385 protein-coding genes, 3 rRNA genes, 9 pseudogenes, 4 CRISPR repeat arrays and 1 riboswitch (2 of these 402 cut by a window edge) are annotated in these 461,373 nt (G+C 71.5%); of the genes and pseudogenes, 178 read left to right on the top strand and 219 right to left on the bottom strand.

The genetic code is table 11. The annotated features are described in order from the left end of the window. A protein-coding gene (locus CPH93_RS31675; RefSeq protein ID WP_096214785.1) for a S1 family peptidase crosses the window boundary here: on the top strand, positions 1-985 show its 3' portion. It extends 644 nt beyond the left edge of the window; the window shows 985 of its 1,629 coding nt (coding positions 645-1,629); the start codon falls outside the window, past its left edge; the stop codon is at positions 983-985. A gap of 148 nt (positions 986-1,133) precedes the next feature. On the opposite strand, the gene CPH93_RS31670 is transcribed toward CPH93_RS31675, so the two are convergent. Then, a complete protein-coding gene (locus CPH93_RS31670) occupies positions 1,134-1,853 on the bottom strand; it encodes a VOC family protein (protein WP_093488401.1) in 720 nt (239 codons plus the stop codon). A 205-nt stretch (positions 1,854-2,058) separates the two neighbouring features. On the opposite strand from CPH93_RS31670, the gene CPH93_RS31665 reads away from it, so the two are divergent. The 3 genes from CPH93_RS31665 (at position 2,059) to CPH93_RS31655 (ending at position 5,709) form a co-directional block, all read left to right on the top strand. After that, entirely contained in the window at positions 2,059-4,467 is a 2,409-nt protein-coding gene (locus CPH93_RS31665) for a SpoIIE family protein phosphatase (protein ID WP_096214784.1), read from the top strand. Between the two features lie 123 nt (positions 4,468-4,590). Further along, a complete protein-coding gene (locus tag CPH93_RS31660; RefSeq protein WP_006606554.1) occupies positions 4,591-4,782 on the top strand; it encodes a hypothetical protein in 192 nt (63 codons plus the stop codon). 420 nt (positions 4,783-5,202) lie between these two features. Continuing rightward, positions 5,203-5,709, top strand: a complete 507-nt coding sequence (locus CPH93_RS31655; protein WP_093481856.1) for a DinB family protein — start codon at positions 5,203-5,205, stop codon at positions 5,707-5,709. A gap of 86 nt (positions 5,710-5,795) precedes the next feature. Here the strand turns inward: CPH93_RS31655 and CPH93_RS31650 are convergent, their stop codons facing one another. The 3 genes from CPH93_RS31650 to CPH93_RS31640 form a co-directional block, all read right to left on the bottom strand. Then, positions 5,796-6,680 (bottom strand): GNAT family N-acetyltransferase, encoded by an 885-nt coding sequence (locus CPH93_RS31650; protein ID WP_096214783.1) that lies wholly within the window; start codon positions 6,678-6,680, stop codon positions 5,796-5,798. Between the two features lie 123 nt (positions 6,681-6,803). Further along, positions 6,804-8,255, bottom strand: a complete 1,452-nt coding sequence (locus CPH93_RS31645; RefSeq protein ID WP_096214782.1) for an amino acid permease — start codon at positions 8,253-8,255, stop codon at positions 6,804-6,806. Positions 8,256-8,459: 204 nt separating this feature from the next. Continuing rightward, a complete protein-coding gene (locus tag CPH93_RS31640; RefSeq protein ID WP_173909921.1) occupies positions 8,460-9,416 on the bottom strand; it encodes a hypothetical protein in 957 nt (318 codons plus the stop codon). An 862-nt stretch (positions 9,417-10,278) separates the two neighbouring features. Here CPH93_RS31640 and CPH93_RS31635 point away from each other — a divergent pair. Then, on the top strand, positions 10,279-10,815 hold the full coding sequence (locus CPH93_RS31635) for a winged helix-turn-helix domain-containing protein (protein ID WP_231977020.1): 537 nt from the start codon (positions 10,279-10,281) through the stop codon (positions 10,813-10,815). Positions 10,816-10,888: 73 nt separating this feature from the next. On the opposite strand, the gene CPH93_RS37065 is transcribed toward CPH93_RS31635, so the two are convergent. Continuing rightward, entirely contained in the window at positions 10,889-11,320 is a 432-nt protein-coding gene (locus CPH93_RS37065) for a hypothetical protein (protein ID WP_231977019.1), read from the bottom strand. A gap of 178 nt (positions 11,321-11,498) precedes the next feature. Next, positions 11,499-13,208, bottom strand: coding sequence for a hydrogenase maturation protein (locus CPH93_RS31625; RefSeq protein WP_096214781.1), 1,710 nt, complete (start codon positions 13,206-13,208; stop codon positions 11,499-11,501). A gap of 356 nt (positions 13,209-13,564) precedes the next feature. Here CPH93_RS31625 and CPH93_RS36300 point away from each other — a divergent pair, with 356 nt between their 5' ends. The 8 genes from CPH93_RS36300 (at position 13,565) to CPH93_RS31590 (ending at position 20,365) form a co-directional block, all read left to right on the top strand. Next, positions 13,565-13,720 carry a hypothetical protein gene (locus CPH93_RS36300; protein WP_006606546.1) on the top strand — a complete coding sequence of 52 codons (156 nt, stop codon included), beginning with the start codon at positions 13,565-13,567 and terminating at the stop codon, positions 13,718-13,720. Between the two features lie 144 nt (positions 13,721-13,864). Further along, positions 13,865-15,139 carry a hypothetical protein gene (locus CPH93_RS31620; protein ID WP_096214780.1) on the top strand — a complete coding sequence of 425 codons (1,275 nt, stop codon included), beginning with the start codon at positions 13,865-13,867 and terminating at the stop codon, positions 15,137-15,139. After that, the gene (locus CPH93_RS31615; protein WP_006606544.1) at positions 15,136-15,651 is read left to right on the top strand and encodes a hypothetical protein; all 516 of its coding nucleotides are present in this window, start codon (positions 15,136-15,138) and stop codon (positions 15,649-15,651) included. Before CPH93_RS31620 ends, CPH93_RS31615 begins: the two co-directional genes overlap by 4 nt. A gap of 27 nt (positions 15,652-15,678) precedes the next feature. Next, positions 15,679-16,992: an MFS transporter gene (locus CPH93_RS31610; RefSeq protein WP_096214779.1), complete on the top strand. Its 1,314-nt coding sequence runs from the start codon at positions 15,679-15,681 to the stop codon at positions 16,990-16,992. A gap of 121 nt (positions 16,993-17,113) precedes the next feature. Next, the gene (locus CPH93_RS31605; RefSeq protein ID WP_096214778.1) at positions 17,114-17,566 is read left to right on the top strand and encodes a hypothetical protein; all 453 of its coding nucleotides are present in this window, start codon (positions 17,114-17,116) and stop codon (positions 17,564-17,566) included. 93 nt (positions 17,567-17,659) lie between these two features. Continuing rightward, complete coding sequence (locus CPH93_RS31600; RefSeq protein WP_096214777.1) at positions 17,660-18,262, top strand: carbonic anhydrase; 603 nt, start codon at positions 17,660-17,662, stop codon at positions 18,260-18,262. A gap of 17 nt (positions 18,263-18,279) precedes the next feature. Further along, positions 18,280-19,734, top strand: coding sequence for a SulP family inorganic anion transporter (locus CPH93_RS31595; protein ID WP_096214776.1), 1,455 nt, complete (start codon positions 18,280-18,282; stop codon positions 19,732-19,734). A gap of 184 nt (positions 19,735-19,918) precedes the next feature. Next, a complete protein-coding gene (locus CPH93_RS31590) occupies positions 19,919-20,365 on the top strand; it encodes a nitroreductase family deazaflavin-dependent oxidoreductase (protein ID WP_096214775.1) in 447 nt (148 codons plus the stop codon). A gap of 18 nt (positions 20,366-20,383) precedes the next feature. On the opposite strand, the gene CPH93_RS31585 is transcribed toward CPH93_RS31590, so the two are convergent. The 3 genes from CPH93_RS31585 to CPH93_RS31575 form a co-directional block, all read right to left on the bottom strand. Further along, the gene (locus tag CPH93_RS31585) at positions 20,384-22,357 is read right to left on the bottom strand and encodes an ABC transporter permease (protein WP_096214774.1); all 1,974 of its coding nucleotides are present in this window, start codon (positions 22,355-22,357) and stop codon (positions 20,384-20,386) included. Between the two features lie 81 nt (positions 22,358-22,438). Continuing rightward, positions 22,439-23,239 (bottom strand): molybdate ABC transporter substrate-binding protein, encoded by an 801-nt coding sequence (gene modA, locus CPH93_RS31580; RefSeq protein WP_093481867.1) that lies wholly within the window; start codon positions 23,237-23,239, stop codon positions 22,439-22,441. Between the two features lie 139 nt (positions 23,240-23,378). Then, on the bottom strand, positions 23,379-23,774 hold the full coding sequence (locus tag CPH93_RS31575; RefSeq protein WP_093488407.1) for a TOBE domain-containing protein: 396 nt from the start codon (positions 23,772-23,774) through the stop codon (positions 23,379-23,381). A 298-nt stretch (positions 23,775-24,072) separates the two neighbouring features. Here CPH93_RS31575 and CPH93_RS31570 point away from each other — a divergent pair, with 298 nt between their 5' ends. The 6 genes from CPH93_RS31570 (at position 24,073) to CPH93_RS31545 (ending at position 28,811) form a co-directional block, all read left to right on the top strand. Beyond that, positions 24,073-24,492, top strand: a complete 420-nt coding sequence (locus CPH93_RS31570; protein ID WP_093481868.1) for a TOBE domain-containing protein — start codon at positions 24,073-24,075, stop codon at positions 24,490-24,492. A gap of 478 nt (positions 24,493-24,970) precedes the next feature. After that, positions 24,971-25,156, top strand: a complete 186-nt coding sequence (locus CPH93_RS31565; RefSeq protein ID WP_006606533.1) for a hypothetical protein — start codon at positions 24,971-24,973, stop codon at positions 25,154-25,156. A 16-nt stretch (positions 25,157-25,172) separates the two neighbouring features. Further along, positions 25,173-25,874 (top strand): hypothetical protein, encoded by a 702-nt coding sequence (locus CPH93_RS31560; protein WP_231977018.1) that lies wholly within the window; start codon positions 25,173-25,175, stop codon positions 25,872-25,874. Continuing rightward, positions 25,871-26,854 (top strand): DUF6895 family protein, encoded by a 984-nt coding sequence (locus tag CPH93_RS31555; protein ID WP_093481870.1) that lies wholly within the window; start codon positions 25,871-25,873, stop codon positions 26,852-26,854. Before CPH93_RS31560 ends, CPH93_RS31555 begins: the two co-directional genes overlap by 4 nt. Continuing rightward, entirely contained in the window at positions 26,851-27,771 is a 921-nt protein-coding gene (locus CPH93_RS31550) for a DUF6895 family protein (protein ID WP_093648559.1), read from the top strand. Before CPH93_RS31555 ends, CPH93_RS31550 begins: the two co-directional genes overlap by 4 nt. After that, on the top strand, positions 27,771-28,811 hold the full coding sequence (locus CPH93_RS31545; protein ID WP_093481872.1) for a serine hydrolase domain-containing protein: 1,041 nt from the start codon (positions 27,771-27,773) through the stop codon (positions 28,809-28,811). The genes CPH93_RS31550 and CPH93_RS31545 overlap by 1 nt, the downstream gene beginning before the upstream one ends. Positions 28,812-28,832: 21 nt before the next feature. Here CPH93_RS31545 and CPH93_RS31540 read toward each other — a convergent pair whose 3' ends face one another. From CPH93_RS31540 to CPH93_RS31525, 4 genes are all read right to left on the bottom strand, one after another. Continuing rightward, the gene (locus CPH93_RS31540) at positions 28,833-30,863 is read right to left on the bottom strand and encodes an ATP-binding protein (protein WP_096214773.1); all 2,031 of its coding nucleotides are present in this window, start codon (positions 30,861-30,863) and stop codon (positions 28,833-28,835) included. A gap of 94 nt (positions 30,864-30,957) precedes the next feature. Then, positions 30,958-32,784 carry an alkyl/aryl-sulfatase gene (locus tag CPH93_RS31535; RefSeq protein ID WP_173909920.1) on the bottom strand — a complete coding sequence of 609 codons (1,827 nt, stop codon included), beginning with the start codon at positions 32,782-32,784 and terminating at the stop codon, positions 30,958-30,960. A 265-nt stretch (positions 32,785-33,049) separates the two neighbouring features. Beyond that, positions 33,050-33,490, bottom strand: a complete 441-nt coding sequence (locus CPH93_RS31530; protein WP_093481874.1) for an SPW repeat protein — start codon at positions 33,488-33,490, stop codon at positions 33,050-33,052. A gap of 137 nt (positions 33,491-33,627) precedes the next feature. Further along, on the bottom strand, positions 33,628-34,200 hold the full coding sequence (locus CPH93_RS31525; protein WP_093481875.1) for a histidine phosphatase family protein: 573 nt from the start codon (positions 34,198-34,200) through the stop codon (positions 33,628-33,630). Positions 34,201-34,508: 308 nt separating this feature from the next. Between CPH93_RS31525 and CPH93_RS31520 the strand changes: the two genes are divergently transcribed. Together CPH93_RS31520 and CPH93_RS31515 are read left to right on the top strand one after the other, a co-directional pair. After that, positions 34,509-34,727 carry a CbtB domain-containing protein gene (locus tag CPH93_RS31520; RefSeq protein WP_006606524.1) on the top strand — a complete coding sequence of 73 codons (219 nt, stop codon included), beginning with the start codon at positions 34,509-34,511 and terminating at the stop codon, positions 34,725-34,727. A gap of 15 nt (positions 34,728-34,742) precedes the next feature. Next, positions 34,743-35,495: a CbtA family protein gene (locus tag CPH93_RS31515; RefSeq protein ID WP_093481876.1), complete on the top strand. Its 753-nt coding sequence runs from the start codon at positions 34,743-34,745 to the stop codon at positions 35,493-35,495. Positions 35,496-35,601: 106 nt separating this feature from the next. Here the strand turns inward: CPH93_RS31515 and ribA are convergent, their stop codons facing one another. Beyond that, positions 35,602-36,282 (bottom strand): GTP cyclohydrolase II, encoded by a 681-nt coding sequence (gene ribA / locus CPH93_RS31510; RefSeq protein ID WP_093488411.1) that lies wholly within the window; start codon positions 36,280-36,282, stop codon positions 35,602-35,604. A 115-nt stretch (positions 36,283-36,397) separates the two neighbouring features. Between ribA and CPH93_RS31505 the strand changes: the two genes are divergently transcribed. Both CPH93_RS31505 and CPH93_RS37060 read left to right on the top strand, forming a co-directional pair. Beyond that, on the top strand, positions 36,398-37,153 hold the full coding sequence (locus CPH93_RS31505) for a creatininase family protein (RefSeq protein ID WP_093481877.1): 756 nt from the start codon (positions 36,398-36,400) through the stop codon (positions 37,151-37,153). Next, positions 37,113-37,784: pseudogene (locus tag CPH93_RS37060) on the top strand (RibD family protein); the annotation flags it as partial. The gene CPH93_RS31505 and the pseudogene CPH93_RS37060, both read left to right, overlap by 41 nt. 102 nt (positions 37,785-37,886) lie before the next feature. On the opposite strand, the gene CPH93_RS31495 reads toward CPH93_RS37060, so the two are convergent. The 5 genes from CPH93_RS31495 to CPH93_RS31475 all read right to left on the bottom strand — a co-directional run bounded on the left by CPH93_RS31495 (position 37,887) and on the right by CPH93_RS31475 (position 42,352). Further along, positions 37,887-38,894 (bottom strand): lysylphosphatidylglycerol synthase transmembrane domain-containing protein, encoded by a 1,008-nt coding sequence (locus tag CPH93_RS31495; RefSeq protein ID WP_173909919.1) that lies wholly within the window; start codon positions 38,892-38,894, stop codon positions 37,887-37,889. Then, positions 38,894-39,766 carry a class I SAM-dependent methyltransferase gene (locus tag CPH93_RS31490; protein ID WP_093481879.1) on the bottom strand — a complete coding sequence of 291 codons (873 nt, stop codon included), beginning with the start codon at positions 39,764-39,766 and terminating at the stop codon, positions 38,894-38,896. Before CPH93_RS31490 ends, CPH93_RS31495 begins: the two co-directional genes overlap by 1 nt. Then, positions 39,763-40,884 carry a glycosyltransferase family 4 protein gene (locus tag CPH93_RS31485; protein ID WP_093481880.1) on the bottom strand — a complete coding sequence of 374 codons (1,122 nt, stop codon included), beginning with the start codon at positions 40,882-40,884 and terminating at the stop codon, positions 39,763-39,765. The genes CPH93_RS31490 and CPH93_RS31485 overlap by 4 nt, the downstream gene beginning before the upstream one ends. Continuing rightward, a complete protein-coding gene (locus CPH93_RS31480; protein WP_093481881.1) occupies positions 40,881-41,279 on the bottom strand; it encodes a 6-pyruvoyl trahydropterin synthase family protein in 399 nt (132 codons plus the stop codon). The genes CPH93_RS31485 and CPH93_RS31480 overlap by 4 nt, the downstream gene beginning before the upstream one ends. Before the next feature lie 86 nt (positions 41,280-41,365). Next, positions 41,366-42,352, bottom strand: coding sequence for a zinc-dependent alcohol dehydrogenase (locus CPH93_RS31475; RefSeq protein ID WP_096214771.1), 987 nt, complete (start codon positions 42,350-42,352; stop codon positions 41,366-41,368). A gap of 106 nt (positions 42,353-42,458) precedes the next feature. Here CPH93_RS31475 and CPH93_RS31470 point away from each other — a divergent pair, with 106 nt between their 5' ends. Continuing rightward, positions 42,459-43,262 carry a CDP-alcohol phosphatidyltransferase family protein gene (locus CPH93_RS31470; RefSeq protein ID WP_443031412.1) on the top strand — a complete coding sequence of 268 codons (804 nt, stop codon included), beginning with the start codon at positions 42,459-42,461 and terminating at the stop codon, positions 43,260-43,262. On the opposite strand, the gene CPH93_RS31465 is transcribed toward CPH93_RS31470, so the two are convergent. Continuing rightward, positions 43,231-43,626 (bottom strand): hypothetical protein, encoded by a 396-nt coding sequence (locus CPH93_RS31465; protein WP_093481884.1) that lies wholly within the window; start codon positions 43,624-43,626, stop codon positions 43,231-43,233. The two genes, CPH93_RS31470 and CPH93_RS31465, sit on opposite strands and share 32 nt — an antisense overlap. Before the next feature lie 534 nt (positions 43,627-44,160). Here CPH93_RS31465 and CPH93_RS31460 point away from each other — a divergent pair. The 3 genes from CPH93_RS31460 to CPH93_RS31450 all read left to right on the top strand — a co-directional run bounded on the left by CPH93_RS31460 (position 44,161) and on the right by CPH93_RS31450 (position 47,238). Next, entirely contained in the window at positions 44,161-44,535 is a 375-nt protein-coding gene (locus CPH93_RS31460) for a VOC family protein (protein ID WP_093481885.1), read from the top strand. Between the two features lie 557 nt (positions 44,536-45,092). Beyond that, a complete protein-coding gene (locus CPH93_RS31455; protein WP_093481886.1) occupies positions 45,093-46,202 on the top strand; it encodes a right-handed parallel beta-helix repeat-containing protein in 1,110 nt (369 codons plus the stop codon). 7 nt (positions 46,203-46,209) lie between these two features. Beyond that, positions 46,210-47,238 (top strand): methyltransferase, encoded by a 1,029-nt coding sequence (locus CPH93_RS31450; protein ID WP_093481887.1) that lies wholly within the window; start codon positions 46,210-46,212, stop codon positions 47,236-47,238. A gap of 113 nt (positions 47,239-47,351) precedes the next feature. Here the strand turns inward: CPH93_RS31450 and CPH93_RS31445 are convergent, their stop codons facing one another. The 7 genes from CPH93_RS31445 to CPH93_RS31415 all read right to left on the bottom strand — a co-directional run bounded on the left by CPH93_RS31445 (position 47,352) and on the right by CPH93_RS31415 (position 52,634). Then, the gene (locus CPH93_RS31445) at positions 47,352-47,684 is read right to left on the bottom strand and encodes a TcmI family type II polyketide cyclase (RefSeq protein WP_096214770.1); all 333 of its coding nucleotides are present in this window, start codon (positions 47,682-47,684) and stop codon (positions 47,352-47,354) included. Between the two features lie 56 nt (positions 47,685-47,740). Further along, entirely contained in the window at positions 47,741-48,214 is a 474-nt protein-coding gene (locus CPH93_RS31440) for an SRPBCC family protein (RefSeq protein WP_093481889.1), read from the bottom strand. A gap of 1 nt (position 48,215) precedes the next feature. After that, on the bottom strand, positions 48,216-48,485 hold the full coding sequence (locus tag CPH93_RS31435; RefSeq protein WP_093481890.1) for an acyl carrier protein: 270 nt from the start codon (positions 48,483-48,485) through the stop codon (positions 48,216-48,218). A gap of 15 nt (positions 48,486-48,500) precedes the next feature. Next, entirely contained in the window at positions 48,501-49,751 is a 1,251-nt protein-coding gene (locus CPH93_RS31430) for a beta-ketoacyl synthase N-terminal-like domain-containing protein (protein ID WP_093481891.1), read from the bottom strand. After that, positions 49,748-51,016, bottom strand: a complete 1,269-nt coding sequence (locus CPH93_RS31425) for a beta-ketoacyl-[acyl-carrier-protein] synthase family protein (RefSeq protein WP_093481892.1) — start codon at positions 51,014-51,016, stop codon at positions 49,748-49,750. The genes CPH93_RS31430 and CPH93_RS31425 overlap by 4 nt, the downstream gene beginning before the upstream one ends. Continuing rightward, positions 51,013-51,447, bottom strand: coding sequence for a cupin domain-containing protein (locus tag CPH93_RS31420; protein ID WP_093481893.1), 435 nt, complete (start codon positions 51,445-51,447; stop codon positions 51,013-51,015). The genes CPH93_RS31425 and CPH93_RS31420 overlap by 4 nt, the downstream gene beginning before the upstream one ends. A 68-nt stretch (positions 51,448-51,515) precedes the next feature. Then, a complete protein-coding gene (locus CPH93_RS31415; protein WP_093481894.1) occupies positions 51,516-52,634 on the bottom strand; it encodes a SchA/CurD-like domain-containing protein in 1,119 nt (372 codons plus the stop codon). 1,136 nt (positions 52,635-53,770) lie between these two features. On the opposite strand from CPH93_RS31415, the gene CPH93_RS31410 reads away from it, so the two are divergent. Next, complete coding sequence (locus CPH93_RS31410; RefSeq protein WP_093649025.1) at positions 53,771-54,259, top strand: glutathione peroxidase; 489 nt, start codon at positions 53,771-53,773, stop codon at positions 54,257-54,259. A 63-nt stretch (positions 54,260-54,322) separates the two neighbouring features. Here the strand turns inward: CPH93_RS31410 and CPH93_RS31405 are convergent, their stop codons facing one another. Then, the gene (locus tag CPH93_RS31405; protein ID WP_093488415.1) at positions 54,323-54,712 is read right to left on the bottom strand and encodes an STAS domain-containing protein; all 390 of its coding nucleotides are present in this window, start codon (positions 54,710-54,712) and stop codon (positions 54,323-54,325) included. A gap of 578 nt (positions 54,713-55,290) precedes the next feature. Here CPH93_RS31405 and CPH93_RS31400 point away from each other — a divergent pair. From CPH93_RS31400 to lnt, 4 genes are all read left to right on the top strand, one after another. Continuing rightward, on the top strand, positions 55,291-56,742 hold the full coding sequence (locus CPH93_RS31400) for a GAF domain-containing protein (protein ID WP_096214769.1): 1,452 nt from the start codon (positions 55,291-55,293) through the stop codon (positions 56,740-56,742). A 191-nt stretch (positions 56,743-56,933) separates the two neighbouring features. Next, entirely contained in the window at positions 56,934-58,880 is a 1,947-nt protein-coding gene (locus CPH93_RS31395) for an ABC transporter ATP-binding protein (protein ID WP_096214768.1), read from the top strand. Positions 58,881-58,979: 99 nt separating this feature from the next. Beyond that, positions 58,980-59,462 carry a nuclear transport factor 2 family protein gene (locus tag CPH93_RS31390; RefSeq protein WP_096214767.1) on the top strand — a complete coding sequence of 161 codons (483 nt, stop codon included), beginning with the start codon at positions 58,980-58,982 and terminating at the stop codon, positions 59,460-59,462. A 118-nt stretch (positions 59,463-59,580) separates the two neighbouring features. Further along, positions 59,581-61,152: an apolipoprotein N-acyltransferase gene (lnt, locus tag CPH93_RS31385; protein ID WP_093481898.1), complete on the top strand. Its 1,572-nt coding sequence runs from the start codon at positions 59,581-59,583 to the stop codon at positions 61,150-61,152. Here lnt and CPH93_RS31380 read toward each other — a convergent pair. The 8 genes from CPH93_RS31380 to CPH93_RS31345 all read right to left on the bottom strand — a co-directional run bounded on the left by CPH93_RS31380 (position 61,121) and on the right by CPH93_RS31345 (position 68,551). Beyond that, positions 61,121-62,029: a Gfo/Idh/MocA family protein gene (locus CPH93_RS31380; protein WP_096214766.1), complete on the bottom strand. Its 909-nt coding sequence runs from the start codon at positions 62,027-62,029 to the stop codon at positions 61,121-61,123. The two genes, lnt and CPH93_RS31380, sit on opposite strands and share 32 nt — an antisense overlap. Positions 62,030-62,206: 177 nt before the next feature. Further along, positions 62,207-62,746 carry a hypothetical protein gene (locus CPH93_RS31375; RefSeq protein ID WP_093481900.1) on the bottom strand — a complete coding sequence of 180 codons (540 nt, stop codon included), beginning with the start codon at positions 62,744-62,746 and terminating at the stop codon, positions 62,207-62,209. Positions 62,747-62,885: 139 nt separating this feature from the next. Continuing rightward, positions 62,886-63,554, bottom strand: a complete 669-nt coding sequence (locus CPH93_RS31370; RefSeq protein WP_093488419.1) for a uracil-DNA glycosylase — start codon at positions 63,552-63,554, stop codon at positions 62,886-62,888. A 319-nt stretch (positions 63,555-63,873) separates the two neighbouring features. Further along, on the bottom strand, positions 63,874-64,644 hold the full coding sequence (locus CPH93_RS31365) for an SDR family oxidoreductase (protein ID WP_093481901.1): 771 nt from the start codon (positions 64,642-64,644) through the stop codon (positions 63,874-63,876). Positions 64,645-64,673: 29 nt separating this feature from the next. Next, on the bottom strand, positions 64,674-65,435 hold the full coding sequence (gene fabG, locus CPH93_RS31360; RefSeq protein WP_093481902.1) for a 3-oxoacyl-ACP reductase FabG: 762 nt from the start codon (positions 65,433-65,435) through the stop codon (positions 64,674-64,676). Between the two features lie 247 nt (positions 65,436-65,682). Then, entirely contained in the window at positions 65,683-66,114 is a 432-nt protein-coding gene (locus tag CPH93_RS31355) for a DUF3037 domain-containing protein (RefSeq protein ID WP_231977017.1), read from the bottom strand. Beyond that, positions 66,075-66,899: a HipA family kinase gene (locus CPH93_RS31350; protein WP_096214764.1), complete on the bottom strand. Its 825-nt coding sequence runs from the start codon at positions 66,897-66,899 to the stop codon at positions 66,075-66,077. The genes CPH93_RS31355 and CPH93_RS31350 overlap by 40 nt, the downstream gene beginning before the upstream one ends. A 467-nt stretch (positions 66,900-67,366) precedes the next feature. Then, positions 67,367-68,551: a zinc-dependent alcohol dehydrogenase gene (locus tag CPH93_RS31345; RefSeq protein ID WP_096215666.1), complete on the bottom strand. Its 1,185-nt coding sequence runs from the start codon at positions 68,549-68,551 to the stop codon at positions 67,367-67,369. Between the two features lie 678 nt (positions 68,552-69,229). On the opposite strand from CPH93_RS31345, the gene CPH93_RS31335 reads away from it, so the two are divergent. Continuing rightward, positions 69,230-69,787, top strand: coding sequence for a hemerythrin domain-containing protein (locus tag CPH93_RS31335; RefSeq protein ID WP_096214762.1), 558 nt, complete (start codon positions 69,230-69,232; stop codon positions 69,785-69,787). 420 nt (positions 69,788-70,207) lie between these two features. After that, positions 70,208-70,789, top strand: a complete 582-nt coding sequence (locus tag CPH93_RS31330) for a DUF488 domain-containing protein (protein ID WP_096214761.1) — start codon at positions 70,208-70,210, stop codon at positions 70,787-70,789. 151 nt (positions 70,790-70,940) lie between these two features. Here the strand turns inward: CPH93_RS31330 and CPH93_RS31325 are convergent, their stop codons facing one another. Further along, positions 70,941-72,629: a sensor histidine kinase gene (locus CPH93_RS31325; RefSeq protein WP_096214760.1), complete on the bottom strand. Its 1,689-nt coding sequence runs from the start codon at positions 72,627-72,629 to the stop codon at positions 70,941-70,943. Between the two features lie 774 nt (positions 72,630-73,403). On the opposite strand from CPH93_RS31325, the gene CPH93_RS31320 reads away from it, so the two are divergent. After that, positions 73,404-75,548, top strand: a complete 2,145-nt coding sequence (locus CPH93_RS31320; protein ID WP_096214759.1) for a S9 family peptidase — start codon at positions 73,404-73,406, stop codon at positions 75,546-75,548. 211 nt (positions 75,549-75,759) lie between these two features. Further along, on the top strand, positions 75,760-76,281 hold the full coding sequence (locus CPH93_RS31315) for a Rieske (2Fe-2S) protein (protein WP_093481909.1): 522 nt from the start codon (positions 75,760-75,762) through the stop codon (positions 76,279-76,281). A 36-nt stretch (positions 76,282-76,317) separates the two neighbouring features. Here CPH93_RS31315 and CPH93_RS31310 read toward each other — a convergent pair whose 3' ends face one another. Beyond that, the gene (locus CPH93_RS31310; RefSeq protein ID WP_093481910.1) at positions 76,318-76,965 is read right to left on the bottom strand and encodes a cysteine hydrolase; all 648 of its coding nucleotides are present in this window, start codon (positions 76,963-76,965) and stop codon (positions 76,318-76,320) included. Positions 76,966-77,160: 195 nt separating this feature from the next. On the opposite strand from CPH93_RS31310, the gene CPH93_RS31305 reads away from it, so the two are divergent. The 3 genes from CPH93_RS31305 to CPH93_RS31295 all read left to right on the top strand — a co-directional run bounded on the left by CPH93_RS31305 (position 77,161) and on the right by CPH93_RS31295 (position 80,813). Then, a complete protein-coding gene (locus CPH93_RS31305; protein WP_093481911.1) occupies positions 77,161-77,631 on the top strand; it encodes a pyridoxamine 5'-phosphate oxidase family protein in 471 nt (156 codons plus the stop codon). A gap of 298 nt (positions 77,632-77,929) precedes the next feature. Continuing rightward, positions 77,930-79,390 carry an acyl-CoA synthetase gene (locus CPH93_RS31300; protein ID WP_096214758.1) on the top strand — a complete coding sequence of 487 codons (1,461 nt, stop codon included), beginning with the start codon at positions 77,930-77,932 and terminating at the stop codon, positions 79,388-79,390. Then, positions 79,374-80,813: a carboxyl transferase domain-containing protein gene (locus CPH93_RS31295; RefSeq protein WP_443031411.1), complete on the top strand. Its 1,440-nt coding sequence runs from the start codon at positions 79,374-79,376 to the stop codon at positions 80,811-80,813. The genes CPH93_RS31300 and CPH93_RS31295 overlap by 17 nt, the downstream gene beginning before the upstream one ends. Positions 80,814-80,856: 43 nt before the next feature. On the opposite strand, the gene CPH93_RS31290 is transcribed toward CPH93_RS31295, so the two are convergent. Beyond that, a complete protein-coding gene (locus CPH93_RS31290) occupies positions 80,857-81,765 on the bottom strand; it encodes a LysR family transcriptional regulator (protein ID WP_096214757.1) in 909 nt (302 codons plus the stop codon). A 38-nt stretch (positions 81,766-81,803) separates the two neighbouring features. On the opposite strand from CPH93_RS31290, the gene CPH93_RS31285 reads away from it, so the two are divergent. Continuing rightward, positions 81,804-82,883, top strand: a complete 1,080-nt coding sequence (locus CPH93_RS31285) for a DMT family transporter (protein WP_096214756.1) — start codon at positions 81,804-81,806, stop codon at positions 82,881-82,883. Positions 82,884-83,173: 290 nt separating this feature from the next. Here CPH93_RS31285 and CPH93_RS31280 read toward each other — a convergent pair whose 3' ends face one another. Further along, positions 83,174-84,505, bottom strand: coding sequence for an aminotransferase class I/II-fold pyridoxal phosphate-dependent enzyme (locus CPH93_RS31280; RefSeq protein WP_093488421.1), 1,332 nt, complete (start codon positions 84,503-84,505; stop codon positions 83,174-83,176). Positions 84,506-84,540: 35 nt separating this feature from the next. On the opposite strand from CPH93_RS31280, the gene CPH93_RS31275 reads away from it, so the two are divergent. Together CPH93_RS31275 and CPH93_RS31270 are read left to right on the top strand one after the other, a co-directional pair. After that, positions 84,541-85,266 (top strand): pyridoxamine 5'-phosphate oxidase family protein, encoded by a 726-nt coding sequence (locus CPH93_RS31275; protein WP_096214755.1) that lies wholly within the window; start codon positions 84,541-84,543, stop codon positions 85,264-85,266. 9 nt (positions 85,267-85,275) lie between these two features. After that, the gene (locus tag CPH93_RS31270) at positions 85,276-85,938 is read left to right on the top strand and encodes an FMN-binding negative transcriptional regulator (RefSeq protein ID WP_096214754.1); all 663 of its coding nucleotides are present in this window, start codon (positions 85,276-85,278) and stop codon (positions 85,936-85,938) included. 125 nt (positions 85,939-86,063) lie between these two features. Here CPH93_RS31270 and CPH93_RS31265 read toward each other — a convergent pair whose 3' ends face one another. The 3 genes from CPH93_RS31265 to CPH93_RS31255 form a co-directional block, all read right to left on the bottom strand. Then, a complete protein-coding gene (locus CPH93_RS31265; RefSeq protein ID WP_096214753.1) occupies positions 86,064-87,041 on the bottom strand; it encodes a DMT family transporter in 978 nt (325 codons plus the stop codon). A 178-nt stretch (positions 87,042-87,219) separates the two neighbouring features. Next, positions 87,220-88,416 carry an EamA family transporter gene (locus CPH93_RS31260; protein WP_231977016.1) on the bottom strand — a complete coding sequence of 399 codons (1,197 nt, stop codon included), beginning with the start codon at positions 88,414-88,416 and terminating at the stop codon, positions 87,220-87,222. A 50-nt stretch (positions 88,417-88,466) separates the two neighbouring features. Further along, complete coding sequence (locus CPH93_RS31255) at positions 88,467-88,994, bottom strand: Clp protease N-terminal domain-containing protein (protein ID WP_093481918.1); 528 nt, start codon at positions 88,992-88,994, stop codon at positions 88,467-88,469. A 269-nt stretch (positions 88,995-89,263) separates the two neighbouring features. On the opposite strand from CPH93_RS31255, the gene CPH93_RS31250 reads away from it, so the two are divergent. Next, positions 89,264-89,692 carry a type II toxin-antitoxin system Rv0910 family toxin gene (locus CPH93_RS31250; RefSeq protein ID WP_093481919.1) on the top strand — a complete coding sequence of 143 codons (429 nt, stop codon included), beginning with the start codon at positions 89,264-89,266 and terminating at the stop codon, positions 89,690-89,692. Between the two features lie 67 nt (positions 89,693-89,759). On the opposite strand, the gene CPH93_RS31245 is transcribed toward CPH93_RS31250, so the two are convergent. Next, the gene (locus CPH93_RS31245) at positions 89,760-90,386 is read right to left on the bottom strand and encodes a PadR family transcriptional regulator (RefSeq protein WP_093481920.1); all 627 of its coding nucleotides are present in this window, start codon (positions 90,384-90,386) and stop codon (positions 89,760-89,762) included. A gap of 186 nt (positions 90,387-90,572) precedes the next feature. Here CPH93_RS31245 and CPH93_RS31240 point away from each other — a divergent pair, with 186 nt between their 5' ends. From CPH93_RS31240 to CPH93_RS31225, 4 genes are all read left to right on the top strand, one after another. Further along, entirely contained in the window at positions 90,573-91,109 is a 537-nt protein-coding gene (locus CPH93_RS31240) for a GNAT family N-acetyltransferase (protein ID WP_096214752.1), read from the top strand. A 262-nt stretch (positions 91,110-91,371) separates the two neighbouring features. Next, the gene (locus CPH93_RS31235; protein ID WP_093481922.1) at positions 91,372-91,908 is read left to right on the top strand and encodes a hypothetical protein; all 537 of its coding nucleotides are present in this window, start codon (positions 91,372-91,374) and stop codon (positions 91,906-91,908) included. A gap of 109 nt (positions 91,909-92,017) precedes the next feature. Further along, a complete protein-coding gene (locus CPH93_RS31230; RefSeq protein ID WP_096214751.1) occupies positions 92,018-92,917 on the top strand; it encodes a bifunctional helix-turn-helix transcriptional regulator/GNAT family N-acetyltransferase in 900 nt (299 codons plus the stop codon). A gap of 193 nt (positions 92,918-93,110) precedes the next feature. Next, positions 93,111-93,932: a PhzF family phenazine biosynthesis protein gene (locus CPH93_RS31225; protein ID WP_096214750.1), complete on the top strand. Its 822-nt coding sequence runs from the start codon at positions 93,111-93,113 to the stop codon at positions 93,930-93,932. A 69-nt stretch (positions 93,933-94,001) separates the two neighbouring features. Here the strand turns inward: CPH93_RS31225 and CPH93_RS31220 are convergent, their stop codons facing one another. Further along, the gene (locus CPH93_RS31220; RefSeq protein WP_231977015.1) at positions 94,002-94,811 is read right to left on the bottom strand and encodes a CPBP family intramembrane glutamic endopeptidase; all 810 of its coding nucleotides are present in this window, start codon (positions 94,809-94,811) and stop codon (positions 94,002-94,004) included. 195 nt (positions 94,812-95,006) lie between these two features. On the opposite strand from CPH93_RS31220, the gene CPH93_RS31215 reads away from it, so the two are divergent. Then, on the top strand, positions 95,007-96,785 hold the full coding sequence (locus CPH93_RS31215) for a substrate-binding domain-containing protein (protein ID WP_096214748.1): 1,779 nt from the start codon (positions 95,007-95,009) through the stop codon (positions 96,783-96,785). Positions 96,786-96,823: 38 nt separating this feature from the next. Here CPH93_RS31215 and CPH93_RS31210 read toward each other — a convergent pair whose 3' ends face one another. Further along, complete coding sequence (locus CPH93_RS31210) at positions 96,824-98,377, bottom strand: glutamate-cysteine ligase family protein (protein ID WP_093481927.1); 1,554 nt, start codon at positions 98,375-98,377, stop codon at positions 96,824-96,826. A 565-nt stretch (positions 98,378-98,942) separates the two neighbouring features. Between CPH93_RS31210 and CPH93_RS31205 the strand changes: the two genes are divergently transcribed. Both CPH93_RS31205 and CPH93_RS31200 read left to right on the top strand, forming a co-directional pair. Further along, the gene (locus tag CPH93_RS31205; RefSeq protein ID WP_093481928.1) at positions 98,943-99,530 is read left to right on the top strand and encodes a hypothetical protein; all 588 of its coding nucleotides are present in this window, start codon (positions 98,943-98,945) and stop codon (positions 99,528-99,530) included. 342 nt (positions 99,531-99,872) lie between these two features. Continuing rightward, positions 99,873-100,067: a DUF5999 family protein gene (locus CPH93_RS31200; protein ID WP_040901098.1), complete on the top strand. Its 195-nt coding sequence runs from the start codon at positions 99,873-99,875 to the stop codon at positions 100,065-100,067. A 76-nt stretch (positions 100,068-100,143) separates the two neighbouring features. Here the strand turns inward: CPH93_RS31200 and gcvP are convergent, their stop codons facing one another. Then, the gene (gene gcvP, locus CPH93_RS31195) at positions 100,144-103,029 is read right to left on the bottom strand and encodes an aminomethyl-transferring glycine dehydrogenase (protein ID WP_093481929.1); all 2,886 of its coding nucleotides are present in this window, start codon (positions 103,027-103,029) and stop codon (positions 100,144-100,146) included. 188 nt (positions 103,030-103,217) lie between these two features. Then, positions 103,218-103,314, bottom strand: a riboswitch (glycine riboswitch). 114 nt (positions 103,315-103,428) lie between these two features. Here gcvP and CPH93_RS31190 point away from each other — a divergent pair. Then, positions 103,429-103,815 (top strand): PRC-barrel domain-containing protein, encoded by a 387-nt coding sequence (locus CPH93_RS31190; protein WP_173909917.1) that lies wholly within the window; start codon positions 103,429-103,431, stop codon positions 103,813-103,815. Here CPH93_RS31190 and CPH93_RS31185 read toward each other — a convergent pair. From CPH93_RS31185 to CPH93_RS31125, 13 genes are all read right to left on the bottom strand, one after another. Continuing rightward, the gene (locus CPH93_RS31185; RefSeq protein ID WP_096214747.1) at positions 103,722-105,173 is read right to left on the bottom strand and encodes a DNA polymerase IV; all 1,452 of its coding nucleotides are present in this window, start codon (positions 105,171-105,173) and stop codon (positions 103,722-103,724) included. The genes CPH93_RS31190 and CPH93_RS31185 overlap by 94 nt on opposite strands. Before the next feature lie 66 nt (positions 105,174-105,239). Further along, positions 105,240-105,845: a MerR family transcriptional regulator gene (locus CPH93_RS31180; RefSeq protein WP_006606440.1), complete on the bottom strand. Its 606-nt coding sequence runs from the start codon at positions 105,843-105,845 to the stop codon at positions 105,240-105,242. 187 nt (positions 105,846-106,032) lie between these two features. After that, positions 106,033-106,506 (bottom strand): bifunctional nuclease family protein, encoded by a 474-nt coding sequence (locus CPH93_RS31175; RefSeq protein ID WP_006606439.1) that lies wholly within the window; start codon positions 106,504-106,506, stop codon positions 106,033-106,035. A gap of 56 nt (positions 106,507-106,562) precedes the next feature. Further along, positions 106,563-107,309 carry a transcriptional regulator FtsR gene (ftsR, locus tag CPH93_RS31170; protein ID WP_093481931.1) on the bottom strand — a complete coding sequence of 249 codons (747 nt, stop codon included), beginning with the start codon at positions 107,307-107,309 and terminating at the stop codon, positions 106,563-106,565. 17 nt (positions 107,310-107,326) lie between these two features. Continuing rightward, positions 107,327-108,175, bottom strand: coding sequence for an FHA domain-containing protein (locus tag CPH93_RS31165; RefSeq protein WP_093481932.1), 849 nt, complete (start codon positions 108,173-108,175; stop codon positions 107,327-107,329). Positions 108,176-108,293: 118 nt separating this feature from the next. Then, positions 108,294-109,346: a DUF881 domain-containing protein gene (locus CPH93_RS31160; RefSeq protein WP_096214746.1), complete on the bottom strand. Its 1,053-nt coding sequence runs from the start codon at positions 109,344-109,346 to the stop codon at positions 108,294-108,296. Positions 109,347-109,351: 5 nt separating this feature from the next. After that, positions 109,352-109,684, bottom strand: a complete 333-nt coding sequence (locus tag CPH93_RS31155; protein WP_003984969.1) for a small basic family protein — start codon at positions 109,682-109,684, stop codon at positions 109,352-109,354. Next, positions 109,681-110,613 (bottom strand): DUF881 domain-containing protein, encoded by a 933-nt coding sequence (locus CPH93_RS31150; protein WP_173909916.1) that lies wholly within the window; start codon positions 110,611-110,613, stop codon positions 109,681-109,683. The genes CPH93_RS31155 and CPH93_RS31150 overlap by 4 nt, the downstream gene beginning before the upstream one ends. A 75-nt stretch (positions 110,614-110,688) precedes the next feature. Continuing rightward, positions 110,689-113,184: a mannose-1-phosphate guanyltransferase gene (locus CPH93_RS31145; RefSeq protein ID WP_093481935.1), complete on the bottom strand. Its 2,496-nt coding sequence runs from the start codon at positions 113,182-113,184 to the stop codon at positions 110,689-110,691. 121 nt (positions 113,185-113,305) lie between these two features. Beyond that, positions 113,306-113,914 (bottom strand): CDP-alcohol phosphatidyltransferase family protein, encoded by a 609-nt coding sequence (locus CPH93_RS31140; RefSeq protein ID WP_093481936.1) that lies wholly within the window; start codon positions 113,912-113,914, stop codon positions 113,306-113,308. Positions 113,915-114,059: 145 nt separating this feature from the next. Further along, positions 114,060-114,176, bottom strand: a 5S ribosomal RNA gene (gene rrf, locus CPH93_RS31135). A 73-nt stretch (positions 114,177-114,249) separates the two neighbouring features. Next, a 23S ribosomal RNA gene (locus CPH93_RS31130) occupies positions 114,250-117,371 on the bottom strand. A gap of 299 nt (positions 117,372-117,670) precedes the next feature. Continuing rightward, positions 117,671-119,197, bottom strand: a 16S ribosomal RNA gene (locus CPH93_RS31125). The 16S, 23S and 5S rRNA genes sit together here, the layout of an rRNA operon. Positions 119,198-119,797: 600 nt before the next feature. Between CPH93_RS31125 and CPH93_RS31120 the strand changes: the two genes are divergently transcribed. Next, the gene (locus CPH93_RS31120; protein ID WP_006607143.1) at positions 119,798-120,247 is read left to right on the top strand and encodes a PTS sugar transporter subunit IIA; all 450 of its coding nucleotides are present in this window, start codon (positions 119,798-119,800) and stop codon (positions 120,245-120,247) included. 75 nt (positions 120,248-120,322) lie between these two features. Next, positions 120,323-121,993, top strand: a complete 1,671-nt coding sequence (gene ptsP / locus CPH93_RS31115; protein WP_093481937.1) for a phosphoenolpyruvate--protein phosphotransferase — start codon at positions 120,323-120,325, stop codon at positions 121,991-121,993. Between the two features lie 97 nt (positions 121,994-122,090). Here ptsP and CPH93_RS31110 read toward each other — a convergent pair whose 3' ends face one another. Then, complete coding sequence (locus tag CPH93_RS31110) at positions 122,091-123,020, bottom strand: hypothetical protein (RefSeq protein ID WP_096214745.1); 930 nt, start codon at positions 123,018-123,020, stop codon at positions 122,091-122,093. 156 nt (positions 123,021-123,176) lie between these two features. Further along, positions 123,177-125,207: an acetoacetate--CoA ligase gene (locus CPH93_RS31105; RefSeq protein ID WP_096214744.1), complete on the bottom strand. Its 2,031-nt coding sequence runs from the start codon at positions 125,205-125,207 to the stop codon at positions 123,177-123,179. Positions 125,208-125,516: 309 nt separating this feature from the next. Between CPH93_RS31105 and CPH93_RS31100 the strand changes: the two genes are divergently transcribed. Both CPH93_RS31100 and CPH93_RS31095 read left to right on the top strand, forming a co-directional pair. Beyond that, on the top strand, positions 125,517-127,922 hold the full coding sequence (locus CPH93_RS31100; RefSeq protein ID WP_096215663.1) for a glycoside hydrolase family 31 protein: 2,406 nt from the start codon (positions 125,517-125,519) through the stop codon (positions 127,920-127,922). Positions 127,923-127,981: 59 nt separating this feature from the next. Further along, positions 127,982-128,782 carry a M15 family metallopeptidase gene (locus tag CPH93_RS31095; protein WP_096214743.1) on the top strand — a complete coding sequence of 267 codons (801 nt, stop codon included), beginning with the start codon at positions 127,982-127,984 and terminating at the stop codon, positions 128,780-128,782. Positions 128,783-129,010: 228 nt separating this feature from the next. On the opposite strand, the gene CPH93_RS31090 is transcribed toward CPH93_RS31095, so the two are convergent. From CPH93_RS31090 to CPH93_RS31075, 4 genes are all read right to left on the bottom strand, one after another. Next, the gene (locus tag CPH93_RS31090) at positions 129,011-129,823 is read right to left on the bottom strand and encodes an ABC transporter permease (protein ID WP_093481941.1); all 813 of its coding nucleotides are present in this window, start codon (positions 129,821-129,823) and stop codon (positions 129,011-129,013) included. 22 nt (positions 129,824-129,845) lie between these two features. Further along, positions 129,846-130,694: an ABC transporter permease gene (locus CPH93_RS31085; RefSeq protein WP_096214742.1), complete on the bottom strand. Its 849-nt coding sequence runs from the start codon at positions 130,692-130,694 to the stop codon at positions 129,846-129,848. Positions 130,695-130,707: 13 nt separating this feature from the next. Next, a complete protein-coding gene (locus tag CPH93_RS31080) occupies positions 130,708-131,883 on the bottom strand; it encodes an ABC transporter substrate-binding protein (RefSeq protein WP_096215662.1) in 1,176 nt (391 codons plus the stop codon). 114 nt (positions 131,884-131,997) lie between these two features. Next, on the bottom strand, positions 131,998-133,086 hold the full coding sequence (locus CPH93_RS31075) for an ABC transporter ATP-binding protein (protein WP_093648583.1): 1,089 nt from the start codon (positions 133,084-133,086) through the stop codon (positions 131,998-132,000). Between the two features lie 185 nt (positions 133,087-133,271). On the opposite strand from CPH93_RS31075, the pseudogene CPH93_RS36485 reads away from it, so the two are divergent. The 4 genes and pseudogenes from CPH93_RS36485 to glpK form a co-directional block, all read left to right on the top strand. Next, positions 133,272-133,712: pseudogene (locus tag CPH93_RS36485) on the top strand (Zn-ribbon domain-containing OB-fold protein); the annotation flags it as partial. A gap of 210 nt (positions 133,713-133,922) precedes the next feature. Further along, positions 133,923-135,101, top strand: coding sequence for a lipid-transfer protein (locus CPH93_RS36480; protein WP_267895754.1), 1,179 nt, complete (start codon positions 133,923-133,925; stop codon positions 135,099-135,101). A gap of 268 nt (positions 135,102-135,369) precedes the next feature. Further along, positions 135,370-136,137 carry an MIP/aquaporin family protein gene (locus CPH93_RS31065; RefSeq protein WP_096214740.1) on the top strand — a complete coding sequence of 256 codons (768 nt, stop codon included), beginning with the start codon at positions 135,370-135,372 and terminating at the stop codon, positions 136,135-136,137. 72 nt (positions 136,138-136,209) lie between these two features. After that, positions 136,210-137,748 carry a glycerol kinase GlpK gene (gene glpK / locus CPH93_RS31060; RefSeq protein ID WP_096214739.1) on the top strand — a complete coding sequence of 513 codons (1,539 nt, stop codon included), beginning with the start codon at positions 136,210-136,212 and terminating at the stop codon, positions 137,746-137,748. Positions 137,749-137,821: 73 nt separating this feature from the next. On the opposite strand, the gene CPH93_RS31055 is transcribed toward glpK, so the two are convergent. The 6 genes from CPH93_RS31055 to CPH93_RS31030 all read right to left on the bottom strand — a co-directional run bounded on the left by CPH93_RS31055 (position 137,822) and on the right by CPH93_RS31030 (position 144,162). Continuing rightward, positions 137,822-138,433 carry a GTP-binding protein gene (locus tag CPH93_RS31055; RefSeq protein ID WP_006607155.1) on the bottom strand — a complete coding sequence of 204 codons (612 nt, stop codon included), beginning with the start codon at positions 138,431-138,433 and terminating at the stop codon, positions 137,822-137,824. Between the two features lie 226 nt (positions 138,434-138,659). Next, positions 138,660-139,271, bottom strand: a complete 612-nt coding sequence (locus CPH93_RS31050) for a TetR/AcrR family transcriptional regulator (RefSeq protein ID WP_093481947.1) — start codon at positions 139,269-139,271, stop codon at positions 138,660-138,662. Positions 139,272-139,327: 56 nt separating this feature from the next. Continuing rightward, positions 139,328-140,197, bottom strand: coding sequence for an alpha/beta fold hydrolase (locus CPH93_RS31045; RefSeq protein WP_096214738.1), 870 nt, complete (start codon positions 140,195-140,197; stop codon positions 139,328-139,330). A 192-nt stretch (positions 140,198-140,389) separates the two neighbouring features. Continuing rightward, a complete protein-coding gene (locus CPH93_RS31040; RefSeq protein WP_093481949.1) occupies positions 140,390-140,803 on the bottom strand; it encodes a DUF742 domain-containing protein in 414 nt (137 codons plus the stop codon). A gap of 87 nt (positions 140,804-140,890) precedes the next feature. Next, complete coding sequence (locus CPH93_RS31035; RefSeq protein ID WP_093481950.1) at positions 140,891-141,331, bottom strand: roadblock/LC7 domain-containing protein; 441 nt, start codon at positions 141,329-141,331, stop codon at positions 140,891-140,893. Further along, on the bottom strand, positions 141,328-144,162 hold the full coding sequence (locus tag CPH93_RS31030; RefSeq protein ID WP_096214737.1) for a nitrate- and nitrite sensing domain-containing protein: 2,835 nt from the start codon (positions 144,160-144,162) through the stop codon (positions 141,328-141,330). The genes CPH93_RS31035 and CPH93_RS31030 overlap by 4 nt, the downstream gene beginning before the upstream one ends. A 371-nt stretch (positions 144,163-144,533) precedes the next feature. Between CPH93_RS31030 and CPH93_RS31025 the strand changes: the two genes are divergently transcribed. Beyond that, positions 144,534-144,917 (top strand): hypothetical protein, encoded by a 384-nt coding sequence (locus tag CPH93_RS31025; RefSeq protein WP_093481952.1) that lies wholly within the window; start codon positions 144,534-144,536, stop codon positions 144,915-144,917. Between the two features lie 25 nt (positions 144,918-144,942). Here the strand turns inward: CPH93_RS31025 and CPH93_RS31020 are convergent, their stop codons facing one another. Next, positions 144,943-145,275, bottom strand: a complete 333-nt coding sequence (locus tag CPH93_RS31020) for a bifunctional 3-phenylpropionate/cinnamic acid dioxygenase ferredoxin subunit (protein ID WP_096214736.1) — start codon at positions 145,273-145,275, stop codon at positions 144,943-144,945. A gap of 161 nt (positions 145,276-145,436) precedes the next feature. Here CPH93_RS31020 and CPH93_RS31015 point away from each other — a divergent pair, with 161 nt between their 5' ends. Together CPH93_RS31015 and CPH93_RS31010 are read left to right on the top strand one after the other, a co-directional pair. Next, on the top strand, positions 145,437-146,243 hold the full coding sequence (locus tag CPH93_RS31015) for an IclR family transcriptional regulator (RefSeq protein WP_093481954.1): 807 nt from the start codon (positions 145,437-145,439) through the stop codon (positions 146,241-146,243). Between the two features lie 228 nt (positions 146,244-146,471). Beyond that, positions 146,472-147,557: an S-(hydroxymethyl)mycothiol dehydrogenase gene (locus CPH93_RS31010; RefSeq protein WP_096214735.1), complete on the top strand. Its 1,086-nt coding sequence runs from the start codon at positions 146,472-146,474 to the stop codon at positions 147,555-147,557. A gap of 26 nt (positions 147,558-147,583) precedes the next feature. On the opposite strand, the gene CPH93_RS31005 is transcribed toward CPH93_RS31010, so the two are convergent. The 7 genes from CPH93_RS31005 to CPH93_RS30975 form a co-directional block, all read right to left on the bottom strand. Next, positions 147,584-152,278: a hypothetical protein gene (locus tag CPH93_RS31005; RefSeq protein WP_096214734.1), complete on the bottom strand. Its 4,695-nt coding sequence runs from the start codon at positions 152,276-152,278 to the stop codon at positions 147,584-147,586. 66 nt (positions 152,279-152,344) lie between these two features. Next, positions 152,345-153,280 carry a hypothetical protein gene (locus CPH93_RS31000; RefSeq protein ID WP_173909914.1) on the bottom strand — a complete coding sequence of 312 codons (936 nt, stop codon included), beginning with the start codon at positions 153,278-153,280 and terminating at the stop codon, positions 152,345-152,347. 134 nt (positions 153,281-153,414) lie between these two features. Further along, positions 153,415-154,938 carry a hypothetical protein gene (locus tag CPH93_RS30995; RefSeq protein ID WP_173909913.1) on the bottom strand — a complete coding sequence of 508 codons (1,524 nt, stop codon included), beginning with the start codon at positions 154,936-154,938 and terminating at the stop codon, positions 153,415-153,417. A gap of 145 nt (positions 154,939-155,083) precedes the next feature. Continuing rightward, complete coding sequence (gene pcp / locus CPH93_RS30990) at positions 155,084-155,728, bottom strand: pyroglutamyl-peptidase I (RefSeq protein WP_096214733.1); 645 nt, start codon at positions 155,726-155,728, stop codon at positions 155,084-155,086. Positions 155,729-155,822: 94 nt separating this feature from the next. Further along, on the bottom strand, positions 155,823-156,791 hold the full coding sequence (locus CPH93_RS30985; protein WP_096214732.1) for a DUF979 domain-containing protein: 969 nt from the start codon (positions 156,789-156,791) through the stop codon (positions 155,823-155,825). Then, positions 156,788-157,498, bottom strand: coding sequence for a DUF969 domain-containing protein (locus CPH93_RS30980; protein WP_093481959.1), 711 nt, complete (start codon positions 157,496-157,498; stop codon positions 156,788-156,790). The genes CPH93_RS30985 and CPH93_RS30980 overlap by 4 nt, the downstream gene beginning before the upstream one ends. Positions 157,499-157,659: 161 nt before the next feature. After that, positions 157,660-158,403 carry a GntR family transcriptional regulator gene (locus CPH93_RS30975; RefSeq protein ID WP_093481960.1) on the bottom strand — a complete coding sequence of 248 codons (744 nt, stop codon included), beginning with the start codon at positions 158,401-158,403 and terminating at the stop codon, positions 157,660-157,662. A gap of 300 nt (positions 158,404-158,703) precedes the next feature. Between CPH93_RS30975 and CPH93_RS30970 the strand changes: the two genes are divergently transcribed. From CPH93_RS30970 to CPH93_RS30960, 3 genes are read left to right on the top strand one after another with little or no spacing between them, the layout of a single operon-like run. Next, positions 158,704-159,480, top strand: coding sequence for a LamB/YcsF family protein (locus CPH93_RS30970; RefSeq protein WP_096214731.1), 777 nt, complete (start codon positions 158,704-158,706; stop codon positions 159,478-159,480). Continuing rightward, entirely contained in the window at positions 159,477-160,097 is a 621-nt protein-coding gene (gene pxpB / locus CPH93_RS30965) for a 5-oxoprolinase subunit PxpB (protein ID WP_096214730.1), read from the top strand. Before CPH93_RS30970 ends, pxpB begins: the two co-directional genes overlap by 4 nt. After that, positions 160,097-160,960 (top strand): biotin-dependent carboxyltransferase family protein, encoded by an 864-nt coding sequence (locus tag CPH93_RS30960; RefSeq protein WP_096214729.1) that lies wholly within the window; start codon positions 160,097-160,099, stop codon positions 160,958-160,960. Before pxpB ends, CPH93_RS30960 begins: the two co-directional genes overlap by 1 nt. Before the next feature lie 41 nt (positions 160,961-161,001). Here the strand turns inward: CPH93_RS30960 and CPH93_RS30955 are convergent, their stop codons facing one another. From CPH93_RS30955 to CPH93_RS30935, 5 genes are all read right to left on the bottom strand, one after another. Continuing rightward, entirely contained in the window at positions 161,002-164,637 is a 3,636-nt protein-coding gene (locus CPH93_RS30955; RefSeq protein ID WP_096214728.1) for a hydantoinase B/oxoprolinase family protein, read from the bottom strand. After that, positions 164,634-165,569 (bottom strand): SGNH/GDSL hydrolase family protein, encoded by a 936-nt coding sequence (locus tag CPH93_RS30950; RefSeq protein ID WP_096215660.1) that lies wholly within the window; start codon positions 165,567-165,569, stop codon positions 164,634-164,636. Before CPH93_RS30950 ends, CPH93_RS30955 begins: the two co-directional genes overlap by 4 nt. Then, the gene (locus CPH93_RS30945; protein ID WP_096214727.1) at positions 165,566-166,804 is read right to left on the bottom strand and encodes a glycosyltransferase; all 1,239 of its coding nucleotides are present in this window, start codon (positions 166,802-166,804) and stop codon (positions 165,566-165,568) included. The genes CPH93_RS30950 and CPH93_RS30945 overlap by 4 nt, the downstream gene beginning before the upstream one ends. Next, positions 166,801-167,928, bottom strand: a complete 1,128-nt coding sequence (locus CPH93_RS30940; protein WP_093481966.1) for a glycosyltransferase family 4 protein — start codon at positions 167,926-167,928, stop codon at positions 166,801-166,803. The genes CPH93_RS30945 and CPH93_RS30940 overlap by 4 nt, the downstream gene beginning before the upstream one ends. A 617-nt stretch (positions 167,929-168,545) precedes the next feature. Continuing rightward, positions 168,546-169,961, bottom strand: a complete 1,416-nt coding sequence (locus CPH93_RS30935) for a hypothetical protein (RefSeq protein ID WP_096214726.1) — start codon at positions 169,959-169,961, stop codon at positions 168,546-168,548. A gap of 310 nt (positions 169,962-170,271) precedes the next feature. Between CPH93_RS30935 and CPH93_RS30930 the strand changes: the two genes are divergently transcribed. Then, positions 170,272-171,738, top strand: a complete 1,467-nt coding sequence (locus CPH93_RS30930; protein ID WP_096214725.1) for a PP2C family protein-serine/threonine phosphatase — start codon at positions 170,272-170,274, stop codon at positions 171,736-171,738. A 191-nt stretch (positions 171,739-171,929) separates the two neighbouring features. On the opposite strand, the gene CPH93_RS30925 is transcribed toward CPH93_RS30930, so the two are convergent. Then, the gene (locus tag CPH93_RS30925; protein WP_096214724.1) at positions 171,930-173,459 is read right to left on the bottom strand and encodes a DNA-binding protein NsdB; all 1,530 of its coding nucleotides are present in this window, start codon (positions 173,457-173,459) and stop codon (positions 171,930-171,932) included. Between the two features lie 285 nt (positions 173,460-173,744). Between CPH93_RS30925 and CPH93_RS30920 the strand changes: the two genes are divergently transcribed. After that, positions 173,745-174,878: an aminoglycoside phosphotransferase family protein gene (locus tag CPH93_RS30920; RefSeq protein WP_096214723.1), complete on the top strand. Its 1,134-nt coding sequence runs from the start codon at positions 173,745-173,747 to the stop codon at positions 174,876-174,878. Between the two features lie 558 nt (positions 174,879-175,436). Continuing rightward, a complete protein-coding gene (locus tag CPH93_RS30915; RefSeq protein WP_096214722.1) occupies positions 175,437-177,428 on the top strand; it encodes an N-acetylmuramoyl-L-alanine amidase in 1,992 nt (663 codons plus the stop codon). A gap of 126 nt (positions 177,429-177,554) precedes the next feature. On the opposite strand, the gene CPH93_RS30910 is transcribed toward CPH93_RS30915, so the two are convergent. From CPH93_RS30910 to CPH93_RS30900, 3 genes are all read right to left on the bottom strand, one after another. Continuing rightward, a complete protein-coding gene (locus CPH93_RS30910; protein ID WP_006607186.1) occupies positions 177,555-178,055 on the bottom strand; it encodes a hypothetical protein in 501 nt (166 codons plus the stop codon). 97 nt (positions 178,056-178,152) lie between these two features. Beyond that, entirely contained in the window at positions 178,153-178,548 is a 396-nt protein-coding gene (locus tag CPH93_RS30905; protein WP_093481972.1) for an ACT domain-containing protein, read from the bottom strand. Positions 178,549-178,558: 10 nt separating this feature from the next. After that, positions 178,559-178,744 (bottom strand): hypothetical protein, encoded by a 186-nt coding sequence (locus tag CPH93_RS30900; protein ID WP_096214721.1) that lies wholly within the window; start codon positions 178,742-178,744, stop codon positions 178,559-178,561. Between the two features lie 71 nt (positions 178,745-178,815). Here CPH93_RS30900 and CPH93_RS30895 point away from each other — a divergent pair, with 71 nt between their 5' ends. Continuing rightward, positions 178,816-179,556 carry a leucine-rich repeat domain-containing protein gene (locus CPH93_RS30895; protein ID WP_096214720.1) on the top strand — a complete coding sequence of 247 codons (741 nt, stop codon included), beginning with the start codon at positions 178,816-178,818 and terminating at the stop codon, positions 179,554-179,556. Between the two features lie 82 nt (positions 179,557-179,638). Here CPH93_RS30895 and CPH93_RS30890 read toward each other — a convergent pair whose 3' ends face one another. Next, positions 179,639-180,859 (bottom strand): hypothetical protein, encoded by a 1,221-nt coding sequence (locus tag CPH93_RS30890; protein WP_159395081.1) that lies wholly within the window; start codon positions 180,857-180,859, stop codon positions 179,639-179,641. Beyond that, positions 180,856-181,884 (bottom strand): hypothetical protein, encoded by a 1,029-nt coding sequence (locus tag CPH93_RS35935; RefSeq protein ID WP_159395080.1) that lies wholly within the window; start codon positions 181,882-181,884, stop codon positions 180,856-180,858. The genes CPH93_RS30890 and CPH93_RS35935 overlap by 4 nt, the downstream gene beginning before the upstream one ends. A gap of 363 nt (positions 181,885-182,247) precedes the next feature. On the opposite strand from CPH93_RS35935, the gene CPH93_RS30880 reads away from it, so the two are divergent. Continuing rightward, positions 182,248-183,147, top strand: a complete 900-nt coding sequence (locus CPH93_RS30880; protein ID WP_096215659.1) for an oxidoreductase — start codon at positions 182,248-182,250, stop codon at positions 183,145-183,147. A 61-nt stretch (positions 183,148-183,208) separates the two neighbouring features. Here the strand turns inward: CPH93_RS30880 and CPH93_RS30875 are convergent, their stop codons facing one another. The 5 genes from CPH93_RS30875 to CPH93_RS30855 form a co-directional block, all read right to left on the bottom strand. Beyond that, positions 183,209-183,448, bottom strand: coding sequence for a DUF397 domain-containing protein (locus CPH93_RS30875; RefSeq protein WP_093481976.1), 240 nt, complete (start codon positions 183,446-183,448; stop codon positions 183,209-183,211). 139 nt (positions 183,449-183,587) lie between these two features. Then, positions 183,588-184,754: a thiolase domain-containing protein gene (locus CPH93_RS30870; protein WP_096214717.1), complete on the bottom strand. Its 1,167-nt coding sequence runs from the start codon at positions 184,752-184,754 to the stop codon at positions 183,588-183,590. Continuing rightward, positions 184,754-185,803 (bottom strand): thiolase domain-containing protein, encoded by a 1,050-nt coding sequence (locus CPH93_RS30865; protein WP_096214716.1) that lies wholly within the window; start codon positions 185,801-185,803, stop codon positions 184,754-184,756. Before CPH93_RS30865 ends, CPH93_RS30870 begins: the two co-directional genes overlap by 1 nt. Beyond that, positions 185,803-186,750, bottom strand: a complete 948-nt coding sequence (locus CPH93_RS30860; RefSeq protein ID WP_096214715.1) for a Zn-ribbon domain-containing OB-fold protein — start codon at positions 186,748-186,750, stop codon at positions 185,803-185,805. The genes CPH93_RS30865 and CPH93_RS30860 overlap by 1 nt, the downstream gene beginning before the upstream one ends. 261 nt (positions 186,751-187,011) lie before the next feature. Next, positions 187,012-187,812, bottom strand: a complete 801-nt coding sequence (locus CPH93_RS30855) for a crotonase/enoyl-CoA hydratase family protein (RefSeq protein ID WP_096214714.1) — start codon at positions 187,810-187,812, stop codon at positions 187,012-187,014. Between the two features lie 163 nt (positions 187,813-187,975). Between CPH93_RS30855 and CPH93_RS30850 the strand changes: the two genes are divergently transcribed. Beyond that, positions 187,976-189,613, top strand: coding sequence for an acyl-CoA synthetase (locus CPH93_RS30850; RefSeq protein ID WP_096214713.1), 1,638 nt, complete (start codon positions 187,976-187,978; stop codon positions 189,611-189,613). 64 nt (positions 189,614-189,677) lie between these two features. Here the strand turns inward: CPH93_RS30850 and CPH93_RS30845 are convergent, their stop codons facing one another. Beyond that, positions 189,678-190,352 carry a chorismate mutase gene (locus tag CPH93_RS30845; RefSeq protein ID WP_096214712.1) on the bottom strand — a complete coding sequence of 225 codons (675 nt, stop codon included), beginning with the start codon at positions 190,350-190,352 and terminating at the stop codon, positions 189,678-189,680. 288 nt (positions 190,353-190,640) lie between these two features. Further along, complete coding sequence (locus CPH93_RS30840; RefSeq protein WP_096214711.1) at positions 190,641-191,339, bottom strand: alpha/beta fold hydrolase; 699 nt, start codon at positions 191,337-191,339, stop codon at positions 190,641-190,643. A gap of 120 nt (positions 191,340-191,459) precedes the next feature. Between CPH93_RS30840 and paaK the strand changes: the two genes are divergently transcribed. Beyond that, a complete protein-coding gene (paaK, locus tag CPH93_RS30835; protein ID WP_096214710.1) occupies positions 191,460-192,776 on the top strand; it encodes a phenylacetate--CoA ligase PaaK in 1,317 nt (438 codons plus the stop codon). A 229-nt stretch (positions 192,777-193,005) separates the two neighbouring features. Further along, on the top strand, positions 193,006-193,263 hold the full coding sequence (locus tag CPH93_RS30830) for a hypothetical protein (RefSeq protein ID WP_096214709.1): 258 nt from the start codon (positions 193,006-193,008) through the stop codon (positions 193,261-193,263). A 268-nt stretch (positions 193,264-193,531) separates the two neighbouring features. Here the strand turns inward: CPH93_RS30830 and CPH93_RS30825 are convergent, their stop codons facing one another. The 3 genes from CPH93_RS30825 to CPH93_RS30815 all read right to left on the bottom strand — a co-directional run bounded on the left by CPH93_RS30825 (position 193,532) and on the right by CPH93_RS30815 (position 197,127). Next, positions 193,532-194,329, bottom strand: coding sequence for a VOC family protein (locus CPH93_RS30825; RefSeq protein WP_096214708.1), 798 nt, complete (start codon positions 194,327-194,329; stop codon positions 193,532-193,534). A gap of 109 nt (positions 194,330-194,438) precedes the next feature. Further along, positions 194,439-195,998, bottom strand: coding sequence for an acyl-CoA synthetase (locus CPH93_RS30820; RefSeq protein WP_096214707.1), 1,560 nt, complete (start codon positions 195,996-195,998; stop codon positions 194,439-194,441). Between the two features lie 394 nt (positions 195,999-196,392). Next, positions 196,393-197,127 (bottom strand): TetR/AcrR family transcriptional regulator, encoded by a 735-nt coding sequence (locus CPH93_RS30815; protein WP_331716963.1) that lies wholly within the window; start codon positions 197,125-197,127, stop codon positions 196,393-196,395. A 117-nt stretch (positions 197,128-197,244) separates the two neighbouring features. On the opposite strand from CPH93_RS30815, the gene CPH93_RS30810 reads away from it, so the two are divergent. Beyond that, positions 197,245-197,841: an NADPH-dependent FMN reductase gene (locus tag CPH93_RS30810; RefSeq protein WP_096214705.1), complete on the top strand. Its 597-nt coding sequence runs from the start codon at positions 197,245-197,247 to the stop codon at positions 197,839-197,841. A gap of 29 nt (positions 197,842-197,870) precedes the next feature. Further along, positions 197,871-199,439, top strand: coding sequence for a DHA2 family efflux MFS transporter permease subunit (locus CPH93_RS30805; protein ID WP_331716962.1), 1,569 nt, complete (start codon positions 197,871-197,873; stop codon positions 199,437-199,439). 168 nt (positions 199,440-199,607) lie between these two features. On the opposite strand, the gene CPH93_RS30795 is transcribed toward CPH93_RS30805, so the two are convergent. The 3 genes from CPH93_RS30795 to CPH93_RS30785 form a co-directional block, all read right to left on the bottom strand. Beyond that, positions 199,608-201,167, bottom strand: a complete 1,560-nt coding sequence (locus CPH93_RS30795; RefSeq protein WP_096214704.1) for an acyl-CoA synthetase — start codon at positions 201,165-201,167, stop codon at positions 199,608-199,610. A gap of 19 nt (positions 201,168-201,186) precedes the next feature. Continuing rightward, the gene (locus CPH93_RS30790) at positions 201,187-202,290 is read right to left on the bottom strand and encodes an NAD(P)H-dependent flavin oxidoreductase (protein ID WP_096214703.1); all 1,104 of its coding nucleotides are present in this window, start codon (positions 202,288-202,290) and stop codon (positions 201,187-201,189) included. Between the two features lie 183 nt (positions 202,291-202,473). Next, complete coding sequence (locus CPH93_RS30785) at positions 202,474-204,057, bottom strand: phytoene desaturase family protein (RefSeq protein ID WP_096214702.1); 1,584 nt, start codon at positions 204,055-204,057, stop codon at positions 202,474-202,476. Positions 204,058-204,236: 179 nt separating this feature from the next. Between CPH93_RS30785 and CPH93_RS30780 the strand changes: the two genes are divergently transcribed. Further along, a complete protein-coding gene (locus CPH93_RS30780) occupies positions 204,237-205,544 on the top strand; it encodes a glycoside hydrolase family 27 protein (protein ID WP_096214701.1) in 1,308 nt (435 codons plus the stop codon). A 39-nt stretch (positions 205,545-205,583) separates the two neighbouring features. On the opposite strand, the gene CPH93_RS30775 is transcribed toward CPH93_RS30780, so the two are convergent. From CPH93_RS30775 to CPH93_RS30750, 6 genes are all read right to left on the bottom strand, one after another. Further along, positions 205,584-207,701: a serine/threonine-protein kinase gene (locus CPH93_RS30775; RefSeq protein ID WP_096214700.1), complete on the bottom strand. Its 2,118-nt coding sequence runs from the start codon at positions 207,699-207,701 to the stop codon at positions 205,584-205,586. A 32-nt stretch (positions 207,702-207,733) separates the two neighbouring features. Then, entirely contained in the window at positions 207,734-208,630 is an 897-nt protein-coding gene (locus tag CPH93_RS30770) for an oxygenase MpaB family protein (protein ID WP_096214699.1), read from the bottom strand. Positions 208,631-208,654: 24 nt separating this feature from the next. Further along, entirely contained in the window at positions 208,655-209,845 is a 1,191-nt protein-coding gene (locus CPH93_RS30765) for an acyl-CoA dehydrogenase family protein (protein WP_096214698.1), read from the bottom strand. A gap of 195 nt (positions 209,846-210,040) precedes the next feature. Next, positions 210,041-210,457: a hypothetical protein gene (locus CPH93_RS30760; protein WP_093481999.1), complete on the bottom strand. Its 417-nt coding sequence runs from the start codon at positions 210,455-210,457 to the stop codon at positions 210,041-210,043. A 206-nt stretch (positions 210,458-210,663) separates the two neighbouring features. After that, positions 210,664-211,428 (bottom strand): VOC family protein, encoded by a 765-nt coding sequence (locus CPH93_RS30755; protein WP_006607211.1) that lies wholly within the window; start codon positions 211,426-211,428, stop codon positions 210,664-210,666. 161 nt (positions 211,429-211,589) lie between these two features. Then, complete coding sequence (locus tag CPH93_RS30750) at positions 211,590-212,735, bottom strand: FAD-dependent oxidoreductase (protein WP_096214697.1); 1,146 nt, start codon at positions 212,733-212,735, stop codon at positions 211,590-211,592. 315 nt (positions 212,736-213,050) lie between these two features. Between CPH93_RS30750 and CPH93_RS30745 the strand changes: the two genes are divergently transcribed. The 12 genes from CPH93_RS30745 (at position 213,051) to CPH93_RS30690 (ending at position 231,908) form a co-directional block, all read left to right on the top strand. Further along, the gene (locus tag CPH93_RS30745) at positions 213,051-214,061 is read left to right on the top strand and encodes a FecCD family ABC transporter permease (protein ID WP_096214696.1); all 1,011 of its coding nucleotides are present in this window, start codon (positions 213,051-213,053) and stop codon (positions 214,059-214,061) included. Further along, a complete protein-coding gene (locus tag CPH93_RS30740) occupies positions 214,058-215,131 on the top strand; it encodes a FecCD family ABC transporter permease (protein ID WP_096214695.1) in 1,074 nt (357 codons plus the stop codon). The genes CPH93_RS30745 and CPH93_RS30740 overlap by 4 nt, the downstream gene beginning before the upstream one ends. Further along, positions 215,128-215,940 carry an ABC transporter ATP-binding protein gene (locus CPH93_RS30735; protein WP_093482004.1) on the top strand — a complete coding sequence of 271 codons (813 nt, stop codon included), beginning with the start codon at positions 215,128-215,130 and terminating at the stop codon, positions 215,938-215,940. Before CPH93_RS30740 ends, CPH93_RS30735 begins: the two co-directional genes overlap by 4 nt. Before the next feature lie 58 nt (positions 215,941-215,998). Continuing rightward, on the top strand, positions 215,999-217,018 hold the full coding sequence (locus tag CPH93_RS30730) for an ABC transporter substrate-binding protein (protein ID WP_096214694.1): 1,020 nt from the start codon (positions 215,999-216,001) through the stop codon (positions 217,016-217,018). Between the two features lie 97 nt (positions 217,019-217,115). Continuing rightward, the gene (locus CPH93_RS30725) at positions 217,116-218,306 is read left to right on the top strand and encodes an ATP-grasp domain-containing protein (protein ID WP_096214693.1); all 1,191 of its coding nucleotides are present in this window, start codon (positions 217,116-217,118) and stop codon (positions 218,304-218,306) included. After that, positions 218,303-220,120 carry an IucA/IucC family protein gene (locus CPH93_RS30720; protein ID WP_173909912.1) on the top strand — a complete coding sequence of 606 codons (1,818 nt, stop codon included), beginning with the start codon at positions 218,303-218,305 and terminating at the stop codon, positions 220,118-220,120. Before CPH93_RS30725 ends, CPH93_RS30720 begins: the two co-directional genes overlap by 4 nt. Further along, positions 220,117-221,406 (top strand): MFS transporter, encoded by a 1,290-nt coding sequence (locus CPH93_RS30715; protein WP_096214692.1) that lies wholly within the window; start codon positions 220,117-220,119, stop codon positions 221,404-221,406. Before CPH93_RS30720 ends, CPH93_RS30715 begins: the two co-directional genes overlap by 4 nt. Next, on the top strand, positions 221,394-223,172 hold the full coding sequence (locus CPH93_RS30710; protein ID WP_096214691.1) for an IucA/IucC family protein: 1,779 nt from the start codon (positions 221,394-221,396) through the stop codon (positions 223,170-223,172). The genes CPH93_RS30715 and CPH93_RS30710 overlap by 13 nt, the downstream gene beginning before the upstream one ends. After that, positions 223,169-224,416, top strand: coding sequence for a type III PLP-dependent enzyme (locus CPH93_RS30705; RefSeq protein WP_096214690.1), 1,248 nt, complete (start codon positions 223,169-223,171; stop codon positions 224,414-224,416). The genes CPH93_RS30710 and CPH93_RS30705 overlap by 4 nt, the downstream gene beginning before the upstream one ends. Positions 224,417-224,763: 347 nt before the next feature. After that, positions 224,764-228,963, top strand: a complete 4,200-nt coding sequence (locus CPH93_RS30700; protein ID WP_096214689.1) for a bifunctional nitrate reductase/sulfite reductase flavoprotein subunit alpha — start codon at positions 224,764-224,766, stop codon at positions 228,961-228,963. 205 nt (positions 228,964-229,168) lie between these two features. Next, a complete protein-coding gene (locus tag CPH93_RS30695; RefSeq protein ID WP_093482011.1) occupies positions 229,169-229,375 on the top strand; it encodes a hypothetical protein in 207 nt (68 codons plus the stop codon). A 139-nt stretch (positions 229,376-229,514) separates the two neighbouring features. Continuing rightward, positions 229,515-231,908: a phosphoketolase family protein gene (locus CPH93_RS30690; protein WP_096214688.1), complete on the top strand. Its 2,394-nt coding sequence runs from the start codon at positions 229,515-229,517 to the stop codon at positions 231,906-231,908. Positions 231,909-231,993: 85 nt separating this feature from the next. Here CPH93_RS30690 and CPH93_RS30685 read toward each other — a convergent pair whose 3' ends face one another. Continuing rightward, on the bottom strand, positions 231,994-232,653 hold the full coding sequence (locus CPH93_RS30685; RefSeq protein ID WP_093482013.1) for an endonuclease: 660 nt from the start codon (positions 232,651-232,653) through the stop codon (positions 231,994-231,996). 179 nt (positions 232,654-232,832) lie between these two features. Next, positions 232,833-233,765: a non-homologous end-joining DNA ligase gene (gene ligD / locus CPH93_RS30680; protein WP_093482014.1), complete on the bottom strand. Its 933-nt coding sequence runs from the start codon at positions 233,763-233,765 to the stop codon at positions 232,833-232,835. Positions 233,766-234,392: 627 nt separating this feature from the next. On the opposite strand from ligD, the gene aroQ reads away from it, so the two are divergent. The 6 genes from aroQ (at position 234,393) to CPH93_RS30650 (ending at position 239,108) form a co-directional block, all read left to right on the top strand. Beyond that, positions 234,393-234,863 carry a type II 3-dehydroquinate dehydratase gene (aroQ, locus tag CPH93_RS30675; RefSeq protein ID WP_096214687.1) on the top strand — a complete coding sequence of 157 codons (471 nt, stop codon included), beginning with the start codon at positions 234,393-234,395 and terminating at the stop codon, positions 234,861-234,863. A gap of 45 nt (positions 234,864-234,908) precedes the next feature. Further along, positions 234,909-235,748, top strand: coding sequence for a hypothetical protein (locus CPH93_RS30670; protein WP_093482016.1), 840 nt, complete (start codon positions 234,909-234,911; stop codon positions 235,746-235,748). Positions 235,749-235,846: 98 nt separating this feature from the next. Beyond that, positions 235,847-236,248 (top strand): DUF7144 family membrane protein, encoded by a 402-nt coding sequence (locus tag CPH93_RS30665; RefSeq protein ID WP_093482017.1) that lies wholly within the window; start codon positions 235,847-235,849, stop codon positions 236,246-236,248. Positions 236,249-236,266: 18 nt separating this feature from the next. Then, positions 236,267-237,658, top strand: coding sequence for a DUF2252 domain-containing protein (locus CPH93_RS30660; protein WP_093482018.1), 1,392 nt, complete (start codon positions 236,267-236,269; stop codon positions 237,656-237,658). Positions 237,659-237,773: 115 nt separating this feature from the next. Next, positions 237,774-238,760: a non-homologous end joining protein Ku gene (gene ku / locus CPH93_RS30655; protein WP_093482019.1), complete on the top strand. Its 987-nt coding sequence runs from the start codon at positions 237,774-237,776 to the stop codon at positions 238,758-238,760. A gap of 120 nt (positions 238,761-238,880) precedes the next feature. After that, entirely contained in the window at positions 238,881-239,108 is a 228-nt protein-coding gene (locus tag CPH93_RS30650) for a DUF6458 family protein (RefSeq protein WP_040901776.1), read from the top strand. A 39-nt stretch (positions 239,109-239,147) separates the two neighbouring features. Here the strand turns inward: CPH93_RS30650 and CPH93_RS30645 are convergent, their stop codons facing one another. Then, a complete protein-coding gene (locus CPH93_RS30645; RefSeq protein ID WP_231977013.1) occupies positions 239,148-240,704 on the bottom strand; it encodes an alpha/beta hydrolase in 1,557 nt (518 codons plus the stop codon). A 393-nt stretch (positions 240,705-241,097) separates the two neighbouring features. Here CPH93_RS30645 and CPH93_RS35930 point away from each other — a divergent pair, with 393 nt between their 5' ends. The 5 genes and pseudogenes from CPH93_RS35930 to CPH93_RS30625 all read left to right on the top strand — a co-directional run bounded on the left by CPH93_RS35930 (position 241,098) and on the right by CPH93_RS30625 (position 244,798). Further along, positions 241,098-242,102: a histone protein gene (locus CPH93_RS35930; protein WP_159395078.1), complete on the top strand. Its 1,005-nt coding sequence runs from the start codon at positions 241,098-241,100 to the stop codon at positions 242,100-242,102. A 6-nt stretch (positions 242,103-242,108) separates the two neighbouring features. Further along, positions 242,109-243,095: an SRPBCC family protein gene (locus CPH93_RS30635; protein WP_093482021.1), complete on the top strand. Its 987-nt coding sequence runs from the start codon at positions 242,109-242,111 to the stop codon at positions 243,093-243,095. A gap of 30 nt (positions 243,096-243,125) precedes the next feature. Further along, positions 243,126-243,365, top strand: a pseudogene (locus tag CPH93_RS37050) (SDR family NAD(P)-dependent oxidoreductase); the annotation flags it as partial. Between the two features lie 67 nt (positions 243,366-243,432). After that, on the top strand, positions 243,433-244,140 hold the full coding sequence (locus CPH93_RS30630) for an SDR family NAD(P)-dependent oxidoreductase (protein ID WP_231977012.1): 708 nt from the start codon (positions 243,433-243,435) through the stop codon (positions 244,138-244,140). A gap of 82 nt (positions 244,141-244,222) precedes the next feature. Then, positions 244,223-244,798 (top strand): Dps family protein, encoded by a 576-nt coding sequence (locus CPH93_RS30625; protein WP_096215655.1) that lies wholly within the window; start codon positions 244,223-244,225, stop codon positions 244,796-244,798. Positions 244,799-244,873: 75 nt separating this feature from the next. On the opposite strand, the gene CPH93_RS30620 is transcribed toward CPH93_RS30625, so the two are convergent. The 9 genes from CPH93_RS30620 to CPH93_RS30580 form a co-directional block, all read right to left on the bottom strand. Next, positions 244,874-245,047, bottom strand: coding sequence for a CsbD family protein (locus tag CPH93_RS30620; protein WP_093482022.1), 174 nt, complete (start codon positions 245,045-245,047; stop codon positions 244,874-244,876). Between the two features lie 11 nt (positions 245,048-245,058). Then, positions 245,059-245,472, bottom strand: coding sequence for a gas vesicle protein K (locus CPH93_RS30615; protein WP_093482023.1), 414 nt, complete (start codon positions 245,470-245,472; stop codon positions 245,059-245,061). Then, on the bottom strand, positions 245,462-245,713 hold the full coding sequence (locus CPH93_RS30610; protein WP_096214686.1) for a gas vesicle protein: 252 nt from the start codon (positions 245,711-245,713) through the stop codon (positions 245,462-245,464). The genes CPH93_RS30615 and CPH93_RS30610 overlap by 11 nt, the downstream gene beginning before the upstream one ends. Then, positions 245,710-246,525: a GvpL/GvpF family gas vesicle protein gene (locus CPH93_RS30605; protein WP_093482025.1), complete on the bottom strand. Its 816-nt coding sequence runs from the start codon at positions 246,523-246,525 to the stop codon at positions 245,710-245,712. Before CPH93_RS30605 ends, CPH93_RS30610 begins: the two co-directional genes overlap by 4 nt. Next, the gene (locus CPH93_RS30600; RefSeq protein ID WP_093482026.1) at positions 246,522-246,959 is read right to left on the bottom strand and encodes a gas vesicle protein; all 438 of its coding nucleotides are present in this window, start codon (positions 246,957-246,959) and stop codon (positions 246,522-246,524) included. The genes CPH93_RS30605 and CPH93_RS30600 overlap by 4 nt, the downstream gene beginning before the upstream one ends. A gap of 105 nt (positions 246,960-247,064) precedes the next feature. Then, on the bottom strand, positions 247,065-247,316 hold the full coding sequence (locus CPH93_RS30595; RefSeq protein ID WP_093482027.1) for a gas vesicle protein GvpG: 252 nt from the start codon (positions 247,314-247,316) through the stop codon (positions 247,065-247,067). A gap of 9 nt (positions 247,317-247,325) precedes the next feature. After that, entirely contained in the window at positions 247,326-248,039 is a 714-nt protein-coding gene (locus CPH93_RS30590; protein WP_093482028.1) for a GvpL/GvpF family gas vesicle protein, read from the bottom strand. Between the two features lie 3 nt (positions 248,040-248,042). Beyond that, entirely contained in the window at positions 248,043-248,495 is a 453-nt protein-coding gene (locus tag CPH93_RS30585) for a gas vesicle structural protein GvpA (RefSeq protein WP_093482029.1), read from the bottom strand. 85 nt (positions 248,496-248,580) lie between these two features. After that, on the bottom strand, positions 248,581-248,973 hold the full coding sequence (locus CPH93_RS30580) for a gas vesicle protein GvpO (RefSeq protein WP_093482030.1): 393 nt from the start codon (positions 248,971-248,973) through the stop codon (positions 248,581-248,583). A 260-nt stretch (positions 248,974-249,233) separates the two neighbouring features. Between CPH93_RS30580 and CPH93_RS30575 the strand changes: the two genes are divergently transcribed. Then, positions 249,234-251,360, top strand: coding sequence for a SpoIIE family protein phosphatase (locus CPH93_RS30575; protein WP_093482031.1), 2,127 nt, complete (start codon positions 249,234-249,236; stop codon positions 251,358-251,360). Between the two features lie 27 nt (positions 251,361-251,387). On the opposite strand, the gene CPH93_RS30570 is transcribed toward CPH93_RS30575, so the two are convergent. The 3 genes from CPH93_RS30570 to CPH93_RS30565 all read right to left on the bottom strand — a co-directional run bounded on the left by CPH93_RS30570 (position 251,388) and on the right by CPH93_RS30565 (position 253,911). Continuing rightward, positions 251,388-252,086, bottom strand: a complete 699-nt coding sequence (locus tag CPH93_RS30570) for a GNAT family N-acetyltransferase (RefSeq protein ID WP_231977011.1) — start codon at positions 252,084-252,086, stop codon at positions 251,388-251,390. Continuing rightward, positions 252,083-252,334 carry a hypothetical protein gene (locus CPH93_RS37045; protein WP_231977010.1) on the bottom strand — a complete coding sequence of 84 codons (252 nt, stop codon included), beginning with the start codon at positions 252,332-252,334 and terminating at the stop codon, positions 252,083-252,085. The genes CPH93_RS30570 and CPH93_RS37045 overlap by 4 nt, the downstream gene beginning before the upstream one ends. Positions 252,335-252,552: 218 nt before the next feature. Beyond that, positions 252,553-253,911 (bottom strand): vanadium-dependent haloperoxidase, encoded by a 1,359-nt coding sequence (locus CPH93_RS30565; RefSeq protein ID WP_096214685.1) that lies wholly within the window; start codon positions 253,909-253,911, stop codon positions 252,553-252,555. 421 nt (positions 253,912-254,332) lie between these two features. On the opposite strand from CPH93_RS30565, the gene CPH93_RS30560 reads away from it, so the two are divergent. The 4 genes from CPH93_RS30560 (at position 254,333) to CPH93_RS30545 (ending at position 258,238) form a co-directional block, all read left to right on the top strand. After that, a complete protein-coding gene (locus CPH93_RS30560; RefSeq protein ID WP_096214684.1) occupies positions 254,333-255,604 on the top strand; it encodes an APC family permease in 1,272 nt (423 codons plus the stop codon). Between the two features lie 539 nt (positions 255,605-256,143). Continuing rightward, on the top strand, positions 256,144-257,136 hold the full coding sequence (gene dhaK, locus CPH93_RS30555) for a dihydroxyacetone kinase subunit DhaK (RefSeq protein ID WP_096214683.1): 993 nt from the start codon (positions 256,144-256,146) through the stop codon (positions 257,134-257,136). 68 nt (positions 257,137-257,204) lie between these two features. Next, positions 257,205-257,801: a dihydroxyacetone kinase subunit DhaL gene (dhaL, locus tag CPH93_RS30550; protein ID WP_162501031.1), complete on the top strand. Its 597-nt coding sequence runs from the start codon at positions 257,205-257,207 to the stop codon at positions 257,799-257,801. Further along, on the top strand, positions 257,798-258,238 hold the full coding sequence (locus tag CPH93_RS30545) for a PTS-dependent dihydroxyacetone kinase phosphotransferase subunit DhaM (RefSeq protein ID WP_096214681.1): 441 nt from the start codon (positions 257,798-257,800) through the stop codon (positions 258,236-258,238). The genes dhaL and CPH93_RS30545 overlap by 4 nt, the downstream gene beginning before the upstream one ends. Before the next feature lie 36 nt (positions 258,239-258,274). Here the strand turns inward: CPH93_RS30545 and CPH93_RS30540 are convergent, their stop codons facing one another. Continuing rightward, entirely contained in the window at positions 258,275-259,093 is an 819-nt protein-coding gene (locus CPH93_RS30540; protein ID WP_096214680.1) for an SAM-dependent methyltransferase, read from the bottom strand. 382 nt (positions 259,094-259,475) lie between these two features. On the opposite strand from CPH93_RS30540, the gene CPH93_RS30535 reads away from it, so the two are divergent. From CPH93_RS30535 to CPH93_RS30525, 3 genes are all read left to right on the top strand, one after another. After that, positions 259,476-260,120 (top strand): RNA polymerase sigma factor, encoded by a 645-nt coding sequence (locus tag CPH93_RS30535; RefSeq protein ID WP_093482039.1) that lies wholly within the window; start codon positions 259,476-259,478, stop codon positions 260,118-260,120. A gap of 2 nt (positions 260,121-260,122) precedes the next feature. Then, the gene (locus CPH93_RS30530) at positions 260,123-260,875 is read left to right on the top strand and encodes a hypothetical protein (RefSeq protein WP_093482040.1); all 753 of its coding nucleotides are present in this window, start codon (positions 260,123-260,125) and stop codon (positions 260,873-260,875) included. A 268-nt stretch (positions 260,876-261,143) separates the two neighbouring features. Continuing rightward, the gene (locus CPH93_RS30525; RefSeq protein WP_093482041.1) at positions 261,144-262,319 is read left to right on the top strand and encodes a sialidase family protein; all 1,176 of its coding nucleotides are present in this window, start codon (positions 261,144-261,146) and stop codon (positions 262,317-262,319) included. Positions 262,320-262,329: 10 nt separating this feature from the next. Here the strand turns inward: CPH93_RS30525 and CPH93_RS30520 are convergent, their stop codons facing one another. After that, complete coding sequence (locus CPH93_RS30520) at positions 262,330-262,752, bottom strand: STAS domain-containing protein (protein ID WP_231977009.1); 423 nt, start codon at positions 262,750-262,752, stop codon at positions 262,330-262,332. Between the two features lie 305 nt (positions 262,753-263,057). On the opposite strand from CPH93_RS30520, the gene CPH93_RS30515 reads away from it, so the two are divergent. The 5 genes from CPH93_RS30515 (at position 263,058) to CPH93_RS30495 (ending at position 268,201) form a co-directional block, all read left to right on the top strand. Then, entirely contained in the window at positions 263,058-263,819 is a 762-nt protein-coding gene (locus CPH93_RS30515; RefSeq protein WP_093482043.1) for a DeoR/GlpR family DNA-binding transcription regulator, read from the top strand. Between the two features lie 204 nt (positions 263,820-264,023). Next, complete coding sequence (locus tag CPH93_RS30510) at positions 264,024-265,403, top strand: ABC transporter substrate-binding protein (RefSeq protein ID WP_096214678.1); 1,380 nt, start codon at positions 264,024-264,026, stop codon at positions 265,401-265,403. Continuing rightward, entirely contained in the window at positions 265,384-266,364 is a 981-nt protein-coding gene (locus CPH93_RS30505; RefSeq protein ID WP_096214677.1) for a carbohydrate ABC transporter permease, read from the top strand. Before CPH93_RS30510 ends, CPH93_RS30505 begins: the two co-directional genes overlap by 20 nt. Then, the gene (locus tag CPH93_RS30500; protein ID WP_093482046.1) at positions 266,361-267,212 is read left to right on the top strand and encodes a carbohydrate ABC transporter permease; all 852 of its coding nucleotides are present in this window, start codon (positions 266,361-266,363) and stop codon (positions 267,210-267,212) included. The genes CPH93_RS30505 and CPH93_RS30500 overlap by 4 nt, the downstream gene beginning before the upstream one ends. Continuing rightward, positions 267,209-268,201 carry a zinc-dependent alcohol dehydrogenase family protein gene (locus CPH93_RS30495; RefSeq protein WP_093482047.1) on the top strand — a complete coding sequence of 331 codons (993 nt, stop codon included), beginning with the start codon at positions 267,209-267,211 and terminating at the stop codon, positions 268,199-268,201. Before CPH93_RS30500 ends, CPH93_RS30495 begins: the two co-directional genes overlap by 4 nt. On the opposite strand, the gene CPH93_RS30490 is transcribed toward CPH93_RS30495, so the two are convergent. The 5 genes from CPH93_RS30490 to CPH93_RS30470 form a co-directional block, all read right to left on the bottom strand. Beyond that, complete coding sequence (locus CPH93_RS30490) at positions 268,113-269,240, bottom strand: winged helix-turn-helix domain-containing protein (RefSeq protein WP_096214676.1); 1,128 nt, start codon at positions 269,238-269,240, stop codon at positions 268,113-268,115. The genes CPH93_RS30495 and CPH93_RS30490 overlap by 89 nt on opposite strands. Positions 269,241-269,530: 290 nt before the next feature. Further along, on the bottom strand, positions 269,531-270,007 hold the full coding sequence (locus CPH93_RS30485) for an NUDIX domain-containing protein (RefSeq protein ID WP_096214675.1): 477 nt from the start codon (positions 270,005-270,007) through the stop codon (positions 269,531-269,533). Between the two features lie 5 nt (positions 270,008-270,012). Further along, positions 270,013-271,560 (bottom strand): ATP-dependent DNA ligase, encoded by a 1,548-nt coding sequence (locus CPH93_RS30480; protein WP_096214674.1) that lies wholly within the window; start codon positions 271,558-271,560, stop codon positions 270,013-270,015. Positions 271,561-271,627: 67 nt separating this feature from the next. Next, positions 271,628-273,022 (bottom strand): FAD-binding oxidoreductase, encoded by a 1,395-nt coding sequence (locus CPH93_RS30475; protein ID WP_096214673.1) that lies wholly within the window; start codon positions 273,020-273,022, stop codon positions 271,628-271,630. Positions 273,023-273,032: 10 nt separating this feature from the next. Beyond that, complete coding sequence (locus tag CPH93_RS30470) at positions 273,033-274,019, bottom strand: antibiotic biosynthesis monooxygenase (RefSeq protein ID WP_231977008.1); 987 nt, start codon at positions 274,017-274,019, stop codon at positions 273,033-273,035. 94 nt (positions 274,020-274,113) lie between these two features. Between CPH93_RS30470 and CPH93_RS30465 the strand changes: the two genes are divergently transcribed. Continuing rightward, positions 274,114-274,680 carry a nucleoside deaminase gene (locus CPH93_RS30465; protein ID WP_093482053.1) on the top strand — a complete coding sequence of 189 codons (567 nt, stop codon included), beginning with the start codon at positions 274,114-274,116 and terminating at the stop codon, positions 274,678-274,680. Positions 274,681-274,782: 102 nt separating this feature from the next. On the opposite strand, the gene CPH93_RS30460 is transcribed toward CPH93_RS30465, so the two are convergent. Beyond that, the gene (locus CPH93_RS30460; protein WP_231977007.1) at positions 274,783-275,802 is read right to left on the bottom strand and encodes a hypothetical protein; all 1,020 of its coding nucleotides are present in this window, start codon (positions 275,800-275,802) and stop codon (positions 274,783-274,785) included. Positions 275,803-276,052: 250 nt separating this feature from the next. Between CPH93_RS30460 and CPH93_RS30455 the strand changes: the two genes are divergently transcribed. From CPH93_RS30455 to CPH93_RS30440, 4 genes and pseudogenes are all read left to right on the top strand, one after another. Then, complete coding sequence (locus CPH93_RS30455) at positions 276,053-276,760, top strand: histone deacetylase (protein WP_173909911.1); 708 nt, start codon at positions 276,053-276,055, stop codon at positions 276,758-276,760. Between the two features lie 178 nt (positions 276,761-276,938). Then, entirely contained in the window at positions 276,939-277,517 is a 579-nt protein-coding gene (locus CPH93_RS30450) for a dihydrofolate reductase family protein (protein WP_093482055.1), read from the top strand. A gap of 484 nt (positions 277,518-278,001) precedes the next feature. Next, positions 278,002-279,870 carry a virginiamycin B lyase family protein gene (locus CPH93_RS30445; protein ID WP_096214670.1) on the top strand — a complete coding sequence of 623 codons (1,869 nt, stop codon included), beginning with the start codon at positions 278,002-278,004 and terminating at the stop codon, positions 279,868-279,870. Between the two features lie 48 nt (positions 279,871-279,918). Next, positions 279,919-280,471: pseudogene (locus CPH93_RS30440) on the top strand (class I SAM-dependent methyltransferase); the annotation flags it as partial. Between the two features lie 31 nt (positions 280,472-280,502). On the opposite strand, the gene CPH93_RS30435 reads toward CPH93_RS30440, so the two are convergent. Then, positions 280,503-281,327, bottom strand: coding sequence for an HAD-IIA family hydrolase (locus CPH93_RS30435; protein ID WP_096214669.1), 825 nt, complete (start codon positions 281,325-281,327; stop codon positions 280,503-280,505). Positions 281,328-281,460: 133 nt separating this feature from the next. Here CPH93_RS30435 and CPH93_RS30430 point away from each other — a divergent pair, with 133 nt between their 5' ends. Next, a complete protein-coding gene (locus tag CPH93_RS30430; protein ID WP_093482058.1) occupies positions 281,461-282,774 on the top strand; it encodes a phosphoribosyltransferase family protein in 1,314 nt (437 codons plus the stop codon). A gap of 13 nt (positions 282,775-282,787) precedes the next feature. Continuing rightward, positions 282,788-282,886: pseudogene (locus CPH93_RS30425) on the top strand (IS5/IS1182 family transposase); the annotation flags it as partial. Positions 282,887-282,935: 49 nt separating this feature from the next. Here CPH93_RS30425 and CPH93_RS30420 read toward each other — a convergent pair. The 8 genes from CPH93_RS30420 to CPH93_RS30390 all read right to left on the bottom strand — a co-directional run bounded on the left by CPH93_RS30420 (position 282,936) and on the right by CPH93_RS30390 (position 290,165). Beyond that, entirely contained in the window at positions 282,936-283,841 is a 906-nt protein-coding gene (locus CPH93_RS30420) for a hypothetical protein (RefSeq protein ID WP_096214668.1), read from the bottom strand. A gap of 115 nt (positions 283,842-283,956) precedes the next feature. Next, the gene (locus tag CPH93_RS30415; RefSeq protein WP_096214667.1) at positions 283,957-284,331 is read right to left on the bottom strand and encodes a peptidase inhibitor family I36 protein; all 375 of its coding nucleotides are present in this window, start codon (positions 284,329-284,331) and stop codon (positions 283,957-283,959) included. 402 nt (positions 284,332-284,733) lie between these two features. Continuing rightward, the gene (locus CPH93_RS30410) at positions 284,734-285,735 is read right to left on the bottom strand and encodes an ArsR/SmtB family transcription factor (RefSeq protein WP_093482061.1); all 1,002 of its coding nucleotides are present in this window, start codon (positions 285,733-285,735) and stop codon (positions 284,734-284,736) included. A gap of 269 nt (positions 285,736-286,004) precedes the next feature. Next, on the bottom strand, positions 286,005-286,547 hold the full coding sequence (locus CPH93_RS30405) for a DUF4232 domain-containing protein (RefSeq protein ID WP_096214666.1): 543 nt from the start codon (positions 286,545-286,547) through the stop codon (positions 286,005-286,007). Positions 286,548-287,054: 507 nt separating this feature from the next. Beyond that, a complete protein-coding gene (locus tag CPH93_RS30400; protein WP_096215653.1) occupies positions 287,055-287,378 on the bottom strand; it encodes a putative quinol monooxygenase in 324 nt (107 codons plus the stop codon). A gap of 34 nt (positions 287,379-287,412) precedes the next feature. Beyond that, entirely contained in the window at positions 287,413-288,246 is an 834-nt protein-coding gene (locus tag CPH93_RS30395) for a hypothetical protein (RefSeq protein WP_096214665.1), read from the bottom strand. Positions 288,247-288,708: 462 nt separating this feature from the next. Then, entirely contained in the window at positions 288,709-288,786 is a 78-nt protein-coding gene (locus CPH93_RS37655) for a 50S ribosomal protein bL37 (protein WP_370454205.1), read from the bottom strand. A 170-nt stretch (positions 288,787-288,956) separates the two neighbouring features. After that, positions 288,957-290,165: a 4-hydroxybenzoate 3-monooxygenase gene (locus CPH93_RS30390; protein ID WP_096214664.1), complete on the bottom strand. Its 1,209-nt coding sequence runs from the start codon at positions 290,163-290,165 to the stop codon at positions 288,957-288,959. Between the two features lie 185 nt (positions 290,166-290,350). Between CPH93_RS30390 and CPH93_RS30385 the strand changes: the two are divergent. Continuing rightward, positions 290,351-291,385: pseudogene (locus CPH93_RS30385) on the top strand (PP2C family protein-serine/threonine phosphatase); the annotation flags it as partial. Between the two features lie 98 nt (positions 291,386-291,483). On the opposite strand, the gene CPH93_RS30380 reads toward CPH93_RS30385, so the two are convergent. The 10 genes from CPH93_RS30380 to CPH93_RS30335 all read right to left on the bottom strand — a co-directional run bounded on the left by CPH93_RS30380 (position 291,484) and on the right by CPH93_RS30335 (position 302,311). Continuing rightward, positions 291,484-292,755 carry an MFS transporter gene (locus CPH93_RS30380; protein ID WP_096214663.1) on the bottom strand — a complete coding sequence of 424 codons (1,272 nt, stop codon included), beginning with the start codon at positions 292,753-292,755 and terminating at the stop codon, positions 291,484-291,486. Positions 292,756-292,758: 3 nt separating this feature from the next. Then, positions 292,759-293,037 carry a MoaD/ThiS family protein gene (locus CPH93_RS30375; RefSeq protein ID WP_093482066.1) on the bottom strand — a complete coding sequence of 93 codons (279 nt, stop codon included), beginning with the start codon at positions 293,035-293,037 and terminating at the stop codon, positions 292,759-292,761. Next, positions 293,028-293,780 (bottom strand): HAD family hydrolase, encoded by a 753-nt coding sequence (locus CPH93_RS30370; RefSeq protein ID WP_159395077.1) that lies wholly within the window; start codon positions 293,778-293,780, stop codon positions 293,028-293,030. The genes CPH93_RS30375 and CPH93_RS30370 overlap by 10 nt, the downstream gene beginning before the upstream one ends. A 21-nt stretch (positions 293,781-293,801) precedes the next feature. Then, on the bottom strand, positions 293,802-294,569 hold the full coding sequence (locus tag CPH93_RS30365) for a HisA/HisF-related TIM barrel protein (RefSeq protein ID WP_093482068.1): 768 nt from the start codon (positions 294,567-294,569) through the stop codon (positions 293,802-293,804). 660 nt (positions 294,570-295,229) lie between these two features. Continuing rightward, positions 295,230-296,000, bottom strand: a complete 771-nt coding sequence (locus tag CPH93_RS30360) for a glycosyltransferase family 2 protein (protein ID WP_093482069.1) — start codon at positions 295,998-296,000, stop codon at positions 295,230-295,232. Positions 296,001-296,052: 52 nt separating this feature from the next. Continuing rightward, positions 296,053-296,430 (bottom strand): hypothetical protein, encoded by a 378-nt coding sequence (locus CPH93_RS30355; protein ID WP_159395076.1) that lies wholly within the window; start codon positions 296,428-296,430, stop codon positions 296,053-296,055. 12 nt (positions 296,431-296,442) lie between these two features. Further along, the gene (locus CPH93_RS30350) at positions 296,443-297,702 is read right to left on the bottom strand and encodes a nucleotide sugar dehydrogenase (RefSeq protein WP_096214660.1); all 1,260 of its coding nucleotides are present in this window, start codon (positions 297,700-297,702) and stop codon (positions 296,443-296,445) included. 81 nt (positions 297,703-297,783) lie between these two features. Further along, a complete protein-coding gene (locus tag CPH93_RS30345; RefSeq protein ID WP_096214659.1) occupies positions 297,784-299,172 on the bottom strand; it encodes an MFS transporter in 1,389 nt (462 codons plus the stop codon). After that, positions 299,165-301,006 (bottom strand): SDR family oxidoreductase, encoded by a 1,842-nt coding sequence (locus tag CPH93_RS30340; RefSeq protein WP_231977006.1) that lies wholly within the window; start codon positions 301,004-301,006, stop codon positions 299,165-299,167. Before CPH93_RS30340 ends, CPH93_RS30345 begins: the two co-directional genes overlap by 8 nt. A gap of 495 nt (positions 301,007-301,501) precedes the next feature. Next, positions 301,502-302,311, bottom strand: a complete 810-nt coding sequence (locus CPH93_RS30335; RefSeq protein ID WP_093482074.1) for a phytanoyl-CoA dioxygenase family protein — start codon at positions 302,309-302,311, stop codon at positions 301,502-301,504. A 1,030-nt stretch (positions 302,312-303,341) separates the two neighbouring features. Here CPH93_RS30335 and CPH93_RS30330 point away from each other — a divergent pair. Then, entirely contained in the window at positions 303,342-303,974 is a 633-nt protein-coding gene (locus CPH93_RS30330; protein WP_093648599.1) for a hypothetical protein, read from the top strand. Between the two features lie 104 nt (positions 303,975-304,078). Here the strand turns inward: CPH93_RS30330 and CPH93_RS30325 are convergent, their stop codons facing one another. Beyond that, positions 304,079-304,762, bottom strand: a complete 684-nt coding sequence (locus CPH93_RS30325) for a class F sortase (protein WP_096214657.1) — start codon at positions 304,760-304,762, stop codon at positions 304,079-304,081. Next, a complete protein-coding gene (locus tag CPH93_RS30320; protein WP_096214656.1) occupies positions 304,759-305,586 on the bottom strand; it encodes a hypothetical protein in 828 nt (275 codons plus the stop codon). Before CPH93_RS30320 ends, CPH93_RS30325 begins: the two co-directional genes overlap by 4 nt. Positions 305,587-305,883: 297 nt before the next feature. On the opposite strand from CPH93_RS30320, the gene CPH93_RS30315 reads away from it, so the two are divergent. Further along, positions 305,884-306,069, top strand: a complete 186-nt coding sequence (locus tag CPH93_RS30315) for a hypothetical protein (RefSeq protein WP_093482078.1) — start codon at positions 305,884-305,886, stop codon at positions 306,067-306,069. Positions 306,070-306,171: 102 nt separating this feature from the next. Here the strand turns inward: CPH93_RS30315 and CPH93_RS30310 are convergent, their stop codons facing one another. The 3 genes from CPH93_RS30310 to CPH93_RS30300 all read right to left on the bottom strand — a co-directional run bounded on the left by CPH93_RS30310 (position 306,172) and on the right by CPH93_RS30300 (position 308,289). Then, positions 306,172-306,444, bottom strand: a complete 273-nt coding sequence (locus tag CPH93_RS30310) for a DUF3761 domain-containing protein (RefSeq protein WP_093482079.1) — start codon at positions 306,442-306,444, stop codon at positions 306,172-306,174. Positions 306,445-306,754: 310 nt separating this feature from the next. Then, positions 306,755-307,213 (bottom strand): SRPBCC family protein, encoded by a 459-nt coding sequence (locus CPH93_RS30305; RefSeq protein WP_093482080.1) that lies wholly within the window; start codon positions 307,211-307,213, stop codon positions 306,755-306,757. A gap of 233 nt (positions 307,214-307,446) precedes the next feature. Next, entirely contained in the window at positions 307,447-308,289 is an 843-nt protein-coding gene (locus tag CPH93_RS30300) for a helix-turn-helix transcriptional regulator (protein ID WP_162501015.1), read from the bottom strand. 44 nt (positions 308,290-308,333) lie between these two features. Here CPH93_RS30300 and CPH93_RS30295 point away from each other — a divergent pair, with 44 nt between their 5' ends. Both CPH93_RS30295 and CPH93_RS30290 read left to right on the top strand, forming a co-directional pair. After that, complete coding sequence (locus CPH93_RS30295; protein ID WP_107452754.1) at positions 308,334-308,483, top strand: Atu4866 domain-containing protein; 150 nt, start codon at positions 308,334-308,336, stop codon at positions 308,481-308,483. Beyond that, positions 308,480-309,214, top strand: coding sequence for an SDR family oxidoreductase (locus CPH93_RS30290; RefSeq protein ID WP_093482082.1), 735 nt, complete (start codon positions 308,480-308,482; stop codon positions 309,212-309,214). Before CPH93_RS30295 ends, CPH93_RS30290 begins: the two co-directional genes overlap by 4 nt. 222 nt (positions 309,215-309,436) lie before the next feature. Here the strand turns inward: CPH93_RS30290 and CPH93_RS30285 are convergent, their stop codons facing one another. After that, complete coding sequence (locus tag CPH93_RS30285) at positions 309,437-310,906, bottom strand: MDR family MFS transporter (RefSeq protein ID WP_093482083.1); 1,470 nt, start codon at positions 310,904-310,906, stop codon at positions 309,437-309,439. A 564-nt stretch (positions 310,907-311,470) separates the two neighbouring features. On the opposite strand from CPH93_RS30285, the gene CPH93_RS30280 reads away from it, so the two are divergent. From CPH93_RS30280 to CPH93_RS30270, 3 genes are read left to right on the top strand one after another with little or no spacing between them, the layout of a single operon-like run. Then, positions 311,471-311,749: a hypothetical protein gene (locus CPH93_RS30280; protein WP_093482084.1), complete on the top strand. Its 279-nt coding sequence runs from the start codon at positions 311,471-311,473 to the stop codon at positions 311,747-311,749. 55 nt (positions 311,750-311,804) lie between these two features. Continuing rightward, positions 311,805-313,910 (top strand): flavin monoamine oxidase family protein, encoded by a 2,106-nt coding sequence (locus CPH93_RS30275; RefSeq protein WP_096214654.1) that lies wholly within the window; start codon positions 311,805-311,807, stop codon positions 313,908-313,910. Further along, positions 313,907-315,760 (top strand): thiamine pyrophosphate-binding protein, encoded by a 1,854-nt coding sequence (locus tag CPH93_RS30270; protein WP_096214653.1) that lies wholly within the window; start codon positions 313,907-313,909, stop codon positions 315,758-315,760. The genes CPH93_RS30275 and CPH93_RS30270 overlap by 4 nt, the downstream gene beginning before the upstream one ends. 279 nt (positions 315,761-316,039) lie before the next feature. Here the strand turns inward: CPH93_RS30270 and CPH93_RS30265 are convergent, their stop codons facing one another. Then, entirely contained in the window at positions 316,040-316,234 is a 195-nt protein-coding gene (locus CPH93_RS30265) for a CsbD family protein (protein ID WP_040901637.1), read from the bottom strand. A gap of 244 nt (positions 316,235-316,478) precedes the next feature. Here CPH93_RS30265 and CPH93_RS30260 point away from each other — a divergent pair, with 244 nt between their 5' ends. Then, positions 316,479-317,012, top strand: a complete 534-nt coding sequence (locus tag CPH93_RS30260; protein ID WP_093482088.1) for a hypothetical protein — start codon at positions 316,479-316,481, stop codon at positions 317,010-317,012. A gap of 132 nt (positions 317,013-317,144) precedes the next feature. Here CPH93_RS30260 and CPH93_RS30255 read toward each other — a convergent pair whose 3' ends face one another. The 3 genes from CPH93_RS30255 to CPH93_RS30245 form a co-directional block, all read right to left on the bottom strand. Beyond that, positions 317,145-317,642: an NUDIX hydrolase gene (locus CPH93_RS30255; protein ID WP_096214652.1), complete on the bottom strand. Its 498-nt coding sequence runs from the start codon at positions 317,640-317,642 to the stop codon at positions 317,145-317,147. A gap of 77 nt (positions 317,643-317,719) precedes the next feature. After that, positions 317,720-318,337: a hypothetical protein gene (locus CPH93_RS30250; RefSeq protein WP_096215652.1), complete on the bottom strand. Its 618-nt coding sequence runs from the start codon at positions 318,335-318,337 to the stop codon at positions 317,720-317,722. A 94-nt stretch (positions 318,338-318,431) separates the two neighbouring features. Then, a complete protein-coding gene (locus CPH93_RS30245; protein ID WP_096214651.1) occupies positions 318,432-319,280 on the bottom strand; it encodes a glutamate racemase in 849 nt (282 codons plus the stop codon). A 179-nt stretch (positions 319,281-319,459) separates the two neighbouring features. Here CPH93_RS30245 and CPH93_RS30240 point away from each other — a divergent pair, with 179 nt between their 5' ends. After that, entirely contained in the window at positions 319,460-320,608 is a 1,149-nt protein-coding gene (locus tag CPH93_RS30240; RefSeq protein WP_173910024.1) for a glycosyltransferase, read from the top strand. Between the two features lie 21 nt (positions 320,609-320,629). On the opposite strand, the gene CPH93_RS30235 is transcribed toward CPH93_RS30240, so the two are convergent. Next, positions 320,630-322,042, bottom strand: coding sequence for a TerD family protein (locus CPH93_RS30235; protein WP_096214649.1), 1,413 nt, complete (start codon positions 322,040-322,042; stop codon positions 320,630-320,632). A gap of 237 nt (positions 322,043-322,279) precedes the next feature. Here CPH93_RS30235 and CPH93_RS30230 point away from each other — a divergent pair, with 237 nt between their 5' ends. Beyond that, a complete protein-coding gene (locus CPH93_RS30230) occupies positions 322,280-322,729 on the top strand; it encodes a DUF6643 family protein (RefSeq protein ID WP_093482093.1) in 450 nt (149 codons plus the stop codon). 47 nt (positions 322,730-322,776) lie between these two features. Then, positions 322,777-323,601 carry an MOSC domain-containing protein gene (locus CPH93_RS30225; protein ID WP_093482094.1) on the top strand — a complete coding sequence of 275 codons (825 nt, stop codon included), beginning with the start codon at positions 322,777-322,779 and terminating at the stop codon, positions 323,599-323,601. 78 nt (positions 323,602-323,679) lie between these two features. Here the strand turns inward: CPH93_RS30225 and CPH93_RS30220 are convergent, their stop codons facing one another. After that, positions 323,680-324,381 (bottom strand): TetR/AcrR family transcriptional regulator, encoded by a 702-nt coding sequence (locus CPH93_RS30220; RefSeq protein ID WP_096214648.1) that lies wholly within the window; start codon positions 324,379-324,381, stop codon positions 323,680-323,682. 190 nt (positions 324,382-324,571) lie between these two features. Between CPH93_RS30220 and CPH93_RS30215 the strand changes: the two genes are divergently transcribed. The 3 genes from CPH93_RS30215 to CPH93_RS30205 all read left to right on the top strand — a co-directional run bounded on the left by CPH93_RS30215 (position 324,572) and on the right by CPH93_RS30205 (position 329,615). Next, positions 324,572-326,191 (top strand): CocE/NonD family hydrolase, encoded by a 1,620-nt coding sequence (locus CPH93_RS30215; protein WP_231977496.1) that lies wholly within the window; start codon positions 324,572-324,574, stop codon positions 326,189-326,191. A 231-nt stretch (positions 326,192-326,422) separates the two neighbouring features. Further along, positions 326,423-327,016, top strand: coding sequence for an Rv1733c family protein (locus tag CPH93_RS30210; RefSeq protein ID WP_093482097.1), 594 nt, complete (start codon positions 326,423-326,425; stop codon positions 327,014-327,016). 166 nt (positions 327,017-327,182) lie between these two features. After that, positions 327,183-329,615 (top strand): right-handed parallel beta-helix repeat-containing protein, encoded by a 2,433-nt coding sequence (locus tag CPH93_RS30205; protein WP_096214646.1) that lies wholly within the window; start codon positions 327,183-327,185, stop codon positions 329,613-329,615. Here the strand turns inward: CPH93_RS30205 and CPH93_RS30200 are convergent. Continuing rightward, entirely contained in the window at positions 329,585-332,002 is a 2,418-nt protein-coding gene (locus tag CPH93_RS30200; RefSeq protein ID WP_173909910.1) for a hypothetical protein, read from the bottom strand. The genes CPH93_RS30205 and CPH93_RS30200 overlap by 31 nt on opposite strands. 242 nt (positions 332,003-332,244) lie before the next feature. On the opposite strand from CPH93_RS30200, the gene CPH93_RS30195 reads away from it, so the two are divergent. Together CPH93_RS30195 and CPH93_RS30190 are read left to right on the top strand one after the other, a co-directional pair. After that, positions 332,245-333,087, top strand: coding sequence for a DeoR/GlpR family DNA-binding transcription regulator (locus tag CPH93_RS30195; RefSeq protein WP_093482099.1), 843 nt, complete (start codon positions 332,245-332,247; stop codon positions 333,085-333,087). 70 nt (positions 333,088-333,157) lie between these two features. Beyond that, positions 333,158-333,631 (top strand): SRPBCC family protein, encoded by a 474-nt coding sequence (locus CPH93_RS30190; RefSeq protein ID WP_096214645.1) that lies wholly within the window; start codon positions 333,158-333,160, stop codon positions 333,629-333,631. A gap of 108 nt (positions 333,632-333,739) precedes the next feature. Here CPH93_RS30190 and CPH93_RS30185 read toward each other — a convergent pair whose 3' ends face one another. Continuing rightward, entirely contained in the window at positions 333,740-334,837 is a 1,098-nt protein-coding gene (locus CPH93_RS30185) for a PLP-dependent cysteine synthase family protein (RefSeq protein ID WP_040901809.1), read from the bottom strand. A gap of 301 nt (positions 334,838-335,138) precedes the next feature. On the opposite strand from CPH93_RS30185, the gene CPH93_RS30180 reads away from it, so the two are divergent. Then, complete coding sequence (locus tag CPH93_RS30180) at positions 335,139-335,426, top strand: hypothetical protein (protein WP_006607324.1); 288 nt, start codon at positions 335,139-335,141, stop codon at positions 335,424-335,426. A gap of 174 nt (positions 335,427-335,600) precedes the next feature. Then, the gene (locus tag CPH93_RS30175) at positions 335,601-336,095 is read left to right on the top strand and encodes an ATP-binding protein (protein WP_093482102.1); all 495 of its coding nucleotides are present in this window, start codon (positions 335,601-335,603) and stop codon (positions 336,093-336,095) included. Positions 336,096-336,154: 59 nt separating this feature from the next. On the opposite strand, the gene CPH93_RS30170 is transcribed toward CPH93_RS30175, so the two are convergent. Further along, positions 336,155-336,460, bottom strand: a complete 306-nt coding sequence (locus CPH93_RS30170) for an SHOCT domain-containing protein (RefSeq protein WP_093482103.1) — start codon at positions 336,458-336,460, stop codon at positions 336,155-336,157. A 237-nt stretch (positions 336,461-336,697) separates the two neighbouring features. On the opposite strand from CPH93_RS30170, the gene CPH93_RS30165 reads away from it, so the two are divergent. Genes CPH93_RS30165 through CPH93_RS30155 form a run of 3 tightly spaced genes read left to right on the top strand, consistent with a single transcriptional unit; the run spans position 336,698 to position 338,921 of the window. After that, entirely contained in the window at positions 336,698-337,309 is a 612-nt protein-coding gene (locus tag CPH93_RS30165) for a TetR/AcrR family transcriptional regulator (protein WP_093482104.1), read from the top strand. A 29-nt stretch (positions 337,310-337,338) separates the two neighbouring features. Continuing rightward, positions 337,339-337,923, top strand: coding sequence for a DUF4865 family protein (locus CPH93_RS30160; RefSeq protein WP_093482105.1), 585 nt, complete (start codon positions 337,339-337,341; stop codon positions 337,921-337,923). Beyond that, entirely contained in the window at positions 337,917-338,921 is a 1,005-nt protein-coding gene (locus CPH93_RS30155) for a phosphotriesterase (RefSeq protein ID WP_096214644.1), read from the top strand. Before CPH93_RS30160 ends, CPH93_RS30155 begins: the two co-directional genes overlap by 7 nt. Here the strand turns inward: CPH93_RS30155 and CPH93_RS30150 are convergent. Together CPH93_RS30150 and CPH93_RS30145 are read right to left on the bottom strand one after the other, a co-directional pair. Further along, positions 338,911-339,294: a PPOX class F420-dependent oxidoreductase gene (locus CPH93_RS30150; RefSeq protein WP_093482107.1), complete on the bottom strand. Its 384-nt coding sequence runs from the start codon at positions 339,292-339,294 to the stop codon at positions 338,911-338,913. The two genes, CPH93_RS30155 and CPH93_RS30150, sit on opposite strands and share 11 nt — an antisense overlap. A 35-nt stretch (positions 339,295-339,329) precedes the next feature. Further along, entirely contained in the window at positions 339,330-340,550 is a 1,221-nt protein-coding gene (locus CPH93_RS30145) for an ROK family protein (RefSeq protein ID WP_093482108.1), read from the bottom strand. Positions 340,551-340,567: 17 nt separating this feature from the next. On the opposite strand from CPH93_RS30145, the gene CPH93_RS30140 reads away from it, so the two are divergent. Together CPH93_RS30140 and CPH93_RS30135 are read left to right on the top strand one after the other, a co-directional pair. Next, positions 340,568-341,800, top strand: coding sequence for an MFS transporter (locus CPH93_RS30140; RefSeq protein WP_096214643.1), 1,233 nt, complete (start codon positions 340,568-340,570; stop codon positions 341,798-341,800). A 203-nt stretch (positions 341,801-342,003) separates the two neighbouring features. Further along, complete coding sequence (locus tag CPH93_RS30135) at positions 342,004-342,765, top strand: maleylpyruvate isomerase family mycothiol-dependent enzyme (protein ID WP_096214642.1); 762 nt, start codon at positions 342,004-342,006, stop codon at positions 342,763-342,765. 299 nt (positions 342,766-343,064) lie between these two features. On the opposite strand, the gene CPH93_RS30130 is transcribed toward CPH93_RS30135, so the two are convergent. The 3 genes from CPH93_RS30130 to CPH93_RS30120 form a co-directional block, all read right to left on the bottom strand. Beyond that, on the bottom strand, positions 343,065-343,730 hold the full coding sequence (locus tag CPH93_RS30130; RefSeq protein ID WP_093482111.1) for a response regulator: 666 nt from the start codon (positions 343,728-343,730) through the stop codon (positions 343,065-343,067). Further along, complete coding sequence (locus CPH93_RS30125) at positions 343,727-345,013, bottom strand: sensor histidine kinase (RefSeq protein WP_096214641.1); 1,287 nt, start codon at positions 345,011-345,013, stop codon at positions 343,727-343,729. Before CPH93_RS30125 ends, CPH93_RS30130 begins: the two co-directional genes overlap by 4 nt. Before the next feature lie 93 nt (positions 345,014-345,106). Further along, complete coding sequence (locus tag CPH93_RS30120; RefSeq protein WP_093482113.1) at positions 345,107-345,817, bottom strand: TetR/AcrR family transcriptional regulator; 711 nt, start codon at positions 345,815-345,817, stop codon at positions 345,107-345,109. 162 nt (positions 345,818-345,979) lie between these two features. On the opposite strand from CPH93_RS30120, the gene CPH93_RS30115 reads away from it, so the two are divergent. Beyond that, the gene (locus CPH93_RS30115) at positions 345,980-346,420 is read left to right on the top strand and encodes a nitroreductase family deazaflavin-dependent oxidoreductase (RefSeq protein WP_096214640.1); all 441 of its coding nucleotides are present in this window, start codon (positions 345,980-345,982) and stop codon (positions 346,418-346,420) included. Between the two features lie 138 nt (positions 346,421-346,558). Here CPH93_RS30115 and CPH93_RS30110 read toward each other — a convergent pair whose 3' ends face one another. Next, positions 346,559-347,764, bottom strand: coding sequence for a geranylgeranyl reductase family protein (locus CPH93_RS30110; protein WP_093482115.1), 1,206 nt, complete (start codon positions 347,762-347,764; stop codon positions 346,559-346,561). Positions 347,765-347,941: 177 nt separating this feature from the next. Here CPH93_RS30110 and CPH93_RS30105 point away from each other — a divergent pair, with 177 nt between their 5' ends. Next, positions 347,942-349,303, top strand: coding sequence for a dipeptidase (locus CPH93_RS30105; protein WP_096214639.1), 1,362 nt, complete (start codon positions 347,942-347,944; stop codon positions 349,301-349,303). A 75-nt stretch (positions 349,304-349,378) separates the two neighbouring features. Here the strand turns inward: CPH93_RS30105 and CPH93_RS30100 are convergent, their stop codons facing one another. After that, positions 349,379-350,413, bottom strand: a complete 1,035-nt coding sequence (locus CPH93_RS30100) for an NUDIX hydrolase (RefSeq protein WP_096214638.1) — start codon at positions 350,411-350,413, stop codon at positions 349,379-349,381. A gap of 1,022 nt (positions 350,414-351,435) precedes the next feature. Between CPH93_RS30100 and CPH93_RS30095 the strand changes: the two genes are divergently transcribed. Further along, positions 351,436-353,502 (top strand): NPCBM/NEW2 domain-containing protein, encoded by a 2,067-nt coding sequence (locus tag CPH93_RS30095; protein ID WP_173909909.1) that lies wholly within the window; start codon positions 351,436-351,438, stop codon positions 353,500-353,502. 316 nt (positions 353,503-353,818) lie between these two features. Here CPH93_RS30095 and CPH93_RS30090 read toward each other — a convergent pair whose 3' ends face one another. Further along, on the bottom strand, positions 353,819-354,775 hold the full coding sequence (locus CPH93_RS30090; RefSeq protein ID WP_096214637.1) for an ROK family protein: 957 nt from the start codon (positions 354,773-354,775) through the stop codon (positions 353,819-353,821). A 142-nt stretch (positions 354,776-354,917) separates the two neighbouring features. Here CPH93_RS30090 and CPH93_RS30085 point away from each other — a divergent pair, with 142 nt between their 5' ends. Beyond that, positions 354,918-355,964, top strand: a complete 1,047-nt coding sequence (locus CPH93_RS30085) for a LacI family DNA-binding transcriptional regulator (protein ID WP_096214636.1) — start codon at positions 354,918-354,920, stop codon at positions 355,962-355,964. 642 nt (positions 355,965-356,606) lie between these two features. On the opposite strand, the gene CPH93_RS30080 is transcribed toward CPH93_RS30085, so the two are convergent. Further along, the gene (locus tag CPH93_RS30080; RefSeq protein WP_096214635.1) at positions 356,607-357,917 is read right to left on the bottom strand and encodes a DUF6986 family protein; all 1,311 of its coding nucleotides are present in this window, start codon (positions 357,915-357,917) and stop codon (positions 356,607-356,609) included. Positions 357,918-358,111: 194 nt separating this feature from the next. Between CPH93_RS30080 and CPH93_RS30075 the strand changes: the two genes are divergently transcribed. Next, positions 358,112-358,630, top strand: coding sequence for a DinB family protein (locus CPH93_RS30075; protein WP_173909908.1), 519 nt, complete (start codon positions 358,112-358,114; stop codon positions 358,628-358,630). Positions 358,631-358,739: 109 nt separating this feature from the next. On the opposite strand, the gene CPH93_RS30070 is transcribed toward CPH93_RS30075, so the two are convergent. From CPH93_RS30070 to CPH93_RS30055, 4 genes are all read right to left on the bottom strand, one after another. Further along, a complete protein-coding gene (locus CPH93_RS30070; protein WP_093482121.1) occupies positions 358,740-359,702 on the bottom strand; it encodes an electron transfer flavoprotein subunit alpha/FixB family protein in 963 nt (320 codons plus the stop codon). A 48-nt stretch (positions 359,703-359,750) separates the two neighbouring features. Continuing rightward, positions 359,751-360,536: an electron transfer flavoprotein subunit beta/FixA family protein gene (locus CPH93_RS30065; protein WP_006607345.1), complete on the bottom strand. Its 786-nt coding sequence runs from the start codon at positions 360,534-360,536 to the stop codon at positions 359,751-359,753. Between the two features lie 212 nt (positions 360,537-360,748). Further along, positions 360,749-361,255 (bottom strand): flavin reductase family protein, encoded by a 507-nt coding sequence (locus CPH93_RS30060; RefSeq protein ID WP_096214633.1) that lies wholly within the window; start codon positions 361,253-361,255, stop codon positions 360,749-360,751. A 224-nt stretch (positions 361,256-361,479) separates the two neighbouring features. After that, entirely contained in the window at positions 361,480-361,875 is a 396-nt protein-coding gene (locus CPH93_RS30055) for a TlpA family protein disulfide reductase (protein WP_371129403.1), read from the bottom strand. A gap of 325 nt (positions 361,876-362,200) precedes the next feature. Here CPH93_RS30055 and CPH93_RS30050 point away from each other — a divergent pair, with 325 nt between their 5' ends. Continuing rightward, positions 362,201-362,917, top strand: coding sequence for a lysophospholipid acyltransferase family protein (locus CPH93_RS30050; protein WP_096214632.1), 717 nt, complete (start codon positions 362,201-362,203; stop codon positions 362,915-362,917). A 31-nt stretch (positions 362,918-362,948) separates the two neighbouring features. Here the strand turns inward: CPH93_RS30050 and CPH93_RS30045 are convergent, their stop codons facing one another. The 5 genes from CPH93_RS30045 to CPH93_RS30025 all read right to left on the bottom strand — a co-directional run bounded on the left by CPH93_RS30045 (position 362,949) and on the right by CPH93_RS30025 (position 367,640). Further along, positions 362,949-363,647, bottom strand: a complete 699-nt coding sequence (locus CPH93_RS30045; RefSeq protein WP_096215649.1) for a B3/B4 domain-containing protein — start codon at positions 363,645-363,647, stop codon at positions 362,949-362,951. Between the two features lie 44 nt (positions 363,648-363,691). Continuing rightward, on the bottom strand, positions 363,692-364,270 hold the full coding sequence (locus CPH93_RS30040; protein ID WP_096214631.1) for a transglutaminase-like domain-containing protein: 579 nt from the start codon (positions 364,268-364,270) through the stop codon (positions 363,692-363,694). Between the two features lie 84 nt (positions 364,271-364,354). Then, positions 364,355-365,443: a threonine aldolase family protein gene (locus CPH93_RS30035; protein ID WP_173909907.1), complete on the bottom strand. Its 1,089-nt coding sequence runs from the start codon at positions 365,441-365,443 to the stop codon at positions 364,355-364,357. Continuing rightward, positions 365,422-366,246 carry an SDR family NAD(P)-dependent oxidoreductase gene (locus tag CPH93_RS30030; protein WP_096214630.1) on the bottom strand — a complete coding sequence of 275 codons (825 nt, stop codon included), beginning with the start codon at positions 366,244-366,246 and terminating at the stop codon, positions 365,422-365,424. Before CPH93_RS30030 ends, CPH93_RS30035 begins: the two co-directional genes overlap by 22 nt. Continuing rightward, the gene (locus tag CPH93_RS30025) at positions 366,243-367,640 is read right to left on the bottom strand and encodes a DUF6421 family protein (RefSeq protein WP_096214629.1); all 1,398 of its coding nucleotides are present in this window, start codon (positions 367,638-367,640) and stop codon (positions 366,243-366,245) included. Before CPH93_RS30025 ends, CPH93_RS30030 begins: the two co-directional genes overlap by 4 nt. A gap of 612 nt (positions 367,641-368,252) precedes the next feature. On the opposite strand from CPH93_RS30025, the gene CPH93_RS30020 reads away from it, so the two are divergent. The 4 genes from CPH93_RS30020 (at position 368,253) to CPH93_RS30005 (ending at position 371,724) form a co-directional block, all read left to right on the top strand. Beyond that, positions 368,253-368,936, top strand: coding sequence for a glycerophosphodiester phosphodiesterase (locus CPH93_RS30020; protein WP_093482129.1), 684 nt, complete (start codon positions 368,253-368,255; stop codon positions 368,934-368,936). Between the two features lie 210 nt (positions 368,937-369,146). Further along, positions 369,147-370,028 (top strand): ABC transporter substrate-binding protein, encoded by an 882-nt coding sequence (locus CPH93_RS30015; RefSeq protein ID WP_096214628.1) that lies wholly within the window; start codon positions 369,147-369,149, stop codon positions 370,026-370,028. Continuing rightward, positions 370,025-370,915 carry an amino acid ABC transporter permease gene (locus tag CPH93_RS30010; RefSeq protein WP_093482131.1) on the top strand — a complete coding sequence of 297 codons (891 nt, stop codon included), beginning with the start codon at positions 370,025-370,027 and terminating at the stop codon, positions 370,913-370,915. The genes CPH93_RS30015 and CPH93_RS30010 overlap by 4 nt, the downstream gene beginning before the upstream one ends. After that, positions 370,912-371,724 (top strand): amino acid ABC transporter ATP-binding protein, encoded by an 813-nt coding sequence (locus CPH93_RS30005; RefSeq protein ID WP_231977004.1) that lies wholly within the window; start codon positions 370,912-370,914, stop codon positions 371,722-371,724. The genes CPH93_RS30010 and CPH93_RS30005 overlap by 4 nt, the downstream gene beginning before the upstream one ends. A gap of 63 nt (positions 371,725-371,787) precedes the next feature. Here the strand turns inward: CPH93_RS30005 and CPH93_RS37040 are convergent. Continuing rightward, positions 371,788-371,922 (bottom strand): annotated as a pseudogene (locus CPH93_RS37040) (GNAT family N-acetyltransferase); the annotation flags it as partial. 114 nt (positions 371,923-372,036) lie between these two features. Here CPH93_RS37040 and CPH93_RS29995 point away from each other — a divergent pair. The 5 genes from CPH93_RS29995 (at position 372,037) to CPH93_RS29975 (ending at position 375,714) form a co-directional block, all read left to right on the top strand. Next, the gene (locus tag CPH93_RS29995; protein ID WP_096214627.1) at positions 372,037-372,423 is read left to right on the top strand and encodes a VOC family protein; all 387 of its coding nucleotides are present in this window, start codon (positions 372,037-372,039) and stop codon (positions 372,421-372,423) included. 155 nt (positions 372,424-372,578) lie between these two features. Beyond that, positions 372,579-373,160 (top strand): DUF5134 domain-containing protein, encoded by a 582-nt coding sequence (locus tag CPH93_RS29990; RefSeq protein WP_096214626.1) that lies wholly within the window; start codon positions 372,579-372,581, stop codon positions 373,158-373,160. A 138-nt stretch (positions 373,161-373,298) separates the two neighbouring features. Beyond that, positions 373,299-374,234, top strand: coding sequence for a M56 family metallopeptidase (locus tag CPH93_RS29985; protein ID WP_096214625.1), 936 nt, complete (start codon positions 373,299-373,301; stop codon positions 374,232-374,234). 41 nt (positions 374,235-374,275) lie between these two features. Further along, positions 374,276-375,019 (top strand): phosphatase PAP2 family protein, encoded by a 744-nt coding sequence (locus tag CPH93_RS29980; RefSeq protein WP_096214624.1) that lies wholly within the window; start codon positions 374,276-374,278, stop codon positions 375,017-375,019. Then, the gene (locus CPH93_RS29975; RefSeq protein WP_096214623.1) at positions 375,007-375,714 is read left to right on the top strand and encodes an HAD family hydrolase; all 708 of its coding nucleotides are present in this window, start codon (positions 375,007-375,009) and stop codon (positions 375,712-375,714) included. The genes CPH93_RS29980 and CPH93_RS29975 overlap by 13 nt, the downstream gene beginning before the upstream one ends. Positions 375,715-375,733: 19 nt before the next feature. Here CPH93_RS29975 and CPH93_RS29970 read toward each other — a convergent pair whose 3' ends face one another. From CPH93_RS29970 to CPH93_RS29925, 10 genes are all read right to left on the bottom strand, one after another. Continuing rightward, the gene (locus tag CPH93_RS29970) at positions 375,734-376,132 is read right to left on the bottom strand and encodes a VOC family protein (RefSeq protein WP_096214622.1); all 399 of its coding nucleotides are present in this window, start codon (positions 376,130-376,132) and stop codon (positions 375,734-375,736) included. A 146-nt stretch (positions 376,133-376,278) separates the two neighbouring features. Next, a complete protein-coding gene (locus CPH93_RS29965; RefSeq protein ID WP_096214621.1) occupies positions 376,279-378,498 on the bottom strand; it encodes an NADP-dependent isocitrate dehydrogenase in 2,220 nt (739 codons plus the stop codon). Positions 378,499-378,716: 218 nt separating this feature from the next. Continuing rightward, complete coding sequence (locus CPH93_RS29960; protein WP_096215647.1) at positions 378,717-379,256, bottom strand: hypothetical protein; 540 nt, start codon at positions 379,254-379,256, stop codon at positions 378,717-378,719. 146 nt (positions 379,257-379,402) lie between these two features. Continuing rightward, on the bottom strand, positions 379,403-380,587 hold the full coding sequence (locus tag CPH93_RS29955) for an amidohydrolase family protein (protein WP_096214620.1): 1,185 nt from the start codon (positions 380,585-380,587) through the stop codon (positions 379,403-379,405). Continuing rightward, positions 380,562-381,695: an MAB_1171c family putative transporter gene (locus CPH93_RS29950; RefSeq protein WP_173910022.1), complete on the bottom strand. Its 1,134-nt coding sequence runs from the start codon at positions 381,693-381,695 to the stop codon at positions 380,562-380,564. Before CPH93_RS29950 ends, CPH93_RS29955 begins: the two co-directional genes overlap by 26 nt. A gap of 23 nt (positions 381,696-381,718) precedes the next feature. Next, positions 381,719-382,255, bottom strand: a complete 537-nt coding sequence (locus CPH93_RS29945; RefSeq protein ID WP_231977003.1) for a hypothetical protein — start codon at positions 382,253-382,255, stop codon at positions 381,719-381,721. Continuing rightward, complete coding sequence (locus CPH93_RS29940; RefSeq protein WP_231977002.1) at positions 382,252-382,722, bottom strand: hypothetical protein; 471 nt, start codon at positions 382,720-382,722, stop codon at positions 382,252-382,254. Before CPH93_RS29940 ends, CPH93_RS29945 begins: the two co-directional genes overlap by 4 nt. A 331-nt stretch (positions 382,723-383,053) precedes the next feature. Beyond that, complete coding sequence (locus CPH93_RS29935) at positions 383,054-386,014, bottom strand: ATP-binding protein (RefSeq protein WP_096214618.1); 2,961 nt, start codon at positions 386,012-386,014, stop codon at positions 383,054-383,056. Positions 386,015-386,342: 328 nt separating this feature from the next. Continuing rightward, on the bottom strand, positions 386,343-387,035 hold the full coding sequence (locus tag CPH93_RS29930) for a response regulator (protein ID WP_096214617.1): 693 nt from the start codon (positions 387,033-387,035) through the stop codon (positions 386,343-386,345). Beyond that, on the bottom strand, positions 387,028-388,734 hold the full coding sequence (locus CPH93_RS29925) for a sensor histidine kinase (protein ID WP_096214616.1): 1,707 nt from the start codon (positions 388,732-388,734) through the stop codon (positions 387,028-387,030). The genes CPH93_RS29930 and CPH93_RS29925 overlap by 8 nt, the downstream gene beginning before the upstream one ends. A gap of 150 nt (positions 388,735-388,884) precedes the next feature. Between CPH93_RS29925 and CPH93_RS29920 the strand changes: the two genes are divergently transcribed. Continuing rightward, a complete protein-coding gene (locus CPH93_RS29920; RefSeq protein WP_096214615.1) occupies positions 388,885-389,592 on the top strand; it encodes an AAA family ATPase in 708 nt (235 codons plus the stop codon). Between the two features lie 17 nt (positions 389,593-389,609). Here the strand turns inward: CPH93_RS29920 and CPH93_RS29915 are convergent, their stop codons facing one another. From CPH93_RS29915 to CPH93_RS29880, 8 genes are all read right to left on the bottom strand, one after another. Then, positions 389,610-390,707 carry a PP2C family protein-serine/threonine phosphatase gene (locus tag CPH93_RS29915; protein ID WP_096214614.1) on the bottom strand — a complete coding sequence of 366 codons (1,098 nt, stop codon included), beginning with the start codon at positions 390,705-390,707 and terminating at the stop codon, positions 389,610-389,612. Positions 390,708-390,972: 265 nt separating this feature from the next. Continuing rightward, complete coding sequence (locus tag CPH93_RS29910) at positions 390,973-392,040, bottom strand: class I SAM-dependent methyltransferase (RefSeq protein WP_096214613.1); 1,068 nt, start codon at positions 392,038-392,040, stop codon at positions 390,973-390,975. Next, on the bottom strand, positions 392,040-393,221 hold the full coding sequence (locus CPH93_RS29905) for a glycosyltransferase (protein ID WP_096214612.1): 1,182 nt from the start codon (positions 393,219-393,221) through the stop codon (positions 392,040-392,042). Before CPH93_RS29905 ends, CPH93_RS29910 begins: the two co-directional genes overlap by 1 nt. Continuing rightward, positions 393,218-394,039 carry an alpha/beta fold hydrolase gene (locus CPH93_RS29900; RefSeq protein WP_093648623.1) on the bottom strand — a complete coding sequence of 274 codons (822 nt, stop codon included), beginning with the start codon at positions 394,037-394,039 and terminating at the stop codon, positions 393,218-393,220. Before CPH93_RS29900 ends, CPH93_RS29905 begins: the two co-directional genes overlap by 4 nt. 3 nt (positions 394,040-394,042) lie before the next feature. After that, entirely contained in the window at positions 394,043-394,297 is a 255-nt protein-coding gene (locus CPH93_RS29895) for an acyl carrier protein (protein ID WP_231977494.1), read from the bottom strand. A gap of 65 nt (positions 394,298-394,362) precedes the next feature. Next, positions 394,363-398,916: a type I polyketide synthase gene (locus CPH93_RS29890; RefSeq protein WP_096214611.1), complete on the bottom strand. Its 4,554-nt coding sequence runs from the start codon at positions 398,914-398,916 to the stop codon at positions 394,363-394,365. Between the two features lies 1 nt (position 398,917). Then, positions 398,918-405,907, bottom strand: a complete 6,990-nt coding sequence (locus CPH93_RS29885) for an SDR family NAD(P)-dependent oxidoreductase (RefSeq protein ID WP_443031410.1) — start codon at positions 405,905-405,907, stop codon at positions 398,918-398,920. Positions 405,908-406,273: 366 nt separating this feature from the next. Continuing rightward, positions 406,274-406,960 carry a TetR/AcrR family transcriptional regulator gene (locus CPH93_RS29880; protein ID WP_096214609.1) on the bottom strand — a complete coding sequence of 229 codons (687 nt, stop codon included), beginning with the start codon at positions 406,958-406,960 and terminating at the stop codon, positions 406,274-406,276. An 80-nt stretch (positions 406,961-407,040) separates the two neighbouring features. Between CPH93_RS29880 and CPH93_RS29875 the strand changes: the two genes are divergently transcribed. Further along, on the top strand, positions 407,041-407,985 hold the full coding sequence (locus CPH93_RS29875; protein ID WP_231977001.1) for an MBL fold metallo-hydrolase: 945 nt from the start codon (positions 407,041-407,043) through the stop codon (positions 407,983-407,985). Positions 407,986-408,079: 94 nt separating this feature from the next. Here the strand turns inward: CPH93_RS29875 and asnB are convergent, their stop codons facing one another. From asnB to CPH93_RS37035, 5 genes and pseudogenes are all read right to left on the bottom strand, one after another. Next, positions 408,080-409,909 carry an asparagine synthase (glutamine-hydrolyzing) gene (asnB, locus tag CPH93_RS29870; RefSeq protein WP_096214608.1) on the bottom strand — a complete coding sequence of 610 codons (1,830 nt, stop codon included), beginning with the start codon at positions 409,907-409,909 and terminating at the stop codon, positions 408,080-408,082. A gap of 17 nt (positions 409,910-409,926) precedes the next feature. After that, positions 409,927-411,336, bottom strand: coding sequence for an MFS transporter (locus CPH93_RS29865; RefSeq protein WP_096214607.1), 1,410 nt, complete (start codon positions 411,334-411,336; stop codon positions 409,927-409,929). Positions 411,337-411,627: 291 nt separating this feature from the next. Next, positions 411,628-413,814, bottom strand: coding sequence for a hypothetical protein (locus CPH93_RS29860; protein ID WP_096214606.1), 2,187 nt, complete (start codon positions 413,812-413,814; stop codon positions 411,628-411,630). Beyond that, positions 413,811-414,482, bottom strand: coding sequence for an ABC transporter ATP-binding protein (locus tag CPH93_RS29855; protein WP_231977000.1), 672 nt, complete (start codon positions 414,480-414,482; stop codon positions 413,811-413,813). The genes CPH93_RS29860 and CPH93_RS29855 overlap by 4 nt, the downstream gene beginning before the upstream one ends. 1,158 nt (positions 414,483-415,640) lie before the next feature. Next, positions 415,641-415,787, bottom strand: a pseudogene (locus CPH93_RS37035) (peptidase C39 family protein); the annotation flags it as partial. 387 nt (positions 415,788-416,174) lie between these two features. Between CPH93_RS37035 and CPH93_RS35925 the strand changes: the two are divergent. Beyond that, a complete protein-coding gene (locus CPH93_RS35925; RefSeq protein ID WP_159479412.1) occupies positions 416,175-416,360 on the top strand; it encodes a helix-turn-helix domain-containing protein in 186 nt (61 codons plus the stop codon). Between the two features lie 194 nt (positions 416,361-416,554). On the opposite strand, the gene CPH93_RS37650 is transcribed toward CPH93_RS35925, so the two are convergent. From CPH93_RS37650 to CPH93_RS29830, 3 genes are all read right to left on the bottom strand, one after another. Next, positions 416,555-416,764: a hypothetical protein gene (locus CPH93_RS37650; RefSeq protein ID WP_159395074.1), complete on the bottom strand. Its 210-nt coding sequence runs from the start codon at positions 416,762-416,764 to the stop codon at positions 416,555-416,557. A gap of 1,572 nt (positions 416,765-418,336) precedes the next feature. Then, complete coding sequence (locus tag CPH93_RS29835) at positions 418,337-418,699, bottom strand: hypothetical protein (RefSeq protein ID WP_096214603.1); 363 nt, start codon at positions 418,697-418,699, stop codon at positions 418,337-418,339. A 284-nt stretch (positions 418,700-418,983) separates the two neighbouring features. Further along, the gene (locus CPH93_RS29830) at positions 418,984-419,700 is read right to left on the bottom strand and encodes a maleylpyruvate isomerase family mycothiol-dependent enzyme (RefSeq protein ID WP_331716961.1); all 717 of its coding nucleotides are present in this window, start codon (positions 419,698-419,700) and stop codon (positions 418,984-418,986) included. 3,424 nt (positions 419,701-423,124) lie between these two features. After that, a CRISPR array of direct repeats spans positions 423,125-423,700; the repeat unit is 29 nt; unit sequence GTGGTCCCCGCGCATGCGGGGTTGGTCCC. Between the two features lie 1,250 nt (positions 423,701-424,950). Between CPH93_RS29830 and CPH93_RS29820 the strand changes: the two genes are divergently transcribed. The 3 genes from CPH93_RS29820 (at position 424,951) to CPH93_RS29805 (ending at position 432,035) form a co-directional block, all read left to right on the top strand. Continuing rightward, positions 424,951-426,156 carry a Shedu anti-phage system protein SduA domain-containing protein gene (locus CPH93_RS29820; RefSeq protein ID WP_096214602.1) on the top strand — a complete coding sequence of 402 codons (1,206 nt, stop codon included), beginning with the start codon at positions 424,951-424,953 and terminating at the stop codon, positions 426,154-426,156. 338 nt (positions 426,157-426,494) lie between these two features. After that, positions 426,495-426,889: a CRISPR direct-repeat array (repeat unit 29 nt; unit sequence CTGCTCCCCGCACCCGCGGGATTGGTCCC). Positions 426,890-429,573: 2,684 nt separating this feature from the next. After that, positions 429,574-430,665, top strand: a complete 1,092-nt coding sequence (locus CPH93_RS29810) for a hypothetical protein (RefSeq protein WP_231976999.1) — start codon at positions 429,574-429,576, stop codon at positions 430,663-430,665. A gap of 74 nt (positions 430,666-430,739) precedes the next feature. Next, complete coding sequence (locus CPH93_RS29805) at positions 430,740-432,035, top strand: hypothetical protein (RefSeq protein ID WP_197708718.1); 1,296 nt, start codon at positions 430,740-430,742, stop codon at positions 432,033-432,035. 9 nt (positions 432,036-432,044) lie between these two features. Here CPH93_RS29805 and CPH93_RS29800 read toward each other — a convergent pair whose 3' ends face one another. Together CPH93_RS29800 and CPH93_RS29795 are read right to left on the bottom strand one after the other, a co-directional pair. After that, a complete protein-coding gene (locus CPH93_RS29800) occupies positions 432,045-432,950 on the bottom strand; it encodes a nucleotidyl transferase AbiEii/AbiGii toxin family protein (RefSeq protein ID WP_096214600.1) in 906 nt (301 codons plus the stop codon). A gap of 47 nt (positions 432,951-432,997) precedes the next feature. Then, on the bottom strand, positions 432,998-434,242 hold the full coding sequence (locus CPH93_RS29795) for a hypothetical protein (RefSeq protein WP_096214599.1): 1,245 nt from the start codon (positions 434,240-434,242) through the stop codon (positions 432,998-433,000). 76 nt (positions 434,243-434,318) lie between these two features. Here CPH93_RS29795 and CPH93_RS29790 point away from each other — a divergent pair, with 76 nt between their 5' ends. After that, positions 434,319-437,291, top strand: coding sequence for a CRISPR-associated helicase/endonuclease Cas3 (locus CPH93_RS29790; protein WP_096214598.1), 2,973 nt, complete (start codon positions 434,319-434,321; stop codon positions 437,289-437,291). Here the strand turns inward: CPH93_RS29790 and cas6e (CPH93_RS29785) are convergent. The 5 genes from cas6e (CPH93_RS29785) to casA form a co-directional block, all read right to left on the bottom strand. Further along, positions 437,251-438,072, bottom strand: a complete 822-nt coding sequence (gene cas6e / locus CPH93_RS29785) for a type I-E CRISPR-associated protein Cas6/Cse3/CasE (protein WP_173909906.1) — start codon at positions 438,070-438,072, stop codon at positions 437,251-437,253. The genes CPH93_RS29790 and cas6e (CPH93_RS29785) overlap by 41 nt on opposite strands. Positions 438,073-438,077: 5 nt before the next feature. Then, positions 438,078-438,941 (bottom strand): type I-E CRISPR-associated protein Cas5/CasD, encoded by an 864-nt coding sequence (gene cas5e / locus CPH93_RS29780; RefSeq protein WP_096214596.1) that lies wholly within the window; start codon positions 438,939-438,941, stop codon positions 438,078-438,080. Next, entirely contained in the window at positions 438,938-440,092 is a 1,155-nt protein-coding gene (gene cas7e, locus CPH93_RS29775; RefSeq protein ID WP_096214595.1) for a type I-E CRISPR-associated protein Cas7/Cse4/CasC, read from the bottom strand. Before cas7e ends, cas5e begins: the two co-directional genes overlap by 4 nt. A gap of 56 nt (positions 440,093-440,148) precedes the next feature. After that, positions 440,149-440,781 carry a type I-E CRISPR-associated protein Cse2/CasB gene (casB, locus tag CPH93_RS29770; protein ID WP_096214594.1) on the bottom strand — a complete coding sequence of 211 codons (633 nt, stop codon included), beginning with the start codon at positions 440,779-440,781 and terminating at the stop codon, positions 440,149-440,151. A 93-nt stretch (positions 440,782-440,874) separates the two neighbouring features. After that, a complete protein-coding gene (gene casA, locus CPH93_RS29765) occupies positions 440,875-442,587 on the bottom strand; it encodes a type I-E CRISPR-associated protein Cse1/CasA (protein WP_231976998.1) in 1,713 nt (570 codons plus the stop codon). A 991-nt stretch (positions 442,588-443,578) separates the two neighbouring features. Next, positions 443,579-443,913: a CRISPR direct-repeat array (repeat unit 29 nt; unit sequence GTGGTCCCCGCGCATGCGGGGTTGGTCCC). Between the two features lie 390 nt (positions 443,914-444,303). Between casA and cas6e (CPH93_RS29760) the strand changes: the two are divergent. From cas6e (CPH93_RS29760) to CPH93_RS29700, 13 genes and pseudogenes are all read left to right on the top strand, one after another. After that, positions 444,304-445,011: pseudogene (gene cas6e / locus CPH93_RS29760) on the top strand (type I-E CRISPR-associated protein Cas6/Cse3/CasE). A gap of 8 nt (positions 445,012-445,019) precedes the next feature. Next, on the top strand, positions 445,020-445,976 hold the full coding sequence (cas1e, locus tag CPH93_RS29755) for a type I-E CRISPR-associated endonuclease Cas1e (protein WP_096214592.1): 957 nt from the start codon (positions 445,020-445,022) through the stop codon (positions 445,974-445,976). Beyond that, entirely contained in the window at positions 445,973-446,338 is a 366-nt protein-coding gene (gene cas2e, locus CPH93_RS29750; protein WP_096214591.1) for a type I-E CRISPR-associated endoribonuclease Cas2e, read from the top strand. Before cas1e ends, cas2e begins: the two co-directional genes overlap by 4 nt. A 148-nt stretch (positions 446,339-446,486) precedes the next feature. Continuing rightward, positions 446,487-447,491: direct repeats of the CRISPR family, unit length 29 nt; unit sequence CTGCTCCCCGCACCCGCGGGGTTGGTCCC. Positions 447,492-448,005: 514 nt separating this feature from the next. Beyond that, the gene (locus CPH93_RS29745; protein WP_096214590.1) at positions 448,006-448,284 is read left to right on the top strand and encodes a hypothetical protein; all 279 of its coding nucleotides are present in this window, start codon (positions 448,006-448,008) and stop codon (positions 448,282-448,284) included. Positions 448,285-448,458: 174 nt separating this feature from the next. Further along, positions 448,459-449,814 carry a type VII secretion integral membrane protein EccD gene (gene eccD, locus CPH93_RS29740; protein ID WP_096214589.1) on the top strand — a complete coding sequence of 452 codons (1,356 nt, stop codon included), beginning with the start codon at positions 448,459-448,461 and terminating at the stop codon, positions 449,812-449,814. A gap of 52 nt (positions 449,815-449,866) precedes the next feature. Beyond that, the gene (locus tag CPH93_RS29735; protein ID WP_096214588.1) at positions 449,867-451,108 is read left to right on the top strand and encodes a MinD/ParA family ATP-binding protein; all 1,242 of its coding nucleotides are present in this window, start codon (positions 449,867-449,869) and stop codon (positions 451,106-451,108) included. 35 nt (positions 451,109-451,143) lie between these two features. Next, on the top strand, positions 451,144-455,118 hold the full coding sequence (gene eccCa, locus CPH93_RS29730) for a type VII secretion protein EccCa (RefSeq protein ID WP_096214587.1): 3,975 nt from the start codon (positions 451,144-451,146) through the stop codon (positions 455,116-455,118). A gap of 85 nt (positions 455,119-455,203) precedes the next feature. Next, positions 455,204-456,622 (top strand): DUF6177 family protein, encoded by a 1,419-nt coding sequence (locus CPH93_RS29725; protein ID WP_096214586.1) that lies wholly within the window; start codon positions 455,204-455,206, stop codon positions 456,620-456,622. Positions 456,623-456,822: 200 nt separating this feature from the next. Then, positions 456,823-457,155: a hypothetical protein gene (locus CPH93_RS29720; protein WP_030080778.1), complete on the top strand. Its 333-nt coding sequence runs from the start codon at positions 456,823-456,825 to the stop codon at positions 457,153-457,155. Positions 457,156-457,203: 48 nt separating this feature from the next. Continuing rightward, on the top strand, positions 457,204-457,515 hold the full coding sequence (locus CPH93_RS29715) for a pore-forming ESAT-6 family protein (RefSeq protein WP_093642528.1): 312 nt from the start codon (positions 457,204-457,206) through the stop codon (positions 457,513-457,515). Positions 457,516-457,641: 126 nt separating this feature from the next. Further along, positions 457,642-458,094 carry a DUF6507 family protein gene (locus CPH93_RS29710; RefSeq protein WP_096214585.1) on the top strand — a complete coding sequence of 151 codons (453 nt, stop codon included), beginning with the start codon at positions 457,642-457,644 and terminating at the stop codon, positions 458,092-458,094. Then, complete coding sequence (locus tag CPH93_RS29705) at positions 458,091-460,883, top strand: hypothetical protein (protein WP_096214584.1); 2,793 nt, start codon at positions 458,091-458,093, stop codon at positions 460,881-460,883. Before CPH93_RS29710 ends, CPH93_RS29705 begins: the two co-directional genes overlap by 4 nt. An 11-nt stretch (positions 460,884-460,894) precedes the next feature. Further along, positions 460,895-461,373: the 5' portion of an immunity 49 family protein gene (locus tag CPH93_RS29700; protein ID WP_231976997.1), read on the top strand. It continues 382 nt past the right edge of the window; only the first 479 of its 861 coding nucleotides appear in the window; its start codon is at positions 460,895-460,897; the stop codon falls past the right edge of the window.

The raw sequence follows: 461,373 nt of genomic DNA, 5'->3' as shown, positions 1-461,373 counted from the left end.
CTCCGGCGGCGGGCAGGCGGCCGGCGGTGCCGGCGACGCGGGCGGTGCCGGCGGCGGAGGCGGACAGGCCGCAGGGCCGGTCGGCGGCAGTGCCATCTTCGGCGGCAACGCACGCTGCTCGCTGGGCTTCAACGTCACGGTCAAGGGCGCACCCGCCTTCCTGACGGCGGGTCACTGCGGCAACGACTCCAAGACCTGGACGGCCGACCAGGGCGGCAGCCAGCCGCTGGGCACGGTCGCCGACTCCAAGTTCCCGAAGACCGACTTCGCACTGGTGAAGTACGACGACGCCGCTGCCAAGCCGGACAGCTCGGTCGACCTGGGGAACGGCAGCACCCAGAAGATCACCAAGGCCGCCGAGGCCGCCGTGGGCATGAAGGTGCAGCGCTCGGGCAGCACCACCGGCGTCCACGACGGCACCGTCACCGGCCTTGACGCGACGGTGAATTACGGCAACGGCGACATCGTCAACGGCCTGATACAGACGGACGTCTGCGCGGAGCCCGGCGACAGCGGCGGCTCGATGTTCGCCGATGACTCGGCGGTCGGCCTCACCTCGGGCGGCAGCGGCGACTGCACCCAGGGCGGCGAGACCTTCTTCCAGCCGGTGACCGACGCACTCAAGGCCACCGGAGCGGAGATCGGCGCCGGGGGCGGTGCCGCGGGCGGCGGTGACAACGGCGCCGGAGGCGACAAGGGCGCCGGCGGTGCGAATGGCGCGGGCGGTGCCAACGGCGCGGCCGGCGGCGACGCGGGCGCGGGAAACGCCGGTGCCGGCAACGCGGGGGCCGGCAGCGCCGGCGCGGGCTCGCAGGACCCGGGAGCCGTCGGCGGTGCCCAGGACCCCGGTACCGGAGCGGACGACCCGGGAGCCGGTGCGCAGGACCCCGGTACCGGAGCCCAGGACCCCGGTACGGGTGCCCAGGACCCGGGAGCCGGCGGCAGCGGTGACGCCGGCGCGGGCAGCGGTGATTCCCTGAACTGACCTCTGTAGACCCCACCGTGTCCTCGGCCCTGCCCCCTTCCACCGTGAACGGGCGCGGGGCCGATGCGCGGTGCGGGGCCTTGGCGCGGTGCGGGTCCGCTGCGCGGTGCGGCGCGGGTCCGCTGCGCGCTGCGGCGCGGCCGGAGCCTCAGGGCGACGTGATGGTGAAGAGGCCGCCGTCGGGATCGCGGACGACGGCCTGCCAGCCCCCGGCCTCGGTCGGTGTCACGGGAGTGACCGTCCCGCCGGCCTCCACCGCGGCGGCCGCCACCTTCTCGACATCACTGACCGGGAAGTGAACATGCCAGCGGGGCCGCACCCGCGGGTCCGGGGCGGACTCCACCCCACCGCCGCGCAGCGTGGCCACGGTGTGGGTGCCGTCGCGGACGATCACCTGGTCGTGCTCATAGGTCACGTCGCAGCCACCCGGCTTCCCGGAGGCCCAGCCGAAGACCTCCGCGTAGAAGATGGCCGCGGCGAAGGCGTCACGGGTGCGCAGTTCCAGACAGGCGGGCGCATTGCCCTGCCCCACCGACCAGGCCAGCGTCTGCCCTTCCCAGAAGCCGAAGGTGGCGCCGTCGCGGTCGGCGGCGAGGGCGGCGCGCCCGGGGCCGAGCTTGAGCGGGCCGACGGCGACCGTCGCCCCGCGCTCGCGGATCCGGTCCGCGGTCTCATCGGCGTTCTCCACCGCGAAATAGGACGTCCAGGCCACCGCGACCTGGAAGCTCTGGGCGAGGGCCCCGATGCCGGCCACCGGCTCCCCGTCGGCCACCGCGACGCAGAACTCCTCGCCGAGACTGGCCGGGCGGAACCGCCAGCCCAGGACCGCGGAGTAGAACTTCTGGGCGGCCTCCAGATCGTGAGCCATCAGGCTGACCCAGCACGGAGCGCCACGTACCGCGGTGACGGGGCCACGGGCCGACCTCACATCTGCCTCCTGTCGCTCACCACCCCTTCCCACTCTGCCAGCGACGGGGCAGGGCCGCACCAAGGGCGCGTCCCGGTGCAGCGCAGTTGTGCCGGTCTTGATCCGGCTCGATGCTGTAGGTACTGAACCGGGCTGGGCTGATGCCATGAACGCATGGAACGCGGCGGAGAGTGCCGACTTCCGTGGTCCCCTCGACGTCACCAGGGCGGCCACAGCGGTTCTGGATGCCCAGGACACGGTCATCGGGTGGAGCCCGACCGCCCAGAATCTGCTCGGCTACCGCCCCGAGGAGATCATCGGACGCCATCTGGAGACGCTGGTTCCGGCCGGTGACGCCTGGGCCGAGCAGTCACCGGACGCCTCGCTGAGCAGCAGCCAGTCCCGTGCGGTGCGGCACCGCGACGGCCGGCTGCTGCGGATGGCCGTGGCCATCTGCGCGCTCGCCAAGGTGCCCGACGGCGCCGGAACCGTGCCGGCCCGGGTGCTGGTGGCGGCCGAGCTGGGCGCACACCGGATGTGGGAGTCCCGCCAGGCGATGCTGCACGGTCTGGCCACCCAGTCCCCGGTGAGCCTGGGCATCTATGACTCAGAGTTGCGGCTGACCTGGGCGAACACCGCGTACATCCGAGAGGTCGGGCTGCCGTTGCGGGAGTTCCTCGGTGCCCGGGCCGACGAGCTGTATCCGGATGCCGAGTTCATGACCGACGGCTATCCGCGCACCCTCGACGCGGTGATGCACCAGGTCATCGACACCGGCGAACCGATCCTCGATCTGCACCTCGTCGGCCAACTGCCCTCCGACCCGGGTGTCGATCACGTCTGGTCCTGCGCCTACTACCGGCTGCAGAACGCCCGCGGTCAGGTGCTCGGCGTGTGCGAGGACGCCTTCGACATCACCGGCCGCTACCAGGCACAACGGCGGCTGAACCTGCTGGTGGAGGCCGGTGCCCGGATCGGCACCACGCTCGACATGACCGTCACCGCGCGGGAGATCACCGAGGTGGCGGTCCCGGACTTCGCCTCCATGGTCACCGTCGATCTGCTCGGGTCCGTACTGGACGGCGAGGAGCCGGGGAAGGCCCACGGCGGCGTGCCCACCCTGATGCGGGTCGCCGCCCGCTCCCTCCACGGCGCCTCGGACGGCCCGCCGGCGGGGCCGCACCGCGTCGAGTACCCGCCCGGCTCGCTCCAGTACCGCAGCCTGTCCTCGGGCGGGATGGTGCGCGACGAGGGCACCCTGGTCGTGCCGCTGCGGGCCGGCGGTACCCCGATGGGGCTGGTCACCTTCATCCGTGGCACCCGTCCGTCGCTCTTCGACAAGGAGGAGACCGAACTCGCCGAGGAATTGGTCATCCGCACGGCGGTGTGCCTGGACAACGCCCGCCGCTTCGCCCGGGAGCACAAGGCCGCGCTGACCCTGCAGCGCAATCTGCTGCCGCAGCATCTGCCGGCACAGTCCGCCGTCGAGCTGGCCTACCGCTATCTGCCCAGCGACGACCGGGCCGGGGTCGGCGGCGACTGGTTCGATGTCATCGGCCTGTCGGGTACCCGGGTCGGGCTGGTCGTCGGGGACGTGGTCGGCCACGGTCTCCAGGCCGCGGCGACCATGGGGCGGCTGCGGACGACCGTCCGCGCGCTGGCCCGGCTCGACTTGTCCCCCGACGAGCTGCTGAGCCGGCTGGACGATCTGGTGGGGCCGACCACGGAGGGCGCCACGGCCGCCGAGGACAGCATCCCGCCGGACGATGTGACCATCGGTGTGACCTGCCTGTATGCCGTCTATGACCCGGTGTCGCGGCGGTGCACCATGGCGCGGGCCGGCCATCTGCCGCCGGCCGTCGTCGCCCCGGACAGCGGCCTGTCCTTCCCCGCTCTGCCGGAAGGTCCGCCGCTGGGCCTGGGAGGCCTGCCGTTCGAGTCCCTGGAGATCGAGCTGCCGGCCGGCAGCCTGATCGCGCTGTTCACGGACGGGCTGGTCGAGGCCCGCGACCGGGACGTCGACGAGGGGCTGGAGATCCTGGGCCGGGTGCTGAGCGAGCACGACCGGCCGCTGGACGAGCTCTGCGACCGTGCGCTGGACGAGCTGCTGCCGGACGGGCCGGCCGCCGATGACTCGGCGCTGCTGCTGGTACGCACCCGCGAGCTGGACGCCCGGCAGGTGGCGGCCTGGGAGCTGCCCACCGAGCCCGCGGCCGCGGGCCGGGCCCGCGAGCTGGCCACCCGGCAGCTGGAGGAGTGGGGCCTGGAGGAGCTGTCCTACACCACCGAACTTGTGGTCAGCGAGCTGGTCACCAACGCCGTACGGCATGCGTCCGGGCCGCTGCACCTGCGGCTGCTGCGCGATCAGACGCTGCTGACCGAGGTGTCGGACACCGGCCACACCTCGCCGCACCTGCGGTACAGCGCCAGTGACGACGAGGGCGGGCGAGGGCTGTTCATCGTCGCGCAGCTGGTGCAGCGCTGGGGCACGCGCTACACGCCGTACGGCAAGACGATCTGGACCGAGCAGGCGTTTCCGCCGCGGTATCCGGGGGCTCCGCGGCCGGACGGCTGACCGGCCGCGGCGGTCCGGGGCCCGGACCGGCCCGGCGCACATCGTGCGGGTGTTCGGAGGCGGTCCCATGATGGAACCAAGCGAGGTCCCGGCGACCCGGCGGGCGCGGACAGAGGAGGACCTGTGACGACCAATGGCAGGGAGAAGTCGGCCGAGCGGCGGCCGGCCGAGCTGTACACCGGTAGCGAGCGGCCCTACGACCCGGAGGATCTGGTGAAGGTGTCCGGGCGCGAACCCACCCCCGCGAGCCTGGAATGGGCCAGGCGCCTGATCGCCGAGGAAGGTCCCGGCGCCATCGAGCGGTATCTGCCGTGACGGCCGGCGGCTGAGAGCGGCGGGAACGCCGGGCGGCCCGTTCCGCGGTGGGGTGTGCCATGGGCGCACCGTCCGCGGAACGGGCCGTCCGCCCCTTCCGGGAGCGTCGTGGACCCGGTCCGAGGCCGTCGTGGACCCGGAGGTACGAGTGATCCGCCGTCCCCGGGGGGCGCGAGCTGCTCTGCACCGCCCACCGTCCCTCCGGCTCCCGTAAACACCTTGCGGCGGCCCGCAGCACCCGCAAAGATCCTCTCGACCGCCGCCTGCCCGCGCCCGGACGCTCGTCCCGCCGCCCTGGCCACAGCACTTCCTCCAGGTCCTGGCCCCCGCAGACGGCGCACAGCACCGCCATCCCCTCAGCACCTTGACACCCCACCGGCCGTGCCCAGCCCGGGCACGCGCCGCGGAAAGGACCCCACCGTGACCACCGAACGCATCGCCCCGCCCGTACGCGCCGGCGAGCGGGAGACCCTGCGCTCCTTTCTGGACTTCCACCGGGCCACCCTCGCCATGAAGACCGACGGCCTGTCCGACGAGGACCTCAGGCGCCGGTCGAGCCCGCCGTCCACGCTCTCCCTGCTCGGTCTGGTGCGGCACATGGCCGAGGTGGAACGCAGCTGGTTCCGTCGGGTGATCAACGGCGAGGACCTCCCGCTGGTCTGGTCGGCCGAGGGCGACTACCAGGCGGCGTACGACGCGAGCACGGCCACCCGCGCGGAGGCGTTCGACGCCTGGCAGACCGAGGTGGCACACGCCCGCCGCATCGAGCAGGCGGCCGCCTCGCTCGACGTCACGGGCTACCAGCCCCGCTGGGACGAGCATGTCTCGCTGCGGCTCGTGATGCTGCATCTGATCCACGAGTACGCCCGCCACAACGGCCACGCGGACTTCCTGCGGGAGGCCATCGACGGGACGGTGGGTGCCTGACGAGCCGTCAGCTTCCCTACCCGGACCGGTGTTTCGGGTGGGCAAGCTGACGGGGCACGTCCCGGGGCCGGTCCGCCGGACAGCCCCTATCCGAGTTCCAGGCTGGTGACCGCGAAGGTGCGCTCCTGATCCGCCGGCGGGAGGGGGCCGTTGTACATCCGGACGGTGTGCGACTGCGGGGTCAGGCCGCGGGCGGTGGCCAGGGTGTGGGCGGCGTGCCGGGGCCCGGGGATGTCGAGGAAGACCTCGGCGGCCGGGCCGGCGGTCGCGGCGAGGGCGTCGAAGAGGGCCTCCGCGACCTCGGTGGTGTCGGCGAAGAGCGGGCCGATGCGATGGCCGGTGCGGGCCGGACGGATCACCCCGTAGCCGGCGACCGCCCCGTCGCGCAGAAACACGCGGGCGGTGTGGCCGGGGGCGCTCAGCCAGCGGGTGACGAAGGCACGGCGGTCGGCGGGGAAGCAGCGCCGGTCGTAGTCGGCCACGGCGTCGAGGTGCGCATCGGTGACGGGGACGACCTCCGGCGGCGGGGTGCCGGGGCCGGCGGGGCGTCCGCCGTACCGGACGGTCTCGTACGCGGGGGTGAACCCGGCCCGCTCGTAGGTGTGTTGCTGGGCGGGGACCGCGTCGAGGCCCACGGTCCGGGCACCGGCGTGCGGGACGGCGGCGCGCCAGGTGGCGAGTCCCAGACCCTGCCGGCGGTGGTCGGGGTGGACGAGGTAGTAGCCGAGAAACGCATAGGTGTCGGAGTAGTTGACGACCGAGACGGCGGAGACGGTCCGGCCGGCGCGGCGGCCCACGAAGAAGCCCGCGGGGTCGATGGGGTGGAAGCAGGCGGTGTCGCCGCGTCCGGGGTTCCACTCCTCGTCGGCGGCCCATTGGGCCACCTGGTGCCAGTCGTCCAACGTGGCGGTGGTGACGGTGAGTTCGCCGGTGACGGGCTGGGGGTCCGGTGCGTTTCCGAGCGTGGGCATGCCGGGAGTTCGTCCCTTCTGGTGGGGTCAGGGGGCGAGCGAACGGGGGGCGGTGCAGAGCCGGTGGCGGTGCGCGGGGCGAGCCGGAGTCAAGGTCGCGGCCCGCCCCGCGAGCCAGGTGCCCTAGATGAGGTCCATGGCCGCGACCTCGTCGGGACGGCCGTAGCTGACCGGCCCCTGGAAGCGCCGTCGGGCGGTGGCGAACCACCACACGGTGGCGATGATCAGCACCACGGCCAGCGCGAGGGGCGCGTAGTTGAACGAGGCGGGGGTGATCGGGGACGCCTGCGGCAGCATGAACAGCACATTGCTGACCAGGATCCAGACCACCGCGATCGCCGCGACGGGCTTGCCGTAGCGGCCGAGGTTCCACGGCCCGGCCTGGAAGTCGTCGAGCCGCAGCCGCAGGAAGATGGGCACGGCGTAGGCGAGGAACAGCCCGACGACATTGACGCTCACCACGGCGGTGAAGGCGGTGTGGGACCACCAGCCGGGCAGCACCAGCACCAGGGGGCAGGCCGCGGCGAGCCAGACGGCCTTGACGGGGGTGCGGGTCCGCGCGGACACCGAATGCCACCAGCGGGAACCGGGCATCGCACCGTCCCGGGAGAAGGCGAAGATCTGCCGGGTATTGCTGGTCATGTTGGCCAGACCGCAGAACAGCATGGCCCCGATGACGATCAACAGCAGGAACTTCGCGGTGCCCTGGCCCAGCGCGTCGACCAGAATCTGCACCGGCGGTGCGTCGGCACTGGCGGCATGCCCGTAGTCACGGATCGCGTACACCAGGGCGAGCATGAGGACCAGTCCGGTGAGCGCGGAGTAGCTGATCGCCCGCATGATGCCCCTGGGCGCGTTGACCGTTGCCTTCACGGTTTCTTCGGACATGTGGAAACTGCCGTCGAATCCCGTGAAGGTCCAGCTGGTGACGAGCAGGCCCAGCATTCCGCCGTACACCGCATCCGTGAAGCCGGTGTTGTTGACGAAGTGCAGCGCGAACGAAGGCGACTGATGGTCGGCGGGGATCACGGTCAGTGCGCCGACGATCACCACCATGCCGATCAGCAGCCACCACACGGAAATGCGGTTCACCACCGCAACCAGCTGCACCGTATAGGCGTTGGCCAGCGCCTGGAGAAGAAGGATGGCCGCGGTGATGCCGACCGTTTCCTGTGGCGTCGGTTGGTAGTCCGGCCACTGCATGGCGAGGAATGCCTGGATGAACGTGGCGGCGGCGAAGTTGGTGGCGGCGGTACCGCCGACCTGGCCGACGAAGTTCAGCCAGCCCGTGTACCAGGACCAGGCGCCCTGGTGGCGTTTGGCCAGCTTGCCGGCCGAGAAGTAGAGCGCGCCGCTGGTCGGATAGGCGGAGGCGATCTCGCCCATCGCGGCGCCGACGAACAGCACCATGACCGAGACGCCGATCCAGCCGAAGATCAGGACCAGCGGCCCGCCGGCGTTCATCCCGAAGCCGAAGGAGGAGAAGATTCCGGAAATGATGTTGATGATCGTGAAGGAGATGGCGAAATTGTCGAACGCGCGGAATCTGCGGGTGAGTTTCCGCGGATAGCCCATGGCGTGGAGCGTGGCGTCATCGTCGAGGGTGACGGAATCTGCCGTGTGGGGGGATTTCGAGCGAGGTGGCGACGTACGCTCGGACACAACCGAACCTTTCTGAAAAACCGGGGGAATGGGTCGGGGTGAGCTGATCGAACGGGTGGGGGGAATGAACGGTCCCGCGCGACGATGAATCCGGCGCGACCGGACACTTTTTGTGCATCAGCCGTCGTGCGGCACGGGAAGCCCGCAGGAACGTCTGGCCTTGGTCAATTGGTCCTCGGGATCACCGAATGCACTCCAGGGCATACGCGAGGCATACGGCCCCATTGCCGTGAATACTTCCCGCGCCTCGAATTCGCGATTCGCCATGAACAGTGCATGTGCCAGATACGCCAGATCCAGCACCGGCGTGTAACGGTAATCGGCAACCCGCGGGAACCAGTTGCGGTAGATGCCCATTGCGGTGGTGATCCACTGGGGCTGCTCCCAGGTGCGGTCCGCAAGCAGCGCGGACGGGTTGTAGTCCTCGACCAGCGCCACCAGCGGCAGCAGCCGCAGCGGCGAGTCGGCCGGGGCCCGCTGGCTCAGGAACGCGGCAACGTCCCAGCTCGCGCTGGACGAACCGCCGTAGCGGGTGAAGAAGAACGACAGGAAGCGGTGGTGTGCCTCCCGGTGCCAGGGCGCCAGCCGGAGGATGTGGGCGAAGAGGTACCAGGGGCCGGGCGGCGCGGTGAGCAGCCCCTGCGGCGCCGGGTCCAGCGGGCGGTCCAGGCGGGCCAGTGCCAGCTGGGCGACCCACGGCGTGGGGTCGTCGGGGAGCAGCTTCGCGGCCCGCTCACACGCCGTCTGCGCTATCCGCGCCAGGGCGCCCTGGCGCCGGTCGCCGGCGTCGGCCATGCGCAGGGCGCGGAGCATCGCCACCCGGGCCCAGAGCAACGCCGCCTCCGGGCCGGGCTCTTCGGCCAGCCAGCGTTCCGCCAGGTCGGAGTCGGCCGCCACGGACGCCAGCACCAGCGACCGGTGGGCCCGCACCTCGTAATCCTCCCGGGCTTCCTGCAGCACCTCGTGCGCGCTCAAGTACCGTCCAGTTCTGACGTCCATACACGCGTGCGCCAGCGCCCGGTCATTGGCTGCTGGACTCCACACGTACTGTCCCTCGAATGAGCCGGCCGCCATGGTCCCCTCCCGGTCACGAAGGCGTCATCCCCCATCGCATTCCAGCCGTGCCGAATTCAGCTGGATCGCCGCCACGGGTCAAGTGACAGCGGCCACACCCTACTCACCCTCAACTCCCCGCGAAAACAAGCCGCCTGGAATATCTGGTTCCGCACCTTTTAGCCTATCGATGAAATTGAAAAGAGAACAACTTCTCGGGAGGACCTCCCGAACCTCTCCACTTTGACGCACCGTTAGTTACAGTGCATTTATTTGGCATATTCACACGTTCACGACATCTCCACAACTGAACATCGACGCTTATTACTCCTCCGTATCATGTATGGCAAGGGTGCCCCGCGCAGTTCGGCCCAGCCGGGGCCGGGACTCCACCCCCTGCGGGCCCGGAGCGCGCCGGGGAACGCCACGGAGGCAGCGCAAGCGGAAGGGGCTTGACGTCCCCCGTCGCGCCCGGCCGGTACGCACAGGCCTCCCCACCACGCCGGACGGGGCGGGGCGGCGGGCCGTCGCGCCCAACGGGCCGGGCCGCCATCCGAGTTGGTGGCACGAATCACAAAGTCGGCTCAAGAGCAACCGAATTCGCGGAAGCTACTTTCCGGAACCGCTCGATCACATGTAGCGTTCATCCGGACCGGAGGCCGTGACTTCGCACCACGTCATGGCTGGGTACGGGCATGGGCGCGAGCGTTCTCGCGGTACGAACGGAGCGATCGTCCCCGCTGGGCGCACCTACAGCAGACGCGCCCGGTTGCCGCACCGCCGGACCGCGTCGCGATCGCTGCGTCGCCTCAGCACCCTGAACGTCGAGCACCGCCATGTCTGTCCGTACACGCCTGCTTTGCAAGAGGAATGGGCCCAGATCATGTTTATGAACTCCTCGACGACCCCGCTTGCGTTACGACAGGACGCCGGCCCCGGGCAGCCGCCCATGGCCGGGCCGGGCGACGAGCCGCCGCTGGCGGTCGACCGGCTCCCCGACGGCACGTGGCAACTGACCCTGCACGACCTGGAACCGGTCTCGGTGCACCGGCTGCCGTCGGACGAGGTCCACATCATCCTGGCGCCACCGCGCGACGAACCCGCCCCCGATGCCGCACCCGCCGCCCGGCCCCGGCCGGAGCCGATCCGGATCGACACCGCGGCCCGCACCGTCTTCGCCAGAGGGCGCCAGCTGGAGCTGCCCCGGCTGGAATTCGATCTGCTCGCCCACCTGGTGCGGCATCCCCAGCGCACCTTCACCCGGGAGCAGCTGATGGCCGCCGTCTGGCCCAGCTGCCAGTCCAGCAACCGTACGGTCGATGTCCATATCGCGCGGGTGCGCCGGCGGCTGGGGCCCGGCCCGCGCGACGCCATCACCACGGTGTTCGGCATCGGCTACAAGTACCAGCCCACCCCGTAGGACCGCTGCCGCACCGGCGCACAGCAAAGGGCCGGTGGCCGACGGGTGTCGGCCACCGGCCTTGGGACGCAGCTCAGCAGACCGGCAGCGGGTCGGTCTCGCTGGAGATGTCGGTGTCCTTCATCCAGCCCCACGCCCCGTTGTCGGCCTGGGTCCACTCCCACCGGTTCGGGTGCGGGCCGCCGACGTGGCCGCCGTTGTCGCTGCGGCAGACGAACCAGGACGGGTTGGAGTTCATGTAGCCGACGACCGTCGTGCTGCCGGGCTGGTAGACGGGCGCCCCGCGCCTGTTGTTGCACCACCAGTGGCTGCCGCTGTACCAGCAGGCGTTGGCCAGGCCGTGCGTGGCGTGGTGGGCGCCGGCGGCCGGGCGGGCCTTGACCGGTCCGTGGGCCGCCGGGGCCGGCGGGCCGTCGGCCCGGGTGGCGGCAACGGACGTACCGGACAGGGCGAGTGCCGCGGCCGCGGCCCCCATCACGGCGACGGCGGAGATCCTGCGGATCATGTGGAGTCCTTCCCCCGGAGATGTTCCGTGTGGTCCGAGCCCGGACGACTGCCCGCGCTCGGGCTCCACCATGGCGGGGACCGGCCCCTGCGGCGAGGCATTTCGGTGCTCGCCGAAAAGGTCGGGGCATATCACCTCATGTCCTGGTAGTCGCGCCTCATGTCCGGGCAGGCGTGTCTCATGTCCCGGCAGGCGCGGCGGAGTTCAGATGGGCGGGGGTGCCGGACGGCTCCTTGCGTACGAAGGCCCGGCGCAGCGCGTGATAGGGCTGCTCCGGGTCGAAGAAGATGCGGTGCATACGCGCCAGTTCGTCCTCGCGGTAGGCAGCGAGCGGCCGGTCCGCCTCGTCGCGTTCCCGGTCGGCCTTCTTCGCGGCGATCCGGGCCTGGGTCGAGGCCGCTGACGCCAGGCGGACGGCGAGGTGGGCGGTCTGCGCGGCGAAGTCCTGCGCGGCACAGTCGAGGATCCGGTCGACCAGGCCGAGCCGCGCCCCGGTCGCCGCGGTGAGCGGCAGGGCGCGGGTGGTGAGCTGCTCGGCGACCTCGGGGCCCGTACGGCGGGGCAGGGTGTAGGTCCAGTACTCCGAGCCGTAGAGCCCCATCAGCCGGTAGTGGGGGTTGAGCACGACGGAGGAGCGGCACCACACCTCGTCCGCGGCGAGGGCCAGCATCGCCCCGCCGGCCGCGGCGTTGCCGCCGAGCGCGGCGACCACCAGCCGGTCGGTGGTGGTCAGGACGGCCTGCACCAGGTCGTCCATGGCGTTGAGGTTGGCCCAGGATTCCCCGGCGGGGTCGTCGGCGGCCTCGATGACGTTCAGGTGGATGCCGTTGGAGAAGAAGTCCCGGCGGCCGCCGAGGACCAGCACGGACGTCGGCCGGGAGCAGGCGTGGCGGTAGGCGGTGAGCAGGCGCCGGCAGTGGTCGGTGCTCATCGCGCCGCCGGGGAAGGAGAACTCCAGGAAACCGGCCGGGCCGTCCTCGCGGTAGCGGATGTCGGCCCAGGTGCGGGGGCCGTCGCCGGGGCCGAGCGGGGCCGGGACCTCGGGGAGCGGCGGGAGGCGGTCGCCCAGTGCCAGAGTGGCGGGCAGCTTGACGGTGCCGGGCTCCCCCGGGGTGCGGGGCGGGCGCAGTTCCGGGATCCACACCGCGCCGTCGGCCGTCGCCCGGCAGATCGCGCCGCACCGGGTGGCGAGCAGTTCGCCCGGCCGGCCGGTCAGGGTGTCCTCGGGGTGGCCGCCGTGCAGATACCAGATGTCGCCGAGGAGTTCGTCCCGTACGCCGGGCTGTGAGTCGGCGGCGCGCAGCGTGCGGACGACGGTGTCGGTCGGGTCGCGGCGCCAGTCGATGCGGCGCGCTTCCTGGCGGAGCGGCGGCCGGGGGTGGCCGGTTTTCGCGGCGGCGGGGAGGGCGGCCTGTGGCTGCGGGCGATGGGTGCCGGACGCCACCCGGGCGACGGCCGTCAGGACCGCCTCGACCGCGGCGTCGGCGATCTCGTTGCGGTACAGATCGCTCTTGCCCACAGCGGGGACGGGGCACTCGGCCGAGGCCCAGATGTCACCGGCGTCCATCTCGTCATTGGCCTGCAGGACGGTGACGCCCCACCGGTCCGCGCCCAGCTGCACCGCCCAGTCCACCGAGGACGGGCCCCGGTCGCCGACGGGGCCGGGGTGCACGATCAGACAGGGCCGGGCGGACCACACCTCCCGGGGGACGGCCGTCTTGAGCATCGGCGCCACGATCAGGTCGGGGGCACGGCGCTGGACGACCTCGGCGAGCGGTGTCTCCCGGGTCACCAGCTCCACGCTCACCTGGTGTCCGCGGTCGCCGAGTTCGGCGTACACGCGCTGCGTCAGGCTGTTGAACGCGCCGGCGATGAGCAGAATGCGCACGGCAGACTCCCCTGGAGCTGGAACCGATGGGCGGGTGGCTGATCGTGAGCGTTCCCCGCCCGCGGCCGCGGGGCTCCGGCTGCGTGTCCGGGTCACCCGATCGACGGCCGCCGTGCGGCGCAATGCGGGGCCGGCGGGCGGCGACCCAGGTACGAGCTGACGGCCCGTCACTTAGTTCCACCGTTGCTCATCTCGACGAAATCCCGCCAAAGTTGGCGCGCCGGACACTCTTCCCCACCCCAGCGGCATTGCCCTTCATTGACATTTACTTGGTCATACTTTTACCTTCGGTGGTGCCGGCATCGGTGCAGGTCAGCACCTGTACCACCCGTCTACCGCACTCATCGGAGGTTCCCGTGGAGCAGCTCATCAAGAAGATGGCCCAGGACGGCGTCTGGCAGAACTGGCTCGCCGCCAACTCTGCACAGCAGGCGGCGAAGAACGGCTGCATCAGCGCGGCGCCGAAGTCCGGCTGCATAAGCGCCGCCCCCAAGGCCGGCTGTATTTCCTGACCCTGCGCCACCGAGGTGCCCGGGAGCGGGCCGGCGAGAACCTCCTGCCCGCCGGCCAAACGGCCGCTCCCGGGCACCGCCCCTTCCGGGCCCCGCCCGACCCCCCCTGTGGGGCATCGCATTCCGAAAAGTGACGAGGATTCCATGGATGGGCAGCCGACCCCCGAGGTCATCGAGCAGATCCGCGACATACCGATCTATCGCGAGTCGCTGGCGAAGGGCCACTTCCCCGTGCTCGACAAACCGGAAATCGCGCGCGGCTTCCCCGACAACTGGATGACTCCCCGGCTGGCCGCGGCGCTGGAATCCGGAGACGCGGAGTTCGTCCTCTCCACCGGCACCCACCACGCCCGGATGCAGATCATCCGGCCCCCGTATTTCCTGCTGCACTCCTACTACCAGCTGTGGCGCACGCACCCCGATATCGGCGACACCTGGGAGTCGGGCTGCCGGCGGGTCTCGCTGACGACGGTGCTGGCCACGGAACACGTGGCCCGGGTCAATGCCGCACGGCGCGGCGCCGACCCGGAGCCGGTGCCCGCCCTCGACGACCGGTGGCTCGACGAACGGACCTGCTATCTCAATCTGCGGCTCGACCCGGCGCTGTGGGAGCGCACGGAGGTGGTGCGGATGCTCAAGGAGATCCAGGACGCCCGGCAGGCGCATCCGCGCGGCTGGTACCACCTCGACTGCTCCGGGTATCACCTGGCGCATCTGCTGCGGAAGGTCGGAGAATGGGGGCTGTGGGACGACTTCCCGCCGCCCGCCAGCATCATCCACGCCTATGAATACACCCCGGCGAACGTCCGGCGTTTTCTGCACCAGCACTTCGCCTGCCCGGTCATCGACCTGTTCGGCAGCACCGAACTCGGCTATCTCTACTTCAGCGACCGCCGTGGCACCTATTGGCCACATCTCGACAAGATGACCGTCGAACTCCACCCGGTCGCGCCCGACAGCACCCTCTACGAGCTCACCGTCTCCAGTGTCCGCAACCCCTATATGCCGCTGATCCGGTACCGCTCGGGCGACTGTGTGCGCACCCTGGACGGCACCCCGGACCCGGGAAAGATCTCCCAATTCAGCGGCCGGCAGAAGGAATTGCTGAGCACACCGGACGGACCCGTCGCACAGGGCGACCTCGACCGGTGCATCGCCGAGGTATCACCGCACGTCTTCGTCTACCAATTGCAGCTGACCGGCGATGCGGAAGCACGCCTGGCGTACACGACCTTCCAGGGCACGCCCCTCGGCCCCGACCGGGCCGCGGCGCTGGCGGAAGCGATCGGCGCACTGACCGGCCGGCGCTGCCGCACCGAGCACCGCGGGCACCTGCCCATCGGGAAGTCGGGAAAGTACGCCTGGCTCACGACCGCCACCGCACCGGACGACGTCCCCTCCCGGACAGGAGAAGCATGACCAGCCAGCCGTGGATATCCGCCGGCGATCTCAAGCAACTGCTCGGTGAGGCGCTGCACACCGAAGTGGTGACGCATTTCGCGGACAAGAGCGACGCACCACGGGAATACGTGGAGCGCCAGGTCACCGAATGCCTGCGCTATCTGTATCTCGTCTCCCGGCACCATGACCAACTCGGCGGCCTGTTCCTGCCGGTCGAGCAGGACATCGACGAGATCTGGCACTACCTCATTCTGCAGACCCGTGAATACCGGGAGCTGTGCGGGCAACGGCTGCCGGGGCACTTCTTCATCGAACACCGCAGCATCGCCTACGAGGACTACCAGCAGGAGCCGGGCCGGGAGCAGGCACTCGAAGAGGCCCTGCGCTGGATCCCCTTGTACTGCCGGGAATTCGGCCCCTTCGACGAGGGAGCGCTGCCGCACTGGACGATCGTGCGCTTCCTCCATGAGCAGATGGGGCTGTCCCTCGATGAGATCGCCGCGCTGGAACCCATGGCGGCGCCGGCCTAGGCCGGCGCCCTCGAACCGAAAGGAATCATGAGGGCATCCCACGGTGTGCCGGCCCCCCGAGAGGTGCCGGAACAGCGCCGGATTCTGGCGGTCCTGGTCTTCTCCCAGATCCTCAGCGGCGCGGGCCTCGCCGCCGGCATCACCGTCGGCGCACTGCTCGCCGAGGAGATGCTCGGCTCGACCGGTCTGGCGGGCGTGCCCAGTGCGCTGTTCACCGCCGGGGCCGCGCTCGGCGCCGTCGGCATCGGCCGGCTCTGCCGGAGCCACGGCCGGCGCCCCGGGCTCGCGCTCGGTTACGCCGTCGGGGCGCTCGGCAGCCTCGGGGTCGTGGCGGCCGCCGCCCTCGGCAGCGCGCTGTTGCTGTTCGTGGCCCTGCTGGTCTACGGGGCGGGCACCGCCACCAATCTGATGGCCCGCTATGCGGGGGCCGACCTGGCGACGCCCGCGCGGCGCGGGCGGGCGGTGAGCACGGTGCTCTTCGCCACCACGCTCGGCGCGGTGGTCGGCCCCAACCTGGTGGCACTAACCGGAGAGGTGGCCCACTCCTGGGGCATCCCCCGGCTCGCCGGGCCCTTCCTGCTGGCGGTCGCCGCGTTCGGGGCGGCCGCGGTGGCCCTGGCCGCGCTGCTGCGGCCCGATCCGCTGCGGCTGGCCGAGCAGCTGGCCGCGGCGGCACGGGACGACGGCGCGGCCGAGGGCCCCGCGGAGGGGGACGCCGGCCGGACGGACGCGTCCGGGCACCGGCTTGGGGTGGCCGTCGGCACCACGGTCATGGTCCTCACCCAGCTCGTGATGATCGCGATCATGACGATGACGCCCGTCCACATGCAGGCACACGGCCACGGCACCCAGGCGGCGGGGCTGGTCATCGCGCTCCATGTCGGTGCGATGTTCCTGCCCTCCCCGCTCACCGGTCTGCTCGTCGACCGGCTCGGCCGGCGGTGGATCGCCGGCGCTTCCGGGGTGACGCTGGCGGCCGCCGGGGCGCTCGCCGCCCTGGCACCGCCGCACTCGGTTCCCGCGCTCGCCGCGGCGCTGGTGCTGCTCGGCCTCGGCTGGAACTTCGGACTGGTCAGCGGCACCGCCCTGGTCATCGACGCGCTGCCGCCGGCCCGACGCGCCTCGGGCCAGGGGCTGGTGGACGTCGGGATCGCCCTCGCGGGTGCGGTCGGGGGCATGTCCTCGGGGCTGGTCGTCGTCCTGGGCGGCTACCGGACGCTGGCGCTGGCCGGCGGGCTGCTGGCGCTGGCGGTGATACCCGTCCTCGGGTGGGCGGCCCGCCGGCCGGCACCCGCCCCCACCGCCGCGCCGGCACCCCGTACGGAAGCGGAACGGACGTGAACGGCCGCGCGGCCCGCGGACGTTCCCGGCGGCGAATTCGGCAGATCATGAAACATGGCGTCATTTCTCGTTATCACGGAGGAAACCTGGATGATGCACTGTCAGGGCAGGGTGTAGCCGTATGGCCGAACCACGGGGGACCATGATGCGGAAGGACACCGGCATACCGGGCAGCGCACCGTCGCTGCGCCCGCGCCGCCTGCCCTTGACCGCCCTGATGGTGATCCTGACGTTCCTGTTGGGCACCCTGGCGATGGCGCCCGGCGCCGTAGCGCACGAACCGCCCGGACCCTTCGCCACGACGTCCGCGGGAGCCCGGCCGGCCCTCAAGCCCGGCTACGGCCACACCGAGAAGAAGACCAAATACGAGACCGAGCGCGGCCAGCCCCGGCGCACCGCCCGGGCCTCCGGCGGCGTCCCCCATCACACCGGCCGCCAGCTGCCGCCCGGTCATGGCGGGCCCATGGCGCCGCCCCTCGACCTCCCCACCGGGACCGCCGCGGCCGGCAACTCCACCAAGGCCGCCGGCAGAACGGTCCAGCTCCCCGTCCTGCACTGCGCCTTCCTCTGCTGAGCACGGCCGGTGGGGGTCCGCCCCACCCGTCGCGCCTCGTACGTTCCCGCCACTCCCCCACGGTGGCACCCCTCATCAGCAGGAGACCTTCTCGTGGAGACCTTCATCCAGCATGCCCGGGACCTGACGGCCCGTATTGCCGACCGGCAGGACGAACGGGAGACCTACGGCCGGCTCGCCGCCGGCCAGTCGCCCCTCGCCCTGTTCATCACCTGTTCCGACTCCCGCGTCGTACCGTCCCTGATCACCGGGGCACGGCCCGGCGAACTCTTCGAACTCCGCACCGCCGGCAACGCCGTTCCCGTCTACCAGGAGGACATGGCGGCCTGTGCGGAAGCCGCCACCATCGAGTACGCGATGCGCGTCCTGGGCGTGGCCGACATCATCGTGTGCGGGCACTCGCACTGCGGTGCGGTCGGCGCCCGGGTCCGCGGCGAGGACCTGAACGGCGCGCCTGCCGTCCGGGACTGGCTGACCCAGCAGGTGTCCGACCGGCTGCCGCAGGACGCGGATTCCACCGTCTCCGCCGCGGTGCAGCAGCATGTGCGCGAACAGCTCGACCGGCTGCGCGGCTACCCCTGTGTCCAGGAGCGGCTGGCCGCCGGTGAGGTGTCACTGCACGGCTGGTTCTACGAAGTGCACACCGGCCTGGTGGCGGCACATCACCCGGCCACCGACTTGTTCCTCCCGCTGTGAAGGCGCGGGTACCTCTCATGAAGCGATTCCCCTCGTTCGGGGCGGATTTCACCGCCTCTCTCGTCGTGTTCCTCGTGGCCGTCCCGCTGTGTGTCGGGGTGGCGGTCGCCTCCGGCGTCCCGGCCGAACTGGGGCTGGTGACCGGTGTGGTCGGCGGACTGCTCACCGGTCTGCTCCCCGGCAGCAGCCTTCAGGTCAGCGGCCCCGCCGCCGGGCTGACAGTGCTGGTCTTCGAAGCCGTCAAGGAGTACGGGCTCGGCGCCCTCGGTGCGCTGGTGCTGGCGGCCGGTGTCCTGCAACTGGCCATGGGTGCCCTGAAGTTGGGCCGTTGGTTCCGGGCGATCTCGGTCGCCGTCGTCCAGGGCATGCTGGCCGGTATCGGTCTGGTCCTGATCGCCGGGCAGCTCTATGCCCTCACGGACGCCAAGGCACCGGGCACCGGCCTGAGCAATCTCGCCGGGCTGCCCGGCCTGGTGGGCGACACCATGGGCTCGGGGACCGCGCTGTCCGCGTTCGCCATCGGTGCGGGCACCATCGCCATCCTGGTGCTGTGGCCGCGCTGGCGGCGCGGCGCCCGGATCCTCCCCGCGCCGCTGGCCGCGGTGGCCCTCTCCACCCTCACGGTGTGGGCGCTGGATCTGCCCGTCGCACGGGTCGAGGTCAGCGGGGTGCTCGACGCGATCCAGCCCCCGGGCCTCGGCGACTTCGGCAAGCTCACCGACGTGGGGGTGCTCGGTACGGTCCTCGCCTTCGCGCTGATCGCCTCCGCGGAGTCCCTCTTCAGCGCCGCCGCGGTCGACCGGCTGCACGACGGGCCGCGTACGGACTACGACAAGGAGCTGATGGCGCAGGGCGCGGGCAACACCGTGTGCGGTCTGCTCGGTGCGCTGCCGATGACCGCCGTCATCGTCCGCAGCGCCGCCAATGTGCAGGCGGGCGCGAAGACCAAGCTGTCGCGGGTGCTGCACGGGGTCTGGCTGCTGGTGTTCGCCGCGGCGTTCCCGGCCGCGCTGGGCGTGGTGCCGGTGGCCGCGCTGGCGGGCGTACTGGTGCATGCCGGCTGGAAGCTGATCCCGGTGCGGGAGCTGGGTCCGCTATGGCGGGAGCACCGCGGCGAGGCGCTCGTCCTGATGGTCACGGCCCTCGCGATCGTGACGGTCAACATGTTCGAGGGCGTCCTCATCGGTCTGCTGCTGGCCGTCGCGAAGACGGCCTGGGAGACCTCCCACGTCCACCTGGAGATCCACACCCCGGACGACGAGGACGAGCCGGTGCAGGTGCGCGCCGTCGGCAACGCCACGTTCCTGCGGCTGCCCAAGCTCCTCGACCAGTTGGAGACGCTGCCCGCCGACCGGGATGTGGAGCTCGACATCAGCGGGCTGCGCCATCTCGACCACGCCTGTGGTGCCGCGCTGACGAACTGGGCCGACCAGCACCGCCGGAGCCGGCAGACGGTGGAGCTGGTGTCCTGACCAGGTCGCCTGCCCGCCCCTCCGCGGGGCGGGCAGGCGCGCCCGGGGCGGGACACCCCGCGACGGCACGCCGGGCCGGAATGATGGCACCGGTCCGGTGGTTGAGTGAGGGTCAGGACGATCAAGGCCGGGCCCGCCGGCCGCGGCCGGTGCCCCGCCGGTCCTCGTAGATGGGACGGACAGCATGCCTCTCCTCGGTGAGTACGAGCCCAGCCCGACGCAATGGGTGCGCGACCAGGTCGAGCTGTACGAGAGCTCCGGCGGCACCCAGGGCACGACGATGCGCGGCATGCCGGTCGTCGTCCTCACCACCCGTGGTGCGAAGAGTGGCAAGATCCGCAAGAGCCCACTGATGCGGGTGGAGTACGAGGGGACGTACGCCGTGGTGGCCTCCCTGGGAGGCGCGCCCAGCCACCCCGTCTGGTACCACAACGTGGTGGCCGACCCCCGGGTGGAGCTCCAGGACGGCCCGGTACGCCAGGACATGACGGCCCGTGAGGTCACCGGCGAGGAGAAGGCCCTGTGGTGGGCGCGCGCGGTCGAGGCCTACCCGGACTACGCCGACTACCAGGAGAAGACCGAGCGCCAGATCCCGGTGTTCGTGCTGGAGCCGGCGGCCGCCCCGCACTGACCGGGCCGCCGCCGGCGCTCAGAGCGTGACGACGGAGACCTCGGTGGCCTTGACGCTGGTCCATACGGACACCCCGTCGGCGAGGCCGAGTTCGAGGGCAGCCGAGGGGGTGATTTCGGCCACCAGATCGGGGGCCCGGTCGGAGGTGACCAGGACCCGCAGCCGGCTGCCCGCGGAGGTGATCTCGCGGACGGTGCCGGGCCAGACGTTGCGGGGGCTGCCCGCCGGCTTGTCGAGGTGGACGGACACCGCCTCCGGGGCGATGATCGCCAGCGCCCGGACGCCTTCGGGGAGGCGGTCGGCGAGGACCAGCCGGCCGCCCTCGGTGAGCGCGAGGCCGTCGCCGTCGGCGGTGCCCGGCCAGGCGTTACGGCCGAGCATCCGGGCGACCCAGGGCGAGCGTGGATGCCGGGTGACCTCGGCGGGCGGGGCGTCCTGGAGGGCGCGGCCGTCGTCGAGGACGAGCACCCGGTCGGCGAGCGAGACCGCCTCGACGGGGTCGTGGGTGACGAGCAGACAGACGCCGCCGAAGGCCGCCAGATGGGCGCGCAGGGTGTGCCGGACGTGGGCGCGGGTGGTCTGGTCGAGCGCGGCGAGCGGTTCGTCGAGCAGCAGCAGCCGGGGCCGGGCGGCCAACGCCCGTGCCAGTGCGACGCGTTGGGCCTGACCGCCGGAGAGCTGGGCGGGCTTGCGGTGTGCGAGCGGGCCGACGCTGAGCCGGTCGAGCCACTGCTGCGCGGTGCGGCGGGCCTCGGCGCGCGGGGTGCCGTGGGCGCGCAGCCCGTAGGCGGTGTTGGTCAGCGCCGTCAGATGGGGGAACAGCGCACCGTCCTGGGGAACCCAGGCGACCCCGCGGCGGTGCGGGGGCAGCGCGCTGACGTCGGTGTCGCCGAGGCGCAGCGCGGCGCGGGCGCGCGGGGTGAGGCCGAGCAGGGCGCGCAGCAGGGTGGTCTTGCCGGCGCCGTTGGGGCCGACGACGGCGATGGTGCTGCCCGGATCCGCGTCCAGGGTGAGCTGGTTGAAGCCGGTGACCTCGGCGTGCAGCGGCCAGCGCTCCCCGGGCGCCGGGAGGGCGGTGTCGGGCTCCGCAGTGCCGGTTGCGGGCGGCGCCGGGAGGACGGTGTCGTCGGCCGGCCGTACGGTGCGGGCCGGGCGGCCGGTGGTGGCGCCGGTCCAGCGGCCCCGCAGACAGATCAGCACGGCCATGGCGATGACGAGCAGCAGCAGGGAGACCGAGGTGGCCGCTTCCGGGGCGTCCTGGAGCAGCAGATAGACCTCCAGCGGCAGGGTCTGGGTGGTGCCGGGCAGATTGCCGGCGAAGGTGATCGTGGCGCCGAATTCGCCGAGCGCACGGGCCCAGGTCAGGGCGGCGCCCGCGGCGAGGCCGGGGGCGACCAGGGGGAGGGTGACGGTGCAGAAGACCCGAACGGGTGAAGCGCCCAGGGAGGCCGCGGTCTCCTCGTAACTCGTGCGCAGCCCGGCGAGTGTGCCCTCCAGGCTGATGACGAGGAACGGCATCGCCACGAAGGTGGCCGCGACCACGGCGCCCGAGGTGTGGAACGGCAGCACGATGCCGAAGGTGCCCTCCAGCCAGGGACCGAGCAGCCCGCGGCGGCCGAAACCGAGCAGCAGCGCGACACCGCCGACGGTCGGCGGCAGCACCATCGGCAGCAGCACCAGCGAGCGGACCAGCGCCTTGCCGGGGAAGTTGACCCGCGCCAGCAGCCAGGCCAGCGGGACGCCCAGCAACAGGGCGAGCCCCAGCGCGCAGAAGGACACCAGCAGCGACAGCCGGAGGGCTTCGAGGACGCCGGGAGAGCTCAGATGGGTACCGAGCTCGCTCCACGTCGTGCGGGCGAGGATGCCGACGAGCGGCAGCAGCAGGAACGCGACGGCGATCAGCGCGGGCACGGCCAGCGCGAGCGGGGCGCGGCTGCCGGGGGCGCGCGGCCCGCCTGCCGGGGCCGGGGCGGGGATGCGGAGGCGTCTCATCGGGGTTCCTGGGATCGGGACGGGCCGGGGGGGCGCGCACGGGTCCGCCGCTCGGCCGGACTCCCGTGCGCGCCCCGCCGGTTACGGCTTCTGGAAACCCGCCTGCTGCAGGATCTTCTGCGCCTCGGGCGTGCTAAGCCACTTGACGAAGGCGGCCGCGGCGGCGCTGTGCTGGGAGGACTTGAGGGTCGCGGCCGGGTAGGAGGCGACGGCGTTCTGAGCGTCGGGGATGGCGACGGCGGCGACCTTGTCCGGTGCGGTGGCGGCGTCCGTCTTGTAGACGAGGCCGGCGTCGGCCTCGCCGAGCTCGACCTTGCTGAGCACCGCACGGACGTTGGGCTCCTGCGAGACCGGCTTGACCGTCAGCTTCTGGGCGTCCAGGACCTGCTTGCTGTAGCGGCCGACCGGCACCTGGGAGGCGGCGAGGACGACCTTCAGCTTGCTGTCGGCGAGGTCCTTGAGGTGCGCGATCTTCTTCGGGTTGCCCGCCCCGGTCACGATCACCAGCCGGTTCTTGGCGATCACGGTGGGCTCGCCGGCGTCGGCCTTCAGCCCGTCCATCGTCTTGGTGTCGGCGGTGACCAGGGCGTCGGCGGGCGCGCCGTTCTTGACCTGGGCGGCCAGTTCCTGGGAGCCGGCGAAGGAGAAGTTCACCTTGGTGCCCGGGTGCTCCTTCTCGTAGACCGCACCGGCCTTCTTGAAGACGTCGGTCAGCGACGAGGCGGCGAGCACGGTGAGGTCCGCCTTGGCGGCGCTGCCGGACTTCGTGGCGCCCTCGTCCTTCTTGGCGTCGTCCTTGCCACCGCAGGCGGTGAGCGGAACGAGGAGGGCGGCGGTCACGAGCGCGGCGGCGGCGCGGCGCCCGGTGAAGAGCTGGGACATGTGGCGGGACTCCTTGGGACGCGGACGACGGTGTCGTCGGGGCGATGGGGAAAGCCGCGCCGTGGACAGGCGACGCCGCTGAGGTGAGGCAGCCTGCCGGTGGGGGACGGTGGCCCGCCGGGGTGCAGCCCGTGACGGGTCAGGTGCGGTCGATGTGCACGCTGGTGGACTTCACGCGGGCGGTGGCCTGCATGCCGACCTCCAGTCCGAGTTCCTCCACCGCTTCCCGGGTGAGCAGCGACACCAGGCGGTGCGGACCGGCCTGGATCTCCACCTGGGCGGCGACATCGCCGAGCTTGACGGCGGTGACGATGCCCGGGAAGGCGTTGCGCGCGGAGGTGTACGAGGTGTCGTCCTCGCCGGTGCCGTTCTGCGCCAACTCGATGGAGAAGGCGGCCAGATCACGGCCGTCGATGAGGCGGCGGCCGCCTTCGTCGCGGTGGGTCGCGACCTTGCCGGCGTCCGCCCAGCGGCGGGCGGTGTCCGGGCTGACGCCCAGGAGCCGCGCCGCCTGCCCGATCGTGTAGGACTGCATGTGCAGCAAGATAGGCAGCATGGGCTCGCACATGCAATGCCATGAGGTGATTCTCCAGGGCAGATGTCAGACCCCTCGGAGGAACCGACGACACCTCGGCGTCCGGCCGCCGACTGCCCCGCATGCCGGGACGAGTTCCGCCGTCCTCCTCGGTACCCGCCCCCTTCGCATACCCCCTGGCACCTGCACTGTGCGCCCGGGCGGCGGCACGGAAGCCGACTAGAGTGCAGCGGACAGAACAGCACATACGCCACAAAAACCAAGAGCCCCTTGCTCCCCTCCCGGTGAGGCACTGTCCATGAGCCTGAGCATCCGTAACCAGATTCCCGGCACCGTTCTCTCCGTCACCCCCGGCGAGGTCATGGCAACCGTCAAGGTCCGTCTGGACGGCGGCCAGGAGATCACCGCCGCGATCACCCTGGAAGCCGTGCAGGAACTGGCCCTCGAACCGGGCTCCGCGGTGCGCACCCTGATCAAATCCACCGAGGTCGCGCTCGCCACCAGCACGCTCGGCGGCGTCAGTATCCGCAACCGGATCCCCGGCACCGTCACCGAGGTCGCGACGGGCGGCGCGATGGCCGGCGTCAAGGTGGCCGTCGCGGGCGGTGAGCTGACCGCCGCCATCACCAAGGACGCGGTCGACGACCTGGGCCTGACGGCCGGCTCCGAGGTCACCGCGCTGATCAAGTCGACAGAGGTCGCACTCGCCACCGGCTGAGCCCGGCATCGAGGGGAGCTCGTAGGGCCGGGGGCGTACGGGCTCCGTACGGCACCGGTCGTCGGAGACCTACCGGCCGGTCATGCCGCCGGTAGCCGGCTCCGCGGTCCGCGCACCGGGTCCGCCTCGCGGCTCGGCCGACCCTCATCCGACCCCCGCGACGCACCCCGGACCGCCCCCCGGAGCCGCCACGACTCTCCTCCCGGCACGAGCCGCCGCCACGTGGATGCATCCGAACAGAGCAGCTCGCTCCGCCATCGGGGCAACAATCTCACCCGGAGCACCACACCGCCCTACTCCATCGATACCGGGCCTCATGATCACTATCTCCCCTTTTCCGCAAGGGAGTTGAGACGTGGCGGCGGGCTGAGACGCCATCACCGTCGCCCGAAAGATGAGCACTCGTCCGATTTCTCCCATTGCGTCCGATAAATGACGATGTGAATCTGGTATCCCATTCGTCGAAGGAGTTGATCGCATGGTTACGGATCGCACAGCGCCGGTCGAGACGGCCACCCTGGCCGCCGAGGTCGAGGGACTGCTTGAACCCGCCGAGGCCGACGGCGTTTACCGCGATACGCGCGAGTGCACCTCAGCACTGCTGTTTTTGGGGCTGCTGCTGATCTCGCCGCCCACCCCCCGGCCCAAGACTGACAACCGATAAGGCTGAGGGGAAAGCGTTGGCTGAACAGACGCAGGGAGCAGTCCCGCTCAGCGCTGTGATTGCCGATGCCGCAACCGGGGTCGCCCTCGCCCTGCGGGGTGAGGGCGGCCCTTATGCGTTGTCCGGCATTCTGCGGCACAACGATGCGCTGACCCCGGCGGCGGTCCGGGTGCTCGGCGCCGATGCGCTCGCGCCGTACGCCATGGAGCACCGCGGGGCGCCCGTCGCCCCCGAGGACGAAGCGGTGGTCCGGCAGGCGCTGGCGGCCTACCCACCGGGGGCGGATGCCTCGGAGGTATCGAGTTGGACCTACCGGGGCCTGGTCGAGGCCTCGCACGCGTTTCTGCCCGCGGGCGCCCAGCCCTGGCCGCCGCCGCCCGAGGCCGCGACCGGCTGGGTCGACAGCACGCCCTGGCCGAAACTCTCCCACCGCGTGTCCCAGCTCGCCGCGCTCGCGCTGCCCGGGCTGGCGCCCGGCCTCGCCGAGCAGCTGACCGAGCGCACCGACGATCTGTCCCGCGGTTTCGTCCGGGCGGTCCGCCGCCGGGACTGGCTGCAGGCGGCCGGTCTGGGGCGCTGGCTGTCCCGGCTGCCCGACGTGGCACCGACGCTGGGGCTCGACAGCGGGCTGGCGTTCGTCCGCCAAATGGGTGGTGCGGACCCCCGGGTGGCGCTGCACATCGTGGCCGCTCAGCGTTTCTACGGACGGGGTTGGTGACCGGCGGCCGGGGCGACCCCGGGCTGCTGGACCGGATGGTCCGGGGCAGCCTGGGGTGGCTGGACGAAGCACGCGGCTTCTTCCGGCTGCCCCCGAACGTGACGACGGACGCCGACCCGAATCTGACCCTCAAACCGCTCGGCGAGCTCGCCGAGCTGACCCAGCTCATCGGGGTACTGCACCCGCGGGACGAGATCCGTCAGTCCGCCCGCGGGCTGTTCGCGTTCGCCTGGAACGAGACCCGGGACGGTGAGCTGTTCGCCGAGCTGATCCACGGTGAGCCGTTCGCCACCTATCCCGTGGAGCTCTACGGGACCTTCGCGCAGGCCGGGCTGCGGCATGCCGACGCGGACGCGCTGGTGCAGACCACGACCAGGCTGCGCGGCTGGCGGGTGGCCCGCGAGGATCACACCCGTACCCTCAACGTGCTCAACGCGGAGCGGCGGCTCGGGCTCCGCCAGCACGCCGACTTCGCCTCCGTACTGGCGCTGACCGGCCTCGGCCGGCTGCCGGAGCCCTGGACGCTGGACCGCAAGTCGGTCTACGGCGTGACCCATGACGTCTTCCACCTCACCGACTGGGGGCGCAACCGGCAGCGGCTGTCCCCCGAGTTCGCCGGCTATCTGCGGCTGTGGCTCCCCTCCTGGCTGGACACCTGGCTGGAGGAGGAGATGTGGGACCTGGTGGGCGAGCTGCTGGCCGTGACGGCCTGCCTGCCCGCCGCCCCCTTCGACCCGGTGGCCTGGCAGCGGCTGGCCACCGCCCAGGCGGCCGATGGCAGCGTGCCCGAGATCGGCGCCGCGCCGTCCTCGGGTGACCCGGCCGAAGCCTTCCTGGCCTGCTACCACTCCACCCTGGTGACCGCGTTCGCCGCCACCCTCGCCCGGATCGCCTGCGACGAGGCCGAGGCCGGTCCGGTGGCCGGGGATCCGGCGCTGGTGGGCGGGCGGACCCCCTGCGAAAGCGAGAATGCCCCGTGACCGTGACGGCCGCGTCCCCCGCCCTGCTGCACGCTGTCGGCGACCGGGCCCTGACCTGGCTCGACAACCACCGTGAGCACTTCCGGCTGACCGCCGCCGACTTCGCGGACAACACCGCGGTCACCGAGCGGCTCAAGCCCATCGGGGAGCTGGCGCTCAATATGCAGGTGCTGTTCCGGGAAGGGGTGGCCGGCTCCCGGCAGAAGGCCCGCGCCGGACAGCTGCTGGACTTCGCCTGGCGGGAGCTGCTGGACGGCGGCAATGTGCTGGCCCGGCTCCAGCACGACGAGCCGCTCTCCCCCGTCCCGGTGGAGGTCTATGCGACCTTCCACGAACTGGGCCACCGCCACCCGGGGCTGGAGGCGACGCTGGAGGTCTGCCGGCGGACCACCACCTGGACGACGCTGGAGATGGTGCCCAACCGGCGGCTCGGCGTGCTCAACGCCGAACGCAAGCTGGGGCTGCCGCCCAGCAGCGACTTCGACCAGGCCATGTCCCGTACCTGGCTGGGGCAGCTGGCCGAACCGTGGACGGTGCAGCTGCACATCGCCTACGACCTGACCCACACCGTCTTCCACCTCACCAACTGGGGCGAGTTCCCCGAGCGCATCCCGCCGGCCGTCGCCGACTATCTGACGCGGTATCTGCCGGCCTGGCTGGAGGACTGGGCGGACCTCGAACACTGGGATCTGCTCGGCGAGCTGCTCGTCGTCGACGCGTGTCTGCCGCGGCCCGCCCTGGACGCGGAGCTGTGGGAGCGGTACGCCGCCGCGCAGTCGCCCGAGGGCGCGATGCCCATCCACCAGCAGATGCCGCAGGGCGATCCGGCCCAGGTCTTCGATCAGGTGCACCACCCCACCCTGGTCGCCGCGTTCGCCTCCGCGATGGCCACCTCCCGGGCCATGTCCGCGGTCTGATGGGGTCCGACCTCGTGGGACCGGCGCTCGGTGACCGCCTGGCGGACGCCGTCACCCTGATCGACGCCCCCGATGTCGTGGTGGCCGTCACCCGGCACGGCAGGCGGACCGTGATGACGGGCGGCTCGGCCCTGGCGCCGCCCACCCCACGGCATGCGCTGCGCTACGAACTGGGCTCGCTGTCCAAGACGTTCACCGTGCTGCTGCTGGCCGACCTGGCCCGGGCCGGCGCGCTGTCCCTGGACGACCGGCTCGCCGTGCATCTGCCCGAGCTGCCGCTGGCGCATCCGCACTCGCGCCGGATCACCCTGCGGCATCTGGCCACCCACACCTCCGGGCTGCCGCGCATCCCCGCCGACCTGATCCCCGGCGCGCTGGTGAAGCCGTACGACAACGGCTACGCCCGCTACGACACCGAGCGGCTGCTGCGCGCCTTCACCCGGACCCGGCCGCGGAACCGGCCCGGCACCCGCTGGCGCTACTCCAACTTCGGGCTGGCGCTGCTCGGCCCGGCCATGTCCCGCGCCGCCGGCGACGGCTACGCCGCCCTGCTCACCGACCGGGTGCTGCGCCCCCTCGGGCTGACCGGCACCACGCTGGCGCCCGGCACCACGGGCACCGATGCCATCGGTCACCGCGCGAACGGCGTGACACCGGTGCGCAGCACCGAGATGGGCGCCTTCGTCGCCGCCGGTTCGGTCCGCGCCACCCCCGGCGATCTGCTCACCTACCTGGAGGCACTGCTCTCCCCCGACGGCACTCCCCTGGCCGGGGCGCTGCGCGACGTCCAGGTGCCGCTGCTGCGGCGCGGCTGGCGCAAGCGCCACACCCACACCCTGACGTGGTATCAGCACCCGTCCCCGCGCGGACCGTTGCTCTTCCATGTCGGTGCGACCTTCGGCCAGCAGGCGTTCCTCGGCTACCACCGGGCGTCGCACACCGGCGTGGTCGCGCTGGCCACCCGCCGTGGCCGTACCTGCCGGATGACCGGCACCGCCTACGACCTGCTGTACGCGCTGGCCGGCGAGTCCCCGGCCTGAGCCGGGGGCCGTCGCCGGTCCTCACAGGTCGCCCGCCAGGATCCGGGGCAGGGCGGTGCCCGGGCCCTCCTCGCTGGCCTGGTGGAAGGCGTCCGCATACGCCTCGTCGCCGATCGCGGCGCGGGCCCGCTGTTCGCACTGCGCGCGCACCGCACGCAGTTCCGGGGTGCCGCGCTGGGGGTGCCCGACGGTGCGCCAGACGGCCTGGCCGCTGCCGGACACGCGGGCGGCGGCCGCGCCGTCGCCCTGGGCCGCCACCGCGGCCGCGAGCAGGTCCAGGCCGAGCGCGATCCCGAATTTGTCGCCGATGCCCTGCTTGGCCGCGAGCATCGCCCGGGCGTGCTCCGCCGACTCCTGGGGCCGGTCCTGGAACAGCGAGATCAGCGAGAGCTGGTAGTCGGTGTAGGAGCGGGTCCAGTACTCCCCGCGCTGCTCACAGCCGCGGCGCAGGGCGGTCGCCGCGGCGCGGGCCTCGGCGAGCCGGCCCAGACCGGTGAGCGCGAAGATCTGTACGAGGTGACAGCGCAGCCGCCCTGGAGAGTCGAACGGGGCGTGCGGCGGCGGGCCGAGCACCTGGGCCACGACGGTGTGCGCGGACATCGGGCGGCCGGCCATCAGATGGGTGAGGCCGATCAGATAGCCCGCCTGGAGCACCGCCTCCGTGTCCCGGGACTCCCGCGCGGCGCGCGCGCACTCCCGGCCCAGGGCCTCGGCGGAGGCCAGCTCGCCTTGCAGCAGCACGGCGACGCCCAGCGTCCACAGCGCCCTGGTGCGGGCCGGGCCCGGGCCCGAATGGGCGGCGAGGGCCCGGGCCACATAGTCGCGGGCCTCGTGCAGATGGCCGCAGCAGCTCCAGAAGAACCCGATCGAGGCGCCGAGTTCCTGGGCCTGTTCCGGATCGGTGGCCAGGAAGTGGTCCAGTGCGGTGCACAGGTCGACGTGGGCGTCGGCGATCCGGCGGTACCAGGCGAGCTGTTCGGGGCCCAGCCAGCCCTGCTCGGCCTGGCGGCCGAGGGCGGCGAAGTGGGCGGCGTGCCGGTCGGCGAGGGTCCTGGACTCGGCGAGTTCGGCCAGCCACATCCGGCCGTACTCGCGCAGGGTGTCGAGCATGCGGAAGCGGGAGCCCTCGCGGCTGAGCACCGACTTGGCGGCCAGCCCGGCCAGCGCGGTGCGCACCCCCGGTCCGGTGAGCGGCCCGCCGGCGCACACGGCGCTCGCGGACTCCTCGTCGAAGGTACCCCGGAAGACGGACAGCCGGGCCCACAGCAGCCGCTCCAGCGGGGCGCACAGCTCATGGCTCCAGCCGATGGCGCAGCGCAGGGTCCGGTGCCGCGGCGGCTGCACCGGGCCGTCACCGTCGAGGGCGTCGAAGCGGGAGGTGAGACGGGCGGCGATGCGCTCGACGGAGCTGTGCGCCAGCTGGGCACCGGCCAGTTCCAGGGCCAGCGGGATGCCTTCGAGGCGCCGGCAGATGGCGGCGGCGGCCGCGACGCTGCGCGGGGCGGTGAGCCGCCGGCCGGGGGCCGCGGTGCCGGCCCGTTCGGTGAACAGGGCCAGCGCGTCGTTGTCGCCGGTGCAGGACAGCGGTCCGATCTCGGTGGTCCACTCGCCGACGATGTCCAGCGGCTGTCTGCTGGTGACCAGGACGGTCACGCCCGGGGCGGCGGTCAGCAGATCGCCCAAGAGGTCGCGGCAGGCCTCGACGAGATGCTCACAGGAGTCCAGCACCAGCAGCAGCCGTCTGTCCGCGAGCCACTCGCACAAGGCCGCCACCGGGGTCCGCGCCGAGTGGTCCGCCAGCCCTACGGCATCGCAGACGCCGGCCACCAGCCGGCCGTCACCCTGCAGGGGCCACAGATCGGCCCAGCAGACCCCGTCGCGGAAGCGGGGCGCCGCCGCGCGCGCGGCCCGCATCGCGATCCGGGTCTTGCCCACACCACCGGGACCGGTCAGGGTGACCAGCCGGTGCTCCGTCAAGTCGTTGCCGATCCGGTGCAGTTCAGCTCGTCGACCGATGAAGGTGGTCGACTCCTCGGGAATGTTGCTCACCACCGGCCCAGTTTGCCCCAGCCGCGGCGTACCGAGGAGTCCGGTGGTGTCAGCGCGCCGGGGCACGAGGTTGACGGACCGCCCCGCGGACGGGTCGTCAGGGGGTGACGACGGGGAAGTTGGGGCGCGGGGTGCTGAGGAGGCCGAGGAGTTCGTGCAGTGCGCCGGTCTCGCCGTCCTGTGCGCGCTCGCCCGGTTCGTGGCCGGCGAGCAGGTCGAGCAGTTGCGGCTTGGTGAGGGTCAGCGTGAGGTCCGGGGTGCGCTCCTTGGCCGGGGTGGGCGCGCCGGGCGAGCTGAGGTGGGTGAGGGCGCCGTGGGAGAGCGTCAGATGCCAGGTCCGGTCCTCGTCGGGGAGGTAGAGGTCGAGGGTGAGGGCGGTGGACCAGGCGCGGGGGCCGTCGATGCGGATGGCGAGCGAGTCGAGGAGCTGATCGACGGTCAGGGCCCGGGCCAGCTCGGGGTCGGCGGTGTCCGGCGAGGCCTCGGCGAGGGTGCCGCGCAGTTCGCTCGCACCGGTGAGGTAGAAGTTGCGCCAGGCGCCGTTCTCGCAGCCGTGGCCCAGCCGTTCGTAGACGAGGGCGAGGGCGCGCCGGGCGCGGAGGTTGTGGGGGTCGGCGAAGACGGCGTGGTTGAGCAGGGTGGCGGCGAACCGCAGATCGCCGTCGGCGGCGTACCGCTTGCCCGCGTCCACCGTGGCCTCGATGCCGCCCATGGTGTCCACGTAGCGTCGGGCCTGCTCGGCCGGCGGGTGCTCCCACAGATGGGCGGGGTTGCCGTCGAACCAGCCCAGATGGCGCTGGTAGATCGCCCGGACGTGGTGGCTGAGCGAGCCGAAGTAGCCGTGGTGGGCCCAGGCCCGCTCCAGCTCGGGCGGCAGCCGCAGCTCCTCGGCGATCTCGGTGCCGGTGAGCCCCTCGTTGAGCAGCCGCAGCGTCTGGTCGTGCAGATAGGCGTACAGGTCGCGCTGCCCGGCCAGCAGGGCCGCCACACGTTCCTTGCCCCAGGTCGGCCAGTGGTGGGAGGCGAAGGCGACCTCCGCCTCGTCGCCGAACAGGGCCAGTGCCTCGCCCAGATAGCGGGCCCAGGCCCGGGTGTCGCGGACCGCGCCGCCGCGCAGCGTCAGGACGGTGTGCAGGGTGTGGGTGGCGTTCTCGGCCAGGCAGAGCGCCTGATGTGCCGGGAGGCTGAAGTTCATCTCGGCGGGGGCCTCGGTGCCGGGGGTGAGCTGGAAGACGGTACGGATGCCGTCGACGATCTCCTCCTGGCCGGTGCTGGTGATGTCCACGGTCGGCGGGATGAGGGTCATGGTGCCGGTGGAGGGGGCGGTGCCCAGACCGCAGCCGATCTGGCCGTCCGGCCCCTTGGGGAGCCCGGTTCCGTACAGGTAGACGGCGCGCCGGGCCATCGCGACGCCGGCGTCGATGTTCTCGCTGACCGCGTGCGCGAGAAAGCCGGCCGGCGCGAGGACGGGCACGGGGTGGTGGCCGTGCGGCAGTACGCCGCGGGCCCCGCCGAAGTGGTTGACGTGCGAGTGGGTATAGATCAGGCCGGTGACCGGCCGGTCGCCGCGGTACTTGCGGTAGAGCTCCAGGGCCGCGGCGGCGGTCTCGGCGGAGCGGAGCGGGTCGATGACGATGACACCGTGGTCGCCCTCGACCAGCGTCATATTGGCCAGGTCCAGACCGCGCGCCTGGTAGATGCCGTCGGTGACCTCGTACAGACCCTGCCGGCTGACCAGCCGGCCCTGCCGCCACAGGCTCTCGTGCGCGGTGTCGGGGCAGTTGCCGGCCAGGAAGGCGTAGGCCTCGGCGTTCCAGACCACCCGGCCGTCGTCCATGGTGATCTCGGGCGGGTCGAGCGCCGCGATGAAGCCGCGGTCGGCGTCGGCGAAGTCTTCGTGATCATCCACGGGCACAGCGGTCACGGGACGCCACCTCTCCGGGGCGAGGGGCCACAGTCGGAGGACCCATGCAACCGATTTAACCGAATTTACCCGGTTACCGCATGCGTGCGGGCGGGCGGCCCCGGCAGGGGGCGCGCCCCCTCACCGCACCCGGACGCGGCCCTGATGACGCTGCGGCGGCGGGGAATCCGGGGGCCCGGCGCGCCCGCACGCACAGCCGCCGGCCGGCTCGCCCCGAGGGGCGTACGGTCGGCGGCTTGTCACACGCCCCCGTGGGGAGCGCGTCTCAGGTGGCGCGGCGGCTCTTCGACGCCGCGGCAACACACATCGCGCCCAGCAGGAACGTCAGGGCGCCGACGACGATGTTGTTCCAGATGACACCCGCGTCCGGAGCGCTGCCGACGATCCAGGGCGAGATGATCATCCACACACCGATCGCGCACATCGCGCCGCTCAGGCCGTACATCCGCTCCGGGGTCACCGTGAAGCCGACCGCCAGCAGGGCGATCGCGATACCGAGGATGAGGTTGTGCGTCACGAGCGCCGGCTGTGCGGCCGTGAAGTGGAGGACCCACGGCGAGACCGCGCAGTACAGGCCGACCAGGAACACCGGTCCGTCGACGAGTACCACGTCCCGCCCGCCGAGTACCCGGTCGTACCGGGCCTGCATCTCCGATGCATCGGGGTGACCGGCGAGATCTCCCCTGTGGTGTGAGACGTCGGCCATGCGACTCGCCTCCTTCGTTCGCAAGCTGGCCGTTTCCGCGCGGCATAGGACCACGCACTTTTTATTCTGCGCTTATGTCGCCTTTATGTGTAGATGAGGGGACAGATGAATTGTGAACCAGTGCCGTCGCACCGCCCTCACCTGCGGTCGAGCGTCTTCCCCAGCCCCAGATTCCAGCGGCCGTCGCGGCCGCTCAGCTCGGTCACGGTCAGCGGCGGAACGTCCAGCCGCCAGAAGGCCTCCTCGGGGACGCGGAGGGCGCACACCGCCGCGGCACGGACGACGTCCGGCTCGACGACGGCCAGCACCCGGCCCCCGTCCCCGGCCGTCCGCGCCAGCCAGCCCGCGATCCGCGCGCACAGCTGCCGCAGCGACTCCCCGCCGTGTCCCGCGAAGTCCGGGTCCGAGAGCCAGGCGGACACCGCGGCCGGATCCCCGTCGGCGACCTCGGCCAGGGTCCGGCCGCGCCAGGCACCCATCGCACAGCCCGCCAGCTCCGGCACGGACCGGACCGCCAGCCCGAGCTCCTCGGCGGTGTGCCGGCACCGGACCGAGGGCGAGACCATGCTCCGCTCGACAGGCGGCAGCGCGCCGGCGGCGGCCCGGGCCCGGCGCCGCCCGGCCTCGCTCAACGGGCCGTCGTCGTCGAAGCGCACCTCACGCTGAGCCAAACCCGCGGCCGCTGAGACCAACATCACCCGAGTTGTCATGACCTCTTCTTCCGCTTGCTGCCCGCGACGGCAACCTCTCGATACCACAAGGGAGTTGACGGTCCGGCGCGCCCTGTCCTGCGCCTCTCCGCCCCCTCGGGGGCCTTGGCCCGGCGGTCGGTCCGCGGTACCTTCCCGATGATATTGACGACGACATGACGGAAGCCGGTGGGATCCCGGCGCGGTCGCGCCACTGTATGTCCGGTCTTCACCAGCCCAGCAGGGCCGGGACCGGGCGAGCCAGACCCGGCATGTCGTCAGCACTCCACCGACAAGGGACGCGAGTTCCCCGCACAGGAGGTTCTGCCATGGCTCAGACCATCGCACCCCCGGCCACCGGCGCCGTCACCCCCGCCCCGCTCCCCCTCAAGGCCCTTGCCCCCTGGGCGCTGTTCTTCGGCGTCCTGATGCTCGTGCTGCTGTACTTCATCGGCGCGGAGCAGGGCGCGACCTCACTGCTCTCCGGTACCGAAGTCCACGAGTGGGTCCACGACGGGCGCCATCTTCTCGGTTTCCCCTGCCACTGATCGGACGCCGCCTCCATGAACTCCGTCACCATCAGAGCCCTTCTGGTGCGCGGGATGCTCGCCGGTCTGGCAGCCGGTGTCCTGGCCCTGGTCGCCGCCTTTCTGCTGGGCGAACCGCAGGTGGACGCCGCCATCGCGTTCGAGGAAGCACACAGCCACGAACACGAGATGGAGGTCGTCAGCCGAGGTCTGCAGTCCACTGCGGGGCTGGCGACCGGCGTGCTGGTCTACGGCGTGGCGCTGGGCGGGATCGCCGCGCTGGCCTTCTGCTTCGCGCTGGGGCGGATCGGCCGGTTCGGTGCCCGGGCCACGGCAGTGCTGCTCTCCGGAGCGGCGCTGCTGGCCGTCTACCTCGTACCGTTCCTGAAGTACCCGGCCAACCCGCCGTCCGTCGGTGACCCCGACACCATCGGCACCCGCACCACCCTGTATTTCCTGATGATGGTGCTCAGCGTCCTGCTGGCCGTCGCCGCCACGATCCTCGGACGGCGGCTGGCTCCGACGCTGGGCAACTGGCACGCCACGGTCGCGGCCGGCGCCGCGTTCGTGGTGGCCGTCGGCCTCGCCTATGCGTTCCTGCCGGCCGTCAACGAGGTGCCCGCCGACTTCTCCGCCACGCTGCTCTGGCAGTTCCGGCTGTCGGCGATCGCCATCCAACTGGTGCTGTGGACGGCCTTCGGGCTGGTCTTCGGTCATCTCGCGGAGCGTGTCCTGCCGGCACGGCAGGAAGCCGCCGCGGCCGAGAGGGCGGCAGCCGCCGCTTCCTGATCCGGCGGCCCCGGCCGACCGGATCACCGAGGGAGGGCCCGCGACCACACGGTCGTGGCCCTCCCTCGTGGCATGCAAGGCCACCTGCCCGTACCGTCCGGTCGCGTCAGGACAGCCCGGTGATGCCGTCCAGATGCGGCAGATCGTGGTCGAGGCGCTCCCGTTTGGCGCGGAGGTAGCGGATGTTCTCCGCACGGGGCGGCATCAGCAGCGGGACCTGTTCGGCGACCGGGATACCGTGCCGCACCAGCGCCTCGCGCTTGCGCGGATTGTTCGACATCAGCCGCACCGACCGCACGCCCAGGTCCTGCAGTATCTCGGCCGCGGCGCCGTAGTCGCGGGCGTCGACGGGCAGCCCGAGCGCGATATTCGCCTCCACCGTGTCCAGCCCGCCCTCCTGCAGCTTCATCGCCTGGAGCTTGGCCAACAGGCCGATACCGCGGCCCTCGTGGCCCTGGAGATAGACCAGAATGCCGCGTCCTTCCGCCACGATCGCGCGCAGGGCCGCGGACAATTGGTCGCCGCATTCGCAGTGGGTGGACGCAAAGGCATCACCGGTCAGGCATTCCGAATGCATCCGGGCCAGCGTCAGCTCGCCGGCTACATCGCCGTGGACCAGCGCCACTTGCTCGATGCCGCTGCGGTGGTCGAGATAACCGACGGCGCGGAATTCGCCGTATGTGGTGGGTAGCCGGACCTCCACCACCCGTTCCACGCCCGGTTTTTGGCCCAGGGCATCGTCGAAAGCGACACGGAGGTTGCGCACGGCATCGTCGTCGGGGTCCATCATGGCGTGGATCGTACCCGCGTGAGGAAATGATCGTCAGGAGTCATCAGAACACAACAAGTATGCTGCGAAGTCCATGACTCGGTGAGTCAGTGACGAAAGGCCGCAGCACACCATGACCGCTTCGGGACACCCGACTTCGCCCCCCGGCCCGTGGCCGGCCGACACCACCGAGGACGTACGGGCGCGGCAGCCGGCGATGGCCGTGCTGCCCATCGGCAGCTTCGAGCAGCACGGCGCCTTTCTGCCGCTGGCCACCGACACGGTGATTGCCTGCACCATCGCCAGGGAGCTGGCGGCCGCCCATCCCGTCCAGCTGCTGCCGCCGCTGACGGTGTCCTGTTCCCACGAACACGCCGCCTGGCCGGGGACCGTCAGCATTTCGGCGCGCACCCTGCATGCGGTCGTCACGGACATCGCCGATTCGCTCCGCCGGTCCGGTATCGACACCCTCATTCTCGTCAACGGGCACGGCGGAAATTACGTGCTGCGCAATGTCGTTCAGGAATCCGCCGGGCGCGGTGTGCGGATGGCGTTGTTCCCCGGATCGGCCGACTGGGACCGGGCACGCGCGCGGGCCGGGGTGCAGACGTCCGGGCACACCGATATGCATGCGGGAGAGGCCGAGACGTCCATTCTGCTGCACGCCCATCCCGAATTGGTCAAGGAAGGCTATGAATCGGCGGATTGTGTCGCCGATGACCGGAAGCACCTCCTGACGCTGGGCATGTCGGCCTATACCGAATCCGGAGTCATCGGACGGCCGTCACTGGCATCCGCCCGGAAGGGGCGGGAATTGCTGGCCGGGCTGACCGAGACATTCGGCGAATATGCCGCACTCTTCGGGGCGGGGGCACCGGCCGATGACTGAGGAACTCGACGCGGCAGCCGCCTGGGACCGGCTGCGGGACATCCGAACGACGGCCGCGGCGCACGCCGCCGGGATGGTGGCCGACGGCGACGGCGGGCTGCGGTGGGGGCTGCCCGCCACCCCTGAGGCCATGGAGCTCACCGCCCGCTATCTGCCGCTGTGCCTGGCCGGCCCCCGGGTCGCGTTCGCCCAGCTCGGGCAGAGCCTGGACGGCTTCATCGCGACGCGTACGGGCGATGCCGACTTCGTCACCGGCCCGGAGGACCGCTGCCATCTGCACCGGCTGCGCGCGCTCGCCGATGCGGTACTCGTCGGCGCGGGCACCGCGGTGGCGGACGATCCGCGGCTGACCGTGCGCGCCTGTACCGGGAACAATCCGGTGCGGGTGGTGCTCGATCCGCGGGGCCGGGTGCCGCTGCACAGTGGGGTGTTCACCGATGGGGCCGCGCCGACGCTCTGGGTGGTGGGGCCGGACGTCGCCCCCGCGTCCCGGCCCGTCGGGGTCGATGTGCTGGTGCTGCCGGATGCGGCGGCCTTCGAGCCGGAGCGTCTGCTGGCCGCGCTGGCGGCGCGCGGGCTGGGCCGGGTGCTGATCGAGGGCGGTGGGGTCACCGTGTCGCGGTTCCTGCAGGACCGGGCGCTGCACCGGCTGTACGTCACGGTCGCGCCGGTGCTGCTCGGCGACGGCGTCCCCGGGCTGCGGTTTCCCGGAACGCCGGTGATGCGGGAGGCGCTACGCCCGCCGCTGCGGCGCGCCCTGCTCGGCGAGGACACGCTCTTCGAGCTCGACCTGCGGCCGCTCGCCGCGCCGGGTGACGGAGCGGCGGACGAGCAGGACCGCGGCGCCGGGCAGGCTCGCCACGAAAGCCAGCACGCCGTAGATCACGGCGGTGGTGAGCCCCTGCGCCGCGCCTAGTCCGGCGGCGCCGAAGGCCCACGCGGCGACGCCTTCGCGTGGGCCCCAGCCGCCGACGTTCAGCGGCAGCGCCATCGCCAGCAGCGCCAGCACCACCAGCGGCACCAGTTCGGCGATCGGCGCGGTGGCTCCGGCCACCCGGGCGGCCAGCACGAACATCCCGAGATAGCCCGTCAGGACCGCCACGGACGAGAGCGCGACACCGGGCCACACCCCCCGGCCGAGCAGGCCCTGCCGTACCTCGGCCAGCATGCCGCGGACGGCGCGTTCGGCCCGCGAGGCACCCCGCCGCGCCCGCAGCCTGAGGGCGGCCGCCGTCAGCAGCACGGCCACCGCGGCCACGGACAGCGCGACGGCGGGCGAGGTGAGGACGCGGACGACCGGCGCCAGCACCGGGGAGGGCCGGACGAGCAGCACCGCCGCCCCCGCGACGAGCAGGACGAGCTGGCCCGCGGTGCGTTCCAGAACCACTGCACGCACGCCGCGGCCCAGATCACCGGAGGTGCGGCCGTGGCGTACCGCGCGGTGCACATCGCCCAGCACGCCGCCGGGCAGGGCCGCGTTGAGGAACAGGGACCGGTAGTAGTCCGCGACGGCCCGGCCCAGCGGCAGCCGCAGTCCGAGACCGCGGGCCACCAACGACCAGCGCCAGGCGCTGCACACCGTGGTCAGCAGGCCGATGGCGAGCCCGGCCAGCAGTGTGGCGGCGTCGATCCGGCGCAGGCCCGACACGAAGGCGTCGGATCCCAGATGCCACACCAGCGCCACCAGGATGCCCAGCCCCGCGAGCATCCTGAGCCACGCCGCCCAGCGGGACCGGTCCATCACGCGCTCCCGGACACGGGCCGGGGCAGCGCCAGCAGATCGGTGTGGTACACCTCGACGTTCAGGTCGCCCGCCGCGCACTCCTCCAGCCGGCGGCGCAGATAGGCGACGGCCTCGGGCGCCAGATCCGGGCGCTGGGCGTGCGCGGCGCCGACCCAGCCGCGCAGCCATTCGGCGATCAGCGCCGACTCGACACAGCCGAGCCGCCAGGGACTGGACCGGACCAGGACCGTAGCACCGCGCCGCTCGAACGCCGCGACCGCCGCCGCGATCGCATCCGGACCGAGCAGCGCGCGGCCCTGGTCCGTACGGCGCTGATGGTCGTTGAAGGCCTCGGCGATCTCGACGTCGAGGGGATCGGACGGGGTCAGTTCGACCCGTCCGGCGACGGAGAGGGCCAGCAGCACCGGGCAGCCCGCGCGGACACAGGCCTCGGCGAGGTCCTCCACCTCCTCGCGGGTGAGCAGGTCGAGCAGCGCGGAGGCGGTCACCAGCGAGGTGCCGGCGAGGTCGGCGGCGCTGAGGTCGGCCAGATCGCCGCGCGCGGTCGTGGCCTCAACGGGCGTGCCGTCGGCGGCGGTTACCGGCATTCGCGCCCCGGCGTGCTCCAGCAGCAGGGGGTCGTGGTCGTGCAGGATCCAGTGCTGCGGCCCGGGCAGCCGGACGGCGAGCCAGCGCCCCATCGAGCCGGTGCCACAGCCGAGGTCACGGATCACCAGCCCCCGGGTGCCGTCCGGGCCGGCCTCGGCCGACTGCGCGGAGAGCCGTTCGCGCAGCGGACGCAGCAGTTCCGGTGCGCGCGCTGCGGCATCGGCGCGCTCGCGCAACTCCAGCCAGTCAGGGGCGAATCGGGGCCGGTCAGGGGCGTTCATCGTGCGCTCCGGGGCTCGTGCCGAAGCCGTTCGAGCGTCCCGGCCAGACTGTGCGACGTCATCTCCCACCCCTCCAGCATGGCACGCCGCCCGCGCGCCGCTTCCCTCAGCCGGCCGCGCAGTTGCGGATCCCCGAGCCAGTCACGGAGCGCACCGGCGAGCGCCGTCGGCCGTCCGGGCGGTACCAGGAGACCGGGCACACTGCCGTCCGGAGCCCGGCCGACCGCCTCCGGTACGCCGTCCACGTCCGTGGCCAGCACCGGAATCCCGCGCCCCAGCGCCTCGGTGACGACCATGCCGTAGGTCTCGGCGTACGAGGCGAGCAGCAGCAGATCGGCGGCGGCGTAGTGGGCGTCCAGCTCGGCGCCGGCCCGCGGCCCGGTGAAGGTGATCCGGTCGTCGAGGCCCAACTCCGTCACCCGGCGGCGCAGTTGACCGGCGTAGCCGGCGTCGCGGCCGAGCCCGCCGACGAAGGTGCAGCTCCAGGGCAGCTCGGCGACCTCCGCCAGCGCCTCCACCAGGAGGTGCTGGCCCTTGCGCGGGGTGACCGACGCGACACACAGCAGTCCGGTGGCGCCGTCGGTGCCGGACGCGGCGGGCGCCGCGTCGGCCCCCGGCCTGGCGACATGGACGCGCGCGGCGGGCAGCCCGTGGTGCGCGACGAGCCGGCGGGCGGCCCAGTCGCTGGTGGCCACCACGGCCCCCGCGGCGTGCAGCGTGCGGCGTTCGCGGGCGTCCAGCTCCGCCGCCACGGCGGCATCGAGCCCGGTCTCGTCGGCCAGCGGCAGATGGACCAGGACGGCGAGCCGCAGCCGGTCCGCCTCGGGGAGGAGTACTTCCGGGACCCCGCAGGCGACCAGTCCGTCGAGCAGGACCACGGCGTCGTCCGGCAGCTGCGCCAGATGCTGCGCCAGCCCCACGCAGGCGGCGGCGTCCGGCCGCGGCCAGCTTCCGTGCGCGGCGTACGGGTGCACCCGCCAGCCCGCCGCCGGGAGTTCGCGGCACACCCGGCGGTCGTAGGTGTTGCCGCCGCTGGGCGCCGCCGGATCGTCGACGTCGCCGGGCAGGACCATATGCACCACGCGCTCCGCCGTCGCCGTGGTGCCGGTGCGGGTCACAGAGTGCGCTCGTAGGTCGCCCAGGCGATGTGGGATTCATGCAGGGTGACCGATATCCCGGTCAGCTCGCGGGCGCCCTCGCCGAGGTTGCCCGCCTGGATGCGGTCGGCGAGCCGGTCGGCAATCACCTTGGCCAGGGCCTCCGTCGAGGTGTTGATGCCGGCGAAGGCGGGCTCGTCGTCGAGGTTGCGGTAGTTCAGTTCCCCGACCACGGCCCCGAGTTCCCGGGTGGCCAGGCCGATGTCGACGACGATGTTGTCGTCGTCGAGCTCCGGCCGACGGAAGGTGGCGTCCACGAGGAAGGTCGCGCCGTGCAGACGCTGTGCGGGTCCGAAGACCTCGCCACGGAAGCTGTGGGCGACCATCAGGTGATCGCGGACGGTGATGCTGAACAAGGCCGTTCCTCCGGTGTGATGTCGGTCTCAGTGACGGTGTCGCGAGAGGGCGAATTCAAGGCGGTCCACGGGGCGGGGACCGCGGCCTAGCCGTCCGCCGGGGTGTACCGGATGCGGTGGCACAGCGCGGGGAGGTCGCCGGAGGCGAGCCGGGGCATCACCCGCGGCAGGTCCTCGAAGGCGGATTCGCCGGTGATCAGCGCATCGAAGGCGGGGTCGGCGAGCAGGTCGAGGGCGAGTGCCAGGCGGTCGGCGAAGGTACGACGGGCGCGCCGGGCCGGGGAGACCGCGCCCACCTGACTGCTGCGCACGACCAGCCGGCGGGAGTGGAAGGCCTCCCCCAGCGGCAGGCTGACCTGCCGGTCGCCGTACCAGCTCAGCTCGATGACGGTGCCTTCCGGGGCGAGGAGTTCGAGCGAGCGGGCCAGCCCCTGCTCGGTGGCGCTGGCGTGGACGACCAGGTCGCAGTCGCCCAAGGCGTCCTGCGGCAGCGCGAAGTCCACCCCCAGCGCCTTGGCGGTGGCGGCCCGTGCGGGGTCGGCGTCGACCAGCTGTACCCGGACGCCGGGGAAGCGGGCGAGGACCGCGGCCACGCTGCAGCCGACCATGCCCGCACCGACCACCGCGATCCGGTCGCCGACCAGCGGCGCGGCGTCCCACAGGGCGTTCACCGCGGTCTCGACCGTGCCCGCCAGGACGGCACGCGAGGCGGGGACGGAGTCCGGTACCGGGGTGACCGCACTCGCCGGGACGACGTAGTGCGTCTGGTGCGGATAGAGGCAGAAGACCGTGCGGCCCAGCAGGGCGGACGGCCCCTGCTCGACGACTCCGACGTTGAGGTAGCCGTACTTGACGGGTGCGGGGAAGTCGCCTTCCTGGAACGGCGCCCGCATCACGGTGTGCTGGCTCTCCGGGACACCGCCGCGGAAGACCAGTGTCTCTGTGCCACGGCTCACACCGGAGCAGACCGTGCGCACCAGGACTTCGTCGCCCCGGGGCTCCGGGACCGGCACCGTCCGGATTTCGCCCTGGCCTGAAACGCTTAGCCAAAAGGCACAAGCGACGCGCGGCATAGGGATCCTCCTGGACGCTACGCGGATGGTTCAACAATGCTGGGGATCATGGGGACGCCGTCACGATACGCAACACCCTTCGAGTCCGCCACACGTCACGGGAGGCATGGTGGCCGTACAAGAGCGCTACGACACAAGGCCGTTCGGACCGGACATTACGGCAGGAATGGGCGTGCAGCTGTTGCTGCTGGAGGTGCTGTGCCGCGCGGTCGGCCTGAGCATGGTGGGCTGGCTGACGGGTCTGGTCTTCGCGGTGGCCACCTGGGCCGTCCTCACCGTCGCGGTGCGCCGGTCGTGGACCCTGACGTTCGGCCCGGCCAACCGCGTCACGCTGGCCCGCACCATCCTGGTCGGCGGCGTGACGGCGATGGTCGCGGACTCCTTCGGCCGGCACGTACCGGTCGCGGTGCTGATCGCGTTCGCCGCCGTGGCGCTGGTCCTGGACGGCGTGGACGGGAAGGTGGCGCGGCACACCGGGACGGCGACCCCGCTCGGGGCGCGCTTCGACATGGAGGTCGACGCCTTCCTGATCCTGGTGCTCTGTATCCACCTCGCGCTGCCGCTGGGCGCCTGGGTACTGGCCATCGGCCTCATGCGGTACGCCTTCGTCGCGGCCTCCTGGGTGCTGCCGTGGCTGCGCGGGGCGCTGCCGCACAGCATGGCCCGTAAGACCGTGGCGGCGCTGCAAGGCGTCGTGCTGGTGGTGGCCGGGGCCGGGATCCTGCCCAGGGACTCGGCGGCCGCGGCGGTGGCGGTGGCGCTGGCGCTCCTGGTGTGGTCGTTCGGGCGTGATGTCGCGTGGCTGTGGCGGGTCAGGGAGCGGGCGGGCGCGACGACCGTGTCGGCGGTCCGTGCGCGGCACGTACCCGCGTGGTCCGTCACGTCCCGGCGTGCCGCCCCAAATAAATAACCATCGCCAGGAAGAGCAGCAGGAGCTGGGTGACGACGATGTGGAGCAACACCCGTCGCCACAGGCTGTGCCGGGGGGCCCGGTGGGTGAGCAGTACCGCGCCGGGCAGCCGCGCCAGCTGGGTTCCGGGCCGGACCGCGGCCGTACGGGAGCGCTGGATGCCGCAGCGCGCGGAGGTGGCGCGAGGTACGGCGCTCTCCGGGCAGGCCCGGCCGTGGCCGGGTGCCGTGCGCAGCGGTCCCCGTCCGGGCGGCTGCCCGCGGCAGGGGCGTACGGTGCCGTGCCCGGAGGGCGTGGGTATGCAGGTACGGGAGCGGACCGCCCGCCACGGCGGCGGCCCCTTACGCCTTGCTGCGCCGGACATCAGCGCTCACCCTTTTCCGTCGCAGGACGAGCGGAGGGTTCCGGTCCGGTCACCGTGCCGGGGACGGAGCGGGCGGATCACGAGGCCGCCCCCACGCCGTCGACCGCGAGCAGTGCGCCGACCTCGGCCGGACACGGCGGAACACAGGCACCGTTCACCGCTGCGCCCCGTCCCCGGGACGGGGCGCGGACCGCGTCACGCGCACTCGTTCCCTTACCGATTCGGCGAAACCGCCCACGCATGTCCTCCGCGTTCAGGCCGACCGGCCGTCGCGTCATCTGTTGAATTGCGGAATTCTGCAACTGTAGACGACGGGGACGGGCGGCTTGCAGGGGTGTGCCGGACACACCTCCTGCCCGGGATGTTCCCGGCGCCCGGGTGCGCCCCCGCCGGGTCGCCGCCGGCCACGGTCCGGCTCAACGGCTGCTCCCCTCATGGTAATTGCGGAAGGCGGACGCCGGAACCGCGCGGGCGGCGTTCCGTGCAGGACGATTCCGATGGACAGCTCCGCCCCTCAACCGCATAGTCACGTCCATGACTTCATGGGTACGGCACACCACGATCGACTGCACCGACGCCTATCGTCTGGCCTGCTTCTGGGCACAGGTGCTGGGCGGATCGCTGGCCGAGGACGATCTGCCGGGCGATCCGGAGGCCACGGTCACGGCGGCGGGCGGTGCGCTGCTGTTCCTCACGGTGCCCGAGGGCAAAACCGTGAAGAACCGGGTGCATCTGGATCTGCAGCCGCAGGACCGGAGCCGGGACGAGGAGGTCGAGCGGCTGCTGGCGCTCGGCGCGACCCTGGTGGCCGACCACCGCCGGGCCGACGGGACCGGGTGGGCGACGCTGGCCGACATCGAGGGCAATGAGTTCTGCGTGGAGCGCAGCGCGGCGGAGCGGGCGGGCTGACCCTGCGGGTCCAGGGGGCAGCGGCCCGGCGTCCTCGGCCGGCCGGGCCCTCCGGTCCGTTCGGGGCGCCGCGGCCGCCTCCCCCGCGGCCGTTGGGGTGATCAAGCAGGCCCGCTGCCCTCGGGCCGGTGTCGTCGGCCGGGCCTGGCGCGTTGTTCCTCCGTGACCGTTTTCCGCGCCCGACCGTGGTTTCTGCCGACCAGCCTCGCGGCATTCCTGACCGAGGTGTGGCCGGACGGGCCGGCTGATGCCCCGTCGGACACCGGCCCCGACGCCCGCCCCGATGCCCGCCCCGACGCTCCGTCCGATACCCGGTCCGGCGCACGGTCCGATACCCGGTCAGCTGATTCCCCGTCCGCCGGTTCCGCGCCGTGCGGCGAGGCGTTCCGCACCGGCGACGAGTGCCAGCGGGACCCCGCTGACCGGCCCTGATGGGCGGTCCGGTGCCCGGCCGGGCACCGGACCTGACGGCGTGTCGTACACCGGCCGCCGTACCCACCGTCATCAACGGCTCACCACATGTGGCGAGCGAGCATGATCGCCCATAGCTTCGCCTCATGGCGCTACGACAGATGAAATACCTGAGCTGCGTCGCCGCGATGCTGGTCGGCGGACTGGGCGCGGCCGCACCGAGCGAACCGGCCGGATACCACGTCGTCCACCCCGGCGAATCGATCCAGCAGGCGGTGAACAGGGCCCGGCCGGGCGACACCATTTTCATCCGGCCCGGTCACTACCGGGGCAGCGTGCTGATCACCAAGCCGCGGCTGCGCCTGATCGGCGCGGGCCGCAGGACGGTGCTCGGCCCGTCCGGCAAGCGGGCCCAGAACGCCTGTGGACGCGAGGGCAACGGCATCTGCATCATCGGTGAGCGGGGCAGGCGGCTGCATGACGTCACGCTCCACGGGCTGACCGTCCAGGGCTTCCGGAAGACCGGTGTCTGGGCCTCCCGCACCGACTGGCTGACGGTGCACGAGGTGACCGCGCGGCACAACGGCGTGTGGGGCATCGCGCAGGAGAAGTCCACCCGCGCGGCGATCCGGGACAACACCGTCACCGGCAACGGCGACTCCGGCATCTACCTGGCGAACGTCGTCGGGGAAGAGGGCGGCGCCACCGACAACCGGGGCGCCACGATCACCGGGAACCGGCTGTCCCACAACCGGATCGGCATCACCCTCCAGCGCGTCCGGAACCTGACGGTCGCCCACAACGGCATCTCCGGGAACTGCGGCGGCATCTTCATCGTCGGCGACGAGTCCCGCCCCCGGGCCGGCGCGCTGACGGTACGGGACAACACCATCGTCAAGAACAACAAGCACTGCCCCGCCAATGGCCGCCTGCCGTTCATCCAGGGGGTCGGCATCCTCCTCACCGGCACCGAGCAGGCGCTGGTGCGGCACAACCTGATCCGCGAGAACCGCGGCGCCTCCCCGTTCTCCGGCGGCGTCGTGCTCTTCCCCAGCTTCGTGAAGTCGCTCAACGAGCGCAATGTCATCAGCGACAACATCGTGCTGCGCAACAAGCCCGTGGACCTGGCCAACCGGGACCGCGCCGGCCGGCACAACCGGTTCCTCCGGAATGTGTGCCGTACCTCGCAGCCGGCCGGACTGTGCCCACGGCCGCACCGGGAGCACAGGATGCACCCGTCGTCAACGGGAGAATAGAGGCGGAATGACCACCGTAAGTCCCACCCCCCAGCCGGCCATGCAGCTGCGTGAGCTGATCTTCGGCGCCGCGTGTGCGGCGGCCGTACGGGCGGCGGCGCGCCTCGGCGTCGCCGATGCGCTCGGCGACCGGCCCACCACCGCCGAGGAACTGGCCACCGCGGTACGCGCCGAGCCGCGGCCGCTGGAGCGGCTGCTGCGCACCCTGTCCTGCTACGGAATCTTCGCGGAGACCGACGACGGGAAGTACGTCCACACGGACATGTCCCGGCTGCTGCGCGAGGACAACCCCCACAGCCTGCGCTACATCTCCCTGTGGTGCACCGAGCCGTGGACCTGGGACGCCTGGCCGCGGCTCGACGAGGCGGTGCGCTCCGGCCGCAACGTCTTCGACGGCCTCTACGGCAAGGGCTTCTTCGAGTATCTGCACCAGGACGCACCGGAGTCCGCCGAGGTCTTCGACCGGGCGATGACGACCTCCAGCAAGCAGTCGGCGCAGGACATCGCCCAGCTGCTCGATCTGACCGGGGCGTCGTCGGTGGCGGACATCGGCGGTGGCCAGGGGCACGTCCTGGCGAGTCTGCTGGAGAAGTACCCCGCGATGCAGGGCACCCTGCTCGATCTGCCCAGCGTCGTGGCGAACCCGGACCCCCGGCTGCGGGACGGCGGCCCGCTCGCCTCGCGGGTACGGATCGTGCCCGGTGACTGCCGGAAGGAGATCCCCGTCCAGGCCGATGTCTACATCATCAAGAACATCCTGGAGTGGGACGACGAGAGCACCCGCCGCACGCTGCACAACGTGGTCGGGGCCGCCCGCCCCGGCGCCCGCGTCGTGATCATCGAGAACCTCGTCGACGACAGCCCCTCGATGAAGTTCACCACGGCGATGGACCTGTTGCTGCTCCTCAACGTCGGCGGCGCCAAGCACACCAGGGGCAGCCTGGTGAGCCGGATGACGGACGCCGGACTGAAGGTCGGCGAGCTCCGGGTCGTCAACCCGTATCTGCACGCCTTCGAGTGCACCGTCCCCGAATGAGCCCTGGCAGGAACGGCAGGTCGCCTGGCGAGGAGACTGCTCCTCACCAGGCGACCTCGCCCCTGCCCGGGCCGGCGCGGAAGCCGGGGGATCACCCCGGCGCCGCGTACGCGTCAGCCGCTGCCCTCGCACTGCCAGCTGTAGAACTGCTGGGCCTGTGCGTCCTTGGGGCTGCGCCAGGTCTCCGGGTCGTAGGCGCTGACGAAGGCGGAGAGCCGCTCGCTGACGTTGCGGAACTCGGGGTGCTCCGCCACCTTGGCGATCTCCGGGCCGGGCGGCCGGTCGGATTCGATGAGGTGCAGATACACGTCACCGAACTGGAAGAGCGTCCGCCGCTTGACCCCGACCAGGTGGGGCAGCTCCGTACGGTCGGAGACCCGGAAGACCTCGGCGATGTCCGGGGCGGAGCCGGGTGCCATGCGGGCGACGATCAAAGCGTGATGCATCAGGGGGGTCCCTTCATTGCCGCCGGGTGGCGGTCCGGACGCGGCCTGGCGGGCCGTCAGCTGACGGTGGCGGAGCGACGCTCGCGGTCCCGCTGTTCGATCTTGTCCCGGATGAGCTCCAGCTGGATCCGGGAGTTGCGGTTGATGAGCTCGGTCATGCCCTTGTCGTCGACCGGCGCATCGGGCTTCATCGCGAAGTCCTGGGTCCAGTGCATCGACGTGCCGCCCGGGATCTCGGCGTACTTCCAGTGGATGTCCATGTGCGCGAAGGGGCCGGTCTCCACGCGGCGGGCGCGCACCGTGCGGGCCTTGCGGTCGACGGTCCGCTCGGAGACCCAGCTCCAGACGGTGCCGTTGTCGTCCGGGTGCATCGTCAGCCGGAAGGTGGTCTTGTCGCCCTCCCTGGAGAGCACCTCGACCGAGGCGTACTCGCTGAACAGCTGCGGCCAGTTCTCGATGTCGTTGGTGATGTCCCAGACGAGGTCGAGGGGCGCCGCGATGGTGATGTCGTTCTCGGTGTGGCCGGACATGTCAGGCTCCTGTCGTAGGAACGGATTCGGGGGCGGTGTTGATGAGGTCGAGGAAGTCGCGCGGCGTCTTGCAGCGCTCGGCGTCGGTCGGCATCGGCCGGCCCTGCCGGTTCTCCAGCTCACCCACGATGCCGAGGAGGCCGAGCGAGTCCAGACCGAACTCGGCGAAGGTCGCGTCGGGCCGGTTCGCCAGCTCCTTCGGATCGACGGTGAGGCCGGCCGCGGACTTCATCAGCGCGGCCAGCTCATTGAGCGTCAGTTGAGCGTTCATGCGGGGTTCTCCTTCTCACGAGGGGGACCCGGAGCCCTGCCGCAGCACCATTGCCGCGTTCGAGCCCATCAGTCCCCGGCTCAGCACCAACGCCGTCCGCAACTCGCCGGGGCGGGCCCGGCCGGTCACCACGTCGAGGTCATGGCAGACGTCGACGACGTTGGGGGTGGGCGGCACGACGCCGTGCTCCATGGCGAGCACCGCGGCCGCGGCGTCCAGTACGGGGGCACCGCAGTACGCCCGGCCGGTACCGGTCTTGGGTGCCGTCACCGGGACCTGCGCGGCGTGCCGCCCCAGGGCGTCCGCGAGCGCCAGCGCCTCGGCCCGGTCGGCCGCAGGGACACCGAGCGCGTCGGCGAACACCACGTCTATCTCCTCCGGGGCGCACCGCGCGTCCTGAAGTGCACCGCGGATCGCATGCGCCAGCCCCTCCCGGGACTCCTCCCACAGGGAGGCCCCGGTGAAGGTAGCGGCATGCCCGGCCAGCACGGCCCGGACACTCGCCCCGCGGTCGACGGCGGCCGCCTCCTCCTCGACGATCAGCATCGCGCCGCCCTCGGCGGGCACGAATCCGCACGCACCGCTGGTGAACGGGCGGTAGGCGCGGGCCGGATCGTCGAGCCGGCTCAGATCGTCGTAGCCGAGCTGGCAGACGACCGAGTAGGGGGCCAGCGGTGCCTCCGCGGCGCCCACGACGACGGCATCGGTGCCGCGCCGTATGGTGCGGGCGGCATGCGCCAGCGCGTCCAGGCCGCCGGCCTCGTCGCTGGCCACCACTCCGCACGGCCCCTTGAAGCCGCCGCGGATGGAGATCTGGCCGGTGCTCGCCGCGTAGAACCAGGCGATGGACTGGTACGGGCCGACGTAACGGGAGCCCTGGCCCCAGAGCCGTTGCAGCTCCCGCTGGCCGAACTCACCGCCGCCCGATCCGGCGGCCGTGACGACTCCCACCGCGAACGGTGAGTCGTTGTAGTCGGCGCGGCCCATCCGGGCGTCGTCCAGCGCGAGGTTGGCCGCCGCCATGGCGAAGTGCGTGAACCGGTCGGTCTGGACGAGGTAGCGCTCCTCGATCAGATCCCCCGGTTCGAAGCCGCGGACCTCGCCCGCGACCTTGAGCGGCAGATGTTCGCACCCGTCCCGGGTGACGTGGTCGAGGACGCTGATGCCCTCGACGGTCGCCTTCCAGAAGGTCTCGGTGCTCACCCCGTTGGGGGCGATGACGCCGATGCCGGTGACGACGGAGCGACGTTCCTTCGGGGAGCTCATCTTGCCCTCCCACCCTGTTGGGTCAGTACCACCGCTGACTGGAAACCACCGAACCCGCTGCCGACCGAGAGCACCGAACGCAGCGGCAGCTCCCGTGCCGTCTTGGGCACGTAGTCGAGGTCGCACTCGGGGTCCGGAGTCTCGTAGTTGGCCGTCGGCGGCACCACCTGGTGCGTGAGTGCCAGCACACAGGCCACGATCTCGATCGCGCCGATGGCCCCCAGTGAGTGGCCGACCATGGATTTGATGGAACTCATCGGGATCTTGCGGGCGTGTTCGCCCAGCGACCGCTTGACCGCAGCCGTTTCGTGCCGGTCGTTCTGCTGGGTGCCCGAGCCGTGGGCGTTGACGTAGTCCACCTGAGTGGCGTCGAGCCTGGCGTGGGCCAGGGCCCGGTTGATCGCCTCGGCCATCTCCAGGCCTTCCTGGGTCAGGCCGGTCATGTGGTAGGCGTTGCCGAAGGTGGCATAGCCACGGATCTCGCAGTGGATGCGCGCACCGCGGGCGCGGGCGTGCTCCAGCTCTTCCAGCACGAGGACGGCGCCGCCCTCACCCATCACGAACCCGTCGCGATTCGCGTCGAACGGCCGTGAGGCATGGGCGGGGTCGTCGTTGTTGGGGGAGGTCGCCTTGATGGCGTCGAAGCAGGCGACCGTGATCGGGGAGATCGGTGAGTCGGACGCACCGGCGATGCACACATCGGCCTTGCCCTCCTCGATGGAGTGGAAGGCGTAGCCGATGGCGTCGAGGCCGGAGGTGCAGCCCGTGGAGACGGTCTGCACCGGCCCGTGCGCGCCGACCTGTTCGGCCACCGCGGAGGCGAGCGAACTCGGGGAGAACGCCCGCTCCAGATAGCGGCCGGCCGGACGGTGGTCGACATCCCACCGCTGCCCGTGGCCGCTGACGGCGACATAGTCGTGTTCCAGCCGCGTGGTGCCGCCGACGGCGGTGCCCAGGGACACCCCGATGCGCCAGGGATCCTCCGCCCCGGCGTCCAGCCCGGCGTCGCGCAGCGCCTCGCTCGCGGCGACCATGGCGAACTGGACGTACCGGTCCGAGCGGGCCACCTGCTCGCTGCTCAGACCGTGGGCCGCGGGATCGAAGTCGCACTCGGCGGCGATACGTGAGCGGAACCCCTCCGGGTCGAAGAGGGTGATCCCACGGGTCGCCGTACGTCCGGCGGACAGCAGGTCCCAGAAGGCGGGCACCCCCACACCGCCGGGCGCGACGATACCGACGCCGGTGACCGCCACGCGGCGGGTCATGACACCGGCTCCGTGCGTTCGGGCGGTGCGGCGGGGGTGCTCTCCTCCGTGCCCTCGGTGTCGACGTGCCCGAGCTCGGGGCGCGGGGCCAGCGGACCGAGGTGGAAGACCATCCGGGCCTCCACGTCCCCCACGTTGCGGAAGCGGTGCCGCATATAAGGGGGAATCAGCAGACCCTGGTCCGGGCGCAGCGGGTGCGCCTCGCCGTCGAGGTCCACTTCGAGCGCGCCCTGGACGACGTACACGAACTCCTCGGAGTACGGGTGGTAGTGCTCGCCGATGCGCTCGCCGGGCTGGACGAGTGCCATGCCCATGAAGCCGCTCGTGGCGCCCACCGCGCTGGGTGTCAGCATGGCGCGCAGATCACCTCCGCGCCGGCGGTTGGGCTGGGTCTCGCTGAGGTCCACGATGCGTGGGCGGTGCGTGGTCATGGCTGATTCCTCCAGGGGCGTGGGGCCGGCGGTTGAGGGGGAACGGGACCTGCTGCGGGCGGGTGCGCTCAGGCGTCCGGCGCCCAGCGGTCGGTGATGAGGGCCATGTCGGAGCGCTCGAGGAAGTGCGCCACCTCGCGGTCGTTCGACAGACCGCCGGCCACATCGGTGTCGAGGAGGCGCCGCAGCACCGCCGTCTTGCGGGGACCGCGGACACCCAGCGCCAGCATGGGATCGCTGTCGAGGGGGATCCGCAGATCGATGAGCCGGACCACCACGTCGTCGCGCTGGAAGACGGTGCTGCCGGTGATGGGGCACTGCGGGTCGTCCGCGGCCAGCTCGTCCTGGTGGGCCAGCATCCTGGCCAGGGCCATCCCGCACCCCTCTTTGGCGGGGTAGAACAGCGCGTGCCGGCGGATGCCGTCGGGCTGCTGCCCGCTCGCCGCGACGTGGTGCACCGCGGGCAGCGCAGCGCGGGTGAAGAACACCCGGGCGGAGTTCGGGTCGCTGAGGTCGCGGTCCTGCTCCAGATACGGGTTGACGGCCTCCTCGACGGCCCGGATCTCGGGTTGCTGGGAGATGTGACGCAGCGCCGCGACCAGGTCGCCCTGTACCTCCACCGTGCGCACGACGCGGTTGCCGTGCATGAACAGGGAGGTGCGGCGCAGCCGCGTGGTGTCGTCGACCCGGGCCTCCGGGGAGGTGTAGCCGGCGAGGATCTCCGCGACCATCGATTCGCTGCCCGGCTTCACGGTGAAGGTCAGTGCGTGCCGGACGACGCCGTCGCCGACGCGGGGGTTGGCCTGCAGCCGGCCCTTGGGGGGCTCGGGGGCGAGGCTGGCGATGTTCGAGGTCTCGCGCAGGACGCTGAAGCGCAGCGACCGGGTGTCGCGCACACAGCTGTGCAGCGGCTGGACCATCTTGACGTGTTCCTCGCTGTTGACCCAGGCGAGGAAGGGCGGTGCGCTCTCCCACTCACTGGTGATGAGCCACTGCGAGGGGTTCTCGATGGACTGGCACAGTTGGTCGTTGATGTGCCCGGGGACGGACGCGACCTGATTGCGCAGGTGCTCATAGGCTTCCATGAAGCGCTGCTGGGCTCCCTCGTGGAGATCCAGAAGCAGCACGACCCGAAGCCGCGAGCCGTCGAAGGCTGACTGGGATATTCGTTCCGACAGCGTTGTCATCGTCTACGCATCTCCTTCGGGGCCCGGTGGCCCCAGTGGTGCGTCGTCAGTTCCGGTGCGATCCGGTGACTGAGCCGGATGGTGGGGCGGCCTGCCCGGTGTCCGGGGGGCGTCCCGGATTCGATCGTGGCCGGGACCCACGGGCGGCGCGAGATCTGTGAGCCATGCAGGTGAACGGTGATCGAACAGAGCCGGGGCGGACGCTCGTGCTCCATCTGCCGTACGCATCCGTGCCGCTGGAGCACGCGAGGAACCCCACCGCCGGGAGCTGATCCCGGTACCCGTCTCCGTCGAGCCGCAGGTCGGCGCATCACCCCACCGTTCCCGGGACGTCCGGGCGTCCGTCAGCCGCCGGCCGGGGAGCCCGGACGCCGCCCGCCCGCGTGGGTGACAGGGAACGACGGCCGCACGGGGGACTGTTCGGGGAGGCCGGTCCGAACAGCGGGTCCGTGGGGGCGCCTCGGCCCTGCCGCCCGGCCCCGGACCGGGGCGAGCCCCGGCGGACTTCACCGGCGGGCGCGGTACCGGTCACCTTCGCCCGGCAACGGCCCTACTGGGACCGGACGTTGAGGCCGCCGACGAGGCTCCGTGACATGCCGCCGGGCGGGTCGCGGAGCCGTACTCGGCCGACCGGGTCCTCCTCGCCGGCGCCCCGGGCCGACACGAGGCGTCCCCACCGGCGCGGGACGCACCGCAGCCGGCCCCCGTGGCGCACGAGCCTGCTGACCAACAAGCGACCGACGGAACGTCCCCCGGCCCTTCGCGGCGCGAACGTATCTTCTGCCCGTCACCACCGCAGGGGCTTCTGAGAGCCGTCCCGGCCGCGTCCCGCAACTCGGGGGCCGAATTCCGGTTGAGTCCGGACATGGACGCCGAGAAGCCCGCCTCGCACCCCTTCCAGCGCATCTCCCTCCCCCGCCGGCCGCCGCCGCTGCCGCCCCCCGACCCCCAGGCACGGCGGCCGGCCGAGGGGGAAACGCCGATCTTCGACCAGCTGCTCAAGGAGTGGCGCTCGGGGGAGCTCCGGCCGGTCGTGTCCTGGCCGGTCGACGATCCGGGGAAGATCAGGGCGGGCGCCGCTGTTGGGACGGAGGATGGACGTCCCTGTCCGCGGACCCGTAACGAGGAGCATGACCGTGAGCCTGTACGACATCCCCCTGCGCACCCTGACCGGTGAGCCCGCTTCCCTCGCCGACTACCGGGGCAAGGCCCTGCTGGTGGTGAATGTGGCGTCCAAATGCGGGCTGACCCCGCAGTACGCGGGCCTGGAGCGGCTGCAGCAGCGCTACGGGGACCGTGGTTTCGCTGTGCTGGGCTTCCCCAGCAACCAGTTCGCGGGCCAGGAGCCGGGCACCGCGGAGGAGATCGCCACGTTCTGCTCGGCGACGTACGGCGTGAGTTTCCCGCTGTTCGAGAAGACCGACGTCAATGGCGCGGACCGGCACCCGCTGTATGCGGCGCTGACCGCCACCCAGGATGCCGAGGGCGCGGCCGGTGACATCCAGTGGAACTTCGAGAAGTTCCTGATCGATGCCGGCGGCGAGGTCGCGGGCCGCTTCCGGCCGCGCACCGATCCGGAGGCCGAGGAGCTGGTCGGCGCCATCGAGGCGGCCCTGCCGGCCTGAGCCCGGGACCGGCCTGAGCCGGGACCGGGCCGGCGAGGGCGAAGCCGGCAGTGGCCGGGAGCGTCAGGCGACGGCGCTGCCGGCGCCGTCCGTGACCCCGGCCGGCCCGGTGGCCTCGGCAAGAGCGTCCGTGGCGCCGTCGTCGTCGGGGACGAGTTCGAAACTGCCGGTCAGCCCGGTCATGCGCAGCAGCCGCGCGACGCTCCCGTCGCCGGTGGCCCCGCTCAGCCGTAGCCTGCCGCCCCGCTGCCGGGTGCGCTGGCGGGCGCGGCTGAGCAGGGACAGTCCGGCGCAGTCGATGAACGTCACCGCGCGCACGTCCAGCACGAGATCGACGCCCTGGGCGCCGGTGATGTCGTCCAGCCCGTCGGACAGCACCGACACGGCGAGGATGTCCAGCTCACCGCGGATTTCGAGAAGGGTGGTGCCGCCCGCCGCGCGGCTGGGTCCCACGAGTCTCGGGTAGTACTGACCTTCATCCATCGGCCCGGCCCACTTTCATGCCGAGGCGCGGGATATGGCCACGCGTCTGCGGCGGAGATGTTCGGAACGTGTGGGGGGCGCCCGGCGCAATCCGGGCGGGTCGGCCCGTTTCCGGGTCGTTGGTGGTGTGGTGGTGTGTCTGCTGTGCCCGTGCGTTTCTGCAGCTGTGCCCGTAGTTGACTACGGCTTACCCGCAGCTCGGGGGCCTCAAGTCCCGGCGCACGACTCAGCTCCAGGTTGTCTCAAAGTCGCCCCTGGCGGGTGTGGCCGGGATAGGCGACCAAGGTCCGCGCTTTCCGCTGCGCCCCGTACCCCACGGCCGAGGTGGCCTGCTCGCCCGCCCGCGCCGCCGATCCGCTCCCGTAGGCCTGGACGGCATGGATCACGCGCAGGTCAGGCCGTGTCCCGGCTGAACCGGAGATACCGTCCACTTGGCATGGATAACACGCTTTCGACCGAATTAGACTGTCCGAACGGCCGGAAGTGAGAGGTGTGCCCTGAAGCCGTCGGACCCCGCGGGAGATTTCCCCGACCGCACCGCGCGGAGCTTGCGCGCGCTGGCGGGCGGGCCGATCTCCCGGCTCCCGCAGCTCCTGGAAGCGATGGTGACGGTCGGTTCCGATCATGATCTGCGCCGTGCGCTGGACCGTATCGCCGAGAACGCCGCCGCGCTGACCGGAGCGCGTCATGCCGCTGTCAGCCTCCTCGACGAGGACGGCGACGGCCCCGGCGAGCTGATCACCCACGGCCCCTCCCCCTCCACCGAGCATCCCGCCGGAACATTTCTGGAGGTGCCCATACAGGTGCAGGGCGAGCTGTTCGGCACGCTGTGCGTGGCGGGGAAGGACGGCTGCGGGGGGTTCGGCGACGGGGATCTGCACCTGGTGCGGGTGCTGGCCACCCAAGCCGGCATCGCCGTGAGCAATGCCCGCACGCACGCGGCCGCCCGGCAGCGCAGACGCTGGATCGACGGGACGGCCTCCGTGACCACGGCGCTGCTGACCGAGCCCGACACCCGCTCGACGACCCCCAACGCCCTGACCGTCGTCGCGGAACAGGGCCGGGACCTGGCCGAGGCGGCCACCGGCGCGGTGCTGATGCCGCACTCCGACGGCGGTATGGAGATCGTGGCGATCTCCACCGTGCTGCCCGAGGCGGTACGGGCCGAGTCCGAGCGCGCCAGGATCCCGCCGCAGAGCCCGGCCGTCCACCAGATACGCGCCGGGCTCGCGGTGTTCTCCGACAACTTCGGCGGCGACCCCCGCTCGATCTCCCCGCTCTCACGCCACTACGGCCCGATGATGCTGCTGCCACTGCGCAGCAGCGGGCGGGTACTGGGCGCCCTCGCGCTGTGCCGCAGGCCCGGCGAGCGCCGCTTCAGCCACACCGAGCGGACCCTGGGGACGCAGTTCGCCGCCCAGGCCGCGGTGGCGCTCGTCCTCGCCGACCGGCACCGCGACCGCGAGCAGCTCGCCGTCTTCGAGGACCGCGACCGCATCGCCCGCGATCTGCACGATCTGGTCATCCAGCGGCTGTTCGCCACCGGGATGCTGCTGGAGACCGCCCGGCGCAAGGCGCAGCTGCCGGAGGTGGCGGAGGGGGTCGGCCAGGCGGTCGACGAGCTGGACGCGACGATCCAGGAGATCAGGTCGGCGATCATCGCGCTGCAGCAGGGGCCGGCCGCGGTGCCCGGACTCCGTACCCGCGTCCTGCGGGAGGCCGACGCCGCCACCCCCGTGCTCGGCACCCGGCCGTCGGTGCAGTTCCTCGGCCCGGTCGAGGCCCGCCTCGACGACGAGGGCGGCCGGGAGCTGCTGACAGCGCTGGCCAAGGCGCTGGTCGGGGCGGCCCCGTCGGTGTCCGGAGCGGCCCACCCGGTCCGCACCGAGGTCGTCGTGGACGCCCTCGCCACACTCCCCGACGGCCGCCCCGCGGTACGGCTGACGGTCAGCGTCCCGGCCGACACCGAGGCCCTCACGGTCTGGGAACGCCCGCTCTGACGGTGCCCGCGTCCTCGTCGGTGAGCTCCCCACGAGGCGGGTTTCCGCGGGCCCGGGTGGCCACCGGCGATCCTTGTGAGTGAGCGTGGAGGAATCAGTTGACCTCAACATTGCTTGAGGTTCTAGGTTTCTCTTATGTCGCCGGTCACGCACGGCGATCCCGTGACGACCCCGACGGCTTGGAGGCCACGATGGACATGGAAGTCACCGCCTGGCATGCGCTGCACAGCACGATGACCGCGCAGCAGGGCCGGCGCCGCTTCTCCCGCGGCACCCTGCGCCGCATCGCGGCGTTCGCCCGCCCGCACCGCCGCCGGCTGCTGTGGTTCCTCGTCCTGAGCACGGTGACCGCGATGCTCGCGGTGGCCACCCCGCTGCTCGCCGGCCGGGTCGTGGACGCGATCGTGAACGGCGACCCGTCGGGCGTGGTCGTCGGCCTGTCCGGGCTGATCGCCGTGATCGCGGTCGCGGAGGCGGGGCTGGGGCTGCTGACCCGCTGGCTGTCGGCGAGCATCGGTGAGGGGCTGATCCTCGATCTGCGGACGACCGTGTACGACCACGTCCAGCGGATGCCCATCGCGTTCTTCACCCGCACCCGCACCGGCGCGCTGGTCAGCCGTCTGAACAACGATGTGATCGGCGCCCAGCGGGCGTTCAGCGACACCCTGTCCGGGGTCGTCAGCAATATCGTGACGCTGCTGCTCACCCTCGTGGTGATGCTCGGCCTGTCCTGGCAGATCACCCTGATCGCGCTGGTGCTGCTGCCGGTGTTCGTGCTGCCCGCCCGCCGGGTCGGCCGGCGGCTGGCGGCCCTGCGCCGGGAGGGGGCCGACCACAACGCGGCGATGGGCACCCAGATGACCGAGCGGTTCTCCGCGCCGGGCGCCACCCTCGTCAAGCTGATGGGCCGACCGGCCCGCGAGTCCGCCGAATTCGCCACCCGGGCCCGCCGGGTGCGCGACATCGGGGTCCGTTCGGCGATGGTCCAGACGTACTTCGTCACCGCCCTCACCCTGGTCTCCGCCCTGGCACTGGCCGTGGTCTACGGGCTGGGCGGATTCCTCGCCCTGCACGGAAAGCTGGAGCCCGGTGCGATCGTCTCGCTCGCCCTGCTGCTCACCCGGCTCTACGCCCCGCTGACCGCGCTGTCCGGCGCCCACATCGAGGTGATGAGCGCGCTGGTCAGCTTCGAGCGGGTCTTCGAGGTGCTCGACCTGAAACCGCTGATCACCGAGAAGCCGGACGCCCGCGCGGTGCCCGACGGCCCGGTGTCGGTGGAGTTCGACGCCGTCCGCTTCGGCTACCCGTCCGCCGACAAGGTCTCGCTGGCCTCCCTGGAGGAGGTCGCCGCCCTCGACACCCGCGGCGGCGAAGAGGTCCTGCACGGCATCTCCTTCCGCGCCGAACCGGGCCAGATGGTCGCCCTGGTCGGCTCCTCGGGCGCCGGCAAGTCGACCGTGGCGCAGTTGCTGCCGCGGCTGTACGACGCCGATGCCGGTGCGGTCCGGCTGTCCGGGGTGGACGTCCGCGATCTGACGGCGGCCTCGCTGCGCGACGTGCTGGGGATGGTCACCCAGGACGGGCACCTCTTCCATGACTCGATCCGCGAGAACCTGCTGCTGGCCAGGCCGGAGGCGACCGAGGCCGAGCTGTGGGACGCGTTGCGCCGGGCCCGTCTGGAGGAGCTGATCGCCGGGCTCCCCGACGGTCTGGACACCGTCGTCGGCGAGCGCGGCTACCGGCTCTCCGGGGGCGAACGCCAGCGGCTGACCATCGCCCGGCTGCTGCTCGCGCACCCCCGGGTGGTGATCCTGGACGAGGCCACCGCCCATCTGGACAACACCTCCGAGGCGGCCGTGCAGGAAGCCCTCACCGAGGCGCTCGACGGCCGTACCGCCCTGGTCATCGCCCACCGGCTGTCGACCGTACGGGCCGCGGACGTGATCCTCGTCGTCGAGGACGGGCGGATCGTCGAGCGCGGGACGCACGAGACCCTGCTGGCGGACGACGGGCGGTATGCGGAGCTGTACCGGACCCAGTTCGCCGACTCGGAGGACCGCCGGAAGGCCGCCGGGGAGGAAGCCGGGGGCCCGGACGCGGGGCCGGATCTGCTGCCGGAGTCGGCGCTGGCGAACTAGGGCCTATCCGACCCTGATCCGCCGGACAGCCCCTAAGGCGGACACGCCCTGGGCCCCCGCCTCTTGGCGGGGGCCTTCGCCATGCCGAAAACTGAGGCGATGACGCAGCGCGCGGAACACTCCACGGTCATGGACCGCCTGGCACTCGACGATCTGATCAACGGCTATGCCCGCGCCGTGGACGACGGCGACTGGCCCGGCTATCTGGCCCTGTTCACCCCGGACGGGCGGGCCGACTACCGCTCGGCCGGCGGCATCGAGGCCGGCACCGAGGACATCGCGGCCTGGCTGGCCGAGATGCTGCGGCAGTTCGCGATGCGGCAGCATCTGATCGTCAACCGCCGTATCGACCTCAACCGGCGCGACGGTGCGCCCGGCGACACCGCCACCATCCAGGCCGACTACCTCAACCCGATGCGGCTCGCCGGCGCCGCGGACGACGGCGACGACGACCCGACCGCCCCCAATTACACCTGCGGCGGCCGCTACGACTTCACCGCCCGCCGTACCCCCGACGGCTGGCGGCTGACCGGGGTCGTGGTCCACGAGAAGTGGCGTCAGGTGCGCGCCCTCGGTGACTGACCGTCCGGGGCCCCCTCCCGGTCCGGAATCGGCCGTTGCGGCGACACCCCTTTCCTTGATCCGCCGGCCCGCGCAGACTGGCCGTCCGGCCCGCGGACACCGGGACGAGGGAGGCGGCATGGACGGAGCGCTCGGCCACCGGCCGCGGTGGCTCGGCTCCCCCTGGGTACGGGGCCTGGCCGCCGCCCTCGCCGGCGCGGTGCCGGCCCTCACCTTTCCCGCGCCGTCGTGGTGGTGGCTGGCGTATGTCGCGCTGGTCCCCTGGCTGCTGCTGGTGCGGTCGGCGCCGACGTACCGGCGGGCGGCGCTGGACGGCTGGCTGGGCGGCACCGGCTTCATGCTCGCCGTCCACCAATGGCTGCTGCCGAGCCTGCACGTCTTCATCCTCCTGCTCGCCCTGCTGCTCGGGGCGCTGTGGGCGCCGTGGGGGCTGCTGGTGCGCGCACTGCTGGGCGGCGCGCCCGGAGCGGACGGAACGGCGGGCGGCGCGGGGCGGCCGGCGACGGGCCGGCGGTACGCCGCCGCGCTGGTGCTGGTGCCCTCGGGCTGGCTGATGGTCGAACTGGTCCGCTCCTGGGAGTACTTGGGCGGGCCCTGGGGGCTGCTGGGCGCCGGACAGTGGCAGGTGCCGCCCGCGCTGCGGCTGGCCTCGATCGGCGGGGTGTGGCTGCTGAGCCTGCTGATCGTGGTGGTGAACACCGCGGTGGCCGAGCTGATCGCCCGCCCCGCGGCCTGGCTGCCGGCCGTCTCGGGGCTGCTGGTGTGCGCGCTGGCGGGCACCGCGGCGTGGCTCTGGGCGCCGGTCCCCCGCGCCGCCGGCACGGTGCGGTTCGCGGTCGTCCAGCCCGGCCCGACCGGCACCCCGTCGGCGCGGCTGGCCCGGAGCGAAGCGCTCACCCGGTCGCTGGCGGGCCGCGGGGTACGGCTGATCGTCTGGGGGGAGAGCAGCCTCTACGAGGACCCGGCGGACCGCCCGGCGCTCGCCGCCCGCCTCGCCGCCCTCTCCCGGCAGACCGGCGCCGAACTGCTGGTCAACGCCGACTCGCCCAAGGCCGGCCGGGCCGGCATCTACAAGAGCGCGGTACTGATCGGACCGGACGGGCCGACCGGTGACCGCTACGCCAAGATGCGGCTGGTGCCCTTCGGCGAGTACATACCCTTCCGGCCCGTGCTGGGCTGGGCGACCCGGGTGGGCAAGGCGGCCACCACCGACCGGCTGCGCGGCACCCGTCAGGTGCTGCTGCCGGTGGCCACCGCGGGCGGGCTGCGCATCGGGCCGCTGGTGTGCTTCGAGTCCGCCTTCCCCGACATGAGCCGTCATCTGGTGCGGGAGGGTGCGCGGGTGCTGGTCGCCCAGTCCTCGACCTCGACCTTCCAGCACAGCTGGGCGCCCGCGCAGCACTCCTCACTGGCCGCGCTGCGCGCCGCGGAGAACTGGCGGCCGATGGTGCACGCCACGCTCACCGGCATGAGTGCGGTGTACGGCCCGCGCGGCGAGCAGATCGGCGCGCGGCTGGGCACCGACCGCAGCGCGGCGGCCGTCTACGACCTGCCGCTGGCCGAGGGCACCAGCCCGTACACCCGGTTCGGTGACTGGGCGGTGTACGGGGCGGTGGGCGCGCTGCTGCTCGCCGGCGGGTACACGGGACTGCGGGCGCTCAGCAGGCGGCCTGCGCCAGGGCGTCGGTGATCACCCGTTCGCACAGTTCGTGGGTGCGCAGCGCGTCCCGGGCGGACGGCTGCCGGCCGGCCCGTACGTCGTCCAGGAACGCCAGCACGATCTGCTCGATGCCGCGCTGGCGGGCGACCGGCACCCAGTCGCCGCGGCGCCGGATGCTCGGCTGTCCCTTGTGGTCGATGACCTCGGAGAGATTGACGACCTGACGCCTGGTGTCCTGCCCGGAGACCTCGAGGATCTCCTCCGCCGAACCGCTGAGGCGGTTCATGATGCCCAGGGCGGTGAAGCCGTCGCCGGACAGCTGGAGCACCACATGCTGCATCAGCCCCTCCCGGATCCTGGCCCGCACATCGATGTGGTCGACCTCGCCGGGGACCAGGAACCGCAGGGTGTCGACGACATGGATGAAGTCGTCCAGCACCAGCGTGCGCGGGTCCTCGGGCAGGCCGATGCGGTTCTTCTGCATCAGGATCAGCTCGCGGGCGTGCTCGCGGCACTGGGTGTAGGCGGGCGCGAAGCGGCGGTTGAAGCCGACGGTGAGGCCCACGCCGCGGTCCTCGGCGAGCGCGACCAGGCGCTGGGAGACGGCGAACTCGTAGGAGAGCGGCTTGTCGACGTACGTCGGTACGCCGGCTTCGAGCAGCCGGGTCACGAGCTCGGGGTGCGCGGCGGTGGCGGCATGCACGAAGGCCGCGTCCAGGCCCGTGGCGAGCAGTGCGTCCAGGTCGGTGTGGAGCTGCGCGCCGGGCAGCCGGAGGGTGTCGCCGACGCGTTGGAGGGTGGCCGGGGTGCGGGTGTACAGATGCAGTTCGAGACCCGGTTGTGTGCCCAGCACCGGGAGGTACGCCTTCTGGGCGATGTCGCCGAGTCCGATGCAGCCGACCTTCACTCGTGCTCCCTGGGTTGTGCCGCGTTCGTGGTGCCTGGCGTGCCGGAAGCATACGTGCCGGCCGGGGGCCGCCGGCCGGCGATTCCGTCGAGGCCGCGCAGCGCCGGCTCCGGTGCGAGGCGGGCGGTGGGGGTCCCCTGCGGCGGCTGAAGACCCGCCGTCCCGGACGCGGACGCCCTACGGCGTGTGCCCCGCCGCCCGGTCGATCCGCAGCTGGAGCCGGTCGATCGCGTCCCGCAGGCCCTGGCGGTATTCGCCGTCGGCGAGGGCGTTGACCGACGCCCTCGCCCGCCGCAGCTGGGCACGGGCATCGGCCGGACGGTCGAGGGCGGCGTAGTCGGCCGCGATATTGAGATGGAGGGAGGGGAAGAACGCCCGGAGCGCGATGAGGGGGTGGCGGGGGCCGGGACCATCGGCGATCTTCGGCTCCACGGGCGCGGCGGCGGTGCCCGCGGGCCGCTCGGTGACGAAGCCCTCGGCCGCCTCCAGGGCCCTGAGGTCCCAGTCGAGTTCGTCCCGGGGGTCGTCCTGGGTGTCGGCCATGTAGTGGGCGAGGGTGCAGCGGTGGAAGGCGTCGCCCTGCGGCCCGATCTCGTGCCACAGCGCCGAGAGGCGGTTGCGTGCCTCTTCCCGGTCGCCGGCGCGGTGCAACATGATCGCCTGGCCGATCCGGGTCAGCACGCCGTCCTCGGGCGTCGCCTGCCGCCGCTTCTCCATCACCGCGCACTCCCGGATCGTTCACCACCGCCAACGTCGTTGCCTCGACGCTAACCGCCGGACGGCACCTGCGCGCGGTGTGCGCGACGCGCCCGGGCGGCAGGCCTGACCGCGCCGCTCCGCCCGCCGGCCCGGTGGCTCAGCCCAGGTCGGGGATGCGCCAGTCGATCGGCGCATGGCCCTGGGCGGCGACCGCCGCATTGATCTGGGTGAAGGGACGGGAGCCGAAGAACTTCTTCGCCGACAGCGGGGAGGGGTGCGCGCCCTGCACCACGGCATGCCGCTCCTCGTCGATCAGCGGCAGCTTCTTCTTGGCGTAATTCCCCCACAGCACGAAGACCGCCGGCTCGGGCCGGGAGGCGACCGCGCGGATCACCGCGTCGGTGACCTTCTCCCAGCCCTTGCCCTTGTGCGAATTGGCTTCGGCCTCGCGGACCGTGAGGACGGCGTTCAGCAGCAGCACACCCTGCTGGGCCCAGGGCATCAGATAGCCGTTGTCCGGAATGGGGTGGCCCAGCTCCTCCTTCATCTCCTTGTAGATGTTCCGCAGCGACGGCGGTGTCTTGACGCCGGGCTGCACGGAGAAGCACAGACCGTGGCCCTGGCCCGCGCCGTGGTACGGGTCCTGGCCCAGGATGAGTACCTTCACCTGGTCGTAAGGGGTCGCCTCCAGCGCCGCGAAGACCTGCTCGCGGGGCGGGTAGACCGGACCGTTGGCCCGCTCCTGCTCGACGAAGTCGGAGAGCTCCTTGAGATAGGGCTTCTCGCACTCCTCGCCGAGGGCCTCGCGCCAGGACTCGGGCAGCATGTCGGTCACCACGTCAACAACCTCCGGTGTGCGTTGCGTTCTCAGCCACAGAACCTACCGGCGGCCACTGACAATGCGGTCTGCGGGCCGATGGGGCTCCCGCGGCTTGGCGGCCGGGGCCGCGCCGGGCGGTGTCGACCCGCCTTGTCAGGATCCCATGTCTTCCCGGCGGGTCCGCCGACGCGCGTGGTGCCGGCCCCCTGAGAGGGCCGGCACCACGGATTCCCATCGGAGCGCACACCGGGGCGAGGCCTCCTCGGGGCCCGGCCCGACGCCGTCGGACCCCGGCGTAGAGATCCCTGCGTAGAGATCCCTGCGGTCAGACCCCGACGTTCAGGAACAGACCGCCGTCCACGACCAGGTTCTGGCCCGTGATCCAGCCCGCGGCCTCGGACAGCAGGAAGGCCGCCGCCCCGCCGATGTCCTCCGGGACGCCCAGCCGCGCCATGGGGTAGCCGGCCGCGGCCTCCTCCTCACGGTTCTCGTACAGCGCGGCGGCGAACTTGGTCTTGACCACCGCGGGCGCGATGGAGTTGACCCGCACCCCCGGCGCGAATTCGTGGGCGAGTTGCAGCGTCAGGTTCACCATCGCGGCCTTGCTGATCCCGTACGCGCCGACGAACGGCGAGGCGCCGAGGCCGGCGATCGAGGCGATGTTGACGATCGCGCCGCCGTTGTCCTTCTGCCAGGCGTGCCAGGTGCGCTGCGCGAAGCCGAGCGCCGAGACGACGTTGGTCTCGAACACCTTGCGGGCGACGCCCAGGTCGAGGTCGGCGATGGGGCCGAACACCGGGTTCGTCCCGGCGTTGTTGACGAGGTAGTCGACGCGGCCGAAGGTCTCCATGGCACGCTCGACGGCCACGGCCTGATGGGCCTCGTCATGCGCCTTGCCGGCGACGCCGAGCACCCGGTCGGCGCCCAGCTTCTCGGCGGCCTCCTTGAGGGCGTCCTCGTTGCGGCCGGTGATGACGACCCGGTCACCGCGGGCGACCAGGGCCTCCGCGATGCCGTAGCCGATGCCGCGGCTGGCGCCGGTGACCAGCGCCACCTTGCCGGAGGGCGCGGGCAGGCCGCTGTTCTGCTCGGTCATGTCCAGTTCTCCCGAAGTCGGTGGGGCGGTCAGTTGAGCGGGCCGCCGGCGACGTACATGACCTGGCCGGAGACGAAGCCGGCCGCCTCGCCGGTGAAGAAGGCGATGGCGTTGGCGATGTCGTCGGGCCGGCCGACGCGCTGCACGGGGATCTGCGTGGCGGCCGCGGCCTGGAACTCCTCGAAGCCCATCCCCACGCGCTCGGCGGTGGCGGCGGTCATGTCGGTGACGATGAAGCCGGGGGCGACGGCGTTGGCGGTGACCCCGAACTTGCCGAGCTCGATGGCGAGGGTCTTGGTGAGGCCCTGCAGACCCGCCTTCGCCGCCGAGTAGTTGGCCTGGCCGCGGTTGCCGAGCGCCGAGCTGGAGGAGAGGTTGACGATCCGGCCGAACTTGGCGTCCACCATGTGCTTCTGACAGGCCCGGGACATCAGGAACGCACCGCGCAGATGCACGTTCATGACGGTGTCCCAGTCGATCTCGCTCATCTTGAACAGCAGGTTGTCGCGCAGCACACCGGCGTTGTTGACGAGGACGGTCGGCGCACCGAGCTCGGAGGCGACCCGCGCGACCGCCGCGTCGACCTGCTCCGCGTCGGAGACGTCGCAGCCGACCGCGATGGCCTTGCCGCCGGCCGCGGTGATCTTCTCGACGGTGTCCTTGCACGCCGCCTCGTCGAGGTCGAGTACGGCGACGGCACGGCCCTCGGCGGCCAGGCGTACGGCGGTGGCCGCGCCGATGCCGCGGGCCGCGCCCGTCACGATGGCGACGCGCTGCTCGGTGGTGGACATGCGGGTTCTCCTCACCCTAGAAACCTCGACAAGCGGCCCGCCCCACCGATCCCGGGGTGAGCAACCGCTTAGTAGCCTGAGCAGGGCTGACGCTAGAAGCCCGGCAGGGCGCTGTCAACGCCCCACCACTGCGCCGTTGCCCACCTCACCGCGCGGCGGGCCGGGACCCGGCGGAATCGCGCCGGGACGACAGAGCGCCCGGCCCGCCCGACGGCGGAACCGGGCGCCCTCGGCGCACCCGCGCTCCTCAGCGCACCAGCAGCTCCAGCAGCCGCGCGGCCTCGGTGGTGGGATCGGCGGTCAGTCCGGTGTGCACCGGCCCCGGCTGGACGATGGTGCTGCGCGGCGCCACCAGCCAGCGGAACCGGCGCCCCGCGTCGTCCCCCGCCGCCTGCCCGGCCTGCTCGCCGCCCGCGCAGATGCCCTCGACGGCGCCAAGCGCGGCGCGTACCCCGGCCACGTCGGTGGTGGGGTCCAGGGCCAGCAGCCGGGCCTCGTCCAGATGGGTCCGGGCCTCGACGAAGCGCCGGGCGTGGCAGTACACGACCACCCCGGCATTGATCATCTCGCCGCGCTCGACCCGGGGCACGACCCTCAGCAGGGCGTATTCGAAGACGTCGCGTCCGTTGTGCAGACCGGTCACTTCACTGCCCTCCGTACCAGCCGTGCGGCCAGCCATTCCGGTGCCTGCGAGGGCTTGTCCTTGGTCGGTTCCCCCAGGGTGATGTGGTCGCTGATGGTCCGGGCGCGGGCCATCAGCGTGGTCACGTACGCCCGGCGCAGCGCCTCCGGGGAGTCGAAACCGGGCTCATCGGCCAGCCATTCGTCCGGGACCTCGGCAGCGATCCCGGTCAGCAGCTCCTCCGTGATCTGCGGGGCGAACTCCTCGGCCGCCGCGGCGAGATCCGGACCGAACGTGGCCAGCACATGGTCGGAGGCGTCGTACGGCCGGGCCGAAGCCTTCTGCGCACTCGGCCAGTTGTGGTGCCAGATCATCGCCGCGCCGTGGTCGATCAGCCACAGTTCGCCGTGCCAGACCAGCAGATTGGGGTTGCGCCAGGACCGGTCGACGTTGTTGATCAGTGCGTCGAACCACACCACGCGGCCCGCCTCGCGAGGCGTCACCTCGAAGGCCAGCGGATCGAAGCCCAGCGATCCGGGGAGGTAGTCCATGCCCAGATTGAGCCCGCCACTGGCCTTCAGCAGCTCCTGGACCTCCTGATCGGGCTCGCCCAGCCCGATGACGGGGTCGAGCTGCATCCGCACCAGATCCGGCACCCGCAGCCCGAGCCGGCGGCCCAGCTGCCCGCAGATGATCTCGGCGACGAGCGTCTTGCGCCCCTGCCCGGCGCCGGTGAACTTCATGATGTAGGTACCGAGATCGTCGCCCTCGACGATTCCCGGAAGCGAGCCGCCCTCACGCAAGGGCGTGACATAGCGGGTCGCAACGACTTCGGTCAGCATTGTCCCAGTCTCCACGACTCATCCACGGTGCAATCCACGGTCAATCCTCTGCAGGTGAACCCCAGGTCGGCGTCGCCATCAACCCTGGGGATAATCCGGGGAGTTCCGCCTGGCATCCCGCTCCCCCTCTCGCTTCCGAGCAGCCCGCCGATGGCCGTGCGCCCCTCGGTCACGGCCTCCGGCACAAAGGGGGCATCATAACCGAGCGTGACATCTTCGCCCCATGATTTTGTCTACGCCGCACCTGGCCGGGCGCGCCTCCAGAAGCGCACCGAGCACCGGCGCGCGCCCTGCACATCGGTTCCGGCACGTACAGAAGCGAGGCCGACGCCGCACGGAGAACCCACCCCAGTGATCCTCATAGGGCCGACTCCGCGCCCCCTGACCCGGACGGCCCTGCGACGCCGCGGCGGCCGTTAGCACTCCCCCGTCAGAAGTCGTTGCCTGAGCTGGTCCTGGTCCTGGTCCTAGGGGGTGAGGACCGTCTTGATCATTCCGTCGTCCTTGGCCTGGAACGTCTTGTAGGCCTGGGGCCCGTCTTCCAGGGGGAGGGTGTGGGTGGCGAAGTGGTCGACTCCCAGGGGGTCCGCGTCGTTCAGGAGAGGAAGGATGTCGTCGATCCAGCGTTTGACGTTGGCCTGACCCATCCTCAGCTGAATCTGCTTGTCGAACAGGGTCAGCATGGGGACCGGATCGACCGCACCGCCATAGACCCCGATCAGGGAGATCGTGCCACCTCGACGCACGGCGTCCACGGCCGTGTTGAAGGCCGTCATGCTGTCCACACCCGCGTGCGCCATGAGCTTTTCGCCCAGGGCATCGGGCAGCATCCCTGCCAAGTTCTGGGCGGCTCGGGTGACCGGGGCGCCGTGGGCTTCCATGCCGACCGCCTCGATGACGGAGTCCGTGCCGCGCCCGTCGGTGAGCCGCCGGATCTCCTCGGCCACGTCCTTGCCGTATTCGTTGAGGTCAAGGGTGTGCACACCACGCTCCCGGGCCCGGGCGAGGCGTTCGGGGACCAGATCGACGCCGATGACTTTGCTTGCGCCCTGGTGGAGGGCGATGCGGGCAGCCATGTCGCCGATCGGACCGAGCCCCAGTACGGTGACGCTTCCGCCCGGCGGGACGGCCGCGTAGACGACGGCCTGCCAGGCCGTGGGCAGGACGTCGGAGAGGTAGACGAAACGCTGGTCCGGCGGCCCGTCGGGGACCTTGATGGGGAGCGTGTTCCCGAACGGCACGCGAAGGAACTCCGCCTGGCCGCCGGGGATGTGCCCGTAGAGCTTGGTGAACCCGAAGAGGGAGCCTCCCATGCCGCGGTCGGTGACCTGAGTGGTCTCGCATTGGGAGTGCAGACCGCGCCGGCACATCCAGCACGTGCCGCAGGAGACATTGAACGGAACCACCACCCTCTCGCCCACCGACACCTCGGTGACGTCGCTGCCGGTCTCCGCAACGATGCCCATGGGCTCATGGCCGAGAATGTCGCCCGCGTCGAGGTAGGGGCCGAAGACTTCGTAGAGGTGCAGGTCCGAGCCGCAGATGCCGGTGGAGGTAATGCGCACGATGATGTCGGTCGGTTCCTGAATCGTTGGATCCGGGACGGTCTCCACGCGTACGTCGCGCTTTCCATGCCAGGTCAGAGCTCTCATCGTCACTCCCCACGAGGTCTCCTGTTCCGGAACTGACCCCCGCTACCACCATGCGACTGATGCCGAGCATGCGCAGGCCGGACCGCAACAGCAGCGCGGCCCGGCGAGGCCCGCCGTCCGCACTCCGGAAGGGGCCGCCAGAAGACACGACGGGAACACCTGGTCGGCAAGCGACCGAGAGCGGCGATTGTCCCGAGCGGCGTGATCACCCAGGTCGACGTCGCTACGCCTTTGCAGGACAGCGGCCTGGGCACCCGCGCCGTTGCGCACCTGCGCGCCTGCTACCCCGAGGTCACCTGGCGCAGCTGCCTAGCCCAGCGCATGACGCGTGACCTGGCCCCTCGCATGCGCCTGCCCAACGACGGTGCCGGCCTGTCGTGTCCACACCTCCCACCCGGTGCCTCTGGGGGCCGCGGGGGGCCGGGGCGCGCACGGCGGTGAATACGCGGAGGCGTGGGGTTCTCCGCCCACCGCACCGCGCGTCGGCTCATGGGCGTCGGCTCCGACTTCTGTGACCAGTTCCCTGGCCTGCCTGCCGGGGAGGCGTGGCGCCAGGGCCTCCGCCGAGCGTCCGGGGTAATTCGCCCGCATTGCGTTAACTGCGCGGCCTTCGTCGGGAACCCGTGCTCTCACGCACCCGGTACCGACCGAGGTGCGCAGCGAGCGGAGGCGAAGATCGTGGGTCATGGCGGCGATGTCATCCAGGAGTTGACCACCGACCATCGTGAGGTCGACGACCTGTTCGGGCAGTTCGAGGACACCATGCCGGGCAGCCCGGACCGCAAGCGGCTGGTCGATGCCCTCACCATCGAGCTGGTGCGGCATGCGGTCGCCGAGGAGATGCACCTCTACCCGGCCGTGCGTGAGCACCTGGAGGAGGGCGACGCGCTGGCGGACAAGGAGCTCGCCGACCACGCCCGCGTCGAAGAGCTCCTCAAGGCCCTCGAAGGGCGCGAGCCGGACGACCTCGACTTCGACCGCCTTGTGGTCAAGCTCAGGACAGAGGTCACCTCGCACATCGATGACGAGGAGAACCACCTCTTCCCGCAACTGCGCAACCACGTGCACTCCTACGTCCTCGAAAGTCTGGGAGAAAAGGTCCGCGCGGCGAAAAAGACCGCCCCTACCCGCCCGCACCCCGCCGCACCGAATACGCCCCCGGCCAACAAGCTCCTCGCACCCGGGCTCGGCCTGGTCGACCGCGCCCGCGACTACGTCACCGGCCGCGGCCGGTAACCACACCCCAGCGTCCAGAAAGGCGAGGCCACCACGCCCGTAGCACGCGACGGCCGCTCCCGGACGACCAAGGAAGAGCTGCGCAAGGCCCTGGGCAGCTGACCGGCCGCACACTGGTGAAGACAGCCGTGTCGCTCGTCTGCCCGCCGGGAGCGTGCCCCCGTAGGGCTGCGTTATCCGGCGCTCGCACGCCCGGGCAGACCAAGCTGCACGCCGCCTCGGCGCTTTCCCACCACGGCTTACCCGCACGGGACCTGCTGGCCCGTGATGCGAAGGAGAACGATCTCATGCAGCTTCCGCGCCGAGCCGGTAGCGACGGCGACGACAGGCTCGTTTCCCTGAGTCCCCCCAGCCTGATCGGGCGGGAGGGCGGCGGACCGGACATGTGGACCAGGCAGCTCGGCAACGAGCCGCGGCAGGATGCGTAAAACAGAGCTGGTCACCTTCGGTCACAGCACGGCGGAACGACCGCAGTTGATCGAACTGCTGCGCGGAGCGGACGTGCGGTCGGTGGTCGACGTACGGATCGGGCCGGGCAGTCGTCGCAACCCTCACCTGTTCCGCAGCAGCCTCGCCCACTGGTTGCCGCAGGCCGGCATCGCTTACCGATGGGAACCGGACCTGGGTGGCTTTCGCAAAGCACCCGCCGACTCCCCGGACGTCGTCTGGCGCAACTCCTCATTCCGGGGCTATGCCGCCTACATGCGCGAGCCTGCGTTCGTGGCAGCGATGGACCGACTGCTCGACGAAGCCGCTCGTGCCCGCACGACGGTGATGTGCAGCGAGGCGGTCTGGTGGCGCTGTCACCGGCGCCTGATCGCCGACTTCGCCACCGTGGCCAGGAACGCCACCGTGCAGCACCTGATGCACGACAAACGGCTGGTGCCCCACCCACCGACGCCGGGACTACGGCTACGCCCCGATGGCCTGCTCGTCTACGACGACACCGCAGCCGCCGCTTTCCCTCAACCCCGCCGGCTCGGAGAAGAGCACGGCCCATAACTCCGACGGGGTCGAATGCCTCGCCACGCCAGACAGCGTTCGGGCACGAACAGCTGGCACTGTCCGGCGCCCACCCCTCAGCGCTTCCTGGAGGTCCTGCCGGCGACTACGACTCCGCCGTGGCCGCCGACGCCGCCCGACTGTCGGCCGCTCAGCGGCCGTCGAGCGGAACCGTCGCCTCGATGGCGAAGCCGCCGTCCGGCCGGCCCCCGGAGGTGAAGGTGCCGCCGAGGGCGGTGACGCGTTCGCCCAGGCCGACGAGTCCGCGGCCGCCGCTGGGCAGTTCCGTGCCGGACGGGCCGTGCGGTGCGTCGTTCTCCACCCGTACCCGCACCGCGTCGGTCAGGTAGCGTACCTCGACGCGGACGGGGGCCCCGGAGGCGTGCTTGGCGGCGTTGGTCAGGCCCTCCTGGACGAGGCGGTACAGGGCGCCGCTGAGGTCGGCGGGCAGCGTACGGGGGTCGCCGGTGATGTCGAGGGCGATCGGGGCCCCGGTGCTGCGTGACTCCTCGACCAGAGTGGTGACGTCGTCGAGCGTCGGCAGCGACGGTGCCGGGTCCTGGTCGTCCGCGCCGTCCATCCGCAGCACATTCAGCACGTCGCGCAGTTCGTTGAGCGCTTGGCGGCCCATCTGGCCGATCAGTGCGCCGGTCTTCCGGGCGACCTCGTTGTCCCCGCCGGCCCCGGCTTCCAACGCGCCGGCGTGCACCACCATCAGGCTCACGCGGTGCGAGACCACATCGTGCATCTCACGGGCGATCCGGGCCCGTTCCTGCATCCGGGCCTGCGCCTCCTTGAGGTGCTGCTCTCGCTCCAGGCGCTCCGCCCGTTCCCGCAGGTTCACCAGCAGACTCTGCTTGGCACCCCGGTACATGCCGAGCAGCACCGGCACCACGACCATGGACACCAGCAGGACCATCACCAGGGGGGTGACCACCCGCAGGTTCGTGGAGTACGCCCAGCCGAGGAGCATGGCCGCGGCCGCCCCGGAGATCATCAGCAATTGGCGGCGGGAGCGCCCGTATTTGGCCACCGTGTACAGAGCGACCGGCAGCGTGCTGAGCGGCGGCAGGACCAGCGGCAGCAGCGCGATGGCGGCCAGCGCCACCCCCGCGGGGTAGCGGCGCCGCAGGACGAGGGTCAGGCCCGCAAGGGGCACCAGGGTGGCGAACACCGGCACCGGCAGCAGCAGTGCGTCGTCGTTGACCGTAGCCGCGGTGAGCGCCGCCGCCGGGTTGGCCAGCGGGAACAGCAGCACCAGACAGACGTCGAACAGCATCGCCCGCCGACTGTTCCACCAGCCCGGGTGCCGGCCCAGGGTGCGGAGTCCGACGAGCACCGGCAGGATGACCGCGGCCAGCAGCACCACGGTCAGCACCACCCCCCGGTACGAACCGTCCATCCCGTGGCGGGGGCCGAGACGCTGGAGGTGCACCAGGGCGATGGCGAGGACGGTGACCAGCCCGAGGGGTGCGGCGATGGCCACGGTGCGGATCGGCCGGGTAAAGCGGGCGAGCGAGTAGTACGCGACGGTGACCGTCAGGACGGACCCGGTTCCCAGCAGCAGTCCGCCGGTCACCACGGCGGCCACCGCGACCGGGAAGCGGCGCCGGAACAGCAGAAGCAGGCCCGCCGCTGCCGTCAGCCAGCCGGATATGGACGGCGACAGCGGACTGTAGATCTCCCCCGGTGCGAAGCCTTCCCGGATCTGGGGATCCAGCAGCGCGCAGCCCAGCGCGATCACCGCATCGAGGACCACGGTGTACCACGGGCGCATCCGGCACAGTGCCCGCACCCGGCTCCGCAGGTCGTTCCGCGCGGACGCCTTCCCCGAAATCACGGAATGGGAAGGTGACTTCTCCGTGGTTTCGGTCAACGGTGCGGAGTTTTTCTCAAGGGTCACGGGAATAACCAGACGGCCGGCGGAGGTGTCCGGAGATTGTAGGGCAGTTCCGTCCGGTCCGGCAGACGGACCATTTCATGACGCGATACGGCACGGTAATGACTTCGCAATGTGACCCTTCAATAACTTTGGGTCATCCTCGCCCTCCCTGTTGCATTCTGTGCGGCGCACCATTCGGTTGGAGTGGATCATCAGGGAGGGCTCGGGGAGGGCTTCCGCAAGGGCCGGCGCGTGCCTGTGGAGCCTCGCGAGAAGCTTCCGGTTCCCACCGCAAAGAGATGCGGAAACGATGGCCACGCGTAGGGAATGGTCACGCGCAGGGCAATGGCAGCGCGTACGGCGGGGGAAACGGGGCGTGGGCAGCCGGGACATCGACGAAACGGGAACGCTGACGTATGAAGCGGCCCGACTTCATTTGCAGCAGAACACTTCCGCATTTCGGCGGGACGTGATGCCCGATGCTCGATGGCGGATACCCGATGCCGGATGCCGGATTCCTCTGCGGACAATTGACGGGAAAGCGCGTGCCCGCAAGAACGGCCGACCGGGGGCCGGTGCCGATCCCGCTCTCCGTCGTGGCCGCCGGGCGTAGCGAAGCAGCACGTCACGGGCGGGTCTTCCGCAGACGTCTTCGATATGCCTAGTTTCTCTCCAGAGATCGCCATCCCGGACCAGCACCGTCCGGGCCGCCCGCCCCCGGAGGACAGCACCTTGGACAGCAGTGCCCGGAACGTCGAGCACACCGTGAACTCCGCTGCATTTCCCCGCCAGTTCGCCCGCACCCGTCGCTTCTCCCTCGGAGTGCCCCGGCAGTTCACCGTCTCCCCCGACGGCTCCCGGGTGCTCTTCGTCCGTACGGGCTCGGGCACCGATCCCGTGGGCCGGCTGTGGCAGTACGAGGACGGCAAGGAACAGCTGCTGGCCGATCCGGCGCTCCTGGTGGGGCACGGTTCCGGGGAGGTCCCCGAGGAGGAGCGGCTGCGCCGGGAGCGCGCCCGGGAGCGCTCGGTGGGCGTGGTGTCGTACGCGACGGACGACGCGGCCCGCCTGGTGGCGTTCGCCCTGTCCGGAGCCCTGTGGGCGGTGCGGACCGACGGTGGCGCGCCGTTCTCCGTCCCCGCGGCGGGGCCGGTGGTCGACCCCCGCCCCTCCCCCGACGGCCGGCACGTCGCCTATGTGAGCCGTCGCTGCCTCCACGTCGTCGATCTGGCCGGTGCCGACCGGCAGCTGGCCCGCGCCGAGGGCCCGGACGTCTCCTACGGGCTCGCCGAATATGTCGCCGCCGAGTCCATGAACCGGATGCGCGGATACTGGTGGGCGCCGGACAGTCGCCACCTCCTGGTGGCCAGGGTCGACACCGGCCCCGTGGAACGGCGTTACACCTCGGATCCGGCGGACCCGACGAAGCCACCGCGGGCGGTTCCCTACCCGGCGGCCGGCACCCCCAATGCGGAGGTCACCGTTCAGCTCCGCTCCCTGGAGGGCGGGCGCATCGACGTGCAGTGGGACCGCAAGGCCTATGAGTACCTCGTCGCCGCCGGCTGGGACGCACACGGCCCGTTCCTCACCGTACAGAGCCGTGACCAGCGCATACTGCGGACGCTCGCGGTCGATCCGGCGACCGGGGCCACCGAGCTGCTGCACGAGCGGACCGATCCCGCCTGGGTGGAGATCGTCCACGGCACCCCCGCCCGTACGGCGTCGGGCGACCTGGTGCTCCCCGAGGACGACGGCGACACCCGGTATCTGACCGTCGGCGGCCGGCGGGTCACCCCCAGGGGGCTGCAGCTGTGCGAGGTCCTCGGGGTCGAGGGCGAGCAGGTGCTGTTCACCGGGAGCGAGGACCCGCTGGAGACCCATGTGTGGCGCCATGAACCGGGCCGCGGCAACCGGCGGCTGAGCCGCGGGCCCGGCCGGTTCACCGGCGTGGGGCGGGGCGGCACGGTCGTCCTGGCCGGGGTGACGCCACGGGGTGCCGAAGCCCGCGTCCTACGGGAGCCGGCGGCCGGCACGGGGACCGACCAGGACGCGCCGTACGAGGTGATCCGCTCGCTCGCCGAGGAGCCGTCGGTCACCCCGCGGCCCCGCCATCTCACCCTCGGCGAACGGCAGTTGCGCGGCGCTCTCTTCCTGCCGTCATGGCACGAGGAGGGCACGGGGAAACTGCCGGTGCTGCTCGACCCGTACGGGGGGCCGGGAATGCAGCTGGTGGGGCGCGCCCGCGGATGGTTCACCTGTGTGTCGCAGTGGTTCGCCGAGCAGGGCTTCGCGGTGCTGGTCGTCGACGGCCGCGGGACCCCGAACCGGGGCCCGGCCTGGGAGAAGACCATCCACGGCGACCAGCTCACGCCCGCCTTGGAGGACCAGATCGATGCGCTGCGGGCGGCCGCGGGGCACTGCGGTGACCTGGACCTGGCGCGGGTGGCGATCCGCGGCTGGTCGTTCGGCGGGTTCCTGGCCGCGGGCGCGGTGCTGCACCACCCCGAGGTCTTCCATGCGGCGGTCGCCGGTGCGCCGCCCACCGACATGCGGCTGTACGACACCCACTGGAAGGAGCGGTACCTGGGCCACCCCGACGAGCAGCCGGAGAACTATGCGCGCTGCTCCCTCATCGGCCACGGCCATCTGCTGAGCCGCCCGCTGCTGCTGGTCCACGGGCTCGCGGACGACAATGTGGCGGCCGCGCACACCCTGCGCTTCTCGGCGGAGCTGCTCGCCGCGGGCAAGCCGCACAGCGTACTGCCGCTGCCCGGCGCCACCCATCTGCCGGCCGATGACGCGGTCAACGAGCAGCTGCTGTTCTTCCAGCGGGATTTTCTGCGCGAGGCGCTGAAGGGGCGCACCGAGGAGGACTGAGGGGCGTTCCTTTCGTGGCCCTCCTGCCCCCGTTCGAGCCTGGATTTGTACCTCAGCGAAAGGAACGCGTCCGCTTTGAACGCCCCGGGCCATCCCTCCGTATGGACCCGTGCAACGCCCATGGAGCAGAGCGCGCACCGAAGGCACCACCAAGAACCGGAGGCACACCATGGCTCGACAGGCAGCGTCGGAGCGGACGGAGACCGCAGCGATGACGGCGACGGAGGAGACCGGCCCGGCGGAGGACGAGACCTACCCGGCGGCGGAGCGCGGGGCGGGACGGCGGGCCGTCGTCGCGGCGGTCGGCGCGGCCGGGCTGACGGCGGCGCTCGCGGCCTGCGGCGGCAGCAAGATGGACGCGGGCAGCGGCGACTCCAAGAGTGCGGCCGGCGAGCAGTCGTCCGCAGGGGCGAGCGGCGGGGGCAGCGGCAGTGGTGGGGGCAGCGGCAGCACCCTCGCCAAGACGTCGGAGATCCCCAAGGGCGGCGGCAAGATCTTCAAGGCCGAGAAGGTGGTCGTCACCCAGCCGCAGGACGGCGAGATCAAGGCGTTCTCCGCCATCTGCACCCACGCGGGCTGCGTCGTCGGCGAGGTCTCCGGCGGCACCATCAACTGCATGTGCCACGGCAGCAAGTTCGACATCAACGACGGCAGCGTGAAGAAGGGCCCCGCCACCAAGGCGCTGGCCCCCGCCAAGGTGGACGTCAAGGGCGGCTCGGTCACCCTCGGCTGAAGCAACGGGCGCCCGCCCGGTCCCCCGTCGTCCAGGTCAGCAACCGCGGCGCGGTCGTCGCCAGCTGGTGAGGACCTCCTCCGTGGTGGTGACGGTGGCGACCAGGGCGAGGGTGTTGCGGACCATCGCGGGGGTGTACTCGGCGGGCACCCCCGCGATGGCGTCCGCGGGCACCACGGCCGTGTAGCCCAGGTTGACCGCGTCGAACACGGCGTTGGGGACCGCCACGTTCGCCGACACCCCGGTGACGACGAGCGTGCGGCACCCGAGGTTGCGCAGCAGTGCGTCCACCTCGGTGCCGGCGATCGGCGAGAGCCCGTGCAGTCGCCGCACGACCAGGTCGTCTTCCGTCACCGGAATCGGATCGGCGACACGTACCGCCGTGGACCCGGCGAGCTGCTGGACGGGCAACCGCTCGGCCGCCTTGAAGAGACGGGCGTTGTGGCTGGCGCCGCGGCCGTCGGGACGGCGTTCGGCGATCGCGTGCAGCACCTGGACGCCGGCGTCATGGGCGGCTGCCACCAGCCGCGCGACGTTGGCCAGCGCCCCCGACGTACGGGCCGCCTCGGCCAGTTCGGGCAGGGCGCTGTCCGGGCCGACCACACCGCGCTGGCACTCGACGGTCAGCAGCACCGTAGTGGCCGGGTCCAGTGCCGCGCCGAGCCGTGCGGCGTGCGAAGTCATCGCATTCCCCTCTGGCGGTCCGATTCCCTCACGGGCCGGTTCACGGCGGGTGAGAGTAGCGGCCATTGCGTACGCCAGGAAGAGCCCGCATGCTTTCTGACGAGCAGTCAGTTGATGGATGTGTGTGGGATGAGTGTCGGGTGAGCGGGGCGGTGCCCGCAGTAGGGGCTGCCACACGGCGGAGGGCGGGGACGGATGGCCGACACACAGCGGCGCGGGCGCCGGATCATGATGACGCGCGGCGAGCTCGATGCATTCCTCGGGACGCAGCGCACCTGCCGGGTCGCGACGGTCGGCGGCGACGGCGCACCGCACGCCGGTGCGCTGTGGTTCGTCTGGGACGGTACGGCGCTGTGGCTGTATTCGATCACTCGCAGCAGGCGGTGGGCACAGCTGGGCAAGGACCCGCGGATCGCGGTGGTCGTCGACGACGGACACGAGTACGGCGAGCTGCGCGGCGCCGAGCTGACCGGCCGGGTGGACTTCGTCGGGGAGGCCCCGCGCACCGGCGAGCCCTGCCCTGAACTGGACGCCCCTGAGCGGCTCTTCGCCGAGAAGTACTTCGGGATGCCCCGGATGCCGCACGACGGCCGGCATGCGTGGCTGCGTCTGACGCCCCGGTCCGTCGCGTCATGGGACTTCCGCAAGATCCCGGGAGGTGCGTGAGCGTCGGGTCCTGGGGGTGTGAACGTCGGATCCGGGCGGGTGCGTGAACGTCGGATCCCGGGGTGGGAGTGGGCGCCACGGCACGCCGTACCCCCATGCCGTGATCCCGTCGCCGGAATGCAGGTGCTCGCCGCGGGCGCGCGCCCGGCCGGCTGAAGTTGATCTCCGTGGGGAGATCGCGTTGTCAGTGGTCTCTGCGAGAGTGGTGTCCGTCAGCCCGTTCCGCGCCGGCAGGGGTGCGGAAGCGGGAGGGCCCGGCCGTGACGGGCCGGGCGCCGACGAGGACGAAGGAGACCCGGTGAACGTGCTCTTCCCCGCGCTGCGCGATGCTTCGCCCGCCCCCGCGCTGCGCTTCGGCGACCGCGCGCTGAGCTATCAGCAGTTGGCGTCGGTGGCGGGCGCGCTCGCCGAGCGGATCGCCGGCGAGAGCCGGATCGCCCTCTGGGCGACGCCGACGCTGGAGACCTCGGTCGGCGCGGTGGCCGCGCTGCTCGCGGGGGTGGCCGCGGTACCGGTGAATCCGAAGATCGGAGAGAGCGAGCTGGCGCACATCGTGGCGGACAGCACTCCGTCGCTCGTCCTGGCCGAGCCGGGCGCCGAGCTGCCGGGGCCGCTCGCCGCGCTCGCCCGTGTCGACATCGAGGCCGCGGAGCCTCCCGAGGGGGCCGGACCGGCTCTGCTGCCGGCCGAACCGGGCGACGAGGCGCCGGCCTTGATCGTCTACACCTCCGGCACGACCGGGCCGCCCAAGGGCGTCGTCCTCCCCCGGCGCGCCCTCGCGCACACCCTGGACGCCCTGGAGGACGCCTGGCAGTGGACCGCCGACGACGTCCTCGTCCACGCCCTGCCCCTCTTCCATGTCCACGGCCTGATCCTCGGCATCCTCGGCCCGCTGCGCCGCGGCGGCAGCATCCACCACCTGGGGCGCTTCAGCACCGAGGCGGTGGCGCGGGAGCTGTCCGCGGACGGGACGATGCTGTTCGGCGTACCGACGATGTACCACCGCCTGGCCGCGGAGGCCGGCCAGGATGCCGTCCTCGCCAAGGCGCTCTCCCGGGCCCGGCTGCTGGTCTCCGGCTCGGCCGCGCTGCCGCAGACCGATCATGAGCGGATCGCGGCCGCCTGCGGCCGGCGTGTGATCGAGCGCTACGGCATGACGGAAACCCTCATGAACACCAGCGTGCGGGCGGACGGCCCGGATGCCGTGGGCACGGTCGGGGTGCCCCTGCCGGGGGTCTACGTCCGGCTCGTCGACGATGCGGGCCAGGCCATCGAGGCGGACGACGCGGAGACGGTCGGCGAGATCCAGGTCCGAGGCCCGAACCTCTTCGTCGAGTACCTCAACCGCCCCGATGCCACCGCCGCCGCCTTCGACGGCGGATGGTTCCGTACCGGCGACATGGCGACCCGCGACACCGCCGGGAACTACCGCATCGTGGGCCGCAAGGCCACCGACCTGATCAAGAGCGGCGGCTACAAGATCGGCGCGGGTGAGATCGAGAATGCGCTCCTGACGCACCCCGGGGTCGCCGAGGCCGCCGTCACCGGTGCCCCGGACGAGGACCTCGGCGAGCGGATCGTCGCCTGGATCGTGGTGCGGACCGGCCCGGACGCGGCACCGGCGCCATCCGGCCAGGAGCTCGCGGATCATGTCGCCCGTCAGCTGGCGCCGCACAAACGGCCACGCACCGTGCACTTCCTGGACGCCCTGCCGCGCAATGACATGGGCAAGGTGCTGAAGCGTGAGCTCCGTGCGTGACGAAGGGCTCGGCGAGGCCGGGGACCGACCAGGCCCTCCCGCCGAGGCGATGCCGTGCGCACGACTGACGGCCCGTCAGGCCATTGCCGCGGTCTCGGAGACGTACACCGAGCTGACCGTGCCCGAGGGAAGCGGCGCACCGGCCGCGGCACCCTTCGCGCCGGACGGCCCGCTCGGCTGGCGCGGCTACGACGACATGCGGGCCCGCGCCCACGCCCGCACCGGCGAGCACGAGTCGGTGGTCACCGCCCTGGCCACCATGGGCGGCACGGAAACGGTGGTGCTCTCCTTCGAGTTCCGCTATCTGGGCGGCTCCCTGGGCGAGCGCACCGGCGACCGGCTGGAGGCCGCCTACCGTCTGGCGCGCGAGCGCGGCCTGCCGGTCGTCTCGCTGATCGCCACGGGCGGCAGCCGGATGCAGGAAGGGATGCGCGCGCTGACCCAACTCCAGCGGGTGGCCGCCCAGTCGGCACACACCCGCGCCGCGGGCCTGCCGCAGATCGCCGTGCTGCGCGATCCGACGACCGGCGGCGGCTGGGCCACCCTCGGTGCGGCCGCCGATGTCATCCTCGCGCTCCCCGGAGCACAGGTCGGCTTCGCGGGCTCACGGGTCCGCCCCGCGGACGCCGACCCGTACGCCTACTCCGCCGAGGGACAGCTGGCGTCCGGCCATATCGACGCCGTCGTCCCGCCCGACCGGCTGCGCGCCACGCTCCAGCACTGGCTGCAACTCCTGTGTGGATCAGGCGAGTTGGGCTGCGGCACCATGGAGCCGGCCCCGTTGCCGTACGCACTCGGCGTACCGGGGCTGCCGGAGACCGGCTGGGGTGCGGTGGCCCGCGCCCGCGAGCCGCGGCGGCCGCGCGCCGAGGCCTATCTACGGGCCTACTTCGACGACCGCGAGGAGCTCAGCGGCGACCGCTGTGGCGGCGTCGACCCCGGGATGCGGTGCGGCTTCGGCCGTCGTGACGGGCGCACGATCGCCTTCGCGGCCCAGTGCGGCACGGCCACCCGCCCGGCCGGCTTCCGTACCGCCGCCCGCCTCGTCCGGCTCGCCGACCGGCTCGGCATACCGGTCCTCACGCTCATCGACACCCCGGGGGCCGCCAATGACGCGGCGGCCGAGCGTGCCGGGGCCGGAGCGGCCATCGCCGACACCTTCGCGGCGCTGGCCACCGCCCGGGTGCCCGTCACATCCCTGCTCATCGGGGAAGGCGGTTCGGGCGGCGCGCTGGCGCTGGCCGCACCTGACCGGCTCTGGGCCACACCGGACAGCTACTTCTCCGTGATCGCCCCGGAGCTGGCCGTGGCCATCCTCAAGCGCGACCCGGCACAGCTCCATGACACCGCCGACCAACTCCGCATCCGCCCGCAGGATCTGCTCGACCTCGGCGTCCTCCGCGGTATCGCCCCACCGGCCTGAAGCTGAAGGGGGTGAGGCGGCCGGCCACCCGGCCACGCCCGCCTCAGCAGCCCTCCACGCTCCTTGCGGCCGTACGGAGCGCTGCCACCGCCGCCCGGATCGAGGGCCTGCGGTCGGCATCCTCGCGCCAGATGGCATAGACATGGCGGCGCATCGTGTGGGGTACGGGCACCACGCTCACCCCCTCCGGCACCGGCCCGCGGCCGAGCCGCGGAGCCACCGCGATCCCCAGCCCGGCCGCGATCAGGGCGAGCTGGGTGTGATGCTCCTCGGCCATGTGCGCGATCCGCGGCTCCATGCCCTTGCTGCGCAGCGTGAACATCAGCCAGTCGTGACAGAACTCCCCCTGCGGCCAGGAGATCCACTCATCGTCCGCGAATTCCTCCAGCTCCACGGACGACCGCCCGGCCAACGGATGGGTGGACGGCATCGCGACATCGGCCGGATCATCCAGCAGGGGCGCCTTGGCCAGCCCCTCGGGCAGGGACAGCGGCCGGTTGTACCAGTCCAGTACGACCGCCAGATCGATATCGCCGCGCACCACCCCGCGTACCGATTCGTCCGGCTCCATCTCCGTCAGCCGCGCGCGCAGCTGGGGGTGCTCGGCGGCGAGCGTGACCAGCGCGGCCGGGAAGAGCCCCCGCGCGGCGGTGGGAAAGGCGCCCAGCCGCAGCTCACCCACCGCCTGGCCGCGATGCGCCTCCAACTCGGCCTGTGCCAGCTCGACTTGGGACAGGATGCGGGTGGCATGGTCGGCGAGCAGCCGCCCGGCGTCGGTCAGCCGCACCCCGCGTCCGTTCTTCGCGAGCAGCTGCTGACCGGTCTCCCGCTCCAGCTTCGCGATCTGCTGCGAGACGGCCGAGGTCGTCACATGCAGTCCGTCGGCGGCCGCACTCACCGAGCCATGGCGGGCGACGGCACTCAGCGTCCGGAGGCGATCAAGGTTCAACATATAAGTAATGCTAAGCGATACCCGGCAAGAAATCTCGCTTGTGCTACGAAGTTGTAGCCCGCATCGTGTACGCCATGAGCACCACCGCCGGCGCGCCCACCGCCTCCGCCCATGCCGCGACCTCCCAGCCCCCGTCCGCCGAACCTGCTGCCGGCCAGACCGCCGCGGCGGCTGCGCCCATGGCGGCCGCGAAGCCCGCCGGCCGCGCCCGCGGCTGGCAGTTCCGCTTCGCCGTCCTCTCCCTGATCTGGGGCTTCAGCTTCCTCTTCATCAAGGTGGGCACCCAGGGCTTCGCGCCGCTGCAAGTCACCCTGGGCCGGGTGGCGTTCGGTGCGCTGGTGCTGCTGACCATGCTCGCGATCAAGCGCGAGCGACTCCCCCGCTCCGTGCGTACCTGGGGCCATCTCGCCGTCGCCGCGCTCTTCCTGAACGTGCTGCCGTTCTCCCTCTTCGCCTACTCCGAACTGACCATCCCCTCCACGCTGGCCGGGATCTGCAATGCCACCTCCCCGCTGTGGGGCATGGCGCTCTCGGTGGTCGCGCTCTCCGAGGACCGCCCCACCCGGCGCCGGGTCGCAGGTCTGGGCATCGGCTTCCTGGGCGTACTCACCGTGCTCGGCGCCTGGCAGGGCTTCGCCGGCACGGATCTGACAGGCACCGCGATGGCCCTGGGCGCCTCGCTCTGCTACCCCATCGGCTGGATCTACGTCCGCCGCACCCTGGGGGGCGGCGGACACTCCCACCTCTCCATGTCCAGCGCCCAGTTGCTACTGGCAACCGCCCAACTGGCCGTCGTGACACCCCTCTTCACGACCGGACCGGCGCGCATCTCCCTCGTCCCGCTGCTTGCCGTCTTCGCACTCGGTGCGCTGGGCACCGGCTTCGCCTTCCTCCTCCAGTACGGCCTGGTGGACGAGGTCGGCCCCACCACCGCGCAGATGGTCACCTACTTCGTCCCCCTGATCGCCACCGCGGCCGGAGTGGTGCTCCTGCACGAGCGGCTGAGCTGGAACACCCCGGTCGGCGCCCTCATCGTGCTGGCCGGCGCCGCACTCACCCAGAGCAAGCCCCGCGCGCGCCACATGTCCGGCCCACGGCCCGGCTCCACCGCCGCCTGACACCCCGCCCGGACACGCACACGCCAGATCCGCGAGCCCCCGAGCCGGTCTCGGGGGCTCCCGCACAGCCTCCCGGGTGCAGGTGCACAACTACGAGCGCTACTACCTCAAGGGGGGCAGCTGATGACGGCGACGAGGCCCAGCGGACCGCCCAGCGTCCTACCTCGCGGCTGAGGTTGAGGTTGACGTCGACGCCGCAGTGGAGGACGACGGTGGGCGGTTCCGCCGCCTCCGGCTCCGCCCCGCCAGCGGCCCCGCCTCGCCACCCACTCCGCCCCGCCACCCCCAGCTCACTCGTACCGTCGCGCCTCCCCCCGCCCCGTTGCCGCGGCCACGGCATCCGCCACGGGAGCGATGTCGTCATCGGAGAGGCCGGAGACGGTGATTCGGATGCCGGGCGGGGAGTGCAGGCGGAAGCGCGCGCCGGGGGCCACCGCCCAGCCGGAGTGCAGGAGCCGGGCCACCGCGCCGGTCTCGTCCGGGACCGGTACCCAGACGTTCATACCGCTGCGGCCCCGCGCGCGGACTCCGCGCTCCGCCAGCGCGCGTATCAGCGCGTCCCGCCGCCGGCCGTACGCTCCGGCCACCGCTGCGGGATCGATCGCCGACGTCCGCCACAGGTGGGCGACCGTGTCCTGGAGGAGATGACTGATCCAGCCCGGGCCGAGGCGTTGCCGGCCGGCCACCCGGTCGATGGTCAGGGCGTCCCCGGTGAGCACCGCCAGCCGGAGGTCCGGGCCGTACGCCTTGGCCGTCGACCGGACCAGAACCCAGTGGTCGGTGACGCCGGAGAGCGGATGGAGCGGGAGGTCGACGATGCCATGGCCATGGTCGTCCTCGATGAGGAGGACCTCGGGGTGCCCGGCCAGGAGGGCGCGGAGTTCGGCGGCGCGGGCGCGGCTGACGGCGGCGCCCGTGGGGTTCTGCGCCCGGTCGGTGAGGACGACCGCGCGGGCGCCGTCCTGGAGGGCACGGGTCAACTGCCCGGGCAGCGGGCCCTCGTCGTCCACCTCGACCGGCGCGGGGCGCAGTCCGAGCGCCGGAATGAGATCCAGCAGGCTTCCCCACCCGGGGTCCTCCAGTGCCACGGTGTCACCGGGCCGCAGGTGGGCAGCGAGCACCCGCTCGATGGCGTCCAGCGAGCCGCTGGTGACCGCGATCGGCCCGGCCGGCACGCCGTCGGCGGCGAAGGCCGCGCGGGCCAGCGCCGCCAGCTCCTCGTCCACGGCCGGCGTGCCGTAGAGCGCGGGGCGCCGCGCACTGTGCGCCGCGGCCTCGGCCAGCGCCCGTTCGAGCGGAGGCAACAGCGAGGGATCCGGGTTGCCGTCGGAGGCGTCCCGGACACCGGGCGGAGCCTCCACCCGCAGGGCCTCGCGCGGGGTGCTGGCGGGCCGGGGGCGCACCCGGCTGCCGCGCCGGCCCGCGGTTTCGATCACCCCGCGGTCGCGGAGTGTGCGGTACGCCGCCGCGACCGTATTGGGATTCACCTCTAGGTAGACCGCCAACTCCCTTAGCGGGGGCAGGACTTCGCCCGGTTGGAGCTCGCCCGCACCGACGGCTCGCTCGACACTTGCGGCAATCTCCGATGCGCGCCGCCCTTCGATCCGATACTCTCCTAGCACAAACATGATTATGCACTAGTGCAATGGAGTTGGCAATGCCCCAGGCCGCAATGCCCCAGGCCGCAACGTCCGGAGCCGCAATATCCGGAGCCGCCTCGTCCCGAGCCGCGTCGTACGAACCGACCGAGCGCACGACCCCCACCCGCGCCCGCCAACGCGCCACCTACGACCACGAGACGGTGCACGCGATCCTCGACGAGGGCTACGTCTGCCATCTGGGCTTCGTCCGCGACGGTTCCCCGGTCGTCCTGCCGACGCTCTACGGCCGGGTCGGCGACCGCCTCTATCTGCACGGTTCGACGGGGTCCCGCCCACTGCGGATGGCGGGTGCGGCACCGGACCCGGGCCTTGACGTGTGTGTCACGGTCACGCACGTCGACGGGCTGGTGCTGGCCCGGTCCGCGTTCCACCACTCGATCAACTACCGCTCTGTCGTGGTGCACGGCACCGCCCATCAGGTCACGGACCCGGAGGAGAAGACCTCCGCGCTGGACGCGCTGGTCGATCATGTGCTGCCGGGGCGCGCCGCGGACTCCCGGCCGGGGAACGCCAAGGAGCTGGCCGCCACCTCCGTGATCCGCCTCGACCTGCGCGAGGTCTCCGCCAAGATCCGCGCCGGCGGCCCGGACGACGAGCCGGAGGATCTCGCCCTGCCGTACTGGAGCGGCGTGCTCCCCGTGGCCCCGGTGTACGGCGCCCCCATACCCGCCGACGATCTCGCGCCCGGCACTCCCGAGCCGGCCTATCTGACCGCCCGCTGAGGAGCCGCCGTGCTGATCCACCCCTGGGACGCGCCCACGGAGGACGCCGAGTGGCAACAGTGGCTCGCGGCGCACGACTTCGGTCAGCTGGCCGCCAATGGACCACCCGGCGAACCGCCGCTGCTCCAGCCGCTGCACTTCGCCTACGACCCGGCCCGCCGCGAGGCCGTCACCCACCTGGCCCGCCCCAACCCCCTCTGGAGCGCGCTGGAACACCGGCCCACGGTGGTGCTGAGCGTGGTGGACGACTACACCTTCATCCCCGGCCCCTGGCAGGCGGACGAGGACCAGCCGCCCGAGCACGGCGTCCCCACCAGCTTCTACGCCGCGGTCCAGCTGATCTGCACGGCCCACATCGTGGACGATCCGGCGGCGAAGGCGGCGCTGCTGCAACGGCAGATGCGCCACTTCCAGCCGGCCGGCGGCTCGGCCCCGGTGGCCGCGGGCGAGGCGCCGTACGGGCGGCTGCTGTCCGGCATCCGTGGCCTGCGCCTCGAAGTGCGGGACGTCCGCGCCAAGTTCAAATACGGGGGCAAGCGGAGCGAGGCCGTCCAGCACCGTATTTCTGCGCGCCTCGCCGAACGCGACGGCCCCGGGGACGCGGCGGCCCGCGCCCATCAGCAGCGCCGTCTGGCAACGGCCGAGGGGCCCCTGCGGACACCCGGGTCCTGAACGGCGCCCCCTGGCCGGCGGCGCCACGGATCGGCCCGCCCCGGGGGCCCGCCCACGCTGCCAGCCCGAGCCGGAGGCCCGGCCGACGCCGCCGGCCGGGCCCCGTCCTCAGGCGGGCCCCGTCCTCAGCCCGCCGCCGGCGCCGCCGACCGGGCGGCCGCCACCGCTCCGCGGGCCTCCGTCACCGCCAGGGCGGCAACGGCCGTCAGCAGCACCCCGGTTCCGGTCGCCGTCGCCACCGTGAGCCGCTCCCCCAGGAACGCCACCGCGAGGACCGCCGCCGACACCGGCTCGATCAGGGAGAGCACAGACGCGGTCGCGGCACGTACGGCCGCCAGCCCCGCGAAGTACAGCCCGTAGGCCAGCGCCGTCGGCACCGCCGCGATATAGCCCAGCAGCAGGAGACTGCGCCCCAGGTCGTGCGCCTGCGGCCACAGCCCCTCCGCCGCCGCGAGCGGCAGCAGACACAGCGCAGCGACCGCGAAGGCCCCGACCGTCGAGGCGTAGGGATCGCCGCCGCCGGACTTGCCCAGCCGCCGGGTGGCCAGCGTCATCGCGGCGCAGCCGGCCGCCGACAGCAGGGCCCAGCCGACACCGGCGGGACGGACGGTCGCCCCGCCGTCGCCACCGAGGACCAGGATCGTGAGCCCGGCCAGCGCCCCGGCGACCGCCAGGACCCCGCCCAGCCCGAGCCGTTCCCCCATCGTCATGCGCGCCCCGATGGCGATGAGGACGGGGCCCGCCCCCATGGTGACGACGGTGCCCACAGCCAGCCCGGTGGCTTCGACGGCCGCGAAGTAAGCGGCCTGGAAGACGGCGAGGGCGACCCCGGTCACCACGACCCGGGTCAGGCGCCGGCTCAGCGGCTCGTACGGAGCGGGCACGGCGGCCGGTCCGGAGCGGCGGCGCAGCAGCGCCCGGACGGCAAGCAGGAGGAGCAGGCCGCCGAAGGTGCGCCAGAAGGTGAGGGCGACGGGGCCCAGTCCGCTGCCCCGGTAGAGGAGGGCGGCGGCGGCACCGGCGGTGCCCCAGGCGGTCGCGGCGAGTGTCACGTACAACAGCCCCCGGCCCACGGGCAGGGCGGAGGAAACAGTGGCATGCATGGAAGTGCTGCTCCGGGAAATCCAGGACGGCGCGAGGCGCCGTGGAATGGTCGCGTGATCCCGTGTGCAGGCAGCGACGATCGGCTCGGGAACCAGCCCGAGCCGGGGTTTCCTCGGAGGCCGCCGCCCGCGTTACGCGGCGGGAGGGGGCAGCACGGTCGAATGCATGATCGACACCCTACGTCGCCCGGGATCCGGCCGACAAGTCGTCCCCGGAGCGGTCCCCGGACCCCGGGGCGGTCGGGAGCGCCGGGGACACGGCACCACCCGGGGCACGCACGCCCGCACCGTCCCCGGCCCCGCCGGCTCCAGCCCCGACGGCCCCACCGGCTCCGGCCACCCGCACCGTCTCCGTCGTCTGCGGCTTGGCCGACTGCGCGATGAAGGCGCCGGTCAGCACCACCAGCCCGCCCACGAGCTGCGGGGCGGAGAGATGCTCGCCGAGCAGGAACCAGGCCAGGACGGTCGCGATGACCGCCTCCAGACAGGCGACCACCCCGGCCACCTGGGGCGAGAGCCGACGGATCGACACCACCCCGGTGAGGTAGGCGGCCACCGTCGCAACCAGCACGATCCAGGCGAGCAGCAAGACAGCGGGCACCCGGGTGCCGTTCATGTCCGCACCGCCGCCGAGCAGTTGCCAGTGCATGCCCCAGGGCCGGGCGATCGGGGTGAGGACGACGGCGCCGAGCAGCAGCCCGTAGGCGATCACACCGAGCGGGTCCGCCGCGTCGTCGCCGTCGGTGCCGTGGTCGGAGAGGACGAAGTAGCCGACCTGGCAGCAGGCCGCGCCGAGCGCCAGGGCCAGTCCGACGGCATCGAAGCTCAGCCCCGACCAGACCTCGACCACACACGCCAGTCCGCCGACGGCCAGCACCACCCCGACCGCCGCGGCACGGGTCACCGGCCGCTTCTGCACGAACCTGACCCAGCCCAGCACCAGCGCAGGTGCCAGATATTCGATGAGCAGGGCGACGCCGACGGGGATGCGGGAGAGCGCGGCGAAGTAGCAGGCCTGGACACCGGCGACGGCAAGCAGCCCGAACCCCACGAGCAGGGCGGGCCGGCGACGCGGCAGTGCGCGGTGGCGCCAGGCGATCGGCAGCATGACCAGCGCGGCGCCGGCCACCCGCAGCCAGGTGACCTGCAACGGTTCCAGGCCGGCGGATATCAGGGGTTTGGCGGCGACGCCCGATCCTCCGAAGGCCAGGGCGGACAGCAGGGCGATACCGAGACCGGCACCGCGCCCGCCGGTCGCGCCGCTACGGCTGCTCGCCCCGGGGGTGGACGACGGCTGGCCGGCCCCCTGGGCCGCTGGAGTGGACTGGCCCGATCCGGCCGATGGACCTGCCGGGCTCCCCGAAGACACGTGCATCGGGTCATCATGACCAGCCCGCGTCAGCAGCGCCACCCCCGATGCCCCTGTCATTCCTGGCCGGGGGTCTCTCCGTCCAGACGGGCGGCCAGCCGGCCGGTGTCGACACCGGCGCGGCGCAGCACCTCGACGGCCCGGGATTCGGGGTCGTCCACCAGGGCGGCGAGCAGATCCAGACAGCCCGCGCGGGTGGCATAGCGCGCATGCGCCCGGTCCAGGGCTCCGTCCATGGCGGCGGCCGCGGCCGGTGACCAGCCGGGGACACCGCCCTCGACGAGGGGGACCGCGCCGGAGTCCTCGACGGCACCGAGCCACCGGAGTCCGTAGCCGATGCTGCGCTGGACGAGATAGCCGAGCAGCCGGGCGACCTGCGGGCCGCCGTCGAAGGCCGCGCGCACGGCGGGGTCCGATTCCAGGAGGCCGTGCAGCAGATGTGCGGTGTCGACCTGCCGGTCGCCGTCGCGGGAGGCCCTCCTGCGGGCAGCGGAGACGACCGACGCGAGCTCTACGGTGAGCCGATCGCCGAGGTCCTCCGGAGCGGAGCCGTCACCGGCGCTGTACGCAGTACGGTTTTGCACAGCATCCACCCCACCAGCCCCGAAACGCCGGAGCATCCCCGGTGGGAAGCATTTGCACCTCCCACGCTGGTTGGGCAGGCCGGTACCCGGCTCATCCTCACGGAGGAGACGAGAAGGAAAGGTGAAGGTCGGACACGAAGGACGGGGCACCCCGGGGCTCGGCCAACTGACGACCCATCAGAAAGGGCCCACGCCAGTATTGAACCTTCACCCCCGCGCGGCTACGTTCCGCGGCAGCAGCCAGGGACCGTCACCGAAGGGGTGATCGTATGGCCGAAGTCACCGCACAGGCCCGCATCGAAGCGCCGGCCGACACGGTCTGGAACCGGCTCACCGACTTCGATGCGTACGGCGAGTGGAACGCCACGCACACCGCCTTCCCCCAGGGCGGCCCGTCCTCGCTCGAAGTGGGCGCGGGCTACGAGGAGCACATGAAGCTGATGGGCTTCCCCGCGGAGGTCACCTGGACCGTGCGGGAGCTGGAGCCGGGACGGCTGCTCGGCATCGAGGGCAAGGGCCCGATGGGCGTCACCCTCACGATGCGCTACGCACTCACCCCGGACGGCCCGGCGACGGCGGTGCGAATCGACGGGACGTTCACCGGCGCCGCGGTCTCCCTGATGGCCGGCAAACTCAAGGACTCGGCGGGCGCCGCGCTGCACGAGTCACTGCGCGGGCTCGCCGCCCTGGTGGCCTGAACCTTCGGGGGGCCACGCTTTCCTTCTGCCCCCCGAAGGCCGTCCACCAGGCCTGTTCACCCCGCACTCAGTCCTCTTCGGCGAGGATCAGATACAGCTCCTTGCGCGCCTTGTTGACCACCGCCATGGCCTTCTCCCGCTGTTCGGGACTGCCGGTGGCCCACACTTGCCGGAACGCCTCGACCAGGCCGCCGCCCGCCTTGCGGATCTCGTTCATCGCCTCCCAGTCGACGCCGCGGCCGGCGTCCTCCCAGGGGGCGTCCGAACCGCTGTCGGCCTCGGTGCGCCCGGCGTCGGTCAGCGAGAACAGCTTCTTGCCGCCCTCACTGGCACTGGCGATCAGCCCCTCGTCCTCCAGGAGCTGCAGCGTCGGATAGACCGAGCCGGGACTGGGCTTCCACGCCCCGCCGCTGCGCTCGGCGATCTCCTGGATCATTTCGTAGCCGTGCATCGGACGGTCCTTGAGCAGCGCCAGGATCGAGGCGCGCACATCGCCGCGTCGCGCCCGGCCACGCGGTCCGCCGCGCCCCCGGCCGCCACCGAAGGGCGGGCCCCCGAAAGGCGGCCCGAACGGGCCGAAGGCGGAGCGCCGCCGCTCCCAGCCACCCGGGAAGTCCCCGCGGCCGCCGTGCCGGCCAGGTCCGCAGTGTTCATGCCGGTGCTCATGTCCGTGTTCATGTCCTTGGGAACGCATGATGACGTCCTCCGTTTCTTTCTTTGATCGGTCGCGATGCCTCAACGATATATCGGGACTGTTCGCCGAAGCAAGCCCTGAGCGATACCTGAGTGACCTGTGCCGGTGGATGTACGGGCCCGGGCCGGTGGCTTGATCGGTCCGCGATTCTTGATCGCTGCCGAGCCTGCCGATTGACTGGCCGGCATGACTGAGCTCGGACCCGTCGCCTGGCCACCTGCCCCGATCAGGACCGAGAGGCTCGTGCTCCGTGAGCCCGAGGCCCGGGACCGTGCGGCGGTCATCGAGCTGCTGGCCTCGCCAGAGGTGGGCACCTACCTCGGCGGCCCTCGACCGCGTGACGAGCTCGAACGCGCGACGCCCGAAGCACCCAGCCGGCGCCCCGGCCTTTTCATAGTCGCTCTCGACGGAGCGATGATCGGCCAGATCACACTCACCAGAGAAACGGGGCACCTTCGTCAGGCTGCCGGGAAGGCCGAGCTCGGCTACCTGTTCCTGCCGCAGGCATGGGGACGCGGATACGCCGCCGAGGCGTGCGCAGCGGCACTCGACTGGTTCGCCGACGCGCTTCCCGGCGAACCAGTGGTGCTCGCCACCCAGACCGCCAACGTCCGCTCGATGCGCCTCGCGGCGAAGCTGGGGTTCATCGAGGTAGAGCGGTATGAGGCCTACGGCGCCGAGCAGTGGTTCGGCACGTGGTCCTCGGTCACGCCGTCCGATTGACCTCGTGCTCGACAGCGCGGATCCGCATCTTCCGCCGGCGGTATGCCTTCTGGCGGCAGCGCTGGAAGCATGTCCGGCGGGTGACCTGTGACTTCCTTCGGGCAAAGGACCCGAACGGACCGGCAGGGCGGTGCCTCAAGGTTGCGTGGCGCAGCCGCCAAAAGCCCGCCCTCCATCGGGATTCGCCAGACCCCCGCCCCATCGGCGGTCTACCGTACGAACATGCCGCGTCACCCGCTGCAGTCATACGAGGAGGAGTCCCGTGCCATCGCCCTGTGACCCCAAGTACGCTCCCGTCGGCGATGTGGGCGCAGCGCTCATGATGATCGACTCTCGGCTCAAGGCCGTCTACGACAACAGGACCGAGACCGACCCCGAACAGCAGCAAATGGTCGACCAGTTCGCCGCGTCCCTGGGCCCTACGGGAATCGATGCACTGCTGGACGGCGCGTGCACGCTCATTTTCATGCTCATGAGGTGGCTCCGGCTGGCCTGCGAGGATCACGACAAGGACGTCATCGAGTACTCGGTGCCGCCCCTCGTGGCCACGATGCGCATGATGCCCAAGACCTTCCGCCCCGAGGTCATCCCCACCATGACCGGCCTGCTCGTCGCCGCGGCCACCGACCTGAGCCCCAACTTGTGGCGCGCCCAGTACGGACGCTGGACCGAGGCCGAGATGAATCCCCTGGAAGCCACGGCCGTCCTGCTCGCGGAGCACGTCAACCGGATCGCCGACGACCACGACTTCGCCACCCGCTTGATCACAGAGGCGCTGTCCAGCTCGGACGAAGACTGACGTGCAGCATGGGGGCGGGCCGCGATACCAGTGGGCGTGCCGTTTCCTCGCGCCTCATCCGACGTTTCCGCCCCTGGCCCTGCATCCATTCCCTGACTAGAGTCAGAGAATGGATGCAGGGCAGATCAACCAGGTGCGGCGGTTCAACCGCACCGTCACCGAACGCGTGGGCGTGCTCCACGACCACTACCTGGGGCTCGACCGGCCGATCGGTGAGGCGCGGCTCCTCTGGGAAATCGGCGAGCAGGGTCAGGACGTGCGGCGGCTGCGCGAGCGCCTCGGGCTCGACTCGGGGTACGTCAGCCGGATGCTGCGCTCCTTGGAGGCCGACGGCCTGGTGACGGTGGAACCGCAACCGCGGGACAAGCGGGTGCGTACCGTCCGGCTCACCGACGCGGGCCGCACGGAGCGCGCCGTGCTCGATGGCCGCAGTGACGAGCTGGCCGGCTCGCTGCTGGAGCCGCTGAACACCGCCCAGCGCGCCCGGCTGGTCGCCGCCATGGCCGAGGTCGACCGGCTGCTGACCGCCGCGACGGTCACGCTGGACGCCCTCGACCCGGACCACCCCGACGCCCAGCGCTGCCTGCGGTGCTACTTCAGCGAACTTCAGGAGCGCTTCGAGACCGGCTTCGACCCCGCGCAGAGCCTGCTGCCCGACGCGGGTGAACTCCGCTCGCCGCACGGCTCGTTCCTGGTCGCCCGGTTGCACGGCGAACCCGTCGGCTGCGCCGGTCTCAAGCTGCCGCCCGGCGCCCCGGCCGAGATCAAACGCATGTGGGTCGCACCCCACGTCCGGGGCCTCGGCGTCGCCCGCCGGATCCTGGCCGAGCTGGAAGCATGGGCCGCCCAGCACGGCCACGACGTCGTGCGTCTGGACACCAACCGGGCGCTCACGGACGCGATCGCCCTCTACCACTCCTGCGGCTTCAGCGAGGTCGCCGCCTTCAACGACGAGCCGTACGCCCACCACTGGTTCGAGAAGCGGATCGCAAGACCGTCGCAGGAGTGAGGGACCCGGCGCCCGGTGCCCGTCCGGCTCATGCCTCCAAGGTCCGATGAGGCCGGTCAGCCTTCGGCGAGACGGGACGGTGGGCGTGCGGCAAACCGGCGGGTGCCAGAGACGGCCCCCGCCCCCCTCCCCCGTCCAATTCCCTCGAATTGGCCTTGGTCTGCGGCTTCGCGGCACCTCTACGCTCGCCGCCATGAGGATTCGTATCGTCGACGCCTTCAGCGCGCGTCCGTTCACCGGCAACCCCGCGGGAGTCGTGCTCCTCGACTCCGGCGCCTTTCCCGATACGGCCTGGCTCCAGCAGGTCGCCACCGAGGTCAATCTCTCCGAGACCGCCTTTGCCCACCCGCTGCCCGAGGGCGGCGACGCCGACTGGGCGCTGCGCTGGCTCACCCCCACCGCGGAGGTGAACATGTGCGGGCACGCCACGCTGGCCACCGCGCACGTCCTGCACACCACCGGCACGGCCACCGGTACGGTCCGCTTCCGCACCCGCAGCGGGGTGCTGACCACCACTGCCGACGCCGGCGGGGCGATCACCATGGACTTCCCGACCGCCCCGCTCACCCCCGTCGAGGTGCCGCCGGTCGTCGCGGCGGCGCTGGGCTGCGAGATCCGCTCCGCGCACGACACCGGTCCCGATGTCGGGGACCTCCTGGTCGAACTCCCCGACGAGAAGGCCGTCCGCGCACTGTCGCCCGACCTCAAGGCGCTGGCCGGGCACGGCGGCCGCGGCGTGATCGCCACCGCGCGCGCCGACGACCCGGCCGGCGGCCATGACTTCGTCTCGCGCTGTTTCTTCCCCGCGGTGGGCATAGACGAGGACCCGGTCACCGGCAGCGCGCACACCGCGCTCGCACCGTTCTGGTCGGCGCGCCTGGGCCGTGCCGCACTGGTCGGCCTGCAGGGCGCCGCCCGCACCGGATACGTACGGACCGAGCTGCGCGGTGACCGTACGCTGCTGACCGGTTCGGCGGTCACGGTCATCGACGGGGAGCTGCTGGTCAGCGGCTGATCCGACGCCCGTACCGGCGGTTTCAGGGCGGCGCGGCAGGCACGGGCGGTGTCCCGCGCCGCGCCCGTCTCACCTCGTCGGCAGCCACCCCACGTGGCCCGCGAGCACCGCGTAGCCCACGAACGCCACGATGTCGATCAGGGCGTGTGCGGCGACCAGCGGCCCGACCCGCCCCCACCGCCGGTAGAGCAGGACGAAGAGCACGCCCATCACCATGTTGCCGAAGAAGCCGCCGATGCCCTGGTAGAGGTGGTACGAACCGCGCAGCAGCGAGCTGGCCGCGAGCGCCGCCATCGGCGACCAGCCCAACTGGCCCAGTCTGCGCAGCAGATATCCGACGACCACGACCTCCTCCAGGACGGCGTTCTGCACCGCGGAGGCGATCAGCACCGGAATCTTCCACCACACGTCGGGCAAGGCCTCGGGCACCACCGTCAGATTGGCTCCGGCCGCCCGCGCGCCCAGGTACAGCAGCAGACCGCTGCCGCCGATGACGGCCGCGATCCCGACCCCGCGGCTCAGGTCGAAGCCGGGCCGCCGGCGGTCGAAGCCGACCGCCCGCAGCCCGCCGGCCCGCTCCCGCAGCAAGAGATGCGCCACCAGCGCCACGGGCACCAGCGCCGTCGCGATCCCGAACAGCTGCCAGGCCAGATCCAGCCACGGCCGGCCGTGCGCATGGGAGGGGTTGAGCGTCGCCGCCTGGTGCTTGAGGCCGCCCGGCTTGGTCACCGAGCCGACGAAGCTGATCAGCGCCGACAGCGCACTGGCACCCAGCGAAAGCGCCAGCACGATCAGCGTTTCGCTCCGCAGGATGCTCCGGGACGGCGCCCCCTCCGTCCCCGTACCGGAGCCTTGGCCCGGAACGTCCGCATCGGCCACGGGACTTGTATCCGACTGCACGCTTCCTCCACTTCCGCATTACCGCCTCTTCGTCTCCACCGCCCCGCTAGGGTCTCGACAGCAGGTACGAAGATCGCGCGCGACAGGCCGGGGAAGCGCGCCATCCGCATGGCGCGCTCCGCCCTCTCCCCATCGACTGCCGATCGAGCCCCGAGTAGGAGAGGCGCTACCGCAATGGGACGACACAGCTTGCCCGACGGCTCCGCACCGGCGATCACGGGGTCCCGTCACCCGGCCCGCCGGCGCACTCTCGTCCTCGCCACCGGACTTGCGCTCGCCGTTGTGGCGGGCTCGGTCGTGGCGCTGCGCAGCGGCCTGCTCCCGTTCGGGGGGCCGTGCGACGGCAACTCGACGCGGCTCGATGTGGCCGCCGCGCCCGATATCGCCCCGGCGCTCGAAGCGGTCGCCCGGACGGCCCGCGACGGTGCGATACGTACCGACGGCAAATGTCTGGACGTCCAGATCACCGCGCGCGCTGCCCATGACCTCGCCGACGCCTTCGGACAGCGGCCGGCCGACCCCGAATTCCAGGTCTGGATACCGGATTCCAGCCTGTGGGCGGAGCGCGTCGGCGCCGAGCGCGGCACCCCCCTGACCACCGCCGGCACCATCGCCTCGTCCCCGATCGTGCTGGGCGCGGTCCCCACGGCCGCCACGTCGCTGGGCTGGCCGGCCAGGACCTACCGCTGGGCGGAGCTGACCCGGGCCGCGACCTCGTCCGGCGCGCTGCGGCTGGGCATGGCCGACCCGGCCCGCAGCGCCACGGGGCTGCTCGCGCTGGCCCGTACCAGCGCCGCCGGCGGCAAGGAGGGCGACGATGCCGACACCCGCACCGCCGCGGCGGCAAAGCTCCTCCACCAGCGGGTCGCGGACGGCGACAGCGGCGTGATGGCCACCCTGCCGAAGGACGACTCCGGTGCGGCCCGGGACAATCCGAGCCGCAACCGGGCGCTGCTGCTGTCCGAGCAGGCGGCGTACGCCCACAACACCGGGTCGGGCAGCGGGCCCTCCCTCGACCTGTTCTATCCGCGGGACGGCGCGGCCCGCCTCGACTACCCGTACGTCCTGGTCGACGACGAGGACATGAGACCCGAGCAGACCCGCGCCGCCAACCGCTTCATGACGCTGCTGGGCGAGGCCGCCGGACAGCGCATCCTGCGCGCCCACGGCTTCCGGGACGGCAACGGCGGGGCGAACGCCAGGGTGATCCGCACCGCCGGCGGGCGCGCGCCCCAGCCCTCCGCCGCCGGCCCCGCCGATCCGCCGACGGTCCGGGAACTCCAGGCGCTCATGGGCATGTGGACGATCACCGTGCAGAGCACCCGGCTCACCACGGTCGTGGACGCCTCGGCGTCGATGGGCGCCCCGGTCCCGGCCCAGGGCGGCCGGACCCGGATGCAACTCGCCAGGAATTCCCTGCTCCAGGCGCTGGCCACCTGCACCCCCGACGACGAGTTCGGGCTGTGGACATTCGCCACCTTCCTGGACGGCCCCAGGGACTATGCCGAGGTGGCGCCCACCGGCCGCCTCGGCGACCGGGACACGAACGGCGCCACCCACCGGGACGCGCTCACCGCCGCGATCGACTCACTGACCCCGGAGGCCCGCAGCGGCGCCGGCCTCTACGACACCACGCTCGCCGCGTACGAGAAGGCCCGCACGACGTATGCGAGCGGGAAGTTCAACGCGCTGGTCCTCGTCACCGACAGCGCCAACGAGGACGCCGGCAGCATCGGCCTCGACGGCCTGGTCGCCCGGCTGACGGAACTGGCCGACCCCAAGCGGCCGGTGCCGCTCATCGCCCTCGCGCTCGGCCCGGACGCCGACACCTCCGCACTGCAGCGCATCGTGGCACCGACCGGCGGCTCGGCACACCGGGTCGACGACCCGTCGCAGCTCCACCGGGTGCTCCTCAAGGCCATCATCACGGCGGGCGCCAAGGGCCCCCGCTGAGCACCCCGCACTCCCTCCCGCTCCACTACGGCGCTCCGCTATGCCCCCTCGGTCGCCGCCTGCCGCTGCCCCGGTACGGCGGACCGCCCGCCGACCGCCCAGGCGACCGGCCAGGTGTGCACCGGCGTCCCGGTGTGCATCAGCTCGCCGTAGCGCCGGGTCATCGCGGCGAGTGCGGCATCCCGGTCCAGGCCCTGACGCCGGGCGTGATGGAAGGCCGCGGCCTGCCACGACGCCCCGTTCACCCGTCGCCGGCAGCGCTCCTCGATGATGCCGAGATAGTGGTCACGGTCGGCCGGCTCCACGCCCCAGGCGTCCAGTCCCCGGGCCGCCAGCGGCAGCAGCTCCTTGCGTACCAGCCGTACGGCCGGGATGTCGGCGAGGCCGCCGGACCGCCCGGGACGGGGCCAGGCCAGGGTGGCGTCGATGCCGTACCGGCAGGCGGCGTCGAAGTTACGGGCCGCGGCGGCGAACGGAAGCCGGCTCCACACCGGGCGCGGCTCCTCGGCCAGGGCCCGCACCAGGCCGTAGTAGAAGGCGGTGTTGGCGATGACATCGTCGACGGTGGGACCGGCCGGCAGCACCCGGTTCTCGACCCTGAGGTGCGCGACACCGTCGGCGACCGCGTAGACGGGGCGGTTCCAGCGGTAGACGGTGCCGTTGTGCAGCGTCAGTTCCGCGAGGTCGGGCACCCCGCCCTCGTCGAGGACCCGCAGCGGTTCCTGCGGCCCGCACACCGGAAGCAGCGGCGGGAAGTAGCGCACGTTCTCCTCGAAGAGGTCGTACGCGGAGTCGACCCAGCGCTCGCCGAACCAGGTACGGGGGCGCACCCCCTGGGCCTGCAACTCCGGCGAGCGGGTGTCGGTGGCCTGCTGGAACACCGGCGGCCGGGACTCCCGCCACAGCTCCCGGCCGAAGAGGAACGGCGAGTTCGCACCGACCGCCACCTGCACCGCGGCGATGGCCTGCGCCGCGTTCCAGACGGCGGCGAAGCGGCCCGGTGTCACCTGGAGGTGCAACTGGACCGACGTACAGGCGGCCTCCGGCGCGATCGAGGGCGAGCGGGAGACCAAATGCTCCACGCCCCGGATGTCGAGCGCGAAATCCTCTCCCCGGGCCGCCCGCATCTGGTCGTTGAGCAGGACGTACCGGTCGTTCTCGGAGAGGCTGGCGGCCGTGAGGTCATTGGCGTGCAGGGTCGGCAGAATGCCGATCATCACGATCCTGGCGGCGACCTCGCGGGCCTTTCGTTCCGCATAGCCGAGACCCGTACGGAGTTCCTCGGCGAGCTGGTCCAGCACCCGGCCGCTCAAACGGTGCGGGAGGATGTTGACCTCAAGATTGCACTGGGCGAGTTCCGTCTGGAAATCACCGCTGGCGATGCGTTCGAGAACTTGAGAGTTCATCATGCGGGGCAGCCCGTCGGCGCCGGCGAGATTGAGTTCGATCTCCAGGCCCATGAGATTCCTGGGACGGTCGAATCGCTTCTCTCGCAGGAGCCTCTGCAATCCCTCAAGGCACTCGTGAAGCTTTCTTCGATAACGCTCCCGGTCCGCCAGGTCGATCCCGTCCGCGGCGACCTTCTCCCCCATCGAAGGGTCCTTCCTCGAGTGAACGGCCCGCTACCACGGGCTGCTTGGGGCCGTCCCCGACACCGCCGGGGCTCGCGCTACGGTCGATGATGCCCCGGCAATCTGATCGATAACGCGTCGGGGACGGGCGGCTGCCGATAGGCTCGAAGTGGTGCAGCCTCCGGCATGCCCCACAGGCATATCTCGTCGGTCCTCGCCCCTCGCATTTCTCCGGTGAGAATCACCGGCGAGATCCGGCCTACCGCGCCGGTCAGGGAATACGAGGTGGCCTCATAAAGCCGCGGCACAAAGCGGCGGAAAACACCTCGCGCAGGGGTCTGGATTTCACCTTGCCGAAAATCCGCAAGGCCGGTAGCCGAAACTCTTTCAGAACATACGTCGTATAAACTCCGCTTACGAGGCAGAGACTTGGCGCCCAGTGTCCCGGTGTTTCCACCGCCACGGGGGCCAGCGGCTGACCCCGCCGCGCCGCAGCCCCGGCCGGCCACGCTCTGACCCCGCCCGCAGACAGCGCCGTCTGCACCCGCCGCGCCGCACCGTGTCTCGAAGTGAGAGGCGACCCATCATGCCGCTGCTCCTTGCCCCTGCCCCTGCGCCTGCCCTGCGCAGCGTCCTCGCCGCCCTCGGCTCTCCCGGCGCGGTCCGCGAGGCCCCGGTCTCCGCACTCCGCACCCATCAGGGGCCGCTCAGCCCCGATCACCCGCTGCCGGTGCACGTCTGGAACGACATCAGCCGGCCCGGCGGCACCCCGCACACCCATTTGGCGGGCTGGCGGTTCCTGGTCCGTGGCGGAGAGCGTGCCGTGGCGACCGCCGAGGCCCGGCTCACCGCCGACGGCTGGACCTTCGCGCGCTTCTGCGGCGGCCCCTACGTCGCCGCGACCGAGCAGGCACTCGCCCAGGCCGAGGCGCTCACCACGCCCCTCCAGCCGCGGCTGCTGTCCGTCCCCGAGCTGTACATGCTCACCCTGTGGCTGCATCACGACACCGCCTCCGACGGCGCCGAGGGGCTGCCCGCGGCCGGTGACCTGCTGGTGCCGCTGGCGCCCGCCCCGCCGGGGATCGCCGCGCACCGCCCGCAGCGCCTCGCCGATCTGCTCCCCCGGCTCGCTCTGCGGCTCGCCCCGGCCCCGCTCCTGCGCGAACCCGCCTGATACACCGCACCGGCCCCGCCCGCACGCGGAGAACCGGCGCCCGCCGTCCCGCCGGTCCATGCCCCGTGGCCCCTTCCGGCCACGGGGCACGCTGTCGCGCTCACCCACGCGGACTAGCCCAGGGATGCCACTCCCAATCCTCTTGGGAAGGAGTGCAATTGAGAGCAACCGCCCGCACGGGTGACGCGTCAGTATCGAGTGAGTACCGCTGCTGCGAAATCCCTGCGGAATCCCCTCCGTGGGGCAACACTGGGACCGACCGAAGGAAACGGGGGAGCGGCCATGAACACCTCATCGCGCCGCACGACGACGTTCACCACACCGCAGCGAAAGACAACTTCCATGTGTCAGCACCAACCGCCCTGCCCGTCAGCAGATTCCACCGACCGGGAGGCCGCACATCTCGTGGCGCACCACCCGGAGCAGGGCTGGAGCCTGCTCTGCAATGGCGTCCTGCTCTTCGAGGACACCGGTGAACTGCTACCGAACGGGCAGGTCATCGCCCCGCACCGGGCCCGGGCCACCGCCGCCGCCTGACCTGCGGCCGCCCGGCGCGCGTAACACCAGGGCCCCCGGCACACCTGCCGAGGGCCCTTGATGCTGTCCGCCGCTATCAGCCGTCGTACTCGTCCAGCGGCGGGCAGGAGCAGACGAGGTTCCGGTCACCGAAGGCACCGTCGATGCGGCGCACCGGCGGCCAGTACTTCTCGCCGGCGTCGACACCGGCCGGGAAGACGGCCTCCTCGCGGGTGTACGGGTGCGCCCAGTCGCCACCGAGCGCGGCCGCGGTGTGCGGGGCGTTGCGCAGCGGGTTGTCGTCCTTGTCCCACTCCCCCGAGCCGACCTTCTCGATCTCCGCCCGGATGGCGATCATCGCGTCGCAGAAGCGGTCCAGCTCGTCGAGGTCCTCGCTCTCGGTCGGCTCGATCATCAGCGTGCCGGCCACGGGGAAGGACATCGTCGGCGCGTGGAAGCCGTAGTCGATCAGCCGCTTGGCGACGTCGTCGATGCTCACGCCGGTCGCCTTGGTCAGCGGCCGGACGTCGATGATGCACTCATGGGCGACCAGGCCGCCGGGGCCGGTGTAGAGCACCGGGTAGTGCGCCTCCAGCCGCTTGGCGATGTAGTTGGCGCTCAGGACCGCGACCTGGGTGGCGCGCTTGAGGCCCTCGCCGCCCATCAGCCGCACGTACGCCCAGGAGATCGGCAGGATGCCGGCCGAGCCCCAGGGAGCCGCGGAGATCGGCCCGACGCCCGTCTCGGGGCCCGCGGCGGGCTGCAGCGGGTGGTTGGGCAGATACGGCGCCAGGTGGGCGCGGACGCCGACCGGGCCGACGCCGGGGCCACCGCCGCCGTGCGGGATGCAGAAGGTCTTGTGCAGGTTGAGGTGCGAGACGTCGCCGCCGAACTTTCCGGGCTCGGCGAGACCGACCAGCGCATTGAGGTTGGCGCCGTCGACGTAGACCTGGCCGCCGGCGTCGTGCACCGTCGCGCAGATCTGGGTGATGTGCTCCTCGAAGACGCCGTGCGTGGAGGGGTAGGTCACCATCAGGACCGCGAGCTCGTCCCGGTGCTTGTCGATCTTGGCGTGCAGATCGTCGGCGTCGACCTCGCCGTCCTCACCGGTCTTGACGACGACGACCTTCATGCCGGCCATCACCGCGCTGGCGGCGTTGGTGCCGTGCGCCGAGGACGGGATCAGGCAGACCGTGCGCTGCTCGTCGCCGTTGGCGCGGTGGTAAGCACGGACGGCCAGCAGGCCCGCCAGCTCGCCCTGCGAGCCGGCGTTCGGCTGGAGGGAGACCTTGTCGTAGCCGGTGACGACGGCCAGCCGCTCCTCCAGCTCCTGGATGAGCGTGAGGTAGCCCTCGGCCTGGTCGGCGGGCGCGAACGGGTGCAGCTGGCCGAAGGCGGGCCAGGTGACCGGCTCCATCTCCGTGGTGGCGTTCAGCTTCATCGTGCAGGAGCCGAGCGGGATCATGCCGCGGTCCAGCGCGTAGTCCTTGTCGGCGAGGGTGCGCAGGTAGCGCAGCATCGCGGTCTCGGAGCGGTACTGGTGGAACACCGGGTGGGTGAGGTAGTCGTCGCCGCGCAGCAGCGTCTGCGGCAGCGCTTCGGCGACGGCCGCGTCCAGCTGCTCGATGTCGCCCTGCACGCCGAAGGCACCCCAGACACCGGCCAGCTCGGCGCGTCCGGTGGTCTCGTCGCAGGCGATCCCGACCAGGTCGGCGTCGACCTGCCGGAGGTTGACACCGGCCTGACGGGCGGCGGCGACGACCTCGGCCGCCCGGCCGGGCACCCGCGCGGTCAGCGTGTCGAAGTACGCACCGTGCACGATCTCCACGCCGCCGGCCCGCAGGCCCTCGGCGAGGATCGCCGCATAGCGGTGGGTGCGCCGGGCGATGGTCCGCAGGCCCTCGGGGCCGTGGTAGACGGCGTACATCCCGGCCATGACGGCGAGCAGCACCTGCGCGGTGCAGATGTTGCTGGTGGCCTTCTCGCGGCGGATGTGCTGCTCACGGGTCTGCAGCGCGAGGCGGTAGGCCTTGCTGCCGTCGGCGTCGACGGAGACGCCCACCAGGCGGCCGGGCAGGCTGCGGGCGAACTGGTCACGTACCGCCATGAAGCCGGCGTGCGGGCCGCCGAAGCCCATCGGGACGCCGAAGCGCTGGGTGGTGCCGACCGCGATGTCCGCACCGAGCTCGCCGGGCGAGGCCAGCAGCGTCAGGGCCAGCAGATCGGCGGCGACGGTGACGATCGCGCCCAGCTCGTGGGCCTGCTCGATGACGGCACGCGGGTCGCGGACCGCACCGGAGGCGCCCGGGTACTGCAGCAGTACGCCGAAGACGCCGCGCTCGGCGACCTCGGCGGGAATCCCCGCGCTCAGGTCCGCGACCACGACCTCCACGCCGGTCGGCTCGGCGCGGGTCTCGATCACGGCGATGGTCTGCGGCAGACAGTCGGCGTCGACCAGGAAGACGCCCTGCTTGACCTTGCCGACCCGGCGGGACAGCGCCATGGCCTCGGCCGCGGCGGTGCCCTCGTCCAGGAGGGAGGCGCCGGAAGTGGGCAGCCCGGTCAGCTCGGCGACCATGGTCTGGAAGTTCAGCAGCGCCTCCAGGCGGCCCTGCGAGATCTCCGGCTGGTAGGGCGTGTACGCGGTGTACCAGGCCGGGTTCTCCATGACGTTCCGCAGGATCACCGTCGGGGTGAACGTGCCGTAGTAGCCGAGTCCGATCATGGACGACAGCACCTGGTTACGGTCCGCGAGGCCGCGCAGCTCCGCCAGGACCTCGGCCTCGGTACGGGCCTGCGGCAGGCCGAGCGCCTCCGCGCTCTTGATCACGTCGGGTACGGCGGTGGCGGTCAGTTCGTCCAGCGAACCGAAACCGACCTGCGCGAGCATCTTCGCCTGCGCCTCGTGGTCGGGACCGATGTGCCGGCGCGCGAAGGGGGTGCCGCTTTCCAGCTCGGTAAGGGAGATGCGATTGGTGCTCATCTGCGGGGGCCTCCTGGTCGGTACGACCTACGAGGGGCACCACGGCGCGGGTGCCCGGACGGCCTCCCCCTCTGTCATCTCAACCTGAGAGCTTCACCGGCCCGCGCGAGGCGGCCCGGCTTTCACCGTCGGTGAGGAGGGGTCCCGGAGCTGTGCCTTCCGCGGCCCGCCCTGCTTTCCAGAGTGACCTCGTCCATGCGGTACGTGTGCCTGAGAGATTCCGGGGAGGATTTGCTCCTTCGGCGCCCTGGTCGCGAACGACAAGGACTCTCCCGCACGGGGTCTACGGCCATTCGCCAGCCTACCAGCGCCGCACTCGAGGGATCCTTCGAGTGGCCGGGGCATGAAATGTGCCGTTTGGTAGTTGTCACAGGGCAGTTGCGACCAATTGGAGGGGCCGTGCAAACCGATATCGATCCCCGGAGCCTGATCGGCCGCAAAGCGTTCGACCGGAACGGCGCGAAAATAGGCACGATCGACGAGGTCTATCTCGACGACGCGACGGGGGAACCGGAGTGGGCGGCCGTGCGCACCGGACTTTTCAGCCGGGACGCGTTCGTCCCCCTCGAGCCCAGCAAAATGGTCGGTGAGGGCCTGCACATTCCCTACGACCGCAAGCTGATCAAGGACGCGCCGGACTTCGGCGTGGGCCGCCATCTCTCCCCCGAGCAAGAGCTCCAGCTCTACCACCACTACCGCTTGGATATCTCCTCCCCCACCGATCCGGTGTCCTCGCCCGGTTCCGGCGACAGCGACTTCGGCAAGATCGCCGGCTCGGACGACTGAGCATCCGCCGGCCCCCCGCCCACCAGCGGCAGGGGCTCCCCCGGCCGCAGCGCCGGGTCCTCGACAGCAAAGGTCCGCACCCTTCCCGGTGCGGACCACGGCGTTTCGAAACGGATGGTCACTCTCCCCACCCCGCTCCCCTGCACCCAGCCGGCACCGTACTCGTCGTGCACGACGTCCAGGCCCGGGTGCCAGCGCCTCGGCAGCTCCTCCCCGGCTTCCTGCACCGGTGCCCCGCCTCCGTCCGCCTCCGCCGCCCTCGCGGTCGCCGCCGCCTCCCGCTCCGTCGCCACCTGGGCGAACAGATCCTCCTGTGTGAAGTCGGCCAGCCCGCTGACCCCCACACCCAGCAGCCGGACGCCGCCGGTGGTGTCCACCGTCTCCAGCAGCCGTACGGCGGCCTCCCGGATCACCGCAGGGTCGTCGGTGGGCCCCCGGAACGTGTCGGAGCGGGTCAGCGTCGAGAAGTCGTAGTTCCGCACCTTGATCACCACCGTTCGCCCGGAGCGCCCGGCCGCCCGCAGCCGCTGTACGCAGCGGTCTGCCAGCCGCAGCACCTCGCTGCGCACCCGCGCCCGGTCGGTCAGATCGACCTCGAAGGTGTCCTCGACCGAGATGGACTTCGCGTCCCGCTCGGCCACCACAGGGCGGTCGTCCCGGCCCAGCGCCATGGCGTAGAGCCCGGCACCGTGCGCCCTGCCCAGCAGGCGCACCAGCTCGGCCTCGCCGGCCTCCGCGGTCTCCGCGACGGTGTGGATCCCGGCCCGGCGCAGCGTCTCGGCCGTCGCGGGGCCCACCCCGGGCAGCGTCCGCACCGTCATCGGGCCCAGCAGCTCCCGCTCGGTGCCGGGCTCGATCACCACCAGCCCGTCCGGCTTGGCCGCCTCGGAGGCGATCTTCGCCAGCATCTTGGCCCCGGCGAGCCCCACCGAGCCGGTCAGCCCCGTGGTAACCCGGATATCGCGCCGCAACTGCTCCCCCACGGCCCGTACGGCCCCGGTCTCGGGCGGCACCCCACCGGCCTCCAGATCGACGAACGCCTCATCCAGGCTGAGCGGCTCCACCAGCGGCGACAGCGCATGCAGCAGCTCCATCACCGCCTCACTCACCTGGCGGTACAGCGTGAAGCGAGGGGCCAGATAGGCGGCATTGGGGCACAGCCGGCGCGCCTGGGCCGTGGGCATCGCCGAGCGGACGCCGAACACCCGGGCTTCGTAGGAGGCCGTGGAGACCACTCCGCGCGCGCCGATCCCGCCGACGACCACGGGCTTTCCCCGCAGACTCGGCTTGGCCGCCTGTTCGGCGGCCGCGAAGAACGCATCCATGTCCAGATGCAGGATCGTCGGCGCAGGTCTCACATCTCCGATGCTGCCCCATGCCACTGACAATCGGCCCGATGCCGGGCCGCGCTCACCGCCGGGGGCTCAGCCGGCCCGGTTGCGCCGTCGCGCCAGCTCGTCGTGCGGGTTCTTCCCGACCAGCGTCTCGCCGGTGTCCACACGCTCCCCGTGGAGCTGTGACAGCGCACCCTCCACGTCCCGCCACACCACGCCCACGGCGATCCCGAAGACGCCCTGGCCGCCCTGGAGCAGATCCACGACCTGGTCGGGCGAGGTGCACTCGTAGACGGTCGCCCCATCGCTCATCAGCGTCATCCGCGTCAGATCCGCCAGCCCCCTCGCCCGCAGATGCTGCACGGCGGTCCGGATGTTCTGGAGCGACACCCCGGTGTCCAGCAGCCGCTTGACGATCTTGAGAACCACGACGTCCCGGAAGCTGTAGAGCCGCTGGGTGCCGGAGCCGTACGCCGGCCGGATGCTCGGCTCCACCAGGCCGGTACGCGCCCAGTAGTCGAGCTGCCGATAGGTGATGCCCGCTGCCGCACAGGCGGTCGGGCCGCGATAGCCGATGTTCTGCGCCTCGCAGTCCCCCGACACCGCCGCGGCCGGTGCCGGGGCATGGTTCGCTGCCGCGCCCGAGTGGAGCGGCAACGCCCCTTCCGCCGCCATACCGTCGCCGGTGATTGCCACGCCGCCCTCCGTCCTCCACGTCCCGGACGGGACCTGCCATATCGACGGTATGCAGTCACTCGGGGTGCGTCAACGATCGCCGCGCTCGCCACGCCGAGTGATAATCACCCTACGAGTGGTTTCTCGTGACCCCGCACGGGGAACGGCTAATTGTTTGGCCGGAAACAGGTGGTTCGACCGGCCGGAATCACTGGCTGTTGGTGCCGAAGTCCTCGGGAGAGATCTGGTCGAGGAACTCGCGGAACTTCTCCACCTCGTCCTCCTGCTCGTCCGGGATGGCGATCCCCGCGTCGTCCAGCACACCGTCGGTACCGAAGATCGGCGTTCCGGTGCGCAGCGCCAGCGCTATGGCGTCGGACGGACGCGCGCTGACCTCGACTCCGCTCGCGAAGACGAGTTCGGCATAGAAAACCCCCTCGCGCAGATCCGTGATGCGGACCTGCGTCAGTTCCTGGCCCACCGCTTCGAGCACGTCCTTGAAAAGGTCGTGCGTCAGCGGCCTGGCAGGGACCATGCCCTGCTGGGCAAAAGCGATGGCGGTGGCCTCCCCTGGCCCGATCCAAATGGGCAAGTAACGATCGCCTCCCACCTCCCGCAGGAGCACGATCGGTTGGCTGGAAGGCATTTCCACCCGGACACCCACGACGTCGAGCTCGTTCACACAGCAACCCTAGGACGTGCCCGGCAGGTTTGGGTAGTCGGGCACTCGTTTGCTCACTACAGCCGGACCCGCAGGGCGCTCTGCAGGAGGGCCGCGTGCAGCCGTACGGACAGCGTCGCCAGCTCCCTGGCGGTCGCCTCGGCATGCGCTCTGGTCTGTGGGTTACGGTGCCGCCGAAGGGGTGCAACGACCTGTTCGACCAGGCCCGCCTCACGCTCGGCAGCCGCCTTCACCGCACGCAGATGCCGCGGTTCGAGACCGAAACGGCCCAGGTCCGCGACAAGTTTGGCCACCGTGACGGCCTCGATGTCGTATCCGCCCTCCGCATGGGAGACGATGAGTCCGTACGACTCCCAGTCGGCGAGCGTCGCCTCGTCCACCTCCGCGGCGGCCAGCAGCTCGGCGCGGCCGATCCGGGCAGCCGTAGGGCGCTCCGCGCCCGCGTCGTGGACGCCCTCGACAAGATCCCGCGAGGGTGTGGCCGGAGCCGGCAGCTGCACCTGCTCACCGCGCTCCAGGGCATCCAGATGCTCCCGGATGACCTTCAGCGGCAGATAGTGGTCCCGCTGCATCCGCAGGACGTTCGCCAGCCGCTCCACGTCGGCCGGCGTGAATTTGCGGTATCCGGAAGGCGTGCGCTTCGGCTCGACCAGCCCCTCGGCCTCCAGGAAGCGAATCTTGGAGATGGTGACCTCGGGAAACTCCTCGCGCAGCAGGGTGAGCACCGTGCCGATGCTCACCGGCTTGCCGTCCGAGGAGGCGGTGCCGGACGGGCCGGCACCGCCTTTCGGTGTATGGCGCATATGCCTTCCCCGGCCGGTCAGATACCGGCGCCTCGCTGGCTTGCGTAGAAGACCAGGCGGAACTTGCCGATCTGGACCTCGTCGCCATTGGCGAGGACGACGGAGTCGATCCGCTCACGGTTGACGTAGGTGCCGTTCAGGCTGCCGACGTCGGCGACCGTGAAGAGACCGTCCGGGCCCCGGCGGAATTCCACATGCCGGCGCGAGACCGTCACGTCGTCGAGGAAGATGTCGCCCTGCGGATGCCGGCCCGCCGTCGTCAGCTCGCCGTCCAGCAGGAAGCGGCTGCCCGAATTCGGACCCCGGCGGACGACCAGCAGCGCCGATCCCAGGGGAAGGGCGTCGACGGCCGCCTGGGCCTCGGGGGACAGCGACGGCGTCAGATTCTGGCCCGTCGTCTCCGAGTCGTAGGCCTCCAGCCCCGAAATGGAGATGGTCGACGTCGTCTCGGACGGCCGCTCGGGCTGGGCGCCCGGGCGCAGCGGCGCACCACAGTTGGAGCAGAACCGGCTCGCCTCGGCGTTCCGGCTGCCACACCTCGTACAAACCGGCAAGGCTGACCCTCCACCCGTGCGTGCGGCCGATGGTTCCTGGGAACCTATGCGGCCGGGCACGGAGGGGTCAACAGAATCCGCGCCGTGCCCCCCGGACGGCCCGCTGACCTCGTCACGGAAGAGCGGACGGTCCTCGGAAGCGCCACTCTCGTCGGGCTGGCGCGGAGCGCGGTGCCGCGCGGAGCCGCTGCCGCCCTCCTGGCGCGCGCTCTTGCCGAACAGCTTTCCAAACAACTTCACGGGCGATTCCCCTTGAACGAAACAGACCCGCCCGTGGGGCAGGACGAACCCTCGATGCACACACCGGCCCATCCGGACATCCTGTGAACGTCCGTGGCCTTCAGACAGTTTCCACCACACACCACACGCACGGTGCGTCGACCCCCCGCTACCTCATGCCCTCGCCGGGCACTCGACATCCCTGTACGCCTCACTGCGATGACGACCGAGCGTAGTCAGGCCGCTTCGCCGCTCGCAAGGCATCCACAATGATCTTCTTTTCACGGGTCACAGACACCTTGGCCTGCTCCTTTTCCAGAGTCTGGACCACTCCGCCGGGGATGTTCAGCGCCGGTTCCAGATCCTCCGGCTTACCGATCACCTTGAAGCGGTACGGCTGGGTGACACGCTTGCCGTCGATCCCCACGCCACCGCGGACGTCCGACAGAGAGGTGTTCGCGACGACCCGGACATCGTTGACCTGGATGGCTTCGGCGCCGGCCGCCCGCAGCTCCTGGATGGTGTCCAGCAGCTTGTCCGCCTCGACGGAGTGCGCCGGGTCGTCGATGGTCAGGTTGATGCCGGGCCCTTGCGCCGCGACGGTCCCGGCCAGCACGCCCAGCTGCTGTTCCTTCTCCACGGTCTGTTTACGGGCCTCCTCGGCCTGGTCCGAGCTGTTCGCCAGCTCGGTCTTCTGCCCTTCCAGTCGCCGCTGTTCGTCGGTCAACCGCTGGGAACGGTTGTCCAGCTCGTCCAGAATGCGCACCAAGTCCTCCTGGCGCGCACCTCGCAGCGCACTGCTGTCACTCGTGGAACGTACCTGAATCGCCAGGCCGAGGCCGAGAATGAACAGCAGCAGCGCAACGATCAGTTGAGCCCGGGTCAGGCGGGGCGGCCACAGACTCGCAACGAGCCGCTCCCGACCGGATTTCGGGCGTGCTGCACTCCCGTCCTCCGCAACCGCGTCCGGAGTCGAGGAGTCTGCCCCTTTGTCCTTCTTGTGTCCAGTACTGTCCGGTTCCTGAGCCTCGGTCGTCTCGTCGGCTTCCGCCCGCTCGGGGGCGCCCGGACTCTCGGGCGGCATCGGCCGCCGGCCGGCCGGGCCCCGGTCCTGGCTCTGCTCCCGGCTCCTGCCCTGGTCCTGGCTCTGGCCGCCGTGCTCCTGGCTCCGGCCCTGGTCCTGACTCTCGTCCTGGCCCTGGCCCTGCTCCGTCTCCGGCTGCTCCGGCTTCTTCTCCGGCTGCGGGGTCTCGTCCGTCGCCATCCGTCTCACGCCCTGAAGACGTGCCGGCGGATCGCGGCGGCGTTGGAGAAGATCCGGATGCCCAGCACCACGACGACGCCCGTGGAGAGTTGGGCGCCGACGCCCAACTTGTCGCCGAGGAAGACGATCAGCGCGGCGACGACCACGTTCGACAGGAACGAGACCACGAAGACCTTGTCGTCGAAGATGCCGTCCAGCATCGCGCGCAGACCGCCGAACACGGCATCCAGCGCCGCGACGACAGCGATCGGCAAGTAGGGCTCGACCACCGTCGGCACCACGGGGCGGACGACAAGTCCGACCACGACTCCCACGATGAGGCCCAGTACGGCGATCACGATGTGCCCTTCCCCTTGTCGGCGCCGTCCGTCTTGGCGGCACCGGCCTGCGGCTTTGCGGTACGTACGATCAAGCTGGGCGCGGGCGGCAGGGTGACCTCGTTCTCCGCGGAAATCCTGGTGCGCACGCCGTAGTTCTCCTGCAGCACATGCAGGTACTGACCGTCGGCGCTGTCCTGGAACGCGGTGCTCAGCCGCTGCCCGTCCCCCACCGCCAGCACCGTGTAGGGCGGCACCAGCGGTTTGTTGTCGACCAGTATGGCGTCTCCTGCGGCTCTGATCGCCGAGAGTGACGTAAGCCGCTGCCCGTTGACGGAGATCGCCTCCGCACCGGACGCCCACAGGCCGTTGACCACGCGTTGCATATCCCTGTCGCGTACCCGGCCGGTGTCCGAGAAACCACTGCTCTCGCGCGGTCCGCCGCCGCTGGACTCCGCGCCCTTGGCATCGTCCACGACGAGTTTCACCCCCGGCCCGGTGACCTGCGTCGAACCGGACAGCAGCGCCAGCAGCTCGGCCTTGCCGCCGCCGTGCTGCTTCAGCGCCTCGCGCTGCATCCTGCTGACGTCGTCGCGCAGCGCGTCGACCCGATGCTGCTGCCGGTCCGCCTCGCCGGTGCCCTTCTGGATGCGGTGGATCAGCTCTTCGCGCTCCTTGGCGAGCGTCGGTGCCGATATCTGCGCCTGCGCCGCCCCGACCGTCACCACGACCGCGGCGAGCACCAGACCGGCGGCGAGACCCAGCTTCGCGCGCAGGGTACGCGGCAGACCGCGCACCCCGGTTTCCGACTTCCGCGCGGCGGCCTCGGCGTATCCCTCGTCGAGGCTGTGATCCATCACGTTGGTCAGCAGCGACATGGACGCATCGGGGCGCGCGGACGACGCGTTCGGGCTGCTCCGATCGGGGCGCTGCTGCGACATGACGCACATCGTCGCACGTCGGTCGGACAGTCTCCCAATGGCCCCACCGGCGTGCCGGTTCACGGCGCGCCGGTGGGGTCCGGGTCAGCGTCCTGCGCTGTCCACCACTGCGGACCAGTCGTCCAGCAGCTGCTGGGCGGAGGCGTCATCCGGCCCCTCTGCCCACAGGTGGGTGACCGCCTCGGCGGGGTCGGGCAGCACCAGAACCCAGCGGCCGTCGCTCTCCACGACACGGACGCCGTCGGTGGTGTCCACGTCCCGGTCGCCGGCCGCCTCGACGACGTGCCGCATGACCAGTCCCTTCACCGCCCACGGGGTGGCCAGGTCACGGCGCTGGACGTGTGCCCGCGGGATCCGTGCGTCGATCTGGCTCAGGGTGAGCTGGGTACGGGCCACCAGGCCGATCAGCCGGACGAACGCGGCCGCGCCGTCGAAGACGCTGCTGAACTCGGGAATGAGGAAGCCGCCCATGCCGTCCCCGCCGAAGACCGTGCCGTCGTCACGCCCCACACGGGTCAGATCGTCGGGCGAGGTCGTCGTCCACTCCACCTGCGTCCCGTGGTACGCCGCCACCTGCTCGGCGATGCGGGTCGTGGTCACCGGCAGCGCCACCCGGCCGGTGCGCCGTTCTGCCGCGATCAGATCCAGCATGACCAGCAGTGCGCGGTCGTCCTCGATGATCCGGCCGCGTTCGTCCACCAGGGACAGCCGCTCGCCCACGGGGTCGAAGCGCACCCCGAAGGCGGCCCGCGCCGAGGCCACGATCTCGCCGAGCCGGACGAGCCCGGCCCGCCGGGCGTCGGCGGTCTCGGTCGGCCGGGATTCGTCGAGTCCGGGGTTGATCGTCAGCGAGTCGACGCCGAGCCGTCCCAGCAGGCTGGGCAGGACCAGCCCGGCGCTGCCGTTCGAGGCGTCCACGACGACCTTCAGCCCGGAGTCGCTGATGCCTGTGGTGTCCACGGCCCGCAGCAGGGAGCCGGTATAGGAGTCGAAGACGCTGGCGGGGAAGATCAGGTCACCGATCTCGCCGGGGAAGGCGCGACGGTACTCCTGGCGGGCGAAGACCCGGTCGAGCTTGCGCTGGCCGGCCTGTGAGAGGTCCGCGCCCCGTTCGTCGAAGAACATGATGTCGACGGAGTCCGGCACGCCGGGCGTCGTACGGACCATGATGCCGCCGGCGCTGCCGCGGGCGGTCTGCTGGCGGGCGACCGGCAGCGGGACGTTCTCCAGGTCGCGTACGTCAATGGCGCTGGCCTGCAGCGCGGAGATCACGGCACGCTTGAGCGCCCGGGCGCCTCGGGAGTGGTCACGCGCGGTGGTGACCGTGGAGCCCTTCTTGAGCGTGGTGGCATACGCGCCCGCGAGCCGTACGGCGAGCTCCGGCGTGATCTCGACGTTGAGGATCCCGGACACCCCCCGGGCGCCGAACAGATGCGCCTGGCCGCGGGATTCCCAGATCACCGAGGTGTTGACGAACGCACCGGCCTCGATGGTCTTGAACGGATAGACCCGCACGTTCCCCTGCACGATCGATTCTTCACCGATCAGGCATTCGTCGCCGATGACGGCACCGTCCTCGATGCGGGAGGCCCGCATGATGTCGGTGTTCTTGCCGATCACGCAGCCGCGCAGATTGCTCTGCTGACCGATGTAGACGTTGTCGTGCACGACGGCGCGGTGCAGGAACGCACCGCTTTTGACGACGACATTGGAGCCGACGACGGTGTGCTCACGAAGCTCCACATCCGCCTCGATCTTGGCGTAGTCGCCGATGTACAGCGGACCGCGCAGCACCGCGTCAGGATGCACTTCGGCGCCCTCGGCGACCCATACGCCCGGCGAGATCTCGAAGCCGTCGATTTCGACGTCGACCTTGCCTTCGAGCACATCGGCCTGGGCCTTCACATAGCTCTCGTGCGTGCCGACATCCTCCCAGTAGCCCTCGGCGATATAGCCGTAGATCGGCTTGCCTTCCTTCATGAGCTGTGGAAAGACATCGCCGGACCAGTCCACCGGCACATCGGGTTCGAAGTAGTCGAAGACCTCCGGCTCCATGACGTAGATGCCGGTGTTGACGGTGTCCGAGAAGACCTGTCCCCAGGTGGGTTTCTCCAGAAAACGCTCGACCTTGCCTGCCTCGTCGACGATGGTGATACCGAACTCGAGCGGATTGGGGACCCGGGTGAGACAGACGGTGACGAGGGCGCCCTTTTCCTTGTGGAACCGGATCAGATCGGTGAGATCGAAGTCGGTGAGCGCGTCACCGGAGATGACGAGGAAGGCATCGTCCTTGAGCGCTTCCTCGGCGTTCTTCACACTGCCTGCGGTGCCGAGCGGCTTTTCCTCATTCGCGTAGGTGAGCTCCATTCCGAGCTCTTCTCCGTCGCCGAAATAGTTCTTGACGAGTGAGGCAAGGAATTGCACGGTCACGACGGTCTCATTGAGACCATGCCGTTTCAGCAGCCTGAGTACATGCTCCATGATCGGCCGATTCGCGACCGGAAGCAGGGGCTTGGGCATGCTGGACGTCATGGGGCGAAGTCGTGTTCCTTCGCCGCCGGCCATCACAACGGCCTTCATGTCGGAAGCGTCCTCCTCTAAGAGACGACGGTCTTGCCGACTTCACTTGTCCACAGCGCCCACTGTTGCTGCTTTCACGTACGGGCGCCGGCCCTTGGCACAAGCTGCCATTTCGGAGAGGTCAGTCGGCGGTGGCGTCCGCCCGGATGAGTCGGCGGACCTGGACCACGTAGAGGATCCCTGCCCACCAGTAGAGCGCCGTACCCCATCCTGCGAACGCCCATCCGAAAACAGCAGCAAGCGTGTGAAGCCAGCCGCTTCCGTCGCTCAGCAGGAGCAACGGGAAGGCGTACATCAAGTTGAACGTAGCCGCTTTGCCCAGGAAGTTCACCTGGGGAGGCCCGTAGCCGTGGCGTCCGAGGAATCCGACCGCGATCAGCAGCATCAGTTCCCGTGCCAGCAGGGCCGCGGTGAGCCAAAGCGGCAGGATCTCGCGCCAGGTCAGACCGACCAGAGTGGAGAGGATGTACAGGCGGTCGGCGGCCGGGTCGAGGATCCGGCCCAGGCTGCTGATCTGGTTCCAGCGCCGGGCGAGCATGCCGTCCAGATAGTCACTGACGCCGCTCAGCGCCAGGACCAGCAGCGCCCAGCCATCGACCTTCGGACCCCCGAATTCCGGCCACAGGACCAACCACAGGAACAACGGCACGCCGAGGAGGCGAGCCATGCTCAGAATATTCGGGATGGTGAGGACACGATCCGTCTGGACCCGCGTCTCCTGGACCTCCACGCGAGGCCTCCTGTGGGGAAATGTACCAACGATGCCCCTTGACCTTACCTGCCTCGCCGGCCACACCGTACCGCGGGTCCCCAAGATCACGGAAACACAAAAAGCCCCGTGGGAACCGAAGTTCCCACGGGGCTTTTCACAATTTGTTCGGCGGCGTCCTACTCTCCCACAGGGTCCCCCCTGCAGTACCATCGGCGCTGAAAGGCTTAGCTTCCGGGTTCGGAATGTAACCGGGCGTTTCCCTAACGCTATGACCACCGAAACACTATGAAGATGACAACCCGGCGCAATCACAGGTCGTTACTTCAGAACCTACACAGTGGACGCGAGCAACTGAGGACAAGCCCTCGGCCTATTAGTACCAGTCAACTCCACACCTTACGGCGCTTCCATATCTGGCCTATCAACCCAGTCGTCTACTGGGAGCCTTAACCCCTCAAGGGGGAGGGAGCCCTCATCTCGAAGCAGGCTTCCCGCTTAGATGCTTTCAGCGGTTATCCTTTCCGAACGTAGCCAACCAGCCATGCCCTTGGCAGGACAACTGGCACACCAGAGGTTCGTCCGTCCCGGTCCTCTCGTACTAGGGACAGCCCTTCTCAAGACTCCTACGCGCACAGCGGATAGGGACCGAACTGTCTCACGACGTTCTAAACCCAGCTCGCGTACCGCTTTAATGGGCGAACAGCCCAACCCTTGGGACCGACTCCAGCCCCAGGATGCGACGAGCCGACATCGAGGTGCCAAACCATCCCGTCGATATGGACTCTTGGGGAAGATCAGCCTGTTATCCCCGGGGTACCTTTTATCCGTTGAGCGACGGCGCTTCCACAAGCCACCGCCGGATCACTAGTCCCTACTTTCGTACCTGCTCGACCCGTCAGTCTCACAGTCAAGCTCCCTTGTGCACTTACACTCAACACCTGATTGCCAACCAGGCTGAGGGAACCTTTGGGCGCCTCCGTTACTCTTTAGGAGGCAACCGCCCCAGTTAAACTACCCACCAGACACTGTCCCTGATCCGGATCACGGACCCAGGTTAGACATCCAGCACGACCAGAGTGGTATTTCAACAATGACTCCACAACCACTGGCGTGGCCGCTTCAAAGTCTCCCACCTATCCTACACAAGCCGAACCGAACACCAATATCAAGCTATAGTAAAGGTCCCGGGGTCTTTCCGTCCTGCTGCGCGAAACGAGCATCTTTACTCGTAATGCAATTTCACCGGGCCTATGGTTGAGACAGTCGAGAAGTCGTTACGCCATTCGTGCAGGTCGGAACTTACCCGACAAGGAATTTCGCTACCTTAGGATGGTTATAGTTACCACCGCCGTTTACTGGCGCTTAAGTTCTCAGCTTCGCCGACCCGAAGGTCGACTAACCGGTCCCCTTAACGTTCCAGCACCGGGCAGGCGTCAGTCCGTATACATCGCCTTACGGCTTCGCACGGACCTGTGTTTTTAGTAAACAGTCGCTTCTCGCTGGTCTCTGCGGCCACCCCCAGCTCAGAGAGCAAGTCTCATCACCGGAAATGGCCCCCCTTCTCCCGAAGTTACGGGGGCATTTTGCCGAGTTCCTTAACCATAGTTCACCCGAACGCCTCGGTATTCTCTACCTGACCACCTGAGTCGGTTTAGGGTACGGGCCGCCATGAAACTCGCTAGAGGCTTTTCTCGACAGCATAGGATCATCCACTTCACCACAATCGGCTCGGCATCAGGTCTCAGCCTTAACGTGTGACGGATTTACCTACCACACGGCCTACACCCTTACCCCGGGACAACCACCGCCCGGGCTGGACTACCTTCCTGCGTCACCCCATCGCTTACCTACTACCACCTTGGATCGGCGGCTCCACCACGTCCCTTCGTCCGAAGACTCCAGGCCGGCTTCACGGCCTTAGCATTAATGGATTCGATACTGGGCGTTTCAAAGCGGGTACCGGAATATCAACCGGTTGTCCATCGACTACGCCTGTCGGCCTCGCCTTAGGTCCCGACTTACCCTGGGCAGATCAGCTTGACCCAGGAACCCTTAGTCAATCGGCGCACACGTTTCCCACGTGTGTATCGCTACTCATGCCTGCATTCTCACTCGTGAACCGTCCACAACTCGTTTCCACGGCTGCTTCACCCGGCACACGACGCTCCCCTACCCATCACAGCCTCCGTTGGGAGTATTACTGCAATGACACGACTTCGGCGGTGTGCTTGAGCCCCGCTACATTGTCGGCGCGGAATCACTTGACCAGTGAGCTATTACGCACTCTTTCAAGGGTGGCTGCTTCTAAGCCAACCTCCTGGTTGTCTCTGCGACTCCACATCCTTTCCCACTTAGCACACGCTTAGGGGCCTTAGTCGATGCTCTGGGCTGTTTCCCTCTCGACCATGGAGCTTATCCCCCACAGTCTCACTGCCGCGCTCTCACTTACCGGCATTCGGAGTTTGGCTAAGGTCAGTAACCCGGTAGGGCCCATCGCCTATCCAGTGCTCTACCTCCGGCAAGAAACACACGACGCTGCACCTAAATGCATTTCGGGGAGAACCAGCTATCACGGAGTTTGATTGGCCTTTCACCCCTAACCACAGGTCATCCCCCAGGTTTTCAACCCTGGTGGGTTCGGTCCTCCACGAAGTCTTACCTCCGCTTCAACCTGCCCATGGCTAGATCACTCCGCTTCGGGTCTTGGGCACGCTACTCAACGCCCTATTCGGACTCGCTTTCGCTACGGCTTCCCCACACGGGTTAACCTCGCAACATACCGCAAACTCGCAGGCTCATTCTTCAAAAGGCACGCAGTCACGACTGCATGTGCAAGCACATACAGCGACGCTCCCACGGCTTGTAGGCACACGGTTTCAGGTACTATTTCACTCCGCTCCCGCGGTACTTTTCACCATTCCCTCACGGTACTATCCGCTATCGGTCACCAGGGAATATTTAGGCTTAACGGGTGGTCCCGCCAGATTCACACGGGATTTCTCGGGCCCCGTGCTACTTGGGTGTCTCTCAAACGAGCCGCTAATGTTTCAGCTACGGGGGTCTTACCCTCTACGCCGGACCTTTCGCATGTCCTTCGCCTACATCAACGGTTTCTGACTCGTCTCACAGCCGGCAGACTGTGAAAGAGAGATCCCACAACCCCAACCACGCAACCCCTGCCGGGTATCACACGTGACTGGTTTGGCCTCATCCGGTTTCGCTCGCCACTACTCCCGGAATCACGGTTGTTTTCTCTTCCTGCGGGTACTGAGATGTTTCACTTCCCCGCGTTCCCTCCACACTGCCTATGTGTTCAGCAGCGGGTGACAGCCCATGACGACTGCCGGGTTTCCCCATTCGGACACCCCCGGATCAAAGCTTGGTTGACAGCTCCCCGGGGCCTATCGTGGCCTCCCACGTCCTTCATCGGTTCCTGGTGCCAAGGCATCCACCGTGCGCCCTTAAAAACTTGGCCACAGATGCTCGCGTCCACTGTGCAGTTCTCAAGCAACGACCAGCCACCCGTCACAACCCGCTCACGCGGATCTTCACCGGGGCCGGCATCGCGAAGGTTCGGACAAGTCCGCACCCTCAGATACCCAACAGCGTGCCCGACCCACTCAATCCCTCAGATGCGTTCCACGCCGAAGCAGTACTAACGTCCAAAGACTCAAGTGTGCCGAGTAGTCAACGTTCCACCCATGAGCTAACCACCGTCGAACATTTGCCGACGTAGTGGCTCTGGATCTCTTGCGAGATCTAGATGCTCCTTAGAAAGGAGGTGATCCAGCCGCACCTTCCGGTACGGCTACCTTGTTACGACTTCGTCCCAATCGCCAGTCCCACCTTCGACGATTCCCTCCCACAAGGGGTTGGGCCACCGGCTTCGGGTGTTACCGACTTTCGTGACGTGACGGGCGGTGTGTACAAGGCCCGGGAACGTATTCACCGCAGCAATGCTGATCTGCGATTACTAGCAACTCCGACTTCATGGGGTCGAGTTGCAGACCCCAATCCGAACTGAGACCGGCTTTTTGAGATTCGCTCCACCTCGCGGTATCGCAGCTCATTGTACCGGCCATTGTAGCACGTGTGCAGCCCAAGACATAAGGGGCATGATGACTTGACGTCGTCCCCACCTTCCTCCGAGTTGACCCCGGCAGTCTCCTGTGAGTCCCCATCACCCCGAAGGGCATGCTGGCAACACAGAACAAGGGTTGCGCTCGTTGCGGGACTTAACCCAACATCTCACGACACGAGCTGACGACAGCCATGCACCACCTGTACACCGACCACAAGGGGGACCCTGTCTCCAGGGTTTTCCGGTGTATGTCAAGCCTTGGTAAGGTTCTTCGCGTTGCGTCGAATTAAGCCACATGCTCCGCTGCTTGTGCGGGCCCCCGTCAATTCCTTTGAGTTTTAGCCTTGCGGCCGTACTCCCCAGGCGGGGAACTTAATGCGTTAGCTGCGGCACGGACGACGTGGAATGTCGCCCACACCTAGTTCCCAACGTTTACGGCGTGGACTACCAGGGTATCTAATCCTGTTCGCTCCCCACGCTTTCGCTCCTCAGCGTCAGTATCGGCCCAGAGATCCGCCTTCGCCACCGGTGTTCCTCCTGATATCTGCGCATTTCACCGCTACACCAGGAATTCCGATCTCCCCTACCGAACTCTAGCCTGCCCGTATCGAATGCAGACCCGGGGTTAAGCCCCGGGCTTTCACATCCGACGTGACAAGCCGCCTACGAGCTCTTTACGCCCAATAATTCCGGACAACGCTTGCGCCCTACGTATTACCGCGGCTGCTGGCACGTAGTTAGCCGGCGCTTCTTCTGCAGGTACCGTCACTTTCGCTTCTTCCCTGCTGAAAGAGGTTTACAACCCGAAGGCCGTCATCCCTCACGCGGCGTCGCTGCATCAGGCTTTCGCCCATTGTGCAATATTCCCCACTGCTGCCTCCCGTAGGAGTCTGGGCCGTGTCTCAGTCCCAGTGTGGCCGGTCGCCCTCTCAGGCCGGCTACCCGTCGTCGCCTTGGTAGGCCATCACCCCACCAACAAGCTGATAGGCCGCGGGCTCATCCTTCACCGCCGGAGCTTTCCACACACAGACCATGCGGTCGTATGTCGTATCCGGTATTAGACCCCGTTTCCAGGGCTTGTCCCAGAGTGAAGGGCAGATTGCCCACGTGTTACTCACCCGTTCGCCACTAATCCACCCCGAAGGGCTTCATCGTTCGACTTGCATGTGTTAAGCACGCCGCCAGCGTTCGTCCTGAGCCAGGATCAAACTCTCCGTGAATGTTTACCCGTAATCGGGTGAAACACACACGAGAAGAGTGGAACGACCAGACGGAATAGGTCCGGTCGTTCACAGCGTCCTCGCTGTGTGTGCCATCCGCACCACACGGGCGGGATGGACTTTCAAAGGAACCTCGTCACCGGATGTTTCCGGTAGACGGGGTATCAACATATCTGGCGTTGACTTTTGGCACGCTGTTGAGTTCTCAAGGAACGGACGCTTCCTTTGGATTCCCTCTCGGGTTTCCTCCGGGCGCTTCCCTTCGGTGTTTCACACTCTATCAGGCCTTTTCCGGCTTTCGAACCGCTGCTTTTCTGCAGACATGCAGAAGCGCGCAATTCTTGAGTCGCGATCAAGACGCTGGGAGTGCCACCCACCTCAACCGGACGCGGTTCAACGCGTCCTGGCTGTCCGGGGCAGATGTCAGACAGTACAGCTCTGCCGTGGGCGAGGCAAATCGATTCGGCAGGACTCGCGGTCGACATCTGGCGTCTCTCATGCGGAACAGTCAGTTCTTATGACTTACGCTTCTGAACGGTGCGCCGTCCCGGACAGGTAGTGACGGCGGCCTGATGAATCTTCACCCCTGGGAGGCTTCCCATGACCACCGTGACGTCCCCTCTTGCCGGACGCGCCATCGGACTCGCGGCCGTGCCCGACCCGGTGTTCTCCGGAGCGATGGTGGGTCCCGGTACCGCCATCGACCCGGTTCGTGAGCCGTCTGCCGCGGTTTCGCCCGTGGACGGTGTGCTCGTCTCGCTGCACCCGCATGCGTTCGTCGTCGTCGATGCCGAGGGGCACGGCGTGCTCACCCACCTCGGTATCGACACCGTTCAGCTCAACGGTGAGGGGTTCGAGCTGCTCGTGAACAAGGGCGACACCGTCACCCGTGGTCAGGAGGTCGTGCGCTGGAACCCGGCGGCGGTCGAGGAGGCCGGGAAGTCGCCGGTGTGCCCGGTTGTCGCGCTGGAAGCCACGGCGGACTCGCTCGGTGAGGTCCGCGAGGACGGCGACGTCAAGGCCGGCGACCAGCTCTTCTCCTGGCAGTAGCCGGGCGCCGTCCCGTACGGCAGGTACGACATCCATCGCGGCGGCCGGGCCGTCGCATCAACCGGAGCGGGTGCAATGGAGACAACGCTGCGAGGCGTCGGCGTGAGCCACGGTGTGGCGATCGGCGAGGTGCGGCACATGGGGACGGCGGTCCTGGAGCCGCCGGCCAAGCAGATTCCGGCGGATGAGGCGGAGCGCGAACAGGGGCGTGCCCGCCAGGCCGTGGAGGCTGTTGCTGCGGACCTGATAGCGCGGGGGAATCTGGCGGGTGGTGAGGCGCAGGCCGTGCTGGAGGCACAGGCCCTGATGGCTCAGGACCCTGAGCTGATGGCCGATGTCGACCGGCGGATCGCCGTCGGGAGTACCGCCGAGCGCGCTGTGTACGACGCGTTCGCGGCCTACCGGGCGCTGCTGGCCGGTGCCGGTGAGTACCTGGCGGGCCGGGTGGCGGACCTCGACGATGTGCGCAACCGCATCGTCGCGCGGCTGCTGGGTGTGCCGATGCCGGGTGTGCCGGACAGTGACGAGCCGTATGTGCTGATCGCGCGGGATCTGGCGCCGGCCGACACCGCGCTGCTGGACCCGACGCTGGTGCTCGGTTTTGTGACCGAGGAGGGCGGGCCGACCAGCCACAGCGCGATTCTTGCGCGCGCGCTGGGGGTGCCGGCGGTCGTCGCGCTGCCGGGTGCCGGTGAGCTGGTCGAGGGCACGGTCATCGCCGTCGACGGCAGCACCGGGGAGATCTTCGTCGAGCCGAGCGCCGAGAAGCGTGCGGAGATGGAGCGGGCGGCCGCGGAGCGGAAGGCGGCGCTGGCCGCTTCGTCCGGTCCGGGTGCCACCTCCGACGGGCACAAGGTGCCGCTGCTGGCCAACGTCGGCGGGCCCGGCGATGTGGCCGCGGCGGTCGGGGCCGGGGCGGAGGGTGTCGGCCTGTTCCGGACGGAGTTCCTGTTCCTGGACGACAGCAAGAAGGCGCCGTCCACGGAGAAGCAGGTGGAGGCCTACCGCACGGTGCTGGCGGCGTTCCCCGAGGGGCGTGTCGTGGTGCGGGTGCTGGACGCCGGGGCCGACAAGCCGCTGGAGTTCCTGACGCCGGCCGACGAGCCGAACCCCGCGCTGGGTGTCCGGGGACTGCGGACGCTGCTCGATCACCCCGAGGTGCTGCGTACTCAGCTCGCGGCGCTGGCGACGGCGGCCGAGGGGCTGCCGGTCTACCTCGAGGTCATGGCGCCGATGGTGGCGGACCGGACGGACGCCAAGGCGTTCGCGGATGCCTGCCGGGAGGCCGGGCTGCGGGCGAAGTTCGGTGCGATGGTGGAGATCCCCTCCGCGGCGCTCCGGGCGCGGTCGATTCTGCAGGAGGTGGAGTTCCTTTCGCTGGGGACCAATGACCTGGCGCAGTACACCTTCGCGGCGGACCGTCAGGTGGGGGCCGTTTCCCGGCTGCAGGACCCCTGGCAGCCGGCGCTGCTGGACCTCGTGGCGCTGTCGACCGAGGCCGCGAAGGCCGAGGGCAAGAGCTGTGGTGTGTGTGGGGAGGCGGCCTCCGATCCGCTGTTGGCGTGTGTGCTGACGGGGCTCGGCGTTACCAGCCTGTCGATGGGTGCAGCGTCGATTCCCTATGTGCGGGCGACGCTGTCCAAGCACACGCTGGCGCAGTGTGAGCGTGCGGCGGCCGCGGCGCGTGCCGCGGACACCGCCGAGGATGCGCGGGCCGCCGCGCAGGCGGTGCTCTCCGGGGAGTGATCCCGCGCGGCGCTGGGCGCCGCAGGAGCTTTGACGGCCGTCCCGCCCTACTGGCGGGGCGGCCGTCTTGCATGCGGGGGGCGGGGCGGTGGTGCGGTCAGTGGTGGTCGTGGGGGTCGGGTGGCGGGGTCAGGGGGAGGCCGGAGGCGTAGTCGACGCCGGGCTCGGGCGGGATCGGTTCGCCCGTATCGGCGTCGGTGCAATAGGCGGTGAAGACCTCGGCGGCGCTCAGGGGGCGGAGCCAGGCGTCGCGCAGGGACCAGCCGCGGACCGTGTCACGGGCGGCGTCGTCGGTGGTGTTGCGGCCGGTGGGGCCGGTGGTGGTGCGGGAGACGATGCCGCCGGGGGTGCGCAGGGCGAGGCCGGCGGCGAGGACCGTGCAGAAGACGAGGGTCTCGTGCTCGGCGAGCTGGGGGCGGGCGCCGTCGCGGGCGGTGGTGTGCAGCACCGCCAGGAGGGACGGCTCGCCTGCGGCGAGGGAGCAGACGAGGTGGTGGGTGCCCTCGCCGAGGGAGGTCAGGAGCTGGCGGACGGCGTGGGTGGCGCGGCTGAAGGCGGCACGGGAGAGGTCTTCGCCGCACTCCTCGCAGGTGCCGGCGCGGGCCAGCAGGGCGGAGGCGTGGTCCCAGTGCGCCCGGCGGTCGGCCTCTTCGACGAGGAGCGGGAGCAGCCGGCTCAGTGGCCCGCCTTCGTAGAGCAGGGTGGTGCCGGTGCGGGTGGCTTCCGCCGTATAGCGGCTGCGGCTGTCGGGGCGGTCCGGGTCCAGGGCGAGGTGGGCGCAGTATTTCTCGTAGGCGACCGGGTCGAAGAGGCCGACGGTCGTGACCACGCCCTGGGAGGTGAGGGTGCGCAGCAGGGTCTCCATCTGCCGGAGGTAGCTGCTGTGGTCGTCGAAGGGGAAGGTGCGGTAGCGGCGCATGGCCGTGAAGTCCTGCTCGTCGGCCAGGATGGCCGCGGTGCTGGGGACTTCGCGGCGGAGGGTGCGGCGGGCGGCGGACCGGTCGGTGGGCCGGGATGTGAAGGTCATGATTCCCCCTGGGTGTGCTCCGAGTGGGTGCGCCGGTCGCACTCCACTCGTCACCGAGAGTAATCGGGGGGTCTGACAACGGGTCTCCGGCGCCGGAGGTCGTTGGGGTCCCGGGCATCCGGCGCCCCGACCAGTCCCTCCGGCGTTCCCGCCGACCTACGATGCGCCGTCCGCGGCGCGGTCGCGGGCCACCCGCTCGTAGAAGCGGAGCAGTTCGAGGTTGTCGACTGAGCCGGGGTTGACGGCCTTGTCGAGCGGGGTGCCCTGCAGGAGGCGTTTGACGGGGACCTCGATGCGCTTGCCGGTGAGGGTGTGCGGGACGCCGGGGGCTTCGATGATGTCGTCGGGGACGTGCCGCGGCGAGAGCTGTTCGCGGATGGTGCGCTTGATGCGGTCGCGGAGGGCGTCGTCGAGGGTGGCACCGGGGGCGAGGTGGACGAAGAGCGGCATCCAGTAGCCGCCGTCGGGGAGTTCCAGGCCGATGACGAGGGATTCGCGGATCTCGGGGAGCCGTTCGACCGCCTCGTAGATGTCGGCGGAGCCCATCCGGACGCCCTGGCGGTTGAGGGTGGAGTCGGAGCGGCCGTGGATGACGACGCTGCCGCGGGAGGTGACGGTGATCCAGTCGCCGTGCCGCCAGACGCCGGGGTACATGTCGAAGTAGCTGTCGTGGTAGCGGGTGCCGTCGGGGTCGTTCCAGAAGCGGGTGGGCATGGACGGCATGGGGTTGGTGACGACGAGTTCGCCGACCTCGTCGACGACGGGCTTGCCCTGGGGGTCCCAGGCCTGGAGGTCGGTGCCAAGGCAGGCGGCCTGGAGTTCGCCGATGTGCACGGGGAGGGTGGGGACGGCGCCGGCGAAGCAGCTGCAGACGTCGGTGCCGCCGCTGACCGAGGCCATCCAGAGGTCGGCGTCGCTCTCCGCGAAGCAGTCGTGCAGCCAGCGGAAGCCGTCCGGCGGGAGCGGGGAGCCGGTGGTGGCGACGCAGGTGATGGCGGAGAGGTCGAGGTCGCGGGCCGGGTGGATACCGGCCTTGCGGCAGGCCATGACGTAGGCGGCGGAGGTGCCGAAGACGGTGGCGCGGGTGGTTTCGGCGACCCGCCACTGGGCGGAGATGTCGGGGTGGCCGGGGCTGCCGTCGTAGAGCACGATCGTCGAGCCCACCAGGAGGCCGGCGACGAGGAAGTTCCACATCATCCAGCCGGTGGAGGTGTACCAGAAGAACCGGTCGTCGGGGCCGAGGTCGCAGTGCAGGCCGGTCTGCTTGAGGTGTTCGAGCAGGATGCCGCCCTGGGACTGGACGATGGCCTTGGGAAGCCCGGTGGTGCCGGAGGAGTACAGGACCCAGAGGGGGTGGTCGAAGTCGACCTGTTCGAAGACCGGTTCGGTGTCCTGGGTGGTCAGGTCCGACCAGTTCAGGGCGCCTTCGGGGGCGGGGGTGCCGAGCAGCGGGATGTGGACGACGGCCCGGAGGGTGGGGAGTTCGGCGCGGAGTTCGGCGACGGTGTCGCGGCGGTCGTGCTCCTTGCCGCCGTAGCGGTAACCGTCGACGGTGAAGAGGACGACCGGTTCGATCTGCTGGAAGCGGTCCAGCACGCTGCGGGCGCCGAAGTCGGGGGCGCAGGAGGTCCACACCCCGCCGACCGCGGCGGTGGCCAGCAGCGCGACGACGGCCTGCGGGATGTTGGGGACGTAGGCGCTGACGCGGTCGCCGGGGCGCACGCCGAGGCGGCGCAGCTCGGCGGCCAGCGAGCCGACCTGGGCACGCAGCTCCGACCAGGTGACGGGCGTGGGCTCATGGGTCTCGTCGACGTGGAGCAGCGCGGGGGCGTCGGCGCGGGCCGCGTCCTCGGCGGCGCGCAGGGCGTGCTCGGCGTAGTTGAGGGTGGCGCCGGGGAACCAGCGGGCGCCGGGCATCGTGCGGTCGGCGAGCACGGTCTCGTACGGCGTGGCGAAGCGGACGTCGAACCACTCCGCGGTGGCCTGCCAGAAGGCGGGGAGGTCGTCGACGGACCAGCGGTGCAGGTCGGCGTAGCTCGTTGCGGGGTCGCCGGTCGTGGGGGCGGGCGCGCCGTGGTGGGCGGCCGCCCAGGTGTGGAAGCGGGTGACCTGTGCGCCGGCGATGCGGTCCGGGCCGGGCTGCCAGAGGGGTTCCGGCTGTGGGGCGGACTGCGGTGCGGTGGTCATGATGGGCTCCCGGACGGTACGCGTCGTATGCGTCGGGCGCACACGACGGTGGGGGTCCCCCGCCCTGGCGTGTGCGCGTGACACGGTTTTGCCTGGACGATGCCATGTGATCGACTCCTGCACCAGGGTGGGCTGCTCACATTCGGGGCGGTGGCGGATGTGGTCCGGCCAACGGGTGCCGGGACGCGGCGGGATCCGGCCATGGCGGGGCGATCCGCGGGCCCGAAGGTGGCCGAGCGTGACCCGGTGCAGGTGAACGGCAGTTGAACGGTGCCCGCGCACCCGGTCGTCAATGGCAGGCTGACCGGCATGGACGGGCGGGATCTGGTGCGGTCGGTACGGGTGATCAAGGCGGTCGGGCCGGCGCAGGGGCTGCGGTCCGTGCGCGCGGCGTGGCGGTCGCGGCGGGCGGATGCGCTGGCGTTGCCGCGGCGGGTGGCGGAGCGGGCGCGGGTGCCGGGGGCGGCGCGCGGCGCGGAGCCCCAGCCGGGCGGCGGGGTGATCCATTTCGCGCGGTCGTCGCTGCGGGTACGGGTGGCGGCGGGCGGTGCGGTGTTCTGCGGCTGGGACGGCGCCGCGCCGGAGCCGTCGTATGCGCTGGCGGGGGCGTGTCCTGAAGTGGACGCCCGGGTGGTGCTGGAGCCCGATACGGAGGGCGGCTGGCGGGTGGTCTCCGAGCGGGTGCTGGTGGTGGTGTCCCGGCACGGCGCGGTGGAGGTGCGCACGCCCGGCGGGGCGGTACTGCGGCGGGAGTTGCCGCCGCGCTGGTGGGAGAGGGTGAGCGAGGACAGTGCCGACGGTGCACAGGGGCGCGCCGGGCGGCCCGAGGGCGGTGGCGCCGCGCGCTGGGTGCAGCGCGCGGAGGTCGCGGCCGACGCCCGGTTCTTCGGGCTGGGCGGCCGGGCGCACGGGCCGCGGCTGCGGGACGGGGTGTACCGGCTGTGGAACACGGACCCGGGCGGTGCCTTCGCGCCGGGTGACGATCCGTTGTCGCTGACCATGCCGGTTCAGCTGGTGGTGGCGGACGCCGGTACCCATCTGGTCTTCCACGACAACTCCTGGGACGGCCGGGTGACGCTGCGCGAGGGCGCGGAGGGGGCGGGCTCGGGTCATGACCGGCCGGGCACCTGTGAGCTGCGGATGGACGGCGGGCCGCTGCGCTACTGGGTGCTGGCCGGCACCCCGGCCCGGGTGCTGCAGGGCTGGACGGCGCTGACCGGGGCGCCCGCGCTGCCGCCGCTGTGGGCGCTGGGGCATCAGCACGCCCGGTGGGGCTTCGCCGGCCAGGACGAGGTGCGCAGCGTGGTCGCCGGCTACGCGGAGCGCGGGCTTGCGCTGTCCGCCGTCCATCTGGACATCGATCACCACGACCGGCACCGGGTCTTCACCGTCGATCCGGAGCGCTATCCCGATCTGCCGGGTCTGGCACGGGAGTTGCGTGCCAAGGGGGTGCGGCTGGTGTCAATCGTCGATCCCGCGGTGAAGGCGGAGCCGGGGGACGCGGTGTACGAGGGCGGGGCGGCGGCGGACGCCTTCGTACGGGACGCGCGGGGGCGGGAGGTGCGCGGGCTGACGTGGCCGGGTGAGTCGGTGTACCCGGACTTCACCGAGGCGCGGGTGCGCAAGTGGTGGGGCGGGCTGTACGCGGAGCGGCTGGCGCAGGGCTTCGCGGGGTTCTGGCACGACATGAACGAGCCGGTTTCGTTTGCCGCCTTCGGGGAGCGGACGCTGCCGCGCTCGGCGCGGCATGCGCTGGAGGGGCGGGGCGGCGACCACCGGGAGGCCCACAACGTCTACGGTCTGGCGATGGCGCGGGCCGGCTTCGACGGGCTGTGCGAACTGCGCCCGGACGAGCGGCCGTTCCTCTTCTCCCGCTCGGGCTGGGCGGGGATGCAGCGCTACGGCGGCACCTGGTCGGGCGATGTGGCGACGGACTGGCCGGGGCTGCGGGCCTCGCTGTCGCTGGTGCTGGGGCTGGGGCTGTGCGGGGTGCCGTACAGCGGTCCCGATATCGGGGGGTTCACCGCACGGCCGTCCCCGGAGCTGTATCTGCGGTGGTTCCAACTGGGCGCCTTCCTGCCGCTGTTCCGTACGCACTCGGCGCTGGGGGCGGGGCGGCGGGAGCCGTGGGAGTTCGGGGCCGAGGTGCTGGAGCATGCCCGTACGGCGCTGGGGCAACGGCAGCGGCTGCTGCCCTATTTCGAGACGCTGGGCCAGTTGGCGCGGCTGACCGGGGCGCCGTATGTGCGGCCGGTGTGGTGGAGCGCGCCCCGGGACCGGGCGCTGCGGGACTGCGAGGACGCCTTTCTGCTGGGGGACGCGCTGCTGGTGGCGCCGGCGCTGGCGGCGGGCGTGACCCGGCGGCCGGTGCGGCTGCCGCGCGGCCGGTGGTACGACACCGCGACCGGGCAGGCGTACGACGGGCCCGGGCAGGTGTGGGTGGAGGCGCCGCTGTCGCGGATTCCGGTGCTGGCACGGGCCGGTGCGGTGGTGCCGGTGGCCGGGGCGGACGGTGGAACGGAGCTGGAGGTGTGGGCGCCGGCGGCCGGGCGCGGTGGCAGCGGGCTGGTGGTGCCGGATGCCGGGGACGGCTGGCAGCGGCCGACGGTGGAGCGCTTCACCTCGCGGCGGGAGGGCGACCGGGTGGTCGTGGAACGGCGGGACGGGGACGCGGTGGGATATCCGGTACGGGTGCGGGGACTGACGGACGGGTAGCGGCCGGGGGGTGCGTAGGGGCTTCCCCTCCGGCTGCCGCGCCTGGTAAACGGAGGGCCATGCCGAGACTTGCTGCCGCACTGCGCGGCCTGGCCGTCGCTGCCGCCGCCCTGTTGACCGTCACCGTGCTGCCGTCGCCCGCCGCGGAGGCCGCCCGTCGGCCGGTGCCGTCGTCCGGGATGCCGAAGGAGTTCGTCGCGCTGCGCGAGGTGGACCCCACGATCATCCAGGAGATGCGCTACCCCACCCCGCACACCTTCATGGGAGTGCCGGTGGACGGCTACCGCAGGCCGGTGTGCCTGCTGACGCGGGACGCCGCACGGGCCCTGCACCGGGCCCAGCGCTCGTTCCTCCGGCGCGGGCTGTCGCTCAAGGTGTACGACTGCTACCGGCCGCAGCGCGCCGTGGACCACTTCGTACGGTGGGCCAAGGACCTCGGCGACCAGCGGATGAAGGGCGAGTTCTATCCGCGCGAGGACAAGACGAAGCTGTTCGACGACAGCTATATCGCGGCCAAGTCCGGGCACAGCAGGGGCAGTACGCTCGATGTGACGCTGGTGCGGCTGCCGGCCGTGCCGACCCGCCCGTATGTGCCGGGCGAGCCGCTGACGTCCTGCTACGGGCCGCGGGCCGGACGGTTCCCGGACAACTCGCTCGACATGGGGACCGGCTTCGACTGCTTCGACACGCTCGCGCACACCCTCGATCCGCGCATCCACGGGCGGCAGCGGGCGAACCGGCTGCTGCTCAAGCACGGGCTGGAGCGGGCCGGCTTCGTGAATCTCCCGGAGGAGTGGTGGCACTTCACCTTCACTCCGGAGACCTTTCCGGACACTTACTTCGACTTTCCCGTGCAGTGAGCGGGGCCCCTTGTCGGGGAGGCTGTCGGCGGGCCTGGTCGGGCGGGCCTGTAGTGGGCGGGCAGCCCCGCGTGCTCGTTACCGGGTGTGATGGTCCGGGGACACGGAACCACCCCCGTGGATCCCGTGCCCCGAACCCTGCTGTGAGGGACGCGGGCCGGCCGCATCCGGTTGACGCAGGACCGCGAAGTCGTCCCTTCGGCTGATGCCCCTGTCTCGCCGGTGACCTCAGAGGCGGCCGCCGGCCGGGTCCGACGAGAGCCGCTGGGCCGCCCGGACGGGGAGGACGGACAGGGCGATGAGCAGCGCGGCCACCACATTGACGACCGGGGCCTGGTGCGGGCGGGCGAGGTTCTCGTAGATCCAGATCGGGAGGGTCCGGGTGCCCGCGCCCGCCGTGAAGGTGGTCACCACGACCTCGTCGAAGGAGAGCGCGAAGGCCAGCAGCGCCCCGGCGAACAGCGCGGGCCGCAGCGCCGGGAAGGTGACGTGGCGCAGGGTCTGCCAGGGGCGGGCACCCAGGTCGGCGGAGGCCTCGGCCAGTGACGGGCCGATCCGGCGGAGCCGCGCGGCGACGTTGTTGAAGACGATCACGACGCAGAAGGTCGCATGGCCGACGACGACCGTGAACAGGCCGAAGCCGATCCCCAGCGGCGTCAGGACGGTGCGGAACGCCGCGTTGAGGGCGATGCCGGTGACGATGCCGGGCAGCGCGAGCGGCAGCACGATCAGGAACGAGACGGTCTGCCGGCCGAAGAAGCGGTGGCGATGCACGGCGAAGGCGGCGAGCGAGCCGAGGACCAGGGCGAGGGCGGTGGCGCACAGGCCCGCCTGCAGCGAGGTCCACAGCGCGTCGCGGGCGCCCGCGCTGTGCAGGGCGCGCCGCCACCACTCGCCGGTCAGCGCGCCGGGCGGCCAGGCGAACGAGGGGTCGGCGTTGAGGGAATTGAGCAGGACCAGGAGCAGCGGGAGGTAGATCAGGGCCAGGCCGGCGGCCGTGATGCAGCCGAGGACGATGCGGGCGGTGCGGGTGAGATGCATCCGGCTGCCTCCTGCGGACCGGTCAGAGCGAGTCGAGTGCGCCGGCCCGGCGGACGGCGGCGAGGTAGCAGACGACGAGGACGACGGGGACCGCCGAGAGCGCCGCGGCGAGCGGCAGATCGAGGGTGACCTGGGAGGCGATGACATTGCCCAGCAGCTGGGTGCGGCCGCCGACGATCTGCACGGTGAGGTAGTCGCCGAGGCTGAGCGAGAAGGTGAAGACGGAGCCGGCCAGGAGCGCCGGGCGCACGGCGGGGGCGACCACGGAGCGCAGCGTGCGCAGGGCGCCCGCACCGAGGTCGGCGGACGCCTCCAGATGGTGGGCGGGCAGCCGCTCCAGGGCGGCGTGGAGCGGCAGGATCATGTACGGCAGCCAGAGGTAGGCCAGCACGATCACGACGGCGGTCGTGCCGTAACCGGGTCCGTGCAGGCCCAGCGGAGCGAGCGCCGCATTGACGATGCCGTGCTCGCCGAGCATCACCCGCCAGGCGTACGCCTTGACCAGATAGCCGGCCCACAGCGGGGTGAGCACGGCCACCAGGAGGACACGGCGCAGCCGGCCGTTCGCCACCCAGGCCATGAAGAAGGCCATGGGCAGCGCGAGCAGGGCGTCGAGGAGCGTGACGACGACGGCGATGCCGAGCGTCCGCAGGGCGACCGTGCGGTAGACGGGGTCGGTGGCGATCTCCCGGAAGTTGTCGGCGGTGAAGGAGTGCACGACGTCCGAGGTGAAGGGGTCGGTGGTCCAGAAGGCCGAGAGGAGCAGCACGGCGAGGGAGCCGAGGTAGGCGAGGATCAGCCAGAGGAGGGGCGGGGCGAGGAGTGCGGCGAGCCGGGCCCGGGCGCCCGGCTCGCGTTCGGTGACGGACACCGGCTGCCCCCGCTCAGCCCTTGATCTCCGTCCAGGCGCGGGTCCATTGCGCGTAGTCGGTGCACTTGACGTTCTTGCGGCCGTCGAGGCACTGCGGGACGGGGGTGGTCCAGAAGTGGACGCGGCGGTAGTAGGCCTCGTCGTCGGCGTGGTAGACGGCGCAGTGGTGGGGGTCGGCGGTCTCCCGGCAGGCCTTGGCGTTGGCGGGGGCCTCGCCGAAGTACTCGGCCACCTGGGCGTTCACCTTCGGTGAGACGATCCAGTTGAGCCACTTGTAGGCGCAGTTGGGGTGGGCGGCCTTGGCGGAGACCATCCAGGTGTCGGACCAGCCGGTCGCCCCCTCCTTGGGGAGGACGGCCTTGACGGGGGCCTTCTGCGCGGTGGCAGTGTTGGCGATGACCTGCCAGGTGGTGCCGATGACGCTGTCGCCGCCCTTGAAGGCCGTGACTTCCTTCTGGTAGTCGCTCCAGTATTCGCCGATGTTGTGCCGCTGCTTCTTCAGCAGGGCCACGGCGGCGTCGAGTTGGGTGCGGTCCAGGGCGTAGGGGTCCTTGATGCCGAGGGCGGGGCGGGTCTTCATGAGGTAGAGGGCGGCGTCGGCGATGTAGATCGGGGAGTCGTAGGCGGTGACCTTGCCCGAGTATTTGGAGGCGCCGTCGAAGACGGCCTTCCAGGAGTCGGGGGCCGGGGAGACCTTGTCGGTGCGGTACATCAGCAGATTGGCGCCGCGGCCGTGCGGAATGCCGTACATCTTCCCGTTCTTGGAGTTGAACGGGCGCATCTTGAGGCCGCTGAAGACGTCGCGGTAGTTCGGGACCAGCCGGGTGTTGACCGGCGCCACGTCCCCGGCGGCGATCAGCCGCAGGGTGGCGTCGCCGGATGCGGACACGGTGTCGTACTGCCCCGTCTTCATCAGCGAGACCATCTCGTCGGAGGTCCCGGCGATCTTCGTGTTGACCTTGCAGCCGGTCTGTTTCTCGAACGGGTGCACCCAGTCGGCCTTGGGATCGTTGGAGCCGTCCTCGGCGTATCCGGCCCAGGCGATGAGGTCGACCCGGCCCTCGCCCTTGCCGACGCTCTTCTGCTCGGCGGCTCCCCCGCCGCCCGTCCCCCCGCCGGAGCCGCAGGCCACGGCCAGCAGCAGTACTCCGGCCGCCACAGCGGCCTTCCACGGATTCGCGTTGCGCATGGTGAACTCCCGCTGTCGCACACGGCTGTCGAGCACCGTCAGTATCCGGAAGTTGACCATCTGCCACCAGAGCGCCTCGCCGACGGACCCGCCGGTGCGGTACCCGACGGCGGGTCAGCCGGGCACCGCGGACGCGTCCTCGGCGCGCCAGATCAGATGCACGGCGCCACCCGGACGGACGGCCGGCGGCAGGGGCCCGGAGTTCAGCCGCAGTGCGGTGAGCCGGTCGTCGCCGCCGTCGAGGTGGACCACGCAGCGGAGGTGGGCGCCGGCGTGCACGATCTCGGCGATCCGGCCGGGCACGCTCCGCTCCCCCGGCCCCGGGGTGCCGTCCGGGCCGTCGGGAGCGGCGATCCGGATCCGCTCGGGGCGGATGCTGTACGTGCCCGGGGCACCGACGACGCGGACCGCGGCCGGACCGCTCAGCAGGTTGGTGGTGCCGACGAATCCCGCGACGAACGCGGTGGCCGGGCGCTCGTAGATCTCCAGCGGCGGGCCGGTCTGCGCGATCCGGCCGCGGTCGAGGACGGCAAGGCGGTCGCTGAGCGTCAGCGCCTCCTCCTGGTCATGGGTGACGAGGAGGAAGGTGACGCCGGTGGCGCGCTGGATGCGCTGGAGCTCGCGCTGCATCTCCTGGCGGAGCTGGAGATCGAGCGCGCCCAGGGGCTCGTCGAGCAGCAGCAGGCCCGGGCCGTCGATCAGCGCGCGGGCCAGGGCGACGCGCTGGCGCTGGCCGCCGGAGAGCTCGGCCGGGCGGCGCGGGCCGTGGTCGTCGAGCCGTACGGTGCGCAGGGCCTCGCGGGCGCGGGCGAGGCGTTCGGACTTGCGCACCCCGGCGACGGTCAGCGCGTAGGCGACGTTCTGTTCGACGGTCATGTGCGGGAAGAGCGCATAGTCCTGGAAGACGGTGTGCACGTCGCGCCGGGCGGCCGGGAGTGCGGTGACCTCATGGCCGGCGAGTTCGATACGGCCCGAGGTGGGCCGCTCGAAGCCGGCGATCAGCCGCAGCAGGGTGGTCTTGCCGGAGCCGGAGGGGCCGAGGAGGGAGAAGAACTCCCCCTGGTGAATGGTGAGTTCGGCGTGGTCGACGGCGCACACCGGGCCGAACTCCTTGCGGACGGCAGTGAGCCGTACGGCGGGTGCGGCGGCCGTGCGGACGGGCCGGTCGTCGGTGCGGACGTCAGGGCGGGCGGCTTCAGCCACGGGCGCTCCCCCTCGTGAACGACGTGATCGCCCGGACTGTACCGGGGTTCCGCGCCGGGCGGCACCGTGCCACACTCCTGACGTTCCGTCAGTTCTGGGGTTCCGGGAGGGCCGGCCGCCGGTCCGCTGCCGTCCGGCTCGCCGTTGCCGGCCCGCCGTTCCCGGTCTGCGCTTGGGGAGGGTCCGTGACACGTACGCGGAAGCCGGCGGTGCCGGGGTGGTTCGATCAGGACGCGGCGGACTTCCGGCTGCTGGGCACGCGGTGCCGGGCCTGCGGCGCGGTGTTCTTCCCCCGCGAGGACACCTTCTGCCGCAATCCCGCGTGCGGCGGCGACGAGCTGGTGGAGGTGCCGCTGTCCCGGTACGGCACCGTCTGGTCGTACACCGATGCGCGCTATCGACCGCCCGCGCCCTACGTCTCCGACCCGGACACCGAGTGGCAGCCGTACGCCCTGGTCGCCGTGGAGCTGGCGGCGGAGCGGATGGTGGTCCTCGGGCAGGCCGCGCCGGGCGTCGGCGTCGCGGACCTGGCTGTGGGCGCCCGGGTCGAGCTGGTGCCCGGGGTGCTCGACGAGGATGACGCGCACAGCTGGACCACGTGGCAGTGGCGGCCGGTGGGGGTGGGGCGGGGGGTGGGGGGCGGAGGCGTTGGCGCGGAAACCTCACCTCTACACCCGCCCACCCCCCGAAGGGGGGTGGGCGGCGGGGAAAAAACCTCCGGGGAAAAAACCTCCGAGGGAAAAACCACCGAGGAAAAAACCTCCAGCACAACCAAACCCCAAGCCACAAGGCGCCCCCAAACCCCCCCGAGCTCCCCAACCAACCCACCCCACGACATAGCCGTACTGGGCGCCGCAATGCACCCCTGGGGCAAGTGGGGCCGCAGCTTCATCGAGTACGGCACCAAAGCGGCCAGGGCGGCGCTCGCGGACGCCGGGCTCGACTGGTGTGCCGTGCAGAGCGTGGTCGGGGCGGACACGGTCCGCGGCGGCTACCCCGGGTATGTGGCGGGCGCGACCTTCGCCAAGGCGCTGGGCTGGCAGGGCGCCCGGGTGACCAGCGTCTACGCGGCCTGCGCCTCCGGCGCCCAGGCCATCGGCACCGCGCGGGCGCAGATCCTCTCCGGCCTGGCGGACGTGGTCCTGGTGGTCGGCGCCGACGCCGCGCCCAAGGGCTTCTTCGCCCCGGCGGGCGGTGACCGGCCCGACGATCCGGACTGGCTGCGGTTCCGGCTGCTGGGCGCCACCAACCCGGCGTACTTCGGACTGTACGCACGCCGCCGGATGGCGCTGTACGGCGATACGGCCGACGACTTCGCGCAGGTGAAGGTGAAGAACGCGGCGGCCGGCGCGGTCAATCCGTACGCCCGCTACCGCAAGCCGGTCACCGCCCAGGAGGTCGCGGCATCGGCAGTGGTCGCCGATCCGCTGCGGCTGCTGGACATCTGCGCCACCTCCGACGGCGCCGCCGCACTCATCCTGACCAGCATGGACTTCGCACGGCGGCACGGCGCGGCCGATCCGGTGCGGATCCGTGCGGTCTCCACGGCCACCCCGCAGTACCCGCGGACCGTACTGGACCTGCCGGACATCGCCACCGACTCCGCGGCCGCCGTACCGGAGCCCGCAACCGGCTTCCGTGCCTCGATCGCGCGCACCGCCTACGAGGAGGCCGGGATCGGCCCCGAGGACCTCTCGCTCGCCGAGGTCTACGACCTGTCCACCGCGCTGGAGCTGGAGTGGTACGAGGATCTGGGGCTGTGCGGCGCCGGTGAGGGTGCCGGGCTGTTGCGGGACGGGGTGACGGCGCTGGGCGGGCGGCTGCCGGTGAATGCCAGCGGCGGTCTGAGCTCGTTCGGCGAGGCGGTGCCGGCCCAGGCGATCGCCCAGGTCTGTGAGCTGACCTGGCAGCTGCGGGGACAGGCCGGCGGCCGTCAGGTGCCCGGTGCCCGGGTGGGCGTAACCGCCAATCAGGGGCTGTTCGGGCACGGGTCGGCGGTGGTGGCGGTGCGGTGAGTGCGGTGAGTGCGGTCCAGGAGGGTGCGGGAGCCGACGGCTGACGGGGTGCGCACGGGCCTCGTCGCGTCGGTCCGCAGACATCAACAACCTCTGCCGCACGCGACCTTGACGCCCCCTCAGCACCGGTGAACACTTCCGGATGCCAGTCGGCACTGCCGTACTCAGGCACCCCGGCCCGGTGGCAGCGCTGCCCGCTGCCCGCCGGTGGCACGCACCCTGCACGGAGGACCGGGGGACGTCCCCGGGCGAGGGCCTAGGAGCCGCCATGTATACCAATGGGGACATCTTCGTCGGTGAAGTGATCGGTACCGCGATACTCATTCTCTTCGGCGCCGGTGTGTGCGCCGCCGTCACCCTGCACCACTCCAAGGCGAAGGGCGCCGGCTGGGTCGTGATCGCCTTCGGCTGGGGCATGGGCGTGCTGGCCGGCGCCTACACCGCGGCGCCGCTGTCCGGCGGGCATCTCAACCCCGCGGTGACGGTCGGCTCCGCGATCGCGGGCGGCACCCCGTGGTCGAAGGTGCCGCTGTACGTGCTGGCGCAGATGATCGGCGCGGCGGTCGGAGCCGTACTCGCCTGGGCGCTGTACTACGCGCAGTTCGCCGCCAACGCGGAGCGGGCCACCGCCCAGCCGACGCTGGGGATCTTCTCCACCGGCCCGGAGATACGCAAGCCGGCCGCCAATCTCGTCACCGAGGTCATCGCCACCGCCGGGCTGGTGCTGCCGCTGCTGTGCTTCGGGCAGAACAAGGGCATCGGCATCGGCCAGGTCCCCGGCGCGCAGGCGGGCGTCTACGGCTCGGGGATCAATGTGCTGCTGGTCGCGCTGCTGGTGGTCGGTATCGGGCTGTCGCTGGGCGGGCCCACCGGCTACGCCATCAACCCCGCGCGGGACCTCGGTCCGCGCCTGGTGCACGCCGTACTGCCGATACCCAACAAGGGCTCCTCCGACTGGGGTTACGCCTGGATACCGGTGGCCGGACCGCTGATCGGCGCGGTGCTGTCCGGCCTGGTCTACCGGCTGGCGTTCTGACCCCGGCGTGTCGCACGGACCGGCCCCAGCCCCGCTGCACCCACTCACCAGGACGCCAGGAGGCGTGACGGCATGACGGAGCACACCGGGAAGACCGAGAAATATGTAGCCGCGATCGACCAGGGCACGACCTCCAGCCGCTGCATCATCTTCGACCACGGCGGGGCGATCGTCGCCGTCGACCAGCGCGAGCACCGTCAGATCTTCCCCAAGCCGGGCTGGGTGGAGCACGACGCCACCGAGATCTGGTCGAAGGTGCAGGCCGTGGTGGCGGGCGCGCTGACCAAGGCGGGGCTGCGCGCGGACCAGCTCAGTGCGCTGGGCATCACCAACCAGCGGGAGACCACGGTCCTGTGGGACCGCGCCACCGGCCGGCCGGTGCACCATGCGATCGTCTGGCAGGACACCCGGACCTCCCAGCTGTGCGCGGAACTGGGCGGCGCGGACGGCCAGGACCGCTTCCGGGAGGCCACCGGGCTGCCGCTGGCGAGCTACTTCTCCGGGCCGAAGGCGGCCTGGCTGCTGGACGAGGTGCCGGGGCTGCGGGCCCGGGCCGAGCGCGGCGAGATCGCGTTCGGCACCATCGACTCCTGGCTGATCTGGAATCTGACCGGCGGCACCGACGGCGGGGTGCATGTCACCGATGTGACCAACGCGGGCCGCACGATGCTGATGAACCTCTCCACCCTGCAGTGGGATCCGGCGATCCTGTCGGCGATGAACGTGCCGGCCGCGATGCTGCCGGAGATCCGGTCGTCGGCCGAGGTGTATGGCACGGCGGTCGGGCAGCTGCACGGGGTGCCGGTGGCCGCCGCGCTCGGCGACCAGCAGGCGGCCGTCTTCGGCCAGACCTGTTACGGCGTCGGCGAGGCCAAGAACACCTACGGCACCGGCTCGTTCCTGCTGCTGAACACCGGCAACCGCCCGGTCCCGTCCAAGAGCGGGCTGCTGACGACCATGGGCTACCAGCTCGGCGGCGAGGCACCGGTCTACTGCCTGGAGGGGTCGATCGCCATCACCGGCGCCCTGGTGCAATGGTTCCGCGATCAGCTCGGCCTCATCGCCTCGGCCGACGAGATCGAGCCGCTGGCGGCGAGCGTTCCCGACAACGGCGGGGCGTATGTGGTCCCGGCGTTCTCCGGCCTCTTCGCGCCCTATTGGCGCTCCGACGCCCGCGGGGTGATCACCGGTCTGACCGGTTTCGTCACCAAGGCGCATCTGGCGCGCGCCGTACTGGAGGCGACCAGCTGGCAGACCCGTGAGGTGGTGGACGCGATGTTCCAGGACTCGGGGGTGCGGATCACCCGGCTCAAGGTCGACGGCGGGATGACCGCCAACAGCCTGCTGATGCAGCATCAGGCGGATGTGCTGGGCGTACCGGTGATCCGCCCGGTGATTTCGGAGACCACCTGTCTGGGCGCGGCGTACGCGGCCGGGCTGGCGACCGGTGTCTGGCAGGACCTGGACGAGCTGCGGACCCACTGGCAGCGCGACGAGGAGTGGACTCCGCGGATGGACGGGCCGAGCCGTGACCGCGAGTTCGCCCAGTGGCGCAAGGCGGTGGAGCGCAGCTTCGGCTGGCTGGCACCGGACGGTTCGGCGGATTCCTAGGCCCTCTAGTCACAGGAGAGACGTACGGCCCGTACCCCGGACGGCGGGGTACGGGCCGTGCTTCCGCGCCCCGTCAGGGAAGCGCGGGCTCCCGCCGGCCGGCGCCGGCCTCCCTCGCGTGCTCGACGACGGAGATCAGCACATCGCGGGCATCGTTCTTCAGCCGGGCGTCACACAGCATCACCGGGATCTCGGGGGCCAGATCCAGGGCTTCGCGTACGGCCTGCGGCGGATAGCGGTCGGCGCCGTCGAAGCAGTTTACGGCGACCGTGAAGGGCAGCCCGCGGCGCTCGAAGTAGTCGATGGCGGAGAAGCTGTCGGCGAGCCGACGGGTGTCGGCCAGCACCACGGCGCCGAGCGCACCGCGCGCCAGTTCGTCCCACAGGAACCAGAAGCGGTCCTGGCCGGGGGTGCCGAACAGATACAGCACCAGCCCCTCGTTGACGGTGATCCGGCCGAAGTCCATCGCGACAGTAGTGGTGGTCTTGGCCTCCACACCGTCGAGGTCGTCGACCGGCCGGCCCGCCTCGGTCAGCCGCTCCTCGGTGCGCAGCGGTTGGATCTCGCTGACGGCACCGACCAGGGTGGTCTTGCCGACCCCGAAGCCGCCCGCGACCAGGATCTTCAGCGTCACCGGCTCGGCGGCGGCGGACCGGCGGCGACGGTCGGAACGCCCAAAGGCCATGGGATTCTTCTCCTGAATTGCCGGGTGTGCGGGTGGAGCTCACGCTTGGTCCCCGGGCGTCGGCGCACGAGGCGGCACGTGCAAGGGAACGGTACAACGTGCTCAGCACGGGGCCCACTTGAGATGCATCACGCCCCGGTTACACCAGGGGTCCAAGGCCGCCAACCTGCCCAAAAGGGCGCCGCGCACGGCCGTTGAGGCGGGTGGACCCGGCCCCGGCGGGCGCTCAGCGCGGGGTGAGGGCCTGGGGCCGGTCGAGCAGCCCCAGCAGGTGCACCAAGCTGGATTCGATGAAGGCGCACAGCTCGTCCCGGGCGCCGGGCTGCTCCGCCGGCCAGGTGGTGGCCGCCTCCTCGGCGAACGCCATCCAGGCCCGGGTGGCGAGTTCGGCCTGCGGGGCGTCCGGCATACCGAGCCGCCGTCTGCCGTCGTGCACCCGGCGGGCGACGGTCTCCCGGGTGGCGCCGACGATGTCGGTGACCGCGGGGTGGCTGCCGGCGGCGCCCCGTACCAGGGCGAGGTACACCTGCCGGTGCTCCAGGACGTACGCCACGAAGCCCGCGATGAAGGCCCGCATCCAGGCGACCGGTTCCAGGGAGCCGTCCGGTTCCGTCGCGGCGGTGAAGCGGTCGCACTCGGCGCGGACCACCGCGCGGTAGAAGTCGCGCTTGGAGTCGAAGTAGTGGAAGAGCAGTCCGCGGGAGATCCCGGCCCGCCGGGCGACCTCATCGGTGGACAGCTCGTCCAGGGAGCGGTCGGCGAGCATCTCCAGCCCGATGCCGACCAGTTGCTCCCTGCGCTGGTCGGAGGTGAGTCGGGTGGTGCGTCTGCCGGACATGCGCGCAGTGTACGGCGGCGGGCCGGGGCCGCCGAGGGTCCCGGCCCGTCCCGGCCTCAGGCGTACTGCCCCAGATGGTCCAGGATCTTGGGCGCGACCACGTCAGGGACCTCTTCGGGCAGCCAGTGGCTGGCGCCCTCCAGGGCCTCGAAGCGGTAGGGGCCGTCCACCCACTCCCCCGTCGACTCGGCGGCGCCGCGGCCCAGGGCGGTGTCCTCGCTGCCCCACAGGAAGAGGGTGGGCACGCTGATCCGGCCGGCCGGGACCGAGATGACCGACTCGGGGGCGCGGTACCAGTTCAGGGTGGCGGTGAGCGCGCCCGGTGCGGAGAGCCGGCGGACATTGCCGTCCACGAGGGCGTCGGGGACCTTGCCGGCGTAGACGGCGCGCAGCCGGGCGGCGTCGTCGGCGAGCAGCGCGGTCTCCGCGGCGCCGCCGTCGCGGCGGAAGGAGCGGACGTAGTCGAGCCGGTGGTGCTGGGTGGTATCCGTGGCGGCGGCGCGGTTGAGCGCGTCCGGGTGCGGGGTGGCCAGCACGGTCAGGGACTTCAGCCGCTCGGGGTGGGCGCCGGCCAGCGCCCAGGCGACCATGCCGCCCCAGTCGTGGGAGACGAGGTGGAAGCGGTCCGCGCCCTGGGAATCGGCGAAGGCCAGCGCGTCGGCGACGAGTTCGGGCACGGCGTAGTCGGCGATCCGGTGCGGGCGGGCGCGCGGCGAGTAGCCTCGCTGGTCGACGGCGACGGCGCGGTAGCCGGCCGTGCCCAGGGCGGGGAGCACCTCGCTCCAGGAGTCGGCGAACTCGGGCCAGCCGTGCAGCAGCAGCACGAACTCCCCGTCGGCGGGCCCGCAGGCCAGTGCGTCGTAGGTGTGCGGGCCGGCCTGGATCTCCAGGCGTTCGAAGCGTTCCGGGGTCTCGTCCGTGGCCATGGCGACGCATCTCCTCCTGTTGACAGCTGCTCAACAGGCACCGTACCCCGGCGTTTGCGCCGTGCTCGACGAAGCCCCTGCCCACGGACGGCACTGCGAGATCCGGGCTCCGCCCGGGCGCCGAGGGAGTTCAGCGGGCCGCCGCCCCGACCGAACGAACCGGAGGGCAGCGGCCACCGGACCGCGGGGAGTTCACAGCGCGCGCAGGCCGTCGATCACCTCGCGCAGCACCTTCTCGTCCGGCAGCTCGGCCGGCGGTACCGGCCGGCTGACGTGGACCAGGTCCGCATCCAGCAGATCCCCGATCAGCACCCGTACGACGCCGACCGGCAGGTCGAGTCCGGCCGCCAGCTCGGCGACCGACAGCGGCTCCTGCCGGCACCGCTCCACGATCTCCACATGCTCGGGCGACAGCATCTGATCGTCGACCGCCTCTTCCGCGCGGCTCTCGGCGATCACCAGCGCGATCAGGTCGAGGCGTCCCTCGGCGGCCGTACGGGTACGGCCGCGGGTCATCGCGTACGGGCGGACGACCGGGCCCGCGTCGTCGTCGAACCAGCGGGCCGTCTCCCGGTCCCGCGGCGCCCGGCCGTCCTGCTCGCTCATGCCTGAACCTCGCCCTCGCACCTGCGAGGCACGCACCCTGGAACGATGAGCTCGCTGCGCTCGCTCATGGCGTCACCATCGTCGCGCTCAGATGGCCGGGCCGGACCGGGGCGCGGTGCCCAGGTGCGTGCCCACGCGCTTGACCAGCAGCGTCATCTCGTAGGCGATCAGCCCGACATCGGAGTCCGCGTCGGCCAGTACGGCCAGGCAGCTGCCGTCGCCGGCCGCGCTGACGAACAGGAACGCCTCGTCGAGCTCGACCATGGTCTGCCGGACGTGGCCGGCGTCGAAGTGCCGGCCGACGCCCTTGGCCAGGCTGTGGAAGCCGGAGGCGACGGCGGCCAGATGCTCACCGTCCTCGCGGGTCAGGTCCTTCGAGGCCCCGGTGGCCAGCCCGTCGCTGGACAGCACGAGTGCCTTGCGGATGGAGCCGACCCGCTCGACCAGTTCGTCCAGGAGCCAGTTCAGCTCACCGGATCCCTTCGCCGAGACCGGTGCGGTGGAAGCTGCTGCCTTCGGTGCGGTCATGGACCGTCCCCTCCCGATGTGGTTCCTGGTGGTGCGGTGGTGCCCGTGCCGTCGCCGTCGTGCCTGGCGGCGTCACGGTCGCCGGAGCCTGTGCTGTCCTCCGGGCCGGTGGTGGCCGGGTCCTCGCCCGGTGCTGGTGCGCTTTCGCGCGGGTTCTCTCCGTTGTCGCGGCGGCCGCGCTGCCAGCCGCGCTGGAGCGAGGCCATCCGGGCGCGGACCGCCTCGGCGTCGCGGTCGTCCGCGGCCGGATGCTGCGCCGGCGCCTGCTCCGCCTCGGCCGCCGGGTCCTTCTTCAGCTGCGGCGCGAGGCTGGCCTGCCGTACCCGGCGGGGCAGGCCCTGGGCCGTGGTCGGCCCGGAGGGGTCGTGGTCCGCGACGGGCCGCGGGCCGGCCGGGGGCGGCGGGTCCTGCGGCGTGGCGGACGACGGCCGACCGGACTCGGAGCCGCTCGCGTCGCGTTCTCCGGAACGGGAGCGCTCGGCGCCGGGCCGGTTGGCGCCCCGCTTGCCCGCCGCGTCACGGTCGTCGACCGTCCTGCCGTGGTCGGAGACCAGCACCGGCGGACGGTGGCGGCGCGGCAGTGGCGCCAGCCCGCCGCCGGGCGCCTGGTCATCGGTCTGCTGGTGCTGCTCGCCGTCGGGCACGGGCCGCACCGGCGCGATGTTGCGCGGTGCGGAGGACGGGCCCTTGCGGTCGCGGCCGCGCTCCCGCTTCCTGAAGGGGCCCTCCTCGTCGTCGGCGGGAGCCGGCTCGTCCCGGTCGAGCGGCGCCTCCAGTTCGACCGGTCCGTCGATCACGGCCGGCGTGCGCCGCTCCCGCACGGGCAGCGGGCCCGGCGCCTGGGAGAGCGCGGCCAGCTTGCCCGCCGCATGCTCCAGTTCATTGCCGACCGGGCCGCCGGGCAGACCGTCGGGCGCGCCCTCGTCGTCGGCCCGGCCGCCCTCGGTGAGCAGCGTCCCCGGGATGAAGACCACGGCGGTGGTGCCGCCGTACGGCGAGGGCTGCAGGGAGACCCGTACGTCCTGCCGCCGGGCGAGCCGGCTGACCACGAACAGCCCGAGCCGGTCGGTGTCGGACAGCTCGAACTCGGGGGTCTCGGCGAGCCGGAGGTTGGCCTCCAGCAGCAGATCGGGGGCCATGCCCAGACCGCGGTCGTGGATCTCCAGGGTGAAGCCGTTGGCGACCCGCTCGCCCAGCACCTGCACGGCGGTGTGCGGCGGGGAGAAGACCGTGGCGTTCTCCAGGAGTTCGGCTATCAGGTGCGTGAGGTCGGACACCGCGGGACCGTCCACCGCGAGCCGGGGCAGCCGGCGCACCTCGATCCGCTCGTAGTCCTCCACCTCGGCGACCGCCGCGCGCACCACGTCCATCAGCTGGATCGGTTTGCGCCACTGCCGGGAGGGGGCCGCACCGGAGAGGATGACCAGGCCCTCCGCGTGCCGCCGCATACGGGTGGTCAGATGGTCGATCCGGAAGAGGTCGGCGAGTTCGTCGGTGTCCTCGGTGCGCCGTTCCATGGCGTCCAGCAGGGTCAGCTGGCGGTGCAGCAGGACCTGGCTGCGGCGGGCGAGGTTGACGAAGACCTCGGAGACGCCGCGGCGCATCTCGGCCTGCTTGACGGCGGCCTCGATCGCGGCCCGCTGAAGGGTGTGCAGCGCCTGGCCGACCTGGCCGGTCTCGTCCGGGCCGAATTCGAGCCGGGGCGCCTCGGTCTCCACATCGACCTGTTCGCCGGCCGCTAGCCGGCGCATCACGCTCGGCAGCCGTACGCCGGACACCTCGTGGGCGGTCTTGCGCAGCCGGATCAGGTCCCGGACGTGGCGGCGGCCGATGCGGAAGGAGACGACGACCGAGACCAGCAGCGCGATGAAGCCGAGGACGCCCGCGATGGCCGCCTTGAGCAGGATGTGCGTGGCGACCGGGGCCACCCGGTCCTGGTAGCGGTCGGCGGCGCCCTTGTCCATCCGGTGGAGGTCGCCGAGCACCCGCTGCGCCGCGGCGTTCCACCGCTCGGCGTTGACCGCGTGCGGTCCGTCCTTCGCGCCGGCGGCGATCACCCGGTCCTCGTACGAGGTCAGCTCGCCCGCCTTCGCCGAGTGCCAGTAGTCCTGGTAGCTGCCGCGGTCCCGGGCGGGCAGGACGGGCAGGCCGGTGCGGTAGAGGAGCCGGCGCTCGGCGACCCGGTCGGACACCGACCGCAGATCGCGCGCGCTCATGCTGCCGGAGGCCAGCACCGCGGACATCAGGGCGTCCTCACGGGAGAGGGTCTCCCGGGCACGGGTGAGGGTGACCAGCGCCCGTGCCTGTTTGTCCATCTCCACATTCTCCAGCGCGTGGAGTGCGGAAAGGAAGTCATAGCCGGGATCGACAAGGGAGTTGTAGCTCTCCAGGGCCTCGTCGCGGGTGACGGTGTTGTCCTGGACCTGGGTGCGCAGCGAGCCGAGCGAGGACAGGCCCTTGAGGACGCCGTTCATCCGGCTGCCGGCCTCGCCGGACAGGTCCTCGCGGGTGTCGCGGGTGTCGGTGTCGGCCCGCAGCTCGGTGACGGCCTCGTCGGTGGCCCGGGTCCGCCGGCGGAGCGCGTCCAGTGCGTCGGCGTCGCGCCGGTCGGCGAGGTACAGCAGACTCTGCCGGCGCTCCTCCTGGAGGGTCAGGATGACGTTCTCCACCGGATAGCCGAGATGCTGTACGACGTTGCCTACATCCAGCAGCTGGTTGGCCTCACGACCGGTGAGGTAGGTCGTGAACGCCCACAAGGACGTCAGGGACAGCAGTGGTACGAGCAGCAACGCCACGATCTTCCGGCGGACCGACTTCCCGCGAAAGCGCATGGCCTCCCCTACGTCAACCCCGGCGCACGGGGGTGGTGTTCCGTCAACAAACGGCGCGAGCCTACTACTCTCGGGTGACCTAGCCGAAGGCCTCTCGTGACCCCGGGGAGCCGGGCCGCGCGGGATCGTCATGAGTTGTCCGCCGATTCCCGGACAACCCGCCCCGCGTGCGGCGACCCGGTCCGCGCATCGATGTCCGACGGCCTGCCGGGCGGTTGGCCGGTTTTTCTCTACCCCGGGTAACCCTGAGCGGCTCCGGTGCGTGACCATGGAGGGGTACGGGGTACGACACCAAGGGCATGTACCGGGCGAAATGCGGGCAGTCCCCAAGGAGTCGGACACGGGGCACGTGCGGGGAGGGTGACGCGTTCATGGACACCGGCAGACGGCCGTTGTGGCAGGAGGAGCCGGCGACCCGGCACCGGATGGCGGATCCGGTGCGCACCGCCGCGGTGCGTGCCGTCATCATCGTGGCCCTCACCCTGATTCAGGCCATGGTGGCGTTCCTGTGCACGCTGGCGGGCTCCTGGTTCGCGTTCCCCGCGGTGCTCAGCACGGTCGCCAGCACCGTGGTCGCCACCTGGGCGGTGCTGGACGTCTGGGTCACCCGGCAGGTGTGGGTGCAGCGCAACGGTGTGCAGTCGCAGCCGAGCTCCACGGCCCGGGAACTGCGCCGTGAGCGGCGCCGCGCGCGGCGGCAGCAGCGCCGGGAGTCACGGGAGGGCCCGTCGCGGGCCCCGCGCACTGCGGCGTGAAACGGCCGGGCGGCGGGCCCGGGATCTACGCGACGACGGCCTCTTCCCGTACGGCGGGCCGTACATGAATCATGCCGTCCAGGACGCTGACGTCGTGGGTGCGCACCGGCCGGCGGGCGGGCAGGCAGGCCGCGGCTCCGGTCCGCAGGTCGAACAGGGCCGCATGCAGCGGGCATTCCACGAAGCAGCCCTCGACCCAGCCCTCGGAGAGCGAGGCGTCCTGGTGGCTGCAGGTGTCGTCGACGGCGTAGAAACCGCCCTCGGTGTGGAAGACCGCGATGGCCGGTGTGGTGTCGTCGATCTCGATCCGTACGGACTCACCCTCGGGCAGGTCCTCGATGCGGCAGACGGGAATCATCTGGCCCCCCTCTCGCTGATCGGTATCATGTGTTCTGAATAACGCATCGCAGAGCGCGATGCGCAACAGAATCCAAGCCGGGGAGCGGGCCGTCAAGGGCTTCCCGACAGATGCCTTCAGACGTGCCCCGCGGGGGCCACCGGGTGGTGACACAAAGACCCATGTCGAACACGAACGATGCGGCAGACGACCGGTCCGAGGAACGGCGCGCCGGGGCGGGATCCGTCCAGTCCGTGGACCGCGCGGTGAGCGTGCTGGAGATCCTGGCCAAGCTGGGTGAGGCCGGGGTGACCGAGATCTCGGAGGAGCTGGGCGTCCACAAATCGACCGCGTTCCGGATCCTCGGGGTGCTGGAGAACCGCGGTCTGGTGGAGCAGGAGAAGGAGCGCGGCAAGTACTACCTGGGCGCCGGGGTGCTGCGGCTGGCCGGCGCCGCGGCCATCCGGCTGGACATCTCGCAGGAGGGCCAGCCGGTCTGCCGGGCGCTCGCCGAGGACACCGGGGAGACCGCCAACATCGCGGTGCTGGACGGCGATGCGGCGGTCAACATCATGCAGGCCAGGGGCTCCGCGGCGGTCACCGCGTACAACTGGCTGGGCCGCCGCACCCCGCTGCACGCCACCGCCAGCGGCAAGGTGCTGCTGGCGCATCTGCCGGCGCAGCGCCGGGAGGCCCTGGTGACCCGCAAGCTGCCGCGGTTCACCGAGCACACCCTGACCACGGCGGCCGGCCTGCGCGAGCAGCTGACCGCCGCGCTCGCGGACGGATTCGCCTGCACCAGCGAGGAGTTGGAGATCGGGCTCAATGCGGTGGCGGCCCCGGTGCGGGCGCACGACGGTGCGGTGATCGGGGCGATCGGCCTCTCGGGGCCGGCGTACCGCATGGAGCGGGAGCTGCTGCCCGAGCTGGCGGAGCGGTCCGCGAAGGCGGCCGCCGAACTCTCCCGCCGTATGGGGTACGCGGGTTGAGGCGGCTTGCGGAAAATCCCCCTTGACGGATCCCTTGCGGACTTCCAGCATGTCTCCCATAGCGCAACCAATCGCGCTATAGGCAACACGGAGCCAGCGGTGGGCCGCCCACCGCCGCTGTCCCCACCGCTCACCGCGCACCACTCCAACCCCTCACAGGCATCCGTGCCACCTCACGCGTGCTACCCGCCCCTGCTGCCACCGCAGGCGCTGTTTTAGGAGTGAGACATGCCGCACGAAGCCCGCGCCGTCGTCGCCCTCAAGAAGGGCGCCCCCGTCGAGGTGCTGCCGATCCTCGTACCCGATCCCGGTCCGGGCGAAGTGCTCGTGACGGTCCAGGCCTGCGGGGTGTGCCACACCGATCTGCACTACCGCGACGGCGCGATCGGCGGCGACTTCCCCTATCTGCTCGGCCATGAGGCGGCCGGGGTGATCGAGGAGGTCGGCCCCGGCGTCACGGACCTGGCGCCCGGCGACTATGTGGTGCTCGCCTGGCGGGCGCCCTGCGGACAGTGCCGCTCCTGCCGCCGCGCCCGCCCCTGGTACTGCTTCGCCTCGCGCAACGCCGACCGGGCCATGACCTTGATGGACGGCACGGAGCTGACCGCGGCCCTGGGGATCGGCGCGTTCGCCGAGAAGACCCTGGTGGCCGCCGGGCAGGCGGTGAAGGTCGATCCGTCGGCGCGCCCGGAGGCCGCCGGCCTGATCGGCTGCGGGGTGATGGCCGGCTACGGCGCCGCCGTGCACACCGGCGGGGTGGGCAGCGGGGACACCGTCGCGGTGATCGGCTGCGGCGGGGTCGGCAACGCCGCCATCGCGGGCGCCTCCCGGGCCGGTGCACGACGCGTCATCGCCGTCGATCTCGACGACGGAAAACTGGACGCCGCCGAGCGGTTCGGCGCCACCGACACCGTCAACTCCCGCGGCACGGACCCGGTCGAGGCGGTCCGTGCGCTCACCGGCGGGCACGGCGCCGACGTGGTGATCGACGCGGTCGGCCGCCCGGAGACCTACCGGCAGGCGTTCTACATGCGCGATCTGGCGGGCACGCTGGTCCAGGTCGGGGTGCCCGCCCCGGACATGCGCATCGACCTGCCGCTCCTCGATCTCTTCTCGCACGGCGGCGCACTGAAGTCGTCCTGGTACGGCGACTGTCTGCCCAGCCGCGACTTCCCCGTACTCATCGATCTGTTCCTGAGCGGCAAGCTCGATCTGGAGCGGTTCATCAGCGAGACCATCGCGCTCGACGACCTCGAAACGGCCTTCACGAAGATGCAGCGCGGGGAGGTCCTGCGGTCGGTCGTCGTGGTCTGACCGTCCGCAGGGCCCCGCGCCACGGCTCACCCGGCGGTCTCGTCCGCCGGTTCCTCGGCAGCGGTCTCTTCCGGACGGCGGTACATCCGTGTCGCCGTGATCTGGCCGTGCACCGCCTCGCCGGACGGGTCCGGCTGCGGCAGGCCCGGCCGCAGATGCTCCTCGACGCTGATGTACTTCAGTCCGGCCCGCAGGTCGGCATCGTTGCGCAGCCGGATGACCAGCGGGAACTCCGCGAGCGCGGTGGTGTCGAAGAGGCCGGTGGTGTAGAGCAGCTGGACGCCGAGCGCATCGGCGACCGCGCGCTGCAGCTCCAGCAGATAGGTCGCGTTGGCGCGGCCGATGGGGTTGTCCAAGAACAGCGTGCCGGCGTGCCGCTGCTTGTCGCGGCCCCGGTCGTTGCTGCGCAGCGCCGCCATCGTGCAGTACAGCGCGATGGCGGCGGTCAGCAGCTGGCCGCCGGAGAACACATCGCCCATCTGCCCGACCGGTACCCGCTCGGCGCGCAGCACCGCGTCCGGCTTGAGGATCTCCACGGCCACCCCGCGCGGCTGGAGCGCCGCACTGACCCCGCGCAGCAGCAGGGACATCCCGTCCCGCCGCAGATCGCTGTTCTTCTTCACGGCCGCGCGGGTCGCCTCGTCGATGACCTCGCCCAGCCGCTCGGTGAGCGTGGCCTGGTCGGGGTCCTCGAAGCGGATCCGCAGGAACTCCTGCCCGGACCACTCCCCCAGCCCCTCGGGCAGCCGGGACAGCCGCTGGGCGGAGCGCAGCGTCGTCAGCGACGACTCGACCAGCCCGCGGAGCCGGTCGACGATGGAGTCGCGGTTGCGCTCCAGCTGCTCCAGCTCGTCGGTCAGCACCCGCAGCCGGGGGGCGAAGGCGTCCGCCCACTTGACGGCGTGGTCCGGGAGGGCCGAGGCGGGCAGCTCGCGGATCTGCTGGCGGGCGGGGGTACGAACCTGTTCGTACCGGGTGGAGTTGGCGTGCCGGACGAGGATGTCGCTCGCCTCGCGCACCGCGGACTCGGCGGTGGACAGGTCGGCGGCGCAGCCGCGCAGGGAGCGGCGGGACTCGGCGGCGGCCTGCCGGGCCTGCGGCAGCGCGCCGGCGTACGGTTCGATCGGCTCGTCCGCCGCGTCCTCGGCGTCGTTGTTGTCGCGCAGCAGATCGCGCAGCAGCGCGGCGGTCTCGTCGAAGCCGCCGGCTGCGTCCTCGGCTCCGCGGTGGGCGCGCAGCAGCTCCTCGTGCTGCGCCCGGGCGCCCTCCAACGCCTCGGTGGCGGTGGCGAGTTCACCGGCGGCGGTGCGCAGCAGCTCCTTGGCGCGCTCCGCGTCGGCGGGCACCAGCTCGTCCGGCAGCTCGGTGTGCGCCTCGCCGTCGGTGGGGGCGAGACGTTCGGCCTCGCCGCGCAGCCGGCCGAGCTGCTCACTGGCGGCCGAGGCGCGCATCTCCAGCATGTGCACCAGGGATTCGGCGCGGGACGCGGCGGCCTGCCGGGACGGGCCGTCGGCGGCGTCCGGGCTCTCCAGGAGGGCCTCCGCGCGGGTGCGGACCTTGTTGGTGAGGCGGTTGAGCTCGGCAAGGGCGGCGCTCTCGTCGCCCTCGGCGCGGGCCTGTTCGGCGCGCAGATCGGCGCCGACGCCGACCTTCTCGTAGAGCTGGGAGGCGGCGCGGTAGGCCTCGCGCAGCGCCGGCAGCGAGGCGCTCGCCCCTTCGGGGGCCTCCCCCAGGTCGTCCGGGACGCCGGCGATCTCGGCGCGCTCGGCGCGCAGCGCGCGGGCGGTGCGGCGGGCGTCGTCGGCGGCCCGCTGGGCGGCCCTGCGGTCCTCGTCGGCGGCCCGCGCGCGGTCCACGCACTCCTCGGCGCGGGCCTCGAACTCGGCCGCCTCGTCGGCGAGTTCCCGCATCCGGGACTGCCAGGAGGCGCGCTCGCGCAGCCGGTGGGCGAGCCCGGCCAGCAGATCGGCGGCGCGGCGGGCACGCTGGGCGGTCTCCTGCCGCTCGTCGCGTACCCGGGTGGCCTCGGCCGCGGCCTCCTCGGTCGCGTCCCGGGCGGTACGGGCCTCGGCCAGCTCGGCGGCGGCCTCCTCGGCGGCCGCCCGCGTCTCGTCCGCGGCGGTGGCGAGTTCGGCCAGGCGGCCGGCCGGGCAGCCCGTACGCCACGAGCCGAGCCGGGCGGCCAGCGCACGGTCCCCGGCGAGCCGGGCGGCCAGCGCCCGGATCTCCTCGTCGCGCTCTATGGCGCGCGCCCGCAGCGCCTGCCGCTCCTCGTCCGCGGCGGACTCGTCGTGCATCGCCGGGTTCGGCGGTACGAGGAAGACGCCGGATTCCTGCTCGTCAGAGGCGGGCGTGGGCGCGAGCAGGGCGGCCGCGGTACCGACCGCGACGGCCGACCGCGGCAGCAGTGCGGCCTGGGCGAGCACCTCGCGGGCCCGGGCATGGGTCTCCGGGTCCGTGATGATCACGCCATCGACGAGCTCGGGGCGGGCGGCGAGCACCCGGGTGTGGTCGGCGGGGTCGACGGACTGGGCGAGATAGCGCCAGCCGGGCAGCGCGGGCACGCCGTGCTCGCCGAGATACTCCACCGCCGCCAGCACATCGGGCCCCGGCGGCAGCAGACCGCCGTCACCCAGCGCGCCGAGGATGCGGGCATCGTCGGCGGCGGCCGTCCGCAGGTCGAACAGCTGCCGCTCGGCGGCCGCGACGCCCTCCTCCAAGAGCTCGTGCAGCCCGTCGGCGTTACGGTCCAGTTCCTCGGCGGTCAGCGGGCCGGCGACGGGACGGCGCGGGGCGCCCTGGTCCGCCCCGGACGTACCGGGCGCGGCCGTACGGGGCGCGGGCACGCCGACGGACTTCGCCTCGGACTGCGGGAGTCCGAGGAGGTCGGCGAGCCGCTGCTCGGCGCCGATCGACTCGGCCGCCCGGCGCTCGGCGTCGTACGCCCGCCCGGCGGCCTCGGCGGCGTCCTCGGCGCGGGCCGCGGCGAGTTCGGCGGCGGAGTGCCGGGAGGTCGCCTCGCGGGCGCGGTCGGTGGCCTGCCGAGCCGTCTCCCGGGCCGCGTCCCAGGCCTCGACGGCGGTCTTCTCGGCGTCCGAGGCGGCTAGCGCGGCGCGGGCCGGGTCGGCGTCGGGGGCGCTGTCGTCCAGCCAGCCGGCCCGGACGGCCTCGGCGGTCTCCTCGGCGACCTCGGCCAGCCGCTGCTTGAGGTGATCGGCCTCGCTGCGGGCGCGCTGCGCGTGGGTGGCGGCCGAGGTGGCGTCGCGGTGCGCGGACTCGCCGGCCTCCTGGAGAGCGGCGGAGCGCTCCTCCTCCTCGTTGGCGATGTGCTCCCCGGCCTCCGCCGCCGCATGCAGGGCGCGTACGAGGTCGGCGGCGGCGGTGGCGCGGGCGGCGAGTGCCGGGGCGGCGTCCCGCTCGGCCTCGCGGATGGCGGCGGCGACCCGCGCGGAGCGGTCGGCGGCGGCGCGGTGCCGCAGCGCGGTCTCGGCGGCCTGCCAGGCGCTGTGCAGCGTACGGGCGTCGTTGAGCTCGCGGCGCTGGGCGGCGGCGCCCTTCTCCGCGGCGGCCAGCGCCAGCGAGGCGTGCCGGTAGGCGAGTTCGGCGGAGACCAGGGAGCGGCGCTCGCGGATCCGCTCGGCGTCGGTGACGCGGTGTGCCGCGGTGGCGACCTGCTCGGCCAGCTCGGCGGCGCGGCCGCGCTCCTCGGTGCCGCGGGCGTGCAGCCGCTGGGCCAGGGCGCGGGTGCGGCGCTCGGCGCCGGCATGCACCTCGCGGGCGCGTTCCCGCTGCTCGGCGGCGTCCGCGATGCGCGACAGCAGATCGAGCGACCCGGCGGTGAAGTCCCGCTCGGCGGTGAGCTCGGCGCGCCGGCCGAGCTTGTGGGCGAAGCCGTGCACCAGGTCGGCGAGGCCGTCGGTGTCGCGGGTGTCCGTGACGGCGCGCAGCAGCAGGTCGGTGAAGTCCGAGTCGTTCTTGACCGCGAACAGGCCGGCCGCCTCGCCCTCGTCGGCGTTCATCTCCCGCTGGTAGCGGAAGAGTTCCGGGTCCAGGCCGAGCTCGCCGAGGTGTTCGTTCCAGCGCTCGTGGATCTCTTCCCAGACGACGTCCAGATTGGGGTAGTTCTTCCCGGCCTCGGTGAGGACGTCGCGGAAGCCCTTCATCGTGCGGCGGCGGCCCTGGGCGCCGGAGCTGCCCTCACCGTCCCCCTGCCGGGGGCGGATGACGGTGGCCTCGGCGACGGGGAGCGAGTCCAGGCTCATCCCGGGGCCGGGCCGGAAGCTGTACCAGGCCTCGGCGAACTTCCGCGGGTCGTTGGAGACCTGCCGGCCGCGCCATTCGCTGACCTTGCCGACGACCACGCTCTCGCCGGTGAGGACGTGCTGCCATTCCAGGGCGACATGGCCGCAGTCGTCGGCGAGCAGGAATTTGCGCAGCACGCCGGAGCTGGCACCGCCGAGGGTGTTGCGGTGGCCGGGCAGCATCACCGAGAAGATCAGCTTGAGCAGGACGGACTTTCCGCCGCCGTTCTCCAGGAACAGGACGCCCGCGGGGGCCGGGCGGCGCGGCGGGCCGACCGGTTCGTCCTCGAAGAAGTCCGCCTGCGCCGGGGCCGGGTGGGGTACGGGGGCGCCGACTCCGCGCAGGTCCAGCACGGTGTCGGCATAGCGCGCACCGGCGGGCCCGATGGAGTAGAGACGGACCCGGGACAGCTCGTACATGGCGGACTCTCGTTGTCGTGTGGGGAGGGGTGGGGGCGGGGAGGTCGGGCAGGGGCGCCGCCCCGCTCAGCCCGAGTGGAAGGGCAGGCCGGCGTCCGAGACCAGGTCGAGGTCGTCGGTGTCCTCGCCCGGCAGCAGTGCGGCGCTGCCGTCGGCGACGGGGACGATGCCCAGCTCCAGGAGTTCGGCCATGGCGGCGCTGCCGGCCATGTCGCGGACCTGGAGCTGATAGCGGGCGGTGGTGCGGTAGGCGCCGCCGGCATCGTCGCCGGTGCGCTGGAGGAAGCCGGAGTCGACGAGGAAGGTGACCGCCTTGGCGATGATCCCGGTGGTCGAACCGGCCAGCCGTCTGGCGTCCTTGGTGGCACCGGTCGCGCTGCGCCGGGCGTAGATGCGCCAGGCGGATTCCAGGCCGGGGGCGTCGGTGGCCGGGTCGGTGTTCTCGCCCTCCTGCTCGGCCCGCTCCTCCAGCCGGCGGCAGGCCTGCCGGACGAAGGCGTCCACGCCGTTGACCGTGATCCGGCCGATATAGCCGTCGTCGGCGAGGTCCTCGGGGCGCGGGAAGGCCAGCGCGGCGACGGCCAGATGGGCCAGGCCGTGCAGGAAGCGGTCGGCGGAGTCGGCCGAGGCACGGCGGGCGTACTCCCCCATGCGTACGGCGAAGACGGAGTCCTCGGCGGCGGTGACGGCCATCCCGGCGCGGGTGGAGACCTCCAGGACGACCAGGCCGAGACCGGTGGCGACGGCGTCGGCGAGCCGGGCGAAGGCGGGCTCGTCGCGGTAGCGGCGCAGGAGTTCGCCGTATTCGGCGTCGCGGGCCGGCAGCAGCTTGGGCTGGAGGCCGAAGGAGACCAGCCGGGCGGCGTCCGCGGCATCGGCGGGCGTGACGGGCGCGGGCCCAGCCGCGGCGGCCGGACCGGCGTCGGCGGTGGGCGCGCCCCAGCCCGGCTCACCGGCCCCGGACACCGGGTCCGGCTGCGGCGCGTCGTCGTACGGGGTCACGGAACAAGCTCCTTGCGGGGGACGGTCTGGGACATCTCTGGCCGGCGCGACGCCGGGCGGCGGCCCGGCGCTCCGGTCCGGCCGGGCCGGGCGGGTGGTGCCGCCGGTCGGCCCCTCGCCCCGGGCGCGGGCCATCAGGCCACCTCCGAACGGTCCGCGGCCATGCCGGCGGCGTCCAGCAGAGCCGTGCCGACGATGAGGTCGGCGCCGCCGAATTCGGGGTCTATCAGCTCCGTGCCGTCGTCGACGGCGAAGAGCAGCTGCTGCTCGCCCTGGCGGTAGGCCGTGCCGACCGGCGGGCTGGCGGCGTGCACCGCCAGCAGGGCGACGAGGTAGGGGAGTTCGGGATCGCTGCGGCGGGCCTCGGCGAGCAGGCCGGAGAGCCTGCGCGGGGCGTCGGCGGGCAGCGTGAGCAGCGCCATCGCGGCGTCGAGCTGGGCCTCGCTGAAGCGGCTGTCGTCGGGGGTCGTCACCAGGTCGGGCTCGGGCATCTCGGCGCCGAGGTGCTCGCGCTCCACGGGCGGGGTGAGCAGCACCTCGACGAGGTCGCCGACGCGGACGGCGGAGGGCGTGCGCAGGCCCGTGCCGTGGGTGAAGAAGGCGTCGGTGACCCGGATGGCCTGCTCGGCGGGGAGCGGCAGCAGGGGGGCGACGAGCTGGCCGTACAGATCGAGTCCGGAGCGGGCGACGGGGGTGGCGAAGGCCTGCCGGTCCTGCTCGGCGCGGAAGAGCGGGCCGGCCTCCAGCAGCCGGGACTGGAGCTGGGTGTGGCGGCGGATGCAGTCCTTGACGATGTCGACGAGCTCGGCGGCGCGGCGCTTGTGCTCGGGCTCCTCGGTCTCGTCGCGGGCCTTGCGGATGTTGGTGAGGATGGCGTTCTCGTGGCGGTAGCGGTCCGCGACGTGGTCCAGCGCCTCGTTGATCATGTCGGGGACGGTTTCCAGCCAGTCCACGGCGCGGACGTTGCGGCGGGTGGCGTCCAGGGTCCGGCGCAGGGTCTCGGCGTACTGCACGGTGCGGTAGCGGGCCTGTTCGGCGGCGAGCTGGGCATCGGCCAGCCGGCCGCGGTTGATCAGCACCTCCAGCTTGACCTCGGCGGCGATCTGGGCGCTGGTGACGTCCGTGTCGAGCGCGCCGACCAGGACGTTGACCGCTTCGTCGGTGGCCCGCAGATAGACGCTGCCGCCGCTGCCGGGGACCTCCTCGATGAGCTTGAAGTCGTAGTCGCGGCGGACGTATTCGCCGTCGGTGGTGAAGGTGCCGTAGACGGCGCGGAAGCCCCGGTCCACGCTGCCGACGTTGATCAGATTCTCCAGCACCCAGCGGGCCACCCGCTCGTGCTCACCCACGGGGCGGCGGGGGGCCTGGGCGGCGACCCTCGGGAGCACCTTCGCCACTATTTCCTCGTGGTCGGCGCCGGTGTCGAAGTCCATGTTGAGGGTGACCAGATCGATGACGGCGAGCGCCACCTCCGCCATGGCGTAGCCGCCGTATTCGCCCGCGAGGTTGGCCTTGCGCACGTCGAGGTCGTGCAGCGGCGCGGTGCACGCAAGGGCGCGCAGCCGGCGGGCCAGGCCTTCGTCGGCGGCCGGGCCCGGCGCGGGCCGCTGAGGGCCGTTGAGCTGGGGCGCAGCGGCCCCCGGGGCGGGAAAAGTCACGTCGCACAGAGTAGGCGCTCGCACTGACAACGGACGAAACGGCGCGGATCCGTGCATGGGTGGAACCGCTGGTGGATCCGTTGACGGGCCGCCCGCCGGCCGACGCACCAGTTTACGACGCGGCTCGGCGCGGCCGGCTGCCAGGTCAGTGGGTGGTCCCTCCGGCAGCGCGGATATCGGTGCGCGTGCGTGCGGCCGTGACGGCTATCTCGCGCAGGGCCCGGGTGACGGCGGTGACCGGGAGCGACGGCTGGGCGCGGTCGACGACCTGCTCCGGCGCGTAGGGGACGTGCACGAAACCGCCGCGCAGGCCCGGCAGTTCGGTGGCGATGAGATGGGCGAGGCCGTAGAAGACGTGGTTGCAGACGAAGGTGCCGGCGGTGTGCGAGACGGAGGCGGGCAGCCCGGCTGCGCGGACCGCGGCCACGCAGGCCTTGACCGGCAGGGTGGAGAAGTACGCGGCGGGGCCGCCGGGCACGATCGGCTCGTCGATGGGCTCGGCGCCGGCGGCGTCGGGGATGCGGGCGTCGTCGAGGTTGATGGCGAGGCGTTCGACGGTGATGTCGGGACGGCCGCCCGCCTGGCCGGCGCACACCACTATGTCGGGCCGGGTCTCCTCGATCGCGGCGCGCAGCACCGCGATCGAGGCTCCGTAGACGCAGGGCAGCTCGACGGCGGACACCTCGATGCCGGGCGGCGGGTCTGCCGCGACGGCCCGAACCGCCTGCCAGGAGGGGTTGGTGGATTCGCCCTCGAACGGTGCAAATCCGGTCAGCAGTACCCGGGTCATTCGGTCATCCTCGGTGCGGTTCGTCCGGGGGCGGAGGCGGGGCACGGTGGCCGGGGCCACCGTGCGGGAGGGTGCGGCAGCGGGGCGCGCCGGTTCAGAAGGCGAACAGCGCCATGAGCACGATGTTGCAGCCGAGCAGCACACCCGCGGTGGGCAGCTGCGCCTTGATGGGCCCGTACTGGTCCTTCAACTCCAGCAGGGCCGCCGGAACGATGTTGTAGTTGGCGGCCATCGGCGTCACGAGCGTGCCGCAGAATCCGGCGAGCATGCCGATGGCCAGGACGGCGGCGGGGTTGCCGTCGAAGTGGCCGATCAGCACGGGCCAGCCGACGGCCGCGGTCATCACGGGGAAGGCGGCGAAGGCGTTGCCCATGATGAGGGTGAAGGCGAACATGCCCACGCAGTAGACGACGACCGCGATGTAGAGCGAGTCCTTGGGCAGCACGGAGGTGGTGAGCTTGCCGACCTGGTCGCCGACGCCGGAGACCTGGAAGATGGCGCCCAGCGTGGCCAGCATCTGCGGCAGCAGCATGGCCCAGCCCATGGTCTCCAGCATCGAGCGGCCGGACTCCACGGGCACCGAGATCCGCTTCTCACGGAGCATGATCATGCCGACGGCGAGGGCCACGACGGCGCCGATGCCCAGGCCCAGAATGGTCTCGCTGCCCTCCTGGAGGACCGGCTGCCCCCCGAACGAGAGGTGCTTGACGCCGATCGCGCAGGCCATGGCCACCACGGGGATGGTGAGCGCGGGGACGAACAGCTTGTTGCCGAGGCGGGCGGCGCTGGCGGTGCGCTCCTCGGGGGTGGTGGTGCGCGGGGTGCCGCGCCCGGTGAAGCCGAAGCCGGCCAGCGCGGCCATCAGGAGAACGGCGGCGCCCAGCGGCTCGGCCGGCGCCTGCTTGGTGACGACCCAGCTGCTGTAGATGAAGCCGGCGCCGATCAGGCTCCAGAAGGCGCCGGTGCCCAGGCGCTTGGGGTTGCTGCGGTCGGTGACCATCCGGGCGGCCATCACCAGGAAGCTGAGGCCCACCAGCCAGTAGAACCACTCTGCCTTGATCACTTGGCTGCCTCCACTACGGCGTGGTCCGGGACGTTGGCGGTGAGCAGTTCGCGTTCCAGGTGGCGGTCCAGGCGCAGCAGCCGCCAGCCGTGGACCACGAAGGCGCACACCGCGGTGGGGATCGCCCACAGCGCGAGCTGGAGCGGTTCGAGGTGGGTGCCGTAGGTTGTGTTGACGAAGCCGGTGATCAGCAGGATCGAGCCGACGGCAAGGAAGACGTCCTCCCCGAAGAACAGGCCGACGTTGTCCGCGCTGGCGGAGAAGGACCTGACCTTCTCCCGTGTCCGTTCCGGGAGTTCACCGAACCTGCGCTCCGCCGCGCCCTCGGCCATCGGGACGCCCAGCGGACGGACGGTCTGGGCGTGGCCGAAGACGTTGGTGAGCCCGACCGCGGCGCCGATCTGCCGCAGGCCCAGGTAGAGCGCGAGGAAGCGTCCGGTGGTGAGCCGGGCGAAGCGGGCGATGAGGTTGCGGGCCTGTTCCTGGAGGCCGTAGCGCTCCAGGAGGCCGATGACCGGGAGGGTGATCGCGAAGATGGTCACGGCCCGGCTGCCGGCGAAGCCCGTACCGAACGCGGCGAGGACCTTGCCCGGTGACAGTCCGCCAAGGAGGCCGGTGGCAATGCCGGCCACCCCCACCACCAGGAGGGGGTTGCGTTTCGTGGCGAAGCCGATCACGACCACGAGCACGCCGAGGAGCACGATCATGGGTCCGCCTTCCGCGTACGGGGACTCAAGGAGTCCGTGAGGAGAGGGAGAAGATTGCAGCGGAGGCTAGGCGATTGTTCAACGATCCGACAAGGGGTCTGCGGGAACGGATGTCCGGCGGATCTCCGGGACACCCCGCGCGGCGGCGCACACCGCGGGCCTCATCCCTCCGCGATGCGCTCGGCGTAGGCGCCCGACAGCTGACGGCGCGCGTCCTCCAGATAGGCGCGCAGCAGCCGTTCGGCCTCGGGGGCGTCGCCCGACTGCAGGACTTCGACGATCTGGCGGTTGCGGGTCAGGTAAGGCGCGTAGAAGCGCCGGGGATCCGCCATCACGTGGAAGACCAGCCGGAGCTCGGCCAGCACCCCCCGCATCAGCTCATCCGTGCGCGGACTGCCGGCCAGGGCCACGATTCCCTGATGAAAGCGGATGTTTGCGGTGGAAAGGTCCTGCCACTCCCGGGCCTCGGAGGCGGCCTCACCGGCCTGTACGGCGGTCTCGATCGCCGCGATGGCCTCGGTCGCCGCGGCGCCGTAGGGCCCCTCCCCCAGGCTCCGTACCGCCGCACACTCCACGAGGGTGCGCACCCGGTAGATGTCGTCCAGGTCCTCGACCGTCACCACCCGCACGAAGACCCCGCGGTTGAGCTCGTGCACCAGCAGCCGCTCATGGGTCAGCAGCCGGAAGGCCTCCCGCAGGGTGTTGCGCGAGACGCCCAGCGCACCGCCGATGCTCTCCTCCGAGAGCCGGGCGCCGGGCGGGAAGTAGCCCTCGGTGATCCGGTCGCGCAGGATGTCGGCGACCCGCTCGGCCGTACTGGAGCGCCCCAGCTGGGCGCGGTCCTGTTCCAGGCCGGCGACCTCGGTGAGCCGCCCCTGATCGTTCTTCGCCGCGCCGCCGGTCATGCCGCTCCCCGCTCTCGTGCCGTACCGGGGCGGCCTGCGCGGTGCCCCGGCGTCGTATGGGCGGAAGTCAATCCCAGATGGGAGGACGAAACAACGCATCCGCCGCCGGATGCGGCACACCCCTTGTCGGATCGTTCAACGATCCCCTACGTTGTCCCCGACGACGGTCGGCTCGCGTGCCCTCGGGGGAGAACCACTGCGGATACGGGCCGGCCGGGACGAACCGCGCGCCCCCACCCGCCGACGGGCCGCCCGCGCCCGTATCCCACCCGGCACCGAGCACCCCCGGAACGGACAGACATGAGCGACCCAGCGGCTCCTTGCGTCATCGATCTCAACGCCGACCTCGGGGAAGGCTTCGGCCGCTGGCAGCTCACCGATGACGAGGCCCTGCTCGCCGTCGTCACCAGCGCCAATGTCGCCTGTGGCTTCCACGCCGGCGATCCGTCCACGATGCGCCGGGTGTGCGAACTGGCCGCCGCGCACGGCGTCGTGATCGGCGCCCAGGTCTCCTACCGCGATCTGGCCGGCTTCGGCCGCCGCGCGATGGACGTCCCGCCGGACGAACTCGCCGACGAGATCACCTACCAGATCGGCGCACTGGAGGTCTTCGCCCGCGCCGCCGGCGCCCGCGTCGGCTACGTCAAGCCGCACGGCGCGCTCTACAACCGCTGTGTCCACGACGAGGAGCAGGCGCACGCCGTCATCGCCGGCATCCGCGCCGCGGGCGGCGCCCTGCCGGTTCTCGGGCTGCCCGGCTCCCGGCTGCACGAGGCCGCCCGCGAGGCTCAACTCCCCGTCGTCGGCGAGGCGTTCGCCGACCGCGCCTACACCGCCGAGGGCACCCTGGTGCCCCGCCGCGAGCCGGACGCGGTGATCCACGACCCGGACGAGGTCGTCAAGCGCGCCCTCGGCATGGCCCGCGACCACGCCGTCACCTCCCGCGAAGGCACCCGCGTCGCCCTGACGGCCCGCTCCCTGTGCCTGCACGGCGACACCCCCGGCGCCGCCGGCCTCGCCCGGCGGGTCCGCTCCGAACTGACCGCGTCCGGCGTCCACATCCGGAGCTTCGTATGAAACCGCTGCCCGTCGGGGAGCACGGGCTGCTGATCGAGCTGGACAGCGCCGAGGAGGTCGAGGCCCTGCACGCCGAACTGCTGCGGCGGGCCGCCGACGGTGCGCTGCCGCCGCTGCGCGAGATCGTGCCGGCCGCCCGTACGGTCTTCCTCGACGGCCTCGCCGACCCCCGCGGGCTGCTCGCCGAACTGGCCGCCTGGGACATTCCGCCGCTGACCGCGGGCGACCGCCCGACCGTGCAGATCCCGGTCCGCTACGACGGCCCCGACCTCGCCGATGTCGCCGCCCTGTGGGACGTCACCCCCGAGGAGGTCGTACGGCTGCACTCCGCCACGGAGTTCCACGTCGCCTTCTGCGGCTTCGCGCCCGGCTTCGGCTATCTGACCGGGCTCCCGGAGCCGCTGCACGTGCCGCGCCGTGACACCCCCCGCACCAAGGTCCCGGTCGGCTCGGTCGCCCTCGCCGGCCCGTACACCGGGGTCTATCCCCGCTCCTCCCCCGGCGGCTGGCAGCTGATCGGCACCACCGACACCATCCTGTGGGACCCGCGCCGGGAGCCGGCGGCGCTGCTCGTCCCCGGCACCCGCGTCCGCTTCGTCCCGCAGGAGACCGCCTGATGACCGACCGCGCCTTCTCGGTCGTCCGGGCCGGAGCGCTCACCACCGTCCAGGACCTCGGCAGGCCCGGCCATGCCCACCTCGGGGTGCCGCGCGCCGGCGCCCTGGACGCCCCCGCACACCGCCTCGCCAACCGCCTGGCCGGCAACCCCGACTCCGCCGCCACCCTGGAGACCACGCTCACCGGCTGTGCACTGCGGGTCCGTACAGCCACCACCGTGGCCGTCACCGGCGCCCCCTGCCCGGTTACCGTCGACGGCCGCCCCGCCCCCTGGGGTGCCCCGGTACGCGTCCCGGCGGGCGCCGTCCTGGACGCGGGTCCGGCCACCCACGGGCTGCGCTCCTACCTCGCCTTCGCCGGCGGCATCGCCACCGAGCCGGTCCTCGGCAGCCGCGCCGCCGACCTGCTCTCCGGTCTGGGCCCCGACCCGCTCACCGAGGGCGCGGTCCTCCCCCTGGGCGACCCGCACGGCCCGCCCGCCACCGCGGACGCCGTCCCGCACCCGGGCCCGGTGGCCGAGCTGCTGCTGCCGTTCCTGCCCGGCCCGCGCGACGACTGGTTCACCGACGCCGGCCTGCGCACGCTGGTCACCGGCCGTTTCCGGGTCTCCCCGGCCGGCAACCGCATCGGGCTGCACACCGAGGGCCCGCCCCTGGAGCGCGCCCGGGCCGGTGAACTCCCCAGCGAGGGCATGGCGCTGGGCGCCCTCCAGGTCCCGCCGAACGGCCTGCCGGTCCTCTTCCTCCACGATCACCCGACCACCGGCGGCTACCCGGTCATCGGCGTGGTCCCCGAGCGCTTCCTGGCCCCCGCGGCGCAGGCAGCACCCGGGACGCCGGTCCGGTTCCTCCGGATGCGGTAGGGGTACCGTCCCGGCGCGCTGAGGCCCCGGCCGGCCGCCGGTCAGCCCTCCTCCGGCGTCCCGTATCCCCCGCCGCCCGGTGTACGCATCACCAGTACGTCGTCCACGCCGACGTCCGCCGCGTCACAGCCCGCGAGGTCCTCGCGCGAACCGTCCGCCCGCTCAAGGGAGTTGACGCCCAGCGCTCCCGGGGAGCCGCCCGCCATGCCGTACGGCGCTACCCGGCGGTGGTTGGTCAGCAGGGCGACGGTCATCGGCTCCAGGAAGCGCAGCCGGCGCTCGACTCCGCAGCCGCCGTGCCAGCGGCCCCTGCCGCCGCTGCCGGCGCGGAGGCTGAAGGCGTCGACCCGGACGGGGTAACGCCATTCCAGCACTTCGGGGTCGGTCAGCCGGGAGTTGGTCATATGGGTCTGGACGGCGTCCGCGCCGTGGAAGCCGTCGCCCGCGCCCGAGCCGCTGGCGACGGTCTCGTAGTACTGCACCCGGTCGTTGCCGAACGTGAGGTTGTTCATGGTGCCCGAGCCCTCGGCCTGGATGCCGAGGGCGGCGTAGAGGGCGCCGGTGACCGCCTGGGAGGTCTCCACGTTTCCCGCGACGGTGGCCGCCGGGAAGACGGGGGCGAGCATCGAGCCCTCCGGAATGCGGACCCGTACGGGCTTGAGGCAGCCGCTGTTGAGCGGGATGTCGTCGGCGACCAGGGTGCGGAAGACGTACAGGACGGCCGCCATCACCACCGAGGTGGGCGCGTTGGCGTTGCCGGGCAGCTGGGGTGAGGTGCCGGCGAAGTCGAGTACGGCGCTGCGGGCGGCGCGGTCGACGGTCAGCGCGACATGGATCTCGGCCCCGCTGTCGGTTTCGTAGCGGCAGCTGCCGTCCGACAGCTGCGCGATGATCCGCCGCACCGATTCCTCGGCGTTGTCCTGGACGTGCCCCATATAGGCCTGGACGACGTCCAGGCCGAACTGCCCGGTCATCCGGCGCAGTTCCTCGATGCCCTTCTCGTTGGCGGCGATCTGGGCGCGCAGATCGGCGAGGTTGGCGTCCGGAGCGCGGGAGGGATACGGGCCGGCGGTGAGCAGGTCGCGGGTGGCGCGTTCGCGCAATGCGCCGTCGCGGACCAGCAGCCAGTTGTCGAAGAGGACGCCCTCCTCCTCGATGGTGCTGCTGAAGGCGGGCATCGAGCCGGGGGTGATGCCGCCGATCTCGGCGTGATGGCCGCGGGAGGCCACCAGGAAGAGCAGGTCGGGAGGGGTGCCGGCCGGACCGTCCGGCGCGTCCTCGGCGAACACCGGGGTGACGACGGTGACGTCCGGGAGGTGGGTGCCCCCGTGGTACGGGTCGTTGACCGCATACACGTCGCCCGGCCGCATCTCCCCGCGGCGGCGTCGCAGCACCTCCTTGATGGACTCCCCCATCGAGCCCAGATGCACCGGAATGTGCGGGGCATTGGCGATCAGATTGCCGTCGGCGTCGAAGAGGGCGCAGGAGAAGTCGAGCCGCTCCTTGATGTTGACGGAGTGTGCGGTGTTCTCCAGGCGGACGCCCATCTGCTCGGCGATGGCCATGAAGAGGCTGTTGAAGACCTCCAGCATCACCGGGTCGGCTTCGGTGCCGGCCGCGACCCGGTCGGTACGCGGCCGGGTCCGGGTCAGCAGGAGGTGGCCGGCCTCGCCCGTCTCGGCCTGCCAGTCGGGGTCGAGGACCGTGGTCGCGTCCTGCTCAGCGATGATCGCCGGGCCGGTGAGGACATCGCCCGGGCGCAGGTCGGTGCGCCGGTAGAGGCCGGTGTCCTGCCACCGTCCGGCCGTGTACATCCGGACCGTCGCGGCGGGCCGCAACTCCCCCTCCCGGCCACCGGATCCGGCCTCGTACCCGCGTGCGCCACCGGCCGTGCCGCGCGCCTCGACCGAGACCGCCTCGGCCACCAGCGGCTTGTCCATGGTGAAGGCGTAGCGCGCGCGGTGCGCCCGGACGAAGTCGGCGGTCATCGTGTCGGCGTCGGCCAGCGGGACGCCGATGGTGGAGTCGGTCCCCGCATAGCGGATCAGCACCCGGGCCCGCGTGGTGACCGACTCGTCCGGGACCCCGTCGTCGAGGAGTTCGCGCCGGGTCTGTCCGGCGAGCGCGTCGCAGACCTCGCGCACCCGGCCCAGCGCGTCGGGGTCGGTGAGCTCCGCCTCGACGGCCTGTTCGCGCATCGCGGTGGCGTCGGCGACACCGATGCCGTACGCGGAGAGCACCCCGGCCAGCGGGGGGACGAGCACCGTGCCGATGCCCAGCGCGTCGGCGACCGCGCAGGCGTGCTGGCCGCCGGCGCCGCCGAAGCTGGTGAGGGCGTAGCGGGTGATGTCGCGGCCGCGCTGGACGGAGATCTTCTTGACGGCGTTGGCCATATTGAGCACGGCGATGTCGAGGTAGCCGGCCGCGACCTCTTCAGGGCCGCGGTCGTCCCCGGTCTCGGCGGCGGCCCGCGCGGCGAGCTCGGCGAAGCGGGCGCGGACCACCTCGGCGTCCAGCGGCTGGTCGCCGTCCGGTCCGAAGACCGCGGGGAAGTGGGCGGGCTGGATGCGGCCGAGCATCACCTGGGCGTCGGTGACGGTGAGCGGTCCGCCACGGCGGTAGCAGGCCGGCCCCGGGTCCGCGCCGGCCGAGTCGGGGCCGACCCGGTAGCGGCGGCCGTCGAAGTGGAGGACGGAGCCGCCGCCGGCCGCGACGGTGTGGATGTTCATCATCGGGGCGCGCATCCGCACGCCCGCGACCTCGTTGCCGAAGACCCGCTCGAACTCGCCCGCGTAGTGCGACACATCGGTGGAGGTGCCGCCCATGTCGAAGCCGATCACCCGGTCGTGGCCGCCGGCCTCGGCGGCGCTGCGGGCCATGCCGACGACACCGCCGGCGGGGCCGGAGAGCACCGCGTCCTTGCCGCGGAAGTGCTCGGCTTGCCGCAGCCCGCCGTTGGACTGCAGGAACATCAGCCGGATACCGGGGAGTTCGGCGGCGATCTCGTCGACGTACCGGCCCAGGATCGGGGAGAGGTAGGCGTCGACGACGGTGGTGTCCCCGCGGGGCACCAGCTTCATCAGCGGACTGACCTCGTGCGAGCAGCTGACCTGCGCAAAGCCTGCGCGCCTGGCCAGCTCGGCGACGGCCTGCTCGTGGTCGGTGTGGCGGTAGCCGTGCAGCAGCACGACGGCGGCGCTGCGCAGGCCGTCCGCACGGGCCCGGATCAGCGCCCGCCGGACGGGGTCGGCGTCCAGCGGCCGGACCAGCTCGCCGTGCGCGCCGATCCGCTCCGGTACCTCGATCACCCGGTCGTAGAGCGCCTCGGGCAGCACGATGTGCCGGTCGAAGATCCGCGGCCGGTTCTGGTAGGCGATCCGCAGGGCGTCCCGGAAGCCTCCGGTGGTCAGCAGGACGGTCGGCTCACCCTTGCGCTCCAGCAGGGCGTTGGTGGCGACGGTGGTGCCCATCTTGACGACGGAGACCCGCTCGGCGGGCACCGGTTCGTCCGGGCCGAGCCCCAGCATCATCCGGATGCCGGCCACCGCGGCGTCCCGATAGCGCTCCGGGTGGTGCGAGAGCAGCTTGCCGGTGACCAGCCGCCCGTCCGGCCGCCTGCCGACGACGTCCGTGAAGGTGCCGCCGCGGTCGATCCAGAACTCCCAGCGCCCGGTCATCCTGCCATTGTCGCAGCGCCCTTCACCGTCCCGGCGGTTTTCCCCAGCGCGCCGCCGCCCGGCTCGGTCAGGGCGGCCAGCGCGGTACGGGTGGCGCGCTCGGCCGCGGCGTCCAGCAGCCGGCCGGAGCCGGCCACCCCGTGCCGGCACTCCTGGAGGGCCAGGGCGAGCAGGCCGGGCAGCAGGTCCGTGCACCGGTCGGCGACCCAGCGGGTGCCCCGGGTCGCCATCCACACGGCCGATCCGGCGCGGGTCGGCGGCGGGCCGTCGAGGGTGAGCTCGGGCGGCGGCCCGACGGGCAGGCCGGCGGCGGCGAGCGCCGCATGGAAGCCGCGGGCCAGCAGCCGGTGGCCGCGCTCGCTGGGGTGCAGCCGGTCCACGCTCCACGAGGCGCGCTCGGCGACCCAGCGGTGGTCGGCGAGGTGCAGATGCACGCCCTGGTAGCGGGCGGACACCGCATGGACCACGGTGTTGACCGCATGCATCCGGCGGGCGAGCGGACGTGCCAGCGGCCCGGGCAGCCCCAGCATCCGGCCGGGGTCGGGCAGACAGGCCGTCAGCACCACGGCTCCGTCGGCGCTCAGCGCGCCATGGGCCCGGTCCAGCGCGGCCGTCACCCGCTCGATGGCGAAGGCGGCGCGCAGGGTGTCGTTCGCCCCGACGATCAGCGAGGCGAACCGCGGACGCAGCTCGCGTGCCAGGGGCAGCTGCCGCTCGGCCACGTCCGCCGTCTGTGCGCCGCTGCACGCCAGGTTCACCAGCTCCACATCGCCCGGCCGCTCCCCCAGCGCCCCGGCGAGCAGGGCGGCCCAGCCGCGCCAGCCGCCGTCCGCCACGGGGTCGCCGAGCCCTTCGGTCAGCGAGTCACCGAGCGCGACGAAACGGGCCGGGGCCGGGGAACGGTCGCCGGCCGCCCTCCCCTCCCTCCTCACCGTCGCCACCCGCCCCTCGGACCGGCCGGGTACGGCGCGGCCGCGGCGGCGAGCGGACGGGCCAGCGGTGCGGGCGCGTCGTGCGCCGCGAGGAAGGCGTCGACGGCGGGCTGCCAGCCGTAGCCCTCGGCCCGGCGGCGGGCGGCCGCGCGCCGGGCGGGCTCGGGCCGGGCCAGCACCCGTTGGACGGCATCGGCGTACGAGGGCCCGTCGTCGAGGGCCGTGTCGCCGCCGCTGCCGACGAGACCGGCCAGCGCCGAGGCCGCGCTGGCGACCACCGGCGTGCCGCAGGCGAGCGCCTCCAGGGCGGCCAGCCCGAACGTCTCGGCCGGCCCGGGCGCCAGCGCGACATCGGCGGCGGCCTGCAGCGCGGCGAGCCGGGGCCGGTCGGCGAGGTGCCCGAGGAACGCCGCGGGCAGCCGCTCGTCCCGTGCCCGGGCCTCCAGACGGGTGCGCAGCGGCCCGTCACCGACCACCACCAGGGCCGCGTCGACCCCGCGCCGGCGGAGCTGGGCCAGGGCGTCCAGGGCCCGTCCCGGCCGCTTCTCCTGCGACAGCCGGGAGCAGAGCAGCAGCAGGACCTCCGCCCGGCCCGCGCTGCGCCGGCGCAGCGCGGCGCTGCGGCAGTCCGGGTGCCAGGCGTCGAGATCGACACCGAGCGGTGCGCGCACCACGTTCCGCGCGCCGACCCGGGTGAACTCCGCCGCCGCCCACTCGGTGGTGCACACGACCCGGCTGTAGGCGTGCGCCGTACGGGTGTTGAGCCGGTCCGCGGCGGCGCGGGCGAGCGGCTGCGGGACGCCCCAGGTGCGCAGCACCCCGTCCACGCTCTCGTGCGAGACCATCACCGCGGGCACCCGGGCCCGGCGCGCCCACTCCCCCGTCCAGCGCAGCGTCGTACGGTCGGAGACCTCCAGCCGGTCGGGGGCCAGCGCGTGCAGCAGCCGCTGCAGCCGGGGACGGTCGGTGAGCATGCGGTAGCCACCGCTGCCCGGCAGTTCCGGCCCCGGCAGGGTGATCACCCGCCCCTGCGCGGTGTCCTCGTCGTGGATCCGGGCCGTCGTGCCCGCCCCGTCCGGCCGCGGCGGTCCGGGCACGATGAGCACCGGCTCGTGGCCGGCGGCCCGGTAACCCGCGCCGAGTTCGCGCAGTGCCGTGCGCAGCCCGCCGGAGGCCGGGGTGACGAAATTGGCGATCCGGACGATGCGCAGGCCGGAGTCGTGCCGCCCGGTCATGCCGCCACCGCCGTCCGGTCGCTGAGCACGGCCTCGTAGTGGGCCAGCAACTGGTCGCCCACCGCCTCCCAGGTGCGCTCCGCGACGGCGCTGCGGGCCGCGGCACCGTACCGGGCGCGCAGCTCGGCGCTGCCCCCCAGGAAGCGCACCGCGTCCCGGAAGGCGGCGCCATCGCCCGGTGTCACCAGCAGCCCCGTACGGCCGTGGTCCACCAGATCGAGCGGGCCGCCCGCCCGCGGCGCCACCACCGGCACACCCGAGGCCATCGCCTCCTGCACGGTCTGGCAGAAGGTCTCATACGGCCCGGTGTGCACGAAGACGTCCAACGAGGCGTAGAGACGGGCAAGTTCGTCGCCGGTACGGCGGCCCATGAAGCGGACCTCCGGCAGCGCGGCCCGCAGCCCGGCGGCGCTGGGGCCGTCGCCGATGACGACGGTACGGACGCCGGGCAGCCGAGAGGTCTCGGCCAGCAGCCGGACGTCCTTCTCCGGCGCCAGCCGCCCCACATACCCCACCAGCAACTCCCGCCCCGCGGCCAGCGAGCTGCGCAGCACCGCATCGCGCCGCCCGGGGTGGAACCGTTCGGAGTCGACACCGCGCGGCCACAGATGCACCCGCGGCACACCGTGCTCGGTCAGGTCCAGCAGGGCGGCGCTGGACGGCGCCAGGGTGCGGTCGGCGGCGGCATGCACCGCCTTGATCCGCCGCCAGGCCGTGGCCGCACCCCCGCCGAGGTAGGTACGGGCATAACGGCCCAGGTCGGTCTGGTAGACGGCGATCGCGGGCACCCGCTGCCGGGTGGCAGCGGCCATCGCGCGGGCGCCGAGGACGAAAGGACTGGCGAGGTGCACCACGTCGGGGCGGTGCCCGGCGAGCGCGGCGGACAGCCGCCGCCCGGGGAGCGCGATCCGCACCTGCGGATAACCGGGCAGCGGCACCGAGGGCACGCGGACCACGGGGCAGGGGCTCTCCTGGGTACCGGAGGTCGGCGCGGCGCCGCCGAGCGGTGCGATGACGAGCGGATCATGACCGCGCCGGACGAGGTGCCGGGCGGTTTCCAGGGCGCAGTGGGCTACGCCGTTGACATCGGGCGGGAAGGATTCGGTGACGAGGGCGACACGCATACGGCTGTTCTCGGCGTGCCGTGCGTGGAGGGGACCAAGGGGATCTTTCCAACCGGAGAACGTCCCATGAGAGTTTTTGACTTCCCACGTTGTCGGCTTTCCCGCCGTGGGGGTTGTTCGCCGTTGCGCTTTGCGGCGCGCCCCACGCTTTCGGCTTTCCCGCCGTGGGGGTTGTTCGCCGCTGCGCCTGCGGCGGGCGTGGGTTGTTGGGTGCGGTGCCGCTCCTCCGGACTTCGTCCTGCGGCTCGGCCCCTCCCGTGAGTGGGGGAGGAATCAGGCCGGTGGGGGTGTTTGTAGGTGGTCCAGTGCGCCTTTGTCGGTCGCAGTGAACTGGCTACGAGTGGCCCGCCCCCACCCACCGTCAAGTACTCCCCCCACGGGAGGGGACGGGCCGGAGGGGCCTGGTGTGTGGACGTAAAGCGAAGCAGTCCACACACCAGGCCCCGGAGGCCCGTCACCGCACCCGACAACCACCCAGCCCGCCGCAGGCGCAACGGCGAAAAGCCCACACGGCGGGAAAGCCGACAACGTGCGCCGCCCGCAAAGCGCAACGGCGAACAACACCCACGGCGGGAAAGCCGACAACGTGGGGCGCGCCGCAAAGCGCAGCGACAAGCCTAGGACTCCGGTCCGATCCGGCTGCGGACGGCCGTCTGGACCTCGGCCTCCTCCGCCGGATCGGCGGCAAGGCGGCGGAGTTGTTCGACGACCCGGTCGTCACCCGTGGCGGCGTGCCGGGCGGCCAGTTCGCGGGTGGTCTCCTCGCAGTCCCACAGGCACTCGACGGCGAAGCCGGCCGCGAACCCGGGATCGGTGGCGGCGAGCGCGGCGGCGGCCCGGCCGCGGAGGTGGGAGGAGGATGTCTCGCGGTAGATGTGCCGCAGGACGGGAGCGGCGCAGCCGACGCCGAGCCGTCCGGTGCCGTCGACCAGCTCCCACAGGCCGTCCGCGTCCGGGCCCTCCTCGCGCACGGTACGGCGCAGGGCGGCCAGGACGAGTTCGGTGTCGTGCAGCCCGCCGCGCCGGGCGAGCATCGCGGCGGCGGACGCACCCAGCCGGTCCCCGCGCGCCGCCCAGCCGCGGGCCCGCTCGACGGCGGCCACGCTGCGCATCCGCGCGAACGAGGCGAGCGCGGCGGAGATCAGCAGCTCACTGGAGAGGGGGCAGCCGACCGCGGCCTCGATCAGATCGAGCGCCTCCGGGTCGCCGCACGCGGCGAGGTGGTGGAGCGCGGCGGCGCGCGCCGCGTCCGGTGCACTACGGGCGGCACACAGCAGTTCGGGCCGGTCCTCGGGCCCGGCGACGGCGCCCAGGCAACGGGCGGCGGCGCGGTACCGGTGCTCCTCGGGCTCCAGCTCCAGCCCCTCCTGGGCCCACTGGAGGATCTCGGACACGCTCCAGCCGGGGCGCGGCCCGCGGGGCCGCAGCTGCCGCTGCCAGCGGTCGAAGGACCCCTGTTCCCCGGCGGCAGCCAGTCGCGCACCGTAACGGGGATCCTCGGCCCACAGCCGCCAGGGCCGGGGCTCGAAGGCGTCCCGGACCGCGGCGGCCAGCTCGGCCTCGCCCTCCTCGGTCTCGGGGAAGCGGGCGAGGACGGCGGGGGCGAGGGTCAGCAGCCCGGCGTCGTCGTCACGCAGCGCAAGCTCGTCCAGGGCCCAGCGCCAGTTGCTGCCGGCCGCGGCATAGCTGCGCAGCAGCAGACGGGCGGCGTCCCGGCCGTACGCGGCGAGGTGGCCGAGGACGGCGAGGGCCAGACCGGTGCGCTCCTCTCCGGTGTCGACGAGGTCGTCGGGGTGGAAGAGGTGGCGTTCGATCTCCTCGAGCCCGCCGTCGAGTTGCATGTAGAGGCGCGCGTAGTAGAGGGAGCGGTTCTCGACCTGCCAGTCACGGCGGGGGTCGCGCAGCACGCTGTCGTTGAGTGCCGCGAGCGCCTCGGCCCGCGGCGCCGCGAGGGCATGCAGGGTCCCGTCGCCGCGGCCTCGCTGCAGGAGGCCGAGCAGGGTGCCACTGGGCGCTATGTCTGGATCGAACATGAGGTCAGCATCCGGTGCGGGGGGCGGGCTGGCAACGGGATTTCCGCTGACCGGCATTCTTGCCGGTGACCACGGGCCGTATGCCTCGTTCCCACCATGGATCGGGGAGAACGCCTGGCGTACGGCGGCCGAAGCCTAGCCTGGAAGCCGTCATTCCGCCGATTCGGGCCGGGGATGCCCCGAAAAGCCGGGGGCATATGCCGGGTGCACCACCGTATCGGGTAGTGCCAAATCCCTTACGGACGGTCGCTGCCTGTGCAACAGTCGTTACCGGCCTTCAGCCCGGCGCCGCCTGATCACGGAGTACGTTATGCCGTCCCCTCTCTTCGCGGATCACTCAGCAGACCGGCCCCCCGAGCGCGACGCGGTCGAGGCACTCATCACGCAGGCCCGCCGCCTGCGCGGTGGTCTCGACGCGGTGCGCCGGGAGTCCGCGGTGGACACCGACCTCGCCCCCGACCCGCAGCTGCGCTGGCAGCGGGCGCTGTGTGATCTCGCCGCGCACCACCTCGACGACCTCGGGGGCCATCTCGACCAGCTGAGAGAGGGTCTGCCCACCGAGAGTGACGACGACGGCATCCCGGAGGCCGAGCTGCCGGCCGCCCCGCCGGAGCCCGCGGCCCACGAGCGCGGCGCGCTGCTGCGCCGGGTCGGCAGCGCCGAGTGGAATCTGCTCACCGACGAGGTCAGCTGGTCCGACGAACTGTTCGCGATGTTCGGCCGGGCCCCGTCCGACGGCCCGCTCACCCTCGACGAGCTGCCGTCCCTGGTGCACACCGAGGACCAGGAGAGGCTGGCCGCCATGGTCACCGACTGTCTGGTGGACGGCCGGCCGATCGACGGCGAATTCCGCATCGTGCGGCCGGACGGCAGCCGGCGCACGGTGCACATGGTGGGCGAGCCGGTGCTCGACGCCGACGGCTGTACCGCATGCATGTGGGCCGTGCTGCGGGACGTCAGCGAACTGCGCCGAAGCCAGCAGGCGGTACGCGAGACCCGTGACTCGCTCCACCGCCAGCGGCAGATCGCGCAGACCGAGCACCGGCTTGCGGTCGAGCTGCAGGAGGCCGTGCTACCGCCATGGCGCGGCTCCCTGCGGTTCCCGCAAGGCGGTCCGGTCGCCCTCGACCTCGCCGGGCGCTATCTGCCGTCCGGCACCCCCGCCCTGATCGGCGGCGGCTGGTATGACGCACTCCAACTCCCCGACGGCCAGACGCTGTTAAGCGTCGGCGATCTCACCGGGCACGGCGTCACCGCCACGTCCGGAATGGCGATGGTGCTCGGCGCGCTGCGCGGGATGTCGGTCGCCGGGCACCGGCCGGGGCCCCTGATGGCTCTCCTCAATCAACTACTGGACACCGCCGCCCAGCCGGCCCTCGGCAGCGCGGTGTGCGGCTGGTTCGACCCCGAGACGCGCACGCTGGAGTGGGCCCAGGCCGGACACCCCGCACCGCTGCTGTTCCGCCGCGGCACGGGGCGCGCGCTGGACCCGCCCGAGGGCGTACTCCTCGGGGCGACCTCGGGTGCGGCCTACACCCAGCACACCGAGCAACTGGAGCCCGGCGACCTGCTCGTCCTGCACACCGACGGGCTGGTACCGCGCCGTGCACCGGGCGGGGATGGCGCCCATGAGGGTGCCGAGCGGCTGCTCGCCCTGGCGCCTCGGTTCGCCGCCGCCCGCAGTGCGCAGGACAGTGTCCGCATCGTCGTCGAGGAGTTCGGCAGCACCGAGCGCGAGGACGACGCCTGTGTGCTGATCGCCCGGGTCGGCGACTGACCCACACCCCACCGGCTGAGGACGGCCCGGCGGATCCTTCGCCGGCCGCCCCGTAAGCCTCGGCGGGCGGATCCTCGGTGGACGGATGAGACGGCGACGGATGAGACGGCGGGGCGGAGCACGCTCCGTCCTCTCTCCCGTCCTCCTGGCGCACGGATGACGCAGCGGCACCCTGGCGGGCACCTCCCGTCTCAGGCCGAGAAGTTCCCGCCGAGGCCCGTGCCGATGCCGGGGCCCAGACCCGATCCCTTGGTCTTCGGCTTCGCCTTCGGCAGGACATGCTGGATCTCCTCACGCAGGTCCTGGATCTTGGCGAAATTCGCATACTGGCCCGTGAGCCGGAACATCTCGCGCAGCCGGTCCCAGGTGCGATGGGAGGAGTTCTCCCCGATGGAGACCAGCGCCAGCCGGGCGTAGCGGTCGGCCTGCTCGGGATCGTCGCCGATGAAGCAGGCCGAGGCCATCGAGATGTAGTCGAAGATCTGGGACCGCTGACGGCCGTTCTCCCGCAGCCGCAGCGCCTGCTTGGCGTGGTGCTGGGCGATCCTGGCGGCGGAAGGGTCGTGGTCGGCGAGGGTACGGAACGCCAGCGCCTGCATGCCGTGCAGATCCGCCTCGTCGAACATCTGCATCCAGCACGGCGGCGGCACATCGCCCTTGTCCGAGACGAACAGCTCTTCCGCCTCGCCCAGGGTGCGGCGCATCGCCTGGCCCTGGCCCTTGGACGCCTGCGCCCAGGCCTCGATGGTGTGCAGCATGGCGCGGGTGCGGGGCAGATTCTCTTCGCCGGAGCCGGACTTGGCCAGCTTCATCAGGTCCAGCGCATCGTCGGGGCGGCCCAGATGGACCATCTGACGGGCGGCGCGGGAGAGTGCCTCACCGGCGCGTGGGCGGTCGCCGCCCTCGCGCGCCGCGTGCGCCGCGATGATGAAGTACTTCTGGGCGGTGGGCTCCAGGCCCACGTCGTGGGACATCCAGCCGGCCAGCACCGCGAGATTGGCGGCCACCCCCCACAACCGCCGCTGCAGATGGTCGGGGTGGCGGTAGGCGAGCATCCCGCCGACCTCGTTGAGCTGGCCCACCACGGCCTTGCGCTGCAGCCCGCCGCCGCGGGCCGCGTCCCAGGCGCGGAACACCTCGACCGAGCGCTCCAGCGCATCGATCTCCTGGGACCCCACGGGGGCCGCCTCGTAGCGGTCGAGGCCGATCTGGTCGAATTCGTCGGCGGATTCGGTGGCGAAGGCGTGGGTGGGACGGGGGGCGCCGGCCGGGGCCGGGTCGGAGTGCAGCCAGTCGTACATGGCGCCGGTGAGTGCGGAGCCCGCGGCGAGTGCGGCGCCCGCACCCACCAAGCCGCGTCGGTTGAGCATGAGGTCCATTCCCGTGAATTCCGTGAGGACCGCAGCGGTCCGTTCGGGAGCCCACGGCAGACCGTCCAGGGCCTGCCGCTTCCCCGAGCGACCGGTTCTTGCGAACCCGAGGTCCTCGATGGTTACGACACGGCCGAGGCGCTCGGTGAACAGGGAAGCCAGAACCTTGGGCACCGGATCGCGCGGGGTCTCCCCCATGTCGATCCAGCGCCGCACTCGCGAGGTGTCGGTCGCCAGCTGCGGGTGGCCCATGGCCGCCGCCTGCCGGTTGACCAGTCTCGCCAGCTCGCCTTTGGACCAGCCGGCCAGACCGAAAAGGTCCGCGAGACGGGTGTTCGGCTGCCTGTCCACGTCAAGCCCCCAGGTTCCTCGACTGAGTTGACAGTAACGGCCGGTGACAGGGGCTGTGGGGATTCGCCAGGGTTCGCCAGGGTGCGCCAGATGGTCTGCCACCCGCCGCCACGTGTTCTGTAGACGTGCCGCCCCCGGCCTGGTGGCGGGACCGCATTCCCCAGGGTGCGCGCCCTGCACAGGGACCCTGGATCGGCCTCCTGCACGGGGCCCGTTCACGGGTTCCCACCACCGGGCCGGGGAGCGCACGCAACTCGCCGGCGCACGAAGGGATCTGTTTCACCCATGTATGCAGCATCGTCCGCCGTGACCGCCCCCACCCGGCCGCACCGTCCGCACCCCACCGGAAGCGGGCCGTATCTCGACCCCGCCCCTTCCGCGGGGGCGGTCACCGGCCTCCCCGGCGGCCGGACCCGGCGGGCGTACGGAACGGGGACCCAGCCGCTCAGCGGGAGGCTCGACCTGTCCGGCCCTCAGGGCGCCCAGCTGCGCGCCGCCGTCGCCTCGGTGCACCGCATCTGCCCGGAGTTCAACCCGGTGCAGGTGCTGCGCCGGAGCGGCAAGTCCGTCCTGCTGGTGGGCACCACGGGCCGGATGACCGCAGTCGCCAAGTGTTTACTGGACCAGTCCCCCGCGTGGGCGGAACGCTTCCGGCAGGAAATAAGTGCATACCGCGCATTCGTCCGGCATCGTCCGCCGGTTCGGGTGCCGCGGCTGGTGGCGGCCGACCCCGACAACTGCACGCTGATCGTGGAGCGGATGCCCGGCCGGGTCGCCGCCCTGACCCGGCACCCGTCCGAAGCGCCTCCCCGCGCGGACGTCCGCGCCGCGCTCGGCGCGATCTGCCGGATCAACCTGTGGCGTCCGCCGGCCGGGCTGTTCGACGCCCCGCTGGACTACGCCGGCCGGATCGGCCGCTACCACGACCTGGGGCTGCTCACCGACCGGGACCTGGGCGATCTGCAGAAGCTGCTGCACGGTCTCTCGCACACCCAGGGCCAGTTCTGTCACGGCGATGCGCTGCTCAACAACGTGCTGCTGTCCCCCGCCGGCCCGGTGCTGCTCGACTGGGACCACGCGGGCTGGTATCTGCCGGGCTACGACCTGGCGACGCTCTGGTCGGTGCTCGGTGACGCGCCGGTGGCCCGCCGCCACATCAGCCAGCTCGCCCAGAACGCCGGCCCGGCCTCGCGGGACGCCTTCCTGGTGAATCTGATGCTGGTGCTCACCCGCGAGATCCGGCGCTATGAGACCGCGGTCCAGCGGACCATGCACGAACCCGCGCCGACGGGGACACCGGGCCCGGGACAACCCGGTATGCCCGCGGCGGGCGAGGAGCAGCGGCTGCTCCTGCGCCGGCTGCACGACGACTGCCAGATGGCACGCCGTGCGGTACGGGCGGCGGTCGGCACCCGCTGACCGTCGAGGGGGTGCCGGCACAGCCCCGCCCTGCTCGTTCTGCGAGCGGATGAACGGGGCTGTGCCGGCACCCCCTCGGGGGATGGTGAGCGGCGCGTCCGGGCACGGGACGCGCCGCTCAGCCATGTGCGCCGGTCCGGCCGGCGCTCTTTTGTCTTCCTCCGTCGGTCCGCCGGCGTCGTTGCGTCTTCCCTCCGCCGGTCCGCCGGCGCCCGTGCGTCTTCTCCGCCGGTCCAGGAGCCGCGCTTTCGTCTTCCTCCCGCCGGTGCAGCCGCCGCCCCTCTCCCTCCTCTTCCGAAGCGCCGGTGCGGCCGTCCTCCCCGCACCCGGTCATTGGTCCATTCCACTGACGCCCCGCAGGCCCGGCACGGGTCCGGGAAGACTCCTCGTAAGACGCCGCGACATGCGACATCCCGACCCGGCACGGTGATTGACGGACCGTCGGCACAGATATAGCTCTGGGTCGACAGGGGGCTCTAGTCTCGGGTCCCGCCCGTGCGGCCGTTTGCGCACCCACCGTCACACCGCCCCGGCTCGGGCCGGCTCGAGGAGGTTGCTTTGCGAGGATCCGCCCCGGAAGACGAGAACAGATTCCACCGCCCCGCCCTGCGCAGATCCGTCACCGCCGTCGCGGCGGCGGTGCTGCTGCTGCCGCTCTCGGGAACGCCGTCCGCCACTGCCGGGCAGCCCCGGACGGACGGGCTCCAGCAGGCGTTCACGGATGCCGCCGCCCGCTTCCATGTGCCGCGCAGTGTGCTGCTCGGCGTCTCCTACCTGGAGTCCCGCTGGGACGGCCACGACGGCGCGCCCAGCGTCTCCGGGGGCTACGGCCCGATGCATCTGACCGACGCCCGTACGGCCCTGGCCCGGACGCCGGAGTTCAGCACGGGGGACGAGGACGCCCGCGGCGACGACGCCCGGCCGCTGAAGAGGACGGCCGCCCCGGCGAAGCGGGCCGCGCTGCCCGCCGAACTCCCCGCCCGGCTGCGTACCTTGGCGACGGCCGCCGAGCTGACCGGACTGCCGGCCGAGAAACTGCGGACCGACCCCGCGGCGAACGTGCTCGGCGGGGCGGCGCTGCTCGCCGCGGAGCAGCACAAGCTGGGGCGGTCCGCGTCCGGTGATCCGGCCCGGTGGTACACCGCCGTGGCGCGCTACGGCGGCCAGGACGATGCCCGCGCCGGCCAGGCCTTCGCGGACGAGGTGTACGAGGTGATGCGCCGCGGCCAGTCGCGCACCACCGACGCGGGGCAGCGGGTCACGCTGGCCGCATCGCCGCGGCTGGCCCCCGATGCCGCGCAGCAGAAACGTCTCGGCTCGCCGTCCGACCGGGCCGCAGCGCGCAAGCTGGAGTGCCCGTGGACCGTCGCCTGCGAGTCGGTGCCGGCGCCGTACGAGGAGTTCGGCGACGGAGACTACGGCAACCACGACAAGGCGGACCGGCCCGAGGACCAGCGGGTGCGCGCCATCGTCATCCATGACACCGAGGGGTCGTGGGAGACCACGCTGAAGCTGATCAAGGACCCCACCTATGTGTCCTGGAACTACACGATCCGCTCCTCGGACGGGCTGATCGCCCAGCATGTGCCGACCAAGGACGTCGCCTGGCACGCGGGCAACTGGTACATCAACTCGCACTCCGTCGGCATCGAGCACGAGGGCTTCCTCGCCGCACCGGACGCCTGGTACACGGAGGCGATGTACCGCGCCTCGGCCCGTCTGGTGAAGTATCTGAGCCGCAAGTACGACGTACCGCTCGACCGTCAGCACATCCTGGGCCACGACAACGTGCCCGGCACGAGCCCGGCCACGATCCCGGGTATGCACACCGACCCCGGGCCGTACTGGGACTGGGCGCACTACTTCACCCTGCTGGGCAAGCCGTTCCGGGCCACCGCGGGGGCGCGGGGCGGGCTGGTCACCATCCGCCCCGACTACGACCGGAACCAGCCCGCGTACACCGGCTGTGAGAAGCCCGGAGAGGCCTGTGCGCCGCACGGCTCCACGGCGGTCCGGCTGTACTCCGCGCCGAGCGAGAGCGCACCCCTGGTCAGGGACATCGGGCTGCATCCGGACGGCAGTGACTCGACGACCGGGGTGAACGACACCGGCGCCCGGGCCTCGACGGGCCAGCAGTTCGCGGTGGCGGACCGGGACGGCGACTGGACGGCGATCTGGTACCTCGGGCAGCGGGCGTGGTTCCGCAATCCGCACGGCCACCGGGTGGCGGTGAACGCGAAGGGGCTGGTCGCGACGCCGAAGGACGGCCGCTCGGAGATCCCGGTCTACGGCCGCGCGTACCCGGAGAAGGAGGCCTATCCGGCCGGGGTGCCGTACCAGTCGGTCTCCCCGCTGCCGTACAAGCTCGCCGCCGGCCAGGAGTACGCCGTCGGGGGCCGGATGCGGGGCGACTACTTCTACGCCCCGACCTTCGACCTGTCGAAGCACGCGATCGTGCGCGGCGAGGACGTCTACTACGAGATCCAGCTGGGGCACCGGGTCGGCTATGTGCGGGCGGCCGATGTGGAGGTGCGGCGTTCGGGGTCCTAGGGCAGTACCCCTAGGGGTGCGTCCGGGGCTGCGACGACCGGCACCGGTCGGGTGAACGCCTCGCGCCCGGTGGACGGAATCCGTCCACCGGGCGCGATCGTGTCCGCTCCGTGCTGCGCCGGGAGGTCAGCCCTGCTGGAAGAGCTCCGCCGGCAGCGGCTTGAGCAGGGCGTAGAGGTCGTCGGTGATCGGCCGGTCCCAGCTGGCGATGGTGACCAGCACACCGTCGCTGCGGTCGAACTGGGCGCAGGAGATCCGGCTCTCGGAGCACTTGATGCGCTTGACGATCAGCAGGTTGTCCTCGTGCATCACGGGGGTGTCCTCGCTCTCGACGACCGTCACCGGCTCGTCGTTGCCGAGCGCCGCCAGCAGCTGTGCCACCTCGAAGGGCACCTGGTCGTCCGCCAGCTCCCGGGCCGGGGAGCCCTCCGGCAGATTGCCGATGATCATCGCGGGGCCGCGGCCGCCGAACAGGTCGTAGCGGAGGAAGACGCCCTGGCAGGTGCCGTCGGGCGCGGGCAGCAGCCCGGCTCCGAGGTTGCCCGGCCAGTCCCCGGGGTCCATGGCGAGGACGTCGAAGTCAGGCCCGGCGGGCGTGGCTGAGCTGCGGCGGCGGAGGAAGGACATGCCGCCATCGTACGTGGCCCGGGCGGGCGCGCCGCGCCGACGTCGGGGGAGGGCGACGCCCCGTGCGCGGCACCGCCGGCCGCCGTACCGCCGCTGGTCAGGCCTGGTCGGCCAGCGCGCGGAGCCGACTCAGTGCCTCGTCGGCCGCGGCATACGGCACAAAGAGGTGATCGTGGTGGAAACCGGCGACGACATTGCAGCTGAAACCGGCCTGGGCCAGTGCGGTGGCGACGGCGGCGGTGAGTCCGACGGCGTCCAGTGCGGAGTGCACCCGCAGGGTGATCCAGGCGGCGACATAGTCGTAGGCCAGGCCCGCCCGGTCGGCCTCTTCCTGGTGGACGACCAGGGTGCGGCCCTCGGGCTCGGTGACCGTGACCACCGGTGTCAGCCCCTCGGGGACCGCGCCGGGCACGGTGGTGAAGACATAGCGGCCGGCGTTGAGCTCGGGGCGCATTCCGCTCAGCAGGGTCCTCAGATCACGTTCGCCGGTCATGCCGGCCAGCCTACGGGGCGGCGCGGCGGGTGCGGAGCTCGTGGTGGCAGGCGGCCGGGGCGGGGTGGTCGCAGGAGGAGGGGTACGGTGCCGATACCGCGCCGACGGTGACGCCAGCGGGCCGCTCGGCGGCCTCGCGGCCTGGCTGACCGCCGCGCGCGCCGCACCATCCGCCCGTCTGCCGCCGGTCGGGCACGGAGGCCTCCTGCCCGAGCTGTTCGGCCGGCCGCAGCCGGGATCCGCCACCGCGTTCCGGAAGGACCTCCCATGCCGCACCCCGGGCCCGCCGCGTCCCGTGTGCTCAACTTCTGGAAGGCGGGACTGCGTTCGGTGCCGTCCGAGGTCTGGCGGCGGCAGGACTGGGAGGTGCTGATCCTCGCCGACAACGCCCTGACCGTGATCCCGCCGGCGCTCGGCGGGCTGCGGGCGCTGCACACCCTGGACCTCGGCCACAACCTGCTGACGGCGGTGCCCGACGAGATCGGCGAGCTCGCCGGGCTGACCCGCTTCCTGTACCTGCACGACAACCGGCTGACCGCCCTGCCGGACGCCCTCGGCGGGCTGGACCGGCTCGGCTATCTCAACGTCGGCGAGAATCCGCTCGGCCGGCTGCCCGCCGCGCTCGGCACGATGGCCGGCCTGGTCGAACTACGTGCGCAGCGGGCCGAGTTGACCCACCTGCCCGAGTCCGTGGGGCGGCTCGGCCGCCTGAGGGAGCTGTGGCTCGGCGGCAATGCGCTGACGGCGCTGCCCACGAGCCTCGCGGCGCTGCACGAACTGCGGGTGCTGGAGCTGCGGGACAACGCCCTGCCCGCCGTCCCCGAAGCGCTGCGCGGGCTGCCGTTGCTGCGCCGGATCGACCTGCGCGGCAACCGGATCGAGGCGCTGCCGCCCTGGATGGCGCAGCTCCCGTCGCTGGAGAAGCTGGATCTGCGCTGGAACGCGGTGGAGGACACGGCAGAGCCGGTCCTGGCACTACGGGAGAAGGGGTGTGTGGTCCTCACCTGACCTGACGGGCTCGACCGCACGGGTGGAGTCGAGCCGGCCGGGCAGTGGCAACGGACATGCAGCACCGTGCGCTCCGGGCCGATCACGGCGTCGGATAGGCGATTTCCCAGTGATGGTAGGTGGTGCGGCGTTGTTCTTCTTCAGGGGCCAATCCCGTGCGTGCGGGACCGCAAACCGCAGTCACCGTCATTGTTTTGCTGTCCGGTGAGAGGGAGGAGTAGAACTGCGCGGTAGCCTGCTTTTTGTCCGCTGCGCACGAGGGCGAGACGGGTAGAGGTGTGTGGCCCAGGATTCGGTGGGAAGCGGTATCCCAGAATGTCAGGCGGAAATCCTGTTCGGCGGCAGCGATCCGGCCGTCGTCCGCGAGGGGCTGTACCGGACTTCGCCGCGTGCTGATGGTCTTGTCGGCGATGACACGGCCCAGAACGGGCTTGGGGTTTTCGGGACCCGGGACGGGCGGGTGGGGCAGCGGGTCCGTCGCGCGGTAGTTCAGCAGAAAGACATGGCTGAAGGTGCCGAACAGGACGCGCCCCTGACCGATGCGCGCTTTGCCGCTGGTGGGCGGGTAAGCCCGGCGATACAGTCGCAGAGTTGAGGAATTCCATACGTTGACGCAACCCTGAGTTGCCGCGATGAGGTCGCCTTTGACAAAGGCGAGGTCATCGGGGGAATCGCACGGATTACTGAAGTCCAGCCAGTGCGGGGGGCGGTGGTCCCGCAGACTGTAAACGGCGATCATGTCCGTCTGCACCGCGACGTGGCTGCCGGTGGTATCGATGGCGAGCATCCGCGGAGGCAGACCGCTGTAATAGCGAGACGCCACCTGCAGTCGCTGTCTGATGACCGGCGCCTGGGGGTGGCGGGTGTCTGCCACGGCGAGCTGCATATCGGTGTCGGCAGCGGCCAGCCAGCGGCCGGTGGAGTCAAAGGAAAGCACTTCCACGGGGCGGGTGAGTACGGCAATCCGCCGTAATCCCGTGCGGCCCGACTCAAGATAGACCCCGCCGGTGTTGGTGCCGTAGGCCAGCGAATGGAGGCCCGCGGCCACCCGGGTGACGGGCTGCCCCGCTACGACCGTGCGGAGTGGCGTGGGATGGGGAGCGATGAACTGTGCAGAGGTGTTTCCCTGTCCCGTACCGCCGGCGCCCGTGCCGGATTCATCGGGGACGACCACCAGGGCCAGGAGGATGCCGACCGTCGCCGCCAGCGCCAGCACAACAATGATTGCCGGCCTGCTCAGGGCCCGCTTGCGGACCTGCTGCCCGGGGTCGGCCCCCGATGCAGAAGGCAAAGGTCCGTTCACGATGTCCGGCCTTGCGGACGGCCCGAGGCGCCTTCCACATGCCCTGCTGCGTGCCAGTCACCGTTGGCGTGAGGATCCAGGGTCCAGGACTCAATTCCCTTCGGGCGTGCGGCTGTAGCGAAGGGCTTGCCGTCGTTGTCCACCACGAGAGTCCGCTTGTGACCGTCTTCCACCACATCGACAGCGAGTTTCCACTTCGATGCGCCGTGCGTGATGTCGGCCGTCACCAGAAAGGTTTCCAGCTCCCCTGCCGCGACGGTGAAGTCCAGCGGATGATGCTTTCCCTTTTTTTGATAGACGCCGACCGGCTGCGGTTCGTCGAGATTCATGTTCACGGCGTACACCTGGGCTTCGCCCTGTGTCGGACACGTGGCCTCGACCATGTGGGAAACAGGGGTCCGGGAGAGCACCTCGGCCCGCATTCCGGTGATCAATGCCGCATTGGGCCCGCTGTTGGTCACGGTGAGTTGCAGCATCGTGCTTCCGTCGTCCACCGCGCCCCGTTTCCGTGCCCAGTCCCAGAATCCCGCGCACCCTTTGTCGGGTCTCGTACGATCGAAGCGGTCAGCGGGAATGAGCTGTACGAGAGTCTTTTCGGCGTCGATGCGCAAGGGATCGGTCTCTACGGTGGTGGAGACCGACGCCGGATCCGACCACAGATGGACCCCGCCGGTGAAGGCAGCGGTCGTGGCTGCCGCGCATGCCGTGGTGACCACTGTGGAGGCGGCCAGCCCTGGCACCGTGCCCAGCCACCGTCGAAAGCGCTGACCCATGGTGGGTTGGGAGGATGATTCCTCATCGTTTCCAGGCTCTGTGGTGGTGTTGGTGGCAGCCCCGGCAGTTCCGGCAGCGCCAGCAGCCCCGTCCAGACCCGGTGACGGTTCCTCATTCTCACGTGCTGCTGAGGGAGATGCGGCGGCGTTGCGTAATTCGCTTGCCTCGCCTTCGGCATCATTCAGCTGACGTGGTGCTGGATCACGCCCTTCGTCAGCCGGCCCCGCAGCCGCTGGCGCTCCTGTGGTCATTTGCCGTCCTCCCCCGCTGCACACATGTCGGAAAATGCACAGAGCGTCACCAGCAACGGGGCTTTGTACTCGTCCCGTCCGACCCGATGTGGATGGTGCTCGTCCGCCCGATGTTCGGCGCCGCAGCCGCAAGGCTTCAGCGCGCTTGCAGGCTCCATAGTCCCAGTCCTGGGCCCGGGGCGGTATGGGAACGCGACACCAGTAAGAACGTGGTGTGCCGGGCACGGATTCCCGGTTTCCCTGTGACATTCCCCCGCCCTCAGGTGCCTTCTCGTCACCGCTCTCACCTGGGCATACTCCACGCCTGCCGCGCCCCGAACCGCCACCGGGCGCGGGGCCGTTCCGAAGGAGCTGAGGGTGGAGATGACGTCGGAGACAGTCTGTGCGGGGGCCGCGGGCACCTGGGTGCTGGGAGACCGCACGGTCAACCGGATCGGTTTCGGTGCCATGCGTCTGACCGGCAGCGCTGCATTCCACCAGGGCACCCCGCGCGACCGCGGCCGGTCGATCGGTGTACTGCGCCGGGCGGTCGATCTCGGCGTCAATCACCTCGACACCGCGGCGTTCTACTTCTCCCGGCTGCGGTCCGCCAACGAGCTGATCAACTCGGCGCTGGCCCCGTACCCGGACGACCTGGTCATCGCCACCAAGGTCGGCCCCGTACGGGACGCGTCCGGCGAGTGGACCGCCCCGGCGCGGCCCGATCAGCTGCGCGGCCAGGTCGAGGAGAACCTGCGCCAGCTCGGCCGTGATCACCTCGACGTGGTCAACCTGCGTGTCATGGGCCAGGATTCGATCAGTGAGGACTTCGGGGCCCTCGCCGAGCTGCGTGCGGCCGGGCTCATCCGCCATCTCGGCATCTCGAATGCCCGGCCCGCCCACCTGGCCCAAGCCCGGGCAGTCGCCCCCGTGGTCTGCGTACAGAACCGCTACGGCGTCGACGCGCGGGCCGGCGAAGAGATGCTCCGGGCCTGCGCCGCACACGGCATCGCGTTCGTACCCTTCTTCTCGATCGCCGGGGAGGGGCGCGAGGCAGGCGCCGTCCGGGCCGAGCACGCACAGGTCCGCACCGTCGCCCGGGCGCACGGGGTGTCGCCGTCGCAGGTACGCCTGGCCTGGACGCTGCGGCAGGGCAAGCACGTGCTGGCCATCCCGGGAACGGGCAACCCGGACCACCTGATCGACAACCTGGCGGCAGGCACGCTCGATCTGACAGCGGAAGAAGTCGGACTTCTCGATTCGGTCGGCTGCACTGCCCCCTGATGCCGGCTACCAGCTGTCACGCGTGAGCAAGGCGACGCCTCACGACAGCGCCAGGTGCAGGTCAGGTCAGATCGAATGCGCCCTCGCGGGCGTCGAGGACGAAGGCGCGCCACTCGGCGGGGGTGAAGATCAGTGCCGGGATCTCCGGACTGCGGCGGTTGCGCATCGCGATATAGCCCTCGACGAAGGCGATCTGTACATCGCCCACGCCCTGGGTGCTCGACTGCCATTCGGCCTGCGCAAGGTCGAGGTCGGGCCTGGGCCCGCCCGCGAGCCGCTGCTCGGTGATGCTGTCGGCCACGATTCCCGCTCCTCCCGGTTCGTCGTCCGCGGTCAGCCTAGCCAGTGTGTCCGGGGACGGACAGGGGACGTGGCGCGGCGGTGGGGTGGTGGTCCGGGGAGGGGCGCAGCGGGGCCGGTGCGCCCCTCCCCCGGGGGTGTCAGGTGGCCGGTGCGTCGGCGCCGACCAGCCACATCGCGAAGAACTGGGAGCCGCCGCCGTAGGCATGGCCCAACGCCCGCCGGGCGCCGTCGACTTGGTGGTCGCCGGCCCGGCCGCGTACCTGGAGGGCGGCCTCCGCGAAGCGGAGCATGCCGGAGGCGCCGATCGGGTTGGTGGACAGCACCCCGCCGGAGGGGTTGACGGGGAGATCGCCGTCGAGTTCGGTGACGCCGGACTCGGTGAGCTTCCAGCCCTCGCCCTCCTCGGCGAAGCCCAGGTTCTCCAGCCACATCGGCTCGTACCAGCTGAAGGGGACGTACATCTCCACCGCGTCGAGCTGCCGGCGCGGGTCGGTGATGCCGGCCTGCCGGTAGACGTCGGCGGCGCAGTCCTTGCCGGCCTGCGGGGAGACGAAGTCCTTGCCGGCGAAGAGGGTGGGCTCGCTGCGCATCGCCCCGCCGTGCACCCAGGCCGCCGGGTGCGGTGCGCGGGCGGCTCCGGCCCGGTCGGTGAGGATCATGGCGCAGGCGCCGTCGGAGGACGGGCAGGTCTCGGAGTAGCGGATCGGGTCCCAGAGCATCGGCGAGGCCTGGACCTTCTCCAGGGTGATGTCCTTCTCGTGGAGGTGGGCGTAGGGGTTCTTGAGGGCGTTGCGGCGGTCCTTGTAGGCGACCAGGGAGCCGATGGTGTCCGGCGCGCCGGTGCGCCGCATGTACGCGCGGACGTGCGGGGCGAAGAAGCCGCCGGCGCCGGCCAGCAGGGGCTGCTGGAAGGGGATGGGCAGGGACAGTCCCCACATGGCGTTGGACTCGGACTGCTTCTCGAAGGCGAGGGTGAGGACGGTGCGGTGGACCCGGGCCGCGACGAGGTTGGCGGCGACCAGGGCGGTGGAGCCGCCGACCGAACCGGCGGTGTGCACCCGCAGCATCGGTTTGCCGACCGCGCCCAGGGCGTCGGCGAGGTACAGCTCGGGCATCATGACGCCCTCGAAGAAGTCGGGGGCCTTGCCGATCACCACGGCGTCGATGTCCGCCCAGGTCAGCTCGGCGTCGTCCAGGGCGCGTCGGGCCGCTTCCCGGACGAGTCCGGCGAGGGAGACGTCGCGCCGTGCGGCGACATGTGCGGTCTGGCCGATGCCGGTGACGGCCACGGGCTCCTTGCTCATCACTCACCCTCCAGGACTGCGACCAGATTCTGTTGCAGGCACGGCCCCGAGGTGGCGTGCGCGAGGGCGCGGTCGGAGGCGCCCCGGTGGATACGGGCGGCGGCCTCGCCGAGCCGGATCAGGCCGGTGGCCATGACGGGGTTGGCGGCCAGTGCGCCGCCGGAGGGGTTGATCCGGACGGTGCCGTCCGCCGCGTCGAGGTTCAGGGCGCGGCGCAGCACGACTTCCTGGGAGGTGAAGGGGGCGTGCAACTCGGCGGTGTCCAGGGGGTGTTCGAAGGCGCCGGCGCGCTGCGCGGCGAGCCGGGTGGACGGGGAGTCGGTGAGGTCGCGCACGCCCAGGCTGTGCGCCTCGATGCGGTGGTCGAGGCCGCGGATCCAGGCGGGGCGGGCGGTCAGGCGGCGGGCGGTGTCGCCGGCGGCGAGGACGACGGCGGCGGCGCCATCGCCGACGGGCGGGCAGTCGCCGGTGCGCAGCGGGGCGACGAGCGGCTCACCGGCGGGCCCGGCGCCGCGCAGCTGGGCGTGCGGGTTGGACTCGGCGGCCGTACGGCTGCGGGCCGCGATACCGGCCAGCGCCCGCTCGTCGGTCAGTCCCGCGTCGATCAGCGCCTGGGCCTGGAGGGCGGCGAGCGCGACGGAGTCGGGCCACAGCGGGGCCACGCAGTAGGGGTCGAGCTGGCGGGTGAGGACCTCGCGGAGGTCGCCGGGCGAGGACTTGCCGTACGCGTAGACCAGCGCGGTGTCCGCCTCGCCGGTGAGGATCTTCACCCAGGCCTCGTACAGCGCCCAGGCGCCGTCCATCTCGACATGGGATTCGGAGATCGGCGGCCAGGCGCCGACGCCGTCCAGGGCCATGGTGAAGGAGAAGGCGCGGCCGGCGAGGTAGTCGGAGGAGCCGGAGCAGGTGAAGTCGATGTCCCGGGCGGCCAGGCCGGTCTGTGCCAGGACGTCGTGGAGCACCGGCATCAGCATCTCGACCTCGGAGGTCTCCGCGCTGTCGCGGACGTGCACGCTCTGCCCGAAAGCGACGATGGCGACCTCGCGCATCAGATCAGCTCCTTGTAGCTGTCGTAGTCGGCATCGGGTTCGCCGGTGGGGCGGTAGTGGTCGGGGAAGCGGCCGTCCTCGGTCCATACGGGTTCCACCCTCAGGCCCATGCGGACCTGGTCGTACGGGATGCCGCCGATGCGGGCGTGCAGGGCCAGGTCGGCGCCGTCCAGGGCGATATGGGCGTAGACGTAGGGGACTTCGATGTCCAGGTTCTTGGCCTTGATGTTGACGATGCAGAAGGTGGTGACGGTGCCGCGGGGGCCGACCTCGACCTGGGTGCCGGTGGCGACGCCGCAGGTGGGGCAGGCGCCGCGGGGCGGAACGTAGACCTTGTGGCAGGAGGGGCAGCGTTCGCCGACGGTCCGGTGGCCGGCGAGCGCGTGCAGGTAGCGGGACTGGGCGCGGCCGGGCGCGTAGGTGTAGTCGAGCCGGGCGGGGGCGGTGAGGGTGGTGACGGGGTCATCGAACTCCCCGCTGTGCCCGGTCGGCCGGGCGTCGCCGGCGGGGCCGTCGTCCGGTTCGAAGCAGGCGATGTCGGTGATCGCGCCGGTGCGCTCGGCGGCCCAGCGGACGCGGACCCGCATCCCGGTGCGTACGGCGTCGGGGCCGGGGGCGTCCAGTGCGTGCAGGAGTGCGGTGTCGGCGCCGTCGAGGCGGACCAGGACCCAGGCGAAGGGGGTGGCCAGCGGCTGGCCGCGGCGCGGGGAGGGGTTCCAGGCCCAGGTGGTGACGGTGCCGCTGCTGCCGACCTCGACCAGCTCACGGAGCTCCTCGGCGGTCACCGGGTCGTATTCGGTCGGCGGGACCACCACCCGCCCGTCGCCCGCCCGCACGCCGAGGACGGTGCGCTCGCGCAGTCCGGTGAGGAAGGCGCTCAGGACGGGGCCGAGCGAGCGGGTGAAGGGAAATTCCACGACGAGGGGCGCCGTGAGGACCTCTGACATGCGGGACTCCTAGGGCGTGTCGTTTGGATCATGGCGGGCTCGCGTGGTCTGGCACGCCCGCTCGCCGCGTTGTCGTCACTCTCCCCCACGCCTCAACGGCGCGGGGGACCCCCATCGCTCCGCGTCGACTCCCTCCTCCGCCTTGCGATCGCGCTCGGCATCCGGTGGCTCTTGTGGAGCCGAGACGGAGAGAGCGCAGCGAACGAAGTGCACCAGACCCCGCTCCCTGATCCGCCCTGATCCAAACGACACGCCCTAGGGTCAGGCGCGCCGGAAGACGGGTGGGCGCTTCTCGGCGAAGGCCCGGGAGCCCTCCTTGGCGTCGGCGGTGTCGAAGAGCGGCCAGCCGCGGGCGAGTTCGGCCTCCAGTCCGTCGGTCTCGGTCATCTCGGCGGTCTCGTAGACGGATGCCTTCACGGCTTCGACGGCCAGCGGGCCGCAGCCGTTGATCAGTTCGGCGATCTCCAGGGCCTTGTCCAGCGCGGTCCCGTCGGGCACCACGTGGCCGATCAGGCCGATGCGGGCGGCCTCGTGGGCGGGGTAGGGCCGGCCGGTGAGCAGCATCTCCAGGGCGTGGGTGCGGGGGATCTGGCGGGCGAGGCGGACGGTGGAGCCGCCGATCGGGAACAGTCCGCGCCGGACCTCGAAGAGCCCGAAGGTGGCGCTCTCGCCGGCGACGCGGATGTCGGTGCCCTGGAGGATCTCCGTGCCGCCGGCGACGCAGTGGCCCTCGACGGCGGCGATCACGGGTTTGCGGGGCCGGTGGTGGCGCAGCATCGCCTTCCAGTGCAGATCGGGGTCGGCGCGCAGCCGGTCGCGGTACTGCTCACCGGCCATGCCGTCGCCCGCCAGGGCCTTGAGGTCCATTCCGGCGCAGAAGGTGCCGCCGGCGCCGGTGAGGACGACCGAGCGGATCCCGTCGTCCTCGTCGGCGGCGACCCAGCCGTCGTACAGGCCGACCAGCATCGGCAGCGAGAGGGCGTTCTTCGCCTCCGGCCGGTTGAGGGTGAGCACCAGGGTCGCGCCGGTGCGCGCCACGGTCAGATGTTCCGTCCCGCCCATGAGGGCCTCCCGTCTCACGACGCAGAACAGGGTGCAGGAGCCGCACGGCGACTTCAAGGCTTTTCTGACAGGTAGTCAGATTTCTTGGCTGCGGCCCTTCCCAGCTCCTCCGGGCGGCGCTCTAATGACCGCCAAGCCGACGCCCGCCCGGTCTGGAGGAGACGTGGAGTTCAACCTTGCCGACCTCTTCGAGTCGATCGTCGACACGGTGCCGGACCGCGAGGCGCTGGTGTACGTCGACCATCCGGGCTCCGGCGCCGAACGGCGGCTGACCTACGCCGAACTGGACCACGCCGCCAACCGTCTCGCGCACCACCTCGCCGATCACGGCATCGGCCCCGGTCAGCACGTCGGACTGCACCTCTACAACGGCGTCGGCTACCTCCAGGCCCTCTACGCCTGCCTCAAGATCCGCGCCGTCCCGGTCAACGTCAACTACCGCTACGTGGAAGAGGAGTTGGTCTACCTCTACCGGGACGCCGACCTGGCGGCGCTGGTCTTCGACGCGGAGTTCACCGCGCGGGTGGCCGCCGCCCTTCCGCGGGCGCCCCGGCTGCGGCATCTGGTCCGGGTCGGTACCCCGCCCGAGGGTGCTCGGCAACCGTCGATCACGCCCGTCGCGCTGGCGGACGCCGAGGCCGGCGGCTCCCCCGCGCGCGGCTTCGGGCCGCGCTCCGCCGACGACCGGATGGTCATCTACACCGGCGGCACCACCGGCATGCCCAAGGGCGTGATGTGGCGCCACGAGGACCTGTTCTTCTCCGGGATGGGTGGCGGGGCGCCGACCGGTGAGCCGGTGCGGCGGCCGCAGGAACTGGCCGAGCGGGTCGCGGCCGGCGGCGAGGGCGGCGCCGGTCTCGTATTCTTCCCCACTCCCCCACTGATGCACGGCACCTCGACCCTCACCGCGTTCATCGCCTTCCACTTCGGCCAGAAGGTCGTCCTGCACCGCAAGTACGTGCCCGAGGAGGTGCTACGGACCATCGAACGGGAGCGGGTCACCAGCGTCTCCCTGGTCGGTGACGCCATGCTGCGCCCGCTGGTCGATGCGCTCGCCGGACCGCTCCAGGGCACCGACTGCTCCTCACTGTTCAGCGTCAGCAGCTCCGGGGCGATCCTCTCGGAGACCGTCCGCGCCCAGTTCAGCACGCTGGTCCCGGACGCCCTGCTGCTCAACAACTTCGGCTCCTCCGAATCCGGCTTCAACGGCACCGCCACCGCCGACTCCGGCCCCGACAAGGGCTTCCGGCTTCAGGTCAACGCCCGTACGGCGGTGGTGGATCCGGCGACCAACGAGCCGGTTCCGGTCGGCGAGGTGGGCCGGCTCGCGCAGCGCGGGCACGTACCGCTGGGCTACTACAACGACCCGAAGAAGACCGCCGAGACCTTCTTCGAGGCGCACGGTGAGCGCTGGGTACTGCTCGGCGACATGGCCACCGTCGACGAGGCGGGCATCGTCACCGTGCTCGGCCGTGGCTCGCAGTGCATCAACTCCGGCGGGGAGAAGATCTATCCGGAGGAGGTCGAGCAGGCGCTGAAGGCCCACCCGGACGTCTATGACGCGCTGGTGGCGGGCGTGCCGGACGAACGGTGGGGCAATCGGGTCGCCGCCGTGGTCCAACTGCGCCCAGGAGCCGCGCCGTTGGACCTCGCGGCAATACAGCTCCACTGCCGGACCCGGCTGGCGGGCTACAAGATTCCGCGCGCCGTCGTCTTCACCGACCACATCCGGCGCTCCCCCAGCGGCAAGGCGGACTACCGCTGGGCGAAGGCGGTGGCGGCGGGCGAACGGACGGCCTGAGCCGGCCGGTCCGCCCGCCGCCGGACGGGCGGGCTGCCGCGGCGCGCGCGGGCTGCCGCGGGGCTCAGCCTCTGGCGCAGACCGACGGCAGCGCACGGGCCAGCGCCACCGTGTGCAGCCCGTCCAGCTGCCGCTCCGCGCGGACCTGTGCGGCGGCGACGGTCAGCAGCGGGGTGCAGGACGGCGCCGAGCGGGCGCGCGGGGAGGCGGCGATGGCCCGCACCAGCTCGCCGTTGACGCGGTTGATCTCCTTGCGCACCTCTTGGAGGTCGGGCCGCTCGGTCGGCGCCTGCGCCGGGTTCGCGTCCCACTGGCGGTACAGCCCGCGCTGTACGACCTTGTTGGCCTCGATCTGGTCCCGGAAGATCCGCGTCGTCGCCGCGGGATCGGCGCCCAGCTGCCGGGCCTGCTCCGCCACGCTCTTCAGCACCTCCTGCTCACGGGCCGGGTCGTCGATCGGACTGCTGGTACCCCACTTCGCCGCGGCCACCAGATCGGCGGTGGCCAGCCGCTCCGCCGAGAACGTGGCGAGCGGCCGGAGCTGGGCGTACGGGGAGTGTGCGGTGGCGGCGGCCGGGGCGGTCGCCGGGGCCTGCGGGGCGGTCGCCGGGGCCGGTGAGGCGGTTGCCGGGGCCTTCGGGGTGGCCGGGGCCGCGGCGGCCGCCCCGGCTCCGGCGAACAGGACGGTCACGGCGGCGCCGGCTGCCAGGGCGCTCCGTATCGAGGGGGTCAGCTGCACGATGGGCCTTTCTCGCGATCCCCGGGCCTCCGGGGCTCCGGGGGAAGTCGCGGTCAGCGTATGACCGCGGCTCCGGCAAGACCGGGCAATCGTCGCGTCGAGGGGCAATTCCGTGCGGCATGGCCGGTACGTGCGGGCGCGGGGCCCGCCGTCCGCCGGCGGGGCCAGGTGGAGCGGTGCGGGCCTTCCCTGGCGGAACGGCGGGGTCGCACCTGGCGGAACGCAACGCTCCGGCCCCTCCCCGGCGGAACGGTCCGGCACTCCCCAGCAGTACGCCCCGGCCCCGCCCTAAGCCTGCGGCGCGAGGAACGAGTTGACCGCGGCGAGGAATTCCCCGGGGCGCTCCTCGTGGACGAGGTGGCCGGCACCCTCCACCGTCACCAGACGGGCATCGGGCAGCCGCTCGGCCAGCTCGGCGAGGTGTCCCTGCGGGGCCTGGCCGGTCTCGCCGCCGGCGATGACCAGGGTCGGCGCGGTGACCCGCGCCACCGCCTCCCACCACCCGGAATCGGGCCCATTGCGCTCCGCCGCCACCGCGAGCTTGGCCTGCCAGTCGAACGGCTCCGGGCCCGCCGGCTGCTCGGGCACCTCCTCGGCCGGGTCGGTGGGCCGCGGCGGGACGGCCTCCTCCAGGACCAGCCGGTCCACCAGCTCGGGCCGGTCCGCGGCCACCAGCAGGGCGGCCACCGCGCCCAGCGAGTGCCCGATGAGGATCACCCGCTCCAGGCCGAGCGCCTGCAGAAACCCGATGGCGTCGTCCCGCCACCGCGCGAAGCCGTACTCCCCCGGCCAGTCGCTGTGGCCGTGGCCGCGCTGATCGAGGGCGAAGACACGATGGGTGCCGGCGAGCCGGCCGACCACTCCGCGCCAGTCCTCGCCGTCCTCCCCGAGACAGTGCAGCAGCACGGCGGGCGGGGCGTCCTCCTCACCCCACACCCGATATGCCAGCTGGACCTCACCGACCTGCACCTTCCGTACGTCACTCATGCGCGGACGCTACCCGTGCACCGGCCGCGCCACGCCCCTTGACGTGTTCGCCGCGCGCTGATTACTTGGATCAGCACGCGACTACCGAATGATCGGTAGGGATACGAGGCGGTGAACTCCATGCCGGCAGCGGCTGAGGGCAGTGAGACGTTCGACGAGGCGGAACGGCTCTCCCTGGACGCGTTGCGCGAGCGGCAACTGACCCGGCTGCGCGCCTCCTTGCAGCATGCCTATGACCACGTCCCGTTCTATCGGGAGTCCTTCGAACGGGCCGGGCTGCATCCGCAGGACTGCCACTCGCTCGGCGATCTCGCCCGCTTCCCCTTCACCGTCAAGGATGATCTGCGCTCCCAGTACCCCTTCGGGATGTTCGCCGTCCCCCGGGCGGAGGTGCGCCGTATCCATGCCTCCAGCGGCACCACCGGCCGCCCCACCGTGGTCGGCTACACCGAAGGTGACCTCTCCCGCTGGGCGGATGTCGTCGCCCGCTCCCTGTACGCGGCCGGCGGCCGGCCGGGGCACACCGTCCACATCGCCTACGGCTACGGCCTGTTCACCGGCGGTCTGGGCGCGCACTACGGCGCGGAGCGGCTCGGCTGCACGGTCGTACCGGCGTCCGGCGGGATGACCAGCCGGCAGGTGCAGATCATCCAGGACTTCCGCCCCGAGATCATCATGGTCACCCCGTCGTACATGCTCACCCTGCTGGACGAGTTCGAGCGGCAGGGCATCGATCCCCGTACGACCTCGCTCAGGGTGGGCGTCTTCGGCGCCGAGCCGTGGACACAGGAGATGCGCCGCGAGATCGAGGAGCGGTTCGCGATCGACGCCGTGGACATATACGGCCTGTCGGAGGTCATGGGGCCCGGCGTCGCCCAGGAGTGCGTGGAGACCAAGGACGGGCTGCACATCTGGGAGGACCACTTCTATCCGGAGGTGGTCGACCCGCTCACCGGCGAGGTGCTGCCCGACGGAGCGCACGGCGAGCTGGTGTTCACCTCGCTCACCAAGGAGGCGATGCCGGTCATCCGCTACCGCACCCGTGATCTGACGCGGCTGCTGCCCGGCACCGCGCGCCCCGCCTTCCGCCGGATGGAGAAGGTCACCGGACGCTGCGACGACATGATCATTCTGCGTGGGGTCAATCTCTTCCCCGCGCAGGTGGAGGAGGTCGTGCTGCGGACACCGGGCGTCGCCCCGCACTTCCAGCTGAAGCTGACCCGCGAGGGCCGGCTGGACCAGCTGACCGTGCGCGCCGAGGCCCGGCCGGACGCCACCCGCCAGGAGCGCGCGGCAGCCGCCGGACTGATCGCCCGCGCCGTCAAGGACGGAATCGGCGTCTCGGTCGCGGTCGAGATCGTCGATCCGGAGACCCTGGAGCGCTCGGTCGGCAAGATCAAGCGCATCGTGGACACCCGGCCGCGGGACCGGGGCTAGTTGCACGCACGGCCGCGGGACCGGGGCTAGTTGGACGCCCGGCCGCGGGAGCGGGGCTGGTTGGACGCCCGGCTCCCTCGGGCGGGTGTTTCAGCCCGGGAGGTCCAGGCGGGCGGCGAGGTCGGCGAAGGCCGTGCGGACCGCGCTTGGGTTCTCGACCCAGGGGAAGTGGCCGGCGTCCGGGATCCGGCGGTGCAGGATGTGCGGGCCGCGGACGACGGCAGGAACGATGGACGGCGTCGGGAGTCAGCTGCGCCAGGTCACCTCGGGTGCCGGGCGCGGCAACTGGCTGTTCGTGCCCGGCGGCCCGGGGCTGGGCTCCGAGTCCCTGCTCGGCCTGGTGGCGGCGGCTCAGGTGCCCGGAGCCGCCTGGCTGGTCGATCTGCCCGGCGACGGCTCCAACCGCAGCTTTCCCGCGCTTCCCGCCGAGCCTTACGCCACTGGCCCGGAGCCCTCGCGGAGGCCGCACAGGCCCTGGACGAGGTGATCATGGCCGGCCACTCCACCGGAGGCATGTTCATGCTCTCCGTCCCGGAACTCGAAGGCCTGCTGACCGGCATGGTAGACCCACCCGCTCCCCGATGTCACCACCGCCGCCGAGCGCTGTGCCCGGCAGCCGGACGATCACCATCTCCGTGCCCTGACACTCGCCGCCGCGCCATGGAACTTCCGCCCCTCCGCGCTGGCCGACGGCCGCGCGCTGCTGGCGCGCTCGCGCGACCGGCGGCGTGCGACGGACTGCGGTTCGGTTCAGGTCAGGTTGTCGGCTCCCCCTTGATCAGGGCGAACGGGGCGCCTGCCGGGTCCATGAGCATGGCCAGCCGGCCGACGCGCGGGACGTCGGTGGGCGGGATCATGGCCGTGGCGCCGTGGTCGGTGGCCGCGGCGAAGGTGGCGTCGCAGTCGGTCACCGCGAAGTAGGGGTGCCACTCCGACGTCGAACCGGCCTGCAGATGCTCCTGCTGGAGCTGCATGATGCCGCCGTGTCCGGTGTCGTCGGACTTGCCGCCGCCCGGCGCGGAGACGAGGGAGTAGACCGAGTCGCCGCCCATGGGCATGTCCTGGTACTCCCAGGAGAAGACCGGGCGGTAGAAGTCCTTCGCCTTGGCCGCGTCGGTGGTGTACAGCTCCGTCCAGCACAGCGTGTTCGGTTCCATGACCGTGTCGAGACCCTGGACGTCGCCGGGCTGCCATACGGCGAAGTCGGCGCCCGTCGGGTCGGTGAAGGCCGCCAGCCGGCCCGCGGTGAAGACGTCCATCGGCGCCACCCGCACCGCGCCGCCGGCCTGCTCGACGGCCTTGACCGTGGCGTCGGCGTCGGGGGTCTGGAAATAGACGGTCCAGGCGGAGGAGGCGCCCTCCTCCATCAGCGGGCCGACGGCGCCGACGGTCTTGCCGCCCAGCTGGAAGAAGCCGTATCCGCCGGCATCCGGTCCGGCGGACTGGAAGGTCCAGCCGAACACGGCGGAGTAGAAGGAGACGGCGGCGTCGATGTCGGGGGCCCCGAGGTCGAGCCAGTTCGGTGTGCCCGGGACGTAGTTGGTGGTCAGCATGGGTGGTCCTCCGTTGCGCGGATGGTGACGTGCATGGCTGGTTCCCGCCGTTTCTCAGCATGGCAGGGGGCACTGACAATCGCCCTTCACGCCCTCCGCGCGGCCCGGCTCAGGGCGCGCCGAACCGTGCGCGCAGCTCGCGCTTGAGGACCTTGCCGCTGGCGTTGCGCGGCAGCGCGTCCACGAACATCACCCTTTTGGGGGCCTTGAACGGCGCGAGGCGGGCGCGGGCCGCCTCGATCAGCTCCTGTTCCCCCACCATCCCGGTGCCGCCGTCCGCGCCCCCGGCGCCGCCCGCGGCGTGCGGCCGCCGTACCACCACCGCGGTCACCGCCTCGATCCAGCGCTCGTCCGGCAGTCCGATCACCGCGACCTCGGCCACCTGCGGATGCTCGTAGAGCACGTCCTCCACCTGGCGCGAGGCGACCAGGACGCCACCGGAGTTGATGACGTCCTTGACCCGGTCGACCACCGTGAAATAGCCCTCCGGGTCGCGGACTGCGAGGTCCCCGGAGTGGAACCAGCCGTCCCGGAACGCCTCCGCGGTCTCCTCCGGCTTGTCCCAGTAGCCGATGCACAGTTGTGGGGACCGGTAGACGACCTCGCCCCGGGTGCCGTCCGGCACCTCCCGGCCCTCCTCGTCGACCACCCGCGCTTCGACGAACAGCACCGGCCGCCCGCAGGAATCCATCCGGCCCTCGTGTTCGTCCGGGCCGAGCACGGTGGCCAGCGGCCCGATCTCGCTCTGTCCGAAGCAGTTGTAGAAGGCGAGTCCGGGCAGCCGGGCGCGCAGCCGCTCCAGTACGGGGACCGGCATGATCGAGGCACCGTAGTAGGCCTTGCGCAGACCGCTCAGCTCACGGGTGGTGAAGCCGGGGTGGTTCGCCAGCGCGATCCACACGGTCGGCGGCGCGAACAGGCTGTCGGCCAGGCCCGCTTCCACCAGCTCGAAGATCCGGTCCGGATCGGGGCCGTCCAGGATGGTGTTCTCCGCTCCGACGGCCAGGTACGGCAGCAGGAACACATGCATCTGCGCGGAGTGGTAGAGCGGCAGCGAGTGCAGCGGCTGGTCCGTCTCCTTCAGGTCGAGGGCGACGACGGCGCTGGTGTACTCGTGCACCAGCGCACGGTGCGTCATCATCGCGCCCTTGGGCAGGGCGGTGGTCCCCGAGGTGTAGAGGAGCTGGACCAGGGCGTCGTCGGGCGCCTCGACCGGCGGCAGCGCGGCGGCGTCCTCGGCCACCCCGTCGGCAGCGAGCCGCTCCAGCAGTCCGTCGGGGGCCCCGTACAGCGGCATGCGGCGTACGGAGTCCGGCACCCGGTCCACCAGTGCGGCATCGGTGAGCACCAGCGCGCTGCCCGACTGGTCCAGGATGTAGTGCAGATCCTCGCCCGTGAGGCCGTGGTTGACCGGCACGTGTACCAGGCCGGCGCGGGCACAGGCCAGAAAGCCGATCAGATACGCATCGGAGTTGTGCCCGTAGGAGGCGACCCGGTCACCGGGCCGCAGGCCGTCCGCCAGCAGTACCCGGGCCGCGGCGGTCACCGCGTCGTCGAGCTCCCGGTACGTCCAGGCCCGCGCCCCGTAACGCACCGCGGTCCGCCCGGGCACCCGACGGGCGCTGCGCCGCAGGACTCCGTCGACCGTATTGCTCCGCGCTCGCATCATGGCGCGATCCTCGACCGCGTCCCACCCGGGGTCAAGGCACCCGGCCGCCGACGAGCGCCGTGAGAGGGCGCGTTCACGTCTCGCCACCACTGTTCATCCCTGTGCTGGAGGGCCTGCGGATCCGGCGGCACGGGCCAGGCCGACCCCGCAGCCGACCCGATCGAGTCCGCGGTGACAAGGCGTTCTCCAGTGACGACAACCGTGCTTATCTGCGACGGCGCGGCATCAAGGCGACCATCGCCCAGCCCGATGACCAGCGAGCCAAGCGGTGGCGGAAGGGCCGGGCCGGCGGACGTCCTCCAGCATTCGACAAGGCCCAGCACCGCCACCGCAGCGCCGTCGAGCGATGCGTATGGGTCGGGGCCGGGCCCGGCCCCGACCCATCGGACAGACCCTAGCTGTCGATCCTGACCGCGATTCCGTCGAGTACGCAGTCGAGTCCCGTCTCGAACTGCCAGGCCGCGTCGTCCTTGCGCCCGGCCCCGAGGGCGTAGCGCCGGTAGGTCGGGTAGCGGCCGGTCTCCATCAGATAGGTCATCTGGGGTGCGAGTGCGCGGCGTGTTTCGTCGCCGCTGACCCAGCCGTTGTCCTCCATGTACTGGCGTAGCGCCACCTCGGACTGCGCCGCGCCGTGCACATAGGCGGTGACCGCGCGGAAGGCGGCCATCATCGAGTCGGTGTCCATGCCGTGGCCGTCGAGCGCGGCAAGCTGGCGTTCCGCGACCGCCATCCGGTTCGGCGTCAGCACGAAGTGCGGTGTGGGCAGCTGAGCCAGCCAGGGATGCCGCAGCATCATGGCGCGACTGGCCAGTGCGTAGGCGCGCAGGATGTCGCGCCAGCCGGTCACCTCGTCGGGTACGGCGAGTTCGGCCGTGACCTGGTCGACCATCAGCGCCCACAGGTCGTCCTTGCCCGAGACATGGCGGTACGCGGCCATGGGTGCGACGCCCAGCTCGGTGGCGAGGCGGCGCATGGTGACGGCGGCGAAGCCCTCGGCGTCGGCGACCTGCACCGCCACAGCAGCGATCTTCTGCGGCGTCAGTGAGGCGCGAGGCGCGGCGGCGGGGCGGTCCATGCGCTCCCACAGCACGGGCGCATCCACATCTCTGCTCTTCTTCTGGGCTGCCACGAGTGGGCTCCTCTCCGGCCGACCGTTCGTGTACAGCGTATCGCCAGTAGACGGCGTACACAGCACCGTGTACGTTGTACGCATCCCAATACGTCGTACACATCAGGGGGATTTCCCATGAGCGAGCAGCCGCAGCAGCTCCGCGTAGCGGTCGTCGTCGGCAGCACCCGGGAGGGCCGTTTCGCACCCGTCGTCACACGGTGGATCAAGAGCCACCTCGACCAGCGCGACGACATGAGGATCGACGTCGTCGACCTGGCCGAGACCCCGCTGCCCACCGTCTTCCCGGCCTTCGGTCAGCCACCCGCGCCCGGCACCGAAGAGGCCCTCGCCGAGGTCTCACCGCGCCTGGCGGCCGCCGACGCGTTCGTGTTCGTCACGCCGGAGTACAACCACAGCTTCCCGGCGTCCCTGAAGAACGCCATCGACTGGCACAACGAGCAGTGGCACGCCAAGCCGATCGGCTTCGTCTCCTACGGCGGCATCTCAGGCGGCCTGCGCGCAGTCGAGCAACTCCGGCTCGTCATGGCGGAGTTGCATGCGACCACCATCCGCAACACGGTCAGCCTGCACAACGTCTGGGGTCTGTTCGACGAGGAGTACGCGATGAAGGACACACAGAGCGACGCCGCGGCCAAGACGATGCTCGACCAACTCGGCTGGTGGGCCCAGGCGCTGCGGGACGCCAGGAACGCGCGCCCCTACACCGCCTGATGCAGCGTCAACAAACACTGGGGGAAACCATGAATCAGCGTATGGGGCAAGCCGCACCCAAGACAGCGGAGCCCGGTGCCGACCAGTCGCCGACCGCGCCGCCGGCCATGGCGCCACCGTCGCGCCTCGCCATCCTGGGACTGCTGCTCGGCATCATCCTGGCAACTCTCGACGGCACGATCGTCGGTACCGCCCTGCCCACGATCGTCGGCGACCTGGGCGGCCTGGACCACTTCTCCTGGGTGGTGACTGCCTACCTGCTCACCACTGCCGTCTCCACCCCGATCTGGGGAAAGGTCGGCGACCTGTACGGCCGCAAGGGCAGCTACCTGACCTCGATCGCGGTCTTCCTCGTCGGGTCGGTTCTCTGCGGACTCGCCCAGGACATGGGGCAGTTGATCGCGTTCCGGGCACTCCAGGGGCTCGGCGCGGGCGGCCTCTTCGTGGGTGCGCTCGCCCTCCTCGGGACGCTCCTGCCGCCCGCGCAGGCGGGGCGCTCCCAGTCGATGATCGGCGTACTGCTGCCGGTCGCCATGATCGGCGGCCCGCTGCTCGGCGGCTTCCTCACCGACCAGCTGGACTGGCGCTGGGTCTTCTACGTCAACGTGCCCGTCGGCGCCGCCGCACTCCTGATCGTCGGACTCTGCATCCGACTGCGCGGCGACCGCGGCCCGGCCCGCATCGACTTCCTGGGCGCCGCACTCCTCACGGCGGGCGTTCTGGCGCTCACCCTGATCGGAACCTGGGCCGGCGCGGCGTACGACTGGATCTCACCGCAGATCGCGGGGCTCGCCGCACTCTCGGTGGGCGCCCTCGGCTGGTTCGTCCACGTGGAGCGACGAGCACCCGAACCCATCATCCCGCCGCGCCTGTTCCGCGACCGCAACTTCACGCTCGCCCAGGTGCTGAGCTTCCTGGTGGGCGCGGCGATGCTGGCCGCGGCGAGCCATCTGCCGCAGTACATGCAGTTCGTACGGGGCATGTCCTCGACGGAAAGTGGGCTGCTTCTGCTCCCACTGATGCTCGGCATGATGGGCGCGCAGCTGTTCATCGGGCGGGCGGTGGCCAACGGCGGCGGGTACCGCGGGTACCCCATCGCGGGCGGCGCGATCGCCACGGCGGGCGCCCTGGCCCTGCTCATGGTCGGCGCAGACACCGCCACGGCGGTGGCCTCCGCGCTGACACTCGTCCTCGGCCTGGGCCTCGGCTGTCTGATGCAGCCCGCGATGCTCATCACCATGAACAGCGCGGAGCCCCGCGACATGGGCGCGGCCAGCGGCACCACCACGCTGCTACGGACCATCGGTGGCTCGCTCGGCGTTGCCGTGCTCGGCTCCGTCTACACCGGCCGCATGGCCGCCACCCTCACGGACCGGCTCGGCCGGGACGGGGAGCGGATCACCGGCGGCCACGAAGTGACCCCCGCGGTGCTGCTCGGGCTGCCCGACGGGGTGCGGGACGCCTTCCGTGCCGGGGTCACCGGCGGACTGCACAGCGTCATGATCGGCACGGCCGCGCTGTGTGCCGTCGCCTTCGCGGCCGCCTGGCTGATCCGCGAGGTGCCGCTGCGGACGGCCCCGGGGGCGGCGGACCGTTGATCACCCTGCGGTGGTCGGCCCACTGCCCGCCGGGCTTGCCGTTGGCGGGCAGTAACGCCTCGATCTTCTGCCACTGCGCGTCCGTGAGCTCATGCCGCCGCACCATAAGACGCGCCTGCCCAGCCGAAGCGCTGATTCACCACCCCAGCAAGAGCCATCAGAAACGGCCTAGACGGCGCGCTCGCGTCCCTCCCAATACGGATCACGCAGCCGGCGCTTGTAGAGCTTGCCGTTGGGGTCGCGCGGCATGGCGGGGAGGAAGTCGACGGACTGGGGGCGCTTGTAGCCGGCGAGCTGGCGCGCGCAGTGGGCCAGGATGTCGGCGGCCAGCCCGGGGCCGGGGCGGTGGCCCTCGGCGGGTTCGATGACGGCCTTGACCTCCTCGCCCCAGTCGTCGTGCGGGATGCCGAAGGCGGCCGCGTCGGCGACCGCGGGGTGGCTGAGAAGGGCGGATTCGATCTCGGCGGGGTAGATGTTCACGCCGCCCGAGATGATCATGTCGATCTTGCGGTCGCGGAGGAAGAGGAAGCCGTCCTCGTCGAGATGGCCGAGGTCGCCGACGGTGAAGAAGTCCCCGATCCGGTTCTGCTGGGTCTTGTCCTCGTCCTTGTGGTAGCGGAAGCCGCCGGTGCTCATCTTCATGTAGACGGTGCCGAGTTCGCCCGCGGGCAGCCGGTTGCCGTCGTCGTCGAAGATGGCCAGCTCGCTGATCGGCCAGGCCTTGCCGACGGTTCCGGGCTTCTTGAGCCAGTCCTCGGCGGTCGCGAAGGCGCCGCCGCCCTCGCTCGCCGCGTAGTACTCCTCGACGCAGCCGCCCCACCAGTCGATCATGGCGCGTTTGACGTGGTCGGGGCAGGGCGCGGCGCCGTGAATGGCGTGCCGCATGGCGCTCACGTCGTACGCAGCGCGGGTCTCGGCGGGCAGCGCGAGCAGCCGGTGGAACTGGGTGGGGACCATGTGGGTGTGGGTGCAGCGGTGCGCGTCCATCAGGGCGAGCATCCGCTGCGGCGTCCACTTGTCCATCAGGACGATGCGGTGGCCGATGTGCAGGGAGGCTCCGGCAAATTGCAGGACGGCGGTGTGGTAGAGCGGCGAGCAGACCAGATGGACGTTGTCGCCGAACGGCTCGATGCCGAAGATGGCGAGGAAGCCGCCGAGGTAGGTCTCCTCGGGCGGGATGCCGGGCAGCGGGCGGCGGATGCCGCGGGGGCGTCCGGTGGTGCCCGAGGTGTAGTTCATCACCCAGCCCAGGGTGCGCTCGGCGGGCGCGGACTCCGGCTGTCCGTCGAGGAGTTGGGCGTAGGGGTGGAAACCGTCGATGGCACCGACGGCATAGCGCTGTCCGGCCGGCAGGTCCGCCTCGTCGGCGGCCTGTCGGGCAGCCGTCGCGAACCGCTCGTGTGCGATCAGCACCTTCGCCCCGGAGTCGGCGACGATCCAGGCGATCTCCGGGCCGACCAGATGGTGGTTGACGGGGACGAGGTAGAAACCGGCCTGGGACGCGGCGAGGTAGGCGGTGAAGAGTTCGACGCCGTTGGGGAGGACCACGGCGAAGGCGTCGCCGCGCTCCAGGCCCGCCGCGCGCAGCCCGTGGACCAGTTGGTTGCTCGCGGCGTGCAGCCGGCCCGCGGTCCATTCCTCGCCGTCCGGGGTGATCAGGACCGTGCGGTCCGGGGCGGCGGTGGCCTGCGCCCAGAAGCCGTTGGGCGGTGGGGAGCCTGGGGTCATTCCGCTGTCCTCCTCGGGTTCATGCGCGTCCGGCGATGCGGTTGATGCGGTCGATGGCCCGCTCGAAGCCGCGGGTGAGGTCGTCGAAGACCGCCTGCACGCTGCGTTCGCTGTTCATCCGGCCGACGATCTGGCCGACCGGGGTGCCCAGCAGCGGCTCGACCTCGTGCCGCTGGATACGGGAGTTGGCCTCGGCGACCAGCAGGCCCTGGAGCGGCATCGGGAGGGGGCCGGGGCCGTTCGGGTCGTCCCAGGCGTCGGTCCATTCCGTGCGCAGCTGGCGGGCGGGTTTGCCGGTCAGGGCGCGGGAGCGGACGGTGTCACCGGGTCCGGCGGCGAGCAGTTTGGCGGTCAGCCGCCGGGAGTGCAGCTCGGCCTCCTCGCAGGTCAGCCAGACCGAGCCGAGCCAGACGCCCTGCGCGCCGAGGGCGAGCCCGGCGGCGATCTGCTCGCCGGTGCCGATGCCGCCGGCGGCGAGCACCGGCAGCGGGTCGACGGCGGCGACGACCTCCGGGGTGAGGACCATGGTGGCGATCTCGCCGGTGTGGCCGCCCGCCTCGTATCCCTGGGCGACGACGAGGTCGATGCCGGCCTCCTTGTGGTGCCGGGCGTGCCGGGGGCTGCCGGCCAGCGCGGCGACCAGGATGCCGTGGTCGTGCGCGCGCCGGATGACGTCGGGGGGCGGGGAGCCGAGGGCGTTGGCGAGCAGCTTGACGGGATAGTCGAAGGCCACGTCGAGCTGGGTGCGGGCGACATGCTCCATCCACCCGGTGATCCGCCAGCCGGCCGCCTCGCCCTCCGCGAGCGGCGGTACCCCGTGGGTGTCGAGGAGTTCGGTGACGAAGCGGCGGTGCCCTTCCGGAATCATCGCCTCGACCTCGGCCTCGCTGACGCCGGCCACCTTCTTGGCGGGCATCACCACATCGAGCCCGTACGGCAGCCCCTCGGTGTGCTCCTGCATCCAGTCGAGGTCGCGGGCCAGCGCGTCCGGAGCGGTGTAGCGGACCGCACCGAGCACCCCGAACCCGCCGGCCCGGGTGATCGCGGCGGCGACGGCGGGAAAGGGCGTGAACCCGAAGACGGCGTGCGCGATCCCCAGCGTGTTGCTCAGCTCCGTCTGCATGCGCGAAGGATGCCGCAGCGGGCCGTACGAGGGAAGAGGATTTCTGATGGGACGTCAGAAACTTGGACCGGGGCGGCGAGCGGGCCGATTCCGCCATCCACCGGCCCGGGACGACGAGCGGGCCGATCCCACCGCCCGCCGGCCTGGCGCGGCGAACGTGCCGATCCCGCCGCCCGGCAGCCCTCAGCTCTCCCCGCGCCCCTCCTCCAGCACCGCCATCGCCGCATTGTGCCCCGGGATCCCGCTCACTCCCCCGCCGCGCACCGCGCCCGCGCCGCAGAGCAGGACGGTGGGGTGCGTGGTCGCGACGCCCCAGCGGCCCGGTGCGCCGCCGGCCTGCTCGCCCTCCGGATCCGCGTACGGGAAGGCCAGGTCGCGGTGGAAGATGTTGCCGCCCGGCAGGCCCAGTTCGCGGTCCAGGTCGAGCGGGGACCTGGCCTCGATGCAGGGGCGGCCCTCGGCGTCGTACGCCAGGCAGTCGGCGAGCGGTTCGGCGAGATGGGTGTCCAGTTCGGCGAGGGTGGCGGCCAGGAGGCGGTCGCGGGTGGGGGCTTTCTCGGCGGTGTCGGCGATGAACAGGCGCGCCGGGGTGTGCAGCCCGAACAGGGTGAGCGTCTGGTAGCCCTGGCGGACCAGGTCGGCGCCGAGGATGGAGGGGTCGGTCAGCGAGTGGCAGTAGATCTCCGAGGGCGGGGCGGCGGGCAGCGCGCCGGACGCGGCCTGCTGGTAGGCGTCCTCCAGCTGGCGGTAGCCCTCGGCGATATGGAAGGTGCCGGAGAACGCCTCGCGGGGGTCCACCCGGGTGTCCCGGAGCCGCGGCAGCCGGGTGAGCAGCATATTGACCTTGAGCTGGGCGCCCTCGGCGGGTGGCGGCGGGGCCTCGCCCAGGAGGCGGGCCAGCTCCCGCGGGGCGGCGTTGACCAGGACCCGGCGGGCGCCGATGGTGCCCGCCGCGCAGCTGACCTCCGCGGTCCGGCCGTCCGTTGCGATGCCGGTCACTTCGCAGTCGGTGACGATCTCCGCGCCGGCCCGGCGGGCGGCGTCCGCCAGGGCGTCGGTGAGGGCGCCCATGCCGCCGATGGGGACGTCCCAGTCGCCGGTGCCGCCGCCGATGACGTGGTAGAGGAAGCAGCGGTTCTGCCGCAGCGACGGGTCATGGGCGCCGGCGAAGGTGCCGATGAGGGCGTCGGTGAGCACCACACCGCGGATCAGGTCGTCGGCGAAGGTCTCCTCGACCAGCTCTCCCAGGGGGCGTTCGAACAGGGCGTGCCAGAGGGCGTCGTCGTCGATGACGGCGCGGAGCGCCTCGCGGGTGGGGAGCGGCTCGGTCAGCGTGGGGAAGACCCGTCCGGCGAGCCGCCGGGTGGCGCCGTAGAAGCTCTGCCAGGCGGTGAACTCCCGGTCGGATCCGGTGAGTTCGGCGAAGGCCCGACGGGTGTGGGCCTCGCCCTTTCCGACGAGGAGTCCGGTGGGGCGGCCGTCGCGCACGGCGGGGGTGTAGGAGGAGACGGTGCGTTTGCGGACCGCGAAGCGCAGCCCGAGGTCCCGCACGATCTTCGGTGGCAGCAGGCTGACGAGGTAGGAGTAGCGGGACAGCCGGGCGTCGACCCCGGTGAACGCCCGGGTCGACACGGCGGCACCACCGGTGTGGTCCAGCCGCTCCAGCACCAGCACACTGCGCCCGGCGCGTGCGAGGTAGGCGGCGGCGACCAGTCCGTTGTGCCCGCCGCCGACGATGACCGCGTCATACGAAGTCCGTTCCGGCATGCCTCTTGGTAGCACGCGCCGATCAGGGTCGCCAGGTGCACGCGGCTGAAACCTTCTCCCCGGTCGGTGCGGCTTCTTGACCGGGCTGGGGGGTGCTCCTAGCGTCCGGCCGTGCTCCGCCCCGGCACCGCCCGCGGCCGTCCTCTGCTCAGCCGTCCCGCCCACCCGTGAGGTGACCCGTGTCCCGTTCCCCGGTACCCCGCACCGGCCGTACCCTCGCCGGACTGACCGCCGTCGCCGCCTGCTCCGCCGGGCTGCTCGCAGCTCCCGCGCCGGCCTCGGCCGCCCCCGATCCGGCCCGCGCGCCAGGCGCCGCGCAGGCCGCCGGGGCGTACCCGAATCTGGCCCCCAGACCCCCGATGGGCTGGAACGACTGGTCGTACTACATGTGCCGGATCGACGAGAAGACGGTCCTGGACAATGCGCGGGCGCTGGTCCGTACGGGGCTGGCGGACAAGGGCTACCGCACCGTCACCGTCGACGACTGCTGGATGAGCAAGGCGCGCGGCTCCCGGGGCGAGCTGGTGGCGGACCCGCAGAAGTTCCCGCACGGGATGGCGTATGTGGGGCGGCAGCTGCACCGTATGGGACTGAAGTTCGGGATCTATGAGGACGTCGGCACCCTTACGTGTGAGAGGTATCCGGGCAGTCTCGGCCATTTCCCCCAGGACGCACGGCAGTTCGCCCGGTGGAAGGTGGACTACGTCAAGGCGGACGGCTGCAACGTGCCGGTGGCGGCGGGGCACACCAAGGAGGAGACCTACCGGGATCTGTACCGGCAGATGAGCCAGGCGCTCAGGGACACCGGCCGGCCGATCACCTTCTCGGTGTCGGCGCCGGCCTATTTCCAGTACGACGGGGACAGCGTCTGGCACCGGGTCATCGGCTGGTCGGCCGAGGTCGGCAATCTGTGGCGGGAGGGGCGGGATGTGGCGCTCCAGCAGCACAGCCCGGCCGCGAAGTGGTCGTCCATCCTCTACAACTTCCGCTACAACGCGAAGCTGGCCGACCTCCAGAAGCCGGGGCGCTGGAACGACCCGGACTTCCTGCTGGCCGGCGACACGGGCCTGACGCGTGAGGAGATCCAGAGCCAGATGTCGCTGTGGGCGGTGATGGCCGCGCCGCTGATCTCCAGCACGGATGTCGCCGGCCTGTCCCCGCAGGCGCGCGAGGTGCTCGGGAACAAGAAGGTCATCGCCGTCGACCAGGACGCGCTCGGCGTCCAGGGGCGGGTCGTGCAACAGGACAGCGGCTCGACGGTGCTGGCCAAGCCGCTGAAGAACGGCGACCGGGCGATCGCGCTGTTCAACTCGGGCGACACGGCGCGCACCCTGTCCGTCACGGCCGCCGCAGCCGGTCTGCCGGACGCCGGGTCCTACCGGCTGCACGACCTGGTCACCGGCCGCCGGACGCACAGCGACGGGACCATCGTGGCGCGCGACGTCCCGCCGCATAGCACCGTGCTCTACCGGGTCACCCCGGGCTGAGCCGGCGGGCCGGCAGACCCGCGGACGCAGGCCGCCCGTTCACTGCCGCCGGCGTACGGCGCGCTCCTGGCGCCGTGCCGCGAGCCGACGGTGGACGGCGGCGGCCTCGTCCGCGCGGCCCAGCTGTTCCAGGCACTGGGCGAGGTCGCTCTGGCTGGCCAGTGCGTCGAGATGGCCGGCGCCCAGGACGCGCTCGCGGGCGTCGGCGACCCGGCGGTAGTGGTCCAGCGCCTCGCCCCAGCGGCCGAGCCAGCCCAGCGCCACGGCGGTCTCCCGGCGGCTGACCAGGGTGTCGGGGTGGTCCTCGCTCAGCACCCGGGCGCGGGCCGCGGCCACTTCGCGGGCCTCCACCAGCGCCTCCTGCCAGCGGTGCTGCCGGCCGAGGTTGACGACCAGGCCGTGCCGGGCGCGCAGGGTCTCCGGGTCGTCGGCGCCCTGGGACCGGGTGCGGGCCGCGACCAGCTCCCGGTAGAGCGCCAGCGCCTCCGCGCTGCGGCCGAGCCGGCCGAGGCCGATACCGACCTCGTAGCGGGCGGCCAGGGTGTCGGGGTGGTCGGGGCCGAGCACGGCCGAGCGGGCCGCCGCGACCTCCTGGTAGACCTGCAGCGCCGCCGCCCACATCCCCAACTTGCCCAGCACGAAGGCGAGTTCACCGCGGGTGGTGAGGGTGTCGGGGTGGAGTGGGCCCAGCACCCGGGCGCGGGCCTCGGCCACGTCGCGCGTCATGGTGTGGCAGTCCTCCAGCCGGCCCAGCCGGCCGAGGTTGAGCGCGACATGGTGACGGCAGCTCAGCGAGTCGGGGTGGTCGGGGCCCAGCGCACGGTCGCGGCCGCCCAGCACCTCGGCGTAGAGCTGGTGCGCCTCGAAGTGCCGGCCGAGGCGGCCCAGTGCATGGCCGGCCTCCAGCCGGCTGGTGAGGGTGTCGGGGTGGTCGGGGCCCAGGAGCCGGGCCCGCTCCGCGGCGAGCGCGCGATGCGCCTCGCCCGCCTCCGCCCACCGGCCCAGCCGGCCGAGGTCCAGCGCGGCGGTGTGCCGGCCGGCCAGCGCGGCGAGGGCGGCGCGGCGGTCGTCGGGCAGCGGCGGGCCGGCGACACCGGCCGGCGGGGAGGCATCGTCCCGCCGCGTGTCGCTCCCGCCGGTCCAGGCGTCGGTGAGCACCGTGGCGGCCCGGTCCGGCGCCGGGCGGTACGGCCGCCGGGCGAGGTGTGCCGCGGAGCCAGGGGTCATGCCGTGGGTCCAGGAGGGCAGCGGGCGGGCCGGGACGGTCACCTCGTCCGGGTCGGCCACGGCGCGGTGCGCGAGCCGTGGCTGACGGGCATCGGCAAGGCGTTTGCCCAGCTCGGCGGCGTCCCGGGGCCGGTCGTCGGGGTCCTTGGCGAGGAGTTCGAGCATGATCCGCTCGTAGCTCTCCGGCAGGTCGGGCCGGAGCGTGCGCGGCGGCTCGGGCGCCCGGTCGCGATGTCCGACGAGCACCGCCCAAGTGTCGCCCAGATCGAACGGCGGCACGCCGGTGGCGATCTCGTACAGCACACAGCCGAGCGAGTAGAGATCGCTGCGGTGGTCGACGCCGTGGGCGCCGATCTGCTCGGGCGACATGTAGTGCGGACTGCCCATGGCGATGCCGGTGCCGGTCAGCCGGGCGGTGAAACCGATGTCGTGGCCGAGCCGGGCGATGCCGAAGTCACAGATCTTGACCGTGCCGTCGGCGGTCTTGACGATGTTCGCCGGCTTGAGATCGCGGTGCACGATGGCCTGTTCGTGCGTGTAGGCGAGCGCGGCGGCGACCTGTTCGGCGATCTCGATGAAGTCCGGGACGGGCAGCGGCTGGCGCCGGTTGTCGTCCAGCAGCTGGCTGAGATTACGGCCGCTGAGCAGCTCCATGACGATGAAGAGGGTGCCGTCGTCCTCGCCGAAGTCATGGACGACGGTGATGCCACGGTGCTGGAGCGCGGCCGCGACCCGGGCCTCACGGCGGAAACGTTCGCGCAGGACCTGGAGGAACGAGGGTTCGTGCTCCGGGCCCAGCGGTTTGAGGCATTTGACCGCGACCTGCCGGCCCAGCGACTCGTCGCGGGCGCGCCACACCTCCCCCATGCCGCCGCGTCCGATGGTGTCGAGCAGTCGGTACCGCCGTTGGATCAGTCTGTTTTCTGCCACCGTGAATCGCCGCCCCCGTCCCCGTTCCGCGGTCAGCCGCGCAGCTCCCCCTGCGTGCCCCGCTGCCCGTCCAGTATGGCGGGGGAACGGCGGAGCTTGTAGGGCGCTGGGCGGGTGTCGGGGCCGAGTCGCTCGACCGCGCGCAGGATGTGCCGGGGCGGGAGCTGCCAGCGGAGTCTGGAGGGAAGGGCGCGCAGCAGGCGGCCGGTGGCGCGCAGCCGGCGGGTGACGGCGGCGGGCGGGGGTGCGGGGAGCCCGTAGAGGTCGTGTGCGTACGCCGGGAGTGCGCCGTAGGCGAGGCGGGCCACCCGCTGCCACAGCAGTGCACGGGCCGGCCGGAGCACCGCCGGGGTCGGCGGCCGGCGCAGAAAGGCGGCCACCTCGCGGGCCTCCGCGGTGAGCGCCAACTCGGGCCGTACGCGGGCGAAGTAGGCGGCGAGTGCGGCCCGGTCGCCCGGTACCGTGGCCGGGTCGAGGCCGACGAGCCGGGCGCTCTGGCGCTGCTCGGTGAGGTAGGCGTCGGCCCCCTCGTCGCCGACCGGGCAGCCGGAGCGGCGCAGGACGTGCAGATAGGAGTCCACCTCCGCGCAGTGCACCCACAGCAGCAGTTCCGGCTCGTCGACGCGGTAGCGTGCGCCGCCGGCCGGATCGGCGGCGGTCAGCCGGCGGTGGATCCGGCGGACCCGGGCACCGGCCCGTTCGGCGTCCTCGGTGGTGCCGTAGGTGACGGTGCCGACGAAGTCGGCGGTCCGCAGCAGCCGGCCCCAGGCGTCGCGGCGGAAGTCCGAGTTCTGCAGCACGCCGCGGACCGCGCGGGGGTGCAGCGCCTGGAGGTACAGCGCGCGGACGCCGGCGATCCACATCATCGGGTCGCCGTGCAGCTGCCAGGTCACCGAGCGGGGCCCGAACAGCCCCGGGTCCGTGGACACCTCAGCTCACCTCCCGTTGCCGGATCAGCGCCGCACGCGAGGCATCCCGAGGCCGAGCCACGAGATGATCTCGCGCTGGATCTCGTTGTTGCCGCCGCCGAAGGTGAAGATCACGGCGGAGCGGTAGCCGCGTTCCAGCTCGCCGTGGAGCACCGCCCCGGCCGAGCCCTCCTTGAGCGGGCCCGCGGACCCGACGACCTCCATCAGCCAAGCGTAGGCGTCCCGCCGGGCCTCGGAGCCGTAGACCTTGACCGCGGAGGCGTCCTGCGGGGTCAGGGTGCCGTGCTGGAGCGCGTCGACCATCTGCCAGTTCAGCAGCTTCATGGCATCCAGTCTGGTGTGCGTCCGGGCCAGCCGTCCACGCACCCAGTCCAGGTCGATCACCCGGCGGCCGTCGCTGAGCTTGGTGTCGGCGGCCCAGCGCTGGACGTTGTGCAGGGCGCGGATGGCCATGGTGCCGTGGGCGGCGAGGGTGACCCGCTCGTGGTTGAGCTGGTTGGTGATGATCCGCCAGCCCTTGTTCTCCTCACCGACGCGGCGGGCGGCCGGGACGGTGATGTTCTCGTAGTAGCTGGCCGTGGTGTCGTGCGAGGCCAGGGTGTTGATCAAGGTGCAGGAGTAGCCGGGGTCGCTGGTGGGGACCAGGAGCATGGTGATGCCCTTGTGGGGCGGCGCGTCGGGGTCGGTCCGTACGGCGAGCCACACCCAGTCCGCGGTGTCGCCGTTGGTCGTCCAGATCTTCTGTCCGTTGACGACGTAGTGGCCGGTCTCCTCGTCGCCCTCCCGTACGGCGCGGGTCTTGAGGGCGGCCAGGTCGGTGCCGGCGTCCGGTTCGCTGTAGCCGATGGCGAAGTCGAGCTCGCCGGAGAGGATCCGGGGAAGGAAGTAGGCCTTCTGTTCGTCGGTGCCGTACTGCATGAGCGTGGGCCCGACGGTGTTCAGCGCCATCAGCGGCAGCGGCACACCCGCCTGGGCGGCCTCGTCGAAGAAGAGGAACTGCTCCATCGGGGACATCCCGCGGCCGCCGAACTCCTTGGGCCAGCCGACGCCGAGCCAGCCGTCGGCCCCCAGCCGGCGCACGGTCTCACGGTAGAAGCGCTTCTGGGCGGCGGGGGCGGCATAACGTGCCGCGGCGCCCTCCGGCACCAGCCGGGCGAAGTACGTGCGCAGTTCGGTGCGCAACTGCTGCTGCTCGGGGGTGTATTCGAGGTGCACGGCCCCTCCAGTTCGTCCGCTCCGGTCGTCCGGCCCGGGGGCGGCCCGCGAAGCTGACGGGTCGTCGGCTGCCGGATCGAGGGGCACAGTAGAACTTGTTCCAGAAATACGGAAGGGTGCGCGGACCGGCCGCGGACACACGAAGGCCCGGCCCGGCACCTCCGCGGCACCGGACCGGGCCTTCCCCGGACTCCATCAGCCCACGGCGTGCTTCGCCGGGTTGCTCGGCTGCACCCGATGGTGCTGCACGTCCTTGCAGTACTTGACGAATCCGCTGTTGGTCACGTACTTCGCGGAGACCCAGGCCGGCCGCTCGCCGCGCGTCAGGTACCAGACGGAGTTGCCGCGGACGTTCTGGGTGCGCACCTTGCACACCAGGCCGACCTGCGCGCGGTGACGGAGGTAGCCCCGCACGGAGGAGTCGGTGCTGGGGTACTGACGCTGACTCAGGCCCTTCTTGGCGGTGACGACGCCATAGGGCTTGAGGGGTCCGGGCGCCGCCTGGGCCGGGGCCGCGAACAGCGTCGCACCGACGGCGACGGCTGCGGCCAGTGCGCCCGCGCCGGCCGCGAGCTCTTTACCTCGGGCCACGAGGTTTTCGGTCGTGGACATAGGGGGTCTCCTGTTCTTGACACGCAATGCCACCCATTGGTGCACAGCCGGACATTACGCGCACTTCACCCCCGGAATGTGGTGAAACGACGAACAGGCAGCCAATCGTGTGACAGTGCAAGGGTTGCCGGGTGACGAGCCGTCATCGGCGTGCGTCCGGACCCGAGTCGACGCCGGTCAGCCCTCGGGTCAGCCCTTGACGCCGGTCAGCCCTCGGCACCGGCGCGGTGGATCCCGAAGGAGCCCCCCTGGGGATCCCGGATCACCGCGACCCGCGGACCGTCGGGGACGTCCGTCGGGGGCACCAGCAGCATGCCCCCCGACTCCGCGGCCCGGGCTGCCGTCTCGTCCACGTCGGCGACCGCGAAGTACGGCAGCCAGTGCGCCCGCACATCGTCCGGGTAGAACTCGTCCAGCGCGCTCAGCCCGCCGAAGTCGGCGCCGTCGATGCCCCACTGCGGGTAGTCCGCGTGGGTGCCGACGGTCCAGCCGAAGACCCGGGTGTAGAAGGCCTTGGCGGCCTCGGCGTCCCGGGTGGCGAGCTCGACCCAGCCGAGCGAGCCGGGCGCGTTGAGGAGGGCGGCGCCGGCGAAGGAACGGGCCTGCCAGAGCGAGAACACCGCGCCCTCCGGATCGGCCAGCACGGCGAAGCGGCCCAGGTCGAAGACGTCCATCGGCCCCATCAGCTGCCGCCCGCCCGCCTCGGTGACCGCCGCGGCCTGTGCATCGGCGTCCCGCGTCGCGAACGACACGGTCCAGGCGGTCGGCTGCCCGGGGGCGTAGAGCGGGGTCAGCGCGGCGACCGGGGCGGCGCCCAGGTACAGCGTGGTGTAGCCGCCCGCCTCCTGGCGCGGGTCGGTCTCGGCGCGCCAGCCGAAGACCTGGCGGTAGTAGACCTTGGCGGCGTCCACGTCCGAGGTGCCCAGCTCCACCCAGCAGGGCGCACCGGGAGTGGGCTCAGTGATCTTCACGGTGTGTTCCGTCCTCCGCGCCGGGCCGTGGCGGACGGGGCTGCGCATGCGTCCGTCCGCTGCCGATCGGTAGCCGTACGCTGCCGATGGTCCGACGGGCGCGACCGGGCCGCAACCGGAGCGGGCGGGACCGGCCCCTGGTGCGGCGACCGGGCCACAGCTCAGGGGCCGTCGGCGCGCAGCCGGCGCAGGGTGCCGTGCGGGGCGTCGGGGGCGAAGGCCTCGGCCAGGGCGTCGGCGGCGGCCTCGGCGGCGCGCGCGGCGCGGGGCAGCATGGCCGCCTCGTACGCGCCGAGCGCCGCGTCGGCGTCGCGGTCCCCGGCGAGGGCGCGGGCGAGTTCCCCGCCGTCGAGCAGCGCGAGGCCGGCGCCCTCGGCGGCGAACGGCGCCATCAGGTGCGCGGCGTCGCCCAGCAGGGTCAGGCCCGGGGTGGCGGTCCAGGTGTGCGGGACCGGCAGGGCGAACAGCGGCCGGTTGCGGAATCCGCCGTCGTGGTTCCGCAGCAGCTCCAGCAGCCGGTCGTCCCAGCCCTCGAAGGCGCCGAGCAACACCTCGCGGACCGCGTCGGTGTCCGCCATCGTCACCCCGGCCTCCAGCGCCCAGTCCTGGGAACCCCGGAAGGCGGCCTGCACGTGCAGGCGGCCGTTGCCGTGGCGCCGGGCGATCAGGCCCTTGCCGGCGGAGAGCGCCAGCAGGGTGCCGGCACCGACGAGGCGGGCGAGCCGCGGGTGGCGGGCGTCGGCGTCCTCGAACCCGGTCTCGACGAAGGTGACGCCGCAGTAGTGGGGGGTGGCGTCGGAGAGGACCGGACGCACCCGGGACCAGGCACCGTCGGCGCCGATGACCACATCGAAGGTCTCGGTGTGCCCGTCGTCGAACTCGGCGGTGTGGCGGCCGTCGCCGAGCGGGTGCAGGGTGCGCAGATAGCTGCCCCAGCGCAGGGTTCCGGGCGGCAGGGACTCCAGCAGCAGCCGGCGCAGCGCACCCCGGCCGATCTCGGACCCGCCGGTTTCACCGGGGGCCGGAGCGCGCCGGAAGAGCTCCGTCGCGGTGTGGTCGAGCAGTCGCAGCCCCTGGCCCGCCGGGCGGGCGAGCGCGGTGAACTCCTCCTGGAGACCGGCCTCGCCCAGCGCTGCCTGACTGGTCGTCAGCCACAGCTCCGGTACGCCGTGCCGGTCCGGGGCGGCGACGGAGGCGTCCTGCTCGAACACGGTGACCGGCAGCCCGTTGCGCCGCAGGACGCGGGCGCAGAGGAGCCCGCCGGGGCCGGCGCCGATGATGGCGATACGGGGCGGGGCGGGGTTCATGGCGCTCCTCGGCTGAGCGAAACGGCAGCCCCCTGGCCAGAAAAGCACAGTGGCCCACGGGGTGCAGCACGGCACCGGTCGCTGCCCCGCCCGCAGGATCCGCATACGGGGGCGCCGGCGGGGAGGCGTGCGTGGGCGGGCCGGCCGTGGGTAGGTCATCCCAGGTCGGGGGCGGTGAGGGCCTGTTGAGGGAGCGTCGGCCCGACAAAACGGACAGTTGGTCACTTCTACGGAACCACGCTTGCATAATTAGGTATGCCTAACCTAACGTAGCGACGCGTGTCGACGACCAAACCATCTGCCACTGCACCCGCTGTGCCCGATGCGCCGCCCGCCGCGAAGCTCCTGCGGCGCGTTCCGCTGCTCGTGGTCGGGCTCGGAGCGCTGGCGCTCTGTGCCGCCCTCAGCCTCGCCCTCGGTACCCGGTCCGTACCGCTGTCCACCGTCTGGGACGCGCTGACCGGCGCCACCCACGGACGGGATGCCCTCGTGGTGACGGGACTTCGGCTGCCGCGCACGCTGGTCGGGCTCGCGGTCGGCGCGGCGCTCGGGGTCGCCGGAGCGGTCGCCCAGGGCATCACCCGCAATCCGCTCGCCTCCCCGACGACGCTCGGCATCAACGCGGGTGCGGGCTTCGCGGTGGTCACCGCGATCTACGCCCTGCATCTGACCCGGCCCGTCCAGTACATCTGGTTCGCGTTCGCGGGCGCCGCGGCCGCCGCGCTGTTCGCCCAGGCGCTGGCGCGGCGCGCCGGTGACCTGGATCCGGTGCGCCTGGCGCTGGGCGGCACCGTCCTGCAACTCGTCCTGCTGTCCTGGACGTCGACGGTCATGCTGGCCAGCAAGCGGTCGCTGGACGAGGCGCGGTTCTGGCTGGCCGGTTCGCTGGCCGAACGCCCGCTGGCGGTGCTCTACCCGGTGCTGCCGACCCTGCTGATCGGGCTGGTCGTCGCGCTGGCCATCGCCCCGGCGCTCAACGCGCTGGCGCTGGGCGACGATTCGGCGCAGGGGCTGGGCGTGCCGGTGTCCCGGATCCGCAGCGCCGGCGGGCTGGCCGTCGTCCTGCTCGCCGGCTCCGCGGTGGCGGTGGCCGGTCCGCTCGCCTTCATCGGGCTGGCCGCACCGCATCTGGTCCGCCAGCTGCTGCGCACCTCAGACCACCGGATCGTGGTCCCCGGCTGCCTGCTCGCCGGCCCGCTGCTGCTGCTCACCGCCGACATCCTCGGACGGATCGTCATCCGCCCGTCCGAATTGCAGGTCGGCATCATCAGCGCGTTCCTCGGCGCGCCGCTGCTGGCGCTGCTGGCCCGGAAGGTGGCCCGATGAACGGCTTCGTACGCAGTGCCGCGCCGCACGGTGCGGCGACGGACGCCGGCCGCCGGACCGGCCGCGGCACCGCGCGCGGGCGTACCGCGCTGACCGCCGTCGTCGGTCTCGTGGTGCTCTGCGCCCTGGTGACGGTGTCCGTGGCCAACGGTGACATGGCGCTGCCGCCCGCCGACGCGGTCAAGGGCCTGTTCGGGCTCGGTGATTCCGCGACGGTGCTGGTGGTCCAGGAGTTCCGGGCCCCGCGCATGGTCGCGGCGATCGTCGCGGGGGCGGGGCTGGCGGTGGCCGGCGCCCTGCTCCAGCGGCTGTTCCGCAATCCGCTCGCCTCGCCCGACGTCATGGGGGTGACCGGCGGCGCCTCGTTCGGGGCGGTGGCGATGCTGGCCGCCGGGGCCTCGCAGGCCCTGATGCCGCTGGCCGCGCTCGGCGGCGGGCTGCTCGCCGCGGTGCTGCTCGGGGTGTTCGGCTGGCGCGGCGGGGTCAGCGTGACCCGCCTGGTGCTGGTCGGTCTCGCCGTACAGGCGGGCCTGACCGCGGCGGTGAGCTTCATGATCGTCCGCTTCCCCACCGAGCTGGCCGGGTCGGCCCTGCAGTGGACGACCGGCTCGGTGTACGGGCGGACCTGGCCCGAAGTGTGGTCCGCGGGCGGGGCGGTGGCGCTGGGCCTGGTCGTCGCCTTCGCACTGAACCGCCGGCTCGCCGTCCTCGACCTGGGCGACGACTCGGCCGGCGCGCTCGGCCTGCGCACCAGCGCCGCCCGGCTCCAGGTCCTGGTCATCGCGATCGTGCTGGCCTCGCTGGCCGCCGCGCTCACCGGCCCGGTCGCCTTCGTCGCGCTGGCCGTGCCGCACATCGTGCGGTTCCTCGCTGGGCCGCCGACCGCCGGGACGCTGGCGCTGTCCGGCCTCGCCGGTGCCGTGCTGCTGCTCGCCTCCGACCTCGTGGCGCAGTACCTGCTGCCGGTCGGCGGGCTGCCGGTCGGAGTGGTCACAGCCACTCTGGGCGCGCCATGGCTGCTGGTGCTGATGATCCGTCAGAGCAGTTCCGTGAACAGGAGTGTCCGATGACCGCCAATCAGCTTTCCACCCACGGACTCGATCTGCGCTACGGCGACCGGCTGATCGTCGGCGGCCTGGATCTGGTGCTGCCCGGCGGCGCCGTCACCGCTGTCGTGGGGCCCAACGCCTGTGGCAAGTCGACCCTGTTGCGCGGGCTGACCCGGCTGCTGGCGCCGGCCGCCGGCACCGTCGCGCTGGACGGCGCCGATATCCACCGGATGCCGGCCCGGGCGCTGGCCCTGCGGATGGGGCTGCTCCCCCAGCAGCCGGTCACCCCCGACGCGATCACCGTCGAGGCGCTGGTACGGCTCGGCCGCTACCCCCACCAGCGGCTGCTGAGCCCCTGGTCGGCGGCGGACCAGCAGGCGGTGGAGGAGGCGCTGCGGCGCACCGGCACGCTTCAGCTGCGCGATCAGCCCGTCGACCAGCTCTCCGGCGGTCAGCGGCAGCGCGCCTGGATCGCGCTCGCGTTGGCCCAGGACACCGATCTGCTGCTGCTCGACGAGCCCACCACCTTCCTGGATCTGCGGCACCAGCTCGATGTCCTCGACCTGGTCGCCGCGCTGCACGCCGAGGCGGACCGCACCGTGGTGATGGTGCTGCACGACCTCGGACAGGCCGCCCGTTACGCGGATCACCTCGTGGTCCTCAAGGACGGGCGGCTGGCGGCGGCCGGCGCCCCGGCGGACGTCCTCGACGCGGAGCTGGTCAAGTCCGTGTTCGACGTGGACTGCCGGGTGATCCCCGACCCCGAGACCGGCACCCCGCTGGTCGTCCCGAAGAGCAGCGCGAAACGGCACTCCGCCGTCACCGTCTGACCGCCTCCCCCACGGGCGTTTGCTCCCTCCCTCCGCTCCCCTCAAGGAAGACACCCTCATGCTGACCAGAATCCCCCTCCGCGCCACCACCCGCCGGCTGCCGGCCGCGCTGCTCACCGTCGCCCTGGGCGCCACCGCGCTGACCGCCTGCGGCGGCGGCAAGCCGGCCGGCGACGACGCGGCGCAGGGCAAGGCCGGCGCCGGCTTCCCACGTACCGTCAAGAGCGCCATGGGCGGCGAGGTGAAGATCCCCGCCAAGCCCCAGCGCGTGGTCGTCCTGGACACCGGTGAGCTGGACGACGTCACCACCCTCGGCGTCAAGCCCGTCGGCGCGGTCTCGCCGCACATGAAGACCGAGGGCGGCTTCCCCACCTACCTCAAGGACGAGATCGGCGGCGTCAAGGACGTCGGTCCGCTGCTGGAGCCCAACCTCGAAAAGATCATCTCGCTGAAGCCCGATCTGATCCTGTCCTCCAAGGTCCGGCACGAGAAGATCTACGACAAGCTCCAGGCCATCGCCCCGACCGTCTTCACCGAGACCACCGGCGGCCCCTGGAAGGCCAATCTGAAGGTCCACGCCAAGGCGCTGGGGCTGGAGAAGGAGGCCGACAAGAAGCTGACGGAGTACGAGACCCGGGCCAAGGCGCTGGGCGCGGCCATCAAGAAGAAGTACCACGGCAAGATGCCCTCGGCCTCGGTCGTGCGCTTCGTCGCCGGCCCGACCCGCCTCTACCAGAAGTCCTCCTACAGCGGTGTGGTCCTCGACGACATCGGCCTGGCCCGCCCGAAGTCGCAGAGCTCCACCGACCCGGCCAAGACCATGCTCGACGTCAGCCCGGAACAGATCGACAAGGCCGACGCGGACCTGGTGTTCGTGGCCTCCGCGGACGCGCCCGGCAAGACCCAGCAGAAGGACGTCACGTCCAACCCGGTCTGGAAGGACCTGCCGGCCGTCAAGGGCCACAAGGTCTTCAACGTGCCGGACGAGACGTGGATGTCCGGCATCGGCATCCAGGCCGCCGAGCACATGCTCGCCGACGTGGCGAAGGCCACCGGGGTGCCGCTGCCGAAGGGCTGAACCCCCGGGGTGGCCCCTCCCCGCCGGGGGCCACCCCTCTTCTCCCCTCTCCTGCCCCTCTTGCTCCCCCCACCCTCGAACCCAAAGGGGCCCGCTCATGCGGATGTATCTGCTCGCCCTCAACCCCACCGACTCGGTCAGCGAGGGGTTCCTGCCCGCTGCCGCCCGCCTCGGCCTCGACATCACGCTCCTGACGGACCAGCCACCGGCGCACCGGGAAGTACCCCCGCAGACGGAGGTCCTGGAGTGCGACGTCCATGACTTCCGCGCCGTCATCAACCGGATAGCCACCCACCACCGTCCCGACGCGGTGTTCACCAACAGCGACCATCTGCAGACCCAGGCCGCCCTGGCCGCCGACTACTTCGGACTGCCCGGCAAGGACTGGCGGGCCGCGCTGCGCGCCAAGAACAAGGGCGAGATGCGGCGCCACCTGGCCGCCGCGGGCCTGGACGCGGTGCGCTCCATGGAGCTCGCCCCCGGGCAGGATCCGTCCGCGTTCGCCGCCGCCGACCTGCCCTACCCCGTGGTCCTCAAGCCCCGCGAGGGCGTGGCGAGCGAGGACGTGATCCTGGCCGGGGACGCCGAGGAACTGGTGGCGCTCGCCAAGGAGATCCAGGTGCGGCGCCCCGACGCGGCGCTGCTGGCCGAGGAGTTCCTGGCCGGCGAGCTGTACACGCTGGAGACGCTGGGCGACGGCCGGGTGCGGCACGTCCTGGGCGGTTTCCACACCACCATGTCCGCGCCGCCCGTCTTCATCGAGGAGCGGCTGGACTTCGTCGCCGCCCCGCCGGAGCCCGTGGTCGCCCAGGTGTCCGCCCAACTCGACGCGCTGGGCGTCGGGCTGGGCGCCGCGCACACCGAGTTCGTGGTGCACGAGGGCCGGGCGCGGCTGATCGAGGTGAACTACCGCGTCATCGGCGACCAGTGCGACCTGCTGCTCGCGCAGATCCTGGGCATCGAGCTGTTCGAGCACATCCTGCGGGCCCATCTGGGCGAGCCGCTGCCCGCGGACCTCGGTGCCCGGCGCGACGGCGCGGGCCGGGTGGACTACGCCCTCGCCGACCGGGCAGGCACGCTCACCGCGGCGCCCGCCGCCACCGACCGGACGGTGGACGGCGTACGGCTCTCCTACCGGCCGCTGCGCGACCTCGGCGAACGGCACCCCTACTACGGCACCAACCGCGACTACCTAGGCGTGCTGCGGGTCACCGGTACCGACCGCGGCGCCGTGGACCGGGTGGCGGACGACTTCGTCGCCGCGGAGCGCTGGGAGATCACCCCTTGAACACCGCACTCGCCACCGCCGAGGGCACCGTCGCGCCCCGTGCCGACGACCCGGCCGGGCCGACGGAAGAGGACGAGCTGCTGGTACGCGTCCTGGGTGCGCTGCTGCGGGAGGACGTCGTCGGTCTGCGCACCCGCGGCACGCTGCTGGAACGGCCGGACGGGTACTGGCTGCGGCTCCCCGCGGGCCCGGCCGCCGGCGCCCTGCTGCTGCCGCTCGCCGAGGACGGCTACCAGAGCACGTACACCGCACGACTGCCGCTCCTGGTCCGCGAGTCCGACGGGGCCAGGCTGACCACGCTCGACGAGGTCGGCACCGCGCTGCGCGACCTCGCCGACCCGGCCGACCAGGGCGGCTTCGACGCCCTCGCCGGGGAATGCCGCCAGACCCTGGCGACGATGCGGCTGCACACCCGGACCCGGGACGAGGCCGACGCCGCACTGACCAGCCGACACGGCAGCGATCCCGGCGCCTGGCAGGGCCTGGCCGGCGGCCTGGCGTACGACACGCTGGCCGCCCGGACCGACCACCCCGTCTACCCGACCGCCCGCGGCCGGTCGGGTCTCGACGAGGACCAACTCCGGGCGTACGCACCCGAGTTCCGCCCGGAGTTCGCGCTGCGCTGGCTCGCCCTGCCGCGCGCGGCGGTCACCGTGCCGGGCGGCGCGGCGGCGCTGCCCGACTGCTGGCCGACACCCGGGGAGCTGGGCCTCGGCCACCTCGCCGAGAGCCATCTCGCCCTTCCCGTCCACCCGTTGTCCCTCGGCGATCCGCTGGACGGCGCGCTGCGCCGTACCGGTCTGGAGAGCGCGGCGGTGCTGTCCGACCGCGAGCTGCTCACGGTGGTTCCGACGCTGTCGATGCGGGCCGTGGCGCTCGATGCCGACCCGCGGCTGCACCTGAAGCTGCCGCTGGCCACCGCCACGCTGGGGCTGCGCAACCGGCGCACCATCAAGCCGGACACGCTCGTCGACGGCGCGGCGGGCCAGCGGCTGCTGGAGACCGTGCTCGCCCGCGAGCCACGGTTCGCCGCCACCATCCTCCAGGCCGACGAGACCTGCTACGCGCACGCCGGGGACGAGCTGCTGGCCGTGCTGTGCCGCCGCTACCCGGCCGGCCTGGACCACAGCGCCGTCGTGCCGATGGCCGCGCTGCTGAGCCGGGCGCCGGGCGGGCGGCTGGTGATCGACCACCTCGCGGACCGCTTCTACGGCGGCGACCCGCTCGCCCTGCTCGATGCCTGTCTCACCCTGCTCTTCGACTGGCAGACCACCCTCTTCGGCTACGGCATCGCGCTCGAATCCCACCAGCAGAACATCTCGCTGGTGCTGGACCGGGCCGCCGGCGGCACCCGGCTGCGGCTGCTGTTCAAGGACAACGACGGGCCGCGCATCAACACCGTCCGACTGCGGGAGACCCTGGGCGACGACGCCCCGGACCCGGCCGGCTTCGCCGACCCGCGGATCTTCGCCGGGAGCGACCGGCCGGTGCTGGACCTGTTCACCACCATCACCGTCCATCTGTGCGCGGGGTCGTACGCCTTCGGCCTCGCCCGGCACGGACGCGCCCCGCTGGCGCAGCTGCTGGGCCTGGTCCGCGACCGGCTCGCCGCGGCCGTCGAGCGGCTGGGCACCGGGCCGCACGAGCCGGGCGCCGCGCTGCGCGCCCATGTCCTGGACGCGCCGGAGCTGCCGGTGAAGGCGATGGTCAGCGCCGGGACGCTGCTGTCCAAGGAGCGCTCGGGGGCCGCCGACATCAACAAGCACTACACCACCGGACCCAACTATCTGCTGCCTACGGGGGCTTCCCGATGAGCACCGCCACCTCCCGCCGGACCGAGCCGGCGGTCGTCGAGACCAAGGCCCGTCCGGCCCTCGCGCGCCGCCAGGTGCACGCCGTGGCCGGCTGCTACTTCGTGGCCTCGTTCGCCGCCCTCGGCCTGCCGCCGTACCTCACCGAAGTCCTGCCCGAGCTGGGCGACGGCGCCGCCCGCTGGGCCGGTCTGCTCTATGTCGTCCCCACCCTGTTCGGCGCCCTCGGTGCTCCGCTGTGGGGGCGGCTGGCCGACCGCTTCGGCCGTAAACGGCTGCTGCTGCGCGCGCAGTTGGGGCTGGCGGCGGCGTTTCTGCTGGCCGGCTGGGCCGACTCGCTCGCCACGTTCGCCGCGGCGCTGGTCGTCCAGGGCGTCCTCGGCGGCACCTTCGCCGCGTCGAACGGCTATCTGGGGGCGGCCCTGGAGGGCCATGCGCTGTCCCGGGCCCTGACGCTGATGCAGGGCAGTGCGCGGGCGGCGCTGGTCTTCGCGCCGATCGTGGTCGGCGCGCTGACGCCGTGGCTGTCGCCGCACCGCCAGTACGCCCTGCTGGCCGTACTGCCGCTGGCCGCGGCCCTGATGCTGGCGAAGCTCCCGGAGCCGGCCGCCGACCCGGTCGGCACGGTGCAGAGGGACGGCACCGCTCCGGGGGCCGAGGTCACGGAGCCGTCCGGGCCGGTACTTCCGGCCGGGTACACCCCGGACGTCCGCCCGCTGCGCGCCCTCTACGCCCTGGAGTTCGCGTTCGTCTTCTCCACCGTCATCTCCTTCCCCTACCTGATCTCCCTCATCTCCCAGCAGCTGCCGGGGACCGGGCCGCTGGTGTCCGGTGTGCTGTTCGCCCTGCCGCACCTGTGCTATCTGGTCGCGGCGATGGGCGTGCACCGCGCCTTCCGCAACCGCCCCCGGGCCGGGATCGCCCTCGGCTTCGGCTGTATAGCGGCCGGGCTGGCCGGGCACGGCCTCGCCGGCTCCCTCGCCTCCTTCATCGCCGTACGCCTGGTGCTGGGCGCCGGGCTCACCCTCGGCCTGGTGTGCCTGTCCGTGCTGGCCGCCGACTGCGCCAAGGGCCGTGCCCCCGGCGGGCTGTTCGGCTCAATCGAGTTCTTCTCCAAGGCCGGCGCGGTCGCCGCGGGCGTGGCGGCCACCGCCGGCAACGACTGGCTCGGTCCGGTCGCCCCGCTGCTGACCGGCACCGCGATAGCCGTGGCCACCGGACTCGCGACCGCCGCCCCCCTCCTCGCCCGTACTCTCCGCACCCGCAGGAGCCCCCGATGCCCTCGCTGACCAATTCGCCCGCCACCGCCCCGGTGTCCGCCGCCCCCACCGGCCTGCCCACCGCCGACCAGGCCGTGGCACACACCCTGCTCAACTGTCTGCTGCGGGAGGTCTCCGGCCCCGAGCACCAGACCGCCGTCGACGACGGGCGACTGCTGATCCGGCTGCCGCGCCGCGGTGTGCTGCTGCGCGTCGCACTGCGCCGTACCTCGCTGCTGGGCGCGCACCGCTTCACCGGCCCGGTGTCCGAGCAGACCGACGGCGGCTGGGCGGAGGTCGGCTGGCGGCAGCTGGCCGAGTACGCGCACGCCGAGCTGTCGCTGCGCACCGGGGTGCACAACGAGGAGTTCCTGGCGCAGATCGCCTCCAGCCACCAGGCCGTGTCCGCCGCGCTCGCGGCCCGGGCGGAGGGCCCGGCCGCCGGGGAGTACACCGCGGAGGACTGGCAGGCCGCCTATGTCGCCTCCGAGCAGTCGCTGCTCTTCGGCCACCGCTTCCACCCGACCCCGAAGGCCCGCACCGGCGACCCCACCGCCTGGCAGTCGTACGCCCCCGAGACCGGCGCCGCCTTCCCGCTGCTGCTGCTCGCGGTGCGGGACGAACTGATCGCCGAGGAGTCCTGCGCGGACGGCGCCACCGCGGTGCTGGACGCGCTGCACCCCGACGTCCCGGAGGGCTACCGGCTGCTGCCCGTCCACCCCTGGCAGTACGAGCTGCTGCGCGACCACGCGGGCCTGCAGGAGGCGCTGGAGCGCGGCGACATCCGCGTCCTGGGCAACGGCCGGACGCCGTTCGCCGCCACCGCGTCCGTGCGCACGCTCTACGACGGTGCCGCCTTCCTCAAGTTCAGCCTGAACGTCCGGATCACCAACTGCCTCCGGAAGAACGCGAGTTACGAGCTGTCCGGGGCGGTGGCGCTGACCCGGCTGCTGGCGCCGCAGCTCACCGATCTCGCCACCCGCTTCCCGGGCAGCGCGGTGCTCCAGGAGCCCGCCTACCGCAGCCTGGCGCTGCCCGGCGCCGACGGCCGCCCGGTCACCGAGCTGCTCGAAGGCTTCGGCGTCATCGTCCGCGAGGGGCTCTCCCAGCGGCTGCTGCCCGGCACCACCCCGCTGCTGGCGGCCGCCGTCGCCGACGAGTACCCCACCGGACCGGCGCATGTCTCCCGGCTGCTGGCGGGGGCCGGCCCGCAGGCCGCGCTGGAGTGGTGGGCCGCCTACCTCGGTCTGCTGCTCCCGCCGGTGCTCGCCGCCTACTTCGACCACGGGCTGGTGCTTGAGCCGCATCTGCAGAACGTCCTGGTCTGCGTCGACGGCGACGGGATGCCCGCGCAGGTCCTCTTCCGCGACCTGGAGGGCACCAAGCTCGTCCCCGAACACCACACCGAGCTGCTGGCCTCGCTGCCCGAGCAGGTGGCCGCACCGATGACGTACGACGCCCAGCGCGGCTGGGACCGCGTGGTGTACTGCCTGCTGGTCAACCATGTCGCCGAGATGCTCGCCGCGCTCGCCGATCTGCATCCGGACACCGAGACGGAGCTGTGGGCGCAGGTCCGCCGCACCCTGCAGACCCACGCGGACCGCCACGGCTGCCCGCCGCGGCTGGCCGCCCTGCTGGCAGGTGTCCCGCTGCCCGCCAAGGCCAATCTGCTCACCCGCTGGGAGCGCAAGGCCGACCGGGAAGCCGGCTATGTGCGGCTGCCCTCGCCGCTGGCCGAGGCCGTCCTGTCGGGCGCTTCACGCACCGACGACCCCACCCCCTGGAGCGCCCGATGACCACCCCGAGCCCCGCCCTTCCCCCCACGGTCCGCGACCGCGTCCGTTCCCTCGCGCCCGAGGAACTGCCCGCCTACGTCTACGACTTGCCCGCCCTGCGCACGCATCTGGCCGAGGTGCGGGCCGCGCTGCCCCGGCGCGTCGAGCTGTACTACGCGGCCAAGGCCAACCCGGAGCCGGAGATCCTGGGTGCGCTGCGCCCGTACGTGGACGGCTACGAGGTCTCCTCCGGCGGCGAGCTGGCACATGTCGCCAAGGCCGTGCCCGACGCTCCGCTGGCCTTCGGCGGGCCGGGCAAGACGCCCGCGGAGATCGTGCAGGCGCTGGAGACCGGCGTGCAGCGCTTCCACGTGGAGAGCGTGTACGAGCTCCACATGCTGGCGAGCCTGGCCGCCCGCCATGTACCGGAGCGCCGGATCGCGGTGCTGGCGCGCTTCAACCTGCCGGTCGACGACGGCTCCCTGGACGGCAGCTCGCTCGCCATGGGCGGCCGCCCGACGCCCTTCGGGCTGGACCCCGACCGGGCCGGTGAGGTCGTCGCCCTGCTCACCGACGGCACCTACCCGCACCTCGAACTCCGCGGCATCCACGCCCACTTGGCCAGCGGCCTGGCGGCGCCCGAGCAGCTCGCCGTGTCCGAGGCCATCGTGACCTGGGCCGCCGCGCTGGCCACCCGGCACCATGTCCCGCTGTCCGAGGTGACCATCGGCGGCGGCATGGCCGTCGACTACGCCGCCCCGGAGCGGCGCTTCGGCTGGGCCGCCTACGGCGCGGGCCTGGCACGGCTCGCCGCCGCCCACCCCGGCCTCACCCTGCGCATCGAGCCGGGGCGGGCGCTGACCGCGTACTGCGGCTGGTACGCGACCGAGGTCCTGGACGTGAAGCGCAGCCACGGCGAGGAGTTCGCCGTGGTGCGCGGCGGCACCCACCATCTGCGCACCCCCGCGACCAAGGGCCATGACCAGCCCTGCACGGTGGTGCCGTCGGATGCGCCCTGGCCGCACCCCTGGCCGCGGGCGGTGGCGCAGGGCGGCCTGGTCACCGTTACCGGGCAGCTGTGCACCCCCAAGGACGTCCTGGCCCGCGCGGTCCCGGCGCCGGGGCTGCGGGCCGGTGACCGGATGGTGTTCGGGGTCGCCGGCGCGTACGCCTGGAACATCTCGCACCACGACTTCCTGATGCACCCGCGACCCGGCTTCCATTTCCTGGACGGCGGGGAGGCCGGGACGGGCGGGGAGGGCTGAGGTACGGGCGGGGAGGGCTGAGGTGCTCCGCCCCGCCGGGGTCCGCCGCGGGTGCCCGGCCCGTCCGCCGCACGGGCATCCAGGGCGGACGGCGGGGTGCCGGGGCGGTAGGGGCGGGCCGTATGCGGCCCCGCACGGCCCAGGCCGCGCCCTTCAGCCGGATCATGGTCCCCGCAGCTCAGGGGCCCCGTCCGGCCCCCTGGGCGAGGCCGGCCGGCGGTGCTCACGGAGCGCCACCCGCCACTGTGTGGTCGCCGTAACGACGGGTGCGCGGTTGCCGTGACACCTGGTTAACGGGCCGTTCGTAAGGTCGGGAGCACAGCAGCCGACCACGAAGGGGACCGTCCGTGACCGCACCGGAACCGCCGGCAGAAAGCCTTTCGCAGGTGCGGACGCAGTGCACGTACTGCGGTGTCGGCTGCGGGGTCGTGCTGGACGTCGCGACGGACGGCGACGGGCGGCGGACGGTGCGCAAGGCAGCCGGTGACAAGGCCCACCCGGCGAACGCCGGCCGGCTGTGTACCAAGGGTGCGACCAGCGCCGAGCTGTTCACGGCGCCGGGGCGGTTGTCGACCGCGCTGGTGCGCACGGACCGCGGCGACGAACCGATGGCCGAGGCCATGGACACGGCCGTCAAGCAGACCGCCGCGCGGCTGCGGGAGATCATCGACGAGCACGGCCCGGACGCCCTCGCCCTCTACGTCTCCGGGCAGATGACGCTGGAGGCGCAGTACCTGGCGAACAAGCTCGCCAAGGGCTTCGTCCGCACCCGGCACATCGAGTCCAACTCGCGGCTGTGCATGGCGAGCGCGGGCAGCGGCTACAAGCTGTCGCTGGGCGCGGACGGCCCGCCCGGCTCGTACGAGGACTTCGAGCACGCCGACGTCTTCCTCGTCATCGGCTCCAACATGGCCGACTGCCACCCGATCCTCTTCCTGCGGATGATGGAGCGGGTGAAAGCGGGCGCCAAGCTGATCGTCGTCGACCCCCGGCGCACCGCCACCGCGGCCAAGGCGGACCTGTTTCTGCAGGTCGAGCCGGGGACGGACCTGGCGCTGCTGAACGGCCTGCTGCATCTGCTGGCCGCGGACGGCAAGCTCGATACCGAGTTCATCGCCGAGCACACCGAGGGCTGGGAGGCGATGCCGGAGTTCCTCCAGGACTATCCACCCGCGAGGGTCGCGGAGCTTACCGGGATCCCGGAGGCCGATCTGCGCCGGGCCGCCGAGTGGATCGGTGCGGCGGACGCCTGGATGAGCTGCTGGACCATGGGCCTGAACCAGAGCACCCATGGCACCTGGAACACCAATGCCCTGATCAACCTGCATCTGGCGACCGGCGCGATCTGCCGGCCCGGCTGCGGCCCGTTCTCCCTCACCGGCCAGCCCAATGCGATGGGCGGGCGGGAGATGGGCTACATGGGGCCGGGCCTGCCCGGACAACGGTCCACGCTGGTGGCCGCGGATCGTGCCTTCACCGAGGACCTGTGGGGCCTGGAGCCGGGGACGCTGCGGGCGGACGAGCCCGGCCGGGGCACCGTCGAGATGTTCCAGCGGATGGCGGACGGCGAGATCAAGGCGTGCTGGATCATCTGCACCAACCCCGTCGCCTCGGTCGCCAACCGCCGTACGGTCATCGAGGGGCTGGAGGCCGCGGAGTTCGTCGTCGCGCAGGACGTCTTCGCGGAGACCGAGACCACCGCGTACGCGGATGTGGTGCTGCCCGCCGCGATGTGGTCCGAGTCCGAGGGCGTGATGGTCAACTCGGAGCGCACGCTGACGCTGGTGCGGCAGGCCGTCGACGCACCGGGCGAGGCCTGGCCGGACTGGCGGATCATCGCCGAGGTCGCCTGCGAGATGGGGTTCGAGGACGCCTTCAGCTACCGGAGTGCCGAGGAGATATTCGAGGAGATCAAGCGCGCCTGGAACCCGCAGACGGGCTATGACCTGCGCGGAGTGTCCTACGAGCGGCTGCGGCGGACGCCCGTGCAGTGGCCCTCGGCCAGCGCCGACGGCCCCGCCCGCAACCCGGTGCGCTACCTCAACGACGGCGTCAGCCAGTCCCTGGACGAGCGGCCGGACGGCACCCGCCCCCGGCTGACCTTCCCCACTGCGTCCGGCCGGGCCGTGTTCTTCGCCCGTCCGCATCTGCCGGCGGCCGAACTGCCCGACGACGACTTCCCGTTCGTCCTCAACACCGGCCGGCTGCAGCACCAGTGGCACACCCTCACCAAGACCGGCACGGTCGCCAAGCTGAACAAGCTCAACCCCGGCCCCTTCGTGGAGATCCACCCCCAGGACGCGCAGGCGCTGGGGCTGGCGGAGGGCGACATGGTGGAGGTCGCCTCACGGCGCGGCCGGGCGGTGCTGCCCGCCGTCCTGACCGACCGGGTGCGGCCCGGCAACTGCTTCGCGCCGTTCCACTGGAACGATCTGTTCGGCGAGTACCTCAGCGTCAACGCGGTGACCCATGACGCGGTCGATCCGATCTCCTTCCAGCCCGAGTTCAAGGTGTGTGCGGTCTCCCTGGCCAAGGTCGCGGGAGAGACGGGGCCCGCGCAGGGGAACACGGGCGGGACGGCCGCGGAGGACGCCGGCCCGGGCCCCGGTGAGCGGGTGCCGGTGGCGGCGCTGGCCGGGGTGTTCCAGCTCGCCGAGCCCGCGCCGCCGGTGCTGGCCGCGCACGAGCGCCGCTATCTGTCCGGCTTCCTCGCCGGGCTGGACTCCGGCTCCGCCGTCGGCACCCCGGTGCTGCCGGCCGAGGCGCCCTTCAGCCCGGACACCGCGCTGTGGGTCAACGGCGTGCTGGCCGGGATGTTCTCCCGCATACCCGAGGTCCGGCCGCGGACCGCCGCGACGGACGCCCCCGCCGCGACGGCCGGGGACACCGCGACCCGGACGGTCGTCGTCCTGTGGGCCTCGCAGACCGGCAACGCGGAGGAGGTCGCCGCCGACACGGCCCGCCGGCTCAAGGGCAGCGGCCGGCCGGCGACCCTGCTGAGCATGGCCGACACCGCACCGGCCACCCTGCCGGAGGGCGCCGATCTGCTCATCGTCACCAGCACCTTCGGTGACGGCGACGCCCCCGACAACGGATCGGACTTCTGGGAGACCCTCAACGCGCCGGACACCCCGCGGCTGGAGGGCGTGCGCTACTCGGTGCTCGCGCTGGGCGATTCCTCGTACGACGACTTCTGCGGCCACGGCCGCCGGCTCGACGACCGCCTCGCCGAACTCGGCGCGGTGCGGATGGTGCCGCGGACCGACTGCGAACCGGACTACGAAGCGCCGGCCGGGCAGTGGCTCGACCAGGTGCTCACGGTCCTGACGGAGGGTTCGCAGCCGGCCGGCACCGCGGCGCCCGGCGGTGCCGGGAAGCCGGCGGCCGCCCCGGCCCCCGCGGCGCCGGCCACCACCGGGCCCGGCAAGCCCGCGCCCGTCACCGCCCGCCTCGTCGGCAACCAGCTGCTGAGCCGGGAGGGGGCCACCAAGGAGGTGCGGGAGTTCACCTTCGACACCCGGGACGAGGAGGGCACCCCGCTGGACTACGAGGCGGGCGACGCGCTCGGGGTGCTGCCGCAGAACTGCCCGGAGCTCGTCGCGGAGTGGCTGGCGGTCACCGGTGCCGATCCCGCCGCCGTCGTCGACCTCCCGGGCCAGGGCGCGGCGCCGCTGGGCGAGGCGCTGCACCGCCACCTGGACATCACCCGGATCACCCCCGCTCTGCTGCGCCTCGTCGCCGAACGCACCGGTGACCGGGTCCTGAAGAAGCTGCTGCGGCCCGACAACAGGGGTGAGCTGGCCCAGTGGACCTGGAGCCGGCAGGCCGTCGACGTCCTCGCCGAATACCCGGTACAGGCCACTGCGGCGGACTGGGCGGACCTCCTCCCCCGTCTGCAGCCCCGGCTGTACTCCATCTCGTCGAGCCCGCTGACCGACCCCGCCCTGCTGCGTCTGACGGTGTCCGTGGTCCGCTACGAGAACCGCCAGGGCCGCCCGCGCAAGGGCGTGGCCTCCACCTTTCTGGCCGATGCCGGGGAGGGGAGCCCGGTGCCGGTATTCGTCCGGCGCACGCCTCAGTTCCGCCCGCCGGCCGATCCGGCGACCCCGATGGTGATGGTGGGCCCCGGCACCGGCGTCGCGCCCTTCCTCGGCTTCCTCGACGAGCGGCGCGCCCGCGGTCACCGCGCCCCCAACTGGCTCTTCTTCGGTGAGCAGCGCCGGGCCACGGACTTCTACCACGAGGACGCCCTCGGCCGGCTGTGCGAGGACGGGCTGCTCACCCGGCTGGACACCGCCTTCTCCCGCGATCAGCGCGCCAAGATCTACGTCCAGGACCGGATGCGCGAGCACGGCGCCCACCTGTGGTCCTGGCTCCAGGACGGCGCCCACTTCTATGTGTGCGGTGACGCGTCCCGGATGGCCAAGGACGTGGACCGTGCGCTGCGGGACATCGCCGTCGCACACGGCGGCCTGACGCAGGAGGCGGCCGCGGGCTATGTGAAACAGCTCGCCGCCGACAAGCGGTACGTCCGCGACGTGTACTGAGGGCAGGCCCTCGGCCCCCGTACTGAGGGCACCGCCCTCGACGCCCCCGGCCCCGACGCTTTAGGCCGCCTCCCCGGCACCTGTCCGCCGTCGCGGGTGCCTCCCTTCCCCACCTGAGCCCGGCCCTCGGCCACCCGCTTCCCCGTTCCGCCTGAACGGGCCGACGGCGGGCATCGGACCGACCATGGTGAGGAAGGAGAGGAACATGACCCTGATGACCGCTGCCGCCCTGACCACCGAACCGGAGCCCAGGGGGCCGGACGCCGTGCCGAGCGAGCCGGAGCCCACGCCGCGGGACCCGGTCCCGGCGGAACCGGAACCAGCACCGGAACCCGACGAGCCGGGCCCCGCCCCCGCGGAACCCCCCGGCGCGGAGCCGGGCGAGCACCCGGCCCCCGAGCCACCCGACTGAACCACCGCCCTCCGGCTGCCCGCACGGCATGGCCGGAGCCGCCAGCCGGGGTGCCCCGCCATGACGGGCCGTCGCGTGGGTACCCGCACAGTTCCGCCGCTGAACGCCCCTTGCACGCCACCCTGGTGAGGAGATGAGCATGCGCAACGCGGACCACACGGAGAGCGGGGCACCGGGCCCCCTCGGCGCCGACGAGCTGCGCTCCCTCGACGCCCACTGGCGGGCCGCCAACTACCTGTCCGCCGGGCAGATCTATCTGATGGCCAATCCGCTGCTGACCGTCCCGCTGCGCCCCGAGCACATCAAGCCGCGGCTGCTGGGCCATTGGGGCACCTCGCCCGGCCTGAACCTGGTGCACACCCATCTCAACCGCGTCATCAAGGCCCGCGAGCTGGACGCCCTGTGCGTGTGGGGGCCGGGGCACGGCGGCCCCGCCGTGGTGGCCAATTCCTGGCTGGACGGCACGTACTCCGAGACCTACCCCGACGTCCCCCGGGACGGGGCGGGCATGGCCCGGCTGTTCCGGCAGTTCTCGTTCCCCGGCGGCATCCCCAGCCACGTCGCCCCGGAGACCCCGGGCTCGATCCACGAGGGCGGCGAGCTCGGCTACTCCCTCACCCATGCCTATGGCGCGGCGTTCGACAACCCGGAGCTGTTGGTCGCCTGTGTGGTCGGCGACGGCGAGGCGGAGACCGGGCCGCTCGCCGCGTCCTGGCACGCCACGAAGTTCCTGGACCCGGTGCACGACGGCGCGGTGCTGCCGGTCCTGCACCTCAACGGCTACAAGATCGCCAATCCGACGGTGCTCGCCCGGATCCCGCAGGACGAGCTGGACGCACTGCTGCGCGGCTACGGTCACGAGCCGCTCCATGTCACCGGCGACGACCCGGCGGCGGTCCACCAGGCGCTGGCCGCCGCGATGGACCACGCGCTGGACCGCATCGCCGACATCCAGCGCCGGGCCCGCACGGAGGGGGTCACGGAGCGCCCCCGCTGGCCCATGATCGTGCTGCGCACCCCCAAGGGCTGGACCGGTCCGCACGAGGTCGACGGGCAGCCCGTCGAAGGCACGTGGCGCGCCCACCAGGTCCCGCTGCCCGGCGTACGGGACAACGCCGAGCACTTGCGGCAGCTGCAGGACTGGCTGCGCTCGTACCGGCCGGACGAGTTGTTCGACGCGGAGGGCCGGCCGCGCCCCGAGGTGCTGGCCTGCGTGCCGGACGGGCCGCGCCGGCTGGGTGCCTCGCCGCACGCCAACGGCGGTCTGCTGCTGCGGGAGCTGCCGCTGCCGCCGCTGGAGCGCTTCGCGGTGGAGGTCGACAAGCGCGGCAGCGCGCTGCACGAGCCGACCCGGGTGCTGGGCGGGCTGCTCGAAGCGGTCATGGAAGCCACGGCGGAGCGCCGTGATTTCCGGGTGATGGGCGCCGACGAGACCGCGTCGAACCGGCTGGAGGCCCTCTACGAGGCCACCGGCAAGGCCTGGCAGGCCGAGCGGCTCGGCACCGATGAGCATCTCGCCCGCGACGGGCGGGTCATGGAGGTGCTCTCCGAGCATCTGTGCCAGGGATGGCTGGAGGGCTACCTCCTCACCGGCCGGCACGGGCTCTTCTCCAGCTACGAGGCGTTCGCGCACATCGTCGACTCGATGGTCAATCAGCACATCAAGTGGCTGCGGACGTCCCGCAGGCTGCCCTGGCGGCGCCCCATCGCCTCGCTGAACTACCTGCTCACCTCACACGTCTGGCGGCAGGACCACAACGGCTTCTCGCACCAGGACCCGGGCTTCGTCGACCACATCCTCAACAAGAGCCCGGAGGTGGTCCGGGTCTATCTGCCGCCGGACGCCAACACCCTGCTCGCGGTGGCCGATCATGTGCTGCGCAGCCGCGACTACGTCAATGTGATGGTGGCCGGCAAGCAGCCGAGCTTCGACTGGCTCACCCTCGACGAGGCCCGCGCCCACTGTGCGCGCGGCGCCGGCGCCTGGGAGTGGGCGGGCACCGAGGACGGCAGCCGCGACCCCGATGTGGTGCTCGCCTGCGCGGGAGATGTCCCCACCCAGGAGACGCTGGCCGCGGCCGATCTGCTGCGCCGGCATCTGCCGGAGCTGGCGGTGCGGGTGGTCAACGTCGTCGACATGGCCCGGCTGCTGACGCCCGGGGAACATCCGCACGGCATGCCGGACCCCGAGTACGACGCCCTGTTCACCCGCGACAAGCCGGTCATCTTCGCCTACCACGGCTACCCGTGGCTGATCCACCGGCTCGGCTACCGCCGCGCGGGCCATGAGAACCTGCATGTGCGCGGCTACAAGGAGGAGGGCACCACCACCACGCCCTTCGACATGGTCGTCCGCAACGATCTCGACCGGTTCCGACTGGTGATGGACATGGTGGACCGGGTGCCCGGCCTCGGCGTGCGCGCCATCGCACTCCGGCAGGAAATGGCCGACGCCCGTACCCGTCATCACGCCTGGATCCGGGAGTACGGCACCGATCTGCCGGAGGTCGCGGACTGGACCTGGAGCGGCTGAGCCGGACGCCCGGGGAGTCAGGCCCGGGATGCCCGCCGGCTCAGGCCCCGGATGCCCACCGGGTCAGCCCCGGACGCCCGCCGGCTCAGGCCCCCGCGGCCTCCCGTACGTCCTCGACGACGGACCGGTCCAGTGCCGCGCGCACCAGCCCGGAGGCGAAGGCGGCGGTCCGGTCCGGCCCGACCAGCCGCGCCAGTTGCCGGCTGTCGCCCGGCAGGCCCAGCCGCTCCGCGCCCTGGACGGCCTTGGCGTCGAGGTACGGGGCGAATTCGGGCCAGACGCCCTGCACCTCACGCAGAAAGATGTGCGAGCCCGCGGGCCCCATCCCCGGAATCTCCTGCAGTGCCCGGCACAGCGCGGTGGCGTCGCCGTCGGCCGCCTCCCGCATCCGCCGCAGATCGCCGCCGTAGGTGTCCAGCAGCAGCGTGGCACCGTCACCGAGCTGGGTGGCGGTGCGCTCGTCATAGCGCCGGTAGCCGCCCTCCCCCAGCGCGTCGACCCGCTGTTGCCAGGTCGCCCCGGCCATCCGCCGCGGGGTGCGCATCCCCGCGTCGAACAGGGCACGGGCGGCCGCCACCGCCACGGACGCACGGATGCGCGCGCTGAGCAGCCCGGCCAGCACCAGCACCTGATACAGCGGCTGCGGAGTGTTGCCCAGCCGGATCCCGCTCTGTGCCGCGAAGGTCTCGCCGTGCCGCTCCAGCAGGGCGTGCGCCAGGGCCCGCTGCCCGCCGCGGGGGCTCATGCCGCGGTCCCGTACGGGCACCCGGGGCCGAGGGGGAGAGTGCCTGTCACGCCATGTCCTCCGTTGCTCCGGTCGATTCGTCCGCGGTCACCCTCCCCGGTCCCCGACGCACGGGAAACGGCCGCTGCTCCAAGGGGCGCAAGGACGCGCCGCCCCGTATGGGCCTCCGCGGCGGATGCTCATCGCAGCGCGTCGAGCCGCCGGCGCGCCGTACGCAGCGACCGCCCGCGGGCCGGCACCCCGGACCACGGGCGGGCGGCCGCCTGCTCCAGGACGCCCGCGACATCGCGCAACGACCAGTGCTGCGGGCTGAGTCCGGGCTCGTCGAGCTGGCCGCGGGTGATCGGAGTGGCGACCGGCGCCCCCGGCTTCGGCCGCAGCGACCAGGGGGCGACGGCCGTCTGTGCGTAGGCGTTGCGCTGCACATCGAGGTAGAGGCGGTCACCGCGGGACTTCTTGCGGACCGCGGTGGTCAGCCGGTCCGGGTGACGCTCCGCCAGGACCTGCGTCACGTCCTGGGCGAAGCTCCGCACCGTGTCGACGTCGCTCTTGCCGTCCAGCGCCACGATGACGTGCAGGCCCTTCGATCCCGTGGTCATCAGGGCGGCGGGCAGGCCGAGTTCGTCGAGCAGCGCGCACAGCCGCCGGGCGGCCTCCCGTACGGCCGCGAAGTCCGGTCCGGGCGGGTCGAGGTCGAACACCAGCCGGTCCGGGTGCAGGGGGCGGTCGGCGCGCGAGAGCCAGCGGTGGAAGGTGAGGCAGGCCTGGTCGGCGAGGAAGAGAAGGGTCGCCTTGTCCTCGCAGACGGTGTGGGTGACGGTGCCGCCCTCCTTGGCTACCTCGGCCCGCCGGATCCAGTCGGGGTAGTGGTCCGGGGTGTCCTTCTGCATGAACTGCGGGCCGCCCAGGCCCTCGGGGAGCCGCTCCAGCATCAGCGGGCGCCCGCGCAGCTGCGGGACCATCGACGCGGCCACCCGGCGGTAGTAGTCGAGGACATCGGCCTTGGTCAGCCCGTCGTCGGGGAAGAGCACCTTCTCCGGCCGGTGGAGGCGCACCGTGCGGCGGCCCGCGCGCACCGAGGCCGTGCCGGTGTCCGTGTCCGTGGCGTTCATGCGGGCCGGGGTACCCGGTCCGGGCCGCCGCTACGCTCCCGCGTCCGGGTGGCACGTCCGGCGGGAGCGTCCGTGCACCGCCGGTGTCGCGGGGTCCCGCGGGCCGTCGCAGAGTGGGCAGGGACGCGGTCCGTGCGCGGCCGGGCGCATGGGCGGCGCAGGACCGGCAAGGAGACCGGCAGACCCGCGCGGACGGAACGCCCGGCGCCCGTCCGCCCAGGAACGACACATCCCGTCCGCCCAGGAACGACACGTAACAGCACATGAGGAGCAGATGACGGTGCGAGCGCACACAGTTACGCCGGCCACCCCCCGTCCGGACCCGGTTCCGCCCACTCCTGGCCCGGGCCCCGGCCCGCCGGGACCCACTCCCGGCCCGGCGCCCGGCCCAGTGCCCGCCCCCGGCCCGGATCCGGTGCCGCCGCCGGTGCCGGGCCCCGAACCGGATCCGGTCCCGCCGCACCCGGCACCGCCGACGCCGGGACCGCAGCCCGGCCCCGCGCCCGATCCGCTGCCCGCGCCGGGCACCGACCGGCGAGCCGGGGGTGTCGCGGCGTCCCGCACAATGAACCCACCGGTTCATCCAGACGCCGGGCGCGCACCGCGCACCTCTGCACGGGAGAGAACATGCCGAACCCGGACGCCGACAGGGCCTCCGCCGTCCCCGTCCTGGTCCTCAACGGGCCCAATCTCAATCTGCTCGGGCTGCGTGAGCCCGAGATCTACGGGCGGGACACCCTCGCCGACATCGAGGAACTGTGCCGGCGCACCGCCGCCGAACACGGCCTGCGGGCCGACCTGCGGCAGAGCAACCACGAGGGCGTCCTCATCGACGCCGTGCAGGAGGCACGGACCGCACACCGCGGGATCGTGATCAATCCGGCCGGCTACAGCCACACCTCCGTCGCCCTGCGCGACGCACTGGCCGCGGCGGACGTCCCGATCGTCGAGGTACATCTGTCGAACATTCACCGGCGGGAGGAATTCCGGCACTTCTCCTACGTGTCCGGGGTCGCCGACGCCGTGATCTGCGGGGCGGGTGCCCACGGCTATGCGCTCGCGCTGGCCCATCTGACCCGTCTGGTGCACAAGACCTGACGAGGCGCTACCGGCAATCCCGCACGGGCTGGTTAATCTCGGCGGGTGGGGCATTCCGAGGAGCGCGCCGAGGGTGCGGGACCGTTCATCACCCGGCTGACCTGGCGCCTGGAGGAGGGCGGCACCGCCGTCTGGGAGTCCCGGGCGGCCCGCAAGCGCGGGACGCTCGCGGTGCGGCCCGCCGGTGCCACCGAGGCCAGCCGGCGGCGCGCCGACACCGCGGCGCTGGCGCGGCTGCGCAGGCTCAACGGCGTGGCCGCGGGCTCCTTCACCATCGGCGGCGTCCTCTTCGCCGTCGGTGCGGCGCTCGCCCAGTTCAGCACCGCGGGTCCGCTCGTGAGCGCCACGGTCTACTTCATCGGCGGCGTCTTCTTCACCCTCGGCGGCTATGCCGCACTGGCCCAGACCATCAATGCGCCGCGCCGGGAGAGTACGGCAGGTGAGCTGACCTCGCACGCGTTCCGGTGGTGGAGCTACGAACCCGGCCGGGTCGACTGGCTGAGTACGTTTCTGCTGTTCCAGGGGACGCTGGTGTTCGGCGTCAATCTGCTGGATTCGTTTCTGCAGGGGCTCACGGCACGGCAGACGAACCGGCTGGTCTGGACCCCCGACATGATCGGCTGTGTGCTGTTCCTGGTCTCGGGGCATCTGGCGGTCATCGAGGTCTGCCACGGCCGCCCGTGCTTCCACCGGCGCAGCCTCGGCTGGTGGATCGTCGCGGTCAATCAGCTCGGCTCGGCGCTCTTCATGGTCTCCGCGCTGGCGGCCTTCAGCCGGCCCGCGACCGACAGCCCCGTGAACGTCGGCGTCGCCAACTGTGGGACCCTCACGGGCGCGCTGTGCTTTGCGGTGGCGGGCGTACTGCAGGCCTACGAACGTCCCTGACATGCGGGGGTCGCGTACCTGTGGAACCGTGGTGTCACGGCGTGATCACCGGCGGGTCCGGTGTGGTCGGCCAGGTTTCTCAAGCAGAGGAGTGACCCATGGCCTCTCGGAAGCAGACTGTGGGCGGATGGACCGCATTCGCCGCAGTCCTGATGATCTTCGGTGGTGCGATGACCCTCCTGGAGGGCATCTCCGCCATCGCCAAGGACAACGTCTTCGTCACCACGCAGAACTACGTCTTCTCCTTCAACCTCACGGGGTGGGGCTGGATCCATCTCATCCTGGGCATCGTCATCCTGCTCGCGGGTATCGCCCTGCTGAGCACCGGCGCGATGTGGGCCCGGGTGGTCGGTGTGATCCTTGCGGGCCTCAGCGCGCTCGCGAACTTCCTGTGGATCCCCCACTACCCGTTCTGGGCCATCGTGGTGCTCGCCATCGACATCTTCATCATCTGGGCGCTGTGTGCCGGAGAACACCGCCACCACGCCGTCGCCGTCTGACCCGGCCCGGCGCGCCTGATGGCCTCCGGACCCACCGCGCGGGAACGCGCTGAACGGGGCAGGGCACTTCGCTCCGAAGTGCCCCGCTCCCGTCATGCGGAGTTCACCCCGGCGCCGGACCGGGCCGATCCGGTGGACATCATCGAGCGGCAATCGGCCCACCGGGTCCCGGAGTTGGTGCCCCTTCGCTACGGGCGGATGCTGGAGTCACCGTTCCGTTTCTACCGCGGCGCGGCCGCCATCATGGCGGCGGACCTGGCCACGACACCGTCGACGGGGCTGCGGGCCCAGCTGTGCGGGGACGCCCATCTGCTGAACTTCCGGCTGCTGGCCTCCCCCGAGCGTCATCTGATGTTCGACATCAACGACTTCGACGAGACCCTTCCCGGCCCGTGGGAGTGGGACGTCAAGCGACTGGCGGCCAGCTTCGCCATCGCGGCCCGCCAGAACGGCTTCAGCGAGCCGGAGCGGGCCCGCATCATCCGGGCCGCCGGCGCTTCCTACCGCGAGCAGATGCGCCGGTACGCGCAGATGCGCACCCTGGAGGTCTGGTACGCACACGCCGATATGGCCGAGGTCGAGGCCGAGGAGGCCCAAGAGCTGGGCGCCAGGGGCCGGGCGGGGCTGTCCCGGATGATCGAGGACGCCCATGCGCACGACACCCTGCAGGCGTTCCGCAAGCTGACCCGGCGCAGCGGCGGGCAGGTGCGGTTCGCCGCCGATCCGCCGCTGATCGTGCCGCTGCACGAGCTGCTGCCGGACGCCGAGGGCGACCGGCTGGCCGGCACCCTCGGTGACCTCATCACCAGCTACGGCCGCAGTCTGCGCGCGGACCACCGCAGACTGCTGGAGCAGTACCGGGTCGTCGACATGGCCCGCAAGGTCGTCGGCGTCGGCAGTGTGGGCACCCGCTGCTGGATCGTGCTGCTGCTCGGCAGGGACGACGACGATCCGCTGCTGCTCCAGGCCAAGGAGGCCGACGAGTCGGTGCTCGCCGCGTACGCCGGGGCGAGCCGGCACCGCAACCAGGGCGCCCGGGTCGTGTCCGGCCAGCGGATGATGCAGGCCGCCAGCGACATCTTCCTCGGCTATGAGGCGACCACCGGTATCGACGGCCGCTCCCGCGATTTCTACGTACGCCAGCTGCGCGACTGGAAGGGCATCCTGCAGACGGACGAGATGGCGCCGGTGGGCATGCGACGGTTCGCCGTCCGCTGCGGCGCCACGCTGGCCCGCGCGCACGCCAGGTCGGGCGACCGAATCGCGATCGGCGCGTACCTCGGCTCGGGGACGGTCTTCGACGAGGCGTTGGCGCAGTTCGCGGAGCGCTACGCGGACCAGAACGCGCGCGACCACCAGGCGCTCGTGGCGGCGGTCCGCTCGGGCCGCGTCCGGGCCGAAGCCGGCTGAGACAGCGCCGGGGGCAGCCCCTGCCACCCGATCGGCACACCCGGCAGCGCACGGGATGTACGCCCCGTCCGCCCCGCCTAGCATGGATCCGAAAGGCTCCCACGAAGGCGGCCCCATGCGCCCCACGGCGAAGTTCTCCATCAGCTTCGGCCTGGTCACGATCCCGGTCGCGGCGTACAACGCCACGGACAGCTCCGCGTCCGTCAGCTTCGTACGGATCCACACAGCGGACGGCGGACGGGTGCGCAATCAGCCCGTGTGCTCGGCGGAGGGCGTCGAGATCTCCCCGGACGAGATCGGCCGGGGCTACCGGCCCGACGACGGCGACACCGTCGTCCCGCTGAGCGACGAGGATCTGGACGCGCTGCCGCTGCCGACCGCGAAGACCCTGACGATCCTGGCCTTCGTCGCCGGCGGCGACATCGACCCGCTGCAGATGGGCAAGGGCTACTACCTGGGCATCGACAGTCCCGCCGCGGCCAAGCCCTATGTGCTGCTGCGTGAGGCGATGGAACGGCATCAGCGCGTCGGCCTCGGCAAGATCGCGCTGCACGGGCGGGAGACGCTCGCCATGATCCGGCCGATGGAGGGCGCGCTGGTGATGCAGGTGCTGCTGTGGCCGCACCAGATCCGCCCGATGGACGGGGTCCTTCCCGAGCGGCAGGTGGAGGTCCATGCCAATGAGGTGGAGGCCGCCGAGACCCTGATGGACTCCTTCGGCCGACTGTCCGAGGACGACGTGCACGACCACTACCGCGAGGCGCTCGAAGAGATCGTGGCGGCGAAGCTGGCGCATCGTGAGCCGCACTTCGAGGCCGGCGAGGAGCCGCCCGCCGGACAGGTGATGGACCTGATGGCGGCCCTCCAGGACAGCGTGCGCGCGGCCAGGAAGTCCCGCGGTGAGGACGAGGAGGGTGAACCCGCCCGGAGCACCGCCCGGTCCGGCCGCGGCACGAAGAAGAGCACCGCGAAGAAGACCGCGGCGAAGAAGACGGCCGCCGGCGAAGCCACCGCCAAGAAGTCCGCTGCCAAGAAGTCCGGCGCCAAGAAAACGGCCGCGGCGAAGAAGACCTCCGGCAGGGGCGGTCGGCGGGCCGGCTGAGCCCGGCCGGGGCACCGGGCCGCCCGCCACCCGCCCCGCTTGCGCACATAAGGCGACCGCCTCGGGGTACCCGATGCCTCAACGGGGATTACTGCCAAGAGAGTTATGGAGGTTGACACCATGGGTATCGGCGGGTGTATCGGCCTGCTCGCGGTGGGCGCGATCCTCACCTTCGCGGTGGACTGGCACATGGCCGGGATCAACCTCGACCTGGTGGGCATCATCATGATGATCGTCGGCATCATCGGCCTCGCCACCTACGTCAGCATCCTCAAGCGGCGCCGCACCCAGCCGCCGTCCCCCGGCGCCCCGGTGGTCGATGTCGAGGATGCCCGCTACTACAAGTAACCTCCCCCGTCGGCGCGATGGGGCCGCGGGGCGGCCCGGTCAGCCGCAGGAAGCACGGGCCTTCGGCAGGGTGCCGTTCAGGAAGAAGTCGTCGACATAGCGCTGTATGCAGGGGTCGCCGGTGGTGTAGGCGGCATGGCCCTCGCCTCGATAGGTCAGCACGACACTGGAGTTGTCCAGCGCCCGCGCCATGCTGAGCGCACCCTGGTAGGGCGTCGCCGGATCATTGGTGGTGGCGACGAGCAGCATGGGCGGGGCGCCGGGCGCCGAGACGTCGCGGGAGGAGTCGTCGCCCGCCACCGGCCAGTCGTAGCAGTCCAGCAGAGTCGGGGCGATGTCTGGGCCGAACAGCGGGGAGGCCTTGGTGAGTTCGCGCTCCGCGCGGGGAAAGTCGTCACCGCCGTAGCGTTCCGAGGTGTCCCGGCAGGAGATCGCCCGCAGGGCCAGCTGGTCCTGCGGCGGCAGCTCGTCCCGCCCGACCTGCCGTGCCGGGAGCCGGCCGGCGCGGGTGGCGCTGCCGCCCCCGCCGCCCTCCCCGCTGTTGCTCAGCCGGAGGATCCCCGAGGCGTCGCCGCGCCGCAGCTGGGCCAGCGCCTGGCGCAGCTGCGGCCAGTCGCTCCTGCTGTAGAGGGCCTCCCGCAAGGCGTACACATAGGTGGTCTCGTCCACCGTCTCCCCCTTCACCTTCATCGGCGTATCGCGCAACTTCTGGTACCAGCTGCGGAGTTGCTCCTGCGCGTGGTGCGGATCGGCGCCCAGCGGGCAGCTTGCGCCATGGAGGCAGTCGGCGGCGAAGTCGTCCAGCGCCCGCTGGAAGCCCCGGGCCTGGGCCACCGCGGTCTGCCAGGTGTTCTTGGTGGGGTCCTCGACACTGTCCAGCACCATCCGGCCGACCTTGCGGGGGAATTCATGGGCGTAGACCGCGCCGAGTTTGGTGCCGTACGAGAAGCCGAGGTAGTTGAGCTTGTCGTCATGGACCGCGGCGCGCAGGACGTCCATGTCCCGGGCGACGTTGGGGGTGCCGACCCAGGGCAGCAGCCCGCCGGAGTAGCGCCCGCAGGCCTCGTTGATGCGCTTCTCCTTTGCGGCCAGGCTGTTGTCCTCGCCCGTGGTGGGGGGCGGGCTCAGCTTGCTGCCGCAGGAGACGGGGTCGGTGTGGCCGGTGCCGCGCGGGTCGAAGCTGACGATGTCGTAGCGCTGTCCCAGCCGGGCGAAGGCGCTGCCGCTGTCGATCAGATAGTTGACGCCGGAAGCACCCGGTCCCCCCGGGTTGAGCACCAGTGAGCCGAGCCGCTTGCCGGGACCGGTCGCCTTGAGCCGGATCAGCTGGACCTGCATCGTGCTCCGGCCGGGGTCGGAGTAGTTCCGCGGCACCATCAGCCGGGCGCACTCCAGGCGCTCCCGGAAACCGGGCGGCTCGGTGGCGCCCCCGCTCTGCGCGCCGCTCTGCACGTCCGTGCCACACGGCTCCCACGACAGGTGCTGCCGGTAGAACGGCGTCAGATCCTGGTCACCGACTGCCACCGCAGCGGGAGTTCCCGCGAAGACGCCGCACAGCGCCGCCACCGCCGCCACGGCCCACAGCCGTACGGACACCGTGCGCCGGCGAACACGCCGCGCTCCCCCTACTCCCACACGAGACGGCGCACGGCGTATTCCCGGCATATTCCGAGCCTAGGACCGTTACTCGGCGTCCGCACACCTGCGACGGGGGCGTTCGACGTGCCGTACGCCCCCGTGACCAGCCCTTATTCGGGCAGGCAGGAGGCGGCCGACGGTATTCCGGGCACCCATTCCGCGCGGACATGCACCACGCAATGGGATCAGCCGCATTCACCGGGTAGCCGCGCAGCGCTTGTCAGCGCGCTCAAGATGCGGAGGTCATCACACGGCTCACTCTGGAGATAGGGCGGAGCAACACACCGCTGGGCGGTGGCCCCCTGCACAGACGCCGATTCGGCCGGATGACCGGGAAAAGGTGACGCACCCATGAATGACGGATCCAAGGCCCTGTTGGCCGCCGCACTGGCCGGCGGCTATCTGCTGGGCCGCACGAAGAAGGCCCGGTTCGCCCTCACGGTGGCGTCGTATCTCGCCGGACGCCAATTCGGGCTTTCACCGCGCCAGCTCGTGACGGAAGGGGCACGCAAACTCGGCGAGATCCCCCAGGTTGCCGAGCTGGGAGACCAACTGCGCGGAGAAGTGATGGACGCCGGCCGGAAGGCCCTGACCACGGCCGCCAACCGCCAGCTGGAGAACCTCGCCGATACGCTCCACGACCGGACCCTGAAGCTCGAAAGCGGCGAGTTGGCGCCGGAGGAGGAAGAAGAAGAGGAGGAGGAAGAGGAAGAGGAGGAAGAGCCCGCGCGGGACGAAGAAGAGGAGGAAGAGGAAGAGGAGGAGGAAGAAGAGGGCGAGGAGGAGCCCGAGGACGAGTACGAGGAGGAAGAGGAGGAGGAAGAGGAAGAGGAGCCGGAGGAAGAGCCTGAGGAGCGGCCCCGCCGGCGTACCCCGCGGGAGGCCCCCCGGGCGGCGCCGCAGAAGCGCACAGCGGCGGCGAAACGGGGAGCCCCGGCGAAGCGGGGCGGGCAGCAGCGGCCGGCCAAGAAGGCCGCCGCAGGGAAGAAGGCCACCGCAGGCCGTACGGCTGCGAAGAAGACGGCACCCGCCAAGAAGACCGCCGCCAAGAAGAAGGCGCCCGCCAAGAAGACTGCAGCGAAGAAGACTGCGGCTGCCAAGAAGGCCCCGGCCAAGAAGACCGCGGCAAAGAAGGCCCCCGCGAAAAAGACCGCAGCCAAGAAGACCGCGCCGAAGAAGACGGCATCCGCCAAGAAGACGGCGCCCGCCAAGAAGACCACGGCCAAAAAGACGACGGCCAAGAAGACGACAGCGAAGGCCGCCAAGAAGGCCCCCGCGAAAAAGACTGCCGCAGGCAGGAAGGCAGCCCCCGCTGCGAAGAAGAGCGCCAAGAAGACATCAGCGCGCCGGAGGTAACCGGTCATGGCCAAGACGGGACAGGACAAAGCGGACTCGGGACTCGACCGACTGCGGGACGAGCTCGGGGACTATGTGACGAGCTGGGTCGGGAATCTGGCCGAACGAGCCGGCGACAAGCTGATGGATGTGACGGACCAGCTCACCGATGTCGCCGAGAACGGCGGATCCCTTTCCAAAATCGGCGCCAATCTCCTCGGCGGCGACTCCCCCGTCTCCGCCGCCCTCAAGGGCACGGCGGAGAACGTCAAGGACAACGTCATGGGGAAGGCCAAGGAGGTCTTCGGCGGCGGAAAGAAACGCAAGTCGGGGGACCAGAAGGTCACCAACATCATCGAGGTCCTCGATATCGGCGTGCCGCTGCGCACCGCTTACGACCACTGGACCCAGTACGAGAAGTTCAGCAGCTTCACCAAGGGCGTCCGCAATGTGTCGGTGCAGGACGAGACGACCACGGACTGGAAGGCCAAGGTCGGCCCGTCGACCCGGGGTTGGAAGGCGACCGTCGTGGAGCAGGTGCCGGACGAACGCATCATCTGGACGTCCGAGGGTGCCAAGGGGACGACCCACGGTGCCGTCAGTTTCCACGAACTGGCGCCCAATCTGACCCGCATCGTGCTGGTCGTCGAGTACTACGCCTCGGGATTCTTCGAGAAGACCGCAAACATCTGGCGCGCCCAGGGACGCCGGCTGCGGCTGGACTTCAAACACTTCCAGCGCTACGTGACCCTCACCGAGGAGGAGCCGGAGGGCTGGCGTGGCGAGATCCGCGACGCCGAGGTCGTACGGACCCATGAGGAGGCCGTCGAGGCCGAAGAGGCAGAAGAGGAGGAGGAGTACGAGGGCGAGGAAGCCGAGGACGGTGAGGGCGCCGAGGAGGAGTACGACGAGGACTACGAGGACGAGGAAGAGGGCGACGCCGAGGACCGTGACGAGGAGGGCGAAGAAGGCGAAGAGGACGAGGAGTGGGAGGAGGACGAGGAAGAGGAGTGAGCCGGTTGGTGCGCGGAGGCCGGCGAGTTCATGCCTCTCGCCCGCGCCGGCCGGCGCCCGATGGAAGGACTCACCATGCGTGTGTTTCCGCCTCCTCCCTCGATCGAAGGGCTCACCGCTGTCGTCACCGGCGGTTCGCGGGGGCTCGGGCTGCTGCTGGCCCGCGAGTTGCTGCGGCGCGGCTGTGACGTCGCGCTGCTGGCCAGGGACGACGCCGAACTGGGCCGGGCCGTCGACAAGCTCGGCCCGTGCCGCGGCGGCACGGTGCACGGGGTGGTGTGCGATGTACGGGACCGGGCCGCAGTGCGAGACCGTCTCGCGGAGATCGCCGGGGACCGTGGGGGGGCTGGACATCGTCATCGCCAACGCCGGCATCATCCAGGTCGGCCCCGCGGAGGCCCTCGGCGCCGAGGGGTTCCAGGACGCGATGGACTCGGTCTTCAACGGTGCCCTGAACACCTCGCTGGCCGCCCTCCCCCACCTCCGGCGCAGCCCGGCCGGCGGCCGGCTGGTGCTCATCGGGTCGGTCGGCGGTCTGCTGGCGGTGCCGCATCTGCTGCCGTACTCCTGCGCCAAGTCGGCGGTGGCCGCGCTGGCCGACGGGCTGCACGCGGAGGAGGCCCCGCACGGCGTCTCGGTGACCGCGGTCCACCCCGGCCTGATGCGCACCGGGTCGCATCTCCATGCCTTCTTCGGCGGGGACCGCCGGCGGGAGTACGGGTGGTTCTCCGCGGTGGCCGGGGCGCCGTTGCTGTCCATGAACGCCGAGCGGGCGGCGGACCGCATCGTGACCGCACTCCAGCGCCGGCGCCCGCGCCTGGTACTGACACCAGCGGCCCGGCTCGGCGCCACGGCCCACGGGCTGGCGCCGGTGACCACCACCCGGCTGGTGTCGGCGGCCGCCCGGGTGCTGCCGCGTGACGGCAGCCGCACAACCGTGCGCGGCTCGGCGGTCGAGGCCGGGGAGCAGCCGCCGGCCCCTCGGCTGCGCGCGGTCCTCGGCGCCCTCAACGAACGGGCGGCGGACCGTTTCAATCAGCGCTGAGGAGATGTTTCCGAGCGGAATTGCCGGGCACCCGGTCCAGCATCGCAGGAAGAACCGACCTGTGGTGAAAGGAGAGTTCACCGTGGCCGCGAGCAATTCCCCCGCATACACCGTGCCCGGCCTGACCGAGGCCGAGGGCGGAGAGGTCATCGAACGTCTGCGGCTGAGGCTGCATGCGCTCAATGATCTGGCTCTTACGCTCAAGCATGTGCACTGGAATGTCGTGGGGCCGCATTTCATCGCCGTCCACGAAATGCTCGATCCGCAAGTCGAATCCGTCCGCGGCATGGTCGATGCCACCGCGGAGCGCATCGCGACCCTCGGCGGCTCCCCGACCGGCACGCCTGGCGCGCTGACCGAGGAACGGACCTGGGACGACTACTCCGTCGGACGGGCGGACGCGATCGCGCACCTGGGTGCGCTGGATGTCGTCTACTCCGGGATCATCCAGGACCATCGGGCGGCGGTGGCCGCCACCGACGGGGTCGATCCGGTGACTCAGGACCTGCTCATCGAGCATCTGCGGTCGCTGGAGCTGTTCCAGTGGTTCGTCCGGGCGCATCTGGAGAGCGCCGGCGGCACGCTCAGCACCGGCGCGGCCCGGGGCGAGGCCGTGGCGGGCCGGGTGGCCGTCCAGCAGGCGAGCCGGCAGCCCTGAGCCGGGCCGGAAGGTCTCCCGGCACAAGACGCCGGCCCCGTCGTCGCAGGAAGTGCGGCGGCGGGGCCGTGCCGGTCAGTGCCTGAGCGAGTCCCTGCCCTTCTCCATTGCCTGCAACACCTTGCCCCTCACCTGTTCGGCTTTCCCTCTCCGGGCCAGACTTTTGTTGCCCAGCGCCTTCCCGGTCGTTTGCATGGCCTTTCCCTCGACGATGTGGCCGAGGTTCCTGGTCTTCTTTCCGATTCCCATGTCACGCTCCTTCAGGGTGATTCAGCGGGTGGCAGCAACGTCCCGAGCGGGCCGAGATCCAAATTGAGGTCCTGCATCGAGAGGTCGTATTGGGTGCAGAGTTCCACCATGCGGTCGTGCAGAATCATCAGCGTCGCTCCCAGGCGCTCCTCCTGTTCCTCGGTGAGGTCTCCGGAGTCGACCCGTTGCAGGGCCTGACGTTCCATGAGCTGGCGCAGCAGCTCGACGAGGGTGAGCACGAGCTTGATGAGGTCGCGCTCCACGGTGTCCGGGTTGGTGCGCAGCCGGTGTGCCGGGCTCCGGTGCTCCCCGCCGCCGGACGGCAGTTCGTCCTGCGGTGCCGCGGGCAGCAGCCGGAACGCCCGGGCGGCCGCGTCGGCGACATCGTCGAAGCGGCTGGCGGGGCGGCGGTCCTCATCCGTCATGACCGTCGCGTACCGGGGGTGCGATGGTGGACCACGGGGCGGGCATCTGCTCGCTGATGGAGACGATCAGCGCGCGCAGTGAGATGCGGACGAGGTCGATGTCGGCGATGGACAGCACGACATCGCCGGTGAGGACCACGCCCCCGCTGAGCAGCCGGTCCAGCAGGTCGATCAGCGCGATCTGGCGGTCCGGCAGCGGCTCCTGCGCCACTGCCGGCGGCCGGCCGTCCGCCGCCCTCACGGTGCGGCTCGCTTCATCGGCTCGGTTTCGGGGGGCGTGGCGAAGGAGTACGGGGCCCATGGCCCGGTGACCTCGACCCGGACCCCGGTCAGCCCCTCGCCCGCCCGCAGGACGTCGGCGCGGAAGCCCTCGGCGTGCCCCACCGGTACGAGGTAGGCGTCGTTGATGACGTTCTCCCCCGGCCCGCGGGCGAGTTCGCCCTGCTGGGCGCGGTGCTGGACCCGGTCGACGGCATGGTGCCGGGCCGCCTCCTCGACGCGCCGGGCGACCTCTTCGGCGTCCCGGTAGGCGTCCTCGCGGGCGTGCCGCTGCGCCCGGCGGTGGCTGAGGTAGGCCCGCCCGGGGCTCAGGTCCGCTGCGGCCGCCGGCGCGGCCGGGCGCTCGGTGGCCGCGGGCGCCTCGACGTAGATCTTGACGCCCCACTCGGTGTGGGCGGTGAGGTCGGACAGCCGGTCGGCGAACGCCTCCTGGCGGGCGTCGAGCATCTGCCGCACCCGCTCGTCGTCCAGATACACCGTCGCCAGCCGGAGCGGCAGGACGGTGGTGCGCTCGGCCAGCGCCCCGATCACCCGGTGGTGGGCGCGGGCCACCGACTCCAGCCAGTCCAGGTCCTCCAAGTGGGCGCGCAGCGCGGACTCCTGGAAGTCCGGCTCGGGCACCGGGCTCACGGCGACCACCATCTCGCCGCGCCGGCCCGCGCGCACCAGGTGCACCGGTGCGTCCGCCACGCCCGGCAGGCCGGACAGCGCCTGCGCCAGCGTGTCGTCGTCGTCCCGGGCGACGGCGTACGCATAGCTCATGGTCCCGGTCATGACTCGTCCCGCCGCTTGCTGCGGGGCCGGGGCTCGGCCCGCTTGGCGCGGGAGGTCCGTGCGGCGCGGCGCGGCGCGGGGCGGGTCTCCTCGTCCTCGTCCTCGGCGGGCGGCAGTTCGTCGCCCTGGCGCAGGGCCTCGATCTCGGCGCGCAGCCGCCGGTTCTCCTCGGCGAGCGAGTGGTAGCCGTCGGCGGCGCGGGAGGAGAGCGCGGGGTCGTGCTCCCACCAGTCGATGCCCATCTCCTTCGCCTTGTCCACCGAGGCGACCAGCAGCCGGAGTTTGATGGTGAGCAGTTCGATGTCGAGCAGGTTGATCTGGATGTCGCCCGCGATGACGATGCCCTTGTCCAGGACGCGTTCCAGGATGTCGGCGAGGTTGGCCGAGGAGCCCTGGCCGCCGTACGGGCCGGCCCTGGACGGGTAGTCACCCATCCTCCGTGCCACGGGTTCGTTCACGGCCGCTGCACCTCGATTCCCGGGTGTCCCGGCATTGTGGCCGGAGCGCGCGCCCGCGCTCCGGCTCCCCGGTGGCCGTGGTCAGCTGCCGGTGCCCTGCACATGAGCCCTGATCTCGTCCAGCCGGTCCAGCAGTTCGTCCTCGCGCCGGTCGAAGGTCTCCTCGTCGATCTCGCCCGCGAGCAGCGCGCGTTCGAGCTCGGCGAGTTCCCGCTCGATGGGTGCGGGGTCGTAGTACTCCTCCTCCGCGGCGTCGACGACGCGTTCCATGACCCAGGCCACGCCGCGCACGGGCGCCAGCGGGAGGGTGGCGAGGTGGCTCAACAGTCCCATGGGGACTCCCTAGACGAAACTGTAGGCGGGCAGCGGGCCGATCAGCCGGAGGTCGAAGTCCTCCCCCAGCTCGTGGGCGAGATCCTGCTCCGCGCCGAGGAAGCTCTTCTCCTTGTCCAGCTCCACCAGGAAGGACACGCTCAGGAAGTCGTCCCCGGTCGCCTGTGACAGGCGCTCCTCCCGCGCGAATCCGCGCAGCACCCCGACGATCCGGTCGGCGAGCTGTTCCTCACGTGCCTGTACTTCCCCGGCGATCAACTCACCGAGGGCGAGGGGCGCTTCCGGGCCGCCGGTGCCGCTTCTGATCTGTTCGTTCAGTGCGCGTGCCTGGTCCGACTCCAAGAGGATCTGCCGCAGCAGCGCCTCCTCGGCCTGGCTGGCCTTGAGGTGGTACTCCGCGCAGCCCTCCAGCGCCTCCAGCCGTTCGGCGTATATCTCCGCACGCTCCTCCAGCACGTCCCGTACGGAGTCGTCGTCCGTGGTGGTGAAGCCGAACTGCAGGGGCAGGACGGTTCCGTCGGCCATCAGCGCTTCCTGGACGGCCTGATGCGCGCCGAGGTCGCGGCGTTTGGGGCGCAGTTCCTCGGGGGCGTCGCTCACGACGGCGGCGAGTTCCTCGCTCTGCACCGTGCGCAGCGTGGACGGCGGATCGCCCACCCCGTTCAGGCCGTTGAGGCGCTGGGGGTGGCTGCTTGCGACGATGGAGTAGACATAGACGGGCATCGCTCACTCCTTCCGGCGCCGGGCCGGCCGACGAGCCGACCGCTCATGCCGGCCGGCAGGCTCCTTCTGCTTCTCCTCATGCTCCTCGTCGTCGCCGCCGCCCTTGATGGCGTCGCTGACGGCCTCCGCGGCTCCGGACAGTGCGCCCTTGGCCTTGCCGTGCGAACCCCCCTCGGTGACCTCGCCGACCAGATCGGTCAGCTGGGAGGGCGCCTTGCGCCCCGCCTCCAGGTCGAGGCGGTTGCAGGCCTCGGCGAAGCGCAGATAGGTGTCGACGCTCGCCACGACGATGCGGGCATCGATCTTGAGGATCTCGATGCCGACCAACGACACCCGCACGAAGACATCGATGACCAGCCCGCGGTCCAGAATCAGATCGAGGATCTCGTAGAGATTTCCGGAGCCTCCCCCGCCACCAGGGGCGAGGGTCCCTCCGCCTTGCGGCACCACAGTCATGGTGCCTCCCTTCACCGGCGCGCCCCGCGGTGCGGAGCGGCCGAGTCGTTCGCCTGGCGAACGTGGTGCTGCGGCCTGCCCGGCCTCAACGCCGGTCGATCTGGCCGCGGGTGTAGCGGCGGGTGCGCTCGTACGCCACGAGTTCACCTTCCTCGTCCAGCGTCACCCGGTACGTCGCCATCACGCTCGTGGTCCCCGGCACCCGTTCCAGCTCCAGGACTTCCACATCCGCCTGCCAGCCGTTCTCCGTCGGCTGCACCGCGGAGACGGACTCGGGGACCCGCCCCAGCAGCTGTTCGAGCTGCTCGGACGCGTACCGCATGGCGCGTGGTGCCGAAACGCGGCGGGCCACGCGTTCCGTCCCGCTCTCGCGGCTCTCGGCCCGGGTACTGCTGGTCTTTTTGACGGTTTTCCTGGCGGTCTTCTTGCTGGACGGACGCCGGACTCGGTCCGTGTCGTCCTCTTCGCCTGTGGCCATGGTCCTCTCCGGATTCGGAGGCGACATGCTGCCCACGCCACTCACAAGAGGCGTCCCTACATGATATACGGCCTGAGCTGAGCGCATCTTGGCGCGCCGTGCCCATGGGGGCACCGGGCGGCCCGGGGACCGAGTGCCGCAGCCCGGTCGGCGGCGTAACGTCAGCACTGACCCGGCAGAGACGCCGCGACGGTCTCGGCCCGGGAGAACCAGCGGGCCGGAGTGGTCTCGATGGCGCGACAGCTGTGTGTAGGTGAGCGATGACCGGCTGGGCCGGGGCGGATCCGGTCGACCGGGCACTGCTCGGCGCCCTGCGGGAGACCGGGGCGTCCGCCGGCGGCCTCTACGAGCTGGCGGCCGATGAGCCGGTGCTGCAGCTCACCGCCATGAGCGGGGTGCCGGCGCCGTTCCTGGAGCCGTGGAGCCGGGTCGCGCTCGCGGCCCCGATCCCGGTCGCCGTCGCGGCCCGCGAGCAGCGGCTGGTGTGGGCGGGCGGCCAGCAGCAGATGGCCCGGGACTTTCCCCGTACGGCGGTCGCCGTGCCCTATGACTTCGCGCTGGCGGCGGCCCCGGTCGGCGAGCGCACCGACGGCCGGGGCGCCCTGCTGTTGTTGTGGCCGGCCGGCCACGCACCGCAGTTGTCGGGGGACGAATCCGAAGCGGTGGAGGCCGCCTGCCGGCGTCTGGCGGCGCTGCTGGACGAACGCCCCCGGCCCGGCACCGCCGCCGCCCCCGCCGGCGCCCCACGGGTCCTCTCGCCGCCTCCGGCGCGGACCGTGGGCCACGACGAGGCGCTGGCGGCCGTCGACTACCTGGAGCGGCTGCCCGGCGGCTGCTGCGCCCTCGACCTGGAGGGGCGCTTCACCCTGGTCACCACGGGCGCGGCGGAGCTGCTCGGCGAGCAGGAGGCGCGGCTGCTCGGCTCGCGTCCCTGGGATGCCCTGCCGTGGCTGCGCGACCCGGCCTTCGAGGACCGCTACCGCGCCGCGGTGATCAGCCGCCGCCCGATGTCGTTCACCGCCTGCCGGCCCCCGGACCAGTGGCTCACCTTCCGGCTGTTCCCGGACGCCCGGGGGCTGAGCGTATGGATCGGCCCCTCGGGCAAGGACTACGGCCCGGTGGCGCCGCCGCCGGCGCAGGGCGAGGTCGTGCCGGTGCGGGCCGGGCAGATCTACCACGTCCTGCATCTTGCGGCGGCGCTCACCGAGGCCGTCGGCGTGCGGGATGTCGTCGATCTCATCGCCGGCCAGATCGTGCCGGCGTTCGGCGCCCAAGGCATGATCATGTACGCGGCGGAGGGCGGCCGGCTGCACACCATCGGCCACCGCGGGTACCCCCCGGAGGCCGTCGCCGCCTTCGAGGGTGTCGCCCTGGACGCCGCCAACAGCCCTGCCGTACGCGCCCTCGCCACCGGGGAGCCCAGTTTCTTCAGCTCTCCCGAAGAGAGCGAACGCGATTACCCGGGGTTGCTGCAGCTGACCGGCAAGGCCTCCCGGGCCGTGCTGCCGCTGGTGGTCTCCGGCCGCCCGGTCGGCTGCTGCATCCTCTCGTACACCCGGCCCCGTACCTTCAGCCCGGAGGAACGCCAGGTCCTCACCTCGCTGGCGGGGCTGATCGCCCAGGCACTCGACCGGGCCCGGCTCTACGACACCAAACAGCAGCTGGCCCACGATCTGCAGGCCGGCCTGCTGCCGCACGGCCTGCCCGCGGTGCCCGGGTTCGCCGTCGCCGGCCGTTACCTGCCGTCGACCCGCGGTATGGAGATCGGCGGCGACTTCTACGACCTGATCCGGCTCGACGAGGGCCACATCGCCGCCGTCATCGGTGATGTGCAGGGCCACAACGCGACGGCCGCCGCCTTCATGGGCCAGGCCCGCACCGCCGTCCGCGCCTATGCGACCGCGGGGGTGTCCCCCGGAGAGGTGCTGGCCCGTACGAACCGGCTGCTGACCGACCTGGACCCGGATCTGTTCACCAGCTGCCTGTACGTCCGCATCGATCTGCGGACCCGGCGGGCGTGCCTGGCCGGCGCCGGCCATCCGCCGCCCATCCTCCGCCACCCCGACCGGCACACCTCGGTGCTGTACGTGCCGCCCGGCCTCCTCCTGGGCATCGACCCGGACGCCCGCTACTCCGCCACGGAGATCACCCTGCCCCCGAAGTCCGTTCTGGCCCTCTACACCGACGGCCTGGTCGAAACCCCGGGCGTCGATCCGGAACGCTCCGTCGCCGAACTGGCCGGACGCCTCAACGACGCCCCACCCCTGGGCCCCGAGCGCCTGGCCGACACCCTGCTGGAAAACCAGCACGCCGACACGGACCGTCAGGACGATGTCGCCCTCCTGCTGTTGTCGGCCCTGCCGGTCGGGCCGGCCATTCCCGTATGAGAGCCGAGCCATGGTTCGGGACGGCGCTCAACCTCCGGTCTTGATGAGCGGCGCGTCCCGTGTGAACTCCCGGAAACCGACGCTGTAGTACAGCCCGCGCGCCTTGGGATGCCCTGGCGCACCCAGACAGGCGACCGTCATGTGGTGGGCCCCGGCCTCCCGCGCCAGGTGCATCCCGTGCAGCAGCATGGCCCTGCCCAACCCGAGCCGCCGGTAGTCGGGATGCGTTCCGACCGGCTCGAACTCGGCGGTCCTGTTCGCCTCGTCGAGCCACATGATGGTCGATGCGGCCATCGTTCCCTCCGGGGCCGCCACCAGGACGTGCAGGTCGCCGCGGTACGGCGGTGTCCGCCGGACGCCCTCGTAGGCCTCGGCTGTATATGGTGACGGAGCCCAGGCGTCCACATGAGCCTGGACCGCGGCCTGCGGCCCGGCCTCGTCGGCGGTGTGGAAGCGGAAGCCGTCCGGCAGCACCGGCTGTTCCAGGTCGTTGAGGTCCCGCTCGTTGAGTTGAGTCCAGGTCCCGGTGTCGCCGAGCGAGGCCGGATCGGTCTCATAGCCGTGCGCCGCCCATCGCTTGAGGGCGAACTCATCGGCGCTTCCCGGCATCACGGTGCGCTCGACGCCGACCGTCACACCGTCGTACCAGTCGATCACCTCGTCCACCAGCTCGCTGTGGTCGGGATGGACCTGATACGCCAGATAGGCGCTGGTGACGTCCTTCACCGACCCGTCGCTCCGCCGCACCTGGTGGGGCAGTTGGGCCCAGCCCCACGCGCCAACTCGTCACCGGAGAACCACAGTCGACGCAGCCAGCTCTCGCCGTCGCATGCGTGCCCTTTGCCCCAGTTCCAGGCCAGCTCTCCATACGTCGCGTCGCTGTTCACCAGGTCGGGACGGAGGGCAGTGACCCGCTGCGCCAGGCCCTGCATGAGCTGCACGTCCGCAGCGGTCATGAGCTCGGAGTCATCCATGGTGCGCCACTGTGCCAGGGCTCCGCGAAGCCATCGAACCGTTTTCCAGGGGTCGAGGATACGCAGGCGCGTTTGCCGCACCTCGTGGCGTCGGTCCCGGCGACGGGCCCCTCCGCCCGCCGGTCCGCCGGGCACGTACGGCTCCCCCAGGGGCCGCGGTACGTACGGCCCCCCAGGCCCGCGCGTGCGGACGGTGACCGGCGAGCGGTGCGGGACGGTCAGCGCGCGGTGCCGCGTGGGCAGGTTGGTTGGCCCGGGGGCGTGGCGTGCGGGCGGGCCGGGTGCAGTGGTTGGAAGTAGTGGGTGAGTGTCCAGGCGCCGATGCGGTTGCCGGCGTGGCAGCCGGCGACGTCTGCGGTGCGGAAGTGGATTCCGGCCCAGACCCGGGCGTTGATCATGTCCTCGTTGAACCGGACGCCGTCGTCGTAGTGCCGTGTGGTGCCGGTGGCCTCGGAGGAGACATTGAGGTCGAGGTGCGCGGTGCCGAGGATGCCGGTCAGGGTCCGGGTCACGGCGCCGGCGACCGTGGTGTGACCGCTGAGGTAGTCGGGGTGCGGTGGGGTGATGAGCAGCGGCTGCCACTGCGGGTCGGGGTCGGTCGCGGGGTTGCCGTCGGTGTCGGCGAGCTGGATGGCGGTGATGGGCCGCCAGAAGCCGTAGTGGAGTTTGGCGTTCCAGGCGGTGACGACGGCGTCGGTGGCCGACGCGTTCGCCGCGGCGACCAGCCGCGCGGTGTCGGCGATGTCCAGATCGTGCCGGGCGGTGTAGTCGCGGAAGGCCGACTGGAGCTGCACCACCAGGCTGCCGCCGAAGAACAGCGCGGTCTCGGTCTGCTGCGGGGTGCGTGGCGAGCCGGTTCTCGCCCCCATGGTCTTCACCTCGTTCACGTCCTGGGCGTAGCGGGCCGAGGACAGCGCGGGCGGCCCGCCGGGACGGAACTGGGCCGGGGAGGTGAGCACCATGGGGCGCAATTTCCCGAGCCAGGTGTCGATGAAGGGCAGGTAGGCGGGCGGGGTGGGCCGCCAGACGCCGGGCGCGGGCGGCATGGTGAACTCCACCGTGGCGAACCGGCCGTCGCCTTCGCGCAGGGCGATGAGGTGCTCGGCGGCGCGTGCCCCGAAGGCCACGCCCTGCGTCTTCGCCGTACCGTCGGGGATCCTGGCGAGGGAATCGGCGTACGCGGCATCGAGCGACGTCCGGGAGGCGGGGAAGTAGGCGACCAGTACGTGGTGGGCGGCGGTCACGGCCGCCGCCTCGGGCGAGGCGGTGGAGGGCCCGCGTGCCCGCCACTTGTACGGGGCGTAGCGACCCTGGATGCCGACCACGGCGTTGTAGACAGCGGCCGACACGAACCCGTGCCACATGACCGCCTGCCCGGAGGGGCGGGTGGGGCCGAGGTTGGTGCTGATGGTGTCGGTGGCGATGGCGTTCCAGTCACGGACCGCCGCGGCGTCCGCCGCGGGTGGCGGCTGATGGACGGCGGTGGCGGTGGGTCCCGCCACCGCCGTGAGGGCGAGGAGTAACAGTGCTGCGAGAGTGCCGAGGACGGTCCGGCTGCGCGAACGAGAAGTATCCATAACCGACTTAACAGCCGAACGAGTGAAGGGGCACGCCGCTTCGCCGTGGAAATGGTGTGCGCCGGGCGCAGACAACTCACCGTGTCCGCCTCGGGTGTTGACGCCGATGCCGGGCGGGCGGCCGTATGGACCGGGCGCGGGCGGGCGGCGGCTCCGGGGGCCGGGGGCGCTGCGACGGCGCGGTGCGCAGCCAAGCGGCGGTGGCACGGTGCGCAGCCAAGCGGCGGTGGCGCGGTGCGCAGCCAAGCGGCGGTGGCGCGGTGCGCGGTCGAGCGGCAGTGGCGCGTGGTGGAGTCCGCCCCGTACGCCCGACGCCGCGGACGGGGCGAGCGGGGAAACCTGCCTGCCACCTTGGTGCTCTAACCTGCGCCGGTGCCGGAAACCGTGGTCCGGCCGTGGGGCCCTTTTCGAGGAGCGAGCGATGGATACGTCGGCGCAATCTGCCGGAGCGGGAGAGCTGGACCGGCGGCTGGGCGTGTACGACGCCGTGGTGATCGGGCTCGGGTCGATGCTCGGCGCGGGGATCTTCGCCGCGCTCGCTCCGGCCGCGTCGGCGGCCGGGCCGGGTCTGCTGCCGGCCCTGGCGCTGGCCGCGGTGGTGGCGTACTGCAACGCGACCTCCTCCGCGCGCCTGGCCGCCCGCTACCCCCGCTCGGGTGGCACCTACGTCTACGGCCGCGAGCGCCTCGGGGACTTCTGGGGCTATCTGGCCGGCTGGGGCTTCGTGATCGGCAAGACCGCCTCCTGCGCGGCGATGGCCCTGACCGTCGGCTCCTACGTATGGCCCGGTCAGGCGCGTGCCGTTGCCGTGGCGGCGGTGGTGGCGCTGACCGCGGTGAACTACGCCGGGGTGCAGAAGTCCGCCTGGCTGACGAGGGGGATCGTCGCGGTCGTCCTGGCGGTGCTCGCCGCCGTGGCCACCGCCTGCCTCACCTCGGGCACCGCCGACCCGGCCCGCCTGGACCTCGGGGCGGACGCCTCCTTCGCCGGGGTGCTGCAGGCGGCCGGCCTGCTGTTCTTCGCCTTCGCCGGCTATGCGCGCATCGCCACCCTCGGCGAGGAGGTCCGCGATCCCGGGCGGACCATCCCCCGCGCGATCCCGCTCGCGCTCGGCATCACGCTGGTGGTGTACGCGGGCGTCGCGGTCGCGGTGCTGTCCGTCCTCGGGTCCGACCGCCTCGCCCACACCGCGGCGCCGCTGGTGGCGGCGGTGCGTACGGCCGGCGTCCCGGCCCTGGCACCGGTGGTACGGGCCGGCGCGGCCGTCGCGGCACTCGGGTCCCTGCTCGCGCTGATCCTCGGGGTCTCGCGCACCACTCTCGCGATGGCCCGCGACCGGCACCTGCCGCACGCGCTGGCCGCAATCCACCCGCGCACCAAGGTGCCGCACCGTGCCGAGCTCGCCGTCGGCGCGGTGGTCGCCGTCCTCGCCGCCACCACGGACGTGCGCGGCGCGATCGGCTTCTCCTCGTTCGGCGTGCTGGCCTACTACGCCCTCGCCAATGCCTCCGCCTGGACCCTCTCCCCCGCCGAGGGCCGCCCGCCCCGGCTCGTCCCGATCGTCGGCACGGCCGGCTGCCTGGCACTGGCCTTCGCCCTGCCACTGGCCTCGGTCCTGTGGGGGGCCGCGGTGTTCGCGGTCGGTGCCGCCGCATACGGCGTCCGCAAGACAGCCGGCCGCCGCCGCACCTGAGCGGCCCGGCGCCACGGCCGCGGCCGGCCGGCGGCAGCACCGGCCACCGCAGAACCGGCACCAACACCGACACAGCGATGCCCCACTCACAGGTTTGACGCCCGACCGGATCAGGGAAGCAGCCACGTCACGTCACAGTGACACCCCGGGACACCGACACGCGGGACACCCACCCTGTTGGTCCGCCCACCCCTCTCCCGGAGAAACCAGGGGCGCACCCCCGGGGGCCACGACCGCAGGGAAGGCACGCCCGCGAGCAACCCAAGGTGAATGCACTACAGAGAGCACAACGACACCAGCACGCAGCAGTGCCGCCGGGCCCCTCACCGTCCGATACTGGTCCCCGCCGCTCCTCGACATCCCGGAGGCCCGTACCGCCATCTGATACGCCATCAGCACAGTCCGCACGAGGTCAGCATCAGCCTGCCCACACCCGCTTCGCACCGCCGGAGACTACCGGGATCAACCGCGCCATCCCTACCATGACCTGGAAAAACGCCGGTCAGAGGGCCCACTGCCAGTCTCACCAGGAGGTACCCATGAAGATGCTGATCAACGTCGCCGAAACCGTGGTGGCCGATGCGCTGCGCGGGATGGCCGCGGCGCACCCGGAGCTGGTGGTGGATGTCGAGAACCGGGTGATCGTGCGGCGGGACGCGCCGGTGGCGGACAAGGTCGCGCTGCTGTCCGGGGGTGGCAGCGGGCACGAGCCGCTGCACGGGGGGTTCGTCGGGCCCGGCATGCTGGATGCCGCCTGTCCGGGCGAGGTCTTCACCTCACCGGTGCCCGATCAGATGGTGCGTGCCGCGGCCGCCGTGGACAGCGGCCACGGCGTGCTCTTCATCGTGAAGAACTACACCGGGGACGTGCTCAACTTCCAGATGGCGGCGGAGCTGGCGGAGGACGAGGGGGTGCAGGTGGCCAGCGTGCTCGTCGATGACGATGTCGCGGTGACCGACTCGACGTTCACCGCGGGGCGGCGCGGTACCGGCGCGACGCTGTTCGTGGAGAAGATCGCGGGGGCCGCGGCCGAGGAGGGCATGCCGCTGGAGCGGGTGGAGTCGCTGGCCCGGCAGGTCGTGGCGTCCTCGCGCAGCTTCGGGGTGGCGCTGAGCGCCTGTACGACGCCGGCGAAGGGCAGCCCGACGTTCGATCTCCCGGCCGGGGAGCTGGAGTTGGGGGTCGGGATCCACGGTGAGCCGGGGCGCGAGCGCCGCGCGATGATGACCTCCCGTGAGATCGCGGACTTCGCGGTCGATGCGGTCCTGGCGGAGCTGGACCCGCGACTGCCGGTGCTGGTGCTGGTCAACGGCATGGGTGCGACCCCGCTGCTGGAGCTGTACGGGTTCCAGGCGGAGGTCCGCCGGGTGCTCGACGAACGGGGCGTGGCGGTGGCCCGCACGCTCGTGGGGAACTATGTGACCTCGCTGGACATGGCGGGCTGTTCGGTGACGCTGTGTCAGGTGGATGGGGAACTGCTGCGGCTGTGGGATGCGCCGGTGCAGACCGCGGGACTCCGCTGGGGCCGGTGAGCCCGCGCCGTACCCGCTTTCTTGTTGAGTGCCCGAACGACCAAGGAGAGTAGTCCGTGTCCGAAACAGTGCTGGATGCCGGATTCTTCGTACGCTGGATGACGGCGGCGGCCGCCGTCATCGACCGGGAGGCCGACCGGCTCACCGAGCTGGACTCCCCCATCGGTGACGCCGACCACGGGAGAAATATGCAGCGCGGCTTCGCGGCCGTGGTCACCGCGCTGGACGCGGAGCCGCCGGCGACGCCCGGCGCCGCGCTGATCGCCGCCGGACGGAAGCTGATCTCCAGTGTGGGCGGGGCGTCCGGGCCGCTGTACGGGACGCTGCTGCGGCGGGCCGGCAAGGCCTTCGGCGAGGCGCCGCAGGTGTCCGCGGAGGAGCTGCGGACGGGGCTGGGCGCCGGAGTCGACGCGGTGGCACAGCTCGGCGGCTCGGCGCCGGGCGACAAGACGATGCTCGATGCGCTGGTGCCGGGGATCGAGGCCCTGGCCACCTCCTTCGACGCGGCGGCCGCGGCCTCCGAGAAGGGCGCGCTGGCGACCGTACCGATGCTGGCCAGGAAGGGCAGGGCGAGCTATCTGGGCGAACGCAGCATCGGGCATCAGGACCCGGGTGCGACGTCCTCGGCGCTGCTGTTCGCGGCCCTTGCGGAGGTGGCGAAGTGAGCGAGCCGACGACGGGCGGTACGGCCGGCGGTGCGGGTGCACTTGTCGGGGTGGTGCTGGTGTCGCACAGCGCGCCGGTCGCCGAATCGGTGGCGACGCTGGCGGTCGGGCTCGCCGGTGCCGGTGACACGGTGCCGGTGGCCGCCGCGGGCGGCGGTCCGGACGGCGGGCTGGGGACGAGTGCGGAGCTGATCTCCGAGGCGGCCCGGGCGGTGGACCGCGGGGCCGGGGTGGCGATCCTGGTCGATCTGGGCAGCGCCGTACTGACCGTGAAGTCGCTGATCGCCGAGGGCGATGAACTCCCCGAAGGCGCACGGCTGGTGGACGCACCGTTCGTGGAGGGCGCGGTGGCCGCCGTGGTCACCGCCTCGACCGGAGCGGATCTGGACGCGGTCGCGGCGGCCGCCGGGGAGGCGTACGGCTACCGCAAGGAGTGAGGGTCACCGACGCGGAGGCCGCCTGCCCCGTCGCGCTCAGGGTTTGCGCGCGACGCCCGCGTAGCAGGCGGCCTCCGCGTCGGTGACATGGTTGGCGTCCTCGGGATGGTCCGGGCGCCACTGGTGGGAGAGGGCCACGCCCGGCTCCAGCAGCTCCCAGCCGTCGAAGAAGCGCTGGAACGCGGCGCGGGAGCGGAACTGGAGCCGGGTGCCCGCCTCGCCGTAGATCTTGATGATCTTGTCCATGACCGCGGGGCTGAAGTCCTCCGTCGCATGGCTCATGGTGAGCGTGCTGCCGCTGGGCAGCGCGGCCTTGAGGCGCTCGACGATGTCGTGCGCGCGGTCCTGGCCGTCGTCGGGGACGAAGTGCATCAGCGCGTTCAGGCTGAGCGCGACCGGGCGGCGCAGATCGAGGGTGTCCAGGAGCTGCGGCGCCTTGAGGATGCCCTCGGGGTCGTGGACATCGGCCTGGACGTACGCGGTCCGCCCCTCGGGGGTGCTGCGCAGGAGGGCCGCGGCGTGCGCGAGGACGATCGGGTCGTTGTCGGTGTAGACCACCCGGGCGTCGGGGGCGATGCCCTGGGCGATGTCGTGGAGGTTCGGCGCCGTGGGGATACCGGTGCCGATGTCGAGGAACTGCCGCATACCGGATGCGGCCAGGACGCGGGTGGCGCGGTGCATGAACTCGCGGTTGATGCGGGCCGCGACCAGCGCGGAGGGGAACACCCCGAGCACGCTGCCGGCGGCCATCCGGTCGGCCAGGAAATTGGTCTTGCCGCCCAGGAAGTAGTCGTAGATCCGGGACGAGTGGGCCCGGTCCAGCTCCAGGTCCACCACGGACTCGTGCTCGCTCATCGTGTGCTGCCTCCCCAGTACGCCATAGGCTCCCGCCGCCCCTTACCGGCGCACGGTGCCTCCCCCTCGCCAGCCGCGCACCCCGGCGGCGCGTCATGCACCGCCGTGCGCCTGGCTGTTGGAGCACTGCCCCGTACGACCTGGAACATGCCGGAGCACACCGGGCGAGGTACACGGCGGCCACTGCCGCCCGCTGCCACCGGCGGTCACATGCCACCGTCATGCGTAGTCATATGAATACGCTACGGAAGATTTTTGCCCTCGCGGTGCCACAAACGGGCGTACTTTCGGGTTCATTGGAGGGTGAGGGCAACCGCCCTCCCGCTGCCGGCCCGTCTCGGCGCCCGGAGGCGGTGCACGGCAACCGGAACGAGGACGGCTCGTGAGCGTAGACCGGGACCGACCGCCACCGGCGTGCGCTCCGGCGCAGGTCCGTACCGCGGAGTTAGCGGCACCACCCCGCTGTGGCCTCCCGGCCGTCACACCGGTTCCGTTCGACCGCCAGCTGTCGATCACGTTCGAGGCGTTCCTGTCGACCCACGCACGCAAGTGGCTGACGTACGCCTATCTGCACACCGGCAGCCAGGCCGCGGCCCGCGAGGTGACCCGGGCGGCCTACGAGCGGCTCGGCCGGCTGTGGCCGCATGCGCTGCGGCAGGCCTCGGTGGAGGCGTACGCCTGGTCGGTGCTCAAGGAACGGGTGGTGGAGTGGCTCTACGACCACCAGCAGCCCACCGCGCTCACCGAGACCGCCGCCTTCGCCGTCGTCACCCACGCCCTGCTGCGCGAGTGCCAGCAGCAATTCGCCATGCTGGAGAGCCAGTTGGGCCTGTACGCGGCCATCGCCCGGCTGCCGGAACGGCAGTGCGATGTGATCGTGCTGCGCCATGTCATCGGGTACAGCGACGGACAGATCGGCTCCTTGCTCGGCGTCGACGAAGTCACCGTGCGCTCCTACGCAAGCCGCGGCAAGCGCAAGCTCGCCGCCGCGCTCGGCATCGACCAGGGAAATTCCAGGGGGAACTGACCATGTCGCACATCCGTCCCGCCGACCGCAGGGAGACCGTGGAGACGCTGCTCAGCGCGGCCGCGGCGGTGTCCTGGATCGAGGGCCTGTCCGGATTCCACGACCTCGACGACACAGGTGCGCTCGGCGGCCTGGGCACCGCCCGCCGGCCCGGGACGGCGGACCCGGACGGCCCGCCGCCGACGGTGCCCACGCTCCGCGACGGGCAGAGCGCACCCAGCACCTACCCCAGCGCCCGCGACGAGGCCACCCATGAGCTCCAGCTGGCGTGTGCCCTGGTGGTCAATGCCGCGGCGGCCGCGGCGAGCCTGGAGCGGCTGGTCAACGACCACCGCATCGACCCCGAAGGGGCGCTGGTCTTCGCCTGTCTGCTGCACATCACCGGACGCAGCGACGCGGCGCACTTCTGGTGGCACTTCGGCGCCGGCGCCGGCAGCCGGACCGCCGCCTACTGCCTGTATCTGGCGCACCGCCGCAACGGCGAGTACCGCGACGCCGCCTACTGGCGCGAGCAGGCCGCGCACGCGCCCGACGAAGAGCGCCGCTGCGTGGCCGCGTTCGACGAGAAGCAGTTGCTGCCGGACTCCGCCCGGCACAACCTCCTGGTCCAGTGGCACAGCGGGCTCGCCCCGACCCTGCCGGACGCCCTGGAGAAGGTGATCAACCGCCTTGCGGTGGACGGCGAGGACGAGGACTTCGGGGTGATTCCCCGCCCCTCCCCCACGCTCGTCCGGGATCTCGGGCGGGCCGAGTAGGGCGGGGCGATCAGGGCGGCGCGACCGGGGCGGGCCGAGCAGCGGGGCGATCAGGGCGGGCCGAGCGCCCCGGCGGCCGGGGCGTGGCCGCCGCCGGCCCGCCGACCCCCGCTCCTGTTGGCCGCTGACCACCCCTCACTCCCCTCGCCCAGTGAAATGGACGCGGTGTCACCCGGACCTTAGATTCACAGGACCTGCCGCCGTCCGATGCCTCCGTGCCGCCCGCTGCCCGCTGCACGCCGTGCCGCGCCCCGTCCTGGAGGTCCCGGTGAGAGCCGCCCGCCTGGTCGCACCGGCCGCCCTGCTCGCCGTCGGTGCCGGGCTGCTGACCGCCCCGGTGCCGCCCGCCGCCGCGGCGCAGCGCGGCGCCGTACGGCCACCGCTGTACGAGACCACCGATCTGGCGGTGTCCGGCCAGGGTGCGCACACCTATCGCATCCCGGCGCTGACCACGCTGGCGGACGGCACCCTCGTCGCGGCCTTCGACCGGCGGAACGACAGCGCGGCCGATCTGCCCGGCAATGTGGATGTGATGGTGCGGCGCAGCACCGACCGGGGGCGTACCTGGAGCGCGCCGCAGGCGGCCGTGGACTACGACGGCGGGGTGGGGGCGGGCGACCCGAGTCTGCTCGCGGACCGGGAGACCGGCCGGGTTTTCCTCTTCCATGCGTATGCGCCCCAGGGCGTCGGGTTCCGTACGGCGGGGGCGGGCAACGCGCACGACAGCACCACGGTGCTGCACACCGATTACGGCTACTCGGACGACGGCGGCCGCAGCTGGCGCATCCGGCGGATCACCCACGACCTCAAGGACCCGTCATGGCACGGCATCTTCGCCTCGTCGGGCTCCGGCATCCAGCTGGCCGGCGGACGGCTGCTGCAGCAGTACGCGTTCCGTAAGGCCGACGGCAGTATGTGGGCGGCCAGCGCGTACAGCGACGATCATGGCGCGAACTGGCGCCTGGGGACGCCGGTGGGGCCGCTGATGGACGAGAACAAGACCGTCGAGCTGGCCGACGGCCGGATCCTGCTCAACAGCCGGACCCGCGGCGCCGGAAAGCGGCTGGTGGCCTACTCCCGGGACGGCGGGCTGAGCTACAGCACACCGGTGGCGGACGACGAGCTGATCGATCCGGGCAACAATGCCGCGATCCTGCGCTACGACCCGGCGGCGTCGCCGCGGCGGGCGCGGGCGCACCGGCTGCTGTTCAGCAATACGGCGAGCACCGGCGCCCGCCGGAACCTCACCGTGCGGATGTCCTGCGACGACGGCGCGAGCTGGCCCCTTGCCCGGGTCGTCACCCCGGGCCCGGCCGCGTACTCGACGCTGACCCGGCTGCGGGACGGGACCTTCGGGCTGCTCTACGAGTCCGGCCCCTACCGGAAGATCACCTTCGCCCGGTTCGACGACGCCTGGCTGGGCGGGCCCTGTCCGGCCGGCTGACCGGCCCGTTTCACACCTCGTCCGGGTCCTCGGCGGACTCCGTCATCGCGGGCGGCCAGGCCGGGCGGGTGGTGTCGGGGACCGCGGCCAGCGCATGGCCGACGGTGGGGTAGCAGGAGAAGACGTTGAGGGACTGCGTGCCGACCAGCAGTCGCAGCATCCGTACGCCGAGCGAGGCCAGCAGCAGCCGGCCCTCCAGCCGCCGGCACAGCCACTCCAGGGCGAGCAGACAGCTCAGCCCCCGGGAGTCACAGAAGCGCAGGGCGGTCAGGTCGAGCACGAGGAAGCGGTGACCGGCCGAGACCACCGACCGCGCCTCGGCGAGAAACGCCTGCTCGGTCCGGAGGTCCAGCTCCCCGCTGACGCGCAGCACCGCGCATTCATCCGCCTGCACGATCGCAGTGACCGCCAACGACCGCATCTCCGAGCTCATGCCGTCCAGACTAAGCGCCGCCGTCCGCCGCACCACCGCCACGGCCCGCCGGCGCACGACCTCCGGGCCCGCCCGCCGGCCGTGCCCGCCGCCGTACGGGCCCCTCACCAGGCCCGTACGGGCACCCGTTCGTGCACCTGGCCAGGCTGACAGCACCCCGGCGCGGGCAGAAACGGGCAGGTTTTCTGTGGTTACGGGCGACCTTTCGCGCCACCCTGGTTGCTATAAACCTGATGCGGGCGGAAACGGGCAGCCCCGTGACCGAACGCAAAGCCGAAACGATCAGATTCAGCCAGGAGTGAGCCATGAGGGCCGAGGAACGCCAGCACCGCATCCTCGCGCTCGCCCGGCAGACCGGCCGGGTCGAGGTCGCCGATGCTGCGGAGGAGTTCGGGGTCGCTCGCGAGACCGTACGGCGCGATCTGAGCGAGCTGGAGCGCCGCGGCCTGGTCCGGCGTACCCACGGGGCGGCGTACCCGGTCGAGAGCGCCGGCTTCGAGACCACGCTCGCCCGGCGGCAGACCCAGCAGGTGGACGAGAAACGCCGGGTCGCCGCGGCGGCGGCCACCCTCGTGAGTGAGGCCGAGACGGTGTTCATCGACGAGGGCTACACCCCGGAGCTGGTCGCGATGCTGCTGCCCACCGACCGTCCGCTGACCGTGATCACCGCATCGCTGCGGACCGCGTCACTGGTCGCGGCGTCCGAGTCGACCACCGTCCTGCTTGCCGGCGGGCGGGTCCGCTCCGGCACGCAGGCGACGGTGGGCTCCTGGGCCCGGGACATGCTCGCCCGGTTCGTGATCGACCTGTCGTTCCTGGGGGCGAACGGCGTCTCCCGGGAGCACGGGCTGACCACCCCCGATCCGGCGGTCGCCGAGGTGAAGGAGCAGGCGGTCCGCTCCTCGCGGCGGCGGGTGCTGATCGCGGTGCACAGCAAATTCGGCGCCAGCAGCTTCTGCCGGTTCGCCGACGTCAGCGACTTCGACACGATCGTCACCGACGCGGGACTCTCCGCGGCGGAGGCCCATCGCTACTCCCTCCTGGGGCCGCAGGTACTCCGGGTCTGACCCGGGCGGGGGCCGCCCGGACGACCGGCCCCGTACGACATCCCCTACGACAGCCCACAGCCGCTGCCCGCAGGCCGGATCCCCCGGCCTTCGTGCGGCGATCCGACCGTGCCCGCGCACGCCATCACCCCCTTCCATAACCGATTTATCCGATATCTCCGCATTCCGCTGTCCCCGCATTCCGTCCCCAGAAAGGCAAGAGCCGTGAGAGCACGTTCCCTCGGACGAGGCCGTACCGGTCGCGCCATAGCGCTGACCTCGATCGCGCTGACCCTGTCGCTGACCGCCACGGGCTGCTTCAGCGGCGCCAACAGCGCGGACGGCGGCGGTCCGCAGACCATCAACGTACTGATGGTGAACAACCCGCAGATGGTGGATCTGCAGCGGCTGACCGCGAAGCACTTCACCAAGGAGACCGGCATCAAGGTGAATTTCACGGTGCTGCCGGAGGACGATCTGCGCGACAAGATGAGCCAGGACTTCTCCAGCCAGGCCGGACAGTACGACGTGGCGAGCCTGAGCAATTACGAGACGCCGATCTATGCCCGCAACGGCTGGCTCTCCCCGCTCGGCGATCTGGCCGAGAAGGACCCGGAGTTCAACCAGAGCGACATTCTCGACCCGGTACGCAAATCCCTCACCGCCGCCGACGACAAGGTCTACGCAGAGCCGTTCTACGGCGAGTCGTCGTTCCTGATGTACCGCAAGGACCTCTTCAAGGAGGCCGGACTGACCATGCCCGCACACCCCACGTGGCAGCAAGTCGCTGACATGGCAGGGAAGTTGGACGGACTCCACAAGGGCATGAAGGGCATCTGCCTGCGTGGCCAGGTCGGCTGGGGCCAGGTGGTCGCCCCGCTGACCACCGTCGCCAACACCTTCGGCGGCACCTGGTTCACCAAGGGCTGGAAGGCCCAGCTGGACAGCCCGGAGTTCACCAAGGCCACCCAGTTCTACGTCGACCTGGTCCGCAAGCACGGCGAGGCGGGCGCACCGCAGGCGGGCTACACCGAGTGCCTCAACGACATGCAGCAGGGCAAGGTCGGCATGTGGTACGACGCGACGGCCGGCGCGGGCTCGCTGGAGAGCTCCGACTCCAAGGTCGCCGGGAAGGTCGGCTACGCACCGGCGCCGGTGGAGAAGACGGCCAGCTCGGGCTGGCTCTACACCTGGGCATGGGGCCTGCAGAAGGCCAGTAAGCATCAGGACGCGGCGTGGAAGTTCATCCGCTGGGCCTCCAGCCAGAAGTACGAGGAGCTGGTGGGCCGCACACTGGGGTGGTCGAAGGTGCCCGGAGGAAAGCGGGCCTCCCTTTACCGGAACCCGCAGTACCTGAAGAATTCGGCGGCCTTCGCCCGTGCGACCCAGCAGGCGATCACCTCGGCCCGGCCCAACGACCCCGGCGTTCAGCAGCGCCCGGCCCCCGGCATCCAGTTCGTCGGGATCCCCGAGTTCGCCGACCTCGGCACCAAGGTCTCCAACGAGGTGAGCTCGGCGATCGCCGGCAAGCAGAGCGTGCCCGAGGCCCTGAAGAAGAGCCAGCGGCTGGCGCAGGAGGTTGCCGATGCGCACGCAGACCGCTGAGGCGACCCGGCAGGTGGAGGCCGTCGTCACCGCTCCCGGACCGCAAGCCGCCCGCGCCCGGCACACACGGCGGGCCAAGGACTGGGCCCGGCGGGCGCCCCTGCTGCCCGCGCTGATCTTCCTGATCATCGTCACCCAACTGCCGTTCGTGGCAACCGTGGTGATCTCCTTCACCCGGTGGAACGCCCTCGCCCCCGACAGCCGCGGCTTCGCCGCCTTCGACAACTATGTGGCGGTCTTCTCCGACCCCGCGATGCGGTCGTCGGTGGGTACGACGGTGCTGCTGACGGTCACCGTGGTGCTGGTCAGCCTGCTGCTGGGGCTGGGCCTGGCGCTGCTGCTGGACCGGAGCTTCCGCGGCCGCGGCATCGTCCGGACCCTGCTCATCACCCCGTTCCTGGTGGTACCGGTGGCGTCCGCCCTGCTGTGGAAGCACGCCCTCTACAACGCCTCGTACGGGCTGATCAACGGCGCGCTGACGTGGATATGGGGGCTGTTCGGCAGCAACGATCCACCGCAGCCGGACTGGATGACCCAATCGCCGCTCGCCGCGGTGGAGGTGTCACTGATCTGGCAGTGGACACCGTTCATGATGCTGATCCTGCTGGCGGGGCTGCAGAGCCGGCCGGCCGACGCGGTCGAAGCGGCCCGGATGGACGGCGCCTCGCCCTTCGACATCTTCCGCTATCTGACCCTGCCGCATCTGCGGCGCTACCTGGAGCTGGCCGCGCTGCTGGGCACCATCTACGTCGTCCAGAACTTCGACGCGGTGTTCACCATCACCTCCGGCGGGCTGGGCACCGCCAACCTGCCGTACACCATCTATCAGACCTTCTACCAGGCCCATGACTACGGACGGGCGTCCGCGCAGGGCGTCGTCGTGGTGCTGTGTTCGCTGGTCGCGGCCACCTTCGCGCTGCGCACCGTCTCGTCCCTGCTGCGCGAGGAGGTCACCCGATGAACAGCGCACCCCTGACCGGCCTGCGCCGCCGGCGTACCGGAAGCCTGCTGGGCCTGGTGGCCTGGCTGTGCGGAATCGCCTTCTTCCTTCCCGTCGCGTGGATGGTGCTGACGTCCTTCCACAGCGAGACGGACGCGGCGACCAACCCGCCCAGCCTCGGCGCCTCGCTCACCCTGCACGGCTACCGCGAGTTCTTCGGCGCGGGCACCGGCGTGAGCCCCTGGCCACCGCTCATCAACTCGCTCACCGCCTCGGTCATCTCCACGCTGCTGGTCCTGGCGCTGGCCGTCCCCGCGGCGTACGCGCTGTCGATCAAACCGGTGCGCAAGTGGAGCGATGTGATGTTCTTCTTCCTCTCCACGAAGATGCTGCCGCTGATCGCCGGACTGCTGCCGATCTATCTCGTCGCGCAGAACAGCGGAATGCTGGACAACATCTGGCTACTGATCATCCTCTACACCTCGATGAACCTGCCGATCGCGGTGTGGATGATGCGCTCCTTCCTCTCCGAGGTCCCGGTCGAGATGCTGGAGGCCGCGTCGATCGACGGCGCGGGGCTGCACACCACCCTGCTCCGGATCGTCGCCCCGGTGGCCATGCCGGGCATCGCGGCAACGGCCCTGATCTCGTTCATCTTCAGCTGGAACGAGCTGCTGTTCGCCCGGGTCCTGACCGGGATCGTGGCCGGTACCTCACCGGTGTTCCTGACCGGCTTCGTCACCAGCCAGGGTCTCTTCCTGGCCAAGGTGTGCGCCGCCGCCACCGTCATCTCCCTCCCGGTGCTCATCGCCGGGTTCGCCGCCCAGGACAAGCTCGTCCAGGGCCTCTCGCTCGGAGCCGTGAAATGAAAGCCGCAGTGATCAGCGCCCCCGGCAAGGTCGAGGTCGCCACCGTCGACGACCCCACGCCCGGCCCCCGCGAGGTCGTGGTCTCGGTCGCCGCCTGCGGACTGTGCGGCACCGACCTGCACATCCTCCAGGGCGAGTTCGCCCCCACCCTGCCCGTCGTACCGGGCCATGAGTTCGCCGGTACGGTCGTCGCCACCGGCAGCGCCGTGACCGAACTGACCGAGGGCGACCGGGTGGCCGTCGACCCGTCCCTCTACTGCTACGAGTGCCACTACTGCCGCCTGGGCCGCAACAACCTCTGCGAGCGCTGGTCCGCGATCGGGGTGACCACGGCCGGCGGCGCCGCCGAATTCGCCGTCGCGCCGGTCGCGAACTGCATCAAGCTGCCCGAGCACGTCCGTACCGAGGACGCCGCCCTGATCGAGCCGCTCTCCTGCGCCGTCCGCGGCTACGACATCCTGCGCTCGGCGCAACTGGGCACCCGGGTCCTGATCTACGGCTCGGGCACGATGGGCCTGATGATGCTGGAGCTCGCCAAGCGCACCGGCGCGGCCGGCGTCGATGTCGTCGACATCAACCCCCACCGGCTGGCCACCGCCCGCACCCTGGGCTGCAGCGCCGCGGCCGGTTCCGCCGACGAACTGGACCGCCCGCGCGGCTGGGACGTGGTCATCGACGCCACCGGCAACCAGCACGCCATCCAGGACGCGCTGGGACGGGTCGGCAAGGGCGGCACCTTCCTGCAGTTCGGGGTTGCCGACTACGCGGCCCGCGCCGTCATCGAGCCCTACCGCATCTACAACCAGGAGATCACCATCACCGGCTCGATGGCGGTCCTGCACAGCTATGAGCGCGCCGCGGAGCTCTTCGCGGCCGGGGTCCTGGACCCGGAGGTCTTCATCAGCGACCGGCTGCCGCTGGACCGCTACGCCGAGGCGATGGGCCGCTTCCAGGCCGGCGAAGGGAGGAAGATCCAGGTACGGCCGTGAGGCCGGACGGCCGACGGGCTCCGCCACCTGCGACGGTGCGTGCGGGGGCGAGTTCGCCGTGCAGCAGCGCCGTGCCGAGCGGGGTGAGGGCGTGGACGACACAGCCGCCGTCCCGCCGGCTCCGGGCGAGGTTGGCCTCGCGCAGCGCGCTCACGTGCTCGCTGGCCGAGGGGGCGGAGACCCGTAGGCGGCGGGCGAGTTCACCGGTGGTGGCCGGGTCGTCGAGGGCCGCGAGGATACGGGCCCGGGTGCGGCCGAGCAGGGTGGACAGCGCCTGCGGATGGCAGCTGCGGGGGCCGGCCGGCGCCCAGGACGTGGGGTGTTCCACCGGGTAGACCAGCACCGGCGGCAGGCCGGGGTCGGCGAGGGCGATGGGTCTGCGCCAGCAGAAATGGGACGGAATCAGCCGCAGCCCACGCCCGTTGAGCCACAGATCGCGGTCGCAGGGGTAGTCGGCGTACAGCACCGGTGGCTCCCAGCGCAGCGCGGGACGGAAGGTGTGGAGCAGCCGGTCGACGCCGTCGCGGCAGAGGGTGCGGGCGCGGGCGCCCCGGTCGGAGTCGACCGTGGCGGCCGCCTGGGTCCAGTCCGGGGCGACGACCGTGCGGTGCACCTCCTGGAGCGCGGCGGCCAGTTCGTCGAGTGGCTGGCGGCTGCCCGCGACCAGGGCGCCGGTCCAGCGCGGGAGCCGGGCCGGCAGCCCGGCCCGCGCGCCCTCCGCGGCCAGCCGCGCCCGGGGCGTGTCCCGCAGCGCGGCCAGGCCCGCGGCCAGGCCGTCCCGGGCCGCATCGGGGGTGAGGAAGTCCGGGAAGTAGGCGGCGTCGGCCGGGGCCAGGGCGCCGATCAGCCCGGCCGCGCGGGTCAGCCCCCGCTCGTGCAGTTCGCGGCGGGCCCTGGCGCGCCAGGCGCCGTAGACCGGCACCCCGCGCCCCGGCGGCGCCAGTTGGTGCATGGCCAGCACCGTTTCCCAGAGCGGATCGGGTTCGGCGGCGATCTGTACGCGTGCCAGATCCCGGTCTTCGAAGTGGATGCGCAACATGCGGCCCCCGCGGCATGCTCATGACCCTGTGGCCAGGGCCCCCCGTTCGGGGCCCGGCATACAGGCCCCGCCGCCAGACTGCCCGGCGGGGAACGGGGGTGTACAGGGCGACTGGAGGCCTTCGGCCTGCGGGGTGGTGAAGGTGGGGAGCGCGGGGCGCCCTTTTGCTGCCGGGGCGGCGGCTTTCCGGCTGCTCTCGCGGGGCCGGCGGCACCGGGTCCGTTGACGGCTGGACTCCTCGACGCCGGGCCCGCCTTGACTCCGGGCGGCCCCCCGTACGCCTCCGGCGCTCAGTCCTCGCCCCCGGCCAGTTCCTCCGCCAGCCGGTCCAGGAACACCTGCTGGCCCGCCACCAGCCGCTCCCGTGCCTCGTCCGGCGGGAACCAGGCCACCCGGTCGATCTCGGGGAAGCTGCCGGTCACCCCGGAGCCGCGCGGCCACTCCATCTCGAAGGTGCCGGGCACGATGAGCCGCGGATCGAGATCGCCCTCGACGGCCCAGACGGTCACCACCTTGCCGCTCGGCTGGCGGGCCTCCCCCAGGGGAAGGTAGCGGCCGTCGGGCGGCGGCATCCCCAACTCCTCCTCGAACTCCCGCCGGGCGGCGTCCTGCGCCTCCTCCGGAGGGACGTACTCGCCCTTGGGCACGGACCACGCCCTCGCGTCCCGGCGCTCCCACAACGGGCCGCCCATGTGCCCCAGCAGCACCTCGACTCCGCCGGCCGTGCGGCGGTACACCAGCAGCCCGGCACTTCGTTTTCCCGCCATGGCGGCTACTGTTCCCCGCCGTCGTGCGCGGCAAGCACCGTCTCGACGGTGTCCGCCTCGTCCGCCGTCTTGTCCTCCCGGTAGCGCACCACCCGCGCAAAGCGCAGGGTCACGCCCGCCGGGTAGCGCGAGGAGGTCTGCAGTCCGTCATAGGCGATCTCGACGACGAGTTCCGGACGCACCGTCACCACATGGCCGTTGTCCGCCACCGCGAGCTCCCGCAGCCGCTCGGTCTGCCAGCTGAGGGTGGCGTCCGTCAGCCCCTTGAAGGTCTTGCCCAGCATGACGAATCCGCCGTCCGCCGCGCGCGCCCCGAGGTGGAGGTTGGACAGCTTCCCGGTGCGCCGGCCGTGTCCCCACTCCACCGCCAGCACCACCAGGTCGAGGGTGTGCACGGGCTTCACCTTGAGCCATGCCGCGCCCCGGCGGCCCGCGCTGTAGGGGGCGTCCAGCGCCTTGACCACAACGCCCTCATGGCCCCGGCGCAGGGTCTCGGCCCAGAAGTCCTCGGCGGCCGCGCGGGCCCCGGCGTCGGACGGGTCCGCGACCACCTGGCGGCGCACCCGCTGGGGCGCCGGGACCAGCCGGGCCAGCTCCGCGTGCCGCTGTGCCGCGGGCAGTTCCAGCAGGTCGCGGCCGTCGACCGAGAGCACGTCGAAGAAGACCGGGGACAGCGGCAGCGCGGCCTGCGCGGCGGCGACGTCCACCCGTGAACCGAACCGCCCCGCGACCCGCTGGAAGGGCACCGGCCGGCCCGCACCGTCCAGGGCGATCACCTCGCCGTCGAGGATGAAGCGCTCGGCCGGCAACTCCCTTGCCAGCGCGGTGACTTCGGGGAGCCGGTCGGTGACCTCGTCCAGGGTACGGGTGTGGATGTGCACGTCCGGCCCGTCGCGGTGCACCTGTACGCGGATGCCGTCGAGCTTCTCCTCCACGGCGCAGGCGCCGAGCTTCTCGATGGCCTCGGCCACCGTCTTGGCGCTGTGCGCCAGCATCGGCCCGACGGGCCGGCCGACGGTGAGCCGGAAGCGCGCGAGCGCGTCCGGCCCCTCGGCGAGCAGCGCCTGCGCCACGTTCTGGAGCGACCCCGCCAGCATCACGGCCCGCCGGACGTCCGCCGCGGGCACCTGGGTGGCGGCGGCGAGCCCCTCGACCGCGATGGCGTCCAGCGCGCCCTGCCGCACCTCACCGGTCAGCAGGCCGACCAGGAACCGCTGCTCGCTCTCCGTCGCGGCGGCCAGCAGCGCACGGACGAGTCTGCGCCGCTCCTCCTGCGCCCCGGCTCCCGAGACCTGCGCCAGGGCGGTCAGCGCGGTGTCCACGTCGCGTACGGTCAGGGTGGCGCGCTCGGCGGCCGCGACCGGCTCGCGCAGTACGCTCCAGCCGACCCCGATCCGCCCCTGGGGCAGCCGCCCGGCGAGGTACGGGATGACCACCGGGACGTCCTGGGGCGCCGCGTCCCGGAACAGCCCCGCCAGCAGCGCGATCTTCCGGGAGCGCGCCGACGTCGCGGCGACGTCCGCCGACACCTGGGCGAGACCGGCCAGCAGCATAGGGCCATGGTGCCCCCATGGCGCCGTTCCCGCTTCCCGGCCGGCCCGTCCGCCCGCCGCAGCCCGGTCACGGGGCGAGGTAGGAGTGGAAGACGTTGTCCGGGTCCCACTGCGCCTTGACCTCCTGCAGCCGGTCCCAGGTGGCGGGGGCGTACGAGCGCCGGGGCCGGGCCGCGTCGGCCTCCAGGTCCGCTTCGGCGATGTAGTGGGGGCCGTCGCCCTGCGGGTCGGCGGCGGCCATGACGTCCCGCACCCACTGCGCGTTCGCGTCGTCCGCGTCCGGGTCCTCCCAGACCCCGTAGCAGACCAGGTAGGACTCGCCGAGCGGGGCGAAGGCCATGTTCCGCAGCAGGGCGGGGTCCGTGGAGACCGGCTGCACGGGCGAGAGCACCAGGGACTTCCCGGACGGGGCGCGGGCCACCACGTCGGCGATCCGGCCCAGTTGCGTCGTATAGCTCTCCGGCGACCACAGGGTGTCCGCCGCATACCGGTGCAGGGGCGGCCAGAGGACCGCCGCGCCCTCGTGCAGGGCGGCGAAGGAGGTCGGCGCGGGCGGCTGCCGGGTGACGGCGAGTTCACCCAAGGGGCAGTCGGCGAACGGCTCCAGCGCGTGCAGTGCCTCCCGCTGTGTCGCCGCGAACGCGGTGGCACCGACCGTGATCCGCAGCCCGGGCGCGCCGTCCGCGGCCGGTTCGGCGGGCTGGAGGACGAACGCCACCTCGACGTACGGCGGGAGGCCGCGGGCGACCCGCTCCGTCCACTCGGTCACCCGGGCGAGCGCCGCCATCGGAAACGTCAGGGAGGTCGCCATGATCGAGGCGGGGTGGGGGTGCAGGGCGAGGCGGAAGCGGGTGACGACCGCGCAGAATCCCGGGCCGGCGCCCCGCGCGGCCCAGAAGAGCTCGGGGTGCTCGCGCTCGCTGCACGTGACCGTCCGCCCGTCGGCGGTGACGGCCCGGATCTCCAGGACGTCCGCGCAGGACGCCCCCCATGCACGGGAGTTCCAGCCGAGGCCGCCGCTGAGCAGAAAGCCGCCGACCGCCACGCTGGGGCAGTGGCCGACCGGGAAGGCCAGATCCTGCGGGGTGAGGAACGCGACCAGTTCCTGTCCGGTGGCGGCGGGCTCCACCGTGACGGTCGCCGGGGCGGTGTCGGTCGCGGGCGTCAGGCGGCACTCCCGCAGCCCGGAGAGGTCGAGCAGCAGACTCCCGTCACGGAGTGGCGAGCCGGACCAGTTGTGCCCGCCGGAACGCAGCGACACCCGCAGCCCGTGTGCGCGGGCGTAGCGCACGGCGTGCGCCACGTCCGCTTCCGACGCGGCCCGCATGACGGCCTCGGGGAACCGTTCGGGCAGCAGCGCGTTCCACACCGCACGGGAGCGGGCGGTCTCGTAGCCGGCATCGCCCCGCCGGATCAGTGCGCCCGTGACCTCTGGCCCTGGTTCCGGTACGGGTGGACACATCGCGGTCTCCTCACCAGATCTGGCCGGTGATCAGACCGAAGACACCGATGGACACCAGATAGCCGAGCACCACCACCCCGGTGCCCAGCACCTGGATCCGGCGGCTGGTGCACCGTTCGGGCACCAGCCAGAAGGCGAGCGCCCTGTTCACCAGCGGCATCAGCAGCCAGGTCAGGGCGCTGACGCTCAGCACGTTGGACAGGAACAGGCCGATGTACCCGCGGATGGTGAGCTTCTCCAGCGCGATGCCCACGGTCAGGTTGAGCACCATCACCGTCGGATAGAGCGCCAGGACGACGGACATCGCCTGTTTCCAGTTGGGCGGGGCGGAGCCGCCCTTGCCGTGGTCGAACTGGAACCAGCCGCTGAACGCCGACCCGACCTTTCGGACGTCGTACGAGATGAAGTGCTTGCGTCCCTCGTCCAACAACGCCGAGCGGACGTCCGACTCCAGCCAGTCGTCGAGGTGTTCACGCGAGTCGAACCGGAAGACGACGACCCAGTGTTCCTGCACGCCTTGGACCGGCTTGAACAGCTCGGATCCCATGAAGCCCGGCGCTTTCTCCTGCGCTTCGAGCGTTTTCTCCTGCCAGTTGAGGAACGCCTGCTCGTGTCCCGGCTTCACCTCGTGCGAGATGACGGCCGTGACCGCTTCCGGGGCCTGCTCGGCGGGGGTGCCGCCGCGGAGCACCTCCTGCGTCGGAGGGCCCTCGAAGAGTTCGGCCGCCTCCTGGAGCAACGCCTGCCGCCGGCTCGAATCCAGCCAGGCGGTCAAGTGGTCCATGTCGGAAAACCGGAATACAGTGACCCATTCATTTTCTTCGCCGGCGCCGGGCGGATATACCTCGGCGGCCACAAATCCGTCGAATTCACGGGCCGCGCCATTCGCCTTGTCCTGCCACCGCTGATACTCATCCATCCGTCCCTCGCGCACCTTCTGCGAGGTCACGACGGTGGCATTCTCGGCCGCGGAACCACGGCTTGCACGGGGGCTCACCTTGAGTAGCCTAGTACACAAGGGATTTATCGGGCAAATGGAGAATATGCCCTACCGTTCCGCAGAGGAATCGATGCCGATCGGAGACCCCGTAATGGACCAGAAAGAACTCCTCGCAGAAGCCGTCCGGCTCGCCACGGAATCCGTGGAGAACGGCTGGGGCGGGCCGTTCGGCGCGGTCATCGCGCGCAACGGGAACATCGTCGCCCGCGGGCAGAACCACGTTCTGCTGACCGGCGACCCCACCGCCCATGCCGAAGTCGAGGCGATCCGGAAGGCCGTGCAGGTCCTCAACCCGGATGCGCCGAGCATCGCCGTGGACCGTCAGAACGAGAGCACCCTGAGGTACGTCCCCCGCCCCGAGGGGTCACCGGACCCGCTCCCGGAGCGCGCCCGGATGCTCCAGGGCCACGAGATCTACATCAGCGGCGCCCCCTGCCCGATGTGCATGAGCGCCATCTACTGGGCACGGATGGACGCGGTGTACTACAGCTGCGACCTGGAGGACACCGCCAAGATCGGCTTCGATGACTCGTTCCAGTACGAGGACTTCCAAAGGCCGCTCTCCGAGCGCAGGATCAAGATCGAGCAGATCTACCCCGAGATGGGCGCCCATGCCTACGAGGCATGGAACAAACGGCGGCTCCAGCACGCCTACTGACGCACCGACACCACCGGCAGGCGCCGGGCCCCGCCGGACGGGCGGCGGCCCGGCGTCTCGGCCTGCGCGGGGCGGCGAGGGCCCGGCGGGGCGCGCGGGGCGTCACTCGTACATCACGTACTCCGGCTGCGGCCGCAGGGCCAGCACCTCCTTCGGCGTCATCAGCCGGCTGCCCTGGGCGTCTTCCTCGTAGAAGAGCTTGAAGCCGGTGTGGAGGCCGTCGGGCAGGTCATGGACCAGCCGCTGCCAGGTCCCGCGCTTCAGGCCCGGGGAGCCGATGCCGTCGGCACTCTTGATCAGTGCCACACCGGGCTGGGGACGCAGCGCGGACTGCGCGCGCACGACGGACGTGGCGACCTGATGGAAGACCAGCGGCTTCTGCGGCAGATCGTGCGCCTCGACCAGCCCGGACAGATAGCGGGCCACCTCGGTCAGCTCATGGCCGTCGGTCCGCCCGTAGGTGTCACCCGGCACCTGACCGCGGGCCATCTCCCATTCCGGGTCGAGCGCGATCCCCACATCGGGGTGGACGAGCCAGTCGCGCAGCGCCTTGACCTCGTCGAGCACGGACGCGCGGCCCGGCTGGATGTTCAGCAGCAGCAGTGCCCGCCGGTCGCGCGCCACGCGGTGGAAGCGGCGGATGGTCGCAGCGGGCGTCCGTGAGCGGTAGGTGCCGTCCGGGCCGGCCGTGGAATTGGCGACGGTCGCCAGGAGTTCGAGCACGGGCAGCGGTTCGCGCCCCGCGGCGTAGCGGTGTGCCACCTTCTCCACCTCGGCGGCCCGCTGTCCCGGCTCACCGGTCCCGAGCCGGCCGAGCGCCGCGGCATCGGGCAGCCCGCAGAACCCGACCAGCCGGTAGCGCGGGAACAACTCCCGCCCGCCACGAGGGAGTTCGGGACGGCGCCGTTTGACCGGACGGGCCGGTTGCCGCGCGGTCGCGGAGCCGGACGGGCCCGGAGCCCCGGTCCCGGCGGAGGGGGACGAGCGCGAGCTGCCCGGCGGTGACGCCTTGGGGGCGGGGTCGGCACGGGAGGGGGTACCTCCGCATCCGGTGAGCGCGCCGAGACCCGCCGCCGCGGTGACCGCGAGCACCCGTCGCCGGGTCGCGTCCGGCGACGGCACGGGCCGGGCGGAGCGGCCTCCGACTGCCCGCGCCCCGGGTATGCCGGAGCCGCTTCGACCTGACACCTCGTCCGTCACACTGCCTCCGTCCCCCGGCGTCCGGCCGATGACCGGGCGCCGGTTGTCGTGCGGACAGGTCCTGTCCGTGCAGTGCGCATCTCCACACCCCCCGCGGCAAAACTTGGACGGAAACGATCAAGCCACGCTCGCCTCGGCCGCCCCGGCGGACCGGGCCGCGTAGCGTGAGGACGTGATCAGGCCCCGACGCCTCGAAGCCCTCGACAGCTCCCCCGAAGCCGTCCGCCGCCACACGCCCGTACGCCGCCTGTGGTACGCCGCCTACGGCTCCAACATGCACCGGGAACGGCTGACCGCCTACCTGGCCGGCGGCCGGCCCCCAGGCGGGCTGCGCACCTACCCCGGCTGCCGGGACCCCCGCGACCCCACCCGTACGGCACCGCTCATGCTGCCCGGCCTGCTGTACTTCGCCACCGAATCGCAGGTGTGGACCGGCGGCCGCGCCTTCTACGACCCCGGCCCCGCGCGGGCCGCCGGTGCGAGCCAGCCCGAACTGCCCTGTCGCGCCTATCTCCTGACCACCGGCCAGTTCTCCGACATCGTGGCCCAGGAGATGTACCGGGAGCCCGGCGAGGATCTCGATCTGACGCAGGTCCTCGCCCATGGCCGGGCCCGGATCGGTCCCGGCCGGTACGAAACCCTGGTGTGTGCCGGGGCGCTGGACGGATATCCCGTCCTGACCTGCACGGCCCCGTGGAGCAGCGACGACGTCGCCCTGAACGCCCCCTCGGCCGCCTATCTGCGGCACATCGGGGCCGGGATCGTCGCTGCCCACGACTGGAGCGTGCACGGGACCGCCCGGTATCTCGCGGGCTGCCCGGGAGCTGCCGGTCACTGGACGGCCGGGGAGATCGCGGCGCTGCTCAGCGCCGCGCCGTGACCGGCGGGGCGGTGCGTCCCGCCTCCCCTTGGCCGGCGCGCGGTGCGTCTCTCCTCCGCCGCCGTGCCCTGACCGACGCGCGGTGTGCGCCTCCTCCCCCACCGCGCCCATCCCCAGGACACTGGTGCCCTCCGGCCGGCGCCCCGGCCCTGACGACCCAACTTCGGCGAGGACCATGATGAGAAAGATCGTCTTGTCCATGTCGGTGTCCCTTGACGGCTTCATCGAGGGACCGCACCGCGAGATCGACTGGCATCGGGTCGACGACGAGCTGCACCGCCACATGAACGAGCAGCTCAGGACGAAGGGCGCCTTCCTGAGCGGCCGGGTCACCCATGAGCTGATGGCCGGATTCTGGCCGACCGCGGACGCCGACCCGTCAAGTACCGCGCCCATGGTGGAGTTTGCCGGGATCTGGCGGGACATGCCCAAGATCGTGTTTTCCCGGACCCTGGAACGGGCCGACTGGAACACCACCATCATGCGGGACGTCGTCCCCGAGGAGATCAGGGCGCTCACGGCACAGCCGGGCGGGGACCTGGTCCTCAGCGGCGCCGACCTCGCCGCGGCCTTCCGGCAGCACGATCTGATCGACGAGTACCGCGTCTACGTCCACCCGGTCCTCATCGGCCGCGGCAAACCGCTGTTCGCGCCGTCGGACACCACCGCCGATCTCCAGCTCGCCGGGACCCACGCCTTCGGCAACGGCGTCGTCCTCCTCCACTACCGTCGCGCCCGGGCCGCCTCGGCGGCGTGACTCCCCGACCAGGCAGCACTGCGGGCAGACCGTAGGCCGTGCTGGAGAAGCAGTATCGGTCGCTGGGACGGCTTGAACCTCACGCGAAGTGATGGCAGTTCGTCCTCTCGTACGGCGTGCCCGGGTTGGGCTGTGGATTGGCCTGTCCGAGTGAAGTCGGGTCAAGGGCATGGTGTCGTATTGATGATTTCGAGTTAATGGTGGTGACCGTTTTCCGGTGGGTTGCCCATCTCTCCCGGGGAGAGAGGCAACCCCTGCGGTGCGCCGGTGCGTGGTACCTGTCGGCGTGTCCTCTCTCTGTCCCGGTGTGCAAGTGGTGATCCGGTTCGCGTCTACCGGCACCGTGCGACGCGGGCTCCGGTGGGACTTCTTGGGCGGCCCTCTCAGCTGAGAGAGGTTTGTCATGGAACCGACTACGGGTTGGTTGGGAGCTCCGGCGGTGGCCGGCGGGTTTCGGCCGGGTCTACCGGCCAGTGGATCCGAGGTGGCCGCGGTACGGGGGCTTGCGGTCGCGCCCTTCAGCGCGGCGTTCTCCACGGTGACGATCCCGGCGGGCACGAGCCCGCTGGCGGTGGCGGTGGCGCCGAACGGCAACGTCTACGTCGGCAACGCCAATTCCAACAACGTGACGGTGATCAGCAGCACCACGAACACCGTACTGGCCACCGTCCCCGCCGGCTCAAACCCGGCCATGATTGCGGTGGCGGCGAACGGCAACGTCTACGTCACCAACCAGAGCTCGAGCAACGTGACGGTGATCAGCAGCGCCACGAACACCGTCCTGGCCACCGTCCCCACCGGCGGGGGCCCGTTCGCACTGGCGGTGGCGCCGAACGGCAACGTCTACGTCGCCAACAGCACGTCGAACAACGTGACGGTGATCAGCAGCGCCACGAACACCGTCCTGGCCACCGTCCCCGTCGGCGCGGTCCCGGACGCGGTGGCGGTGGCGGCGAACGGCAACGTCTACGTCGCGAACCGGAACGCAAACACCGTGACGGTGATCAGCAGCGCCACGAACACCGTCCTGACCACCCTCCCCACCGGTGGATTCCCGGGCGCGGCGGCGGTGGCACAGAACGGCAACGTCTACATCGCCAACCAGACCTCGAACAACGTGACGGTGATCGACAGCGCCACGAACACGGTCCTGGCCACCGTCCCCGCCGGCACGGTCCCGGGAGTGATCGCGGTGGCGCCGAACGGCAACGTCTACGTCACCAACACCGTTTCGAACAACGTGACGGTGATCGACAGCGCCACGAACACGGTCCTGGCCACCGTCCCCACCGGCGGGGGCCCGTTCGGGGTGGCGGTGGCGCCGACCGGCAACGTCTACGTCGGCAACAGCAATTCCAACAACGTGACGGTGATCAGCAGCACCACGAACACGGTCGTGGCCACCGTCCCCGTCGGCGCGTTCCCGTTCTCGGTGGCGGCGGCGCAGAACAGCAATGTCTACGTCACCAACGCCAATTCGGCCAACGTGACGGAGATTTCGCCGTTGACGGTGACGACCTCGCCGGCGTCGCCGGTGTGCGGGCAGCCGGTGACGTTCAACATTTCCGGGGGGACTCCCAACGGGACAGCGGTGGTGAACTTCGGGGACGCCAGCCCCACGGTATCCGTCCCCCTGGACGCCACCGGGAGCGGGCAGACCACCCACACCTACACCGCGGGTTCGTTCACCGCGACCGTGAACGGCAACCCCACCTCCGTCACCGTGAGCCCCAACCCCACAACGACGACACTGTCGGTGACGCCGAACCCCTCCTCCTGCGGGCAGAGCGTAACCGTGTGCGCCACCATCACCCCGGCACCAGCCACCACCTCCGTGCCGACCGGCACGGTCACCTTCACCCTCCCCAACGGCCAGACCCAGATGGTCCCCGTCAACGCATCGGGGCAGGCCTGCTTCACCACCACCGCCCTGACCACCGGCACCCTCACCGCCGTCTACAGCGGTGACAGCTGCTTCACCGGCTCCAACGCCAGCACCCCCGTCACCGTGAACCCCACCCCCACAACGCTGACCGCGCAGCCAGGCACGATCCGGCTCCGGCTGACCCCGCTGCCCGAGTTCTACATCCCCACCCTCAGCGCCACCCTGACGACCACCTCGGGGATGCCGGTGGCCGGCCAGCCGGTGACCTTCACCGCCACCACGCTCTTCGGCCCGGTCAACCTCGGCACCGCCGTCACCGACGCCAACGGCACCGCCACCATCCACAACGCCGTCGTCCCCGTCTTCGCCATCGCCACCCCCTTCTACACCGCCACCTTCCCCGGCAATGCCTGCTACACCGCCGCCACCGCCCACGGCATCCTGCTGTTCATCCCCCTCCCGGCCTGATCTCCTTGACGCCGTAAACCCCAGGTCGCGTGGTCTGCTGCGACGGGAGCAACACGCCATGCTGATCGTTTGGAGACACACCCGTTCTCGCGGAACATGATCGGCACCTTCGCCGAGCTGGTACGCGGGAGCGGGAACCCGCAGGCAGCCGACGTCGGGTGCGGGCCGGGGCATCTGACGGCCATGCTGCACGACCTGGGGCTGGACGCCTTCGGGCTCGACCTCTCCCCGGGCATGGTCGACCATGCCCGGCGGGCCCATCCGGCGCTGCGGTTCGACGAGGCGCGTATGGAGGCCCTGCCCGTCGAGGACGGCGCGCTCGGCGGCGTGCTGGCCCACTACCCCGCCTGGGGAATTGCCCGCGCTGCTCGCCGAGCAGGTACGTGTCCTGGCACCAGGAGGCCTGCTCCTGGTCTCGTTCTTCGCGACCGACGGACCGGAGCCGGTCCGCTTCGACCACAAGGTGACGCCCGCCTACAGCTGGCCGGTGGACCGGTTCGCCGAGTTGCTGGCCGGGGCCGGGCTCGTCACGTTCGCCCGGCTGCTCCACGATCCGGCCTCCGAACGGGGCTTCCTCGACGCGCACTTGCTGGCCCGGCGTCGCGGGCCAGGCGGGATTTTGCGGACACGGCCTAGGTGTACCCGAGCAGGCCGGGCAGACCCGCGAAGGAATCCAGCACGTGGTCCGGTGTGCCGTCGGCGGCCCGGTGGGTCTCCGGCAGGTATTTGCCGGTCTTGACGAGCACGCCGGTGATCCCGCGGCGCTGGGCCGCCAGCACATCGGACTCGATGTCGTCGCCGATCATCAGCGCCTCCGACGCGGGGACACCGAGGTGGGCCAGGGCGGTGTCGAAGAACGCCGGTGAGGGTTTGCCGGTGACCGTGGCCGTCACCCCGGCGGCCCGCTCCAGCCCCGGCAGGAAGGCTCCGGTGTCGAGGTCGAAGCCGTCCGCGGTACGCCAGTACAGATTGCGGTGCATCGCGACCAGATGGGCGCCTCGCTGCAGATGCCGGAAGGCGCGGTTGAGCACCGGGTAGCTGAATTCCGGGCCCGCACCACCGAAAACGATCACATCCGGGGCGTCCTGGCCCGCGGCTCCCTCCCGCTCGCCCTCCCGCTCGCCCTCCGGCTCCCCGACGAGCTCCACCCCTTCCAGGTCCGCGCCGACCTCACCGCTGCTGATCAGCAGACATCGCGCGTCGGGATGGTGGGCACGCAGGTAGGCGGCAGTGGCCGTGGGGGCGGTCAGAATGTCGTCGGCACCGACCGGGAAGCCCTCCCGGGCCAGCCGTCCGGCGACCGCCGCGCGGGTGCGGGAGGTGGTGTTGGTGACCAGGACCAGCGGGAGTTCCGCGGCCCGCAGCCGTTCCATCGCCTCGACCGCACCGGGCAGCGCCTTCCAGGAGACGGTGAGCACGCCGTCGATGTCGATCAGGACCGCTCCGATTCCTTTCATACGCCGACGGTAACCACGTCCGGCCGTGGCAGGCGGCAGCGCGGGGCCGACTTGCGCGTCCCCCGCGGACGGTGTTAGTTCGAAAGTGAGGTGTGGACGCAGCTTCCGTCTCCCCTGGGTAGGGGGTGCACACGTGCTGTTCACTGACCGCGCGGACGCGGGAACCCGGCTTGCCGAGGCGCTACGGCATCTGGAGGGTGAGGATCCCGTCGTACTGGGCCTGCCCCGAGGCGGGGTCCCGGTGGCCTTCCAGGTGGCGCGGGCGCTCCATGCCCCGCTCGATGTGATCGTGGTCCGCAAGCTGGGCGTCCCCTATCAGCGGGAGCTGGGCTTCGGCGCCATCGGCGAGGGCGGCGTACGGGTGATCAGCGACGACATCGTCCGCCGCGGCCGGCTCGACGAGTCGGATCTGGCTTCCGTGGAGCATGCCGAGGCGGCGGAACTCGCGCGGCAGGCGGAGCGCTTCCGCGCCGGGCGGCAGCGGCTCCCGCTCGACGGCCGGACGGCGATCGTCGTGGACGACGGGGTCGCCACCGGCGCCACCGCGGCGGCCGCCTGCGAGGTGGCGCGGGCACAGGGCGCGGCCCGGGTGGTGCTGGCGGTGCCCGTGGCGCCACCGGACGCGGCCGAACGGCTGCGCACCGCTCTCGATGAATTCGTGTGTCTCTCCACGCCGTTCGCCTTCTCCGCCGTCGGCGAGTGGTACCGGGACTTCTCCCAGACCCCGGACGACGAGGTCGTCTCGCTGCTGGCACAGGCCGCGGAGGGCCCCGGGGCAGCCGCCGGCACGCCGGAGGGGCCGGCGGCGGACGAGGACGTGGAGCAGGAGGTGGCGATCGACGCCGCCGGGGTCCGTCTCACCGGCGACCTCATGGTGCCGGCGGGCGCCGGGGCGGTGGTGATGTTCGCCCACGGCTCGGGCAGCAGCCGTCACAGCCCGCGCAACCGGCTGGTCGCCGCGGCCCTGAACGACGCGGGCCTGGGCACCTTGCTCTTCGACCTGCTCACACCGGCGGAGGAAAACAACCGGGCGAAGGTCTTCGACATCGAAACCCTCGCCGGGCGGCTGGCGGACGCCACCGGCTGGCTGCGCGGCCGCACCGCGGGCCAGATCGGCTACTTCGGGGCGAGCACCGGAGCCGCGGCGGCGCTGCGGGCCGCCGCCGGCTCCGGCGCGGACGTCGGTGCGGTGGTCTCCCGCGGCGGCCGCCCCGACCTCGCCGGTCCGCACCTGTCCGGCGTACGGGCGCCGACGCTGCTGATCGTGGGCGGCAACGACACCATGGTCATCGAGCTCAATCGCGCGGCCCAGACGGCGCTGCGCTGCGAGAACCAACTGGAGATCGTCCCCGGCGCCACCCATCTCTTCGAGGAACCGGGCGCCCTCCAGCAGGTCGCCGACCTCGCCCGGGACTGGTTCCTCACCCACCTGGTGAAGCAGGTGTAGTCCGTTCTCGGGTCTGAGCGAGTCGCAGTTTCGCAAGCTGGTCGCGCTGGTGCGCCGTCCCGGCGGTGATGTCCAGCGTGGTCGGCCGTGGCGACTCTGCTTGGAGGACCGGGGGCGGGCGAGGTCCCAGCCGCGGGCCCGCAGATTCGGCGCGTGGTGGGTCAAGACCGTGCAGGTGCCGTTGAAATGGGGGCGCTCGAATGGCCCTCGTGGTTCAGGACGCGGCGGGCGGCTGCCAGCCAGCGGTCCTTGCGGACTTTCGCCTCGTGCAGCCGGTCGGAGTTCTGCTGGATCAGGCGGCGCTGGGTGCGGGTCTCGGCCGCTGCCCAAACCGTCACCAGCTTCGCCGACTTCTGACACGCCACGTCTCTGCGGGCGGTGGCGCGTTCGGCCACCGTGGGCTCGGCCGTCTCCCAGCGCTTGTTCCCGGCTGCGGCATAGGGATCCGGGTAGTCGAAGCCTGCTTTCGCCATGCAGGTGTGCCATGTGCGCAGGGCGTCGCGTACTTCGGGGGCGCGCCGGGAGGTTTCCAGGGCGGTGACGGTCAGCTGGTTGAAGGCGTGGTCGTCGGGTGGGGCGGTGTCGCCGACGAGTTGGTGCTGGGCGGTCTTGAGACAGCCGCCCGTGCCGGAAGAGCCGTAGGCCGCGCGCTGGGTCTCGGCCGGGAGCGCTTCGCGCTCGTCCCAGGCGCGGTTGCGCCGTACCACCGACGGCGGGTCGGGGCGCGGGTGGTACCCGTAGCGGACGGCCGCGGCCTCGTCGGCTCCGTAGCGTCGGAGGTTCGGCGGTTTGGTGTCCTGGGGATCCACCCGCGGCAGGGTCTTCCACTCCATGTTCAGGTCGTTCATGCACCGACGCATGAGGATGTCCTGTGCGTCTTCCACGAGGTGGGTCTCGGCCACGGTTGATGCATAGGCGTCCAGTGGCAGACGGAGCTGCCTGGCCTGCCGGGACACCGGCGGGGAGTGCGAGGCGGGCGTGGACTCGTGCTCCGCGGCTGTGCAGGCGGTGGTGACCAGGAGCAGCAGCGCGAGCGCGGTGGTGGTCCGGGCGCGGGAGGGCGACATGGTTGCCTCTCGTCGTGCGGTGCGCGGTGAGTGGGGTGCGGTGGCAGGTGGGGCGGGGTGCGGCTCCAGTCGCCGCACCCCGCCCGACAGCGTTCGTTAATGAACGGCCCTGCTGTCAGCTGAACTCGACGGAGCTCGTGGCGTCACTCATGCCCGAGTGGTGGCCGAAGTGGGCCTCCTTGTGGTGCGGCTTCAGGGTGAGGCTGGCGCCCGTGTAGCCGGCATCCGAGTAGAACGTGACCGTGCGGTTGCCCAAGTTCTCGGCGGAGCTGATGGTGTCGTTCCACCCATCGTGCTTCAGGTTCTTCATGTTATGAGTGAAGGTCGTGTTCCGGTTCTCGAAGTTGGCGTCCTGGTAGACCTTGACCTTCGTGACACGGCCCTTGGTCGCGGCGACGTCCGCGTGGGCATCGGCGGAGGCCGGCAGGGCGGCACCGAGCGTGAGTGCGGCAGCGGCGGTGCCCGCAGCGACTATGTGACGGATACGCATGATGTGTTCCCCTTTTGGTCATTCTCACGTGATGCACGTGATGTTGGTTGTGTGCTGGCCGGTCCGCCCATGCCCCGAAGTGGGGCATTACGGCCCGTGCAGCACGATTGATTCAAGCCCTCGCTACAGCGGGGCAGAAGGTGATTCGAGGAGATTCGAAGGACCAGTGGGCACGTAAGGCGAGGCGATGACTCAACACGAGCAGTTCGGCACGGTGACGAGCACTTCGCCGCGTACGGGGCGCGGGCGGAAACGGCGTACGAGTGCTCGTGGGAGATTCGGGACGCCTACGGCTACCGGGACTTCGGCGCTGGCGAGGCGGCGGGCTGTTCCCCCTCGTTCGAGGGCAATTCGCCGTCCCGAGTCGGAGAACATCCTGCTCGTCATGGAGGACGGCGTCGCCTACAAGGTCCCGGAGGGCTCTCTGCTGCGCTGGTAGTACACGGAATTGCGGATCCGGGCGCGCGTGACCAGCCCGGCCCGGTGGAGTCGGGCGAGGTGGTAGGAGACGGTCGAGGGGCTCAGGTGGTGGATGGTGGCGAGCTGGGTGGTGGTGCGCGGCACGTCGAGGTCGGCCAGCAGGGCCCCGCGGGTAGGGCCAATTACCTCGCCCAGCGCCTGCTCTGCTTCCTTGCTCGGTCGGGCTGACGCGGCTCTGGGGTGGGTGGGGTAGATGAGATAGACGGGGCGTTCCCCGCGGGGGTCGACGCTGAGCAGCCAGTTGTGCGCCAGGGGCGAGGGGAAGAGGACGAGGTGTGTGCCCCCGGCCACCTCGGCGCTGAGCCGGTCGAGCAGGCGGAGGGAACCGTCGCCGTAGCAAAATGCCTCGTGCAGCGATTCCAGTGCACTGCCCATGCCGTAGTCCGCGAGAAGCCTGGTCCGCAGGGTGATGTCCTCCTCGGCGTGGGCGGCGACGGCCGACCACTGCCGCGCGAGGCGTCCGTCCCAGAACGCATCCATTTCGCAGGCGAGTCGGTCGGCAAAGTCCTGCTCGCCGCGGTCCACGGCGTCCCGTAAGGTGCGCAGCGCAGCCGAGGCGGCGGGGGTCTGCTGGGGCTCCGCGCCGAGCAGTCGGCTGATCTGCCGAGCCACGAGGTGGCTGGGTGCGGTGGCGACGCGGTGGAGATCCTCGTGCGGATCCGGGGGGCGGCCCGCGGGCGGCGGGGGTGTCAGGAAGACCGGAGCGTAGAAGACCGGAGCGAAGGCGTGTACCACTCTTCGTACCGCGGCAAGCAGGCTCAGCCGCTTCTCCTGTAATACGTCGGTGACTTCGCGGCTCGGCAAGGAGCCGTGGGGCACCGCATTCGGCCGACAGGGGTGCAGCACCGCACCGGCGTGCATCAGAGGCGAGACCGCGAACCGGGTGGCCGCCAGCGCGTCCGCGCTCAAAGGGATGGTGATCACGGGGCGCCTTCCATGTCCTGACCTTCGAAGCTGATCGAATCACCTTTTCCCAGGACTCGTCCACCGATTGGCTCCGAATTCCGGGGCGCCGGCACGACTGTCACCGGCGCCCCGGATGAAGCAAGGGGAAACTCTGTACCCTTGGCCGCGATGGCAGAGACCGAGCGCGAGAAGTCCGCGCTGGAAGCGCTCGACACGGCCGTCGCGCACGGGAGTCCTGCGGTGGCCACCAGCGACGCGGAAGGGAAGCGCAGAGGCTGTCCGGTCGGTTATCGCCCGACCGGGTTGAGGTAGGTGGCCGGGTTGGTGGCGCCGTCCTGCTTGAGGATCTGTCCGCCGAAGGGCCACTTCAGGGTGAAGTGCTCCGTCTCGTTCGGCGGTGTGACCAGGAACGTCGCCGGAACGAACTTCTCCTTCTGCGGCGTGGACTTGGCCACCGGGAGCAGGGTGATGCTGAAGTCCACCGTGTCCCCCTGCTCCAGGATCATCTTTTCGGGCTTGATGGAGGAGCGCGCCAGCGACCAGGTGCTGTCGGTCTCCTGAGCGCCGATCATGTCGACACCGGCGAAGCCGGACAGGGTGCAGGTGCGCTTGCTCTGATTGGTGAACCAGATGTACGCCTGGGTCTGCTTGTCGGTCTGCTCCATCTCCGGCCTCGCGTCCTCCCCCGTGGCGAAGCCGGCCTTCAGGTCGGCGGCGTGGCAGCGGGTCGGCTCGGCTCTGACGGGGGCGGCCGAGGCCGGGATGGCGGTAGCGGCAGTGCCGGCGACGACGACGGCCGCAACGGCAACGGCGGTGAGCTTGCTCTTCATTTCGGGATCCCCCTCGAATACGAATCGGCGCGCGAGGTCAGTGCGCGCCTACGCACCTCAAGATGCGCACTGTCCGGGGGAGGTTCGGTGCGCCGGGCGCCTTTTCCGGACAATCAGGGTGCGGGCCCGTCGCGGCGTCACGGGGAGGACACCGCAACGGCCTGCGTCCTCGCTCAGCGTCCGATCCAGCACAGCGCGACCGATGGCAGCGTGTGCGGCCTGAGCCGCATGGCGCTTGGTTCGCCCCTCGTCAAGACGTCGCTTCTGATGGCTGGTTTCGCTCGTTGAGCGGTGCATGACGGATTTGGTTGTGCGGTTGATACCGTGCGCCTGGCCGCCGGCGCCAAGCCCCGGCGACGCGAACGGCGCCCCTCGCACCTGCGCACGACAGGAGGACGCAAAAAGCAACCTGACCGGCATGTTTGTCGCCCTGTCAGGCTTGAGCGCAAGGTCATCCACCAAGGCGTGGCAGGTATAGCGCCCTCAGTTGAAGCAGGTACGGCGCCCTCAGTCGAGGGTGAGTTCACCCATCTTGCTCCAGCCGTCCGCACCCTCGATGGTGGTGCTCACGATGTCGGGGGTGTGGCGCAGCAGCGGACGCATCCGCTCCAGGCCGGCGCGGAAGTGGTCGGAATTGACGTGCGCTTCGGCCGCGTCGTCCTGGAATGCCTCGACCAGGACATAGGTGTTCGTGTCGGCAATGCTGCGGGACCATTCGAACCACAGGTTGCCGGGCTCGGCGCGGGTGGCGCTGGTGAAGGATTCGACGTGCTGCGGCCACTCGTCGGCGTATTCGGGCTTCACGGGAAACTTGACGACAATGAAGATCATCCAGCGATGATAGGTCACCCGGCACGAGCCTCCGTCACCCCGGGGGACTCCGGGTATCGGCCCCGGTCTCCGGGGTGCGGGTCAGCGATTTGACGAGCAGCGCGCCCAGCACGATCAGCGCCACACCCAGCCAGGTCGGCCCGGCGTCGAAGGCGAGCACCATGATGCCCACCGGGGTCAGATAGCCCGCCAGCGGGATGAGCAGGCTGCTGACGGGGGGTTCCGGCGGGCCGGACACCTTCCGTTCCTGCCGTACCCGGGCCCGTACGACCTCCGGGTACCACTGGGTGAACTGCAGCGCGACGATAATGGCCCCGATCTGGATGACCCAGCCCGTCCACAGGTTATTGGAATTGTGCAGTACGAGGTCGTCGTAGGCGCCGGATATCGCCGCCACTCCGAATGCGGCACCCCATACACCGGTGATGTAGTAATTGGTCCGCAGGAATGCCGGCTCGTGCCAGAGTTCACGGGGCACCTGTTCCCGGGCGTACTGCAGGGTGAACGGCACCCGGACCGCCATGGATCCGAGGGCGATCACCAGCAGCGCGATATTCGAGATTTCTCCGGAGTAGTTCTCCAGCCAGCGGTGGGTGCCCGCGGAGGCAAAGATGCCGATGACCGCCATCACCGCGAAGAAGACCACATCGGATACTTCGAGGATTTTGAAGGACGTGCCGGGATGGCGTACGCGGCCGACGAGGACGAGCGCGACGGCCAGCGCGAGGGCGATGCCGACCGCCAGCTCGTAGCGCCCCGGCCCGACGAGGACGGACATGGCGATCCAGGGCGCCATTCCGACGACGGGGCTGTCGAGAAACTGCGACAGCCGCCCGTCGGCGGCGGTCTCCTGCCGGCCGAGTGACATGGCAACTGCCCCTCCTCGGGTGCAACTCCTTTCACGTTAAACCGCCGCGGCGGCTCCCTCTACTCGGGCGCCGGACGGTCCGGGAGGCACGGCGGCCGAGGGGCCGAGGGGCGCGGCCGGGCCTCCGGCGCGGCGTGCGGGGTGGCGTGCGGGGCACCTCGGGGGTGGTTCAGGGGCGGGTCAGGGCGACCCCTGACGACATCGCGGCGCGGACGCGCGAGGCTGTTCGCATGAGATCTTCTACCGTGTTCCGCAGAGCAGTTGTCGGAGCCGCTGCGCCGTTGCGGCGCCGTTCCGACGTGAACTCCGGCCGCCTGCCGGGCTGGAGCGGATGGTCAGGGAGGGGACCGGCGAAACGGCCGCGTCCTCCTGACACGCGCGTGGGCTCCTGGCCTCCGCTGAGTTGCGGACGCCAGGAGCCCACGGGTGGCCCCTCGGCGGGGGCCGGTCACCGTCCCGGCTTCAGGACTGCGGCCGCTTGCCGTGGTTGGCACCGTTCTTGCGACGGGCCTTCTTCTTACGACGGCGCTTCGATGACATGGCGTCCCCTTCCTGACGTGCTCAGCGATATGTTTCGCCGAATTTCTACCACTTCACCACGGTATCTTGCCCGGCGATCACGGAGCCCCGTACCCGGCCCCGCGCGACTCATCCCGCCCCGAGGTGTGAATCACCCCACGACGTCCCTGGTCGGCGGGTGTACAGCGGCCTCACAGATCGGCGTCCTCGCCGAGGTAGAGCCCGGCGAACGCCTTTGCTGCGGACTCGGAACCCAGCAGCCGCCGCAGCCGCGCCCTCGCCGTACCCGCCTGGAACCGGTCGCCGGACGAGGCGCCGTGCAGCACCTCCGAGAGCCACTGCGAGAACTCCAGGTACTGCCAGACCCGCCGCAGGCAGGCCTGCGAGTATCCGGCGAGGCCGCTGTCGTCGCCCCGGTAGTGCGCGATCAGCGCATCGCCGAGCAGCAGGGCGTCATTGATCGCGAGGTTCATGCCCTTCGCGGCGATCGGCGCGATCAGGTGCGCCGCGTCGCCCGCCAGGTGCAGACGGCCGTGAACCATGGGCTCCACCACGTAGTTGTGCATGCCCAGGACCACCTTCTCGATCAGCGGCCCTTCGGTGAGCGGCGGGGCGCCGGCGGCGGCGAGCCGGGTGCGCAGCTCGCTCCACACCCTGGTGTGCGACCAGGTGCCGGCGTCCTCGCCGGGCGCGACCTGGAGGTAGTAGCGGGTGACCTCCGGGCTGCGGGCCATATGCGCACCGAACCCGCGCTCGTGGATACCGAAGACCACACCGTCCGCGGACGGTGGCGCCTCGGCGAGCAGGGCGAGCCAGGCGACACCGTGGTCATGGCGGGTGAGGACCGCGCGGTCGGCGGGTATGGCCGCCCGGGTGACCCCGCGCGCGCCGTCACAGCCCGCGATGAAGTCGCAGGCGAGGTGGTGCCGCTCGCCGGTCGCCGGGTCGGTGTACGACACCGCCGGCCGCGCGCTGTCGATGTCGTGCAGCCGCACCTCCCGTACACCGAAGCGCACGTCCCCGCCCGCCGTGTCGGCGTAGGAGGCGAGCAGGTCGGTGACCAACAGCGGCTGCGGATAGACGAAGTGACGCCGTCCCGACAGCTCCGCCGTCCGGACGGTGTGCCGCTCCCCGTCGAAGCGGAACTCGAACTCTCCCTGGGTGGCGGCCCGTTCGAGCAGCCGGTCGGCGAGCCCGTGCCGTGCCAGCGCACGCACCGCCCACTCCTCCATGAACCCGGCCCGTGGCCGCTGCTCGATGAACTCCCTGCTCTCCCCCTCCAGCACCACACAGTCGACCCCGGCGGCGCGCAGCAGATTCGCCACGGTGAGCCCGGCAGGGCCCGCGCCGACGATGACGACGCCGGTTTGTGTGCGGGGGAAGGAGGTGGTGGATGGCACGTCGCGGGTTCCCTTCGGAGCGGGGAGAAAGATCGCAGGCAGTATGGCGGTTGACGACGGCGGGCGAGCGGGCGCCCCGGCCGTCAACCGATCACGACCCCGCTGTCGCCGGGCGGTCACGCTGTGTCGTTCCGGCTGACCGGGTCTGCCGGGCGCCGGGGTCGGGACAGGTGTAAGGAAGAGATATGAGCGTCCGGCGCGGTCGCACCTCTCCCGGCGGACCCTGGCGGCTGGGCCATGGGTTGATCGCCCTCCCGCTCGTGCTCATCGCGGCGATCACGGTGATCGACATCAATACCCCGACGACCATCCACCTGGGACCGTTCCTGGTGGCGGCACCCGCGATCACCGCGTCGTTCGCCGGTGCCGGTGTCACCGGCGCGGTCGGCGTGCTGGCAGTAGGGGCCCAGGTCATCATCGGCGAGCTGCACGGCGGACTGCTGACACCGAACCATCAGGCCCAGATCGCCGCCCTCGTCGTGATTTCCGTCCTCGTCACGGTGTTCCGCTACCTCCGCGACCGGCGCGAGCGACAGCTGCACCAGGTGCGGTCGGTGGCCGCCGCGGCGCAGGAGGTGCTGCTGCGGCCGCTGCCGCACCGGGCCGGACCGCTGCGGATCGCGTCCACATACCTCGCGGCGGAGGCCGAGGCCCAGATCGGCGGAGATCTGTATGCGGCGGTGCCCGCCCCGGGCGCGACCCGGCTGGTCGTCGGTGATGTCCGCGGCAAGGGGATGGCCGCCGTCGGGGAGGCCGCGGTGCTGGTCGGGGCCTTCCGTGGGTCCGCCTACCGCAACCTTCCGCTGCCCGCCGTGGCGGCGCACCTGGGCAATTCCGTGTACTGGAACACGACTCAGCTCGACGGCGCCGGGCCGGAATCCGCGGAGTCGTTCGTAACCGCCCTGGTCGTCGACGTCCACAACGACAGCCCGTTCATCGAGCTGGTGAACTGCGGGCATCCGCCGCCGTTGCTGCTGCGGAACGGCGCCGTCCAGGTGCTGGAGGTCGCCGAGCCCGCCCTCCCCCTGGGCCTGACCGCCCCCTCGGAGGGCGATTTCCGGGTGGAGCGGTTCGGGTTTTCGCCCGGCGATCTCCTGCTGCTCTACACCGACGGCGTCATCGAGGCCAGGGACCGCACCGGCACGTTCTATCCGCTGATCGACCGGCTCATGTCCTGGAACGAGACCGACCCCACGGCCCTGGTGCGCCGGCTCCAGCACGATCTGCTCCGGTACGCCGGCGGGACCCTGGGCGACGACGCGGCCGCGATAGCGATCGCCACCCCGCCCGGGGCCCCGAGGTGTGGGCCCGGCGCAGATCAACCCCTGTCCACCGGAAGCGGATCGCGGCCTGCACCGCCCGCCGAGGCCGGCCGCCGGTCCACGGTGACCAGCAGCAGCGCCGCGACGATCAGCACGGCCTGCACGGCGAACGCGGACGACACCCCGACCCGGTCGGACAGCGCGCCCAGCGCCAGCGGTGCCGCCATGATCGCGGAGTTCACCACGAGTTGGTTGCGGGCGGCCGCGAGGTCGGAGCGGTCCGGCGCGGCGGCGATGGCGTGCGAGAAGCTGAGCGGGAAGAGGTTGGCCACCCCCGCTCCCGCGATCAGCAGCGCAGCGCTGGACAGCACGAGCGCATGCGACGACCAGAAGATGCCGAGCCCCGCCGCGGCGAGCAGGAGCGAGCCGGTCAGCACCCGGGGCGCCTTGCCCTGGTCGTTCACCAGCCGGCTCCCCGCCGTACGCCCGATCAGGATGCCCACGGCGAAGAGGGTCATGAGGGTGGCGGCATGGCTGATGCTGAGGTCCAGGCGGCTCACCAGCAGGGGCGCTCCGTAGAAGACCGTCCCGAACTCGATGCCGGCCGCGGCCCCCAGAGCGGCGGCACGCAGCCAGAAGCGGCCGGGCAAGCGGCCTTGGCGCACGGTGCCGGCGGCGGGGCCCTGGTCGGGCAAGGGCCGGCCCCGGCCCAGCGCGTAGAGGAGGACGAAGGCGACGACCGGCAGCGCCAGCCCCGCCCGCCAGCCGCTGTCGGTGCCGCCCAAGGAGCCGATCACGGCGGGGGCGAGCACCGCGGCCAGACTGGCGGTCGCGTTCGCCTCCACCAGCGCCCGGTCCCGGTGCGCGGAGTGGTGCACGGAGAGCAGCGCGAGGCTGGACGTCTGGAGCATCGGTCCGGTGAGACCCAGCAGGGCCGTGGCGGCGAGGGTGAACGCGACGGTCTGGCCGACGGCGAGCAGGACGGCGCCGCATGCGGTGCCGATCACGGACAGCCAGAACAGCCGGTGCCGGCCGAGGCGGCGCAGCGCCTGGGTGAAGAAGAGGCCGGACAGCACACTGCCGGCGGCGAACGTGGTGGAGTGCAGGCTCATGACCAGGTAGCTGAAGTCCAGGTCACGCCGGAGAAGGGTGAGGAAGGGGGCGAGGGCGTACAGGCAATAGGCGTAGGCCGCCAGGCTGGTGTACCCCAGGGCGGTGAGGCGATCGCGCCGGAAGACCGGCCCGTCGCTGTGGGTGGAGAGGTCGGAGGAACCGGCCTTGGCCGTCCCGCGAGGGGCGGTGGGGCCGCGTCGTCGCGGGACGGTCATAGGTCAACAGCCTCCGGCAACCGCAGGAATGACGGAGATCTTCGACCCGTCCGGGGTGACGGTCCCCAGACTGTCGGCCCCGCGGATGTCCTCGTCTTCCACGTAGACGTTGATGAAGCGGCGCAACTTCCCGTCGTCGTCCAGGATGCGTGAGCAGATGCCCGGGAAGTCGCCCTCAAGCGCGGTGAATGCCTCGCCGACGGTGCCCGTGTTCAGCGACACCTCGGCCGCGCCGGCGGTGTAGGTGCGCAGGACCGTGGGAATCCGGACTGTCACCGGCATGGTGAGCCCCCTTCTGTGTGGGTTGCCGTGGTCGGGGTCACCGGGTGGTGCCCCGCAGTGGAGCCGAACTGCATGTCCTCCTGGTCCGCCACGTTGAGCACCGCCCCGGCCGCGTGCCGACGGAACGACACCGCCTCGAAGCCCGGGACGACGTGGCGGGCCCCGCCGGCCCGCAAGGGCGCCGGGTCGAGACGGCTCACCGCGACGCAGGTGGCGCCGGCCGCGGTGGCCGCACGTACCCCGCCGGAGGTGTCCTCGAAGACCAGGCACTCGGCGGGCGGGATGCCCAGCCGGCGGGCGGCCAGCAGATAGCAGTCCGGCGCCGGTTTGCCGCGGGCGGATTCGCCCCAGGTCACGGTGGTGCCGAAGCGGCCCGTCAGCCCGAGCGTCCGCAGCGCGCGGTCCGCCCGGGCTGCCGAGGCACCGGTGACGAGGGCCAGCGGTACGCCCGCGCCGGCCAGGTCGTGTACGAGTTCGGAGGCATGGGGAACCGGCGTGAAGGCCAGGTCGGGTTCGGACTCACGCACCCGGGTCAAGACCTTCGCCCGGTCCGGTGGAGCGAGCGGGGCGAACACCGTCTCGACGGTGTGCTCGGGAACGCAGCCGTACACATGGGCCGCGAACTCCCCGTCGCTGATGGTCAGTCCGTACTCCGAGGCCAGCCCGTTCCACAGGTCGGCGACAGCTTGGTCCGTATCGACCAGGACGCCGTCCATGTCGAACAGCACGCCAGAAAACTGCACAGTGATACCTCCGGTATTGCCTTACTTGTCGAGCGGACCCACGAGGTCCTGGTCGGCCGCGAGACGGCCGGCCTCCACCGCCAGCCGCATCGACTCCGCGAGCTTGGTGGGTGAAGGAGCCTGCGCGACGGCGGTGTTGACCAGTACGGCGTCGGCACCGAGTTCCATCGCACGGACCACCTGGGCGGGCGTGCCCAGGCCGCCCTCCAGCACCACCGGTATGGAGACGGCGGCCATCGTCTCCCGCACCGCGCGCTCGTCGACCACGCCCCGGGCGCTGGCGACCGGCGAACACATGACGCGGACGGCGGCACAGCCGGCCTGCTCCAGGGCGACGGCCGTGGCGGGGTCGGGCAGGATGAACGGCAGGACGTCGAAGCCCTCCGCGATCAGCTCCGCTGCCGCCGTGACGGTCTGGGCGTTGTGCGGCAGGTTGTCCGAGGGGCGGACATCGAGCTTCATGATGTCGATGCCGTAGGAGTCGCGCAGCCGGCGCGCGGTGAGGAGGGCGTCCTGCTGGGAGCGGGCGAAGGACGTGGTCCCGATCCACACGTAGTCGTCGAGCCCGACGGCGTCGTCCAGGTCCGACATCAGCAGGCTGGGCTTGGTCTGTTCCAGGTCGAAGGTGGTGATGAAGACATCGCACGCTGCGCTGCGCAGGACCTCACTGACGAGAGTGGGGTCGGTGTACTGCTCAATGCCAAGGATGAGCCGGGACCGGAATTCGCGGCCGCGGAGGGAGAGCCAGGGGTCAGTGGTAACAGCAGCACTTACGGCAGCCGTTGACATATAAGTTCTCCTTTGGGGATCTGAAAGAGCAACGACATGGTTCGAGTGGAATCAGTGGCACCCATCGTTTCCGTTCACGAAATGCGTCCGCCATACCGCGGCCGCCGAACTCTCCACTCGTCGAGTTGAGGTCCGCGGTGTGAATCGACTGACGGATCTTGTGACCGGGCACACCCAACTGTCAACTGCCAAAAGCATGTTGGGCTGACCGGCGCGAATCGTTCCGGGGCCGACCACACCCCTGTGACCTGCGCTGCTTACGGGACGGTCGGGCATCGCAGACACCGCTGGGGGATGCACCGCACTCGGCGCGCCCCAAGAAATCGTGATCCAGGGGCTCCGGCCCTTGCCCTGACCTGGGATTCAACTTCTGTTCACACCTGACTTTCCGGGAGCGGCCGAGACTCCCCTCCCACATTGACCAAGAGGGTCCTCTCAATTGGCCGAATCCCTCTGCTGAATGCCGCGCCGGAACGGGGGTGAATGAATGATTCCGGACGCCTGTTGGAGGCGGTCCGCGCCGCCACGGTGACACGCCATTTCCCTCCTTTCTTATAGGAAAGCCTCCCGGGTGGGCCCGCAAAGTCGCGCCTGGCCCGCGACGCCCGGCACGCATGCGCGCAGTGCCGGCGGCCGTACGGCACGACGCCGCCGCGCCCCTCACGAGGCCACGCGGCTGCGCCCGCTCGCCGCTTCGTACCGCGCGGCCAGATGCTCGCCCTGCCGGTACGCGAACTGCCGGGCGCGGGACTCCAGCAGCGGATAGCCGGGCTGCGCCGTCATCTGCTCGGGGTGCTTTCTGTAGTGGTAGACGACGGTGGGCACCAGGGCGCCGCGGGCAACGCCCGTCACCCCGACCAGATAGGCGTAGTCCTCGCCCTGCGGGAGCGCGGCGTAGCCACCGCAGCCGCGGATGAGGTCCGTCCGTGCGAGCAGCGTGGTCGGTCCGAGGGGGATGGTGGCCTCCGGCGACCTCCAGTACCCCCACACCTCACCGGGAGCGTGGAAGCCCGGCGGCGTCGGGCAGCGCCAGGTGACCGTCGAGCCGTCCGGATGCAGGTCGGCCGACCAGCCCGCGGCCCAGCCGAGGGCATGCGCGCGGGCGTGTGCCAGGCGGACCGACAGCGACCCCTCGGGGAGCAGATCGTCGTCGTCCGCCGTGGTGCACCACTCCGCGGAGACCTCGTTCAGTGCGAAGTTCCGCGCGGCGCCGGCGCCGACCGCCCTGGGGAGGTCGACCACACGGACCCGGGGGTCCTCCCGGAGCCGGGCGGGCACCTCGGGTAACGGAACGCCGTCCAGGGACACGACCCACTCCCACGAGGCGTCCTGCCGGCACAGACTCTCGTACAGCTCCATCAGGTAGCGGCGCCGCTCGGGCCGCAGACGGGTGGGCGTGATGACGGCAACGTCGGCATGCGCAATGGGCACGGCAGGAACTTCCTCGCGGCAAGGGACGGGCGGATGCGGGCGGGCAGGAGGCTCATGCGGAGCGGTGCAGGGAACCGGGGGCGGAGGCGGCACCCGGCCGCTGCTCCCAGGGCCCGAGGACGAGCTCGGCGGACAGCGTGGTCAGGTAGAGGCCGTGCGGCAACGACTGTTGATAGGCGAGGAGTTCGTCGCCGGTGGCCGGCATGGCGGGAGCCCGGGCCGCCGCGGCCGCGAGCAGGCCGGGGGCCGCGTTGTGTTCGCCCTGTGGCCCGGTCCAGCGCAGGACGAGCATGCCGTGGCCCGTTCCGGGCTGCCGCTCGGGAAGACCGGGGTGGGTCGGCCGGGCCCATCGGTGGACCTCGTCGAGGATCACCATCGGGTAGATCGCTCCGATTCCATAACAGGCGGCCTGTACCGCGTGCGCAGACAACTCCCCTTCCCCCTACAGGAGTTCTACGTGGGCACGGGCGGGGGCGGTGCCGCGGGTATCGAGCAGCAGCGGGGCGTGGTGCGCGATCTCGCCGATGTCGTAGCAGCGGTGCTGTTGCAGCAGGATCACGAGGTCGGCCTCCATCAGGGCCTGCGGCAGATCGGGTGCGGCGGACACGGCACTCCCGTCGACCTCCCACTGGGACACATAGGGGTCATGGAAGGCGACATGGGCGCCCAGCGCGCGCAGGCGCCTCGCCACCGGGCGGGCGCTGGTTTCGCGCTGGTCGGCGACGTCGGCCTTGTAGGTGACGCCGAGCAGCAGCACGCGGGCCCCGCTGAGGGTCTTGCCCGCCCGGTCGAGCAGTTGCTGCGCCCGCTCGACGACGTAGCGCGGCATCCGTGTGTTGATCTCCTGGGCGAGTTCCACCATTCGGAACGGATAGCCCAGGGTGCGGACCTTGTGGGCCAGGTAGTTGGGGTCGATGGGGATGCAGTGGCCGCCCACGCCCGGACCGGGGCGGAACGCCTGGAAGCCGAAGGGCTTGGTGGACGCGCACGCGATCGCGTCCCACAGGTCGATCCCCAGCTCGTGGCAGAACACCGCCATCTCGTTGACCAGGGCGATGTTGACGTGCCGGTAGGTGTTCTCGATGAGCTTGGCCATCTCGGCCTCGCGGGTGCCGGCGGCCTGGACCACGGTGTCGACGAACTTGCCGTAGAGGGCGCCGGCGGCGGCCGTGCAGTCCGGGGTGTACCCCCCGACGATCTTCGGGGTGTTCTTGATCCCGAAGTGCTGGTTGCCCGGATCGACGCGTTCCGGGGAGAAGGCCAGGTGGAAGTCGGTCCCGGCCCGTAACCCCGAGCGCTCCAGGATCGGGCGCACCACTTCGTCGGTGGTGCCCGGGTAGGTGGTCGACTCCAGGACCACCAGCGTCCCGGGCCGCAGCTGCCGGCTCACCGCCGCGCAGGCGGCCTCGACCATCGCCAGATCGGGGCCGCTGTGGGCGCTGAGCGGGGTCGGCACGCACACCACCACCGCGGCGGCGTCCGCGAGCACCCCCTCGTCGGTCGTGGCGGTGAAGCCGGCCGCGCGCATGGCGGCGACCTCGTCGTCGGCGACGTCACCGATGTGGGAGGTGCCCGCGGTGAGCCGCGCCACCGTTTCCGCGTCACGGTCCAGGCCGGTGACGGTCAGCCCGGAGCGGCACGCCTCCAGCGCGAGCGGCAGTCCGACGTACCCCAGGCCGATGACGACCAAGTCACTGCGCACGGTTGTCCCTTTCTGATGCTTTCTGACGGAGAAGCAGGTCTACGGGGAGGCGCTCGGCTCACGCCGTACGGGCGCGGGCCCTCACGCCGTACGGGCGCGGGCGGCGAGCAGGGCGGCCAGGACGCTCGGCACGAGCAGCAGCCCGAAGGCGGCGACATAGCCGGCCAGACCGGTGGAGCCCGCGCCCAGGCCCGCGTGGAACAGGGCGGAGGCGAGGCCCATGACCGTGATCTGGCCCAGGTTCTGGGTGGTCTGCATCGCGCTGCTGGCATAGCCCTGCCGGTCGGGCGGGCTGTGCGAGAGCGAGAGGAGGGTGAGGGAGGGGACGAGCAGGCCCATCCCGACGGCCGCGAGGAGCATGGCCGAGGCGGCGGTGAGCGCGGGCAGCGCGGGCAACGTGCCGACCGTGGCGAGCGCGACCGCCGCCGCCAGCAGCAGCGCACCGGCCGCGACCAGGCGGTGGCGGGGGCAGCGCTCGTGCAGGCGGCCCTGGACCCAGGAGGCACCGGCCCAGGCGATGGCCGCGCCCGTGAAGGCCAGGCCGGTCACCGCGGCGGGGACCTGCCGGACGGTGTCCAGCAACAGCGGAACGAAGGCCTCCAACGTGAAGTACACACCTGACGCCAGCCCGCGCAGCAGCACCGTGGCGGGCAGGCCGCGCGCGGCACGCCAGGTGCCCGGCGGCAGCAGGCGGGCGGCGAACACCGCGAGCAGGGCGAGCCCCGCCGCCGTGCACACCAGATGGCGCAGGTCCCAGCCCGAAATGCCGTACTGCGCCAGCGCCGCGCCCGCGCTCACCGCCGCCGCGACGAGCAGGGCGGGGCGCGGCGTCCGCTCGTCCGACGGCTCGGGAGCGGCGGCCTGCCGGGAGCGGCTGCGCAGCATCGCCACCACCGCCAGCGCCGGCAGCAGGGTCAGCGCGGCCAGGCCGAAGAACACCGCCCGCCAGGACCACCAGGCGGCCACCAGTCCCGCCAGCGGAGGGCCGGCGAGCGACGGAACGATCCAGCAGGTGCTCATCAGCGCCAGGGCCCGTGGCCGCAGGCGGTCGGGGTAGGCCTGGCCGATGGCGGTGTTGATCGACACCGCGACCATCCCGCCCGCCACACCGTCCAGGAAACGCCCGGCCGCCAGCTGCCAGATGGTGGTGCTGGTGGCCGAAACCAGCAGGGTGACCACCGCCAGGACCAGGCCCGCCGCGAGCGGGCGGCGCGCCCCCGACCGGTCCGCCCAGCCGCCGCCGAGCACCCCGCCGAGCAGGCTCGCGGCCACGAAGCAGCCCGCCACCATCGGGTAGAGCGACACCCCGTCCAGGTCCTGTGCGGCCACCGGCAGGGTGGGGACCACGGCCAGCGCGGCGAACCCGGTCAGGAACATCACCCCGGCGAAGCTGGCCGTGGCGGCCGCGTACGTCCGGGAGAACAGCCCTTCCGCAGCGGCCTCGGCCCGGGCCGGCGCCTGCTCAGCCATCGCCGTCAGCCCGCCGCGGGCCGCCGGTGCCGGTGCCGTGGGTGTCGCAGGCGAGCCACTGGGCCAGCGCCCGCATGCCGTCGAACAGCGAGGCCGAGCCCTGCCAGTGCAGTGCGGTGCCGATCAGATCGGTCGCCATGACCGGCTGTGGGACGCCGGGGTCGGAGAGCCGCTCCCAGGGGGTGCGACGGGCGACGACCGAGATCAGCTCGGCCAGTTCCTCCTCTTCGTACGCTCCTGAGGCGACGTGGAACACCGGGTGCTGCGGCCGTGCCGCCAGGACGGCGCCGATCGCGCCTGCCATGTCCCGGTAGTCCACGACCTGGTGCTGCCGCTGCGGGCACAGGTGCAGTGGCTTACGCGTCCACACCCGATGGATCCACTGCGCGGGCGTGGTGTCGGTGGGGGCGTGCGGCCCTACCGGCTGGGCCAGCCGCAGGACCTGCACCGGGATGCCGCTCCGCTCGCCCCACTGGCGGCACTGTTCCTCCTCGCGCCACCACGCCAGCGCGACCGGGTCGTGCGGCGGTCCCGTCAGCGACCCCTCCGTCACGGTCTGTTCCCCGCTGCCGCGGTAGACCGCCGCGGAACCGGCGTACACGAGCCGCTCCACCCCTGCCTCTTCCGCGGCCACCAGGACGTCCGCCAGCCGGCCCGGATCCGTGGCCGGGGAGCCCAAGTGCACCAGGTGCGCGACGCCGTCCAGGTCCTTGCCGGTCACGGGGTGCGGAAAATGCCCCGCGGGCTGCCCCACGTCGCCCAGCAGCCGCGCCAGTTGCGGGCCGAAGCCGCCCTCGCCTCCGGTGACGGCGACCCGGGCGGCGGGCAGGTCCGTCGCCGGCTTGCGCCCGGCCCTGCGCCCCTCCTCCAGCGCGGCCAGGGCCACGTCCCGTACGGGAGGGGTCAGTTCGTTCAGCTCGTCGGCGGTGAAGTCCTCACACAGGCCGCCGGGCCCCAGCGATTCCATCACCTCCCGCGCGACCGACGGGTCCGGTGCCTCGGTCGTGAGGCCGGCCACCGCGGTGCCGAGCGCGAACCCCGTCATCCACACCGCCCTCGCCACCTGCTCGGACAGCGAAGACGGCCCGGCCGCGGCGAAGGCCGCATGACTGTGCTCCAGCAGGCCGATGCGCTGGAGGTACCGCTCGGTCTCGATGTACTCCCGCTCCTTCCCGTACCGGACCGCGCACCGGGCCTCGCCGTACTGGTAGAAGGGGACGACCGGGAAGTCGGCGCAGTCGTACGTCGTGGGTGCGGCCGCCTCGCCGGCGTAGAGGGCCGCCCGCCGCCACCCGTGGGTGCTGTTGCCGGCGATGCTGGGCACCTCGGTGTGGTCCACCGTGCTGGGTACGGACACACGCACCGGGACACCGCATACGTTGAGGTAGCGCTGCATCACCACGTCGTAGGGCCAGCCGGCGCCGTGCTCGGCCGCGAACCGCGCATATCCCCGGGCTATTCGGGCCGGGAGCATCAACGCCAGGCAGGGCACGTGCTCCTGGAGCGCGTAGGCCCACTCCGCGCCCGTCAGGGCCGCCAGGCGCACCACGGCACCGTTGCGCCCTTCCCAGCCGGCGTAGAAGGCCACGGCCTCGTCCGGCACCGCCGCCGCGACGCGCTCCGCATGCGCGAAGAATCCCTCGGCGAGGACCACGTCGTCCTGCAGCACCAGATGGTGCGTGGCGTCCTCCGCCACACAGCTCCACGCCGGATTGGCGGTACGCAGCGCCGTCGGGGGCCCCTCGGGCTCGGGGTCCAGCACCACGGCCACCCGGCCCTGCGCGTCGCGGCCCGCGAGTAACCGGGCGGCCTCGGCGCGCCGGGGATGCGCCATGACCGCACCACTCAGCTTGACCGGCCCGTTCGTGAGTTTCGCCGTCGAGGTGGCCGGATTCGACGGGGGCGGATTCGACGCGGACGGGTGACTCAGGGGATCCATTGACCTACCTCGCAAGAGTAACTGGGGCGGCGAAAGGGGGGGTGAGGGAAGGGAGAGGGCGGGGAGAAGGTTGTCGACTTCGCGGAGTTCGGAACGGCGGATTCCACAGTCCGGGAAATACAAGACCACGGGAATCACGCACAACCAAGGCGCATGCGAGCCGGGGAACGATGTGAACTCCGGCCGTTTCAGAGTGGATCCGGCCTCCTGCGCCGACTCCGGAAAGGTCGTTTCGCCGAATTCACACACCCCGGTGAGCAGCGATCTCCGGAAGAGCAACACTCACCGACAGAGGTCAGAACTCACGGTGGAGTGGGGCCACAACTCGGGTGGGGGCACAACTCGGGTGGGGACACAGCTCACGCACGGGCGCACGGGCGCGCCGACGCCTCAGTCGCCGGAACCGACCACATCGACGACATCGGCGGCATCGGCCGCATCGGCATTGCGCACCATGCGTTCATTGTTCTCAAGGCCGTGGTCCATACCCTGCTCCCGCTCCAGCCGAATCATGTCGGCGGGGCGGTAATTGAGGATCCATGCACGCCGGGTCCGGTCCGAGATGTTGCCGCGGGAGTAATGCAGCGTACCGCCGGCATGGGCGACTCCCTCGCCGAGCGACAACGGCACCGCAGTCGCGCCGGGTTCGTCCTCGGAGCAGTCGCATTCGATGTTGCGGCCGTCGCTGGTCGGCCGGTGGGGGCGAATGGGCTTCTGATGCGAACCCCGGATGTACCACATGCAGCCGTTGTCCAAAGTGGCCTCGTCCAGCGCCACCCAGATCGAGACCGCCCGGGTGTCGGGCAGATCGATCCAGTAGGCCGCGTCCTGATGCCACGGGGTCGGCACCCCGGTGTGCGGCGCCTTGTGAATCAGCATGTCGAAGTCCAGCACGGCGTCGTCGCCGATGAGTTCGCGCGCCATCGTCAACGCCCGGGAGTGCAGCGGCAGATCCTTCAACGGTGCATAGAGCGCCGAGGGCCACATGATCTGGGTGATGTTCTCCCGGACCCCCTCCCGGCGCGGAACATGGGAAGCGAGATCGGAGCGCTTGTCGCCGCTTTCGATCTCACCACTCAAGAGCCGGTCATAGATATTTCGGTAGGTTTCCACCTCGGCCATGGAGAGCAGCTCTCCGGTCAAGGCGAACCCGTCCTGCTGGAATACCTGCGTACGTTCGAGATCAGTGCTCAGCGTCATTGCGAGACCCATTCTCGTGAGTGTTTCCCCCGGCCTTGCCGACATATCCGACCAGGGGGCGTGCGCATGAGAGGAACTGCGCCCATCACCATTTCAATGATCTTGATGGACGGAAGAAGACATCATCTGGGGCCGGATGGCCGCAATCGAAGGGTGAGCCCCCATCGGGGGCAAGAATACGGAACAACCCCGGAGCCTGCCACGCATATGGCACAGGGCACCCGGCAAGTATGAGCAAAAACGGAATTTAGCGTTCCAAGCAACTGACAACAACGGGAAGGCCTGGCCATTCCCCAACGATCCCCACCCAGCCCAATAGGCCCCCCGTCGGCGAGTTGATCTTCATAACGCCGAAAATTTTTGCATACGGATTTCGTGGCAGTCAAGCGGCCCCCGCCCGAGCCCTTTCCCGGAGAACGAGATGAGCAAATCTCTCGACTGTGGTGCCTGATGGGCGATTCGCCCGATTGGAAAAAACCAATCCACCGGGCCGGCTTAAGATTTCCCCCTGTACGCCCGCACGACGGCTTCCCGACATCCTCGACCGCCCGGACCCGCCCCGGCCACACACCCGGGTTTGGCTGGATAACGCTCACCGAAGAGCCGAGTTTCGGCCGTCCGACCACCTTCATCAAGCACCGGAAGGAATTTTTCCGGTTTCCGGTACGCGGAAAGACGCCCCGCTATCAGCGGCCTTCCCTGCCGCGCCCTGCCCGCGCGCTCCAGCCACCCCCTAAACGTGACCCTGCGCACTGATGACACCCCGCCCCCGCACTCGCACCATGGGCACCACTCGCACCACACCATGCCTGGGAGCACACAAGTACCCAGCGTGGACGCGCTCCCTCCGCACACCCCCACTCCCCCGCACCGCCCGCAGTGACGAGTTCCGTCATGACGTCCGTAATGACATCCGTCATGGCAGGGAGCCACCCCAGCGGGCCGGTCACCGAGCGCCACCCCTTGCCCTCGCGCACGAAGCTCGGTGACTCGGTGAAAAACGGCCCGGTCCGTCCCACAAGGAGAAGGCATGACAGGCGCCGAGACCGTCTCGCCCGACGGGCTCAAGGTCCGCGTGGCACACCGCCGGAACCCCTACGCGTACCTGCTCACCGACGATCAACTCAACGCACTGCTCCTTGAGTTGGGGCTCCAGCGCGCGGCCGCCATCTGGCGGAACCACGCCGCCGGCGAGCGCGCGCCCCGCGGCGCCTACCCCCGCCCGATGATGGGCTTCGTCCTGATGGACGCCACCGCGGGCCCCTGGATACCGAACGACAGCGCGGTGCTGGGCGTGGTCGTCATCGGCGACCGCGGCCACGAGTACCTGCCGAACGCGGCCGCGAAGGCCGGCTGCCACCGCCGCCTGGGCCGCAACAACGGTGAGGCGGTGCACGTCGATCCGCACCGCCTCGGCACCGGCAATTTCCGGTACGGCCACTCAGCGGAGGTGCGCGGCCAGATCGTCGGCGCCAGCTCGCAATCCCCGGACCAGGACCTCCATGAAGCAGGGCGGCTGGCCGCCGATTTCGTCGCCGCCATCGGCGAACGACACCTGGCCTGGGAGCACCGGCGCGGCCCGGAGGACTGGCTGTCCCCCGACAACGCGCCCGCTCCCGAGTACCGAGCCATGCTCGACTGGTACTCGGGAGCGCCGTCCTGATACCGCGTCAATCACCCTGAGCGGGGGCGGTTCCGCAGCAAGCCGGCGGCCCGGTCGCCGCTGCGGAGGCGCCGGGGCGCCGGCCGGTTCACCGCGGGTCGCGGTTACGCCTTGCCCGTGAGGCTGGCGAACACCACCAGGTTGTCGGGGTAGTAGTGCTTGCCCTGGTCGTAGTCGCCGCCGCAGGTGATCAGGCGGAGGCCGGCGTGGTCGAGGTTCTTGTACACCTCGAGCGTGGGGAATTTGTTCTTCGGGTACTGGGCCACGCGGTCGACGGTGAACTTCGCCGTGCTCCCGTCCTGCCGGGTGACGTCGATGGCGTCACCGGCCTTCATCTTGGACAGCGCGTGGAACACCGCCGGCGTGCCGTTCCAGGTGACATGACCGGCGATCACGGCCGGTCCCTGCGAGCCGGGCGTCGGCCCCGGCTCGTACCAGCCCGCCTTGGCGGGGTCCCGGGGCGTCTGCATGGATCCGTTCTTGTGCTGGCCCAGGGCCTCCAGCGGGGAGGAGACCTTGAGCGCGGGGATGGAGAGCCGTTCCGGGGCCGACTTCGGCATCGCGGCGGCGGCTTTCGCGCCGGTGTCTCCCCCGGGTGCCCCGCCGTGGGACGACTGACCGCCTCCCTGCGCCGGCTGCTCCGCGGGGGCCGACTGGGGCGGCGCCGCCCCCTGTCCCCCGCACCCGGCAAGCAGCACGGACGCCACCGCCGCGGCGATCACATATGCGCTGGCCCGGCGCCCCCGGCGGCCTGCGGTGCACACGGTTTCCTGGCTCCAGCGGTTCACGCGGCGCCCCCGTTGCTCTGGTTGCGCCCCGCGAAGAGCACGCCCCGCCGTCGCCGTACGAGGGCCAGCGCGCCGGTCACCACCACGAAGGCCGCTCCTCCGACACCGATCATCGCGGCCGGCATCGCCTTCTCCTCGACGGGCCCGGTGCCGGTCTCGACACCGCCGACGGGGATGGATCCCACCGCGGCGCCCTGAACCTCACCGCAGTTGGTCGGGGCGGTGGCCTCCTGGGGCAGCTTGGGATCGAGTTCGCTCTTGCCGGCGCCGTCGAAGTCGTACTTCCCGTTGTTGTTGCGGTCGATGCCGTGCTGCACGATGTGCAGGTCCTTGATGTGGTCGACCACCGCCTGGGAGACGGGGATCGTGCGCTCGTAGGAGAGCTTCCCCTGCGCGTCGGCCACGGGCATGCGGTCGACGGCGAGGCCACTGCCCATGGCATCCGTGGGCCCCTTGGTGGTGAGCGAGATGTTGATGTTGCCGTAGTCGACCGTGGCTTCGGTGTTGTTGATGACTCCGTCCCCGTTGGTGTCGGCGCTCGGGTCCGGGCAGTGGAAGTCATGGCCGTCGGTGGAGCCATGGAGGTGCTGGGCGGAGGGCTGCCCGGGTACATGCCCCTCGGACTCGATCTTCACGGTCAGCTCGTGGCCCTTGAGGCTGAGCATCGCCGTGCCCTTGGAACCGGAGTTGTTCAGCTGCGACAGGTTGATCTGGTACGCGCCGTTGCCCTCGGCGACGGCCTGGGACGAGGCACCCGCGGTGAGGGCCAGGGCGGCAGGCAGAGCAACGAGTACGGCGAGTCGGCTGGTGCGCTTGGCTATCACGTTCGTTCCTTTTCCGGCGGCCTCCGCGGAGGAGGGGGGACCGCACGTCGTCCGGGTTCGAAGCAACACCTCAGCGAGGCAGAAGCAACACCTCAACGAGGCATCAGCCGTTATTCGGAGCTGCCGCCCTGGCGGATTGGTGGTGTGGGAAAAAAATCTGGTGACCGCCGGAAAACCCCGGACGGGCGGCGCCGGGCGGGTGGCCCAGACGCCCCCGGACGCGTGCTGACCAGCGGGAGTTTGACCGGACAGGCAGAGGGGAGACGCCCTGTCGGACCCAGAGAGGTGGTAGTTGCCATGAGCTCCCCCGGCCCTGGCAACGGGCATTGGGTGCGCACCCGTACCGAGGAAGACCGTGCGGCCTTCCTGACGGAGCACCGTGCGGAGCAGGAGCGGATGCTGCGCCCGGGCGTGGGCGCCGTGGTCATCCTCGTGGTAGCCGGGTGCCTTCTGCTCGCATGGCTGCTCTGGGCGATGTTCTGAGGGCTGTCGTCTCCCACCTGAGGGCCGGAAACGGCCCGATGCCCCGCCCGGTGAAACCGGACGGGGCATCGGCATGCTGGGGCCACGGGGCCCCGGGTCGGCCTACTTGAACCAGTACCGCACGCCGTGGTGGCGGCTGCAGGTGCCGGAGAAGTGGCGGCTGTAGGACCAGGTGCCGTCCTTGCACTTGGCCATGACGCCTCGGGGGTGCTTGACGTGGGTGCCACAGGTGCCGGTGGTGTGGTGCGCGCAGTGGACGGTGGCGGCTTGCGCGGTGCCGGCGCCGAGGGTGACGGGTGCGATCACCGCAGTGGCGAGTGCGGCGGCGGCGAAGGCGCTTCGGATACGGCGTGCCGCACGGTGGGTGTTGAGCAAGATGCCCCCTGGTGGTTCCGGTTGGAGAGTTGAGCTTGGCGCGATGACATACCGCCGGGCCGGAATATCCAGGAGTTGTGATGGATGTGTGACCTTCGGGAGCAAATGGTCATTGTGGGCAGGTCAGGGGGGAACGTGCCGCGGTGACTGCCCCGTTGCGGTATCGGCGCGACAAAGTTCGGGGCGTCCAGCTGCGTTCGGACTCCCCTGGTGGGGGGGCGATCTCCGCACTGAGTCCGGCCGACCCCCCGGCGTCCGGGTGGCGGCGTAAGGCCCGCCGCCACCCGGGTGGCGAGCGCCGGCGCCTGGGTCAGCTCGGCGTGACGCGACCGCGCCAGGCGCCGCTCTCGGTTCCCCGGTGCTCGATGTAGTGCTTGAAGCGCTGCATATCGCCCTTGACCCGCCGGGCGATGACACCCGTCATGTCCGCGGTGGTCTCCGCCACGCCGCTGGGCTCGACATCCATCACGAGCTCCACCCGGGTGTGCGTGTCGTCCAGGCGCTGGAAGCTGACGAGGCCCTTCTGCCGGGTATCGCCGCTGGTGGTGCGCCAGGCGATCCGATCGTCGGGAAGCTGATCGACGATTTCGGTGTCGAACTCCCTCCGGACGCCGCCGATCTTGGTGGTCCAGCGGTTGTGCAGGTCGTCGAGCTGGGTGATCTTCTCGACGCCTTCCATGAACTGTGGGAACTCCTCGAACTGCGTCCACTGGTTGTAGGCGGTGTGGACCGGGACGTCGACGTTCACCGTCTCCTTCACCATGCTCATAGGTACGCCTCCTCAGTGGCGACTCTCATGGGTACAGAACCCGTAGCGCGTATTTCGCGCATTGCAGCGGGTGCCCACCGCGGGCTTTCGTAGTCCCGCCCGCCGAGGTTTCCGCCCTGGCAGCAGCTCAGCCGCGGCAATCGGCCGGTCCTGGCGTGCTTGCCTACGACGGTTCGCCTGGTGATCAGAAGCTCAAGGAGGCCTGGGCAGTTGCCGAGCGCGCCGAGGCGTTGCTACCGGTCCGTGGAGTGCGCCTGGCGGCGCGTGGCGTCGAGGGTGCCCAGCAGGGTGAGTGCCTGGGCACTGGGGCTTCCTGCTTCTGCGTGGTACATCACGAGCTGCTGGGCGTGCGCTCCTCTTACGTCGAAAGATTGGTAGGTGAGTGACAGGTCCCCGACCTCGGGGTGGCGGAGTTCCTTGGCATCGTGGTTCTTTCCGTTGACATTCTGTGCTGTCCAGAGCGCGGCGAATTCCTCACTCGACGCCGTGAGGGTCCGTACGAGGGCGCGCAGGCGGGGGTAGTGCGGGACGAGGCCGGTGGCCTGGCGCAGGTGGGCCACGGTCGCCTCGGCCGCGCGATGCCACTGTGCGTAAAAGCGCCGGCCGACGGGGTCGAGGAAGATCATCCGGGCAAGGTTGTCCGCGTGGTCGAACGGCGAGAACAGCGCGTCGGCCAGGGGGTTGGCCGCCAGGAGATCCAGGGCCGGGTTGAGGACGAATGCCGGGGTGTGCGGGAAGCCGTCCAGTAGCTGCCGCAGCATCGGGTTGACCGTCTCCTGCGGGTCCGCCCGGAAGCCGGCAGGCACGGTGTCCGCCAGCCGGTACAGGTGGTCGCGGGTCTCCTCGTCCATACGCAGTGCGCCGCTGATCGCGTCGAGGACCTGCGGAGAGGGGCTGGATTCGCGTCCCTGTTCCAGGCGGGCGTAGTAATCGGCGTTCATGCCGGCCAGGACGGCCACCTCCTCCCGTCGCAGGCCCGCCACCCGTCGTCGGCCGTAGGACGTCAGCCCCACGTCGCCCGGCAGCAGGCGGGCACGGTGCGCGCGCAGGAAGTCCCCGAGGTCATTGCTCATCACTTCGTCAGGCTAAGGGCCGCCCCTTGGCCGTGCCTGGGTGTGCCATGCCCAGGCACGGCCTGTTCTGGCTGCGCCTTCTGCCGCCGCCCAGACTCGACGACATCCACGACACGGGCTTCGCCGCCACAGGCGACACCAGGGACGGCGTGCTCCCCCACGAGCACCTCGTCCTCCACCGGGAGGTACAGGCATGACGCAGCACACCAAGGTCGTCGCGATCACCGGCGCGAGCAGCGGTATCGGTGCGGCGACCGCCCGCCGGCTGGCAGCCGACGGACACCGGGTCCTTCTCGGCGCGCGCCGCACCGACCGCCTGAAGCGGCTGGCCGAAGAAATCACGGAGGAGGGCGGCACCGCGGCCTTCCGGCGACTGGACGTCACCGACGGGGCGGACATGCGGGCGTTCGTCGACGCCGCTCGCGCCGAGTTCGGCCGGATCGATGTCCTGGTGGGCAACGCGGGGGTGATGCCGTTGTCTCCGCTGGAGGCGACACGGACCGACGAGTGGGACCGCATGATCGACGTGAACCTGCGCGGCGTCCTGCATGGGATCGCCGCCGCGCTGCCGGTGATGCGGGAACAGGGCGGCGGCCACTTCGTGCACCTCGCCTCCGTCGGCGCCTACGAGGTCTCGCCGACCGCAGCCGTCTACTGCGCCACCAAATTCGCGGTCCGCGCCCTCTCCGAAGGACTGCGCCAGGAATCCGCCGGAGACATCCGCGTCACCCTCGTCTCCCCGGGCGTGACGGAGTCCGAACTCGCCGACACCATCTCCGATCCGCAAGCCCGGGAGGCCATGAAGACCTACCGCGCCGTGGCGCTGCCCGCCTCCGCCGTCGCGGACGCCATCGCGTACGCGCTCGTCCAGCCCCCGCAGGTCGACGTGAACGAAATCGTGGTCCGGCCCGCTGCAAGCGCACAGTAGCCGCCACCTTCAGAGGACCCGAATTGACCGTCACGAAGCGGCGTTCCGGCCCCCGCCTTTGGCCCAATGAACAGCAACAGCCAACGAGCCGTGCGGAGTTGAGCCGAAGAGAAGAACGGAAGGGGAGCGTCGCCGTGAAGAGGAGAACCTGGCCGCCCGCCCAGACGGTCCGGGAGCCCGGGCGGCGGTTCCGGAAGGAACTGGTGCCCGGCCCCCCAGCCTTCATGATCCGGTGGGCTGGTCCGCGGCGCTGCCGTCCTGGGCGCCGGCGGCAGCGATCCGGCACGGCAGTTTCGCGGCAACGACGATCGTCGCCAAGGTGAGAGCGGCGGCGACGCCAAAGGCCAGCTTCAGCCCGCTCAACGCCGCCGGCCCGGCGGCGACGCCGTCAGCGACCAGGTGCCCGGTGCGCGCGGACATCACGGTCATCACAAGTGCGGTCCCGAACGCTGCGGCGACTTGCTGCAACGTCGCGAGCATCGAGCTGCCGTGGGAGTACAGGTGCGGGGGAAGCGCGCCCATTCCCAGCGTGAAGACGGGGGTGAACGTTGCCGCCAGGCTCACCATCAACAACGCGTGCAGTCCCAGCACTTGCCAGTACGGCATCGTCATCGAGACCTGAGAGAAACCGACGAGGGCGAGCACCATGCCGATCGAGCCGGGCAGTACCAGCGGCCGACTGCCGAACCGGTCGAACAGCTTTCCCACGGTCGGTCCAAGCAGTCCCATGGCCAGACCACCCGGCATGACCAGCAGGCCGGTCTCCAGCGGGCTGAGTCCGCGCATGTTCTGCAGATACAGCGGCAGAAGAATCATCGACCCGAGCATCGCCAGGAAGCCGATGGATATGAGGGCCAGGGAAAGGCCGTAGGTGCGGTGCCCGAGGGTTCGCAGGTCCATCAGGGGCACGCCGGTGCGTTGCAGCTTGAGCTGGCGGATCACGAACACCGCGATGGCCGCGACCCCGGCGATGACGATGCCGATGCCGAGCCCGACACTGCCGCCGGTTTCGCCGAGGAGGCTCAGGCCGTACACCAGACCGCCGAAGCCGAGCGCCGCGACGGAGACACTCCACCAGTCGATGGAGCTCACCTGCGGCTCGCCGATGTTGTCCATCTTGCGCAGCCCGAACAGGGCCACCAGAGCCGCGATCGGCAGGACGACCACGAACAGCATGCGCCAGGAGCCGACCTGCAGGATCAGCCCGGACACGGCAGGTCCGAGCGCGGGCGCCACCGAGATCGCCAGGGTGACGTTGCCCATCACCCGGCCGCGGTCGTGCTCGGGCACCACGATCATCAACGTGGTCATCAGCAGGGGCATCATCACGGCTGTACCTGCGGCCTGCACGATCCGCCCCAGCAGCAGTACCTCGAAGGATGGCGCGACGGCCGACAGAGCGGTACCCGCGAGGAACACGCCCATCGCGAGGGCGTAAGCCTGGCGGGTGGTGACCCGCTGCAGAAACCAGCCGGTGATCGGAATCACAGCGGCCATGGTCAGCATGAACGCGGTGGACACCCACTGCGCCGACTGCTGGGTGATGCGCAACGAGTCCATCAACCGCGGAATAGCGTTGATCAAGATCGTCTCGTTCAGGACCACCACGAACGTGGCCAGCACCAGCAGCCGCACCACGGTCGGTATGCGGCCCGCCTGCACGGCCGGTCGTTCTTGCATTACCGCTGACATGGCAGCACCTCGCTGGGGTTCCTGGTCACAGTCGCCTCGCAGCCAAGGGCTGTCGGCACGAACGTGGGTGGTGGTGGGAAGAGACCGGCATGGCTCGTCAAACTCATCGGTCGGCGCGAGTCTTTCGCATCGTTGCGCCGATCTCACCCGAATTTCCGCCTGCTCACGAGGGGATCCGCCGACGACGCCGGGGCCGACGGCCCCGCGCTTCATCGACGCCTGCCACGACGCCGGGACCTGCAGGTCGCGAAGGGTGCTCTCCGCACGGCGGGGTGCCCGCTCGGGCACTCTCGGCCGGTGGCCACCCGATGCGGGGGAACCGTCGGCCGCCACTGCATCCACGTGAACGGTTGCCGTTGCCGTCAGAGATACGCGGCAGTGGCAGGAGCGGGCGGTCCGAGCGGGCGCCGCGGCCGCTCGACTGGCGCACGACCGTTTGAGAGTTTCCGGTATGTCCGGAATATTCGCAAAAGGTATGCACGCCTTCTCTGGCTACGTTCTGTAGCGCCACGCCCTGCCACCGTGTTCCCCCCCCCCGGTGCCCCACCCGCGAGGAGTTCCCGCATGACCACAACCCGGGTGCGCCCCGAGTCGGCGCCCGCGATGGAGCAACTGCCCGTCCCTCCGCTGCGTACGTCGCGGGAGATCCAGGGAAACGTCCTGGCCGCGTTCAACAAGGACCACATGGCGTTCCGCTATATGCAGTTGCTCGACCGCGGTCCGAAGGGCGATATCGCGAACATGGCGCACTTCGTCACCACCAAGGGCATGGTCTACGCCTTCACCCCCTCCCTCACCACGCTCCGCCACCTCGCCGCGGGCGATCCACTGCCCAGAAGCTGACGGGCCCTTCATCCGGTTCATCCGACCTCCCCCACCCCCGTCTAGGAAGCAGCGCATGGACACCAGCCCCCACACCGTCCCCGCCGTCCCCCCATCGAGCAACGGCCACCGCCCCGAACCCGAACCCCCCTCGGAACTCCACCGGCAGCTCGCCCGCGCCCTGCTGCTGATCGGGCCGAACGACGAAGACCTCAAGCTGCGCTATCTCAAGACGCTGATCGACAACGGCCTGCCACCGGCCACCGCCGCCGAGCGCAAGCGTGTGCTGATCGTCGGCGCGGGCATCGCCGGTCTGGTCGCCGGCCATCTGCTGAAGAACGCCGGCCACGAGGTGACCATCCTGGAAGCCAACGCCAACCGGGTGGGCGGCAGGCTGAAGACCTTCCGTACCGAGGACCCGAAGAAGCCCGCGTTCTGGGACGAGAAGCAGTACGCCGAGGCCGGGGCGATGCGGATTCCGGACTTCCACCCGCTCGCCCTGGCCCTCGTCGACAAACTCGGCCTGACGCGAAGGCTGTTCTACAACGTCGACATCGAACCGGGCACCGGCTGCGAGAACGTGCCTGTCCCCCCGGTCGTCTACCACTCCTTCAAGAACAACGAGAAGTGGCACCACGGGAACGAGAGCCCCGCGTTCAAGGCCCCGGACAAGGCCAACCGCACCTGGATCCGCACCAACCGCGTCCAGGTGCGCAGGAGGGACTACGCTCGCAATCCACGCCCCGTCAACGAGGGTTTCAACCTCTCCGGCAGCGAGGCGTGTACGCAGGTGTCCCAACTGGTCCACCAGGCCCTGGAACCGGTCCGGAACTACTACTCCGTGCTCAAGGCCAACGGCGAGCGCGAGAACAAACCGTTCGAGGAGTGGCTGGACGGCTGGGCCAGGGTCATCCGGGACTTCGACGGCTACTCGATGGGCCGCTTCCTCCGCGAGTACGCGGGCTTCAGCGACGAGGCGATCGAGGCCATCGGCACCATCGAGAACATGACCTCCCGCCTCCATCTGGCCTTCTTCCACACCTTCCTGGGACGCAGCGACATCAACCCCAATGTCACCTACTGGGAGATCGACGGCGGCAGCTGGAAACTCCCCTACCGGCTCGCGGACGGCCTGAAGGACAACATCCAGATGGGCCAGCGGATGACCCGCCTGGAATACCTGGACCCCTGGAGCGACGACGCCACCAGCCGGGTCACCCAGTCGTTGGTGCACCGGGTGGAGATCGACACGGTGAGCGAGCAGGACCCCCAGGCCCCGCCGCGCACCTGGGAAGGCGACCTGGCCATCGTCACCGTCCCCTTCTCCAGCCTCCGGTTCGTCCAGGTGAACCCGCCGTTCTCGTACAAGAAGCGCCGCGCCATCATCGAGACCCACTACGACCAGGCCACCAAGGTGCTGCTCGAATTCTCCCGCCGCTGGTGGGAGTTCACCGAGGAGGACTGGAAGCGGGAGCTCGGCGACGACCTGTACCAGTGGTACCAGCAGCAGGGCGAGGACGAGGCCGAGGCCGCAGGGGCCATGCCGGAACACCTGCGCAACGCCCCGCACGGGCCGCTCGGCCTCCTCAGCGGGGTGGCGGACACCGAGGTCAGCGAGGCACAGCTGAAGCACTACCGCAACTGGTCGCTGCACCAGGCACCGGTCCGGGAAGCCAGCCATGTCTTCGGCGGCGGCTCCACCACCGACAACCCCAACCGCTTCATGTACCACCCCTCCCATCCCGTCCCCGGCAGCGAGGGCGGCGTGGTCCTGGCCAGTTACAGCTGGTCGGACGACGCGGCGCGCTGGGACTCCATGGACGACGACGAGCGGTACATCTACGCGCTGCGCAACCTCCAGACCCTCCATGGCCGCCGTATCGAGGCGTTCTACACCTTCCACGGCCGGACGCAGAGCTGGCTGCGCGATCCGTACGCCTTCGGCGAGGCCGCCGTCTACACCCCGCACCAGATGACCAGCTTCCATCTGGACGCGATGCTGCCGGAGGGACCGGTCCACTTCGCCGGTGAACACATCTCCCTCAAGCACGCCTGGATCGAGGGCGCGGTGGAGACCGCCGTGGCCGCCGCCATCGCGGTCCACGAGACGGCACGGCCGGCCGACCTCGCCGCCATGGAACCCGCAGCAGCCGCCCGTCCGCAGGAGGTTCTGACGTCATGACGCACACCACCCCCGGCGCGTGGAACGTGGGCCGCTACCTCGCCACCCGCCTCCAACAGCTCGGTGTCACCCATCTGTTCGGGGTGCCCGGCGACCACCTCGGACCGTTCCTGTCGATCATGCAGGACACCACCGACGTGCAGTGGGTCGGTACCCCCACCGAGGTGGGCGCCGGCTACGCCGCCGACGCCTACGCGCGCGCCAAAACCGCCGACGCCGAGCCGGACAAAGCCTCCATCGGCGCGGTCGCCGTCACCTACAGCGTGGGCTCCTTCAATCTCCTCAACCCCATCGGCGGCGCCTACGTCGAGCACGTACCGCTGGTCGCCATCAACGCGGCCCCGTCCTACGAGCAGTGGCTCAACTACCAGGCGATCGGCCTGCTCACCTCCCATATGAGCCAGCGCCGCGAGAGCAATCTCGACGTCTACCGCCAGGTCACCGTCGATGCCCAGGTGGTCTCCAACGCCGCGCTGGCCCCCGTCCAGATCGACACCGCGCTCACCGCGTGCGTGTCCGAGCGCCGGCCGGTCTACCTCGAGATCATGGACGATGTCTGGAAGGCGCCCTGCCCCGAACCGAAGGGCACGATCGAACGCCGGGTGCGCCCGTACACCACCCGCAACGAGGAGATGTGCCGGGCGGCGGTCGAGGCCACGGTGGAGCTGATCGACCGCCACGGCACACCCATCCTGTGGGCAGGTGAGGAGATCGAACGCCAGCGGCTGGAAGGAAAGTTCACCGCACTGGTGGAGAACACCGGGATCCCGTTCTGCACCACCATCGGCGCCAAGTCCGTCGTCTCCGAGAACACCCGGGGCTTCTCCGGCGTCTACAACGGAAAGGCCAGCGATCCCAAGGTGCGCGAGACCTTCAAGGCACACGGCTGCCGGATCGGCCTGGGCACCTGGTCGACATCGAAGAACCTCGGCGGCGAGCAGGCACTCGGCGACGACTGGGCGGTCGCCGTACGCGACGGCGTCAGCGTCGGCGCCAGGTACTTCCCCAGCGTCCAGCTCGCGCACTTCATCGAGGAGCTGGAAAGGGCCCTGAGGGAACGCTTCGGCCACCGCGGTCTGGCCGCCGATGCCTTCGCGCTCGCCCACGACCAGGGCCGCGACGTACCGGCGAGCACGGACGCCTACCTGTCCGGCCTCAGCTCCTCGGACCAGCCGGCGGACCTGCCGGTGACCTACGACAGCTTCTTCGAGCACATCAGCGCGTTCCTCCAGGAGCAGACCACGGGCTCGGGCACCGGCGCCACCACCCCCTACACCGTGATCTCGGACGCCGCGTTCGCCCTGATCGGCTCGATGAACCTGCGCATGCCCGAACGCGCCTCGTACATCGCGCAGAACAGCTGGCTGTCCATCGGCTACTCGGTCGGCGCCACCACCGGGATCGCCCTCGCCAGGAAGCAGCGGAACAAGCGCCCGCTGGTGTTCGTCGGCGACGGATCGTTCCAGGAGACCTGCCAGGAACTCGCCACGCACGTCCGCCAGTTGCTCAATCCCGTGATCTTCGTGCTGGACAACGAGGGTTTCTACGGCATCGAGCAGATGCTGGTCAACCCCTGTTATTTCAAGGGCCGGACGTCGGACGGCGCGGACTTCTACAACGTCCTCCACCCCTGGAACTACGACCGCCTGGCCGAGGTGTTCGGATCGGAGAAGACCCCGATGACCGGCGAGCAGATCCACCACCACGGGCAGCTGGCCACCCTGCTGAACCGCATCGCCGACCCGGAGGACACCCTCAACGCCGGACCGACCCTGGCCCAGATCAAGCTCGCCCGCCACGACTACCCCAAGGCCATGACATACAAGATCAAGGAGAAGTGCCCCGACTGAGGCCCGACGGCGGGGACCCTGCCGGTGGGCCGGTTGCGCCGCTCAAGCCGGTTGCGTGGTCCCCGCCCTCCTTGCCACGGGCCCCGGGAAGCCGGACGGCTGTTCCACACAGAGGTCCCGTCAGGCATGCCTGACGGGAGCTCTATGTGGCGTGGCGGGGGGCATCCTCGGCCCTACCGTCCACGGGGGCCTGAGGAACCTGATGTACGGCGGGGGCGTGGCGGGCCGGGGACGGCTCCGGGAGACGGGGCTGCGGGTCCGCCACGCCCACGCCGGGCGTCAGGAGCGGCCCTTGCCCTTCAGGGAGTCCTTCATCCCCTGGAGGTTCTCCCGGGCGTCGCCCATCGCGCCCTTGGCCCTGCCCTTGGCCTCGTCCGCGCGGCCTTCGCCCTTCAGGCGCTCGTCGCCCATGGCCTTGCCGGCCTTCTGCTTGGCCTTGCCCTTCATCTTGTCCATGGCACCTTTGCCACCCATGTCGAACTCCTTCATGTGGGGGAGGGGAAAGCTTCGCCACCACGCTGCCGCAGGTCGTGGCGGCGCGCACCCGGAGGCGGCTACCGGTGGGAACCGCCATCCGGCCGCGGGCCGTGCGCCGTCGCTCATGGGGTCACCCGATCGGTCGTCCCGGTTCGCCGGGCTCCCCGCGGCCCCCTAGCGTCGTACGACGCGGCCTGCCGTCTGCGCACCGCCGCCACAAGGGAGTCCAAGGGAGTCCGACATGCGGAGGCTCATCACCGTGCCGACTGTGCTGCTCGCCCTTGCCGCCGCGGGCTGCGGGGAGGACGCCGGCGAGGCGACGCCCACGGCGCCGTCCGCCACGGGCAGCGGGCCGGGCGGCCGGGGCTCGGCGTCCCCGACCGTCCCCGGACAGCCGGTGGACTGCGGCGAGCTCGCCGACGCGCTGGGCCCGGAAGGCGATGTCACGCTCTTCGCGGATGCCGCGGCCGGTGGCACGGTGGGCTGCGCGGAGGCCCGCAAGGTGATGTCCGAGTTCTTCGTGCGGGCGCCGCGGGAGGCCGAGGACGACCGGGGCACCCTCGCCGTACGGGGCTGGCTCTGTCAGTACGAGAGCGGTCCCACGGGCACCTGGGTCACGACCTGCCGCAAGGACAAGCGGGAGATGCACACGGAGGAGCCGACCGGTCGGCACACGCAGCCCGGCGAGCCGGACGTCCCGGACGGCTCGCAGCTGCCCACCCTTCCCGAGGAGCCCTCCGACCCGATGGACGAGCCGTCGACGGAGGAGCTGTAGGGGCGGTCCGGCCGCGTGCTTGCACGGGGCTTCAGGAGCCGGTCCGGCCCCGGGAGGCCCGCGGCGCTCCCGGCCCGGGAAACCCGCAGCGCCCCGGAGAACACCCTGATCGCCCGCGGCGAGTCCTCAGGGTCAGGGCTGCTCCGCCGGCGGCTCCTCCCCCATCCCCTGGAACCACGTCGGGCCCGCCTCCAGCGCCCGCTTGATGCGGGTCAGCGCGTACTCCTTGAGCTCCGGGAGGGCGTCCACCGCGAACCAGCCCACCTCCAGCGACTCGTCGTCGTTGACCCTCGCCTCACCGCCGATCGCCCGGCAGCGCAGCGTCACGTCCATGAACTGGCAGACGTCCCCGTTGGGGTAGTGGGTGGGCGGCATGGTCTCGATGAGGACCACGCTCTCGGGGACGACCCGCACCGCGGTCTCCTCGTAGACCTCGCGTACCGCGGTCTCGGCCGGCTGCTCGCCGGGCTCGGGGATGCCGCCGATCACCGACCAGCCGCCGGTGTCGACCCGCTTGCCCAGGAGGACGCGGCCCCGGTCGTCGAAGACCACCGCGCTGACCCCGGGCAGCCACAGCAGCTGCCGGCCGATGGAGGTCCGCAGGTCACGGATGAATTCGGGAGTTGCCATCCTCCGACCCTACGGGAGATCCCCCAAGGGCTCCTGACGTGATGTGCACCTGCCGCATCCGCCCGCCCGTGCCCCGCTCAGGCACCCGCCGGAGACCCCTTGCGCGGACGGAGCCGGCCGCGGATCACCCGCACCGCGACCTCCGCGTCATCGACGGTGATGGTGAAGGTGCGCCCGTCGCCGAGCCGGAGCACCACGCCCTCGCCGCGGCGGACGACCACGGCCGTGCCCTGTTCGGGGCGCCAGCGGTAGCCCCAGCCGCCCCAGTGGCGGGGCGTGACCTGCGGGGTGAAGTCGGCGCCGACGACGGTGTCGAGGGGGATCCGGCGGCGCGGCACCCCTATATGGCCGCACCGTACTTCCAGGCACTCCTTGTCGACGCGCACCGCGACATGGACGAAGGCGAGCGTGCCGAAGAGCACCAGCAGGCCGGCCGCGACACAGCCGACCACCGACATCACCAGGGGCGCCAGGCCGGAGGTCCAGTTGCTGTCGACGGCGAGTTCGATGCCCAGGGCCAGACAGGCCGCGCCGATCGCGGCCAGCAGCCACTGGATGCGGTTGGTGGCGCTGCCGTGCCAGACCTCGGGGAGCTCCGCGTGGGATCCGCCGACGGGGCGCGCCGGGCCGTCGGCGCCGTCGGTCGGGTCATGGCTCTCGGGGGCGGCTGCCCCCTCGTGGGGGTGGTCCCTCATGAGACGCAGCGTACGCGTCTTTGCACCCAGGGGCAGCGCATCGGACGCGTCGTTCACGGCCCGGTTTGCGGGGCGCGCGACGTCGCGTCCGGCGTCAGCGGCGGGCGGTGGTGGCGGCCCCGTCGGCCTGCGTCGCAGCGTCCGGCGGCGACCCCGCGGCGTCGTCCGTACGGCTTCGGGCGAGCAGCCGGCCCTCGGCGTAGACGAGCGCCGCGGCCGGGAGAGCCGAGGGGCGGCCGCTGAGGATCACGCCGAGGGTGCCGGTCGGGGCGGCGGCCGGCGCCGGCTCGGCTCCTATACGGCGCAGCGCCTGGGCGGCGACCGCCTCGGCGGAGCCGTGCAGCACGAGTGCGGGGGCGCCGGGCTGCTGGACGGCGGCACGGATGCGCTCGGCGACCAGCTCGTAGTGGGTGCAGCCCAGGACCACGGCGCGTACGTCCCGGGGGGTGCGCTGCGCGGCCACCGCGATGGCGGCGTCGATGGCGGCCTCGTCGGCCTCCTGGACCGCGTCGGCGAGCCCCGGGCAGGGCACGCCGGTGACGTCCACGCCCTGCCCGAACCGGTCGATCAGATCCCGCTGGTAGGGGCTGCCGGTGGTGGCGGGGGTGGCCCAGATGGCGACCGGGCCGCCGCCGGCCGCGGCGGGCTTGATGGCCGGGACGGTGCCGATGACCGGGATGCCGGGTTCGAGCGCGGCGCGGAGGGCCGGCAGGGCGTGCACCGAGGCGGTGTTGCAGGCGACGATCAGGGCGTCGGGCCGGTGCGCGGCCGCGGCGCGGGCCACCGCCAGCGCATGGGCGGTGACGTCATCGGGGGTACGGGGCCCCCACGGCATGCCGTCGGGGTCGCTGGAGAGCACCAGATCCGCGTCCGGCCGCAGTCGCCGCATGGCGGCGGCCGCCGCGAGCAGCCCATTCCCGGAGTCCATCAGCGCGATCTTCACCCGGACACTTTACTCAGCCGGGCGTCCGTCTTGTCATACCGGGCGGGGACCCGCGGCTGCCCGCCGCGGGCGGACCATGGCGTTCCGGCCGCTCCTGCCGTGGCGCCACGCCGGGGGCTCCGTGCCGATCGCCGCTGTGCGCGGGGTGCGGTGCGGCAGACTGCGGTGCCGTGGGAGCGATGGAGTGGATCGGTGCCGGGTCGCTGCTGGCCTGGGTGTGGCTGCTGCTGGGGCAGGGCTTCTTCTGGCGGACGGACGTCCGGCTGCCGGCCCGCCGGGATCCGGAGCGCTGGCCGTCGGTCGCGGTCGTGGTCCCGGCGCGGGACGAGGCCGCGGTGCTGCCGGACAGCCTGCCGTCGCTGCTCGGGCAGAAGTACCCGGGCCGGGCGGAGGTGTTCCTGGTCGACGACGGCAGTACGGACGGGACCGGCGCGCTCGCCCGGGAGCTGGCGGCCGCGCGGGGCGGACTGCCGCTGACGGTGTCCGCGCCCGGCGAGCCCGGGCCGGGGTGGACGGGGAAGCTGTGGGCACTGCGGCACGGCATGGCGCTGGCGCACGAGCGCGTGGACCCGGAGTATCTGCTGCTGACCGACGCGGACATCGCACACGAACCGGACAGTCTGCGGGAGTTGGTGGCGGCGGCCCGGTCGGCGGAGCTGGATCTGGTGTCGCAGATGGCGCGGCTGCGGGTGGTGACGCGCTGGGAGCGGCTGATCGTCCCGGCGTTCGTGTACTTCTTCGGGCAGCTGTATCCCTTCCGGTGGGTCAACCGTCCCGGGGCGCGGACCGCGGCGGCGGCCGGCGGCTGTGTACTGCTGCGACGGGAGGCCGCGGAGCGGGCGGGCATCCCGGAGACGATCCGGCATGCGGTGATCGACGATGTGACGCTGGCCCGTGCGGTCAAGCGCTCCGGCGGGAGGATCTGGCTGGGGCTGGCGGACCGGGTGGCCAGCGTGCGGCCGTATCCGCGGCGGGCCGATCTGTGGCGGATGGTCTCGCGCAGCGCGTACGCCCAACTGCGGCACCAACCGCTGCTTTTGCTCGGCACGGTGCTCGGCCTGACGCTGGTGTACCTCGTGCCGCCCGGCGCGCTGGTGGCCGGGGCGGCCGGTGGCGATCCGGCGACGGCCGCGCTGGGCGGGGCGGCCTGGGCGGTGATGTGCGGGACGTATCTGCCGATGCTGCGCCATTACGGGCAGCCGTGGTGGACGGCTCCGCTGCTGCCGTTCACCGCGCTGCTGTATTTGCTGATGACGGTGGACTCGGCGGTGCAGCACCACCGGGGGCGCGGCGCGGCATGGAAGGGCCGGACGTACCCGAAGCCCTGAGCGGCGCCCCCGGTGCCCCGGTCACTTCCTGGCCGGTGACCAGTCCAGGCCCCAGCCGTAGGCCTGGTCGACGGTCCGCTGCGGGCTGACGCCGGGCGCGGGCACGAGGTAGCGGGCCTCGCGCTGGACGACGAGTTCGCTGCCGGTGTTCGTGATCAGGGCCAGCGCGCAGACGTTGGAGGGCACCGTGCAGGCGTCGAGCGAGAAGTCGACCGGGGCGCCGTACTGGGGCTGGAGGGTGACCGTCGCGTTCAGGCCCTCGAAGCTGCGGGCGCCCGCGTAGACGGTGACGAAGATCAGGATGCGCTTGATCCGGGCCTGATGGTCGAGGTTGATGATTAGGTTCTCGCCGGCCGTGACGGCGCCGGTGCGGTCGTCGCCGTCGAGCTGGATGTACGGCGGGGCGTGCAGGGCGCCGAAGTTGTTGCCGAGCGGATGGATCACACCGGCGGCGCCGTCGGTGAGTTCGTACAGCGCGCACAGGTCGAGGTCGAGCTCACCGGACGGGGGCAGCAGCGCACCGCGGGCGCCCATGGCCTGCATGGCCTTGCGGCCGAGGGTCTTGCCCAGCCGCTTGCCGACCGTGCCGCTGCTCCAGTTGAGGTTCACCCGCATCGCCCCGGAGGTGCCGCCCTGCTTCGTCAGCGAGACGGCGGGCGCCGCCTTCGTGAGCGTCACCTTGGTCAGCCGGACGGCCGGGGGCACCGGGGCGGGGGCGGGCTGCCCCGTCGGGGGCGGGACGGACGTCACCGGCTGTCCCGTCGGCACGGGGGGCGCGGGCGGCACGGGAGGCGGCGCCATGGGAGGCGCGGGCGCCATGGCCGGGGGCGCGGCGGGCGGCGGCGTCGGCACGGCCGGGGCGGGCGGCGGAACGGCGGGAGCCGGGGCGGGCGGCGGCTGCGGCGCCGCGGGCTCCTCGACGCTGATGCCGAAGTCGGTGGCCAGACCGGCGAGACCGGTGTCGTAGCCCTGCCCCACCGCGCGGAACTTCCAGGCGCCCTGGCGGCGGTAGAGCTCGCCGAGCACGAAGGCGGTCTCGGGGCCGGCGTCCTGGCTGTCGAAGCGGGCGAGCTCGGCACCGCCCGCGGCGTCCAGCACCCGGATGTGCAGCCCGGGGACGCTCCCGAAGGTGCCGTCGTGGGCGGAGGCGGCGAGCACCACCGTGTCCACGGCGGGTTCGACGGCGGCCAGCTCGACGGTGAGGCTGTCGGTCAGCGCGCCGCCGGCCGGGCGCTTGCCCTCGTGGCGTACGGCGCCGGAGCGGTGTGCGGCCTGGTTGTAGAAGACGAAGTCGCCGTCGTCGCGGACCTTTCCGGACACCAGCAGCAGCGCGGAGGCGTCCACGTCCGGCGTCCCCGGGGCGGCCTGCCACCCCAGCTCCACCCGGACTGCCGCGGCCGGGACCGGAACATTGCTGCCCTTGAGCATCGACATCGCCGCGCCTTCCTCTCGTCCGCCGGTGGTGGCGCCACCCAACCTACTTGGCCCGAACCGTTCCGAACGCCCCTTGTTCACCTGCGAGGAGCGGGGTCTTTACACGATCCCTACGGGCGATCGCGACCGATTTCCACAAGTTCGCTCGCATTGGCGCTCCGCAGCCACTCCGAACACGTAAAACAACCCTCTTTCCAGACTCCCCAATCGGCACATCGTGGGCTTAACTTATGAAGCATGACCTCCCCCCGCTCTACCTATGGCGGCGGCTACTACGCTTCGCCTTCCTTCCCGGACACCCCGATCTACGACAGCCTCGTCGCAGAACGCGGCACGCCGCAGATCGCCCCGATCCGGGTGAACCCGTCCCCTTACGACACGGGCGCGTCCTATGCGCCCGCGTTGCCGGCACTTCCGGCGCTGCCGGCGGCGCCCTCCCAGCCGTCGCCCCTGCAGGGCTACCCGGGCGCGGCCGCACAGCCGGTCGCCCCGCTGCAGCAGGCGCCGGCGCCGTACATCCCGCAGCAGGCGGGCGTCCGCGGCTATCCGTCCCCGCAACAGCAGCAGCCCCCGCGCCCGCCCATGGGCACGGGGTACGAGGCGATGCGGCCGGCCGCTCCGGTGGCGCCGCGGCCTGCCTCGCCCTACGACGACCCCTACGGCCGCCAGTATCCGCGGGGGTACTGACCTGGCCGATCGGTCAACTGTCCGAGGCGGCTGGCAGGATGGATCGTATGCCGAAGCCTGCGCTGCGTTCGATCCATCTCTACCCGGTCAAGTCCATTGCGGGGTCCGGTCCCGGTGAGGCGGTCGTGGAGCCCTGGGGGCTCGCCGGGGACCGACGCTGGCTGCTGGTCGATGCCGAGCGCAGGCAGCTCACCCAACGGCAGCAGCCGGCCCTGGCATTGGCGCATGCCCAGGAGCTGCCGGGTGGCGCGCTGCGCCTCACCGCGCCCGGACGGCAGCCGTTGACGGTCGAGGTGCCCGCGTCCGGGGAGACGCTCCCGGTGGAGGTCTGGAAGGACGAGGTCGAGGCGGTGCCCGCGGATCCGGCGGCGGCCGAGTGGTTTCGCGGGTATCTGGGCGTCGAGTGCCGGCTGATGTATCTCGACGCCCCGGAGAAGCGCCGCCCGATCGCGCCGGATTTCTGCACGCCCGGTGACACGGTCAGCTTCGCCGACGGCTTCCCGCTGCTGCTGACCACCAGCTCTTCGCTGGACGCCCTCAACTCCCTCATCGCGCAGGGCGACCATGCCGACGAGGGGCCGCTGCCCATGGACCGCTTCCGGCCCAATGTGGTGGTGGACGGCACCGCTCCCTGGGCGGAGGACGACTGGCGGCGGGTCCGCATCGGCGAGGTGGACTTCCAGGTCGCCAAGCCCTGCGCCCGCTGCGTGGTCACCACCACCGACCAGCGCACCGCCGAGCGCGGCAAGGAGCCGCTGCGCACCCTCGCGCGCCACCGCCGCTTCGGTGACCGGCTGGTCTTCGGCCAGAATCTGATACCGCGCGGGGTCGGCACGATCCGTATCGGCGACCCGTTCGAGATACTCGGCTGACCGATCGGTGCGGGCCTTCGCCCTGACAGCCCGCCGGCCGTACCCCGGCCGTCAGACGGCCGCCATCAGACGCTGCCGTCAGCCCGCTGCCGTCAGCCCGTCGATCATGCGGTCCAGCAGGCGGTCGAAGGCCTCCTGGTCGCCTGAGTCCTGGCTCGCCGCCGTCAGGGCTTCGGCGAGGTGGGGGTAGGAATCTCCGGTGGCGACGGACCGGAGGTGGCGCGCCTGGGCCTCCAGGAGGTCGCGTGAGGTACGGCCGGCGGCCACGGTCGCCTGCTCCTGGGCGAGTTCGTATGACACGTGACTGGCCACGAACCCGGTGAGCAGGGTGAAGGTCTCCAGCCGGGCCCGGGCGTCCAGGCCGGCGGGGGCGAGGGCGGCCAGCGCGTACTCCAGGACGGTGAGGGCGTTGGGGCCGAGCGTCTGCCGGGCGGGCAGCGCGGTCGGCAGCCACGGGTGACGCCGCATGAGCGCACGCTGTTCACGGGCGAGTTGCCGCAGGTCCGCGCGCCAGTCGCCGGAGGGTTCGCGGGGCATCCGGTGGTCGCCGCTGACCTGGTCGATCATGAGCTCCAGCAGCGTCTCCTTGTTGGGGACGTAGCTGTAGAGGGACATCGTGCCGGCCCCGATCCGGGCCGCGACCGCGCGCATCGTGACGGCGGTGAGCCCTTCGGCGTCGGCGAGGGCGACGGCCTCGGCGGTGATCTCGGCGCGGCTGTGCGCCGGCGGCCGCCCCCGCCGCGGGCGTTCGGCCGTCGGCCAGAGCGCCTCGGGATCCACTCCGGCACTGCGGCCGGCTGTGCTTGTTCGGGCCACGGCAGCCTCTCCTCGTTCCTGCGCGCCATCCTCTCATCGTCTATTCTAGTACGACGTACGGGAATACCCGGCGCTCCTGCTCAGGAATCGAGGCACCGTGACGACGGCGACCGCCCACCCCTCCGCGAAGAAGCTGCCCCTGCGCACCCGGGCCATGAGGCGCACCATGGGGAACCTCCCGCCCAAGCTCCATGACGTCGCCCACGAGCCCGGCCTCGTGGTGCCCGCCGCCGACGGCAGCCCCCTGCTGACCGACCACTACTTCCCCCTGGCCGCTGGCGACTTCCCCACGGTCCTGGTCCGCTCCCCGTACGGCCGGGGCTTCCCCTGGGCGCCCATGTACGGCGTGCACCTGGCCGAACAGGGCTTCCATGTCGTCCTGCAGAGCTGCCGCGGCTCGGGCGGGTCCGGCGGCGAAACCGACCTGTGGCGCAACGAAGCCGCCGACGGCCGGGCCACCGTCGCCTGGCTGCGCCAACAGCCGTGGTTCACCGGCGTGTTGGGGACGATCGGCGCCAGCTACCTCGGCTACGTCCAGTGGGCGCTCGCGCTGGATCCGCCGCCGGAGCTGCGGGCGATGGTGGTCCAGGTCGGCCTGCACGACCTGCACGCCTTCTTCCACCCCGGGGGCGCGTTCTCCCTGGAGACCGGGCTGACCTCCACGATGGGCCGGCTCTCCCAGCACCGGGGCATGAAGGAGTCCGTGCGGGCCGCGCTGCGGTTGCAGCGCCACATGGGAAAGATCTCCCGGACCCTCCCCCTCGGCGAGGTGTACGCGGCCGGTCTCGGCGGCCGGGTGCCGTATCTGGAGGAGGCGATGGCCCACCCCGACCCCGCGGACCCGCACTGGCACGGGGCGGACGCAGGGATCGCGGCCGAGCGGCTGACCGTACCGACCGCCCTGATCACCGGCTGGCACGATGCGCTGCTCGACCAGACCTTGCAGCAGTACGCCCGGCTCGGGCGGGCCGGCTGCGACGCCTCCCTGCTCATCGGCCCCTGGACGCACAACTCCGCACCGGGCGGGCCCGAGGCGCTCACCGCAAGCCTGGCCTGGCTGCGGGCCCATCTGTGTGACGACCCCTCCGGCCTGCGGGAGTCGAGAGTGCGGGTCCACGTGGGCGGCCGGCGGACCTGGCACGACCTCCCCCACTGGCCCCCGCCCGCCACGGACCGGCACTGGTACCTGGGCAGCGGTGGCACGCTACGCGACCGGGCCCCCGAAGACACCGCCGCGCCGCTGTCGTTCCGCTACGACCCGGCCGACCCGACCCCCTCGGTCGGCGGTCCGCTGCTGTCCCCCAAGGCCGGGAGCCGGGACAACACCGCTTTGGAGGCCCGGGACGACGTACTGACCTTCACCACCGCGCCGCTCACCGAGCCGCTGGACGTCGTCGGGCCGGTCCGCGCGGAACTGCGGGTCACGACCGACACCGGCCACGCCGATGTCTTCGCGCGGCTCTGTGACGTCGACGACCGGGGCCGCTCGGTCAACGTCTGCGACGGGCTGCGGCGGCTCCACCTCACCGAAGACGGCCCGGCCGAGGTCACGGTGGACATGAGTGCCACCGCCCACCGCTTCGCCGCGGGACACATGATCCGCCTGCAGATCAGCGGCGGCGCCCACCCGCGCTTCGCCCGCAACACCGGCACCGGTGAACCGCTGACGACGGCCACCCGTCTCCAGCCGTCCGAGATCTCGCTCCACCACCCGTCCGCGCTCGCCCTGCCCCTCGTCGACACGGACTTCGACAGCGGCGGGCCCGCGCACTGACGGGCCCGGCCGCCTTCGCCGTTGCCGGCGGCGAAGGCATCTCGCCACCGCGGCGACGGCCGGCCCGCACCGCTCCCGCCGGAAGGAGACAGACGTACGAGCGGCGGACCTATCCCTCCTGATGTCACGTTTTGTACGGCCTGAAGTTGCTCCCTCTTCGCAGAACTCTCGCGGGGACCACCCGCGATGGGGTATTCACGGACACACCGAGAGGGGGCAACCATGCGAGCGATGCGCGGGGTTTGGCGCTGGCGGCACAGTCCGCTGTGGCGCCGCACCGACCGGATCGAGGCCTGGGTGGCGCTCGTCGCCGCCCTGCTGATCGCCCTCGGCGCGACCTCCGCGGGCTGGCTCGCCGGCCGGTCCGCGCACGGCGCGCTGCTGGAGACCGTACGGATACAGCATCAGCAGCGGCACCTGGTGTGGGTCACGGTCGACCGGCTGGTGTCGCGGGCCCCGCTCGACCCCGATCCGGAAACCGCTTCGCAGCGCGATGCGCACCGCCGGGTCATCGCGAGCTGGACGGCGTCGGACGGCAGCGCCCGGATCGGGGAGCTCGCCGCGCCACGGCCCGTCGAGCCCGGCGAGCGGTTCCGGATCTGGACGGACGACCGGGGCCGGGTGATGCCGCGGCCGATGGACGTCAGCACGGCCGGTACGCATGCGGTGCTGGCCGGCCTGGGCACCGCGGCCGGGGTCGGCATGATGATCGAGGGTGCCCGGCGGCTGGTCGGCTGGCAGCTGATGGTGCGTCGCTTCCGCCGCTGGGACCAGGAGTGGGAGCGGGCGGGCCAGGACTGGGGCCGGGCCGACCACGGTAGTTGAGGGGCGGCTGACCAGGCTGCTGACCGTGTCAACTACCGCTCGCCGGGCGCGCTACGGTGGTGGCGCCGGCCCCTCGGCCGGCGCCTCGCAGGCCGAAAAGCGGACATCCGCGGACGGATGCCGGCGAGCCGACAACAGCCGCACGAAGTGGGGACACGACAGCACCATGGCACAGGCCTCGGTCCAGGTGACGCACTCCGGAACCTCGCGGTGGCGGCGCCGTACAGGGGAGTACAGCTCGCTCGCCGCCGCCCTGGAGGCCGCCGGGGACGGTGATGTGCTGACGGTCCCGGCCGGTACGTACCGGGAGAATCTGGTGCTGGGGCGCGCGGTGACGCTGCGCGGCCCGGACGGTGCGCGCGGTGCGGTGCGGATCGCCCCGGCCGACGGGGTGGCACTGACGGTCCGGGCCTCGGCCACCGTCCACGATCTTCATCTGGAGGCGACGGATTCGACCTCGCCCGCCCTGCTGGTGGAGGACGGCGCCCCGGAGCTGTCCGGTCTGCGGGTGGTGACCCGGTCCGCGTCCGGCATCGAGGTCCGCGGCGGCGCCCGCCCGACGGTGCGCCGCTGCACGGTCGACAATCCGGGCGGGGTGGGCATCAGCGTCCTGGACGGCGCCGGCGGCCTCTTCGAGGAGTGCGAGGTGGTGGCCGCCGGGCAGGCCGGCGTGGCGGTGCGCGACGGGGCCCATCCGCGGCTGGAGAAGTGCCGGATCCACCATGCCTCGGGCGCCGGCCTGTCGGTCAACGGCGAGGGCAGCGCGGTCGAGGCGGTCGGCTGCGAGCTGTACGAGATCAAGGGCGCGGGGATCCAGATCGCCGCGCGGGCCACCGGCCACTTCACCGACTGCACGGTGCACCGCACCTCCGCCGACGGGGTCACCCTGGACACCGACGCGGTCCTCACCCTCGCCGACTGCGACATCCACGACATCCCGGAGAACGCGGTCGATCTGCGGTCCCGTTCGGTGCTCACGCTGACCCGCAGCACGGTGCGGCACTTCGGGCGCAACGGCCTGTCCGTATGGGACCCGGGCACCCGGGTGGACGCCAACCAGTGCGAGATCCACGACAGCACGGGCGACTATCCGGCGGTGTGGGTCAGCGACGGCGCCACCGCCGTGCTCGACTCGACCCGGGTGCACGACGTGCCGGACGCGCTGTTCGTGCTGGACCGGGGCTCGCGCGCCGATGTGGTGGACTGCGACCTCGCCCAGGTCCGCAACACCGCGGTGTCGGTCAGTGACGGCGCCACCGTCCAGCTCGACGACTGCCGGATCCGGGAGGCCGCCACCGGCGCGTGGTTCCGCGACCACGGCAGCGGCGGCACGCTCGCGCACTGCACCATCGACGGCGCGCAGACCGGCGTGATCGTCACCAAGGGCGCGGACCCCACCATCGAGGGATGCACGGTCACTTCGCCGTCCGAGGCCGGGTTCTACGTCTCCGCGGAGGGCCGCGGCACCTTCCACGGCTGCCGGGTCACCGGGAGTTCGGGCTTCGGCTTCCATGTGATCGACGGCTGCCGTACGACCCTGACGCGGTGCCGTACGGAGCGGTGCGCGCGCGGCGGCTACGAGTTCGCCGAGGGCGGCGCGGGGCAGGGCGACGGGCCGACGGTCCAGGACTGCACCAGCGACGAGAGCCGTGCCGTCCCGGCGCCGGCGACCGGTGCGGTGGCGGCGCCCGCGGTCCAGCAGGCGACCCAGACGGCCGGGCTGCTGGGCAACGTGCCGGCCCAGGCCCCGCCGCCGGCCGCCGCTCCCGCGGCCCCGGCCGTCAGCAGCCGGCCCTCCGACGAGGTGCTGGGTGAACTGGACACCCTCGTGGGCCTGGAGAGCGTCAAGCGTGAGGTGCGCAGCCTGATCAACATGATCGAGGTGGGGCGCCGCCGGCAGGAGGCGGGGCTGAAGGCCGCCTCGGTGCGCCGCCATCTGGTGTTCACCGGCTCCCCCGGTACCGGCAAGACGACCGTGGCCCGCCTGTACGGCGAAATCCTCGCCGCGCTCGGCGTATTGGAGCGCGGGCATCTGGTCGAGGTGTCCCGGGTGGACCTGGTGGGCGAGCACATCGGGTCGACGGCGATCCGTACCCAGGAGGCGTTCGACCGGGCGCGCGGCGGGGTGCTGTTCATCGATGAGGCGTACGCCCTCTCCCCCGAGGACTCCGGACGGGACTTCGGCAAGGAAGCCATCGACACCCTGGTGAAGCTGATGGAGGACCACCGGGAGGCGGTGGTGGTGATCGTGGCGGGCTACACCGCCGAGATGGCGCGCTTCCTGGCGGTCAACCCCGGTGTGGCGTCCCGTTTCTCACGGACCATCACCTTCGGCGACTACGCGCCCGAAGAGCTGCTGCGGATCGTCGAGCAGCAGGGCGAGGAGCACGAGTACCACCTCGCCGACGGGGCCGGCGAGGCGCTGCTGAAGTACTTCACGGCGCTGCCCAAGGGGCCGTCGTTCGGCAACGGCCGTACCGCGCGGCAGACGTTCGAGGCCATGGTCGAGCGGCACGCGGGCCGGGTGGCGCAGCTGACCGACCCGAGCACCGACGACCTGACCCTGCTCTACGCGGACGATCTGCCCGAACTCCCCTGATCCGCCCGGCAGTCCGAGCCTGCGCCGGCGGGCCGCTGGCCCGGCAGGTCCGGGCCGAGCCGGGCGATGAGTTCGCCGCGCACGCGGTCGAAGACCGGGTCGGCCTGGTAGTCGCCATGGCCCAGGATCTGGGCGGGCAGCGGGTGGTACAGGGTGCGGCCGAAGGCGAGCGGGTCGCGCAGCGGCCCCTCGTCGATCCCCCGGCCGTCCTCGCAGGTGAGCCGGATCGGCCCGCCGATGGGGTCGGTGAAGCGCCACAGATTGCGCCAGTCGTCCATCTCGCGGTGCAGACCGGTCAGCGCCGGCGGCCCGAAGAAGGCCGGGAACCAGCGGCCGTAGAGGCGCTCCAGGGGGCTGCCGTACGTCAGCAGCGCGACCCGGCTGCGGGTGACCAGGTCCAGCTGCCAGACGGCGGCGGCCGCCAGCACACTGCCCTGGGAGTGCCCGGAGAGCACCAGCCGGCCGTCGAACCGCTCGGTCCAGGTGGCCATCCGCCAGGTGAGGTCGGGGACGGCGCGCTCGGCGTAGCAGGGCGGGGCGAAGGGGTGGGCGGCGCGCGGCCAGAACGTGCCGACGTCCCAGAGGATGCCGATGGTGCGGCGGGCGGCGTGGTCCCGGTAGGCGCGCCGGCCCATGGTGATCAGCAGTATGACGCCGGCGCTCATCAGCCAGGAGCCCAGGGACTCCGCGGTCTCGGCGGCGGCGTGCACGACGGGCGGCGCGCCGTCGGTGGCGCGGCCCGGCGCCAGCTCGGTGAGCCAGGCACCGGCCACCGCACCGGCCCCGAGGACGAGGGTGACCGCCGCGATGGCCGCGACCAGGACGGGGGCGGCGTCGGTGAGTCCGGCACGGGCAATGGCGCCGGCGATGCCCTTGATGCGGCGCCGGTCGAGGTGCTCGCGCGGGTCGAAGAGGCCGGGGACGTCCCGGGCCACCCGGCCGCGGACGAGCACCACCCGGACGGCGGCGAGCACCGCGACGGCGGCGACGACCACCAGGAGGACGGGCAGCACCGAGGCCTGCCAGGACAGCAGGACCGGCGGCCCGGGAATCGGGGCGTGCTCCTGGCCGGGGGTCGCATCGCCGTCCAGCCAGTCCGCGAAGCGCTGGGCCACTCCCCCGGACAGCACCCCGCCGACCGCGCAGGCCAGCAGGGCGACGGCCGGCCCGCCCATGCCGCGCAGCGCGGTGCGCTCGTCGTCCCGGGCGGCACGCTGCAGGACCCAGGCGGTCAGCGCCAGCGCGAGGACCAGCAGGCCCTGGAAGACGGCGATCCCGCCGAAGGCGCCGGCGCCGGGCAGCGCGCCATGGCTGCGGGCACCGGGGCGCGCCCAGCCGGTGTGCACGGCGATCAGCACCAGTACGGCGAGGGCGGCGAACGGCAGCACCCGCACGACCAGGCGGTCGGACTGGACGTCCGGCGCGGCCTCGTTGCGGGCGGTGCGCCAGACGACCGCCAGGGTGGCGACGGCGAGCAGCGCGACCAGGGCGGTCAGCGCCCGGCCGGTGACCCCGAGGGCGGTGCTGCCGCCGGCGCGCACGTCGGCCTTCGCTCCGGCGGCGAGCAGCACGGTCCCGACGGTCAGCACACCGGCCGTGGTGTGGGCGGCACGCAGCCGGGCGACCACCCGGCGGCCGTACCAGAAGCCTTCCCGGCTGAGCGCGGTGCGTTCGGCAGCCGGGGTGTCCCGGCAGGTGCCGGGCTGCCGCGGCGGCGGTGAGGCCGATTCGTAGGCGCTCCACGTACGGCGCGAGAGCCACCACAGGAAGCCGACCACGAGCAGCGGCACCGTGGCCGCGAGGGCCAGGCGGCGGCCCGGGGGGCTCCACCAGCCGGAGTTGTCGGGGCTGAGAAAGCCCATCCAGGACTTGCCGGCGTTGCAGGCGGTGGTGCCGGCGCACTGCCAGGCCGTGAGGTCGAGGGCGACCTCACAGGCCGCGGCGGCGAGCAGGACGGTGAGGGTGAGGGCGAGGAGGCGCACCAGCACGTCGTAGATCCGCTGGGCGCGGTGCTCGGGAGGTGCGGCCGGGCGCATCCAGTGGGCGAGGTTGGCGACCATGAAGGGCAGCAGGATCAGCCACAGGGCGCGGGCGCCGTTGCCCGAGGTGAGGTTGGACCAGCAGTACGCCTCGCGGACCGGCTCGCCCCGGTAGTCGTCGGGCCGCTGCTCGGCGTCCGCGTCGTCCGTGCGGCGGTAGCAGGCCGCGGTGTCGTCGCCGGTGATCAGCTGCACCCGGGGATCACCGAGCATGTCCGGGGCCGAGGTGCCGCCGACGCCGTGCACCAGCAGCTCCAGGGAGAGCTGCGGTACCGGGTCCGGTGGACCGTCTGCCGGGGTGTCACGGTCCTTTGTGCGGGCGTGCGGTGTCGGTTCCGCGGTCTCCACAATGTCCCCCGTTGTCCGTACGGCGCCGTGCGGTGTGGCGCCCCAGGATTGTCCCTTCCCCCCGGGAGCACATCCAGTACCCGCGCCGGGCCCCCGACCGGAACCGGCCGCGCCGCATGCTTCCCACCGGCAACCGGCGTCGCTGTCAGTACCACGTGCGAGGATGAGGGCATCAGTGATCGCGGGCGGCAGCCTGCGCGCAGACCCGGGAGCGCGAGCCGGGGCGGAAGGGACGGGCCGGGGTGAATGACAACCAGAACCTCCTCGCGGAGCAGCGGCGGGCCCTGATTCTCGACGAGGTCAGACGGCGCGGCGGGGTACGGGTCAATGAACTCACCCGCAGGCTGAAGGTGTCGGACATGACCGTCCGCCGCGATCTGGACGCCCTGGCCCGTCAGGGCATGGTGGAGAAGGTGCACGGCGGCGCGGTGCCGGTCAGCGAGCCGAGCGCGCACGAGCCCGGTTTCGAGGCGAAGTCGGCGCTGGAGCTGAGCGCCAAGGAGGACATCGCCCGGGCCGCGGCCGAGATGGCGGCGCCCGGCAGTGCGATCGCGCTGGCGGGCGGCACCACCGCGTTCGCGCTGGCACAGCAGCTGCTGGAGGTGCCGGATCTGACGGTGGTGACGAATTCGGTGCGGGTGGCCGATGTGTTCTACACCGCGCAGCGGGCGGCGGCCAGCGGCGGCGGCCCGCGCGCGGGGGCCGCGACGGTGGTGCTGACCGGCGGGGTGCGTACGCCCTCGGACACCCTGGTGGGGCCGGTGGCGGATGCCGCGATCCGGTCGCTGCACTTCGATGTGCTCTTCCTGGGCGTGCACGGCATATCGGTGGAGGCGGGGCTGTCGACGCCGAATCTGGCGGAGGCGGAGACCAATCGGCATTTCGTACGGTCCGCGCGGCGGGTCGTGGTGGTCGCCGATCACACCAAGTGGGGCACGGTCGGCCTGAGTTCGTTCGCGACGCTGGATCAGGTCGCGGTGCTGGTCACCGACTCCGGGCTGCCGGCCGAGGCGCGTGCGGAGTTCGCGGAGCTGCCGCCGGAGCTGGTGGTGGCGGGCGAAGAGCCGGCGGCCGCAGACATCTGACGGTGCGCCAGCTATGGTGTGCCGCGCCGGGGCACCCCCGGCCCGCCGACCGTCCCCAGGGAGCTCTCCCATGGCACGCCAACTCCGCCCCGTCGGACTCGACTTCACCGCCTCCGCCCCGCTGCGGCTGGTGTTCGCCGCGGAGCTCACCGCCCCGCCGAAGGCGGTCTATACGGCGCTGGCCGACGATGTGGCGGGCTGGTCGAGCTGGTTCACGGGCGTGTCCCGGTCAGCGCCGACGCTGGACGGCACGGGCCGGGTGGTACGACTGACCGGTGGCACCCGCTTCGCCGAAACGGTCCTGGCGTCCGAGCCCGGTGCGCACTACGCCTACCGGGTCGACACCACCAACGCCCCCGGCCTGTGGGCGCTGCTGGAGGACTGGCGGCTGACACCGGCGGGCGCCGGCACCCGGCTGCGGTGGACGTTCGCGGCGGACGGCCCGGCGCCGTTCCGCCTGCTGCTGACGCTGGCGCGGCCCGGCCTGGGCCGCGCCTTCCGGGAGTCGGCGCGGGCCCTGGACCGCCGGCTCGCCCGGGCCTGACGCGCCTCCGTCCGGCGCGGGCCGCCCCAGGCGGCAGACGGCCGGACGGTTCGGACGAGCCGGACGGCGCGGGCCGGCCGGGAGGCTCACCCGGACCGGACGGGAGCCTCAGGCGGGCCAGATGCCAGTGGCGAGGAATTCCTCAAGGGTGCGCGCGTACGGCGTGATGTCCAGGCCCTGGGAGGCCAGCCAGGCGTCGGAGTAGTACTTGTCGAGGTAACGGTCGCCCGGGTCGCACAGCAGGGTGACGACGGATCCCGTACGGCCCTCGGCGACCATCTCCGCGACGATCCGCAGGGAGCTCCACAGCCCGGTGCCGGTCGAGCCGCCCGCCTTGCGGCCGATCGCGGCCTCCAGGGCGCGCACGGCGGCGATGCTGGCCGCGTCCGGCACCTTCATCATCCGGTCTATCGCGCCGGTGACGAAGCTCGGCTCCATCCGCGGCCGCCCGATGCCCTCGATGCGCGAGGCGGTGGCGCAGTCGGTCTTGGCGTCCCCGGTGAGCCAGCCGTCGAAGAAACAGGAGTTCTCCGGGTCGGGCACGCAGACGCGGGTGTCGTACTGCATGTAGTGGACGTAGCGGGCGATGGTCGCGGAGGTGCCGCCGGTGCCCGCGGTGGCCACGATCCAGGCGGGCTCCGGATAGCGCTCCAGCCGCAGCTGCTGGTAGATCGACTCGGCGATGTTGTTGTTGCCGCGCCAGTCCGTGGCCCGTTCCGCGTAGGTGAACTGGTCCATGTAGTGACCGCCGGACTCGGCGGCGAGCCGGGCGGAGACCTCGTAGACGGTCCGCGGGTCGTCCACCAGATGGCAGGTGCCGCCGTGGAACTCGATCAGCCGGGTCTTCTCCTGGCTGGTGGTGGCCGGCATCACCGCGATGAACGGCACCCCGATCAGCGAGGCGAAATACGCCTCGGACACGGCCGTGGAGCCGCTGGAGGACTCGATGACGGGCTTGTCGGGGCGGATCCAGCCGTTGCACAGCCCGTAGAGGAACAGCGAGCGGGCCAGCCGGTGCTTGAGGCTGCCGGTGGGGTGCGTCGACTCGTCCTTGAGGTAGAGGTCGATCCCCCACTCCTCGGGCAGCGGGAAGCGCAGGAGGTGGGTGTCGGCCGTACGGTTGGCGTCGGCCTGCACCTTGCGAACGGCTTCTTTCAGCCAGCTTCGGTAGTCCGGATCCGTGCGGTCGACATCGACGGTCGGCATCGGGGCCGGGGCCTCGGCCTCACCGTCGGGCCGGTTCTGGGGCTCCTGTGCGGTGCTCACCGGCGCACTCCTCAAGGGGCTGGGGAAACCCGCGCGCAACGGCGGGCCGATTCCGACTATAACTCCCGCCACAACCTCCTCACCTGCATAAACATCACTTTGAGATACCCCAAGGAGGCCCTGGGGAGGTGCCGTTGTGCGCGCTGCGCACCGGGGAGACTGGTGCACCGGGCGCCATACCGGCAGACTTCCCCCAAGGGGCGGTGGAGGGCAGCTGCCCGTTCACCGAGGAGGTGCCGGCATGGCGGAGGCCGAGTTCAACGCGACCGGCGTACGGATCGAGCGGTGGCTGCGATCCTTGACCCGCGCCGGACAGGTCGTCATCCAGGACGGCAGACTGGCGCTGTTGACCAGTTACGGCAGAGAGATCGACAGCGCCCCCCTACAGGCCGTCCAGGCCCACAAGCCGCTGTTCGCGGCGCGGGACCGGGCACTGGCCACCCTCAACGGCCATCGCTACTCCCTCACCCTCGGCGCGCCGGAGCTCTTCCTCAAGGCACTGGAAGCGGCGCGTCCGCCGCGCACCTGACGGCCCCTTCCGGCCGGGACGTGCGGTTGCGGGAGCGCACCGACTGGATGACCCTGTACTCGTATCACTGAGGGTTCACCAGCGGTGACGCTGTGGTGTAGTCGGCATCGCTGGATCCGATCTTCGCCCCTGCCCGGTACGAGGGGCGCCCGGCCTCATCAGGGAGTCGCGGTCGTGATCAGGCAGCCCAGCAGGCACTGCACGGTGGAGCTCCAAGCCGTTCCGGCTCGCATCGGACATGTGCGCAGAATCGTCTCCGCGCAGCTGCGGTACTGGCGTCTCGACGCCTTGATAGACCCGGCTGCGCTCGGGGTGACCGAACTCCTCGCCAATGTCCACCGCCATGCCCGCCCCAGCAAGCAGTGCACCGTGGAACTCCGCGTGCTGCTCGATCAGTTGACGGTCTCGGTGCATGACGAGGACCCCCGGCTGCCGCGACTGCGGGCCGCCGGCGGCTGGGAGACCTGCGGCCGCGGGCTGGCGCTGATCGCGGCGCTCAGCGAGAGCTGGGGGATGCGGCCGGACGGCAGCGGCAAGGTCGTGTGGTTCACCCTTCCGGCCCTGACCACCGCGCCCGAAGAGGCGTGCACGGACCGCGCGTACCCGGAGCCCCTGCCCATGGCGGACGCCGGTCCGCGCGCCCGGATGCGGGGCACGAAGGTCGGTTGACGGGCGGACGGCAGGCCTGGCCGGTCGCGGCGGGGCCGGCCGCCCGTCGTCGGCGACGGTCAGGCCGCGCCCCCCTTGGGCCCGGTGGCGAAGTGCTCCTCCAGGACGGAGAGCCGGCGCCAGTACTCCTCCTCGTCGATCTCGCCCGCGGCGAAGCGCCGGCCGAGCACGGCGATGGGCGAGGGGTCGTCCGTACGGGCGGCGAGCTGCGGGCCGCGGAGGTGCCCGCGGGGCCCGCCGTGGCGCCACACGGTGCGGCGCAGCAGGAACACCACACCGAAGATGACCATCACCCAGATCACGGGCACGAACAGGATCCAGGGGCCCGGGCCGCCGCCGGCCCAGGGTGCGGCGAGCGTGAACATTGCCCTCAACTCCTCGGTGGAAGGGGGCGGGGACGGTGCTGCCGGTCCCCGCCAGACCGGTGCGTCCGGTCTCCTTCGAGCCTCGCTCGCCGGGCGCCGCCAGTCGTCGTACGGCCAGCGGTTTCGCGCGTACGCCGCAGGAAGTACGCGGGGCGCGGAGGCCTGCTCCGGCCGCGCGCACGCACTCCCCTCCGCCCGCTCTTGTCCACTGTAACTACTAGTATGTACAGTCCCGACATGAGCACTCAGGAGCGGCCCGGCCGCCAGGAACGGCCCGGTACCCGGGAACGGCTGGTGCGCAGCACCCAGGAACTCCTGTGGGAGCGCGGGTACGTCGGCACCAGCCCGAAGGCGATCCTGGAGCGCGCGGACGTCGGCCAGGGCAGCATGTACCACCACTTCACCGGCAAATCCGAGCTCGCCCTCGCCGCGATCCGGCGGACCGCCGAGGACATGACGGAAGCCGCCGAGGAGTGCCTGACCGCCCCCGGTACGGCGTACGACCGGATCGCGGCCTATCTGCTGCGCGAGCGGCAGGTGCTGCGCGGCTGCCCGATCGGCCGGATGACGCAGGACCGCGATGTGGTGCACAGCCCCGAGCTGCGGCAGCCGCTGGACGAGATGTTCGGCTGGCTGCGGGGCCGGATCGCCGAGGTCCTCGCCGAGGGACAGCGCCGTGGCGAACTGGCCGCGGGGCTGGATCCGGTGGCCGGCGCCGCGGCCGTCGCGGCCGTCGTCCAGGGCGGCTACGTCCTGGCCCGCGCCGCCGATGACACCGCCCCCTTCGACGCCGCCGTCCAGGGCGTGCTGTCGCTGCTCGCCGCGCAGGTCACGCCCGTCGCCGGCTGAAGCCCTCCCCCTCCCACTACGGAGTCCGTATGCACGCCATGCAGTACGCCATCACCCTGCCCGCCGACTACGACATGCAGATCATCCGGGACCGGGTGAAGTCCAGGGGCCACCTCCTGGACGAGTACGCCGGGCTCGGCCTCAAGGCGTACGGCATCCGCGAACGCGGCGTCGACGGAGCGCCGGTCAATCAGTACGCGCCGTTCTACCTGTGGGCCGCCCCGGAGGCCATGAACCGCTTCCTGCTCGGTGACGGATTCCGCGGCGTGGTCCGCGACTTCGGGCGGCCGGACGTACGGCACTGGCAGGGGCTGTTCCACCGGCGGGGCCCGGCCGCCGGCGCCCTCCCCCGTGCCTTCACCCGGCGGACCGAAACGCTCCCCGGCGACGCCGACACGGCCACCGCTGTGGCCGCCGCGGCGGCCGCACACGAGGAGTTGGCCACAACGGACGGGGTACACACCACGGCGCTGGCCCTCAATCCACACCACTGGGAGCTGGTCCACTTCACCCTGTGGGCGGACGCCTCCCCCGAGTCCGCGGGCGAGCGCTTCCAGGTGCTGCATCTGTCCGCCCCCGAGGCCGAGCGGCTGGGCGCGGGGCGGCAGTGGTGACCCGGGCCGCCGAGCGCGGGGCGGCCGTCCCCGCCGTCCGTACCGTCCTCGGCGACATCGCCCCCGAGGATCTGGGCGTCTGCAACGCTCACGACCATCTCTTCCTGCGCAGCCCCCGGCTGCCGGGGCAGGAGCTGGACGATGCCGGGGCCGCGGCCGCCGAACTCGGGGCCTTCCGTGCGGCCGGCGGCGCGGCGGTGATCCAGTGGACGCCGTACGGCATGGGCCGGGGCGCGGCCGAACTCCCGGGGCTGGCACGGGATTCGGGGGTGCGGATCGTCGCCGCCAGCGGGCTGCACCAGGCGGTGCACTACGCCCCTGAGGTGCTGGAGCGGGTCCGCGCCGATCTGGCCGGACTGTTCGTCGCCGAGCTGACCGTGGGGATCGGGGGCACCGGCCCCCGGGCCGGGATGATCAAGGTCGCCGGCGGTTTCCACGGGCTGGACCGGCACGCCCGGTACACCATGGCCGCGGCCGCCGAGGCCCAGCGGGCGACCGGCGCCGCGATCGGCGTGCATCTGGAGCTGGGGACCGGCGCGCTGGACGTACTCGACCTGCTCTGCGGCGAGTTGGCGGTCCCGCCGGACCGGGTGATCCTCGGCCACCTCAACCGCGCACCGGACCTCGTGGTGCACCGGGCGGCCGCCGGGGCCGGGGCGTATCTGGCGTTCGACGGCCCCTCGCGGGCCCATCATGCGACCGACTGGCGGCTGCCCGAGGCGCTGGCCGCGCTGGCCGGGGCGGGCTTCGCCGACCGGATCCTGCTGGGCGGCGACACCACGACGGCCGATGCCCGGTCGGTGAACGGCGGCCCGGGCATGCCGCATCTGCTGAACCGTCACCGGAAACGGCTGGAACTCGCCCTGGGCGCCGAACTGGTGACGCAGTTTCTGACCGCCAATCCGGCGCGCGCCTTCGCCGCCCCCTGGGCGCGGACTCCGCACGCAGGCCAGACTTCACCCCCGGGCCGGGCAACGGACGCACCGGCTACAGCGTGACGGAAATCCCCACATGGGGCCGCCGCCCGCCGCGCACCAGTGCACCGACGCCGTCCATCAGCCGGAACCGCAGCCCATATTTGCGCGCCATCGCCGTACGCACCCGGCCGAGCCCGGCACTTCCCTCCAGGAGCCGGCCGGTGCCCTCGACACTCTGCGCGCCCGCGGCGATACGCCCGCGCACATCGCACGGGGTGACGGTCACCCGCGCGCCGTTGCGCAGCCGCTTGACCTTCCCGCTGTCGTCCCGCGTCCACACCAGGAGTTCGCTCCCTTCGGCCACTGCCCAGACGGGGGTGGCCACCGGGGTGCCGTTCCTGCGGTAGGTGACCAGGCTGACGTACGGGCTGCGCGCGACCGCTTCGGGAATCATGCGCGCAGCCTAGGCCGTCCCGCCGGCAGCAGGCCCTACCGTGCGAGGACCACCAGCGGATCGTCCAGCACCGGCTGCCAGGCCAGCTCCGCCGCGCCGACCAGGCTGTTGTGGTCGAGGCTGCAGGGCAGGATCGGTACCCCGCCGCTGCGGCCCCACAGGCTGCGGTCGGCGACCACCGCGCGCAGCCGCTCGGGATCGGCCGCCAGCAGTTCGCGGTGCAGCCCGCCGAGGACGATGCGGTCGGGGTTGAGGATGTTGACGAGCCCGGCGATGCCGAGGCCGAGGCGGTCGATGAGGAGATCGGCCGCGGCGCGGACGCCCGGATCGGCGTACTCGTCCCGCAGCAGATCGGCGGCCTGCTGGAGCAGGGAGACTTCCGGGCCCGGCTCGCGGCCCGCGGCGCCGAGGAAGGCGAGCGGGTCCGCCTCGACGTCCAGACAGCCGCGGCTGCCGCAGTGGCAGGGCGCCCCCTCGGGGTTGACCGTCAGATGGCCGACCTCCAGCGCCAGGCCCGAACTGCCGCTGTGCAGCCGGCCGTCGAGCACCAGCGCGCCGCCGACGCCCCGGTGGCCGGAGGCCACGCAGAGCAGATCGCGGGCGCCACGGCCGGCGCCGTGGCGGTGTTCGGCGAGCGCCATGAGGTTGACGTCGTTCCCGGAGAAGCCGATCGCGTCGGTGACTCCCGGGATGCCGGCGGCGGCGAGCGAGCGCAGAAACAGCTCGCGGACGGGGGCGCCCGCAGGCCAGGCGAGGTGCAGCGGGTTGAGGGCCTCACCGTCCGGTTCGGCGACCGCGGAGGGCACCGCGAGCCCGGCGCCGAGGCAGCGCCGGCCGGTCTCGCGCAGCAGTTCCGCGCCGGCCCCGACGGCATCGGCGAGGACGTGCGCCGGGTCGGCGGGGATGGCGCCGCAGCCGGTCGAGGTTGCCACGATCCGGCCGCCGAGGCCGACCAGCGCGACCCGGAACCCGTCGGCATGGATCTGCGCGGCGAGCACCACCGGTCCGTTCTCGGCGACGAACAGCCGGTGGGAGGGGCGCCCCTGGGAGCCTGCCGAGGCGGTCGGCCGGGAGTCGACGGTGATCAGGCCGAGCGCTTCGAGCTCGGCGGCCACCGCCCCCGCGGTGGCGCGGGTCACGCCGAGTTCGGAGGTCAGGACGGCGCGGGTGGGCGCGCGTCCGGTGTGTACGAGCTCCAGTGCGGGTCCGAGGGCGCCACGGCCCCGCTCCAACCTGGTTGTCCGAGTCTGGGTCACCCCTCTATTCTGGCTTTGTGCCGACACTAAACAAAATACGGGCGGCCCTGACGACCCACCGGGACCCGCTCCCCGCCGATCCGCACCTCACCCGTCTCCGCATCGCCGTCACGGCCTTCTTCGCCATGGACGGCTTCCTCTTCGCCGGCTGGGTCGTCCGGATCCCCGCCATCAAGGCGCAGACCGGCGCCGGCGCGGGCGCCCTCGGACTCGCGCTGCTCGGCGTGTCGGCCGGCGCGGTCGCCTTCATGATGCTCACCGGGCGGCTGTGCCGGCGGTTCGGCAGCCACACCGTGACCATCGCCTCCGCGGCCGCCCTCGCCCTCAGCATCGTGCTGCCGCCGCTGACCCACTCGGCCACCGCGCTCGGCCTGGTCCTGCTGGTCTTCGGCGCCGCCTACGGTTCGCTCAACGTCGCCATGAACAGCGCCGCCGTCGATCTCATCAGCGCCCTGCGGCGCCCGGTGATGCCAAGCTTCCACGCCGCCTTCAGCCTAGGCGGGATGCTCGGCGCCGGGCTCGGCGGTCTGGTCGCGGGCAGCCTGTCCGCCACTGTCCACCTCTCGCTCCTCGCCGTGGTCGGACTGCTGGTGACGGCCGTCGCGGGGCGCTCGCTGCGCATCCACCCGGCACCGGTCGTCCCCGAGCGGCGGACGGCGGCCGAAGAAAGCCGGCCGCGCAGCGGGCACGCGGGGCGGGGGCGACGCCTGGTCATCGTCTTCGGCCTGATCGCGCTGTGCACCGCATACGGCGAGGGGGCGATGGCCGACTGGGGCGCGCTGCACCTCACCCAGGACCTGGCGGCCGGGCCCGGGGCGGCCGCCGCCGGATATGCCGTCTTCGCGCTGGCGATGACCCTCGGACGGCTGTCCGGAACCGCGGTCGTCCAGCGCTTCGGCGCGGCGCGGGCGCTGATCGCGGGCGGCACGACGGCGACCGCGGGCATGCTGCTGGGGGCGCTCGCCCCGACGGTCTGGGCGGCCGGTGCCGGTTTCGCCGTGGCGGGCCTGGGGCTGGCCAACATCTTTCCCATCGCCATCGCCCGGGCCGGCGAGGCCGGCGGGCCGGACGGGGTCGCCGTGGCCTCCACGGTCGGCTACGGCGGCATGCTGCTCGGCCCGCCCGCCATCGGCTTCCTCACCGAAGCGGCCGGTCTGCCCCTCGCACTGACCACGGTCGCCCTGCTCGCCGCGGTCGCGGCGGTCATCGCGTACGCCACCCGCGGGGCGCATCACACCGGACGCCGGTGAGGCGGGAGGCATGACGGCACCCCCTGCCGCGCGCCGTGCTGCGGGGTCACCCAATCCGGTGCGTCCGGAGGGTGGTTGAGTAGGCAACGGCCATCGCGGTGCAGGTCAGCGCGGTGACGCCGGTGCCCGAGGACCGCGCACGGGCCGGCTGCGGCCGGACCCGCGCGGGTCCGTTGTCAGTGCCGGCTGGCACACTCAGGGGCATGGAGATCACCGAGTTCGTCGAAACACTGCGACTGGACGGCAGCCTGCTCGCCGATGCCGCCGAGGAGGCGGGGCCGGATGCCCGGATTCCTGCCTGCCCCGAGTGGCAGATGCGGGATCTGGTCAGCCACATAGGGCGGGTCCACCGGTGGGCGACGGAGTTCGTGACGCAGGGGAAGGAGCAGCCCGGCGCTTTCCCCGAGGCTCCCGATCTGGCCGACGGCGACCTCGTCAGCTGGCTGCGCGAGGGCCATCACCACCTCGTCCTGGCCCTGGACTCCGCCCCGCAGGACCTGACGGCCTGGACGTTTCTGCCCGCCCCGTCCCCGCTGGCGTTCTGGGCCCGCCGCCAGGCACACGAGACCTCGGTGCACCGCGCCGATGCCCAGCAGGCGGCCGGCGCCTCCCTCACCCCCCTCCCGTCGGCCTTCGCGGCCGACGGCATCGATGAAATCCTGACGGGTTTTCACTCCCTCGACCGCAGCAGGGTCCGTACGGACCGCCCCCGCACACTGCGGCTGCGCGCGACGGATGCGCCCGGCGCCGACTGGACCGTCCAGCTCTCCGACGCCCCGCCGCGCACGGTGCGTACGGCCCCGGACGCCGACGGCCCGGAGACCGGAAAGCCGGTGGACTGCACGATCGAGGGCCCGGCCGAGGAGCTGTACCTCGCCCTGTGGAACCGCCTGTCGTGGGACACGCTGACGATCACGGGCGATGAGACGCTGCCCGAGCTTTGGCGAGAGCAGGGGGGCATCTGAGCAGGGGGCGGCTGAGCACGGGGGCGATCTGAGGCAGGGGGCATCCGAGCAGGGGAGCTCCCTGAGACAGGGGGATTGACCAGGGAGGCATGTGAGCGGGGAGGCCGGCGGACGGGTCACGCGCCCGGGCCGCCACCGCCCGGCGGTCTCAGGAGGGCGGGGCACCCCGGCTCACCCCGTCCACCGGGTCCGCCGATCCATCGAGTCCGCCGATCCACAGGGTGCACGGGTCCGCCGATCCCCGACCCACCAGCCCACCCCCCCGACAGTGCCCGCACCACCACCCCCACCGCCCGCTGTCAGCCCAGCCAGCCGGGCCGGACCAACCCCGACTCATAGGCCAGCACGACCAGTTGGGCACGGTCGCGGGCGCCGAGTTTCACCATCGTGCGGCTGACATGCGTCTTGGCGGTGAGCGGGCTGACGACCAGCCGGCGGGCGATCTCCTGGTTGGACAGGCCGATGCCGACCAGCGCCATCACCTCCCGCTCCCGCTCGGTCAGTTCGGACAGCGCACCGGCCGCGGCCGGCTCCTTGGAGCGGGCCGCGAACTCCGCGATCAGACGGCGGGTGACACCGGGCGAGAGCAGCGCATCGCCGGCGACGACCGCCCGCACGGCCCGCAGCAGCTCGTCCGGTTCGGTGTCCTTGACCAGGAAGCCGGAGGCGCCGGAGCGGAGCGCCTCGAAGACGTACTCGTCCAGCTCGAAGGTGGTCAGCATGACGACCTTCACGTCCGCCAGCTGCGGGTCTTCGGTGATCCGGCGGGTGGCGGCCAGGCCGTCCACCACCGGCATCCGGATGTCCATCAGGACGATGTCCGGGCGGTGTTCGCGGACGGCGGCCAGCGCCTGCTGGCCGTCCGCGGCCTCGGCGACCACCCCGATATCGGGCTGGGCATCCAACAGCGCCTTGAATCCGGCCCGGACCAGCAGCTGGTCGTCGGCGAGCAGTACCCGGATCACGGCTCCTCCTCGGTAGCGGCCGGGGTATCCGCATCCGCGGCCCGGCCAGGATCCTGTGTCCCGGCCAGCGGGATGCGCGCCCGGACCCGGAATCCGCCGTCCGGACGCGGACCCGCCTCAACGGTGCCGCCCAGGGCGGCCGCCCGCTCCCGCATCCCGACCAGACCGTTGCCGCCACCGGACGGCTCGCCCGCGCCGGAGGTCGCCGGTCCGTCGTCGTCGACCCGGATCTCCAGCACCCCGGGGAGGTAGCGGAGCAGCACCCGGGCGGTGCGCGAGCCGGAGTGCCGGACGATGTTGGTGAGCGCCTCCTGCACGATGCGGAAGGCGGCCAGATCGGCCCCGGGCGCCAGGGCGGCCCGGGCGCCCTCGGTGGAGATGTCCACGGCGAGACCGGCATGCCGTGCCTGCTCGGTGAGTTCGGGCAGCCGGTCGAGTCCCGGGGCCGGGGAGCGCGGCGCCTCGCCCGGGGTACGCAGGGTGCCGAGGACCTGGCGCACCTCGCCCAGCGCCTCCTTGCTGGCGTCCTTGATGGTGGTCAGCGCGGTCCGCGCCTGCTCCGGGTCCTGGTCGAGCAGCGCCAGACCCACGCCCGCCTGGACGTTGATGACGGAGATGCTGTGGGCGAGCACATCATGCAGCTCCCGGGCGATCCGCAGCCGCTCCTCGTCCGCCCTGCGCCGCTCCGCGGCGGCCCGCTCCGCCCCTGCCCTGGCAAGCTGTTCACGACGCACCCGTACCAGCTCGGAGAGGGCCATCACGGCCACCACCCAGACGAGGGCGAGCAGTTCCTGATCCCAGGAACCGGGCCCCTTGTGCGGGGGCAGCAGGCGGTAGAGCCAGTGCGCCACCAGCACATGGGACACCCACACCCCGCCCAGCGCACACCAGGCGACCGTGCGATGCCCGGCGACCACAGCCGAGAACGCCCCTAGCCCGAGGGTGAGGAAGACCGGCCCGTACGGATAGCCGGCCGCAAGGTAGACGGCGGTGACGGCGGCGGTGCCGAGGGCGACGGCACGCGGATAACGGTGCCGGTAGAGCAGCAGGGCCGCGCCCCCGACCAGCAGGGCCCGGGCGAGGGAGTCCACCGGCACCCGGCCCGGCTGCTTGTGCCCGGCGAAGCCCGAGCCCACCGTCACAGCAACCGCCACGACCACCGTCGACAGCCAGGGCAACCGGGCGCCGGACCGACCCCACCGCTCCCCGGGCGTGCCCGCCGGCCACCGCGCCCACCACGGCCCGAAGCAGCGCCGCGCCCACGTCGGCCGTGCATTCTCCATACGGCCACGCTAGACCGCAGCGGTGCCCGCCGGCGTCAGCCCGGCGCAGTGGCCGGCCGTACTCTCCCGGTAGTACAAGGGCACTTGCTCGGCTCAGCCCGGGGTGCGGAGGCCCACACTGCGGGCGAGTTGCAGGACGGCCTGCTCGAAGAATTCCGTGCGGGCCCCGATGACCCCGTTGAACTGGCCGAACAGCTCGAAGCTCAGCAGCCCGAAGAGCTGCGCCCAGGCTCCGACGAGCCGTACCAGCACGCCGCTGGGCAGTTCCACGCCCAGCTCCGCGCCGAGCGCCAGAGCGTCGCCCACCACCGGGTCGGGCAGCGGCTCCGCGGGCTCCTTCAGCGCGCCGGCGGCGTGGGCGTCGCGTACGACACCGAGCAGCGCGAGGCCGACCCGAGCGGCGGGCTCCGTGGTGGCGTGGGGAGCACGGTAGCCGGGGACGGGCGATCCGTAGATCAGCGCGTATTCGTGCGGATGAGCCAGCGCCCAGTCGCGCACACGCGTGCAGATTGCGCTCCACCGGGCGACCGGGCGAGCCGCGTCGGGGCCGCGGAGGGCGTCCCCGGCACGCTCAGCTGCCTCACCGACCGCGTTGTAGGCGTCGACGATCAGTGCGGTGAGCAGGTCGTCGCGGCTGGGGAAGTAGCGGTAGAGCGCGGAGGAGGCCATACCGAGCTCGCGGGCGACGGCTCGCAGGGAGAGCTTGGCGGCGCCCTCGGCGGCGAGCTGTTTGCGGGCCTCACCCTTGATGGCTTCGGTGATTTCGCTCCGGGCCCGCTCCCTGGCTCCTCGGATCGCAGTCATGGCGAGAAGTCTGCCACTTTCCTGAGCACTGCACAAAAAAGAGAGCAGTGCTCTTGCCTACCCGTACGACCTGTGCACACACTGCTCGCATGCGAGAGCAGTGCTCTCGATCGGTTACGGCACTCCCTGCGAGCGCCGTACAGCACAGAAATCGAGGATTCGATGTCCCACTACCTGAAGCCCGGCCGCCTCGCCGTCCGTCTCCACGGCACGATGAGCTGGCTCGCCCGCCGCGGTATCAGCCTCGCCGGCTCGGCCGACCTCGCCGTTCGCGGCCGCAAGAGCGGTGAATGGCGGCACGTCCCGGTCAACCCGATGAACTTCGCAAACGGCCGCTATCTCGTCTCGGCGCGCGGCAACTCCGAGTGGGTACGCAATATGCGCGCGGCAGGCGGCGGCGAACTCCGCGTCGGCCGCCGCATCCGCCCGTTCACCGCCGTCGAAGTCCCGCCCGCAGAGACCCCCGCCCTGCTGCGTGCGTATCTCCAACGCTGGGGCTGGGAGGTCAGGTCGTACTTCGGCGAGATCACCGCGGACCCCACCGACGAGCAGCTTCTCGCTGTGGCTCCCCACCACCCTGTCTTCCGGATCACTGAATCCTGAGGACGGAAGCCGAAGCCCGTACGGAAGCCATAGACGAGGTGCGGGCTGCTGAAGACGAGGAAGGCTGCCCGGACCTGGATGTGCTCATAGCCCGATCCCACCGCCCGGGAATCACCGCCCGGATTCACCGCGCCCCCTTCACCCCCGATCCATCGCCTCCAACGCCCGCCGCGCCACCGGGCGGGTGCGGACGATCTCGGCCAGTGTGGTCGTCCCGCGGGTGATCTTCGCGAAGGCGTGCCAGGCGGGGCGGAAGCCGGTGACCGCGGCGTGCATCAGGCCGGGGCGGCGGGTGAAGACGTGGAGCATCCGGCGGCCCACGCCCATCTCCACCCCGAGGCCGGCCTTGATGGCGAAGGCATAATTGAGGGCCTGGCGGCGGGCGTCGACCGCGTCATGCGCCTCGGAGACCCGCACCGCCCACTCGCCCGCGAGCCGCCCGGACCGCAGGGCGAAGGAGATGCCCTCGCGGGTCCACGGCTCCAGCAGCCCGGCCGCGTCCCCGCACACCAGCACCCGGCCGCGGGACAGCGGGGAGTCATCGGCGCGGCAGCGCGTCAGATGCCCCGAGGAGATGCTCGGTTCGAAACCGGCCAGGCCCAGCCGGCCGATGAAGTCCTCCAGATAGCGCTTGGTCGCCGCGCCCTCACCACGCGCGGAGATGACGCCCACGGTGAGTGTGTCGCCCTTGGGGAACACCCAGCCGTAGCTGCCGGGGATCGGTCCCCAGTCGATGAGCACCCGGCCCGCCCAGTCCTCCGCAACCGGCGCCGGCACCGGAATCTCCGCCTCCAGGCCCAGGTCGACCTGGTCGACCTTGACCCCGACATGACCCCCTATACGGCCCGAGCTGCCGTCCGCGCCGACCACGGCACGCGCCAGCACCACCTCGCCGTCGCCCAGCACCACCGCGACGGTCCGCCGGTCCGGCACCTCGGCGCCGTGCTGCTCCACCCGCGCGACCGTGACACCGGTACGGACCGTGGCGCCCGCATCCTGGGCCGACTCGACCAGCCGGGCATCGAACTCGGGGCGGTTGATCAGCCCGAACAGCATGTTCTTGGAGCGGCGGGTGCGGGTGAGCCGGCCGTTCAGCGAGAACGTCACCGCATGCACCCGGTCGCGCAACGGCAGGTCGAAGCCGGGCGGCAGCGAATCCCGCGAGGGGCCGATGATGCCGCCGCCACAGGTCTTGTAGCGCGGGAGGTCCGCTTTCTCCAGCAGCAGCACCCGGCGTCCCGTGCACGCCGCGGCATGCGCGGCCGAGGCGCCCGCAGGCCCCGCGCCCACCACCACGACGTCCCACACCTGCTCGTTGTCCTCCGCTGCCCGCTCGCTGCTCACCTGTACGTCTGCTCCCGTTCAATGGCTGGCTGCGCGTCCGCCCGCATCCTACGGGCCCCTGTTGTGCGCGGGGCCTGTGGGAAGATCGGGGGCACTGATGTCCGTACGTCCGGTCCGTCCGGCTCACAAGGTCCGGACGGTCCGTACGCACAACGCCGCGCCCACAAGGAGCGTTCCATGTCTGACAGTCCGCTCGCACACACCGTCGCCGCGCTGCAGCCGCGTGCCAGGACCGAGCTGGCCGAGTTGGTGGCCTTCAAGTCGGTGGCAGATCCGGCCCAGTTCCCCCGGAGCGAGTGCGAGGCGGCCGCCCGGTGGATCGTCGGGGCGCTGCGGGCGGACGGCTTCCAGGACGTGGCGCTGCTGGACACCCCCGACGGGACCCAGTCCGTATACGGCTACCTGCCCGGCCCGGCCGGCGCCCCGACGGTCCTGCTGTATGCGCACTACGACGTGCAGCCGCCGCTGGACGAGGCCGCCTGGGTCTCCCCGCCGTTCGAGCTGACCGAGCGCGACGGCCGCTGGTACGGCCGCGGCGCCGCCGACTGCAAGGGCGGCCTGATCATGCATCTGACGGCGCTGCGCGCGCTGAAGGAGCACGGCGGTGTGCCGGTCAACGTCAAGGTGATCGTGGAGGGTTCCGAGGAGCAGGGCACCGGCGGTCTGGAGCGCTACGCCGAGGCGCACCCCGAGCTGCTGGCCGCCGATGCCATCGTCATCGGCGACACCGGTAACTTCCGGGTCGGGCTGCCGACGGTGACCGCGACGTTGCGGGGCATGACCCTGGTACGGGTCCAGGTCGACACCCTGGAGGGCAATCTGCACTCCGGCCAGTTCGGCGGCGCGGCCCCCGACGCCCTGGCGGCGCTGATCCGGATCCTGGACTCGCTGCGCGCCGAGGACGGTTCGACGACGGTCCGGGGCCTGGCCGGCGACGCCACCTGGGACGGTCTGGCCTACCCGGAGGCCGACTTCCGCAAGGACGCCAAGGTCCTGGACGGCGTCGGGCTGCTCGGCAGCGGCACGGTCGCGGACCGGATCTGGGCGCGTCCGGCCGTCACGGTGCTCGGCATCGACTGCCCGCCGGTCGTCGGCGCCACGCCGTCCGTCCAGGCAGGCGCGCGGGCGCTGGTGAGCCTGCGGGTGCCGCCGGGCACGGACGCGGCCGAGGCGACGAAGCTGCTGGCCGCGCATCTGGAGGGCGCCGCCCCATGGGGTGCACGGGTCGCGGTCGAGCAGGTGGGGCAGGGGCAGGCGTTCCGCGCGGACACCAGCAGCCCGGCGTATGCGTCGATGGCGGCGGCACTGCAGGAGGCGTACGACGGCGAGGAGATGCAGACCTCCGGCATGGGCGGCTCGATCCCGCTGTGCAACACCCTGGCCGGGCTCTACCCGGACGCGGAGATCCTGCTGATCGGGCTGAGCGAGCCGGAGGCGCAGATCCACGCGGTCAACGAGAGCGTCTCGCCGCAGGAGCTGGAGCGGCTCTCGCTGGCGGAGGCGCTGTTCCTGGGGCAGTACGCGAAGAGCCGCGCCTGAGGTCCTGAGTCCCGCACGGGACGGACGGGCGCCGCGGCCGGCCGGGGCGCGGCGCCCGATCCTCCGGCGGGTGCGTCAGCCGACGGGGACGCCCGCCTCCAGGTGGAGCGGGCAGCCCTGTTCGCGGGCGCGCAGCGCCCAGCGCAGCCGGTTCCAGCGCACCGGCGGCAGCATCTTCTCGGCCTCGGTCTCGGTGACGAAGCGCCAGTCGCGCAGTTCGGAGCCGGGCAGCAGCAGCTTGCTGATCCGGTCGTCGGTCAGGGTGCCGCCGTCGTAGAGCAGCCGCATACCGCCGAATCCGGGCGGTTTGGGGGCTTCCCAGTCCAGTACGAGCAGCCGGGGCGCACGCGGCAGTTCGATGCCGAGCTCCTCGGCGACCTCCCGCACCCCGGCGTGGACGGGTGCCTCCCCGCGCTCCACGACGCCCCCGGGGAATTCCCAGCCGGCCTTGTAGGTCGGGTCGACGAGCAGCACGCGGTCCTGGTCGTCGAAGAGCAGCACCCCGGCCGCGAGCGTCTCGGCGGTCGGTTCGGGGGTCTGCACGATGTCGCAGGCGCCGGCGCCGGTGCGGACGGCCTCGGCGACCCGCTCGGCGGTCTGCCGGGGCGTCAGCCGGGTGGTGTCGACGACATGCGCGTCGCCCTGGAGCCAGGGCAGGGCATCGGCGTACGGACCCAGGTGTTCCAGGCTCCACCGGCGCGTCGACGCGGCGGCCTCGGTGTCCTCGGCGGCGTCCGCACGGTGGGCTATTCGGGACCGCAGGATCGTTTCCTCCGCATGCAGCAGCACATGCCGTACGGGAATCCGGCGGGCCGCGAGGGCGCCGAAGATCTCGTCGCGGTACTCCTGCCGCAGCAGCGTCATCGGCGTGATCAGCGGGCCCGGCACTTCGGTGAGCAGTGCCGCGGCGGTGTCCACGACCAGGCGCCGCCAGGCCGGCAGATCCTGATAGTCGTCGATCTCCTCGAACCGCTTGGCCGGCAGCATCAACCGCAGTCCGCTGCCGAGGAGTTCGGGGTCGTAGAGCGTGCTTCCGGGAAGCAGGTCGAGCAATTCTTGAGCCGCAGTGGTCTTGCCCGCACCGAACGTGCCGTTCAGCCAGACGATCACGGTTTCCCCTCTTCCCTAGACCCAGGTGAGTTGCCCGGCACACCCTGCCACGGAAAGTCCGGGGCCAGGGGCCGCGCACAGGACCGGGAACGTTGCGCATTCGACCAACGGCGCGGCCAGGGAGACTTCGCGCACCCGTGGACGAGCCGATCGCGAAATGCGCCGCGCGGAGGATGCCGGTCACCGCATCCCCGCCGCGAAGCCCCCGGCAAACAAGCGCTCCCCAGCCCCTCCAGAACCGAAACCCTCCCCCGCATACCGGATCCCCGCCCCGTCGACCCAGGCGGCGCGCATATGACGGCGGCCCGTGGACGGCCGACGGCCGGTTCCGCACGGTCCACCACACTTTGCCCGTCTCAAGGGCCAGGTGGCCGGCGAGGAAATGCCGCCGGAGGGGCAGGAATACCGGTGTCCGGAGTTTGCCCTCGCCGAAGGGAAATGCCCGACCCTGGGAGGAATTCGTTGTCCTTCCGGGGGAATTGCTTGGCCGCCGGGGCAGTGAGTGCACGGAAGACGTACGGAGGGAGAGTGACCTGCCGGTACTGCATCCGGACACACCTTATCCGCCGCCGATTGCGGCTATCAGGAATTCCCGGGGCGGGGGCCCGCGTGGAATTCGCCAGGATGCAGAAGCGGGTGGGGATACGGGCGCGGAGGCGGAGAACGAGTATGCGTTCAAGCCGGAGTTGGCGCAGGACTGTCGGTGGGAGGCGAAGGAGAGAGGGCGCGGCAGGGAGAAGGCGCCGTAATCCGCGGGTTGTTCACGCCCTGTGCGGCCAGGTGACGAGGGGGCGGGCAGCACGGGGCGAGCGAGGGACGATCAGGCGGAACCAAACATAACCGAACGCACGTGGCGGGATCTCGCCCCGAACGGCGGGGAACGTCACGGACTTTGGGGGCGACCGAGGAACCACTACCGCCCCTCTTCCAACAGACTCCAACAAGCTCTACCGTAAACACTCGCCAGCGACCGGTCGCGACCCCACCACACCTCTCTCTCGTGAAGACGGAGGACGCGAAGCATGCGCGTTCATATCCGCACCACCCACCGGCGAGGTCACCGAAGAATCGTCGGAGCGCTGTCCGCCGCGCTGCTGTGTACGGCAGGGGTGACCGCCCTGCCCGCCGCGGCCCGTACGCCCGACACCCCGGGCCCCGGCACCGCCCGCAGCAGCGGCACCACCACCGCACCCCGGCTTCCCGGCGGGCTCGCCAAGACGCCCCCGATGGGCTTCAACAACTGGAACTCCACGGAGTGCCGGGCGGAGTTCAACGAGGAGATGGTCAAGGGCATCGCCGATCTCTTCGTCAGCAAGGGCCTCAAGGCCGCCGGGTACCAGTACGTCAATCTCGACGACTGCTGGGCGCTGCCCACCCGCGACGGCGAGGGCAAGCTCGTGCCCGACCCCCGGCGATTCCCGCACGGCATCAAGGCAGTGGCCGACTATGTGCACGCCAAGGGCCTGAAGTTCGGCATCTATACGAGCGCCGGCATCAAGACCTGCAACCCGGCCGGATTTCCCGGCGGCCTGGGGCACGAGACGTCGGATGCCCAGCAGTTCGCCGACTGGGGCGTGGACTACCTCAAGTACGACAACTGCAATAACCTCGGCGTGGACGCCAAGCAGCGGTACCGCACCATGCGGGACGCGCTCAAGGCCACCGGACGGCCCATCGTCTACAGCATCTGCGAATGGGGCGAGAACAAGCCCTGGGAGTGGGCGTCGGACGTAGGGCATCTGTGGCGCACCACCGGCGACATCAGCGACTCGTGGGCGAGCATGCTCGGGATCGCGAAGCAGAATCTGCCGCTCGCGGCGCACGCCGGACCCGGGCACTGGAACGACCCGGACATGCTGGAGGTCGGCAACGGCGGGATGACGGACACCGAGTACCGCAGCCACTTCTCGCTGTGGTCGATGATGGCCGCCCCGCTGCTGATCGGCTCCGATCTGCGTAAGGCCACCCCGGAGACCTTCACCATCCTGGCCAACAAGGACCTCATCGCCGTCGACCAGGACGCACTGGGCAAACCGGCCACGGTGCTGGCGTCCGACTCCGGCCGCTGGACGCTGGTCAGGCAACTGGCGGGCGGTGACCGCGCGGTGGCGCTGTTCAACGAGACCGACCAGCCGCAGCGGATCTCCACCACCGCCGGGGAGGCGGGCCTTCCGCAGGCCGCCGGCTACCGGCTGCGCGACCTGTGGCAGCACCGGGACACCCACACCACGGGCACCGTCTCCGCGACCGTGCCGGCGCACGGCACCGTCGTCTACCGGATCTCCGCCGACCCGCACTGGGCCGACTACCCGCCGGCCGTCGAGACCGGTCTCGACCACACCCCGCTGGTCGAGACCGGCACCGCCGCCGACCTCCGCTCGACCGTCCGCAACCTGGGCGGCACCCCCGCCAGGAACCTCATGGTGACGCTCAAGGCCCCGCACGGCTGGCAGCTCAAGGCCGCCTCGCCGGCGACGGCCCGCGCACTGCCCGGCGGGAAGACGCTCACCACCCGCTGGAAGATCACCGCACCGGCCGGCACCCCGCCCGGCGCCTACGATCTGCCGCTCACCGCCGGATACCGCTCACCGCGCGGCGAACGGACCACCACGACCCTGCCCGGCACGGCTCATGTCGTGGTGCCACCGCCGTCCGGGACCTCGTACGCCGCCGAACTGCCCTGGCTCACCGCCGCCAACGGCTGGGGCCCGGTCGAGAAGAACACCAGCGTCGGAGAGCGGGAGGCGGGGGACGGCAGACCGCTCAGCGTCGGCGGCACCGGCTTCGCACGGGGCCTGGGCACCCATGCCGCAAGCGCGGTGAGCTTCTACACGGGCGGACGATGCTCCACGTTCCGTGCCCAGGTCGGTGTCGACGACGAGTCCGGTGACCGGGGCTCGGTGGGCTTCGAGGTGTGGGCCGACGGCAAGCGGGTCGCCAGGACCGCCACGGTGACCGGCGCGGACGCGGCTACAGCGGTCAACGCCGAAATCGCCGGAGCGCAGACCGTCCGGCTCGTCGTGACCGACGGCGGGGACGGGATCGACTACGACCACGCCGACTGGGCGGACGCCAAGTTCACCTGTTGAGAGCTGAGTTGATGGGGGGCGGGTCGGACGGCCCGCCCCGCTTCTTCGCTTCTTCGCCTCTTCGTGCCATGTGTCATGGGTGGGCCGTCGCTTCGGGGGGCGTCGTATGGGGGACGCCGCCGCTTCGGTGGGAACTGTCGCTTCGGTACGCCGCCACCTCGGGGGGCGTCGCCTCGGTACGCGGCCGCTTCGGTAGGCCGCCGCTTCGGCACGCCATCGTCCCGGTACGCCGTCGGGCCGGCCGGGGTATGCGTCACCGTGCACCGCGCGGCCGGACACCACCGCGACGGGGTGCACCCAGCACCCGGTCGTGTGATCAGGGCGCCGGAACAAAGGCTTCGAGACGGGACTGTTGGGCGGCGGCCGCGGCGGCTCCCACCACCCCGGCGTCCGTACCCATCTGGGCGGGGACGACCGTCAGCCCCGCGACGAACGACAGCGTCGCATAGTCCCGCAGGGCCGCCCGCAAGGGGGCGAAGAGGACCTCCCCGGCGCCCGCAACTCCCCCGCCGATGACCGCGATATCGATCTCGACGAGCGTGGCGGTGGCGGCTATCCCGGCGGCCAGCGCCTGGGCGGCCCGCTCGAAGGAACGGCGGGCGACCGGGTCCCCGGCACGCGCGGCGGCGGCGACGGCTGCCGCGCTGGCGTCGCCGTCGGGGCCCGGCTGCCAGCCGTTGGCCAGCGCCCGGCGGGCGATGTTGGGCCCGCTGGCGATCCGCTCCACACAGCCCCGGGCACCGCACGGACAGGGGTCACCGTCAAGCTCGACACTGATGTGGCCGATGTGCCCGGCGTTCCCCGTGGGGCCCGGATGCAGCCGGCCGTTGAGCACGAGTCCGCCGCCGACTCCGGTGGAGACCACCATGCACAGCGCATTCGCGTGGCCGCGCGCGGCGCCCTGCCAGTGCTCGGCCGCGGTCATCGCGACACCGTCACCGACCAGCACGACCGGACGCTCCCCGACGAGCGCCCGCACTCCGGCGACGAGCGGGAAGTCGCGCCAGCCGGGGATGTTGACCGGACTGACGGTGCCGGCGGCGGCGTTCACCGGGCCCGCGCTGCCGATGCCGACGGCCGCCACCCGCGCCCACTCCGGCCCCGCGGCCAGCTCGCCGACCACCTCGGCCACCGCGCGCATCACGGTCGCCCCGTCCTTGTCAGCGGGGGTGGGCCGGGCCGCCCGTACGATCAGCCTGCCGTGGGCGTCCACCAGAGCGCCGGCGATCTTGGTGCCGCCAATGTCCAGCGCTGCGCTGAGGTCCGTCTGCATCGGTGATGAATCTCCTGGTGGGCCCGGGAACCGGGGGTATCGGCCCGGCGTGTGAACGCCAGTCTTCCGTTGATTGACAACGTTGTCTAGAGGCTATGCTCGACGCCACACCTCGACGCCGAGAGAAACAGGACCGCACACCGTGACCGACACCGCGCGGGGCACGTCCCGCCGCTATGGCACCCGGCCCACGATGAAGGATGTCGCGGCACGCGCCGGCGTCGGACTCAAGACGGTCTCCCGCGTGGTCAACGGCGAACCGGGGGTCACCCCGGACACCGAGCGACGCGTCCAGGAAGCCATCACCGCCCTGGGATTCCGCCGCAACGACTCCGCCCGGATTCTGCGCAAGGGGCGTACGGCCAGCATCGGTCTGGTGCTGGAGGATCTCGCCGACCCCTTCTACGGCCCGCTCAATCGCGCCGTCGAGGAAGTCGCACGCAGCCACGGGGCGTTGCTGATCAACGGCTCCAGCGCCGAGGACCCGTCCCGCGAACAGGAGTTGGTGCTGGCGCTGTGCGCGCGGCGGGTGGACGGACTGGTCATCATCCCGGCCGCCGACGACCACCGCTATCTGGAGCCGGAGATCACGGCCGGGATAGCGACGGTGTTCGTGGACCGTCCGGCCGGCCGGATCGACGCGGATGCCGTGCTCTCCGACAACTTCGGCGGCGCCCAGGACGCGGTGGCCCATCTCATCGCGCACGGCCATCGCAGGATCGGCTTCATCGGCGACCAGCCGCGGATCCACACCGCACGGGAGCGGCTGCGCGGCTATCGCGCGGCGATGGCCGCGGCCGGACTGCCCGTCGACGATTCCTGGGTGTCGCTCGGCTCCACCGCACCCGACCGCGTACGCGCCGCCGCCACCGCCATGCTGGATGCCCCCGAGCCGGTCACCGCGCTCTTTGCGGGCAACAACCGGGTCACCGTCACCGCCGTACGCGTCCTCGGTGAACGCCCGCGCCCGGTCGCGCTGGTGGGCTTTGACGACTTCGAGCTGGCCGATCTCGTCCGGCCCGCCATCACGGTCGTCGCCCAGGACCCGGCGCACATGGGCCGGACGGCCGCCGGGCTGCTCTTCCGCCGCCTCGACGGCATCGAGGACCCGCCGCGCCGCACGGAGATCCCCACCCGTCTGATCGCCCGCGGCTCGGGCGAGATCCCCCCGGCCGGGGACTGGGACTGAGCGAGAACGTCCCGACCTGATGGCCCGTCCACCAACCGCCCGGGCCACTCGGACCACTCGGACCACCCGCGCCGGCACCGCTCGCACCGCCCGCCCACACACCGTCAACTGCCCTTTGGCAGCGCCCCACATCAGCCTCATCGGCTCCCCCCCGCCGTGGTCCTTCATCAACCCACAGCCATGCTCGCACGAGCCACTGACAACGCGATGCCGCTGTGCACGGCGCGGGTGGCGGGAGGTGTCGGCAACTAGACGGGAGGCGGGCGGGACGCAGGCGGGGCGAGGCGAGCGGAGCGTGGCTGGAAGGGACGGGGCGCGGCCGGGCGAAACGACCCAGGGAGGCGCGCGGTCAGGCGCGCCGAGCAGGCTCAGCCCAGCCGGGCCGAATAGGCGGCGCGCGGCCCGGCGCTGGGGCCGCGCGGCTCTCCCCCGCCCCCTCCCCCTCCTCCCCCTTCGGGGGAGGGGGCGGGGGTGGGTTCGGGGGTGGGGGGTGAGGGGTGCCAATCGGAGGTGAGGTGCCGATCGGCGGTGAGGGAGGCCGATCGGGTAAGGGCTGCCCAACCCCACGCGCCCCGCCCCCAGCCCCCTCAGCCCCTCTTCTGGCCCCCAGCCAGCCCCGTCAGCCCCTCTCCACCAGCCCCCTCAGCCCTTCTCCCCCAACCGCCCCGCCAACCCCTCCAGATCGCCGCGCGTAAGCCCGGTGAGCCGGGCGACCTCTTCCGGGTCCACGGCGCCGCAGTCCAGGCCGCGCAGCAGATAGCCGCTGAGCGCCTTGGCGGTGGCGGGCTCGTCCATGACGTCGCCGCCGGCCTTGGCGACATACGCCGCCAGCCGGGCCGCGGCCTGCTCCAGGCCCTCGCGGTAGAAGGCGTAGACCGCCGCGTAGCGGGTGGGCAGATGACCCGGATGCATGTCCCAGCCCTGGTAGTAGGCGCGGGCCAGCGAGCGGCGGACCAGGCCGTGGTGCAGCCGCCAGGCCTCGTGGACCCGTTCGGTCGGGCCGACCGGCAGGACGTTCGTCGAGCCGTCGGAGAGGCGGACGCCGGTGCCCGCGGCGGCCACCTGCATCACGGCCTTGGCATGGTCGGCCACCGGGTGGTCGAGGGACTGATGGGCCGCGCTGACCCCGCAGGAGGCGCTGTAGTCGAAGGTGCCGTAGTGCAGCGACGTGGCACGGCCCTCGGCGGCCTCGATCATGCGGGCGACGGTGGCGCAGCCGTCGGCCCCCAGGATCGACTGGGTGGTCTCGATCTGGATTTCGAAACCGATCCGGCCGCTCTCCAGGCCGTGCGCCTTCTCGAAGGCCTCCAGCAGCCGGACCATGGCGGTGACCTGCTCGGCGTAGGTGACCTTGGGGAGCGTCAGCAGCAGGCCGTCGGGCAGGCCGCCGGCCCGCATGAGGCCGGTGAGGAAGATGTCGAGGGTGCGGATACCGCGGTCGCGGACGGCGGCCTCCATGCACTTCATCCGGATGCCCATGTACGGGGCCGCGGTGCCGCCCCCAGCCTCCGGCCGGGAGGTGCCCTCGCGGTACGCGGCGGCGACCAAGGCGGCGGCGCGGGCCGCGGCCTCGTCCTCCTCGGCGTCCGGGCGGGGGCCGTAGCCGTCCTCGAAGTCGATGCGCAGATCCTCGACCGGCTCGCGGAGCAGCTTGGCGCGGACGCGGTCGTGGACCTCGGCGGCGAGCGCGTCGGGGAGGCCCAGGACGGCGGCGAGCGCAGCGGAGTCCGGGGCGTGCTCGTCGAGGGCGGCGAGCGCCTGGTCACCCCAGGCGCGCACGGTGCCGGCGGTGAAGACGTCGCCGGGGACATAGACCGTGTGGACCGGCTGGCGGGTGCCGGGGTCGCCCGGGTAGCGCCGCGCCAGATCCGCGTCCACCTGGGCGAGAGCGGCGCCGATGCCCTCGCGTACGGTGTCCGCGAGACTCGTCGCCACGGTCTCCTGCTGCCCCATTCGCTGCCCCTCCCGATGCGCGGCCCGACCAACGAGCATATTCCGCCTAACGGAATCAACAATCCGTATAGCGAAGTTATCCGGGTCGTTCGGCAAGGTCAACACCCCCGCCCGGAGCGGCGCAGGTCACGGGCGTGCGGCCGCCGACCGGAAACCCCGTGGCGCCACGGCGCCGGTCTCGCCAGACTCCCCGCATGACTTGGATCGCACCCACTATCGAGCGCAAAGAACTCCCCACCGTGGCCGGTGAACGGGAGATGCTTCAGGGCTGGCTCGACTTCCATCGCGACACCCTGCTCACCAAATGCACCGGACTCACCGCCGACCAGCTCACCCAGGCCAGCAGCGCGCCGTCCAGCCTCACCCTGCTGGGCCTGGTGCGCCACATGACGGATGTCGAACGGACCTGGTTCCGCAAGCGCTTCCTCGGCGAGCGGATCGGCGATCACTACTTCACCGAGGACGATCCCGACGCCGACTTCAACGATCTCGACCCGGCCGCCGCCGAGGCTCATTTCGCGGCCTTCCGCACCGAGATCGAGGCCTGCGACGAGGCCGTGTCGGACAGCGAACTGGACGAGACCTTCCTCAGCTCCCGGGGCCGCCCGCTGAGCCTGCGCTGGATCTACGTCCACATGATCGAAGAGTACGCACGGCACAACGGCCATGCGGATCTCCTCCGCGAGCAGATCGACGGCGTGACCGGCAGTTAGGGCGTGTCGCAGCGGCCCCTTCCCGCCGCAGACGCACGAGGCCCCGTACGCGCCATGCGTACGGGGCCTCGTGCGCGCGCCGAAACGGGCTCCGGCGCGCCCGGCGGGCTCAGCCCTTGCGGGTCTTGACCTCGTCGGTGAGGGCCGGGACGACCTCGAAGAGGTCGCCGACCACGCCGTAGTCGACCAGGTCGAAGATCGGCGCCTCGGCGTCCTTGTTGATCGCGACGATGGTCTTCGAGGTCTGCATACCGGCGCGGTGCTGGATCGCGCCGGAGATGCCGGCCGCGATGTACAGCTGCGGCGAGACCGACTTACCGGTCTGGCCGACCTGGTTGGTGTGCGGGTACCAGCCGGCGTCCACCGCGGCGCGCGAGGCGCCGACGGCCGCACCGAGCGAGTCGGCGAGCGCCTCGATGACCGGGAAGTTCTCCGCGCCGTTGACGCCACGGCCACCGGAGACCACGATCGCGGCCTCGGTCAGCTCCGGGCGGCCGGTCGACTCACGCGGCGTGCGCGAGACGATCTTGGTGCCCTTGGAGGAGTCGGCGATGGTCACCGCGAGCTGCTCGACCGTACCGGCGGCCGGCGCGGCCTCCGGGGCGGCGGAGTTGGGCTTGACCGTGATGACCGGAGTGCCCTTGGAGACACGGGACTTGGTGGAGTACGAGGCCGCGAAGACGGACTGCGTGGCCACCGGGCCCTCGTCGCCGGCCTCCAGGTCGACGGCGTCGGTGATGATGCCGGAGCCGATACGGACCGCGAGGCGGGCACCGATCTCCTTGCCCTCCGCGGAGGACGGCAGCAGCACGGCGGCCGGGGAGACCGCGTCGTAAGCGGCCTGCAGCGCATCGACCTTGGGGGCGACGAGGTACTCGGCGAACTCGGGGGCGTCGGCGGCCAGCACCTTGACGGCGCCGTGCTCGGCGAGGACCTTCGCGGCCTCCTCGGCGTTGGCACCGAGGTGGACGGCTACCGGCTCGCCGATACGGCGGGCGAGGGTGAGCAGTTCGAGGGTGGGCTTGCGGACGGCACCGTCCACGTGGTCGACGTAGACAAGGACTTCAGCCATGGGATGCTCTCCTGCGGGAAGAATGAGGGCGGTGGTAAGGGCTGCGGCTCAGATGAACTTCTGGCCCGCGAGGAACTCGGCGAGCTGCTTGCCGCCCTCGCCCTCGTCCTTGACGATCGTGCCCGCCGTACGGGCCGGACGCTCGGTGGCGTCGTCGACCTTGGTCCAGGCACCCTCGAGGCCGACCTCGTCCGCCTCGATCTCCAGGTCCTCCAGGTCCAGGGACTCCACCGGCTTCTTCTTGGCGGCCATGATGCCCTTGAAGGACGGGTAACGCGCCTCGCCCGACTGGTCGGTGACGGACACGACGGCCGGCAGCGCGGCCTCCAGCTGCTCGCTGGCGGTGTCACCGTCCCGGCGGCCGGTGACCTTGCCGTCGGCGACGGAAACCTCGGAGAGCTGGGTGACCTGAGGGACGTTCAGCCGCTCGGCGAGCAGCGCGGGCAGCACACCCATCGTGCCGTCGGTGGAGGCCATACCGCAGACGACGAGGTCGTAACCGGTCTTCTCGATGGCCTTCGCGAGCACGAGCGAGGTGCCGAGCGCGTCGGTGCCGTGCAGGTCGTCGTCCTCGACGTGGACGGCCTTGTCGGCGCCCATCGACAGCGCCTTGCGCAGCGCGTCGTTGGCGTCCTCGGGACCCACGGTGAGGACCGTGATCTCCGCGTCGTCGGCGGCTTCCTTGATCTGCAGGGCCTGCTCGACGGCGTACTCGTCGAGCTCCGAGAGCAGACCGTCCACATCGTCACGGTCGACGGTCAGATCCTCGGCGAAGTGCCGGTCGCCGGTGGCGTCGGGCACGTACTTCACACAGACAACGATCCTCAAGCTCACGCCGACTCTCCTACCTGCTTCGTCTCTTCAGAACTGCCTGGTGCTGGCAGCATAGGCGCCTCTGGGGGCGGCTCCCGGGCGGAAGCGGTTCCCCACGCCGACCGTCATATTACTCGCCAGTACATCCAGTCTTGTGCCCCGAATCAAGGCCGGCGAAATGTGACCTTGCCAACGGACCCGACCGGGCGACGAAGAGGCGGAGCGGGAACCCGTCAGTCCCGCAGCGCGTTGAAGCGGCCCTGGTGGTAGAGCAGCGGACGGCCGGGCCCCGCGGGGTCGCCGACCACGGGCTGGGCGAGCACCAGGTGATGATCACCGGCCGGCACCCGCGCCACGACCTTGCACACCAGCCAGGCCAGGACGCCGTCCAGGAGGGGCACTCCTTCGGGACCCGTGCGCCAGGAGGTGGCGGGACCGAAACGGTCGGCACCGCTGCGCGCGAACGTGGCGGCCAGCTCCTGCTGGTGCTCGCCGAGTATGTGCACGCCGATGTGCTCGGCCTCCGAGACGGTCGGCCAACTGGAGGAGCCGGTGCCGATACCGAACGAGAGCAGCGGCGGGTCGGCAGCCACGGAGGTGAGGGAGGTGGCGGTGAAGCCGACGGGGCGGGAGCCGTGCGCGGTGATCACCGCGACACCGGCGGCATGCTGCCGGAAGACCGAGCGCAGCAGCTCGGGAGAGGCGGTACGGGGCGTTCCGAGGCCGGGCGAGGCCGTCATGGAGTTGTCCTTCAGCTGTGGTGTACGGGCCCGGGCAGAGCCGCCGGCGCCGGGCCGCGGTCGGCGGCTGTGAGGTCGTCGCTGCTCACGCGCCCGGACAGCGGGCGCCGGCAGTCCGCAGCAGGTCGACGTGGGCGCGTCCGGAGAGAAGGAATCCTGGCCACATCACGTCAGAGTGACGATTCGTGACCCACAGCGTCAAGGGGCGCCCGCCATCTGGGAGATCAATCACGGACGGCCGCACCCAGCGCCGCGATGACATCGGCCTTGCGGGGCTGCCCGGCGGCCCGGCGCACGATCGCGCCCGCCGCGTCGAGCACCAGCACCGTCGGGGTGCGCTGTACCTCCAGCTCCCGTACGAGCGCGAGATGGTCCTCCGCGTCGATCTCGACATGGGCCACCCCCTCGACCATGCCGGCGACCTCGGCGAGGGTGCGCCGGGTGGCCCGGCAGGGCTGGCAGAAGGCGCTGGAGAACTGCAGCAGGGTGGCCCGCTCCCCCAGCGCCGCGCCGATCTCCGCAGCGCTCAGCCGCGCCGCCCCGCCCCGGTCGTCCCGCTCCTGCACCGTCGCCCTCTCCTTGCTGTAGTGGTGTCCGCGGCCCGAGGCGCTCGCCGCCATGGGCGCCGCGACCCGCACCACCCGTCCGGTCGTCCAGGGGTGCAGCGTCCACGGGACCGTAAAGATTCCCGGGCGTCCGTGCCCACGTGGCGCCGCTCCCCTACCGCGTCGGGGCACTCCCCGCGGTGCGGGCGGCGCCGTTGGCCACTGCGGACAGGCGGCCCGGCCGCCCTTACACGTGACAAGAATCTCCCGGCCGTGGCGGCTGCCACGCTGGCCGCCACGGCCGACATCGGGCACGATCTCCCGAAAGCCGCAGTTACGGCTGCGTAGGTTTCCGCCGGGAGAACCCTCCCCAGGCGTGGAAAAAGGGGTCCTCCGGACAATGGCAGAGCTCGTCTATCCGCCGGTGATCGGCGCCGCCCGCACTCTCTTCAAGGCGCTCGATCTGAAATTCGACATCGCCGGGACGGACCATGTTCCGCGCCGCGGCGGGGCGGTTCTGGTGAGCAATCACATCGGCTATCTGGACTTCGTCTTCGCCGGTCTGACGGCGCGGCCGGCAAAGCGGCTGGTGCGTTTCATGGCGAAGGAGTCGGTCTTCCGGCACAAGGTGTCGGGGCCGCTGATGCGCGCGATGAAGCACATCCCCGTGGACCGGGCGCAGGGGATGGACGCCTACAAGCACGCCCTGTCGGCGCTGCGTTCGGGGGAGATCATCGGCGTCTTCCCCGAGGCGACGATCTCCGAGTCCTTCACCCTGAAGACCTTCAAGTCGGGTGCCGCGCGGCTGGCCCAGGAGGCCGGGGTGCCGCTGCTGCCGGTGGCACTGTGGGGCACCCAGCGGCTGTGGACCAAGGGCCACAAGCGCGATCTGGGCCGCAACCACCTGCCGATAACGATCCGGGTGGGCGAGCCGATGGAGGCCGACCCGGCCGAGTCGGCCGAGAAGATCACCGACCGGCTGCGGGCCCGGGTGCAGGACCTCCTGGAGGCGGCCCAGCGCGCCTATCCCGTACGCCCCAAGGGTCCCGACGACACCTGGTGGATCCCGGCCCATCTCGGCGGCACCGCACCCGCCGCGCCCGGGGGCATCGCCTAGCCGGCACCGAATCGGACCGGCCGGCCGTGGGTCACTGCGACCAGATCTCGCCGATCTCGATACGGGCGTCCGGGCAGGCCTTGTGCAGCGCCTCGGCCAGCTCGGCGCCGGCGGCCGTCAGCGTATCGAGCGGCATGGGGGCCATCCGCTCCAGCAGGAACAGCGCGCTGACCGAGTCCTCGGTGAGGCGGGTGCGCACGCCCTGACGCCAGTTCCAGCGGCGGCAGGTGACGCCCTCCTCGTCGCACCAGACCACCTCGCCCGCCTCGGGGTGCTCGATGACCTCGGCGCCGCCGACGGCGGTCGCGAACGGCTCGTCGCCGGTGGCCCGGACCAGCCGCATTCCGCCCTGGATGCGGTCCAGGTCCTCACCGCCCACAGGGATGAGATGGGCGACGCTGATGGCGTTGTAGAGGTCGACGAGCCGGTTGATGCGCGGCAGGCCGCCGTCCGCGAGCGCCCGCCTGGCCAGCGCCTCGGCGGAGTTGCGGGTGCGCGACGGCTTGCTCCCGAAGGCGGTGTACGCGGCCCGCCAGGCGGCGAGGTGCGGGTCGTCCTGCGGGGCGCGCCCGTCGAGGCGCTCGGCCAGACGTCGGGTGGCCTCGTCCAGGAGCGCCGAGCCGGCCTCGTCGCTGGGCCCGTTGGTCAGCCCGTGGGCTTCGACGGCGAGGTAGCCGAAGCCGGGCGCCAGGGCGCGCACCTCGTCGGAGACGTGCAGCGCGCAGGTCATGCCGGAAACGGACACGTGCGAAGAGTCGGGCATGGGGGCGTTCCTCAGAGTTCGGTGGGGAGCGTCTGCCAGAGGTGAGGCCGGTCGACGGCCTCGCGGAGGCATTGGAGCACGGCCGGGTGTGGTTCAGCAAATAGCACCGAGTAGTCCAGTTCGTTGCACTCAGGCCGCACGGGGAAGGCCAGCTGCTCGCAATCAAGGCGGAACTGCGCGTCGATGCCGGGCTTGTTGCCCCGTGGATCCTGCCGGGCCCAGTGGTGCGCACCGGGCAGCCGGAGGGCCACCAGACCGTGGATGACATCGAACTTCTGGTAGCACAGCGCGGCGGGGATGCCCCTGGCCCGCAGGAGGGCCACGAGGGCGTGCGCCTTGGCGCAGCAGATGCCGGTGCGCTGCGCGAGGACGTCCGAGGCACGCCAGGTGACGCGCGGATCGCCGGTGTCCGCGCTGTGCGGGATCGCGTCGCGGACGAAGGTGAAGGCGGCCTTGGCGTATGTGTATGCATCCGGAGCGTCGGCGGCGAGCGTCGCGGCGGTGGAGCGGACGAGCGGGTGCCCGTGATCGATGGCTTCACAGGCGGCCAAGTAGGCGGATATATCGGGGGTGTTCTGGATCAGCTCCATGCGCGGGGAGCGTAGCGATGCGCCCGGCCCAGAGTCAATGACTTTTCGGCCGAGCGCATAGCTATACGGAACCGGAGGGCCGGGTCAGCGGCTGATCTCCTCGCGGAGTGCGGCCAGGAAGCCGTCGACGTCCGCCTCGGTGGTGTCGAACGCACACATCCAGCGCACCTGGCCGGTCTGCTCGTCCCAGAAGTAGAAGCGGTAGCGCTTCTGCAGCCGCTCGCTGACATCGTGCGGCAGTCGCGCGAAGACCGCGTTGGCCTGCACGGGGTAGCAGATCTCCACCCCGTCGATCTCCCGCACCCCGGCCGCCAGCCGCTGCGCCATGGTGTTGGCGTGCCGGGCGTTGCGCAGCCACAGGTCCTTGGCGAGCAGCGCCTCCAACTGGACCGAGACGAAGCGCATCTTGGAGGCCAGCTGCATGGACAGCTTGCGCAGATGCTTCATCGCGCGCACCCGGTCGGGGTTGAGCACGACCACGGCCTCGCCGAAGACCGCGCCGTTCTTGGTGCCGCCGTAGGAGAGGATGTCGACCCCCACGGCGTTGGTGAAGGCCCGCATCGGGACGTCGAGCGTCGCCGCCGCATTGGCGATCCGCGCGCCGTCGAGATGCACCACCATGCCGCGCTCATGGGCGTGTTCGCAGATCGCCCGGATCTCGTCGGGCGTGTAGACCGTGCCCAGCTCCGTGCTCTGGGTGATCGAGACGACCTGCGGCATGGCGCGGTGCTCGTCGTCCCAGCCGTACGCCTCGCGGTCGATCAGCTCGGGGGTGAGCTTGCCGTCCTCGGTCGGTACGGTGAGCAGCTTCAGCCCGCCGACCCGCTCGGGCGCACCGCACTCGTCGACATGGATGTGCGCGGTGTCGGCCGCTATCACCGCACCCCAGCGGTCGGTCACGGCCTGCAGCGCGACGACGTTGGCGCCGGTGCCGTTGAACACCGGGAACGCCTCGGCGCGCTGCCCGAAATGGCTGCGGACGATCCGCTGGAGGTGCTCGGTGTAGTCGTCCTCGCCGTAGGCGACCTGGTGGCCGCCGTTGGCGAGAGTGAGCGCGGCGAGTACCTCCGGATGCGCGCCTGCGTAGTTGTCGCTGGCGAAGCCGCGTATCTCGGGGTCGTGGTGCAGCCGGGCGTCGGTCTTCGCTCCGGTCACGGCTCGGGGGTCAGCCACAGACGCTGTCCATTCACTTCCTGGGCGGGCCGGCTCCAGACCCCGGCGATGGCCTCGGCCAGCTCCGTGACATCCGTGAAGCCCGCGAACTTGGCGTTCGGTCGCTCGGCGCGCATCTGGTCGTTGACGAGCGCCTTCACGATCAGGATGGCAGCCGCGGCGCGCGGCCCCTGCTCACCCCCCGCCTTGCGGAAGCCGTCCGCCATGGCGAGCGTCCAGGCCTCGGCGGCGGCCTTGGCGGCGGCATAGGCGGCGTTGCCCCCGGTGGGCTTGCTGGCGCCGGCCGCGCTGGTGAGGAGGAAGCGGCCGTTGCCGCTGCGTTCGAGGGCCTCGTAGAACGCGAGGGAGGTGTGCTGGACGGTGCGGACCAGCAGCTTGTGGAGCACTTCCCAGTCCGTGAGGTCGGTCTCCGCGAAGGTCGACGAGCCGCGCCAGCCGCCGACCAGATGCACCAGGCCGTCGACCCGGCCGAACTCCTTCTCCGTACGGGCCGCCCACTCCCGGGCCTGGTCCACGTCGAGGAGATCCACCGTCTCCCCTATCACCGTGGCGCCCCCGTGGGCGTACCGGGCCGCATCCACGGCCTCCGCCAGCCGCTCGGGGTTGGAGTCCGAGCCGACCACCACCGCGCCCGCCTCGGCCAGTCGCAGCAGGGTCGCCCGGCCGGCCGGTCCGGCCGCGCCCGCGACTGCGATGACCGCACCCTCCAGCGGCCCCTGGCCACCCGTCGACGTCACCATCTCCGTCGCCTCCTCGTTCTGCTCCTGGACGGCCTTCGGCCGGGTGTTCCGGTCGGTCTTCATGCCGCCGCCAATTCATCGCTGTGGGCCGTGATGCCCTTGGTGGATGCGATCACAGCACGCAGCTTCTTGGCGAGCGCCTCGTAGAACATACTCAGCGGGAACTCGTCGGGGAGCACGTCGTCCACGAGTTTGCGCGGCGGCTGGTCCAGGTCGAGGGCGTCGGGCCCCTTGGCCCAGACCGACCCCGGGTGCGGTGCGAGGTAGGTCGAGACGAGGTCGTACGCGGCGAACCAGTGGACCAGCTTGGGCCGGTCGATGCCGTCGCGGTAGAGCTTTTCGATCTCGCCGCACAGCTCGTTGGTGACCTTGGGCGCCCGCTCCCAGTCGATGTGCAGTGTGTTGTCCGTCCAGCGTACGACGTCGTGCTTGTGGAGGTACGCGAAGAGCAGCTGTCCGCCCAGGCCGTCGTAGTTACGGACCCGGTCGCCGGTGACCGGGAAGCGGAACATCCGGTCGAAGATCACCGCGAACTGTACGTCGCGGGCCTGCGCATACCCCTCGGCCTCCAGCTTCACGGCCTCCTTGAAGGCGGTGAGGTCACAGCGCAGCTCCTCCAGGCCGTACATCCAGAACGGCTGGCGCTGCTTGATCATGAAGGGGTCGAACGGCAGGTCACCGTGGCTGTGGGTGCGGTCGTGCACCATGTCCCACAGGACGAACGCCTCCTGGCAGCGCTCCTGGTCGGCGAGCATCTCGCCGATGTCCTTGGGGAGTTCCAGGCCCAGGGTGTCGACGGCGGCCTGGCTGACCCGGCGGAAGCGGGCGGCCTCGCGGTCGCAGAAGATGCCGCCCCAGCTGAAGCGCTCGGGGGCCTCGCGCACGGCGATGGTCTCCGGGAAGAGCACCGCGGAGTTGGTGTCGTAGCCGGCCGTGAAGTCCTCGAATCTGATGCCGCAGAAGAGCGCGTTGTCGTAGCGGGTCCGCTCCAGCTCGGCGAGCCAGTCCGGCCAGACCATGCGCAGGACGACGGCCTCGAAGTTGCGGTCCGGGTTGCCGTTCTGGGTGTACATGGGGAACAGCACGAGGTGCTGGAGGCCGTCGGCACGCTGCTGGGCGGGCTGGAAGGCGAGCAGCGAGTCCAGGAAGTCCGGCACGCCGAAGCCGCCGTCGGCCCAGCGGCGCAGGTCGGCAGCGAGCGCCTGGTGGTAGGCGGCATTGTGCGGCAGCAGCGGGGCGAGCTCCCCGAGGGCCGCTATCACGCGGTCGACCTCCGTACGGACGGCGTCGGCGCTCGGTGCGCCCTCCGCCTCCAGGTCGACCGAACCGTCCTTGGACTGCCAGGGGCGGATGGTCTCGACGGCGTTCTTGAGCACGGGCCACGCCGGGTGTCCGACCACACTCCCTGCGGTCGTGGTGCCCCCCTGGACACCCACAGGCGAAAGAATTTCCGTCATGACTGCCCTCCGGCGGTAGATCGTGTTGTCAGGACACGGTAACCAGCCAAGGATCGTCCACTCAAGTGGGCTAGCTGAAAATTATCTCGTTGACACCCCGTACACACGCCTATTTTTCCTGTGTGTGACGGCTTGGACGCCACTTCCTCTCAGGCGTGGGCGCACCCTCCGCGCTTCCTCCAGGAGCCCACAACCCCGTGGGAGAGCCGCGAGCGGGCCGTGGACGGGGTCCGGAGGAGCCCTGGGTGCACGCGCCGGACAGGCCGCGCGATCCCCCTTCCCGGCACCGTGTGGCATATGCCACACCCGCTCGGACAAGGGGCCGCGGCGTGCTGCCGCCGCCCGAGGGATCCCCGCTCCGGATGCCTCCGACGCCGCGCCCCGGCTCCGGGATGTCGTCAGCGCACCGGGGAATCGCCCACATGAGGGTGAAGCGGTCTGAGGCCGGATCTGGCGGGTACCCGTACTGGACACACCGCGGTCCGTTCGGCACCCCTTTTTTCCCCGGCGGGTCCCGTTAGGCTGTGCGCCGTTTCGTACGCCGTGGCCGACGGTCGACGGTCGACATTCCCCAGCCGACAGCAGCACCGAGCCGACAGAAGCGAGGCAGCCTTGTCCTTTCTCACCATCGGACACCGCGGGATGATGGGCGTCGAGCCGGAGAACACCCTGCGTTCCTTCGTCCGCGCCGAGCACGAAGGCCTCGATGTCATCGAACTCGATCTGCATCTGAGCAAGGACGGCTCGCTGGTGGTGATGCACGACGCGGATGTCGACCGGACCACCGACGGCGCCGGCCCGATCTCCGAGCGCACCCTCGCCGAGCTGCGCGAACTCGACGCCGGGCAGGGCGAGCGGATCCCCGTCTTCGAGGAGGTCGTGGAGGCGGTCAAGGCGCCGTTGCAGGCCGAGATCAAGGATGTGGCCGCCGCGCAGGCGCTGGCCGAGGTGATGCGGGCGCGCGATCTGACCGGCCGGGTCGACGTGATCTCCTTCCACGACGAGGCGCTGGCCGCCATCCGCACCCTGCTGCCCGGCGTACGCACCGCCCTGGTCGCCAGCCGTTACGGCGCCGATGTCGTCGACCGTGCCCAGGCCGTCGGGGCGACGATGCTGTCCCTGAACATCCGGCGGCTCACCCTGGAGCTGGTCGAGCGGGCCCACGCCGCCCAGCTGAAGGTCCTGGGCTGGACGGTCAACACCCACGACCAGCTCCGGCTCGCGCGCGGGCTGGGTCTGGACGGCGTGGTGACCGATCTGCCGGAGATCCGGCGGGCGGTGCGCTTCACGGCGTGAGGCGAAACCCCGGCGAGAAGTGGGACGGACTGCGCCGGGTGGTACGAGCCGGCTGGTACGAGCCGGGCCGGCAGCCCGTCGCGCGCCCCGGTGCCCGTCGCCGGCCACCGGAGAAATCCGCAGTTCACAGCGGTGCAACGAACTTCCACCATGCGGACGTTTCCCCCGGTGATCTCGACAGATGGCCTCGCGCACTGCCACTCTCCCGCCATGCGCCTCGCCAACCACCCCCTCCGCCTTGCCACTTGCACCACCGTCGTGCTGCTCGCGGCGGCCGTCGGCTGTGCCCCACAGGACGAGTCCCCCGGTGGCCCACGGGCCGCCGGGCCGGGCACGCAGAGCTGTGACCGCGGCAAACTGCCCACCGTCGCCCGCGGCACGCTCACGGTCGGCACCGACAAGCCCGCCTATGCACCGTGGTTCCACGACGACGACCCGGCGAGCGGCAAGGGCTTCGAATCGGCGGTCGCCTACGCCGTCGCCCGGCAACTGGGCTATGACAAGGGCGCGGTGCACTGGCAGACCGTGCCGTTCAACAACGCCTTCGCGCCCGGTGAGAAGAAGTTCGACTTCGACATCAACCAGGTTTCCATCAGCGCCGCACGCAAACGGGCCGTCGCCTTCTCCTCCGGCTACTACGACGTACGGCAGGCGGTCATCGCGCTGAAGGGCTCCAAGGCCGCGCACGCCAGGAGCATCGCCGATCTCCGTAAGCTCAAACTCGGCGCGCAGGTGGGCAGTACCAGCCTGGACGTCGTCCATGACACCGTCCGGCCGGCGCAGCCCGCGGCCGTCTTCCAGAAGAACGACCTCGCCAAGTCCGCGCTGAAGAACGGTCAGGTCGACGCGATCCTCACCGATCTGCCGACCGCCTTCTACATCACCTCTGCCGAGGTGAAGGACGCCGAGGTGGTCGGGCAGTTCGCGGCCACCGGCGCCGCCGAGGAGCAGTTCGGCCTGGTCCTGGACAAGGAGAGCCGGCTCACCGGGTGTGTGACGGCCGCGGTGGACGCGCTGCGCAAGAACGGCACCCTCGCCGCGCTGGAGAAGAAGTGGCTGACCGACGCGGTGTCCGTTCCGGTGCTCACATGACGTACTCGAAAGGTGTGGTGAAGGGCTCCTCCGGGGAGGGCGGGTACGTGCCCTCGCAGCGGCGGGTCGAGCGGGAGCGCTTCAAGCGGGCCAGGGCCCGGCGTGCGATCGGCGTCGCCGCGCTGAGCACCCTGGTCACCGGCGTCGTCCTGTTCCTCGTGATCACCCGCTCCCCCGGCTGGCCGCGCACCCGGGAGACCTTCTTCAGCGCCGCGTATGCGCGCAAGGCGCTGCCGGAGGTGCTGGACGGGCTGCTGCTGAATCTGCGGCTGCTGGTGGTGTGCGGGGCGGCGGTGCTGGTGCTCGGGCTGCTGCTGGCGGTGGCCCGGACGCTGCGCGGCCCGGTGTTCTTCCCGCTGCGCGCCCTGGCCACCGCCTACACCGACTTCTTCCGCGGGCTGCCGCTGATCATCTGTCTGCTGATGGTGGTCTTCGGTGTGCCGGCGCTGCGGCTCCAGGGGGTGACCACCGATCCGGTGGCGCTCGGCGGCACCGCGCTGGTGCTGACGTACTCGGCGTATGTGGCCGAGGTCTTCCGGGCCGGCATCGAATCGGTGCACCCCTCGCAGCGGGCCGCGGCCCGGTCGCTGGGGCTGAGCAGCGGGCAGACCCTGCGCTTCGTGGTGCTGCCACAGGCGGTGCGGCGGGTGGTGCCGCCGCTGCTGAACGACCTGGTCTCGCTGCAGAAGGACACCGGTCTGGTCTCCATCGCGGGCGCGGTGGACGCGGTCTACGCGGCGCAGATCATCGCCGGCAAGGACTTCAACTTCACGCCGTACGTGGTGGCCGGTCTCGTCTTCGTCGCGCTGACGATCCCGATGACGCGCGGCACGGACTGGATCACGGCCCGCATGGACCGCAAGCGCGCCCAGGGAGGCCTGGTATGAGCACGACCGACGACACCCCGCGGCCGGCCGACGGGGCCGTCGGGCAAGAGGCGCCCGGCGACGGCCCGGTGCTGCGGCTGGAGTCCGTGCGCAAGACGTACGGCCGGGGCACGGTCGTGCTGCGGGATGTGGACCTCGCGGTCCCCGCGCACACCGTGACCACCCTGATCGGCGCCTCGGGGTCGGGCAAGTCCACGCTGCTGCGCTGCGCGAACCTGCTGGAGGAGATCGACGACGGGGCGATCTTCCTGGACGGCGCGGAGATCACCGATCCGCGGATCGACGCGGACGCCGTGCGCCGCCGGATCGGCGTGGTCTTCCAGGCCTACAACCTCTTCCCGCACATGACCGTGCTGGACAACATCACGCTGGCGCCCCGCCGGGTGCACGGGGTGCCGCGTGCGGAGGCCGAGGCGCGGGCCCGCGAGCTGCTGGAGCGGCTCGGGCTCGGCGGGCGGGCCGGTGAGTACCCGGACCGGCTCAGCGGCGGCCAGCAGCAGCGGGTGGCGATCGTCCGCGCCCTGGCCGGGCGGCCCCGGCTGCTCCTGCTGGACGAGATCACCGCGGCGCTCGACCCGGAGCTGGTCGGCGAGGTGCTCGGCGTCGTCCGCGATCTGAAGGAGGAGGGGATGACGATGGTGATCGCCACGCATGAGATGGGCTTTGCGCGGGAGGTCGCCGACCAGGTGTGCTTCCTGGACGGCGGGGTGGTGGTGGAACGCGGCGCGCCCGAGCAGGTCTTCGGGGACCCGCAGCACGACCGCACCCGGCAGTTCCTGCGGCGGATCATCCAGGCGGGACGGCTGTGAGCGCCGGCCGGGACCGGCCGGCCGCGCGCCCGTGGGGCCTGTCCACCGGACCGACACGCCCTGGTCGAGCGACTTGATCAGCAGCTCGAACTCCAGGTCGGGGCGCTGCGGGATGCCGAACCGCTCATCGCCGTACGGGAACGGGGTGAGCTGCCCGGTGCGCCGGTAGCCGCGGCGCTCGTACCAGGCGATCAGTTCGCCGTCCCGCTCGGCGATCAGCAGCCGGCCGTCCGTTTTGCGCACCACGGCACGCACGCCGTCCGGGTCGGTGGTGCACGGGCCGCGCCCGGCCGCAGGCCGTAGGGTCCTGGCATGGTGCACGTACTGAGCAGCAGGATGCTGTTGCGGCCGTCCGACCCCGAGCGGTCGCGGGCGTTCTACGGCGAGGCGCTGGGGCTGGAGATCTACCGGGAATTCGGTACCGGGCCCGAACGCGGCACGGTCTACTTCCTGGGCGGTGGCTTCCTGGAGGTCTCCGGCCGCGCCGCGGATCCGGCCACGGACACCCTCCAGTTGTGGCTCCAGGTGGCGGACGCGGCCGCCGCACACGAAGAACTGCGGGCCCATGGCGTCGAGGTGCTGCGGCCGCCCGTGCAGGAGCCGTGGGGCCTCATCGAGATGTGGATCGCCGATCCGGACGGCCACCGGATCGTGCTGACGCAGGTCCCGGCGGACCATCCGCTGCGCTACCGCCCCTGAGGCCTGTCCGTCGGATCGGGGCCGGACGGTCCGCGGCCCAGGATGACGCACCTACCCCAGTACCCGCGCCCCCCGTGCGTCCGTGCGCTCCCGTGTGCGGGGCGCCGGACGGGAATCCTGCCCCCGTTGCGTACGGGTGCAAGGGGAGGTGCTCGGTGCACGGACCACCGTGGGTCGGCTGGCCGCTGGTGCTGCTGTGCGCCGCGGCCGGCGCGTACTGCCTGGTGCGGTCGCGTACCGGCCCGGCCGCCGAGCGGGGTGCGGCGCGCGGTGAGGGGCTGATGGCGCTGGGGACGGCGGCGATGGCGTGGCCCGCCGCGGCGCCCCCGGCGTGGTCGCCGTGGCTGTTCACCGCGGTGTTCGGGGCGGCGGGGCTGTGGGCGCTGGCCCGGCGCCATCTGCATCATGCGGTGGGTGCGGGGGCCATGGCGTACATGGCGCTCGCGATGGAGCTGCCCCCCGGGCAGGGGGGTCCGGCCGGACACCTGGACGGGATGGGCCGGGCGGCCGGGATGAGCGCGATGGGGCACCCGGCGCCGGGCGGAGTGCCGTTGCTGACCGGGCTGTTGCTCGTCTACTTCACGGTGTACGTGATCGGGGCGGGCGTCCGGCTGGCGCCGGCGGCGGTTGCCACGGTGCCGGACGGGCCGGCGGTGGGCGCCGGGCCGACCGGGGTGTTGCGGGCCTGCCGGGTGGCGATGGGGATCGGCATGCTGGCGATGCTGCTGGCGCTGTGAACTGCGGCGATGCCTGCCGCCCGGGTCGTGCGCCGGCCGCGGGCCGGGCCGCCGTTCACATCCGTTGCGCGGGTGGCATACGTCACTTCCGGCTCGCGCCCGTACCAACGGGTAGCCGCCCGCTCATAGGCTGACGCCATGATGGTCCCCCTCGCGCTGATGATTCTCGGCGTGCTGGCCGCGGCAATGGCGCCGCGGCTGATGGCCCGTTCCGACTGGCCCGACCGTGAGCCGGTGCTCGCGCTGTGGGTGTGGCAGTGCGTCGTCGCCGGTGTCCTGCTGTGCGCTCTGCTCGCGATGTCGCTGAGCGCGGCCGCCGCCTGGGAGTCCGTCCGCAGCCCGGTGTTCGGGTTCGCCCCGCATGTGGTCGTCGAGGCGTATGCGCTCAACAGGTACGGGCCCTGGGCCGGGGCGCTGGCCCTCCTGCTGGCGGGGGGCGGCGCCTGGACCGCCGTCACGTTGACCCGTGAGGTGCGGGCGGCACGCGCCCGCCGCCGGCAGCGCCGCGCCGAACTCCTGCGCCGCTCGCCGCTGCTGCCCGGTGAGGAGCCGGCCGGGGAGCGTCTGGTCGTCCTGGAGGGCGACCGCCCGGAGGCCTGGTGGTTGCAGCACTCCTCACCCCAACTGGTCATCACCACCTCGGTGTTGCGGCGACTGAAGGGCCGTCAGCTCGATGCGCTGATCGCCCACGAGCAGGGCCATGCGCGGGCCCGGCACGACCTCCTGCTGCACTGCGCCGCGGCGCTGGCCGTCGGCTTTCCGCAGATCCCGGTCTTCGCCGCGTTCCGCGACCAGGTGCACCGGCTGGTCGAGCTGGCCGCCGACGATGTGGCCTCGCGCCGCTTCGGCCGGCTGACGTTCGCGCTGGCACTGGTCGAGCTCAACGAGGACCGCGGGGTGTTCGGCCCGTGCCCGTCCCAACTGGCCCAGGTGCCGGAGCGGGTGGACCGGCTGCTGTCCCCCGCGCCCCGTTTCACCCCCGGCCGACGGCTGCGGATGACGGCGGTGGCCGCGCTGGTGCCGGCGGTGCCGCTGCTGGTGACCTTCATTCCCGGGCTGCGTGCACTGACGTAGGGCCCTCGCACCCGGCGCCCGGTGTAGGTGAGGATCGTCGCATGCCCACCACGCCGCCTCCCGCTGCCCGGACGTCCGCCGTGGACGGCGAGCGCCGCGCCGTATCCGTCCCGCCGCGCCCCGCGGTCGCCGCTGCCCTGCTGTGCACCGTCCTCTTCGGCCTGCTGCTCACCCTCGTCGTGCTGCGCTGGGGCCCGCTGATCTCCCTGGACACGGACCTGGCCGGGGCACTGCACCGTACGGCCGTCGCCGCGCCCGGCTGGACCCACCGCAACCGGGTGCTCAGCGACTGGGTGTGGGACCCGTGGACGATGCGGGCGGTGCTGGCGGTGGCGGTCGGGCTGCTGCTGCGGCGCGGGGAGCGGCTGCTCGCCGCCTGGGTGGCGGCCACCTCGCTGGTGGGTACCGGCCTCCAGCAGGCGGTGAAGGCGCTGGTCGGCAGGGAACGCCCCGTCTGGCCGGACCCGGTGGACTCCGCGGGCTATGCCGCCTTCCCCTCGGGGCACGCACTGTCCGCGATGGTCGCCGGCGGCCTGGTGCTGTGGCTGCTGCGGCTGCACGGAATGCCACGGCGGTGGCAGTGGGCGGCCCGGGCGGTGGTGGCGGTCTCGGTCGTCGGCGTCGGCTTCACCCGGGTGTTCCTGGGGGTGCACTGGGCGTCGGATGTCGTCGGGGGCTGGCTGCTGGGCGGCGCCGTGGTGGCGGGGTCGGTGGCGGCGTACCACGCGTATCCGGCCGGGCGGGATCGACCCGGCTGCGCGCACGGGACAGGATGGCGGTCATGACGACGATCAAAGGTGTGCTCTTCGACTTCTCCGGGACCCTGCTGCACATCGAGCCCGCCGAGTCCTGGCTGCGCGCGGCGCTGGCCGCGTCCGGCACGGCCATGGACGAGGCCGAGCTCGCCCGCCGGGCGGCCGCACTGGAACGGGCCGGTGCGCTGCCCGGCGGCGCCCCGCCCGTCGAGATCCCTGCCGATCTGGCCGGGCAGTGGGAGATCCGCGACCGCGACGCCCGCCTCCACCGCGCGGTGTACACCGGACTGGCCCGCCAAGTGCCGCTCCCCGCACCGGAGTTGTACGACGCGCTCTATGAGCGTCACAAGACCGCGCAGGCCTGGCGGCCCTACCCCGATGCCGCCGAGGTGCTGGCGGAGCTGCACCGGCGCGGCATCCGGATCGGCGTCCTGAGCAACATCGGCTGGGACCTGCGGCCGGTGCTGCGCACCCACGGCCTGGACCGCTATGTCGACACCTGCGTGCTGTCCTGCGAACACGGCCTGCAAAAGCCCGATCCGCAGCTCTTCGCCCTCGCCTGCCGGGAGTTGGGGCTCGCCCCGTCCGACGTCCTGATGGTGGGTGACGACCGTACGGCGGACGGCGGCGCGACGGCGGTGGGCTGCGCCTTCCTGCCGGTGGAGCATCTGCCGGCGGACGGGCGTCCGGACGGTCTGCGGCCGGTGCTGGGCCTGGTGGGCTGAGGCTTCGGTGCGGGCGGGGTCAGTCCGCCGCCCGCAGCGCGAGCCACTCCTGGAGTTCGACGAGGTTCCCCTCGGGGTCCTTGAGGTGGGCGACCCGCATCCGGTCCGTCATCGGGGCCGGGCCGTGGGCGAGCACGGCGCCGCGGCCGGTGAGCTGGGTGCAGTAGGCATCGAGGTCGTCGACCCGCAGGACGACGAGGGACCGGTATCCGGCCGGCGCGGTCGCCAGCTCGCCGAGGACCTGGGCCATCTGCGCGCGGTCCTGCAGCGCGATGCCTGCCGGACCGCCGTCACCGGTGAACTTCGCATACGGCCCGTCCGGGGCCTCGAACTGCGGCGTGAGCCCCAGCACGTCCCGGTAGAAGCGGTAGCAGCCGCGGAAGTCGGTGACGAGCAGACGGACTTGGGCGAGTTCCATCGATACCCCCGGGTGATGGGCAACTGCGTACGGAGCGACGCTACTGCGTCGCCGGGAGCGCCCGTGCGCCGGCTCCGGCCGGAAAAACGGAACCGCCCCGGCCGGCGGGTGCCGGCCGGGGCGGAAGGGCCTTCCGCTGCTTCGCGTCAGCTGAGGGTCGCGAGGGCCTGGTTGAAGGTGGCCGACGGGCGCATGACCGCCGAGGCCTTCGCGACGGCGGGCTGGTAGTAGCCGCCGATGTCGGCCGGCGAGCCCTGCACCGCGATCAGCTCGTCGACGATGGCCTGCTCCTGCTCGGACAGCGTCTTGGCGAGCGCCGCGAACGCCTCCGCGAGCTGGGCGTCCTCGGTCTGCTTGGCCAGCTCCTGCGCCCAGTACAGCGCGAGGTAGAAGTGGCTGCCGCGATTGTCGATGCCGCCGAGCTTGCGGCTGGGCGACTTGTTCTCGTTGAGGAAGCTGCCGGTGGCGCGGTCGAGGGTGTCCGCGAGCACCTGGGCGCGCGCGTTGCCCGTCTTCTGCGCGAGGTGCTCGAAGCTGACCGCGAGGGCGAGGAACTCACCCAGGCTGTCCCAGCGCAGGTAGTTCTCCTTGACCAGCTGCTGGACGTGCTTGGGCGCGGAGCCGCCGGCACCGGTCTCGAACAGTCCGCCGCCGTTCATCAGCGGGACGACGGAGAGCATCTTGGCGCTGGTGCCCAGCTCCAGGATCGGGAACAGGTCGGTCAGGTAGTCACGCAGCACGTTGCCGGTGACCGAGATCGTGTTCTCGCCGCGGCGGATGCGGTCGAGGGAGAACTTGATCGCGTGGACCGGCGCCATGATCTCGATCTGCAGGCCCTCGGTGTCGTGCTCGGCGAGGTAGGTCTTGACCTTCTTGATCAGCTGCGCGTCGTGGGCGCGGTCCTCGTCGAGCCAGAACACGGCCGGGTCGCCGGTCGCCCGGGCGCGGGTGACGGCGAGCTTGACCCAGTCACGGATCGGCAGGTCCTTGGTCTGGCACATACGGAAGATGTCGCCGGCGCCCACGGCCTGCTCCAGCACGACGTTGCCGGCCTCGTCGAGGACCCGCACGGTGCCCGTGGTCGGGATCTCGAAGGTCTTGTCGTGGCTGCCGTACTCCTCGGCCTTCTGCGCCATCAGGCCGACGTTGGGCACCGAGCCCATCGTCGACGGGTCGTAGGCGCCGTTGGCACGGCAGTCGTCGATGACGACCTGGTAGATGCCGGCGTAGCTGCTGTCGGGGAGCACCGCGAGGGTGTCGGCCTCCTCGCCGTCCGGGCCCCACATGTGGCCGGAGGTGCGGATCATGGCCGGCATGGAGGCGTCGACGATGACATCGCTCGGCACGTGCAGGTTGGTGATGCCGCGGTCGGAGTCGACCATGGCGAGCTCCGGGCCCTCGGTGAGCTCGGCGTCGAAGGACGCCTTGATCTCGGCACCGTTGGGCAGCGACTCCAGGCCCTTGTAGATGCCGCCGAGGCCGTCGTTCGGGGTCAGGCCCGCGGCGGCGAGCGACTCGCCGTACTGGGCGAAGGTCTTCGGGAAGAAGGCGCGGACCACGTGGCCGAAGATGATCGGGTCGGAGACCTTCATCATCGTGGCCTTGAGGTGCACCGAGAACAGCACGCCCTCGGCCTTGGCGCGGGCGACCTGCGCGGTGAGGAACTCGCGCAGCGCGGCCACGCGCATCACGGACGCGTCGACGACCTCGCCCGCGAGGACCGGTACCGACTCGCGCAGCACGGTGGTGCTGCCGTCGTCGCCGGACAGTTCGATGCGCAGGGAGCCGGCGTCGGCGATGACCGCGGACTTCTCGGTGGAGCGGAAGTCGTCGGTGTCCATGTGCACGACGTTCGTCTTCGAACCGGACGTCCAGGCGCCCATCCGGTGCGGGTGCGCCTTGGCGTAGTTCTTCACCGACGCGGGGGCGCGGCGGTCGGAGTTGCCCTCACGCAGGACCGGGTTGACGGCGCTGCCCTTGATCTTGTCGTAACGGGCGCGGATGTCCCGCTCCTCGTCGGTCTTCGGGTCGTCCGGGTAGGCCGGGAGCGCGTAGCCCTGCTCCTGGAGCTCGGCGATGGCCGCCTTGAGCTGCGGAATCGAGGCCGAGATGTTCGGCAGCTTGATGATGTTCGCCGCGGGAGTCTTGGCCAGCTCACCGAGTTCGGCGAGGGCGTCGTCGATCCGCTGGCCCTCCTCCAGGTGCTCGGGGAAGCTCGCGATGATGCGACCGGCCAGGGAGATGTCGCGGGTCTCCACGCTGACGCCGGCCGTCGAGGCGTATGCCTGGATCACCGGCAAGAACGAATACGTCGCCAGGGCCGGGGCCTCGTCAGTGTGGGTGTAGATGATGGTCGAGTCAGTCACCGGGTGCTCCGCTCCACGTCTGCAACATTGCTCGACATCAAGATATCTCGTGGGCGGCTCCCGCTCGACATGACCCCGCCACGGGCAAATCCGGAGGAATCCATTCCGAACGGTTTCGGCCGGTGCATTTCGTTTTCCCTTCAGCCGGCCTGCACGTCGGGCCCGAGCGCGCCTGCTGGTGGGCGGCCCCCGGGAGCCGCCCACCAGCAGGCAACCACTCAGCCCACCTTCGTCCACCGCCGGCAGCCGTTGGTCTCGAATATCTCGCCCTTGATGACGGTGACGCGGGCCGGGCCCCGGGGTGTGCCGTGGGCGATGATGCTGCCCGTCTCACCGCTGGAGTCCTTCGCGCGCGCCCAGTGGCACAGCGGTATGTCGGACGCGGCGGGGCCGCCGGTCCGGTACGTACCGGCCGCGATACCCTCCCCCACCCGATAGCTGCCCTGTCCGACCGTGGTGCCGGGCCCCGCGACGGCCGGCTTCCCGGCAGCCTTCTCCGGCTTCCCCACCGAGGCCTGGACCGGCTTGGCGGTGAAGGGGGCCGTCACCGTGGGGGCCGGCTGCGCCCCGGGCTTTCTGTCGCCGCTGCCGTCACCTGCGACGGCCGCGCCGAGCCCGATCACGGTGCACGCACACACCGCCCCCACTGCGATCTTGAGGGCGGCGTGCTCGTTCCGCGGCGGCCGGCCGGCCGGCGGGACGACGAAGGAGTGCGGCTGCCGACCGAAGGACGCGGGCTGCTGTTGTGAGTGCGACATGAACAATCCCCCAGCATCTGTGATGGTGTGGTGAAGACCGCTCAATGCCGTTGAAGGTTGTACGGAAGTCCCGGACGGCCCGTCGCCCTGGGTACATGCCCCCAGGAGGACGGGCCCTCCCCCAGCCCGCGGGCCCGGCCGGCCCCTCAGACGCTCTCGTGGCGACCGTTCATGAAGACGTGCCGGACGCGACGGAGGGCGGCCAGGTCGTGCAGCGGGTTGCCGTCGACGACGAGGAGGTCGGCGCGCAGGCCGGGGCGGAGGGCGCCGGTGTCGGTCAGCCCCAGGGCGCGGGCGGCGTTGACGGTGGCCATATCGAGAACGTCGGCAGGGGTGAAGTCCAGGGAGGCGAAGAATTCGAGCATGCCGACGTAGTCGCCGAACCGCGCTCCCGGCACACCGGCGTCGGTGCCGGCGATGAACCGGACACCGGCCTCCCGCATGTCGCGGATGACCGTGGCCATCGACTCGGCGCGGTCGGGGCCGAGTTGCTGGAGGAACAGCTGCCAGTCCCCGGAGATACAGCGGCAGACGGCGATGTCGTTCTCGATGATGCGGCGAGTGACCTCCGGGTCGTAGGTGACGCCGTCGGCGGTGCGCCAGGAACAGTGTTCAAGGGTCCGGACGCCGGCTTCCACGCAGTCGGCGATGGCGGCGGTGCCGTGGGCGTGTGCCGCCACCTCCAGGCCGTGGCGAGCGGCCTCTTCGACGATCAGGCGCAGTTGGGCGCGGGTGAACTGCGATTCCCACATCCGCGGGCCGCCGGGGGTGAGGGCGCCGCCGGAGGCCATCACCTTGATCAGGTCGGCTCCGGCCGCCGCGTTGCGGGCGATCTGCCGGCGGATGTCGTCGTCGGTGGTGACTCCCCCGCCGAGAAATCCACAGTGGCCACCGGGCAGGGTCAGGGGTGCGGTCGCGGCGAGAGTGCGCGGCCCGGCCGTCCTCCCGGACGCGATGGACGCGCGCAGCTCAATGGTGAGGGCGTCGCGGTCGCCGAGGTCCCGTACGGTCGTCACCCCGGCGGCCAGCAGCTGTCCGGCGCGGTCCGCCATGGCGGCGGCGAGCTCGTCCGGGGCGGCCTCGGCCACCGCGCGCACCGGGTCCGGGCCCGCGTCGAAGGCGAGGTGGACATGGCAGTCGATCAGCCCGGGCAGCACCGTGGCCCCCGGGCAGTGCAGGCGCCGCACGCCCGGATCCACCGTCGCCGCCAGCTCGGCCGCGGTACCGACAGCGGTGATCACGCCGGCGTCGACGAGTACGGCGCCGTCGCGGATCTCCTGGTCCGCATGTCCGGTGAGGACCAGGTCAGCGGTTATCAGTACCTTGTTCACGGTGTCCTTTCGCATAAGCACGGGAGACGGCGACGAGTTCGCGGGCTTCGGCGCCCAGGTCATTGCCGGAAGGGGAGGCGATGCGGGTGGCGGAAAAGGCCGTATCGGGATCCTCGGTGACCGGCTTCAGCGCGAGCGCCTCGGCGATGTGCCGGGCCAGTTGATCGGCCGGGCCGCGGGCGAGATCGGCATCGGGAGCGACGCGTGCCAAATAGGGGCTCAGCCGCACCAGTCCGTCGCGGCATTCGATGAGCCGGCGGTAGAACCGCTCGTGGGTGCGGCGGAGCCGGAAGCGACGCCACCTGGAACCGCTCGGCTCGACGTTCAGGACGAGTTCCGGATAAGCCGTGGCGAGGGCGGTCCACAAGGGGGTGAGCTCGCGGTACATACGGCGGTGGTACACAACTGACCGCAGATGCGCGGCTACTTGCATGCCTGCGGAATAGGTCAGCCCGAGCAGGACGATGCCCAGTGCCCAGTCGGTCATCGACCAGTTCACGGTGTTGAACGCCTGATGCCCCCCGGGAGCGTCGATGCGCAGAAAGACCCAGACGACCCGATTGACCGAGGTGACCGCCAGCACGAACAGGCCGAGCGCCATGACCCGCAGGCCGAACGCCAGGTGCCGGGTCGCCAGGCGCGCATAGCGCAACGCCCAGCGCGCCGGGGTGAGATAGGCGTAGACGAAATAGGCATTGCCGATGACGTAGAACGCGGCGATGGCCGGCTGTGTCATGTCCGCAGTGGTCAAGGTGTGACCGCGCAGCGCCGGCGGCGTCGCGATCATGTCGATGACCAGGGCGGTCAGGACACCGGCGAGCAGGCCGGCGTGGAGGCGGACCCGGCGCCGACGGGCCCTGTCCGGGCCGGACAGGGAGAACAGGAAGACCAGGATGAGCGCGCCGAGGCCGGACATGTAGACCGCATTGAACGCGACCTTTCCGACTCCGAGGGCCGTGGCGGAATCGACCGCGAGGGTGGCGCCGGGAAAGCTGAGGATTTGCCCGGCGGCCAGCAGGAGCAGGCAGGCGACCAGAAGGCGCAGCACCCGGTCCCGTGGCGCGCGGGTCAGGTCGACGATCTTCCATATCGCCCCGACGATCAGCATCAGGGTCACTGGCTGTTGGAAGATTACGTCCACCCCCAGCGGGGGTTCAGCGCCGAACGAAGGGGGCCCAGCGCGGAATCCTCAGGGGTGCGCGGGGTGGCGTAGTCGATGACCACCGCCCACTCCTGGATGATGGTCGCGACCAGTTCGGCCTCGCGTTCATAGTCCTCGGTGTAGCAGGTGCGGCGAAATCCCCGGGGGACCTCGTCGCGGGGGTAATCCGGACCGAGATCCGGCAGTTCTTCGTCCGAACCACCGTCGTCCTGGTGGTCGGCGAGGATATGGCCGATCTCGTGCAGGATGATGTGGTCCTGATGTACGCGGGTCGTTTCCTCTTGGTAGAAAATGCACTCCTCGTGCGGCCGGGACATCCACACCCCGAACGGGCCGGGTATCGGCAGCGCCCAGGGAATCAACCGTATGGGTTTTCCCCGGAATTCACCGAGCCGGCGGCATAACTCGTACACCTCCAGCGGAGGCTGAATGTCGAGTTGCCGCAGCAGATGCTTGCAAGAGCGGCGGAGTTCGCGTTCGCGTACGGCCACGGCGTCCTTTCTCACGCCCCGGCGCCGTTGCCGGGGGTCCCGTCCTCATCGAATGTCTCGATCATCTTGAGCAGTTGCTCGCGCATCGCCGGCGTCATCGCGCCCGCCCGCATCGCGATCTTCCGCACCTGATGACCGGCGAGCCGTTCGCGCAACAGCGCGTCCTCGGGGTCCTCTTGGGCGACCAGGCACTGGACCGTGATCGGGCGCGACTCCGGCTCGCGGTGGTCGTCGAAGAACTTCGCCAGCCCCTCCAGGACGCTGAGCGTCGGGTTGGTGTGCGACCCGTTGCGCAGCATGGCCAGATAACTCCGCGACAGCGTCGCCGGGTGCGACGGATCGGCGGTCACCGCCTTGGCCACTTCGGCAGTGGAGTATTCCCGCTGCCGGCCATGGGCATCGGTCCACCGCACCCTCGCGAACAATGCGTTCAGCCGCTCGGCCAGCGACGTTCCGCTGCCTCGGCCAGCTTCTCCCACCATGCCCACGCTCCCCGGCCGGACCCGCCCGTCATCCCCTGTGTCAGCACTGTGTAGTAACTGATTGGCCACTACACAAGACTACTTGACCCTCCACTCCACAGAGTGCCAATATATTGGACGCTTCGCGCATGACACCAGCTGGCGCAGGAACACGCCCTCTCCACAGGCACGTTGGAGGCCGTGCTTCCCACGACAGCCCGTCGCGCGCGAGACCGGTGACGAAGTGCGGGTGCGCCCGCCCCTCCCGCTCGCAGCTCTGGGAGGCCGTACACCGGAACCCGCGATCCGGTGGAGGACGTGGCCCGGGCCGTCACAGGGGAACGGCTCGCGCTCACATCCCTCCGCCGGATCCTTGCGCGCCCAAGCTCCCGCTGCCGTTGCCGAGCGCGGCGACGAGCTGGGAGCGCCCGGCGATGTGCAGCTTCCGGTAGGCACGGGTGAGGTGGGTCTCCACGGTCCGCAGGGACACGAAGAGACGTTGCGCGATCTGCTTGTTGCTGTAGCCCTGGGCGGCCAGCGCGGTGACCCGCTCCTCGCTGACCGTCAGGTTGCCACCGGGGTGCGCCACGCGCGTGGTGGCCCGGCCGCCCGCGTCGTGCAGCCTCTTCTGCAGGCGCCGGGCGAGCGACGTGGCCCCGCACGCGGTGGCGATCTCCAGTCCGCGGCGTACGGCGGCCCGCGCACCGGCCTTGTCGTCGCGCTGCATCAGCGCACGCCCGTACGCATGCAGCGCGCGGGCGTGCTCAAGACGGGCGGGCGTGCGTTCCAGCGTGCTCACGGCCTCGGCCAGCAGGGCGAGCCCTCTCGGCCCGTCCATCATCGTCCCCTGGGCGAGCAGCGCCACTCCCAGGGCGCGCGGGATCTCGCAGCGCCTCGCGAGATCGAGCTCCTCCTCCAGGAGGGCGTGTGCGTCGCGACGGCGGCCCAGCGCCAGTTGGAGGACGGCGGCGCGGGACCGCCAGGGGGCGATCGCCGGGCTGAGGGCGCCGGACGTCGCGAGGTGGTGGCCGCACTCCCGCAGCAGCGACAGGCCGCCGTAGAGGTCGCCCCGGGCGGTGCGCAGCGCCGACAGGCTCATCAGGAAGCGGCTCCACTCCCAGGAGACGTCGGCCGGGTCGGTGCTGGAGTGCCGGGCCGCGAGGGTCTCGGCCATCTCCAGATCGCCCTGCTCCACCAGGGCGTCGATCCGGATGGTGTCCAACGACAGCCAGTACGGTGGCTCGCCGTTCGGCCAGGGCCCCTCGGCCGCCGCGTGGGCCGTGGCGGCCGCCTCCCCGATGTCCCCCCTCGCCCACAGAATGCTCGCCTTGTAGATGAGCAGCGACGCGGACAGCAGGTCGAGGCGCCGTGCCCTGGTCTCCCGCAGCAGATGGCCGCAGAACTGCTCGGCCCGGTCGAGCTGGTCCAGATGGAGCAGGGAGCGGGCCACGCAGTAGTGCAGCGGGAACAGGTCGAGGGAGAACATGGGCAGGTTGACACCGGCGCGGTTGACCAGCTCGATGGCCTCCCCGGCCGGCTTGCCCGCCCGCAGGGCGTCGAACGCCCGGATGCCCAGCAGCTGTCGCTCCCCCGGCGTGCTGCCCGTCAGGTCCTCGTCGAAGCGCACGCTCGGCTGTCCGGACGCGCTCCGCAACGAGGGCCGCTCGAACTCCAGCCACCAGCGCAGCGCCTCCTTGCGCAGCCGCCGCTCGCGGGCGCTCGGCGCGGAAGCGGCCGGCGTGGACAGTTCGGCGGTCAGGCCGGCCAGCCCCACGGCGAGCCCGCGGTGGTCCCGGGACAGGAGGGAGGAGTACGTGATCACGCCGACGGCTTTCGTACGGAGCGAGGCGTCGTTCAGCCCCTCCAGCGCCGCCGCCGCGTACGACACCGCGAGGGCCGGGTCGTAGTGGCCGGCGGCGGTGGCGAGTTGCAGGAGGACCTGGGCCTGTTCCTCCGGCGTGATCGGCTGGTGCACCGCGTGGCGCAGATAGGTCACGGCGGTCTCGGCGGCGCCCCTGCGTACGGCCTCTTCGGCGGCCCGGCGCAGGACGGCCACCGCCCAGCCGCCTTCGACCGGACCGGCGGCCAGCAGGTGTGCGGCCACCTCCTCGTCGGGCCGCCCGCCCAGGTGGAGCACCCGTGCCGCCCTGGCATGGGCCTCGCCCATCTCCTGGGGGGACCACTGGGCCCGCACGGTGTCCCGGACGACGGGGTGTACGAAGCACAGGTCGTCGCCGGCCCGCAGCAGGCCGAGGGCGTGCAACTCCGCCGCAGCGCACCGGATCACGGCCTCGCCCTTGCCGCAGTAGGCCGCCAGCAGCTCCGGCGGCCGGCGGTCGCCCAGAATGGCCAGCCCCCGGGCGAGTGCGGCGGTGTCCTCGGACCCCTGGCAGAGCCGGTCCCTGATCTCTCGCTGCAGCGTGTGCAGACCGAAGGTCTTGATGCTTTCGCGTCCCTTGCTGTCCGGCCGTACGCCGCTGCGCCGGGCATCGCACAGCAGGGCCCGCAGAAAGAGCGGGTGGCCGTCGGTGGCGGCGTGGCAGGTGGCGGCGAAGGACGGATCCACGGGCCGGGTGTCGAACACCTCCGCGACCAGGCGTTCCACGCTTTCCGGTGCGAGCGGCTCCAGGGGCACGGTGCGGCATATCGAGGAGTGGGCCAGCTCGTTGAACAGCGGCTCGGGCGCGGGCCGTTCGCCCGTGCGCGTGGTGACGGCCAGCAGAATGGGGTGGGCGTCCGCCTGGTGCACCAGGCCCGCGAGCCACCGCAGCGACGGCGGGTCGATCGACTGCACGTCGTCGATCGCCAGCACCAGCGGCCGGCGACGCGAGAAGCGGAAGGCGAGGTGGTTCAGGCTCCGTATCGTCTCGGCCCCGTCGGCGCGGGCGCCGGATGCCTGGTGCGGGCGGTCCTCCAGGCAGAGCATGCGCAGGACCGAGTCGGCGGCGCCGTGCAACGGATGCCCGTGCTCGATGCCGGGGTCGGCGGCCGGCAGCGATCGCAGCAGCCGCCGGACCGTCCCGAAGGCGAAATCACGCTCCAGCGCGTGGCAATGTGCCCGCAGCACCAGGAAGTCGGGGAGCCCGTCGAGCCAGTGGTGCAGCAGGGCCGTCTTGCCGATGCCGGCGTCCCCGTCGAGCTGTACGACCCGCAGCCCCCCGTTGCGGACTTCCCCGGCCACCGCATGCAGCGCGGTCAGCTCGGCGGTACGTCCCACGAAGGGCCAAGCGGCCTGCTCGGATGCACGGTCCTGCGGCGGCTCGGCGCGCCGCGGGAGAGCCGGATCCGTCGTGTCGCGTCGGCGCCTGTCCATCCGGTGCTCACCTTCTGTCGCTCGGTGTTTCAGACGCCGGCTTGCGTAGGCAGGTTGCACATGCGGCGGCGCAGATCGGTTTTCGGCGAGTCACCGCCCTGTTCGGCGAGGTTGAGCCGTTATGTGTCGTGGTACGGGCGGCCCGGTGTCGTGGTGGTGCGGCCTACGTGTCGTGGTCCCGGGCGGTCACGGGGTGTGACGGCGAACGGCAGCGTGGCGTGCCGTGTGACGGAGAGCCGGCCTCACCTTCTCGGGTCGGAGAAGGGCGCTCGTGGGGCGAAGCCCCGGCCCGGCCCCGGGGCTTCGGCCCATGAGCCCCGCCCCGGGCTCAGCCCATGAGCCCGGCCTGGTGCGCCAGCAGCGCCGCCTGTACCCGGCTGCCGCACCCCGTCTTCCCCAGGATCGAGCCGACGTGGCTCTTGACCGTCCCCACGCCGATGCCGAGCCGCCTGCCGATCTCCAGGTTCGAGAGCCCCTCCCCCAGCATGCGCAGCACCTCCCGCTCCCGGCCGGTCAGTTCCGTCACCCTGCTGTCCGCGGCGGTCGCGCCACCTCCGCCGCGGCTCAGCATCTGCCGGATGACGGTCCCGGTGACGCCGGGCGAGAGCACCGCGTCCCCGGCGGCCGCGGCCCGTACCGCGCTGATCAGCTCCTGTGGCCCCTCGTCCTTGAGCAGGAAGCCGGTGGCGCCGTCCCGCAGGGCGCGGAGGACGTTCTCCTCGTCGCCGAAGGTGGTGAGCATGACCACCTTCGGCGCGGGGTCGAGCGCGGCGAGCGGTGCGACGGCCGCGAGCCCGTCGAGTACGGGCATGCGGACGTCGAGGAGCACCACATCGGGACGGTGCTCGGCGCCGAGCCGGACGGCCTCGGCGCCGTTGGCCGCCTCGGCCACCACCTCGATGCCGTCGGCGTGCCGGAGGACCAGCCGGACGCCGTGCCGGATCATCTCCTCGTCGTCGGCGAGCAGCACCCGGATCGCCGAACCCGCCCCGGAGTCCACTGAGTTGGCCTGGTCAGTCATGTGTCCCTCTCCCAGCGTGCGGTTCGGTCACCACCGGAACGGCAAAGCGGTCGATCGCGATCAGAGTGTCGGACCGGAAGCAGTAGCGGACGAGCGCCAGCCGCCCGTGCGCGGCCTTTTCGTCCGTGTACGGATACAGGCAGTCCGTGGCGGAACGCGGCCGCGGCGGTTCGCGCCCGGCGGCGGCCGCGCGCGACGCGGCGTCGTCCGGCGCCACGGCGCGCTGCACCTGCTCCCTCGTCATCCCCACCCGGGGCGGTTCCGGGTTCCGGTACGCGAGGTCATACCGGGAATGGTCCACCAGCAAGACCCCGAACAGCGTCATCGCGCCCAGCCCCACCAGGCCGAGCAGCCCGGTGACGGCAACGGCGATGCGCCGCTGGAGGACGGAGAGCCTGCTGCCGGGCTCGTCGACGGCGACCGTTCCGCTGTCGTACGGCGCCGCCTCCGCCGTCTCCGCGCCGGGCCCGGGGTCGGCGGGGAGGTCGGCCGCAACGGCGAAGCCGCCGCCGGGCGTCCGCCCGGCCTCCAGGCCGCCGCCGAGCAGCGCCACCCGCTCCCGCAGCCCGGTCAGCCCGCGCCCGGAGCCGAGCCCGGTCGCTACGGGCGGCCGCTTGGGCGGAGCGCCGTTGCGCACCCGTACCTCCACCCGCTCGCCGATGTGCCGGACGGCAACGGTCACATGAGCCCCGGCCGCGTACCGGTGCACGTTGGTGAGCGATTCGCGCACCACGCGGTGCACCGCCCGCCGCACCCGGGCCGGGCGGGCGTCGAGATCCGGCCCCTCCCAGACCAGCTCGGCGGGGATGCCGCCGGCGCGCGACTCCTCGACCAGCGCCTCGACGTCCGCCCGGGTGCCGGTGGCATCGGTCAGCGCGCCGATGCCCGGCTCGCCGCCCAACGGCCCGAGGACCCCCAGCACCTCCCGCAGCTCCTGCATCGCATCACGGGTGGCACGGCGCACCACAGCGGCCTCGTCCCGCAGCTCGGGCGCCTCCTTGAGCAGCGCCATCTCCAGCCCGCCCGCGTGCAGCGAGACCAGGCTCAGCCGGTGCCCGACCAGATCGTGCATCTCCGCGGCGATCCGCGACCGCTCGCGCATCCGCGACTCGCTGTCCGCCAGCCGCCGCGCCTCCTCGGCGGCGGCAGCGCGCTCCCGCAACGCCCGCAACAGCCGGTTGCTCTGCCCCGCGGCGGTACCGACCAGCCCGGGCACCACGACCGTGGTGACGGCGAACACCGCAGCCAGGGCCAGGCCGAACAGCCGGCTGCCCACCCCCAGCACAGGAGCGAACGCCGCGCAGGTCAGCATCGCCGAGGCGGCCGCCGCGAGCAGCACCCCGACCTGCCTCCGTGGCGTCCTCAGCTGCCGGGTCGCGGTGTAGGCGGCCACCGCGGTCAGCAGCGCCACGGAGGGCACCACCCCCATCAGCGCGGCCAGCCCGACCACACCGGCCACCGGGTACCGGCGCCGCACCAGCACCAGCGCGACGCCGACGGCCCCCAGGGCCACCGCCGCCCAGACCGCCCCCAGCCTGGCGTCGATCGCGGACTCGGCCTGGTAGCTGAGCAGCACGAGCGCCCCGGCCAGCACCGCCTCGCCGGCCGCCCGCCACAGCTGCCGCCCCGGCTCCCCGGGCTCCGTAAAGAGGCTCCGGGTAGCGCGGTTCTCGGGCACGGGTGGGGCGCTGGACGACATACCGACGATTATCGGGGGCGACGCACGGGGCTCCCGTGCTCCTTGAGGCGGACCCGCCTCTGCCCAAAGACAGAGGCCCAGGAAAGAGGCCCATGAACGGCAGGCGCGCCGGTCCTCCTCGTTCCCGGGCCCCCGTGCAAGACTCGACGGGTGATTATCGAACGTGCGTACGCACACGTGGCCTCCGGTGACGACCGGGAGTGGCCCTGGTCCGTGCCCTGTGTGCGCGACCTCCTGGCGAACGGGCTGCGCTTCACCGCGCCGGTGACCTTCCTTGTCGGCGAGAACGGCTCGGGCAAATCGACGCTGGTCGAGGCGCTCGCCGAGGGCTTCGGCCTGGACCCCTGGGGCGGTTCCCACGACTGGCGCTACGCCAGCCACCGGGCCAAATCGGCGTTGGGCGAGCGGATCCGCTTCGACGCGGCACCGCGTGGACGGCAGATGCTGAGCAGCTGGTCGGCCCGCAAGGGTTTCTTCCTGCGCGCCGAAACGGCGCTGAACGCGCTGGAGCGGGAGGGGTTCGCGCCGGATTCCGTCAGCCATGGCGAGGGCTTCCTGGAGGCGTTCCGGCGGAAGTTCCTCAAGCCCGGGCTGTACGTGATGGACGAGCCGGAAGCCGCGCTGTCGTTCGCCTCCTGCCTCGAACTGCTCGGCCATATCGACCAGTTGGTGAAGAGTGGCGGTCAGGTCGTCTGCGCCACCCACTCCCCGCTGCTGACCGCGCTGCCGGGTGCGGACATCGTCGAGATCGGCGACCACGGCATGCGCCGCGTGGCCTGGGAGGAACTTGCCCTGGTCGACCACTGGCGCCGCTATCTCGGCGACCCGCAGTCCTATCTGCGGCACGTCCTCGGCTGAGACCCCCACGAGCCGCCCTACGACCGGGAGGCGAGGCTGCGGGTGACCGCCAGGACGGCCATGTCGTCCTGGCCTTCGCCGCCGGTCCAGCGGTCGACGTCCTTGATCAGGGCGTCCACCAGGGCATCGGGGTGGGTGAACCGCCGGCCCATGCGCCTCGAAAGCAGCGGGTCGTAGAACGTTCCCTGTGCGTCCCGCGCCTCGGTGACCCCGTCGGTGACCATGAGCAGCGAAGCGCCCGGGGGCAGGCGCACCACCTCGGCCGGCGCCCGCCCCACGGGAGCGAGGTCGTCCAGCCCCATGCCGAGGGGCAGCTGCGGGACGGTCGGATCGAGTCGTACGAGCCGCCCGCCGTGGACCAGGTACGGGGGCGGGTGCCCGCGGTTGACCAGGCTCAGTACCTGGCCGTCGGCGGACACCTCGGCCAGTACGGCGGTGGTGAAGCCCTCGCTCGACGGAATCGGGCCGGTCCGGGCCGCCGCCCTGGTCATCGCCTCGTCCAGCCGCTGCACCAGGGTGTCGAGCGTGGGGGCGTACTCGGCCTCCTGCCGGAAGGCGCCGATGGCGACCGAGACGGCGGCGACGGCCTGGATGCCCTTGCCGCGTACATCGCCGATGATCATTCGCACCCCGAAGGGCGTCTCCTGTACCGCGTACAGGTCACCGCCGATCCGTGCCTCCGCCTGCGCCGCGACATATCCGGCGGCCACCGCCAGCGGACCGGCCCGCTCCGGCGGGTCCGGGAGCACCGCCAGCTGGACCGCCTCCGCGAGATCCCTGGTCAGCGCCAGATCACGGCCCTGGCGCGCGATCAGCCCGTTGATGGCCAGCGCCAGCACACCGATCAGGCCGACCACGGCCAGATCGACGAGCAGCGGCGTGGCCGGCCGCCCGCGCTCGATGTCCAGCCCCACCGAGACCGCGCACGTCACGGCCACGACAGTGACGGCGGAACGGTAGGGCAGCATGGCGCCCGCGATCAGCGGTCCGGCCGCCAGGAGCGGGAGTCCCAGGTACGGCTCGAACGCGAAAAGGTCCAGCAGCACGCCGGTCACGAGGGCCAGCGCCACGAGCGTCCACGGCACCTTCACCGGCGCGGGCTGCAAGCCATTCACAGTGCCCTCTCCTGCTGCCGGGCCGCGCTCGCGACGCGGAACGAAACTTCAGCCACGGCACGATGCGCCTCACCGGCTACCTCGGTATGCCCATCGCTTCACACATGCGCTGTATGTGCAACAGATACGGGGTGCGCGCGATACGGGGTGCGCGCGGCACCGCCGTACCAGCTGGCCTTGGGCACGAGAAGCGGCTCTGGTTCAGGAGAAGCGGCTCTGGCCATCCGCTTCGGTGGCCGGTGACCGAGCGTGACGGTGGGCGTCGTCAGCGCGGTCGGTCATCGCGGCGCGCCAGGACACGGTAGGCGTTGGAGAAGCCCGGCCGCCGCCGGGTCCCGGGCTTGATCAGGCGGTCGAGCAGCCAGCCCAGCACGAGGAGGGGCACGCCGGCGGCGAGCACGGTGGCCCGCAGGACGCGGCTCGCTCGTCCGGGTGCCTCGGGGTACCACGGTTCGTCCTTACGGGGGGCCACGCTGCTCAGGGCCAGCCAGGCCGCGGCGAGCAGGTCGACGGGGTCGTGCGGTTCGGCGTGTTCCTCCGCGACCACCGTGAAGCCCAGCTCGGTCAGTCGCTCGCGCAGATTTCCCACCGGAATGAAGTGCAGGTGCTGCGGCTGGAGCCACGGGAGCCACCAGCGGCCGAGCAGCCGGCCGAACCGGCACTGCGGGTCCGGCACCTCGATCAGCAGATGCCCGCCGGGGCGCAGCGCCCGGTGCGCCGCGATCAGCTCGGCCTCGGGGTCGGTGCTGTGTTCCAGGTAGTGGAACATGCTGACCACGTCGTACTGCGCGGCCAGTTCCCCGGCCAGCTCGACGAAGTTGCCCCGGTAGCCCCGCTGCACCCAGCCTCGTTGCTGGGCCGTCTCGACGCCCGCGCTGATGTCCAGCCCGTCGAAGACCGTATGGGGCAGGACGGCACGCGCCGCGTCGCAGAAGTGCCCCTGTCCCGTCCCCACGTCGAGCCAGGTCTCCGGCTCGGCGTGCGGCAGCACGGCCTGCGCCCTGAGCGGGTAGCGGGCGTCGTGCCCCCGGAAGAGCGCGGCGAGGTTCTCCTCACCGAGCCCGTCGTAGAAGTCGCGGTAGTAGAACTCCAGTCCTTCGGCGTTGAGTTGGGGGTTCTGGAAGACATGGCGGCAGTCCTGGCACTGTTCCAGGACGAACCTGCCGGGCTTGCCCTGCAACAGGTCGCGGGTCTTGAGCCGTACCTTCAGCCGGGCAGCGCCGCACCACGGGCATTCGGTGCGGCGCGGCTGGAAGAACCGCGCCGGCCCGTGCGCCAGGTCGTCCTGGTAGCGGGAGCGCAGCGCGGCGACCTGATCGACCCTGCTCATCATCAACGGCTTTCTGTGGCTGGGGGCGCGGCGAGGGGTTCGAGGTGGGCCGCGGCGGCGGCTGCGCCCCCGGCGGCGCGGAAGGACCGGCCCACCCGTTCGGCGGCGGCGCGGTGGCCCGGTTCGTCGAGCACGGCGTCCAGGGCCGTGCCGAGCTGGTCGGCGGTCACCCGGCCGAACCGGACGCGCACGCCCGCGCCGGCGTCGACCACCTGGGCGGCGATGGTGGGCTGGTCGTCCCGGATGGGGGCGACCACGAGGGGCAGCCCGTGCCACAGGGCCTCGCAGACGGTGTTGTGCCCGCCGTGGCAGACCACGGCGTCGCACCGCTCCAGCAGCGCCAGTTGGGGCACGCTCGGGCGCACGAGCAGCCCTTCTCCGCTCTCCTCCAGTGCTCCCGACGGGTCGACGACCACTGCCTGCAGCCGGTCCGAGCGGGACCGCACCGCCTCCGCGCAGGTGGCGAGGAAGCGCGCGCCGACCTCGGCGTTGGCCGTGCCGAGGGTGATCAGGACCGTGGCGCGCCCGGGATCCAGCCGGTCCCACGGAAAGTCGTCCGTGGACGGCCGGGAGGCGAGGGACGGGCCGACGAACCGTACCTGGTCGCCGAAGGAATCCGCCGGTCCGACCAACTCCTCGGTGCTGAAGGTCAGCACGAGCCGGTCGGACAGCCGCGGGTCCACCGCGCTGCCCGGATCGCCGATCCGCTGCCGCAGGGCGTGCAGCACGTCGGTGATCCACTCCTCCACCTTGGGCATGCCGGCCAGGGCGGTGAACCCCGCCGAGGTGGTCGCCGACGTGGCCCAGGGGACGCCCAGCTGCTCGGCCACCAGCCCGCCGGCGACGGCCTGTTGGTCGGCGATCAGGACGTCCGGACGGAATTCCGTCACCGCGGTCCGCACCCCCGGGGCCATCTGCTCCGCCAGGGGGACGAGGAACCGCTCCCAGAGGAACTTCAGCGCCGCCGGTCCCCGGAGCGAGAGCGGCCGCAGCAGGGCAGGGTCGTCGAGCGGCGGCGCGGCGCACGGGAACACCGCGGCCCGCTCGCCGGCCAACGGCCGCACCACGTCCGGCAGTCCGGCCCAGGCCACCTCGTGCCCCCGCCGGACCAGCTCCGCCGCGACGCCGAGCGTGGGGTTGATGTGGCCGACCAGCGGCGGCACCACGAACAGGAATCTGCTCACCGGCCGCCGACCTCCGCCGCCCCGGCCACGTGGTGCTCGCGGACCCACCCGGTGAGCAGGTCGCGCACCAGGTCCGTGGCCCCCATCAGCACCCAGTGCTCCTGGTCCGGCACCACGACGGTCCGGCAGTGGGTGAGCAGCGACTTCAGCCACGGTTCCTGGGCGGCGAGTTCCGACTCGCTGCCGTAGACGGCGAGCACCGGGCAGCGCAGTGCGCGGATCTCGTCCTCTTCGAGCAGCCGGCTGGCAGGGATGTCCCGGGCCATGGTGCTGGAATTCAGCAGCCGCGACGCCGACTTCACCCGGCGGGTCACATGCGCCCCGTGTTCCCGGGTCAGCTGCTCGTGAAGGTCGGTACGGGCGAACTCGTCGGCCCCGCGCCGGAGGTTGACGGCCATCTTGCGCGACCAGGCCTCGGTGGCCGGCTCGGATTCGATCATTGCGACGCTGGCCACCCGATCGGGCCGGCGGGCCGCATAGCTGAACGCGATGGTGCCCCCGTAGGAGTTGCCGACCAGGTGGACCGGTCCGGTCACCTCCAGCCGGTCGAGCAGCGCGTCGAGGTCGTCGACGAAGTCCTCCAGCAGGTAGCCGCTCGGCACCCGCTCGCTGTGACCATGACCGCGCAGGTCGTACATGATCACGTCCATCCCCTCGGCGGCGAAGGCCGGCGCCAGGGTGAAGTAGTAGCTGACGAGGCTGTCCACGAGCATGCCGTGGACGAACACCACCGTGGGCGGCGGCGCGGCGTCCGTGGGGTTCCGGGCGGGCATCTGCTCCACGTGCAGTGCGATGCCGTTGGCGTTGATCACCGCCACCGTTCAGCCCTCTCCCGTCCGGCGCAGGCAGCCGACCACGTAGTCCACGAGTTGGCCGATGGTGAGGTAGATGATCTCTTCGAGTTCGAGGCCGGCCAGGAACTCGGCGAAGTTCACCCGCTCCCCGTACCGCGCCGCCAACTGGCCGCCGAGGGTGACCAGATCGATGCTCTCCAGGTCCAGGTCGTCGTGGAACCGGGTGTCCCGGGTCATCTCGACCTCGTCCAGCCCCTGATCGTCGAGCACGGCCCGCAGCATTCCGGTGATCTCGTCGAACACCACTGCCTCGTCCGCGCACACCGGTGGCTGTATCTGACCGCTGTTCACCGCGTCGTCTCCCGTTCGTCCATCGTTTCCATCGATTCCGTCGATTCCGTCGTCCATACGACGACGTACTCCCTGCTCGCCAGGTCTGCCGGATTGCTGATCCGGCGGCACCACACCCGGTGCAGCCGGCCTGCCGCCTCCACCAGCAGTTCTTCCGGCTGCGCGGCGACCACGGCGAAGTCCTTCGGCCGCCCCTGCAGACCGGTGCCCTGTGCCTTGGCCACGGCTTCCTTGGCCGCCCAGAACCTGGTGAACCACAGGCCTTCGGGCTCGCCCGCTTCGGTCCGTTGCGCGCCGAGGAGCGCGCGCTCGGCCGGGCCGAGCGCCATCGCCTGGGCCGTCTCCGGGCGTTCGGTGATCTCCTCCACGTCGATGCCGATCCCGCCGGGTCCGTGCCCGGTACGGGGGCGCACCATGGCCACGCCGGTCTCCGCGCAGTGCGCCAGCGTGACGTCCAGCTCGGGCAGGGTCCGGCCGTGGAGCCCGGCGACCCGCGGCCGGCCGGCCTCGTCGTTGCTCACCCGGATCTCCGCGGGGAAGACGGGCCCCTCGCCGTGATCCCACAGCCACTGGCGGACGGCGTCCTTGACCGCGATCCTGCCCAGCAGCCACTGCGCGCGGCCGCGCGGCGGGCGCTGCTCGTAGTCCTCGCGTTCCGCGCTGCTCAGATGGTTGCGCATGACGAGATCGCGCGAGGCGAGGTCCGGCCACCGGTCGTGGACGAGCGACCAGCCGCCCTCCTGGACGCGGGAGAGGGTGTTCCGCTCGGGGAACCGTTCCTGGACCCTGGTCTCCTCGCGGTTGTCGAAGCGGCGGTCCTGCCAGCCGTGCATCTCCGCCCATACCCGGCCGTCGGCGACGAGCTGGATGTCCGCCTCCACCGCGGTGTCGGTGACGGAGGTGATCGTGACGAGGCAGTCCAGCGTGGTTCCGGTCGCGGGGTGCGGGCCGAAGAAGCGCATCCGTCGCATGCGTACCGGGAACACCACGGTCCGCTCGGTCAGCGTGCTGATGATCCAGTAGCCGAGCAGCTGACCGACGTTGTCCAGCAGGGCGCCGGGCGCGGGCGGGGTGGTGAGCTGCCCGCGTACGTGGCGGGGGCCGACCGCGGTGAGTTCGGTGACGCCCTGGAACAGCGGGCCGTGGAACATCCAGCGGTCCTCGTAGAGCTCCTTGGCGGTGATCTCCGGGGTCCGTTCGACGGCGGGGTCCCAGGTCCACGGGCGGGGCGGCGCCTCCAGGTGGCCCGCCGCGAGTTCGACCTCGGCGCGGGCGAACTGGCCGAAGGTCACGCCGACCCGGCCGGGCCCCTGCGGTGCCACGGTGACGGGCACGTCGGCGGCCGGGCTGGCGGTCACCCACCGGTTCAGCTGCACCCCGTGCACCGCCACGGCTGTCGAGCCGGGCGCCGCCTGCTCGGCGCACTCCATCATGTGGTGGATCACCGTGGTGGCCGGGACCACCGGCCAGCGGTCGGCCTCGTCGGGCCAGCCGGGGCGCTGCGCGAAGAAGCAGTGGTCCAGCAGGTACGGCATGGTGTCGGTGGACACCCGCAGCACGGTGCGGAACTCCTGCCCGCCGGGCGCCGGCGCGCTGTGCACCGTCGCCGGTACGGGGGGAGCCGCCGATGCCGGGGGCGCCGCCGGGGAGCCCCTCCGGGCCGTACGGGCGGCGCTGAGCACCGCGGTGGCGGTGTCCGCGGTGTCCTTCAGCAGCGCGCTCAGTTCGCCCGCGACCGGGAGCCGGTCGGCCACCGCCTCCAGGGCGGACAGTTCGCCGCCCGTGCGCACCGCGGGCCGGGCCGCCAGTGCCGAGCGGAGGCTGCCCAGCGTCTCCTCGTCGAAGGAGACCAGCGGTCCGCCGAGGTCCAGCCGGACCGGCGGGCGCTTCGACGCCGCGCCGCGCGCAGTCCGCAGCGGCCGGAAATCCGGCGCGCCGCCTTCCGCCCACAGTGCGGTGGCCACCCGGTGCAGCTGTGCGAGTCCGCTGCGGTGCGGGGAGTTGGCGGTCACCGCCAGGTGCGGCCGGCCGTGCAGCGTGTTGTCGATCAGCGCGCCGACCTGGCCCGTTCCCGCCTGTACGAAGACCCGGACGCCGGCCGCGTACATCGCCTCGATCAGCGGGCGGAAGCGCACGGGCTCCAGCAGATGCCTCAGGAACAGCTCGCGGACCTCGGCCTCGGTGGGCGGGTACACCGACGCCGTGGTCGCCGACCACACCGGAACGGTGGGCGGATACAGCGCGAACTGGCTCGCGGCACTGCGGATCGGGTCGAGGTAGGGGGCCAGCATCGGGGTGTGGAAGCCGGATTGGAACGGCAGGACCTGGCCGACGACGTTCCGCGCGCGAAACCAGCGCACGAGCTCGTCCACCGGGCCGGGCGAACCGCACACCATGGCCTGGTCCGGCGCGTTGTCGTGGGACAGCACGATCTCGGGACGGTCCTCAAGGGCGGCCGCGACCCGGTCGGCCGGGGCGCCCAGGACGGCGAAGGCCAGACCCGGCACCCGCACCTCGTCCGGGTCAAAGTCCGCCACGAATTCGTCCACCGCACGGCCGGCGAACAACCCGCCCGTGACCATGGCGGTCCACTCGCCCACGCTGTGGCCGGCGACCGCGTCCGGCACGATGGCCATCCGCCGCAGGGCGGCGTCCAGCACCCGGCCCACCGCGATCACCTCGCCCCCGTGCCGGCCGACGTCCGCCACCTCGCTCGGCTGCCCGGCGTGGAGGGTGGGGAGCAGGGCGCCCAGGCCGAAGTGCCGGGCGACGTCGGAGACGTTCGGCCGGAACTCGGCCTCAAGTCCCGGAAAGACGAAGGCCACCTGCGCACCGTCGTCCCCGCCGAGCAGCGGCTCGGCGGTGAACCACACATCGCTGCGGCCGTGCCACGGGCGGCCCTTGGCCACCACCCTGCGCGCCAGGGCGAGGCTCTTGGCCGTCGGGTCGACGATGCCGAGCCGGCTGTGCCCCTCGCCGGGAGCCCGGTCGTCGAGACCTGCCGCGAGCACCGCCGAGTCGTCGGCGTCCAGCAGCCCGGCGAGCTGCTCGGGGCTGTCGGCGGTGAGCCGCAGCACGCGCTCCTGTTCCCGTACCGCCACCGCGGGCCGGTTGCGCCGGCCCGCCGCACCCTCGGGCGGGGCTTCGAGCACCACGTGCGCATTGATGCCGCCGAAGCCGAAGGCGTTCACGGCGGCCCGCCGGACGCCTGATCCGCCCTCGGTCTGCCACGCCTGTGCCACGGGGATCGGCCGGAACCGGGTCCGCTCCAGGGCGGGGTGCGGGTCGTCGCAGTGCAGCGTGGGCGGCAGCACCCCGTGGTGCACGGCGAGCGCCGCCTTGGCCAGGCCGGCCACACCCGCGGCCGGCATGGTGTGGCCGATCATCGACTTCACCGATCCGATGACTGCCCGGTCCTCGCCGTCGACGGTGCCGAACACCTCCTGCACGGTGGCCAGTTCGGCGCCGTCGCCGGAGGGAGTCGCGGTCCCGTGGGCCTCCAGCAAGCCGATCGAACCCGGCCGGGCGGGGTCGAGACCGGCCGCGCGCCACGCCTGCCGCACCGCCTTCACCTGCCCCCCGGAGTCCGGGTTGACGAGGCTGCCGCTGCGGCCGTCGCTCGCCACTCCGGTGCCGCGGATCACGGCGTAGACCCGGTCCCCGTCGCGCTGCGCGTCGCTGAGCCGCTTGAGGACCACGACGCCGGACCCCTCACCGATGAGCAGGCCGTCCGCGGCCCGGTCGAAGGGGCGGATCCGCTGGCTGGGGGAGAGCGCCCGCAGCTGGGCGAACACGCTCCACAGCGTGATGTCGTGGCAATGGTGGACGCCGCCGGCGAGCATCAGGTCGCAGCGCCCGCCGGCCAGTTCGCGCACCGCCTGGTCGACCGCGACCAGCGAGGACGCGCAGGCGGCGTCCACGGTGTACGCGGGGCCGCGCAGGTCGAGCCGGTTGGCGACCCGGGAGGCGGTGAGGTTGGGCACCAGGCCGATCGCCTGCTCGGGGTCGTCCGGCCCGAGCTGCTGGACGAACGCCTGCCGGACCCGCTCGATGTGCTCGGCACCGAGGTCGGGCAGCAACTCGCCGAGCGTGCGGACGAGTTGATTGGCCGTGCGCACCCGCTGGGACCCGCGGGACAGCCCCGGAGTCAGGTAGCCACCGCGCCCCAGGATCACGCCGATCCGGTCGCGGTCGGGCAACCGGTCCTCGCCGCCCGCGTCGGCGATCGCGTCCGCGACCACCTTCAGCGCGATGAGCTGGTCCGGTTCGGTGCCCGCCACCGAGTTGGGCATGATCCCGAACTGGGTCACCTCGACCTCGGCCAGCTCGTCGACGAACCCACCGCGCCGGCAGTAGACGCGGTCCGAGCGCCCCACCGCCTGCGGATCGTAGAAGCTGGCGTCCCACCGGCCGGCCGGGACGTCGGTGATCGCGTCCACTCCGGCGACCAGGTTGCGCCAGTACGCCTCCAGGTCTGCCGCGCCCGGCAGCAGGACCGCCATGCCGACGATGGCGATCTGGGCGCCCGGGCTGTCTTCCCCCTTGGTCATCTCACCACCCCGACGCGGTGTAGACGACGGCGCGGTCCGACTCCTCGCCCCAGGCGAGCTCGCGCAGCAGGCAGAGGGTTCCTTCGTCGGGGTCGATCAGGCGGATTCCCCGGCGGGCGTACTCCCGCGCCAGCTCGGGGGTCACCATGCCCTTGTGCTGTCCGGTGGGCGCCCACGGTCCCCAGTGGACCGTGAGGAGCCGGCTGCCGGTGCGGTCGGCCCAGCGGCTTCCCATGCTCTGCAAGGCGTCGTTCGCCGCGGCGTAGTCCACCTGGCCGCGGCTGCCCAGCACGGCCGAGATGCTGCCGAAGAACACCGTGAAACCAGGGGGGTTGGACAGGGACTCCAACGCATCCAGCAGCGTGCGGGCGCCGTCGACCTTGGTGTCGAACACCCGCCGGAAGGACTCGGTGTCCTTCTCCGCCAGCATCCGGTCCTCGATCACCCCGGCGGCGTACACCACACCGTCCAGCCGGCCGTACTCGGCGTAGATGTCCTTCACCACCCGGTGCACCGCCTCGGTGTCCCGGGTGTCCGCCGAGTGGTACCGCACCTGACTGCCGAGGGAGCGCAGTTCGTCGACCGTGGCGCTGATCTCGCGCTGCGCGAGGATCTGCCCGACGGTCCGCTCGATCTCGGCCGGCGTGCGGTTGCCGAGCGCCGCCAGGGTGGCCCGGAGCGTCTCGCGGTCGGGCGCCGACCGGGTGGCCGGGTCTTCCGGGCCGCTCGGCGCGGCGGTCCTGCCGACCAGCTCGATCCGGCAGCCGGCGGCCGCCGCCAGCGTCGCGGCGAAGCGTGCCGTGATACCCCGGGCTCCGCCCACCAACAGCACCACGGCGTCCCGGTCCAGGCCGATCGCCGTGGCCTCGGCCGCACCGTCGCCGGCCGGCCCGGCTCCCGTGGCGCCCAGCCGGCCGAGGCCGGTCTCGGCCAGTTCGAGGCCGTACCGACCGCCGGAGGACCGGAGGACGACCGGGGCGCGGTCGGTGGACAGCAACTCGCCGACCAGCGTGGCCGCCACGGCCTCCGCCGGCTCGTCGGAGGAGACCTCGACCACCCTGGCGACCGTGTCCGGATACTCCTGGGCGATGGTCCGGAACATCCCCCGCAGTCCGTCCGGTCGCCCGTCGTCGGCCGCCGCCCCGCCGGGGACGGCGGCGATCAGCCACCGGGGCCCGCGCCGCAGCGCGGCCTGCACCACCGGGAACGACTCCGGCAGCAGCGGCTCCTCGGTGCCGGTCAGCGCCTCCAGATGGAGCACACCGTCCAGCGGGCCGTCCTCGTCCGTCAGCAGGTGCTGACCGTCGCGTACGACGAACTCCGCGCCCTGCGCGGCGAGTTGGGCCGACAGGCGCTCACCGACCGGGCTGTCCCCGCCCAGCAGCGCGAACCGCTTTCCGGCCAGCGCGCCGGGGTCCGCGGCCGGCTCGGGAAGGGCCACCTGCCGCAGCAGCAGCCGGGCGGGCGCCTCGGCGACCACCTCGACCGGGGCCGGCCGGCTGACCGGTTCCGACGGGCTCCGGTCCTCGGGGGGCTGCTCCTCGTCGCCGCGGAGCCGTGCCATCAGCAGGCCGGCGATGCCGGAGGCCGTGCGGGCCGCGGACAGCGCGTCCAGCTCCGCGTCATCGAGCTGGGAAACGCCCGCCCCGCTCTCCCCGCCGGCCCGGACCCGGGCGGCCAGTTCACCGGCGATCTCGATCCGTTTGATCGAGTCGACGCTCAGGTCGGCCTCCAGGTCGAGATCGGGTTCGATCATGTCCACCGGATAGCCGGTGCGTTCGCTGATCAGGCCCAGGATGGTCTGCAGCACGTCATCCTCGGTGAGCGGCGCGGCAGTGGTGGGGGCCTCCTGCGCCGGCGGGGCTGCCGCCTCCGGGACGGGCGCGAGCGGGCCGGGGTCGCCGAGGACCGGGGTGGACGTGACCGGTGCGACCGGCACGGGCACCTGGTGGACGGGCAGCTGCGGAGCCGGCGGTGCGAGGGCCGGCGTGCCCGGCGCGGCACCGAAGTACGTGAGCAGCACATCGCGTTGCGCTGCGACGATCTCCCGGCTGGTGCGCAGGAACTCGGAGACCATCCGGTCCGGGCTGACGGCAGCTTCGTGGGGGTCGGGCGTCGTCACCAACATCTCCTGGATGCGTCGGGCCGGCATGAGAGAGCCGGGCAGTGGGCTGCCGTCACGGGTACGCACCAGGTGCCCGTTGACGGTCCAGCCGGGTCGTTCGGGGGGAGTCGCGTGCCGCAGGTCGGTGGCGTGGCGGCCCTGGAACAGCCAGCCGGTGCGCACCCGCACGCCGGCGACGGCCAGCTGGGCGAGCGCGCCGAGAAAACCGCGCACGCCCCGGCTGCCCGCCCCTTCGGTACCGACCGTCGAGTGCGGGCGGTCCCGGAGGATCGCGGACACCAGGGAGGTGAGCGTCGAGCCGGGCCCGACCCCGACGAAGATCCGGGCCCCGGCCTGGTACATCTGCTCGATCTGCTCGGTGAACCGGACGGGTGCGCCGATCTGTGCGGCCAGTTCGGTGCGTACGTCCTCGGGGCGTGGCGCATAGACGGATGCCGTGCGGTTGGCCCACACCGGCGTCTGCGGTGCGCGTACCGGTGCCTTGGCGAGTGCCTCGGCGAACCGCTCACCGGCGCCGGCGACGACCGGGCTGTGGAAGGCGCAGGCCACCGGGAGGGTCTTGGCGCCGTAACCCTGCGCGCGCAGTCGCTCCACCGCGGTCGCGACGGCGTCGCCGGGCCCGGAGATGACGACCTGCTCGGGCGCGTTGTGGTTCGCGATGACGACGCGGTCCGCCACGCCCGCCGCGTCGAGCTGCCGCGAGACGTCCTCGATGCCGGCCGACACCGCGGCCATGGCGCCCGGGTCCGTGCCGGCCGCGGACACGATCGCCTCGGCCCGTCGCGCACTCAGTTCCAGGAGGGTTGCCGGGTCCAGTGCCCCGGCAGCGCACAGCGCCACCAATTCGCCGTAGCTGTGCCCGGCCACCATGTCCGGGACCACACCGGCGCGGGAGAACAGGTCGTACGCGGCCAGGCCGACCATGCCCAGGGCGGGCTGGGCCACCGTGGTGTCGGTGATCCTGGCCCGCTGCTCGGCCGCGACGGCCGGGTCGAAGGCGTGCGGCGGGTAGAGGTCCTCGGCCCACTCGCGGCCGAGCTGGAGGTAGCGCTGGGCCTCCGGGAAGGCGACGAACAGGTCGGCGAGCATATCCGGCCGCTGACTGCCCTGGCCGGGAAAGAGGAACGCCACCTTCGCGTCGGCCTCACCGTCGTCGGACCCGTCGTCCGCGCCGACGGCGAAGACCCCCGCGGCCGGGTCGTGCTCGCCCGCCCGCGCCCGCCTGAGCAGCACGGCCAGTTCGTCCAGGTCTCCCGCCACGACCGCCGACCGCGCCGGATGCCGCGAGGCATCGCAGCGGCGGGAGGCGGTCACCGCGAAGTCGCGCAACCGCCACGGGCGGCCGTCCCGCTCGTTCTTCTCCGCCAGATCCAGCAGCTCCTGGATCGCCCGGTTGGCGTCCTCACGGTCGGCGCCGCGGAAGACGAACAGCTCGGCCGGCCAGGAGTCGAGCCCCTGCACCGGCGGCGGTCCCTCGTCGTGGGCACGCAGTACGACGTGAAAGTTGGTGCCGCCGAAGCCGAAGGCGCTGACCCCGGCGACGCGCTCGGCCGGCCGCGCCGCCCACGGCCGCGCCGAGGTGTGGAAGGCGAACGGGCTGCTCCCCTGGTCCCAGGCCGGATTGGGCTGCTCCAGCTGCCTCGTGGGCGGCTTGACGCCGGTGCGCAGCGCCATGGCGGTCTTGATCAGACCCGCCAGACCGGCGGCGCACTTGGTGTGCCCGATCTGCGACTTCACCGACCCCAGCGCACAGCTTCCCGGCGCCGCTCCGGCCTGCGTGAACAGCTCGGTGAGGGCGCTCAGTTCGGTACGGTCGCCGACCACGGTCCCGGTCCCGTGCGCCTCGATCAGCCCGACCTCCGTCGGGGAGACCCCCGCGTTGCGGTAGGCGCGTTCCAGCGCGGCACGCTGTCCCTCGGCACGGGGTGCGGTCAGGCCGAGGGACTTGCCGTCACTGGCGCTGCCGACTCCCTTGATCACGGCATAGATACGGTCCCCGTCGCGCTCCGCATCGGTCAGCCGCTTGAGCACCAGGCAGGCGACGCCCTCGCCGAGGGCTATCCCGTCCGCCGCACTGTCGAAGGGGCGGGAGCGGCCGGTCGGGGACAGCGCACGGACCGACGAGAAGAGCAGGTAGTCGTTGATCCCGTTGTGCAGGTCGGCGCCGCCGCACAGCACGAGGTCGCTGGTGCCGGCGGACAGTTCTTTGCACGCCACGTCCACCGCGGCCAGCGAGGAGGCGCAGGCCGCGTCCACCGTGTAGTTCATGCCCCGCAGGTCGAGCCGGTTGGCGATCCGGCCGGAGATGACGTTGGCCAGCATGCCGGGGAAGGAGTCCTCGGTGAGCGTGGGCAGCTGGGCGTCCAGCTCGGGCGGCAGCTGGCTCACGTAGGCCGGCAGCAGCGAGCGCAGCGCGGCGGCGTTCGACAGGTCGCTGCCCGCCTCGGCCCCGAAGACCACGGCGGCCCGGGACCGGTCGAAGTCCCGCTCCCCGTACCCGGCGTCCTCCAGTGCCAGGCGCGCCGCCTCCAGCGACAGCAGCTGCACCGGCTCGATGCTGCCCAGCGAGGACGGCGGAATGCCGTAGCGGAACGGATCGAAGGGGATGTCGGGCAGGAAGCCGCCCCACTTCGAATCGGTGTGGCCACCGTCCGCCTCAGGCGCGTAATAGACCGCCGGATCCCACCGTTCCGAGGACACCTCCCTGACGGCGTCGACTCCCCCGACCACGTTCGCCCAGTAGCTGGCGAGGTCCGGCGCATCCGGGAACATGCAGGACATGCCGACCACGGCGATGTCCAGCGGGGCCGGGGCGGGGAGTTCCTCACTCGGCCGGGGGGCCACACCGAGCCGCTCGCGCGCCCGCGCGGCGTGCTCGGTGTAGAAATCGGCGGCGGCGCTGCTGACCGACGCGTGCAGCTCGGCAATCGTGGTGGCCTGGTTCCGGAGTACGGCAACCTCGCCGGCCATGAACATTCCCTCGGCGAGCTGCCGGGGCTCATCCACCTCGGTCAGCTCCTCGCCGACCCGTTCCACACCCTTGCTGGCGATCCGCAGCCGGCCGACATTGAGCCGTTCCAGCTGCTCCCACGCCTGCCGTTCCGGGACGCCCTGCGACCGCAGCTCGTCCTTGATGCCGAGGTAGTTGTCGGTGAAGGGGCTGGTCACACACCGTGTCGTGTGGCCGGGCGCCGTTTCGAGCAGCTCGGTCCGCCGGGCCGCCAGCACCTGCTGCTGGAAGAGCGGCTGCACCGCGCCATGGCTCACCGCCTCCTCGGTGAACAGATAGGCGGTGCCCATGAGCATGCCCACGGCCACGCCACGGGCGGTCAGCGGAGCGGCGAGCGCGGTGACCATCGCCGCGGACCGTGCGTCGTGAATCCCGCCGGCGAACAGCACCCGCAGCGTGTCGCCCTCGGTGTCCTCGGCCGCGTCGAGGAACTCGGTGAGGACGGCGATCTGCGCTTCCCACAGCGCGAAACTGCTCCGCGGCCCGACATGACCGCCGCACTCCGACCCCTCGAAGGCGAACTTACGGACGCCGACATCCAGGAACTGCCGCAGCACGCCGGGCGAGGGCACGTGCAGGAACGTGTCGATACCGGCCTCTTCCAGCGCGGACGCCTGCGAGGGCCGGCCGCCCGCGATGATCGCGCAGGACGGCTGGAATTCCCGGATGATCTCCAGCTGTGCGGCCCTGGTGCGCTGGGGAGCGAAGCCGAGCACGCCCACACCCCAGGGCCGGCCGTCCAGTGCGGAACGCGTCTGCTCCAGCAGGGTGCGCGTCTGCTCCGGGCCGGCGAGTGCCAGCGCCAGGAAGGGCAGCGCCCCGTCCTCGGCGACCGCCGCGGCGAACCCCGGCTGGTCACTGACCCGGGTCATCGGCCCCTGTGCGAGGGGCAGTTGGGTACCCAGGGCCCGGCTCATCGCCGACCCGCTGCCCAGCGCGTCGAGCGGCACGTCATCCCGTACCGCGTCGCACATGGCAGCGGTGACCGCGCGGACCGCCCCACCCGCATCGCGCCACTGCTCCGCGAAGCGGGAGGCCAGAAAGCCGTCCTGTCCGACGGGAAGCAGCTGCGTCCGCAGATCGCCGGCACCGATCATGCCGGCCACTTCACCTGGGTCGTCCGGAACCGCCGGCGCGTCCGGCCCCCGGCGCCACAGCACCCGGTGCCCGCCCGCCACGACCGTCTCCGAACCGTCCAGGATCCGCACGGCCGCAGCGACGTCCTCCGGGAGGCCGCACTCCTCCAGCAGGGCGAGCTGCGTATCCAGAACGACTCCGGCCGCACCTCCGACCACGGCGGCCGCGGCGGTGTGCGGCCCGATACCGCCGCAGGCCCAGACAGGCAGGTCCAGCGCCGGGTCCGCCACCAGCTGCTGGAGGAGCACAAACGTGCTCAACTCGCCGACCCGCCCGCCACTTTCACTGCCGCGGGCGATCAGTCCGTGCGCACCGCCCCGGGCCGCCTCCAGCGCCTCCGCATGGCTCGTGACCTCGACGAGCACCCGGTGGTCGCCGACGACGTCGGCCAGCCGCAACGGCGCCTCCACGCCGAGCACCACCGTGTGCACGCCCCCGCCACCCACCAGGTCGGCCGCGCTGACGGCACACCCGGCGGCCACCCGCACCCCGAACGGCTTCGACACCCACTGCCGGACAGACTCCAGCGCCTCCCTGGCCCGCCGGTCCCCCTTGCCGAGGTCGAGCACGCCAAGCCCACCGGCCCGGCAGACGGCGGCGACGATTCTCGGATCGGGTTCCCCGAAAGGGCTGATCCCCAGGACAGCATCCGTCAGGCGTGCGGTTGTCACAGAAACTCCGGAAAATGTTGATACAGCAGGTGCAGGCCACAAGCCCATGTGCGTGCGGGTCGGTGGCAAACAGCCTCAGCAGGCGGCTGCGCGCGCGTCAACGAACACCGGGGAAGTGTGTGGTCAGCGACAACGGATAGTGCGAGAAACACTAGACTTTTGGCAGCGCGGCAACGGCAGGGAACTCGACGGAAGACCACGACGACGAGGGCCGGCCTCCCCCTCGGACCGACCCGCGGGCTCGCTCACATTCCGCTCAAGCCCCCTACGGCGGCGGCAAGATGTCCGCGACCGGCGTTGCCAGGCTCCCGAAGGGCATGGGTGGGATGGGCCTGCACGGCGCGCCGGGTACTCAGCACCAGGCGGACTGCTCCCGCGGTCCGAGGGGCGGACCGCAGGTCATGCGTGATCGATTCAATCGCCGGCGATGCTGCCGCGCCGTTCAGGATGTACGGCCTGCTGCGCCAGGCGTTCGGTGTGCGCGGAGCGGGCTTGCGGCCAGGCGGGAGCTTCCGGGGACTCCTGCGCGAGGCCGCTGAGGACGGTGCGGACCAGGCGCTCCGTCTGGAGGTCGATCGCCTCGTGATCATCGTGGCGGACGAGTCCCTCCACGAGGAGGGTGGCGAGCCCGTGGATGGCCGCCCAGAGGAGGAACTCGGCTCCGGGACGAGCCGAGGCGCCGAGGCCGCCGGCATCGACGAGCCGGTCGAGTTCCACAGCCAGCACATCGTGTGGGTGCGTCGACAGGGGGATCTCGGGTTCCCCGGCACCGAATGCGAGACGGGCAACGGCAGGGTCGTCGAGAGCCCAGCTGACGTACCCGCGGGCGTAGGCGATGAGGCGCTGCTGGCCTTCGCACGACGCGTCGTTCACGGCCAGGCTCAGCCGCTCCCCCAGCTGGGCCAACACCCGCCCGGACAGCGCGTGAACGAGCCCCTCCCGCGAACTGAAGTGATGGTAAGCCGCACTGGGGCTGACGCCGACCTGGAGCGAGGCTTCCCGCAGCGACCATCCCTCCACACCACGCTCGCGGACCAGCGCTTCGGCGGCGTCCAGCAGGGCTCCTCGCAGCTCCCCGTGGTGATAGCGATTCTTGGCCATGCGACGGATCTTAACAGCGTTCAGATACATGCTACCTTCGATCAGGCAAATCTGAACACTGATCAGATGGGAGTTCGGCCGTGTGCCAAACCGAGCCTTCACCGCACGCCGCAACGGCTGGAGAACTGGCGCCGCCCGACCGGGCGGACGCCCCCGCGCCGCTCGTCCAGGGCGAGCCGATCGAGGTGTCGAAAGGGGTGTTCGTCATCCCGGACAACCGGGTGCCGATCGTCCCCAACATCGGCATCGTCGTCGGCGAGCACGCCGTGCTGGTCATCGACACAGGGATCGGGGAGCGCAACGGAAGATACGTCCTGGAGCAGGCCAGGCGGCTGGCCGGCGAGCGGCGCCTGTTCCTGACTCTCACCCACTTCCACCCCGAGCACGGCTTCGGGGCGCAAGCCTTCAAGGGCGCTGCGACGATCGTCTACAACGCTGCGCAGCGGGCGGAGCTGCACCGCAAGGGCGCTGCCTATGCCGACATGTTCCGGGGACTGAGCCCCGCAGTCGCGGCCGAGCTGGCAGGCGTGCATTTCGTCGATCCCGATGTGACGTACACGGGGGAGGCCGAGGTCGACCTGGGCGGCCGCAAGGTACTCCTGCGCGAGGTGGGGCCGGCGCACACCGTCGGCGACCAGGTCGTCCTCGTCGACGACCGCATCCTGTTCGGCGGTGACCTGCTGGAGAACCGCATGTTTCCCATCGCCCCGTACTTCCCGCCGCATGACACCGACGTCGACGCGGACCGGTGGATCACCGTGCTCGACCAGCTCCTGGCCCTCGACCCGGCGGTCGTCGTTCCCGGGCACGGCGAGGTCACGGACGCCACACTCATCCGGGACGTGCGGGACTACCTCGACCATGTGCGCACCGAGGCGACGCGCCTGCGCGACCGAGGCACCACGGAGGACGAGGCCGCCGAGAGGATCAGCGACAGTGCCCGGTCCCGATGGAGCACCTGGGAACACCCCGAATGGACAAGCTTCGCCGTGCGGGCCTTCTACAACGGTCACTCGGCCGCCTGATATCGACTCGACGAGCGTCAACCGCCGGCCAAGCCCGCTGATCACGGCGACTGCTCGGCTGCCGGCAGAAGCGAAACCTGCGCCGCGCCTCTCCTCAGAGCGCGAGTTCGGGCCGGTAGTGGTCCAGCCACAGCGCCAGGTCGACCACGCGTTCCAGACGGAGACGGTGGCCCCACTCCAGACGGTCCGGCGGGGTGTCGAGGCAGGGCTTGATGCGGGCTTCGTCGGCCAGCGCCCGGACCTGGTCGACGGACAGCGCATCGCGGGCCAGGTCCTGCAGGCCGCGGTTGTAGTCGGGGTGGTGGGTGGCCGGGTAGTGGTTCTTGGGCCGGTGCAGCACGGAGTGCGGAGCGAGTCCGGCGCCGGCGGCACGCAGCAGGCTCTTCTCCCGGCCGTCGAAGCTCTGCAGCGCCCAGGGCGCGGCGAAGGCGTACGCGACCAGACGGTGGTCGCAGTAGGGGACCCGGACCTCCAGACCCTGGGCCATGCTCAACCGGTCCTTGCGGTGCAGCAGCTGACGCAGCCAGCGGGTCAGGGACAGGTGCTGCATCTCGCGTTGCCGGTGCTCGGCGGGGGTTTCGTCGTCCCGATGCGGTACGGCGGCCAGCGCGCCGGCATAGGTGTCCCGGCGGAACTCCCCCATGCGCAGCCCGAGTTCCGGGTTGAGCGGCATCGCAGCCTCGTCCCCGGTGACGAGCAGCCAAGGGAAGGTGGCCGCGTCCAGTGCCTTCGGGGAGTGGAACCAGGGGTAACCACCGAAGACCTCGTCCGCCGCCTCACCCGAGAGCGCCACGGTGGAGTGCTTACGGATCTCGCCGAACAGCAGATACAGCGAGGTGTCCATGTCGCCGACACCGATCGGTGAGTCCCTCGCGACCACGACCGCCTTGCGGTGCTCAAGGTCGAGCAGGGCGCGCGGGTCGAGGACGACCGTGCTGTGGTCGGTGCCGATGAACGCCCCGGCCTCCGCGGCATACGGGGTGTCGTGGCCGGTGCGCAGCACGTCGCCGGTGAAGTGCTCAGCCTGGTCGCTGTAGTCGACGGCGTACGAGCGGATACGGGCGTCCCGCCCTTCACGCAGCCGGAGTTCGTCGGCGAGCAGCGCGGTCAGGACCGTGGAGTCGATGCCACCGGACAGCAGACTGCACAGCGGGACATCGGCCTCCAGCTGGCTGCGGGCGGCCGCCCCGACCAGCTCACGGATGCGTTCAACGGCCGTGCCCTGATCGTCATCGTCGTGAATCTCTGCCGCCAACTGCCAGTAGCGGCGTTCACGCATACCGTCGCGGTCCAGGACGAGCACGCCGCCGGGCTCCACCTCCCGCACACCGGACCACACCGTCGGCCCGGTGTTGAAGAGCAGGCTGTACGCCTCCCGAAGCCCGTCGGCCTCCACCCGCGGCCGTATCTCCGGGTGAGCGAACAGCGCCTTCGGCTCGGAGGCAAAGGCCACGCCACCATCGACCGCGGCCCAGAACAGCGGCTTGACACCGAGGCGATCACGCACCAGCAGCAGCCTCTGCGCGCGCTCGTCCCACACCGCGAAGGCGAACATGCCCTCCAGGTGGTCGGCGAGATCCTCGCCCCACTCGGCGTACGCGCGCAGCACCACCTCGGTATCACTACGCGTGCGGAAAACGTGCCCACGGCCGCGCAGTTCGGCGCGCAGCTGGTGATGGTTGTACACCTCGCCGCTGTAGCTGAGCACGAGGGCCGGCCGGTCGGGCCGGTCGGTCATCGGCTGCCCGCCGCCGGCCAGGTCGAGGACGGCCAGGCGGCGATGGCCGATCGCGGCGTGCTCGCCGAGCCAGACGCCACCCGCGTCGGGGCCGCGCGCGGTGAGGGTGGCCGTCATGGCCTCGATGACCGCGGCCTGGGTGCGGGCGTCGTGAGAGAAAGATGCCCAGCCGGTGATTCCGCACATGCGGGTGACTCCTGGATTCAGTCGTGGGCGGCGGCCGCCGCGTCGGTGGTCTTCTCCGGCAGAGGTCCAAGCCCTCTGCCGGTCAGTGCGAGCAGGGGTACGGCGAGCCAGGCGGCGGTGGCGGCCAGCGCGAGCCCGGCCCGTACGCCCGCGCCGGGTCCGCTCAGTCCCCAGGCGGCGGTGGCCAGGGCGGGGCCGAGGGCGAAGCCGAGACTGCGGGCGAACTGCACCGTGGACCCGACGGTCGCGGCCCGGTCCGGTGGGGCGGCGCTCATGACAAGAGCCTGGGTGGGGCCGCCGTTCAGACCCATCCCGACGCCGGCCAGCGCCAGCCGCCAGGCCACGTCCAGCGGTGACCAGCCGTCGCCCAGCGGGACCAGCAGAAGCAGACCGGCCGCGGTGAGGGCGGCGCCCGCGACCGCGACCGGCCGGGCGCCGTACCGGTCGGCGATGCGCCCGCCGAGCGGCCCGGACAGGCCCATACCGAGGGGGAAGGCAAGCACGGTCAGCCCGGTCGTGGTGGCGCTGACCCCGTCGTCCCGCTGGAGATGCAGGGCAACCACGTAGTGCATGGCGGCAAACCCGGCTGCGAGCGCCAGCACCGCACCGTGGACCCGGATCAGCCCCACGGACCTCAGGAGTCCGGCCACCGGCCGACCCCCCGGACCGCGCAGCCACCACCACAGCATCGGGACGGCCGCGGCGGCGAGCACCAGCCACGACGGCCGGCCCGCTGCCAGAGTCAGCGCGAGCAGCAGAACCGCCACCCCCGAGGCCACCAGCAGCGCATCCGCCACCAGCCGCAGGCCGGGCCGGCGCAACCCGCCGTCCCGCGGCATGGCCCGCCACGCCATGACCACGGCGAGCACGCAGAACGGGATCTTGACCAGGAAGACCGCCCGCCAGCCCCACTGGTCCAGCAGCAGACCGCCCACGGCGGGCCCGAGCACCGCCCCCAACGGCCCCAGAGTCGCCGGCACGCTCATCGCCCGCCCCCGCAACTCCGGCCGTACGGCCCGCATCGCAAGCACCGGCATCAGCACGAACAGCACCGCCCCGCACGCCCCCTGCATCAGCCGGGCGCCGATCAGCCAGCCCATCCAGGGCGCCGCGGCCGCCACGGCACTGCACAGACCGAAGCCACAGGTCGCAACCAGCACGGCAGCCCGCAGCCCCACCCCGTCGAGCCACCGACCCACAGGCAACAACAAAGCCACCACAGGCAGTTGATAACCGAGCACCGCCCACTGAGCAGCGGCACTCGACACGTGCAGACCATCGGCGATATCCGCCAGCGCCACATTGACGACATTCATGTCGAGCATCGCCACGAACGCCAGCACACCCGCCGCGACAACCAGCGACCAGCGGTCCTCACCGACGGATATGCGACCGACCCGTCCCGCACCGGGAACGTGGTGTGTCACCTTCCCCCTCCCCCCTCACCGTCACGAGCGGGCTGCCGGACGGCAACCTCGCCTCATGAGTCGAGGGGGATCCGGGGTGAGTTCCCGGTAATGCCCGGAATGATGACCGCCTGGCTGATTCCCCGCGCTGATCGGCAGGGAAGCTCGGCATCGCGGACCTGAGCGGTGGCGTCGGGGGGGCTCACCCCGGCACCACCCAACTGATCCGTCCAATCCATCCAATCCATGGGGAGGAATGGGCGGGTGGTCGTAGAACCATGGCAATACTCGGAGAATCAGCAGTTGATTCGGTCAGTCGGCGCGGGGCCGCCACGTCAGTGCGCGTCGTGCGGCTGCGGAACCGCCCGCAACTGTTGCGGCTGCGGCCAGGAGGCCCGTTGCTGCCAGGACGGCCGAGATGAGGCTCCATGACAGGGTTGCTCCGCTTTCTCCCCCTGTGACGGGCTGGACCAGCACGACGTGAACGAAGGCACCAACGGCACCAGCGCCCAAAAGCGGGACCCCGAGGCACCAGAACGCCGTCGTGTGGAACACCTGCCGGCGGCCGGTGAGCACGGTGAGGGGGGCCAGCGTTTGCGCGAATCGCAGAAATTCCGAGAGGGCGGCGAGTGCCATGGCGGTGAGCAGAACGAGCGTGCCGATGGTGCCGAGGAAGGGAATCCAGCGTGACTGATAGCCGACAGTGAAGGATTTGGCTCCGTCTTCAGCCACCGGCTCGGTGAGTGCCTTCACACTCAGGTACAGGTGAGCGGCGCGTTTGACGGTCGGTATATCCATGGGCTTGTCGATATCGGTGAAGACGACGGCCTGTAGACCTTCGGCACGGTTGATGGCACTGACCGGACCGGTTCGCACCGCAGCGGGGGTTTGCCCGAATGTCTGATAGCCGGAGACTCTGAGGCGCTTATCGAGTTCCCCGTACGACACCTTGGTCTCTTGCCCGGCGGGAGGGCAGGGCAGCCGTAGGGCACGCAGGCTGCTGCAAGGTGCTTGGAGGACACGGCTGGCGCTGGAACCGTCAGGCTGGATGTTTCCCGTGCCGATGGCGGCCGTGTGCGCCCCTTCGGGAAGTGCGGCAGTGAAAGCGTCGGTGAGCCGCGTGGTCGAAGTTTGCACGAGTGCCATGGTCCGGCCTTGCGCGGAGTTCAGCTGTTCCTCATCTCCGGAACGGGCGAACAGAAGACTGGTGATGATCTGGGTCTGGCCGATGACGCCGATGGCGATGATCATTGCGGCGACCAGACGGACCACCATGCCAGGGCGGGCCGCAGTGGTGCGAGCGGCGATGAGGCGCGCCGGGGCACCACTGTGGTGAGGCGACTTCGAGGCCCGGCCGCTGATGCGTGACGCGGCCCAGCCTATCGCCCACGGAAGCGTCACCCACACGCCGACGACCGCGAACAGATAAGCCGCCGCGGAGCGTTGTGCACCGAAGGACCTCGATGTCAGAGCCAGGACGAGAAAGGCAGGACAGGACCCCAGGGCCAGAAGTCGCAGCAGCCCACTGCCTGCCGCACGAGGCCTTGTCGAGGCCCCTTTACGCGCGGCGGCAGGACGCAACAAGACGATCAGTCCGAGCATCCCCACCGCGGAAGCGGTCACGGCAGCCGCCAGAGTCACGCCGACGTTGCGCAGGTCCATTGCGTACAGGGTGTAGTCGATCCACGGCAGTTGAACATTTACCAGCAGGAAAGGAACGGTGAACAGGGCTGCGAGAGCAGCGCCAATGCAGACGGGCCGGACCGCCGCCCCGATGTCCATCCATGTGCGTGCCGCGCGGCCGGCACCGAGAGTGTGGAGCAGAGCATCACGACGGTCCCTTCCAGCAGCGCCCATCCTGGCCGCTGCTGCCGCGAGCCCCAGAGCAGGCAGTCCCAGCAGCACGCCGGTGATCGCCATCATGGACGACTGAGGGCCGACGATCCGCAGGTCGCCGAAGACCGGGCCGGGGCCTCCGTACCCGGTGATCCCCTCCATGCGTGCTGTGCCCAGCATCGCCTTGGTGGGACGCACATAAGCCAGCCGTTCGCCCGGTGATGCCAGCCCCTCGGCGGAGACGGTACCGACGCTCGTGCCATATCGGTGGGGGAAATCCTCACTGGCGGGCCCCTCGGCCAGCGCCGGCGACAAGAACACCTCCCCGGGTGCCGGCCAGCGCGCGACCCCGGGCGGCAACGGCGCATCCTTGATCAAGGGGGCGATGACGACCACGGTGAACTGGCGCCCTTGATAGCTGTCCCAGTACCGGCTCCACAGCGCCGAGGCCTGCTGCCCGTGATCCGCAAGGGTGGGTACGCGCTCCGCCCCGCGTTGCTCGCGACCTTCCCACGTCGCAGCGGTGACGACCAGCGAGCAGAGCGTGATGGCGACGACCGCGGTGGCGGCCAACAGCGCCCAGAAGCGGGCCCGGCCGCCCTCGGCGGTCTGCCCGGCTGCTCGGCCGATGCGGAGCATGTGGCGGATCCGACCACGCTTCATCGCGCACCTGCCAGGGCGCCTTGTTCCAGGTGCATGACCCGGTCGGCCCGGTTTGCCACTGCGGGGTCATGGGTGACGACGAGCAGTCCGCATCCGCGTGCGGCGGGTACGGCGAACAGCGTTTCGGCCACATGGTCGCGCGATGCTTCGTCAAGTGCACCGGTGGGCTCGTCTGCCAAGAGCAGTGCGGGGCTGCCGATCAGTGCCCGCGCCACGGCCACCCGTTGGCGCTCACCGCCGGACAGCTCACTGGTGGCGGTGTCAGTGACGGGCACACCCAGTTCATCCAGGAGCTTACGGCTGTCGCCATAGGCACGGTCGCGGTCCACGCCGTCCAGCAGGGCAGCCAACGCCACGTTCTCCACCGGAGAGAGTTCAGGCAGCAATTCCCCGAACTGGAAGACCATCCCCACGTGCTTCCTGCGGAGCTCTGCCAGTCGGCGGCCGCGCAAAGTGACGACATCACATCCAGCGACCATGACTGATCCGGCATCAGGGCGAACGAGTCCCAGGAGGATGGAAAGGAGTGTGCTTTTCCCGGACCCTGAAGGGCCCATGACCGCGACGGACTCACCGGCGCTCACGGCAAGTTCGAGCCCGTCGAGCAGGCGTCGGCCCCCGACCTCGTACCCCAGCTCGCGGACTTCAAGGGGCAACGCATCCGACACGCCATCTGCCTTTCAGAAGAAGAGAATCAGCAATGCGCTGCCCGGGGCGAAGAGCATCCCGGGCAGCGCGATGTCACAGCGGGCCGTTACGGCTTAGTGGTCGTCGCTCCACCAGTTGGAGCAGTCGTCCGGCCACTTGTCGATTTCGGTGCAGACTCGCATGTCCCACACCCTTCCACCCTGATTGCTGTACACCTTGGTGCCCTGTCCACTGTGATTCCACAGTGTGTACAACTCAGTGCTCGGGTTGTTGCGGTTGTACTCAGCCTTTACGGAGTTACCGTCTCCCTTGGTGTCCTGCAGGCCGACCTGAGATCCGCCCCCCGTACGCCACGAATGCGCACCAGAGGTGTACCGGTCCATGTCCGCGAAGGCGGTTGTGGACCCTGCTGCTATGGCAACCCCCGCGACCACCACAGCTGCGCGTGACACTAATGTGCCGACTCTCTTCATGGAGCTTCTCCCGTTGTCGTGCAGACGCCCGCCGGCGGAGGCCGACGGGCGATGGACGCTGACGATCTTTACAGTCGACAAAGGTAGCGTGAAGCCAAATTCTGGCCATTGCGTTTTCGGAGTGGCCGTTCCTGCCTGGAATTGAACATGTTCCAGCGTAGATCACTAAGCGGAAGTACGCGGTCCCGCACCGACATCCACACCGGCAGTCCTGATCCTTCCCGTGCAAGATGCGAACTGTCCGTTCCCGCGGTCTCCGAGGGACGTCGCAGACCCCGTACACCGCAAGGAATCCTCGGCCCTTCGTGAGACTCAGCCAACGCCTGAAGCGATCATTCCGTTCATCGGCCGGCCCCCGCAGGCCTCGAAGCAATTGACCTGAATTGGGTGGCGGTGGGTGAGTGAGTGCCGGGGCTATGCCAACGAAGGCAAGGAAGTGCCCTGGCGTAGCGCTCGGCAGCGGATGACATATCCCGGGCTTGTCCGCGCTTCCTGGAGTCGAGCCATCAAATGGCTGGGACTTAGGGAATACACATCGCATGTCCTGCGGCACAAAAGGGCGACCGTGACCTTGACGAACGGAGTATCCATGCACGAAGTGTCCCGGTGGCCGGGGCACTGATCCATCAAGGTCACGGTCGATCGCCACGGGCACCTCGCCCAGGACGGGCACGAGCACTGCCGTCAGGTGGTGGCGCTGATCCGCTACCGAATTCCCAACTCCCGCAGCACCCGGCGCCGAGCCGCCGCCGGCTCAGCCGGGAAGTAGAGGTAACACACCCCTCCCGACCCACTCTTGACCTGACCCTTTGCATCATGCCGCTTCGTCCGCAGCCAGATGTTCTCGAACTGGGATGGGGGCAGGTAGCAGATGCCGGAGACGATGACAAATATGCAGGTCAACGGCTCGGGCGCGTTCGCCTCGAACGAGCCCGAGCCGGACCGTGCTGAGTTCGTGCTGACTTCCGCTGCCGCCCCTTCCGGTCCGTTCGGGGGCGTTGTGCTGGATCGGTGCTGGCTTCTGGCGCTGAAGGCCGAACCTTGGACAGCACCGAGACGGACGAGATGGGCATTCTTCACTGTGTGTCACCCCGACGCTCACACCGTCTCACGCGCGGACTCCCGCCACGACGGGCCCATGAAGGCCAAGTAAGGCCAAGTGGCGCTGTACGGGCCGTTTGGTGCGGCCGTGATCCATCCTTATCCTGTCGCACTCCCGACCTACGGAGGTGAGCAGCGGTGGATCAAAAAATGTGGACCGTGCCAGCTCTGGCGAACTTTCTCGGAAAGCCCACCTCCTGGGTTTACGACAATCACGAGAAGCAAGCCATCCCCAGCTTCCGTGTGGGCCAACAGCTGCGGTTCTGGCCCAACGAGATCATGACCTGGCTGGAAGAAAATTGCCGCGAACAGGGGGTCGCATGAACGTCAAGTACAAGGAGACGGCCCGCGGCGGGCTCGCGGTGAACATCATCGAGTGCTGAGGTTGTGGGCCCTGACCAGCGTGTTCGTACCTTTCAGCGCTGTCAGGGCCTTCCCTGCTTACACGGCGGAAAGTCCCCGGAATCTTCCTGGGACCGACATGAAAGTCCCTGAAAAGTCCCCGGCCAGCGAGTGCCTCAGGGGAAGCCATCCACCCTCTCAGCTGACCAGCCGAGGACGGGAGGAATTGCGTCTGGGCGTCGGCGAGAACCTCCAGAGCAGCGGGCGACGTGGGTGCCGCCGCAAAGTTCTCGGGAGAAGTCGCCGATGTCGACGATGCGGACCCGCTCGCTCCGGCGGCTTCGGCTTAGGTGCGGTCGGCGTCGCGGGGGATCCTGCCCCTGCACGATGCCCCCACCCTGCGCCCGAGACCATCTCGGGGTGGAGCAGTCGGCGGCGTACCGCACGGCGCCCTCTCGTCCTGTTCGGCCTCAGGCACCGCCGGCGGAGCCTTGTATGAGCCCGTCACTGTGGTAGGGGGAACAGCTCCCAGGCAACATCTCCATCAGCCCGACTGAGAGGCCTACCGTCGGCGGGCGGCCAAGTCGAATCGGGCATCGCGCCCCGCCATGACGCCAGCTCAAACCCGGCAAGATCCGGCGTGACGGATCGAGAGAGAGTCCAGCATTAGCCTGGGGACACCGACATCACCTGTGCCGGGTGCACGACGCCGGAGCGGTGCCCCAGGCCGCAATGGCTCTGCGGACCACTGCGCCCTGCTGGAGCCGCAACCCAACCGAAGGGCGTTATGCCCGAATCGCTGAAAGTGAGTAAAATCAACTCACCGTCTTCCTGAAACCGCAGCTCACAGCCTGTGGCCCCCGCGCATGCGGGGTTGGTCCCTGCGACAGCGTCTCGGCATAGCCCTGCGCGATGTGGTCCCCGCGCATGCGGGGTTGGTCCCCTCACCGCGGTCCAGCAGGCGGTCAACGCCTGTGGTCCCCGCGCATGCGGGGTTGGTCCCGTGTGATCGACGCCGTTCGCGTTGATGTTGACGTGGTCCCCGCGCAGGCGGGGTTGGTCCCGCGCCCGGCCGGACGATGTCCCCCACGCTGTCGTGGTCCCCGCCCATGCGGGGTTGGTCCCTCCTCGGAGTCCTGCCTTCACGAACTCGGGAACGTGGTCCCCGCGCATGCGGGGTTGGTCCCCACTCGCGGCCCAGGGTCTCGGTGCCGATACCGTGGTCCCCGCGCATGCGGGGTTGGTCCCTCGGCCGCGAAGCACCCCCGTGCCTGGTCGGTCTGCTCCCCGCACATGCGGGGCTGGCCCCTTGGCGGGGCAGGACGGCGGCAGGAGCTTGCGGTGGTCTCCGCGTCTGCGGGGTTGGCCCCAACAAGATCGACAAGCAGGATGGTGTCTGCAACTACTCACCGTATCCGCGGGGTTGGTCCCATCATGTGGATGCTCACTGGCGTCTCTCCGTTCTGCTCCCCGCACCCGCGGGGTTGGTCCCGAGTCGGGGCTCTACTCCCTGATCCTTCGCAGGCGGTCCCCGCGCATGCGGGGGTGGTCCCGACCTTCCGCGCGTCGGTGACCTTGAAGCCCTGTGGTCCCCGCGCATGCGGGTTGGTCCCTCGGTACCGAGCTGGTTCACAGCCCGCTCCGCCGTGGTCCCCGCGCATGTAGGGTTGGTCCCCGAGTTGAGCACCACCGAGCCGACAACCGCGGGTGGTCTCCGCGCATGCGGGGTTGGTCCCGCGGCGCAGCGCATGGCGGAGGCCATGAACCTGTGGTCCCCGCGCAGGCGGGGTTGGTCCCGTGCCAACTCCGGTTGCCTTCCCATGGAATGCGTGGTCCCTGCGCATGCAGGGGTGGGTCCCCGGTACCCGCGGTGTCGCATGCCGATGCACAGTTACGCTGCGTAGCAGATGGAGGGAAAGAGAGCCGGTCTGCCTACGACGGCCCGGGCACGGCACCACTCACGGCGAAATCACGTCGCGGTATCGAGCAAACACTGCGTCCCGCTCCCGCTCCCAGCTCCAGTCCGGGTCCCGACGGCGGAACTCACTAACGGCCAGCTCGAAGAATTGGTCGGACGGCTTCTGACTGGATCCATTGACCACCAGTGCCGACAGCATCGGCTCGGGGCCGGTGCTGTCCCGGCGGCAAACGTCCGCCAGCAGGAGCGACATCATCCGCCCGTGATAATGCACCCTGTGCTCAGGTGCCACGGCCGTGCTCAGCGACTTGTAGGTGTCGGTCCTGCCCTCTCGGGCCCACCTCTTCAGAACCCCCACCATGGCTTCCAGCGCGGCCATGTAGTCCACGTCCCCGTGCTGCATGCGAGCCCCCTCCACGTCAACTGGGCGCTACGGTACGCGCATTGCCCGCTGGCCGGGATACTGTGACTCTGCCCGCAGGCCACCCACCACCCCTGCCACCGGACCGTCTAGGCATCGGCCGCCGCCAACAGCAGGGTCTTCATCGGCAAGATCGGCCTGTCCCAGAAGGCCGAGAAGTCTCGCCTCAGGGCTCAGGCGGAGAGCATGACCAGCCACCCCAACAAGCTTTCAGAGGAAGATGCGGGCCACCTCCAGCCACTTCTGTGCGTCCTCGCCGGTCGCCGTCAAGTCGGTCTCGGACCAGGGGCGACGCCGGGTGACACACAGGCAGAAGTCCATGGCGCTGCCCTGTACCCGCTGCGCGGCAGCCTCGGGCCCCACACCCAGGTCTGTCCGTCAGATGCTGTCAGCTCGACGCGGAAGGGGGCCGCCGGCTCAGGCAGTCCGACGGCGGCGAAGGACAGCACCCGTCCCAACACCCCCAGCGAAGCCACGTGCTGCAGTCGATCCGTCGGGCGGTGCGCCACGCCCACAGCATCGAAGACATCCTGTCCGTGTGCCCAGGTTTCCATCAGACGAAGGGGCACCATCAGGGCCAGGGTCACTTTCGACATATACCAGGGGAATGCGTGGTCCCATGGCGTGTCGAGCAGCGCCGCCGCCAGTTCCGCTCGACCATCCCGCCACTCGTCCAGAAGTAACGACCGCGGTTTGGCCGCTCCCGCGGCGGCGGCCTTGTCGGCATACCCGCTGCCTTCGGCTTTCGCCCGCCCAAGCTCGACGCTGAACGCGTCCGGAGTGCGTAAGGCGCTGAGTGCGTTTGCGTCCGACCACGCGAGATGGGCTATCTGGTGGGCCACCGTCCAGCCCGGTGCCGGTGTCGGTATGGACCAGTCGTGCACTGCCGCGACCCGGACGTCGAGATCATCGCCCTCAGCCACCAGCGCGGCCAGGACACCGGCGTCATCCACATCGGGGACGGGAAGGTTGTAGTTCAACATGTACGCCATGATGCGCTTTCCTGAGGTCAGCGGAGGCGAAGTGCGCGGGCAGACTCCGGCGTCGCCAGAGTCTGCCCACTCGGTGGCGGGCTCGTCACACCACGGGCCACCGCGCTTCCAGCTCCTAGGTGATCGCCACACCGCTTCCCCCGGCAGACGCCGCCCCGGGCCAGACGTGCCTCCAGCCCATGGCCTGCCGAGCCATGCGTGCAAATGGATGACCACGCAGTTCGAACGGTCTCCGCCGGAGCAGCTCACATTCTTTAGTCACCGGCACGGAGAGCCTTGGCCCAGCTGCGACGCGCGAACAGCACCAGCCCGGCCTCCCCCTGGACTTCCACCATGGCGCTGGCTCAAACCGGCAAGATCCACCGTGACGGATACAAAGAGTCCAGTATTAGCCTGGGGACACCGACATCACATGCACCAGCGGTACAACGCCGGAGCGGTGCCCCAGGCCGCAAAGGCTCCGTGGACCACAACTGCCCTGCTGGACCTGCAACCTAATCGAAGGGCACTATGTCCGAATTGCTGAAAGTAAGCAAGAACAACTCACCGTCTTCCTGAAACCACAGCTCACGGCCAGTGGTCCCCGCGCATGCGGGGCTGGTCCCCATGAGCGTGTGGCCGAAGGGCCGTCCCCTTCAGTGGTCCCCGCGCATGCGGGGTTGGCCCCGCATCGGCGCACCACGGTGCATGCAGCTGATCGTGGTCCCCGCGCATGCGGGGTTGGTCCCGCTCTGGTGATCATCGACTTGAAGAAGGTCGAGTGGCCCGCGCATGCGGGGTTGGTCCCTGCGTCATGGCATGCAGTCGGACACCGAACTTGTGGTCCCCGCGCATGCTGGGTTGGTCCCATCCAGCGCGGCCTGAATGCCGCCGCAGCGACCTACTCCCCGCACCCGCGGGGTTGGTCCCGTCTGGTGGATCGTCCCCGGCACCACGGCGTACTGCTCCCTGCACCCGCGGGGATGGTCCCTACTGCGACGAACGGGAACGGGACAGGCAAACCTGCTCCCCGCGTATGCGGGGTTCGTCCCGCGTCTTGCAGGTCGAAGGCCCGGTTGCCCTTGTGGTCCCCGCTCATGCGGGGTTGGTCCCTGCATTTCGGACTCCGTTCGGGTGGGGAAGGCTTGCTCCCCGCACCCGCCGGCGGCTGGTCCCCGGGATCGCGCAGATCCTGGAGCTGCTCTCCCGTGCTCCCCGCGCATGCGCGGCTGGCCCCCCGGAGTGGTTCGTCCGCCTCGACGGTCGGCCGTGGTCCCTGCGCACGCGGGGCCGGCCCCGTCAGCGGAGCTCTGCAGATCCAGGACTACTCGTGGTCCCCGCGCATGCGGGGTTGGTCCCGGCATGGCCTGGGACGAGATCCTGGAGACGGCCTGCTCCCCGCAATCGCGGGGTTGGTCCCACCAGCTGGCGCAGCGGCGCCTGGTCGGCCGACTGCTCCCCGCGCCCGTGGGGTTGGTCCCGGCTGGCACCCGCACTGGCACGTCCTCGTCTTCTGTTCCCCGCACCCGCGGGGTTGGTCCCCCGCCGTCGGCCGTGGTCGGGTGAGCCGGGTGGTGGTCCCCGCGCACGCGGGGTTGGTCCCCTTCGGGAGGACGGAGAGCGCGATGACGAAGCCTGCTCCCCGCACCCGCGGGGTTGGTCCCGGACTCGCGATGACGAGCACGGTCGAGCGTCTCTGCTCCCCGCACCCGCGGGGTTGGTCCCATGATCCTCGCCGCGGAGAAGCGCTCCGGCGTCTGCTCCCCGCACCCGCGGGGTTGGTCCCCACCCCGACGCCGAGCACTGGATCGCCGACCTGTGGTCCCCGCGCATGCGGGGTTGGTCCCTTCGACGAGGACGGCGGCACGCTCGCCGGCTGGTGGTCCCCGCGCATGCGGGGGACCTGCCCCTCAGCGCTCGCGGGGGTGGTCCCGCGGCGCGGTCGCTGATGGATCATCCAGGACTGCTGCGGGGGTGTTCCCGTAGCAGAGCGCCGCAGCTTCGCACAGGCAGACTGCTCCCCGCACGCGTGGGATGGTGCCGCCTCGCTGCTCGCTGTGCGGTCGTCGTCCTTCTACTTCGCGCGGTCGCCACGGAGCGCCAGGGCAAGACCTGAAGCCCTCCTGTCCCAAGAGCCGCGTGGCCTCGAAGCTGTACCTGTATGTCGTGAAAGCCTGAGTTAGTGAAAGTGGTTCAGAACATGGTGCTGGGCGTGTAACGATGCAGGTCACGAAGTCTGCTCCCCGCGCCTGCGGGATGGTTCCCACCAGCAGCCTGACTCCTTCGCAGTCTCCGCCTGCTCCCCGCACCCGCGGGGTTGGTCCCGCGCGGCGGGTGCGCGGGACGTAGGTCGGCTCCTGCTCCCTGCAGCCGCAGGGATGGCCCCAGCCGGATTGCGCCCCGATCGACCTTCGATGCCTGCTCCCCGGGCCTACGGGGATGGTCCCGGCCTCCTTCAGCCGGTCGTCGTCCGGGCCGTCTACTCCCCGCACCCGCGGGGATGGTCCCGAGCGGTGGCAACTCACCCACCACGACGGCACCTGCTCCCCGCACCCGCGGGGCTGGCCCCATGACGACCCGTTCGCTGATGTCGTGCATGCCCTGCTCCCCGTACCCGCGGGGATGGTCCCTGGTCCATGATGTCGCCGAGATACTTGGCGGACTGTTCCCCGCGCGTGCGGGGATGGCTCCACGACCGGGCGTGCGGCGGCTCGTCGCCTCCTGCTACGCGTCCGCATCGGAGTGGCCCGGAGCGGGCGGAGATGGCTCACCCGGCGTTCCGCTGTTCCCTGCGCCGGCCGGAATGGCCTCCGCGATCAGAGCTGGCGGAGTTTTCCCCTCGACTTTGTCTCGGGGCCGGCTCCTGTGCGGGCAGTCTGGGTGACAGCTCTCCGACACAAAGGGGCGGTGAACGTTAGCGGGTCTTGGTGCACAAGGGGGTGATGTCCTGAATGTTGGAGTCGGTGGAAGTGGTTCAAAGCCGTGGTGTGCGCGTGCAACGATGCAGGTCACGAAGTCTGCTCCCCGCGCCCGCGGGGATGGTCCCGAGGACCAGTGGAGGTCTGGCTGACCGGCGGCTGCTCCCCGCGCATGCGGGGTTGGTCCCAGGCGGTCGATGCTGCTGCCAGCCTGGGTGAGGCTGCTCCCCGGCACCCGCGGGGTTGGTCCCGCCGCCTGATGGGCCGCCACAACTTCGAGACCGTGGTCCCCACGCATGCGGGGTTGGTCCCTCTTAACTGCTGCCGCTGTTCAGCCGGACCGCGCGGTCGCCGCATATGCGGGGTTGGTCCCTGCGGAGTCTTCGTTGAGCCCGGCCTTCTTCAGCGGTCCCCGCGCATGCGGGGTTGGTCCCTGGGACGCTGAGTTCGCTGAGGAGCTGGACGAGTGGTCCGCGGGGTTGGTCCCATGCGCGTTCGGAGGGTCGGCCCCGCGGGTCGGTGGTCCCCGCGCATGCGGGGTTGGTCCCGCGCCGCTCGTGAGGACCTGGGCGAAGGCGTCGTGGTCCCCGCGCATGCGGGGTTGGTCCCTCGTACCACTCGTCGCCGATGCGGACCTGGCGGTGGTCCCCGCGCATGCGGGGTTGGTCCCTCGTACCACTCGTCGCCGATGCGGACCTGGCGGTGGTCCCCGCTCATGCGGGGTTGGTCCCTCCATCCCCTGCCCCTTGTCGTCTTGGTCGGCGTGGTCCTCGCGCATGCGGGGTTGGTCCCGGGGTCGAACTCCAGCAGATCACTCTCGCCCAGTGGTCCCCGCGCGTGCGGGGTTGCTCCCACGCTGCAAAATGCTGCACCGTATTGCACTGGGTGGTCCCCGCGCATGCGGGGTTGGTCCCACGGTCGGCAGCACGCTGTAGTGGTCCCCGCGCATGCGGGGTTGGTCCCGGCGCTTCCGACCACGTCAAAGACCTTGCCTCGTGGTCCCCGCGCATACGGGGTTGGTCCCGTGAGCACCCATACCACCCAGACCACCCAGTCCACCCAGGGGTGGTCCCCGCGCATGCGGGGTTGGTCCCCTCCGGAAGCGCCTGAAGGAACTTGAGCCGAAGTGGTCCCCGCGCATGCGGGATTGGTCCCAGCTTCACGCCGGCCCGGCGATACACCTCGTCGTTGTCCCCGCGCCTGCGGGGTTGGTCCCATCATGACCCCGGTCGACGTGCCCTGGTGGGGGTAGTCCCTGCGCATGCGGGGTTGGTCCCTCCTGGCGCCCGGTGACAGGGTCGAACGTGTTGTGGTCCCCGTGCATGCGGGGTTGGTCCCACCGCCGACAACAGCGTGTGGGGCGGGTACGTGTGGTCCCCGCGCATGCAGGACTGGTCCCGCGATTAGCTCCATGGGCTTCTTCTGCTCGGGCTGCTCCCCGCACCCGCGGGGTTGGTCCCTCGGCGGCGGCCTTGCGGATGTCGTCGTCGGACTGCTCCCCGCACCCGCGGGTTGGTCCCGGATTCCAGAAGGTGGCGGTCCTCATCGCGGCCTGCTCCCCGCACCCGCGGGGTTGGTCCCTGCTTCACCAGCGCTTCCGCAAGACGGCTGTAGTGGTCCCCGCGCATGCGGGGTTGGTCCCTGGACCCAGGCGCCGGAGGGCAGGTTGTGTCGGTGGTCCCCGCGCAAGCGGGGTTGGTCCCTCGGAGACCGTTCACCGCCGCCGAACCACCGTGTGGTCCCCGCGCATGCGGGGTTGGTCCCTGGACTAGTGGCGCGCCCGTGTGTCGCCCGGCGTAGTCCCCGCACCCGCGGGTTTGGCCCCACCGTGCTCCGCAAGATGAACCAGGACTCCGGCTGCTCCCCGCACCCGCGGGGGGGAGCACTGCGCCGAGCAAGGCAGGGGCGGCCTTGCCCTGCGTTGCGTTCGCTCATCCCGACGAACGGAAAGGTCACGATGGCCGACGACCAACAGCTCTGGGGCTTAAACCGAGGTCGCCTCCCACGTGGGCATCAGCTTCGGCGCTGCCCGCAGCCGGAAGAGCCGGGGCAGCCTGCCCGCGCGCGACGACGACAGCGTGCCGGACCGGCCCCGCTGGAGGCTGGCCACGTTCAAGGGCTCGAAGACGGTCGGCCGTGGTTTCCGCAGCGACTGCACGGCCCCTCCCGTAGGAGCCCGCTCCATCTGGTTGACCGGCACCCGTAACCACGAGGACTGTGGTCATCACGTCCAAAACTCCGGTGCCGTCCCTTCTGTTCCACTCGTTACCCCAGGTGGAGGAACCGCAACACCGCGTCGCCGATTGTGGCTACGGTGGGCAAGTCGGTTTATAGGGAGGGGAAAGTGCCGGAGCTCAAGTGGCAGGCCGTGGCCGATGGCCTCGAACGCAAGTGCGCGGCGCCTACAGACGCGCAGATCACCGTCGCGCGGGCCCTGGGCACCGACCTGGGGCAAACCACACCCGTTCCGGTCGCCGCAGCTGAGCTGCGCGTCCTGCTACGGGCACCTTTGGAGCTTGTGCTTGCCAGGGACTTCGGCGACGAAGAGTACGAGGTCCTCCTCGATCTCGCGGCGCGCACCGACCTCGCGGTTCCCAGCATGGATGAACTCAAGTGCCGGGAAGTGCTCAACGCCTGGCTACGCGTCGCCCGTGACCGTGAGTCCGTCGCTGCCCTACGCCAACTGGAGCCCGAAGTCGATGACGTTGTTACCGCCCGCGATCGACGCAGGGGCCCGGACCTGTACGGCGAGATTTCGTCAGTCGGCGCCAACGGCCGGCTGCACTTCCGGGGTGGCCACGGGCTCGGCACCGCCCCGCACCGGGTCACCCGCATCACCCGCCCCAGCGAGGACGGCTATCTCGACCAGCTCAGCCTGGCGCGCGAATACGCCGCTGCGGTCCAAAGTAACCCGTCCCGGATCACACGAGCCGAGGAAGCGCAGCTGGCCCCCTGGCGGATCGGCTTCCCAGCGACCCAGGCGGCGGTCGAAGCTCTCCGCAACGCACTGGAGGCAGCGGACGACGAAGCCGCGATGCAGCGACTGCTGGAGAAGCACCCGGCGCTGCTGGCCGGTACCGTCGTGGGCACCCACGACACCTGGGTTCGGCCCCAGGTCCAGCTCGGGAACCATTACATGGCCGACTTCATGATCGCCGGTGAGACTTCCCTAGGGCTTCGCTGGACGCTGGTCGAGCTGGAGAGTCCGGTCAGCCGCCTGACCAACCCCGGCAACAAGCGGGCGACGAAAACCCTGCGCCACGCGGTCGACCAGATCGAGGACTGGCGCAAGTGGCTTTCCAACAACCTGCACTACGCCCGCTCCGCGCGCGGTGCCGACGGACTGGGCCTGCCGGGCATCACGGCCGAGGTTCCCGGCTTGATCATCATGGCTCGCGAGGACGCCGACGACGCGGCTGCCGACATCCGGGAACTCCATGCCCGGCGCTCACATATCCAGGTACGCACCTACGACTGGCTGATGCGTATTAACGAGTCACCCGACCCCCTACGTCGAGACGCCCCCGACCAGCGCCTTCGACTCGCTTGAAATCAGCCGCACATCCACCCCTTCTACGCCATGAGCTGCTCCCCGCACCCGCGGGGTTGGTCCCCAGGGGCAATGAATGATCCGGCCGATGGCATCGTGGTCCCCGCGCATGCGGGGTTGGTCCCGCGGTGGAGCGGGTGGCGCCGCGAGATCCAGGGTGGTCCCCGCGCATGCGGGTTGGTCCCATCAGTGAACGCCGGGGCCGCACGATCAGCCTGTGGTCCCCGCGCAGGCGGGTTGGTCCCGCGGACGACGTCCTGGCGTGGGTCGGGGATGAGTGGTCCCCGCGCATGCGGGGTTGGTCCCGCGTGGATCGCGGCAGTAACAGCGGGCCCGGCCTGCTCCCCGCACCCGCAGGGTTGGTCCCATCTGCCGCGCGATGAGGTCGCGGTCGATGCCCTGCTCCCCGCACCCGCGGGGTTGGTCCCAGCCGTAAGGTGGGGTTGAGCCTCAACGTGGTCTGCTCCCCGCGCCCGCGGGGTTGGTCCCAAGTACCAGCTCACCGAGGCGCAGCGTTCTCCCTGCTCCCCGCACCCGCGGGATTGGTCCCGCCCGACTCGCGCGCGACGCCGGCATCCCGGACTGCTCCCCGCACCCGCGGGATTGGTCCCATGTCGTCTCCCGAAGAAAGGGGGAGGGCGGCCTCCTCCCCGCACCCGCGGGGTTGGTCCCGATCAACGTGACCGCAGGGGCCGGGTGGGTCTCTGCTCCCCGCACCCGCGGGGTTGGTCCCTCGTCACAAATGCGGCGCCGTCGAGCGACTATGTGGCCCCCGCGCATGCGGGGTTGGTTCTGCGCGGTACGGATCCGTCAGGTCACCGTCAGGGTGGTCCCCGCGCATGCGGGGCTGGTCCCCGGCCACGCGGCAGCCGAAGCGCCGGACAGATCTGCTCCCCGCACCCGCGGGGTTGGTCCCGTGGCTGCGAGCATGGCGGTCTCCTGGTCTGTGTGGTTCCCGCGCATGCGGGGTTGGTCCCGACACCGAACTACGGAAGTCGATCACGACGCAGTGGTCCCCGCGCATGCGAGGTTGGTCTGCACCCCATCGACCGCCCTTGGTCCACACCGTGGTCCCCGTGCATGCGGGGTTGGCCCCTGGACGAGCCTCGCCATCGATGCCCCAGCCCACTGCCCCCGCCCCCGAGTGGTCCCGCGGATCGGGGCCCCGGGGGCACCGCCGACCTCCGCTCCCCGCAACCCGCAGAGTTGGTCCCTGCGAGACGAGGTCGGCTTCGCCTGCTTACCCCTGCTTCCCGCTCCCGCGGGGCGTGCCGCTTCACAACAGTCGTTCTGGTGTTGCACCAGCCCTACCGAAAGGGTGACTTTGTTCCGTCAATCGCGAATCGGCAACACAGAGGGTGCGGTCAATGCTTCAGACTCAACTAAGAGTCTCGGTTGGAGGGATCGCCAGCCTTCTTGCTGGCTCAGTGCACCGTCAGGAGCGCACAAGTTCACACTCAGGAGAATGATGAAGCACATGAATGGTGAGCGTCCGTCAGGGGCCTTAGCGCCTGTCATCTACGTACTAAGTGTTGTCCCGTGCCAGGTGATGGGCAGTGTCTTGTACCTTCAGGGGAAGTCTCCGCACGAGGTCTTCAGCCTCTTGGCAGGATGTACTGCGATCGCGGTCGTTGGTGTTGCCGCGATGGGGGGAGGTAGGTATGTCGCAGCTGTAATGCGCGGCCTTGCACGCGTTGGAGAATGAGTCCAAGACATGCCACAAAGAACCACTTTGCCCCGTTAAAGCGGGGATGGCTCCACAGATGGTGCCGTCTGTCAGTGGTCCCCGCCCGCGCGGGGATGATCCCGGCTTGAGTTGGCTGGGGTGCAGCAGCTCGCGCCTGCTCCCCGTGCCTGTGGGGATGGTCCCTACATGGCCGGGCTTGATGGCCCACGTTCGGCTGCTCCCCGCACCCGCGGGGTTAGTCCCATCTCGATGCGGCCCAGGCCGACGTTGAGCTGCTGCTCCCCGCGCATGCGGGGTTAGCCCCCGGGCCGAGCACAGCTACTACACCGACCCCCGGTGGACCCCGCTCATGCGGGGTTGGTCCCTCCTCTTCGCTCTTGACCTCAAGGATGGCGAAGTGGTCCCCGCGCATGCGGGTTGGTCCCTGGAGGGCGTCCTGCGCGACACCCCGTCCGCAGCCCGTGGCTGCGCGAGGTCCTCGACAACCTCACGCAGCACATGCGCACCGGCCTCTTCTAGCCAGTCGGCAGAACGTGCCGACGCCCAGTCCCCGCCCATTCGGTAACCGTGCTAACGCGAGCGAGCCGTGCCGGATAGTGGTGCCTCCCGAGCAGCCCTGAACAAACCTCGCGGACTGCGGCTTTCCGGTCCGGTACACACCGGCAGTCCGAACATAAGAGCGGCATCCGGCATCCCATGTCCCTTAAACTGACGGTAAGTGGGTAATGCGAGACGACGAGGAGCACTGTGCGAACAGGTCGAGTCGACGCCTCAGGGACGAACCCAGTGCCGCACCACCGCGAAGCTACCGATCGGGAGCCCGTACCTCAGGGGCTGGCCAGGTCCGCGCTCATCGCGGCGTTGCACGACTCTTACGACGTCACGCTCCGCGCCCCTGCAATAGCCGCGCCCGTGGCGCACCCGAACGGCTTCGTCAAGCTGCCCTTGGCGCTGGTAGCCGAGGACTCAAGACGGCTTTTCCTGCACGTCTGGCTTGCTGGTGAAGAAGACTCACAAGCCCATGATCACCGGTGGGACTTCTCGTCCATCGTGTTGCGCGGAACCGTGAACAACAGCTTGTTGGACATCACCGAAGCCGACGAACCCCTCGTCGACAGCGCCCCCCGCCTCGGCACGGAATCGTCCCGGTCTCCGGGCTACCGGGTCGTCCGCTACGAGCCCCGCGAAGGGGGGTACCGATTCGACGCAAGCCGCAGGGAGCGAGTGGTCGTGACAGGGCATCGAACAGCCACGGTGTGCGCAGGCGACACATACGGCATGTCGGCTTTCGCATTCCACCGGGCGAGAGCGCTGCCCGGCACGATGACCCTGGTTGCCAGGGGGGCGCCGGTTAGCCGGTACGCACGCGTCCTGGTGCGGGGTGAGGTTTCCGAGGGGCCGAGGCGGTGGCGGCAGGTGGGGCCTTCGGAGCGGCGTGGCTACCTTCGCGAGGCGCTGGACTGCCTCGCATGAGCCGTACCGGCTATCGTCACGGACTCACCTCGGGACGGGATGACCCTCGGGCGCTCATCCGTAGGGATACCGTCCTGATCATCGCTGTCCACCTCGATGACGTCCCTGGGGCGCCTTTCCGTGCAGGCCCTCTGGAACGGCGCTGGCGCGTTGGCCGGCCCGACGAAGTGGTGTCCAGCGCATCCCGCCGTGCCGCATACACTCAGCGTCACCTCGAACCGCTCCTGTGGGGGCAGCACGTCCGGTGGCATCAGGAGGTGCCCCAGGCAGAGGCGTCGCCTTCCCGTTTCCAGCTTTCAGCTATCGAGTTGGTGCGCCTGAACGACACTGCGCTCGGCGCGCTGAAGGACATGGGCTCACCGGTTCACGCGAACGGAGTGGCTCTTCTGCATGGCAGTCTGCCGCCGGATCCGCCGGCGCAGCTACCGAAAACCCTCCAGGAGTGCGCTGACGTCGACCCGCACCACGGGCAGGGCGCCCAACGAGCCTGGGTTGCACGGCAGCTGCCGTCGGGGTGCCGGATCGCTGACACCGAGCGGGAGGCGGTGCACTGCACCCTCGTCACCCCCCAGAGTGGTCTGGTGCGGCTGCATCCGGGGCGTGCGCAGCGGAATTGGGATTCCCTCGATCAGTGGCTGTGGCATCTGCATCACGCAACGTTGTATCCGCCTGGCCCGGAGGCCGCGGCGCAACTCCACGCCATGCGCCTGCCGCTGCCCACCAAGGTCCGGGGCGTGCTGGGTATTCGTGGTCTCACCCTGGTGGGCACCGAGCAGGATCCGGGTGTCGGAGTTCCACGTAACTACTACGACGGCACCAGCTACCACCTTGCGACGCTGTACGCCGATGCCTTGGCTCTGGCCCGGTTGCAGCAGACCGTGCTGGACGCTTTCGGCAGCGAAGTGGCGCGGATCGGCGAGCACGAACCCCGTCGGCGGAAAGTGGCGCAGATGGAAAGGGATCTGCTCGTTTTCCGCCGCAGCTACTGGGCGGCCGGCTTCGGCCGACAAGGAACGGTCGATGCCATGGTGCGGGCATGGCAGCAGAGTGCCGGTCTGCCGCAGTCACTGCAGAGCCTCGTCAGCGACCTCGGCGAACTGTCCCGCCAGGTGCAGTCCGCCGAGACGGAGACGACCAACGCGATACTCGGCCTGCTCGCTGCGGTCGGCCTACCGTTGACCACGGGGCTCGCTATCTGGCAGGGGCTTCCTCAGGCCGGGTCCTCGTCGCTGTTTCGGATCCTCGGAGCGACCGGTGTGGTCACCGTGGGCCTCGTCACGCTGTTCCCTGGACTGCGCAGGCTGTTCGTGGATCTCTTCCGGCGCAAGTGGCGGGGTGGCAGGCGGTGACGCCGCCACCGGCCTTCTCCTGGCCGCCCCGGCATGCTCCCGGATACCCGTTGGGATGTGCGGACACGGGGGATGTGCTCGCCCGCTTCGCCCGCGAGCCACATCAAGAGGCGAGCGTGGTTGTCGTCACGAGCGCGTTGCGCGCCAGCGTGGAGGACAGCGGGGATCACATGGCGGGGCTCTCACGAGTCCGGCAGAGCCTAGCGGCGATCGGGCACTGCCTCGGCACCGCATGGAGCCCTTCGTACTACGGCAAGGACCTGGTCCTGGTCCGCACCGGGAAACACGCCGTCCCCGCGTGCCTGTCCAAGAAGCCACCGGCTGGAGGCAGCGACAGCGACGTCCGACACGGCTGGGCCTTCGACCTCGTTTCCCTCAGCGGAAGTGACGACGAGCGACGGGAGAGGCTGCTGCATGCCTGCTACGCCATATCGATGGCCGCCCGGCTACGACGAGACCGGCCGGACCTTCGGCCGTGCCGCGCCCATGACGTCCTGCTACGGGTGCCAGGACTCCTGTCACCTGAGCTGGCGGCCTCGCTGCTCGCCGGTGTCCTTGTCCGGCCGCTGGGCGGTACCGACGAGGGCTCGGGCGCCCGACCGGGAGAAGATCCGCGATTTCCGGGCGTGCCGTCGGCCGACGCCTGGGACGTGTTCGCGCAGAGGCCACCGCAGCGAGGTCTCTACGCGGTCAGCGACGTTCACGACATCGAATGGGGCACCCTCGATCGGGAAAGCCGTCAGCGTCTTACGGAGGGCAGTGCGCACGAACTGCTCCCCCTGACCGCGGCCTGGCTCGACGGATCCCTGCCGTTGACGGACGTGCTGGACCGGGCATACCGACTTCGGGTGCGGCGTGAATCGCTGCTCTCACGCCATCTGCGAACCCTGAACGATGCGGTCACGGCCGGTGGCCGGCTTTTCGCGACGCTGGGGGACGGCCTCTCCGGCATCGTCTCCGACGCCGCGCTGATGCGTTCGGCGGTGCTCACGGCGAACGGTGAGAGTGCAGGCCACATGCACAGTGGGGCCGGTGTGGCGCCCATGGACAGGCTGGGACTCACCGCGGCCCGCCGCCGCGCGCATTTCAGCCTTCACGTGACCAAGACCCTCAAGGGCACGGGACACCAGGAGCGGTTCTTTCACGGTTTCGGCACCCCCCTCGGCTCCCGAACGGCCGATTCCGTGGTCGGCTTCCTGTCCGCTTTGCGGAGGGCAGGTCCCGACTCCCCGGGTTTCCACCATCTCGCGCACGCACTGCGATGGCACGACTGGTGGCATCTGCACCTGCCGCCCACCGCACGGGTCCACCTCGACCAACTCTGCGCATCGATACAGGAATCGATACCGGGCACGGCGGCGGAAACGTGACCCGTGACCTCATGCGGTTGCCCACTGCCATGTGCTGGGCAACCACACCTGTGGCGCCGTCGGCGGTGCCGATGCGGTAGAGGGACCGTACGGAGCAACTCTCGTCTCCAGTACCGGATTCCAGAACTCTGCGAGCCGGTCCGCTGCTTCAGGCAGGCGGCCGAACTCCAAGCCGTCCCGGAAGGTTGCCGTGTCCCAGAAATCCAGCCACTCCCGCGGTGGTTGAGGCAGGTGGTCCGGCCACGTGCGCCCCATGGCGGCGAATTCAATCGCCACGTCACGCCGCACCTCATCCAGGAGCAGTGCGGGTGCCAAGGGGCTCGCAGCGGCCAGCAGGAAGTCCGTGAGATCGGTCCAACGCGTATTGATCTTGCCGCCGTCGCGCCGTCGGGTGTAGCGCAGCAGCTTCTGCGCCAGGCACCGGCTGAGGGTCGCCGCCGGTACGGTGACCGGGGCGTCCCGGCCGGGGAAGTCAAGGGGTGCGGTGCGGTTGTCGCGCGCCGCCTCGGCGTCCGGCACCAGCAGGATGTTGAGCAGGGCCTTCCCGATAGCCTCCCCCGCCCGTACGAGGACCAATGCCCGGTGTACGGTCGCCTTGCCGGGCGAGCTGAACACCACGGGTTCCGAACGCAGCAGCCGGAGACTCTCCCCCTGAAGTCCCGGAGGAAGTTCGGAGGCGGACAGCAGCAGTCGGCCCGCGCTCGCGGAAAGGGCCATATCGACATCGTTCGGCATTCGGGCTGAAGGGCCCATCCACCCGAGAAGCGCCGTCGAACCTTTGAGATGCCAGGCGTGCGGTGGCAGGAGCCGGTCGATACTCGACAGGGCCACCGCTATGGATTGGACCAGGTGTTGGTCAGCTGTGGGAAGCGTGGTCCAGTCGGCCTGCTCCCGTGATCCGCGCCGCTGTTCCATCCATCCCCCTCGATCGCGTGTCCGCCCGGTTCACGGGGATGACGGTGTCACAGGAGGGTGGCCACGGAGGGCGGATTCCGCCGGATGTCCGCGCCTTGAGCGGTCCAGCGCAGCAGGTGCAGAGGTGGTTCGGGTACCAGCCGCCGACGCCCGGTGCACAGGGCGACGCGTGCTGCCAGGGCCCGCAGCCCGGAGATCTCGCAGCCGGCGGCCAGGCCCAGCAGCCTGTCGGAAACGCCCGACGCAAGTGCCTGGTGCCGGCCGGCCAGGGCAAGTATCCGTGCGGCCACAAATAGATTCGTGTGGGCGGTTTCCAGCAGTTCGCGCGCCGCCTCTTGGCCCGCTGAGGTACCCACGGCGCGGTCGAGATACTGGACCGCACGCGGCAGCAGCACCGGCCACGTTCGTACGGTGCTGGCAAGGGCCCGGGACACCTCCTCGTCGGGCTCGATACGGGCCAGGGCGTACCTGAGGGCACGTACATCGGCGTCCTGTATGCCCCTGCGCCATACCTCGGGCGGGTGGCCCGCGACGTCGTGTGCCGGTCCCGCGAACAGGTCGTTCACCGGCTCAGTGGTGCTCTTGTCTTCGGACAACCACAGTCCGAGTGCTTCCAGCCCGCCTTCCACAACGCCGCGGACCTGCTCCGCTTCCGCGCTGTCGCGGACGAAGACATGCCAGTCGTCGCCCCAGCGAAGCCACCGGCCCGGCGTCGTCACGGCCAGGAGCACGTCGATCGGGGCTAGCGCTGCGGTACCGAGCCGGTTGGCCCAGCGGTGACCGGGCAGGAGGCACCGGCCGGTAGCACGGTGCAGTTCGGTCAGATATCCCGCCAACTCGCCGGTCATCCAGGGAGCATCGAGCAGTACGTGCAGGGGAAGCGACTGGCCGAAGCGGTGAATGTCGAGCCTCAGGACGAGTGGCAGATCACCTCGGCGTGCCATTTCGCGCATACGGGTCTGTCGTGCCCGGTAGGCGGAGCGGTAGTCCCAGACCGGGGAACCGTAGCTGAACACCTCCGGGCGCGGCTCCTGGCGGAGCAGCGAGCGCTCCACCAGGAGGTGCGCATGGGCGCGTACGGCTGGTGGCACGACGGGCACACGCTCCGTCCGCCGGGTCAAGGGCACCTGAAGCCACCCGACATCAAGCCGCTCCGGCACCGCGACAGTTCCGCCGGCCAGGTCCCGGATGACATCGGTGGCACCGAGGGCGTCGGGGATCCACTCGGTCAGCAGGTCATGGCCGAAACTCGTGCTGAGCACGCTGTTCAGCACGGTGACGTCGTCTCTCACGACGGCATGATGTCACCCGGGTGGGGGCCGCTCGCATCGCCTAACCTGACCGGTGGACGAGGCGAAGAGGGGGAGTATGGCCGGCATTCCGGGCCCGGACGACAGCCTGGACCTTCACGCGGCACTGGGCGCTCTGGTGGGAAAAACACCCAGCCATGGCGGCGGGACGATGAATCTGCTGCTGTCGCACATGCTCGACGCGGCAGCCGTCGCCGACGTCATGTGGGAGCGCTATCTGGCACCGTCCACCCGCCGGCGGCTGGACGAGACAGCCGGCGGCCCGGGCAGGGGCCGGGGCTTGTTCGTCTGGCTCTGCGGGATGCACGACTACGGAAAAGCCACGCCTGTCTTCCAACGCCGGTGGCCACAGGGGGCGGAGGCTGTACGGGCGGCCGGGCTGCGGTGGCACGAGCCGACCGCCGGACGGTTCGCATGGCATCACGGACGAGCCGGAGGCCATCTGCTACGACGGCTACTGTCGGCGGCCTGCTGGCCCGAGGAACACGTCGACTGGATGTGGCCCCTGGTCGCAGGGCACCACGGGTTCTTCTCCGTCGAGAGCGCACTGAAGCCGGACCGCAAGGCACGCGGCCAGTTGGAGGGCGACGAACGCTGGGCCGAGGTACGACTCGCCCTCGTCCAGCGTCTTTCCGAGGAACTGGGGCTGGGTGCTCTCACCGCTCTCGCCCCCGCGGTGGTGCCGACGCGTGCCGTCCAACTCCAGCTCAGCGGGCTCATCGTGATGACGGACTGGATCGCCAGCGGACCAGGCTTCCGGGGGATCGACGAGCTGGCCGACGTGAGCTTCAAGGGTGCACGGCAACGGGCTGCCGCGGCATGGGAGAAGCTCGGTCTGCAGGGCGGATGGGGAGAGCTGCCCGAGCCGCCGCCGGACTCCTTCGCGCAGCGGTTCGGGTGCGAGCCGCGTCCCTCACAAGAGCTGGCGATGGAGACGGCGCGGCAAATGGCGGCTCCCGGCCTGATGGTCATCGAGGCGCCGATGGGCGAGGGCAAGACCAGGGCCGCCCTGATGGCGACGGAGATCATGGCCGCGAAGTTCGGCGCGGACGGCGTGTTCGTCAGCATGCCGGAGTGGTCCACAGACGACCCCGTGTTCGGGAGGGTCAGAGAGTGGGTGAGCCGGATCGACGAGAAGCTGGCCGATCGGGTCGCCCTGCTCCACGGCAAGCGGACCTTCAACAAGGAGTGGAGCGCCCTGCTGAGAGAGCCGCGGGAGATCAGGCTCGCCGCCGTCGGCGAATGCGACGAGGACGAGCGGCACGGCGAGCAGGCGAGCGACGGTCCGCACGGTTCCGGGGGCGGCGGGCCGGTGGCGCGCGTACCGGCCGAATGGTTCTTCGGGTACGCGCGCGGGCTGCTGTGCCCCTTCGTGGTGGGCCCGGTCGACCAGCTGCTGTACGCAACGACCCGCACCAAGTTTGTGATGCTCCGGATGGCGGGGCTGGTGGGGAAGGTCGTCGTACTTGATGAGGTGCACGCCAGCGATGTCTACACCTCGCAGTTTCTCCTCGAGGGCCTGCGCTGGTTCGGCGAGGCGGGCGTACCGGTGGTGCTGCTGTCGGCGACGCTGCCAACACCGCAGCGCCAAGCGCTTGTCGACGCCTACCTGTCCGGGGCCTTAGGACGTGAAGAGTTCACGGCGGACGACCTCTGCCACCCCCAGGGGTACCCCTCCGCCACCGTCGTGTGGAACGCACCAGACGGCACCGGTCACCGCTCCGCCGTGTCGGCCTGTGACAGCTGGCGCACGGATCGCCCCGTCGACGTTGTCCTCCTGCCGGAGGCCGTTCCCGAGAGGGATGCGGGTCCCGAGGAGCACCGGGCAGCCGGAACGACCGCCGACGCCGCAGTCGCCGACCGGCTCGAAGAAGAACTGAGGCACGGCGGATGCGCTCTGGTCATCCGCAACACCGTGGAACGGGCCCAGACGCTGTGCACCGTATTGCGTGAGCGCTTCGGCGACCAGGTGGTGCTGCTGCACGAGCAGCTCCCGCTCGGGACGCGTGCCGATCGCACGGCGGACTGTCTGCACCGGCTCGCCCCGCGGCCGACCGGCACCGCGGCGGTCCGGCCTCAGATGATCGTGGTGGCCACCCAAGTCGCCGAGCAGGCATTCGATGTCGATGTGGACGTTCTGATCACCGACATGGCCCCGATCGATGCGCTGCTGCAGCGGATGGGCCGGCTGCACCGCGGCGACCGGATGTGCCGCCCCCGCCGATTGGCCAGGCCAAGGGTGATCGTCACGGGTTGGGCCTCCGGGAGCGCCCTACCTGGCCGGGATGGCACCGACGCGGATCCGCTCGGCCGTGGCGCTCCGAGGTTTCCCGCCCGCTCACAGGCCCTTTACGGCGGCCATCTGCTCCTGCGCACGGCGGCCCTGGTCTTCACGGCCGCCGGGCAGTCGGGCGGCTGGAGCCTCCCGGGGGATATTCCTGCGCTGGTGGCGGCCGGTTACGGCGGCGACGACGAGGTTCCGGAGGCGTGGCGGGACGACACCGACGCGGCCCGGCGGCAGGAGGAGGCCGAGCGACGGGAACGCATCGGGAACGCCTCCCACCACCTACTGACACGGCGCGGCGACAGAGAGGCAACGACGCTGGCCGATCTCCATTACGTCGCCGTGCCTCCCGCCAAGGGCGAGGCCGGGATGACCGCCCTGGTCCGTGCCGGGGACCCTGGGGTGGAGGCCGTCCTAGTCATCCACGACGGTGCCAGGTACCTGACGCTGTCGGGAAGCGTTCTGGCACAGGAAGGTGCCGTCCCCGACGACGACCTCATTGACGAGGTCCTCGCCGACACCGTGAAGCTGCCCGCGACCTGCCCTTCCGAAGCGGCCGCAGAGCTGTCCGTCCCACCCGGCTGGGGTGGGCACGAACGGTTGAAATACCGCAGGGCCCTTGTCCTCGGCGCGGACCGCACCGCTTCAGTTTCGGGGCGGCGGCTGCTCTACGACCCGATGCTCGGAATCATGGACGAGGGCCCGGTCACTGCAGAGTCGTCCGGCTCCGCAGTGGGGCGAGGGTGAGCAGGCCGCAGCCGTATGCCTTCGAAGGGCCGATGCCCTCGAGCAGGCGCGTGACGAAGGCGGCGGGGTCGGTTACCTGGAGGCGCCCTTCGAAAGTGGCGCTCTGGAAGGTGACGCGGGGGCCCTTCCCGTTCTTGACGAAGGAATGCCGACGGCTTGCGGTGATACGGATGTCGCGTGCCGGGCCGACGTCCTCAGTCCCCTTCTCGGTGTTGCGCGCGTCGCCAACGGTCTGGCTGTCGGCGAGGCCGGGGGCAGGGTCGTCGGTACGGGCTGTGGGGACGTCGAAGCCCCACCGGGCGGTACGGGTCAGGAACCAGTTCAGCTGGGCGCTCGCGGTGCTATGGCCCAGCCTGAAGCCGCGTACCCGTTTGCGGTCGCTGTCAGCGGCAGCGGCGAGGCGGGCTGCCTGCGTGGGTGTGGGGCTCATCGGCGCCGCGGTGTTTTGTACGGGGCTGGCGGTCAAGCGGAACGCGAACTCCCGGCCGACGGCGATCTGGTCGAGGAGCGGGGCGTAGTCGCGGACGGCGGCATGTTCTCCGTCGGCGTCCGGCCAGCCGGCCTTTTCGACGATATGGGTCCAGTCGGGCTTGGCGGAAGTGAGCACGAACAGGTGCGGGCGACGGGGGTTGTCGGCGTCCAGGCGCCACAGCACGCGGTTGCCCTGCGGGGCGTCGGGGATGCCCCCCATGACGGCACCTCGCATGGCACGCGGGTTGGCCAGCAGACGACGGCTTTCGGCGCGAAGAGGGTTGATGCGGATGCGGGAGAGGTAGGTCATGGCGGTCACCAGCCCAGCAGGGCGAAGGGGTCGTGTCCGGCGGCTTCGTCCGGGCCGTCGTCGGTGGTGTCGGGCCGGGGGAACCCGGTGGGGATACTCAGCCAGCCGTGCCGTACCCGTCGGCTGGTGAAGCTGCGGGCGTACGGATCGAACGAGACCGGGGCGTCGTGGAGGACGTCGTCACCTTCGGGGTCCTCAAAGGTTACGGAACGGTCGATGCGCGCCGGATACAGCGGCCGGTCCAGCTCTTGCTCCCTTCCGCACTGGCCGGCGTACTGCTCACGGGCACGCCGGGAGGCCTGCCAGGGCTCCTCCCGCAGAACGTGTTCCAGGCTTCCTTCCCGCAGGCCGAGGGCGAGCGGCTGGGTGGGAGGGCAGGAGCGGCGGCCGAGAGCAAGGGGGAAGGAGGGGGCCCGGACGACCTGGTCCAGGGTGCACAACAGGTCACGGGGGCCGGCGACAGCCGCGACGAAGACCGCGTCCTGGAGGTAGTAGCGGGTGGTCACATGGGTGTGCTTGGCCGGGGAGGTGGGCTTCTGGAGGCCCTTGGCCGAGACTCCGGCCTGGAGCAGTGGCCGGCCCCGGAAGTCGCTGACGGTGTGGTAGTCCCGCAGCAGCGTTCCGGGCTGGTCGACGCGCACGCCCAGGCTCAGCGGCGTCAGCTCGTCGAGCGGGTCCTCGCGCGCCATTCCGGCAGCCGCCGCGAGCAGGCCGATCACACCGGATTTGGTGGGCTCCGGGTTGGTCTCGCGTCGGTTGAAGGCGCTGCGAGAGCCCCACGATTGCAGGGGGCCTGCCAGGCGGAGCAGGAGTACGGCCTCGGTTGTCGTCCCTTGAGGGGCGGGCGTTGCCGGCGGAGGGGTGGTCATCGGGTGGCTCGCTTGACCGTGTCTGTGAGGTGGGCGCGCAGGCCGGCCAGCAGCTTCGGGAACGCCACGGGCCCGGCGAAGGTGTCCTTGAGCTGCTCCGCGGTCTTCCCGGAGGAGTCGAAGGTGTGGCACAGGGCGGTGAACGCGGGTGTGTCGCCCCAGACGCTGGTAGCGGTGGCGTACTCGCGCGCCAGGCGGCGGGCGGACTCCGCGGCGATTCCGGAATGGGCCCCGACCGGCTCCTCGAAGGCGGAGACGAGGTTGACCGGCTGGTCTGTGCGTACGACGACCGCGACCAAGCTGGGCAAGGTGCGGTGGCCGAAGGAGTTGCCGTAACCGGTGGGCATGGAGCGGGCGAAGGAGGTGACGAACTCCTCGACGGCGGTGACCGCTGCCTCTTCGTCGGTGAGGTTGTGCAGGAGCTTGTGGAGGCTGACAGAGGCGTAGCGGTAGAGGGTGGCGGAGTTGAAGCCGATGGTGCCGATCATGCCGGCGCCGGTTTCCTGCTCCTTCATGGTCTCGTCGTCGACAGCCGTGAAGTAGTCGAATTCCAACTCGACGGCATGGGTGGACAAGGCGTGGGCGACCTGGGTGGCGGCATCGACCTTCAGTGCGGGAATGTCGGCCACCATGCGTCCGAAGAGGGCGACGTCCATTGGATGCCCGGTGCTGAACTTTTCCTGCACCGGCAGCTGGGCGATCTCGGCGGCCAGCTCTGCGTCGTCCAAGGAGGCCAGTTCGGCCGCGCGGTCACGGACAAGGTCGGCTACGGCGCTGAGTTGCCGGCGGCCATAGAAGAACAGGTAGGCGGTGTCCCCCTCCTTCTTGCCGGCACTGATCTTCAAGGGCGCCAGCAAGGCGCCTGCCAGCCGGGACGAAGCCTCCGCAGGCAGATCGGTGTCTGCGCCGATCAGGCCGGCGAGCGCACTGCTGATACGCCTGGTGCGGGTCGCCAGGTCCTGCTCGGGCATACGCTCGGTGAAGTGGAGACGGGTGGCCCGCTTCCACGCCTGGGACGAGACGCGGGACCGTCGCACACCGCCGTAGTACGCCTCCTTGGGGTTGCCCTGATCATCGCGGTTGAGGTTGGCCGGAGGCACTGTCTGAAGGATGTGGACGTCGATGTAGGTGCGGGGCGCGGTGAGCACCATGAAGTTCTCCGGTGATTCGGGCTGCGGACGGGCGTGGCGGCTCTGTCGTGAGAGCGCTAGGAGACGTGGTCAGGGGACGGCTTGACCGGGCGGCCATTCCAGGAGTGATACGCCAGTCCCCAGGTACGGCGGACCCGTCGACGTGACTCGGGGTAGTGCCAGTTCCTGATGTCCTGCATCAACTGGTCGTAATCCAAGGGCACTTTGACCGACCGGAGTTGGGTGATCAGGCCCCGCAGCCGATATACCAGGGTCGGCACGGAGGTGGTGTTCACTGCGGCTGCGACCCGGCGGTCCACGGCTTCCGTGCTGAACCGGTCGTCGTGACGTAGGTCGCGCAGGGCCGCCCCCAGCCCGACACCCCGCTTGTGCATGGGGTGGGCCTGGCTCTGCTGATGCAGGCCATAGAGCGATAGCGCCGCGTGTTCGGCTTCCAGCTCCGGCGTCACCTGCCCGTCCGTGTGACTGGTGTAGAAGGGCCAGAGCGCGGGGACCGTGCCGGCCGGCTGCCCCAGGCCGGCCCGCAGGGCGGCGAGGTCTTCGCCGGGGGCCTTGGCGAGGGCCCCATTCCTGGGATCGATGCGCCAGGTGCCGTCGTTCCGTACGCACTGGCTCCAGTAGCGGCGGACGGGCGTGGAAGCTGTGGGTTCGGTGGTGTTGCTGGGGCCGGTCTCGGGTGTGGCAGACACGGCGTTCCCCCCTTAACTTTCGTCGGACGGCCGATCGGTCGTGTGTGGTGCGGTGGGCGGGACGGGTGGGAGAGCGGGAGCTTGCACTACCCCTCAGGCGGCCTTCCGCAGGGTCGCGCGGCGGGTGAGGATCTCATCCATGCGGTCCAGGAAGTGACGTTCGGCGCGACTGAGCTGATAGACGCGTTCCTTGCCGTCCTTCGTCACGGTCCTGCCGCTGAAGAGGCCCGGGGCGGCTGTGGAGAGCACTTGTTCGGCCACCTTCCATGTCTCCCGCCCGGCCTTTTGCTCCCATGCCGTCAATCCACGCTCGGACTGCTCGAAGTCCTCACCGACCGTACGCAGGCCGGCCAGCAGCCGCCGCACCAGCGGATCAAGAGCGTGCAGCAAGGTGTCCCCGGGGCGTTGCCCCTTGTCCCAGGGGATCGGCTCGGTGCCGGCCGCCCGCCGCAGATCAGCGGAGAGATTGTTGACCGCGCCAGCGAGACTTTCCGCCTGGCCCAGGGCCTCCAGAAGCGAGCCGCAAACGATGCCGTCCGGGTTCAGCGCAGTCAACGGCAGGGGAATCTCATCGAAGAAGACATCCTCGACGATGGAGGACTGAGTGCCGTAGGCGATGCCTGTCAGCTCTACCTGGAGCGGGTACTCCTGAGGTAGCCGTTCCCTGACCGCACTGACGCGGCTCAGCAGAACGCTGGTGTGGAAGCCTGCCCGAACGTCCGTCGCATCGATCTGCTCCCCCGCGCGGTCAACCGCCAGCAATGCGTTCAGACCTCGCCAAGCAGCACGCCCCAGCTGATGTCGTCGAGGACGAACAGGAGAGACGGCCTTCGCTTTGCCGCTCTTCTTGCCGCGGGTAGTGGCACTGTCGACGATCCAGGCGGTGTGAGGTTCGTGATCGGGCGTGCTGTCCAGTCGGTCCCCTGCGGCCACGACAACCTGCGTGACCCGCACCCCGTTCGGGGTCTCCTCCGGAACCAGCCGGATACGGCGCGACTGCCAGGTCCATACGTCCAGCAGCCCACGAGACGCGCGGGCCTGCCAAGCCGGAGTGGCACAGGACAGCGTCTCCTCAACCCTGCCATCCGGCTCGCGACGCCTCCACTGGGGAAGGTCATCAGAGAGCAGGGGCTGTCCGAAGGGAATGTTGAGCAGAAGAGTTTCGTAGACGGTACGACCCTTGGGCATGACGACGCCCAGTTGCCCCAGCGGGCCGACCGGATTCCCCGTCGTCTTCCCCGCCTTCACCCGCGGATCGCCCACTGCACCAGTCTTGATGGCGGCCGTGTCCCAACAATGGGTGTGCAGCAGCCAACGTGCGGCCTGCGCCGGGGTCAGCTCCAGCGAGTCCCCCTCCGAACGGGACGAGAACAGCGGCACGTTGTTGCCGGTAGCAGCCGTCGCCACCAGAAGCGCAGACCCCTTGGTCTCGTGTCTGGCGGTACGCAGACCCGCTACCTGCGCGAAGGGCGCATCCTCGCCGAAGAGGTCGAACAGGTGGCGGTGACCGTCAAGGTAAGCATTGAGCTTGGCGCACTGCTCAGGAGAGAAGGCCCCGGCCTTGAACATCGCAACCCACTCAGCGGCATCCCGCGGCCGTCCCAGAGCATCCACGACGATGGGCAGCAACAACTGCCGATAAATCGCCGGCTTCTGGGTCGACAGCTCGACAGCGATGTCCTGGAACTGCTCGGCCTCCAGAAGGAGCCGTCGTACACCAACTTCTTCGAAGGCGCCAAGCCCCCGATGGCCCTCCCCCGCAACACTGTTCGAGGCGCGCGCGGACAGCCACGCGTCGTCCAGCAAATTACACAACTAGGCTTCCCCCCCATACGTCTACGTCATAAGACGCGAGAGGCATCGTTACACAGCAGCCCCCAGTCCCGTCTCCAAATGCCAAAATGCACACGAGCCTCTGCCGGTCACTCGTGTTCTGGCGGTTCTGGGATCGTTCCAATTCTTTTGGTCCCTGGCTCTCCTCCCGGCTGGGTCCACCGATGTTCCGGTCCCCGCGCCTGCGTGTTGGTCCCGTGACCAGCCGGCCGCGGCCCCGTCAGGGCGGCTGGTCCCAGCACTCTCGGGGCTGGTCCCACGCGGGAGGTGTGGACGGCGACGTTCGCGTGCGTGGTCCCCGCGCCCGCGGGGTTGGTCCCTTCGCGCCCTCCGTCAGCAGCGCCACCCGGTGATGGTCCCCGCAGCCGCGGGGTTAGCCCCCACAATCGTGCCGACGCCTACGGGCTGGCACCCTGCTCCCCCCACCCGCGGGTTGGTCCACCCTGACTGGTATTCATGTTGCTCTGCAACGCTGGTACCCGCGCCTGCGGGGTTGGCCCCATCTCGCAGCGCCGTCCGGCGATTTCGGCCATCCGGCCCCGCGCGCGTGGGGCTGGCCCCTCAGGTAGAGCTGCGCGAGGTGGTAGGCCTGCCTTGTCCCTGCGCATGCGGGGTTGGCCCCATTCCTGCCCTGGCAATGGCAGTGGCAGTGGCCGCATGGTGGTCCCCGCGCAGCGGGGTTGGTCCCGCGAGCGACTGGGCCTTGGCCGTGCCCTTGTCCTGCTCCCCGCGCCCGCGGGGTTGGTCCCTTCAGGAGCTGGTATCCACCGGGGCTTCGCGACTGCTCCCTGCACCTGCGGGGTTGGTCCCCAGAAACACGCCTTGATCGAAAACTGCACGTCGTGGTCCCCGCGCATGCGGGGTTGGTCCCGCGGCTCGGCAGATCGCCCAAGCCGAGCAGGGGTGGTCCCCGCGCATCGCGGGGTTGGTCCCACGGCCATCATCATCAGGACAACACCGGAGAGGTGGTCCCCGCGCATGCGGGGTTGGTCCCGCCTCCCCTGCGCACTCCTCTGGTGTCGGTGTGTGGTCCCCGCGCATGCGGGGTTGGTCCCTTCGTGGTCTGTTCCAAGATCGCCTGGTGGATGTGGTCCCCGCACATGCGGGGTTGGCCCCTGTACCGCTCGGGGCCCCCTGGGCCGCACCCCGTGGTCCCCGCGCATGCGGGGTTGGTCCCTGTGGGCTGCGGCCCTCGGCTACCTTTCCCCGGTGGTCCCCGCGCATGCGGGGTTGGTCCCGCCGTGAAACATGGCGCTGGCGAGGAGTACACGTGGTCCCCGCACATGCGGGGTTGGTCCCAACTGCGGCGGCAAGCGGGACGATCAGGGCTCCTGCCCTCCGGCACGGCCCGTCGATCTGGGCATTCGTGCCGCTACGGACCTGGAGAGCGCACTTCGACAGGCCGACTGGCAGGCATCCGATGAGCACCAGAGGCGAGCTCGGACCGCCGCCGTGGCTGCGACCTCCCGGTCAACCCCAGCCCGCCCCCACCATCCGGCTCGACCTACTGATCGACTGCGCTCCCGACCAGGACCCCGGCGTTACCCAGCGCGACGAGCCCGTCAGCTTTGACCCCCGTCACCGCCGGTACGGGGCGCGTGGCATCACCTCACTCGCCGTGCACCTCCCTGCCACGGAAGCCGCCGGGCCACCGCCCCACGACCCGATCACCGCACTGAGGAACGATTGATGTACCTGACCCGCTTCCGCGTCAACACTGCGCGCCGCGAGGCCCGACAGCTCCTCGGATCGCCACACCGTATGCACGGAGGGGTGAACATGTCGTTCCCGCAGTCGCCGTCCAACGAGGGCACAGGGCCACGCCTGCTGTGGCGTGTCGATCACAACTCCCGTGCCGAATGTTTCCTGTTCATCGTCAGCTCCAGCCGCCCAGACGTGACACATCTCGTCGAGCAAGCCGGATGGCCGGCAGCGGACCAGCTAGGTTGGCAGACGTACGAGTACGGAGGCTTCCTGGGCGCACTGAGCGAGGGTGACACGTGGGCATTCCGGCTCACCGCCAACCCCGTGCACAGCATCCGCCTCAAAGAAGGGCAGCCCACCAAGCGCACCGCGCACCGTACCCCCTTCCATCAGGCCCGGTGGCTGCTGAGCAGGCAGAAGGACGCCGGCTTCGAGGTCGTGGAGAAGCCCCTGGAACGCAGACTGCTGGAACACGGAGACGAGCACGAACTCCTCGTGCGCGACCACCGAGACCTGCAATTCGCCAAAGCCACGGACAAAGACAGCCGACGGATGAACGTAAGCCTGACCAGGGCCACCTACGACGGGTGACTTCGTGTGACGGATGCTGTCGCACTGCGCCGGACCCTCACTCAGGGCCTCGGCAAGGCCAAGGCTTACGGCTGCGGCCTGGTGATCCTCTCGCACCAGTGAGGTGACGCATGACCACCGTCAGTCGGCGGGGCGCCGCTTCACCCCGTGAACTCGCGCGGATCGGCGATCGGCTCTCCTTCGTCTACCTGGAACGGTGCACCGTCCACCGCGACGCCAATGCGATCACGGCCGAAGACGTGGAGGGCGTCACCCATTTCCCGTCCGCTACCATCGGCACTCTCCTGTTAGGCCCGGGCACCCGCATCACCCATCAGGCCATGGCGGTCCTGGGAGACTGCGGAGCAGGGGTGGTCTGGGTCGGTGAGCACGGGGTGCGCTTCTACGCCGGCGGCCGGGCCCTGACCCGCTCCTCCGGGCTGGCCGAGGCCCAGGCCACCGCGTGGGCCAATCGGCGCACACGGCTGGACGTCGCCCGCGCCATGTACAGTCTCCGGTTCCCCGACGAGGACCCCTCAGGACATACCCGGCAAGAACTCCTCAGCATGGAAGGCCGACGCCTCAAAGACTGCTACCGACGCGAATCCGCTCGCACTGGTGTTCCATGGCGCCGCCGCGAGTACCACAGGGAAGACTTCTCGGCCGGCGACGCACCGAACCAAGGCGTCACGGCCGCGGCTCAATGCATGTACGGCATCGCCCACGCCGTCGTCGCCGCCCTCGGATGCTCCCCCGGTCTGGGCTTCGTTCACTCCGGCCACGAGCGCTCCTTCGTCCTGGACGTAGCCGCCCTCTACAAGACGGACATCGCCATCCCGGCAGCCTTCGATGCAGCAGCCGAAGGCCCCGAAGACATCGCCGCCCGCACCCGACGCGCACTACGCGACCGCATCAACCAGACCCGACTCCTGGACCGGTGCGTGGACGACATCAAGAATCTGCTCGGCTACAGCATCGACCGGGGATCAGCGGACGACGCCCCTTCTCCGGACATCGTCACCCTCCAATCCGACCACGACACCCTCGTCGATGGCGGCCGCAACTACGGCGACGAGATCATCTGGTGACCGTCATCATCCTCACCAACTGCCCAGCCGGCCTACGTGGCTTCCTCACTCGCTGGCTCCTGGAAATCTCCCCAGGCGTTTTTCTCGGCAGCCCCTCAGCGCGAGTCCGCAAGGCTCTGTGGACAGAGGTCCGCCAGTACGCAGGGCAAGGCCGCGCCCTGATCGCCTACCAGACCAACAGCGAACAGGGATACGCCTTCGAAACCCACGACCACGCATGGCACCCCACCGACCACGAGGGCCTCACCCTGATCCACCGCCCCAACCGACGAGCCCCAGGCCCCAAGGACAACAAACCACCCGAGGGCCCTCGTCCCGGCTGGAGCAAAGCGTCCAAGCGACGAAGGTTTGGCAACAGATGAACTCCGAGAGACACGATGCGGCGCTACGCAAAATAATGAGATTCTGCCGCTCCACCGCAATTGCCCTCCACCACGAGGTCGATATGTCCGAATCGCTGAAAGTAAGCAAACCAGCTCATCACCTTCCTGAATCTGCAGCTCACGGCCTCTGCTCCCCGCACCCGCGGGGTTGGTCCCAGCCGGCCTTTGTCGAGTAGCAGCGCGTCCAGCTGCTCCCCGCACCCACGGGGTTGGTCCCCCGATCGGCCTGATCATCCTGGCGATTGCCGCCTGCTCCCCGCACCCGCGGGGTTGGCCCCCTGTTGCGAATGGCAGGGGACAGTGCACGTGACTGCTCCCCGCACCCGCGGGGTTGGTCCCGCGCCACCCCGGCCTGCCAACGACTTCAGTGCCTGCTCCCCGCACCCGCGGGGTTGGTCCCACGCCAGCCGGACCGCCGGTGGTGCCTTGGGTCTGCTCCCCGCACCCGCGGGGTTGGTCCCGGGCGCTCGGGATCCGCTCCCCGTCCAGGGTCCTGCTCCCCGCACCCGCGGGGTTGGTCCCGACGTCACCGTCCACGACCCGCTGACTGTCGACTGCTCCCCGCACCCGCGGGGTTGGTCCCCTCGAAGAACAGGGGGCCGCCCAGCGTCACCGCTGCTCCCCACACCCGCGGGGTTGGTCCCCGGCGGACTTTGTCCGTGAACCATGCGGACATCTGCTCCCCGCACACGCGGGGTTGGTCCCTGCCACCGCATCCAGGCCCCTTCGGACGCAGCCTGCTCCCCGCACCCGCGGGGTTGGTCCCAGAGCCGGACGCGTCCCACCGCAGCTCTGTTCCTGCTCCCCGCACCCGCGGGGTTGGTCCCACCTCGTTGTAGGCGTCCAGGATTTCCATCTCCTGCTCCCCGCGCCCGCGGGGTTGGTCCCCTCCCGTACGTTCCGGCCGTGCGGCGCGTTTCCTGCTCCCCGCACCCGCGGGGTTGGTCCCTTGGCCGCGCCATAGTGAGCGACCGGTTGCCACTGCTCCCCACACCCGCGGGGCTGGTCCCACGGGAGGGGAAACGGGGGCTACCTCCCGGGGCTGCTCCCCGCACCCGCGGGGTTGGTCCCACGACGTGCGGGCCGATCGCATGCACCGTCGGCTGCTCCCCGCACCCGCGGGGTTGGTCCCCTCAGTACCGGCGCGCACGAGCTGCACCCGGCCGACCGCTGACAGTGGTCCCGCCTGCGGGGCTGAGCTGGTCCCTGCGGGCCGCCCAGGAAGCCAGCGGTCACTGCCGGTGGGACAACCTGCCGGTGCGGACCGTACTGGTTGAGTGGCTCGTCGAGGCGACCGCCCCGTCCCACACTCAGGTGTAGCTTCGTCGTCATCCCGCCGCGGGACCGGCCGAGAGCTTCGTCTCCTCCAGAAGGGGACGCAGGCGCAAGTGCACCGGCCGCACCGTCATCGCGACCACTATGTGTCAGGTGGGCTGGCGGCTCGTACGCGACGGCCCCGCCGCCGTCGGTGGCTAGGAGTATCGTCATGCGGCTACGGTGCCCAATGTGCCGACTGCGCGGTGGTAGACGCGGAAGTGCGCTGTCACGCGGGAGCGTCTCGGAGTGACAGTCTGCGCCTGACCGTCGACGGCCGAGGAGCCAGACCGTGGCTGAAGTGACGGACGACTGAGACGACGGACGACGAGATGGCGCGGGATTACGACAGTCAGTTGCTGGAGTCGGTGGCGGTACGCCGGCGCAGGATGCGGGATGCCCTGTTGTTCGGGGCGCAGCGGGGGCGGCGCTCGGCGGACGAGCGGCTGGGGAAGGTGTTCGCGGGGATCGCGTTCACGGCTGTTCTGTGTGCGGGGTGCGTGGGGTGGTCCTTCCTTCAGCACACGCTGGCGCAGCAGAAGGCTGAGCAGGAGAAGCAGCAGTGGCAGGTGCAGCCGTACGAGCAGCCGACGCGATCGGCGCAACCCTAAAAGTCCACAGATGAGATTCGGACAGAGTTTGCAACATTGCTGGGAATTGGGCGAAGAGCTCCCCGTGGCGCGAGAAGCGTCCCCTGGCGCGGGGGCGGAGTGGAAGTCGAACGCAGACGGCATGTCCAGTTTGGCCCGAGGGTGGGTCAACGCCGCGATGATAGGTTCCCGTAAGTGGTGAGCAGAGCAACGACTTCTCAGGCGCAACTGAGCCGAGTGACCTTGGTCGGCGAACGACGCCGGGCGGATGTCGTCCTGCGCTCCGATACGCCCGTAGGGCAGTTGATCCCGGATGTCCTGCAGCTATTGGACGACCGACCCGCATCGCGCCCGTTGACACGGCAGTTGATGACATCCGACGGCTCCGTCCTGCCGCACGACTGCACGCTGGCATCGGCCGGGATAGCCGACGGCACCGTGCTCCGGCTAGTCACGACGCACTCTGCGCCACCCGCCCCCGTAGTCCACGACGTCACCGACCAGGTGGCTGACGACCTCGACTTGCGGGCTTGGCGCTGGCGTCCCGTCGCCCGCCGGGCCAGCGCGGGGGCGGCGACCGTCGCCTTCGCAGTGATCGCCGCGTTGCTCGCCCGTCGTGAGTTCCCACTCGGCGCCCTGGTCGGTGTTCTCTCGGCCATCACACTTGTCCTCCTGACGGCCGGTGCGCTCGTCGCCAGGATCGGACGAGGAAACCGGGGCCTGGCGACCGCGCTCCTGGTCGCCTCCGGCGGGCTTGGCGTTCTCACCGCATGGACGGCCGCCGACGCCTACGGCTGGCCGGGGAGCGCGCGGCTCGCTGCCGTGGCGGGTGCGCTGGTCTTGACGCTGGTGTTCCTCGGATACTTCTCGCCGCTTGGCAAGGGCGGGCTTGCTGGAGCCTTGACGATGGCCACGATCGCCGCCGTGTGGGAGGCGGTTGCCGCCGTTCAGGGTGATCCTGCCCGGCTCGGTGCCGTCATGGGTGTCTTCTCGCTGGTGGCGCTCGGTCTGCTACCGCGCCTGGCTCTGATGGCGTCGGGACTTACCGCGCTCGATGACCGGCGCTCGGGCGGTATCTCTGTCACCCGTCACCAGGTGGGTACCGCGCTCGCGGGGACCCATCGCGGCCTTGCCCTTTCGACGATCGTGACTGCGGTCTCGGCTACCTCTGCCGGCTGGCTGCTCACCCTGGCCGAGAAGCCGACCGTGTGGACCGTGGCGCTGGCATCGCTCGTCGTCGTGGTGCTTGCGTCGAGGGCGCGAGCATTCCCGCTGATCGCTGAGGTTGTTGCGCTCTTCGTCGCCGCGTCGTGTCTCGTGGTGCGGCTGGTGATGGTGTGGATGAAACATGCGGGCGGTACCGGGCCACTGGCCGTGCTGTGTGTGGCTGCGGTGCTGCCCCTCGTCGTTTTGGCGGTGCAGGTGCCCGAGCACGTGCAGGTGCGGCTGCGACGCATAGGCGATCTGATCGAGTCCATCGGCATGGTGGGGCTCTTCCCTCTGGCCTTCGGTGTGTTCGGGGTATATGGGCAGCTGCTCAACCAGTTCTGAATCGACGTGCAGGCGCTCCGGGCGGGGCAGAAGGGTGGGGTGAAGGGCAGGCATGCCGAACGGAGACGGCTGGCAGGGTGACGTGCTGCGCGACCTGAGAAGCGGTGCCCAGCAGAGTGCGGGTGCGCAGGGGCCCGGCGGGCAGGCGTACCGCGCTTCCGCGCCGGGTCCGGACCTGCCGTCGCAGAGTGCCCAGGCAGCAGACCTCGCCCCTCGGGATGGTGCAGCCCTGCAAGCCGGCTACCCATACCAGGGACAGGAGCAGCAGGCGAGCCGTCAGGACGGCTGGCCGCAGCGGGCCGAGTACCAGAAACAGAGGCAGCAGGCACAGGCCGCATACGCCCCGGGCCCCCCACCCCAAAGTGCCCCCAGCTCCCAGCCCGCACAGAACAAGGCCCTGTCCGGCACTGTGTGCCGCAAGCCGCAGCACGGTGAATCCATCGCCGCGCGTGCCGCACGCGCTCTGCGCCGTACGCTCTCGTCGTCAGCCGCGCGCGAGGTCGCTGAGATCACCCGCACTGCTCGGGTGCTCCAGCAGCCCGTGACGACCGGCCGGCAGATCGCCGTCACCTCGATCCGGGGTGGATCCGGCAAGTCGACCGTCGCCGCGCTGCTCGGCACCGCGTACGCGCACTACCGGCAGGACCCGGTCCTTTTTCTGGAGGCCGATCCGGCGCTTGGCTCGCTGCCGCTGCGGCTCGGCGCAGGGGCGCTGCGCTGGACGACCAGTGATATCGCGGACCTCGTCCAGCCGAACATGTCGCTGCTCGACGTCACCGGCTATCTCGTCCAACTCCCCAACAACGCCTGGCTGCTGCCGGCCAGCCAGGGCCAGATCGGCGTGATGCTGGACAGCCAGGCATACGAGCGGGTCGTGGTGGCGCTGCGTCGCTACTTCGGTGTGATGGTCATCGACTGTGAGACGTTGCCCGCCGAAGTCGGCCGGGTCGCCCTCGCTGCCGCGCATGGCCGTGTTCTGACCGCACCTGCCACGCCGGAAGGCATCAGCAGTACGTATTCGGTGCTGCAGTGGATGCAGGGGCTGCCGCGGCATGTGATGGCCAGCACGGTTGTCGCGCTCACCGAATTGGTGCCCCATTCAGGGCTCGACCTGGACGAGGCCATCCAGATGCTCAGGTCCACCGGGGTGAGCGTTCAGGTGCTGCCGTACGACCGGCACTTGGCGGCTGGCGGCCGCCTCCATACCGAACTGCTTGCTCACCCGACCAGGGAAGCCGTCGCTCGCCTTGCCGCGGACGTATTCCAGCTCTCCCTCTCCCAGCAGCCTCACTGACAGATGCCGAGCCCGATCGTGAATGACGGACGACGATGAGTACCCGACTGATACACCGCCCGGCCAGGACCACCCGCCCCCCGGCTGCCTCCGAGGCGCGCATCATCGAGGCCCCGCCCAACCTCCCCGAGGGAAAGGCGGGCAACATCGCGATGTCGCTGCTGCCTGTCGCCGGCGTCATGTCGTCCGTGGTGATGATGACCGTCGTGCGCAACAGTCAGTTCGCCGGGCTGGGCGCGATCATTCTCGTCGTCACCGTCATCGGCTCCGTCGCGCTCGTCTTCTCGCAGCGCGGCAAGGCGCAACGCACCCGCCGCACCCAGCGCGAAGCGTATCTGGCCTATCTGGAGGATCTGCGCGAGGAGCTGGCTGGCGAGGAGCGTGAACGGCGCGAGCGCGCCGATGTCCTCAACCCGCCGCCGGCCGCCCTCTACGACATCGTGCGCGATCCGGCCCGCCTGTGGGAGCGCCGCCGCGTCGACGGTGACTTCCTGCACGTGCGCGTCGGCACCGGCGAGATGCCCGTACGGGATCTGGAGATCGCTCAACAGGGTTCGTCGGTCCTCACCCCGCCCGACCGCTTCATGCTCAACGAGGCGTCGGCACTGATGGCCCGCTTCCGCACCGGCACCGAACTCCCCCTCACCGTCCCGCTCGACCGCGTCGGGGACATCAGCGTCATCGGCCCCCGCGAGGACTGCTTGCGCCTCGCGCGCGCCCTACTCGTCCAGACCGCTGCCCTGCACGCCCCCGACGACGTGGCGATGGCACTCGCCGTGCTCGGCGACCGGCTCGCCGACTGGGAGTGGGCCAAGTGGCTGCCACACCTGCTCGACACCGAGCAGTACGACGGCCCGGTCGCCGCGCGCCGAATCGCACCCTCCGCACCCCAACTCGCCCGGTTGCTCGGCCCCGAACTGCGCCGCCGGGCGTCCTACGCGGCCGAGGTCCGCCGCGGCCTCTCCGGCGATGACGCCCTGTCCATGATCTCCCGGCTGCTTGTCGTCGCCGACGGACACGGCGAAGACGCTGTCGACCTGCCACGTCCCGACGACGCGGTCGGCCTGCGGGAGATGGGCGTCACCGTCCTGCACCTGCTCGAACACAGGGTCCAGGAGCCCGGACACGTCGGCGTCCGCATCACCGTCAACGCCGATCAGGTCGTCATCGAGGATCTGCGCGGGCAGCAGCCGGTTGGCTCCCACGGCACCGTGGACGAGGCCGGCATCCCATTCGCCGAGGGCCTGGCCCGGATGCTGGCGCCACTGCGCCTGTCCGCCGAATCGCTTGCCGACGCACCCCTGACCGGGCCCGTCGACTTCGCCGACCTTCTCGGCATCGACGACGTGGCGCAGCTCGACGTGTCGCACCTGTGGGCCCCACGCGGCGAGCGGGCCTTCCTGCGCGTGCCCATCGGCATCAACGACTCCCGCGAGCCGGTGCTCCTGGACCTCAAGGAGTCCTCGGAACTCGGCATGGGCCCGCACGGCCTGTGCGTCGGCGCCACCGGTTCCGGGAAGTCGGAACTCCTGCGCACCCTCGTCCTCGCCCTCGTGGCCACGCACCCACCGGAGGACCTCGCCCTGGTCCTCGTGGACTACAAGGGCGGTGCGACCTTCGCGCCGTTCGCGGACCTGCCGCACGTCGCCGGTGTCATCACCAACCTGGAGAACCAGGCCGGTCTGGTCGAGCGCGTGCATGCCTCCCTCGCCGGTGAGGTCAAGCGCCGCCAACAGGTCCTCAAGGACGCGGGCAACATCGCCGACATCGGGGACTACGCCGCGCTGCGCGCCCACCAGCGGCCCGACCTGGACCCGCTGCCGCACCTGTTCGTCGTCATCGACGAGTTCGGTGAACTGCTCACCGCCAAGCCGGACTTCATCGACCTGTTTTTGTCCATCGGCCGCATCGGCCGCTCCATCGGAGTGCACCTGCTGCTGTCCAGCCAACGCATCGAGGGCGGCAACCTCAAGGGCCTGGACACCTACCTCTCCTACCGGCTCGGCCTGCGCACCTTCTCCGCCGACGAATCCCGCACGGTCCTGGACACCACGGACGCCTTCCACCTCCCGCCGCTGCCCGGATTCGGCTACCTCAAGGTCGACACCAGCCACTACGACCGCTTCAAGGCGAGCTATGTCTCGGGCGCCTACCGCGGCCCCGTGCAACGCGGGGAGGAAGAGGACACCGGGCCCCTCGCCCTGCCCTATGAGACCTTCAACTCCACGGCCGGAGCGGGGGACGCGAGCTCGCCGGAGCAGCCGGTGCGGCGCCGCGAGATGGGGCCGACCGAACTGGGCGTCATGGTCGAGCAGCTGGCCAACGCCGCCGGTACGGTCCGCCGCATCTGGCTACCGCCCCTACCTGATGCGATCGCCCTGGACAGGGTTGCTGGACCGCTGAATGTCGGCACCCGCGGTATGCAGCTCGCGGGGCGCCGCGCCCCACTGGAGGTACCTCTCGGTCTGCTCGACGATCCGGCCAGACAGTGGCAGGGCCAGTGGTACCTGGACCTGACGGTGGCGGGCGGCCACGCCGGCATCATCGGCGGCCCGCAATCCGGCAAGACCACGCTCTTGCGCACCCTGGTCCTCGCGCTCGCCCTGACCCACACTCCGCAGGAGGTCGGCGTCTACGGTCTCGACCTGGTGGGCGGCGGCCTGGCGGCCCTGTCGGGCTTGCCTCACGTCGGTGGTGTCGCAGGTCGCGTCGACCGTGAGCGGGTGGCCCGCACCGTCGACGAGGTGCGAACGATGCTCGCGGCCAGGGAGGAACTCTTCCGCGAGCACGGCATCGACTCTGTCGAGCAGCTGCGCGACCTGCATGCGGCGGGCCGGCTGCCCCAGCTGGCATCCGCCGAGATCGTGCTCGTCATCGACGGCTTCGGCGCGCTGCGCGACGACTTCGAAGAGCTGGAGGACGCCGTCGCCGACATCCTCCAACGCGGCGGCGGTTACGGCATCCACGTCGTGGCGGGCATGCTCCGCTGGAACGACGTGCGCATCGCCGTCCAGTCGAACTTCGGCACCCGCGTCGAGCTACGGCTGAACGACCCCAGCGAATCCAGCATCGACAGCAAGCTGGCAATGACCCTCTCCCCCGACGAGCCCGGCCGCGTCCTGACCGCCGGCAAGCTCTTCGCGCAGGTCGCGCTTCCCCGTACGGACTCACTCGCCGATACCGCGGACCTGGGCGCGGTGCTGGAGCGCGCTGCACGGACGGTCCGCGCCACCTGGAGCGGCGAGGTCGCACAGCCTGTGCGGGTGCTGCCGCATCTCCTGGAGCCCCACGTCCTGCCGGGTCCGGTCGCCGAACCCCGGCGGGTGCCCATCGGCCTGGACCAGACGGCACTCGAACCCGTACTGCTCGACCTGTTCCAGCACGACCAGCACCTGCTGATCATGGGCGACAGCGAGTGCGGCAAGACGAACCTCCTGAAGACCATCGCCGGCGGCCTCATGGAGCGCTACAGCGAGGACGGGCTGGTCTTCGCCGTCATGGATCCCCGGCGCGGTTTGCGCGGTGCGATCCCCGAGGAGTTCAACGGCGGCTACGCGTACAACGCCAAACTGTGCGCGGGCCTCGCCGCTGCGGTCTGCACCGAGTTGGACAAGCGACTTCCCGATGACGGCGCAGGCCTCGAGGACCTGGAACCGGGCAGCTGGGGCGGCGGCCCGCGGATCGTGGTCCTCGTCGACGACTACGACGTCCTGACCACCGCCGGCCAGGAACCACTGGCCCGCTTCCTGCCCTACATCCCCTCCGCCGTGGACATCGGCCTCCACTTCGTCCTCACCCGCCGCGTCGCAGGCGCCTCACGCGGCATCTACGAGCCCCTGGTGCAGGGCCTGCGCGAATCGGGCTCCTCGGCACTCCTCATGGCCGGGGACCGCGGCGAGGGCCAGCTGTTCCCCGGCGTCTACGCCTCCTGGCAGCCGCCGGGCCGCGGTGTCCTCATACGCCGGGGCCAGACCAACCGCCTGATCCAGACCGTGCACTCCCCCAGGTGACATTTAGGAGAGCTCTCCCGCCCACGCGAACCACGAGACACACGGCATCCATGCCCCGAACGATGAAGGACCGGACGAGAACAACATGACCAAGGACGTCATCGCCCTCACCCAACGCATGCCCGACCCGTCGGCCATGCTCGCGGGACTGCTCTCCGGAGGCCCCGACAAGCTGGTGGACACAGCGGGCGAGGGGGCCGTCGTGCGACTGTGCGACGAGAAGGGACGCCCCCTCGTCTCCGTCGAGGCACCGCTGCTTGTACAGGTCGCGGGTGAGGCCGAGCGGCTGCTCGGAGCCACCCCGCCACCACTTCCGTACTGGTGGACAGAGGCCCGCGCGACCACCGGTGTGGAAGAAGCCGAGCGGCTCGCGGGCACCTTCGCGGCCCGGCTGGCCGCTTTGGCTGACGGCTCCGCCTGGCCGCCTGAAGCCGCGCAGTCCCTGGGCGTGGTGAAGACCGAAGGCGTGAGCGTTGCGCCCACGCCCGCCGCCGGCCAGCCCGCGGTCGACGTCCTTACCGACAAGGTCGCCGTCGTCATCCAGGACCGCCCGGTAGTGGCCATGACGGCCTGGCTCCAGGACGCGTTCCAGACAGCCGCCGGCGCAGAGTTGGGTCTCCAGGTCGTCACCCCGCCAGGAACCACGCTTTCCCCCGCCGTTCGCGCCAGCCTGAGCAGCTGGCCCTCTCGCTGGGTCGTGCGCGACGAGCGGGACGGCTACTACGACGGACAGTCCGGAGCCGTCTTGCGCTGGCAGGACGGCATGTTCGCGCCGGTGGCGGCAGCCGACGCGACCGTCGATGACCCTCGCACCCCGGTAGCTGCCTCGTACCAGGAGGTCACGGACACCGGTGAACAGCAGCTGGCCATTACGTTCCGCGCGGTCCATCCTGCGGACGAGCGTCTGGTCCTTGGCGGTGCGCTGGAGTCGATATGGCGCGAACTCACCGGTGAGCCCCCGGCGGGATGGGGAACCGCGGAGCCCGCCAACCTCCCCTGGTCGCCGCGCCAGATGACCGACCTCGCCTACGAGCGGTCGCCCGAGCCGACCTGGTTCGTGGTGGTCGGCGGCCCAGACCGGCCGGGCCTGGCCACGGTGCGCATCAGCCGTACGAAGGCAGGCGTGGAGGAGTACGTCACGCTGATGTTCGGCTACGGCCCCGACGAGGAGCCGCCGGTGGACGCCCTTCCCAGGGCCGCGGAGGTGCTCGCCACCCGCCATCGGCTGCTGTCGATGCTCGTCCAGGTCCGCAAAGCCCGCCGCGACCTGGCGGTGCCGCCCCGCTTCGAGGGGCCCGGTGTCCCGCTGGCCTTCGTGCTCGGCGCGGAGGAGGTCCGCCAGATGCCCGGTGACCGTGCCCGGAAGACGCCACTGTCCAAGCCGCCTGTCCCCCTCGGTCCGAAGACCCGCCCTGCGATGTACTACGCGCTGCCTGGGGATCCGTTGGATCTCTCGGGCTGGCAGGACTTCGAACGCCTGATGCGGCATCTGAAAGGCGAGTGAGAGCACCTGGCACAGGGGGGAACGTGCGCGTGGACCTCCTGCCAGGCACCCTGCAGGCATGGCAAGTGGGTGAGCTCCTGGCTGTTTTGAGCCGTTGTCAGACCTTGGGCATAGCATCGGGATTGCGGATTGCACCAATGACTTCGCAATTGATAGGCATGACCGCACATACGATCGTCAAATCCGGCGGGGGGAGCCCGATGAAGTTCGACATGGGGGCGCAGACGCTCTCGACCCTGAGGTCGAAGTCGCAGGGGTCGAGCACGGAGCTGGGGACGTTGATCCGTCAGCTCGTGCAAGCAGCACAGCCGTTGGAAGGCAAGTTCAACGGGTCGGGCAAGGCGGCGTTCGACTCGTTCAAGTCGCACTCGGACGAGATCGCGGCGGAGTTGAACAGTGCGCTGGCCGCGATTGTGGGCGGTCAGTCGGGCATGGAGACGGCCTTCGGCTCGGGCGACCAAGAGCAGGCCGACAACGCCCGGTCGCAGATGTCGGCGGCGAACTTCGACGCGGCCCGCTTCTCGGGCCGCTGACAGCCCGATTGCGACAGAAGTACTCAGATCTCAGGGGGAGTGATTGTGATGGCTGCTGGCATGGACCGTCGTTCGTACGACTCGGGTGCGTCCGCGGAGGCACAAGGCAACATCCAGGCGGTGATCGCGCGCCTGGAGCAGGTGATCGCGGCGCGTGATGCGCAGGTGAAGGCGGCGATGTCGGATTTCGCCGCGGATGGTGTCGCAGAGGAGTACCACGGCAAGGAACTGCGCTGGAACCGCGCCTCGCAGGAGGTCAGGAGCATCATCCAGCTGCTGAAGACGACGCTGGAGAAGAACGACGGCACCGCGCACCAGACGCTCGCACGCGCGAAGGCCGCGGTCGACAACATCGGCTGAGCCTGCCTCAGCGCATCGACAGATAAGGCAATCCTTCGGAGTGCGCGGACGGGTTGCCGGCCGTGGGGGACGCCGCCGCGCGGGTCGCTGCGGCGGTGAAAGAAATGTGTACGCAGGGGGGCGTTCATGGCGTCATGGGACATCCAGCCGCAGGGAGTGCAGGGCCAGTTGAAGGTCGTCGGCACGCATGCCGAAGATCTGGGGAAAGCCCTCAACACACTGCTCTCTGACATACAGGAAGCGGCTCAGGCAGCGGGTACAGCCGTGCCGGGCACGAGCGCCATGACGCCGATGCGCGGGCCGATGACGCCAGCGGGCAAGCCGTTGGGACCGGTGGCCCCCGAATTGTTGCCGCATAAGGCGACGGGGCCGGTCGCCGCGGCGCTGGTCGAGTACGTAACGAAGCGCAAGCCGCGCATGAAGGCCATGGCCGATCGCTGCCAGGCCGCCGTTCTGGGGGCTGCCAAAGCCACCAATGAGTACGTCCAGGGCGATCTGGAGGCGGCCAAGAACGCCCAGAACGCCGCCCACAGGGTGCGGCTGGATGCTCTCAAGGACTTCGGGGGGAAGAAGAAGTGAGCGGCGCGCCGGTCGACCCGGCCGATGTACCGGTCTTCACCGGTGATCTGGACGTTCTGGAAGCCAAGACGAAGGCCCTGTCCCGCGGTGGCTCCAAGGTCCAAACCGCTGGCTCGGACGTCCACAAGTCCTTCGGCGGACTGGCCGCCTTCTACAAGGCACCCGAGGCGGAGCAGCTGTTCGGCGTCACCAAACCGGTGGCGGATACGGCTCACGACCTGAGTGACGACATGCATGTCATCGCCGGGGCTCTGGGCACCTACGCCAGTGAGATCAGGCCACTGATCCACCGGCTGAAGCAGCTCAAGCAGGAAGCCGCCGATTTCCGCGACAACGAGGCCGCCGAAGACGACTGGAGCGAGGACGGCGACCTGACCGACGAGAACCTCAATCGCCGCAACAAGATCGCCGAGGTCTGGGCCGCGTTCCAGGAAGCCGAACGCGACTGCCACGCCAAAATCGTCGCGCTGGTAGGCGGCAAGGCGCTCCACACGATCGACGCCTCCCACAAGGAGGGATACGGCTACGACGCCGAAGCCCTCAAGGCATCCAAGAGCCTTCCCTGGGGGGACGCGGTCGAGGAATCCGTTCCCTGGTGGCAGGTGTGGGAGCACGGCTACGACTTCGCCAAGGGCTTCATCGTCGACGGCGTGGGGGGCACCATCGACGGCATTTACACCCTGTTCGGCGGGCACGGCGGGGAGGCCGCCGGTCAGGCGTGGCTCGGTCTGGCCAAGCTCTCGACCGCATTCACGATCAGCACCCTGCCCATCGTGGGCCCCGCCTACCTGACCGCGCCGGGGAACATGCTTCCGTCCTGGCTGCGGGACTCGCGGACCGCGGTGCTGGATACCGGCAAGGCCATGGTGGCCTGGGACCAGTGGGAATCGAACGGCTCCCGGGCCGCCGGAGCGGTCACCTTCAACATCGTGACCGCCGTCTTCACCCGTGGTGGCGGTGCCGCCGTGGAGGGCGCGGGCAAGGCCGGCATGATGGCCAAGGGCCTGTCCGTCGTCAGCAAGGTGGGCAGCGCCGTCGACCCGATGACCTACGTCATCAAGGGCGCAGGCGCGGGCCTGTCGAAGGTCGGCGACGTGATGGCCCACCTCAAGGGCCTCGGCCACGTCGAGGTCCCGAAGATCTCCGAAGGTGCCTACAGCCTGCCCGAGGGCGCCGCCAAGATGCCGGACGGCACGATCCAGCTGCCCGACGGCGCCGCCATTCCGGAAGGGGCGACCAAACTCCCGGGCGGCAGAATCAAGCTGCCCGAAGGCACGGTCACCCTCCCCGCGCACACGGTGAAGGACCCCTTCACGGGGAACTACACGGACGCCGCCGGCCACCTCTACAGCAAAGACGACGGCAGCCTCCTCCAGGACGCCAAGGACGCCCCCAAGGGCAAGCCCGCCCAACCCGCCACGGGCGCGGACAACCCACGGATCGAGACCCCGGCCCACCAGGAACAGCGGGTCCCGGCCGGCGTCGGCGGACGGGGCGACGACTTCACACGCGTCGGCTCGGACGTTCCCGACCCGGCCCGCGCCGGCGACAACGCAGGCCACGGCGACACCGGGCCGGGCGAACACAGCCCCATGGGCCGCGCCGACGACCACGGCACCCCCGGCGGCCACGCTCCGGACAACATGCCGCGCAACGACCTGAACCAGCCCCCCCACGGCGGCCACACCAACTCCCCGACCACCCACGGCACCGACGCTCCGAGCCGAGCCGGCACTCACCCGGACACCCCGAATACCGGCGGCACCCACAACCCGCTGGGCGGCCACGGACCCGGCGGCTTCGACGACATCCCGGGCTTCGGTGACGACGCGGCCCGTGCGGGCGACGGCGCGGCCCCGGCGGGCGGTCACGACGGCCAGCCGACGCACCCCGCTTCCGGGCAGCAGATGACGCCCGAGCAGGTCAAGGCCAAGCAGGACGAGTTCGTGCAGAAGGCGAACGATCCCGACAAGACCTGGTTCAACCAGTACTACCGGTCGGACGGGCACCGTCTCAGCATCCACACCAAGATCGACGACGTCGAGCTGCCGATCCTGGCCAAGGACAGCGACGGGTCCTGGATCTCCAAGAACAGCCTTCCGTCCGCCGGCTCCGAGACCAAGTTCGGCCGTGATCCATTCCTCCGCGACGAGACCCAGCCCGCGATCGACCACCTCGACGACGTCGCCAAGGACCGCAAGGCTTCCGTCGAACTCGCCAACGCCGAGCGCGTGCACAAGGCCTCGCCCACCGCCGATACGCTCGACGAGCTGGCGAAGGCGCAGGAGCGTTTCGACGCGCGCATGACCCCGCAGTGGGGCGAGAGCACCTCCAACAACACCTCGTTCTCGGAACGCTTGGGCGAGGACGCGGCGCGGCTGCACGTCGTCCCGGAGAGGTTCCCCGGCTCGGTGGAGCAGCCGCTGCCGAAGACGCCCAACGGCGCCAACATGTTCGACCAGCTGTACCGTCGTCCGGACGGCAATCTGATGATCATCGAGGCGAAGGCACCCTCTTCCGGCCTCCTCTGGCGCAAGGGCGTCGGCCCGGCCGAGGGCTTCATGGTGAAGCAGGGCACCGAGCCGTACCTGCGGACCATCATCGCCGAGATGCAGCTCCGGCCGAGGCTGAAGGTAACCGATGCCTCGGGCAAGGTATGGACGAACGCGGACCTTGCCAAGGAGCTCAAGACGGCCCTGGACGGCGGCAACCTGGAGTACGCCATGGTGAAGGCCACGGACGGCGGCGGTAAGTACGCTGGGGCCGTCCTCGAATTCTTCAAGATCTGACAAAGGAGACCGTGTCCGTGATCGTGGCGCGCCAGGACTATCCGAAGGACGAGATGGCGGCGGTGGTTCCCGTCATGGAGGAGTCACTGTCCTATTCGCTGGAGAAGATCGAGACCTCGCACAACTCCAGGTCGGAAGCGGTCATGGAGTCGCTGAACGTCGCCCTCGTCCGCTGTGTCGGGGACCCCACTGCCGGCATGTTGGAGACCTGGGAGTCCTGGCTGCTGGCCATGCAGGTGCATTCGGCCGTCTTCGCCGCCGCCGATCCCAACCAGGAAACGGTCACCTGCAAGATCCGCCAGGAGGAGCGCCACCTCGCCACCACCGGGCCGCAGACCTACCTCAACGCGAACACCTGGCTCAACGCCTTCTACCTCGCGGTCATCTGCCGTGAAGCAGCCCGCCTCGACATGCTGGCCCGGATCCCGGTGTCCCTTCTGCGCAATTTCGGCGGCGCCCTGGACGAGTACACCTACGCCTGGGTGGAAAC

Origin of the sequence: Streptomyces sp. 2323.1, assembly GCF_900221035.1 — a bacterium.
GTDB lineage: Bacteria > Actinomycetota > Actinomycetes > Streptomycetales > Streptomycetaceae > Streptomyces > Streptomyces sioyaensis.
Note: the sequence above shows the minus strand (reverse complement) of the source record. Positions and strands in the feature narration are given on the sequence as shown.

Bases quoted from the DNA above. Each gene is read 5' to 3' on its own strand.
- CPH93_RS31670 (WP_093488401.1), bottom strand. From the start codon at position 1,853: ATGGCTCACGATCTGGAGGCCGCCCAGAAGTTCTACTCCGCGGTCCTG.
- CPH93_RS31665 (WP_096214784.1), top strand. From the start codon at position 2,059: ATGAACGCATGGAACGCGGCGGAGAGTGCCGACTTCCGTGGTCCCCTC.
- CPH93_RS31650 (WP_096214783.1), bottom strand. From the start codon at position 6,680: ATGCCCACGCTCGGAAACGCACCGGACCCCCAGCCCGTCACCGGCGAA.
- CPH93_RS31645 (WP_096214782.1), bottom strand. From the start codon at position 8,255: ATGGGCTATCCGCGGAAACTCACCCGCAGATTCCGCGCGTTCGACAAT.
- CPH93_RS31640 (WP_173909921.1), bottom strand. From the start codon at position 9,416: ATGGCGGCCGGCTCATTCGAGGGACAGTACGTGTGGAGTCCAGCAGCC.
- CPH93_RS31635 (WP_231977020.1), top strand. From the start codon at position 10,279: ATGTTTATGAACTCCTCGACGACCCCGCTTGCGTTACGACAGGACGCC.
- CPH93_RS37065 (WP_231977019.1), bottom strand. From the start codon at position 11,320: ATGATCCGCAGGATCTCCGCCGTCGCCGTGATGGGGGCCGCGGCCGCG.
- CPH93_RS31620 (WP_096214780.1), top strand. From the start codon at position 13,865: ATGGATGGGCAGCCGACCCCCGAGGTCATCGAGCAGATCCGCGACATA.
- CPH93_RS31615 (WP_006606544.1), top strand. From the start codon at position 15,136: ATGACCAGCCAGCCGTGGATATCCGCCGGCGATCTCAAGCAACTGCTC.
- CPH93_RS31610 (WP_096214779.1), top strand. From the start codon at position 15,679: ATGAGGGCATCCCACGGTGTGCCGGCCCCCCGAGAGGTGCCGGAACAG.
- CPH93_RS31605 (WP_096214778.1), top strand. From the start codon at position 17,114: ATGGCCGAACCACGGGGGACCATGATGCGGAAGGACACCGGCATACCG.
- CPH93_RS31595 (WP_096214776.1), top strand. From the start codon at position 18,280: ATGAAGCGATTCCCCTCGTTCGGGGCGGATTTCACCGCCTCTCTCGTC.
- CPH93_RS31590 (WP_096214775.1), top strand. From the start codon at position 19,919: ATGCCTCTCCTCGGTGAGTACGAGCCCAGCCCGACGCAATGGGTGCGC.
- CPH93_RS31585 (WP_096214774.1), bottom strand. From the start codon at position 22,357: ATGAGACGCCTCCGCATCCCCGCCCCGGCCCCGGCAGGCGGGCCGCGC.
- modA (WP_093481867.1), bottom strand. From the start codon at position 23,239: ATGTCCCAGCTCTTCACCGGGCGCCGCGCCGCCGCCGCGCTCGTGACC.
- CPH93_RS31575 (WP_093488407.1), bottom strand. From the start codon at position 23,774: ATGCAGTCCTACACGATCGGGCAGGCGGCGCGGCTCCTGGGCGTCAGC.
- CPH93_RS31570 (WP_093481868.1), top strand. From the start codon at position 24,073: ATGAGCCTGAGCATCCGTAACCAGATTCCCGGCACCGTTCTCTCCGTC.
- CPH93_RS31565 (WP_006606533.1), top strand. From the start codon at position 24,971: ATGGTTACGGATCGCACAGCGCCGGTCGAGACGGCCACCCTGGCCGCC.
- CPH93_RS31545 (WP_093481872.1), top strand. From the start codon at position 27,771: ATGGGGTCCGACCTCGTGGGACCGGCGCTCGGTGACCGCCTGGCGGAC.
- CPH93_RS31530 (WP_093481874.1), bottom strand. From the start codon at position 33,490: ATGGCCGACGTCTCACACCACAGGGGAGATCTCGCCGGTCACCCCGAT.
- CPH93_RS31525 (WP_093481875.1), bottom strand. From the start codon at position 34,200: ATGACAACTCGGGTGATGTTGGTCTCAGCGGCCGCGGGTTTGGCTCAG.
- CPH93_RS31520 (WP_006606524.1), top strand. From the start codon at position 34,509: ATGGCTCAGACCATCGCACCCCCGGCCACCGGCGCCGTCACCCCCGCC.
- CPH93_RS31515 (WP_093481876.1), top strand. From the start codon at position 34,743: ATGAACTCCGTCACCATCAGAGCCCTTCTGGTGCGCGGGATGCTCGCC.
- ribA (WP_093488411.1), bottom strand. From the start codon at position 36,282: ATGGACCCCGACGACGATGCCGTGCGCAACCTCCGTGTCGCTTTCGAC.
- CPH93_RS31505 (WP_093481877.1), top strand. From the start codon at position 36,398: ATGACCGCTTCGGGACACCCGACTTCGCCCCCCGGCCCGTGGCCGGCC.
- CPH93_RS31495 (WP_173909919.1), bottom strand. From the start codon at position 38,894: ATGGACCGGTCCCGCTGGGCGGCGTGGCTCAGGATGCTCGCGGGGCTG.
- CPH93_RS31490 (WP_093481879.1), bottom strand. From the start codon at position 39,766: ATGAACGCCCCTGACCGGCCCCGATTCGCCCCTGACTGGCTGGAGTTG.
- CPH93_RS31475 (WP_096214771.1), bottom strand. From the start codon at position 42,352: ATGCCGCGCGTCGCTTGTGCCTTTTGGCTAAGCGTTTCAGGCCAGGGC.
- CPH93_RS31470 (WP_443031412.1), top strand. From the start codon at position 42,459: ATGGTGGCCGTACAAGAGCGCTACGACACAAGGCCGTTCGGACCGGAC.
- CPH93_RS31465 (WP_093481884.1), bottom strand. From the start codon at position 43,626: ATGTCCGGCGCAGCAAGGCGTAAGGGGCCGCCGCCGTGGCGGGCGGTC.
- CPH93_RS31460 (WP_093481885.1), top strand. From the start codon at position 44,161: ATGACTTCATGGGTACGGCACACCACGATCGACTGCACCGACGCCTAT.
- CPH93_RS31455 (WP_093481886.1), top strand. From the start codon at position 45,093: ATGGCGCTACGACAGATGAAATACCTGAGCTGCGTCGCCGCGATGCTG.
- CPH93_RS31450 (WP_093481887.1), top strand. From the start codon at position 46,210: ATGACCACCGTAAGTCCCACCCCCCAGCCGGCCATGCAGCTGCGTGAG.
- CPH93_RS31445 (WP_096214770.1), bottom strand. From the start codon at position 47,684: ATGCATCACGCTTTGATCGTCGCCCGCATGGCACCCGGCTCCGCCCCG.
- CPH93_RS31440 (WP_093481889.1), bottom strand. From the start codon at position 48,214: ATGTCCGGCCACACCGAGAACGACATCACCATCGCGGCGCCCCTCGAC.
- CPH93_RS31435 (WP_093481890.1), bottom strand. From the start codon at position 48,485: ATGAACGCTCAACTGACGCTCAATGAGCTGGCCGCGCTGATGAAGTCC.
- CPH93_RS31430 (WP_093481891.1), bottom strand. From the start codon at position 49,751: ATGAGCTCCCCGAAGGAACGTCGCTCCGTCGTCACCGGCATCGGCGTC.
- CPH93_RS31425 (WP_093481892.1), bottom strand. From the start codon at position 51,016: ATGACCCGCCGCGTGGCGGTCACCGGCGTCGGTATCGTCGCGCCCGGC.
- CPH93_RS31420 (WP_093481893.1), bottom strand. From the start codon at position 51,447: ATGACCACGCACCGCCCACGCATCGTGGACCTCAGCGAGACCCAGCCC.
- CPH93_RS31415 (WP_093481894.1), bottom strand. From the start codon at position 52,634: ATGACAACGCTGTCGGAACGAATATCCCAGTCAGCCTTCGACGGCTCG.
- CPH93_RS31395 (WP_096214768.1), top strand. From the start codon at position 56,934: ATGGACATGGAAGTCACCGCCTGGCATGCGCTGCACAGCACGATGACC.
- CPH93_RS31390 (WP_096214767.1), top strand. From the start codon at position 58,980: ATGACGCAGCGCGCGGAACACTCCACGGTCATGGACCGCCTGGCACTC.
- lnt (WP_093481898.1), top strand. From the start codon at position 59,581: ATGGACGGAGCGCTCGGCCACCGGCCGCGGTGGCTCGGCTCCCCCTGG.
- CPH93_RS31375 (WP_093481900.1), bottom strand. From the start codon at position 62,746: ATGGAGAAGCGGCGGCAGGCGACGCCCGAGGACGGCGTGCTGACCCGG.
- CPH93_RS31370 (WP_093488419.1), bottom strand. From the start codon at position 63,554: ATGCTGCCCGAGTCCTGGCGCGAGGCCCTCGGCGAGGAGTGCGAGAAG.
- CPH93_RS31365 (WP_093481901.1), bottom strand. From the start codon at position 64,644: ATGACCGAGCAGAACAGCGGCCTGCCCGCGCCCTCCGGCAAGGTGGCG.
- fabG (WP_093481902.1), bottom strand. From the start codon at position 65,435: ATGTCCACCACCGAGCAGCGCGTCGCCATCGTGACGGGCGCGGCCCGC.
- CPH93_RS31355 (WP_231977017.1), bottom strand. From the start codon at position 66,114: ATGGCTGGCCGCACGGCTGGTACGGAGGGCAGTGAAGTGACCGGTCTG.
- CPH93_RS31350 (WP_096214764.1), bottom strand. From the start codon at position 66,899: ATGCTGACCGAAGTCGTTGCGACCCGCTATGTCACGCCCTTGCGTGAG.
- CPH93_RS31345 (WP_096215666.1), bottom strand. From the start codon at position 68,551: ATGAGAGCTCTGACCTGGCATGGAAAGCGCGACGTACGCGTGGAGACC.
- CPH93_RS31330 (WP_096214761.1), top strand. From the start codon at position 70,208: ATGCGTAAAACAGAGCTGGTCACCTTCGGTCACAGCACGGCGGAACGA.
- CPH93_RS31315 (WP_093481909.1), top strand. From the start codon at position 75,760: ATGACGGCGACGGAGGAGACCGGCCCGGCGGAGGACGAGACCTACCCG.
- CPH93_RS31310 (WP_093481910.1), bottom strand. From the start codon at position 76,965: ATGACTTCGCACGCCGCACGGCTCGGCGCGGCACTGGACCCGGCCACT.
- CPH93_RS31305 (WP_093481911.1), top strand. From the start codon at position 77,161: ATGGCCGACACACAGCGGCGCGGGCGCCGGATCATGATGACGCGCGGC.
- CPH93_RS31290 (WP_096214757.1), bottom strand. From the start codon at position 81,765: ATGTTGAACCTTGATCGCCTCCGGACGCTGAGTGCCGTCGCCCGCCAT.
- CPH93_RS31275 (WP_096214755.1), top strand. From the start codon at position 84,541: ATGCCCCAGGCCGCAATGCCCCAGGCCGCAACGTCCGGAGCCGCAATA.
- CPH93_RS31265 (WP_096214753.1), bottom strand. From the start codon at position 87,041: ATGCATGCCACTGTTTCCTCCGCCCTGCCCGTGGGCCGGGGGCTGTTG.
- CPH93_RS31260 (WP_231977016.1), bottom strand. From the start codon at position 88,416: ATGCACGTGTCTTCGGGGAGCCCGGCAGGTCCATCGGCCGGATCGGGC.
- CPH93_RS31250 (WP_093481919.1), top strand. From the start codon at position 89,264: ATGGCCGAAGTCACCGCACAGGCCCGCATCGAAGCGCCGGCCGACACG.
- CPH93_RS31245 (WP_093481920.1), bottom strand. From the start codon at position 90,386: ATGCGTTCCCAAGGACATGAACACGGACATGAGCACCGGCATGAACAC.
- CPH93_RS31240 (WP_096214752.1), top strand. From the start codon at position 90,573: ATGACTGAGCTCGGACCCGTCGCCTGGCCACCTGCCCCGATCAGGACC.
- CPH93_RS31230 (WP_096214751.1), top strand. From the start codon at position 92,018: ATGGATGCAGGGCAGATCAACCAGGTGCGGCGGTTCAACCGCACCGTC.
- CPH93_RS31225 (WP_096214750.1), top strand. From the start codon at position 93,111: ATGAGGATTCGTATCGTCGACGCCTTCAGCGCGCGTCCGTTCACCGGC.
- CPH93_RS31215 (WP_096214748.1), top strand. From the start codon at position 95,007: ATGGGACGACACAGCTTGCCCGACGGCTCCGCACCGGCGATCACGGGG.
- CPH93_RS31210 (WP_093481927.1), bottom strand. From the start codon at position 98,377: ATGGGGGAGAAGGTCGCCGCGGACGGGATCGACCTGGCGGACCGGGAG.
- CPH93_RS31205 (WP_093481928.1), top strand. From the start codon at position 98,943: ATGCCGCTGCTCCTTGCCCCTGCCCCTGCGCCTGCCCTGCGCAGCGTC.
- CPH93_RS31200 (WP_040901098.1), top strand. From the start codon at position 99,873: ATGTGTCAGCACCAACCGCCCTGCCCGTCAGCAGATTCCACCGACCGG.
- gcvP (WP_093481929.1), bottom strand. From the start codon at position 103,029: ATGAGCACCAATCGCATCTCCCTTACCGAGCTGGAAAGCGGCACCCCC.
- ftsR (WP_093481931.1), bottom strand. From the start codon at position 107,309: ATGCGCCATACACCGAAAGGCGGTGCCGGCCCGTCCGGCACCGCCTCC.
- CPH93_RS31165 (WP_093481932.1), bottom strand. From the start codon at position 108,175: ATGGGCCGGTGTGTGCATCGAGGGTTCGTCCTGCCCCACGGGCGGGTC.
- CPH93_RS31160 (WP_096214746.1), bottom strand. From the start codon at position 109,346: ATGGCGACGGACGAGACCCCGCAGCCGGAGAAGAAGCCGGAGCAGCCG.
- CPH93_RS31150 (WP_173909916.1), bottom strand. From the start codon at position 110,613: ATGTGCGTCATGTCGCAGCAGCGCCCCGATCGGAGCAGCCCGAACGCG.
- CPH93_RS31145 (WP_093481935.1), bottom strand. From the start codon at position 113,184: ATGAAGGCCGTTGTGATGGCCGGCGGCGAAGGAACACGACTTCGCCCC.
- CPH93_RS31120 (WP_006607143.1), top strand. From the start codon at position 119,798: ATGACCACCGTGACGTCCCCTCTTGCCGGACGCGCCATCGGACTCGCG.
- ptsP (WP_093481937.1), top strand. From the start codon at position 120,323: ATGGAGACAACGCTGCGAGGCGTCGGCGTGAGCCACGGTGTGGCGATC.
- CPH93_RS31110 (WP_096214745.1), bottom strand. From the start codon at position 123,020: ATGACCTTCACATCCCGGCCCACCGACCGGTCCGCCGCCCGCCGCACC.
- CPH93_RS31105 (WP_096214744.1), bottom strand. From the start codon at position 125,207: ATGACCACCGCACCGCAGTCCGCCCCACAGCCGGAACCCCTCTGGCAG.
- CPH93_RS31100 (WP_096215663.1), top strand. From the start codon at position 125,517: ATGGACGGGCGGGATCTGGTGCGGTCGGTACGGGTGATCAAGGCGGTC.
- CPH93_RS31095 (WP_096214743.1), top strand. From the start codon at position 127,982: ATGCCGAGACTTGCTGCCGCACTGCGCGGCCTGGCCGTCGCTGCCGCC.
- CPH93_RS31090 (WP_093481941.1), bottom strand. From the start codon at position 129,823: ATGCATCTCACCCGCACCGCCCGCATCGTCCTCGGCTGCATCACGGCC.
- CPH93_RS31080 (WP_096215662.1), bottom strand. From the start codon at position 131,883: ATGCGCAACGCGAATCCGTGGAAGGCCGCTGTGGCGGCCGGAGTACTG.
- CPH93_RS31065 (WP_096214740.1), top strand. From the start codon at position 135,370: ATGTATACCAATGGGGACATCTTCGTCGGTGAAGTGATCGGTACCGCG.
- glpK (WP_096214739.1), top strand. From the start codon at position 136,210: ATGACGGAGCACACCGGGAAGACCGAGAAATATGTAGCCGCGATCGAC.
- CPH93_RS31055 (WP_006607155.1), bottom strand. From the start codon at position 138,433: ATGGCCTTTGGGCGTTCCGACCGTCGCCGCCGGTCCGCCGCCGCCGAG.
- CPH93_RS31050 (WP_093481947.1), bottom strand. From the start codon at position 139,271: ATGTCCGGCAGACGCACCACCCGACTCACCTCCGACCAGCGCAGGGAG.
- CPH93_RS31045 (WP_096214738.1), bottom strand. From the start codon at position 140,197: ATGGCCACGGACGAGACCCCGGAACGCTTCGAACGCCTGGAGATCCAG.
- CPH93_RS31040 (WP_093481949.1), bottom strand. From the start codon at position 140,803: ATGAGCGAGCAGGACGGCCGGGCGCCGCGGGACCGGGAGACGGCCCGC.
- CPH93_RS31035 (WP_093481950.1), bottom strand. From the start codon at position 141,331: ATGACCGCACCGAAGGCAGCAGCTTCCACCGCACCGGTCTCGGCGAAG.
- CPH93_RS31030 (WP_096214737.1), bottom strand. From the start codon at position 144,162: ATGCGCTTTCGCGGGAAGTCGGTCCGCCGGAAGATCGTGGCGTTGCTG.
- CPH93_RS31025 (WP_093481952.1), top strand. From the start codon at position 144,534: ATGGACACCGGCAGACGGCCGTTGTGGCAGGAGGAGCCGGCGACCCGG.
- CPH93_RS31020 (WP_096214736.1), bottom strand. From the start codon at position 145,275: ATGATTCCCGTCTGCCGCATCGAGGACCTGCCCGAGGGTGAGTCCGTA.
- CPH93_RS31015 (WP_093481954.1), top strand. From the start codon at position 145,437: ATGTCGAACACGAACGATGCGGCAGACGACCGGTCCGAGGAACGGCGC.
- CPH93_RS31010 (WP_096214735.1), top strand. From the start codon at position 146,472: ATGCCGCACGAAGCCCGCGCCGTCGTCGCCCTCAAGAAGGGCGCCCCC.
- CPH93_RS31005 (WP_096214734.1), bottom strand. From the start codon at position 152,278: ATGTACGAGCTGTCCCGGGTCCGTCTCTACTCCATCGGGCCCGCCGGT.
- pcp (WP_096214733.1), bottom strand. From the start codon at position 155,728: ATGACCCGGGTACTGCTGACCGGATTTGCACCGTTCGAGGGCGAATCC.
- CPH93_RS30980 (WP_093481959.1), bottom strand. From the start codon at position 157,498: ATGATCGTGCTCCTCGGCGTGCTCGTGGTCGTGATCGGCTTCGCCACG.
- CPH93_RS30975 (WP_093481960.1), bottom strand. From the start codon at position 158,403: ATGACCGGCGGCGCGGCGAAGAACGATCAGGGGCGGCTCACCGAGGTC.
- CPH93_RS30970 (WP_096214731.1), top strand. From the start codon at position 158,704: ATGAGCGACCCAGCGGCTCCTTGCGTCATCGATCTCAACGCCGACCTC.
- pxpB (WP_096214730.1), top strand. From the start codon at position 159,477: ATGAAACCGCTGCCCGTCGGGGAGCACGGGCTGCTGATCGAGCTGGAC.
- CPH93_RS30960 (WP_096214729.1), top strand. From the start codon at position 160,097: ATGACCGACCGCGCCTTCTCGGTCGTCCGGGCCGGAGCGCTCACCACC.
- CPH93_RS30955 (WP_096214728.1), bottom strand. From the start codon at position 164,637: ATGACCGGGCGCTGGGAGTTCTGGATCGACCGCGGCGGCACCTTCACG.
- CPH93_RS30945 (WP_096214727.1), bottom strand. From the start codon at position 166,804: ATGACCGGGCGGCACGACTCCGGCCTGCGCATCGTCCGGATCGCCAAT.
- CPH93_RS30940 (WP_093481966.1), bottom strand. From the start codon at position 167,928: ATGCGTGTCGCCCTCGTCACCGAATCCTTCCCGCCCGATGTCAACGGC.
- CPH93_RS30935 (WP_096214726.1), bottom strand. From the start codon at position 169,961: ATGTTCGATCCAGACATAGCGCCCAGTGGCACCCTGCTCGGCCTCCTG.
- CPH93_RS30930 (WP_096214725.1), top strand. From the start codon at position 170,272: ATGCCGTCCCCTCTCTTCGCGGATCACTCAGCAGACCGGCCCCCCGAG.
- CPH93_RS30920 (WP_096214723.1), top strand. From the start codon at position 173,745: ATGTATGCAGCATCGTCCGCCGTGACCGCCCCCACCCGGCCGCACCGT.
- CPH93_RS30910 (WP_006607186.1), bottom strand. From the start codon at position 178,055: ATGTCCTTCCTCCGCCGCCGCAGCTCAGCCACGCCCGCCGGGCCTGAC.
- CPH93_RS30905 (WP_093481972.1), bottom strand. From the start codon at position 178,548: ATGACCGGCGAACGTGATCTGAGGACCCTGCTGAGCGGAATGCGCCCC.
- CPH93_RS30895 (WP_096214720.1), top strand. From the start codon at position 178,816: ATGCCGCACCCCGGGCCCGCCGCGTCCCGTGTGCTCAACTTCTGGAAG.
- CPH93_RS35935 (WP_159395080.1), bottom strand. From the start codon at position 181,884: ATGACCACAGGAGCGCCAGCGGCTGCGGGGCCGGCTGACGAAGGGCGT.
- CPH93_RS30880 (WP_096215659.1), top strand. From the start codon at position 182,248: ATGACGTCGGAGACAGTCTGTGCGGGGGCCGCGGGCACCTGGGTGCTG.
- CPH93_RS30870 (WP_096214717.1), bottom strand. From the start codon at position 184,754: ATGAGCAAGGAGCCCGTGGCCGTCACCGGCATCGGCCAGACCGCACAT.
- CPH93_RS30865 (WP_096214716.1), bottom strand. From the start codon at position 185,803: ATGCGCGAGGTCGCCATCGTCGCTTTCGGGCAGAGCGTGCACGTCCGC.
- CPH93_RS30860 (WP_096214715.1), bottom strand. From the start codon at position 186,750: ATGTCAGAGGTCCTCACGGCGCCCCTCGTCGTGGAATTTCCCTTCACC.
- CPH93_RS30855 (WP_096214714.1), bottom strand. From the start codon at position 187,812: ATGGGCGGGACGGAACATCTGACCGTGGCGCGCACCGGCGCGACCCTG.
- CPH93_RS30840 (WP_096214711.1), bottom strand. From the start codon at position 191,339: ATGAGTGACGTACGGAAGGTGCAGGTCGGTGAGGTCCAGCTGGCATAT.
- paaK (WP_096214710.1), top strand. From the start codon at position 191,460: ATGCCGGCAGCGGCTGAGGGCAGTGAGACGTTCGACGAGGCGGAACGG.
- CPH93_RS30830 (WP_096214709.1), top strand. From the start codon at position 193,006: ATGGACGGCGTCGGGAGTCAGCTGCGCCAGGTCACCTCGGGTGCCGGG.
- CPH93_RS30825 (WP_096214708.1), bottom strand. From the start codon at position 194,329: ATGCTGACCACCAACTACGTCCCGGGCACACCGAACTGGCTCGACCTC.
- CPH93_RS30820 (WP_096214707.1), bottom strand. From the start codon at position 195,998: ATGATGCGAGCGCGGAGCAATACGGTCGACGGAGTCCTGCGGCGCAGC.
- CPH93_RS30810 (WP_096214705.1), top strand. From the start codon at position 197,245: ATGAGCGAGCAGCCGCAGCAGCTCCGCGTAGCGGTCGTCGTCGGCAGC.
- CPH93_RS30805 (WP_331716962.1), top strand. From the start codon at position 197,871: ATGAATCAGCGTATGGGGCAAGCCGCACCCAAGACAGCGGAGCCCGGT.
- CPH93_RS30795 (WP_096214704.1), bottom strand. From the start codon at position 201,167: ATGACCCCAGGCTCCCCACCGCCCAACGGCTTCTGGGCGCAGGCCACC.
- CPH93_RS30790 (WP_096214703.1), bottom strand. From the start codon at position 202,290: ATGCAGACGGAGCTGAGCAACACGCTGGGGATCGCGCACGCCGTCTTC.
- CPH93_RS30785 (WP_096214702.1), bottom strand. From the start codon at position 204,057: ATGCCGGAACGGACTTCGTATGACGCGGTCATCGTCGGCGGCGGGCAC.
- CPH93_RS30760 (WP_093481999.1), bottom strand. From the start codon at position 210,457: ATGTCCACGACCGAAAACCTCGTGGCCCGAGGTAAAGAGCTCGCGGCC.
- CPH93_RS30750 (WP_096214697.1), bottom strand. From the start codon at position 212,735: ATGAACCCCGCCCCGCCCCGTATCGCCATCATCGGCGCCGGCCCCGGC.
- CPH93_RS30740 (WP_096214695.1), top strand. From the start codon at position 214,058: ATGAACGGCTTCGTACGCAGTGCCGCGCCGCACGGTGCGGCGACGGAC.
- CPH93_RS30735 (WP_093482004.1), top strand. From the start codon at position 215,128: ATGACCGCCAATCAGCTTTCCACCCACGGACTCGATCTGCGCTACGGC.
- CPH93_RS30730 (WP_096214694.1), top strand. From the start codon at position 215,999: ATGCTGACCAGAATCCCCCTCCGCGCCACCACCCGCCGGCTGCCGGCC.
- CPH93_RS30725 (WP_096214693.1), top strand. From the start codon at position 217,116: ATGCGGATGTATCTGCTCGCCCTCAACCCCACCGACTCGGTCAGCGAG.
- CPH93_RS30715 (WP_096214692.1), top strand. From the start codon at position 220,117: ATGAGCACCGCCACCTCCCGCCGGACCGAGCCGGCGGTCGTCGAGACC.
- CPH93_RS30710 (WP_096214691.1), top strand. From the start codon at position 221,394: ATGCCCTCGCTGACCAATTCGCCCGCCACCGCCCCGGTGTCCGCCGCC.
- CPH93_RS30705 (WP_096214690.1), top strand. From the start codon at position 223,169: ATGACCACCCCGAGCCCCGCCCTTCCCCCCACGGTCCGCGACCGCGTC.
- CPH93_RS30695 (WP_093482011.1), top strand. From the start codon at position 229,169: ATGACCCTGATGACCGCTGCCGCCCTGACCACCGAACCGGAGCCCAGG.
- CPH93_RS30690 (WP_096214688.1), top strand. From the start codon at position 229,515: ATGCGCAACGCGGACCACACGGAGAGCGGGGCACCGGGCCCCCTCGGC.
- CPH93_RS30685 (WP_093482013.1), bottom strand. From the start codon at position 232,653: ATGAGCCCCCGCGGCGGGCAGCGGGCCCTGGCGCACGCCCTGCTGGAG.
- ligD (WP_093482014.1), bottom strand. From the start codon at position 233,765: ATGAACGCCACGGACACGGACACCGGCACGGCCTCGGTGCGCGCGGGC.
- aroQ (WP_096214687.1), top strand. From the start codon at position 234,393: ATGCCGAACCCGGACGCCGACAGGGCCTCCGCCGTCCCCGTCCTGGTC.
- CPH93_RS30665 (WP_093482017.1), top strand. From the start codon at position 235,847: ATGGCCTCTCGGAAGCAGACTGTGGGCGGATGGACCGCATTCGCCGCA.
- CPH93_RS30660 (WP_093482018.1), top strand. From the start codon at position 236,267: ATGGCCTCCGGACCCACCGCGCGGGAACGCGCTGAACGGGGCAGGGCA.
- ku (WP_093482019.1), top strand. From the start codon at position 237,774: ATGCGCCCCACGGCGAAGTTCTCCATCAGCTTCGGCCTGGTCACGATC.
- CPH93_RS30650 (WP_040901776.1), top strand. From the start codon at position 238,881: ATGGGTATCGGCGGGTGTATCGGCCTGCTCGCGGTGGGCGCGATCCTC.
- CPH93_RS35930 (WP_159395078.1), top strand. From the start codon at position 241,098: ATGAATGACGGATCCAAGGCCCTGTTGGCCGCCGCACTGGCCGGCGGC.
- CPH93_RS30635 (WP_093482021.1), top strand. From the start codon at position 242,109: ATGGCCAAGACGGGACAGGACAAAGCGGACTCGGGACTCGACCGACTG.
- CPH93_RS30620 (WP_093482022.1), bottom strand. From the start codon at position 245,047: ATGGGAATCGGAAAGAAGACCAGGAACCTCGGCCACATCGTCGAGGGA.
- CPH93_RS30615 (WP_093482023.1), bottom strand. From the start codon at position 245,472: ATGACGGATGAGGACCGCCGCCCCGCCAGCCGCTTCGACGATGTCGCC.
- CPH93_RS30605 (WP_093482025.1), bottom strand. From the start codon at position 246,525: ATGACCGGGACCATGAGCTATGCGTACGCCGTCGCCCGGGACGACGAC.
- CPH93_RS30600 (WP_093482026.1), bottom strand. From the start codon at position 246,959: ATGGGTGACTACCCGTCCAGGGCCGGCCCGTACGGCGGCCAGGGCTCC.
- CPH93_RS30595 (WP_093482027.1), bottom strand. From the start codon at position 247,316: ATGGGACTGTTGAGCCACCTCGCCACCCTCCCGCTGGCGCCCGTGCGC.
- CPH93_RS30590 (WP_093482028.1), bottom strand. From the start codon at position 248,039: ATGCCCGTCTATGTCTACTCCATCGTCGCAAGCAGCCACCCCCAGCGC.
- CPH93_RS30585 (WP_093482029.1), bottom strand. From the start codon at position 248,495: ATGACTGTGGTGCCGCAAGGCGGAGGGACCCTCGCCCCTGGTGGCGGG.
- CPH93_RS30580 (WP_093482030.1), bottom strand. From the start codon at position 248,973: ATGGCCACAGGCGAAGAGGACGACACGGACCGAGTCCGGCGTCCGTCC.
- CPH93_RS30575 (WP_093482031.1), top strand. From the start codon at position 249,234: ATGACCGGCTGGGCCGGGGCGGATCCGGTCGACCGGGCACTGCTCGGC.
- CPH93_RS37045 (WP_231977010.1), bottom strand. From the start codon at position 252,334: ATGGATGACTCCGAGCTCATGACCGCTGCGGACGTGCAGCTCATGCAG.
- CPH93_RS30565 (WP_096214685.1), bottom strand. From the start codon at position 253,911: ATGGATACTTCTCGTTCGCGCAGCCGGACCGTCCTCGGCACTCTCGCA.
- CPH93_RS30560 (WP_096214684.1), top strand. From the start codon at position 254,333: ATGGATACGTCGGCGCAATCTGCCGGAGCGGGAGAGCTGGACCGGCGG.
- dhaK (WP_096214683.1), top strand. From the start codon at position 256,144: ATGAAGATGCTGATCAACGTCGCCGAAACCGTGGTGGCCGATGCGCTG.
- CPH93_RS30540 (WP_096214680.1), bottom strand. From the start codon at position 259,093: ATGAGCGAGCACGAGTCCGTGGTGGACCTGGAGCTGGACCGGGCCCAC.
- CPH93_RS30530 (WP_093482040.1), top strand. From the start codon at position 260,123: ATGTCGCACATCCGTCCCGCCGACCGCAGGGAGACCGTGGAGACGCTG.
- CPH93_RS30520 (WP_231977009.1), bottom strand. From the start codon at position 262,752: ATGAGCTCGGAGATGCGGTCGTTGGCGGTCACTGCGATCGTGCAGGCG.
- CPH93_RS30515 (WP_093482043.1), top strand. From the start codon at position 263,058: ATGAGGGCCGAGGAACGCCAGCACCGCATCCTCGCGCTCGCCCGGCAG.
- CPH93_RS30505 (WP_096214677.1), top strand. From the start codon at position 265,384: ATGCGCACGCAGACCGCTGAGGCGACCCGGCAGGTGGAGGCCGTCGTC.
- CPH93_RS30500 (WP_093482046.1), top strand. From the start codon at position 266,361: ATGAACAGCGCACCCCTGACCGGCCTGCGCCGCCGGCGTACCGGAAGC.
- CPH93_RS30495 (WP_093482047.1), top strand. From the start codon at position 267,209: ATGAAAGCCGCAGTGATCAGCGCCCCCGGCAAGGTCGAGGTCGCCACC.
- CPH93_RS30490 (WP_096214676.1), bottom strand. From the start codon at position 269,240: ATGTTGCGCATCCACTTCGAAGACCGGGATCTGGCACGCGTACAGATC.
- CPH93_RS30485 (WP_096214675.1), bottom strand. From the start codon at position 270,007: ATGGCGGGAAAACGAAGTGCCGGGCTGCTGGTGTACCGCCGCACGGCC.
- CPH93_RS30480 (WP_096214674.1), bottom strand. From the start codon at position 271,560: ATGCTGCTGGCCGGTCTCGCCCAGGTGTCGGCGGACGTCGCCGCGACG.
- CPH93_RS30475 (WP_096214673.1), bottom strand. From the start codon at position 273,022: ATGTGTCCACCCGTACCGGAACCAGGGCCAGAGGTCACGGGCGCACTG.
- CPH93_RS30465 (WP_093482053.1), top strand. From the start codon at position 274,114: ATGGACCAGAAAGAACTCCTCGCAGAAGCCGTCCGGCTCGCCACGGAA.
- CPH93_RS30450 (WP_093482055.1), top strand. From the start codon at position 276,939: ATGAGAAAGATCGTCTTGTCCATGTCGGTGTCCCTTGACGGCTTCATC.
- CPH93_RS30435 (WP_096214669.1), bottom strand. From the start codon at position 281,327: ATGAAAGGAATCGGAGCGGTCCTGATCGACATCGACGGCGTGCTCACC.
- CPH93_RS30420 (WP_096214668.1), bottom strand. From the start codon at position 283,841: ATGTCGCCCTCCCGCGCCCGGACCACCACCGCGCTCGCGCTGCTGCTC.
- CPH93_RS30415 (WP_096214667.1), bottom strand. From the start codon at position 284,331: ATGCGTATCCGTCACATAGTCGCTGCGGGCACCGCCGCTGCCGCACTC.
- CPH93_RS30405 (WP_096214666.1), bottom strand. From the start codon at position 286,547: ATGAAGAGCAAGCTCACCGCCGTTGCCGTTGCGGCCGTCGTCGTCGCC.
- CPH93_RS30400 (WP_096215653.1), bottom strand. From the start codon at position 287,378: ATGATCTTCATTGTCGTCAAGTTTCCCGTGAAGCCCGAATACGCCGAC.
- CPH93_RS30395 (WP_096214665.1), bottom strand. From the start codon at position 288,246: ATGTCACTCGGCCGGCAGGAGACCGCCGCCGACGGGCGGCTGTCGCAG.
- CPH93_RS37655 (WP_370454205.1), bottom strand. From the start codon at position 288,786: ATGTCATCGAAGCGCCGTCGTAAGAAGAAGGCCCGTCGCAAGAACGGT.
- CPH93_RS30380 (WP_096214663.1), bottom strand. From the start codon at position 292,755: ATGACCGTCCCGCGACGACGCGGCCCCACCGCCCCTCGCGGGACGGCC.
- CPH93_RS30375 (WP_093482066.1), bottom strand. From the start codon at position 293,037: ATGCCGGTGACAGTCCGGATTCCCACGGTCCTGCGCACCTACACCGCC.
- CPH93_RS30365 (WP_093482068.1), bottom strand. From the start codon at position 294,569: ATGTCAACGGCTGCCGTAAGTGCTGCTGTTACCACTGACCCCTGGCTC.
- CPH93_RS30345 (WP_096214659.1), bottom strand. From the start codon at position 299,172: ATGGCTGAGCAGGCGCCGGCCCGGGCCGAGGCCGCTGCGGAAGGGCTG.
- CPH93_RS30340 (WP_231977006.1), bottom strand. From the start codon at position 301,006: ATGGCGCATCCCCGGCGCGCCGAGGCCGCCCGGTTACTCGCGGGCCGC.
- CPH93_RS30335 (WP_093482074.1), bottom strand. From the start codon at position 302,311: ATGACGCTGAGCACTGATCTCGAACGTACGCAGGTATTCCAGCAGGAC.
- CPH93_RS30330 (WP_093648599.1), top strand. From the start codon at position 303,342: ATGACAGGCGCCGAGACCGTCTCGCCCGACGGGCTCAAGGTCCGCGTG.
- CPH93_RS30315 (WP_093482078.1), top strand. From the start codon at position 305,884: ATGAGCTCCCCCGGCCCTGGCAACGGGCATTGGGTGCGCACCCGTACC.
- CPH93_RS30305 (WP_093482080.1), bottom strand. From the start codon at position 307,213: ATGAGCATGGTGAAGGAGACGGTGAACGTCGACGTCCCGGTCCACACC.
- CPH93_RS30295 (WP_107452754.1), top strand. From the start codon at position 308,334: ATGCCCAGGCACGGCCTGTTCTGGCTGCGCCTTCTGCCGCCGCCCAGA.
- CPH93_RS30290 (WP_093482082.1), top strand. From the start codon at position 308,480: ATGACGCAGCACACCAAGGTCGTCGCGATCACCGGCGCGAGCAGCGGT.
- CPH93_RS30285 (WP_093482083.1), bottom strand. From the start codon at position 310,906: ATGTCAGCGGTAATGCAAGAACGACCGGCCGTGCAGGCGGGCCGCATA.
- CPH93_RS30280 (WP_093482084.1), top strand. From the start codon at position 311,471: ATGACCACAACCCGGGTGCGCCCCGAGTCGGCGCCCGCGATGGAGCAA.
- CPH93_RS30275 (WP_096214654.1), top strand. From the start codon at position 311,805: ATGGACACCAGCCCCCACACCGTCCCCGCCGTCCCCCCATCGAGCAAC.
- CPH93_RS30270 (WP_096214653.1), top strand. From the start codon at position 313,907: ATGACGCACACCACCCCCGGCGCGTGGAACGTGGGCCGCTACCTCGCC.
- CPH93_RS30265 (WP_040901637.1), bottom strand. From the start codon at position 316,234: ATGGGTGGCAAAGGTGCCATGGACAAGATGAAGGGCAAGGCCAAGCAG.
- CPH93_RS30260 (WP_093482088.1), top strand. From the start codon at position 316,479: ATGCGGAGGCTCATCACCGTGCCGACTGTGCTGCTCGCCCTTGCCGCC.
- CPH93_RS30255 (WP_096214652.1), bottom strand. From the start codon at position 317,642: ATGGCAACTCCCGAATTCATCCGTGACCTGCGGACCTCCATCGGCCGG.
- CPH93_RS30250 (WP_096215652.1), bottom strand. From the start codon at position 318,337: ATGAGGGACCACCCCCACGAGGGGGCAGCCGCCCCCGAGAGCCATGAC.
- CPH93_RS30240 (WP_173910024.1), top strand. From the start codon at position 319,460: ATGGAGTGGATCGGTGCCGGGTCGCTGCTGGCCTGGGTGTGGCTGCTG.
- CPH93_RS30235 (WP_096214649.1), bottom strand. From the start codon at position 322,042: ATGTCGATGCTCAAGGGCAGCAATGTTCCGGTCCCGGCCGCGGCAGTC.
- CPH93_RS30230 (WP_093482093.1), top strand. From the start codon at position 322,280: ATGACCTCCCCCCGCTCTACCTATGGCGGCGGCTACTACGCTTCGCCT.
- CPH93_RS30225 (WP_093482094.1), top strand. From the start codon at position 322,777: ATGCCGAAGCCTGCGCTGCGTTCGATCCATCTCTACCCGGTCAAGTCC.
- CPH93_RS30215 (WP_231977496.1), top strand. From the start codon at position 324,572: ATGAGGCGCACCATGGGGAACCTCCCGCCCAAGCTCCATGACGTCGCC.
- CPH93_RS30210 (WP_093482097.1), top strand. From the start codon at position 326,423: ATGCGCGGGGTTTGGCGCTGGCGGCACAGTCCGCTGTGGCGCCGCACC.
- CPH93_RS30205 (WP_096214646.1), top strand. From the start codon at position 327,183: ATGGCACAGGCCTCGGTCCAGGTGACGCACTCCGGAACCTCGCGGTGG.
- CPH93_RS30190 (WP_096214645.1), top strand. From the start codon at position 333,158: ATGGCACGCCAACTCCGCCCCGTCGGACTCGACTTCACCGCCTCCGCC.
- CPH93_RS30185 (WP_040901809.1), bottom strand. From the start codon at position 334,837: ATGCCGACCGTCGATGTCGACCGCACGGATCCGGACTACCGAAGCTGG.
- CPH93_RS30180 (WP_006607324.1), top strand. From the start codon at position 335,139: ATGGCGGAGGCCGAGTTCAACGCGACCGGCGTACGGATCGAGCGGTGG.
- CPH93_RS30170 (WP_093482103.1), bottom strand. From the start codon at position 336,460: ATGTTCACGCTCGCCGCACCCTGGGCCGGCGGCGGCCCGGGCCCCTGG.
- CPH93_RS30165 (WP_093482104.1), top strand. From the start codon at position 336,698: ATGAGCACTCAGGAGCGGCCCGGCCGCCAGGAACGGCCCGGTACCCGG.
- CPH93_RS30160 (WP_093482105.1), top strand. From the start codon at position 337,339: ATGCACGCCATGCAGTACGCCATCACCCTGCCCGCCGACTACGACATG.
- CPH93_RS30150 (WP_093482107.1), bottom strand. From the start codon at position 339,294: ATGATTCCCGAAGCGGTCGCGCGCAGCCCGTACGTCAGCCTGGTCACC.
- CPH93_RS30135 (WP_096214642.1), top strand. From the start codon at position 342,004: ATGGAGATCACCGAGTTCGTCGAAACACTGCGACTGGACGGCAGCCTG.
- CPH93_RS30125 (WP_096214641.1), bottom strand. From the start codon at position 345,013: ATGGAGAATGCACGGCCGACGTGGGCGCGGCGCTGCTTCGGGCCGTGG.
- CPH93_RS30120 (WP_093482113.1), bottom strand. From the start codon at position 345,817: ATGACTGCGATCCGAGGAGCCAGGGAGCGGGCCCGGAGCGAAATCACC.
- CPH93_RS30115 (WP_096214640.1), top strand. From the start codon at position 345,980: ATGTCCCACTACCTGAAGCCCGGCCGCCTCGCCGTCCGTCTCCACGGC.
- CPH93_RS30105 (WP_096214639.1), top strand. From the start codon at position 347,942: ATGTCTGACAGTCCGCTCGCACACACCGTCGCCGCGCTGCAGCCGCGT.
- CPH93_RS30095 (WP_173909909.1), top strand. From the start codon at position 351,436: ATGCGCGTTCATATCCGCACCACCCACCGGCGAGGTCACCGAAGAATC.
- CPH93_RS30090 (WP_096214637.1), bottom strand. From the start codon at position 354,775: ATGCAGACGGACCTCAGCGCAGCGCTGGACATTGGCGGCACCAAGATC.
- CPH93_RS30080 (WP_096214635.1), bottom strand. From the start codon at position 357,917: ATGGGGCAGCAGGAGACCGTGGCGACGAGTCTCGCGGACACCGTACGC.
- CPH93_RS30075 (WP_173909908.1), top strand. From the start codon at position 358,112: ATGACTTGGATCGCACCCACTATCGAGCGCAAAGAACTCCCCACCGTG.
- CPH93_RS30070 (WP_093482121.1), bottom strand. From the start codon at position 359,702: ATGGCTGAAGTCCTTGTCTACGTCGACCACGTGGACGGTGCCGTCCGC.
- CPH93_RS30060 (WP_096214633.1), bottom strand. From the start codon at position 361,255: ATGACGGCCTCGCCCGGCCTCGGAACGCCCCGTACCGCCTCTCCCGAG.
- CPH93_RS30055 (WP_371129403.1), bottom strand. From the start codon at position 361,875: ATGGCGGCGAGCGCCTCGGGCCGCGGACACCACTACAGCAAGGAGAGG.
- CPH93_RS30050 (WP_096214632.1), top strand. From the start codon at position 362,201: ATGGCAGAGCTCGTCTATCCGCCGGTGATCGGCGCCGCCCGCACTCTC.
- CPH93_RS30045 (WP_096215649.1), bottom strand. From the start codon at position 363,647: ATGACCTGCGCGCTGCACGTCTCCGACGAGGTGCGCGCCCTGGCGCCC.
- CPH93_RS30040 (WP_096214631.1), bottom strand. From the start codon at position 364,270: ATGGAGCTGATCCAGAACACCCCCGATATATCCGCCTACTTGGCCGCC.
- CPH93_RS30030 (WP_096214630.1), bottom strand. From the start codon at position 366,246: ATGAAGACCGACCGGAACACCCGGCCGAAGGCCGTCCAGGAGCAGAAC.
- CPH93_RS30025 (WP_096214629.1), bottom strand. From the start codon at position 367,640: ATGACGGAAATTCTTTCGCCTGTGGGTGTCCAGGGGGGCACCACGACC.
- CPH93_RS30015 (WP_096214628.1), top strand. From the start codon at position 369,147: ATGCGCCTCGCCAACCACCCCCTCCGCCTTGCCACTTGCACCACCGTC.
- CPH93_RS30010 (WP_093482131.1), top strand. From the start codon at position 370,025: ATGACGTACTCGAAAGGTGTGGTGAAGGGCTCCTCCGGGGAGGGCGGG.
- CPH93_RS30005 (WP_231977004.1), top strand. From the start codon at position 370,912: ATGAGCACGACCGACGACACCCCGCGGCCGGCCGACGGGGCCGTCGGG.
- CPH93_RS29995 (WP_096214627.1), top strand. From the start codon at position 372,037: ATGGTGCACGTACTGAGCAGCAGGATGCTGTTGCGGCCGTCCGACCCC.
- CPH93_RS29985 (WP_096214625.1), top strand. From the start codon at position 373,299: ATGATGGTCCCCCTCGCGCTGATGATTCTCGGCGTGCTGGCCGCGGCA.
- CPH93_RS29980 (WP_096214624.1), top strand. From the start codon at position 374,276: ATGCCCACCACGCCGCCTCCCGCTGCCCGGACGTCCGCCGTGGACGGC.
- CPH93_RS29975 (WP_096214623.1), top strand. From the start codon at position 375,007: ATGGCGGTCATGACGACGATCAAAGGTGTGCTCTTCGACTTCTCCGGG.
- CPH93_RS29970 (WP_096214622.1), bottom strand. From the start codon at position 376,132: ATGGAACTCGCCCAAGTCCGTCTGCTCGTCACCGACTTCCGCGGCTGC.
- CPH93_RS29960 (WP_096215647.1), bottom strand. From the start codon at position 379,256: ATGTCGCACTCACAACAGCAGCCCGCGTCCTTCGGTCGGCAGCCGCAC.
- CPH93_RS29950 (WP_173910022.1), bottom strand. From the start codon at position 381,695: ATGCTGATCGTCGGGGCGATATGGAAGATCGTCGACCTGACCCGCGCG.
- CPH93_RS29940 (WP_231977002.1), bottom strand. From the start codon at position 382,722: ATGGTGGGAGAAGCTGGCCGAGGCAGCGGAACGTCGCTGGCCGAGCGG.
- CPH93_RS29935 (WP_096214618.1), bottom strand. From the start codon at position 386,014: ATGGACAGGCGCCGACGCGACACGACGGATCCGGCTCTCCCGCGGCGC.
- CPH93_RS29930 (WP_096214617.1), bottom strand. From the start codon at position 387,035: ATGACTGACCAGGCCAACTCAGTGGACTCCGGGGCGGGTTCGGCGATC.
- CPH93_RS29925 (WP_096214616.1), bottom strand. From the start codon at position 388,734: ATGTCGTCCAGCGCCCCACCCGTGCCCGAGAACCGCGCTACCCGGAGC.
- CPH93_RS29910 (WP_096214613.1), bottom strand. From the start codon at position 392,040: ATGATGAGCAGGGTCGATCAGGTCGCCGCGCTGCGCTCCCGCTACCAG.
- CPH93_RS29895 (WP_231977494.1), bottom strand. From the start codon at position 394,297: ATGCTGCGGGCCGTGCTCGACGATCAGGGGCTGGACGAGGTCGAGATG.
- CPH93_RS29890 (WP_096214611.1), bottom strand. From the start codon at position 398,916: ATGACCAAGGGGGAAGACAGCCCGGGCGCCCAGATCGCCATCGTCGGC.
- CPH93_RS29885 (WP_443031410.1), bottom strand. From the start codon at position 405,907: ATGGGCTTGTGGCCTGCACCTGCTGTATCAACATTTTCCGGAGTTTCT.
- CPH93_RS29880 (WP_096214609.1), bottom strand. From the start codon at position 406,960: ATGGCCAAGAATCGCTATCACCACGGGGAGCTGCGAGGAGCCCTGCTG.
- asnB (WP_096214608.1), bottom strand. From the start codon at position 409,909: ATGTGCGGAATCACCGGCTGGGCATCTTTCTCTCACGACGCCCGCACC.
- CPH93_RS29860 (WP_096214606.1), bottom strand. From the start codon at position 413,814: ATGAAGCGTGGTCGGATCCGCCACATGCTCCGCATCGGCCGAGCAGCC.
- CPH93_RS29835 (WP_096214603.1), bottom strand. From the start codon at position 418,699: ATGCAGCACGGGGACGTGGACTACATGGCCGCGCTGGAAGCCATGGTG.
- CPH93_RS29830 (WP_331716961.1), bottom strand. From the start codon at position 419,700: ATGTTGAACTACAACCTTCCCGTCCCCGATGTGGATGACGCCGGTGTC.
- CPH93_RS29800 (WP_096214600.1), bottom strand. From the start codon at position 432,950: ATGGAACAGCGGCGCGGATCACGGGAGCAGGCCGACTGGACCACGCTT.
- CPH93_RS29790 (WP_096214598.1), top strand. From the start codon at position 434,319: ATGGCCGGCATTCCGGGCCCGGACGACAGCCTGGACCTTCACGCGGCA.
- cas6e (WP_173909906.1), bottom strand. From the start codon at position 438,072: ATGACCTACCTCTCCCGCATCCGCATCAACCCTCTTCGCGCCGAAAGC.
- cas5e (WP_096214596.1), bottom strand. From the start codon at position 438,941: ATGACCACCCCTCCGCCGGCAACGCCCGCCCCTCAAGGGACGACAACC.
- cas7e (WP_096214595.1), bottom strand. From the start codon at position 440,092: ATGGTGCTCACCGCGCCCCGCACCTACATCGACGTCCACATCCTTCAG.
- cas1e (WP_096214592.1), top strand. From the start codon at position 445,020: ATGACCACCGTCAGTCGGCGGGGCGCCGCTTCACCCCGTGAACTCGCG.
- CPH93_RS29745 (WP_096214590.1), top strand. From the start codon at position 448,006: ATGGCGCGGGATTACGACAGTCAGTTGCTGGAGTCGGTGGCGGTACGC.
- CPH93_RS29735 (WP_096214588.1), top strand. From the start codon at position 449,867: ATGCCGAACGGAGACGGCTGGCAGGGTGACGTGCTGCGCGACCTGAGA.
- eccCa (WP_096214587.1), top strand. From the start codon at position 451,144: ATGAGTACCCGACTGATACACCGCCCGGCCAGGACCACCCGCCCCCCG.
- CPH93_RS29725 (WP_096214586.1), top strand. From the start codon at position 455,204: ATGACCAAGGACGTCATCGCCCTCACCCAACGCATGCCCGACCCGTCG.
- CPH93_RS29720 (WP_030080778.1), top strand. From the start codon at position 456,823: ATGAAGTTCGACATGGGGGCGCAGACGCTCTCGACCCTGAGGTCGAAG.
- CPH93_RS29715 (WP_093642528.1), top strand. From the start codon at position 457,204: ATGGCTGCTGGCATGGACCGTCGTTCGTACGACTCGGGTGCGTCCGCG.
- CPH93_RS29710 (WP_096214585.1), top strand. From the start codon at position 457,642: ATGGCGTCATGGGACATCCAGCCGCAGGGAGTGCAGGGCCAGTTGAAG.